Here is a 450,957-nt window from a genome sequence, read left to right on the forward strand (position 1 = left end):
CTACCTGACCCTCGGTTTCGGCCTCGATGCCCGCTTCGACGCCGACATGACCCTGAGCCTGGACTACCGCACGGGCCTGAGCACCAACGGCAATGGCCGCAACCACACTATCGGCATCCGCCTGAGCGGTGGGTTCTAAGGCGAGACGGCCCGAGGCGCGCTCAGCTCGGGCCGCTTGCTCAGCGGTGCCGCAAGTGCCCGTTTCCGGCGGTGGCGAGGATCGCCTGACCCTGGAAGTGCTGCTTGCCATCAATGTCCTGCTGCGTGAAACTTTCCCTGATAATGCGCTCGATGCCGAGACCGAGGCCCGCCTGCTGGAGGCGCTGAGCGGCGACGAGACCCGATCTGACCGCGTGCATCGCAATGATGTCGGCCAGCAGATCGAGGCGGAGTTTATTGCTGATTGGCTGCAGCAGCGGGGGTGGTAGCGGGCAGGGGACGGGCATGCCGAAACGCCGCCCCGCCTTGCGGCGTCGCGGTGACACGGTGACGGGCGGCCATCGGCCCAAAAAAAGGACGGTCGACAGAGCAGGGCCAATGGCCGTCCGTCACGACACTGGCTTTTCGCGGGGTCCGGTTCAGGCGCAACCAATCTTGCAGGCGCGGCTGCCGAATTTCCCCCGCTGAACAGGCGCCCCCGTTCCACCGGTCCTTCCGCCCGGCCCTGCGTGGGGGCCGCGTGACTGGCGGAGGTGGGGTCAGTATGGCCGGCCCGGGAGCAGGTGGGGATAAGTTTTTAGGGCCGCCCCGATCAGTCCTCGCCATCGAACCAGTCGTCGTCCTCGTCCGGGTCGGGATGGCGCTCCGCGAAGGTCTGCACCGCACCACTGAGGCGCCCGACCAGAATGGCGAAATCGGCATGGGAGATCGGGTGTCCCCGGTCGATCCCACGGAGCCGCGGCATGCCCGGCTCCCGCCGGAACACCCGGTTTGCCCGCGTCACGGTCTCCTTGAGCAGGTTCATCGAATAATCGCCGATGCTGGCGGCCGGCCGCCTGCTCTGCGGCGTGGCGCGCAAGGCGGCCACGTCCTGGCGGAGCCGTTCAAAGGCGTGGCGATGGCGGTGTCCCAGTGGGTGATAGGCTGACATGGCATTGCCTCCCTGAGCAAAAGGCCAGCATAGGGGGCGCGGGGCAGAGGGGGGATAAGTGGGTGGGGGGCTCAGCAGTCCTTGCGAACCACGAGCCAGGTTGAACCAGACATGGTCGAGCCTGCCGTTGAGGCGGCGTGACCGAGGGACTTAAGCCTGGTGGCGATGGCGGTGCCGACTTCATCGGTGCCGAAGACGGAGATGTTCAAAGGACGCCGTTCGCGGGAGTTGGGGAACCGTCGCGCGAGAGGGCGGGAGGCTTGACGGCCGTAGTCTGATTCAGGTGGCTACCCGATTTGGATTTCATGCCGGCGAAGGCCGGGATCAATCTGAATCTTCTCAATAGGACAGGCTCAGTCATGCAGGATGGATTCCGGGAGTCAGCCGATCCACTTCTTGACGGTTGACGCAAAGGTTTAGCTTGGAGCAGTAATAGTTGGTGCTGGACAGTCGGCCGCTTCGCTGTTCAATTTGGCGCCTAGCACGTTGTGGGGAAAAGCAATGGACGTTGTGACCAAAAATTTAGTGGCAACATTTAAAGTTGAAGAACTTTTGCCCGACGATATAGCCGAAGACGTCATCTTTGAGCATTTTGCCAATTACTGCGTAGTTTCCCAGAATTACGGTGAGGAATTTGATGTCGACGACATACATACCGGTGGCGGAAATGACCTCGGACTGGATGGAATCGCGATTCTTGTAAATGGAAACCTCGTTTCGGACGTAAGTGAGGTGGACGACTTAGCCAACCTAAACAAATTTCTCGATGTTGAATTCGTGTTCAATCAAGCAAAGTCCAGCGGAAATTTCGATGGTGCGTCAATATCTAGCCTGTTTTTTGGGCTTAAGGACCTATTTTCTGAGAAGCCAAAACTTCCTCGTAACGATAATTTGCAAGACGCCAATTCAACAATTGACAAAATTTATGCCAAGAGCGCCCTTTTCAAAAAAGGCAACCCAAAGGTAAAAATATATTATGTAACAACTGGCAAATGGGAAAACGACAGCAAACTAAACTCTCGGATCGATATTGAGGTAGAAGGTCTGATGGCCTTAAATATATTCGAGTCTGTTAATTTTTATCCAGTTGACGCGCGAACCATCCAAAATTTATACAAAAGGGCTAAGAACAAACTCTCGAAGTCGGTTCTTTTTAGCGAGAAACTGACGCTGCCTGCACTGGAAGGTATTGACGAATCGTACCTAGGTTATTTGTCGGCTGACGAGTATATCAAGCTTATTACCGACGATGCGGGAACGATAGTTAGAGGATTATTCTACGACAACGTCAGGGATTTTCAGGGCGAGAATCCGGTAAATCATGAGATTGATGAGACGCTTCAATCCGATGGCCGAAATCTCTTCGTCCTACTGAACAATGGCATAACTATCGTCGCAGACTCTCTGAAGAAGACAGGCGATACGTTTACGATTGAAGACTACCAAATCGTGAACGGATGCCAAACGAGCCATGTTCTATACAACAACAAGGATAAGCTTACGGCCGGCGTCAAGATTCCGGTAAAGTTGATTGTCTCTCAGAATAGCGAAGTTAAAAACAAGATAATTAAGGCGACTAACAGGCAAACTCCTGTAAAAACAGAAGAGCTAACCGCTCTCACGGATTTCCAGAAGACGTTAGAAGATTATTACGAGGCCATACAGGGGGACGAAAGGCTTTACTACGAACGACGGTCGCAGCAATTTCGCGCAACTGCGGGCATTGAGAAAATAAAGATCGTCAGCGTCTCAAACCAAATTCGGTCTTTCGCGTCGATGTTTTTAGGTCTCCCGCATCAGGCAAGTCGTTACTATGGGACGCTTCTGAAGGATATCGAGAAGAGCATCTTCGTGAATGGCCAGCCTCCAGCGGCATACTATGCGAGTGCCTTCGCACTGTACCGAATTGAAGCGCTAGTCCGTCGCAAACAGGTCGACCGAAAGTACCGGCCGTTCAGATACCACCTCATTGCGGCGTTTAGAATGATAGTCATGGGTACTAAGATGGACGCCATGAACTCGAATAAATTCGAGCGTGCCTGCAAGCCGCTCATCGACGCCATTTCGGACGACAAAAAGTCACTCGCCGTATTTGAGGATGCCATCGGCATACTCGACGGTCTGCTTGTGGGGGACTACTCAAGAGATAAAGCTAAGGACGCGAATTTGTACGCGAGTTTTGAAAAGCTTATTGCAGCCCGGTGATCGGGCTGCCTAGCCTTTGAAAGAGGCCCTGGATGCAGGCCGCTTACTTCTTTGTCCCATACGGACGTTGATTGGTGGGCTTTAGGGAGACCTTTGCGTCACTTGCCTTGGCTTGAATGGCGTCTTCGGTCCTACCCATCTTGAGGCCAATAATGCGCGTTGGCGTGTTGCCTTTAGCCAACTCCTTCAATTGCTTGACCTGGTCGCCAGTCCAAGGCTTGCCATGATTGGCAGGAGGTTTTGCCATGTTCGTCGCTCCAATGAGCGGTTCCGGGCGCCAAGCCCGGAACCTGCTTAACACGTCCAAAAGTTGACGGCGGCCGATTGAGCGGCTGCTGCCGCTCAATCATCAACCGACATTTTTGCTCAGCTACACCCCGTAGTCGTCCCGCACGTATCGCACTTCAAACACGTGCCGTTCCGCACCATCGTGAAGTTGTGGCACTCGGTGCACTGATCCCCGGTGTACCCCTTCATCTGGGCTTCGGCCCGCAGCAGGCCCGCGTCCTTTGAGGGCGGGGGGGCTGGGGATGGGGCTCAGTTCGGCGGCGGGGAAGGCGGCCGGGGCGAGTTGGGTGTCCTGCTTGAGGGCCGTGGCGGAGCGGAGGGCCGTCACGGTCGAGGTCTGCATGGCCTGGACCGGGTTGACCATCTGGGCATCGCCCGAGACGATCATCAGGTTCTTGTTGGCCACGCGGCCGCGGGTCATGCCGCGGGAGACAAAGCGCTCGGCGGGCACCGGGGCAGGGGCGGACGCCGAAGCGCGCGCACCCTTCTCCTCGGCAACGCCCTTGCCGAGCGAAGTCGGGCTGTCCGGATTGACATGGGCCAGGTCATCCCGGTCGAGATAGGAAACGGCCAGTTCGCGGAACACGTAATCGAGAATGGAGGTCGCATTCTTGATGCGGTCATTGCCCATGACCATGCCAGCCGGCTCGAAGCGGGTGAAGGTGAAGGCCTCCACATATTCGTCCAGCGGCACGCCATATTGCAGGCCGATCGAGATGGCGATGGCGAAATTGTTCATCATGGCCCGGAAGGCGGCGCCTTCCTTGTGCATGTCGATGAAGATCTCGCCCAGCCGTCCATCGGCATATTCGCCGGTATGGACATAGACCTTGTGGCCGCCCACGACTGCCTTCTGGGTATAACCCTTGCGGCGATCGGGCATCTTCTCGCGGGAGCGGATTTCCACTTCGCGCTCGATAATGCGCTCGACGATCTTTTCGGCGATCGCCGGCACGCGGGCATCGGCATTCATGGCGACGAGGCTTTCGACCGCGTCTTCGTCCTCATCCTCGTCGGCCGCGGCCAGGACGGAGGAATTGAGCGGCTGGCTGAGCTTGGAGCCGTCGCGATAGAGCGCATTGGCCTTGAGCGCCAGGCGCCAGGACAGCATATAGGCTTCCTTGGCTTCCTCGACGGTGGCGTCGTTGGGCATGTTGATGGTCTTGGAGATGGCGCCCGAAATGAAGGGCTGCGCCGCCGCCATCATCAGGATGTGGCTCTCGACCGACAGGTAACGCTTGCCGATCTTGCCGCAAGGGGTGGCGCAATCGAAGACGGGCAGGTGCTCTTCGCTGAGATGGGGCGCACCCTCCAGCGTCATGGCGCCCACGACATGCAGGTTGGCGGCCTCGATATCCTTCCTGGAAAAGCCGAGGAACGGCAGCAGCTCGAACGAGAAATCGTTCATCTGCTCGTCGGTGACGCCCAAAGACTTCAGGAAATCAACGCCCAACGTCCACTGGTTGAAGACGAACTTGATGTCGAAGGCCGATGCCATGCCCTTGTTGAGGGCTTCGATCTTGTCGTCGGTGAAGCCCTTGGTGCGCAGGGTCGCCGGATTGACGCCCGGTGCCTGGTTGAGATTGCCATGGCCGACCGCATAGGCCTCCATTTCGGCAATCTGGCTTTCCGAATAGCCCAGGGTACGCAAGGCCGGGGGCACGGCGCGGTTGATGATCTTGAAATAGCCGCCACCGGCGAGCTTCTTGAACTTCACCAGCGCGAAATCGGGCTCGATGCCGGTCGTGTCGCAATCCATCACCAAGCCGATCGTGCCGGTCGGGGCGATCACCGAGACCTGCGCATTGCGATAGCCATGCTGCTCGCCCAGGGCCAGGGCATTGTCCCAGGCGGCCTTGGCGCGTTCGCTGAGGTTGGTGTCGATCAGGTTGGCATGATCGAGCGGCACCGGGTTGATCGAGAGCGCTTCATAGCCCTCGGCATGGCCGTGGGCGGCGTTGCGGTGGTTGCGGATGACGCGCAGCATATGCTTGGCATTGCGCTTGTAATCCTTGAACGGGCCCAGCTCCTTGGCCATTTCGGCCGAGGTGGCATAGGAAACGCCGGTCAGGATGGCGGTGACGGCGCCGGCAATGGCGCGGCCTTCGGCCGAGTCATAGGGAATGCCCGAGGTCATCAGCAACCCGCCGATATTGGCGTAGCCGATGCCCAGCGTACGGTATTCGAACGAGCGCTCGGCAATGGCGCGCGAGGGGAACTGCGCCATCATGACCGAGATTTCGAGCACGATGGTCCAGAGGCGGACGGTGTGCTCATAGGCCGATGTGTTGAACGAGCCGTCGGCATTGCGATAGGGCAGCAGGTTCACCGAGGCCAGGTTGCAGGCCGTATCGTCGAGGAACATGTATTCCGAGCAGGGGTTCGACGCATTGATCGGACCGGCTTCGGGGCTGGTATGCCACTCGTTGATGGTGGTGTGATACTGGATGCCGGGATCGGCCGAGGCCCAGGCGGCATAGCCGACCTGTTCCCACAGATCGCGGGCTTTGAGCGTCTTGGTGACCTTGCCGGACTGGCGGGCTTTGAGCTCCCAGTCGCCATCGCCTTCGACGGCGCGCAGGAATTCGTCGCTCACGCGGACCGAATTGTTGGAATTCTGGCCGGAAACGGTCAGGTACGCCTCGCTGTCCCAATCGGTGTCGTAGACCGGGAATTCGATATCGGTATAGCCCTGCCTGGCGAACTGGATGACGCGGAAGATGTAGTTTTCCGGCACCAGGGCCTTCTTGGCGGCGCGCACTTCGCGCTTGAGGGCCGGGTTCTTGGCCACGTCGAAGCAATCGTCGCCCGAACCTTCGCAGTTCACGGCGGCCTTCATGATGGCCTTGAGATGCTTGGAAACGACCTTGGAACCGGTCACGAGCGCCGCGACCTTCTGCTCTTCCTTGACCTTCCAGTTGATATATTCCTCGATATCGGGGTGATCGATATCGAGCACCACCATCTTGGCGGCGCGGCGGGTCGTGCCGCCCGACTTGATGGCGCCGGCAGCCCGGTCGCCGATCTTGAGGAAGCTCATCAGGCCCGATGACTTGCCGCCGCCCGAGAGCTTTTCGCCCGAGCCGCGCAGGGCGGAAAAGTTGGTGCCGGTGCCCGAGCCATATTTGAACAGGCGCGCCTCGCGGACCCAGAGGTCCATGATGCCGTTTTCGTTCACCAGGTCGTCATTGACCGACTGGATGAAGCAGGCATGGGGCTGCGGGTGCTCATAGGAGCTCTTGGAGCTGACCAGCTTGTGGGTGAAGGGGTCGACATAGAAATGGCCCTGGCCGGGGCCATCGATGCCATAGGCCCAATGCAGGCCGGTATTGAACCACTGGGGAGAGTTCGGGGCAACGCGCTGGGTGGCGAGCATATAGGCGAGTTCGTCGAAGAAGGTGCGCGCATCTTCCTCGCTGTCGAAATAGCCGCCCTTCCAGCCCCAATAGGTCCAGGTGCCGGCGAGGCGGTCAAAGACCTGCCGGGAATCCATTTCCGAGCCGTAGCGCTCGGCCTCGGGGAGCTTGGCCAGCGCCTTTTCGTCGGGAACGGAGCGCCACAGCCAAGAGGGAACGGAGTTCTCCTCGACCTTCTTGAGCACCTTGGCGACGCCGGCCTTGCGGAAATATTTCTGCGCGATGATGTCGGCCGCCACCTGGCTCCAGGCGGCGGGGACGGCGATATCCTCAAGCTTGAAGACCACCGAACCATCGGGATTGCGAATCTCGCTCGTGGCCGAGCGGAATTCGATGGACGCGTAGCGGTCTTCGTTTGCTGTCGTGAACCGGCGTTCAATGCGCATAGTCGTCGTATTCCCCAATGTAACGAGCACACGAGTGCCCGCGAGCCGAAACCCGGCTTCTCACCCAAATCTTTGTTTGACGCTTCACCAACCGAGCCCGGGAGGCGGGCTCGAGAAATCTTGCCTGTCGCCCAGGTCTGGCGCCGGTCTTTTGCCAGCGCTCCTACCCAGGGCCTGCCCGCCACAACAACTGTACCGGACCGTCGAAAACATTCCTCCGATTCAAGGCGCGCGTCAACGCAACAAATCACAAGGTCTAGTGGTGCGGGTCCGGAACAAAACAACCACTAGTAGGGGTAATATGTGAATTGCGGGGACAAACTGCAAGGAAATCACCGGGTTTGGCGCAGCCATTTGAGGCTTTTTCGAAGCTCCTGTCACAGACGAATTTCAGGCCGAGGACTCTCCGCTAAAGCCACGGGATTCCTTGCTGATCGCGCCGCGCTCCTCGTTGTTTACCGGCGGTTTACCATGCCTGCGAAAGGCAGAATCGAGCGGCCGAAAAGCTGTCAAGCGCAGAAATTTTGACGAATTTGCGTCGGGGCCAAATGGACACCAGCGCTTGTGGGTCAGTCTAGCGCCCGCACACCAGAGCGTTGTGCCTGCCAGACCCAGGCAGCCACCGGCAGCATGAGCAGGCCGGCCCAGCCATAGGCGGGCAGAATGCCGACATATTCGGCCAAGAGGCCAAAGCCGAAGGTGATGAGAATGCCGGTGACATTCTGCGCCATGGCCAGAGCCGAGGTGGTGGTGGCCCGGCTGCGGCCCTCGATCAGCCGCTGGAAGCGCGCTTCGGAAAGCACCGTCGCCGGCACCACCAGCAGATAGGCCAGTTCCAGCACCAGAACATAGGCCGGATGCGTGCCGAAGGAGGCGGCGAGCAGCAACAGCCCGCCCGCCAGCGGCAGTGCCCAGGCAAGGGCAGGGTGGCGGGCGAGTCGGTGCGCCAATGTGCTGGCCAGGGCAACGGCGCCCAGGATAGCCGCGCCAACCACCCCGAACAGCCAGATCGGCAGGCCGACGGCCAGATAATAGAGCTGGTCGAATTCTTCGAGCACTTCGAACAGGATAAGGCCCACGGCGATATAGAGGGTCACGAAGCGCAGTTCGGGCAGGGTGCGGAACTCCCGGAACGCAATGCGGAAGTTTTCCATATAGCCCGGCCGCGCCTCTGCTTCCGCCTCGGGCGCCTGGCGTGAGTCGCGCAGGGTGAGCGCCAGCAGGGCGCAGAGCAGCAGTGGTGGAATGGAGAGCCAGACGGTCAGTTCCATGCCATTGGCCGCGGCAACGAAGCCGCCCAGCAGGGTGCCGGCGGCAATGCCCAGCGATTCGGCAGCCGTGGCGCGGCCATTGACCTTGTCATAATCGGCGGTCTGCCCCTCGGCTTCGAGCCGTTCATAGACCAGGGCTTCGCCAGTGCCGCTCATCAGTGCCTGGCCGACGCTCCAGCACAGGAAGCCCAGGCCATAGAGCCAGACATTGCCATCGGCCAGGCCCCAGCAGACGAAGGTGAAGAGCTTGGCGAGCGGCGCCGCGACCAGCAGCCAGCGGCGATCGAAGCGGTCGGACAGGGCGCCCGACGGCAATTCGAGCACGATGGCCGAGAGCGACCAGAAGGCGAGCAGGGCCCCGATCTGGGTGAAGCTCAGCCCCCGGAGCTCGAACAAGGCCGTATAGATAGCGTAGCAAAGGATGAAGTCGAACAGGAACAGATAGGCGTAGTAGCAGCCGAGGAAGCGGCGGAGATTCATGATGCCCCGTCAAGAGTTTGCGCCAGAAGGTTCGCGAGCCGCTCCCGCATGGCGGGGTCGGATGGCGCCTGGTTGCCGTTGAAGACCATGCCGTGCTCCGAGATGAAATCGAGCAGGAACGCCGCGACATAGAAGGCGAAGACGTCGTCGTCCAGCAGGCCCATGCGCTGCAGCCACGGCTGCACATAATCCAGCGGACCGGCGCCAAAGGTGAGCAGCGCCGCCCTGGTCAGCGCCGCGGCATAGCGCGGATCGCCGAAACACAGATCGTCCACATCCACGATGCCGGAAAAGTCGCCGGTCTCGGTGACAATCACATTCTTGGTGGTCGTATCATGCAGGAACGGCACCGGCAGCATGGCGTCGAGCGCAAGGCGATGCATCGCCAACCGCGCCAGCACGCCCTCGGCTATGGTGATCGGGAACAGCCCGTTATCGGCGATGCGGCGCAGCGAGCGCTCGATATGAGCCGCGACGACGTCGCCCCAATTCCGGTGTGGCGCAACTTCGGGGCGTGCGGCATAGCCGAAGCCTTTGCCCAACCCAAGCCGCGCCGTGGCCATCTGCGCGTCGGCGACGGCATGGGCGATCGCGGTGAGCCTGTTGGCCGGCAGACCCGCCATCACATGACCGAGATCGGTGCCATCCAGCCGGGTCATGATGACAAACGGCAGCTTCTCCGCGGTGCCATCGACCAGAATCCGGGGCAGGGGCACGCCAAGCGGCGCCAGCCGCCCCCAGAGCGCCAGGCTTTCGGCGAGGGCCGTGGCCTGGCTGGGGCGACCGATACGGACTACGACATTCTCCGCGCCCTGCCGCACATCATAGACGAAGAAGGCGATGCCGGTGGTAAAGCGCCGAATATCGGGCATAGGCCAGCCCAGCCGCTCGCGCACGATTTTCGCGGCAATATCAGCCGTGGGAATCGGCTCATCGACTGGGTTCTGGCCTGACATGGCGGCATCTGACCCCAGCAGCGCCGCGATGTCGAGCCAGGCCGCCAATTCGGCCTAGGCTCCGCCCGCCACCCATGTTACACCGCCTCAACTCGCATATCTCGACGGCGGAATCGACACGTGGCCCAATCCGGTATCAAGCAGTTCCTGACTGAAATCTTCTCCTGGTGGAGCGGCCAGACCTGGGGCACGCGACTGTGGATCTGGCGCTTCGGCGACTATGTCGGCAGCGACGAATTCGGCAACAAATACTACCAGGACCGCAAGGCCGACCGGCGCTACGTGACCTATGGCGGCGGCTATGCCGACGCATCGGCCATCCCGCCCGGCTGGCATGGCTGGATGCATCACCGCACCGATGTAGTGCCCACCGATGCAAAATACGCTGCCCGCGCCTGGGAAAAGCCGCATGAGCCCAACCTGACCGGCACGGCCGCTGCCTATCGCCCCGATGGGAGCCTGCTCAACAAGGGCGAGCGCCCGCGCGTCACCGGTGATTACAACGCCTGGTCGCCCGAATAAGGGCGCCGGCGCCTTGCGACCCGGCCGGCATATCCTGACCTTCGCCAAGGCGCTGGTTCCCCTGTTGGGGCTGGCGCTTGCTGCGCCTGCCGCGGCGCAGCCTATCGCCAATCCGGTGGCGACCTTCGCCGGCCTCGACAAGATCACCGGCCGCATCACCCGCTTCGATGTCTATATCGACGAAACCGTGCTGTTCGGCGCGCTCGAGATCACCCCGCGCGCCTGCTACAACCGCCCTTCGACCGAGACGCAGCGGGTCTCGGCCTTCCTCGAAGTCGACCAGCGCAGCCTGACCGGCGTATCCAAGCGCATCTTCACCGGCTGGATGTTTGCCGATAGCCCTGCGCTCAATGCCGTAGACCACGCCATCTATGATGTGTGGCTGATCGCGTGCAAAACCAGCACCGATGTGCCGCCGCCCGACGCACGATAAATTCTGCACCACCTTGTCGGCCTGTCGCCGTCCCGCCCGTCCTTGACCTCGGGATAATGCCGAGGAGGGGGACCCATGTTGCTCAAGGACAGGACCGCTGTGGTCTATGGCGGCAGCGGCGCTGTGGGTGGCGCCGTGGCCAAGGCCTTTGCCCGCGAAGGCGCCCGCGTCTTCCTCGCCGCGCGCGGCAGGGACGGACTGGAGGCCGTGGCCGACGCTATCCGCCGCGCCGGCGGACGAGCCGATGTCGCGCCGGTCGACGCGACCGACAAGGCGGTGGTGACAGAACATCTGGCGGCCATCGTCGCCGAGGCCGGACCGGTCAAGGTCATGTTCAACGGCGTGTCGTGGGACGATACCCAGGGGCAATTGCTGGCCGACATGGAGTTGGAGCGCATGCTGGCGCCGGTGCGCAGCGGGCTGACCACATGGTTTCATAGCGGCACGGCCCTCGCCCGGCATATGGGCGAAAATGGCGGCGGGGTGATCCTGGGCATCACCGCCAATGTGGCGCGCTGGCCGGAGCCCTATGTCGGCGGATTCGGCATCGCCTGCGCGGCCGTGGAAAATTATCTGCGCCAGCTGGGCATGGAGAACGAGCCGCAAGGGGTGCGCGTCTGCTGGGTGCGGTCGCCCGGCTCGCCTGATGCGCCGGGCGTGCGCGAAGCCTGGCAATTGCGCGCCAATGAATTGGGCGTCAGTTTCGACGAGATACACCGCGAATTTGCCAAGGACACCCCGCTGCGCCGGGTCACCGCTTTGGCCCAGGTGGCCGATGCGGCGGTGCTGCTGGCCAGCGACCTCGCCGCCGGCATGACGGCGACAATGGCCAATGCCACCGGCGGCGCCCAGGTCGATTAGTTCAAGAAGGAGACGATGATGCTGACTCTGCCGGAAAATATCGAGCGCCAGCCGCAGGCTTACGCCTATGTCAATTTCACCGTGCGGATGAACCAGATGCAGCAGCCCGCTCAGGAGGGGTTTCCGCTGCTGTTCGGCTATCTGGCCGAACAGGGCATCGAGCCGGTCGGCGCGGCTTTCTACAATTATCGCCGCATCGACATGGCCGATACGCTGGATGTCGAGGCGGGTATTGCGGTGAGCCGGGCAGGGCCGGACAGCGACCGCGTCAAGTTCGGCACGCTGCCGGGTGGCCGTTTCGTCACCCTGAAATGGCACGGCCACCCCGACAAGCTCAAACCAGTAACCGGTATGCTGATCGGCTGGCTAAGGCTGACCCAACAGCCGCTGGACATGGAAGAAAAGGCCAATGGCGATCATTTTGCCTGTCGCCTCGAAATCTACGAGACCGATCCGGCAGAGGAGCCCGATATGGACAAGTGGGTGACCGAACTGGCCTTCAAGCTCAAGGACTGAGCTGGTCCCAGGCAGACCAGTCGCCGCGCACCAGGAGCGCTTCGGCCAGGCGCTCCTCATAATGCTCGCGCGGGATTTCCACCCCGCCGAGCGAGGCCAGATGCGGCGTCACGAATTGCGTATCGAGCAAGACGAAGCCGCCGGCCTTGAGCCGCTCCACCAGATGCGCCATGGCCATCTTGCTGGCATTGGTCTTGCGGTGGAACATGGATTCCCCGAAAAACGCCCCGCCAATGGCCAGCCCATAGAGCCCGCCGACCAGCGCGTCGCCGTCCCAGACTTCCACCGTATGCACCACGCCGCGCCGGAACAGCTCGCCATAGACCGAGCGGATGGTGCGGTTGATCCAGGTGGATTCGCGGTCCGACCCGACCGTGGCACAGCCCTCGATGACCGCTTCGAAATCCGTATCGACCCGCACCGCAAAGCCCGACTTGCGGATCGCCTTGCGCAGGCTGGTGGAGAGATGAAAGCCATCGAGCGGAATGATGCCCCGCATTTCCGGGCTGACCCAGAACAGGTCCTCATCCCCGGCATCCTCGGCCATGGGGAAAATGCCGGCGCGATACGCCCGCATGATCAGTTCGGGCGTGATTTCGATGTCGAAGGGGTCCTGACGATGGGCCATCAGCAGACCTCATCCTGAGCGCGTCGAAGGACGAGGTGGTGGCACGATACCGCCACGCCCTCGTGGTTCGACAGGCTCACCATGAGGTCTACTGACACAGTCATGGTGAGCCCGATATTCACACCTTGTTCGCGGCCAGGTATTTTTCCAGCCAGTGGATGTCGTAATTGCCGGCCAGGATATCCGGCTCCTTGATCAGGCGCTGGAACAGCGGCAGCGTGGTCTTGATGCCGTCAACCACGAATTCGTCGATGGCGCGGCTGAGCCGCTTGAGGCATTCCTCGCGCGTGCGGCCATAGACGATCAGCTTGCCGATCAGCGAGTCGTAATAGGGCGGGATCTTGTAGCCCTGATAGACCGCCGAATCGACGCGCACGCCGACGCCGCCGGCCGGGTGATAGAAGGTGATCGTGCCGGGCGAGGGCGCGAAGCTCTGCGGGTCCTCGGCATTGATACGCACTTCGATGGCATGGCCATAGAACTGCACGTCCTTCTGCACCATGGACAGCTTTTCGCCCGAGGCGACGCGGATCTGCTCATAGACGATGTCGATGCCGGTAATGCGTTCGGTCACCGGATGCTCCACCTGCAGGCGGGTATTCATCTCGATGAAGTAGAATTCGCCATTCTCGTACAGGAACTCGATCGTGCCGGCGCCCGAATATTTGAGCTTGCGCATGGCGGCGGCGCAAATCTCGCCGATCTTGTCGCGTTCTTCGGGCAGGATGGTCGGCCCACCGGCCTCTTCCCACACCTTCTGGTGGCGGCGCTGCAAGGAACAGTCCCGCACGCCCAGATGGACGGCATTGCCCTTGCCGTCGCCCAGCACCTGCACCTCGATATGGCGCGGCTTGCCGAGGTATTTTTCCATGTAGACGGAGTCATTGCCGAAAGCAGCCTTGGCCTCGGACCGCGCCGTCGACCAGGCAACCAGCACGTCCGCCTCGGTCTGCGCCACCTTCATGCCGCGACCACCGCCACCGGCGGTTGCCTTGATCAGCACGGGATAGCCGATTTCCGCAGCGGTGTTCTTGGCGTCGGCCTCGGTTTCCACCGCGCCTGCAGAACCCGGTACGACGGGAATGCCCAGCTCGACGGCCGTCTTCTTGGCGGTGATCTTGTCGCCCATGATCTCGATATGGTGCGACGAGGGCCCGATAAAGGTCACCTTGTGCTCGGTCAGGATCTTGGCGAAGCGGGCATTCTCGGAGAGGAAGCCATAGCCCGGATGCACGGCATCGGCGCCGGTGATTTCGCAGGCGGCCATGATCGAGGGAATGTTGAGATAGCTGTCCTTGGCCGCGGGCGGGCCGATGCAGACGCTTTCGTCGGCCAGGCGCACATGCATGGCATTGGCGTCGGCGGTGGAATGCACCGCCACGGTCTGGATGCCGAGTTCCTTGCAGGCGCGCAGGATGCGCAGGGCAATTTCGCCTCTGTTGGCGATGAGGACCTTCTGGAACATGGGGTCCCCCTTACTCGATGACGACGAGCGGCTCGCCGTATTCCACCGGCTGGGCATCCTGGACGAGGATGCGCGTGACGGTGCCGGAGCGGTGCGCCGGGATCTGGTTCATCGTCTTCATCGCTTCGATGATGAGGAGCGTCTGCCCCTCGGTCACCTTGGCGCCGACTTCGACGAAGGAGGGCTTGCCCGGCTCGGGCGAGCGATAGGCGGTGCCGACCATGGGGGAGGTCAGGGTGCCGGGATTGGCAGCAAGGTCTTCGGCCGCAGCGGGAGCGGCAGCCGGCACGGAGCCGGCAGGCGCGAGCGGAGCGGGCGCTGCGGCCTGCGGCGCCAGATATTGCGGCGGCGCGGCATAGGTCACGCCTTCATTGGCGTAGGAGCGGGTGACGCGGACCCGGAAGTCCTCCTGCTCGATCTCGATTTCGGCGAGATTTTCCTTGTTGAGCAGCTCGGCAATAGCCCTGATCAGGTCCTGATCCACTTGCGATGACTTGGTCATTCTTGTCGGTCTCCCGCGCTGGGCGCGTTGATCGTTATTTGAGTTTCTCGGCGAGCGCTAGCAGCGCCAGTCTATACCCGGTGACGCCAAAGCCGCAAATGACGCCAAAGGCCACGGCTGACACGAAAGAGTGGTGCCGCACCGCTTCCCGCTGGTGGATATTGGAGATGTGAACCTCCGCAACCGGCAGCCCCACGCCCTTGAGCGCGTCATGGATGGCCAGCGACGTATGCGACAGCGCGCCCGGATTGATCAGGATGGCATCGGCAGTGCCGCGCGCCTCATGGATCCAGTCGATCAGCACGCCTTCATGATTGGACTGGCGGAAATCCACGCTGAGACCGACTGAATCGCCGGTTGTCGTGCAGAGGGTCTCGATATCCTGCAACGTCGCGGAGCCATAGATATCGGGCTCGCGGGTGCCGAGCAGATTGAGGTTCGGGCCGTTGAGGACGAGAACGCGTTTAGCCATGATTTTTGCCTTTTGCACCGGCCCCTCCGGCCCGCGCAAGCCCGGTTATACGAAATGCACCGAAAAGGCAAAGAAGCCTCTTCTCTTCCCTTCTCCCCTTGCGGGAGAAGGTGCCCGAAGGGCGGATGAGGGGTATCGATCTATCCATCAGCATTGAAGCATGGGCGAGCGCAGGACCCCTCACCCGGTTTTCCGCTGAACGCGGAAAACCATCCTCTCCCGCAAGGGGAGAGGGGAAGGCTCCGAACTCACCCCTCGCACTGCGTCTCGCCACAGGCGCGCATATTGGCGATACGGCTGCGCAACTCGTCCAGCCCGATGGCGCCGGGGATGATTTCGTTGCCGATGATATAGGTCGGCGTGCCCGTGATGTTGAGCGCCCGCGCGATCTCGTAGGAGGTCTGGATGGTCGTGGCCACGGCCTCGGTGCCCATATCGAGCTCCAACGCCACGGGCGACAGCCCCAGATCGGCTGCGGCGGCCAGCGCCACCTTTTTGTCCACCTGGCTGCGGCTGGTGAACAGGGGTTTCGTGGAAGGTCCAGTAATCGACATCGGCATTGCCGACGAGCACGGCCACGCGGGCTGCGTCGATCGACTCGTTGGACAGGATCGGGAATTCCTTGAGCACGATGCGCAGGTTGGGGTCTTCGGCCAGCAGCGCGGCCATGTCGGGCAGGGCGGCGCGGCAATAGCCGCAATTATAGTCGAAGAATTCGACCAGCGTGACGTCGCCCTCGGGATTGCCGACCACGACCTGCCCCGGATCGTTGAAAATGGCGTCTCGCATCGAGGCGATGGCCGTGGTGGCCTGCTCGCGTTCCTCGGCCTGCAATGTGGTATCGAGCGCCACCGACATGCGCTGCAGGATCTTGGGGTCGCCCATCAGGAAGGATTCGATCATCGGATTGAGGGTTTCCGGATCGATGCCGGCAACATCCTGCGGCGCCAGCGATGCCTCGGCGATGCGCTTGGCGTCATAGCTCGAAATCGCCTCATCGATCAGCGCCTGCACGACCATGGTATCGGTCTGTGGCGCCGGCCGGTTGACCACGGCATAGCCGAGGGCCCCGGCGAGAATGCCGACAAGGGCGACAAGGGCAAGAGTGACGCGCGACATTGGACTGGTGGCTCCCCGCTGAATGCTCGCCCGCCTTCTAGCAGACACGGCGCCACATTGGCACCCGGGAGTGAACACGTCCCTTCCGGCGGTATCAATTGTTGTTGAGGGACGCGGCGGAAGCGGCTAGGCGGGAAGCAGCAAGGAGTTCCCATGACCGACCAGCCCGCCGATGGCCTGATGCCATTCCATGCCATGGAAATCCTCAAGCGCGCCAAGGCCATCGAGGCTACCGGCCGGACGGTCTGCCACCTCGAGGTCGGCGAACCCGGTTCGCCCCCGGCGCCGCGGGTGATCGAGGCGGTGCGCCAGGCCCTGCCGCAGGCGCAGGGCTATACCAATGCCAAGGGCATGGCCGAGCTGCGTGACGGGCTCACCGCCTATTATGCCAGCCAGCACAATGTTGCCGTGGACCCCGATTCGATCCTCTGCACCATGGGCTCGTCGGCCGGCTTCATCATCGCCTTCCACACCGCCTTCCGGCCCGGCGCGAAAATCGCCATCACGCGGCCCGGCTACCCGGCCTATGTGAACACGCTGCTCGGACTGGGCTTCGGCATGGTGGAAATTCCGGTCGAGGCGGCCAATGGCTGGCATCTGACCGGCGCCGATATCGCCGCCGCCCATGCCGCCGAGCCCTTCGATGGCCTGCTCTTCGCCAGCCCCGCCAACCCGACCGGCGCCAGCGTGGATCGCGCCGGGCTGACCAATATTGTCGCCACCTGCCAACGCCTGGGCGTACGGCTGATCTCCGACGAAATCTATCACGGCCTCGACTATCGCGGCCCCTCGGTCAGCGCGCTGGAACTGACGCGTGACGCCATCGTCATCAACAGCTTCTCGAAATATTACTGCATGACCGGCTGGCGTATCGGCTGGATGGTGCTGCCCGACGATCTGGTGCGGCGCGCCGAAATCCTGCAGCAGAACCTTTTCATCTCCGCCCCGACCCTGAGCCAGGTCGCGGCGACGGTCGCTCTGGGCGAGCGCGACTATGCCGAGGAGCAGAAGGCCCTCTATGCCATCAATCGCGGCCTGCTCAATGATGGCCTGCGCGGGCTGGGCTTCGATATCGGCAATCCGTCCGATGGCGCCTTCTACGCCTATGCCGGCATTTCCCGCTTCTCTAACGATTCCATGCGCTTCTGCGAAACGCTTCTGGAAGAGGCCGGCGTCGCCGCCACGCCGGGCACCGATTTCGACCGCACCAATGGTGGCCTCTATGTGCGCTTCTCCTATGCCGGCCGGCGCGACACAATCGAACGGGCACTGGAGCGGATGGCCGGATTTCTCCGCTAAATCGGCCGGCCGGCGACAGGCATTCTTAACGCCGCGATGCTAGGTTGAGGTTTGAGCTGGTAGGATTGGGAGGTCCACGCCATGCCCGCACCCGACCCGAGTATCCTGGCCCACTGCGTCGCCATCGTCATGGCAAAGGACGAACGCGACGGCGTGGCGCTCATGCGCCTGGCCGAAAAGCTGCGTTTCGCGGCCATCGTCGCCGACTCCCCCGCACTGGGCCACGACCGGTTCGACCATCGGCTGGTCTTCTACCTCGTTCATTTCGACTTCGATCCGGAAGCCCGGGAGCAATTGCTCTATGAGCGGCGCCATGCCGGTTCGGTCAGCGTCAGCTTTGCGCCCGTCATCCTGTTCCTGCGCGACGCCACGCCCGAGGATATCCAGTTCAATATCGAGCTGGGTTTCGATGACGTCATCAGCGTGCCCGAGGATGGCCATGTCATTGCCACGCGGCTCGCCGCCCAGATCGGGCAGGAACATCTCTATATCGAGACCCGCAACTATCTGGGCCCGGATCGCTACCGCATGGACAAGCCCGGCCACCATCGCAAGCCGGTGGAGGAACATGCAGAATTGACGATCCTGCGGACACCCGAGGCCGGTGTGCATATCGTCCGCCGCCGGGTGGTCGCCAAGCGTCGCTGAAACGAAAAAGGCGGCCCATAGAGGCCGCCTTTCCCTTCAACTGTTCAGCATAGGCCTAACCAAGGCCGAGGCGGCGCTGCCACCAGCCGGCCTTCTTCTTGGGCTCGGCCGGCTCGCCTTCGGCTTCCGCCTTGGGCGCGCTTGAGGACACCACGATCCCTTCGGCGGGCAGTTCCTTCTTGGCGCGGCGCGGCTTGGGCGCTGCAGCCGGAGCTTCCGCCGCTGGTGCGGGCGCGGCGTCGGCGACTGGGACAGGGGCCGCTTCCGCAACCGATGCGGCAGGCGCTGCCTCGGCGGTTTCGGCCTTGGGCTTGCGCGGCGCGCGCGGCTTGCGCTTGGGTTTTTCTTCCGCCGCAGGCGCTTCGGCTGCTGCTTCCGCAACCGGCTCAGGCGTAGCCTCTACGGGGGCGGCATCGACCGGCGCAGATTCGGCGGTTTCTACGACCTTCTTGCGGCGCGTGCGCTTGGGCTTTTCGACCGGCGCGGGCTCGACGGCAGCCGGTTCGGCCGCCACGATCTCGTCCTGCACCAGCAGGCTCTCGGCTACCGCTTCGGTTTCCGCGACATTCAACCCATCGTCACCGGCAGGCGAGGGGGCCCGTTCGGCACCCTCTTCGCCATCGCGACGATTGCGACGGCCGCCCCGGCGACCGCGACGGCGACGCTTGCGGGTCTCGCCATCGGCCTGACCTTCACCGGACGGGCGGGCGGGATTTTCGTCCTCGTCGCCCTCGCCGTCCTCATCGCTGCCTTCGGCTTCGACGGCAGGTGCCTGCGCGGCGCGCTGCTGCTGTGGACGCTGGCCGTTGTCATCGCCACGATCGGCGCCGCCACGACGGCGGCGGCGGCGGCGGCGCCGGCCTTCGCCCTCGCCATTATCGGCGGCGGACGACCGCTCCTCGGCATCCTCGTCCTCGGTTTCCTCGACGACATCGTCTTCATCGGCATCTTCGATGATGGCGCTGTCGACGCGGACATGTTCGGTAGCGCGCTGCTCGGCATAGGCCATGACGCGGGCTTCGCCCTTTTCGATGGCGAACTGGTTGCCGGTCAGCTTGCCGTCGGCGGTGATGGTGATCGACAACTGGTTGCGGATTTCCAGCGCCGTCAGCGTCTCGCGCTTGAAGTTGAGGATGTAGAGCGCGACTTCCACCGGCACGCGCACATTGATCGACTGGCCCTGGCGGCGCAGCACGTGATCCTCGATATGGCGCATGATCATCAGCGCCAGCGATTCAGTGGAGCGCACCAGGCCCGTGCCGTCGCAGATCGGGCACTTGTGGGTCGAACTTTCCACCACGCCGAAGCGGATACGCTGGCGGCTCATTTCCATCAGGCCGAAATGGCTGATGCGGCCAACCTGGATGCGGGCGCGATCGTCCTTGAGGCAATCCTTGAGCTTGCGCTCGACGGCCCGATTGGAGCGGTTTTCCATCATGTCGATGAAGTCGATGACGATGAGGCCGGCCAGGTCGCGCAGGCGGAGCTGGCGGCTGACTTCCTCGGCGGCTTCCAGATTGGTCTGGAGCGCGGTGTCCTCGATATTGTGCTCCTTGGTGGAGCGACCCGAATTCACGTCGATGGAAACCAGCGCTTCGGTCGGGTTGATGACGATATAGCCGCCGGAGGGCAGGGTGACCGTCGGCGAGAACATCTGGTCGAGCTGGGACTCGATATTGTACTTGCTGAACAGCGGCTGGTCTTCGACGTAAGGCTTCACGTTCTTGGCGTGGGACGGCATGATCATCTTCATGAAGTCCTTGGCCTCGCGATAGGCGTTGTCGCCCGCCACGAAAACCTCGTCGATATCCTTGTTGTAGAGGTCGCGAATGGTCCGCTTGATCAGCGAGCCTTCCTCATAGACCAGGCACGGCGCCTGGCTCTTGAGGGTCAGCGAGCGCACACTCTCCCACAGGCGCATCAGATATTCGAAATCGCGCTTCACCTCGGCCTTGGTGCGCGAGGCGCCGGCCGTGCGCAGGATCACGCCCATGCCCTGCGGCACTTCGAGGTCCGACGTGATTTCCTTGAGCCGCTTGCGGTCGGCAGCATTGGTGATCTTGCGCGAAATGCCGCCGCCACGGGCGGTGTTCGGCATCAGCACGGAATAGCGGCCGGCCAGCGACAGATAGGTGGTGAGCGCCGCGCCCTTGTTGCCGCGCTCTTCCTTGACCACCTGCACCAGCATCACCTGGCGGCGCTTGATGACTTCCTGGATCTTGTAGTGACGGCGATTGTTGCTGGAACGGCGCGCGGGAACTTCCTCGAGCGCATCGGCGCCACCGATCGATTCCACCGGCTCGGAATTGGCCGGCGCCTGCTCGATATGGCTGGCGTCTTCGGTCTCCTGCGGATCGGCTTCGGCGTCGGGCTCGGTCACCCCCTCGGGCAGCGAGATGTTCTCGTCACCGTCGTCGTGATGATCTTCCTCGGCCTCTTCGTCGCGCAGCAGGGCTTCGCGGTCGGCAACCGGGATCTGGTAGTAATCGGGGTGGATTTCGCTGAAAGCGAGGAAGCCGTGGCGATTGCCGCCATATTCCACGAACGCGGCCTGCAGCGACGGCTCAACGCGCGTAACCTTGGCGAGGTAGATATTCCCCCGCAACTGGCGGCGGGACGCCGATTCGAAGTCGAATTCGTCGAGCCTGTTACCCGATGTGACGACAATCCGTGTTTCTTCCGGGTGGATGGCATCCACCAGCATTCTCTTGGTAGCCATAATGAACTCCGCGCGCTCGCGCGCCGACAAGAGGGCGCCGGATAGCCGGAATCCTTCTCGTGGCGCTGTGCGAGGCGAATGGTTTGGGGGGAGTGGCGCGCAGAAGCTCTGCCTTGAACGCGCCGATATGTGTGGTCATGGCCGGAAGATGCAGCGTAGCAAAACGGCAATCGGCAAATTCGATCGCGTCGCGTTTTGTCCGCCTGCGGGCCATCTGACCTCTTCCTATTGGGCCGCCTTGCATCCGGGGATGAATGGCAGCCGTCCGGTCCGGTGGGACCGAAATTCGTAGCGAAGCGCAGGATTTGCCGCTTCTGAACCGATCCGCGGGATTTCTCTTCGTTCCCTTGGTCCGGCCACTCCCTGGCACCACTGTCGTTGGCCCTATGGGCTACGCAAACTGGTTCTGCAGGAAGCATGCGCCTCGCGTCTAGCGTGTAGGGATGTTGCGAAGGAATGGCAACAGGAAAGTCGAAACCGGCTCTGGGCAAACCATTTTACGCGCCTTTCTTGGCCCACCCGGCAAATCATCGCATAAGGGCTGTTGCGCCGCAGAATCGCCCGATCCGGGTGACACAAGGCGCGTGCTGAATTTGGGGCCGGTCCGCGTGTGTTGAAATCCCTCCGTCTGCTTGTCCTGCCGCTGCTCGCGGCTCTGTTTGCCGCGCTCTGCCTGTCGGCCATGCCGCAGGCGCAGGATGCAGCGCCCGAAACCCCGCCTGCCGCCACCGCGCCGGTCGCTCTGCCCAATGTCATCGATGTCCGCGTCTCGGCCACGCCCGATCGGGCCCGACTGGTGGTCGATCTGGCCGACAAGACCGAATTTGCCCTCGTATCGCTGAGCGAGCCGGACCGGCTGGCCATCGACGTGCGCGCCGCGACGTTTTCCGTGCCCGAACCATCGGGCAAGCCGGCCGGCGAAGGCATGATTGCCGATTACCTGGTGGAACAGGTCGCGCCCGATCGCGTGCGGACCACACTGACCCTGTCCGGCCCCGCACAGGTGCAGCAAGCCTATATGCTCGACCCCTTCGAGGGGCAGCCAGCCCGGCTGGTCGTGGATGTCATTCCGGCCACGGCAGATGAATTTGCCGCCAATGTCGCCCGCGACCTCGCTGCCTCCACCGAACCGGTCGCCGTTGCCTCGACGCCGGCCGGCGGGTCCGAGCTGCCCATTGCCAGCCGGCCATTGGTGGTCATCGATCCCGGCCATGGCGGCATCGACAGCGGCGCCGAAACCGCCGACGGCATCAAGGAAAAGGACATTGTCCTCGCCTTCGCGCTGCGTTTGCAGGAATTGCTGGTCGAATCTGGCCGTTTCGACGTGGCGCTGACCCGCGAGGACGACACCTTCCTGCGCCTCGAGGAACGCGTGGCCCTGGCCCGCACCAACAAGGCCGATATCTTCATCTCCATCCATGCCGACAGCTTCCAGCAGCCCGAAATCCGCGGCGCCAGCGTCTATACCCGCGACGAAAAGGCCACCGACGTGCTCGACAAGGTGCTGGCCGACAATGAGAACAAGACCGACGTCATTGCCGGCTTCGCCATGCCGCAAATGGCGCCCGAAGTGGTGGATATCCTGCTCGACCTGATGCGGCGCGAAATGCGCCACCAGTCCTTCATGGCCGCACAGGCCATCGTCCACCAGCTCGAGCCCAGCGTCGAACTGCGCCGCTTCCCGGTGCGGCAGGCCGATTTCTTCGTGCTGCAGGCGCCCGACGTGCCCTCGGTTCTGGTGGAACTGGGCTTCCTCTCCAATGCCGACGACATGGCCAACCTGTTGCGCGGCGAATGGCAGGACCGCACGGCAGGGGCCTTGGCGCGGGGCATTTCCACCTATTTCGACAGCCTGACGACGGAAGACTAGGCCGCCTAAAACCCCGCAGGACAACAGCCGACCGCGTTACATTTCCGCCACGCCACAAGCAAACACCGCGCAGCCATAGCTGCGTTGTGATGCACTTTCGCCACCCCGTCTGCTATGATTCCGCAGGCAAATCACCGAACAGGGCCCGAGCGGCCGCGGAGAACACGACTATATGCTGCGCTTGCTCGGCTGGATTTTTGGCTTTGGGATGTTCGCGGCATTGGCGGCCATCGGCCTGGCCGCGGTATATCTCACCAGCGTCTCCGCAGGACTGCCCGACTATACCGTGCTCAAGGACTACCAGCCGCCGGTGACCACGCGCGTCCACGCCGCCGATGGTACGCTATTGGCCGAATTCGCCCGGGAACGCCGGCTGTTCCAGCCCATAGAGACCGTCCCGCCGCTGCTCGTGCACGCCTTCCTCTCCGCCGAGGACAAGGATTTCTACTCCCATGGCGGCATTGCCATCGATGGCGTGTTCCGCGCCTTGCGCGACAACCTGCTGGCGCGGATGGACGGCAACAATTCCATCCAGGGCGGCGGTTCCTCGATCACCCAGCAGGTCGCCAAGAACTTCCTGCTCACCTCCGAACAGACCTGGGATCGCAAGCTGCAGGAAGCCCTGCTGGCCATCCGCATCGAGTCGACCTTCTCCAAGGACCGCATTCTCGAGCTCTATCTCAACGAGATTTTCCTCGGCCTCAATTCCTATGGCGTGGCCGCTGCGGCGCTCAACTATTTCGACAAGGCGCTTTATGAGCTGACGCTGAGCGAAGCCGCCTATATCGCCGCGCTCCCCAAGGGGCCGAACAATTATCACCCCTTCCGCCGCCCGCAGGCCGCTATCGAGCGCCGCAACTGGGTCATCGACCGCATGGTCGAGAATGGCTACGCCACGCTGGAAGAAGCCTCCATCGCCAAGGACGAGCCGCTCAACGTCATCCCGCGCGCCGGCGGCAGCCAGCTCTATTCGGCCGAATATTTCACCGAGGAAGTGCGCCGCGAACTGGCTAAGCTTTATGGCGAGGACCAGCTTTATGGCGGCGGCTTGTCGGTGCGCACCACGCTCGAACCGCGGCTGCAGGAATATGCCCGCAAGGCGCTGATGGACGGGCTGATCGCCTATGATCATGGCAAGGGCTTCCGCACCCCGGTCGCCAGTATCGAGATCGGCGAGGACTGGGGGCTGGACGTCGCCAAGATCGCCCCGCTGAGCGACGTGCCGGAATGGCAGCTCGCCGTGGTGCTGGAAATGGGCAGCAACGAGGCCCGTATCGGCCTGCGTCCCGATGGCCTGGCCGGTGGCGCCGTGGCCGACGATCGTGTCATCGGCACCTTGTCCGGTCCTGAGATCAAATGGGTCTCCAAGCCCTTGCAGGACATTCTTAAAGTAGGAGATGTGGTCTATGTCTCCCCGGTTTCGGGCAAGACCGGCATCTATACGCTCGAACAGGTGCCCGAGATCGAGGGCGCCCTGGTCGCCATGGACCCCCGCACCGGGCGCGTCCTGGCCATGGTCGGCGGCTTCTCCTACGCCCTCAGCGAATTCAACCGCGCCACCCAGGCCCTGCGCCAGCCCGGCTCCTCCTTCAAGCCCATCGTCTATGCCGCCGCGCTCGACAATGGTTATACGCCCGCCTCGGTCGTGCTCGACGCCCCGGTGGAAATCCGCAATGCCGACGGCTCGATCTGGCGGCCGGAAAACTACGCCCAGGAATTCTACGGGCCCCAGACCCTGCGGCGCGGCATCGAACGCAGCCGTAACGTCATGACCGTGCGGCTGGCCCGCGATATCGGCATGCCGCTGGTCGCCGAATACGCCAAGATGTTCGGCGTCTACGATACGATGCAGCCCGTGCTGGCCATGGCGCTCGGCGCCGGCGAAACCACCGACATGCGCATGACAGCGGCCTATGCCACCATCGCCAATGGCGGCCGCAAGATCGTGCCGACCCTGATCGACCGCATCCAGGATCGCTATGGCGTCACCGTCTACAAGCACGACCAGCGCCTGTGTCAGGGCTGCGAGGCGACCGACTGGCACGGGCAGGGCGAACCCCTGATCGTCGATAACCGCGAACAGGTGCTCGACCCCATGACCGCCTACCAGATCACCTCGATGCTGGAAGGCGTGGTGCAGCGCGGCACCGGCACGGCGGCCCGCGTGCTCAACCGCCCGGTGGCCGGCAAGACCGGCACCACCAATGACTACAAGGACGCCTGGTTCGTCGGCTTCACGCCCGAACTCGCCGTCGGCGTCTATGTCGGCTACGACCAGCCGCGTTCCATGGGCTCTTCGGTCACCGGCGGCACCTTTGCCGTGCCGATCTTCACCGAATTCATGCAGAAGGCGCTCGAAGGCACGCCGCCAAGCCAGTTCAACGTGCCATCGGGCATGACCACGGCCTGGATCAACCCCAATTCGGGCGTGAAGGCCTTCGACGGCGAATCCGCCATCCAGGAAGCCTTCAAGCCCGGCACCGGGCCGAACCTGATGACCTCGGTCATCGGCGTCGATGTCAACGCCTTCGACGCCATCCAGCGCGAGCAGATGATGCAGCAGCAATATGGCTCCGGCTTCGTCACCCAGCCTGGCGCGCAGCCGTCGCAGGGCGGCAATGAACTCGTCTACGATCGCTCGACCGGCCAGTGGGTCTATCCCGGGCGCGGCGGCCTGTTTTAGCGTTGCCTGCCGTCAAGAGTTGATCCCCGTGCCCGCCTCCGCTAAACGGGGCGCCGCTATTGAAGGAATTGTCCAATGCGTACGGAAATCGAAAAGACCGTCGCCGAAATCGAGCAGGTTCTGACCCTGCTGAGGAGGCATCTTTGACTGGGATACTGCTGAGCTGCGCCTCGACGCGCTGACCGCCGAGACCGAATCCCCCGATTTCTGGAACGATCCGGAACAGGCCCGCGCCAAGATGCGCGAGCGCGACGAACTCGACGTGGCCGTCAAGGCCGTGCGCGAGCTCGAAACGGGCATCCGTGACAATGCCGAACTGATCGAGATGGGCGAAGCCGAAGGCGATGCCGACATCGTCAAGGACGCCGAAGACGCCCTGATCGAGCTCAAGCAATCCGCCCGCCGCCGCCAGATCGAAACGCTGCTGTCAGGCGAAGTCGACGCCAATGACTGCTATGTCGAAATCCACTCCGGCGCCGGCGGCACCGAAAGCCAGGACTGGGCCAACATGCTGCTGCGCATGTATACCCGCTGGGCCGAACGCCGGAAGATGAAGGTCGAAGTGCTCGAAATGCATGACGGCGAAGAGGCCGGCATCAAGTCGGCCACCATCCTGGTCAAGGGCCACAATGCCTATGGCTGGATGAAGACCGAGAGCGGTGTGCATCGTCTCGTGCGCATCAGCCCCTACGATTCGGCAGCGCGCCGCCATACGAGCTTTTCGAGCTGCTGGGTCTATCCCGTGGTCGACGACTCCATCGACATCGAAATCCGCGAGGCCGACCTCAAGGTCGATACCTATCGCGCCTCGGGCGCCGGTGGACAACACGTCAACACCACCGACTCGGCCATCCGCATCACCCATATCCCCTCGGGCATCATCGTCGCCTGCCAGCAGGAACGCAGCCAGCACAAGAACCGTGCGACCGCGATGGCCATGCTGAAATCGCGCCTCTACGAGGCGGAATTGCAGAAGCGCGAGGAAGCCGCCAACGCCCAGGCCGCCAGCAAGACCGAAATCGGCTGGGGCCACCAGATCCGCAGTTACGTGCTGCAGCCCTACCAGATGGTCAAGGACCTGCGCACCGGCGTCGAAAGCGGCCAGCCCTCCGTGGTGCTGGATGGCGACCTCGATGAGTTCATGGAAGCGGCACTGGCCCAGAGGGTGGGCGTGGCGACGGATGTTGCTGCGGAGGGGTAGGGGCTTGGCCTTGTTGGGGTACCCCCCCCCTAACCTCCCCCTGATAGGGGGAGGAACAGATCGCGTTTGAGGCACTATTTATGCCCCACCCGCCGAGCGGATTCCTCCCCCTATCAGGGGGAGGTTAGGTGGGGGTATCCGACCTGAAATCGTGAGCCGCCAGCGGCTCACTCAGCCCACCTCACCCCAACAGCGCCAACAGCCGCTTCCCGGCTTCAAGAAACGCCTTGGGATTGATCGCGCTATCGGCCTTGCGCACCTCGAAATGCAGATGCGGCCCGGTGGAACGGCCGGTGGACCCCACCTTGGCGATCGGCGTGCCGGTATTGACCGCGTGGCCAACCTCGCTGAGAAACCCGGACAGGTGGGCATAGCGGCTGACCAGCCCATTGGCATGGGTCACTTCCACCACATTGCCATAGCCCGATTTGGTGCCGACAAAGCTCACCACGCCCTTGCCGGCGCTGAACACCGTCGTGCCACTGGCGGCGGCGAAATCGAGCCCCGAATGAAAGGCGCGGCGCCCGCTAAACGGATCGGTGCGGTTGCCGAAGCCCGAACTCTGCCGGAAATTGCCTGTGATCGGCATATGGACCGGCGCGTCGTCTATGCTGTCGCGCGCGGCCTTGTAGCGGACCAAAGCCCCCATCACGGCATTGGCGTCATCGATCATGGCCGAGGCATCGTCCTCGTCCTGCGGCGGCAGCAACGGACCGCCCACGCCATCCAGCGTCGTCGGCAGAGCGACCGGAATGCCGAGACCCGTCAGTTCCGTGACGATGCTGTCGGCGCGCGCCGTTGCCGTTTCGGCGATAGAGGTCATGGCAAACTGGGTTTCCCCCATCATCTGCGCGACGGCAGCGGCCGTGGCGTCGATATCGGGATTGCCATCGGTGCGTGGCGCCAGCGCCTGATCGCCGACATCATGGACGGGCAGCGCCGCCGTCTCGATGCCCAACTCTCCGGCCTTGTCGACCAGCACGCGCACCAACTGATGCTGCTCGATCAGCACTTCCTGCTGCTGCGCCAGTTCCTGCAATTGCAGGTTGATGTCGCCGGCCTGCGCGTAGCTGCGCGAATGCAGGCGATCAACCTCGACGCGCAGTTGCGCGATGCGGTTTTCATAGGCCTCGATGACCTGTTCGTTCTTGCCGCTCAGCAGGCGGGCAATATCGGGTGACAGCAGGAAGGCAGTGACCAGCAGGGCATTGCCGGCGAGCAATACGGCAAACATGCCATAGAACAGGGCAGGGTGGACGCCGTGACGCGATCCCTTGTCGTTTCGCCCGAAACTGGCCTGGCTACGCACCCCACTAACCCCGCGACGCTCACAGATATGGTGAGCGAAGTATGGCGCAGCATGGTTAATAAAGGCTATTTGTGGGCAGTATCCGCCACATGCGCTTCAAGCGCTTCCAGCATTTTCTGCGCATGACCGAGAATGCGCGTGGCCCGGATGATGCGCGCCACCCGTCCTTCAGCATCGATGATGAACGAGGTGCGGATCAACCCCATGAATTCCCGTCCATAGAGCTTCTTGAGCTTCCACAGCCCAAAGGCTTCGATCGCCTGGTGCTCGGGGTCGGCCGCCAGCGGCAGCGCGAGCCCGTATTTCCTGCGAAATTTTATATGACTTTCGATCGTATCGGGCGAAATGCCGACCAGCTTGGCGCCCAGTTCGGCAAAGGCCGCCGCCCGCTCGGAGAATTCCTTGTTCTCGTCCACGCAACCACCCGAATCGTCTTCGGGATAGAAATACAGCACCACCGGCTTGCCGCGCTGCGCCGAAAGCTGGAATGTGCTGCCATCGTCGAGCGGCAGGGTGAAATCGGGAGCGCGGTCGCCTTCGGTCAAATCGGCCATGCAAACCTTCCATTCAGCACTTGCGGGTCACAATGTGGTGTCAGTGCCATAGTCCAGCCGGTATCATTGGGCAAGTGACCGCCTTCTGCGGTTGATTCTCGAGGTCTCGGCAGACCACGGCAAGCCTCTTTTCTGGAAGCAAGTGAGCGCGTCAACCTTACCCGCAGACACTTCGGTTACGCCGTCTGCGCAGCGCAAACGGCCTCCTGCCCGACACGCAGCGAAACTGGCCGTGTGGGTGCTCGGCATTCCCTGCGTTCTGGCCTTGCTGCTCTATCTCGTTCTGCTGATCACGCCGCTGCCGCTGCCCTTCGCCGGCCAGGCGGTCCGCTCGCTGGTCCAGTCAATGCTGCCGCCCACCTCCCAACTGGATATGGGCGAGATGAAACTGGCGCTGGAAAAGGGCGTCTGGCCGGTCATCCAGTTCACCCCCGTCACACTGACCGACAGCAAATCGGGTGCCCATATCGCCGTGGAGGCGCTGGAGGTCGGCTTTTCGCCGGCCCGCGCTCTGTTCGGCCAGCCCGGCGCCACCATCACCATCGTGCGGCCGCATATCCAGATGGTGCAGGATCTGTTCGGGCCCCGCATCACCAGTTTCGAATTGCTCGATGATCCCGCAGGCGGCCTCCCGACAGTGCGCGTGCAGGAGGGCGAGGATACGTTTCCCGCTGTCGGCATTTCCACCAGCGGCGTCGGCATGGCCGGCGGTGACCAGCCCATCGCCATGCGCTCGGACAACGAATGGTTGATCTACAATCTCGAGGCCAGCGAGCAGGGCATTGCCGATATTGTCGAGCAGGCCGCCCAGGGGCGCTTTTCCAAGCTCGTCATCCGCGACGGCGTCGTGGATATGAACGATTCCGTCTATGGCCTGTTCCGGCGCTTCGAGGCCATCAATCTCGAAATCGGCCCCTCGCGCGATCGCCGCAACACATCAGGTACCTTCTCCGCCACTTTGGGCGGCCGCACCATGACCGGCAGCCTCTCGCGTACGCTCGGCGACGACGGCAATTCCCGGCTCGAAGCCGATGTCACCAATATCGACTTCGCCGCCGTCCTGCCCTTCATCGATGACCCCACCAGCCTCGCCGCCATACGCGGGGCAGGGGCGCTGTCCATCGATGTCAATTTCGAGCCCGCTGCCGGCAAGCTGGTCGACGGCCGCTTCAAGATCGATCTGACCGGCCTCGACCTGCGCATATCAGACGCCTATTTCCCCATCGCCAGCTCGATCCTGGATATCGCCTGGGAACCGGAAACCGGGCAGTTCATCCTCAATGAGGCCGCCCTGCAGATCGGCCAGAGCAGCGCCTACGTCTCGGGCATCTTCGCCATGGGGCTGGACCAGGCCTTTGGCCCCACCGTCGGCATATCGCTCAAGGCGCGCAATGTGGTGATCCACCCCAATGACATGGCGGCGCCGGCCGAACCCTTCGACACGATGGAGTTTTCCGGCTGGTCGGCCCCGCTTTACGGCGCCCTCGGCATCGACCGCTTCCTGGCCCGCAAGGGTGACGCCACGGTGGAGACGACCGGCCGCATCGATATGCTGCAGGCCGGCCTCGGCCTGGACATGACGGTAGCCGGGCAGGGCGTCAGCGCCGACGACCTCAAGCGTCTCTGGCCCTATATCATGGGCGGCGACAGCCGCGACTGGTTCGTCGCCAATGTCACCGAAGGCACCGTGGCGCAGTCGCGCATGGACTTCCGCTTTCCCGTCGGCACGCTGGGACTTGAGGGCGAGGACAAGCCGCTGCCCGACAACAGCATGCAGATCGACATGATCGGCACCGGCGTCGCTATCAAGCCGACCGCCGAAATGGCCCCCATCGCCATCGACGGCGAAACGCGCCTGCAGGTCGATGACAGCAACGTCATCATCTCGGCTGCCGGCGGCAAGCTAGCCACCAGCGCCGGCGAAATCCGCGTCAGCAACCCCGCATTGGTCATGGACAATGCCGACCCGGCCGAACGCATCTTTGAAGTATCCGGCGATATCAACGCGCCGATCCCGGCACTGCTCGACCTGGCCAGCGCCCAGCAGCCCGACGCCCTGGCCAATGCGCAATTGCCGATCGATCTCGCATCCATCACCGGTACGGTGGATCTCGGCCTGGTCGCCACCATCACGCTCGCCGACGAGGCCAGCGGCCGGCCGATGGATGTCGATTATGTCGTCAACGGCACCGTGGCCGATTTTGCCAGCTCCAAGCCGATCCAGGATCGCCATATCGACAATGGCCAACTGGCCTTCAGCGCCTCCCAGGAAGGCTACCAGCTCGGCGGTACGGCCGATATCGACGGCATGGAAGCCGAAGTCGAAATATCGGGCACGCCCACCACCGACCCGACCTTCCGCCTGGCCTCGACCATAGACGTGGCCGACCTGGCCTCCATGGGGTTCGATGCGTCCGAATTCCTCTCCGGTCGCGTCCGCTTCGTCGCCCAGCCGCTCGCCGATGGCGCCCTGCAAATGGCCGTCGACCTCAAGGATGCCGCGCTCAATATCAAGGATATCGGCATCAGCAAGGCTGCCGGCACCTCCGGCACGCTCAGCGCCACCATCCGCCCGCAGGGCGAGGTGACCGTGCTCGAAAATATCGACCTGTCCTTCGGCACCGTCCGCGCCATAGGCGACATCACCTATCACGCCACCAAGGGCCTGCAATCGGCCAATTTCAGCCAGTTCGGCCTCAGCAATGGCGACCGCGCCCAACTGGCCATGACGCCGATCGATGGCGGCTATTCCGTGCGCATCAGCGGCAGCCAGCTCGACCTCAAGCCCATGCTGCGCCAGTTCTTCGGGCTGGGCGAGGGGGCCGGCGGTGTCCAGTCCACCCAGTTCGACCAGACCATCGCCCTCGACGTGAAGCTCGACCGGGCGCTCGGCTACTACGCCACGACCGCCTTCAACCTCGACCTGAACCTGCTGCTGCGCGGCAGCGACATGCGCCGCGCCAACCTGACGGCCCAGTTCAGCGACGGCAACGCGGTGTCGATCACCACCAATCCGGCGCCCAAGGGCCGCACGCTCTCGGTGGCCTTCAACGATGCCGGCACCATCCTGCGGCTGCTCGGCGTCTATTCCCAGCTGGCCGGCGGCTCCGGCAGCCTCGTCCTCACCACCGACCGCGATCTCGACGCCGAGGCGGGCCAGTTGCTGATGCGCGATTTCGCCATTGTCGACGAGGCCAATGTCGCCCAGGTCCTGGGCAATCACTCCGATTCCCGCGCCGCCATCGCCCGCCAGAACCGCCTCGATTTCGACGCAGCACAGGTCGATTTCCAGCGCCGCTCCGACCGGGTGGAGGTGACCGATGCCGTGCTGAGCGGCGACACGGTCGGCGGCACCATGCGCGGCTTCATCTATACCAACCAGCGCCAATATGACCTGGTCGGCACCTATGTCCCGCTGTTCGGCCTCAACAACGCCTTCCAGCAAATCCCCATCCTCGGCCCGCTGCTCGGCGGCCGCGAAGGCGAAGGCCTGGTCGGCGTAACCTTCGCCGTCCAGGGGCCACTGGACAACCCCCAGTTCCGCATCAACCCGCTCTCCATGCTGGTCCCGGGGGCGTTCCGCGAACTGTTCGAGTTCCGGGCAAAGGAGCAGCCGCCGGCGCAGTAGCACCGGGGGCAATGGTATAGTGGCGCCAATGTAGCCCACGGTGTCATCCCCGCGAAAGCGGGGACCTCCGTTCAGTGCCTTGGCAAACAGGGGTTCCCGCTTTCGCGGGAATGACCGCGTGGTCGGCGACTAAACCGGCTTGATCAGCGCATGCCGCTTCTTGCCGACCGAGAGCTTGATGACGCCTTCGCTCAACAGCGCATCCTTGCCCAGGTTGAGCTTATCATCCTCGATGACGGCGTCGTTGACGCGCACAGCACCTGATTGGATATGCCGGCGTGCTTCGCCATTGGAGCCGGCAAGCCCGGCTGTTACCAGCGCGGAAAGAATACCGATGCCCGAGGCCAATTCGGCATTCAAAACCGTCGCCGTCGGCAGCGACAGATCGATCCCGCCAGCCTCGAACGTATTGGCGGCCGTCACAGCAGCCTGTTCGGCCGCTTCCCGGCCATGCACAATGGCCGTCACTTCCGTCGCCAGCACCTTCTTGGCCTCGTTGATCTCGTTGCCGCCAAGGGCCGCGAGACGCGCGATTTCATCCAGTGGCAGGCGGGTGAAGATCTTGAGGAATTTTCCGACATCGGCGTCTTCCGTATTGCGGAAATACTGCCAGAAATCATAGGGGCTGAAGAGGTCGCCATTAAGCCACACGGCGCCGGACGCCGACTTGCCCATCTTCTCGCCCGAGGCCTTGGTCAGCAGCGGCGTGGTCAGCGCATAGAGCTGCTCGCCGCCCATGCGGTGGTTGAGGTCGACACCGTTGATGATGTTGCCCCACTGGTCCGACCCACCCATCTGCAACACGGTGCCATAGCGCCGGTTGAGCTCGGTAAAGTCGTAGCCCTGCATGATCATGTAGTTGAATTCGAGGAAGCTCAGCGATTGCTCGCGGTCGAGCCGCAGCTTCACCGAATCGAAGCTCAGCATGCGGTTGACCGAGAAGTGCCGGCCCACGTCACGCAGGAATTCGACATAGTTGAGCTTGAGCAGCCAGTCGGCATTGTTGACCATCATGGCCGGGTTCGACCCGCCATAGTCTAGGATATTGCCGTAGACCTTCTTGATGCTCTCGATATTGGTCTCGATCTGCTCGACCGTGAGGAGCTTGCGCTGGTCGTCGCGGAACGAGGGATCACCCACCATCGACGTGCCGCCGCCCATCAGGCTGATCGCCTTGTGGCCGGTTTCCTGCAGCCAGTAGAGCATGGTGACGGAAATCAGGTTCCCGATATGGATCGAGGTCGCCGTCGCGTCATAGCCGACATAGCCGGATATCTTGCCCTTGGCGGCCAGCGCATCGAGCCCTTCAGGGTCGGAAATCTGGTGAATGAAGCCGCGCTCGTCGAGCACACGCAGGAAATCGGATTTGAACTTGGTCATCTGACAATCATCGAGGTTAGTGAGACCTCATGGTGAGCTTGTCGAACCACGAGGTCGGTGCACGCGGGACCCCGTCCTTCGACAGGCTCAGGATGAGGTCCCTTCCAACAGATCGCAGCTATGCGCCCTGACTTAGCGCCCGCCGCCGTCGGCGATCTCCTGACGGCGACGGTCGAGATATTCGGCGCAGCTCGCGGTCAGCTCATCCACCTTGCCCTCGAAGAAGTGGTTGGCCCCCTCCACGATCTGCTGCTCGATGGTGATGCCCTTCTGCGTCTTGAGCTTGTCGACCAGCTTCTGCACCGACGAGGGCGGCGCCACGCGGTCCTTGTCGCCATGAATGATCAGGCCCGAAGACGGGCAGGGGGCCAGGAACGAGAAATCGTAGAGGTTTTCCGGCGGCGCCACCGAGATGAAGCCTTCCACCTCCGGCCGGCGCATCAGCAACTGCATGCCGATCCAGGCACCGAACGAGAAGCCGGCAATCCAGCAGCCGCGCGACTCGCGGTTGATGACCTGCAGCCAGTCGAGCGCCGCGGCGGCGTCGCTCAGCTCGCCAATGCCATGGTCGAACATGCCCTGGCTGCGACCGACGCCGCGCGAGTTGAACCGCAGCACGGCAAAGCCGCGTTCGGCGAACATGTAGAAGAGATTGTAGACGATCTGGTTGTTCATCGTCCCGCCGAATTGCGGGTGGGGATGCAGCACGATCGCTATGGGCGCGTTGGGCTCCTTGCCCGGCTGGTACCGGCCTTCGAGACGCCCTTCGGGCCCGTTGAAGATCACTTCTGGCATGGTCTTGTTTCTTCCGGCCGTTCGGCTCTGTTGGTGTGGTTTGCGTGGGTCCCTGTGGCGGCGTTGCGGCTTGACTAAGCCCGTTCCGCTCCCTAAAACATGGGTCGCAAAATCTAGTTTAGAATTATTCGAAACTCGGTTTTCAGCCGCTCTGCGGCCTGTAAGAGCGCCCCTTGTAATGAAGTTGGGCGGCAAATTTCAAGAAGTGTTTGAGCTAGCAGGCGCGTCAGCGCCTCGGCCCGGGCATGGAAGGCATGACCAGCGCGCATGCGCTACACGGGAAACCGATGACGAGACCGGCGATCTACCTTGATCATAATGCCGCGTCCCCGCTTCTGCCGGAGGCGCGGTCGGCGCTCATCGCTGCCCTCGATCTGGTGGGCAATGCCTCGTCGGTGCATGGCCACGGCCGTGCATTGCGCAACCTCATCGATACGGCCCGCGCCCAGGTGGCGGCCCTTGCGGGCGCCGAGCGCAAGCAGGTCGTCTTCACCGGTTCGGCCACCGAGGCCATCACCCAGGCTGTTATCGGCGGCGCCAAGGCCTTTGCGGCAGGCGCCGTGGCGATTAGCGCCGGGGAACATGCGGCGGTGTCCAAGGCTGCCGAAGCCACGGGCCTGCCGGTCATATCAATCGGGCTTCTACCCGACGGCCGCATTGATCTCGATCAACTGGCCGACGTGATCGCCACGACCGAAGGCAACCTGCTGGTTGCCCTCCATTGGGTGAACAACGAGACCGGCGTGGTGCAGGATATTGCCCGTATCAATGCCCTGGTTGGCCCCACCCGCCACACGCTGTTCATCGACGCCGTACAGGCTTTCGGCAAGCTGCCCCTCGATTTTGCCGCTTCGGCACCCGATATGATGGCGGTAAGCGGCCACAAGATCGGCGCTCCACAGGGCATTGGCGCGCTGCTGGTCAAGGCACATGCCGATACCGTCCGCCTGATTCCGGGCGGCGGGCAGGAGCAGGGCCGGCGCGGCGGCACCGAGGCGGCGGCCCTGATCGCGGCATTCGGGGCGGCGGCGGCAGCCATCGCAGACCGCTATGCTGCGGCCGATGTGCCGGCGCTGATCTCGCGGCTGGAAGCGGGCTTGCCTGCCGATGCCGTAGTGTTTGGCGCAAATCGGCTGGGCAATGTCGTCAATTTCGCCGTGCCCGGCGTCAAGAATGCCACGGCGATGATGGGGCTGGACCTGCTGGGCCTTTCCGTCTCGTCGGGTTCGGCCTGCTCGTCCGGCAAGGTCGGGCCGAGCCATGTGCTGGCTGCCATGGGCGTCGCGCCCGAACTGGCCGATTGCGCCCTGCGCGTCAGCCTGGGCTGGAATTCCACCGCTGACGACGTCGATGCGTTCGTCGCCGGTTACCGATCCGTCCTTGAGCGCCACCGGGCGCGGCAGGGGCAGGCGGCCTAACGGTCGCAAGAGTTTTAGACGGCTCGCAGCGACCTTGAATCGCCGCTGGGCAAATAGGAGAAGCCACTATGGCGGACTACGATATCCCGACGCTCAAGGAAGAGATCGATCGCGAAACCGTTGAATCGGTGCTGGCGCTCGACGTCGACAAGTACAAATACGGCTTCGAGACCGATATTGAATCCGACATGGCCCCCAAGGGCCTGAGCGAGGATACCGTCCGCTTCATCTCCGCCAAGAAGAACGAGCCCCAGTGGATGCTCGACTGGCGCCTGGAAGCCTATCGCCGCTTCCTCACCATGACCGAGCCGACCTGGGCCAAGGTGCATTATCCGGCCATCGACCTGCAGGACATGTACTACTACGCCGCGCCCAAGTCGTCGCCGGCCCCCAAGAGCCTCGACGAGGTCGATCCGGCGCTGATCGCCATGTACGACAAGCTCGGCGTGCCGCTCAAGGAGCGCGAAATCCTCGCTGGTGTCGAACGCCCCAAAGTGGCCGTCGATGCGGTGATGGACTCGGTCTCCGTGGTCACCACCTTCCGCGAGGAACTGGCCAAGGTCGGCATCATCTTCTGCTCGATCTCCGAAGCCATCCGCGAGCATTCCGAACTGGTGCAGAAATACCTGGCCTCGGTGGTCCCGGTTTCCGACAACTACTACGCCACGCTGAACTCGGCCGTCTTCACCGACGGATCCTTCGTCTACATTCCCAAGGGCGTCCGCTGCCCGATGGAATTGTCGACCTATTTCCGCATCAACGAGAAGAAGACCGGCCAGTTCGAGCGCACGCTGATCATCGCCGAAGCCGATAGCTATGTGAGCTACCTCGAAGGCTGCACCGCCCCGATGCGCGACGAAGCCCAGCTTCACGCCGCCGTGGTGGAACTGGTCGCGCTCGACAATGCCGAGATCAAGTATTCCACCGTCCAGAACTGGTATCCCGGCGACAAGGACGGCAAGGGCGGCATCTACAATTTCGTCACCAAGCGTGGCGATTGCCGTGGCGCCAATTCCAAGATTTCCTGGACCCAGGTGGAAACCGGCTCGGCCATCACCTGGAAATATCCGAGCTGCATCCTGCGTGGCGACGGTTCGCGCGGCGAATTCTATTCCATCGCCATCTCGAACGGTTACCAGCAGGTCGATAGCGGCACCAAGATGCTGCATCTGGGCAAGAACACGTCCAGCCGCATCATCGCCAAGGGCATTGCCGCCGGTTTCTCGGACAATACCTATCGCGGCCAGGTCTCGGCGCATGCCAAGGCCAAGAATGCCCGCAACTTCACCCAGTGCGACAGCCTGCTGATCGGCGACAAATGCGGCGCCCACACCGTGCCCTATATCGAAAGCCGCAACGGCACGGCCGTGTTCGAGCACGAAGCCACCACGTCCAAGATTTCCGACGACCAGATGTTCTATTGCCAGCAGCGCGGCCTCTCCGAAGAGGACGCTGTGGCGCTGATCGTCAACGGCTTCGTCCGCGATGTGCTGCAGCACCTGCCCATGGAATTCATGGTCGAAACCCAGAAGCTGATCGCCATCAGCCTCGAAGGCAGCGTGGGCTGATGGAAGCACCGCTCGACATCGCTGAAAAAATGGCTCAGCTCACCGAGCATTGGCGGCCCCGCGTGGCCGCCGAGTTCAGCGGGCAGGAGTTGCGCATCGTCAAGGCGGAAGGGACGTTCCCGTGGCACTTCCACGAGGACTATGACGAGGTCTTCATCGGCTGGAAGGGCGTCGTCAAGGTCGAGTTCCGCGATCGCATCGTCAGCGTCCATCCCGGCCAGGTTTTCGTTGTGCCGCGCGGCGTCGAGCACCGGACCGTGGCCGATACGGGCGAGGTGGAAGTCCTGTTCATCGCCGCCGCGGGCGCACGCAATACCGGCAATGTGGACGACCACGTCTATACAGCGCCGGTCGGAGTTCAGGCATGACGGCCGAAACGCGTAACCCCGTGGTTTCGCTTGCTTCCCTCGCGCTCGACGCCTGGGAGCAGGGCACGCTCTACAAGTCTGCCGATACCTCCTTCGGCAAGCTGCTGGGCCTGCGCGCGCTCGGCATCAGCTACAATGAAGTGCCCGCGGGCAAGTCGAGCTGCCCCTTCCACAGCCACCACGCCGAAGAAGAACTCTTCATCGTGCTGGAAGGCGAGGGGACCTATCGCTTCGGCAGCGAACGTTATTCGTTCAAGGCCGGCGACGTGCTCGGTGCGCCCAATGGCGGCCCGGAAACGGCACACCAGATCCTCAATACCGGGTCGGTGACGCTCAAATATCTGGGCATAGCCAACAATGCCGATACCGAAGTCTGCGAATACCCGGACTCCGGAAAATTCCAGGTGACGAGCCGCAGCTCTGCCGATCGTCGCTTGCGCCATTGCGGCCGCGAAGGCCAGAACCACCTTGATTACTGGGACGGCGAACCCGGCGCCTGAGGGCGACGCAGCCGTCTGAACCGAATGACTGGAGACCGAACGATGACCACCCCGATCCTTGAAATCCGCAACCTGCATGCGCGCATCGAAGAGCGCGAAATCCTCAAGGGGGTGAACCTCACCATCCCGGCCGGACAGGTCCATGCCGTCATGGGTCGCAACGGCTCGGGCAAGTCCACGCTGAGCTATGTGCTGGCCGGCAAGGAGGACTATGAGGTCACCGAAGGCGAAATCCTGCTCAATGGCGAGAATATCCTCGAGATGGAGCCCGCCGAGCGCGCGGTTGCGGGCATTTTCCTAGCCTTCCAGTACCCGATCGAAATCCCCGGCGTTGCCACCATGACCTTCCTCAAGGCCGCCATGAACGCCCAGCGCAAGGCGCGCGGCGAGGGTGAACTCTCGACGCCCGATTTCATGCGCGCCGTCAAGGAAGCCGGTGCCCAGCTCAATATCGACGCCGACATGCTGAAGCGCCCGCTGAATGTGGGCTTCTCGGGCGGCGAGAAGAAGCGGGCCGAAATCCTGCAGATGGCTTTGCTCAAGCCGACGCTCTGCGTGCTCGACGAGACCGATTCCGGCCTCGATATCGATGCGCTCCAGGTCGTGTCCAAGGGCGTCAACGCCCTGCGCGCCGATAACCGCTCCATGCTGGTCATCACCCACTATCAGCGCCTGCTCAACCACATCGTGCCCGACGTTGTGCATGTCTTCTCCGATGGGCGGATCGTCGAAAGCGGCGACAAGGACCTGGCGCTTCAACTCGAAGCCAAGGGCTATGCCGACTTCGACGGCGCGGCGGCCTGACCCATGCGCCAGACCATGCCCGTCCGGCTCGGAGCAGCCGAAGATACATTGATCGCCCAGCTCAAGAGCGTGGGGGCCGACGCGACCGCCGAACGGATCACCGTTGCCGGCCTGCCGACGCGCCGCGTCGAGAGCTATCACTATACCGACCTGAAAACCCTGCTGCGGTCCATCCCGCCGCTGGCCCAGGCTGCCAATGAAGCCAGCGCTCCGGCTTTGCGCGTTCCCGGCGCCTACCAGTTGATGATCGCCAATGGCGTCATCCAGTCCACCTCCACGGCCCCGGCCGGCGTCATCGTCGGCAAGGCCGCCGGCGGCGTCCTCACCACGCGGGATGACGTGCTGGTGCATCTCAATGGCGCCTTCGCCAGGGAAAGCCTGACGCTGACGCTCGAAAACAGCGTCGATCCGGTGATCCAGATCGACCGCCGCAGCGAGGGCGAAGCCGCCCATGTTGCCGACTCGCTCAAGGTCTTCGTGGCCGATGGCGCTTCGGCGGTCATCCTCGAAACCTTCTCGGGTTCCGATGCCGCCCATGTCGGCAATCACGCCACCTATATGGCACTCGGCAAGAATGCTGTGGTGACCCATATCACCGTGGACCTGTCACCCCGCGCAGCCAGCCATTTCGCCAGCAACGAATATCACGTCGGCGAGGGCGCCAAGCTGCGCACGCTGGTCATCCATGCCGGGGCAGGGCTGGCCCGCACCCAGCTCTTCCCGCGCTATGAAGGCGCGGGCGCCCATGGCGACATTACCGGCCTCAACCTGGTGGTCGATGGCCAGCATGCCGACATCACCATGGATGCCAGCCACGCCGTGCCGCATACCTCGTCCCAGCCCCTGTTCAAGTCCGTCGCCCGCGGCCGTGGCAAGTCCGTGGTGCAGGGCAAGCTCGTCGTCGCTCGCGACGCGCAGAAGACCGACGCCAAGTTCATGCATCAGGGCCTGATGCTCTCCGACGAAGCCGAAATCCTCTCCAAGCCGGAGCTGGAAATCTACGCCGACGACGTCGTCTGCGGCCACGGCTCCACCTGCGGCAAGCTGGATGAGGATTCCATGTTCTACCTCACCAGCCGCGGCATCCCGAAAGCCGAAGCCGAAACCATGCTGGTCCGCGGCTTCATCGAGGAACTCGTCGACCCGATCGAAGACGAAGCCCTAGCCGAAGCCCTGCACGGCATCGTGGATGGCTGGCTGCTGGGGAAGTAATCCGGTGGGTGGGGCCACCCCACCCTCACTCCCTCCCCACAAGGGGGAGGGATGCACAAGAGCCGACAATTCAGTGTGACGCGAAATGTGCCACACCGTCTCCCTCCCCCTTGTGGGGAGGGACCAAGGGTGGGGGTGTCCCGCCCACGGAACTTGCAATGACCTTCGACCTCGAAAAAGTCCGCGCCGATTTCCCGATCCTCTCCGAGCAGATCCACGGTAACAGGCTGGTCTATCTCGATAGCGGCGCCTCCGCGCAGAAGCCGGTGCAGGTGCTCGACCGCATGGACCACGCCTTCCGGCATGAATATGCCAATGTGCATCGCGGCCTGCACACGCTCGCCAATCGCGCCACCGAAGCCTATGAAGGCGGCCGCCACGCGGCACAGAAGTTCCTCAATGCGTCGCGTCCCGAAGAAATCGTCTTCACCAAGTCGGCCACCGAGGCGATCAACCTCGTCGCGTCCGCCTTCGTCGGCCCGCGCATCGGGGCAAGGGACGAGATTGTCACCACGATCATGGAGCATCATTCCAATATCGTACCGTGGCATTTCCACCGCGAGCGCCTGGGCGCCGTCATCAAATGGGTCGATGTCCGCGACGATGGCAGCTTCGACCTAGACGCCTTCGCCGCCGCCCTGACCGACCGGACGCGTATCGTCGCGGTTACCCATATGAGCAACGTGCTGGGCACCGTGACCCCGATCAAGCAGGTCATCGAGATCGCCCACGCGAAAGGTATTCCGGTGCTGATCGACGGCAGCCAGGGCGCCGTGCACGAGACCGTGGACGTCCAGGCCCTCGACGTCGATTTCTACGTCATGACCGGCCACAAGCTCTACGGCCCCACCGGCATCGGCGTGCTCTATGGCAAATACGATCTCCTCGCCGAGATGCAGCCCTATCAGGGCGGCGGCGAGATGATCGATGTCGTGACCATGGACAGCGTCACCTATAACGAGCCGCCGCATCGCTTCGAGGCCGGCACCCCGCCCATCGTCCAGGCCATCGGCCTCGGCGCCGCGCTCGGCTATATGGAAAGCCTCGGCCGCGACGCCATCGCCGCCCACGAGCACGACGTGGCCGAATATGCCCATGAGCGCCTCAGCCGCATCAATTCGCTGCGCCTGATCGGCACCGCGCCGGGCAAGGGCGGCATTTTCTCCTTCGAGATCGCGGGCGCCCACGCCCACGACGTGGCCACCATTCTCGATCGCTACGGCATTGCCGTCCGCGCCGGCACCCATTGCGCCATGCCGCTGCTCAAACGTTTCGGTGTCACCTCTACCTGCCGCGCCTCCCTCGCCCTATATAACGGCAAGGACGATGTGGACGCGCTGGTGGACGGCATCACCCGCGCCCAGAAATTTTTCGCGTAAGCGAGAGGCTACTATGTCTGACGAAACTGAAATCGCGCCCGCTCCGGCCATTCCCGAAAACCGGATCACCCCCAACGTTTCCGGCGCCTTGCCGGAAGCGGAGGTAGAGCGCATCACCTCCGACCTGATCGGCGCGCTCAAGACCGTCTATGACCCGGAAATCCCGGTCGACATCTATGAGCTGGGCCTCATCTACAAGGTCGATCTCGATGACGACCGCAAGCTGACCATCGACATGACGCTGACGGCGCCGGGCTGCCCGGTGGCCGGCGAAATGCCCGGCTGGGTGGAAAACGCCGCCCGTGCCGTCGAAGGCATCCAGGATGTCGAGGTCAATATGGTCTTCGATCCCCCCTGGGACGCCACGCGCATGAGCGAAGAGGCCCAGGTGGCCCTGAACTGGTGGTAATCCGGCGCGTTTCGCGCTATATATCGTGAAATGCCGATAGAAAGTTTGCCCATGGCCTTCAAGATCATGTCGTTGAGCGATGCCGCCGCCGAGCGCATCACCGAGATCATCGAAGATTCCGACCAGCCGGTGGTGGGCCTGCGCGTCGGCATCAAGAATGCCGGCTGCGCCGGTGTGTCCTACACCATGGACTACGTGACCGAACCGGTCGCTGGCGACGATCACGTCCAGGATCACGGCGTCAATGTCTGGGTCGATCCCAAGGCGACCATGTACCTGCTCGGCACGGTGATGGACTTCGAACAGTCCAAGATGGGCTCCAGCTTCTCCTTCAAGAACCCCAACCAGACCGGCGCCTGCGGCTGCGGCGAAAGCGTCACGCTCGCCCCCGCCGACCTGAAGGCGATTGCCGAGGCCAGGGCAGGGGCCTGATAGCTCCACAAACGCGATGTCACCCCGGCCTTGAGCCGGGGCCTATCTCGAGATCGCTCCACAGCCGCAAGGTAGTTCAGCTTAATTGCCAGCATCTCAGGATGGATCCCGGCTCAAGGCCGGGATGACATCGCGGTTGGGAATGAGCCAATGCTCTCCCTGCACTCGATCTGTTCCTCCCCCCAATCAGGGGGAGGCTAGGAGGGGGTATCCCATTCGCAACCAGTTGCATCCGGGACCACGCTAGGGCATCTATCCCGCCATGCTCAGCCCCCTTCCACCCGCCCTCACCATTGTCCCGCCCAACCGCCCGCTTGTCGGCCGCGTCTCCCCGCCGGGCAGCAAATCCATCACCAATCGCGCCTTGCTGCTCGCCGCGCTTGCCGACGGCACCAGCCGCCTCACCGGCGCGCTCAAGAGCAAGGACACGACCCTGATGGCCGCCGCTTTGCGGCAAATGGGCGTTACGGTGGATGAGCCTGACGCCACCAGCTTCACCGTCACCAGCATCGGCCGCCTGCAGCAGCCCTCCGGCCCGCTTTTCCTCGGCAATGCCGGCACCGCCACCCGCTTCCTTACCGCCGCCGTCGCCACCGTCGATGGCGCGGTCATCGTCGATGGCGACGAGGAAATGCGCCTGCGCCCGATCGGCCCGCTGGTCACAGCGCTCCGCTCGCTCGGCATCGACGCCATCTGCCCCACCGGTTGTCCGCCGGTGACCATTCACGGCAATGGCAGCTTCGGCTCGGGCCGCGTCGAGATCGATGCAGGCCTCTCCAGCCAATATGTCTCGGCCCTGCTGATGGCCGCGCCTTTGGGCCATGGCGCCATCACCGTGGCGCTGACGGGCAAGGATATCGGCGCCCGCGGCTATGTCGACCTGACGCTGGCCGCCATGCGGGCATTCGGCGCCGAGGTGGAACAGCTTGATGCCGGCACCTGGCTGGTCCAGCCCACCGGCTACTCTGCCACTGATTTCCGCATCGAGCCCGATGCTTCGGCCGCCACCTATCTCTGGGGAATCGAGGCGCTGACCGGCGGCAGGATCGACCTCGGCGTTGCCGCCGATGCCTTCACCCAGCCCGACGCCGCCGCCCAGGCCGTCATCGCCCAATTCCCCAACATGCCCGCCATCATCGACGGCAGCCAGATGCAGGACGCCGTGCCGACGCTGGCCGTGCTGGCGGCATCCAACAATCGTCCCGTCCGCTTCGTCGGCATCGCCAATCTGCGCGTCAAGGAAACCGACCGCATCCGCGCCGTCGCCAACGAACTCAACCGCATCCTGCCGGGCCTGGGCACGGAGGAGGGGGACGATCTGGTGGTTGCGGCGGATCCAAATCTGGCCGCGCGCAGCCGCCCGGCCCGCATCGAGACCTATCACGACCACCGCATCGCCATGAGCTTCGCTTTGGCGGGCCTGAAACTGTCCGGCATCACCATTCTCGACCCCGCCTGCACCGGCAAGACCTACCCCGAATATTGGGACATGCTGGCCGGGCTCGGCGTGGAATTGCAGCCGACGACCTAGGGTTCAGCGCATGTTGCCCACCCCACCCTCGATCCCTCCCCATCAAGGGGAGGGAGGCGCATGGGCGCGGTCAGTGGTCCAATGATGGTTTAGCCACAAAGCGGGCTTCCCTCCCCCTTGTGGGGAGGGAGTGAGGGTGGGGGTAGGCCACGCACACTAAAACGCGTCGATCGCCAACGCCTCGACAATCGCCCCGGCCTTCTGCCCCGGATCATGCTCGGGCTGCACAATCAGCATGTCGGCATGCGCCAGCGATGACGTATGCCCGCTATCCGTCTGGGCAATCGGCAGCAAAGCCGGGCCATTGGTCCCATGCACCAGCTGCGCCCGCATGAAATGCCGCCGCGCCGTATTGGGCGGCGTCGCCGCGGCCAGCGGCAGCCGCCAGGTGGTCGCCCCCGTATAGCCCAGCCAGGCCCGCAAGGCCGGCCGGATGAATACGAGCGCCGTGACCATCGCCGAAACCGGATTGCCCGGCAGCCCGAAGATCAGCGTTTTTCCACGCGTGCCAAACATCAGCGGCTTGCCCGGCCGCATATTGATGCGCCAGAAATCCAGCGTCACGCCCAGTTCGAGCAGAATGTCCTGCACGATGTCGTGGTCGCCCACGCTGGCCCCGCCGGTGGTGACCACCACATCCGGCGCCCCGGCAAACACCGCCTCCAGCTTGCCCCGCAACGCATCCCGGTCGTCCCGCGCAATCCCGTGGTCGATCACATCGGCAGCATAGGGCGCCAGCAATGGCCGCAACCCAAAACTGTTGGACGCCACGATCTGGTCCGGCCCCAGCTCCGCGCCGGGCAGCACCAGTTCATCCCCCGTCGCCAGCAGCGCAATGCGCGGTCGCCGCGCCACGGTCAGCGTTGCCGCATTGGCCGCCGCCGCCACGGCCAGTTGCATCGGCGCTATCAGCATGCCGGCCTCGACCAGGGTCTGCCCGCGCGCAAAGTCATTGCCCAACGGCCTGATGCTATGGCCCAGCCTGGGAGGGGCGGTGAAGGAGACGAAATCCCCGTCTACCACCGCCTCCTCCTGCATGATGACGGTATCGGCCCCATCGGGCACCGGCGCCCCGGTAAAGATGCGCACCGCCTCGTCAGCGCCCACCGCGCCGGCAAAGCCCGCACCCGCCTGCGAGATCCCGACAACCCTCAGCCGATGCCCCGCGGTCACGTCCACCGCCCGCATGGCATAGCCGTCCATGGCGCTGGCATTGAACGGCGGCTGGTCATGCCGCGCCACCAGTGGCGCCAGCAGCACGCGCCCCGCCGCCTCGGCCAGCGGCACAGTCTCCGCCACCGGCTCGGGCACGCGCCGCAGGATGGCGGCTATGGCATCATCCACGGGGAGGAGGTTCATGCGCGCAAGAAATCGCCGGATTTGCCGCCCGACTTCTCCACCAGCCGCACATCGGTAATGGTCATGCCCTTTTCCATGGCCTTGCCCATGTCATAGAGCGTCAGCGCCGCCACCGAAGCCGCCGTCAGCGCCTCCATTTCGACGCCGGTCTGGCCGACCGTCTCGGCCGTAGCGACGACATGCAGGCCCGAGACCCCGTTCATTGCCTCGATCTCCACCGTCACCCGCGTCAAGGCCAGCGGATGGCACAGCGGGATAAGCTCGGCGGTCTTCTTGGCCGCCATGATCCCGGCAATCCGCGCCGTGGCAATGGCATCGCCCTTCTTGCCGCTGCCCGACAGCAGAGCCTCCACCGTCGCCGGTTCCGCCAGAACAGACGCCTCGGCCACCGCCCGCCGACGCGTAACCGGTTTATCACCGATATCGACCATATGGGCTTCGCCGCGGTCGTTGAGGTGAGTCAGCCCCTGCGCCATCAGCGCACGGTTTCCGGTGCGCCCATCAGCAGGGCGCGGGTGGCTGCCGCCACATCCGCCTGCCGCATCAGGCTTTCCCCCACCAGGAACGTGCCGATGCCGGCCTCCTGGTTGAGCTTGCGCACATGCTCGTGGTTCACAATGCCGCTCTCGCTCACCAGCAACGTGCCCTTGGGCACGCCCCCGGCCAGGCTGATGGATGTATCCAGCGTCGTTTCGAACGTCCGCAGGTTGCGATTGTTGATGCCGATGAATTCGGCGCCCAGCCCCAGCGCCCGGTCCAGTTCGAGCTGGTCATGCACCTCCACCAGGGCATCCATCTTCCACTCTTCCGCCGCGTCGAGCAGATAGCGCGCCACGTCGTCGCCCACTGCGGCCAGGATGATGAGGATGCAGTCGGCGCCCCAGGCCCGCGCCTCGGCCACCTGATAGGTCTCGAACAGAAAGTCCTTGCGCAGAACCGGCAGGTTGGTCGCCGCCCGCGCCTCGATCAGATAGCTCGGCGAGCCCTGAAAGCTCGGCCGGTCAGTCAGCACCGAGAGGCAAGCCGCCCCCGCCATCTCGTAGGACCGCGCAATCTCGGCCGGATCGAAATCGGCGCGGATCAGCCCCTTGGACGGGCTGGCCTTCTTCACCTCGGCGATCAGCGCATACTGCCCCGCCGCCCGCTTGGCCTTGATGGCCCTGAGGAAACCACGAGGCGCCGGCTGGTCATGCGCCTGCGCCACCACTTCGGCCCAGGGCCGCATGCTCTTGGCGGCGGCGATTTCCTCGCGCTTATAGACCTCGATCTGCTGCAGAATATCGCTCATCAATCTCGTCCGTTCGAAACCGCCACGAGGCGGGCGAGTGTGTCCTTGGCCTTGCCAGTGTCGATCATTTCGGCGGCAATGCCGGCTCCTTCGCGCAGGTCCTGAGCGCGGTCGGCGACGATCAGCGCCGCGGCAGAATTCAGCAATACCGCATTGCGATAGGCGCCCGGCGCCCCATCCAGCACAGCCCGGATTGCAGCGGCGTTTTCTTCAGCATCGCCGCCCACCAGTTCACCGGGATCGGCCCGTGGCAGGCCGGCATCCTCGGGCGTCACCTCGAAGCTGCGCAAGTCGCCATTCGCGATCTGCGCGACGAAGCTAGGGCCGGAGATGGTCAGTTTGTCCAGCCCGTCGCTGCCGCACGCCACCCATGCCTTGACGACCCGATTGGCCTGCAAGGCGGCTGCAACCGGCTCCACCCATTCCCGCGCATAAACGCCCAGCAGATAGCGGCGCACGCCAGCGGGGTTGGATTGCGGGCCAAGCAGGTTGAACATCGTGCGCACACCCATTTCGGCGCGCGACGGCCCCACATGGCGCATCGTCGGATGGTGGCTTGGCGCGAACATGAAGCCGATGCCCGCCTGCTGCAAACAGCGCGAAATTTCCGCAGGACTGAGGTCGAGCTTTACGCCCAAGGCCTCGATGGTCTGCGACGATCCAGCCTTCGATGACAGCGCCCGATTGCCGTGCTTGGCCACCGGAACCCCTGCCGCTGCAACCACGAAGGCGCTCGGGGTGGAAATATTGGGCGCACCGGCCCCATCCCCGCCCGTACCGACAATGTCTATCGCATCGTCAGGCGCTTCGACCGGGATCATCTGCTCGCGCAGGATCGACACCGCGGCTGCGATTTCGCCCACCGTCTCGCCCTTGATGCGCATGCCCATGAGGAAGGCGCCGATCTGGCTCGGCGTGGCTTCGCCGGCCATGATGATGCGCATCACGCTGCGCATTTCCTCGCCGGTCAGGTCCTTGTTGTCGGCAATCTTGCCGAGGGCTGCCTTGATATCCATCATGCGGCTCGCTTCTGGTTGAAGTCACGGGCGAGGTTCAAGAAGTTCTGCAGCAGGGCATGGCCATTCTCGCTGGCAATGCTTTCCGGATGGAACTGCACGCCATGCACCGGCAGGCTTTTATGCTGCATCCCCATGATCAGCCCGTCATCGGTACTGGCCGTCACTTCCAGCACGTCGGGCAATGTGTCCTGCCTGACGATCAGGCTGTGATAGCGCGTCGCCTCGAAGTCGTTGTTGAGCCCACGGAACAGGCCCTTGCCGCCATGGTGGATCTTGCTGGTCTTTCCATGCACGAGATGGGGCGCGCGGACCACGTCGCCACCCATGGCCTGGCCGATCGCCTGATGCCCCAGGCACACGCCGAGCATGGGTATTTCGCCCTTGAAGCGGTCGATCAGCGCAAGGCATATCCCTGCCTCATTGGGCGTGCAGGGCCCGGGCGACAGCACGATGGCCTCCGGCGCCATGGCGGCGATGTCGTCCAGCGTGATCTTGTCGTTGCGATGCACCGTGATATCGGCGCCCAGTTCGCCCAGGAAATGGACGAGGTTGTAGGTAAAGCTGTCGTAATTATCGATGACGAGCGTGCGGGTCATTGGTTGGCTCCAGCGCGGCTGTTGGGAATTGGTTCAGTGTTCAGAACCAGTTCCGCCATCGATGTTGAAAGATCACCCGCGCCATTACGGCTTGCTCCTCACGGCTGCCTCGGTCACAAGGCCATCCTTGATCGAGAACTGAAGGCCCATCGCCATCACGTCCCATGAGTACGTTTGAAGGCCATGAGTTTCAAGGACTTCGAACGTCGGTGAGCCGCAGTAGTCCGCCGCAAACCCAGTCACTTCCGTTCCGACGAGCAAGTCCAGCGCGTCGCTGGGCGGGTACACACTAGCGCGACCGTCATCGGCAAAGTCCTGGCGAATATCCCTCTCGATGATGCGCAAGGCATCACAGAAAGCAGCTTCGGACGCTCCGGCACCTGACGCGGAACCTAGAGCCAACAAGGCGACCGCCACGCGCACGCTCATTGCCCGATCCTCGCCTCGCCGGCATAGCGTAGCGCTTCCTCGGCGGCGCTGAAAAGGGCGCGGGCCTTGTTTTCGCATTCGAGCTGTTCCAGCTCCGGCTTGCTGTCGGCCACGATCCCGGCGCCCGACTGCACATAGAGCTTGCCATCCTTGAGAATGGCCGTGCGCAGCACGATGCAGGTATCCATCGTGCCGTCAGCGCCGAAATAGCCCACGCAGCCGCCATAGATGCCGCGCCGCGACTTTTCCAGCTCGTCGATGATCTCCATCGCCCGCACTTTGGGCGCCCCGGAAACCGTGCCCGCAGGGAACCCGGCCGACAGCGCATCGACAAAGTCATATTTCGGATCGAGCACGCCCACCACATTGGAAACGATGTGCATGACATGCGAATAATATTCGAGGAAGAACTTGTCCGTAACCTTGACGGTACCGGTCTTGGCCACCCGTCCCACATCATTGCGGCCCAAGTCGAGCAGCATCAGGTGTTCGGCCAGTTCCTTGGGGTCGGCCAGCAGTTCGGCCGCCAGTTCCTGGTCCCGCGTCGGCGTCGCGCCGCGCTTGCGCGTCCCGGCGATCGGCCGGATGGTCACTTCCCCATCCTGCACCCGCACCAGGATTTCCGGGCTCGACCCGGCCACCGAAAAATCCCCGAAATCGAGGAAATACATATAGGGGCTGGGATTGGTCCGTCGCAGCGCCCGATAGAGCGCCGTCGGGGGCAGGGTGAAATCCGCCTCGAACCGCTGGCTCAGCACCACCTGGAAAATGTCCCCGGCCGTGATGTAGTCCTTCGCCTTGGCTACCATGTCGAAATACTCGGACTTCGACGTATTGCTGGTGACGGCGATGGATTCGAGGTCGGGCAAAGCCGGGGCTGCCGGCATGGCCTGCGTCAGCCGGGCAATGGCATCGTCGATCCGCGCTTCGGCCGCTTCATAGGCCTGCCTGGCCGACACACCTGATCGGACATACACCGGCGCGGTGAAATAGAGCTCGTCCTTGAGCGTATCGAAGATCGCCAGCAGCGACGGCCGCATCAGCATGGCTTCGGGGGTCTGCAAATGGTCCGGATTGCTGTCGGGCAACACTTCCATATAGCGGACCATTTCATAGCCCAGGAACCCGTAGATGCCCGCCGATTGCGGCGGCAGGCCTTCCGGCACCTCGATCTTGCTGTCCGCCACCAGGTTTCGCAGCGCGTCGAGCGGCAGGTCGGGCAGGGGCTCGAATGCCGTCTCGTCGATCTGCGCTTTCAGGTTGATTGATGCCGTGCCGGCCTCGACCTTCAGCATCACATCCGGCTGACTGCCGATGATGGAATAGCGGCCGCGCGTCGTCCCGTCCTGCACCGATTCGAGCAGGAACGTGTTCCTGCGCCCCTGCGCCAACTTCAGATAGGTCCCGATGGGCGTTTCGAGGTCCGCCACGATGCGACGCCAGACGATCTGCGATTTTCCAGCATCGTATTGCTCGGAGAAGCGCTGATAGAAGTCGTCGCCCATCGTTATCGTGTCCAGTCTGGGGTGAAGTCCGGCCTGCCGATTACAGGCCGGTATCGAGTTGCAGCACCTGTTGCAGGGCCTGCTGGTTGACGACCAGGCGGGCATCGTCGCGCACCGCGGTCACGAACTCGCCATAGATGCCGACGCGCGCCTCGTTTTCCAGGCTCGCATTGGCCGCCTCCTCCAGCGGGCCCTCGGCTGCGGTCAGGTCGGTCACCGCAAAGACGATGAATTCGCCCGCCTGGCTCACCGCCGAGCCATGATGGCTGGCGTCGCCGGCAAAGGCCGCCGTGGCCACGGCGCTGTCGATCGTCCCGTCTTCCGAGCCGAAGCGGGCAAACGGCGCGCTGAGCTGCGGGAAGAGGTTGTAGGACGCTGCCACGTCGGCAATCGCCTCGCCATTGTCCAGCCGGGTCACCGCATCCTGCTGGGCCGCCATGATGGCATTGTTGACCCGTTCGGCCATGACAGTCTCCGCCACCTTGTCGCGCACCTCGTCCAGCGTCTGGTCGCGCGCCGGCTCGATAGCGTTGAGGTCGAACCATAGATTGCCATTGCCCGCCAGCGGCAGGGCGGCGGTCAGCGCGCCTTCTTCGGCCTTGAAGATGGCCTGGGTCACGCGCGTGCGGTCCTCGGCGGCGAGATCGGGGATCACACTCAGCTCGGCCCCGCCCGACGTCACGTCGGCCTCATAGAGGTCGAGCCCGAAGCGCTGGGCGATTTCGGTCAGCGGGCGGAAGGCGGCGCGCAATTCCTCGATCTGGTCCTGAATATCGGCCAGTTCGTTCCGCGCCTCGCTCATGGCCAGCGAATTGGCGACCTGGTCGCGCACTTCGTCCAGCGTGGGAACGCCACCGGCCTCCACGGCCGAGACATGTACGGCCCGCTTGCCGGCCACGCCATCGATGACGGCAAAGCCACCATCGGCCAACCCGAAAGCAGCGCTGGCCAGGCTTGCATCATTGATATCGGCCTGTGCCAGCGTACCCAGGTCGGTGGGCGTAAGGCCGGCATCGCTCACCAGCGTCTCGAATGGCGTGCCCGCGGCCAGCCCCGCCTCGAAAGCGGCAACCTGGTCGGCATTCAGCACCACCTGCTGGATGGTCCGGCGCTCGGCCTTGCTCAGCGTGGTCTTGGTCCGCTCGTATTCGGCCGCAATGGCGTCCTCGGCAATGGTCTTGGTCGCGGCAAGGTCCGCCGTCGACAGGCGCAGCATTTGCACATTGCGTGTTTCGACAGTGCGGAACTCGGCCTGGTGCTCGCTCAGATAGGCGGCCAGTTCTCCTTCGGTCGGCTCGGCTACCGAGTCGATATTGGTCTCGTTCAGCGCGAAATATTCGATCGTGCGCTGATCGGCCACATACCGGTTGATCAGGTTCGAGGCCGTCGCCGGCAATTGCGTATCGCCGAACAGGCTCAGGATCAGTTGCTGGCGCCGCGCCTCGTCGCTCTTGTCCTCGAAATATTCCGCTTCGGTCAGCCCGCTCATCTGCAGCACCTGCGTGAAGCTGGCCGGGTTGAACGCGCCCAGCGCATTCTGGAACGAGGGATCCTCGCGCAGCATCTCGCTCAGCTTGCTCTGCGACACGCCAAGGCCGAAATCGCCGGCCATCTGGTCGAGCGCCGCGTCCTGCGCCAGGTTCTGCAGCACCATGGAAGGAATACCCAGGCTCATGGCATCCTGCGCCGTCGGCACCGAGCCGATCTGCTGGGCCACCTGGTTCAACTGGCTCTGATAGGCCCGCAGGAACTGGCGCGACGTAATGTCCTCGCCGCCCACCTTGGCCACCGTATTGCTGCCCAGGTCGGCAATGACATTGTTGATGCCGAAGCCCGCCAGCCCGACCAGAAGGAAGCCCCCCATGATCTTGCCGGGCCAGGATTTTGCAAAAACACGCAAACTATCGAGCATCTGAGACGTTCCAGTTGGGCAACACCAGGCTTTACCGCGTGGGCGGGAGGGCACTAGTAATCCATTTTGACAGCCGGGGTTAGGGCAAACCTTGCCCCGGTGCAAGAGGCAGCAGGAGCAAAGAGTGACAACGACAATAACGCCGCTGATCGCAGGGAACTGGAAAATGAACGGTCTGCGGGCCTCGCTGGACGAGCTGACCGCCCTCGCGGAGATGATGACGGCAGGCGAGGCACCCCGCGCCATCGTGGTCATCTGCCCGCCCGCCACCATCCTGGCGGCCGTGGCCCGCCAGGGCGCCACGTCAGGCATCCTGGCCGGCGGGCAGGATTGCCACCCCGCCGCCTCGGGCGCCCATACCGGCGATATCGCGGCCGGCATGCTGGCCGATGCCGGCGCCCAATATGTCATTGTGGGTCATTCCGAACGCCGCGCCGCCCATGGCGAAACCGATGATATCGTGCGTGCCAAGGCCGAAGCCGCCATCGGCGCCGGCCTCAAGCCCATCATCTGCGTCGGCGAGACCGAAGCCGAACGCGATGGCGGAAGCGCCGAATCTGTCGTTGTCAGCCAGCTCGCTGGCTCCATCCCCGACGCCGCCGGCCAGCACGATGTCATCGTCGCCTACGAGCCGGTCTGGGCCATCGGCACCGGCCGCACCCCCAGCAATGACGACATCGCCCAGATGCATGACGCCATCCGCCGCCAGTTGGTGACCCGCTTCGGCGACAAGGGGCAGGCGATCCACATTCTCTATGGCGGCTCGCTCAAGCCGCAGAATGCCCGCGAAATCCTGGCCATATCAAACGTCAATGGCGGCCTTGTCGGTGGCGCCAGCCTCTTGGCAAAGGACTTCGCTACCATTATCTCCGCCGTGTGATACGCGGGTGCCGTGGACAGGGCCGGAAAATGGCCCTGGCCTCTGGCATTTGCTGCGCGAGGCGTGTAAGACGCGCCATCCTTTGACTGACCTATAGACAAGAAGACACAATGGCGAACGTCCTGATTGTGGCCTATTTGCTGATCGTCCTGGCGCTGATTGCAGTGATCCTGCTGCAGCGCTCCGAGGGCGGGGCATTGGGCATTGGTGGTGGTGGCGGCGGCGGTTTCATGACCGCGCGCGGCTCGGCCAACCTGCTCACCCGCACCACGGCGATTCTGGCGGTCCTGTTCTTCGCCACGGCCATTGGCCTGACGGTTCTGTCCGAACTCGATCGCGGCACATCCGGCATTCTCGAAGGCGCCACTACCACCGAGGACGGCACCGCGCCGACCAACGTGCTCGACGCGCTCAATGCCCTGCAGCCCGAAACGTCCGACCTGCCGGTTCCCACCACGGAAACCGCGCCGGCCCCCGAGGCTCCCGCTGCCGATGCCGCGACCCCCGACGCGGCCAGCGACCTGCCGGTGCCCGACGCGCCGCAGGAAACGCCGACCAACGAACCGGCTGCGCCGGCGACCAACTGACCGCCGCAAGGCGAACCAAAAGAGGGGGATGGAAACATCCCCTTCTTCTTTGTGTAGAGCGGGTTGCGCGCTCTACGAATCGACGCTGATGTGATTAAGGTGAACGCCCATGGCTCGGTACGTATTCATCACCGGAGGCGTGGTCTCCTCATTGGGTAAAGGTCTTGCATCGGCGGCGCTCGGCGCAGTCCTGCAAGCGCGCGGCTACAAGGTCCGCCTGAGGAAGCTCGACCCCTATCTCAACATCGATCCGGGCACCATGTCGCCCACCCAGCACGGCGAAGTCTTCGTCACCGATGACGGTGCCGAGACCGACCTCGACCTGGGCCATTACGAGCGCTTCACCGGCCGCGCCGCCACCAAGCGCGACAACATCACCACCGGCCGCATCTATTCCGACATTCTCGCCAAGGAACGGCGCGGCGAATATCTCGGCGCCACCGTGCAGGTCATCCCGCACGTCACCGACGCGATCAAGAATTTCGTCATCGAAGGCAATGACGACTTCGATTTCGTGCTGGTCGAGATCGGCGGCACGGTGGGCGACATCGAAGGCCTGCCCTTCTTCGAGGCCATCCGCCAGCTCGGCAACGACCTGCCGCGCAACCACGCCTGCTACCTGCATCTCACCCTGATGCCCTACATTCCCAGCGCCGGCGAGCTCAAGACCAAGCCGACCCAGCATTCGGTCAAGGAGCTGCGCTCCATCGGCATCGCCCCCGACGTGCTGCTGGTCCGCTGCGACCGCCCCATTCCCGAGGGCGAAAAGAAGAAGCTCAGCCTGTTCTGCAACGTCCGCGAAAGTGCCGTCATCCAGGGCCTCGATGTCGGCTCGATCTACGACGTGCCGCTGGCCTATCACAAGGAAGGCCTGGACCGCGAAATCCTGGCCTCGTTCGGCATCACCGACGCGCCGGAGCCCGATCTCAGCGCGTGGGACGACGTGTCCCGCCGCCTGCACAATCCCGAGGGCGAGGTCAATATCGCCATTGTCGGCAAATATACCGGCCTCAAGGACGCCTATAAGTCGCTCTCCGAAGCCCTGACCCATGGCGGCATCGCCAACAAGGTCAAGGTCAACCTGCAATGGATCGATAGCGAAGTCTTCGAGCGCGACGACCCCGCGCCCTATCTCGAACATGTCCACGGCATCCTGGTGCCGGGCGGCTTCGGCGAACGCGGTTCGGCCGGCAAGATCGAGGCGGCCCGCTTCGCCCGCGTCAAGGACGTGCCCTATTTCGGCATCTGCTTCGGCATGCAGATGGCCTGCGTCGAGGCCGCCCGCAACACCGCCGGCATCAAGCAGGCCTCCTCCACCGAATTCGGCCCCACCAAGGAGCCGATCGTGGGCATGATGACCGAGTGGACCAAGGGCAACGAGAAGGAAAGCCGCTCGTCCGAGGGCGATCTCGGCGGCACCATGCGCCTCGGCGCCTATCCGGCCCAGCTCACCCGCGGCTCGCGCGTTGCCGACATCTACGGCTCCACCCGCATTTCCGAGCGCCATCGTCACCGCTACGAAGTGAACATGGATTACCGCAAGGTGCTGGAAAAGAATGGCCTGCTGTTCTCCGGCGTCTCGCCCGATGGCAAGCTGCCCGAAATCGTCGAGCGCACCGACCATCCCTGGTTCATCGGCGTGCAGTTCCACCCCGAGCTGAAATCCAAGCCCTTCGAACCCCACCCGCTCTTCGCCAGCTTCATCGCCGCCGCGATGGACCAGAGCCGCCTGGTCTGACGCGAGCGCCATGGCCGAGATCATCAATCTCCGCAACGCCCGCAAGCAGAAGGCCCGCGCCGGCAAGGAAGCGCAGGCCGAACAGAACCGCATCCTGTTCGGCCGCACCAAGACCGAAAAGCTGAAGCAGGCGGCCGAAAAGGCGCAAGCGGACAAGCATATCGACGGCCACAAGCGGGAAGAGTAGGGGGTATCGCTGCGGCCCCCACATCCACGGTGTCACCCCGGCCTTGAGCCGGGGCCCATCCCGAGATGTTGCGACACTTGGCGAACGCTCGGTACTGGCCCGTTTGCTGTCTCAGGGCTTGCGGCCCCACCCCACCCTCAATCCCTCCCCATCATGGGGAGGGAGGCGCATGGGCAACGTCGGTGGCCCAACCCACCGGACAGGCTTCCCTCCCCCTTGTGGGGAGGGAGTGAGGGTGGGGGTGAGCCACGATCACCGAACTCGGGAAAGCCGCCGCCTACCAGTTCACCTGGCAAACCCCGCCCTTCGGCGCAAACTGCATGCTGTCACCCGTATACTGGAAAATCTCCAGCTTCACGCCATTGGGGTCCTTGGTCCAGGCCTGCCACGTCCCGTCCGCGCCCAGCTTCTTGTCGGTGATGTCGACGCCCTGCGCCCGCACATGGGCGATCAGCCCGTCCAAATCCTCGGTCTCGAGGCAGATATGGTTGATCTGGTCGGTCTCGGCGAAGCGCGATTCCCCCCTTGCGGAACACCTCGATAAAGGTGCGCGCGCCCAGGTCCATATAGAACCCGATCCAGTCCTCACCGCGCTTGAAGTCAAACGCCTTCTCGATACCGAGCGCGTCACGATAGAAATTGGCCGTCTTTTCCAGGTCGTGCGCGAAGATGCAGGCATGGGCAACCTGCTTGATGAACTGCGTGGTCATGGTTCCTCCGGGAAGCATCCCGTATTAACGATAAACCACCCATGGATCAATCGCCCGACCGCCCCGGAAGCCGGCCAATCGGCATTTTTTTGTGCCGCCCTCTTTTACTTGTCACGCCCCGCGTCTAGGAGAAGGCCAACACACCGACAGAACCCAATCGGGAAGGGCGCACCATGTCTTCAATCATCCACGTCTCCGGCCGCCAGATCTATGACAGCCGCGGCAATCCCACGGTCGAAGTCGATGTGGTGCTGGACGACGGCAGTTTCGGCCGCGCCGCCGTGCCCTCGGGCGCCTCCACCGGCGCCCATGAAGCCGTCGAGCTGCGCGATGGCGGTCCGAAATACAATGGCAAGGGCGTCACCCAGGCCGTCGAAAACGTCAACACGGCCATCTCGGATGAAATCCAGGGCATGGACGCGCTCGACCAGCTCGCCGTCGACCAGGCCATGATCGATCTCGATGGCACGCCCAACAAGTCGCGCCTCGGCGCCAACGCCATTCTCGGCGTCTCGCTCGCCGTGGCCAAGGCCGCTGCCGAGTCCAGCGAATTGCCGTTCTACCGCTATATCGGCGGGCCGAACGCCCATGTCCTGCCCGTGCCGATGATGAACATCATCAATGGCGGCGAACATGCCGATAACCCCATCGACATGCAGGAATTCATGATCCTGCCGGCCGGCGCGGAAAACCTGGCCGATGCCGTCCGCATCGGCTCCGAGATTTTCCATACCCTCAAGAAGGGCCTCTCGGCCGAAGGCCACAATACCAATGTCGGCGACGAAGGCGGTTTCGCGCCGAACCTGGGCTCCGCCGAGGATGCGCTGGGCTTCATCATGCGCTCCATCGAAAAAGCCGGCTACAAGCCGGGCGAAGACGTGTTCCTTGGCCTCGATTGCGCCGCCACCGAATATTACAAGGGCGGCAAATACGAGATGAAGGGCGAGGGCAAGTCGCTCTCTTCCGAAGAAAACGTCCGCTTCCTCGAAGACCTGGCCAACCGCTATCCCATCATCACCATCGAAGACGGCATGGCCGAAGACGATTGGGATGGCTGGAAAGCCCTGACCGACGCCATCGGCAGCAAGGTGCAGCTCGTCGGCGACGATCTCTTCGTCACCAACACCAAGCGCCTCGTCTCGGGCATCAAGATGGGCGTCGCCAATTCCATCCTGGTCAAGGTCAACCAGATCGGCTCGCTCAGTGAAACCCTCAACGCCGTCGATACCGCCCACCGCGCCGCTTACACCTCGGTCATGTCCCACCGCTCGGGCGAAACCGAAGACTCCACCATTGCCGACCTCGCCGTCGCGCTGAACTGCGGCCAGATCAAAACCGGCTCGCTCTCCCGTTCCGACCGCCTGGCCAAGTACAACCAGCTGATCCGCATCGAAGAACAGCTCGGCACCTCGGCGAAATATGCCGGCTACTCGGTGGTCAAGGGCCGCTAGCACCGATGACCACCATGCGGGCCCTCGTCTATGACAGATATGGCCCGCCCGAACAGGTTTTGCGGCTGGAGCAGATGCCCCGGCCGCAACCCGGCCCTGGTGAAGTGCTGGTGCGCGTCCATGCCGCCTCGGTCAATTCGTGGGATTGGGATCGCCTCGTCGGTCGCCCGCTGGGGCGCATCGATGCGCCATTCCGCCCGCCCTTCCGCATTCTGGGCGCCGACATTGCGGGGATCGTCGAAGCCATCGGCCCTGACGTGACCACCCTCGCGATCGGCGACGCCGTCTTTGGCGATCTGACGGCCGGCAAATGGGGTGGCTTTGCCGACTATGTCTGCGCCCCTGCCAGAACACTGGCGCTCAAGCCCGAAACACTGAGTTTCCAACACGCCGCGGCGCTGCCGCAGGCCGGTCTTTTGGCGCACGAGGCGCTCAAGCTGCGGCCCGGCCTGGGCGCCGGGCAGCGTGTTTTGGTGGTTGGGGCTGGTGGTGGCGCCGGCCTGTTCGCCGTTCAAATGGCCAGGGCCACCGGTGCCGCAGTCACCGGCGTCGACCGCGGGCTGAAGGGCCCGGCCGTGCTGGCCCACGGCGCGGATCATTTCATCGACCACCAGCGAGACGATTTTTCCCGCAGCGGTGCCCGCTACGATTTTGTCATCGACATGGTCGGCAGCCAGACCGTGTTCGGCTATCGCCGCGCCCTGGCCGAGGGCGGCACACTGGCGCTGGTCGGCGGCAGTCTCGGCCGCATCCTGCAGGTCGTCGCCCTGGGCAACCTCGTCGGCCGCGCGCGGCAGCAGCGCATGGGCCTGGCAATCTACCAGCCCAAAACCGCCGACCTCGATCACCTCGCGGCCCTCGCCACGGCCGGCGTCATCACGCCGGTCATCGATAGTGTATTCCCGCTGGAGCAGGGGGCTGCCGCGCTCCGCCGCATCGGCGGAGGCGACCATGTCGGCAAGATCATTGTCGAGATGACAGCCTAGCCTACTGGAACGCCGTCTCGGCAAAGCTCCGCAGTTTGCGCGAATGCAGCCGTTCCGCAGGCTGGTCCCGCAAAATTTCCATCGCCCGCAGCCCGATCTGCAAATGCCGGTTCACCTGCGTGCGATAAAAATCCGAAGCCATGCCCGGCAGCTTCAATTCGCCATGCAGCGGCTTGTCCGACACGCAGAGCAAGGTCCCATACGGCACCCGGAACCGGAACCCGTTGGCCGCGATCGTCGCCGATTCCATGTCCAGCGCCACAGCGCGTGACTGGCTGAGCTGGCGCACGATCTCCACCTGGTCGCGCAATTCCCAGTTGCGATTGTCGAAGGTCGCCACCGTCCCGGTGCGCATGATCTTCTTGGTCTCGATGCCCTCGGTCTCGGTGATTTCATGCACCGCCTGTTCCAACGCCACCTGCACTTCGGCCAGTGCCGGCACCGGCACGGTCAGCGGCAGGTCGGCATCGAGCACATGGTCCTCGCGCACATAGGCATGGGCCAGCACGTAATCGCCCAGTTCCTGGCTGTTCCGCAGCCCCGCGCAATGCCCCAGCATGATCCAGGCATGCGGCCGCAGCACCGCGATATGGTCGGTAATCGTCTTGGCATTGCTTGGCCCCACGCCGATATTGACCATGGTTATGCCGCGCCCGCGATCGGCCGTCAGGTGATAGGCCGGCATCTGCGGCGCCCGCACCGGCGCCGTGCCCGCCACATTGCCCCCGCGCAGCGCATTGTCGGTCACCACATTGCCCGGCTCGATGAAGCTCTCATAATGGGCGTGCCCCGAGCGCATATACTCCTTCGCCACCCGGCAGAATTCGTCGATATAGAAGGCGTAATTGGTGAAGATCACAAAATTCTGGAAATGGCTGGCATCCGTGCCGGTATAATGGCTCAGCCGGAACAGCGAATAGTCCACCCGCGGCGCCGTAAACGCCGCCAGCGGATACGGCCCGCCGCGCGGCGGCACGAATGTGCCATTGGCGATTTCGTCATCCGTATTGCCCAGGTCCGGCGCGTCGAACACGTCGCGCAGCGGAATGTTGAGCGCATTCAGCGCCTCGCCATCGATCCGCTCATTGGCTTCCACGGCAAAATGCAGCGGGATCGGTGTATCGGATTCCCCGATATCGATCGTGCCGCCATGGTTCTTCAGGATGACGGTGAATTGCTCCTGGTAATAGGTGCGGAACAGGTCCGGCGCCGTCACCGTGGTGCGATACAGCCCCGGCGTATGCAGGAACCCATAGGGCAGGGTGCTTTCATGCCGCGAATAGCTGGTCGAGCGCACCTCCACCTGCGGATAGCACGCCCGCACGCGCCCCGGCGGCACCACGCCCTTGGTCAGCGCCTCCAGATGCCCGCGGATGAAGCCGGTATTGCGATGATAGAGCTCGGCCAGGTATTCCCACGCCTTCTCCGGATCGGTGAAGGACTGCTTGTCGAGGCGGGGCGGGCTGATCGTGGTCATCTTGCTCTTTCAAAATCGCCGTCTCCGGATTGAGCCGGCGTCGTCGTGGAATCGCGCTACTTATCGCGCAGCACCTAGCCATCTTGAATGACAGCTTCGCGGCACCGCTTCAACTGCGCGCCCCTTGCCGCGCGGGTTTCACATCGGTGTGATGGCGCTTTTCTTGCCGCAATTAGTTCCCATCTTCATACGCAGTTCACTGGCACGGCAAGCGACCCATGCAAACCGGTGAATGAGGAGTGTCGCGCTGGCCGCTTGTCCCCCAAGCCCTCAACAGTGCGGACGGCAGGCATTCCCAAGACCGCAATGACAGCAATGTCATTGCGGTCTTTCTATTTTGCCGGATAGGCCGCCCGCAGCGTCGCCACCGAGATTTCCGCCAGCTCCCGCAGCACATTCATGTCGATATCGTCGAGCCGCTTCACATAAAGGCACGCCTTGCCCATCCGGTGCTTGCCCAGCCTGGCCAGCAATCCATCGCGCCGGGCGATCTCCTCGGGCATATAAGTGCCCATCAGATAGATGCTGAACTCCGCCTTGCGCGGCGCGAAGCCGATGAGAAAGGCCTCGCCCTCATGCCCGCTGGCATAGCGGTAGTGATAGCGCCCGAAGCCGATCATCGTGCCCCACAGCACCGGGGGCTCGCCCGATACCACCGACATCATCTCGATCAGCCGATAGCTGTCCGCCCGTTTGGCCGGATCGTCCAGTTGCTCCAGGAATTCATCGACATCGCCGGTATCGGGCCGGGTCTTCTGCTCAGGCATACCATGCCTCCGACATTTCGCAGCAAGACCGTAGACGAACGCCGCCACGTTTTCTATTGCTGCCCGCAGAGCGGATTTGGAGGTTCTCATGACGGCAAAGATCATCGACGGCAAGAGCTTCGCCGAGGGCCTGCGCACCCGTATCGCCGGCCATGTGCAGCGCCTCAAATCCGAGCACGGCATCACCCCCGGCCTGGCCGTGGTCATTGTCGGCCACGATCCCGCCAGCGAGATCTATGTGAGCAGCAAGGCCAAGCAGACCGCCGAAGTCGGCATGGCCTCGTTCAAGCACGAACTGCCTGAGGATACGTCGGAGGCCGACCTTCTCGAACTCGTGCATCGCCTGAACAATGACGGTCAAGTCCATGGTATCCTTGTGCAAATGCCAGTGCCAAAACAGATCGATCCCATCAAGGTGATCGAGGCCATCGCCCCATCGAAGGACGTCGATTGCTTCACCCCGGCCAATGTCGGCAAGGTGCAGATCGGCCTGCCGGGCCCGGTTTCCTGCACGCCCCTCGGCTGCCTCATGCTGCTGCGCGACCAGCTCGGCTCGCTTTCCGGCCTCAACGCCGTCATCATCGGCCGCTCCAATCTCGTCGGCAAACCCATGATGCAGTTGTTGCTGCGCGAGAACTGCACCGTCACCGTCGCCCATTCCAAGACGAAGAACCTGGCTGACGTCGTCCGCGGCGCCGATATCGTCATAGCCGCCGTCGGCCGCCCGGAAATGATCCGCGGCGACTGGATCAAGCCCGGCGCTACCATCATCGATGTCGGCATCAACCGCATTCCCGCCCCCGAGCGCGGCGAGGGCAAGACGCGCCTGGTCGGCGACGTCGCCTATGCCGAGGCCGCTGCAGTCGCCGCCGCCATCACCCCGGTGCCCGGCGGCGTCGGCCCCATGACCATTGCCTGCCTGCTCGCCAACACCATCACCACCGCCTCGCTGATCAACGGCCTCGTGCCCCCCACCGACCTGACGGCATGAGCGTTCCCGCCCACGATCCCGGCGGCAAGGTCCGCCTGCGCCTGGCCGAAGGCGTGCATGGCGACGTGGTGATGAGCGCGGATACCCGCTATCGCCAGCGCATGCGCCGCTGGCTGGGCGACGCTTTCCCCGAGCACTATATCCTCTTCATCGGCATGAACCCCTCCACCGCCGACGCGACCGTGGACGACCCCACCTGCGCCCGCGAATGGACCTTCGCCCGCCGCGAGGGCTTTTCCGGCATGGTGAAATGCAATGTCGGCGACTACCGCGCCACCGACCCGAAAATGCTGGTCCAACCGGGCATTGTCGCCGTTTCCGACGCCAACCTGCCCATCATCCGCCAGGCTGCTGGCGGAGCAGGGCGCGTCGTCCTCTGCCACGGCAAGCTCAACAAGGCGCTGGCGCCGGCTGGTCACGAAATCGTCGAAGCCCTCAAGGCCGACGGCGTAGAATTATGGTGCTTCGGGACCAATGCCGACGGCTCGCCCAAGCATCCGCTCTATCTCAGGGCCGATACACCGCTGGTACGGTTTGCGGGTTAGAAAGTTCGATGCGTTTCTGGGCTTCGTTCGAGATCTACAAGCTAGCCTTCCCAGCGGCGAACATCTGCCGAAAGGCGATGGAACCGCTGCTCAATACATTGCTGGCAGAGTCTGGACTTGCCACTTTCGAATGCGAATTCCGCTATGTGCCGATCATTATGCCGCCGGAAATGGCCGTTCGATATCCCGCCCGATCACGGGTTAGGAGGCGGGAGCGCGTGTACGACTGCGCTCCCCAGTTGGCGTATGAAATCTTTGTGAGCGCCTCGTTCGAGGAGCAATTGGCGGAGTATGTGGCAGGAATACGAAGCGACGCACCCAACTTGGCTAAGCTCGGCGCCTCAAAGGATCAGATCGCGGAGTTCGAGCGGGTTCTTTCGCAGGCCGCACAATACATTCTAGCGAACCACCTCGACCAAACACGGCACTGAGCTGCGACTGCCTGACAGTTAGCTCAAGCCGCCCCGGCCAGGTAAAACAACCGTGCCACCGTATGGTCCCGCAGCGCCTGCGCCGGCAGCTTGCCCTGCAAAGCCGCGATCACCTGCGCCTTGTCCGGCACCGCGCTCGCATCCACCACGACCTTGCTGAAACCCGGCCGCAAGCCCTGCTTGGCGCCTTCCAGCAGGTCGAACAGCAGCGCCCGCACATCGGTCCGCATGGCACAGGCAATGCACTGCACGCCATCGGCATGCCCATGCCCGGAATTGGCCGGCAGCCGGAGCAGCGCGGTTTCGGCATCGAGCGGTATCAGATGCCCCGGCTCGGTGACGAGGGTCACGGGGATGGGTTCAACACGAGCCACGATGCGCGCCCCACCCACTGAGCGGCACCTCCCCCTCGACGGGGGAGGTTGGGAGGGGGTGGCGGGAGCCACAATGCATCTGGGCCAAACACCCCCCACCCTTGATCCCTCCCCGCAAGGGGGAGGGTGTCGACTGAAACATCGGGGAAAGAACCATCATCACTCCGCCGCCACGATCGCCGGCCCCGGAATATAGTTCAGGATCGGCCCCAGCCAGCGTTCCACTTCACTCACGGCCATGTTCTTGCGCCGCGCATAGTCGGCCACCTGGTCGCGCTCCACCTTGGCCACGCCGAAATAGTAGGATTCGGGATGGCTGAAATAGAACCCGGAAACCGATGAGCCCGGCCACATGGCATAGCTCTCGGTCAGAACAACGCCCACACTCTCCTCGGCGTCGAGCAGTCGGAACAAAGTGGTCTTTTCCGTATGGTCGGGCTGCGCCGGATAGCCGGGGGCAGGGCGGATGCCGCGATAGGTCTCGGCAATCAGCTCGTCGGGCGTAAAGCTTTCGTCGGCGCCATAGCCCCAGAAATCCTTGCGCACCCGCTCATGCAGCGCCTCGGCCAAGGCCTCGGCAAAGCGGTCGGCCAGCGCCTTGACCAGGATGGACGAATAATCGTCATTGGCCCGCTCGAACCGCTCGGCAATCGCCACTTCCTCGATGCCCGCCGTCACCACGAAGCCGCCGACATAGTCGGGCACGCCGTCAGGCGCCACGAAATCGGCCAGCGCCATATGGGGCTTGCCATCGCGCTTGCTGAGTTGCTGGCGCAGCGTGAACAACTTGCCCAACTCGTCCTTGCGGCCCTCGTCCTTGTAGAGCCGGATATCGTCGCCATCAGCATTGGCGGGCCAGAAGCCCACCACGGCACGGGGCTTGAACCACTTTTCGCCGATGATCTGCTTGAGCATCTGCTGCGCGTCGTCGAACAATTGCCGCGCCACCTCGCCCTGCCGCTCATCCTGCAAAATGCCCGGATAGCGGCCCTTGAGCTCCCAGGTCTGGAAGAAGGGCGTCCAGTCGATATATTTGGCCAGCGTTTCGAGGTCGAAATCCTCCAGCACCCGCGTGCCGAGGAAATTCGGCCTGGGCGGCACATAGCTGGTCCAGTCCGGCTTGAACGCATTGGCGCGCGCCGTTTCCAGCGGCACCCGCTTCTTCTCGTTTTCCGCCCGCTCATGCGCCGCCGCCGCCTTGGCATATTCGGCGCGGATATTCTCGATGAACGTGACCTTAGTGTCATCAGACAGCAGATTGCCCACCACGCCCACGGCGCGGCTGGCATCGTTCACATGCACGGCCTGGCCCAGATTGTAGCGCGGGTGGATCTTGACCGCCGTATGCACGCGGCTGGTCGTCGCCCCGCCGATCAGCAGCGGAATGTCGAACCCTTCGCGCTCCATTTCGGCCGCCACATGCACCATTTCGTCCAGCGACGGGGTGATCAGGCCCGAAAGCCCGATAATATCGACCTTCTCGTCCTTGGCCGTCTGCAGGATCTTGGCCACCGGCACCATCACGCCGAGATCGATGATCTCGTAATTGTTGCAGGCCAGCACGACGCCCACGATATTCTTGCCGATATCGTGCACGTCGCCCTTCACCGTCGCCATCAGCACCTTGCCGGCGCTCTGGCGTTCGTCCGCAGCCCCGCCATTGGCGAGCTTCTCGGCCTCCATATAGGGCAGCAGCAAAGCCACGGCCTGCTTCATCACCCGGGCCGATTTCACCACCTGCGGCAGGAACATCTTGCCCGAGCCGAACAGGTCTCCCACCACGCTCATGCCGGCCATCAGCGGGCCTTCGATCACATGCAGCGGCCGCGGCAGCTTCTGGCGGGCTTCCTCGGTATCGGCATCGATGAATTCGGTAATGCCGTTGACCAGCGCATAGGAAATGCGCTCCTCGACCGTGCCATCGCGCCAGCTCATGTCCTTGGCGGCAGCTTCCTTGCCCGCAGTGCCGCGATAGCGCTCCGCCAGTGCCAGCAGCCGGTCCGTCGCGTCCTCGCGCCGGTTGAGGATCACGTCCTCGCAGGCCTCGCGCAGTTCGGGGTCGATGCTCTCATACACCGCCAATTGCCCGGCATTGACGATGCCCATGTCCATGCCCTGCTGGATGGCATAGTACAGGAACACCGCATGCATGGCCTCGCGCACCGGCTCGTTGCCGCGGAACGAGAAGCTCAGATTCGAGATACCGCCCGAAATATGCACATGGGGCAGGGTATCGGTGATCTGCCTGGTGGCCTCGATAAAGGCCACACCATAGCCATTATGCTCCTCGATGCCCGTCGCCACCGCGAACACATTGGGGTCAAAGATGATGTCTTCCGGCGGGAACCCAACTTCCTCGGTAAGAAGCTTGTAGGCCCGCGTACAGATCGAAACCTTGCGCTCGATCGTGTCGGCCTGGCCCTGTTCGTCAAACGCCATCACCACAACGGCCGCGCCATAGGCCCGCACCAGCCGCGCATGATGCAGGAACTGCTCCTCGCCTTCCTTCATCGAGATGGAATTGACCAGCGCCTTGCCCTGCACGCATTTGAGCCCCGCCTCGATCACCTCCCATTTGGAGCTGTCGATCATCAGCGGCACCTTGGCGATATCGGGTTCGGCCGCCAGCAGGTTGAGGAAGTCGATCATCACCTGCTTGGAGTCGATCAGCCCCTCATCCATGTTGATGTCGATGATCTGGGCGCCATTGGCCACCTGGTCCCGCGCCACGTCCAGCGCCGCGGTATAGTCGCCCGCCGTGATCAGCTTGCGGAAGCGGGCCGAGCCGGTGACATTGGTCCGCTCGCCCACATTCACGAACGGAATTTCCGGCGTCAGCGTAAAGGGCTCCAGCCCCGACAGCCGCAGGAATTTCTCTGCGCTCGGCACCGCGCGCGGCTTGTGCTTGCCCACCGCCTCGGCAATCGCCTTGATATGCTCGGGCGTCGAGCCGCAGCAGCCGCCGACAATGTTCACATAGCCGGCCGCGGCAAAGCCCTCGATCTGCTCGGCCATGAATTCGGGCGTCTCGTCATACTGCCCGAACGCATTGGGCAGGCCCGCATTGGGATAGGCGCAGATGAATGTGTCGGCCACATCGGACAGCTCGCCCAGATGCGCCCGCATCGCATTGGCACCCAGCGCGCAGTTGAGCCCGATGGTGAACGGGTTGGCATGGCGCACCGAATACCAGAACGCCGTCGGCGTCTGCCCGCTGAGGGTGCGGCCGGAAAGGTCGGTAATCGTGCCCGAAATCATGATCGGCACATCGATGCCGCGCTCGTCGAACAGCTTTCGCGCCGCGAAGATGCCCGCCTTGGTGTTGAGCGTATCGGTAATGGTCTCGAACAGCAGCAGGTCTGCGCCCGCATCCACCAGCCCCCGGATGGCCTCGCCATAGGCCTCTACCAACTGGTCGAATGTGATCGAGCGGAAGCCCGGGCTGGTCACATCGGTCGACATGGACGAGGTCTTGTTGGTCGGCCCCAGCGCCCCGGCGACGAACCGGCGCCGGCCATCCGCCGCCTCGGCCCGCTGCGCCGCCCGCCGCGCCACCATCACACCCTGATAGTTGATGTCGTAGACCGCATCCTCACAGGCATAATCCGCCTGCGCCACCGAGGTCGCCGAAAACGTATTGGTCTCGGCGATATCGGCGCCGGCCATGAAGTAATCGAAATGGATATCCTCGATCACCTTGGGCTCGGTTATAACCAGCAGGTCATTGTTGCCCTGCAGCGGCAGCGTCCAGTCCTTGAAGCGGGTGCCGCGGAAATTCTCCTCGGTCAGCTTGAGCCGCTGGATCATGGTGCCCATGGCGCCGTCCAGAATCAGGATGCGCTCGCGCGCCGCCTTGGCCAGCGCGCGGCGGACCTCGTTCCAGTCAGGGATATGGGGCTCATCATGCAGGCTCATCGCCAAATACCTCGGCTAACGTCTATCCGGTGACATAAAGATATCTTTATATCTGCAATTGCGCAAGGTCGCCATGGGGTCGCTTTTATCCCCGAACGGTCACGCATTGGCATCAAATGCTACACGCGATGCTAACAGTCTGTTGCCTTTAACCTCACCGAAACCAGAAAACCGCTAACTGGCTGCGAGTGTTCCCGCATCGCGTTATGATCGGCGCTCGCAGTGTCAGTTTAGTGTAAGAGTTTGCGTACCGTGACGACGACCTCCTGGCGCCATGCCATCCGCTTTGTCGCCCTCGCGGCCCTGATCGCACCAATGATTGCTGCCTGCGGCGGCGGGCTCGGCGCCACCGTCAATCGCGCCGCCTTCAGCTCCTCCGAATATGGCGTCGGCGTTTCGCCCCGCGTCACCACCAATCCCAATCCGCCCAAGGGTGGCGGCCGCTACCAGGTCGGCAAGCCCTATACCGTGCGCGGCAAGGTCTATACGCCGGCCGAACAGCCGGACTATGTCGCCAGCGGCGACGCCTCGTGGTACGGCGCCGATTTCCATGGCCGCAGAACGGCTAACGGGGAAATCTTCTCAGCCAACGCGATCACCGGCGCGCATCCCACACTGCCGCTGCCGTCCTATGTCCGCGTCACCAACCAGGCCAATGGCCGCTCGGTCATCGTCCGCGTCAACGATCGCGGCCCCTACATGCGGGGCCGCATCATGGACCTGTCCTACCGGGCCGCGTCCATGCTGGGATATGTCAACAACGGCCACACCCAGATCAGGGCCGAATATGTCGGGCCGGCGCCACTCGAAGGCGACGACACCCGCATGCTCATGGCCTCCTATAACGGCCCGGCCGATTTCGGCGGCGGCAATACCCAGTTCGCCCAGGCCGACAACACCAACAGCCTCGCCGACATCGCCGGCAATTTCTTCGGCAACCTCTTCTCCTACGCCGACACCACGCCGCAGGAGCAGGATGCCGCCATCGGCACCGCCCACGCCGCCGTAACCGCCATGGCCACCCGCGCCGGCGCCCTTGACGAATGGGTGCAGTCCATCGATGCCGATGCCCGTAACATCAGGCTGGGCCTTGGTATTTTCGCCGATCAGGGCAATGCGATAGCCCTCTCCGAGCGCTTCGCCCTGCTGGGCGCCGTCGATGAGGAAGCCGTTACCGTCAACGGCCGCGCCGCCACCCGTTTGACCCTGACCCATCTCAAGCCGGGCGTATCACGCATCGATGTTCTCGATCTGGCTCGCGAACTCGGCCTCAATGATCTAAAGTTGGACTGATAGACGAACTGTCATTTGTCAGTCCGATCACTGTGTCATTCCCGCGAAGGCGGGAATCCATTCTGTCTAATGAAGAGTAGATTCCCGCCTTCGCGGGAATGACATCGGGATCAGGGCTCGCATTGAACCGGGAGGAGGGGGCAACGTGAAGAAAATCCTGCGAATTCTCGCCGCAACGCTGGCCTTGACCATGCCGGCCTTGGCGCAGGCCGATTTCGACACCAAAGCCAAATTCGCCATCCTGATGGACGAGGATTCCGGCACTGTCATCTTCCAGAAGGATGCCGACCTGCCGATGGAGCCGGCCAGCATGGCCAAGCTCATGACCATAGCCGTGGTCTTCAATGAAATCCGCAGCGGCCGGCTGAGCATGGCCGACATGTTCTTTGTCTCCGAACATGCCTGGCGCACCGGCGGCGCGGCTTCGGGCGGCTCGACCATGTTCGCCGAACTCAATTCCCAGATTTCGGTCGAAGACCTGATCCGCTCGGTCATCATCCAGTCCGGCAACGATGCAGCCATCATCCTGGCCGAAGGCATTGCCGGCTCGGAAACCAGCTTCGTCGCCATGATGAACGAACTGGGCGAGGATATCGGCCTCACCGATTCCCACTTCACCAATCCCACCGGCCTGCCGGACCCGGACATGTATGTCACGGCCCGCGACCTGGCCGACCTGGCGCGCTATCTGATCCAGCAATTCCCCGAATATTACCACTACTTCTCCGAACCCGAGATGGAGTGGAACGGCATCAAGCAGCCCAATCGCAACTCCCTGGTGGAACTGGGCATCGGCGTCGATGGCCTCAAGACCGGCCATACCGAGGCCGCCGGCTACGGTTCGGTCATCTCCACCGACGAAGGCGGCCGCCGGCTGGTCGCCGTGCTGCATGGCCTCACCTCCATGGCCCAGCGCACCGAGGAAGGCCGCAAGCTCATCACCTGGGGCGCCCGCGCCTTCGAACGCGTCGCGGCTTACCCAGAGGGTGCCGTCGTCGCCTATGCCAATGTCTATGGCGGCAGCAGCCCCAGCGTCGGCCTGGTCGGCAAAGGCGAAGTGGCGCTCTACCTGCCACGCGGCTCGCGCAAATGCCTCAACGCCCAGGTGAACTATACCGGCCCATTGTCACCCCCGGTCATGCAGGGCGACCAGATCGCCGAACTCCGCGTCTTCTGCGACGACCAGCTCGTCCAGACCGCCCCCCTCTACGCCGCCGAAACGGTGGGCGAGGGCGACCTCGTCCGCAAAGCCACCGACGCTCTGAAGCAACTGGCCCTGGGCTGGCTGTGAGTTTGTGGCGACACCACACCCACCGGGGCTCCCCAACCCCCACCCTCGTTCCCTCCCCACAAGGGGGAGGGAGGCGCATGGGTGATGTCAGTGGTCCAATATAGTCTCATCCACCGAGCAGGCTTCCCTCCCCTTGATGGGGAGGGATTGAGGGTGGGGTGGGGCCGCGCTCGTAAAATGCGTGGCAAGCCCACACGCACCAGCCTCACTTGACGAGCGCGCCCCAAGTGCATAGCCCTCGGGTCAGGCCCCGACCGAGACAATTGAAGCCGGAAGACATGTTGCAAGAGGCACCGACTTCCAAAGCCAGCCGCGCCCGTTTCATCACCTTCGAAGGTGGTGAAGGCGTCGGCAAATCCACCCAGGTCAAGCGCCTGCTGCAAAACCTGCAGCGGCATGACATCGAGGCCGTGCGCACCCGTGAACCCGGCGGCACGCCCAAGGCCGAGGCCATCCGCTCCTTCATCCTGCAGGGGCGCTCCGAAAGCTGGGGACCGGGCGCCGAGGCCGTCCTCTTCGCCGCGGCGCGGCTCGACCACGTCAACCAGCTCATCGCCCCCAATCTGCGCAACGGCACCTGGGTCCTGTCCGATCGCTTCCACGATTCCACCCGCGCCTATCAAGGCCTGACCGGTGGCGTCGACGACAAGCTCATTGCCGGCCTCGAATCCCTGGCGCTGGACGGCCATGCACCTGATCTCACCATCATCCTCGACATGGATCCCGAAGCCGCCTTCAAGCGCGTGGCCGAACGCGCCATCGAGGACGGGCTGGCGCTGACCGGCGATCGCTTCGAGAAGGAAGAACTCGAGTGGCACAAGAAGTTGCGCGACGGCTTCCTGTCCATCGCGCGCGACAATCCAGACCGCTGCGTCGTCATCTCGGCCGCCCAGTCCGAAGACACCTTGGAAGCCGCCATCTGGGAGGCCGTCACCCAGCGCTTTCCCGAACTGCTGCGCGGGTCCCAGGCGTGACCGATCCCGACGCACTCGAGGATATCGCGCTGCCCGAACGCCGCCAGCGCGCGCGCGGGCATGATGCGCAACGCGCCGCCATCCTCAACCAGCTTGCCGAACATCGCCTGCCGGGCGCCATCCTGCTGCATGGCCCGCAAGGCATCGGCAAGGCCACCTTCGCCTTCGAAATGGCCGCCGCCATCCTGTCAGCCACAGGCGATGAGGATGCCCACCGCGTCGAGGAACAGGTGGGAGCCATGTCCCATCCCAATCTTTTCCTGCTGCGCCGCCGTCCCAAGGACAGCAAGGGCTTCTATACCGTCATCCGCGTCGAGGATGTCAGGGACCTGCGCGACAGCCTGCACCATACCCGGGGCAGGGCGGGGCACCGCGTCGCCATCATCGACAGTATCGACGATTGCAATCCCTCGGCCGCCAATGCCCTGCTCAAGACGCTGGAAGAGCCGCCCGCCGACACCATCTTCCTGCTGGTCTCCCACCGCCCCGGCCAGTTGCTGCCCACCATCAAGTCGCGCTGCCATAACCTGGCTTTGCGTCCCGTCGCTGCCGGCGATGTCCGCGCCATATTGCAGGAACACGACGCCACGCTCGGCCAGACTGAACTCGACCGCGCCATAGGCCTTTCTGGTGGCAGGCCGCGCCGGGCCTTCGAGACCCTGGCGCTGGAGCCGGACTCCGCGCTTGGCGCCCTGCAAGCCTGGCTGGTCAACCCCGCCCAGCACCCCGCAGGGGTTGCGCTGCAACTCGCCGATGCCCTTGGTGCCGATACGCAAAGCCCCGAACTCAGCTTCGCCCGCGAAATGCTCGACGACTGGATGGCCGACGAAGCCCGCAATGCCGCCATGCAGCCGCCTTCCCGCATGCGCCTTGCCTCGGCCAACGAGCTATGGGACAAGGCACACGCCCTTTTCGCCGAGGCCGACAGCATCAATCTGGATATGAAGCAGACGCTTGTCGCCATTTTCGACGCGATCAGGAAGCATGTTTCGATGACCGCCTCCGTTTCCTCCGAGCCCCAATGACCGCCAAGCCCTTCTACGTCACGACCGCAATCTCCTATCCCAATGGCGCGCCCCATATCGGCCACGCCTATGAGATGATCGCGACCGACGCCATTGCCCGCTGGAAGCGCCTGGAAGGCCGCGAGGTCTATTTCCTCACCGGCACCGACGAGCATGGCATCAAGATGGTGCAGACCGCCGCCGCGCAGGGCCTGACCCCGCGCGAGCTGGCCGATCGCAACTCCGCCGAATTCCGCCGCCTCGCCGAGGTGCTGGAAATCTCCAACGACGATTTCATCCGCACCACCGAACAGCGCCATCACGAATCCAGTCAGGCGATCTGGAAGAAGATGGAAGCCAGCAACAATGGCGACATTTTCCAGTCCACCTACAAGGGCTGGTATTCGGTGCGCGACGAAGCCTATTTCGACGAAGACGAGCTGACCGAAAAGGACGGCAAGAAATTCGCGCCATCGGGCGCTGAGGTCACCTGGGTGGAAGAACCCACCTATTTCTTCCGCCTCTCGGCCTACCAGCAGAAGCTGCTCGACCTCTACGAATCCAATCCCGATTTCATCGCTCCCAAGGAGCGTCGCAACGAAATCATCTCCTTCGTGAAGAGCGGGCTGCAGGACCTCTCCATCTCGCGCACCACCTTCGATTGGGGCATTCCGGTGCCCGGCGCGCCCGGCCACGTCATGTATGTCTGGGTCGATGCCCTGACCAACTACATCACCGGCGTCGGCTTCCCCGATGAAGCCAGCGAGCTGTTCAAGAAATTCTGGCCGGCCGACCTGCACGTCATCGGCAAGGACATTATCCGCTTCCACACCGTCTACTGGCCCGCTTTCCTGATGAGTGCCGGCATCGAGGTGCAGCATCGCGTCTTCGCCCACGGCTTCCTGACCGTCGATGGCCAGAAGATGAGCAAGTCGCTCGGCAACGTCATCGACCCCTTCTATCTGGTCGATGAATTCGGCGCCGACGCCGTGCGCTACTTCTTCCTGCGCGAGGTCTCCTTCGGCAATGATGGCGACTACAGCAATGAAAAGCTGGTCAACCGCGTCAATGCCGACCTCGCCAACAATCTCGGCAACCTGGCGCAGCGCTCGCTGTCGATGATCAACAAGAACTGCGACGCCAAGGTGCCCCAGCCCGGTCCCCTGACCGAGGCTGACCAGGCGCTCATCGCCGAGGTGACCGACGCCCTCGACGCCGCCCAGAAGGCGATGGACGAACAGCTCGTGCACGAAGCCACCGGCGCCATCATCGCCGCGCTCAGCTCGGCCAACAATTACTTCGCGGGGCAGGAGCCCTGGGCGCTGAAAAAGACCGATCCAGAGCGTATGGCCACGGTCCTTTACGTCACGGCCGATACGGTCCGCCGGCTTGCCATTCCCATGCTGGCTTTCGTGCCGGCATCGGCATCGCGCCTGCTCGACCAATTGGCCGTTCCGGAGGACCAGCGTTCACTCGCTGCTGCGCTCAATGCTAACAGTCTGCTAACGAATACGCCCCTTCCGCTACCGCAGGGCGTCTTCGCCCGCCTCGAGCGCAAGGCCGAATAAAGATGTTGATCGACAGCCATTGCCACCTCGATTTCGAGGCCCTGGCCAGCGATATCGACGGCGTCATGGCCCGCGCCGCAGCCGCCGGCGTCACCGGCATGGTGACGATATCCACACATGTGGAGAAGTTTTCCACATACACCGCGCTAGCGGAACGTTTTGCGAACGTCTGGTGCTCGGTCGGCACCCATCCGCATCACGCCGATGAGGAATTGCATATACAAACAGATGATCTTGTTCGGCTAAGTGCCCATCCCCGTTGCGTTGCTATCGGTGAAGCCGGCCTCGACTACTTCTACGACAACGCTCCGCGCGAGGCCCAGGCCACCGGCCTGCGCAGGCACATCGCCGCTGCCCGGATCACCAGTCTTCCACTGGTTATCCACAGCCGCAAATGCGACGACGACATGGCCGCGATCCTCCGGGAAGAAGCCGGGCAGGGGGCCTTCCCCTTCTTGCTGCATTGCTTCACCGCCGGCCCGGATCTGGCTCGCACCGCGCTCGATCTGGGCGGGTATATCTCGTTCTCCGGCATCATCACTTTCAAGAATGCCGAGGAGATCCGTGAGGTCGCCAAATTCGTTCCGGCTGACCGCTATCTCGTTGAAACCGATGCACCTTATCTCGCCCCGATCCCGCATCGCGGCGAGTCCAACGAACCCAGTTTCGTCCGCCACACGGCCGAAAAAGTCGCCGAGGTCCGGGGGATAAGTCTCGAACAACTCGGCAGCGAGACCAGTGCCAATTTCGCCCGCCTGTTCTCGAAAACCGGGCTCTGACATGCCCGCTGCCCAGAGGATAACGGCCACCATCCTGGGCTGCGGATCGTCCGGCGGCGTACCGCGCATTGGCAATGTCTGGGGCGACTGCGACCCCAGTGAACCCCGTAACCGCCGCCTCAGATGTTCCCTTTTGCTGGAAGGGTTTAGCGAGGGCAGCGACACCCCGACCCGGGTGTTGATCGACACCGGCTGCGACCTGCGCGAACAGATGCTGGCCGCCAAGGTCGATCGCGTCGAAGCCGTGCTCTACACCCACGCCCATGCCGACCATACGCATGGCATCGACGACCTGCGTGTGCTGGCACTACACAATCGCCGCCGCGTCGATGTCTATTTCGACACCGAAACCGGCGCCCGCCTGCGCGAAGCCTTCGGCTATTGCTTCGTTTCCCCGCCGGGCAGCGATTATCCGCCCATTCTCAACGCGCATGAAATCGCCGCGGGAAACGTGCTTGAGATCGATGGGCCGGGCGGCACGATCACGGTCACGGTGTTCGAGCAGACCCACGGCAACATCACCTCGCTGGGCTTCCGCACCGCCAATTTCGCCTATTCCTGCGACCTGTCGGACTTCCCCGAGGCGTCGCTGCCGGCCATTTCCGGCCTCGACCTATGGGTGATCGATGCCCTGCGCCCCACGCCGCATCCCAGCCACCTGAGCCTGCCGGAAACGCTGGAATGGATCGCCCGGATAGCCCCGAAGCAGGCCGTGCTCACCAACATGCATATCGATCTCGACTATGCGCGCACGGAAGCGGAGACGCCTGATAATGTGACGCCAGCCTTCGACGGCATGCAGATCGACGTGCTGAGCGGGCGTATCCTCAACCGCTAGCGGAATGCCGGGATTACGTGCCGCCCATAGTTGGCGATGATCTCTTCCTCGTCGCCGCTGTCCAGGTAGATGTTGAACTGCGTCACGCCCGCATCCTCGAGGGCGTGCATCTTGGCGATGTGGTCTTCCGGCTCGCCCAGCACGCAGAAATTCTCCACCACGTCGGGCGTGATGAAATCGAGGAACGGATTGTCCGACTGGCCATGCTTTGAATAATCATAGCCCCGGCGCTTCTCGATATAGCTGGTGAGGCTCTTGGGGATCTGGTCGCTGTCGGCGCCGTATTTCTCGACGATATCGGCCACGTGGTTGCCCACCATGGCCGGGAACCACTTGGTGGCCTCGATGGCGCGGGCCTTGTCGCCGAAATAGGCCGGCGCTGCGGCCATGGAGCGGAACTTGCTCATGTCCTTGCCTGCAGCCTTGCCGGCGGTGATGCACTGGTCGGTAAACCACTTGCAGAGACCCGGATCGGCCAATTGCAGCACGACACCATCGGCATGCTCGCCCGCCGTCTTCAGCGCCAGCGGGCCATAGGCGGCGATCCAGCTCGGCATTTCATGGCCGACCGCCCAGGGGAATTTCACTGCCGCGGGAATTTCGCCATAGGAGACTTCTTCGCCCCGCACCATGGCCTGGGTCTTGGCGATGAATTCGGCCACCCGGGCCAGCGTTGCCGGCTTCTTGCCCATCACGCGCATCGAACTGTCGCCCCGGCCGACGGCCAGGTCGAAGCGGCCGCCGCTCTGCTTGGCGAGCGAGCCGAAGATCGAGGCAGCCACCGACCAGTCGCGCACATCCGGGTTGGTCACCAGCGGACCGAAGCGCATATCGGTGGTGTGTTCCATGCACATGGCAATGGCAGCGTAGCAATCGCGCCAGAGAATGTGGCTGTCATAGAACCAGCAATAGCTGAACCCGGCATATTCGGCGGCACGCACCAGATAGCGTGCCCGTTCGGGCTCGATAAAGCCTTTGAAGGTGATGCCGAATTCCATGCGCGCCTCCCATGCCGCAGGTCCGAATTTTGACCAGTCGATCAAATTTTTGAGTGGGCGGCGCGCGATTGTCAATCGCTATCGCGCAGTGACGAGGATTTAGCCGGGCAAGTCATAGGCGATCAGCGGGCGGCCATCGCCCGGATGGCGCAATATGGTGGCATCGACCCCATAGACCGTGCGCAGCAGGGCAGGGGTCAGCACCTCGCCGGGCGCTCCAGCCGCCGCCAGCCGCCCCCCTGCAGCACGACCAGCGAGTCGCAGAAGCCGGCAGCGAGGTTCAGATCGTGCAGCGCCACCAGCACGGCCGCGCCAGCGCGCGCGGCGGCGCAACAGGTCGAGCATGGCCAGTTGCGCATGCACATCGAGATGGCTCGTGGGTTCATCCAGCAGCAGCAGTCGGGGCTGTTGCGCCAGCGCGCGGGCAATCTGGACGCGCTGTTGCTCGCCACCCGACAGCGTCTGGTAAAGCCGGTCGGCAAAATCAGTCATCTCAACCGAGGCCAGCGCCGCATCGGCCTGCGCCATATCCTCGGGGGAGGGGGCTGCCTGCCAGATGGACTGGAAGGGAATGCGGCCCAGCAACACCACTTCACGCGCCGTCAGCCGCGCATCGGTGTCGCTGCTCTGCTCGACAAAGGCCGTGAATTGCGCCCGGATACGACGGGGCAGGGTGGTGAGGTCTGTTCCATCAAAGCTCACTGAGCCCATGGCCGGGAGAAGACCGAGAATAGCCCGCAGCAACGTGGATTTCCCAGCGCCATTGGGGCCGATCAGTCCGGTCACCTGACCCACGGGCGCGACCATGTCGACCCCGGCGACAATCGCCTGGCCGCCCAGTTCCACAGCGACGCCGCTGACCACCAGCCCCGCGCTCATGTGATCCGCCTGTAGCGCAGCAGCACGAGAAGGAAGATCGGCGCGCCCAGCAGGGCCGTGATGATGCCCACCGGCAGTTCGCGTGGTTCGAACAGGCTGCGCGCCGCCGTATCGGTCCAGACCATGAAGCTGGCGCCCAGCAGCATGGCCCCCGGCAGCAGCACGCGATGGCGCGAGCCGGTCACCAGCCGCGCCACATGCGGCACAATGAGCCCGACAAAACCGATCGCCCCGCCGATAGACACCAGCACGCCGGTCAACAGCGCCGTGCCCCCAAGCAGCCACCAGCGCAGCCTGTTAACATCGACACCCAGTGTCGCCGCGGCCGTGTCGCCAAAAGCAAAAGCATCGAGCGAGCGGCCGGACAGCAGCACCGGCAGTCCCGCCAGCACCAGGGCGGCGAGCACCAGCAGCGCCTCCGGCCAGATGACACCGCTCAGTGAGCCCATCAGCCAACTCAGGATTTCTCGGTAGGAATCGCCCGTCGCCGACCAGAAAATGAGGAATGAGGTTGCCGCCGCGGCGAGCGCCGATATGGAAATACCGGCCAGGATGGCCCGCGTCGGCGTGGCCCCGCCCAGCAATTGCGTGACCAGCAGTGTCAGCGCCATGGCGGCGCCGGCACCCAGAAAGGCGCCCAGCGGCATCAAGAGGCTTGCCCCTGTCAGCAGGAAGGCGACGGCGCCGAGGGATGCGCCAGAGGACAGGCCGAGCAGGTAAGGGTCGGCCAGCGGATTGCGGGTCAGCGCCTGCATCACCGCGCCGCATAGCGCCAGGCCCGCGCCGACGACCGCGGCGGCGAGCACGCGCGGCAGGCGCAATTCCCAGATGATGGCATCGCGCAACCGACCCACCGGGCTTTCCGGCAGCAGGCCGAAATGCCAGCCAATGGTCTGCCACACTTCTGATGGCGCGATATCGGCAGGCCCGAAGGTCACGGCCAGCACTAGGCTGGCCAGCAGCAGCGCCAGCAGGCTCAGGATCAGCGTGGCCAGCCCCGGTCGGTTCACGGGGTGAAACTGAGGGCGGCGAGCTGGGCCGCCATATCAGCCGTCGCGCCCACATTGCGCACCCCGGCTTCCGAAGCCGGGAAGGGCACCACGAGATAGCGCTGGTGGATCACCGCATCAAGCTGGCTGGTAATCGGGTTTTCGGCCAGCAGCTTTTTCTTCTGCTCGGCCGAATTCCAGGTCGCATCGACCAGCACGATGACATCGGGATTGGCATCCACCACCGCTTCCCAACTGGCCGAAACCCAGCCGTCATCCACATCGGCCATGATGTTTTCCAGCCCCAGCGCCTCCAGCATCATCTGCGGTACCCCGCTGCCAGCGCCGACATAGGGCGTCTTGGTGCCAGAAGAATACCACAGCGCGGTAAGCCCGCGTGTATCGGGCGTGATGGCCGCCAGCGCCGCCCTCTGCTCAGCAATCAGCGCATCCGCGGCCGACGTTGCATCGAAGATGGTGCCCATTTCAGCGATCTCGGCGAAGATCTCGTCGAAACTCAGCTTGGCCGGCTTGATCGAGCGGCACGCGGCCGGGGACACGTAACCGGCCACGCCCAGCGCCGCCAAAGTCGGCCGCTCGCCCGCACCATCGGCCGAAAAATTGCTCTCCCAGCCGCCATAGACCAGGTCGGGCTCGGCCTCGAGCACCACTTCCTGCGACGGCAGCTTGTCCGACAGCACCGGCAAAGCTGCCGCTTCCGCGGTCCACGGCTCCGGCGCCGGACCATCCTGGAAGCCGACGCCAACGATCCGCTCGCCCAGCCCCAGCGCCAGCAGCATTTCGGTGGCGGTCGACTTGATCGTCACCACGCGCTGCGGCGCGGCGGGCAGGGTGACGGCAAAGCCGCAATTGTCTGTTGCCAGCGGATAGCCCGTCTGGGCCAATGCAGGCCCCACGGACAGCGCAAGCACGGCTAGGGACAAGGGCAGGGGGCGCATGAAGGTCAATCCTGTTTGACGCGTTCGCTGGTCTGGTCATCCGTCCGGTCGCGCAATTCGGCCTGCGCAGCCTCGTAGCCCAGCCGATAGGCCTCGGCCGAGCCGAAACGGAACATGTCGTCGTCCACCCCACGCACCAGCGAGCGGGCGCCCGGCGCATCGAGCCCAGTCACCAGCCGGCCGAGCCCGCGCACTACGGCTACGGGAATGCCGCTGGCCTTGCCCTTGACGAGATCGGCCGCACCCGCCAGTTCGTCGGCCAGCACGGTGATGGTGACATTGAGCGGCCGCCCATTGGCATCGACGCCGCCGCGCAGGTCGTCGGTGACAACAATGCCAGCGGCACCGATCGCCACGTCGGTCTGGCCGACGCGCCAGGGCCGCCCCAGCGTATCGGTGATGATGACGCCCAGCGACACGCCGAACCGCTCGCGCAGGCCAGAACACAGTGCCAGCGCCGAGCGATCAGGGTCTTCCGGCAGCCGCAAAGCCAGCCCGTCCGGCACATTGGACGTGTCGATCCCCGCAGCCGCCATGATCAGCCCATGCCGCGTCTCGACGATCCGGGTGACCCCGCCGGGATGCACCCGTTCGGCCACGACGCGGACAGTATCCTGCGAAATGGCCTTTTCGCGCTCGCTGACCGGCACCTGCATGCCCTCGGCCTTGGACACGATCTTGCTGGTGACGACAAGGATATCACCATGCTGCAGGGCAGCTTCGGGGTCTTCTGCCAGCGATGCTTCGATCGCCGCCGCAATCAGCGCCACGAGATCGTCGCCCGGCCCGATTTCCGGCACCCCCGTAACACCCCAGACTGTGTAGCGTGGCATTAGCATGGGCGAGTACCTAGCTGGCCGCTGCAGGCGCAAGCGCCCGCAATCGCGGCAGGATTTCCTTGGCATAGAGGCTGATGAAGCGGCTCTGGTCTTCCCCCGGCGCGTGGAACACCAGGTGGTCGAAGCCATAATCCATATAGGTCTTGATGGCAGCCACATGCTCGTCGGGATCGCTGGAAACGATCCAGCGCTTCGCCACCCGCTCGATCGGCAGCGCATCGGCCAGCCGCTCCATTTCGGCCGGGTCCTGCACCGAATGCTTCTCCTCCGGCGTCAGCGACAAAGCTGCCCAGGCGCGCGTATTGTTCAGCGCCAGGTCCGGATCGGGATCGAACGACACTTTCACCTCGATCATCCGCTCGAAGGGCAGGGCACCCCGGTCGGATTCAGCCCGCCCAAGCGCCACATTGGGCAGCAGTTGATCGACGTAAAGCTCCGGTCCCTTGCCGGAAGTGCAGATGAAGCCGTCGCCCGCGCGGCCGGCATATTTGGCATTGAGCGGCCCACCCGCCGCCAGGTAGATCGGCACCATCTTGTCCGGCTTGTCATAAATGGTGGCATTCTGCGTCCGGTAATATTCGCCCTCGAAGGTGACCCGCTCCTCGCTCCATAGCTTGCGGATCAGCGTCACCGCCTCGCGCAGCCGGGCCGAGCGTTCCTTGAGCTCGGGCCAGACCATGCCTGTGGAGGGCACTTCGTTGAGGGATTCTCCGGTCCCGACGCCCAGGATGACGCGTTCGGGAAACATCGCGCCCAGCGTACCAAAAGCATGCGCCACCACCGACGGATGCAGCCGGAATGTCGGCGTCAGCACCGAAGTGCCGACAATAATCTTCTCGGTGCGCGCCAAGGCGGCCGCGATCCAGGATGGCGCAAAAGGCGCATGGCCATCGGTATGCTTCCACGGCTGGAAATGGTCGCTGATGAACACGGATTCAAAGCCGGCCTGTTCCGCCTCGATGGCGAAGCGCAGCAGCATATTGGGGGCGAACTGTTCCGCCGAAGCCTTGTAACCGAAGCGCATGCTGTCCTCCAATGCTCACCGGCAGCAATACTTTGACCAAATGGTCAAAATTGTCCATCGGATTCGTGCAACGGCCCGAATGCGGTTGAGCTGTTGGCCGGCAATGGCTATCTGGTGCCACGGCCCAGCCGGCTCCGCAAACCAACAAGGCATATATCGGCATGATTCCCCACTTTCTCGTCACCCATTCGGGTGGTTTTCATGCCGACGAATTGCTCTCGAGCGTTGTCCTGATAAGGCTTTTTCCGCAAGCCGAGATCAAGCGGAGCAGGGCGCCCGAATGGATCACGCCGGGCGCCGATCGCATCATCTATGACGTCGGCGGCGCCTATGATGCCGAAAAGCGGATTTTCGACCATCACCAGCGCGGCGCGCCTCTACGCGACGACGGCCAGCCCTACAGCTCGTTCGGCCTGATCTGGAAGCACTATGGCCGCGACTACCTGGCCGCCTCAAACGTGCCCGAAGCCCATATTGAGCCCATCCACGCCGCTTTCGACGCCAGTTTCGTACTGCCGGTCGACCTGGTGGACAATGGCGCGCTGAGCCCGTCCGGTCCGCTGGGCAACCTGACCCTGCCATCGCTGCTCGAAACGCTGAAGCCGGATTTCGACAACGCCGATCCAGATGCAGAAATCACGGCATTTCACGCCGCATTGGCCGTGGCCCGCACCTTTGTCGAGGGCGCCATTGCCCGCAGCGCGGCCAAATTGCGCGCCGAAGCCATGGTGCGCCAGGCCATCGAGAAAACCGGGCAGGGCCGTGTGCTGGAACTGCCCATGGGCATGCCGTTCCGCCCGGCCATCGTGAAATCAGGCGCCGACCATCTGCTCTTCGTGGTGCATCCGCGCGAAAAGGACTGGTGCCTGACCACTATCCGTCGCGGCGACGATGGCTTCGCGGTGCGCGCCGACCTGCCGGCGGCCTGGGCCGGCCTGACCGACGGCGCGCTGGAAGCTGCTTCGGGCGTTATCGGCGCCAGTTTCTGCCACAATGGCCGCTTCGTCGCCGCCGCCAAAACCCGCGAAGCGGCCCTGGCAATGGCCGAACTGGCCGTGGCCGAGGCGCTACCAGGCCTCGAGAATACGCTCGACCACGCCATCGACGCTCATCGCTGAACTATCCAGCCACAATCCTTCGCGCGGCGTTTCGGATCGCAGCGCATCGGCAAGCACATTGGGCGGGAAATGCTCGCCATAGCCCGTCTTATGCCGGTCGGCATCACGTTGGGCCAGCGTTTCGACGCTGGGATTGAGCACCACGATGCGCGGCGCGAGATCGGCAAGCGCCTTGGTGACGCGGACGAAATCCGCGCCGATCAGGATGTCCTGGTAGACGGTGGTAAATCCCGCAGCCACAAAGCGCCGCACCGCATCCATGGCGATATCCTGCCGCAGGTGAAGTTGCACGATGGCCTCGCTGTCGAGCACCGGGCCCATGACAGCGCCGCCCTTGGCAATCATGCGCAGGAAGGCGTCGCCGCCAACATGCGCTGACTTGTCAAAGCGCTGCACCAGCGCCTTGGCAATGGTGGACTTGCCGGCGGCCATGGCTCCCGTGATGATATAGAGCGGTGCAGTCATCTGGCACGTCCTCAAATCGATGCAATCATCGCTGATAGCGCAAAACTGCTGGAAAACACCAGGCAGGCCCGGCTTTTCGCATCAATTTTAGTTCCATAATATATATTATGCGAATAGCGTATGTGCGCAATTCAGGTGAGCGCGGCCCACCCGGCGATGACAATCAGCGCCATCGTGACCAGCGCCGACGAGACGTAGAGCACGGTTCTCAAGTGGCCCCCTTTTGCCGCCTCCCCGCCGCGCAGATAGACAATGAGATGGGCCAGTCGAATGGCCAGGTGAAGCCATACGAGCCCGGCAAGCAGCGCCGGCGTCACCTCGACCAGCATGGCGATCACCGCCGATACGGCGAATGGCGTCAGCGCCTCCACCGAGTTCATGTGGACCCGGTCGATGCGATAGAGCTTGTTGTCGTCACGCGCATCGAGCACCGGTCCGGACAAAGCCCCGACCGCGCCCTTGGAGCGCCCCGAATAGACCGCCAGAACCACCGACAGCAGGCAAAGCAACAGCACGCCCACAATGCTCATCGCGTATGGTGCCAGTTGCGCTCCCAAAATGACCTCCAGCCGATGTCCGAACTGCCGAGGCTCACCAGACCACGATTCTGGCCAGTTGGTAAGGAAAGCGTCCTCAGCCTCAGTTCGGCTGCTTGCGCCCGCGCGGCGACGAAACGCGCGTCGATATATGCACATCCCAGATTGCGGACCGCCCTTCCGGGTCATATTGCGCAAAGGCCCGCTCGATCTCGCCCGGCTGGGCGATAGTCGCGACATCCAGCCCGAAGCCCTTGCCAATGGCGGCAAAGTCCGGCCGGCCGAATGTGGCCATCTTTTCGTCCACCCCGAGCTTGCGCAGCTTGTGGATTTCGGCGCCGAAGCCCCCGTCATTGAGCGCACATATGATCAGCCTGATGCCTTGGCGCTGGATGGATTCGAGTTCCTGGATATGCATCATCAGACCGCCATCGCCATCGAGCAGCAGCACCTTGCCGTTATTGCGGGCTGCCGCCACCCCGATCGCCATCGCCAGGCTGCTGCCTATGGCGCCGAATTCACGCAGGACATGGAACTGCTCGGGCCGCCTGTTGCGAAGATGGGTGTAGAAATATGAGGAATGACCGGTGCCGCTGACAATGTCCCAATCCTTGGGTATGACACCGTCGATTTCCTTGACCACTTCGCGCGGATCCAGCAAGCCCGGCTCGACCTCGTAAGGCGTCGTGTCGGGCGGTGTTTCGGCGATGCGCCGGGCCAGTTCGTCGCTTCGGAAGCGCGCCGTCGTGCCTCCTTCCAGCTCCAGCATGAAGGCCTCGGCTGCCAGCGCGGCATCGCCTCGCACATAGATGTCGGCGGCCCGGCGACCATGGCGCATGCCGAGCGGGTTTTCATCGATCTGAGCTGTGAAGGCATTGGGGAAAAGCGCACCGCCATCGACTGTATAATGGGTCAGGCTGGCGCCGATCGCGACCACCATATCGGCCTCGGCGAAGCATTGGACGGCGAGCTGGCTGGCAAAGCCTCCCGCCACGCCGACCGAAAAAGGTGAGTGATCGAACAGTCCTCGCGCCGGCAGGCTCGTAGCCAGCAAGGCGCCGGCAGCATTGGCCAATGCCTCGATGGCAGGCCCTGCCCCGGACCGGACAGCCCCCCTGCCCGCAAGAAAAATCGGCCGCTGCGCTGTCCTCAGCCGCCCCGCCAGCCGCTCGATATCGGTGGGATTCGGCGGCATCGGGCCAACCTGCGGCAGGAGCGCAGTCGAGGGAATATAAGGCCTCTGCGTGGAAATACGGAGCTTGAGCAGATCATAGGGAATACTGAGCACGACCGGCCGCCGCTCGAAGCGCGCTGTATAGAAGGCTTCCTGCACGTGGTCGCGCATCAGCGCGGGGCTATGGGCGGCAATGAAATGAGAGCCGGTGGCCCTGGCCAGCGCTGCCTGATCGACAGACTGGTTATACCAGCGCTGGTTCAGCGGGCTGTCGGCCGCCAGAATTACCAGGGGGACCTGAGCCTGAGCCGCCGAGGTCAGCGCCGTCATCGTCTGGGTAAAGCCCGGGCCGCATGTAACGGAAGCGACGCCCACCTTACCGGTGGCAAAATGGTAGCCGATGGCTTCGGCCACGGCGCAGTGTTCGTGCCGGGCATCGATGCTTCGCATGCCCGGCAGCTTGTCCATGGCAATGGCCCACAGCATCTGACCGTGGCCCATCAGCAGGAAGTGATGATCGACGCCCTCCGCCGCGAAGGCATCCGCGAGGGCCTCGTAGATCAGCTGCTCCCCTGCCCCATCAGTCGTCTCCGCAATCACCTGCTGCACCCCGCCAGACATGGGCTCTCCTTGAGCTTGCCAAGCTGGCGGAAAGCGCAGCTCGCATTTGCAGTGGATGTGGCGACGGATGGCCGCCGCCACATCAGGGCTATCCCAGTGGATAAGGCAGATCGACCAGTTGCTGGAGCAGGCCCGGCGCAAACCTGGCATTGATCAGGTCGACCATCACGTAGAAGAACAGCCCCAGCAGCGCGGTATTGATGGCGCTGTAGAGGATGGACTTGCGCGCCACCAGCCACAGGAACACGAACAGATAGACCACCGAGCCCAGCCAGAAGCCCAGAAGCGCGATCGATAGAGGCAGGGCCGCCATCAGCGCCATAAAGGGCAACAAGGGCTTGGACCCATCCGTCTCGGGATCATCGCTCAGATCGGCGTCGAAGATCAGGCCAGGCGCCCTGCTTCGCCTGACCATGCCGATGCCGGCAATAGTCAGGAAGATCAGCGCTAGGCCGGCCACGCTGAGCGGGAAAACCTTGGCCAGGAACGTGTTGTCACTCACATCCAGCGCAATGGCGACCACAAATGCAATCAGCACCAGCAGGAAACCAAACTGCATATTGACCGTCGGCATGGAGAGCTCGGGCGATGCATCGCCTTCACTCGAGACGCGTGTCTTGGCCCGTATCGTCACGAACAGCATCAGCGCGGCAATCCCCAGGATGACCAGCGCCAGTGGCCGCAGGAAGAGCTCGAGCCCATAGACCTGTGCCGTACGATAAAGCGCGGCCTCGAGGTTGCGCGACATGACGAGGCCGATCAGCAGGCCCGCACGGGACCAGCCGAAGCGCTTCATGAACAGGCCAACCACCCCGACCACGAGCAGGGAAATGATGTCGCCCCAGTCCGATTTGGATTGATAGGCCGAGAAGAAGATGGCCACGAGAATGAACGGCGCCACCAGCACGAACGGGATCGCCGTCACCTTGGCGATGGGGCGCGCCAGCAGGATGCTGATTGCCGTACCCAGAATGTTGGCGATCGCGAGTGACCAGATGATCAGGTAGACGATATCCTGGTGCTGGGTCACCATGGCCCGTCCGGGCTGGAGACCAATCACCGTCAGGCCGACAAGGAACAGCGCCATGGTGCCGTTGCTCGGCACCCCCAGGAACAGGGTTGGGATGAGGTCGCCGCCATCCTTGGCATTGTTGGCGGATTCCGGCCCGATCACCCCCCGGACGTCCCCCTTGCCAAACTGGCTCTTGTCCTTGGCGGTCTGCACCGCATGGGCATAGGCCACCCATCCAACCACACCACCACCCATGCCGGGCAGCATGCCCATGACCGCCCCGACACCAGAACAGCGCAAGACAAGCCAGATGTTGTCGATGACGTCGCGGAAGCCCTGCAGCCAGCCATGTCCCAGTGGCGCATCGCCGGCAATGAACTGACGCTTGCGCAGCACATCCATGATTTCGGGCAGCGCAAACGCGCCCAGCGCCACGACAACCAGCGGGATACCATCCATCAGGTAGATTGTGCCGAAGGCGAACCGCTGCTCGCCGGTAGCCGTCGCGGCGCCGATCGTACCGATCAGCAGGCCGAGGCAGCACGAGGCCAGACCCTTGGCGAGATTGCGCCCGGTCAGCATGCCCACCAGCGTCAGCGCCAGAATGATGAGCATCAACTGCTCGGAAAAGCCGATCGCCATCAGGATGGGCGTGGCGACCACGAAGGCAAAGCTGAGGACGAACGCTCCGAACAGGCCGCCGATCAACGAGCTGAAAAAAGCCGCGGTCAGCGCGCGTGCAGCCTGCCCGCGCTTCGACATCGGAAAGCCGTCGATAACGGTTGCTGCCGATCCTGCGCCGCCGGGCACCCCGATCAGCACCGAGCTGAACGTGTCCGATGTGGCGGGGACGGCCGCCAGGCCGATCATCATCGCCAAAGCGGGTCCGGGATCCATGCCGAAGAGGAATGGCAGGACCAGGGCGATCCCGGCCAGCCCGCCGATGGCCGGCAACACGCCGAAGACCATGCCCAGAGCGACGCCGAAAATCAGGTAGAGCAGATGTGGCCCTGTCACCAGCGTCAACAGCGCCGGGAGAGCGTATTGCAGTGCCGAAAGATCCATTTCGCGGCCCAATGCTAACTTGGCGCAGCCCCACCGCCCGCCACCCCTGGGGGTGGTTGCCGGATCGGTTGGCGCGCTTCAAAAGGAAAGCTCAGGCGGGCCTCAGGCCCGCCTGAGCGAGTCGATCTTAGTCGATATTCCACACGTCCTTGAGCCAGCGGTCCAGTTCGGCCTTGGCCTCAGGGCTCATGACCGAAGCGGTGCGGTGACCATCGATCGCGACCTGGCCGGTACCCTGCGGATAGCCGCCGAGTTCGAGCTGGGCCGCCGGGGACTGCAGTTCGGGTCGGGCAACGACCCGTTCGATGGCCGCCTGGTAGGTCTGGACGATGTCATCCGGCGTACCGGCCGGCAGAACCAGCGTCTTGGCCGTCACCATGCGGATGGCGAACATGTTCTCGTAGACTTCCTTTTCCACGCCGGACATCGGCTCGCCATGCACGATCTCATAGAGCTCAGGGCATGTGGCGGTATCGGGCAGCACGGGATCGCGGACGACTTCGCCATTCTCGTTCTGGAAGCCCATCGTGAACAGCGTCACCATGGTTCCGTCATCGACCATCGGCTTCAGTTCGTTTTCCCACGAGGCCATGTTGTCGTAGTTGACCTGGGACTCGCCGCGCATGAAGGCCTGGCGGGACTCGCCGCGAGATACGCCGAAGACGCCGTTCAGCTTGATCCCGAGCAGATCGAAGCAATAGAGCACTGGCATATCGGCATCGGCCGGTCCGTCGCCGACATAGACCGCCTTGTTTTCCTGCAGATACTTCACGTCGTGCTCCGGATCGCCGGTGAGCCCGAAGCTGGTGAGGCCGTAGGAAACCACGCCATAGGGCGAGGTCAGGAACGGAATGAAATCGGCCAGCGGATACTGGACGGTCTCTTCGCCCAGGATGTAGCTGTAGTAGGTGCCCGTCGCCAGCGCGGCGATGGTCAGGCCATCCGGCTTGGCGCGCGCCGCAAACTCATTGATCCCGCGCACCGATCCACCACCCTCGATATTGCGGATGATGATGGTGGGATGGCCCGGCAGCTCTTCCTCCAGAAGCGGAGCCAACAGGCGGGCATGGACGCTCGAACCGCCGCCTTCCCCGTAGGGAACGATCAGTTCGATGGTCTTGCCCGAAAAGTCGACCTCCTGGGCATAGGCAACGGTGGACATAAGGGCAGCGATACCGACTGCTGCGGCAGTGATATAAGAGTGTTTCATTGGTCTCCTCCGTGAAACATCGTTGATGTTGCATTTGGGCCTTTTGCGGCCTCTTGGCTTATTGTCGTGCTGGAGTGTCGCGGCGGGCGGTCTATGCCGTCCGCTAGAACATCCTTTCCAGTAGAGTGAATATCTCGTCCGCATCGCGCGGCGGGCGTGGTGTCGGCGACAGGGTGCGGTCGCGCAGAGTCATTTCCGCCACTTTGGGCAGATCCTCGCGCTTCACGCCGACCTCGTGCAGCCGGGCGGGCAATCCAAGCGACGCGATCAGGCCACGAACGTGCTGCTCGGCCCAGATTGCGGCCGCCTCGTCGCTGGCAGCCGTATCCTCGAACCCCATGGCCATGGCGATCTGGCGCTGCTTTTCGAGCGTCGCCGGACGGTTGAACTCCATCATGAACGGCAGCACGATGCAGCCGCTGATCCCATGAGGAACGTCGCAGACCCCACCCAACTGATGACAGATGCCGTGCCCCAGACCGATGCCGCCCTTGCCGGCCCCGAACGCCGTCATCCAGTTCAGGAACTGCAGGCGCCCTCGCGCATCCAGGTCATTCGGGTTATCGACCGAGCGCTTGAGATAACGGAAGACATTGCGCGTCGCTTCGAGGCAAAGCCCCTGGATGAAGGGATTGGCATTGAGCGCGTAATAGCGTTCGACCGCATTGTGCAGCGCCTTGATGCCCGTGGACGACCACAGCCGAGCCGGGGTCGCAGTCGTCATCACCGGATCCAGGATCACCGCCCGCGGCACGACCTTGGGGTCGATGAAGATATCCTTGGCGCCCGTCGCATCATCGGTGATGCCCATGGCGGAGCTGAACTCGCCGGCCGACAGCGTGGTCGGGATGGCAATGACCGGGGGCTTGGCCTTGGTCAGCTTGGGCGCGGTGATCTTGCGGGTCTGGTAATCGTAATGTGCCCGCAGGGCATCGAGGTCCTCCCCCTCCCCCAGCACGAGCGCGACACCCTTGGTACCGATGATCGTGCTGCCGCCACCAATGCCTACCAGCAGGTCGGCGCCAGCGGAGCGGGCCTGCCGCGCAGCCTCGAGCACGGTCGAGCGTGGGGAATGTTCCCCCATTGCCGCAAAGTGGCCGCAGCAATTGGCGCCCAGGCCTTCCTTGAGCCGGGCGACCAGGTGGCTGGCCCCCATGCTTTTGCCCGTGATGATGAAAGCCCGGCTCGCACCGGCTGCGGCAAGCTCCTCGAGCACGCCGCTCAGCGCCTTGTCCGGTCCATATATGACGCGTGTCGCAGCCGGAATATCGGCTTCGCCGCTCAGGGCAATTTCAGCATTGTGGTTGAATTGCATGGTCATGACTCGGAGCGCCCCAGCGCGCGTTCGGGTTGGTCTATCAGGGCCTGGTCCTCGCCCAATTTGCGGCTCGGCCAGCGTATGTCCCGGGGTACGCCCTCAAACACCAGCGGACTGGTTGGTACAGTCATGGCGCCATAGATCGGGTGCTCGATCTCAACGAGCGCATTGCGGGCATGCAGGTGTTCGTCGCGCATGACCTCGCTCAGTTCGCGAACCGGCGAACACGGCACGCCTACGGCGATGAGGCCGGCGAAAAGCTGGTCCTTGGTCTGCTCGCGCGCCCAGCCGCCAACCAGTTCATCGACCTCTTCGATGCGCTTGACCCGCTCGTACATGCTCGCATAGCGCGAGTCGGTAATGGCCCATTCCTGGCCGAAATAGCGCGCCAGCGCATGCCACTGATGCTCGTTATTGGCCAGGATGGCGCAATGGCCGTCCTTGCACTCATAGACGTTATAGGGGCTGATCGAGAGGCCACCATGCCGGTTTCCCGTCCTGGGGGAGCGGTCCTTGTTGATGCCCCCCATCAGGCCCAGATTGGACGCCAGCGCCGGGTAGATCGCCTCGAACATGGCGACCTCCACGGCACGCACCGTACCCGTCCGCTCGCGGTCGAGCAGCGCCGTGGCAATGGCGCCATAAAGATGCACGCCGGCATTGAAGTCGGCGATGGCGGGGCCTGCCTTTACCGGGGGATTGTCCGGATAGCCGGTTACGCTGAGCACGCCGCTCATGGCCTGCACGGCAAGGTCCATGGCCGGATAGTCACGGTACGGACCGGTCGTTCCAAAGCCCGAACTGCTGGCATAAATGAGCCGCGGGTTGAGCTTCTTGACATGCTCCCGGGAAAAGCCGAGGCGGGCCATCACGCCGGGCCGGTAGTTTTCAACCAGCACGTCGCTCTGTTCGATGAGCCGCGTCAGCGCCGCCTTACCTTCTTCCTGCTTGAGGTCAAGCACCACGAAGTGCTTGCCCGAATTGAGCATGGCATGCGGGATATGCGCGCCGCCGCCATCGCGCTGCCTACGTCGGGTATGCTCCCCGCCGGGCGGCTCGATCTTGATGACTTCGGCTCCGGCCATCGCCATGAGAAACGTGGCGTATGGACCGTTGTATATCTGCGTAAGGTCGACGACCTTGATACCGGTAAGGGGTCCCTGCATCTCAGTGCCCCTCGAACCGCGGCGACCGGCGCTCGGCAAAGGCCTGCCGCCCCTCGGCAGCATCCTTGCTGGCCAGCAATATGCGCTGGGTCAGTTGCTCCATGCGCAGCCCTTCGGCGAGCGGAACGTCACGCGAGCGCAAGGCCAGCTCCTTGGTCGCCTGGATGGAGAGCGGCGCACTGGCGGCGATCGATGCCGCATAGCGCCGCGCGGTGGACATGACATCGCCTGCGTCGACCACATCGTTGACCAGGCCCCAGCGACCGGCCTCTTCGGCCGACATACGCTCGCCGGTCAACAGCAGTTTCATCGCCACGGCATGTGGCAACTGGTGCAAGGCGCGCTGGGTGCCGCCATTGGCGGGAATGATGCCGCGCTGCCCCTCCGGCAGCGAGAAAAAGGCGTTCCGCGCGGCGACCCGGATATCGGTGGCGAACAGCAGCGTCATGCCGCCCCCGATACAGGCGCCATTGATGGCGGCAATCACGGGCTTCCACACTTCAAGCCCGCGATTGAGCAACTGCCCGGCCTGCGTCGCCCACAGCTCGGCCAGCGATGGGTCACGCCCGATCCAGGTCTTGAGATCGGCACCGGCGCAGAATACATCGCCCGCCCCCGTGACGATGGCACAGCGGATCGCAGCCTCGTCACGCACGCGACAGAATGCCTGCCCGAGGTCATGATAGTGCTCGGCATCGAGCGCATTGCGGCGCTCGGGACGATTGATCGTGATCGTCGCTACGCCCGCGGCGTCGACGTCGACGTCAATTGGCATTGGCCGAGCCCTTCAGCTTAAGCAGATCGCGGGCAATGACCATGCGCTGCACTTCGGACGGGCCCTCGCCGACGCGCTTCACGCGCAATTCGCGGAACCAGCGTTCGATGGGCATTTCCTCGGCGACGCCGAGCGCGCCGAACATCTGCACGCACCGATCCACCACACGGTGGGCGGTTTCAGTGGCCGTCACCTTGGCCATGGACGAGAAGTAGCGGAGGTCGCCGCCCGTCTCATGCACCATGGCTGCCTTGTAGATAAGCATGCGCGCGGCCTGCAGCTCCATCTCGCTGTCGGCCACCATCCACTGGATAGCCTGCTTGTCGGCAAGCTTGGTCTTGAACGTCTCGCGCTGCTTGACCCATTCAATGGCCAGCTCCAGCGCTTCCTGCGCCACGCCGATCGTGCCAGCGGCATAGGGAATGCGGCCTTCGGTGGTCCATTTCGAGAAAATCTGGAAACCCTTGCCCTCTTCGCCAAGCAGGTTCTCCTCGGGGATTTCGCAATCCTCGAAGGTCAGCTCGAAAGGGGAATAGGCGCGGATCACGGGGATCTCACGGGTCGACAGGCCCTTGGTGCCCAGTTCCACGATGAAGGAGGAAATGCCGCCACGGTCGCCCTGCTCGCCGGTCCGGGCAAACACCATGCCCCAGCTTGCGTGCTGCACGCCGGAAATCCACATCTTGGTGCCGTTGAGAATGTAGCGGTCGCCCTTTTTGACCGCCCGAGTGCGAATGGCACGCGCCGGGTCCGAACCACCTGATGGCTCGGTGATGGCGGTGAACACTTTCTGGCCGGACTCGACGCCGGGAATGGCAAACCGCTTAATCTGGTCGGGCGTACCGTGGGAGAAAACGGTGTTCGGGGGATCAAAGCCGATGGCGCCGCAGGCCGGGATATAGGCGCCCATGCGGCAGCGTGCAGTTTCCTCGGCAACCACGGCCTGGCCCAGCAGGCTCAGCCCTGCCCCGCCATATTCGGCCGGCGAGCGGATGCACCAGATGCCCAGGTCCTTGGCCTTCTTCTGCAGCGGCTCCAGCAGATCGTGCGGCAGATGGATAGCGTCGTGTTCGACTGTGTCTTCGGCCGGCTTCACGTCGTTGCGCATAAAACGGCGCGCCGTGTCGCGGATCATCACCAGTTCGTCCGAAAGTGGCCAGTCGCTCATAACTACGTCTATCCTCCTGCTGGGCGGTCCGAACTATGGTGTACCAGACGACCGCCGTCTTGCTCATCTCTATCTTTTGAAGACGATAGTAGGAGGATTAAACACCGTCCAACACCGAAGTGCTATGGCGGTCATGCCGAATTGATATGAGGCAGAAGCCACTGGTATTCATGATTTTTTTGAAGATTCTTCGTTGAACTTGTCGATTCCAGCCTGCCAATCGCCGACAGCAAGGTTGTACTCGATCGCAGCCTGCTCAATTCGTATACCACTGTCCTGATCGGTGCGTCCGCCCAGGTCGATCGATTGCTTGGTCAGGCGGACAGCGAGCGCCGGCGCCTCGGCGATCTGACGGGCTGTCTGTTCACCGGCTTCCCTGAGCGCGGAGGGCTCAACAATTCGGGATACCAGGCCCAACAGGCGGGCTTCGTCCACCGGCATGGATCGACCCGTGAAAAGCAGTTCCTTGGCCGTACGCTTGCCGATCGCGCGCTGCAGGCGCTGGGTTGCGCCGACGGTTCCCCACTTGGTCTCGGGAAAAGTAAAGAACGCGTCCGAAGCGGCGATGATGAAATCGCATGCCATGGCAATCTCGCCGCCCGAGCCGATAATCCCATTGTGGACAAGGGCAATCACCGGCTTGGAGCAGCGCTCGATGGCGTCATAGGCGGCAAAGCTGGCGAGCCGCCGCTGCCGCACCCATTCGGCATCCTTGCCCTGGCGCTCTTTGAGGTCGGCGCCGGCGCAAAAGACCGGTCCAGCGCCTTCCACCAGAACAGCACGGGTATCCTCGTCGCCGTCCAGCTCCGTGAAGGCCGCGCGCAAGTCGAGGCAAAGCTGGAGATTGACTGCGTTGCGCTGCCGCGGCCGGTTAAGCCGTACCCAAGCAACAGGGCCTTGCCGCTCGACCACAAGCACAGCTTCGTCGGTCATTTTCCTGCTCCCGTCTGCTTGGGAAAGCCCCGCATCAGCGCATTGATATCGCGACCGGCGGCCATTCCCGCCTCGAAGGGCAGTTCGCCCACCCGGTGGAACAGCGTCTTGGCCGCAGCCATCGCCATGCGACCGGGCCGGGCGCAAGCCTCAGCCAGTTCCATCGCCATTTCGACAACGGTGTCAGGCGGGACCACGCGGTTCACAAGCCCCTCGCTCGACAATTCCTCCGCGCCGAGCAAGCGGCCGGTCGCCACCATCTCGAAGGCCAGCTTGAGCCCGATATGGCGCACCATATTGGTCATCACCAGGGCCGGCACGAGGTCGTGCTTGAGCTCCGGATAGCCGAACTTTATGTCTTCACCGGCAACCATCATGTCACAGCCGATCGCCAGACCAGCCCCGCCACCGACGGCGGCACCACGAACCGCCGAGACGATAGGCTTCGGCGTGGAGCGCAGCAGCGTATGGACGGCACAGGTCAGGTCGGCGCGCCTGTGAATGAGGTCCTGGTTTTCCGGCCGCAAATCCTTGAACTCGCCGGTATCGGCGCCGGCGCAGAAGGCGCGACCATTGCCGGTCAGCACCAGGGCCCTGACATCATCGTCATCACCCGCTGCCACCAGGGCGTCGCGAAGCGCGACCGTCAGCGCCGTATCCAGGGCGTTGAGCTTGTCCGGCCGGTTCATGCGCAAGATACGCACCGGACCATGATCCTCGATTATCAGCACATCGGTCGTCTGATCAGGCATGCATGCGCTCCCGCGTCTTGAGGCCGAACCCCGCTCGGGCGACCATGCTGTTGAGTTGCCGGCCCAGAATCTGCTCACAGAGCCGCGATGCAGCCTGCACTCCATTAAGATCGAGCCCGGTGGACACGCCCAGTTCCTCGAGGAGGTTGACCAGGTCTTCGGTGGCCACGTTGCCCGTATAGCCGCCGCCATATTCGATCTGCGCCGGATGCCCTCCAACGCCGCCAAAGGCGCTGTCGAAATGCGTGCAGCCCGCCTCCAGCGCGGCGACGCAGTTCGCCAGGCCCGTGCCGCGCGTATCGTGGAAATGGGCTACCGGGATAGTCTGCGGCACCTCGGCGAGCAATCGCTTGAACACCTGCCTGACGCTGGCCGGCGTTGCCGTGCCGATCGTATCGCCGATCGTCACCAGGTCGGCGCCGAGATCGGCAAAGCGCGCAACGTCCTCAACAACCCGACCGGGGTCAACATAGCCGTCGAACGGGCAGCCGAAGGCAACCGAGACGACACCCACAAGCCGCACGCGGTCGCGTGCCGCGGCAGCCATTTCCGAGACATTCCGCCATTGCGTTTCCCGATCGGTGCGCAGGTTGCGCTGCGTATGGCCTTCGGTGGCCGATACCAGCAGGCTCAGCTCATTGGCTCCCCTGCCCGCATCCAGATCGCCAAGCGCCCGGTGTACCGCCCGCAGATTGGGGCATGTGGCCTTGTAGTAGACACCCGCGCCATGGGTAATGCCGGCAAGAACATCGGAAGCATCGTGAAAGGCGGGGACTCGTTCAGGATGGCTGTAGCTGGTGGCTTCGATGCGCTTGAACCCGATCCCGGTAAAGGCATCGATCAACGCACTCTTGTCCGCTGTGGCGACGAATTCTGTCTCGTGCTGCAGCCCGTCCCGCGCGAAACATTCACACAGCACAACATCGGGTTCACTCATGCGACGGCACCCTCCTGAGCGGGCACGATGAGCTCAATGATTTCCCGAAGATCCGCGGCTCCGATCAGGCCTTCCAGCGCAGAGAGCAGACGCTCGGCACGATCGGTCCCGAGGACACTTTGGGTGCAGCCGAGAAACTTGTCGCGCCGGTCGCTCGCCGTCATCGGCGCCTCCGGCGAGCCGGGGGTGTGCTCGATGCGTGTAGAGAAGCGTCCGCCATGGGTGACGATTTCGACATCGGTATACCCCACCACGCCCGAAAAGGACCCCTGCCCCGGCATTGGTACGCGCCTAACCTTTTCCATCAGCGCACGCACCTGGGGGCGATGCACCGCCGCTTCAGCGAAGGAGTCCAGCGTCACTCGCCCGTCAATAACGGCAGCGGCGGCGCAATATTCGATGCTGAACTTGGCTTCCAACCCGGTTTGCGGATTCCGATGGATCAGCGCCTTGTCCGCGTCGGGCAGGAAGCCGACATTAATCTCGACAATGTCGGAAGCCTCGATGCCATGCTTCTGCACCAGTTCGAACACGCCGGCCAAGCCGCGATGATTGCCATAGCAGCAAGGCCAGCGCTTGACGTAGATGCCGGGCTCGAAGATTTCCCAGGGGTCCGCGAATGGCGGTACATTCAGCGTCGAGTGCTCATCCCCGTATGCCGCGATGAGCCCGCCAGGCCGATCGAGTATGTTATCGTCGCCGGTGAAGCCCTCGCGCGCCAGCCAGGACGCAATATAGCCGGATCGGGCCGCATGCCCCGCCTGGAAGGACTTGGCCATGGTACCGAAGTTCCGGACCAGGCCTGCGGTCTCTGCCGCCGCTATCCCCAGCGCATTGCGTAACTGCCCCTCGTCCAGCGACATCAGGCGGCCGGTCATGCAGGTGGCCGAAAACGTGCCAACCGTAGCGGTTATGTGCCAGCCGCGCATATAATGGCCATGGCCGAGCGCCCGGCCGAGCTTGCCCGCCACTTCGAGCCCCAACACGAAGGCCGAAAGAAACGCCCTGCCCGATAGGGCTTGCGGAGCGGCGGCGAGGCCGGCAGCGCAGAGGGGCACGCTGGGATGGCCGCGCAGGCTGGGCAAACTATCGTCGAAATCGAGAGCATGCCCGCTGATCGCATTGACGAATGCCGCCTCGGCGGGTGCCGTACGCAGGGCGCTTCCCCATACCACAGTGTTGGCGGCAGCCTTGATCGACTGAACGTAACGCCGGGCGATGAGCGCCGGCTGTTCGGCCGCGCCGGAAATCGCACAACCGATTGTGTCGATCACCGCATCACGGGCACGTTGCAACGCCTCCAGCGGAACGGCATCATCGGGTGTCTCGACCACGAACCTGGCTAAATCCACCGTCTGCATACCATCATCCCCTACCTCAATGTCAGATGCTATAAATGCAGCTACCTCGAAATGCAATGCATGGTATACTATTGCACTCTATCTGAGTGAAAGAGCTAATCCGGCGGCAAGACCGGATCAAAAATGTGTCGACGGCCGGCCCTTTCGACCGGCTCGCAGGAGGAGAATGTTTTGGAACTCAGGCAGCTTCGCTATTTCCTCACCGTGGCCCGTGAAGGCACCTATGGCCGTGCGGCAAATGTCCTGCATGTGGCCCAGCCGGCCCTGAGCCGCCAGATCAAGAAGCTGGAGGAAGAACTGGGTGTCGACCTGTTCGTGCGCCACGCGCATGGCGTGTCGCTGACCCCGGTAGCGTATACGCTGCAGGCAAAAGCCGAACATATCCTGGATGAGGTCATCGCGGTGACTCGCATGGCCACCGGCGGGCTTGAGCCGATGACCGGCAGCATGAAGATCGGCGTTTCGCCCGGAACCGCGGAAATCCTGGCCTATCCCCTGTCGCGCCTCGCGGCCCGTCGCTACCCCCAGTTGCGCTGCGAATTCGTGTCCATGCTGATGCCCGCCAGGGCTGATCTGTTGCGCGATGGCAAAATGGATGTGGCGGTGATGAACCTGCCTCGCTCGGTGCAGGGACTACGGATCCTGCCGCTGATGCGGGAGCCATTGTGCCTTATCCATCGATCCGATGACGAACGGTTCCAAGGTGTCGAGTCACTCCGGCTCGAGGATCTGCGCGGTGTGCCCCTGGTGGTCGGCGGGGCGCAATCCTCAGGCATTCGCTCCACGATCGAAGATTCCTTTGCCGCCGCTGGTATTCCATTGGTTGTCGCGGCAGAGGCCAATACGGCAGGCGCTTGCAAGGCGCTGGTAAAGGAAAATGTCGGCCCCACCGTGCATGTCGCCGCCATGGCGCGTTCCGAGCTCGAGCGCAAGGAACTGTCAGCGATTCCAATCCAGGGTCTGCATTCAACCCGCGTCATCGCCGTTTCCGCGGAACGGGAGATTGGTCAGGACCTGCGTCAGATGATGGACCTGATCCGCGAATGCTGCAGTGAACTGGTGGATAATCTGCAGTGGCTCGGCGGCAATATGGCGAGATAGACGCTAGCGCTCAGCCTCGCTCGTCGTCCAGGACTGGCGGCGAACCGGGCTCGGTTGGCTTGAATCGCCCTTCGAGCACGTCCTCGATTCCCCGGCGACGCAGGAAGACCAGCCCGGTCGCGACCAGGAGGATGACGCAACCGCCGATCAGGGGCCACCGCAATCCCACAAAGTCGCCCATATAGCCCATGATCAGTGCACCCACGGCAGGCCCACCACGCAGGATCATTGCGTAGACGCTGAGCACGCGGCCGCGCAGGCCATCCTCGACATTCACCTGTACCAGGGTCTGGGCGCAGATGGCCGATGCCACGAGGAAGAAGCCGGAAACTACCATTGTCGGAAGGGCGACCAGCGTATGGAACGACAGTGAGAAGGCCAGCAGAGACAGCGCCATACCCAGGCAGCAAAACAGATAGGCTCTGACCAAGCCGACAATGCTCGGCCTGCCAGCGAGCCATAGCCCGCCGAACACCGCGCCGATACCAACCGCCGAGGTGAGCGCCGCTAGGTCGCTGGCATTGCCCGAGAATATCTCGCCTGCCCAACCGGGAAGCAGTTCGACGACAGGGCGGCCCGCCAGGCATGTCACGCTGAGCAGGCCAAGCACGATACCGATACCCGGGGTCGACACGGCATGCCGAACCCCCTCGATGGCATCGGCGATGACCGATACCTTCTTGGTCGGCACGGTCCGCGCGACAGGCGCCAGGCGCACCATGAGCAATGCACCCAACAGCACCAGAAACGACAGGGCATTTGCCGCAAAGGCCCAACCGACGCCGACCGTGGCAATGACGATGCCGGCAATGGCCGGTCCAACGAACCGCGCCAGGTTGAACGTGATGGACTTGATGGCGACGGCGGTCGTCAGGTCCGACCTGGGCACCAGCGCCGACACAAAGGCCAGCCGGAAAGGCTGAACGAAGGCATCGACCGTGCCGAGCATCAGGGTCACGATCAGCAGCGTCCAGACTGTGACCTGGCCAGCAAAAAACAGCAATGCCAGCACACCGCCGATCAGAAAACCCAGTATCTGGGCCAGCTTCATCATCTTCAGGCGATCCCACCGGTCTGCCGCCACGCCGGCAAAGGGCGCAATGACGACGGCCGGAAAGAGATCCGCGAAGGCCACGAGCCCGAGCCAGGTAGCCGATTGCGTCAGTTCCCAGGTGAACCATCCTGCCGCGATGCGCTGCATCCAGGTGCCGATAAGCGAGCCGACATTGCCCGCCACATAGACCCCGAAATTGCGATGCGCCAGCGTTTGCAGGATTTTGCCGAACTGGAAACTGGCTGCCATTTTGGATTCGATTCTCTCACCGAACGCCGACCAGCCGGCGCATATGAATTCTATTGTATACCATGATACGAGTCGTACAAGCACCTGCCGACTAAGGGCGTATGCCCGGATGACGTTTAGGCGCTGTCATACAGAAATTCCCTAGTATACAATTTGCGGAAGATTCACTGATCGGAGCGAGAGATGACAATCCGCGGCGCGGCTTACATCGTCGGGGCCTTCGAGCACCCTACGCGTTTTGCTCCAGATAAATCCCACGCACAGCTCCATGCCGAGGTTGCCGCTGGTGCCATCGCCGATGCGGGGCTGAGCAAGGCCGATATCGACGGCTATTTCTGCTCCGGCGACGCGCCGGGCGGGCTGCAATCACTACTGAACTACCTCAACCTCGAGGTGCGCCATGTCGACTCGACCGATATCGGCGGGGTCTCCCCGATCGTGCAGGTCGCCCATGCGGCAGAGGCCATCGCGCTGGGCAAATGCAATGTCGCATTGATCACCCTTGCCGGCAGGCCCAAGGCCGACGATGTCCGCACCGGCACCACGCCCCGCATTCGTCACGCCGCCGCACCGGACGTGCAATGGGAATATCCCTATGCCATCCCGACAGCCGTGAGCTACGCGCTTGCCGCGCAGCGGCATATGTACGAGTTCGGCACGACCAGTGAGCAACTGGCCTGGATCAAGGTCGCGGCTTCCCATCACGCGCAACACAATCCCAATGCCGTCCTGCGCGACGTCGTTACCGTGGAGGATGTAGTCAATTCACCGATGGTGGCGGATCCGCTGCATCGCCTGGATTGCTGCGTCATCAGCGATGGTGGTGGCGCCGTCATCGTGGCGCGTCCCGAAATTGCACGAAAGCTCAATCGGCCGCTGGTTCGCGTGCTTGGCGCGGGCGAAACCACCAAGCATCAGGCCGGCGGGAAGATCGACCTCACCTATACCGGCGCAGCACGAACCGGACCGATCGCTTTCGCAGAGGCCGGCGTCGCTGTCTCCGACATCAAATATGTGTCGCTCTATGACAGCTTCACCATAACGGTGCTGCTGCAGTTGGAAGACCTCGGCTTCTGCGCCAAGGGCAAGGGCGGCGCATTCGTCGCCGATGGCAATCTCATATCCGGCGTGGGTCGCCTGCCGTTCAACACCGATGGCGGCGGATTATGCAACAACCACCCGGCGAACCGGGGCGGCATTACCAAAATCATCGAGGCCGTACGGCAACTGCGTGGCGAAGCCCATCCCGCCGTACAGGTCGCCAATTGCGATCTGGCTCTGGTGCATGGCACCGGCGGCCAGCTCGCCACGCGCCATGGTAGTGGAACCCTCATTCTGGAGCGGGAGTAATCGACATGCAGCCAACCGGACGAGCCGTTCCCGCGCCACACCCCGATGCGGAGTCGCAGCCCTTCTGGGATGCCGCCGCGCAAGGCCGCTTCCTCATCAAGCGCTGCACGTCCTGTGGCGAGGCGCACTGGTTTCCGCGCACGCTGTGCCCCTTCTGCTGGAGCGACAAAACCGAATGGATCGAGGGAAGTGGCACCGGCACGATCTATAGCTGGACCGTCATGCACCGCGCCAAGCCACCCTATGCGGTGGCCTATGTCGAACTCGCCGAAGGGCCGCGCATGCTGACCAATATCGTGGAATGCGATCTCGACCGGCTGCATATCGGCCAGCAGGTGGAACTGGTCTTCACCCCGACCAGCGGCGAGGATACGCCGCCGGTGCCGATGTTTCGTCCCATCGGGGGCTAGAGCTTGCTTTCAAGCTCGGGCAGGATTTCAAAGAGGTCGCCGACCAGTCCGTAGTCGGCGACCTGGAAGATCGGCGCATCGGCATCCTTGTTGATGGCGACGATGTAGCGGGAATCCTTCATGCCGGCCAGGTGCTGGATGGCCCCGGATATGCCGCAGGCGATATAGAGATCGGGAGCGACCACCTTGCCCGTCTGCCCAACCTGCAACTCGTTGCCGGCATAGCCGGAGTCCACGGCGGCGCGCGATGCGCCGATGGCGGCGCCGAGTTTAGCGGCGATGGGCTCGAGGAACCTGTCGAATGTCTCTTTCGAGCCGAATGCCCGCCCTCCTGAGATGACAATACGCGCCGACCCCAGGTCAGGGCGATCGGTCTGCGCCAGTTCCTGGCGTTCAAAGGCCGACAATGCCATGTCGTCCGGAACTGCCACCGCAGTGATCGGGGCGCTAGCATCGCCCTGCCCTGCCGGCTCGAAGGCGCTGGAGCGAACAGTGATGACCTTGATCGGGTCGCTCGACTGGATCGTCTCGATCGCATTGCCGGCATAGATCGGCCGGACAAACGTATCGGGCGACTCGATCCGGGTCACTTCCGAGACCTGCATCACATCCAGCAAGGCAGCCGCTCTCGGCAGAACGCTCTTGCCAGTAGAGCTAGCAACGGCAAGCACTGCCTGAAAATCCCGCGCCAGTTCGGCAATGAGTGCACCCATGGGCTCCGCGGCCTGCTGGGCCAGGTGCGGCGCGTCGGCGACCAGGACCTTTTCGACCCCATCGAGGCGGGCCGCCTGTTCTGCGACTGCCTTGCAATTCGAACCGGCGACCAGCAGCGTCACCGGCGCTTGCATGGCGCAGGCAGCCGTAAGTGCGCGGGCCGTGAGGTCGCTGAGATTGGTATTATCGTGTTCTGCGATCAGCAGCGTTGCCATTGTCTCTACTCCTGTCTGGCGTTCAGAGAACGCCGGCCTCGTTGCGCAGCCGGTCGAGCAGTTCATCGACCGACGCCACCAGGGTGCCCGCCTTGCGTGCCGGTGGCTCGGTCACCGACAACACAGTATGCCTTGGCGCAATATCCACGCCGAGGCTTTCGACCGTGCGGACGTCGACCGGCTTCTTCTTGGCCTTCATGATATTGGGCAGCGATGCATAGCGCGGCTCGTTGAGCCGCAGGTCGGTGGTGATCACGGCCGGCAACTTCAGCGATACGGTCTGCAGGCCACCATCCACTTCCCTTGTGACGGATACCCGCCCTTCCCCGAGTTCGACCCTTGATGCAAAAGTGCCTTGGGCCCAGCCCAGCAGCGCTGCCAGCATCTGACCGGTCTGGTTGGCATCGTCGTCGATGGCCTGCTTGCCGAGGAACATCAGGTCGGCCGCCTCTTCCATGGCGATTGCCTTGAGCAGCTTGGCAACGGCGAGTGGCTCGACACGCGCATCGGTCTGCACATGAATGCCCCTGTCGGCGCCCATGGCCAGGCCGTTGCGCAGGGTCTCATTGGCCTGCGCCGGACCGATGGAAACCAGCACCACCTCCTCGGCCTTGCCAGTCTCCTTGAGCCGCAGCGCCTCTTCGACGGCAATTTCGTCGAACGGATTCATGGCCATCTTGACGTTGGTGAGTTCGACCCCCTGCCCGTCCGGGCGCACGCGCACCCGCACATTCGGATCGACGACGCGTTTGACGGCAACAAGAATCTTCATTTGCAAACCTCGGATAAACAGGCCGGACCGCTACTTCGGCAGTCCGAGCACACGCTGTGCCAGCACGTTGCGCTGGATGTCGTTTGAGCCCGACGCGATCTGCGACGGGAACATTGCGTAGAACGGGGCAAGGACATCGATATCGGCGCTGCCGAAAGCTTGCCGGCCGACAATGCCCCCCCTCCTCACCGGCCGTTTCGATCAGCAGCTCTGACAACCGCTGAGCGCATTCGCCGGCCCATATCTTGAGTTGGGAGATTTCCGGCCCCGGCATGAGGCCGTTACCCACAATGTCCGAGAAGCGCGAATAGGCCGATTTGAGATCGGTTATATCCAGATAGATCGCGGTGTATTTTTCCCGATAGACCGGGTCCAGGGCCAGCGAACGGGCATCGGCGACCTGCTGCAGCAGCTTGAGCGGCCCCTGCACGCGCCGCGGGCTGCCATTGTTGAGGCGCTCGAAGCCGAGCAGCGATTTGGCGACCGACCAGCCCTTATCGAGTTCCCCAATAAGATTGTCGGCAGGCACCCGAACTTCGTCGAAGAAGACCTCGCAGAACTCTTCATGCCCCGCCAGGTTGCCGATGGGCCGGATGGTCACGCCTGATGTCTTGAGGTCGAGCACGAAAAAGCTGATGCCCTCCTGCTTCTTTACGGCCTTGTTGGTGCGCGCCAGCAGGAACATATGCGTCGCGTGATGCGCCATCGTGGTCCAGATCTTGGACCCGTTGATGACGAAGGCATCGCCATCTCGCACCGCCTCAGTGCGCAGGCTAGCCAGGTCGGATCCAGCATTGGGTTCCGGAATAACCCTGGCACCAGATATACTCATTGGTGACGATCTTGGGCAGGAAGCGCCGCTTCTGCTCGTCCGTGCCGTAGCGCATGAGCATGGGCCCGAACATCACCACGCCCTGGTCCGGATTCCGGGCGATACCCACACGCTCGCGCTCTTCGATGAAGATCACCTGCTTGGCCGGCGACAGGCCCATTCCGCCATGCTCGACCGGCCAGGCCGGGGCTATCCAGCCCTTGCGGACCATGCGGTCGAGCCAATCCGCCATTTCACCTGGCGTTCCGCGCCGGCCCAGCCCTCTGAGATGCTGCGGATAGTGCGCCTCAAGATAAGCGCGTATGCCGGCCCGGAAAGCATCGTTCGAAAAACTGTTCCAGTCCACGGCCAGCTTTTGCTCGGCCATGAACTCCGCAGGCACCGCCGCAGCCGTGACCTCCCGGCCCTCTTCCAGCCCACCCTGGCGGCGCTCCAATAATGCACCATAGCGGGCCTGATGCGCCGCTGCATTGCCATGAAGGGCCGCCAGCGACAGCAGGCGCTTGAGATAGAGGCCGACGTCATATTCGTCGGTTACGCCGATCGCGCCATGCAGCTTGATCGCTTCACGGCCGATCAGCATGCCCGCCGCGCTGCAGCGAGCCTTGGCCCGGGAAGCCTCCATCTCGATCAGCTCGAGATCATCGGAGCCATCGAGCGCGGCGATTGCTTCGGAGAGCACTGAACGGCTCAATTCCTTCTGGATATAGAGGTCCACAGCACGGTGCTGCAGGGCCTGGAAACTGCCGATGGGCCTGTCGAACTGCACCCGTGTTTTCATATAGTCCAGCGTGATGGACAGCGCCTCGTCCATGGCGCCGAAGAGCTCAGCCGCCGTCATCAGCACGGCCGCTGCCCGCCCCCGGATTAAGGCGGCCGAGGCTGCGGCGCCTTCAGCCAAGACGTTTTCGGCCGATACCCGCACCTCGGCGAAGGTAACGGTACCCGAAAAGGTGCCATCGGCGCGGCTTTCGGGCACGATCGATATGCCGGGCGCTGCGGCGTCGACGAAGACGATCAAGGTTTCGGCGCCATCGCGCGCAGCAACGACAAAGCCGTCAACTGCCAATGCTGGCAGGACATGCCGTGCAGTGCCGGTAAGGCGCCTAGCGCCATCATGCGTAACCGCAATATCGGCTTCCACGACTGCACAGAGCTTGTCGCCCGATGCGATCTGTACCAGCAGTTCGGGGCTGCGGTTATCCTGCCGGCATCCCAGCAGAACCGTTGCCGCATGAACGGCGCAACCGACGATTGGCTCCGGACTGAGGCCCCGCGCCAACTCCTCGACGATGACCTGCATTGCTGCAAAAGGCAGCCCGAGCCCGCCGGACGCTTCCGGAATAATGGTGCCCAGCCAGCCCTGCTGCGCCATTTCGCGCCACGCGTCGCGATCAAAACCAGGCTGGACTCCCCGCAGTTTGCGCACGCGCTTGAGACCGCCCTGCTCATTGAAACGCCGGACACTGTCCCGCAACATCTCGAGCGTCTCAGTATCGACTACCGCTTCGGCATGGACATTGGCGGTGGTCATGGCTGGCGACCTTCCCCAGCAACCAACCCCAGCGGCAGCCGCGAAACGTCCGAGCAGGTAGCAATACTTTCCAATGCGTCGGCCAATGCCTCCATCCGGGATGGCGGAAAGGCACGGGTGAGCGACAGGAAGCGCCGACGCAACTGTGCCGCATCGAGCGGGCTCTCCGGGCAACCAAGGAAGCCAGCCGGTTCACCCGCCAGCACGCGACCATCGGTGAGCGTCACCCGCATGCACGTCGACCATCCCTTGAGTGCCGGATCGGCGGTCATGCGAATGCGATCGGCCAGCGCATGCACCTTCGGCTCCCTTATCGCGCCATCGGTCAAGGTGCCGGGATCATCGAGGTCGTTATAGACCGAGAAGGCAAGCATGAACGGCACGCTGTACTGGGCCAGCGCCATATCGGCCGGATGTTGCTCGGCATGATGACTGGCAAGCTTGGGGGCGACATCGAGTTCAATTCCGGCGATATCGGCGGGGCCGAACATGGCGGCTGCCCGCCAATCCGACAACATCTGGATGGGCGCCTGGGCAGTGACATGGCAGGCATAGCGCTTGATGCACAGCGTCTCGATCTCGTAGCGGCGTCCCAAACCGGCATCGAGCAGTTCAGGACGCGATGTTTCGCAGAACGTCTCGAGCACGCCCCCCGGACCTTCGATCACGGCGCTCGGGCCCTCATAGCCAGCCGCAGCAAGCCGGGCGGCAATAACGCCGTTCTGCGCAGCCCGCCCCAGGTGGAGCCGCTTGATCATGCCCCCATCGCCCGAAGCGGCAAAGCGCAGCAGGCCGCCGCTCATCGAGGCGGCAATGCCGAGGCAGTGCGCCATCTGCCGGGGTGACAGCCCCATGAGGCGGCCGGCCGCCACGGCGGAGCCGAAGACGCCCGTAATACCCGGCGCGTGAAAGCCGCGCTTTTCGGCCGTGTGAAGCGTCGCGGCACCGATACGGAACATCACCTCTATCCCGGCAACGATGGCAGTCAGCAGCTCGCGCCCGCTGCTCCCAAGCGACTGGGCCACTGCCAGCGCCGGCAGCGCCACTGTCGCACCGGGGTGGACACCGGCGCCAGGCTTGCGCAGGGAATCAAGTTCGAAAGCATGCGCGAAGACACCCGAGAGCAGCGCCGCTGACGCCGCATCGGTTGTGATGTCCGTGCCAAGCACGGCCACCAACCCGACCGGCCGTTCGACCGCGCTCACCACGGCTTGCGACCAGGCAAACCTGCTGCCGAACCAGGCGCAGGCAACGGCATCGACAAGGCAATTGCTCGCAGCCGCGACAACATGCGGCGGCAGGTCATCGAACCGGAGATTGGCGCCATAGCCGGCCAGTGCCTCGGTATAGACAGGCAGGCGCGTTGCTTGCTGTGGTAAGGCCGTCACTCTGGTTCTCGTCCCGCTGGCATGGTCGATCCGATCAGGCCGCAGCCTTGGCCTGCTGGGCGAAGCGCGCCGCGCCCGCGCCGGCCAGGCGCCCAAAGGTAGCGCCCGACATCAGCCCGGTACCGCTTGCGTAGTTCTGGAAGAACAGCCCCCGACCATCTCGCCAGCGGCATAGAGCCCCTTCACCACACCGGAATAGCTGTCTTCCACCTCGGCCTCCGGCGTGACCTTGAGTCCGCCAAAGGTGAAGGTGACGCCCGTGGTTACGTGATAGGCATGGTATGGCGGCGTATCGAGCGCATTGGCCCAGTTGGTCTTGTCGATCTGCAGGCCGGACGTGGCGCGGCCATCAAGAATGTTGGGGTTGAACGGTACATCCGAGCGGCAAGCCTCGTTGAACGCCCGCACGGTCTCCAGGAATTGCCTGGAATTGACACCCTCCAACTGCTCGGCGAGCCCCTCCAGCGTATCGGATTCCGCCTTGGTCACGCGCCGGATACGGTACTCACTGCGCAACAGGTGTGAGACTTTGGAATCAAACACTTGCCAGGCGAACATGCCAGGCTGCTTGAGGATTTCGCCACCATATTTGGCATAGGTGTGGCTATGGAAATTGGCGCCCTCGTCCACATAGCGCTCCCCCCTTGGCGTTGACCATGATGCCGAAAGGATAGTTGTGCTTCTGGAACTGGTCGCCGACCGTCAGGTCGCCCGTTGCCGGCGCGTTGACGTCCCATGCCACCGAGTGGCAGCCCGACCAATTGCCATGGGGCTTGGCGCCGATGGCAAGAGCCATCTTGAGCCCCTGCCCCATATTGAACCGCGTGCCGCGAACCTTGGCCATGTCCCAGCCCTGGCCCAGGTAATTGGCGCGCATTTCGGGGTTGGATTCGAAACCACCGCAGGCCAGCACGACCGCGCCGGCGCGAATATCGACCGCCTCGCCGCGTAGCCGCGCCCCGACGCCGACAACGCGGCCACCCTCCTGGATCAGGCTCTGCGCCGGGCAATCGTAGATGATCTCGATGCCACGCTGCTCGGCATTCCTGTAGAGCGCCTCCATCATTGCCGGGCCGCCCCCGGAAATGTGCAAAGCGAGGCCGCCCCAGAATTTGAACTTTCCGTCGACCTTGAACGCCTGGCGCCCCAGGCCCGGCCGTAGCTCGACGCCCTGGCGCGCGAACCACTTGGCTGTTTCGAGGCTATTGCGCACCAGCACTTCGCATAGCTCGGGATCGGTGCGGTACTGGGTCAGCTCATACATGTCGTCGAAATACTGGTCGGTCGTATACGTGCCGAAGTCGATGTTCTCTAGGTTCTCCTCGTCCAGCGCCGCCGACACGCCGCGGAGATCGTCCACCCCGTCATAGGCGAAGCGGAAGGCACCACCGGTGAAGAAGGAGTTGCCGCCACGTTCCTCGAGCGGCGCTGCCTCGATGATCAGCACGTTGGCGCCCTGTTCATGGGCGGAAATTGCCGAGCACAAGGCCGCGTTGCCAGCTCCCACAACAAGCACATCCGGACGCTTCGACGACAATTCCTGAACGTTCATCCCTAAACCCTGGATTATGGTATACCATCGTACTCATGCACCAAAGCTGCAGGCATGGCAAGTTCGTTCGAGCGTTTTTCCGGGGAGTTATGTGGATGTGGCGCTATGGGCACATGGAATCACGTAACCGCAGAACTGCCGTGGTTCTCGGGTCGCTACCTCCGCCAGATAAATATGAAGACCTGGGTGCCGTTGATCAAAAAAGTATACCAATGTATTCTTTTGGCCGTGACGAACCGCGGACTCGCGCCAGACATGTATGAAAGGCCCCGATGCATTCCCATTCTCAGAGTCTGCAATTTCCGTTCGAAATTCCACCGGTCGGTGCCGCACCCGTCGAGGTAGCCGTCGGCCTGTTCTGGCTACGGCTGCCGCTTCCCGGGCGCCTGGATCACGTCAATGCCTGGCTATGCGACGGACCGGACGGCTGGACAGTCATTGATTGTGGCATGAACTCCGCCGAAACCCAGTCGGTATGGGACCGCACATTCGAGACCACGCTGGCCGCGCGACGCGTTAGCGACATCCTCGTCACCCATGGCCATGTGGATCATGTCGGTTATCTCGGAACGCTGGCCAAACGCACCGGGGCAGCGGTCTGGATGTCGCTCTCCGAACACCTCACCGCCGGCATGCGGATCACCGAGCCCGAGGAGCGCATCGCCGAACAGGCCGAAACCTGGCTGACCTGGTGCGGCTGCCCACCCGACGAAAGCGAGACCATCATCGCGAACCGCATCGGAATCCGCTCAAACTTCGTGCCCCTGCCCCTGCAATACCGCCGGCTGCAAACCGGCGATAGCTTTCCCGCCGGCGGAACAATATGGGAGGTCAGGGCTTTCGGCGGCCACGCGCCCGAGATGATCACCCTGTTCGATCCCGACCGGCACCTGCTGATCGCGGCCGACCAGATCCTGTCGCACATCACGCCGCCCATCACGGTGCATCCCGGCGAGCCTTACGGCGATCCCCTGCAGGAATTCTTCGCCTCCTTCGACACCCTGGCGCAATTACCCGCCGACACGCTCGTCTTGCCGTCGCATGGCGCGCCTTTCTACGGTCTGCATGAGAGGCTGGCACAGTTGCGATCGCACCATGAAGCGCGGCTGGAGCAGGTCGAGGCGACCCTCGACACGCCACAGACGCCCTATGCGGTGGCCCGCATGGTCTTCGCCCGCGCCATGGCAGGCAACCACGCGCGCCAGGCGCTCTCCGAAACCCTGGCGCACCTCAATTACCTGCAACGCCGCGGCCGCGTGGTCGCCGATTTGGACGACCACGGCGTAGCGCACTTTTCGCGCCAGGCGGATTGAGACCTGTCAGGCCCGAACGACCAGTTGGTCGGTCAGCATCCTGGCATCGTCGAGGTCTTCGAGGTTGAGCACCGCATCGACCAGGCGCTGTTGTTGATCCGAGGGCATGACGCTGTCGGCGAGCTTCCTGAACTTCTCGACAATGTCCTCGGCACTGGCAAAGCTTTTCTCGCTGCCGCGCGGCGCCTCGCGCTCCTCGTGGTGCACGCTGCCGTCCCTGAGATGAACCTCGACCTTGACCATGTGGCGGAAGGTCGAGCCCTTTGCGGTGATTTCCGGATCATGCACGACCTGTACCCGCTTGAGCAGGTCCATCCGCTGGCGGTCGGCCACCAGTTCATCGGAGAACTGGTTGACGAATACATCGCCTTCCAGCAGCAGTGTCGCCACGCAATATGGCAGGTTGAGCTGCGCCGAGGTTATGCCCTCCGGCCGATATTCCCAGCCCACGTGATCGACAGTAACCTGCGAGCCCCGGACCACGATTTTATCCAGCTCATCGACCGTAAACGGGCGGCGCTGCTGGATGGCGCGGATGGAATCCAGCGTGGTGTGGTTGCTGCCTACGCAGGAATAGAACTTGAGCGCAATGCGCATGGTCTCGAAGGTCTCGCCCAGACCGCTCGTCAGCGCATCCAGGTTGAATCGGTCGTCCGATCGCGAAAAAGTCGTGGCAAAACCACCATAAGGCGCCTCGAACACGTCGATAATGCCGGTAAAGCCGTTGGCTGCCAGAAGCGCGCCATAGAGCCCGCTCTGGGCCGAGCGACCCGCATGCATCCGCTTGACCATGGCGCCGAACTGCGCCGCCATCAGCCCGGCAGATTGCGTACCGGCGATACCCAGGGCATGGACGGTCCTATCGGCATCGAGACTCAATGCACGGGCTGCCGCAGCAGCCGAGGAAAACACGCCCAGCGTGGCGCCAGAATGCCAGCCTTGACCGATATGCTCCTGCCCCATGCAGATGCCGACGCGCGGGCCGACTTCGTAACCCGCCAGCGCCGCCGTGAGGAACTCGCGTCCGGAGAGGTTCCGATGCGCTTCCGCAATGCCGACCAGTCCGGGAAGCGTTACCGCCCCCACATGCATGACACCGACGCGATGCACGTCATCGAGTTCAAAACCCTGGACCTGCGTGCCGTTGATCAAAGCCGCATGCGGCGTCGAGATACGCCTGTTGGTCCCCCAGATGCCTGCCGAGCTGCTGGTATCGACGGCGCCCAGCGTCTCGTGGAGAATATGCGACCATTGCAGGTTGGCCCCATAAAGCGCACAGCCGAGCGAGTCGAGAATAAGCAGCTTGAGGCGTTCGCGAACCGCGTCGGGAATATCTTCGTAGCGAAGCCCGGAAACGAATTCGGCAACTGCGCGCGTATAGGGGTTGCCCGAGCCGATGTGACCCATGCCGATAGTCTCCTGATCTGTTATTCGAGAACGGTTTTGACGATCTTGGCGTCGAGCGCCTCGTAGTCGTAATAGCCGATGGTCTGGTAGAGCTCGGCCCGCGTCATCATCGTGTCGATGGACGCCCCGACTTCGCCGTCGCGCTTGATCGCCTCATAGACCGACTTGCTGGCGCGCCAGGCGGCACGAGCGGCCGAGACGGGATAGATAACGAGTTCATAGCCCAATTCGTTGAATGTCTGGAGCGAGGTCTGCGGCGTGCGCCCGAACTCGGTCATGTTGGCCAACAACGGCGCCGCTATTTCCGCGCGAGCCCGGCGCATGGCCTCGATCGAATGCAGCGCTTCGACGAAGATCACGTCTGCACCGGCCGCGACATAGCGGTTGGCACGCCGGATCGCATCGTCGAAATCCGCGGTGCCCGCATCGGTGCGCGCGCAGATCAGCAGTCCCGAGGAGGCCTGCCGCGCAGCAGCGATCTTGCGGCACATATCCTCGACCGGCACGACCGACTTGTCGTTGAGGTGCCCGCACTTCTTGGGAAATACCTGATCTTCGATCTGGATGCAGGCCGCTCCAGCCTCTTCCAGCTCGCGCACCGCGCGCATGATATTCAGCACCTCGCCGAAGCCGGTATCCGCATCGACGATCAGCGGGAGTCCGGATGCGCGAACCACCTCACGCGCCTTGCGCGTCACATCCTCGAGCGTCAGCATGCCCAGGTCAGGCAGGGCCATCGAGGCCGAGACGGCGGCGCCCGAGAGGTAGAGCGCCTCAAACCCGGCATCGCGCGCCAGTTGCGCACTCATGCCGTCGGCCGCTCCGGGCACAGCCACGCTCTGCTTGCGCGCAATCAGTTGGCGCAGGACGGCGGCACGATCGGCACGGCCCTGCGCCGCACCATCCAGCCAATCGGTGGACATACTATTCTCCGTCGGTCAGGCGCGAACCAGCGCCATGGTTTCGGCAAGGGCGCCCGGTTCGTCGAAACGGTAGAGCGTCGCGAGCAGCCTTTCGGCCTTTTCGGCGCCCAGCCGCGGCTCGACCAGTGACATGAACTTGGCGTGGACCTGCTCCGGGCTCATCGGATTCTGCGGATGCCCCAGAAAGAGCTTGGTCTCGGACTGCAGATGCGTGCCGTCTTCCAGCCAGACATCGAGATAGGCCTCGAATTGCGGCTGCTCGCGCTGCGGCAGCAGTTCCACATTGGGCAGGATGGCCTGCACGGCCGGATCGCGCAGCATGCGCTCGGTGAAATCGGTCCCGACCATGGAATAGCCCTCAAGCGCTGCCGCAATGCAGAAGGCAACCGAGAACTTGCATTCGAGCGGCGATTGCGGGTTGGTCTTGCCCGCGCTGAACGGCGCATTGTAGTGCACTTTCGAGGTAACGCGCTTGACCTTGCGGCCCTTGACCTGCGCCGTCAGCTTGTGCGCTGCGGCGATGGAGGCATGCGTCGCGCGGCAGCAGGCGAACGGCTTGTAGCCATTGTTCAGCAGCTCCCAGCCATCATCGAAGTCGATATTCGGAATCTCGGCGCGATTGTCCTGGATGAGCGCGGCCAGCATGCCCTTTTCGCGCTCGAACAGCCCCTTGGCCGCCGTGAAGCCATTGGCCGCCAGATCAGCCGCCAAGATACCGTTCCACGCTGCACGGCCGGCATGATAGGGCTTTGAATCACTGCCGAACGAGGCGACGAATCCTGACGCCGACGTGGCCGCGGCGCCGAGCGCATTGGCCGACTGCTCCTCATCCAGCCCCTGCATGGCTGCGCTGGCGGCGGCTGCGCCCACGACGCCATGAACACCCGTGGGATGAAACCCGCACTGCTGCAGGTTGCGCCCCACGCCCCTTATCCCGCCCGTCCCCAAATGCGCCATCACCTCGAAACCGGTGATGAAGCCGGAAAGCGCCGCCTTCTCGTCGAGCCCCCGCTCGCCGGCAACCCCCAGGGCCGCCGACCAGACCGGCGCCCCGATATGTCCCGAGCCGCCGATATGGGTGTCGTCATAATCCTGGCAATGCGCCATCGTGCCGTTGACCAGTGCCGCCATCGCCGCATTGGTGGTCCCGGCACCGAAGATCTGCGCCTTGCCCGGCACGCCCCAAGCCTCGGCAACCGCGCGTGTCGCCTTGGCCGCGGGCTCTTCGAACGAACCGATGGTAACGCCGACAAAATCGACCAGCGCGCCCTTGGCCGCGGCAATGATTTCGGGCGGATAGTCCCGGCCAGGAGCTGCAGCGACGAATTTCGCCAGCTTTTCGCCGCGGTGGCCTTCCCCGATCCCATCGAGCTGGGCCATTTCTACTGCCGCCATCGTTCTGCTCCTCGGTGTTCTGTTCCGCCGTCAGGCGAGTTCGGCATGCCCGAAATCGAGCACGACCTCATTGTCCCGGGCCGGCACCAGGCAGCGGAAATGCGCCGCATCCCCGCGCTGCCAAATCTGAATTTGAAGTGTGTCGCCGGGATAGACCGGCCTGGAAAAGCGCGCGCTCATCGCCACGAACCGCGCCGGCTCGTAGTCGCACAGGCTGCGTAGCAGCGCATGGCCGGCGATACCATAGGTGCAAAGGCCATGCAGGATAGGCCGCGGAAACCCGTTCGACCGCGCGTGCTCCGGATCGGCATGGAGCGGGTTATAGTCCCCGCTCAGCCGGTAGATCAGTCCCTGCTGCGGCAGGGTGGGCATGTCAACGACCATGTCGGGCGGAATGCTTGGCACCTCGTGAACAGGTACCGACGACGTCGAGGGACCGCCGAATCCGCCATCGCCCCGCTGCATGCTCGTCGACAGGATCTCGAAGATCAGCGCATCATCCTGCTGCGAGAAGACACGGCGCCGCGTCGTCACCAGCGCGGCCTTGCCCTCACCCTTGTCGACCACCTCGTCGACCGTATTTTCGCTCCGAAAGCTGCCTTCCACCGGGATGGGTCGATGCAGCCTGAAGCTGATGCCGGCATGTACGCTCTTGCCGCTGGAACCAACATTGGCCTTCCTGATCCAGGCATGGGGCGCTGCAATCAACGTCGCCATGGTCGGCACGGCCAGCAGGTTCTTCTCGTAGACAAAACGAAGCTGGCGCTCGTCGGTAGGATCGCCCCCCAACCCGACTCCCAGGGCATAGAGCATGGTATCGCGTCTGGTCAGTGCCATCTCGGTCTGCGGGATGCGGTAAGCCCTAAGGGCTTCGTAATCGAGCGGCACCGGCTACCCCCTACCCTTGAGCGCAATCAGCGCATCCGCGGCAAGAATGGTGCTGCCATTGACGAAGATGGGATTGATATCAATGCTCTCGATAGCGTCCCTATAGTCGCTCATGAGCCAGCCCAGCCGCACGGCGATATCGGCCAGTGCGTCGAGATCGGCCACCGCCTGCCCCCGATACCCCTGAAGCAACCTGGCGCCCTTGATCTCGGCAAGCATGTCTTGGGCCGACAGCCTGTCGAACGGCGCAAACCTGTAGACAACATCGGCCATGACCTCAGCGAAAATACCGCCCAGGCCGAACAGGACGATGGGGCCGAAACAGGCATCGTCGGCCGCGCCGAGCAGCAACTCGGTTCCCTTCGCCATTTCCTGCACCAGCACCCCGTCGACACGGGCGCCCGGATCATAATTTCGTGCCGCTGCGATCACCTCGCGCGCCGCCGACCGCACCCCTTCGGGGGTCGTGAGGTTGACGCGGATCGCCCCGGCCTCGCTCTTATGCGGAATGTCGGGTGAATTGACCTTCACCACGACCGGGAAAGTCAGGCTCTGCAAATTCAGCCTGTCCACGGCGTTAGCCGGAACGAACTCCTGGCGGACGAGAGGAATGCCATATTGGGCGAGCACATCGCGCGACGCGCGTTCGCTGAGGAATGTCTCTCCCGCAGGGAACGACAGCTCCGGGCGAGGAAATGCCCTCTGGATCGTCCGAGGGCGCACGGCCCATTTCTGTTGTCGCATCGAGAAATCGGCCAAGGCCCGCGCGGCAGTGGCAGCCCGGCCAACCGTCAGGAACCATGGCAGGCCTGCGGCATCGAACAGCGCCTTGGCCGGCAGGTGATCCTCGGCAACCGTCGCCACAAGCACCGGCTTGTCGGCCGCGCGGGCAATATCGATGATGGACTGCGCCGCCTCGACACTGCCGGTCGTCTGGCCGGAACGCACCATCACCATGTCGATATTTTCGTCGGCAAGCACCGCTTCGGCCGCAGCATTGGACAGGCTCTTGCCGTCCTTGGTGTTCTGGCCCGAAATGTCCACCGGGTTACCGGTTCCGGCGAGCGGCGGCAGCATGTCGCGCAATGCGGCCTTGGTCGTCGCGGAGAATTCGGGCAATTGCAGGCCGGCCTGCATGAAACGGTCCGAAGCGATGACCCCGGCCCCACCCGAGCCGGACACCAGCCCGACGCGGTCGCCGCGCGGCAGCGTTCCGGCGAGGAAAGCCTTCGCCAGGTCGACGAGATCTTCATAGTCATCGACCTCGACATAGCCGCCATGCCGAAATGCCGCCTGATAGAGCGCATAGCTGCTGGCGAGGCTCGCCGTATGCGATGCGGCCGCTTTCTGGCCCGCCGCGGTATTGCCGGCCTTCCAGACGAGAATGGGCTTGTTGCGCTCGAGGGCCTTGCGTCCAAGTTCGAGCAGCCGCCTGCCGTCCGAAACACCTTCGATGAAAGCGGTCACCACCTTCACGTCGTCGCAGTCGAGAAAGTAGTCGATGAAATCGAGAACATTGAGATCGACGCTGTTGCCGACCGAGGCGATATAGTTGAACCCCGTCCCGGCGCGGCTGGCATTGCGCACCAGCGTAAAGCCATAGCCGCCGCTCTGTGTGGCCATCGCCACCGGCCCGGTGGAATAGTCCTTTACCCCAAAGCCCTGCCCGAAGCCGTTATGGACCTTCTTGGGAATATTGAGCACGCCCATGCAATTGGGGCCGACGGCACGAATCCCGGTTTCCTTGATGGCTGTGATCAGTTCGGCTTCGATAGCCTTGCCCTCGTCACCCGCCTCGCGAAAACCCGAAGAGAGAATGACCGCGAAGGGAATGCCTTTGGCGCCTGCCTGGCGGATCACATCGGGCACAAGGCGTGCCGCGACAGCGATCAGCACGACATCGCAGCCGGAGGGAATATCCGCCAGTGACGGATAGCACTTGCGGCCGAGCACCGTCTCCCGGTTCGGATTGACCGGAAACACCTCGCCTGCGTAGCCATAGGTGGTGAGATAGTGCATCGGCTGGCCGCCGACGGCCCGGCTCGACTCCGTCGCGCCAACCACCGCGATGGCGCGCGGATCGAACAGCCGCGACAGATCGACGGCGCGCGCCTCGTTACCCCTAGTTTCCGCGGCAACCTGGTTCATGGCGCGACTCACGGCAGATACGACGTGAACACATCACGCGTGCGGTCGAGCGGCATGAAAGCCGGCTCGAAGACGGGCATGACGTGCTGGGCAATGGCCTGCGGGGTCCAGCCTTCGGCAGTATGCGCATGCCGGATCGGGCGCATCTGGTTGAACAGGAACAACTCGTTATCGCGCGTATAGAAAACCTGGCCCGTCACACGGCTGGCGGCGTCGCTGGCCAGGTAAACCACGATGGGAGCATTCTTTTCCGGCGCGATGGTCCGCCGGTTGGCGGCGCGCTGCTTCTGTTCCGCGGTTTCGGTCGGGATGGATTCGGTCATGCGGGTGAAGGCCGAGGGCGCCACCACATTGGAACGCACATTGAAGCGCTTCATGTCCAGCGCGATGGCCTTGGACAGCCCCTGGAGACCGATCTTGGCGGCGCCGTAATTGGCCTGGCCGACACCACCGATCAGCCCGGATGTGGAACTGATATGGACGAAAGCGCCCGATTCCTGCTTGCGGAAATGCGCGGCTGCTGCCCGGCTCACATAGAAGCTGCCAGTCAGGATGACGCCGATCGACAGGTCCCAGTCGGCCTTTTCCATCTTGTGAAAGATCGTGTCTCGCAGGATGGCTGCATTGTTGACCACGCAGTCGATGCGCCCGAAGGCGTCGATTGCAGTCTGCACCATGCGATGGGCGCCATCCCAGTCAGAGACGCTGTCGGCATTTGCGACGGCCTCGCCGCCCTCGGCGCGGATCTCGGCCGCGGCCTGCTCGGCAACGCTTTCATTCGCTCCGGTCCCGCCGACTTCGACGCCCAGATCGTTGAGCACGACCTTGGCACCCTGACGCGCCATCATGCGGGCAATTTCCTTGCCGATGCCCCGCCCGGCCCCCGTTACCAGGACAACCTTTCCTTCAACGATCCTGTCCGGAAGCTCCACTGATACCCCTCCCCGTCGGCGCAGCGCGAATCCATCGGCACGCCTATCGCTCTATCAATAGAATTCCGTTGTATACCATTTGAAAGCGACGTGACAAGCCCACACAGCCCCCCGCGCTTGTGGCGCGGGTGGCTGATCTGCAAGCAGCAATGAAATGGAGGAGGTCTTAGTCGGCTTCGGTCGCGCTCTGGCGAGCGGCGCTGACCCTGAGACGCGCGGCAAAAGCGGCCTTGATGTGATTGGCGGCGGCGCGACCTGCTGCAGCGCCATCGCGTTCGGCGATCGCCTTGGCCAGTTTCTGGTGTTCTTCGACCACGGCGACCTGACGATCCGGATCAATCAGCGAAGAGCCGCGCCGATCGGCCGCCACGACATCGTCGAGGCCCAGGCTGAACTTGGCCAGATAGCGATTATGCCCCGCGCGACGGATCAGTTCATGGAAGGCCCTGTTATGTTCGTACATCTTGTCGCGATCACCAACCAGGCCCGGTTCCAGCTCGCAATGCCGCATGATGGCGCTGAGTTCCGGGCCTGAACCGTTCTGCGCGGCCTGCTCGGCAAGGGCGCTTTCCAGCACCTGCCGGGCCAGGAACAGCTCCTTGAGCGCATCTTCGTCGATTGTCGCCACGACCAGTCCGCGGCGCGCCCGATAGGATAGCAGGCCTTCCGCCTCGAGACGCTGCAGGCCCTCGCGGGCCGGTGTGCGGCTGATCTTGAGCCAATCGGCAATGCGGTATTCCGACACGCGATCGCCGGGAGAAAGCTCGCCGCTTTCGATTGCCTGACGCACGGCATCGTAAGCGCGCTGCGCCAGCGGCATGCCGTCGGCCTGGCTACGTTTTATGACGGGTTGTCGCGCCATTGGAGGTCCCTCGAAACGGTGTCAACGGAAGCGGTCGAAGCCGCAATATCGGGCAAGCGGTAGCATGGACTGGGGCCGGTCGGAAGTGTTGTGACAGTTTCTGGTCACCCACTCCACGGCAAAAAATGCAGAAATCCGGCCCGCACGGTGGGTCACGGAGTGCCGTGGAACACTCGTTTTGCCTTTACCTTCTCTATTTGGTATACTACTGCATTCAATACGTGTTGGCAGGAGCTATTTGATGGCGGTGGACGGCGAGGGCATAGCGGACGATCGCGAGAGCATGGATTTCGACGTGGTCGTTGTCGGGGCCGGCCCTGCCGGACTGGCCGCGGCGATCCGGCTCAAGCAGCTTGCTCCCGATCTGTCCGTGGTCGTTCTCGAAAAGGGCGCTGCGGTGGGCGCCCATATCCTGTCCGGCGCCGTGATCGATCCTTCCAGCCTCGACGAACTTCTGCCCGGCTGGCGTGATGGAGACCTGCCCCTGATGACCGAGGTCACCAGCGACAGGTTTGACATCCTCACCCGTAATGGCCGCCTGCCCGTTCCCAACATTCTGATGCCGCCGCTGATGAGCAACCACGGCAACCTCATTGTCTCGCTGGGCGATCTCTGCCGCTGGCTGGGCGAGAAAGCCGAGGCGCTGGGCGTCGAAATCTATCCCGGCTTTGCCGCCACCGAAGTCGTCTATAACGAGAGCGGCGCGGTACGCGGCGTCGCCACCGGCGATATGGGGATTTCGCGCGACGGTACGCCCGGCCCCGGCTTCGCGCGCGGCATGAAGCTGCTGGGCAAATATGTGCTGATGGCCGAAGGTGTTCGCGGCTCACTCTCCGAACGCATCATCGAGCGGTTCGAGCTGCGAAAGGGGCGCGAACCGCCCAAGTATGGCCTGGGCATAAAGGAACTCTGGGAAGTCAGGCCTGAACAGCATAGGCAGGGTCAGGTCCACCATTCCTTCGGCTGGCCGCTTGGTGCCGGCACTGGCGGCGGATCGTTCCTCTATCACCTGCCCGACAATCTGGTCGCCGTCGGGCTGGTCGTGCACCTCAACTATTCCAATCCCTATCTGTCGCCATTTGAAGAGTTCCAACGCTTCAAGACACACAAGGCAATTGCCCCGATTTTTGCCGGAGGCAAACGGGTCGGCTACGGCGCCAGGGCGATCAGCGAAGGCGGCTGGCAGTCGGTGCCGCGCCTCAGCTTTCCGGGCGGCCTGCTGCTGGGCTGTGCGGCCGGGCTCGTCAACGTTCCACGCATCAAGGGTTTTCACAACGCATCCCGCTCCGGAATGCTGGCGGCCGAACATGTGGCAGCCGCCATTGCCGCCGGCCGCGCCGGTGACGAAATCAGCGCCTTCGAGGATTCCTGGCGCGACAGCACTATCGGGCAGGATCTCTGGCGGGTCCGCAACGTCAAGCCGCTCTGGTCGCGGTTCGGCACCTATCTCGGCATTGCACTGGGCGGGCTGGATATGTGGTGCAACACGCTGTTCAAATGGTCTCCCTTCGGCACCATCGGACACAGTGGACCGGACCATGCAGCGCTCGATCCGGCTGCCGAGCACCAGCCAATCCAATACGACAAGCCGGACGGTGTGCTGACCTTCGACCGGCTGTCCTCGGTCTTCCTGTCGAACACCAACCATGAGGAAGACCAGCCGGTCCACCTACATGTGTTGGATCCGGCATTGCAGCGGCAGAGCGAACTGGAGGTCTTTCAAGGCCCTTCGACCCGCTACTGCCCCGCGGCAGTCTACGAGTGGCAGACCGAAGCCGACGGCAGTCCGCGCTTCGTCATCAATGCGCAGAACTGCGTGCACTGCAAAACCTGCGACATCAAGGACCCCAACCAGAATATCCGCTGGGTGCCGCCACAGGGTGGCGAAGGCCCCGTCTATCCGCGCATGTAGCCGCCACGCACTGCCCGCGGCTAACCACAGGAGTTCCGCAATGCAGGGTCTGGCGGCTTTGGACGGCATCCGAGTTGTCTGCTTCGGCATGGGTGCGGCCGCGCCCTTCGCCACCGCGTCCCTCGCCGATTTCGGTGCCGAGGTCATCAAGGTCGAACCACCGGGTGGCGACTGGTCACGCACCACGCCCGGTCTCGGCACGCGCGAATTCAACCGCAACAAGCGCGGCATCGCCATTAACCTGAAATCGAGCGACGGTCTCGCGCTGGCGCTCAAGCTGATCGCCCGTGCCGATGTGGTGATGGAAAGCTTCCGGCCCGGCGTCATGGACCGGCTGGGGCTGGGATATGCGACGCTGCAGCAGGCCCATCCCCGACTGGTCTATTGCTCGGTCAGCGCCTATGGCCAGGATGGTCCGTGGAAGGACAGGCCGGGCGTCGATGGCATCATCCAGGCCGTATCCGGCATCATGAGCGTGCTCGGCAGCGAAGACGAGGATGCCGAGCCGATCAAGACGCCCTTCCCCATGGCCGATATGGCCGCCGGCTTTCTCGCGGCACAGGGCATCCTGCTGGCCTTGCTGGCGCGCGACAGGCACGGCATGGGCCAGCATGTTGATGTCAGCCTGCTCGAGGCGGCCCTCGTGATCCAGAAATCCTCGATGACCCGCTATCTCCAGTCCGGGGAACTGCCCCGTCGTACCGGCAGCCGCGCACCCTATGCCACGCCCAACGAGGCCTATCGCACCAGCGATGGTCACATCATGCTGGCCGCCTATAGCCCTGCCCGCTGGAGTGCCTTCTGCCGCAATGTCCTGGATATGCCCGAACTGGAAACCGACCCGCGCTTTGTCGACCGCAAGGTTCGCCAGGGTAACCAGAAAGCCTTGAAGCGCATCATCGAGGAGGTGTTCTCACACCGTACCAGCGCCGAATGGCTGGAACTGTGCGAGGCCAACGACCTGATCTGCGGTTCGATCAACACCTATGACCGGGTGATCGCCCACGAGCAGGTCAGCGCGCGCAATGCGATCGAGACGGTGTCGTTTCCCGATGGAGAAACAATGCGCACGCTTGCCGCAGCGCCAAAGCTCAGCGCTACGCCCGGCAAGGTGACATCGCCCTACCCCGCCAAGATCGGGCAACACACGCGTCAGGTGCTCACGGAACTCGGCCTTGCGCCCGCCGAAATCGACCGGTTGCGGGATGAGGGCATCATCGGCACGGCTTGATTTAAACTAGAATAGTATACTGTTGTATATTGCATGTTTTTCAATGTTTCAGGCGGATTCTTGATGGACATGGAAAGTCCTTCGAGTCACAGTGTACCTCGGTGTTCTTCATAGGAAGATGCCCGATTGCTTCTGGGAGGAAGAAATGTTCGGATCAAAACGCACACATGGCAGGCACTTTCCGGCGCGCTCCACGCTTTCGGCCTTGGCCGTTGCGGCAGGAGCGGCCCTCACCTTCATCGCAGCGTCGCCCGCTCTAGCGCAAGCCGACCTGGACTTTACCGGAGAAGAGATCGAGCTGACGGTCCCCTATGGGCCTGGCGGCGGCTCGAACACGCATAACCGCCTGTTTGTGCTGGGTTTGCAGCAGACGTTGCCCGGCCAGCCGACCATTGTGGTTCGCAACGTCGAGGGTGGCGGCTCCATCACCGGGACCAATGAATTCGCCGCACGCGCCGAACCTGATGGCCGCGCCTTCATCGGCGTCGGCTCGAGCACCATTCTCAACCAGATCCTGCGTGACCCATCGGTCCGCTACGACCTTGGCGAATTCATACCATTCCTCTCGTCCCCGGGCGGGTCCATCGTCTATGCGCGCAGCGACTACGCGGGCGGGCTGACCGACGACCCGATCGAGAACATCCGCAAGGTCATCGAGAATCCGCCCACCATTGCCAGCCAGACGATTACCTCCTCCGATATCGGCATGCTGCTCAGCTACGACCTGCTGGGGATCAAGCCCAAGGTGGTGTTCGGCATCGGCCTGGGAGAGTCGCGTGCCGGCCTGGAGCGCGGGGAATTCCAGATGCGGCACGATACCATGTTCTCCTATGGCGACGCCGTGGCACCGCTGGTGGAAGATGGCTCGGCCAAGCTGCTCTTCACCATGGGCTATGAAGAAGACGGTGAGATCGTGCGCGACCCCATGGTTCCCGACGTGCCGCATTTCCTAGAGGTCTACGAGGCAATCTACGGCAAGCCCCTCTCGGGGATCGAATATGACGTGTGGAAATCCCTCTTCAACGTCCGCGTCATGGCGGGCAAGGTGCTGATGCTCCCGGCCGGAACCGCGCCGGAAATCGTCGAGGCCTACGCGCAGGCAACACGCGACGCGCTCGAACTACCCGTGATGCAGGACGGCCCGGCCAAGCTCATCATCGGTGAATACCCGCAGGTCACCGGCGCCGAGGCGACAGGCCGGATCATGGAAGGCGCACTGAGCCTTACCCCTGAACATCTCGAATGGCTCAAGGCCTGGGCTGCCGAAACGCACGGCGCAACCTTCTAAGCACGTTGTTTGCTCCCCACCGCCTGGCCACGGCCGGGCGGTATTGCCATGCCCCGATCATTCGACGCGCCCGGAGAACTGACCCATGACCAACATGCCTATCTACGAGGCGCTCGCGCAGGCCTTTAGTGCGGAAGGCGTGGATACGCATTTCACGCTCATGGGCGATGGCAACATGCACTGGGCCACGGCCATGAAGAACATTTCGGGCATGACCACTGTCCACGCCCGCCACGAGCATTGCGCCTGCACTATGGCGATGGGCTATACCAGCGCCACCGGCAAAGTGGGCGTCGCTTCGGTTACCTGCGGCCCCGGCTTCACCCAGATCATGACGGCGCTGGCCTCAGCGTCGCGGGGCGGCGTGCCAATGGTGGTGTTTGCCGGCGAAACCCCGCTCAAGGCGAAATGGTATGGGCAGTTCATCGACCAGCAGCCGCTAGCGGCGGCCTGTGGCGCCCATTATATCACCGCTCATAGCCCCGATCGCATGTATCAATATGTCCGCGAGGCGTTCTACGTCGCGCGCCATGAGCGCAAGCCCGTCGTGATCGGTGTTCCCTATGACCTGCAGAAGCAGGCCATGCCCGATATCGGCGCCTACAAGCCATCATCCACGGTCCTGCCGCAGACCGCGCCCATGCCACCAAATCCGGAGCAGTTGGCCTATGTCGTCGATCGCCTGGCCCAGGCGAAGGCACCGATTATCCTGGCCGGACGCGGCGTCATATGGTCGGGCGCCCGGACCGAGGTGGAGGCTCTTGCCGAAGCCAGCGGTGCCCTCCTGTCCACCACGCTGCTGGGCCGCGGAATGTACGACCACAATCCCTTTTCCGTCGGCGTTTGCGGAGGCTTCGCCCGCGCCATCGCCCGAGAGGCTTTCGCCCAATCCGACCTGGTCCTGGCCATCGGGGCGAGCCTCACTTATCACACCATGGATGGCGGGCGCATCATTCCGGAAATCACCGAAGTCATCCAGATCGATCCACATCCGATCGGTCTGCGGGATGGCCTCGAAGCGGCCGACATCTACGTGAAAGCCGATGCCAAATTGACCGCGACGGCCCTGCTCACCGCACTCGAGAAACGAGGGCCCACAGCCGCCAGCATCCGCAGCGCGGAACTGGCCCGGCGTATCAGGGAAGAGCCGGCGGACAATGCCCGGTATGATATCGCGCCCGGGACCCTCGATCCCCGCGCCGTTTTCGCCGAGCTGGAAACTGTCATCCCCCGCGATTACGACATGGTGAGCGGCTCGGGGCACCAGTCTTATTTCCACACGGTGATGCGCGGCGGCGAACCCACGCGCTATCACGCGATGCGCGATTTCGGTGCCATCGGCAACGCCATTTCCTACGCCGTCGGCATCGCAGCCGTCCGCAAGACCGGCAAGGTCGTGCTGTTCGAGGGCGACGGCAGCCTGCTCATGCATGTCCAGGAGTTCGAAACCCTGAGGCGCCAAGGCATCAAGATGCTCATCGTCTGCAGCAATGACGGTGCCTATGGCGCCGAGATCCACAAGCTGCGGGAAGACGGCATCGACGATACAGGCGCCATTTTCGGCCGACCCGACTTCGCCGAAATCGCCCGCGGCTTCGGGCTGCGCGGCGAGAACGTCACGACGCTCGGCCGGTTTAGGGACCTGCTGGAGGAGTTCGAACGCGGCGATACCACCATGGTGTGGAACGTCCATATGTCGGACCTGGTGGTCAATCCGCGCATGCGCCAGAACGTGAAGGCCGGCCACGGCGCCCGCTAGTCGGGCACCTGCATGGATAAACGGCGCGCTGTAGCCGGTCCGCTGAGCTGCTAAGCTCATGGCAACACGATTCCAGCGACCGAGACACCCATGCAGCCATCCCGTGATATTGCCCGCCTGATCGAGATCATGGCCGCCCTGCGCAATCCGGTTGGCGGTTGTCCCTGGGACCTGGAGCAGGATTTCTCGACCATAAGACACTATACGATCGAGGAAGCCTATGAGGTCGCCGACGCCATCGAGCGGCAGGATTTTGCCGATCTGCGCGAGGAACTGGGCGATCTGCTGCTGCAGCCGATCTATCACGCGCAGATGGCCAGCGAGGCCGGCCATTTCGATATTGGCGACGTCATCTATGCCATCACCGACAAGCTGATCCGCCGCCATCCGCATGTCTTTGGCGATGTCGATGCCGGCAATTCGGCCGCCTCCGAGCAGCGCTGGGAGGCCATCAAGGCGCAGGAGCGGGCCGCAAAGGCCGCACGCAAGGGCGACGCGACGCCATCCATTCTCGATGACGTCCCCAATGTGCTCCCTGCCCTGGCCCGCGCCGAAAAGCTCACCAAGCGCGCCGCCAAGGTCGGTTTCGACTGGCCGGATTTCGCCTCGGTCAAGGCCAAGGTCGATGAGGAACTCGCGGAAGTCGCCGAGGCCCAGGCATCAGGCGACGCCGCGGCGGTGCAGGAGGAAATCGGCGACCTGCTCTTCGCCGTCGCCAACCTGGCCCGCCATGCCGGCGTCGATGCCGAAGCCGCCCTGCGCGACGCCAACTACAAGTTCACCCGCCGCTTCCACCATGTCGAAGCGCGCTGCCGAGAAGATGGCATCGATCCAAAACAAGCCGGCCTGGAGCGCCTTGACGGCTACTGGAATGAAATCCGAGCCGCAGACAAAGCCTAGAGAATCTAGGCGTCCGAACTCTCGATCCGGCCATTGAACCGCTCGAGAAACGCCGTCTTGTGCCGCGGCTCGACCCGCACGACAAAACCCGAACCCTGTTCGGTCGGCTCGTCGCGGGAGACGATTTCGGTATGCGAATGCAGCCAGCCGATATCGGATCCCGCCGCATGCGGCACATGGACGTGATAGGTCCGGCTTTTCTCGCCCAGCGCTTTCTCGATAGCCAGCTTGAGCGCATCGAGCCCCTGCCCGGTCAGCGCCGAAGCCGACACCGCGGCAGCCACCTTGCCCGCCGGCACGATACCGACCAGAGCATCTTCGCTGACCAGGTCGACCTTGTTCCAGACCTCAATGATCGGCGTCGTCTCGGGTGAAACACCAAGTTCCGCCAACACCTTGAGCACGTCATGCGCCTGACCCACATGGTCGGGATTGGCGATATCGCGCGCATGCAGGATCACATCGGCATCCAGCACTTCTTCCAGTGTGGCACGGAACGCCGCCACCAAATCCGTCGGCAGGTCGGCGACAAAGCCCACCGTGTCGCTCAGCATCACCTCGCGGCCATGCGGCAGTGCCAGCTTGCGCACCGTCGTATCGAGCGTGGCGAACAACAAATCCCTGGCAAACACCCCTGCCCCGGTCAAGGCATTGAACAGGCTGGATTTTCCGGCATTGGTATAGCCAACCAATGCCACGATCGGCGTGCCATCGCGCTGCTGGCGCTGCTGCGCACGGGTCTTCTTGACCTTTTCCAACCGGTCTTCCAGCAGCACGATGCGGTCGGTGATCTGCCGCCGGTCGCTTTCGATCTGCGTTTCGCCCGGGCCGCCCATGAAGCCGGTGCCGCCGCTGCCGCGCTGGCGCTCCAGGTGAGTCCAGGAGCGGACCAGCCGCCCCTTCTGGTAGTTGAGATGGGCCAGCTCGACCTGCAGCACGCCTTCGCGCGTCGCGGCGCGCTCGCCGAAGATTTCGAGGATCAGCGCGGTGCGGTCCAGCACCTTGGCGCCGGTTTCGGTTTCGAGATTGCGCTGCTGGATGGCGGTCAGCGCCGCATCGACCAGCAACAGGTCGATCTTCTCCGCCTTGACCCGCGTGGCCAGCGTCTCGGTATGGCCGCCACCGATAAAGGTCGCCGGCTTGATCTCGCGAACCCTCAAGACCTCGGAAAAGGCCACATCGAGGTGAATGGCCCCGGCCAGCCCTTCGAACTCGGCCTTGCGCGCCTCGATCGAATGCCGGGACGCCTGCCCGCGCACATCAGGCACGACGAGGCCCGCACGCGTCGGCTGCGCACGCTGGTCGATAAACGCCTGCGGGCCGCCCCGCTGGACGGCCTCGTCGTCGTCAAATCCGCTCATAAAAGCCTATCAGTCGCTGTCGTGGTTCTGCTCGGGATCGAACAGCTGGATCGGCGCACCCGGCATGATGGTCGAGATCGCGTGCTTGTAGACCAGCTGCGACTGCGCGTCGCGGCGCAGCAGCAGGCAGAAATTGTCGAACCAGGTGATCACGCCCTGCAGTTTCACCCCGTTCACGAGAAAGATCGTGACCGGTACTTTCTGCTTGCGAACGTGGTTGAGAAAGGAATCCTGCAGATTTTGTTGTTTTTCGTTCGCCATAGAGGCCTCTTTTCGCGGCATTGCTTGTCGCTGTTGTCGTTGCAACTACCTGCCAGTCCGGCTTTGGAACTGCCGCCCAGTTCCTGCCGTCATCAACTCATCACACATCAAACACTATGGCACAGATCATTTTTCATGCCTACCGCGCCCGTCGCATGGCGCGGTAGAATTTTCAAAGCATTTTCATAGCCCGAGCGATTTGATCTTCCGGTGCAGCGCGCTGCGCTCCATGCCGACGAACTCGGCGGTCTTGGAAATATTGCCACCAAAACGCTCGATCTGCGCCAGCAGATACTGGCGCTCGAACACCTCGCGGGCGTCGCGCAAGGGCAGGCTCATCAGATGCGCCGAGGCGTCCGTATCGCCCACCGTGGGCAGCACTTCGCCGATATCGGACGGCAGCATGGCCGCGGTGATCACGCCATCCTCGGGCTGCTGGTCCTTCATCAGGATCAGCAGGCGCTCGATGGAATTGCGCAACTGCCGCGCATTGCCCGGCCATTCCTGCGCCTGCAGCACGGCAATGGCGTCGTCGCCCACGGTCATGCGCTGCAGATTGTGCATGCGGCACACCTGCTCGATGAACACATTGACCAGTGGCGGCACGTCCTCGCGCCGTTCCTTGAGCGGCGTCAGCGGCAGCGGCACGATGGAAAGCCGGTGGAACAGGTCCGAACGGAATTCGCTGGCTTCGATCTGCGCCGCCACATTCTGCGAGCTGGACGAGATGATGCGCACGTCGATCGGCACCGCCTGCGTGCCGCCGACGCGGTTGAACCGGTTCTCCACCAGCGTCCGCAGCAAAGCCGCCTGCGTTGCTGCCGGCAGCGTCGTCACCTCGGAGAGGTAAAGCGTGCCGCCATGCGCCTTTTCCAGCGCCCCGACCTCGACCTTGAGAATGCCCGTCTTTTCTCGGGCTTCGCGGCCGAACAGCACCACCGGCACTTCCTCGGGCGCATAGAGCGAGGCGTTGATCTCGACGAACGGCGCCTCGGCGCGCGGGCTGCGCTGATGGATCAGCCGGGCCACCAGCCCCTTCCCCGCGCCCGACGGACCGGAAATGAAGATGCGCGAATTGGTCGGCGCCGATTTCTCGATAATGCCGCGCACCTGCTGCAGACCCGGCGAGGTGCCCACCATGTCGGCGCTCTTGGCGGCCGACCGCTCCTTGAGCTCGGCCACCTCGCTGCGCAGGCGCGTCGCTTCCATCGCCCGCTGGGTGATATGCAGCAGTCGGTCGATCTTGAACGGCTTCTCGATATAGTCATAGGCGCCGCGGCGAATAGCCGACACGGCCGTCTCCACATTGCCGTGGCCCGAGATCATCACGACAGGCATGTCAGGGTGCTGGCTCTGGAACACATCCAGCAATTGCAGCCCGTCGAGCCGCGATCCCTGCATCCAGATATCGAGGAAAACCAGGCTCGGCCGCCGCCGCGCGATCTCGTTCAGCCCGCTATCGGCGTCATGAGCCTGCCGCGTTTCGAAGCCCTCGTCCTCCAGGATACCGGCGATCAGGTCGCGGATGTCGTCTTCGTCGTCAATGATGAGAATATCGAGTGCCATTACTTGTGAACCACCGCTGAAATGAGCGGTTCCTCCTGTTGGGCAGATGCGGATTCCGAGTGCGAACCGTCCGCCGCTGAAGATTTGGTAGGTGACTGCAAGGGAAGCGTGAACGTCACGCAGGCGCCGACCCGGCCGATCGGATCAGGTTCGGCATCGATCAGCTCGACGATGCCGCCATGCTGCTCGATGATCTTGGCGACGATGGCGAGGCCCAGGCCCGTGCCCTTCTCGCGCGTCGTCATATAAGGCTCCAGCAGGCGCTGGCGATTGTCCTTCGGCCAGCCCTTGCCATTGTCGGAAACGGCGACGCGCGCATGGTTGCCCTCCACCTGCGCTTCCACCGTGATCGTTGGCTGCCAGTCGGCAGACATGTCAACGGTTTCAAATGCTTCCACCGCGTTCTTGATCAGGTTGGTGAGTGATTGCGCGATGAGGCGATTGTCGAACCAAGCATAGATGGCATCTTCCGGCAGGATGGTACGGATGGTGATTTCGGGCAGCCGCACGCTTTCCAGGAACACCGCCTGCCGCACGGTATCGCTGAGATCGGTGACCTCAGGCGCCGCCTCGGGCATGCGGGCAAAAGCCGAAAATTCATCGACCATGCGCCCGATATCGCCCACCTGCCGCACAATGGTGTTGATGCATTTGTCGAACACCTCGCGGTCATCCTCCAGCTTGCTGCCATAGCGGCGGCGCAGGCGCTCCGCGGACAGCTGGATGGGCGTCAGCGGGTTCTTGATCTCGTGGGCGATACGGCGCGCCACATCTGCCCAGGCGCTGGTGCGCTGCGCCGATTCGAGGTCGGTAATGTCGTCGAAGGTCAGCACATAGCCCTTGGATTCGGTGATCGAGCCCTCCCGCGTGAGCTGCACCTGATAGGTGCGCCGGTCGGTTTCATTGCCGAGTTGGATCTGGTCGCGCACCTGCCCGCGCCGCGCCGAGCGCGCCCGCTCCAGCGTCGGCGCCAGTTGCGGCATGACCTTCTCGATCGGCTCGCCCATCAGGTCGATTTCATCGCGGTCGAGCATTTCGCAGGCGCGGGCATTGACCAGCGTCACCGCCCCGAACGGATCGAGCCCGATAATGCCGGCCGACACGCCCTCCACCACCGCCTCGGTGAATTGCCGGCGCTTCTCGTTCATCTCGCTGGCCGTCAGCAGCGCCTCGCGCTGGCTCTTGAGCTGCTCGGTCATGCGGTTGAAACCGTTGCTGAGGTCGCGCAGGTCGCCCCTGCCCTCCTGCACCGGCACCTGCACGTCGAGTTCGCCCCGGCTGACGCGATTGGAGGCGATCATCAGGTTACGAATCGGGTCGACGAAGCGATTGGCCAGCGCAATGCCGATCCACAAAGCCGCCAGCAGCAGCACCACGGCAAGGCCGACATACATGATGGTGAAGGTGATCTGGAACACCAGCCGGTTGGACGCATATTCTCGGTATTCGGTGATGTTCTCATCGGTGAGCTGCATATATTCGAGCACCTCGGCCTCCACGGGCCGGGCGACGAACAGGTAGGTATCGTCGTAACCGCGCAGCTTTATGACAGAGCCGACAAGGTTGATCCGCCCTGGCGCAATCGCCGCCGGTATGCCTTCCACCAGCCCTTCGGTGATCCCCTCGGGCAATTGCGGATAGGCGCCCTGCACCGCGATCTGCGCCCGCATCAGCGTATCACCTCGTGCATTCACCAGCGACGTAAAGGGCAGCGACCGCGTCACGGCCAGGGCCGTCAGGATGCGCTGGAAGCGCTCCTGGTCCTCGTCAAAGGTTGCGTGCGCCTGTTCCAGTTCCTCGGCCACCCAGATCACGTCATCGCGCAGCACCTGCGCATGTTCGAGCATGTAGGACCGCGCCACCAGCCGGGAGCTCTCCACCATGGCTCTGGTACGCTCGGAGAACCACTGGTCCAACCCCTGATTGAGGGCAATGGTCGCCACCACAGCCACGATGAAGGCGGGAATGGCGGCAACCAGCGCAAACATGGTCACCATGCGGATTTGCATGCCGGCACCGGCCTGCCCCTGCATCCGCGCCTGGATCAGCAGCACCGCCTCGGTCACGACAAGCGCGATCACCAGCAGCACCAGGATGCCGGTGACGATCCAGATCACGGTCCAGACGGTCGTCGATGGCTCGATATTGGTCGTGCCCGACAGGATCAGGAACGACATCGACGACATCAGCACCGAGGCAAACACCACGATGAAGCCGAGAATGCGCAGTGATCGATTGTTGCGTGCGGACGCAAATGGCGACCTGGCCGGTTTGGCCATTTCGCTGACGACACCCTGCTGGGCCCCCTCGCTCGTCGTCGTCACATCACTCATAAATGCCCGAAAGCACTCCGTATCCGCCGCAAAGAGGCAGAGTCTGACCCAATTCGCCCGACCCTTCAAGACAATTGTTGCCAAAATGTGACACTAACGACCGGCGCGCCTAAAGGCGCGTCAAATCGCTCCAGTGGAGCGATTTGAGGTCGTCAGGCCCGGAGCGCTATGCGCGCAGGGCCCGGATGCCCCCAAACTCGGCTTCACATGCCCACTGGACAACCCTCATGCCGCCGGGCACACATCGCTCCCCAGCGCCCCCGCTCATTCCGAGTCTCCCGTTGTCCGCCCCCGCTCCAGTTCGTGTCGAAACCGCCAGTCTCACGGGCATGGCCCTGGGCGTTGCGGCCTATTCGCTGTTCGCCGCCCATGACGCGATGATCAAGGGCGTGATCACCGCCCTGCCCGCCCCACAAATCCTGTTCGTGCGCGGCGTGGTCGTCATCGCTCTCTGCCTGATCATCGGCCGCCATCGCGTGGTGATCGACCTCTGGCACTCGAAGAATCGCATGCTGATCCTCGGCCGCGGCCTGATGACCCTGGCCGCCTGGGTCATGTATTACAGCGCCGGGCGTGACCTGCAGTTGGCCGAGATGACCACGCTCTACTATGTCGCGCCGGTGCTGACGACGGTCCTGGCGGTGATCTTCCTCAAGGAGCAGCTGACACTGGCCCGCATCGGCGGCGCCTCGATTGGCTTTTTCGGTATAGTCGTGGCCGCCAATCCAAGCGGCTTCACCATTGGCTGGCCGGTGATCATGGTGCTGGGCGCCGCCCTGTTCTGGGCCTTCGCCATGATCCTGATGCGCACCATCTCCAGAAGCGACAGCACGCTGGTGCAGGTCTTCGCACAGAACCTTATCCATGTGCTTGTCATGGCCGTGGCCGCCCTGCCGTTCTGGCAAGGCATGGGCCTGCGCGAGATCGCTCTATGCGTCGCTGCCGGCCTTGTCGGTGGCCTGGCCCAGTTCATACTGGTGGAAGCCGCCCGATCGGTGCCGGCCAGCGTGCTCGGCACCGTCGAATATGGCGCGCTGATCTGGAGCTTTATCTTCGGCTACCTGTTCTGGGCCGAAATGCCGGTCACCACCGTCTATGTCGGCGCCTTCCTGGTCGTCGCCGCCGGCCTGACGCTCGCCCTGAGCGAGCATCGCAACCGCCGCGAGATCATCGACGCGCCTTAGCCGTTGCGCCGGCTGTGCTTGACGATCTCGATGCTATGCGTGCGGATCTTCTTGCGCAGCGTATTGCGGTTCAGCCCCAGCAGGTCCGCCGCCTTGATCTGGTTGCCGCCGCATGCATTGAGCGCCATGGCGATCAACGGCGCCTCCACCCGGTCGATGACCCGCTGGTAAAGACCCGCCGGCGGCAGGTTGGGCTCATATTCGCGCAGCAACTGCCCGACATGGGTCTCCACCGCCATCGAAACGTCCATCGGGCCGCCATTGCCCGCTACGCCGGGCCGCTCGGCGATATTGAGCTCGTTCTGCACGATCTCGGCCGAAATCGATTCGTCGGCATAAAGCGCCGACAACCGCCGCACCAGGTTTTCCAGCTCGCGCACATTGCCCGGCCAGGAATAGTTCTGCATCAGCTTGATGGCCTCGGGCGAGATCGACTTGGTCGGCTCGCCATCTCGCTGCGCCGCCTTGAGGAAATGCGCCGCCAGGTCGCCGACATCATCGACACGCTCCCGCAGCGGCGGCAGGCGGATCGGCACGACATTGAGCCGGTAGTAAAGATCCTCGCGGAACAGCCCCTGCCGGATCATCTGGCTGAGGTCGCGATGCGTGGCGGCGACGATACGCACATTGGTCTTGATCGAGGACCGCCCCCCGACCATCGTATATTCGCCCTCCTGCAGCACGCGCAGCAGGCGGGTCTGGGCGTCCATCGGCATGTCGCCGATTTCGTCGAGGAACAGCGTGCCGCCCTCGGCCTGTTCGAACCGGCCCGACGAGCGCGTATTGGCGCCGGTAAAGGCCCCCTTCTCGTGGCCGAACAGTTCCGCCTCGATCAGGTCGCGCGGAATGGCGGCCATGTTGATGGCCACGAACGGCCCGTTGCGACGCTTGCCGAAGTCATGCAGCGCCCGCGCCACCAGTTCCTTGCCGGTGCCGCTCTCGCCGGTAATCGTCACTGTAAGGTCGGTCTGCATCAGTCGCGCCAGCGCGCGATAGATGTCCTGCATGGCGGTCGAGCGCCCGACCAGCGGCATGGTCTCGCCGGGATCTTCGACCCTACGGTCCGTCGTGCTCGGCTTCTTGGCATCGGCCAGCGCCCGCGCCACCACCGACAGCACCTCGGTAATATCGAACGGCTTGGGCAGGTATTCATAAGCGCCCACTTCCGAAGCCCGGATGGCCGTCATGAACGTGTTCTGCGCGCTCATCACGATCATCGGCAGGTCGGGGCGCAGCTTCTTGATCTTGGGCATCACCTCGAAGGCATTGCCGTCGGGCATGGCTACGTCGGTGATCAGGATATCGCCCTCGCCACGGCTCACCCAGTTCCACATCGTGGAGATATTGCCAGTCGGACGAACCTCATAGCCGGCCCGGGTCAGCGCCTGGTTGAGCACCATGCGGATCGCGGCGTCGTCGTCGGCGAGCAGGACCACATGGCTCATCGTGCCGCTTCCTCTTCATTGATTAGCTGGAATGCCGCGCTCGCGACGGGAAGAAGCACCCTGAACCGGGTGCGGCCCGGCCGGCTCTCGCACTCGATGACCCCACCGTGATCGCTGACGATCTTCGCCACCAGTGCCAGCCCGAGGCCCGAGCCATTGGTCTTGGTAGTAACGAAGGGATCGAACAGAAAGGGTAGGATGTCGGGCGGCACGCCGGGACCATTATCCTCGATGACGATTTCCAGCGGCAACGAGATGCGTTCGGACACGCCGGCCACGCTGATCCGGATGCCCGGCCGGAAGGCGGTCGAGAATTTGATTTCAGGTTTCTGTGTTCGATCAAGAGCTTCCGCAGCATTCTTCACGAGATTGAGGAAGATTTGAATCAGTTGATCGCGATTGCCGAACACCGGCGGCAGCGATGGATCATACTCGTCCGAAAAGGCGATGCCCCGCGCCACGCCATTGCGCGCCAGCAGTTTCACCCGATCCAGCACGACGTGGATATTGATCGGCTCGCGCTCCATCGGCCGCTCGTCGCCGAACACTTCCACCCGATCGATCAACCCGACAATGCGATCGGTCTCTTCGCGGATCAGCCGTGCCAGCGGGATTTCGTCGCTGCTGACCGTCTGCTCCAGCAATTGCGCCGCGCCGCGAATGCCTGACAACGGATTCTTGATCTCATGCGCCAGCATCGAGGCTAGTCCCGTCACCGAGCGCGCCGCCCCGCGCGACACCATCTGCCGGTCGATCTTGTCGGCCATGGTGCGCTCCTGGATCAGCAGCGCCACCCTGCCGTCGCTGTCCGATAGCGGGCTGGCAAACACATCGGCAATCCGCTCATCGCCAAAGCGCGACGAGCCGATGCGCACCCGATATTCGGTCATCGGCGCCCGCCGCGCCGCCACCGTTTCCACCAGCCCTATAATCGGTGAGCCGAAGGCGATCAGGTCATCCAGCCGCTGCCGCGTCAGCACGCTCAGCGATGCGCCGAAAAATGCCTCGGCGGCATAGTTGACGAAGGTGATCTCGCGATCCTCGCCACAGACGATGATCGGCTGCGGCAGGGCCTGCAGCACTGATGTCGACGGAACGGGGCCGGCAGCAGGCGCCGGAGCCTCGATGGCGCTCATGCAGCAGCCCTTTGCTCGCTGGAAAAGATGGCAGCGATCTGCCGCAGCACATCGGCCGGCACATCATTGTTGAGAAAGGCGTTGCGGGCAGGCTTGTCGAGCACGATGCCCGCAGCCTCGGTGTACCAGTCGAGATGCTTGCGCGCCGCCCGCAGGCCGACCGCTGTGCCGTATTCGACCAGCATGTCCTCGTAATGCTCGGACACCAGCGCAACCAGTTCATCGCCCTCGGGCGCAGCCGGCCCCGACTGCCCCGACAGCCCTGCCCCGATCTGCGCCACGGCCCATGGCCGCCCCTGCGCGCCGCGACCAAGCATCACGGCCGCAGCCCCGGACTGTTCCAGCGCCTCGCGCGCCGACGCCAGGTCGACAATGTCGCCATTGACCACGACAGGCACGTCCACGGCCTCCACTACGGCCCGCACCAGCTCCCAGCGCGCAAAGCCCTTGTAGAACTGCTGCCGCGTCCGCCCATGCACGGTGATCATCTGCACGCCGGCATCCACAGCCCGCCGCGCCATGTCAGGCGCATTGAGGCTGTCGTCGTCCCAGCCCAGCCGCATCTTCACCGTCACCGGCAGCGGCGTCGCGCTCACCACGGCGTCGATCAGCGTCATGGCATGGTCCGGCACGCGCATCAGCGCCGAGCCGGCATAGCCATTGGTCACCCGCTTGGCGGGGCAACCGAAATTGATGTCGATAATGTCGGCGCCGGCCTCATGGGCGATTTTCGCCCCGCGCGTCATCCATTCGGCCTCGCAGCCGGCCAGTTGCACCATATGCGGCAGCGTGCCGGGCCTGCCGAGCTTGCGCGCCATGTCCTGGCTACCCACGGCCAGCGCATTGCTGGCAATCATCTCGGAGACCACCATGCCGGCGCCGAAATGCTCGGCGAGCTTGCGGAACGGCCGATCGGTAATTCCGGCCATGGGTGCCAGGAAAGCATTATTGCGAACCGCGTGGCTCCCGATGCTCAACTTGCAGGCAACCTCAGACACAAACTGCCCCAGAAATGGTCATTTTCAAATGAATGCCTGCACAATAGTCAAAACGGCTGGCAGCGCAATACCTTATATGGTGCCCGCCACGGTGCGGCAGCCCTGCACTTGCCGCATGCCATGCCGGGCGCTAGACCACGAGCACGTGACGGTTTCAAGTCCAGGTTGCCCGGTTTTCCATGCGTCAGAAGTCCATTTTCGTCATTGTCGTCGCCGCCGGGAAAGGCGAACGCGCCAGCGCCGATGGCTCTACCGACCCCAAGCAATATCGCTCGCTGGCCGGCATACCGGTATTGGCCCGCACCATCAGGGCCTTTCTCGACCTGCCCTATGTCACCAACGTCCTCACCGTGATCCACCCCGATCACGCCGACCGCTATGCTTCACTTGGCCTCGCCGATGATCGCCTGCTGCCCCCGGTTACCGGTGGCGCCTCGCGCCAGGCCTCGGTGTTGGAAGGGCTCAAGGCCCTGGCCCCGCTCCGCCCGGACCTGGTGCTAATCCAGGATGCCGCCCGCCCCTTCGCCACGCCCCAGGTGATCGGCGACGTCATTGCCGCCCTCGACCAGTATGACGGCGCCCTGCCCGCTTTGCCCGTCACCGACACCATCAAGCGCTCACTCGACGGCCGCCAGGTCGCCACCACCGAGGATCGCAGCCAGCTCGCCGCTGCGCAGACGCCACAAGGTTTCCGCTTCGGCCAGATTTTCTCCGCCCATATGCGTGCCGCAACGCTGCCCCGCCAGTTCACCGACGATGCCGAGATCGCCGAATGGGCCGGCCTGCGCGTCGCCATGGTCATGGGCGACCGCGACAACATCAAGATCACCCATCCGCAAGACTTCGCCCAGGCGGAGCGCATCCTCTCCGGAGACGCCATCATGGAAACCCGTATCGGCTCGGGCTTCGATTTTCACCAGTTCGAGCCGGGCGATGCTGTATGGCTGGGCGGCGTCCGCATCCCCCACCACGCCAAACTCAAAGGCCATTCCGACGCCGACGTGGCCCTGCATGCCCTCACCGATGCCATTCTCGGTGCCATCGGAGAAGGCGATATCGGCGTCCATTTCCCGCCCTCCGACATGCAGTGGCAAGGCGCGGCCTCCACCATCTTCCTCAAGCATGCCGGGGACCTCGTGGCCAAGGCCGGCGGCCGCATCGTCAATCTCGACGTGACAATCGTCTGTGAAGCGCCGAAGATCGCCAGTCATGTTCCGGCGATGCAACGGGTCATCGGCGAAACACTGGGCATCGCGCCGACACGGATCGCCGTCAAGGCGACGACAAGCGAGAAGCTCGGCTTCATCGGGCGGGAGGAGGGTATGGTGGCAATGGCCAGCGCGAGCGTAGAAATGCCGAGGGTCGATTGATGGCGAAAAAGACCGAGGCACCGACGCCCAATCCGGGCAAGCAGATCATCGATATCCTGGCCAGCAAGAACCAGACCATCGTCACCGCCGAAAGCTGCACCGGCGGCATGGTCGCCGCCGCACTGACCGACATTCCCGGCGCCTCAGCCGCGCTCTATGGCGGCTACGTCACCTACGCCAATACCGCCAAGTCCCGCATGATCCACGTCCAGGCAAGGCTGATCCGCGACTATGGCGCCGTCAGTAACCAGGTGGCCCGCGCCATGGCCGACGGCGCCCGCAACACCGCGCGCGCCGACTATGCCGTCTCGGTCACCGGCATTGCCGGCCCCGACGGCGGCAGCGAAAAAAGCCGGTCGGCCTCGTCTATGTCGCCGTATCTTCAGAACTCGCCACCGTTGTCATCGAAAATCGTTTCGGCGACCTCGGCCGCGACGAAATCCGCAAAGCCAGCGTCAACGCCGCGCTCGAACTGGTCCTGCACGTGCTGACCAGCGACAAGGGCTGAGCCACTTCTGACTGCCGTGGCTCCCGTCACCCCACCCTCAATCCCTCCCCATCGAGGGGAGGGAGGCGCATGACCACATTCCTGGATCGCTCGATGTTTCACCGTTTACCCGGCCAAGCTTCCCTCCCCCTTGTGGGGAGGGAATGAGTCACACGCACTAACGCCAGTGAAGCCCCTACTCCCCGTACCGCCGATCGGCCTCATCCGCAAAAGCCTGGATGATCTCATCCTGCTTGGCCGCAAAAGCCGGTTCGGCAACCGCCGCGATGAACGGGTTGGAAATCTTGAAGTCGATTTCGAACCGCACCCGCGTTCCCATGCCCTCGGGCTCGAAGCTCCACACGCTGTCGAGATAGGCGAACGGTCCATCCACCGCCTTGGCCGTGATAGTCAGCGCCTGATGGTCCAGTGTCACCCGGCTGGTATAGGCTTGGGTGATCGGCCCGAAATACAGCGTCATCTTGGCCAGACGCACATCCGCGCTGCCAGCTGCCGGGTCCTTGCGGACATCCATCGCCTTGCAGTTGGGAATAAAGCGCGGATAGTCCCCGAGATCGGCCACGATCTCGAACATGCGCTGGGGCAGGTGCGGCACATGCCGCTCGAAGAAACGCTTCATCAGTGCCCCAGCCTGGCCATCCGCGCCGCCTTGAGCCGTGCAAAATCCTCGCCGGCATGGTGCGACGACCGGGTCAGCGGGCTCGATGACACCAGCGCAAAGCCCTTCGCCGTCGCCACCGTGGCATAGGACTTGAACTCGTCCGGCGTCACGAACCGCTGCAACGGATAGTGCTTCTTGGTCGGCTGCAGATACTGCCCGATGGTCAGGAAATCCACCTCCGCCGAGCGCAGGTCATCCATGAGCTGCAGCACTTCGTTGCGCTCCTCGCCCAGCCCCACCATGAAGCCCGACTTGGTGAACATGGTCGGATCGAGTTCCTTGACCTTCTGCAACAGCCGGATCGAGTGGAAGTAGCGCGCACCTGGGCGCACCTTGAGATATTTGGACGGCACCGTTTCCAGATTGTGGTTGAACACGTCAGGCTTGGCCGCCACCACGATTTCGAGAGCCCCTTCCTTGCGCAGGAAGTCCGGCGTCAGGATTTCGATCGTGGTCTTTGGATTGCGCGCGCGGATCGCCAGGATCACATCGGCAAAATGCTGCGCCCCGCCATCGGCCAGGTCGTCGCGATCCACCGAGGTGATAACGACATGCTCCAGCCCGAGCTTTTCCACGGCCTTGGCCACATTTTCCGGCTCGTTGATATCGAGCGGCCCCGGCAGGCCCGTCCGCACATTGCAGAAGGCGCAGGCGCGGGTGCAAATCTCGCCCATGATCATCATGGTCGCGTGCTTCTTGGACCAGCATTCCCCGATATTGGGGCAGCCGGCCTCCTCGCACACCGTGACGAGATTGTTCTCCCGCACGATCTGCTGGGTTTCCTTGTAGACCGGGGAGCCCGGCGCCTTGACGCGGATCCAGTCCGGCTTGCGCAACACCACGCTGTCGGGCCGGTTGGCCTTTTCAGGGTGACGCGGCTTGGCCAGGGAATTGTCGATCAGAGTGACCACGGAAGTGGAGTCCTTATGCAATCAGCCGTGCGAGAATCACGACGATGATGGCGCCGACCGTCGAGGTCACGATCTGGCGGACCAGATCGTTGCGGATACCGAGATCGATCCGCAGCGCCGTGAACAGATACCCTCCCACGAACGAACCGATCACCCCGCTGATGAGGTAAGTGATCAGCCCGCCGCCTCCGACGATAAGGCTGGCGAGGAAACCAGCCACGATGCCGATTCCGAGAAACACCAGGATCGCGCGATTATTGTTGCCGCCCATGGTGAAGCCTCCACCCGTACTTTGCCGTTCCGGTAATGCCATTCTTTGTGCCCTCTCAAACTCTCGACGGGATATTGCGTCTCGCCGAGCGCCCTTCAAGCCCTATCGCGCAATCACGCGCGCTACGGCAATCACCACGATTGCCCCGATAGTGGCCGTGATGATCTGGCTCACCAGCGCGTTGCCGATGGGCAGCGAGATATTGGCCGCCGACAGCAGCCAGCCGCCTACAAAGGCGCCGATGACGCCGACAATCAGGTTGCGCAGCAACCCGCCACCGCCCAGTACCAGCCCAGCCAGCCATCCGGCCACCAGCCCGATGCCGAGAAAGATCAGCAGTTCAGTCGTTCCGACACTCATTGCAATACCTCCGCGATTTCGACCCATTCGCCATGGCGCGAGGCCGACAGAATCGTCGCCTGCACCAGCGCCAGGGAATGCAGGTTATCCTCACCCGAGCTGAAACGGGCAGGAATCGCACCGGTCTCGATCACCTTGGCGATAGACGCCAGCGTGCCGGTCCGGTCGGCGAATTCGATTGGCTCCAGCGGAAAGGCCACCGCCTCCCCGTCGCGCTCGCGCAGGCTGAGCCTGTCCGGCCCCGCCTTGCCCATGAAATGGTCGCGCGAACTCCAGATGATTTCGCCTTCCGAGCAATCCATCGTCCATTCGCCCGACCACGGCGTCACCGGGCCGGAACTCATCCAGCTGCCGCGATAGGACACGATGGTACCCTTCTCGAATTCCAGCGTCGCCACCCCGATCGGGTGATGCCCGAACGGGCTCGCCGCCGGATTCCAGGTGCGGCACGACACCCGCTTGGGATTGTCGTTCAGCACCATGCGCATCAGGTCGAAATGGTGGATCGACATATCGGCCAGCAGCGGATCGGGCATATCCCAATAGCGATACCCCTGGCTCGGCGCATGCCGGCGGAAGTCGATGGAGACCAGGTTCACCGGCCCGAATTTCTGCGCCCCGATCAGTTCGGCCGCGGCAATCGGCGCCGGCTGGAAGCGATAATTCTGGCTGACCATCAGCACCCGGCCATTGGCCTTGGCCAGCTCCACCAGTTCCCTGCCCTGCGCGATGGTCGAGGCGAAGGGCTTTTCCACGATCACGTTGAGGCCGAGTTCAAGGCAACGCTTCACCACCGGATAATGCGCCTCGGTACGGAGTGTGCAGATGGCGAGGTCCGCCTCGAGCCCCTGCGCCGCCTCATCGAGGCTCAGGAAGCACCGCTTCTCCTCGATGCCAAGCTCATCCTGCACCCGCTTGATGGCCTCGGGATTGGAATCCACATAGCCCACCATGTGAATGCTGGGAACTTTGGGGATAACTTCCTTGGTCCAGCTGAATCCCCAGTGTCCCAGGCCGACTTGGATCGCCTTGACCATGTGGATAACTCCTTGTTGCTCGGGCCCTGTCCCATCCACGATGTCATCCCGGCCTCGAGCCGGGATCCATCCTGAGATGTTGCCCGCTCATCAATCTCAGGATGGGCCCCGGCTCAAGGCCGGGGTGACACCGAGGATGTGGCGGCTTAGAGCCCATCTCAAATATTCAGCGCCCGCCCATAAGCATCCAGCACGCTTTCCTTCATCGTCTCGCTCAGCGTCGGATGCGGGAAGATGGTGTGGATCAGTTCTTCCTCGGTCGTTTCGAGGTTCATCGCAATCACGAAACCCTGGATCAGTTCGGTCACTTCGGCACCCACCATATGCGCGCCCAGCAATTCGCCGGTCTTGGCGTCAAAGATGGTCTTGACCAGCCCATCCGGCTCGCCCAGCGCGATCGCCTTGCCGTTGCCGACAAATGGGAACCGCCCGACCTTGATTTCGCGCCCAGCTTCCTTGGCCTTGGCCTCGGTCAGCCCCACGCTCGCCACCTGCGGCTCGCAATAGGTGCAGCCCGGCACCTTGGTCTTGTCCAGCCCATGCACCTTCATGCCGGCGATCTTCTCGACGGTGATGACAGCCTCATGCTCCGCCTTGTGCGCCAGCATCGGCGGCCCGGCCACGTCGCCAATGGCCCAGATGCCATCCACATTGGTCTTGCCATAGCCATCGATGACAATGGCCCCGCGTTCGGTCTTCACGCCGAGCGTTTCCAGCCCAAGATTTTCAATATTGCACTGCACGCCCACGGCCGAGATCAGCTTCTCGCCCGAGATTTGCTGCTTGCTGCCATCCTTGAGTTCGACATGCGCCGTCACGCCATCCTTGGTCTTCTCGACCTTGGCCACCTTGGCATCCGTCAGAATCTTGATGCCGCGCTTCTCCAGCCGCTTGCGCGCCAGCCCGGCAATCTCGGCATCTTCCACCGGCATGATCTGCGGCAGCAGCTCGATAATGGTCACTTCCGCGCCCATCGAACGATAGAAGGAGGCGAACTCGACGCCGATGGCACCCGACCCCATCACCACCAGGCTCTTGGGCATGGTGGTCGGCTTCATCGCCTCGAAATAGGTCCATATCTTGTCGCCATCGGGCTCGATGCCGGGCAGCACGCGCGGCCGCGCACCGGTGGCGATGATGATGTTCTTGGCCTTGTAGGTCCCCTCGCCCAGCGCATTCTTGGGCGGCGGCACCTGCGGCTGCTGGATGGCCTTCTTGGTCGGCGCGACCTTGACCTCGCCGGCCTTGGTGATGACAGCCTCGCCCCAGATGGTGTCGACCTTGTTCTTCTTCATGAGGAACTGGACGCCATTGTTCATCTGCGCCGCAATGGCGCGCGAGCGCTTCACCACGCCGTCGATATCCACGCCGAACTTCTCGGCCGTGAGGCCATAGTCCTTGGCATGGGTCATGTGGCCGTAAATTTCGGCCGAGCGCAGCAGCGCCTTGGTCGGAATGCAACCCCAGTTGGAGCAGATGCCCGCCATATGCTCGCGCTCGATAATGCCCACCTTCATGCCGAGCTGCGCGCCACGGATAGCGGCAACATAGCCGCCGGGGCCGGCGCCGATGACGAGAAGGTCGTATTGGTCAGCCATTTGGGCCTCCAGTAAGTCTGTTGTCCCGACCTAAAGGTCGAGCATGGATTTCACGACCGGCACGAGCCCCTCGCCGATCGCGCGTGTATTGGCCGCGTCGAGATGGATGCCGTCGCGCGGGTCGGGTTGCGCGACCGTCGAAGCATCGAAGAAGCCGGTATTCCATTCCTGCGCCCGGCGCGCATAGTGCAGCGCCAGTTCGCCCGCCTGCGTCAGCGCATGGTCGAGCCCGCCAAAATGCCCCATCATGTCGCCATTGTCAGTGGCGCAGACCAGCGGCGGCGCCACCAGCAGGATATCCGGCACCGGCTCGTCGAGCATGGCAAAATGCCCGCGCGTGATCTGCACCAGCCGGCGCATGCCATAGGATGCGGTCAGCGCATTGCCGTTGACGGCAGGCTTGAGGTCATTGGTGCCCAGCATGATGATGACCATGTCGAGCGGCGCATGGCTGGCCAGCAGCGTCGGCAGGATGCGCGCGCCGTTCCGGTCGGCATCAGCCGTCCAGTCGTCGAACGCCGTCGTCCGACCGCCCAGCCCTTCGGCAATCACCCGCGCCTTGCCGCCCAGCCCGCGCTCGAGCACACTCGGCCACCGGTCCTCATAGTCATGCCGCGGCCCGCCGGGCTGCGGATTGGACCCGAAGGTCAGGCTGTCGCCATAGGCCAGGATGGTTTTCATGGCGCGACGCTCCTAGGCCAGCATCATGACCGGGTTTTCGATCAGGCCCTTGAACACGCCGAGCACTTCCGCCCCCAGCGCGCCATCCACGGCGCGGTGGTCGCAGGAGAGCGTGCAGCTCATGAACTGGCCGATCTTGATCTCGCCCTTGTCGGCATAGACGCGTTCCTCGCCCACGCCCACCGCCAGGATCGTGCCATGCGGCGGGTTGATGACGGCGCCGAATTCCTTGATGCCGAACATGCCCAGATTGGATACCGACGAGGCCCCGCCCTGATATTCATGCGGCGCCAGCTTCTTGCCGCGCGCGCGGGTCGCCAGATCCTTCACCTCTTCGGAGATTTCCCGCAGCGTCTTGGTATCGCAGCTCTTGACCACCGGTGTGAACAACCCACCCGGCACGGCCACGGCAACCGCCACGTCCGAGCGCTTGTGGTAGAGGATCGAATCCACCGCCCAGGTGGCGTTGGCCAGCGGCACGCGCTGCAGGGCCACGGCCCAGGCCTTCATCACGAAGTCATTGACCGAGAGCTTGTATTCCGGCTTGCCGTCCTTGCTCTTGGGCGCAGCAGCATTGATCTGCTCGCGCGCCGCCATAAGCGCATCGATCTTGCAATCGATCGTCAGGTAGAAATGCGGCACCGTCTGCTTGCTCTCGGTCAGCCGCGCCGCGACAACCTTGCGCATGCCGTCATTCGGCACCAGCTCGTAGCTGCCTTCAGGGTAAAGCGCCAAGACCTGCGCCTTGGTCATGCCCCCGGCCATCGCCGCACCGCCGCTTGCCGAAGCAGGAGCCGACGCAGCCGCCTTGAGCGGCACCTTGCCCGATTTGGCCGCTTCCACATCCGACTTCACCACGCGCCCTTTGGGGCCGGAGCCTGATATAGCCGACACGTCAATCCCGGCTTCCTTGGCCAGCCGCCGCGCCAGCGGCGAGGCAAACACCTTGCCCTCGGATTTCGCCGGAGCCGGTGCCGCGGCAACGGGGGCAGTCGCCGCCGGCGCCGGTGCAGCAGCGGCCGGCTTTGGCTCCTCTGCCTTGGAAGCTTCGGCGGCCGGTTCAGCCTTCTTGGCCTCTGCCTTGGGCGCCGCAGCCACCGCATCGGCGCTTTCACCCTCCTGCAGCAGCACGGCGATCACGGCATTGACCTTCACGCCTTCGGTGCCTTCAGCGACCATGATCTTGCCGATCTTGCCCTCGTCCACAGCCTCGACTTCCATCGTGGCCTTGTCGGTCTCGATCTCGGCAATCACGTCGCCCGAGGAGACGCTGTCGCCTTCCTTGACGTGCCACTTGGCGAGCTTGCCCTCTTCCATCGTCGGAGAAAGCGCCGGCATGGTGATATCAATTGGCATCCCGGTTCTCCTTACGAGCGGTAGGTCACGGCATTCACCGCCGCGATCACTTCATCGACGTTCGGCAGCGCCAGTTTTTCGAGGTTGGCGGCATAGGGCATGGGCACGTCCTTGCCGGTGACGCGCATAACAGGGGCATCGAGATAGTCGAACGCCTGTTCCATCACCCGCGCCGACAGTTCCGAGCCGATACCGCCCTGCGGCCAGCCCTCTTCCACCGTCACCAGCCGCCCGGTCTTCTTGACCGATTCGATCACCGTGTCGCTGTCCAGCGGCCGCAAGGTGCGCAGGTCGATCAGTTCCACATCGACGCCGGCCGCCACCAGCTTCTCGGTCGCCTGCGTCGCATAGCGCATGCCCATCGAGAACGAGACGATCGTCACGTCAGCACCCTTGCGGGCAATGCGCGCCTTGCCGATCGGCAGCAGGAAGTCATCGACCTTGGGCACCAGGCCCGTCGAGCCATAGAGAATTTCGTTTTCGAGGAAGACCACCGGGTTCGGCGAACGGATCGCCGCTTTCAGCAGCCCCTTGGCGTCTGCCGCGCTATAGGGCGCGATGACAGTCAGCCCCGGCACATGGCTGTACCACGCCGAATAATCCTGGCTGTGCTGCGCACCCACGCGCGCGGCAGGGCCATTGGGCCCGCGAAACACCATCGGCGCCTTGACCTGCCCACCCGACATATAGAGCTGCTTGGCCGCCGAGTTGATGATCTGGTCGATCGCCTGCATGGCAAAGTTCCAGGTCATGAACTCCACGATCGGCTTGAGCCCCGCAAAGGCCGCACCCACTGCCAGCCCGGCAAAGCCGTGCTCGGTAATCGGCGTATCGATGATGCGCTCGGGCCCGAATTCCTGCAGCAGGTTCTGGGTGATCTTGTAGGCGCCCTGATATTCGGCCACCTCCTCGCCCATCACGAACACGTCCTTGTCGCGGCGCAGTTCCTCCGCCATGGCCTCGTTCAGCGCCTGGCGCACGGTCATCTCGACCATTTCCACGCCTTCCGGCAGGTCCGGGTCGCTTTGCGCCTCGAACTTCGGCGCTGCCGGCGCGGCGGCAGCCGATGGCGCGGCTTCCGCCGCTTTTTCGGCAACCGCGACCGGCGCTTCGGCCTCGACCATGGTGGACGCTGCTTCGGCAGCCGGCCCAGCGGCGGGCGCGGCACTCGCCGTCTCGCCCTCGGCCAGCACCAGCGCGATCGGCGTGTTGACCTTTACGCCCTCGGTGCCTTCTTCGACCAGCAATTCCTTGACCACGCCTTCATCGACCGACTCGACTTCCATCGTCGCCTTGTCGGTCTCGATTTCAGCCAGCACGTCGCCGGATTTGACCGTGTCGCCAACTTTCACCAGCCATTTGGACAGCTTGCCCTCTTCCATGGTGGGCGACAGCGCGGGCATCAGGATTTGGGGCATATCAGCTCTCCAGGATTTCTTGGGCGCCGGGCATGGTGGCCACGCGGCGAAGGTCTGTGTTGAAGGCGAATTGCGCGGGTATGACGCGCGGATCGTTGATCAGCCGCGGTTCGGCCGATGCGGTGGCCGCGGCCGGCGTCTGGTTGCTGACCCAGCCGCTCAGGATCAGGCCGAGCAGCAGGAAGACGATGAAAGCGATCACCGAGCGCTTGTAGATAATGAGCGACGGCGCCGCCGCAGCGCCCGCCTTGGCTTCGAGCTGGGAAAATTTCCACCAGCCCAGCGGCATGAACCCGGCCAGATCAGCGCCGGCAGGCGCCGCTCGCACGATGGCGACGGCCTGAATGACCGCCACGACCAGCGCGAGCACTGCGAAAAGCACGATGACGCCGAGCAGGACGCTCATGGCTCGCCTCAGGCGCTGACTGTGATGTCGGTCCAGAGTTCGGACGCATCCGGCTCGGGATCGTTGGTCGCAAAGTCAGCGGCTTCGGTGACGATGGCGCGAATGTCGTTCTCGATCTTCTTGAGCTCGTCCTCGGTCTGGAACCCGCCCTCGATCAGCCGCCCCTTGACCTGCTCGATCGGGTCGCGCTCCTGCCGGTACTTGGTCACTTCGTCCTTGGTGCGATACTTCGCCGGGTCGGACATGGAATGGCCCCGATAGCGATAGGTCAGCATTTCGAGGATGAATGGGCCCTTGCCCGAGCGGGCATGCTCGATAGCGCGGCGGGCCGCGTCATAGACCATGCGCACATCCATGCCGTCGACCTGCTCGCCCGGAATATCGAAGCTCAGGCCGCGCTGGGAGAAATCGGTGGTCGCCGCGGCCCGCTCGATCGAGGTGCCCATGGCGTATTTGTTGTTCTCGATGATGAAGACAACAGGCAGCTTCCACAGCTTGGCCATGTTGAAGCTCTCATAGACCTGGCCCTGGTTGGCCGCGCCATCGCCGAAATAGGCAATGCTCACCGAATTGTCGCCGCGATATTTGGCGGCAAAGGCCAGCCCTGCCCCCAGCGAGACCTGCGCGCCGACAATGCCGTTGCCACCGTAGAATTTGTGCTCGTTGCTGAACATGTGCATCGAGCCGCCCTTGCCCTTGGAAAGGCCGCCCTGGCGGCCGGTCAACTCGGCCATCACGCCCTTGGGGTCGAGCCCCATGACCAGCATGTGTCCGTGGTCACGATAGCCGGTAATCTGGGCATCCGAGCCCTTTTCCGATGCCATGGTGACGCCGGTCACCACCGCTTCCTGGCCGATATAGAGGTGGCAGAAACCGCCGATCAGGCCCATGCCATACATCTGGCCGGCCTTTTCCTCGAAACGCCGGATCAGCAGCATTTCGCGATAGGCTTCGAGGTCCTGTTCCTGGCTGAATTCTGGTACGTTGGATTGCGTCTTGGCCTTGCTGGCCACAGGCTTACGCGCCATGAGGGAACGCTCCGCATCGAAATGGATTTGCTGCCTGGCCCGATCTGGCCACACTTGCGCATCATAGTGCAAGCAATGCGCAGAAAGCAATGCTCGCCAATGGCGCCGGATTGCAGCTAAAGCGTTGAATCCGCTTCGATAAGTCGCATTAACTCATCTGTGGCTAATTCTTCGTATTTACCGGAAAGTGGTTCACCGGTAACCGGGTCGACCATCACCAGAATATCGTCCGCATTGGCCATGTTCAGCAGGGCGCGAGCCCGCTCGGTGATGATGTCGGGGTCCAGCCGCCGCGTATCCATCAGCGTGGCCCGGTGCCGATAGGCGTCGATCTCGGCCTGCAATGCCGCCGACTTGGCCTTGAACTGATCGATATCGAGCAGGATCTGCGCCCGGTTATCGATACCGAACTGCCCGCCAATGGCCGAGAAACCGAGATAACCCTGAAACCCGAGCAACGCCACGGTCAGTGCCAAGGGGCGCCAGAGTGCAGGACGTTTGAGACGGGTGGGCATGGGCTAACCGGAATTGAACCCAGTCATTATGCCTGACAAGGGTTTAACGGGGGGTTGCCATATCGGGGCACACATCCTCTCCACCATCACCAGCCGTCACCCTCGGGCCTGACCCGAGGGCTCTTCACTTAATGAATGCACCGCAAGTGCAATACCCTCGGGTCAGGCCCGAGGGCGACGATCCAGTTTGGGAGAGGCTGGCGGTGCCCCATCTCGCCGTTCAGGCCACGCCCTCACACCGGCACGTAATCGATCTCCAGGAACCGCCCCACCTCCGGCACCCAGCGGTCCCGTACGAAGGCCACATGATCGGGGTGGTCATTATACCCCGCATAGGCCGCCTGGTCGGTGAATTCCATCGAGAAGCCGAACGCATAGTCGTTCTTGGGACTGACCTGCCGCAACTGTTCGAATTTCTCGACACCCGGAATCGCGGCCAGCACGAGGGCATCGCGCAGGAACGCCCCCTCCTCCGCCGACCCCGCCTCATGCTTCAGCGAAAACACCACGGTATGACGGATCATCCCTCCGCTCCGATCGCTTCCGTCGCCGCAATGGCCGCCATATTGACGATGCCGCGGCTGGTGGTCGATGGCGCCAGGATATGCGCCGGCGATTTCGGCCCCATCAGGATCGGGCCAACCGACAGCGCATTGTTCATCTCCTTGAGCAGCGTCATGGACAGGTTCGCCGCATCGAGATTGGGGAAGATCAGCAAGTTGGCTTCACCGCCCAGCACGCTGTCGGGGATATAGCGCTCGCGCAGCCCCTGGTTCAGCGCCAGGTCGCCCTGCATTTCGCCTTCCACGATCAACTCGGGCGCCACCACCTTGAGCTTGTCATAGGCTTCCCGCATCTTGAATGCACTGTCGCCCTCGCGTGAGCCGAAATTGGAATAGCTCAGCAGCGCCACCCGGGCTTCGATATTGAAGCGCTTGAGGTGGTTGCGCGCCTGCAGAGCGATGCCGACGATCTCGTCGGCCGTCGGCTCCTGGTTCATATAGGTGTCGGCCAGGAAGAAGGCTCCCCGCGGCATGATCAGCATGGAAAGCGCCGAAACATTTGCCACGCCATCCTGCAGTCCGATGATTGAGCGGATGTCGCGCACATGCTTGATGAACCGCCCCTGCAACCCGCAGATCAGCGCATCGGCTTCCCCGCGCTTTACCGCCAGCGCGCCGATGACAGTCGTATTGGTGCGCACCACCTGCCGCGCTGTATCCGGCGTCACGCCGTCACGGCCGACCAGCGAATGGAACAGGCTCACATAGTCGCGGTACCGCGGATCGTCCTCGGGGTTGATGACCTCGAAATCCACGCCCGGCCGCAAATTGAGCCCGAACCGCTCGATACGCGATTCGATGACGGCCGGACGGCCAATCAGGATGGGCCGCGCCACGCGCTCTTCGAGCAGCACCTGCGTGGCCCGCAGCACCCGCTCGTCCTCGCCATCGGCAAAGGCGATACGTTTCTGCAGCCCCTGCGCCCGGTCGAAGATCGGCTTCATCACCAGCCCCGAGCGGAACACGAAGCGGTTGAGACTGTCCATATAGGCGTCCCAGTCGCTGATCGGATTCTTGGCGACGCCCGATTCCATGGCGGCCCGCGCCACGGCCGGCGCAATGCGCAGCATCAGCCGCTGGTCGAACGGATTGGGAATGATGTGGTCCGGCCCGAACACCGCCGGCGCGCCCGATGACGACACTTCCAGCGCCGGCTCATGCGCCAGCTTGGCAATGGCCCGCACCGCCGCCAGCTTCATTTCCTCGTTGATGACTGTGGCGCCGACATCGAGCGCCCCGCGGAAGATGAACGGGAAACACAGGACATTGTTGACCTGGTTGGGATAGTCCGAGCGCCCGGTGCAGACCATGGCGTCGGCCCGTGTCTCCTTGGCCAGTTCCGGGGTGATTTCCGGGTTGGGATTGGCCAGCGCCAGGATCAATGGCTTGGGCGCCATTTTCACCAGCATGTCCGGCCTCAGCGCACCCGCCGCCGATAGCCCGAGGAACACATCGGCCCCCTCGATCACCTCGGCAAGCGTCGTCGCGTCGCTGGTGCGGCGGAACTGCCCGCGCCACTTGTCATTGACATCATTACGCTTGTGGGTGACCAGGCCATCCTTGTCGGCGACCCAGATATTCTCGTATTTCGCCCCCAAAGCCACCAGCACATTGAGGCAGGCAATAGCCGCCGCCCCTGCCCCCGAAGCGCAGATCTTGACGTCCTCGATCTTCTTGCCCTTGAGCTCCAGCCCGTTGAGCACCGCCGCGCCGACGATGATGGCCGTGCCATGCTGGTCGTCGTGGAACACCGGGATCGGCATGCGCTCGCGCAAAGCCTCCTCGATCTCGAAACAGTCCGGCGCGCGGATATCTTCCAGGTTGATGCCACCAAAGGTCGGCCACAACGGCGCCACCGCATCGATGAACTTCTTCGGATCGAGTTCGTCGATCTCGAGATCGAACACATCGATCCCGGCGAATTTCTTGAACAGCACCGCCTTGCCTTCCATGACAGGCTTGCTGGCCAGCGCTCCGATATTGCCCAGGCCGAGCACGGCCGTGCCGTTGGAAATAACAGCGACCAGGTTCTGCCGCGACGTATATTTCGCCACCGTTTCGGGGTGTTCGGCAATTTCCTCGCACGGCGCCGCGACGCCGGGGGAATAGGCCAGCGCCAGATCGCGCTGGTTGCCCAGCGGCTTGGTCGGCTGGATTTCGAGTTTACCGGGCTTGGGGAATTCGTGGAAGTGGAGCGCGGCTTCGCGCAGGGCGGTCCGCTGTTCGTTGGGGTCGGTCGTCACGCGCAGTCCTCCTCACCCGCCTTGCGTGGTGGCGGGCATAGTATGGGACTGCTTGGTGCCACCAATCGCCGGCGATGAAAAGGGACTAAGTCCGCGCAGGGCTGTCGCTAAAGCCGAATTATGCGTCAGGCGGCGCTGGCAACGATACTCTCGATGCGGCTGCGCGGCGTCGCCGTCGCATGCAGGGCCGTAGCCAGCTCGCGGAAGGCCCCGATCTTGAGCGCCGGGGCAAAGATATAGCCCTGCGCCTGCACCACGCCCCGCGACCGCAGATAGAGCGCCTGCTCTTCCGTCTCGACCCCCTCGGCCACGATCTCGCAATCGAGATCCTTGGCCAGCGCGATCAGCCCATCGAGCACCGGAACCTGCGTCGTGCCCGGCTTGACCATGTCCACGAAGATGCGGTCGATCTTGATCACATCGACACCCAGCGTGCCGAGATAGGCCAGGTTGGAATGCCCCGTGCCGGCATCGTCCATCGCCAGCCGCGAGCCCAGCGCATGCAGGCCCGCAATGACGCTATTGGCCACCGCCGAATTGCCCAGCGGATGCCGCTCGGTGATTTCGAACACCAACTGCCGGAAGCCGATCGGCGAATTGCCGAAAATAGCCTGCACATCCTCGACAATGCTGTCGTCGCGGAAATGGCCCTCGAACAGGTTGATGGAGATTTTCAGCTCCGGCATCATCTGGCTCAGGTCACTAAGGTCGAACTTGACCTGCTGCATCAGCGACAGCGTCATCGGAATGGCCAGCCCCGTCACCTCGGCATAGTCGATGAAGGCGCCGGGCGGAATCACCTGCCCGTTCTTCTTCTCCCACCGGCACAGCACTTCGCAGCCCATCAGCTCGCCCGTGCGCAGGTTGATGACCGGCTGGTAATAAGGCTTGATCTCGCCCCGCGCGATCGCCCGCTCCAGATCGAACGCCGGCACGCGCGAGCGCCGAACATAGCCCAGCGACAGCAGCAGCACCACGGCGCTCATCCCGCAGGCAATCGCCGTGAACACCATGTCGAGATCGGCATAGCTCGCCCGCGCCATGACGAACGGCACGGCATATTCCACCTTGAGCGGCAATTCGCCGGCAAAACCCTGCGCATAGATGAATTCGGCGCTCGAAGAGCGGCGGTCGAAGGCGCTGGAATCGCCCACTGTCAGCACCGGCGTGCCATTGGTCAGCAACACCCGCATCATCGCGGCACTGGCCAGCCCCTGCGCCAACCCGTCCGAGGTCTGCCCCATCAGCGGCACGAAGGCCGACACAAGGCGCGTCTGGCCAAAGGTCTGGGTAATCTTGAGCGCCGGCATATCCAGCCCACCAAGCTGGACCAGGGTAATGGACTCCGTCCGCCCCGGCACCGGCAGGCTTTCCGACAGCGGTGAATAGACGACATTGCGCCCGAAGGCGTCGCAATACTGCACGCCATCCGAATTTTCGACCAGCACCTGCTTCAAATTGAGACTGGATTCGATTTCGCGCTGCACATTGGCCACGAAGGTCGGCGTACACAGCGACGGGCTCTCCGCCAGGACGCGCCGCAGCGAGGCAATGGCGTCATTCACACCAATTTCAATTTGTGAGGTAATGGCGCCAACATTCTGCTTCGTATCGGCTTTCTCTCTTACGCGGACATAGCCGTCCAGCAGATAATCCACCGCCACGATCGGAACAAACGCCAGCAGCGCTCCGATCAGCGTCAGGATATGAGAGTATTTGGATTTCAAGATTCGAATCCGAAAACACCAGTCGACTGCCAATCGGTACCAACCAGCATTTAACGGATCATTAACGCTGATTAACCGATCGCAAATCGCGGGAGCGCACTATGAACCAGGCCTGGCCGGCGACGCCCTTCGCCCATCTCGTGCCCGAGCGGAACTATGTGGTGATACGGGCCTTCCGCGACTACGATGGCGCCGACCATCCCATCGGCGAAAGCTGGACCTTCATCGGCTCCAGCTTCCTGCCTTATGATGACGGCCTGTCGCTCTTCGCCGTGATCCACGGCCAACGCCACCAGGTCCGCATGCAATGGCGCGACGAGGAACAGGGCCCGATCATCGACAATCTCAGCGCCTATCTGCAGCCAAAGAAATAGGCGGCCCCAACGGGACCGCCTACGGAATTTCCAGAGACCTCATGGTGAGCTTGTCGACCCACGAGGTCGAGGCGAGTAGAGGCCGCCCTCTACTGCACGTTCAGCCTGATGCTCAGCTCGCGCAACTGCTTGGCCGAAGCCTGGCTCGGTGCGCCCATCAGCAGGTCTTCGGCCTGCTGGTTCATCGGGAAGGCCGTGATTTCGCGCAGGTTCTGCACGCCGCACAGCAGCATCACGATGCGATCCACGCCGAAAGCCGCGCCGCCATGCGGCGGAGCGCCATACTGGAAGGCGCGATAAAGCCCGCCAAACTGCTCCTCAACCTCGTCGCGGCTCTTGCCGGTCAGTTCGAACGCCTTGACCATGGTCTCGGGCAACTGGTTACGGATCGACCCGGAGGCGATTTCGTAGCCATTGCACACGGCGTCATACTGATACGCCTTGATGGTCAGCGGATCCTGGCTGTTGAGCGCATCGATCCCGCCCTGCGGCATGGAGAAGGGATTATGCGCGAAGTCCACGCGCTTTTCCTCTTCGCTCCACTCGTAGAACGGGAAGTCGACGATCCAGCACAATGCGAACTGCTCGGTATCCACCACGCCCAGGTCCGTACCCGCCTTGGTGCGGGCATCGCCGGCAAACCGGTAGAACTTTTCCGGCCGCCCGCAGACGAAGAACACGGCATCACCGTCCTCAAGCCCGAGCTGCGCTTTGATGGCCGCCGTCCGTTCCTCGCCGATATTCTTGGCGATGGGGCCGGAGCCCTGCCCGTCCTTGAAGAAAATATAGCCCAGACCCGGCTGGCCCTCGCCCTGCGCCCAGGCATTCATGCGGTCACAGAATGCCCGGCCGATCGGCTCGGCACCCGCCTTGTTCTTGGCCGGAATGGCCCAGACTTCCACCTTGGGATCGACCTCGATCTGCCCGGCAAACACCTTGAATCCTGACCCGGCGAAATGCTCGGTCACCGCCTGCATTTCGATCGGGTTGCGCAGGTCCGGCTTGTCCGAACCATATTTGCGGATCGCCGTGTCATAGGGAATGCGCGGCCAGTCCTTGGTCACGCGCTTGCCCTCGGCAAACTGCTCGAAAATATCAGTGATGACAGGCGTCATCGTGTCCCACACATCTTCCTGGGTGACGAAGCTCATCTCCAGGTCGAGCTGGTAGAATTCGCCCGGCAGCCGGTCGGCGCGCGGATCCTCGTCGCGGAAGCATGGCGCAATCTGGAAATAGCGGTCAAAGCCCGCCACCATCAGCAACTGCTTATACTGCTGCGGCGCCTGCGGCAGCGCGAAGAACTTGCCGGGATGGATGCGTGACGGCACGAGGAAATCGCGCGCGCCTTCCGGCGAACTCGCCGTCAGGATCGGTGTCGAATATTCGGCAAAACCCTGCTCGGCCATGCCCGATCGCATTGCCGCGATCACCTTGGTGCGCTTGACCAGGTTGGCATGCAGCTTCTCGCGGCGCAGGTCGAGGAAGCGGTAGCGCAGACGGATGTCCTCGGGATATTCCGCATCGCCGAATACCGGCAGCGGCAATTCCTTGGCCGCCGACAGCACTTCGATCTCGCGGATGAATACTTCAATCGTGCCGGTGGGCAGGTTCGGGTTCACCGCCGCCGCATCACGCAGTTTCACTTCGCCATCAATGCGGATCACCCATTCCGAGCGCACCTTTTCGGCAGCGGCGAAAGCGGGAGAATCAGGGTCGATGACGGCCTGCGTCACCCCGTAATGGTCGCGCAGGTCGATAAACAGCAGGCCGCCATGGTCGCGGATGCGATGCACCCAGCCGCTCAGGCGCACGGTCTGGCCGGCTTCCTTGGCAGTGAGGGCCCCGCAGGTATGCGAGCGGTAGCGATGTGAGGTCATGTCGAAACTCTGGGAAAAGGCCTGAATCTTGGGCGGGAAAAGCGCATGGGAGCCCCCGCTTGTCAAGGCGGACGCGCCCCGAAGCATGCCGGCTCACCGCCCGCGCGCTAACCCTTCCGGAACACTCAACAAATCCTGTATGGAGTGGACCTGCTGCACCTGCTAGGAAGAATATTGACGAATTTGAGACGGACGCCGGTATGGACCTCATAGTTTCCACAGATGTGCTCGCCGCTTTCTGCGAGCGCGCTGCCAAGTTTGATTTTGTGACGGTTGATACCGAATTCCTGCGCGAAACCACTTACTGGCCGAAACTCTGCCTTATTCAGGCGGCGACCGATGACGAAGCGGTGTTGATCGACCCGCTGGCGCCCGACCTCGACCTGTCGAGCTTCTTCGAGCTTTTGGCCAATCCTGCTATCACCAAGGTCTTCCACGCCGCACGGCAGGATATCGAGATATTCGTCAAGCTGACCGGCAAGGTCCCGGTCAATCTCTTCGATACCCAGATCGCCGCCAGCGTCTGCGGCTTCGGCGACAGCGTGTCCTACGACAATCTGGTGCGCTCCATCACCAATGTCGAACTCGACAAATCCTCCCGCTTCACCGACTGGTCGGCTCGCCCCCTGAGTGAAAAGCAGCGCCTCTACGCCGTGGCCGACGTCACCCACCTGCGCGACATCTACCGCGAATTGCGCAAGCAGGTCGACGCCACCCGGCGTTGGGACTGGGTCGAGGACGAACTGGGCGTGCTGCGCAGCATCGACACCTATGTCGTCCAGCCCGAGCAGGCCTGGGAACGCCTCAAGATGAAGATCAATCGTCCGCGCGACCTGGCGGCTCTGAAAAAGCTCGCCGCCTGGCGCGAAAAGCGCGCCCAGGACAGCGACCAGCCGCGCAGCCGCGTCCTCAAGGACGATGTGCTGTTCGAACTGGCCATGCAGCGCCCGCTGACCGCAGATGCCTTCGAAAAGCTCCGCGCCGTTCCGCGCGGCTTCGGCCGTTCTTCGGCCGCTGCCGAAATCATGGCCCTGCTGAAAGATGTCGAGGCTCTGCCCAAATCCGACCTGCCCACCATGCCCGAGCGCTATCGCGGCCCCTCGCCCAAAGGCGCCGTCGGCGACCTCATCCGTGTGCTGCTGAAATCGGTCGCCGAACAACACGGCGTCGCCGCCCGCATCCTGGCCACCTCCGACGATATCGACGCCCTGGTGCTTGACGACGAAGCCGACGTCCCCGCCCTCAAGGGCTGGCGCCGCAAGCTCTTCGGCGACAAGGCCCTCGACATCAAGCACGGCCGCATCGGCCTCGTCGCCACCCGCAAGGGCGTCCTGGAATTCGCCGTCAAGGACGCAACGCCGGCTGAGTAGCCCAGGTTGGAGTCTGCACCGCGCGCTGCTATATTCTAGCCATGCGTAACCTGAGCCGTGAAAAACTCCTGGCCGAACTGCGCGCTCTCCGCCCCGAACTGGAGCGGGAGGGTGTGAGTCATCTCGGCCTTTTCGGCTCTCGTGCCCGTGGCGACAACCGCCAGGACAGCGACATTGATCTGCTCATGGACCTGAGCCCTGGCGAGAGTCTTTCCCTGCTGGACATCATTGGTATTGGACATCGGGTGGAGGATCGGGTCGGGCTTCCCACGCACATCGTGTTGCGCCGCAGTGCTCCAGAGCGCTTTCTGACCCGCACTGCACCCGACGAGGTTTCCGTCTTCTGATGTCAGTACGCGTCTATGACCGCCTGCTCCATATCGAGGAGAATATCCGGCTGGTGCGGCAGTTGCTTGCCGGTCGCACCCATCGCGGAAGTCGAGGTTGATCCAATCATTCGCGCGGCGCTCGAACGATATCTGGAGATCGTAAGCGAAGCCTCACGATACATTCCGCCCGAGATGCAGCAGACATATGGTTCGGATGTGCCGTGGCGAGCAGTGGCGGACTTGGGCAACATCCTCAGACATGCTTACCACATGACCGACCTGCCGGCACTGTGGCGCATCTACCAGCAGGACCTTGACCCGCTCGAAGCTGTCGTCAAGGCTATGCTGGCTGATTTGGACCCGGACGCCCCTACGCTACCCGCACCGCCGAAGTCTTGAACCCCGCCACGCCGGCAAACTGGTCCAGCCTTCCCTGCAGATGCTCGCCATCCAGAAAAGCCAGGTCGCGCGGCAGGATCAGGGACAGCTTGTTGCCATCCACCTCGAAGCGGATGCGCGGCAGGATGCCGGGCATGGCGGCCGTCATCGGATAGGCCACGCGGAACAGCGCCCCGATCAGCCGCGCCCGCGCAGTCAGCTCCGCCGAACCAAGCCCGACCAAGGGCGCGGCCGTCTTGCTCTTGAGCCCGTCATAGCGCACCGCCATGACCTGCGCGATAAACGAACGCCCCGGATGATCCACCCCGGTCAGCGAGCCATAGGCCACGGCATCGACGCTTTGCGGCCCGCGATAATCGGGATGCGCGCGCCAGCCGATATCGGCCAGCAGGCAGGCCACGATCCGCAGCCGCCGCAGGGCATCACTCTCCGCAACGCCGGAGGCCGCAAGGAATTGCCCGGTAAATTCCACCAGGTCGCTGGCATGGGCCGGCGAGCGCGAGCGCAGCACCGAAAGCTCCTCAGCCCCCTGGATCAACGGGTCGATCTCCTGCTCGCGGCCATCGAGCAGGCCATAGAGATAGCCCTCGCGCACACCCAGAGCCGAAAACACCACATTGGCGAACTGGCCGGCCTTGAGCACTTCGGCCATGACCGCCGCGCCGAATGGCACCAGCTCGCGCCGCGAGGAACTGACCTTCTCGGCGCCCGGATAGGATTTGAGCGAAGAACCGCCGGTAATCTCCTGGCAGAACGCGATCATGTCATCGACCGGCACGACATAGTTCTGCACCATATGCAGCGGATACCCCCGCACCATCTGGTGCAGCTTGGCCAGCGAGCGCCAGGTGCCGCCAATTGCCGCGAACGACCCGCCCGCCGCCGCGCCGGGCAGCGCCGATTGCTGCAACCGCTCCCGCACGATCTCGGCCGCCTGCAGCGCCGAGCCATTGCTGTCGTCCTGCAGCCGGATCACCCCGATCTCGAAGGATTCGCCATTGGTGTCCGTACCGCCATTGATATGGGACAGCTCGAGGCTCCCGCCCCCCAGGTCGCCGACAATGCCGGAAAAGCCGGGAATGCCCGCCACCGCGCCGAGCGCCGCAAAATGGGCCTCCTGCTCGCCGCTCAACACCTGCACCTTGCTCTCGATCAATGCCTCCACGGCATCGACGAATTCCTGCCGGTTGGCAGCGTCGCGCACCGCCGACGTGGCCAGCACATGCACCCGGCCAACCCGCATCATGCGCGCCACCAGGGCGAAGCGTTTGATGGCGTTGAGCGCCTGCGCCATATTGGCGTCGGCCAGCCGCCCGGTGCGGCCCACGCCGCGCCCCAGTGCACAGGCCGATTTTTCGTTGTAGAGCGGCGTCAGCGCCCGGGCATGGCGCTCATAGACCACCAGACGCACCGAGTTGGACCCGATATCGAGTACCGCCACGGGCTTGGCGCCCTTGATACGGCCTTGCGCTGTCGGGTCGGCATCGACGCCCCAGAATTGATTCAAGCCAGGCCCTCTTCGCCTTCGCCGCCGGCACTGCCGCGTCCCGACAGCGACGGATTGGTCATGAAGTAATCATGCGCGTTGAAGAGTTCTTCCCCTTCGGCCGGGCGCACGCGATGCGAACTGCCATCGGGCAGTACTTCCCAGCTCTGCTGATTATCGCGCAGATAGGCAACCAGAATCCGGTCCAGAATCTGTTTATGCACGGTGTTGTTGAGGATCGGCACCATCACTTCGACGCGGCCGTCCAGGTTCCGGCCCATCAGGTCGGCCGATGAAATATACACTTTGGCGCGTGGATTGGGCATCGCATCGCCATTGCCGAAACAGTAGATGCGGCTGTGTTCGAGGAACCGCCCGACCACCGATTTCACCCTGATATTGTCGGAAAATCCGGGAATGCCCGGCCGCAGGCAGCAAATACCGCGCACGATGAGATCGACCTTCACGCCGGCCTGGCTGGCGTCATAAAGCGCATCGATGATCTCAGGGTCGACCAGCGAGTTCATCTTGAGCAGCACGCTGGCCGGCTGGCCCTTGCCGGCCAGCTCGATTTCGCGCGCAATATCGTCCAGCAGGCGCTGCCGCAGGTTGACCGGCGAGACCGCGATCGTCTCGAGTTCGGTCGGCCGCGCATAGCCAGTGATGAAGTTGAACACCCGCGCCACATCCCGCGTGATGGCCGGGTCGATGGTGAAATAGCTGAGGTCGGTATAAATCTTGGCCGTAATCGGGTGGTAATTGCCGGTGCCGATATGGCAATAGCTCACCAGCTTGCCCTTTTCGCGCCGCACCACCTGGCTCAGCTTGGCATGGGTCTTCAGCTCGATGAAGCCGAACACCACCTGCGCCCCGGCCCGTTCCAGGTCGCGTGCCCAGCGGATATTGGCTTCCTCGTCAAACCGCGCCTTGAGCTCCACCAGGCACGTCACCGACTTGCCGGCTTCTGCCGCCAGCACCAGCGCCTTGATGATCGGGCTGTCGGCCGACGTGCGATAGAGCGTCTGCTTGATAGCCACCACGTCGGGGTCACGCGCCGCCTGCATCAGGAACTGCGCCACCACGTCGAAACTCTCGAACGGGTGATGCACCAGGATATCCTTGGCCCGGATCGCCGCAAAACTGTCCCCGCTATAGTCGCGGATGCGCTCGGGGAAGCGCGCATGATAGGGCGTGAACTTGAGGTCCGGCCGCTCCAGGTCGCAGACCTTGCGCGCATCGGCCAGGCCCAGAAAGCCCTGCACCTCGAACACTTCGCTTTCCGTGACTCCGAGCTGCTCGCTGATCTGCCGCTTGAGCGCGCGCGGCATCGAGCTCTCGATCTCGAACCGGATCACCTGCCCGCGCCGCCGCTGCCGCAACGCCGTCTCGAACTCCACCACCAGGTCCGCCGCCTCGTCGTCGATTTCGATTTCGCTGTCGCGAATGATGCGGAAGGCGCCGGAGCCGACCACTTCATGGCCGGGAAACATCTTGTGGAAGAACAGTTTGACCAGCGTGTCGATGGTCACCACTTCGCTGCGCCCTTCCGAAACCAGCCCGGTCGGCAGCGTGATGAAACGATCGAGATTGCCGGGAATGCGCACCAAAGCGGTCAGCGGCAGGTCATTGTCCGGCCGCTTCAGCTCGAACGCCAGCGCCAGCCCCAGATTGGGGATGAACGGGAAGGGATGCGCCGGGTCCACCGCAATCGGCGTCAGCACCGGGAAGATTTCCTCACGGAACAGCTTCTGCAGGTAGTTGACCTGGTCGGTGCTGAGATCATCCGCTTCGTGGATCACCACATTCTGCGCAAACAGTTCCTCGCGCAGGTTCTGCCAATGATCCTGCTGCTCCAGTTGCAGGTGCTGGGCCAGCGTGGCGATCTCTTCCATCTGCTCGGCCGGCGTCAGCCCGTCGGCGCTCTGCCGCGTCAGCCCTGCTCGCATCTGCCCTTTGAGCCCGGCGACGCGCACCATGTAGAATTCATCGAGATTGTTGGCCGAAATGGAGACGAAGCGCAGCCGCTCTAGCAGCGGATGGTTGAGGTTGCCCGCCTCTTCCAGCACGCGCATGTTGAATTGCAGCCAGCTCACCTCGCGATTGACGAAGCGCGCCGGGCTGCTGCGCAGCGCCTCGACATCGGGGACCGAGACTTCGGTATCGGCGAACTCGCTCATCTCATTCATCGTCTTCGGTATCCCAGTCCTGTTCCTGGCTCGCCCCGCCATGCACGATCCGGCGGCGGTCGAGCGCATCGGCGGCGATGCTGCGGGTAATGGCCGTCCCCTTGGCCAGCGCGAGGCGGTCCATGAGGTCGGCAAGGCTCACCACTTCCTCGGCGGAACGCTCCATGCGCGCCACCAGATAGGCGATAATCCTCGGATCGACCTTGATCTGCCGATCCCCGAACAATTTCACGAACATCTGTGACAATTGAATGTCGTCCGTCAGCTCCAGCGCATAGGCGGTCGCCCGCCGCGCCCGCGAGCGCACATCATCGGTCGCCAGCGGCCAATTCGCAATGTCTTCCCGCGCCGTCAGCAGGATCGGCCGCTGTTCGCGCATCGACTGGTTGAGCAGGTGGAACAGCCCCGCCTCGTCATAATCCAGCCGGTCCACATCCTCGACGATGACAGGCACCACGCCCCCTTCGGTCGCCAGCGCCTCGAGGTCGCCCGTGCCGGCATAGCGGGCGCCGCTGCGATCGGCGAAAATCCGTGCCAGATGCGACTTGCCCGATTTGGCCGGCCCCACCAGCAGCGTCACCGGGTCGGGCCAGTGCGGAAAGGCCATGATGCGGCCATGCGCGAGCGCGTTACCTTTCCCCACCAGGAAGTCGGCCGCGTCATGGGAAGGCGTATGCCCCAGCTCCAGCGTCAGCTGACCCTTGGGCCCGCCATTGTCAGGGTTTGCCGGCAGTGCCATCGGGCCCACCATTTCGGCCGAGATAAAGCGTGCTTTCCTTGTATTTGCGCACACCGTAACGCACCAGCACCGAGGCGATAGCCGCCATCGGCACCGCCAGCAGCAGGCCGACAAAGCCGAACAGCGCCCCCAGCCCGAGCAGCGCGAACATCATCCACACCGGATTGATGTTGATCGAGGACCCGACCAGCTTGGGATAAAGAATATTGCCCTCGATGAACTGCCAGAACAGGAAGATGCCGGCCACGGCCGCCACCATCCACACATCGCCCGAATACTGCACGATGGCGATACCGACCGACAGCCCGAACCCCAGCGCGAAGCCGACAAACGGGATGAAGCTCAGCAGCCCCCGATCAGCCCCACGGCCAGGCCGAAATTCAGCCCGAACAGGCTGAGCGCGGTCGCGTAGAAGGCCGCATCGAGCAGCAGCACGCCGCCCTGCCCCCGGATAACCCCGGCCATCGACTTGTCGATATCGCGCAGGATTGTCTGGATTTCGCCCTTGTGCTCCTGCGGCAGCAGGCTCTCGATGCCGCGCACCATGCCTTCCCAGTCCAGCAGCATGTAGAATGCCACCACCGGGGTCAGCACCGTAAAGCCGATCACCGCCGCACCGGTCAGGCCGATATTGACCAGTTCGCCCGGCAGCGTGGCAATGAAACCCAGCGCCTGCCGCGCCAGGTCGTTGATGCTGGTCTGCACCTGCGCCGCCCGCTCCGGCCCGAGCCATTCGTTGATTTCCGGCGACCAGCGCGCAAACAGCGCCTGCAGGTCCGCCACGAGCGCGGGGGCGCCCCGCAACAGTTCGATGATCTGCTGGCCGATCAGCGGCACGAACATCAGCAGCACGCTGACCACGATGGTGATGACGCTGAGCAGCACCACGGTCGTCGCCCAGCCGCGATTGAACCGCCACTTCTGTAACTGATTGACCAGCGGGTTCAGCAGATAGGCCAAAGCCGCGCCGACGATGAATGGCAGCAGGATGCCGCGGAACAGCCACAGCATCAGCACCAGCACGACGAGAAAGCCGACCCAGATCAGCACTTGATTTCGTAGTGTCATGATGCCGGGCGGCCCTTGCGTCGGTTGGGTTGAGAAGCTATCAGGCCCTCTAGCTTCCGGCTCCGGCGTTGGCAACCGCCTTGGTCTTCCGGTAACGGCTTTACGCACGCTTTCCCCACTACGGTCCGAGGCCAATGTCCGATCCGCAAAACCTGCCATCAAACGGTCTCTCATACAAGCAGGCGGGCGTCGATATCGATGCCGGCAATGCACTGGTGGAAGCCATCAAGCCCGCCATCCGCTCCACGCGCCGCCCCGGCGCCGATGGCGAAATCGGCGGCTTCGGCGGATTGTTCGATCTCAAGGCGGCCGGTTTCACCGATCCGGTCCTGGTCGCCGCCAATGACGGCGTCGGCACCAAGCTCAAGATCGCCATCGATACCGGCAATCACGGCACCATCGGGCAGGACCTGGTGGCCATGTGCGTCAACGACATCATCGTGCAGGGTGCCGAGCCGCTGTTCTTCCTCGACTACTTCGCCACCGGCAAGCTCGATGTGGAACAGGGCACTGCCATTGTGTCAGGCATTGCCGAAGGCTGCCGCATTGCCGGCTGCGCCCTGATCGGCGGCGAAACCGCCGAAATGCCCGGCATGTATCACGGCAACGATTATGACCTGGCCGGCTTCGCCGTCGGCGCCGCCGAGCGCGGCACCCTCCTGCCCCGCCCCGATATCGCCGAAGGCGACACCCTGGTCGCCATCGCCTCCTCCGGCGTGCATTCCAACGGCTATTCGCTGGTCCGCAAGATCGTCGAGCTCTCAGGCATCGACTGGTACATGGACGCGCCCTTCGCCCCCGGCCAGTCCCTGTCCGAAGCCCTGCTTACCCCCACCCGCATCTATGTGAAGCCCTTGCTGTCAGCCCTCAAGGCCGGCATTGGCATCAAGGCGCTGGCCCACATTACCGGCGGCGGCTTCATCGACAATATCCCCCGCGTCCTGCCCGATCACCTCGCCGCCCATGTCGATCTCGCCGCCATCACCGTGCCCAAGGTTTTCGGCTGGCTCAGCCATGTCGGCGGCATGAGCGAGCGCGAAATGCTGCGCACCTTCAATTGCGGCGTCGGCATGCTGGTCGCCGTCACCCCCGACGATGCGCAGAAGCTGGTCGACCACCTCACCGCCTCAGGCGAAACCGCCGCCGTAGTCGGCAGCCTCACCGCCCGTACCGGCGAGCCCGTCACCTTCGACGGCAAGCTGGCGCTGTGAGCCGCAAGCGCGTTGCCATCCTGATTTCGGGCCGCGGTTCCAACATGTCGGCGCTGATCGAGGCCGCAAGAGCCCCCGATTACCCCGCCGAAATTGTCGGCGTGCTCTCCAATCGCGCCGCCGCCCCCGGCCTCGCCATTGCCGCCGCCGACGGCATCGCCACGGCCTCCCTCGCCCAGAGCAAATTCCCCAGCCGGGACATGTTCGAAGACGTCATGACCCAGATCCTCGAAAGCTGGAATGTGGACATCGTCTGCCTCGCCGGCTTCATGCGCATCCTGGGCGACGACTTCGTCAATCGCTGGGCCGGCAGGATGATCAACATCCACCCCTCCCTGCTGCCCCTCTACAAGGGCCTCCACACCCACGAACGCGCGCTGGCCGACGGCGCAAAAGTCCACGGCTGCACCGTCCATTTCGTCACGCCCGGCCTCGACGAAGGCGCCCCCATCCTGCAAGCCGAAGTCCCGGTCCTGCCAGGCGACACCCCCGAAACCCTCGCCACCCGCATCCTGGTCGAGGAACACCGCATCTACCCCCAGGCCCTCCGCCTGCTGGCAAGCGGCGCGATTTAGCACGATAGCTCCCCAACCCCGGTGTCATCTCGGCCTTGAGCCGGGATCCATCCTGAGATGTCGCCGCCGACATGATCGGAGGATGGGCCCCGGCTCAAGGCCGGGGTGACATTGAGCAAGGGGCACAATCTCGCCAAACGCGATCTACCCTATCACCGATTTTGATCGCCCCCATCGTCAAAATCGGTTCGACCTTTGTTCTCCCCAGGCGTAGCGTCCGCTTCCGACAAGGGGAATCGCCATGGCTTCGCGCGACTGGTTCTGGATCATCCTGCTGGGCGCCATCTGGGGCTGCTCGTTCATTTTCAATGCCGTGCTGATCCGCGAGATCGGCCCGCTCTGGGTCACCAGCTTCCGCGTGGCCATTGGCGCGCTGGGCTGCTGGCTGGTCATGCTCGCTTTGCGCAAGCCGATCCCGCGCGATCCCGCTCTGTGGCTGCAGCTGGGCCTGCTCGGCGTCGTGGCCTATGCCATCCCCTTCGCGCTCTTCCCGCTGGCCCAGGCCCATTTGGCCAGCGGTATCGCCGCCATCATCAATGCCCTGACCCCGATGGTCACGGCGCTGATTTCCCATTTCTGGATCGGCGGCGAAAAGGCCACCCGCACCAAGTTCACCGGCGTCGCCATCGGCTTTCTCGGCGCGGCCCTGCTCGTGTCCCCCGCCCTGTCCTCGGGCGGCAGTTCCCATCTCTGGGCCGTCGCCGCCTGCCTGGGCGCCACCCTGTGCTACGCCCTCACCCTCAACATCACCCGCAGCTACAAGCATGTCGAGCCGACCGCCTTCGCCTCGATCGCTTTGACCGGCGCGGCTGTGATCGCCATACCCGTTGCCTTCTTCACCGAGGGCGTGCCCGTCATGACCCGGCCGGAAACCTGGGGTGCGGCGCTGGCCATTGGCCTACTGTCCACCGCCTTCACCTTCCAGATCATGTACCGCATCCTGCCGCGCGTCGGGGCGACCAATTTCGCCACCACCACCTTCATCGCGCCGATTTCGGCGCTGATCCTCGGCGTCACCCTGCTCGGCGAAACCATCCTGCCCATCCAGGTCGCCGGCATGCTGGTGATCTTCCTCGGCCTGCTGTTCATCGATGGCCGCATCGGCGCCATCTGGCGCCGCGCCGCCGCCTGACCGGAGACCATCCATGCCCCTGCGCTATTGGCTTCTCATCATCATGCTCGGCGCGGTCTGGGGCTGCTCCTTCCTGTTCAACGCCATCCTGATCCGCGAAATCAGCCCGCTCTGGGTCTCGGCGGGCCGCGTCACCATCGGCGCTGCAATCTGCTGGGTCTATTTCCTCGCCATGCGCAAGACTCTGCCCAATGACTGGCGCATCTATGCCCAGTTGCTGGTCCTCGGCATTCTCAACTATGCCATTCCCTTCGCGCTCTTCCCCTTTGCCGAGCAGACCGTAGCCAGCGGCATTGTCGGCGTCATCAATGGCCTCACCCCGATGAGCACCGTCATCGTCTCCCAGCTCTGGCCCGGTGGCGAAAAGGCCACCTGGAACAAGGTGGTCGGCGTCATCATCGGCTTTATCGGCGCCGTCATCCTGGCTTTCCCCTCGCTGGGCGCTGGCGCCTCGGCCCAGGTCATCGGCCTCCTCGCCGCCATGGGCGCCACCCTCTGCTACGCACTCACCCTCAACTATGCCCGCCGCTTCAGGGATATCGACTCCGCCGCCGTCGCCACCTGCTCGCTGACCGGGGCGGCCCTGCTGTCAGTTCCCGTGGCCCTGCTGTTCAGCGGCATGCCGGTCATCACCCGCCCCGAAACCTGGGGCGCGCTTTTTGGCATCGGCGCCTTTTCCACCAGCATCAGCTTCCTGCTGGTCTATTGGCTGCTGCCGCGCGTCGGCGCCACCAATCTGTCGCTCAACACCTTCATCACCCCCATCTCGGCCATCCTGCTCGGCGCGCTGGTGCTGCACGAACGCCTCGACCCGGCCCATATCGCGGGCATTGTGGTGATTTTCATCGGCCTGATCTTCATGGATGGCAGGCTGGTTCGTCGGCGCACCGCCGCGGCTTAGCGGGAACTGCCGCGCAAGCTGTCCGTTGCTCCCTCAGGAGCATGCCATGAACCAGCCCAGACCCGATATCGATCCGCGCCCGCAGCCGGAAATCATTCCGCAGCCCGAGCCCGCGCCGCCGCAGCCCGTCAATCCGGTGCCCCCGCATCCCCAGGAACTGCCGGATACCCCGCAGCCCGTCGAGGATCCGACGCCGGGCCAGCCGGCGCCCGAACCGGGTCCCGGCACGGATCAACCGCCGACACGGAGTTGATGATGGCAAAGGACCACAAACCCGACAAACCCAAGGCGCCACCGCCCGACCGGGTCCCCGCAATGCCCGTCGGCCTGCCGACCGGCGATGCCGAGCACCCGCATACATCGCCGCTGCGTCACGGCGAAAAGGAACCCATCGATCCCAATCTGCCGCCCGAGCCGGAGAATGATCCCAACCCCTAGGGAAATCCCCCAGTAGCCCTCATGGTGAGCCCGTCGAACCACGAGGCGTGGCACCAGGCCTCCACCAACCCGACCTCATGGTTCGACAAGCTCACCATGAGGTCTCCAGGGCCTTCGCTATTCGATGCCGAGCTTCTGCTTCATCAGATCGCTCAGCGCCTGCGGGTTGGCCTTGCCGCCCGAGGCCTTCATGGCCTGGCCGACGAACCAGCCGATCATGGTCGGCTTGGCCTTGACCTTCTCCACCTGGTCGGGATTGGCGGCGATGATCTCGTCGACGATCTTTTCGATCGCTCCCATATCGGTTACCTGCTTCATGCCGCGGCGCTCGACGATCTCTGATGGTTCGCCCTCGGGCTCCTCGGCAATGATCACCTGCAGCAGGTCCTTGGCGCCCTTGGACGAAATCGTTCCCGCCGCCACCAGGTCGACGATCCCGGCAATCTGGCTCGGCTTGAGATGGGTTTCCCACACCGCCAGCCCCTGGCTGTTGGCATAGGCCGCCACATCGGCATTGAGGATATTGGCCACGGCCTTGCCATCGCGCTTGCCGCCGCCAAAACCCACGCAGCTCTCGTAATAATCCGCCGTCTCGTGATCCAGCGTCAGCACCATGGCGTCATAGGCGGTCACGCCATACTCGCCCACGAAGCGCGCCTTCTTCTCATCCGGCAGTTCCGGCAGCTTCTCGGCCAGCATCGCAATGAACGCGTCATCGAATTCCAGCGGCAGCAGGTCCGGATCGGGGAAGTAGCGATAGTCATGCGCTTCTTCCTTGGAGCGCATCGAACGCGTCTCGCCCAGCTTGGGGTCGAACAGCCGCGTCTCCTGGTCGATACTGCCGCCATCTTCCAGAATGTCGATCTGCCGCCGTGCCTCATATTCGATAGCCTGGCCGGCAAACCGGATCGAGTTCACATTCTTGATTTCGCAACGCGTACCGAATTCGCCACCCGGCTTGCGCACCGACACGTTCACGTCGGCGCGCATGGAGCCCTGCTCCATATTGCCGTCGCAGGTACCCAGATACCGCAAAATGGTCCGCAGCTTGCCCAGATATTCCTTGGCTTCTTCAGACGAGCGCAGGTCCGGCTTGCTGACGATTTCCATCAGCGCCACGCCCGAGCGGTTGAGGTCGACAAAGCTCATATTCGGATGCTGGTCATGGATCGACTTGCCCGCATCCTGTTCCAGATGCAGCCGCTCGATGCCGATCTCGATCTGCCCGTCCGGCATGTCGAGCAACACCTTGCCCTCGCCCACGATGGGGTCCTTGAACTGGGATATCTGGTAGCCCTGCGGCAGGTCCGGATAGAAATAGTTCTTCCGGTCGAACACGCTGCGCTTGTTGATCGCCGCCTTCAGCCCCAGCCCGGTGCGCACGGCCTGCCGCACGCATTCCTCGTTGATAACAGGCAGCATGCCCGGCATGGCCGCATCCACGAACGACACGTTGGCATTGGGCGGATTGCCGAACTCAGTGGAAGACCCCGAGAACAGCTTGCTCTCCGACGTCACCTGGGCATGCACTTCCATGCCGATAATGACCTCCCAGTCACCGGTCGAGCCGGCAATGAAGCTCTTGGGATTGGGCGTGCGCGTGTCGATAAGGGTCAATTGAACGTCCTGAGGCGATGCAAGTTTTGCTTTCAAAACGCATAGTTGGAAGGTCGCCGCGATGCAACGCCTCTTCCCCTCTCCCCTTGAGGGAGAGGGACGATATTTCTGCGTTCAGCAGAAATATCAGGGTGAGGGGTGCTGCGCTCGCCCATGCTTCAATGTTGGCGGAAACAACCCCTCATCCGCCCGGAGCCTGTCTTCGGGCGCTACGCGACCCGGAGGGGCACCTTCTCCCTCAAGGGGAGAAGGAAAGAAAGGACTAGTCCTCGTCCTCGATCTCCCCCTCGAACGGGTTCAGCCTTTTCTCCAGATGCACGCTCATGAACGGCTCATGCGCCGCCCGTCCGTCCGGCCGCAGCGCCAATATCCGATAGCCCTGCTTCTCGTAAAACCGCACCGCCCGCACATTGTCGGCCGGCGTTTCCAGTTGCACCCGTTCGGCGCCTTCCAGCTCCAGCATGCTCTCCATGCGCCGCAGCAGCGTCGAGCCCAGCCCGTGCCCCTGCAATTCCGGCATCACGAAAAGATAGGGAATATAGGCCCGCCGCGCCGAGCGCGAACACCAGGCCACCACGATCCCGTCCACCTCGGCCACGATGATCCGGCTCAGCGTTTCGGCCACCGCCTGCGCCAGCCGGCGCTGCTCGGCCTGCTTCATGCCGGGCTGTTCGGTCAACAGCGGAAAAATTCCGCTCTCCCAGGCGCGATAGGCAATATCGGCCAGCCGGCGGGCATCGGACGTTTCAGCCTTGCGAATGGAAATGCCCGCCATGATGACCTCCTAGGACTGCTCGACAGTCAACTCAGGTCGAGCCGGGTGCCGATTGGTCCCTAGCGGCGCCGCGCCGCGATGATGCCCTTCTCGTAGTTGATGTTCCAGTCGATCAGGGTCCGCCACACAAGTTCGGCCTGATCCTCGTCGAGATCAAGGGCCAAACTGCGGTCGCGTACTTTGGCAATCACCGCCTCGATGCGGGCCGGGTCGCGCGCCTCATGCGGATCGGTCTTGATCTGCGCCATCCGCGTCACATAGCGGTGCCGCTCGGCAAACAGGTTCAGCAGCGCCTGGTCCACGCGGTCGATCTCGACGCGGACGTCATCCTTGGTTTCGCAGGCTTCGGGCGATTTTGGTGCGGTCACAGCAGGTTCCAGTCAGTTTCGTTGTTGCTGGTTTGCACCGCCCCGGCCGCGATTTCAACCGCCCGCCTTGCGCAATTGGTCTATCCGGCGCTATCAAACCCACATGTCTAGTCAGTCTGAAACCGCCTGAAGCCCCGTCCATCTGCGACGGGGCATGAATGAACCAGTCGCCCGCCGCGCGTGATGCCGTCGGGAGATCAAGTTTGTTCGCGGATCTCTGATCCGCCGCCAACAGGCAACTGACTTTCCATGGATATTTCACGAGACGAACAGCGGGTGCTCCACGCCCTCGCGCAGGGCGGCCGCATCGCGTTGCTCAAGGACGAAGCCGGCAAGGTGACAGGTCTTGAATTCTTCAACCGCGACGGCTGGCTGATGAGCGGCCTGACACTGCTGCTTTTCAAGAAGCTCAAGGCCAAAAAGGCCATCCGCTCGCAAGGCGGCCAAGCCTACCGCATCACAAGGCGCGGCCTGGAACTGGTACGGAGCGAATATGACAATCGCTAGTGCCACATCCCCAATCTGTTCCTCCCCCTATCAGGGGGAGGTTAGGAGGGGTATCCCACAAGACTCGGCGCAGCCGCCGCCTAGTGCTTGGTAACCTCGCTCAGCGCTGCGGCAATATGCTCCCACTCGCTGCCCACGCTGGCCGTGGCGCGGCGCTTGCCGGCGCGGCGATACCAATAATCGGCATTGCCCATATCGGCCTCGATCCAGTGCATCAGCGCATGCACCCAGTCGAAGGCCTGCACGCCCTCCATGGCCTGCACGATAGTATGTGCCTGCTCCCATTCGGGGCCAACGCGCAGCCCGCCCTTCTTGAGCCACCACAGCGCCTGCAAGGGCTTGCTCATGTCCTTGGGGGGCTCGGACCAGTCGAGCGAAGTGAAGATGTCAGCGGCCATCGGTGAAACCCTTGTCGGCCCGGACGCCGCGCGCGGCGACGTCACAACCAATTTCAATTTGTGCATCCGGGCCAAATAAGGCGGAACGGTGCGGGGATCAAGTGCCACGCCCTCGTGGTTCGAGGCGCTGAAGAAGCGCACCTCACCATGAGGGCTACTTTTAGCTCGGTGTGTAAGTAGCCCTCATGGTGAGGTGCGAGCTCTTTGCGAGCCTCGAACCACGAGGGCGTGGCAGGATATTACCACCACACCTTCGGCGCAAAGTCCCCGCCAGCAGCCTTCTCGATCACCCGCCCGGCCGCAAACAGCGTCTCCTCGTCGAACGGCTTGCCGATCAGCTGCAATCCCAGCGGCAGGCCCTTGGCGTCCTTGCCGGCTGGCACGGCAATGCCCGGCAATCCCGCCATGTTGACCGTCACCGTGAACACGTCCTGCATATACATGGCCACCGGATCGGCCGCCAAAGTCTCGTCGCCAATGCCGAAAGCCGCCGACGGCGTCGCCGGGGTCAGGATGGCATCCACGCCCGCATTGAACGCGTCCTCGAAATCCTTCTTGATCAGCGTCCGCACCTTCTGCGCCTTGACGTAATAGGCGTCGAAATAGCCCGCCGACAGCACATAGGTGCCGATCATGATGCGGCGCTTCACCTCGCGACCGAACCCGGCGGCGCGGGTCAGCTCATACATGTCGGTAATGTCCTTGCCCGAAACGCGCAGGCCGTATTTCACCCCGTCATAGCGCGCCAGGTTGGACGACGCCTCGGCCGGCGCCACGATGTAATAGGCCGGCAGGGCATATTTCGTATGCGGCAACGAGATATCCTTGACCACAGCGCCTTCGGCCTTAAGCCACTCCAGCCCCTGGCTCCACAGCTTCTCGATCTCACCGGGCATGCCGTCCATGCGATATTCGCGCGGCACGCCGATGGTCAGCCCCTTCACGCCGCGTTCCACCGCGGCGGCAAAGTCCGGCACCGCAATGTCGACGCTGGTCGAATCCTTGGGGTCGAACCCCGACATGGAGGTCATCAGCAAAGCGGCATCTTCTACCGTGCGGGCGATCGGCCCCGCCTGGTCCAGCGAGGACGCAAACGCCACCACGCCCCAGCGCGAGCAGCGGCCATAGGTCGGCTTCATGCCCACCGTGCCGGTCAGCGCCGCCGGCTGGCGAATCGAGCCGCCGGTATCGGTCGCCGTCGCCCCGGCGCACAGCCAGGCCGAAACCGCCGCCGCCGAACCGCCCGACGAACCGCCCGGCACCAGGTTGGCATTGCTGCCTTCGGCGCGGAACGGGCTCACTACCGGCCCGTAATAGCTGGTCTCGTTGGACGAGCCCATGGCGAATTCGTCCATGTTGAGCTTGCCCAGCATGACGGCGCCATCGCGCCACAGATTGCTGGTGACGGTCGATTCATATTCCGGCTTGAACCCATCAAGGATATGGCTGGCCGCCTGCGTATGCACGCCCTTGGTGCCGAACAGGTCCTTGATGCCCAGCGGAATCCCTTCCAGCGTCCCGCCCTGCCCGGCCGCCAGCTTCGCGTCGCTGGCCTTGGCCATGTCGAGCGCCTGTTCCGGCGTCACCGCCACATAGGCGTTGAGGCTGGGATTGGCCGCTTCGATCGCCTTGAGATAGGCGCCGGTCAGTTCGGTAGCGGTAAAGCTCTTGGCCTTGAGGCCCTTGCTTGCGTCGGCCAGGCTCAGTTTGGTCAGGTCAGTCAAAGGGAATCTCGCTCAGATTGTCGCAGCGGTGATAGATGGTCGTCCCCGCGGGATAAAAACCTTCCGGGTCGGGCTCGATCTGGCCCACCAGTCCCAGCGCCGTGTCGGCGCTGGAGACCAGCCGGATCGTGTCTTCCCCATCGGGGGCAATGGCCATGGTATCGGCATAGAGTTCGCCCGGCAGTTCGCAGACCGCGTCCACGAACAGCACCGGCGTATAGGGCCGGCTCTTGATGTCATAGAAATTGCAGTGGAATTCCATGCCCTGGATGCCGTCCTCGAAGGTCAGGCCCAGGAAATCCATGTCCATGAAGGCATCCACGCCCTGCTTTTCCACCGCCTCGCAGGCCGCCGGATCGGTCACATAGAGCTTGGTCTGGTCAATGACCAGATCCTCCTGCGCCAGAGCAGCACTGACCGTCAGCATCAGGCCCGTGGCAATCAGTATCGTCCTCATGCGCCGACCTCCACCTTGAGCGGCAGCTCGAAAAACGCCGACCATTCGCTGTCGGGGTAGTCGAGAAACGGCCCACGCGTAACGAAACCGCTCCTGACATAAAGCCGGTGCGCCTCGGCCATACCGGGCCCGGTGCCGGTTTCCAGCATCAGCGTAACCAACCCCTTGTCCCGCGCCAGCGCCACGATGGCCTCCAGCAGCGCCGAGCCGATGCGCTTGCCGCGCACTTCAGGGTCGGTGAACATACGCTTCACCTCGCCCAGCTCAGTGGAATGAACCTTGAGCGCGCCCATGCCCACGGCCCGCCCATCCTCGTCCCGCGCCACGAACAGCGTCGTTTCGGGGCCGGCCATCTGCTCCACCGTCATCTTGAACTGGAATTCCAGCGGCGACAGCGGCAGCAAATGGTCGTTGAGCCGGGCGACGAGGCCACGCACATCGTCCTGCAAAGGCGTTTCGATGGCGATGCTGACAGCCATCTATTCGATCACCTTGGGCACCATGAAGAAATTGTCTTCGGTCAGCGGCGCATTGCTGACGATCTTTTCCGGATAGCCGCCATCGCTGATCACGTCGTCACGACGGCGCAGGCTCATCGGCGTCACTGACGTCATCGGCTCGACGCCCGCGACATCGACTTCGGCCGAGCTGCTCGACAAAGCCCAGAATGGCGTTGAGCTCATTGCGGTAGGCTTCCACCTCGCCCTCTTCGATGCGGATGCGCGCCAGGCGCCCGATGCGCTTCACGGTTGCGGCGTCGACAGACATGGGAAACTCCAGAACAGAACGGCTCGATTTGGGCCGTTATTAGCAATGGCGCGCCCAAAAAGACAATGAAAATGGCTGATGCATCGGATCAGACTTCCAATGCCATCCCCGCTTCCAGCGCCACCAGCCCCGTTCCATCCAGCCGATCCCGCAAAGCCGGGATCGCCATATCGATCGCCGCCTCGTTCCCAGCCAGCGCCAGCAGCCGCGGCGGCGCCTCATCCAGCAGAGCCCCGCCACGCCGCACCAGTCCCGCACCGTCGCCGAACAACACCACCACCGCCCCATCCGCCCAACGCCCCAGCGCCGGCACCTCACCCGCCACCAGCAGCAAGGGCGCTTCGCCAATGGCCTCCACCAGCACCGCGCCGCGTCCCGCCGCCCAGGCCTCCACCACCGGCAGGCTCTCGCCCACATCCAGCAGCCGTGGCGATCTCCGCGGCTTCCACCGCGCCGCATCGACCTCAGCCAGTTCCGCCCCGAACCCGGCAATCACCACATCCGCCCCCGACACCAGCTCCGCCGCATCGATTCCGTCAGGCGCACCCTCGGCATCCACCACCAGAATCGCCCCGCCAATGTGAATACGAACAGTCGTCCCGCCGAACCAGGTGAGTTTCATCCGCCGCTTTCCTGTCGCCAAACCGGCCCGCACCCTATAGGACGAGCCCGAGCCACAGTAGCCCTCATGGTGAGCTTGTCGAACCACGGGGGCGTGGCACCAATGCGAGTTGGCCCGTGACCGAAGACATCCCCAATCCCCTCGCCGCCATCCCGGCTACCGGCCGCATCATGGCGCTCGATCTCGGCACCAAGACCATCGGTGTCGCCATCAGCGACGGCATGCGCTATTCGGCCACCCCGCTCGAAACCATAAAGCGCAGCAAATTCACCCAGGATGCCGAGCGCATCCTGCAGCTCGTCGCCGAAAACCAGATCGCCGCCATCATCCTCGGCCTGCCGCTCAACATGGATGGCTCCGAGGGTCCCCGCGTCCAGTCCACCCGCGCCTTCGCCCGCAATCTGGCGCAGAAGACTGCGCTCCCCATCGCCTTCTGGGACGAACGCCTCTCCACGTCAGCCGTCACCCGCATGATGATCGAGGCCGATCTTCGCCGCGACCGTCGCGCCGAAGTCGTCGACAAGCTCGCCGCCAGCTACATCCTGCAAGGGGCGCTGGACCGGCTACGCCATTAGCTTGCGCGCCGCGCCCGGCGGCACGCCGAAAAACTGCTTGAACGCCCGTCCGAACGCCGCCTCCGACTGATAGCCGGCCCGCCGCGCCACCGCGCCAACCGCCTCGCGCCCTTCCAGCAACTGTGCCCGCGCCAGATGCAGCCGCCATTGCGCCAGATATTGCGCGGCCGGCTGCCCCACCAGTTCGGTAAAGCGCGCCGAAAAGGCCGAGCGCGACATGCCCGCTTCCCCGGCAAGGTCCACGAGGCTCCAGTCCCGGTCCGGCTGTCGATGCATCAGGGCCAGCGTGCGGCCGATCTGGCGGTCGCGCAAAGCGGCCAGCCAACCCAGATTGGCCTCGGGCGCCCGCGCCAGCCAGGCGCGGATGGCCTGGATCACCAATATATCGGCCAGCCTTGTCATCACCGTCTCGCCGCCGGGCCGCATGGCGCTGGCCTCGCGCGCGATCAGTCCCAGCGTGCTCCGCAGCCAGTCGCCGTCATCGACATCCCAGGCATCGACGCGCAGCACCGGCGGCAACAGCGACACCAGCCTTTTGGCCGCCACGCTGTCGAACTGCACCACGCCTGATGTCGCCCGGGTCACGGCGCCGCCCCCGCCATGCCGCATGATCTCGTAGCGGTCGCCGATCTTCTCGACCGGAATGTCGAATAGCGGCTCGGGCACGGCATCCGGCGCGCTCAGCAGCTCGTAGCTTTTGCCATGCGGCAGCAGCACCATGCTGCCCTGCGCCAGCAGCGCCGGCTCCTCGCCCGCCATCTTCAGCCAGCTCTGCCCTGACGTCACGATGACGAACATCATCGAGTCGACCAGATCAGGCATGACGATCCCCCAGGGCGCCGTCATCTCGGCCCGGCAATACAGCGTGCCGGTCAGCCGCAGCATATGCAGCACTTCCCCCAGCGGGTCGGAGAGCGGCGATGGCTGGAAATGGATATCGGTCATGTCGGCTCGCTACCACGTCTATACCCTATCGTCCACCATTCTGGACGATCTGCATATTATAACGGCCGTAATGGAATTGATAGTCCAGCCAAGTCGCCGCACCTTCGTGTCATCGCAACCCGAAGGAACTTTTCCATGACCTCCACCACGCCCATCCTCGTCATCGGCGCTACCGGCAAGATCGGCAGCCGCGTCATCGCCCGCCTCGAACAGCAGAACATTCCAGCCCGCGGAGCCTCGCGCCGCAGCAACCCCGCCTTCGATTGGGAAAACCCGTCGACCTGGGCGCCCGCCTTGGCCGGCGCCGAAGTCGCCTTTGTCGCCTTCGTCCCCGATATCGCTGTCCCGGGCGCACCCGAGACCATCAGCGCCTTCGCCGCCGAGGCGCTTGCCGCCGGCGTCAAACGCGTCGTGATGCTGTCGGGCCGCGGCGAAGCCAATGCCCAGCGCAGCGAACAGATCATGGCCGGGTCCGGCCTGGGCACCACCATCGTGCGGGCCAGCTGGTTCAACCAGAATTTCAGCGAGGGCATCCTGCTTCCGGCAGTGCTGTCCGGCCTCGTCGCCCTGCCCGCCGGCCAGCACGGCGAACCCTTCGTCGATGCCGATGATATCGCCGATGTTGCCGTCGCCGCCCTGACCGATATCAGTCATGTCGGCGAAATCTATGAAGTCACCGGCCCGCGCCTGCTGACCTTTGCCGAAGCGGCCGCCGCCATATCCGCCGCCTCCGGCCACGAAGTCGCCTATGCCCCGATCAGCCTCGAGGAATTCCACGCCGCCCTGCTGCCCGATGTCGGCCCCGACATTGCCGAATTCCTCACCCGGCTCTGCGAGGAAGTGTTCGACGGCCGCAACGAGAAACTGGGCGACGGCGTGCAGCGTGCCCTTGGCCGCCAGCCCCGCGATTTCGCCCACTATTGCGCCGACACGGCCGCCACCGGCGCCTGGAGCCAGAAGGCATAGCGGCACTGATCCACAGATCAAGCATCCCGGCCCCGCCGGGGTGCACCCCCAATTCACATCTTCATGTGATTTCGATCACATAATTCACAACCAGCGCTTGCCCCCATCCCGCCCCTCCGCTAGACCGCAGCAAATATCAGGGATGGGAGCGCATGGCCCAAGCACGCGCCAGCAAGACCACGTCATCCGCCGCCTCGTCCGGCGATTTTCCCCCGTTCAGCCAGCGCCATTTGCTTTCGATAGCCGATCTCAAGCAGCACGAGATCGTCGATCTGCTCGATCGCGCCGAAGCCATGGTTCCGGTCTCCCGCCAGGAGCGCAAGAGCCACCCGACACTGTCGGGCAAGACGCAGATCAATCTCTTCTTCGAGCCCTCCACCCGCACCCAGGGTTCATTCGAGATCGCCGGCAAGCGCCTCGGCGCGCTGGTCATGAACATGTCGGTCAAGACCTCCTCGGTCTCCAAGGGCGAAACCCTCGTGGACACCGCCGCCACGCTCAACGCCATGCGCCCCGACGTCATCGTCGTTCGCCATTCTGCCGCCGGCGCGGTGGAACTGCTGAGCCAGAAGGTCGGCTGCGCCGTCATCAATGCCGGCGACGGCGCCCATGAGCACCCCACCCAGGCCCTGCTCGATGCCCTGACCATCCGCAACCACAAGGGCCGCATTTCCGGCCTCACCGTCGCCATCTGCGGCGATATCGCCAATTCCCGCGTCGTCCGCTCCAATCTGCTGCTGCTCGGTGCGCTCAATGTCCGCACCCGCGTCATCGCCCCGCGTAATCTGCTCCCCGCGGGCATCGAGCATCTTGCCACCGAGGTCTTCACCGACATGCGCGAGGGCCTCAGGGATGCCGACGTGGTCATGATGCTGCGCCTGCAGCACGAGCGCGCTAATGGCCGCATGATCCCTTCGGTGCGCGAATACTACCGCTTCTACGGCCTCGACGCCGAAAAGCTCAGCTTCGCCAAGCCCGACGCCATCGTCATGCATCCCGGCCCGATGAATCGCGGCGTCGAGATCGATCCCGCCATCGCCGATGGCCCTGCCTCCGTCATCACCGACCAGGTGGAAATGGGCGTCGCCGTCCGCATGGCCGTGCTCGATGCCCTCCTCCCCGCGAGGAACGAGATATGACCCGCCCCCTGCTCATCGAAAACGCCCGCATCATCGACCCCGCCTCCGGCACCGATGCCAAGGGCGCCGTCCTCGTCGAAAACGGCCTCATCAGCGATATCGCCCTCGGCGCCCCGGTTGGCGTCCCCGAAGATGCCGAAGTGGTCAACGCCAATGGCCTGATCCTCGCGCCTGGCCTCATCGACATGCGCGTCTTCACCGGCGAGCCCGGCAAGGAATACCGCGAAACCCTCGCTTCGGCGGGCGAAGCCGCGGCGGCCGGCGGGGTCACCAGCTTCGTCATGATGCCCGACACGTCCCCCGTCGTGGACGATGGCGCCCTGGTGGATTTCCTCATCCGCCGCGCCAAGGCCACCAGCAAGGTCAATGTCCTGCCATCGGGCGCCATCACCAAGGGCCTGGCCGGCCAGGAGATCACCGAATTCGGCCTGCTGCAGGAAGCCGGCGCCGTCTGCCTCACCGATGGCCGCCACTCCATCCAGTCCAGTGCCCTGCTCCGCACCGTCATGAGCTATGCCGCCAATTACGGCATGACCGTCATCCACCACGTTTCCGACCAGAGCCTCACCGGCGACGGCGTCATGAATGAAGGGCTCTTCGCCACCATTCTCGGCCTCAAGGGCATCCCCCGCGAAGCCGAAACCATCCCCCTCGCCCGCGACTTGCAGCTCGCCGCCCTGACCGGCGCCAAATACCACGCCGCCCAGATTTCCTGCGCCGCCTCCGTCGACCTGATGGCCGCAGCCAAGAAGCGTAACGCCTCGATTACCTCAGGCATCTCGATCAACAATCTCGCCCTCAACGAAAACGACATCGGCCGCTACCGCACCTTCTTCAAGCTGGGCACGCCCCTGCGCTCCGAGGACGATCGCCAGGCCGTCATCGAAGGCCTGCGTAGCGGCGCCATCGACACCATCCATTCCGACCACGATCCGCAGGATACCGAGGTCAAGCGCCAGCCCTTCGCCGAAGCCTCCGACGGCGCCATAGGCCTCGAAACCCTGCTGGCCGCCGCTCTGCGCCTGCATCATTCCGGCGATGTCGACCTCATGACCATCCTCCGCGCCATGACCAGCCGCCCCGCCGAAATCCTCGGCCTGTCCTCCGGCCGCATCGCCAAGGGCGCCCCCGCCGACTTGATCCTCTTCGATCTTGACTATCCCTGGCAGGTCAGCGAACGAGACCTCCGCTCCCGCTCCCGCAACACCAGCTTCGAAGGCGCCCGCCTCGCCGGCAAGGTCATGCGCACCATCGTCGGTGGCGAAACGGTGCATGTGCATATCGAGTAGCATGGTGCCACGCCCTCGCCCTTCGACAAGCTCAGGGTGAGGTCTGCTGAGATATCTCCGTAGCCCTCATGGTGAGCCTGTCGAACCAAGAGGGCGTGGCACCACGCTTCCCCACCCACGATGTCACCCCGGCCTTGAGCCGGGGCCCGTCCCGAGGTCGCGCCCCAGCCGCAAGGTGGTTCGTTTGAACCACCGGACTTGCCTCACCATCTCAAGATGGTTCCCGGCTCAAGGCCGGGATGACACCGAGTTTGGAAAGCCCCCTTGTGGGAACCACCGCGCTGGAGATACTTTTCTGCACAATTTGAGGGGAAACCAATGCCAACCGACCTGATGCCGCTGCTTTACGCAATCGTCCTCGGCTATCTCTGCGGCTCCGTCCCCTTCGGCCTGCTGCTCACCCGCGCCGCCGGGCTCGGCGACATTCGCGATATCGGCTCGGGCAATATCGGCGCCACCAATGTGCTGCGTACCGGCAATCGATGGGTCGCCGCCGCCACCCTCGTCCTCGACGCTGCCAAGGCGGCCCTGCCGATTCTCGTCGCCCGCTATTATTGGGGCGAAAACGCCGCCATGATCGCCGCCATCGGCGCCCTTCTCGGCCACTGCTTCCCTGTCTGGCTCAATTTCAAGGGCGGCAAGGGCGTGTCGGTCATGATCGGTTCGCTCCTGGCCCTGTCCTGGCCGGTCGGCCTCATCTTCTGCGCCGTCTGGCTGGTCATCGCCTTCGCCCAGAAAATGAGCTCGCTCGCCGCGCTCACCGCCGCCGCCACCGCGCCCATCTTCGCCTTCGTCGTGGTCAATGAATGGCTGGCCGGCGCCATCGCCATCATGGCCATCGTCCTGTTCTTCCAGCATCGCGAAAACATCGCCCGGCTGATGGCCGGCACCGAGCCCAGGATCGGCTCGGAGAAGAAGGCCTCCTAGGCTTGGCGCCGCGCCCGGTCGCCACGCTCACCGACGCGCAGCGTCTCGATTGGCTGCGCCTCCTGCGCACCGACAATGTCGGCCCCGCCACCTTCCGCCAGTTGCTCAACCGCTTCGGCGCTGCCGATGCCGCCCTCGAAGCCCTGCCAGGCCTGCTCAAGCGCACCGGCAAGCCCTTGCGCGTCCCCACCAGATCCGAAGCCGAAGACGAAATCGCCGGCCTGTCGCGCTACGGCGCCCGCCTCGTCGCCAGCGGCGAACCCGACTATCCGCCGCTCCTCGCCTATATTCCCGCCGCCCCGCCGCTCGTCACCATGGCCGGCGGCCAGAACCTCGACTGGCTCCGCACCGTCGCCATTGTCGGCGCCCGCAACGCCTCCGCCGCCGGCATCAAGATGACCCGCCTCCTGGCCGGCGACCTCGGCGAGCGCGGCTATACCGTGGTCTCCGGCCTCGCCCGTGGCATCGACACCGCCGCCCACCGCGCCACGCTGACCACAGGCACCATCGCCGTCCTCGCAGGCGGCTTCGACAAGATCTATCCCGACGAAAATATCCCCCTCGCCCACGACATTCTCGATAGCGGCGGGGCTCTCCTCACCGAAATGCCGCTCGGCTGGGAACCCCGCGCCCGCGACTTCCCCAGGCGTAACCGGCTGGTTTCCGGTCTCGCCCTTGGCGTCGTCGTGGTGGAAGCCGCCAAACGCAGCGGCTCGCTCATCACCGCCCGCCTGGCGCTGGAACAGAACCGCGACGTCTTCGCCGTCCCCGGCTTCCCGCTCGACCCACGCGCCGAAGGCGGCAATGCCCTTATCCAGCAGGGCGCCAAACTCATCACCGGCGCGGCAGACATCGTGGAAACCCTGGGCAGCGCCGACCCGTCCCGCAACGCCCTCTTCGACCGCGACTGGGAGCCGGACCTCCTGCCTGACACAGCGCCGCCCAGCGAAGACGACCGCTCCCGTCTGCTCTCATCCCTCAGCGCCACGCCCATCGACGTCGACGAACTAATCCGCCAGTCCGGCCTCCCGGCCTCCGCCATGCAGATGCTGCTGCTCGAACTCGACCTCGCCGGCCAGATCGAATGGTCCAGCGGTCAATTGGTGGCGCTGAAATACAGCTAGGCCCGGCACGACCTCGTCCTTCGACAAGCTCAGGATGAGGTCTACTTTGAAATCCCAGTAGCCCTCATGAAATCTCAGTAGACCTCATGGTGAGCCTGTCGAACCACGAGGTCGTGCACCTATTGCCCGCTAGCAGAACACCGGCTCCTCATGCAGTTGCACGCCAAACCGCTCCCGCACCGTCTGCTTCACATGCTCGGCTAGCGCCCGCACATCCCCGGCCACGGCCCCACCATAATTCACCAGCACCAGCGCATGCCGCTCCGACATGCCCACCGGCCCCAGCCGGAATCCCTTGAGCCCGCTTTTTTCGATCAGCCACCCGGCCGACAGCTTCAACCGCCCATCCGCCTGCGGAAAGGCAGGCGCCGCCGGAAACTCCGCCAGAACAGGCTCGGCTTCCGCCGCCGAAACGATCGGGTTCTGGAAAAACGAACCGGCATTGGGCGTCACCCGCCAGTCCGGCAGCTTGGAATTCCGCAGCGCCACCACCCGGTCCATCAACGCGTGCGGCGTCACATCTCCGGCAATATCTGCCAGACCCGCAAAATTCTGGTTGGGCACCCATGGCGTCGGCAGCAGCAGGCGCAGCGACAGGACCACGTAGCGATCGGGTTCGTGCTTGAACAGGCTGTCCCGATAGGCAAACGCACATTCCTCCCTGAGGAATGTTCGCGCCGCTCCGGTCACGCGGTCATAGGCGACCAGCGACTCGAGCACATCGGCCACTTCGACCCCATAGGCCCCGATATTCTGCACCGGCGCTGCGCCAACCGTGCCCGGGATGAGAGCGAGATTTTCGATCCCGCCCAGGCCCTGCCCGACGGTCCAGGCCACCAGGTCATGCCAGGTCTCGCCCGCCGCGGCTTCGACGAGCACCCCACGCGCATTGGTCTCCACGATGCGCCGGCCCCGGATCGCCATCACAGCAGTAATGCCGTCAAACTCCGGCGCCAGCACCACATTGCTGCCCCCACCCAATATGCGCAAAGCCAGCCCCTGCGCGGCAGAAGCCGCCAGCACATCGGCCACCATGCCGAGCTCGGTGATGGACACGCCCAGGCGCGAATACGCGCCCAGCGCCAGCGTATTATGCGCCGAAAGGTCGAAATCTGGAATCAAGGCAAGGCTCGAATGGGTCATTGCCGTGCCCTATCAGAATCGGCCGCAAAAATCCTCTCTCTAAGAGAGAGCGTATCGCCGCCTCGTTTGCCCGCATTGACACCGCATCGCGGCTTCACCATGTTGCGCCACTTCTTATAAAGCGTTGCGGAACGGGTAATCCATGAAGGTCGTCGTCGTTGAAAGTCCGGCTAAAGCCAAGACAATCAACAAATATCTCGGTTCAGGCTATGAAGTCCTGGCCTCCTTTGGCCATGTCCGCGACCTGCCGGCCAAGGATGGCTCGGTGCGTCCCGACGAAGACTTCGCCATGTCCTGGGAGGTCGATACCGCCTCGCGCAAGCGCCTTGCCGATATTGCCGGCGCGCTCAAGGGCGCCGATGGCCTGATCCTCGCCACCGACCCGGATCGCGAAGGCGAAGCCATTTCCTGGCATGTGCTCGACGTCCTCCGCCAGAAGAAGGCATTGAAGAAGGACACGCCGGTCCAGCGCGTCGTCTTCAATGCCATCACCAAGGATGCAGTGACGGCCGCCATGGCCAAGCCGCGCGAAATCGACATGCCGCTGGTCGATGCCTATCTGGCCCGCCGCGCCCTCGATTATCTCGTCGGCTTCACTCTATCGCCCATCCTCTGGCGCAAGCTGCCCGGGTCCCGCTCGGCCGGCCGCGTGCAGTCCGTCGCCCTGCGCCTCGTTTCCGACCGCGAAGCCGAGATCGAAAAGTTCAAGGCGGATGAATATTGGTCCGTCGAGGCCAAGTTAGCCCAATCGGGTAAGAGCTTCCTCGCCCGCCTCTTCTCGGTCGATGGCAAGAAGACCGACAAGCTCGACATCAAGACCGGCGAAAATGCCGCCGAGCTGAAAAAGCTCATCCTCTCCGGCCAGTTCAACGTCTCCAGCGTCGAAAAGAAGCCGACCAAGCGCAATCCCTACGCGCCCTTCACTACCTCTTCGCTGCAGCAGGACGCCTCCTCGCGCCTCGGCCTGTCCCCGTCGCGCACCATGCAGATCGCCCAGCGCCTCTACGAAGACGGCCTCATCACCTATATGCGTACCGACGCCGTGCAGATGGCGCCCGAAGGCATAGCCATGGCCCGTTCGGTCATCGGCAAATATTTCGGCGAGGAATATCTCCCCGAAAAGCCGCGCATCTACCAGACCAAGGCCAAGAACGCCCAGGAAGCGCACGAAGCCATCCGTCCGACGGATATGTTCAAGCGCCCGGAAAACCTCAATCTCGATGCCGACCAGGCCAAGCTCTATGGCCTGATCTGGCGCCGCACGCTCGCCAGTCAGATGAAATCCGCCGAGATCGACCGCACCACGGTCGACATCGCGGTCAACGTCCCCGGCCGCGCGGTCGAACTGCGCGCCGTCGGCTCCGTCGTCACCTTCCCTGGCTTCCTCAAGCTCTATGGCGTCGAGGTGAAGTCCGACGAAGAAACCGACGACGAGGATGACCGCGAACTGCCCCCGCTGTCCGTGGGCGACAAGCCGAGCCTGCAGCAGGTCGATATCGAGCAGCATTTCACCCAGCCGCCCAGCCGCTATACCGAAGCCAGCCTCATCAAGAAAATGGAGGAGCTGGGCATCGGCCGGCCGTCTACGTATGCCGCAACCCTCACCACCCTCAAGGACCGCGACTATGTCCGCCTTGAGGGCAAGGCGCTGCATCCCGAAGACCGCGGCCGCATCGTCACCGCCTTCCTCGAAAATTTCTTCACCCGCTATGTCGAATACGGCTTCACGGCGGGTCTGGAAGAGCAACTCGACGAAATCTCCGACGGCAAGCTCGACTACAAGCAGGTGCTGCGCGATTTCTGGAAGGATTTCACCGGCGCCACCGACGAGATCAAGGATCTGCGCGTTTCCGAGGTGCTCGACGCCCTCAACGAAGCGTTGGCCAGCCGCATCTTCCCGCCCAGGGAAGACGGTTCCGATCCCCGCCGCTGCCCCACCTGCGGCACCGGCCAGCTCTCGCTGAAACTCGGCAAGTTCGGCGCCTTCATCGGCTGCTCCAACTACCCTGAATGCAAGCACACAATGCAGCTTTCGGACGCGGCCTCCGGCCAGTCCAGTGAAGCCGCCGCCGGTGACGGCATTCTGGGGACCGATCCGGAATCGGGCGAACAGGTCTTCCTCAAATCCGGCCGCTTCGGTCCCTATGTCCAGCTCGGCGAAGGCCAGGAGCCCAAGCGCTCCTCGCTCCCCAAGGGCTGGGACTCCTCTGCCTTAACGCTGGAAGGCGCCCTCAAGCTCCTCTCTCTCCCGCGCGAAGTGGGCCTCCACCCGGAAACCGGCCTGCCCATCTCGGCCGGTCTCGGCCGCTACGGCCCCTTCGTCCTGCATGACGGCAAATATGCCAACCTGCCCGATGTCGAAGAAGTCTTCACCGTCGGCCTCAATCGCGCCGTCGATCTCATCGCGCAAAAGGCCGCCGGCGGCTTCAAGCGCGGCGGTGCTGCCGTCGCCGCCATCCAGACCTTCGAGCACGATGCCGGCCCCATCACCGTCCGCGCCGGCCGCTACGGCCCCTATGTCAACCAGGGCAAGATCAACGCCACCATCCCCAAGGACGTAAAGCCCGAGGATGTGACCCTCGATCAGGCCGTCCAATGGATCGCCGCCCGCGCCGAAGCTACCGGCAAGAAGGTGAAAAAGGCCCCAGCCAAGAAAGCGGCCGCCAAAAAGCCCGCCGCCAAAAAGGCCCCGGCCAAAAAAGCCGCCCCGAAAAAGACCGTCAAAGCCGAAGACGTACCCTTCTAACGCTCTGCAGCTCTATCGCCTTCTTTTGCGAGTCCTCGTCACCCCACCCTCAATCCCTCCCCATCAAGGGGAGGGAGGCGCTAGTTCCAGCGCCTGTGTTCATCGTCTCCCTCCCCCTTGTGGGGAGGGATCAAGGGTGGGGGTGAGCCACGCGCACAGGCCCAAGTCTGGAGTACCCCTCTAAGGCGCGGGGCGCATACATCCCCAGAAAAAAGCCCCGGCCAAGGGCCGGGGCAGTCGGGTCAGGAAAGGTGGGGCGAGCGCCTGGCTTTCAGCGCTCAAGCCCCGGCGGAGCCGTCGTTTCCGGCAGACCCCGCGATCGGCATCATGGCCATATCGCCCGACAAAGCGATGGGCCTTTGGTCGCACCCTCCGGGCGGCAGTCGTCCACCCGATTTCCATTCACCTTCAATGCTGGCGAACAGATGCTCGGGCGTGCGGCGCGGCGCGGTATAGCTTGCCATACACCATGGGCAACGAACGGCGGCGCGCGGCCGGGGTCCAGCACATGACAGACAGAGCCGAAGGGCGGGCATGATAACCTCCTGGCTTCGCACCCATGGGGCGGAAGCTGCATTTCGATGATGAACGGGACGAGCGCTTTTGCGCTCACCCTCAACATGGTCATTAATTTATATTTTTCAACGGCTTGTTTGTCGCAGCCAACGCGAAAGGCTAATCCCTTGGCCGGGCTTGACGCCAAACCGCGCCAAAAGGCCTAGCCGATCGTCCGCTCGATCATGCTCAGCCAGTTGCCCAGCGCGATCTTGCGCACCAGTTCCTCGCCATAGCCCTTGTCCAGCAGCGCCTGCAGCAGCTTGGGCACCCCCGTCACATCGCCAATGACAGCCGGCATCATCGCCCCGTCGAAGTCCGACCCCAGCGCCACCCCATCCTCGCCCAGCGCCTCCACCAGCGCGTCGACATGGCGCACCATCACGTCCAACCCGGTATCGGCCACGAACTTCCCATCCGGCCGCAAAAACCCCGTGGCGAAATTCAGCCCGACAATCCCCTTGCTCTCGGCAATCGCCGCCAGTTGCCAGTCGGTGAGGTTGCGCGCATGCGGGGAAATGGCATGCACATTGGAATGCGTCGCCACCAGCGGATGGCTGCTGATCGCGGCCACGTCACGGAATCCCGCGGCATTGAGATGGCTGAGGTCGATCATCACCCCCATGCCATTGCACACCCGCACCAGTTCCTTGCCGACATCGCTCAACCCCGGCCCGATATCGGGGTCCACATTGTGGCGGAACGGCACCCCGGTCCCAAAGGCATTGGCCCGGCTCCAGGTAATGCCGATCGACCGCAACCCGGCCGCATAAAGCAGCTCCAGCGACCGGAACTCGGTATCGATGGTCTCCGCCCCCTCGATATGGAAAATCGCCGCCAGCGTCTCCCGCGCCATCGCCGCGCGCAGTTCCCCGGCATTGCGGCACACCGCCAGCGCCCCCGCCCGCTCCAGCCTGAATAGCACCGACGCCATCCCGCTGGTCGACGCCATCGCATCGCTCCACGCCAGCTCCGGCGGCAGATCGGGGCTGAGCGCAGGCGAGCCCGCCGCCGCCTGCCCCGTCTTCAACGGCGGCGGAAACATGGCAAAAAACCCGCCCGCCATCCCGGCCGTCCTGGCCCGCTTCAGGTCGATATGCCCCGTTTTGCTCCCCTCGATAAAAGCCCGCTCCTTGTCCACCCCCTCAGCATCCAGCAGGCGCAGCAGCGTGTCATTATGGCCGTCGAAAAATGGAATGGTCATGAAAAACTGCCATACAGGATCATTGGTGGGCGCGACGAGTTTAGCTCACATGCCTTGTGTGGAAGCTATTGCGGACAGAAAGAATACGTTTGTTTGATACCTGCAGCGGCATAGCTATCGCAGATGCCTTTCGCGTCGAAAGCCTGCCCGCCCGGCCGAATTACAAAGTCGTCCATGTCATAGACAGGTGTTGTGAATCGGATGCCCGCGCGGGAACCCAATATTTCGATTGTGGTATTGCCGGAGCTGAGAGCGAAAGGAGGTGTACGCCGCGTGGAAAGGCCGAATGGATCGCCGTCCACCCATTGCCTCATAATGAAGTGGAGGTCCCGCTCCGGCACGCATTCTGATCTGCCGGCAGGAAGGCCAGTAACTGGATTGTAACGGTCGGCGCCAAACCGAAGGCAGATATGGCGTTCGACCATTCCGTAGTAGGCGCGCCCCTCCAGCACCTCAGGAAAAGCGCTATGCCAGAGATAGGCCGCGCCCGAGGGACTAATATACATGATCTGTGTGCCCTGAATTGGGTGATCCAGCAGCATTGTACGGGAAGGCGGGCGCGCAGGCGCGGCCACGACAGCGCCGGTCAGCAGAAGTATTCCGAAGATAGCCATGACAACTAGGCGCATTCAAACACTCCATTCATCCCTCGAAAGAGCATAGTCCGTCCGCCCTGACAATGGAGCGCGCCTCGCCAACCCGCGAATGATCCGCCCATTTGCCGAACCGCCCGCCATCCCCTACATATCGCCCAACATGAAAAGCCCAAAAACCACCAGCAAGCCCCGCAGCACCTCCGGCCCGCGCCGCGCAACCTCCCCGCGCGCGACCGAGCTGCCGACCCGCGAACAGCTCCTCGAAGCCCTCGCCCAGCAATCCGACATCAAGGGCAAGCGCGATCTCGCCAAGGTCTTCGGCATCCGCGGCGACATGCGCCGTCCCTTCAAGGCCATGCTGGCCGAACTGGAGGGCGAAGGCATCATCACGCGCACGCGAAAAGCCCTGCGCCGCACCGCCGCCCTGCCCCATGTCACCGTGCTCGACATCCCCGCCGATGCCGACCCCGACGATCTCCACGCCTTCCCGGCCCAGTGGAACGACGAGGAAGGCGAAAAACCCCGCGTGACCGTGCTCGGCGGCCGCGACGCCCGCGTCGTCCCCGCCCCCGGCGACCGCATCCTGGCCCGCATCGATGCCGGCGAGGGCGATGTCCCCGTCTACACCGCCAAGGCGATGAAAATCCTCGACAAGCCGCGTCGCGGCCAGATCGGCATTGTCCGCATGGACGATGATGGCGCTCGCCTCATCCCGGTCGATCGCAAGCAGAAGGAAATGCGCATCCCCCTCGGCGACCTGCTCGACGCCAAAGACGGCGATCTCGTCGAAGTGGAAGTGAAGCTCTCCGGCCGCCTGATGATCCCACGCGCCAAGGTCACCTCGGTCATCGGCAATCCCATGTCCGAAGGCGCCGTCAGCCTCATCGCCATCCACAATCTGGAAATCCCCTACCATTTCCCCGCCTCGGTCATCCGCGAGGCCGAGGAAGCCAAAGAGGCCACCCTCAAGGGCCGCGAAGACTGGCGCGACCTGCCCCTGGTCACCATCGACCCGCCCGACGCCAAGGACCATGACGACGCCGTCCACGCTGCACCCGATGCGGATCCGGCCAATCCCGGCGGCCACGTCGTCACCGTGGCCATTGCCGATGTCGCCGCCTATATCCGCCCCGGCACCGCGCTCGATCGCGAGGCCTATCTGCGCGGCAATTCGGTCTATTTCCCCGACCGCGTCGTGCCCATGTTGCCCGAGCGCATTTCCAACGAACTGTGCTCGCTCAAGCAGGGCGAGCCCCGCGCCGCCCTCGCCGTGCGCATGGTCATGGGCGCAGATGGCAAAAAGCGCAGCCACAGTTTCCATCGCATTCTCATGCGTTCGGCCGCCAAGCTCAGCTACCAGCAGGCCCAAGCCGCCATCGACGGCAATGCCGACGACCAGACCGGCCCCTTGCTGGACCCCATCCTGCGCCCCCTCTGGGCCGCCTATGACGCCATGGCCTCGGCGCGCGACAAGCGCGGCCCGCTCGATCTCGACCTGCCCGAGCGCAAGATCGTGCTCGACGACAAAGGGATGGTGAAAGACATTCGCATCCCCGAACGCCTCGACGCCCATCGCCTCATCGAGGAAATGATGATCGCGGCCAATGTCGCCGCCGCCGAAACGCTCGAGCAGAAAAAGTCCGCTCTGCTCTATCGCGTCCACGACGAGCCGAGCAGCGAAAAACTTCAGGCCCTGCGCGACTTCCTCGGTTCGCTCGACATCTCGGTCAAGAAATCCGACAGCGTCCGCGCCAGCGATTTCAACGGCATTCTCAGCCAGGCCCGCAAGGCCGGCAATGTCGAACAGGTCAGCGAAATGGTGCTGCGCAGCCAGGCGCAGGCCGAATATGCCGCCGAGAATTACGGCCATTTCGGCCTCAACCTCGACCGCTATGCCCACTTCACCTCGCCCATCCGCCGCTATGCCGATCTCATCGTCCATCGCGCGCTGATCGCGGCCCTCGGCCTGGGCGATGATGGTCTCAGCGAAAACGAAGCCCTGCGGCTATCAGGCATCGCCCAGCACATTTCGGCCACCGAGCGCCGCGCCATGCTGGCCGAGCGCGAAACCGCCGATCGCCTGCTGGCGCAATTCCTCGCCGCCCAGATCGGCGCCCGCTTCGAAGGCCGCATTTCCGGCGTCACCCGCTCCGGCCTTTTTGTCCGCCTCCTCGAAACCGGCGCCGATGGCTTCATCCCCGCCTCCACCCTGGGCGAGGACTACTATCGCTACACCGAAGACCAGCAGGCCATGGTCGGCGATCGCACCGGCGAGAAATTCGCTTTGGGCGACCGCGTCACCGTCCGCCTGCTCGAAGCCGCTCCCGTCGCCGGCGCCCTGCGCTTCGAACTGCTGTCCGAAGGCACGCGCGGCAATCCGTCATCTGGTCGGCGCGGCCAGAAGCGCCCATCTAGGTCTTACGGCCCCCGGGGCCGGAAAAAGAGGTAATGGGAATGGGTTCGAAGAGTCTGCCAGAGCGCAGTGTCGGTCAGGCCATGTGGCGGGGCACGCTGTGCAAATGTCCCCATTGCGGCAAGGGCCGTCTGTTCCGCGCCTATCTCAAGGTCGCCGACCAGTGCGAGGTCTGCGGCGAGCAGCTCAACCTGCACCGCGCCGATGACTTCCCGCCCTATATCGCCATCATGATCGTCGGCCACCTGCTGGTCGGCATCATGCTGCATATGGACATGGTCTATCACGTCAACCCGCTGACCTATCTCTACACCATGGTCCCCCTGGGCATCGTGCTGCCATTGCTTATCCTTCCCTCGGTCAAGGGGGCTATAGTGGGCCTGCAATGGGCCAACCACATGTACGGCTTCGGCACCGGCCAGATCGACTGAGGGGATCACCGGGGTTGCCCCACCCACAAAGCGGATTCCTCCCCCTATCAGGGGGAGGTTAGGAGGGGGTATCCCCGCAAAGACTCGCCTTCACCCCACACTCCGGCGCTTGACATTCGGACTGAAATCCGTAGTTTGCGCCCAAATTCAAAGCGCCGCCATTTCGCGGCGCCTTATTGTTTGTCGAGGACACCCCAATGGCCAAAGCCGCTTCCGTCAAGATCAAGCTCGTGTCGACGGCTGATACTGGCTACTACTACGTCACCAAGAAGAACGCTCGCACCCAGACCGAGAAGCTCTCGTACAACAAGTACGATCCGGTTGTGCGCAAGCATGTCGAATTCAAGGAAGCCAAGATCAAGTAATCTGGTCTCTGCTATCTGCTGAAAAGCGCGAAAGCCCCGCATTGAAAATGCGGGGCTTTTTGCTGTCCGTTTCACGCGGGCTCGATCTCGATGCTAACAGTACGTTAACGAATTCGCACCATGTGTGAATGGCGTCGGATCAGAAGTGCGATGCGGAAAGTAAGAGTGGCTGGTCCGGAGCGGCATGTCGAAGAGGCCACTCTGTCCGCATCCGGACCAACCGCCCTACGGGACTCAGGAGTTGCGGCGGACCTGAGAGAAGCCGTAGGGAACCCTCAGCGACTGTCCCAAAATGGGTCAATTCGCTGTGTTGAGGGCAACCTATCCATTGCCGGCCAAAACTCAAGAACTACTGGCCAAACCCGGCCGGTAAAACTCTGTTAATTATAACAGATAACCCTAACGCCCCAATTTGGGCCGATTGGATCAGTCAAGCAGCGTCGAATACCACTCGGTTTCGTCCCTCGCGCTTGGCACGATATAGCGCCACATCAGCCCGCTTGATCAGCGTTTCCGGCGTATCGGCATCACTCTCGTTGAGCGTCACCCCTGCCGACACGGTCACCGATAGCGGTCGCCCGGCATTGACCTCGAAGCTCCGCTCGGCAATCGACTGCCGCACCCGCTCGGCCACCAGTTCGGCCTGGCCATAGTCAGTGTCCGGCATCAGCACGACGAATTCCTCGCCGCCAAATCGGCAAGCAAGATCAACGCCTCTGATGTTCCGCTTCAACCGCGTCGCGAACTCCTTGAGCACCGCGTCGCCGATATCGTGGCCATAGGTGTCGTTGACCGCCTTGAAGTGGTCGATATCCAGGATCATCAGCGCCATGTCGCGATCCTGGCTTTGCGCCTTGCTCAACATCACGCCCAGATGCCGGTCGAAATAGCGCCGGTTATAGAGCCCGGTCATGTCGTCGGTCACCGCCAGCGCCATGGTATTATTGACGCTTTGCCGCAGCTCCAGCGCATAGCGATGGCGACGGATCTGCGTGCGTACCCGCGCCGCCAGTTCGTTGCGCTCCACCGGCCGCGAGATGAAGTCGTTGACCCCAAGATCCAGCGCCCGCACCACTTTCGGTTTATCGGCATCTTCCGACAGCAGGATGATCGGCAGGTTGCGCGTATGCTCCAGCGTACGGATCTGCGAACACACCCGCAGCGGGTCGAAATCATCAAGCGCCATCGCCACCAGCGCCAATTCATATTGTGCGCCAGTGACTTGGAACACCGCATCGGCCGGTTGATTCAAGATATCCACGTCATGCTCAAGCGTGAGATAACCTTGGATACGCTCAGCGTGTCGCTGGTCGGTGTCGATGATGAGAATGGAGCCGCCCGTCGTATTGATCTTATCCATCGCGCGCATCGCGTCTTCGATGGCGATCTGCTGCCCGGTCATGGCGCGGGCCCGCAATTCGTCGGTCAGCGACTTGAGCCGCACCAGGCTCTTGACACGCGCCATGAGCTGCATGTCGTCGACCGGCTTGGTCAGGAAGTCGTCGGCGCCCACTTCCAGCCCCTTGACCCGGTCGGAGGGCTGGTCGAGCGCCGTGATCATCAGAACGGGAATATGCTGGGTCTTCGGATTAGCCTTGAGCCGCTGGCAGACCTCGAAGCCGTCCATGTCGGGCATCATGACGTCGAGCAGGACGATGTCGACGTCAGAATTGTTAGCAATATCAATGGCTTGCGGGCCAGATGCAGCGCTGACGACCTCGTAATACTCGGCTGTCAGCCGTGCTTCGAGCAGGCGGACATTGGTGGGAATATCATCGACGATCAGAACGCGTGCAGTCACTGGTACAGCCCCAAAACCTGCGCCGGCCGCCAGGAATTCCCCGGCGGCATCGAGCGGGCCGATCAGGCAGGCAGAAAGGCTGGCTCTGCGTGATCAGGCCGGACCAATGTAGCGGGCAATAGTTTCCAGAAAGTGAGGCACCGAGATGGGTTTGCTAATGTAACCCTCGCACCCGCCTTGCAAAATCCGTTCCTCGTCGCCCTTCATGGCAAAGGCCGTGACGGCGATGACGGGGATATGGGCCAGGTCATCATCGTCCTTGAGCCACTTGGTCACCACCAGCCCGGAAACCTCGGGCAGCTGGATATCCATGAGGATCAGGTCGGGATGATGGGCGCGCGCGAGATCGAGCGCCTCCATCCCGTTACGGGTCTGGATGACGGCATAGCCGCGCGATTCCAGCAGATCGTTGAAGAGCTTCATGTTGAGCTCATTGTCCTCAACGATCATCACAGTCTTTGGCATCGGACCTTCCTCGCGCCGCTAAGGCGCTGGCGGCGCTTCGCTTTGCCGCCCTGTTGCGCTACCATGCAATCTCTTACAAAACACCAAATGAGGCCGGCAGTGCCGCGTTCCGAGACAGTCGAAACCTCCGTTGCCGCACTGGCCGATTCCTGTCTCGGCTACCTGGCGGAAAACCCCGAGGAACTGCTGGCTTTCATGCAGTTTGCCGGGTTCGATCCCGATGCGCTGCGCCGTTCCGTCGGCTCTTCCGCCCTTCAGCGCGGCCTCGTCGACTATTTTGCCTCAAACGAACCGATTCTGCTCGCCCTCTGCGCAAATTCCGGCATGTCGCCCGAACAGTTCATGCGGGTCTGGCATCGGCTCAACCCATCAGGGTGATGCGTGACCCTCGATTGGCTCTGCCGCGACTGCCTGGCCCATGGGTCCGGCGCCACCGTGCCCGCGCGCTGCCCGGGCTGCGGTTCGCCACGCCTGCGCAGCCATGAGGAACTGTTCAGCCTCTCCACCGCCCATGTCGATTGCGACGCCTTCTATGCCTCGGTCGAAAAGCGCGACGACCCCAGCCTGCGCGACAAGCCGCTGATCATCGGCGGCGGCACGCGCGGCGTGGTGTCCACCTGCTGCTACATCGCCCGCCAGTCCGGTGTCCGCTCGGCCATGCCCATGTTCCAAGCCAAAAAACTCTGCCCCGACGCAGTCATCATCAAGCCCAACATGGCCAAATATGTCGGCGTCAGCCGCCAGATTCGGCAGTATATGGACGCCCTGACCCCACTGGTCGAACCGCTTTCCATCGACGAGGCCTTCCTCGATCTCTCCGGCACCCAGGCCCTCCATAAGGCCGCGCCGGCCCTCGTCCTGGCCCGCTTCGCTCGCGCCATCGAGACCGATCTCGGCGTCACCATCTCGGTTGGCCTCAGCCACAACAAGTTCCTCGCCAAGGTCGCCTCCGACCTCGACAAGCCCCGCGGCTTCGCCGTCATCGGCAAGGCGGAAACCCTGTCTTTCCTGGCGCCCAGGCCGATCAGCCTCATCTACGGCGTCGGCAAGGTCTTCGCCGAAACCCTGCGCAAGGATGGTCTGGTCACCATCGGCCAGTTGCAGGACGAACCCCCGGAAAACCTGATGCGCCGCTATGGCGAAACCGGCGCTCGTCTTGCCCGCCTGTCCCGCGGCGAGGACAGCCGCCGCATTTCCTCGGACGGCGAGATGAAAACCATCTCGTCTGAGACAACATTCAACAGCGATATCAGTGATCTGGAAGCGCTTTCTACCGAATTGCTCAATGTCACAGAGCGCCTGTCCGAACGCCTCAAGGCCAAGGGCGTGGTCGGCGACACGGTGACGCTGAAACTCAAATCGGCAGGTTTCCGCTTGCGCACACGCGCCCGGCATTTGATGATCCCCACGCAATTGACCAATGTGATTTACGAAACCGGCCGATCCCTGCTGGAACGCGAGGTCGATGGCACCGCTTTCCGGCTGATTGGAATCGGCGTTTCGGGTATCGATACCGCCGACGGCAGCGATCCGGCCGATTTGCTGGAGCCGGCCATCGCCCGCAAGGCGGCTGCCGAACGGGCCATGGACCGCGTCCGCACCCGCTTCGGCCGCGATTCCGTGGTGCGCGGCAAGCTGTACCGACAAAAGCCGGCCCCTCTGCCGGCAGAACCAGACGACGACCAGAACGAAGGCAAGACACGATGACCAGTCCGATCGAAAAGCTCCGCGAATACGGCTACGAACTGCCCGCCCCCAAGGCCCCGGTCGCCAGCTACGTTCCGGTGACCCGGACCGGCAATATCCTCTATGTCTCGGGCCAGATTTCCTCCAACGACCAGGGCGTCGTCACCGGCCTGCTCGGCGACACAATGAATGTGGTGCAGGGCGGCAATGCCGCCGAACTGTCCGCCCTCAACGTGCTGTCGCAGATCGTCCATTCCGCCGGCATCCCGCTGGAAGACGTCAAGCGCATCCTCAAGATCACCGTCCTGGTTGCCTCGACCCCTGATTTCACCGAGCAGCATCTGGTGGCCAATGGCGCCTCCAACCTGCTGGTGGGCGTATTGGGCGACAAGGGCAAGCATGCCCGCGCGGCCTTCGGCGTCGCCGCCCTGCCCTTGGGCGCGGCGGTGGAAATCGAAGCCGTCGTCGAAGTCTGACCAATACACCAGCGTCACATTCCGGTGCCATTGAAGCACCACAACCCGTGAGGATGGCCGCATGACCGAACCTCTGTTTCCCAATCCCGTTGCCCATCGGGGCCTGCATGACCGCGCCAGCGGCGTCATCGAAAACAGCGCCAGCGCCTTCGAGGCCGCGATTCTCGCCGGCTTCGCCATCGAATGCGACGTGCAACTCACCAGCGACGGCGTGCCGGTCATCTTCCACGACGATGACATGAAGCGCCTGCTGGGCAAGGACGGCGCCGTGGCCGATTGCGCCGCCGCCGACATCACCAGCGCCAAGCTGCTCGACAGCGCCGCCGGCGATTGCCCGCAGAAATTCACCGATTTCCTGGCTCAGATTGCCGGCCGTGCCCTGCTGCAGATCGAGCTCAAGCACCAGCGCGACACCACCGGCACCCAATTGCTGGCCCGTGCCGTGGCCGAGGCACTCAAGGCCTATGAGGGCCCGGTGACCGTGGAATCCTTCGATCCGCACCTGCTGACGGCCATCCGCCAGTTCGGCTTTACCGGCCCGCGCGGCATCATCACCTATGACTACAAGCCCGACGGCTGGGACAGCCACCTGACCGAAGAGCAGCGCTATACGCTCCGCCACCTGCTGCATTGGCACGAAACCCAGTTCGACTTCATCTCCTGCTCCCAGGATGCGCTGCAATTGCCGGCCATCGTCTTCTGGCGCGCTCTGGGCAAGCCGGTAACGGCCTGGACCGTCCGGAGCCAGGTCGAGGCCGACGCTGCCCTGCCCGGCGCCGATCAGATCGTCTTCGAGGGCTTTGCACCCAAATCCGCGTGATCCGACGCGGCACCAAGCTTACAATGGCCGGCGAAAGGTCCTATCTTTAGCCGACCATTGACTCCCGCCGGGATTTCCCTTGGCAGACCAGCCCACACTCCGCGCCACTATCCATCCCAGCACGGCGAGCATTCCCGCCGCCGTGTGGAACAGCCTTGTGCCATCGACCGATGGGCGCAGCGATAACCCGTTCCTCGACCACGCCTTTTTCCTGGCGCTGGAAGAATCCGGCTGCGCCACGGGCCGCACTGGCTGGCAGCCTCAACATATCCTGCTGAGCGACGACAGCGACCGTCCGCTGGGCCTGATGCCGCTCTTCCTCAAGTCGCACTCCATGGGCGAATATGTCTTCGACCACGGCTGGGCCGATGCGCTGGAGCGCGCCGGCGGCCACTATTACCCCAAGCTGCAATGCTCGGTGCCCTTCACCCCAGCCACCGCACCCAAGCTGCTGGTGCCCTCTAGCGACCCGACGATCCGCGCCGCGCTGCTTTCGACGGCCCAGCAATTGGCTATCCAGCGCAACGCCTCGTCGGTCCACGCCACCTTTGTCCCGGAAGCCGAGGCCGAGGAAATCGAAGCCGATGGCTGGCTCAAGCGCGCCGACACGCAGTTCCACTGGCACAACCAGGGCTTTGCCAGCTTCGACGACTTCCTCGAAACGCTCTCCTCTCGCAAGCGCAAGACCATCCGTCGCGAGCGGCGCGATGCGCTGGCCGATGGCCTGACGATCAAATGGCTTTCCGGCAGCGACCTGCGCGAAGAGCACTGGGATGCGTTCTACGCCTTCTATGAGGATACCGGCGCCCGCAAATGGGGCCGGCCCTATCTCAACCGCGACTTCTTCTCACGGCTGAACGCAACGATGGCCGACCGCATCGTGCTAATGCTGGCCTATGACGGACCTGAAGCCATTGCCGGCGCCATCAACTTCGTCGGCAAGGACCGCATTTTCGGCCGCAACTGGGGCTGCACTCGCGAAGTGCCGTTTCTGCATTTCGAGCTCTGCTACTACCAGGCCATCGACTACGCCATCGCCCACAAGCTGGACGTGGTGGAAGCCGGTGCGCAGGGCGAACACAAGCTGGCGCGGGGCTATGCGCCGGCAACCACCTGGTCGACCCACTGGATCGCCCATCCCGGCCTGCGCGACGCCGTGGCTGACTACCTCGATCACGAGCGCGCCTTGGTCGAGCGAAACCAGGAACTGCTCGAGCAGTTCACCCCCTTCCGCAAGGGCGAACGAACAGATCACAAGGACTGATCGAACTTCAGTTCGGGGCTACTTCCCTACCGCGCCTATCCACTTTATGTAGGAAGTCATGATCTGGGACATTTTTGTATTCCTGCTGCAGGCCGCCCTTGTCTTTATCGTCTCGACGGCCCTGTTCGACGCGCTCCACTGGACGTTGCACAAGTGGGAAAGCTCGAAAATTCCGCTCTTGCGGACCTTTTCGTCCTGGCATTGGGTGCATCACAAGTTTCTCGGTCTCGATATGCAGATCAACCCGGCCTATGCCCGGGCCAATATCTGGTTCCATATCCTGCCCGAATATCTGACCTCACTGGCCGGAACCCTGCTTTTCCTTCTGGTCTTCCCCTGGCCGGTGATCGCCGCCGTAGCCGTCCTGCGCACGATCATGCTGGGCATGACGCTCCGCGAGGAAGGGCTGGACTATAACCACATGTCGATGGACCGCGTCGGCGGCCAGCAGGGCCTGCTCTGGGTGGATAACAACTACCACGCCATGCATCACGTCTATCCGCACAACTTCTTCTCGTCCTTCGCCAATGTGTTCGACCTGATCTTCGGCACCACCTGCCAGATCAAGGGCCGCCGCTTCCTCGTGACCGGCGCCGGCGGCGCGTTCGGCTCGGCCATGGTGGACAAGCTGACCCGGCTGGGTGGCATAGTCGAAACCGCCAAGTCCGGCGTGGATTTCACCCAAGGCAACTACACCGCCATGCGCGAAAAGCTGGAACGGGCCGACGTTCTCGTGCTCTCCCATGGCGCCAAGACCGACGATTGCTGGAACGCCAACAATGTCACCTTCCGCGAGCTTACAGAGCTGTTCACCGAGATTGGCAAGACCCGCCTGGCCCCGCCCGAAGTCTGGGCGCTGGGCTCAGAGGTCGAATTCCATGGCGACATGGGCATGGACGAACTCAAGGCCTATTCCGCCTCCAAGCGCGCCTATGCCCTGCGCGCCCGCGACTATTACCGTTCCGATGCCCTGATCTACCGGCATATCGTGCCGTCATCCTTCACCTCTGCCATGGGCAAGGGCGCTATGAGCGCGGCGACGGCGGTCAATATCGCGCTGTTCTTTATCCGCCGCGGCTTCCGCTACGTGCCGGTCACCCTGACCGGGCTGGCCGTGCTCAACTATTTCCGTTTCCGTTTCTTCCAGAAGGAGCAGCCGGACCTTTCCCAGCCGGCGGAGTGACCCATGAGCTACGATCCGTCCAATATCTTCGGCAAGATCCTGCGCGGCGAAATCCCGGCCCACCGGGTCTATGAAGACGAAACCGCGCTGGTGATGATGGATATTTTCCCCCAGTCGCGCGGCCACACACTGATCGTGCCCAAGGCCCCGTCACGCAATCTGCTCGACGCCGATCCGGCGGCCCTCGCGACGGTAATTCCGCTGGTGCAGAAAGTGGCCAATGCGGTCAAGCACGCCACCGGCGCCGATGGCATCCGCCTCGCCCAGTTCAATGAAGCACCGGCAGGCCAGACCGTGTTCCACCTGCATTTCCACGTCATTCCGGTCTATGAGGGCGTAGCCCTCGGCGCCCATGGCGGCGGCAAGGCTGACGACGCCGATCTTGCGGCCCTGGCCAGGGACATCGCCGCAGCGCTCTAGCGCTGGCTTTGGCGGTCCTTCAGGGTCAGCACAGCCACGATGGCCATGGTTCCGATGATCATCAGCAGGGTCATTGCAGTCCTCCTCGTAAGAGGAACACGCAATGCGCCCTGTAGGTTCGATCACAAAGTGTGATCGACCACCAAACCGCCCTTGAGCGTCACGATCCGATCCGCCCGCCGCGCCAGGTCGTGGTTGTGCGTGGCGATAAGCGCAGCGGCGCCTTCATTCTTGATCAGGTTGGCCAAAGCGGCGAACACCACGTCGCTGGTTTCCGGATCGAGATTGCCGGTCGGCTCGTCGGCCAGGATCACCTTGGGATGGTTGGCCGCGGCCCGGGCAATGGCGATGCGCTGCTGTTCGCCACCCGACAGTTCCGCCGGTCGGTGACTGGCGCGCGGCGCCACCCCCAGCAGGTCCAGCAGCTCCATCGAGCGCCGGTCGGCATCCCCCTGGGACTTGCCCGCGATAAGCTGCGGCATGGTGATATTTTCGAGCGCCGTGAACTCCGGCAGCAGGTGGTGGAACTGATAGACATAGCCCACCGTAGAGCGCCGCAATTGCGTACGGCCACGGTCCCCCAGCTTGCTGGTCGGAATGCCCATGATGGCGACTTCACCGGATTGCGGGCTTTCGAGCAGGCCTGACAGGTGCAGCAGTGTGGATTTTCCGGCGCCTGATGGCGCCACCAGCGCCACCAGCTCGCCGCTGTTGACGGTCAGGTTGGCCGCTTCCAGCACGTGGACGATGCTCTCGCCCTGTCCGTAATGCCGATGAACGTCGGTCAGAACCAGATGCGGCTTACTCATAACGCAGGGCCTCGACCGGGTCATACTGGGCTGCGCGCCAGGCCGGATAAAGCGTCGCGAGGAAACTTAGGCCCAGCGCCAGCAACACCACCACCGTCACTTCCACCGGATCGGTCTTGGATGGCAGCGAGGACAGGAAGAACACTTCGGGCGGGAAAATGGCCACACCCAGCGTGTTCGACACGAAGGCCCGCAACGGCTCGGCATTGGCCGCCACGATCAGCCCCAGCACCACGCCGCTCAGCGTACCGATAACGCCGATCGTCGTGCCGGTAATCGAGAATATCCGCATGATGGAGCCGCGCGTGGCGCCCATGGTGCGCAGCACGGCAATGTCCGAACTCTTGTCCTTCACCAGCATGATCAGGCTGGAAATGATGTTGAAGGCGGCCACCAGAATGATCATCGACAGGATGGTGAACATCACCACCCGCTCCACCTGCAGCGCCGAGAAGAAGGTTTCGTTGCGCTGCTGCCAGTCGGTGAGGATCAGCGGCCGCGCCGATGGATCGGCCTGCAGGCGCTGGCGCATCACCGCGATATTGTCAGGATCGTCGATGAAGATTTCCGCAGCCGTCGCCTGGCCAACTCTATCGTAATATTGCTCGAGCTGCTCATTGGTCAGCGGTGGATCAAGGGGGCCGGCCTGGGGCAGTTCCGCGCCCGGCTTCAACACCTCCTCGGTCAGCTTGAAATAATCCTGCGCCGGCTCGAGCGGCATATACATAAAGAAGCTGTCGAACTCGACCATGCCCAGGTCGAAGATGACATTGACCGGATAGGACTTGATCTGCGGCGTCGAGCCGAAGGGCGTCATCGCGCCATTGGGATTGATGATCTGCACCTGATCGCCCAGCGACACGCCGAGCGTCTGCGCCAGGCGATAGCCGATGGCCACGCCCTTGCTCTCGTCCCATGCGTCCCAACCGCCCTGTTCGGCGGCATTGTAGAGCAGCTTGAGCTTCTTGAGGTTTTCCTCGTCCATGCCGCGCACGGTGACGCCGGTGGAACTGCCCTGCCCCGAGGCCAGCACCTGGCCCTCGACGAAATAGACGGCAAAGCTCACGCCGTCGATCTGTTCGAGCGCCGCCACCGTTTCCTTGTAGTCGGTGAATTCGCGCTCGATGGGATAGGCGGTGAAATGGCCGTTGAGGCCCAGGATCTTGGTCAGCAGCTCCGCGCGGAACCCGTTCATGACCGACATGACGACAATCAGCGTCGCCACGCCGATGGCGACGCCGACCATGGTCAGGCTGGCGATCACCGAAATGAACGCCTCCTTGCGGCGCGCGCGCAGATAGCGCCCCGCGATCATCCACTCGAAGCGCGAAAAGGCGCGTGTGCCCTTGTTCAGCAGAGGCGGCGCCGTATCGGTCAAATGTCGGTCTTTCGCTGCGGTTCGATGAGGCCCTTGAGTCGCGCCACGGCATCGGCGATCGGCAGCGTCTCGCGCTCGCCGGTCTTGCGATGCTTGATCTCGGCTTCACCCGCGGCCAGGCCGCGCGGTCCCAGGATGATCTGATAGGGAATGCCGATCAGGTCCGCCGTGGTGAACTTGGCGCCGGCGCCCTGGTCGCGATCGTCATAGAGCATGTCGATACCGGCGGCGTTCAGTTCGTCATAGAGCCTGTTGCAAGCCGCGTCGCAGGCCGCATCGCCCGCCTTTAGATTGATCAGCACCGCCTCGAACGGCGCCACGCTGACCGGCCAGACAATGCCGGCATCGTCGTGGAACGCCTCGATCAGCGCCGGCACCAGGCGGGTCGGCCCGATACCATAAGACCCCATATGCACCGTGATTTCCTTGCCGTCGGGACCGGTCACGGTCGCCTTCATGGGTTCGGAATACTTGGTGCCGAAGTAGAAAATATGGCCGACTTCGATGCCGCGCGCCGAAACCCGGAATTCCTCAGGCACGGCCGCTTCATATTCGGCCATGTCGACCATTTCCTCGGTCGCCGCATAGAGCGACGTCCAATCCTGGAAGATCGGGTTGAGATCGCCGCGGAAATCGGTATCGGAACCCGGAATGGACTTGTCGAGCAGGCGCCGATCACAGAACACCGCGCTTTCGCCGGTATCGGCCAGCACGATCCATTCATGGCTGAGATCGCCACCGATGGGGCCAGTATCGGCGCGCATGGGGATGGCGGTCAGGCCCATACGGGCATAGGTGCGCAGATAGGCCACGAACATGCGCTCATAAGCCTCGACAGCCGCTTCCTTGGTCAGATCGAAGGAATAGGCATCCTTCATCAGGAATTCCCTGGACCGCATGGTGCCAAAGCGCGGCCGCACCTCATCACGGAACTTCCACTGGATGTGGTAGAGGTTCAGCGGCAGGTCCTTGTAGGACTTCACATAGGCCCGGAAGATGTCGGTTATCATCTCCTCATTGGTGGGGCCATAGAGGAATTCGCGCTCGTGCCGGTCCTCGATGCGCAGCATTTCCTTGCCATAGGCATCGTAGCGCCCGCTTTCGCGCCACAGGTCGGCCGACTGGATGGTGGGCATGAGAAGCTGGATCGCGCCGGAGCGGTTCTGCTCCTCCTCGATGATCTTCTGCACCTTCATCAGCACCTTGTAGCCAAGCGGCAGCCACGAATAGAGGCCGGAAGCTTGCTGGCGGATCATGCCGGCGCGCAGCATCAGCCGATGCGAAACGATCTCGGCTTCCTTGGGCACGTCGCGCAGCACGGGCAGAAAATAGCGGGACAGGCGCATGTAAACTCCGGGAAAACGTCAATCGACCTCGAGGCTTTTGTTGATGCCCACTCAAATCCTACTCGTCCATCCGATGCAAGCATGGAAGCCATGCAGAATCTACGTGACAGGGAGAATTCTTGTTGTTAGGGTCCCTCGCAATAAAACAAAGGCGGCCCAAACCGCCGGACGTCGACAACGTCAAGGGAGGAGCGTTGGCAGCCGCTTTCGTAGCGCGCCTAAGACCAGCGTATTGTCGAACAAACTCAATTCAGCGGGGCCTTGTGCCCCGCTTTTTTGTTTCGGGCGCCGAAGGTAAGTTCGACCGGGGGATTGCGGGAGGTTTTGATGGCCGATGGAGCCGATCTGAGACGCATGGCTTTGGCCCTGCCCGGAGCGAGCGAAGCCCCGCATTTTGACCGCGCGGCGTTCAGGGCGGATCGCATCTTCGTGACGCTCGATGCCGCCGGCCGGACCGCCAACTTCAAGTTCACCCCGGACGAGCAGGAATTCAAATGCCAGCTGGCGCCGGAGGTCTTTACACCAATCGACAACGGCTGGGGCCGCCAGGGCTGGACCATGGCTAAGCTGGCGGCAGCAAGCCTCGATGATCTGCAGGCGGCGCTGGAAATGGCCTACGCCCATGCCGTGGGCAAGCCGAAGCGCAAGCGCTGAAACTGCTCAGCGGTTCCAGTAGTGATGCAGGGTCTCGTTGGTGAGGCCCCACAACAGCAGCGCTGTCAACGCCATGGCAATGGCCGTGGCAATCAGCACCCGTCGCAGCAGATGCGGCGTAATGGGCGCAGCAGGCTCGGTGCCGGATGTCACCTTGCCAACCTCGATCTGGCTGCGATTGCCGATCGACACGACGGTGACGAAGGTCAACCACCACATGACGAAGAAGACGGCGATGATGGAGCCGATCTGCATGGCTTTTCCTTTCGCGGCGACATGTCCTCAATACGCCCGATGCCACCCCCGCGATAGCGGGGATGACCGTTTCCTATTGCCGCAGCCGTCGTGCACTCAGACCCGATGCACGAACACCGAAACGTTGGGCTTGCGTCCCCAATAGGCGTTGACCTCGTTGCGGATCGCCTTGAACAGGGCCGAGTTCAGCACTTCGGTATCGCTGCGGCGCTTGGGCGGCATGGATTTGAGCACGCCGGCAACAGTGTCCTCCACCAGTTCACCCAGCGACTCGTCCTCGGTCTCCGGCAGCCCCTCGATCACGAGATCGGGGCCCGACACGACCTGGCCGCCACCATTCACGCAGAGGCTGACCACGACATGCCCGCCAAAGGACAGCCGGCGGCGGCCTTTGACGCCGGATTCCTCGGGCGTGCACAGCACCAGGCCATCGAGATAGAGTTCGCCCGTGCGCACTTCCGACGGGAAAGCCATCGGCTCGGGGAACAGCCGCACCAGGTCGCCATTGCGCGCTTCGCAGACTGTGGGAATGCCGGAATCGCGACCCAGCTTGGCATGGGCTTCCAGATGCACGGCCTCGCCATGCACCGGCACCAGCACTTCCGGCTTCACCCAGGAATAGAGCTTACGCAGCTCGTCGCGACGCGGATGGCCGGTCACATGCACCAATCCGTCATTCTGGGTAATGACTTCCACGCCCTTGTCGATCAGCCGGTTCTGGATGTCGATGACTTCGCGTTCGTTGCCCGGAATGGCCCAGGACGAGAAAATCATGCGATCGCCGGCATTAAGGTCGATCACCGGATGGTCGCCGCGCGCGATACGGGCGATGGCGGCGCGCGCCTCGCCCTGACTGCCGGTGCAGATCAGCACGATCTTGTTACGCGCGATGGTCTTGTAGGCATCCTGGTCGAGCAACGGCGGCAGGCCTTCGAGCATGCCGAGTTCCTTGGCGATGCCCATGATCCGGTGCAGCGAGCGACCCGACATGACCACCTGCCTGCCCGCCTTTTCGGCGGCCCGGACAATGGAGACCACGCGGCCGACATTGGAGGCGAAAGTGGTGACGGCCACGCGATTGGGCGCCTCGGCGATCATGGCGGCCAGGTTGGCGGCGACATCGGCTTCGCTGGGGCTTTCGCCATCCTTGAGCGCATTTGTGGAGTCGCAGATCAGCGCCAGCGGGGTCGATGTGTCCTCGCCGATCTTCTGCAGCCGCGCCACGTCGGTCGGGGCATTGCTGACCGGCGTCGGATCCAGCTTCCAGTCGCCGGTATGCAATACCCGGCCGATCGGCGTCGTTATCAGCAGGGCATTGGATTCGGGGATCGAATGCGCGACATTGATCGCCTCGATGGTGAATGGGCCCACCGAAAACGGCTTGCCTGGGCGCATGATGGTGACATCGACATTCTCGACAATGCCGTCCCCTGCCCGCTTGGCCGCCAGCATTGCAGCCGTAAACGGCGTGCAGAAGACCGGCTTTTCAAAGCCCGGCCAGAGGTCGAGCACGGCGCCATAATGGTCTTCGTGGGAGTGGGTGAGGATCAGGCCGAGAATATCGTCCGCGCGTTCCTCGAGGAATTCGGGATTGGCCATGATCAGCTCGATGCCCGGGAGGTCCGGGCCACCGAAAGTCACGCCGCAGTCGACCACGATCCACTTGCGCGAGCGTTCCGGCCCGAAGCCGTAGGCGCCCATATTCATGCCGATCTCGCCGACGCCGCCAAGCGGCACGAAGACGAGTTCATCCCTTTGGTTTTTAGCCATGGGTCAGTTCAGTCCTTTCGAGCGCAACGCCGGATCGATCATTGGTCGCCGGTCGCGCGCGTTGTTGTGGTCAGCTTCGGGCGCTGGCCGTTGCCCCAAAATGCACGTCGCCCGCTGTGATCGCGATGCGGCGATTGTCTTCGGCGCGGACGATCAGTCGCCCCGCGTCGTCGATGGTTTCAAAAATTCCGCGCAGCACATCGCCGTTCTGGTTGACCGCGACCGGTGCGCCAATTCCGGCGGCCGAAGCGCGCCAATGTTTCAGGACGTCGCCAATGCCCCGGCCGTCATTCCACAGGCCAAAGGTTTCGACCCAGGCATCGCCCAATGCCTCGAATACATCCTCTGCGCTCAGGCTGACGCCGAGATCGGCGAGGCTCGTCGCGGGATAAGGCAGGCCCTCCGGTGCTGCGACGACGTTGACACCAAAGCCGATCGCTATGGCATGGCGGCCATCGGGCAGCTTGCTGGCTTCGAGCAATATGCCGGCCAGCTTGGCGCCATCGGCCAGAACGTCGTTGGGCCATTTGAGCGCGATGCGGGATTTGCCCTCCAGCGCATCGGCCCCATCGATGCCGATCTTGACCAGCCCACCGGGCAATATGGCCGACAAAGCGCGGTTCAAGGAGACGCCTGCCACAAAACCCAGCGTCGCCGCCAGAGTAGGATCGGCCTCGGGAACAATCAGCAGCGTCGCGGCAAGGTTGCCATGGGGACTTTCCCACTGCCGGCCGCGCCGGCCCCTGCCCGCTGTCTGCTGGCGCGCCGCAAACCAGATGCCGCCAAGATCGCCGGCAGTGGCGGCCTCGATGGCCTCGGAATTGGTCGAGCCTATACTGTCATAGCCCCGCAGCCGGTAGCCGGCTGCGCGCGCCATGGGCCCGAGGGCAAAATCCGTCACCTAGAACAGGCTTCCGGCAGCAGTATGGGCAAAACTGGCCAAGGGACTGCCGACGGTGAAATAATAGGTGACGAGCAGAAAACCGGCCACGCCCATGATGATATTGAGCTCGCCCGGCACGGCATCGAACCTGGCAACCGGCTCATCGAAATACATGATCTTGACGATACGCAGGTAGTAGAAGGCACTGACGGCCGAGGCCAGCACGCCAATGACCGCCAGCACATAAAGCTGCGCGTCGATAGCGGCGAGGAAAGCGTGCCACTTGGCAAAGAACCCGGCCAGCGGCGGCATGCCGATCAGCGAGAACATGACGATGGCCATGATCGCGGCAACGAACGGGCGAGCCTGCGCGGCCCCGGCCAGGTCGCTGATATTCTCGACATAGCCGGCCTCGGTGCGCAGCGACAGGATACAGGCGAACAGCCCCACCGTCATGGCGACATAGATGGCCATGTAGATGGCGACGCCTTCAACGCCCACCTGTGTACCCGACGACAGGCCGACCAGTGCAAAGCCCACATGGCCGATCGAGGAATAGGCGATCAGGCGCTTGATCGATTTCTGGCCGATAGCCGCAAAGGCCCCCAGCACCATTGAAGCGATGGACAGGAAGATGATGATCTGCTGCCAGTCATGCGCAATGCCCTGGAACGTATCCATCACCAAGCGCACCATCAGCGCCATGGCCGCCACCTTGGGGGCCGTGGCGAAGAAGGCGGTCACCGGGGTCGGTGCACCTTCGTAAACGTCGGGGGTCCACATATGGAACGGCACGGCCGAGATTTTGAAGGCGACGCCGGCAAGCAGGAACACCACGCCGAAGATCAGGCCGATCGAACGCCCCTCGCTGGCAATGGCCAGCACGATTTCCTGCAGGTTGGTATGACCGGTAAAGCCGTAGATCAGTGAGGCGCCATAGAGCAGGATGCCCGAGCTCAGCGCACCCAGCACAAAATATTTGAGGCCTGCTTCGGTCGCCTTGCCGTCATCGCGCTTGATGGCAGCGAGCACGTACAGCGCCAGCGATTGCAGTTCGAGCCCGACATAGAGGCTCATCAGGTCATTGGCCGACACCATGGCCAGCATGCCCAGCGTCGCCAGCACGACCAGGATCGCATATTCGTATTTGTGCGTGCCGTGTTCCTCGGCGCGCGGCAGGGCGAGCAGCAGCGAAAAAGCCGAGCCACCCAGCACCAGCACCTTCATGAAGCGCGCAAAGCTGTCGCCGATGAAGACGCCGTTGAACAGCACGCCCTCGGCCGGCGCGAACAGGATCAGCGCAGCCGTGACGAGCAGCAGCAGCACGGCGCCATAGGACACAAGGACCGAGCGCTCCTTGTTGATCACCACGCCAATGACCAGCAGAACGATGGCGCCCAGGGCCAGAAGCATTTCCGGATAGGCGGGAGCCAGGCTCGCGAAATCGATAACGTCTGAGTTCACGGGACTCTCCTAGTGGGCAGCAGGCTCGGCCGCGGCCGGCTCTGCGGCAGCAACCGGTTCAGCATGGACAAGCGGCGCCTGCGCATCGGCCAGCGACACGGCCGGATCGAGGCCAACGGCACTGGCATAATGCGACACCAGATTATCGACGGCCGCGGCCGTCGTATCGAGGATTGGCGCCGGATAGAAGCCGAACACAATGGTCAGCACGATCAGCGGGTAGAGCACGACCTTCTCGCGCAGGTCGAGATCGAGAATGCCCTTGAGGCTGTCCTTGGTCAGGGCGCCGAAAATGATCCGGCGATAGAGCCACAGCGCATAGCCGGCCGAAAGGATCACGCCAAAGGCCGCGCCGAAAGCAACCCAGGTATTGACCTGGAACACGCCGATCATGGTCAGGAATTCGCCGACAAAGCCCGACGTGCCGGGCAGGCCGACATTGGCCATGGTGAACACCATGAAGGCAAAGGCGTAGCGCGGCATGCGCTCGACCAGACCGCCATAGGCCGCGATATCGCGGGTATGCATACGGTCATAGATGACGCCGACGCAGAGGAAGAGCGCGCCCGACACGATACCGTGCGAAATCATCTGGAACAGCGCACCCTGGATGCCCAGCGCATTGCCGGCAAAGATACCCATGGTCACGAAACCCATATGGGCCACGGAGGAATAGGCGATCAGCTTCTTCATGTCGGTCTGCACCAGCGCGACCAGTGAGGTCACGATGATGGCGGCGACGGAAAGGAAGAAGATGATGTTGGCGAACTGCAGCGACGCATCCGGGAACATCGGCAGGCTGAAGCGCAGGAAGCCATAGCCGCCCAGCTTGAGCAGAATTGCCGCCAGGATCACCGAACCGGCCGTCGGCGCCTGTACGTGCGCTTCCGGCAGCCAGCGGTGGAACGGCCACATCGGCATCTTGACGGCCAGCGAGGCAAAGAAAGCCCACCACAGCCAGGGCTGCCAGGACTTGGGGAAGTCATGCGCCAGGAGCTTGACGATATCGGTCGTGCCGCCGCTCCAGAACATGGCCATGATGGCCAGCAGCATCAGCACCGAGCCGGTGAACGTATAGAAGAAGAACTTGTAGCTGGCCTGGATACGGGCGGAACCGCCCCAGATGCCGATGATGAGGAACATCGGCAGCAGCGTGCCTTCGAAGAAGACATAGAACATCGCCAGATCGAGCGTGGTGAACACGCCGATCATCAGTGTTTCCAGCACCAGGAATACGATCATGTATTCCTTGACGCGCTTGTCGACTTCCCAGCTCGCCAGGATGGTGAAGGGCATCAGCAGCGCCGTCAGCACCACAAACAGCACCGAAATGCCGTCAACGCCCACGCGGTAACCGATGCTGTCGCCGATCCAGGCGTAATTGACCACGAACTGGAAGCCCGGGTTGGACGGATCGAAGCTCTGCCACATGGCCAGCGACAGCACGAAGGTGATGACGGTGACGATGAGCGCTATCCAGCGGATGGCGTTGAGCGAAGCCTTGGGCGTGAACAGCAGCACCGCCGCGCCCAGGAGAGGCAACCAGGTGAGGACTGAAAGGATCGTATTGGAGAAGTTCATCAGATCAGTCCCCCGGCCGCAATGGCCCAGGTCAGCAGCGCCGCGACACCGATCAGCATCGCGAAGGCATAATGATAGACATAGCCCGACTGGAGCCTGGTGACCCAGGAGGTCACGTTCTGCACCCTGCGGCCGAGGCCCTCGGAAATCTTTTCATCAATCAGCCAGTCGTCGAAACCCTTCCAGAAGGCGCGTCCGATCCACAAAGCCGGCCTGACGAAAATGGCGTCATAGAGCTCGTCGAAGTACCACTTGTTCAGCAGGAACTGGTAGAGCCCCGGATTCTGCGCCGCCAGCTTGCCCGGAATATCCGGCCGGCGGATATACATGACATAGGCGGCGACGAAACCGATGATCATCGCAATCGTGGCGCTCCACTTGGCCCAGAGCGGGACGTGGTGGGCAGCTTCGATGAGTTCGTGATCCACCACGATGGCACCGGCGAAGAAGTGCTCGATATGCTCAACGTCGTGGAAGAACATGCCGTAGAACGCTGCGCCAGCCAGCACCGCACCGGCGGCCAGCACATAGAGCGGCACCAGCATCACATTGGGCGCTTCATGCGCATGGTCATAGGCCGAACCATGACCATGGCCATGATCGTCATGCGCCGCATGGTCGTCATGACCGCGTGCGGCGGGACGCGGCTCGCCATGGAAGGTCAGGTGGATCAGCCGCCACGAGTAGAAGCTCGTGAAGAGCGCGGCGATGACCAGCAGCCAGAAGGAGAAAGCACCGGCATTGCCGCCGACGGCATAGGCCGCCTCGATGATCGAGTCCTTGGAGAAGAAGCCGGCAAAGCCCAGGAATTCCGAGCCGGGAATACCGACACCGGTCAGCGCCAGCGTGCCGATGAGCATCATGGCATAGGTGATCGGGATCTTCTTGCGCAGGCCCCCCATGTTCCGCATGTCCTGCTCATGATGCATGGCGTGAATGACCGCGCCGGCGCCCAGGAACAGCAGTGCCTTGAAGAAGGCGTGCGTGAAGAGGTGGAAAATGCCCGCCGAATAGGCCCCTGCCCCCAGGGCCACGAACATGTAGCCGAGCTGCGAGCAGGTCGAATAGGCGATGACACGCTTGATGTCGTTCTGCACCAGGCCCACCGTCGCCGCAAAGAAGGCGGTGATCGCGCCGATGACCAGAACCACGGTCATGGCAAAAGGCGAGGTCTCGAACAGCGGCGACAGGCGCGCCACCATGAAGACGCCGGCAGTCACCATGGTCGCGGCATGGATCAGCGCCGACACCGGGGTCGGGCCTTCCATGGCGTCCGGCAGCCAGGTATGCAGCAGGAACTGCGCCGACTTGCCCATAGCACCCATGAACAGCAGCAGGCAGACCACGGTCATGGCATCGAACTGCCAGCCCAGGAACTGCATCACCGGCAGGCCCGTAGTCGCAAATTCACCCGCGGCGGCAAATGCACCATCGAACGTGATCTGGCCCAGCACCATGAAGGCGCCGAAAATGCCGAGCGCGAAGCCGAAGTCGCCGACACGATTGACGATGAAAGCCTTCATCGCCGCGGCATTGGCCGAAGGCTTGGTGTACCAGAAGCCGATCAGCAGATACGACGCCAGGCCCACGCCTTCCCAGCCGAAGAACATCTGCAGGAAGTTGTCGGCCGTCACCAGCATCAGCATGGCGAAGGTAAAGAGCGAGAGATAGGCGAAGAACCGGTTGCGATGCGGATCGTCGGCCATGTAGCCGATCGAATAGACGTGCACCAGGCTCGACACGGTGTTGACCACGACCAGCATGATGGCGGTCAGCGTATCGACACGCAGCACCCAGCGCAGATCCATGTCGCCGACCTGGATCCAGCGCATCACCTCGACCTTGAGAACCGCGGTATGGCCATCGACTTCGGCGCCCACCAGCCCGCCACCAAAGGCGACCGGCAGGAAGACGACCCAGCTCAGTACAGCCGAAATCAGCAGCAGCCCCGTGGTGATATACTCACTCGGACGGTGCCCGATGGTACGGCCCAGCAGCCCCGCAATCAGCGCGCCGATAAGGGGCAGGAAAACAATCGCTTGAATCATAGCGGTGGTTCTTAGCCCTTCATCATGTTGACGTCTTCAACCGCGATCGAGCCGCGGTTGCGGTAGAAGATTACGAGGATGGCGAGGCCGATGGCGGCCTCGGCAGCAGCCACGGTGAGGATCAGCAGCGCGAAGATTTGCCCCTGCAGGTCGCCGAGCTGCGCGCTGAACGCTACCATGTTGAGGTTCACGGCCAGCAGGATCAATTCCACCGACATCAGGATGACGATGACGTTCTTGCGGTTGATGAAGATGCCGAACACGCCGAGCGTGAACAGGATTGCTGCTACGGTCAGGTAGTGACCGAGCCCGATACCCAAGCCCATTTCTGCCTCCTACAACCCTTGACCGCTTTTGACTTTGACGACTTCCAGCGTTTCCGAAGGCCGGCGCGCGACCTGGTCGACCGGATTCTGACGCTTCACGTTGCTCTTGTGCCTCAGGGTCAGCACGATGGCGCCGATCATGGCGACCAGCAGCACCGCAGCTGCACCCTGGAACAGGAAGACGTAACGGGTATAGAGCACCTGCCCGATGGCCCGCATATTGTCGACCGTGCCATCGATCGGCAGTGCCGAACCGCCCGCCACTTCCGGCGAAATCACGAAGCTGCCGGCCAGCAGCAGCAGTTCGAGCAGCAGCACGATGCCGACAATGACGCCAACCGGCGCATATTGGAGGAACCCCTGCCGCATCGAGGCGAAGTCCACGTCGAGCATCATCACGACGAACAGGAACAGCACGGCGACGGCGCCAACATAGACCACGACCAGCAGCAGCGCCAGGAATTCGGCGCCGGCCAGCATGAACAGGCCCGAGGCATTGAAGAAGGCCAGGATCAGGAACAGCACGGCATGCACCGGATTGCGTGCCGAAATGACCATCACGGCCGAGACGATCGCAACCGCCGAGAACAGGTAGAAGAAGAATAGTGGAAGGGTCATGCTCTTCCCTCTCAGCGATACGGCGCGTCGGCGCTGAGGTTGGCCGCGATTTCGCGCTCCCAACGGTCGCCGTTGGCGAGGAGCTTCTCTTTCGAGAAGTACAGCTCTTCACGCGTTTCGGTTGCAAATTCGAAGTTCGGACCTTCGACGATGGCATCGACCGGGCAGGCTTCCTGGCAGAAGCCGCAATAGATGCACTTCACCATGTCGATGTCGTAGCGCACGGTGCGGCGGGTGCCGTCATTCTGGCGCGGGCCGGCTTCGATGGTAATGGCCTGGGCCGGGCAGATAGCTTCGCACAGCTTGCAGGCAATGCAGCGTTCTTCCCCATTGGGATAGCGGCGCAGCGCATGCTCGCCACGGAAACGAGGCGACACATGCCCCTTTTCAAAGGGGTAGTTGATGGTCGGCTTGGGCGAGAAGAAATAGCGCATGGTCAGGAAGAAGGCTTTCACCAGCTCCGTGAGCAGCAGCGTATTGACGAACTGGGCGGCGCGCATCAGGCCATCCCTCCATGCCAGCCCCAGCCGGTGAGCTGAAGCACGAAAGCGACAATGATGACCATAGCCAGCGACAGCGGCAGGAACAGCTTCCAGCCGATGCGCATCAGCTGGTCATAGCGATAGCGCGGCACGATGGCCTTCGCCATGGCGATCATGAAGAACACCATGCTCACCTTGATGAAGAACCAGACCAGACCCGGAATCCAGGTGAAGGGCGGCAGGTCGATCGGCGAGGCCCAGCCACCGAGGAACAGCACGGTGGTCATGGCGCACATCAGCAGGATCGAGATGTATTCGCCGAGCATGAACAGCAGGTAGGGCGTGGCCGAATATTCGGTCATGAAGCCGGCAACCAGCTCGGATTCGCCTTCCACCAGGTCGAAAGGCGGCCGGTTCGTCTCGGCCAGAGCCGAGATGTAGAACACGATGAACATCGGGAACAGCGGCAGCCAGAACCAATTGAGGAAGCTCAGCCACGGCACGCCCAGCATATGGGCCAGGCCCATTTCCTGCTGCGCCACCACGATATCGGAAAGGTTCAGCGAGCCCACGCAGAGCAGCACGGTGATGATGACGAGGCCGATGGAGACTTCGTAGGACACCATCTGCGCCGCCGAGCGGAGCGAGCCGAGGAAGGGATATTTCGAGTTCGACGCCCAGCCACCGATGATCACGCCATAGACGCCGAGCGACGAGATGGCGAGCAGGTAGAGGATGCCGAGATTGACATTGGCAATGGCCAGCCCCGCATCGACCGGGATCACGGCCCAGCCGGCCAGCGCCAGCGTCGCGGTGATCAACGGCGCCAGCAGGAACAGCACCTTGTCGGCGCCGCCGGGAATGACGGCTTCCTTGAGCGCGAATTTCAGCAGGTCGGCAAAGCTCTGCAACAGGCCGAACGGACCAACCACGTTGGGGCCACGGCGAATCTGCACGGCCGCCCAGATCTTGCGGTCAGCCAAGAGGATGAAGGCGGTGAAGATCAAAAGGCCCACCAGTAATAGCAGAGCCTTGTAGATCAGCCCAACCTGCACACCCCAGCCAAGGACCGGAATGCCGAGCAGGTAGTCGAGTGCGGAGAGAATAAAGTCCATTGGTCTCCCCTACTCCGCTGCCTGCCGCAGGCCGGCTGCCATGGCGGCACATTCGCCCATGACGGCGGACGCGCGGGCAATCGGATTGCTGAGATAGAAATCTGTCACGGCCGAGCCGAACGGCGCCGACTTGGTCTTGATGGCGGCCTTGCCCAGCTTGGCCACATCACCGACCGAACCGGTTGCGATCTGGTCGATTCGCGCCAGATGCGGGAATTCGGCATAGATCGCCGCACGCAGCTGCGTCAGCGAATTGAACGGCAGCGGCTTGCCAATGGCGCCGCTGAGAGCCCGGACGATCGCCCAGTCTTCCTTGGCCTCGCCTGGCGGGAACACGGCGCGGCTGGTCACCTGGACGCGGCCCTCGGTATTGACGTAAGTGCCGGATTTCTCGGTATAGGTCGCACCCGGCAGTATGACGTCGGCGCGGTGTGCGCCGGCATCGCCATGGCTGCCGATATAGACGACGAACGCCTTGCCCATGGCCGACATGTCGTATTCGTCGGCGCCGAGCAGGAACAGCACATCCAGCTCGCCCTTGCCGGCCAGACCGATCTGGTCGGCCGAGCAGACACCGCCATCATGCGGCACGAAGCCGATGTCGATGCCACCCACGCGGCTGGCCGCATTATGCAGCAGCGCAAAGCCGTTCCAGCCTTCGGCAACATTGGCGCCGCTGGCCAGCTTGGAGGCCAGCGCGATCGTGTCGCGGCCCACCTGCTTGCCGAGCTTCGCATGGGAGACCGCGGCCTCGCCAACGATGATCAGCGGGTTCTTGGCATTGGCGAGAATCTGGGCGAAGTCGCCCTTGCCCGCGGCCAGTTCGGCCAGGGTCTCAAAGCCTTCGCCGAGATAGGCATAATCGTAGGTCAGGTCCGCACGCTCGCCGACCACGGCAATGGGCAGGCCCTTGGCGCGCCAGGTCTTGCGGATGCGCGCATTGACCAGCGACGCTTCCTTGCGCGGATTGGCGCCGATGATGAGGATGGCGTCGGCCTGCTCGATCCCAGCAATCGTTGGATTGAAGATATAGGCCGAGCGCGGCATGGACGGGTCAATTCCCGACATGGCCGGACGCACATCGGTCATGCCCGAGCCGACAGAGGCCAGCAGGGCCTTGAGCGCATACATTTCCTCGACGGCGGCCAGGTCACCGGCAATGGCGCCGACCTTGTTGCCGGCCTTCTTGACACGGGCGGCGACAGCGGACAGGGCTTCTTCCCAGCTTGCGGGCTGCAGCTTGCCAGACTTGCGCACGTAAGGCCGGTCGAGCCGCTGGCTCTTAAGTCCGTCCCAGATGAAGCGCGTCTTGTCGGAAATCCACTCTTCGTTGATGGCCTCGTTGATGCGCGGCAGGATGCGCATCACTTCACGGCCGCGGCTATCGACGCGGATGGCAGAGCCGACGGCGTCCATCACATCGACGCTCTCGGTCTTCACCAGCTCCCACGGGCGGGCATTGAAGGCGTAGGGCTTGGAGGTCAGCGCGCCAACCGGGCAAAGATCGATCACATTGCCCTGCAGCTCGCTGGTCAGCGCCTGCTCGAGATAGGTGGTGATCTCGGCATCCTCGCCGCGACCCAGCAGGCCCATCTCGGCGATGCCGGCAACTTCGGTGGTGAAACGGACGCAGCGCGTGCAGTGGATGCAGCGGTTCATCGAGGTCTTGACCAGTGGGCCAATATACTTGTCCTCGACGGCGCGCTTGTTCTCGGCAAAGCGGTTCTTGTCCACGCCATAGGCCATGGCCTGGTCCTGCAGGTCGCATTCCCCGCCCTGATCGCAGATCGGGCAATCGAGCGGGTGGTTGATCAGCAGGAATTCCATCACGCCTTCGCGGGCCTTCTTGACCATCGGCGTGTTGGTGAACATTTCGGGCGGCTCGCCATTGGGGCCGGGACGCAGGTCCTTGACCGACATGGCGCAGCTCGCCTGCGGCTTGGGCGGACCGCCCTTCACTTCGACCAGGCACATGCGGCAATTGCCGGCCACCGACAGGCGCTCGTGATAGCAGAAGCGCGGAATTTCCGCGCCGGCGGCCTCGGCTGCCTGCATCAGCGTGTAGTAATCAGGAACTTCGACGAGCTGGCCGTCGACCTTGATGGAAGCCATGGCCCTACTCCGCAGCGATCGACGGCACGGCGCCGTCGCTGGTGGACGAATACGTATACTGGTCAATCCGCTCTTCGATGACGTGGCGGAAATTGCGGATCAGGCCCTGGATCGGCCAGGCCGCGGCATCACCGAGCGCACAGATGGTGTGGCCTTCGATCTGCTTGGTCACTTCGAACAGCATGTCGATTTCGCGCTTCTGGGCGCGGCCTTCGACCATGCGTTCCATGACGCGCATCATCCAGCCGGTGCCTTCGCGGCACGGCGTGCACTGGCCGCAGCTCTCATGCTTGTAGAAAGCCGACAGGCGCCAGATGGCTTTGATGATGTCGGTCTGCTTGTCCATGACGATCACGGCAGCCGTACCGAGGGACGAGCCCACTTCGCGCAGCCCATCAAAATCCATCACGGCATTGCGCATCTTCTCGCCCGGCACACAGGGTACCGAGGCGCCGCCGGGGATCACGGCGAGCAGGTTGTCCCAGCCGCCGCGGATGCCGCCGCAATGCTTCTCGATGATCTCTTCGAAAGTGACGCCCATGGCTTCTTCGAAGGTCGCCGGCTTGTTCACATGGCCGGAAACGCACATCAGCTTGGTGCCGGTATTGTTGGCGCGGCCGATCGAGGCGAACCAGGCGCCCGAACGGCGCAGGATTTCCGGCACGACGGCGATGGATTCGACGTTATTGACCGTGGTCGGGTTGCCATAGACACCCATGCCAGCCGGGAATGGCGGCTTCAGGCGCGGCTGGCCCTTCTTGCCTTCCAGCGACTCCATCAGTGCGGTTTCCTCGCCGCAGATATAGGCGCCGGCGCCGTGGTGGACGATGATATCCAGGTCCCAGCCGTGGATATTGTCCTTGCCGATCAGCTTGGCCTCATAGGCCTGCTCGACCGCAGCCTCGAGGCGCTGGCGCTCGCGGATGAACTCGCCGCGCACATAAATGAAGGCGAGATGCGCATCCATGGCGCGGGCGGCAAGCAGGCAGCCCTCCACGAGATGATGCGGATCATGCCGCAGGATATCTCGGTCTTTGCACGTGCCTGGCTCGCTCTCATCCGCGTTGACCAGCAGATAATGCGGGCGGCCGTCATTGACCTTGGGCATGAAGGTCCACTTGAGCGCGGTCGGGAAACCGGCGCCGCCGCGGCCACGCAGGCCCGAGGCCTTCACCTCATTGGTGATCCAGTCACGACCGGCATCGATGAATTCCTTGGTCCCTACCCAGGCGCCGCGCGCACGCGCACCTTCGAGCGTCCAGTCGCCCTGGCCATAGAGATTGGTGAAAATGCGGTCCTTGTCAGCGAGCACTCTTCATACTCCTAACGCGGCTTCTTGCCGAAGACGCGGATATATTCGGCCTCGCCACCCTTGGCGAGCGCGGCGGCCTGGGCCAGCCAGTTGTCACGAGCCACGCGGCCCTTGAAACTCAGCGAGTCCTCGACCTTGGCAATGTCGCCGGCGGTGAACTTGGCCACCTGGCTCCATTTGGTGATACCCAGGGCGTTGAGACGCGCTTCGAGCACCGGGCCAACACCCGAGATTAGCTTGAGATCATCAGGCGTCCCCTTGGGCGCCTTGAACAGCGGCGCGGAGCCGCCCTTTTCAGCAACCGGATTCACTTCGGCGGGAGCGGCCTTGGCCGGCTTTGCAGCCTTGCCCTTGGCGGCGCTGGTGGTCATTGCGCCTACAGCAGGAGCAGCCTTGGTGGCCTTGCCCGGTGCCTTGCCGCCATCGATCTTGGCGGCCTTGGATTCGGCACCGGTCGCATCTTCGCGCATCGCCTTGTTAGGCTTGCCATTGGCCTTGGCCGAAGCATTGGCGGCCTTGCGCTCGCCTTCGGCCTTGGCCTGGGAAACCTTGGCACCTTTCGGCGTGCCCTTGAGGGCCGGTGCAGCTTCCTCGCTCACATCCTTCGGCTTGGACGCCGTGGTCGGGGCGGGTGCGGCGGCCACAGGCGCCGCGGCATCGGCCGGCGGCGGGGGCGGCACGAATTTGGTACGCTTGGCGCTCGGCTTTTCGAGCAGCGTGGTGCGGCCACCTTCGGCCGCGGAAGTTAGTCGGTCGATCTGCGGACCCGGCTTGATCGTATCGCCCTTGCCGGCGGCGAAAGCATCGACGATCTCTTCGAAACGCTCGGCCGTCAGGTCTTCATAGGTGTCGTGATAGATCGTCACCATCGGCGCGTTGACGCAGGCGCCGGCGCATTCCACCTCTTCCCAGCTCATCGTGCCATCGGCGTTGAGGTGATGCGAATCGGGATGGATCTTGGACTTGCAGATGTCGATCAGATCGCCCGCCCCACGCAGCATGCAGGGCGTGGTGCCGCAAACCTGGATATGGGCGCGGCTGCCCACCGGCTGCAGCTGGAACTGGGTGTAGAACGTCGCCACTTCCAGCACGCGGATATAGGCCATGCTGAGCATGTCGGCGATCGTCTCGATCGTCGCGCGGCTGACCCAGCCATCCTGGTCCTGCGCCCGCATGAGCAGCGGAATGACGGCAGATTGCTGACGGCCGGTCGGGTAAAGCCCGATCTTCCACTCCGCCCATTTGGCGTTTTCAGCAGTAAAGGCGAACGCGGCCGGTTGAACCGACTCGTCCGCAAGGCGACGCGCAACCATTAGCGATCAACCTCTCCGAACACGATATCGAGCGAGCCAAGGATAGCCGAGACGTCAGCCAGCATGTGGCCGCGGCACAGGAAATCCATGGCCGACAAATGCGCAAACCCCGGCGCGCGGATCTTGCAGCGATAGGGCTTGTTGGTGCCGTCGCTGACCAGATAGACGCCGAATTCGCCCTTGGGCGCTTCCACGGCGGCATAGACCTCGCCGGCCGGCACCTTGTAGCCCTCGGTGTAAAGCTTGAAGTGATGGATCAGCGCTTCCATCGACCGCTTCATCTCGCCACGGCTGGGCGGGACGACCTTGCCGTCGAGCGAGGAGACCGGGCCCTTGCCATCGGCGGCATTCAGCTTGGCGATGCACTGCTGCATGATGCGGGTCGACTGGCGCATCTCTTCCATGCGGATGAGATAGCGGTCGTAGCAGTCGCCATTCTTGCCGATCGGAATGTCGAAATCCATCTCGGCATAGCATTCATAGGGCTGGCTCTTGCGCAGGTCCCAGGCAGCGCCCGAGCCACGCACCATCACACCGGAAAAGCCCATATTCCAGGCGTCTTCGAGGTCTACCACACCGATATCGACATTGCGCTGCTTGAAGATGCGGTTCTCGGTCAGCAGCTTGTCGATATCGTCCAGCGCCTTGGGGAAGGTCGTGCAGAAAGTCTCGATATCGTCGATCAGCGCCTGTGGCAGGTCCTGGTGGACGCCACCGGGGCGGAAATAAGCAGCGTGCATGCGCGCGCCCGAAGCGCGCTCATAGAACACCATCAGCTTTTCGCGCTGCTCGAAGCCCCAGAGCGGCGGCGTCAGCGCACCCACATCCATGGCCTGCGTGGTCACGTTCATCAGGTGGGCCAAGAGGCGCCCGATTTCCGAATAGAGCACGCGGATGAGCTGGCCGCGGCGCGGTACTTCGAGGCCCAGCAGCTTCTCGACGGCCAGGGCAAAGGCATGCTCCTGGTTCATCGGCGCCACATAGTCGAGCCGGTCGAAATAAGGCACGGCCTGCAGATAGGTCTTGGATTCGATCAGCTTCTCGGTGCCGCGATGCAGCAGGCCGATATGCGGGTCGACACGCTCGACGATTTCGCCGTCCAGCTCCAGAATCAGGCGCAGCACGCCGTGGGCCGACGGATGGACCGGCCCGAAATTGATGGTGAAGTTTCTGACTTCGGCTTCAACAGTCATTGCTTGGCCTTCTCGTCACCGGGCAGCACGTAATCCGTACCCTCCCAAGGCGACAGATAGTCGAACGAACGATATTCCTGCATCAGCTTGACCGGCTCGTAGACGACGCGCTTACGCTCCTCGTCATAACGCACCTCGACAAAGCCGGTGGTCGGGAAGTCCTTGCGCAACGGATGCCCGTCAAAACCATAATCGGTCAGGATGCGGCGCAGATCGCCATGGCCCGAGAACAGCACGCCGTAGAGGTCGTACGCCTCGCGCTCGAACCATTCGGCACCGCGGAAAACCCCCGTAATGCTCGGAACCGGCGTCACGTCATCGGCCGAAACCTTGATGCGGATGCGCTGGTTCAGATGCGGGCTCATGAAGTGATAGACGACATCGAATCGCTCGTCGCGCGCGGGATAGTCGGCACCGCACACATCGACGAAGCTGATGAACCGGCAGCGCGGGTCGTCGCGCAGGAAAGTGGCCACGGCCACAATCGCGTCTCTTTCGGCCGTCAGGGTGAGTTCGCCAAAGGCAACTTCCTGCGACAGGATCGCCGGGCCAAGCGCGCGCGCAATGTGCTCGCCAAGGTCCACAAGCGGATCGACCTGGATTACTTCATCCATTCTGGGTGATCCTAGCGTTCGATTGTGCCGGTGCGGCGGATTTTCTTTTGCAGCAACAGAATGCCGTAAAGAAGCGCTTCGGCCGTGGGCGGGCAGCCCGGGACGTAAACGTCCACCGGCAAAACGCGATCGCAACCCCGCACGACCGAATAGGAATAGTGATAGTAGCCGCCACCATTGGCGCAGCTACCCATGGAGATGACGTAGCGCGGCTCGGGCATCTGGTCATAGACCTTGCGCAGAGCCGGAGCCATCTTGTTGGTCAGCGTGCCGGCCACGATCAGCACGTCGGACTGGCGCGGCGAGGCGCGCGGCGCTGTGCCGAAACGCTCGATATCGTAGCGCGGCATCGACATCTGCATCATCTCGACGGCGCAGCAGGCCAGGCCCGTCTGCATCCACATCAACGAGCCGGTACGGGCCCAATTGACCAGTTGCGAAACGGTCGAAACCAGGAAGCCCTTGTCGGCCAGTTCGTCCGTAACATCGGTGAAAAACGGATCGGCGGCGCCGGCCGTCTTGCCGGTGCGCGGATCGACGAGGCCTGTGGGGCGCGGCGCGACCAGCGTACCGTTCTGTTCGCTCAATCCCATTCCAAGGCCCCTTTCCGCCATTCATAGATAAAGCCGACGGTCAGCACGCCGAGGAAGATCATCATCGACCAGAAACCGAACCAGCCAACCTCACGGAAGGCAACGGCCCAGGGGAACAGGAACGCCACTTCAAGGTCGAAGATGATGAAGAGAATACAGACGAGGTAGAATCGCACGTCGAACTTCATGCGCGCATCGTCAAAGGCGTCAAAGCCAGCCTCGAATGCCGAAACCTTCTCGGGATCGGGATTTTTGACCGCAACAATGAAGGGGGCAATCAGCAGGGCCAGACCAATAAGGCCGGCCAGGCCAAGGAATATGACAATCGGCAGATAGTCGCTGAGCAGGTCAGTCATGCGGCAGCCTGTTTCTAGTCCGGCCGGGCGACCGGGGCGAGGATTACGCAAGCAATTGGGGCGAGCGAACCAACGCAAACATTGATGGCTTGGGCTTAGACCTTTGGCTACTCGGTTTCAAGGGAAAGAAAATATGAGGGGAACAATCATGTATGTCCCGAACAAAACCCGCAATATCGATCATGTCGACATCACCCGGCCGGCAACGGCATGCTCGGATTCAAGGGCATTTTGAAACGGCCCGAAAGCAGCCGGTCCGAAGCGAACCTGAAAACACAAAACGGCGAACCGGATTAGCGGTTCGCCGAATTGGGTTTGCAAGACGCTAGGTCGGGAGGGCGGCAAGCCGCCCTGCCCGATTGCAAAACTTAGAAGTGGTAGAACACACCAACGGTGGCCTTGGCGCCTTCGAAGAAAGCGTCGTTGGCACCGTCGAAGTCGCCCTGGCCAACCAGTTCACCGCGAACGGTGACCGAGTCGGTCACGGCCAGTTCAACACCGCCGCCGAGCTGGTAGACGCCCTGGTTGAAGCCGGTACGGTTGTTGGTACCGATACCGCCGATGGCGTACACGAGGACCGAGTCGGTCACGACAGCACCAGCACGCAGGTTGGCGAAGAATTCGCCGGTGCTGAAGGCGTTGTTCCAGATGTAGTCGCCGGTGACTTCAGCGCCGATCAGGAAGGGATCGACGGGGATGAAGTTCACGCCGACGGCAGCGCCGAGAACGCCCGAAGTCGTGCTGACCGGATAGCCGGCGTAGAGGCTGGCGTCGGTACCGGTGAACTGGCCACCAGCGCGAACACCAACATAGAGACCTTCCCAATCGAAACCGGCAGCTTCATAGATCGGCTGCGGGGTGGTCGGGATGATGAGATCGGCGGCCTGAGCACCACCAGCGAGCAGCGCGGCAGCAGCCACACCGAGAGAAAGCGAACGTACAAACATATCTTGCACTCCCATAGAGTTAACCGTAGTCGACCGACTAGATGCCTGAGCATAACGCGCGTGACAAGCCTCTGGTCGCTCAAATTCGGCAATGCGGATAACGCTAGATGACCATTTGAGGGCAGGTGTTGCGCCAATGCCGCGCAATTGGCCCAATTTGAGACAAATTTGATCTAACGAGCGGCCCAATATGGCGACGGGATGCCGCATCTGGGCATGACTGAGTCGTTCCGTCAAGCAGCCCTGAGCCGCAAACAGAAACGGCCCCGCCGAAGCGAGGCCGTTTCCAGGATAGTGATTCTGACGGCGTTAGAAGTGGAAGTTGGCGCCGACCGTGAACTGGTTCTTGCTATTGGTCCCGTCATTGAGCGGGAAGCCGTGCAGGTACTGGGCCTCGACGGTGATGCTGTCGGTAACCGCCAGCTCCACGCCGCCGCCGAGCAGCAGGTCCTGCTCATCGGGCGGGCCAAGATCGATGCCGTAACCGCCGGCGGCATAGACCAGCACGTCATCGCTGACCACGAGACCAGCGCGGCCGAGAATCTGGCCATAAGTGGTTTCGCCCACGGCATCGCCGCCGGTCAGGCCATGAACGGCCACTTCCGCACCCAGAAGATAGAAGTCGAACTGGGCGTTCACACCCGCCTGGACGCCCAGGCCATATTGCGTACCGCTGTCGGACCCGTTCTGGGCACCGCCATAGACGCCGGCATAAAAGCCGCTCCAGTCAAAACCGGGTTCCTCGTAGATCGGCATCTCGACCGGGGTGCTGGTGGGGACCGTGATCAGGTCCGCCGCGAAAGCAGTGCCCATCGGGATGGTCGTGGCGAGCGCCGCAAGCGCCATTTTGTTGAACAAGCTCATCGCTGTTCTCCTTGCTACTGGACCGTTCGACTTGATGAACGCGGCGCTATCGTGCCGGTTCCGCCTTGGGTCATGGGGGCTTTTCCCGGAATGCGACCCGATAATTCCGGGTTTCGGGAACAGCCAACAGCAGCGGTTTTGCTCGGGTTTGCCGGCGAAAACCCGCCCCTCAGACGGCCAAAATAGGGCAGCGCCGTCGCGTTGCCGATCGGTCACAGTTTGCCGGACAAGCCGCCTAGAGCGTGCCGACAAGCACCGGTTCATCCCGATACTGCTCAGGAAACAGCGCCTTGAGCGCAGCGATCTTGGGCAGGTCGTTGAACACGATATAGGGCCAGGTCGGATTCAGCGTCAGGAAATCCTGATGGTACTGCTCGGCCGGGTAGAAGGCCTGGAACGGCTCGATCGTGGTGACGATGGGTCCTTCGAACAGGCCGGTTTCGTCGAGCTGGGCGATATAGGCGCGGGCGATTTCGGCCTGTTCGTCGCTCATCGGGAAGATGGTCGAGCGATATTGCGTGCCGTGGTCGGGTCCCTGGTAGTTGAGCTGGGTCGGGTTATGGGCGACCGAGAAATAGACCTGTAGCAGCTCGCCAAAGCTGACCACGGCCGGATCGTAAGTGATTTCAACGGTTTCGGCGTGGCCGGTCGTGCCGCTGCCGGTTTGTTCGTAAGTGGCCGTCTCGGCAGCACCGCCGGAATAGCCCGAGACTGCGCGGGTGACGCCCTGCAGATGCTGGAACACGCCCTGCACGCCCCAGAAGCAGCCGCCGGCGAAAACGGCCGTGGCCGATGGGCCGGTATCCGTGAGGTCTTTGGCCGGCGGCGGAATTTCAACCGGCGCTTCTTCGGCGGTAACCGACTGATTCCATTGCATGAATGACAGGGCGGGTAGAACGAGCAGTGCGGCCAGGACGGCGCGGCGGGAACTGGGCATTTTGCAAAACCTCGGTTGGGGCAAGTTGCTCGTCAGTTCGTTCTATATGCGCCTGCGGTTACGGCAGATCAGCCGCTTCACGACGAAATGAAGCAGCGACAGCATAGGCGCCGCAAATAGTTCAGCAATTTCAGGGCGTTGATCTTAAAGGCCACTTTCGAGGAAAGGTGAAGAACACAACGAGTTCAAAAAGTTGAAACTCGGGCACTCAAAAGTTGAAACTGTTTTTAGAGAGAAGGCGCAAACCCTAGGAAAGGGTGGCGCGAGAGACGGGGCTCGAACCCGCGACCTCCGGCGTGACAGGCCGGCGCTCTAACCAACTGAGCTACTCCCGCAGCGCGGGCGAACTGGTCGTTCGCGCAACGTGGCGTCCGTTTACCCAGCACCTTGCCCCAAGTCAAGCGAGCAAGTTGGGATCGAAGCGACATTTTCATGAATGTCGAAGTCGGATGTGGAAAAGCGCCTGTGTGACAGGCGCTAGCGGCCGTTATCTGATGCGGAAGGTGAGATTCACGCAATGGCCGCTCGTGTTAGCGTACTGTTAGCATTGACGCGAGGGAATGGTGGGCGATGACGGGCTCGAACCGCCGACATCTTCGGTGTAAACGAAGCGCTCTACCAACTGAGCTAATCGCCCGCAGGACCATGGGTCCGCTGCAAGGTGGCCTTGTTATTGCCCCTGCCCGCCAGCGTCAACCGGCAAATGAAAGGCCCCGGCGCAAAGCGCTCGGGGCCGATCAGCATAACGGTTTCGGGGTCGGGCCTGCCGATCCCCCAAACAGTCTTAGTTGATCGCATCCTTCAGGCCCTTGCCGGGCTTGAACTTGGCCTGGTTCGAGGCCGGGATCTTGATCTCAGCGCCGGTGGCCGGGTTGCGGCCGGTCGAAGCCTTGCGCTGCGACACGGCGAAGGTGCCGAAACCAACGAGACGGACTTCTTCACCAGACTTCAGCGAGCCGGTGATTGCCTCGAACACTGCGTCCACCGCTTCAGCGGCCTGTGCCTTGGTGATCGTCGCTTTGTCGGCGACGACGCCAACCAGATCGTTCTTGTTCATAGCGTTTCCTCACAGTGAATTGCCCGCCCTCGTTGGCGAACCTTAAAACGCGGCAACCCTTGGTCGATTCTGCGTGAAAGGCAAGGATTTCCGGGGTTTTGACGAGGCCGGACGGTGCAAAGCTGTTAATGGACCGGAAACTGCGCCCCCGCAAGTCCTCGATTGTGGATATACGCCGGTTTTCCGGGCTTTCCTGCTCGTTCCGAGCCTATTCACCCACCGCGGGAATGGGGGGGGCGCGCCGCCTGATTCCCAACATAAGTGGCAGTGCCAACAGGTAAATTCCCGCCCCGACGATCCAGACCAGGCCCGGCCAGGTGCCGCGAATGGCAAAATAGGTGAAACTGAAGAAAAGCGGGCCGAACACGGCCGCCAGACTGACCAGACTCGCCAGAACGCCCTGCAATTGCCCCTGCTTATCGGGCCCCACCTGAGTCGTGGTGAGCGACTGCAGGGCCGGCATGCCGATGCCGCCAAGGGCAAAGAGCGGCGCCAGCGCGAACAGAATCCAGCCCTGCGTAGCCAGCCCCAGAATCACCAAAGCGGTGAGTTCGCAGGCCATGCCGACCACCAAAGCCCAGCGTTCACCGAGCCGGGCAACGGCCGGCCCGGTGAGGAAGGCCTGGGCGCCGGCATGGAAAACGCCGAAGGCACCCAGCGACAGGCCGATCATCATGCCGTTCCACTGGAAGCTGTCCTCGCTGAACAGCGCCCAGATCGTGCCATACATGGTGCCGACGAAATTCATGATGACGAAGATAGCCATCAGCGGAATCAACGCCGAGAAGGTGAGTGCCCATTTGAGGGGCTTGAAGGGATTGAGCGTGTCCCAGGTGAACTGGGCGCCGGGCTGGCCCTTGCGTGATTCCGGCAGCACGAACAGCGCCAGCGCGAAATTGACGCCATTGAGCAGCGCCGCCGCGATGAAGGGCGCGCGCACCCAGAAATCGCCCAGGATGCCGCCCAGGACTGGCCCGATGATGAAGCCGATGCCGAACATGGCATGGAACAGGCCGAAGCGCTTGGCCCGCTCCTCCTCATTGGAGATGTCGGTGATATAGGCCGTGGCCACCGCCATATTGGCGCTGGTTATGCCGGAAATGGCGCGCCCCAGCACCAGCAGCCAGAGTTGGGGCGCGAAGGCCATGATGAGATAGTCGATGGCAGCGCCAGCCAGCGAAACCAGCAATACCGGCCGCCGCCCGAAACGATCGCTCAACACGCCGAGAATGGGCGAGAACAGGAACTGGCAGGCCGAATAGAGCGCCAGCATAATGCCGAGCAGCGTCGCGACTTCGGACATGTGGCCGACATCGCGCAACAAAGCCGGCAGGATGGGGAAGATCAGGCCGATGCCGACGGCATCGAGGGTGACAGCGCCGAGAATGACGATAAGGGCCTTGTTCAAGGGATGCTCCTATGGCGCCGTCAGCCGGCAAATGGAGGTAGGGCGTTCACGGGCGCGTTACAAGCCCGCTGTCCTTATGACGATTGGTGCTGACAGAATTCGACAGGAGCATTTGGCGTGCGGCGAACTGCGGCGAACGTGATAGGCCAAGCCAGCAGAACCCAGAGGAACCCATGGTGGTCGCCTATATCGTGCAGGGCTTTCAATTGAGGGGCCGCAAGCTGACGCCCGACCAGCCCAGAACGGCCAAGACAGCAGAGGATGCGGTGATCCTGGCGGAACGCATGGCGACGACACGCGCCGGCGTGTTTGCGTTTTCGCAGGCGGTGGATATCGAGACCGATACCTATGACGAGCCGAAGGTGCTGGCGCGGCTGGGGGACTTGCCGCCTGGACTGCCAGAGTAGGAGGGAATGTCCCTCTTACTCGATTAGGGAATGTCCCTCTTACTCGATTTGTGTGTGCACGAGGGCATGTCAGGCCGGGACGGGCTTTACGGTCCTCACCGTGGCAAACAGCGGCGTGGCGAGCAGGTAGAGCCCTGCCCCCACGATCCAGATTGTGCCGATCCACAGGTCCTTGGTCGAGAAGAACACGATCGTGGTCAGCACCGGGCCGACAATACCGGCCAGGCTCATCAGGCTGGCCATGACGCCTTGCAGCTGGCCCTGCTGCTCGTCGCTGACGCGGCTGGTCAGCAGCGATTGCAGCGCCGGCATGGCGACACCGCCCAGCGCGAAGAGCGGGGCGACGGCATAGCCCATCCAGCTCTGATTGGCGAAAGCCATCAGGATATAGGCCAGGGTATCGAAGGCGACCCCGACCATCAGCGTCCCAAGGTCGCCGAAGCGGCGCGACAGCGGACCGACGAGAAATGCCTGGGCGAGCGTGCCGCAGATGCCGAAGACAGCGAAGGACAGGCCCATATGGACCGAATCCCAACCGAATCGTGCAGCGCCATACAGCACCCAGATGGTGCCGGGCACCGCGGCCACGAGGCCGAAGACGACCGACACGATGACCATGGGCAGCAAGGGCTTGAAATTCCACAGCCAGAGCAGCGGGCGTAGCGGGTTGATCTCTTTCAGATCGAATTTGCCCGCTGCGGCCTTGCGGCTTTCGGGGAGCACGAAAAGCGCCACCAGCAGGTTGAGACCGTTGAACAGGGCGGCGGCCAGGAAGGGCGAGCGCAGCCACCAGGCACCCATGACGCCGCCGATAACAGGGCCGATGATGAAGCCGGTGCTCATGACCGCGCCCACCAGGCCAAACCGCTGCGCCCGCTGGTCGGCCGGGGTGATGTCGGTGATATAGGCGCTGGCCACCGCCATGTTGGCACTGGTGATGCCGGCCATGGCCCGGCCCACGACCAGCACCCAGCCGAGTGGCGACAGGGCCATGACCAGATAGTCCAGCAGCGTGCCGGCCAGCGACAGCAGCAGGACGGGACGGCGGCCGAAGCGGTCACTGAGGGCGCCCAGGACGGGCGAGAAGATGAATTGCATCGCCGCATAGACGACCAGCATCAGGCCGTAAAGCAGGCCGATATCGCCGCCGCCGGTGACCTCGACCAGCAGGTCGGGCAGGATGGGGAAAATCAGGCCGGCCCCGATGGCATCGAGGGCGACGGTGGATAGAATGACGATCAGGGCCTTGTTCATCCTGGCCTCCAGACTTCATTATCGTTGATAAGGTAATTTATCGGCGATAAGCTCCTTTATCATCGATAAGTCAAGAGGGTCATCTGTCATGGCGATTGATCGCAGCCGTATCGTCGACGAGGCCATGGCCTTGCTCAACGAGGTTGGCATCGACAAGCTGACCACACGGAAACTGGCCGAGCGCCTGGGCGTGCAGCAACCGGCGCTCTACTGGCATTTCAGGAACAAGTCGGCTTTGCTCGACGCGGTGAACAGCGAGATGCTGGCGCGCTACCACACCCATCGCCTGCCCTCGCCCGGACAGGATTGGGTGGACTTCACCTTCGCCAATGCCCGCAGCATCAGGACGACACTGCTGTCGGTGCGGGACGGTGCGCGCCTCACGGCCGGCACACGGCCATCGGAGAGCGAGTTCGCCGACACCGAACAGGTGTTGCAACTCTATGTCGATGCGGGCTTTTCACCGGCCGAGGCCTTCGGCATCGCCATCTCGGTGACCCGCTATGTGGTGGGCTATGTGCTGGAGGAACAGGGCGAGCGCGAACGCACCGACGAGGAAGATGATGCCGGCATCAACCCGATGGCGGAGGTGGCAGCATTCCCCCTGTTGTCGGAAGCGCTGGTGCCGTTGTTCAAGACGGGAACCATCAATACCGAAGCGGTGTTCGAGGGCGGGCTGAGCTATATGGTGGAGGGGATGAAGCTGAGTTTGGTGGCGAAGGGATAGCGCAGCGACCCCGTGCCCCCTTCTCCCCTTGTGGGAGAAGGTGCCCGAAGGGCGGATGAGGGGGCGCGGAGCCAGCCACCAGCATTGAAGCATGGGAGGACGCAGCCCCCTCACCCGCAATTTCTTCTGGACGAAGAAATTGCCCCCTCTCCCACAAGGGGCGAGGGGGCTCCACTCCGGGGCGATATTGCGTCAAACGCGGACCAAAACAAAACGGCGGCCCTTGCGGGCCGCCGTTTGCATTCAATCCAGGCCCGCTTAGTGCGGCAGGCCGGCTGTGGCGTCTTCGCCGGTGTCGACTGTGGTCGAGACCGCAGGCGTGGTGTCCTCGAAGTTCCATTCGATGGGCTCGGGCTTGCGGACAAGCGCGCGCTCGATGACCTGGTCCATGCGGGAGACCGGGACGATTTCCATGCCTTCCTTGACGATGTCAGGGATCTCGGCGAGGTCGCGGACATTCTCTTCCGGGATCAGCACGGTTTTGATGCCGCCACGCAGGGCCGCAAGGAGCTTTTCCTTGAGGCCGCCGATGGGCAGCACCCTGCCCCGCAGCGTGATCTCGCCGGTCATGGCGACATCGTTGCGGACGGCAATGCCGGTCATCACCGAGACGATGGCAGTGGCCAAGCCGATACCGGCCGAGGGACCATCCTTGGGGGTGGCGCCTTCGGGCAGGTGGACGTGGATATCGCGCGTGTCGAACATCGGCGGCTTGATGCCGAAATCGATGGAGCGGGAGCGAACATAGGCCGTTGCCGCGGTCAGCGATTCCTTCATCACTTCCTTGATGTTGCCGGTCACGGTCATACGACCCTTGCCCGGCGTCATCACGCCTTCGATGGTCAGCAACTCGCCGCCAACCGAGGTCCAGGCCAGGCCCGTCACCAGGCCAACCTGCGCTTCGGCTTCGATCTCGCCATGCTTGTAGATATCGGCGCCGAGATACTTGGTGAGCTTGTCCTCGTCGATGACGATGGTCTTGACCTTGGTCTTGACGATCTCGGTCACGGCCTTGCGCATCAGCTTGCCGATTTCGCGCTTGAGGTTACGCACGCCCGCTTCGCGGGTATAGCGCTGGATCAGAGCGGTCAGCATCTCGTCGGAAAGCTCGAACTCGCCATGGGCCAGGCCGTTTTCCTTGAGCGTCTCGGGGATCAGGTGCTGCTTGGCGATCGCGTGCTTCTCCTGCTCGGTGTAACCCGAGAGGCGAATGATCTCCATGCGGTCCATCAGCGGGCCGGGAATGTTGAGCGTGTTCGAGGTGGTGACGAACATCACGTCGCTCAGGTCATAATCGACCTCGAGATAGTGATCGGCAAAGGTGTGGTTCTGCTCGGGATCGAGCACTTCGAGCAATGCCGAGCTGGGATCGCCACGGAAATCCTGGCCCATCTTGTCGATCTCGTCGAGCAGGAAGAGCGGGTTGGATTTGCCGACCTTCTTGAGCGACTGGATGACCTTGCCGGGCATGGAGCCGATATAGGTGCGGCGGTGGCCGCGGATTTCGGCTTCGTCCCGTACGCCGCCCAGCGCCATGCGCACGAATTCGCGGCCCGTCGCCTTGGCGATGGACTTGCCCAAAGAGGTCTTACCGACGCCCGGAGGGCCGACGAGGCAGAGAATCGGGCCCTTGAGCGAGCCGGTGCGGCTCTGCACGGCCAGATATTCCAGGATCCGTTCCTTGACCTTTTCGAGGCCATAGTGATCCTCGTCCAGCACCTTTTCGGCCAGGACCAGGTCACGCTTGACCTTGCTCTTCTTGCCCCAGGGCAGGCCGAGCAGCGTATCGAGATAGTTGCGGACCACAGTGGCTTCGGCCGACATCGGGCTCATCGACTTGAGCTTCTTCAGCTCAGCCTCGGCCTTGGTGCGGGCTTCCTTGCTGAGGCGGGTCTTGGCGATGCGCTCCTCGATCTCCTGGATCTCGTTGGAGCCTTCCTCGCCGTCGCCCAGTTCCTTCTGGATCGCCTTCATCTGCTCGTTGAGGTAATATTCGCGCTGCGTCTTCTCCATCTGCCGCTTGACGCGGGAGCGGATGCGCTTTTCCACCTGCAACACGCCGATCTCGCCTTCCATGAGGCCCAAAATCTTCTGGAAGCGCTCGGCGACCGAAACGGTCGAGAGCAGGTCTTCCTTCTCGTTGATCTTGATGACGAGGTGGCTGGCAATGGTATCGGCGAGCTTGGAGTGGTTCTCGATCTGCCCGACGGCAGCGACGACCTCGGCCGAAATCTTCTTGTTGAGCTTCACATAGCTCTCGAATTCGGTGGTGGCCGAACGCGACAAAGCCTCGATCTCGGTGGCGTCTTCCTCCGGCTCGGGCAGGATGGAGGCTTCGGCCTCGAAATATTCGTCGGTCTGCAGGTAGCGGTCGATGGTGGCGCGATGCAGGCCTTCGACCAACACCTTGACCGTGCCGTCGGGGAGCTTGAGCAGCTGCAGCACGGTGGCAATGGTGCCCGTGGCGTAAATCTGGTCCGGGGCCGGATCGTCATCCTGCGCGTTCTTCTGGGTCACGACGAGAATGTGCTTGTCGTCGCGCATGACCTCTTCAAGCGCCTTGACCGATTTCTCGCGGCCGACGAACAGCGGCACGATCATGCCGGGGAAAACGACGATATCACGCAGGGGAAGAACTGGGTAAACCCGGTCCCGGCTGAAATCGCCAGTGGCGGGGGTGACGTCCGTCATCTCGTATCCTTTCCGGGGCGCGCGGGAGGAAGGAGAAGGATGCGCGCCCGTTATAGACAGCTCCAGCACGAAGGCTGGGCTGATTCCGGTTAATAAATAGGTTCGCCTATGGAGCCCGCAAGTCAACCTTCGCGCTTTTGTGACGGTTAAGACGTGAACGCACAGGAGATATGTGCGCGAGGGCGGAAACAGGCGTGTGCCTTGGCTGCGAGGTGGATGTAGGTCCCTACCCTACGCTTCGCCGCGCCTTGAGCAGAATGCTTGTATCGGTCGAGGCGATTCCGTCGATTTGGCGGATCTGGCGCAGCAGGTCGTCAAAGGCCTCCACGTCAGGCGCTTCGAGCTCGGCCACCATGTCCCAGCGGCCATTGGTGTTGTGGAGCTGGCGCACCTCGGGCATGCCGAGCAGGCGCTTCATGACCGCGGCTTCGTGCTTGCCATCGACCTCGACCATGGTGATGGCGCGGATGCCCTGGCTCGGCGCGGCCGACATGACCACGGTGAAGCCGGCAATGGCGCCGCTTTCCATCAGCCGGTCGATGCGCGCCTTGGCGGTGGCGCGGGACACCTTAAGGTCGAGCGCCAGCTTGTTGGTCGGCGTACGGGCATTGGTACGTAGCAGGGCGATGAGGCGGTAGTCGAGATCATCGAGGATCATTTTGCGCGGCCTGGCTTAGCAGAATGAGCAATTGCCTGTGCAGATATAGCATAATTCCGGCTTTTCGTACACACGAGCCCGCCGCATCCTGCTGGCTTGAGACGAGGAGACGTTCAATGAACCAGCCTGACGCCCAAGCCATCGACCTGTTCGGCATTCCCAGCGATGCCGGCGCCTCCTGCCGCGGCAGCGGCATGGGGCCGGAGGCGCTGCGGGTGGCCGGGCTGGTCGAAACGCTGGCGACGCTGGGCCATGTGGTGACCGATCGCGGCGACATCACCGGGAGTGACCGGGCGAGGACGCCGTGGCGGCTGTCGGATGAGCGCAACGCCGAAGTGCTGGATATCGCGCGGCAGAGCAGCGCAGAGGCGCTGGCGAGCCTGGACGCGGGGCGGCTGCCGGCCTTTGTCGGCGGCGATCATTCGCTTTCCATGGGCACGATTTCGGGCGTGGCGCGGCATTGCGCTTCTGTGGGCAAGCCGCTCTTCGTGCTGTGGGTGGATGCCCATGGCGATTTCAACACGCCCGCCACGTCAGAGACCGGCAATATTCACGGCATGCCGCTGGCTCTGCTGTGCGGCGAACCGGATTTCGGGCCGGACTATGAGGGCGAATGGCGCGGGCTGGTCGATCCGCGCCATGTGACGATTTTCGGGGCAAGGTCCATCGACCGGCCGGAGCGGCAATTGCTGGAGCGGCGCGGGGTCGACGTGATCGACATGCGCCGCATCGACGAAATGGGCGTGGTAGCGCTGATGCGCGAGGTGCTGGCGCGGGTGGAAGCCGTGGGCGGACACCTGCATGTGAGCCTCGATGTCGATGCCATCGACCCGGCCATTGCGCCGGGTGCGGGCACGCCAGTGGCGGGCGGGCTGACCTTCCGCGAGGCGCATCTGGTGATGGAAATGATCCATGACAGCGGCGCCATGGGTTCGCTCGATGTGGTGGAGCTCAACCCCTATCTCGACCATGCCGGCATGAGCGCGCGGCTCCTGGTCGACCTCACGGCGAGCCTGTTCGGCCGCCAGATCATGCCGCGCCAGGTGGTGCGGATCAGCGAGACTGCAACCAGCATAAAGGGAGGCTGAATTGACGCAATTCATCGGGGTCGAAGACATGAGGAGGCTAGTCCGGTCCACCGGCACAAAGGCCTTTCTCACCCAACTGGCCGACTATGTCAGGCACGACTTTTCGCGCTGGACGGAATTCGAGAAATCCGCCCGCGTGGCCAGCCATTCACGCGAGGGCGTGATCGAGCTGATGCCCACATCCGACGGGCAGCTCTACAGCTTCAAATATGTCAACGGACACCCCAACAATCCCAAAACCGGTAAGCTGACCGTTACCGCTTTCGGTGTGCTGGCCGATGTGGCCAGCGGCTATCCGCTGGTTATCAGCGAGATGACGCTGCTGACGGCTTTGCGGACCGCCGCGACCTCGGCTTTTGCGGCCGGCCTGTTGGCGCGCAAGGACAGCCGGGTGATGGCGCTGGTGGGCGCGGGAGCGCAGTCCGAATTCCAGGCGCTGGCTTTCCAGGCATTGCTCGGCATCGAGGAGATCCGGGTCCATGACCCCGATGTTCTGGCGGTCGACAAGTTCATGGCCAATGCGGCTGGATTCGGTATGACACTGGTGCGTTGCACCGATGTGGCGGAGGCGGTTGCTGGCGCCGATATCGTTACGGTCTGCACGGCGGTCAAAGGGCGGCAGGCGGTGATTGAGGCGGGCATGCTGCGGCCCGGCACGCATATCAACGCGATTGGCGGGGATTGCCCGGGCAAGACGGAGCTGCATCGGGACATTCTCGATTTGGGCAAGTATTTCACCGAATTCACGCCGCAGACGCGGGTGGAAGGGGAAATCCAGCAGGCGGCGGCGGACTATCCGGTGGCCGAATTGTGGGAAGTACTGGCCGGGGTGAAAGACGGCCGGACCGGTGATGCGGACGTTACGGTTTTCGACTCGGTGGGCTTTGCCATTGAGGATTTTTCGGCGCTGCGGCTGGTCTATGACCTGACGGCGGGCAAAAGGCGGATGGTCGATCTGGTGCCGGAGCTGGATGACCCGAAGAACCTTTATGGGGAGCTGGTGGGTGCGGCTCACCCGAAGCTTGTCGAACCCGCCTAAGCCAATTCAACCTCGATCGTCACCCTCGGGCTTGACCCGAGGGCGTTTCACTGCTGAGCGTTCGGTAAGTGCAGAGCCCTCGGGTCAAGCCCGAGGGTGACGGCTGGTGGGTTGGGAAGGCCCTGCCCCCACGTAGCGCGCTCTAGGCCGGATCAGCTCGCCGCTGTCGATCTGCTCGATCATGTGGGCCAGCCAGCCCACGCAGCGACCTAGGGTGAAGACGGTCAGCGCGGCATCGTCGGGGAGATCGAACCTTGCGACAAGCGCCGCCAGGGCAAAATCGACATTGGGCTGTTCGCCGGTGAAATCCGTGGCCGCATGGCGGAAGGCCACATAGTCCGGCGGCGGATCGAAGGCGGAGAGCAAGGCGGCGCAGCGCGGGTCGCCATGGCGATAGAGCGGATGGCCCATGCCGGGCACGGCGCGGCCCTCGCCCAGCCAGTCGCGCAGCGCCTCGGGATCGCCGCCCACATCCTCGACCAGCGCGGCAACCAGGCGTGACGCCCGGCCGTGGCTGGGGCCGGTCAAGGCGGAGAGCGCCGCCAGCGTGCCGGCCCAGAGCGAGGCGCCGGTGGATACCGCGACGCGGGCGGCAAAGGTCGAGGCGTTGAGTTCGTGATCGGCCAGCAGCACCAGTGCGCGCCGGATAGTGTCGGCTGCGTCGGGCCGGTTCCAGATCAGAGCGAGCCGGCGGTGCAGGGGTTCGGCGGCGTTGTCGCTGCCGGTCAGAGCCTCGGCCAGCGTGCCGAGTACCTGCCCGGCTTCCATGGCCAGCATGGCGGGGGCCTGCATGGTTGCTGTGGGCAACCAGGCTTGTTCGGCCAGAGCCCCAAAGGCGGCGGGCAGACCAGGCGCCCTGCCCGTTCCGCCCCGAACACCGAGGCGCAACGGTGCCTGCCAGAGCAGGACCGCCACATCTTCCAGCGTCGCAGTTTCGGCCAGCAGGCGTGCGTCGTGGCCGCGATAGAGCAGACGGCCGTCCGCGATCGAGGAAATGGCGGTGCTCAACACCGGATCGCCCCAATGCATGGCCTGCGCGGCCACCGCTTCCTGCTTGCGCCGACCCTTGGCCCGTTGCGCCAGGCGGCGCACATCATCGCCACGATAGAGGCTGCGGCGGCTGTCAGATGGATCGGGCCGCGCCTTGATGCGGCCGCGGCTGACATTGGCATAGAGCGTCTGGGGCTGGGTACCCAGCAGGGTCAGCGCTTCGCTCGCCGTGAGCCAGTCCATGACATTGATCCAATTGGTCAAGATTGACGTCAATATCAGCATGCCCGACCCTGGCGGCAACAAGCAAGGAGATAACCTATGAAATCTGGTCTCGAGGATGTCGTCGCGGCTGAGACGGTGCTGTCGGACGTGGACGGCAAGAATGGGCGGCTGATCGTGCGCGGGGTGTCGTTGGACGACCTGGTGCTGACCAGCCGCTTCGAGGATGTGGTGGCATTGCTGTTCGACGGCTTCCTGCCCAGCCCGCCCGATTTGCGGGCAGCCTTGGGCGCAGCGCGTGTGGCGGTGTTCGGGCATCTGGCCGAGGCCGGGACAGTGGTTGACCTGCCGCCGGTGGAGGGCGTGCGGGCGCTGCTGGCGCGGCTTCCCGATGGTGACGATTTGTCGACGGCACTGGAACTGGTGGCGGCCCCGGCCGTGTTCACTGCGGGCCTGCTGCGACTCAAGGCCGGGCTGGCGCCAATCGCGCCTGATCCGGAACTGTCGCAGGCGGCCGATGCGCTGCGCATGCTGCGCGGGTCGATGCCCAGTGCAGAGCAGGTTTCGGCGCTCGATCGCTATATGGTGACGGTGGCCGATCACGGGCTCAATGCCTCGACCTTTGCGGCGCGGGTGGTGGCATCGACGCAGGCGGGGCTGACCTCGTCGGTGCTGGCGGCGCTGAGCGCTCTCAAGGGGCCGCTGCATGGCGGTGCGCCGGGGCCGGTGCTCGACATGCTGGATGGCGTTGGAACGCCCGGCAATGCCGAGGCGTGGATCGGCGCGGCGCTGGGGGATGGCGAGCGGTTGATGGGGTTCGGGCACCGGGTCTATCGCGTGCGCGACCCGCGGGCCGATGCGCTGAAGGCCGCGGTGCGGATGCTGGCGGCATCGGGGGCGATTGATGCGAACCGGCTGGCGCTGGCCGAGGCGGTGGAGGAAGCGGCGCTGCAGCAGTTGCGGCTGCGCAAGCCGGATCGAGCGCTCGATACCAATGTGGAATTCTATACGGCGCTGCTGCTGGAAGCGCTGGGGTTTCCGCGGGAGGCGTTTACCTGCGTGTTCGCCATGGGGCGCGTGGCGGGATGGGTGGCGCATGCGCGGGAGCAGGCGGAAACCGGACGATTGATCAGGCCGATGTCGGTTTATGTGGGGCCGGTGCCGAGGGTGGCGGCGTAAGAGTCTTAGTGGATACCCCCTCCTAGCCTCCCCCTGATAGGGGGAGGAATCCGGCCGGTGATAGGGGCGCGGTGTTGCCAAAGCCCCGATGCGGCTCCTCCCCCTATCAGGGGGAGGTTGGGAGGGGGTATCCGCTAAAAAAAAACGCCGGGCTCATGGCCCGGCGTTTTCAATTTATCCCAGACGCATCACGCCGTAGCGGGGGCGTCTTCCTGTTTGCGTTCGGAATAGATGTAGAGCGGACGGACGTCCTTGCCCTTCACCACGTCCTCGCTGATCACCACTTCTTCCACGCCTTCGAGCGAGGGCAGGTCGTACATAGTGTCGAGCAGAATGGCTTCCATGATCGAGCGGAGGCCGCGGGCGCCGGTCTTGCGCTCGATGGCCTTTTCGGCGATCGCCTTGAGGGCGTCCTCGTGGAAGGTCAGTTCGACTTCTTCCATCTGGAACAGGCGCTGGTACTGGCGCACCAGGGCGTTCTTCGGGGCGGTCAGGATTTCGATCAGGGCGGCAATGTCGAGGTCTTCAAGGGTCGCCAGCACCGGCAGGCGGCCGATGAATTCCGGGATCAGGCCGAAACGCACCAGGTCTTCCGGGGCCACATCGGCCAGGATCTGGCCGACGCGACGGTCGTTGGGATCCTTGACCACGGCCGAGAAGCCGATGCCCGAGCCTTCGCCACGGGCCGAAATGATCTTTTCGAGACCGGCAAAGGCGCCGCCGCAGATGAACAGGATGTTGGTCGTGTCCACCTGCAGGAATTCCTGCTGCGGATGCTTGCGGCCGCCCTGGGGCGGCACCGAAGCCACGGTGCCTTCCATGATCTTGAGCAAAGCCTGCTGCACGCCTTCGCCCGATACATCGCGGGTTATCGACGGGTTGTCGGACTTGCGGCTGATCTTGTCGACTTCGTCGATATAGACGATGCCGCGCTGGGCCTTTTCGACATTGTAGTCGGCAGACTGCAACAGCTTGAGGATGATATTTTCCACATCCTCGCCGACATAGCCGGCTTCGGTCAGCGTGGTGGCATCGGCCATGGTGAAGGGCACGTCGAGAATGCGGGCCAGCGTCTGGGCCAGCAGGGTCTTGCCCGAACCGGTGGGACCGATCAGCAGGATGTTGGACTTGGAGAGTTCAACGTCCTGGTTCTTGGTGGCGTGGTGCAGGCGCTTGTAGTGGTTGTGGACGGCCACGGACAGCACGCGCTTGGCGCGGAACTGGCCGATGACGTAGTCGTCGAGCACCTTGCAGATTTCTGCAGGAGTCGGCACGCCATCGGAGGACTTGACCATGGAGGTCTTGTTCTCTTCGCGGATGATGTCCATGCACAGCTCGACGCATTCATCGCAGATGAACACGGTCGGACCGGCGATCAGCTTGCGAACCTCATGCTGGGATTTCCCGCAGAACGAGCAGTAAAGCGTGTTCTTCGAGGTTTCGCCGTTCGTTGTCTCTTTGGACATCCTGTCACTCCCGGGAGCAGCGTGCTCCCAAAACTCAGCGGTATCGGAAAAGGTAACGCTGAAGGCATAAACAAAGTCTAAGCCGAAACGATCCTAAAGACCGTTCCGGCTTGGTGCAATTGCGCATGGATCACAGTCCACGGCGCATCGGCAATGTGCTTAACGCAGGCCAATCAGCTCGCGGCGTCCGGCACGACGCGCTTTTCCATGACGCTGTCGATGATGCCGAAGGTCTTGGCTTCCTCGGGGGAGAGGAAATTGTCGCGCTCGAGCGCGCGCTCGATTTCCTCGTAGGTGCGGCCGGTGTGCTTCTCATAGATCTGATTAAGACGCCGCTTCAAACCCTCGACTTCCTTGGCATGAATCAGAATGTCGGTGACCTGACCCTGATAGCCGCCAGACGGCTGGTGGACCATGATGCGCGAGTTCGGGAGCGAGCTGCGCATGCCCGCTTCGCCGGCAGCGAGCAGGAGCGAGCCCATCGAGGCCGCCTGCCCCATGACCATGGTGGCCACGGACGGACGGATGAACTGCATCGTGTCGTAGATGGAAAGGCCAGCCGTCACCACGCCACCGGGCGAGTTAATGTACATGGCGATTTCCTTTTTCGGATTTTCCGATTCGAGGAACAGCAGCTGTGCCACGATGAGCGAGGCCATGTTGTCCTCGACCACGCCGGTCACGAAAATGATGCGTTCGCGCAGCAGGCGCGAATAGATGTCGAAGGCGCGCTCGCCGCGGTTCGACTGCTCGACCACCATGGGAACGAGCGTGTTCATGTAGATATCGTGCGGATCCCGCATGTGATGCCCCTTTTGCCGTGCCGGGTCGCGGACCGGGCTGGCAGATTAGTAGTTGGAACACGATCCCTTCCCGAACGCGGACATCGGGGGTCCGGGGATCATGCTGGAAAATCGAATCGGCGCGACGGCCGATTGCAGACTATGCCGCCTTAAGAGCGGGTAAAGGCACAGATAGGCGGCAATGGGGCGCGCTTCAATAGGCGTCGGCGGGAAGGGTGAACACGCCCCTGCCCGATCAGGCCGAGAAGCCTACCGCCACGCCCTTCTTGCGGAAATAGGCCTGCATCAGCTTGCGGCCCTGGCGGTTGGACTGGGCCAGCTTTGCCGGCTCGAACACGGCTTCCTTGGCGCCTTCGCGGGCCATGGCGGCCTTGAGGGCGGCGATATGGGTATCGAGGTCCTCGTTATCGGCCTTGATCGAGGCATAGATATTGTCGATGGCCTGGGCCAGGGTCAGCTCGCTCACTTTATGCAATCCTCAGTCGCTGCTTGTGCCTTCAAGACATCATCGGGACGGGCTTGCCAAGTCTTTTCGGCATGATTTTGTCCGGGCGGAGCGTCGCGCCCCGCCCGGGAATGCTGCGGCCGAGCTAGGACAGGCGGAGTTCGGGGCGGGCCTGGCCGGTTTCGCTGTGGCGATGATCCTCGACCAGCGGCCGGATTTCGAGGCGGCAATGGGCGGCGATGGGATCGTCGTCGAACAGGGCCACGGCCTCTTCCATGTCCCGCGCCTCGAGCAGCAGGAAGCCGCCCACGACCTCCTTGGTCTCGGCATAGGGGCCATCGATGAGCGACATCTTCAACCGGCGCCGGTCGATCCCGACGCCCGTCTCAACATCTTCAAGGGGCGAGGCGATGAGCAGGTGGCCGGACTGGCGCAGCTTGTGATCATGCTCGATGGTGGCATCGCCCACCGCACGCATCTGGTCGGGGGTGAGCCCGGCAAAAGCGCCGGGGCCGAAATAGACAAGACAGAGGAATTTCATCGTCACTCTCCATGGTTGAACACCACCTCGACGAGTGGCCATTCACCGGCTCGACTATTTTTTTCACACGGATCGACGGATTTACAAGCTCGCCAAGACGCCCGGCACCAGCAGGGGCAAATCCTCGCTGATCAGGCCGGGGCCGCCGAAGCGATTGGCGGCTTCGGCATGGAGCCAGACCGCGGCGCAGGCGGCTTCCCAGCCCGACATGCCCTGCCCCATCAATCCGGCGATCATGCCGGCCAGCACGTCGCCGGAACCGGCCGTGCCGAGCCAGGCGGGGGCATTGGCATTGATGGCGACGCGACCATCGGGGCTGGCGATGACGGTGTCGCTGCCCTTGAGAACGATAATGGCGCCGGAATGCTCGGCGGCGGCACGGGCCTTTTCCAGCTTGCCGCCAGGCACGTCGCCGAACAGGCGCTGGAATTCGCCTTCATGCGGGGTCAGGACCACGGGACGGGCATTGGCCTTGATGGCGGTGGCGAGCGCATCGGCATGGCCGGCAAAGCTGGTGAGGGCATCGGCATCGAGGACGGCGGCGGCACCGGATGCGAGCACAGCGAGGACGCTGTTGCGGGTCGTTTCGCCGATGCCGGCGGCCGGGCCGATGACGACGGCATTGATGCGCTTGTCGGCCAGTAGTTCGGCCAGTGCGGCACTATCTGCGGCGGGCTTGAGCATGATGGCAGTGACATGGGCGGCATGAATCGCGAGGGCGTCTTCCGCGCCGGCCAGCGAGACCACCCCTGCCCCGACGCGGAACGCCGCCATGGCTGCGAGGCGCGCCGCGCCGGTCTGCAGCGGACCGCCCGAGACAGCCACGACATGGCCGCGATCGAACTTGTTGCCCTCATTGCCGGCAACGGGAATGGACCAGAGATTGGGCGTATTCTGCCAGGCAGAGGCGGCAATGGAATCGAGGACGGTTTCGGGAATGCCGATCTCGGCCAGCACCACTTCGCCACAGCAGTCGCGGCCGGGCAGCAGCAGGTGGCCGGGCTTGAGGCGGAAGAAGCTGACGGTCATGTCGGCAATGACGGCCGTACCACGCACCGCGCCGGTAGCGCCATGGATGCCGCTGGGCATGTCGATGCTGACCACGGGCCGGCTGTTGGCATTGACCGCTTCGATGATGGCGGCGAAATCGCCTTCGACATCGCGGTCGAGCCCGGCACCGAGCAGCGCATCGACGATGAGATCGGCATCGTCAATATCCTTGCCGGTGGGGGCCTCGATCCGGCCGGACCACTGTCCGGCCATGGCAGCGGCATCGCCCCTGAGGGCGTCGCGGGCGCCGATGAGGCGGAGCTGGACGGGCCAGCCCTTCTGCTTGAGCAGGCGGGCCACCACGAAGCCGTCGCCGCCATTATTGCCGGGACCACACAGGACCAGCACGGAACGCTGGTAGTAGCGCTCAATGATGGCTTCGGCCACGGCCTTGCCGGCAGCCTCCATGAGCTTGAGCGACTTGACGCCGGCTTGCATGGCAAGCTGGTCGGCTTCAGCCATCTGGTGCGGGGTCAGCAGGATATCGGCGGGGGCGATAGTCATGGGACGTCCGATGATGTGTTGGTTTCGACCCTACCACACTCTCGATGTCATCCCGGCCTTGAGCCGGGATTCATCCTGAGATTTTGTGGTTCATTCCACCACCTTGCGGCCGTGGCGATCGCTCAGGATGGGCCCCGGCTCAAGGCCGGGGTGACACCGTGGGTGGGATGGACGGTGCCACAGGATCAAAACAAAAAGCCGCCCATTTCTGGGCGGCTTTGAATTTGATGCGTCAGAGCACCTTAGTGGTGGTGCTCTTCGGGAACCTCGTCCTCGTCGGCCTGGATCAGCTTGGCCAGTTCGGCGCGGGTCATCTTCTTGTCGGTGATGTCGCCCTTTTCGGAGACGAAATCGACGACCTTGTTCTCGAAGACCGGAGCACGGAGGCCGGCAAGGGCCTGCGGGTTCTTGCGGTAGTAGTCGTAGACCTGCTGTTCCTGGCCGGGGAAGCGGCGCACTTCGGCGATGAGCGCCTGCTGGTGCTCTTCCTCGGTGACCTCGACTTCGTTCTGGTTGCCGATTTCGGCAACCACGAGGCCCAGGCGCACGCGGCGCTCGGCAATCGTGCGATACTGCTCGCGTGCGGCTTCCTCGGTCGTACCCTCATCCTCGAAGCTCCGGCCGTGGCTCTGTACTTCGTGCTCGACGCGCTGCCAGATCGTGTTGAATTCGGCATCGACCAGCTGGGCCGGAACGTCGAACTTGTGGCCATCATCGAGCGCATCGAGAATCTGGCGCTTCATGTGCTGGCGGCTCATCGAGGCGAGAGCGGCTTCCATCTGCGTCTTGACGGCGGCGCGCATGGCTTCGACGTTCTCGACGCCGAGGCGCTGGGCGAATTCGTCGTCCAGTTCGCCCTGGTTCGGGCCATCGACATGCAGGATGGTGACTTCGAACTGGGCCTTCTTACCGGCCAGCTCGTCGCTCTGGTAATCCTTGGGGAAGGTCACGTCGATCTCGCGGGTCTCGCCCTTCTTCATGCCGACAAGCTGCTCTTCGAAGCCCGGGATGAATTCGCCGGCGCCGACGGTGAGGTGGGCGTGATCGGAGGTGCCGCCATCGAAGGGCTTGCCCTTGATCTTGCCGACGAAGCTGAGGCCGAGACGGTCGCCGGTCTCGACGACGCCCTCATCACCCTTGTCGGTATAGCCGCGGTTCTGCGCGAAGACGCGGTTCACTTCGGCGGTGACTTCCTCGTCGGTGATGTCGATGACGGGGCGGTCGAGCTTGATGCCGTCGAGCTTCATCAGCGTAACGGGCGGCAGGACTTCATATTCGACGTCAAAAGCCAGGTCGGCCTTGCCGTCGAGCACGTCATTGATGACGGCCTGATCCTCGGGCAGATCGACCTTGGGCTGGGCCGCAGCGCGTTCCTTGCGCTCGTCTAGCGTGTCCGAAACGGTGGAATTGATGGCGTCGGTCATGACTTCGGACATGGCCGAACGACCGAACATCTTCTTGATATGGGCCAGCGGCACCTTGCCGGGACGGAAGCCCTTGATGTTGGCCTGGCCCTTGAGCTCTTCGAGCTTGGCGCCAAGGCGCTCATTGAGGGCGGCGGCCGGAATAGTGACGCTCAGCTTGCGCTTCAGGCCTTCATTGAGGGTTTCGGTAACCTGCATTCGGTTTTGTCCCGTATTCATTGATCGCGTGAGGGCCAGATCCCCAGGGTGGTGCGGGTGAGAGGACTCGAACCTCCACGCCTTGCGGCGCTGGAACCTAAATCCAGTGCGTCTACCAGTTCCGCCACACCCGCAAAAGGACCCGTTGGCCGGGTTGGCGTTGCATCTATATGAAGATGGAAAGCCCGTCAAAGCCTAGAGTGGGGATTTGCCGGGAATGGCGAAAACCACAGGACGTGCGGCACTTGCGCGGATTATGGGCGCCCGCTGCCTCCGGCGCGTGCGAGTGACGACATAAGCACCACTTCGCCCATCGCCCTATCGCCTTGGCTGGACGATTGCACAAAACTTGTGCATCCTGCCGACGTTTTGGACACTACCTGTCTATCCGGCGCAGTCCAGCACATCAGGCTATTGCTGTAAGTCTTTCGTCATACAGGCATTTTTGTCTTGCTGGCAGGCTGGCACAGGCCGTGCATACGGGCTTGCGGTACTCGCATACGACACTTGGAGGCACACATGAAAAAGATCGAGGCTATCGTAAAGCCGTTCAAGCTGGACGAAGTCAAAGAGGCACTTCAGGAGGTCGGGCTGCAAGGCATCACGGTGACCGAGGCCAAGGGCTTCGGACGCCAGAAGGGCCATACCGAACTCTATCGCGGCGCTGAATATGTCGTGGACTTCCTGCCCAAGGTGAAGGTCGAGGTCGTGTGCCCCGACGAACTGGCAGACAAGGCCATCGAGGCCATTCGCAACGCTGCGCAAACCGGCCGCATCGGCGACGGCAAGATTTTCGTCTATCCGATCGAGCAGGCCATCCGTATCCGTACAGGAGAATTCGGCGACGACGCGCTCTAGGGGCATCCCGCTCCGGGCATGGCTCGCTGTGACTACAACCCAAAACATTCCGTTTAGACAGGGGAATACCTAATGACCACCGGAGCTGACCTCCTCAAGCGCATCAAGGACGAGAACATCAAGTATCTCGACCTGCGCTTCACCGACCCGCGCGGCAAGCTGCAGCATGTCACCCTCGACGTTTCCATCGTCGACGAAGACCTGTTCGAAGAAGGCACCATGTTCGACGGCTCCTCGATCGGTGGCTGGAAGGCCATCAACGAAAGCGACATGGTGCTGATGCCCGATCCGGCATCGGCCTATATGGACCCCTTCTTCGGCGCTTCGACGCTGGTGGTGAACTGCGACATTCTCGAGCCGCTAACCTACCAGCCCTATAGCCGCGACCCGCGCACCACGGCCAAGAAGGCCGAGGCCTACCTCAAGTCGACGGGCATCGGCGACACGGTCGTGTTCGGCGCCGAGCCCGAATTCTTCATGTTCGACGACGTGAAGTATTCCAACACTCCATTCAAGGTGGGCTTCGAGGTCGACCATCCCGAGCTGCCGTCCAACAACGACACCGCTTATGAGGCCGGCAATAACGGCCACCATATCGGTCTCAAGAAGGGCTATTTCCCGGTGCCGCCGCTGGATAGCGCGCAGGATATCCGCGGCGAAATGCTGGCGGCCATGGCCGATATGGGCGTGGTCGTGGAAAAGCACCACCACGAAGTGGCTTCGGCCCAGCATGAACTCGGCATCAAGTTCGCGCCGATGATCAAGGCCGCCGACGACGTGCAGATCTACAAGTATGTCATCCACCAGGTCGCCAATGCCTATGGCAAGACGGTGACCTTCATGCCCAAGCCGATCTTCGGCGATAACGGCTCGGGCATGCATTGCCACCAGTCGATCTGGAAGGACGGCAAGCCGCTGTTCGCCGGCGACCAGTATGCCGGCCTGAGCATGGATGCGCTCTACTATATCGGCGGCATCATCAAGCACGCCAAAGCCATCAACGCCTTCTCCAACCCCACCACCAACAGCTATAAGCGTCTGGTGCCGGGCTTCGAAGCCCCCGTGCTGCTGGCCTATTCGGCCCGCAACCGCTCGGCCTCGTGCCGCATTCCCTTCGGCCAGTCGCCGAAGTCCAAGCGCATCGAAATCCGCTTCCCCGATCCGCTGGCCAACCCCTACCTGGCCTTCTCGGCCATGCTGATGGCCGGTCTCGACGGCATCAAGAACAAGATCCACCCCGGCGACCCGATGGACAAGGATCTGTACGAGCTGCCGCGCCAGGAACTGATGCAGATCCCCCATGTCTGCGGCTCGCTGCGCGAGGCCCTGGCGGCCCTCGAAGCCGACCACGATTTCCTGCTGGCCGGCGGCGTATTCGACAAGGACCAGATCGACAGCTACATCGAGCTGAAGATGACTGAGGTCATCAAGTTCGAACAGACCCCGCATCCGGTCGAATACGAAATGTACTATTCGGCCTGAGGCTGACGGTATGAATGGGAAAGGGCCCCGAGAGGGGCCCTTTTGTTTTGGGTTACGGCTTATTCGACCGGCGGCGCCATCAGCATTTCGAGCTGGTCGAAGGCCTGCAGGGCGATGAATTGCAGGGCGAAGCCGACATCGAGATAGCGCACGACGCGGCCGACGAGCTTGCCGACGGCCATGGGGGTGCCGAGGCCTGGCCAGATATCGGCGGAAACGGCCACGCCGGATTGCGAGATATTGATGACGAAGCACGGAATCTGGCTGCCGTCGCCGAGCGTGAGCAGCGTGCGCGGGTCGCGCGGCAGGATGCGCTTGTGCTCCCGCTTGTCCGGAACCTGCTCATGCACACGCTTCTTCTGCCAGATGATCTTGCCGCCCAGCTTGTTGCGCTCGACATCGTTGAGCTGCAGATCCATGACGAAGCCCGATGGCAGCTTGCGGCTGATCCTGCCACGCAGGATGCCGAATTCATCGAAATGGGCGGTCACCGAATCGCCCTCGCGGCCGGTCACCGGACCGACCACCACCGCCAGCCGCGTCGATATCGAGCAGAGCCGGCAGGCATAGACGGACACTTTGCCATCGTCGCCGACACGGCGATCCGACAGCGCATAGCGTCCCGCCACGGCGCCGATAAACCGGACATCGTGCCAATCGAAATGTGACCGTGACGGCGCATTATCGCCGTCGACGCCTTGAAACATGGGGCCCTCGTCCCATTCGTTCCTAATCGGAAGAAAACGATAGGGGCGAGTCCTTAAGGACTTCTCCAAATTTACCTGTGAGTTTGATCGCTTGCCGCGAGCGGCTTCGATCAACTCATCGCATGGTTAGCGGGACCCTACGCAGCCGGGATTTCAGAGGGCGGCGCGGACAGGCGCTCCTCAAGCTGGTCCTGCGGGTAGATTTCCGTGAACGCCACGGCAAACCCGATATCGAGGCGCCGCACGACCCGGCCGATCATGCTGCCCACCGCCAGGGGCGTGCCGCATCCGGGCAGGACCGAAGCGGAAATGGCCGCCCCCGACCGGGAAATGTCGATGACGAAACACGGCAGGTGCTTGCCATCGGCCAGGGTCAATACGCTCCGCGGCAGCCGCGGCAAGATGCGGGGATATTCGCGCTTGTCCGGCGCATGGCTTGTGGCGTTCTGCTTCCGCCAGCGAATTTTCGCCGCCAACTTGTCCCGTCCCTCGTCATCGAGGTCGATATCCAGGGCGAAACCGGTTGTCATTTCGCGGGCAACCCGCGTGCGCAACAGCCCGAAATCCTTGAAATGGGCCGCCACGGCCTCGCCCACCCTGCCGATGACAGGCGCCACCAGTACGGCCTGGTGCGGTGAAATCGAGCAGAGCCGGCAAGCATAGACCGGCGCCACTCCATCTGTGTCGCGTCTTTCCGATAGTGTGTAGCAGCCGTTGAGCGCGCCGATATACCTGACGTCGTCGTGCCGCCCCGGCCTAGCCGAAACTACTGCCTCTTGCACTTTTCGTTCTCCAGCACAGGCAAGCAATCATAGTAGAAATATCTAAACAATTTACGTACGTGCTGGTATTCGGAATATTCACCCGGTTTTACTTGTGATGTTTTGTTTCGATCGCGCACGTATTGCCTGAACGCATCATCCGCGTTCGGCCGCCATGTCGGCAAAATGGGCTTCAGGACTGTCTACTTCGCGCAGGCGCCTGTTTTCGATCACGAGGAACCGGCTGCCCAGCCCGCGCACGAAACTGCGGTCATGCGACACCAATATGCAGGTGGCGCCATGGGTGAGGATTTCATCCTCCAGCCGCTCCTGCCCCGGAATGTCCACATGGTTGGTCGGCTCGTCGAGCAGGTAGAAATTGGGCTCGAGCAGGCGAATGGCGAGCAGGCCCAGCCGGGCGCGTTGGCCGAAGGACAATTCGGCGATCGGCCGATCCTGCTTCTCGACGGCAAAGCCGGCGGCGGCCAGCAGGCTCTTGCTGCGCTGGTCGCCCTGGTCGAAGCGGCCGGTAATGTAGCCCAGCGGGGATTCTTTCGCCGGCAGGAAGCTCATGGCCTGATCGACATAGCCGGGCACGACCTGCGGGCTGACACGGATGCCCGGCGTCTCCGCACCCGCCATGGCGCGATGGACGAGGCCGATGAACTGGGACTTGCCGGTGCCGTTGCGGCCCAGGATGACCAGCCGGTCGCCCTGGAAGATATGCAGCTTGTCGATGCGGAACAGCTTGTCGCCGACGGGAGTGGTGACATCGACATTCTCGATGGCCAGCATGACCTTGGCCTGCGCGCCGCTATTGCCCAGCCTTATGTCGCCGCTGCGCTCCTTATGGAGGGAGAGCACGGCGCTTTCGATCTTCTCGGCGCGCTCGCGCAGGTATTTCGACTTCACGGTCAGCAGGTCGCTGCCTGAATTGATGCCGATATTGGTGAGCTTGGCCGCCTGCTTGCGGAGGCGACTGACCTCCTTGAGGTCCTTTTCGCGCTTCGCCTCGGCAGCCTCGTCGGCTTCGGCCAGCGCGAGCCGGGCCTTGCTGTAGGGCAGAGCGAAATAGTGACTGGCATCGGGCCGCAGGAACAGGGTGCGATTGGTGGTGGCGTCGAGGAATTGCCGGTCGTGGCTGGCGATGACGACAGGAATGTTGCGGGCTGCCTGGTTGATCCAGTTTTCAAGCTGGAACAGCTTGCCGAGATCGAGATGGTTGGTGGGCTCGTCCAGCAGCAGAGCATCGGGCTGCAGCACCCAGCAGCGGGCGATAAGGGCGATACGCTGCCAGCCGCCACTGAGTTCGGTCAGCTTGCGGTTGCGCATGGCATCGGGCGTTTCGAACTCGTCGAGCACTACGTCGACGCGCCAACTGTCGGTGTCGCGATCAACAGGCGGCAGGGCCTCGAGCACGGCGTCGTAAAGGGTGAGGCCCATGCTGGCGGCAGGCATGTCCTGCTCGACATAGCCAACGGTGAGGCCGCGCGAGCGCACGATATCGCCTGTGGTCAGTTCCCCCTGCCCGGCCATGGCACGCAGCAGCGTGGTCTTGCCGCGGCCATTGCCGGCAACGAGGCCGACCCGGTCGCCATCGCCGATGACGAAATTGAGGTTGGAAAAGAGGGTTTCAGAGGCCACGAGGCCGGCATTGCGGAGGCTGATGGAGCCCATTGTCTTGTCTCACTGGTGCGGCGCGAGGAAGCGCCAAAATCCTGTCAGGCGGTCAAGAACCGCCACGAAGGGCAAACCAGAATGGAAAGACAGAGGGGAACGTCCGTACCAGTACCGGTCAGCCCTGTAGCTGGTGCCACAGGGCGTGGACAGGGCCACGGGAGCGGTGCTCGAACTGCAAAGTCATGGCGCCCTCCCTCGGTTGGCGTGGTGATGGCGAATGAATAGCTGCGCGGATGACGGAAATCAACTCGGGGCAAACACACCGCTTGCCCGACCTCGTGGTTCGACAAGCTCACCATAAGGTCTCAACGGCGTTCGATCAAAGCAGGTAGAACATGGCCGCGACCAGCGCGAGAACCCCGGAACGCGGGGCGGTGAGCTTGGCCAGCCGGTACGCAATACCTGAAAACCCGGCTTGCGGCCAAACACCTGAGGCAACCGAACCAGCAGAGACCTGGTACGCAGAACGAGGATCCCGGTCGGTTCGCATACGGCAACTCCAGACAAAAACCGTATGGGATGGTTCTAGCAGCGCGCCTTTAAGAAAGTGCTTTCAAGAAGCAAACGGAACGTAAATCCGGCGCCCGATCTTGGGACGGGTTTGTATGGATCTGGGGCAAGGCCCTACCCGAGGCCTCACCCTGAGCGTGTCGATGGGCGAGGTCGGGCGAGTGGAGGCCCATGTGCCACGACCTCGTGGTTCGACGGGCTCACCATGAGGTCTACTGGCCTACCCCGCCGGGCGTAGCTGGGTGCGGTCTTCGATGCGGCCGGTGCAATAGTTGAAGTCGAGCAGATAGACCCAGTCGCCGCGCGTGGCCCGCACTTCGACATGTTTGTCTGTCATGACATTGAGATAGACGTTGGTATAGCCGCGATCGGCGACGGCCCGGCGGACCTCATAGCCGCTCATGCAGGTAATGCGCTCGGGGAAGAAGTCGGATTCCTCGTCGCCGAAGAAGATGCCGAAGCCGGCGGACTGGGCCTGGACAGGCAAGGTGACGCTGGTGCCGAGCAGCAGCGCCGCCAGGGCGATGGCGATGGACTTGGTCATGACGGCCTCCGTGTCATTGATGCAATCTGCCAGCGTGCCGGACCGGGCTTGAACCCAGCCGGAACCGGCCGTTCATCTGGCGTTCAGCTTTGTGGACAAAGCCCATGGCGGCAAGTGGTTCCGGCATGGCGCGGCACGCGGCTGGGATATGCTAAAAGGCGGAATTGCCTGATTCGGGCACGAATATGGAATGTGCATGTCGCAAGCAGAAGACCTTTTCGGCGGCGGGGACGAACCCGATCGCCGCAATATCCAGCCTGAACCGGCCAAGCCGGCAGCCAAGGCCGGCGCCGCTGCGCCGGGCTCGTATTCGGCTGCCGATATCGAGGTGCTGGAAGGGCTGGAGCCGGTGCGCCGCCGCCCCGGCATGTATATCGGCGGCACCGACGCCAATGCGCTGCACCACCTGTTTGCCGAAGTCATCGACAATTCCATGGACGAGGCCATTGCCGGCCACGCCACCCGCATCGAAGTGCATCTGGGCGAGGACGGGTTCATCACCGTTTCCGACAATGGGCGCGGCATCCCGGTCGAGAACCACCCGAAATATCCCGGTCGCTCGACGCTGGAAATCGTCCATACCGTGCTCCATGCCGGCGGCAAGTTCGACTCCAAGGCCTATGAGACCTCCGGTGGCCTGCATGGCGTCGGCGTCTCGGTGGTCAATGCGCTCTCGGACAGCCTCGTGGTCGAAGTGGCGCGCGAGCAGCAATTGTACCGGCTGGCCTTTTCGCGCGGCAAGCCGCTGGGCGAGATCGAAACCCTGGGCCGGGTGCAGAACCGGCGCGGCGTGACCACCCGCTTCCATCCCGATCCGCAGATCTTCGGCGACCACGCGCACTTTTCTGCCGCCCGCCTGTTCCGCATGACGCGGGCCAAGGCGTATCTTTTCGCGGGCGTCGAGCTGCGCTGGAGCTGCGACGAGTCCCTGGTGACCGAGGACGCGCCGGCCAAGGCGGTGTTCCACTATCCCAATGGTCTCAAGGACTTCATGACGGCGCGTATCGAGGGCGAGACGCGCATTGTCGACGAGCTGTTCGCCGGTGTTCACGGCAAGGCGGGCAGCCACGGAGCGGTGGAATGGGCCGTCGCCTGGACGCTCGGCGATGGTGGCGTGCAATCCTATTGCAACACCGTGCCGACACCCGATGGCGGCACGCATGAAGCGGGCCTGCGCACCGCCCTGCTCCGCGGCCTCAAGAATTATGCCGAGCTGACCAAGAACAAGGGCGCAGCCATCCTCACCGCCGATGATGTCTTCGCCCATTGCAGCGCCATGCTCTCCGTCTTCGTGCGCGAGCCCGAATTCGTCGGCCAGACCAAGGACAAGCTGGCCTCGGGTGAAGCCACGCGCATTGTCGATACCGCCCTGCGCGATGCGTTCGACCACTGGCTGGCTGCCTCGCCCAACCAGGCCGGCAAACTGCTGGACTGGGCCATCGAGCGCGCCGAGGAACGGCTGCGCCGCCGCAAGGAAAAGGAAATCGACCGCGCCAGCGCCACGCGCAAGCTGCGTCTGCCCGGCAAGCTGGCCGACTGCACGCAGACAGCGGCGCAAGGCGCGGAGCTGTTCATCGTGGAAGGCGACTCGGCCGGTGGCTCGGCCAAGCAGGCGCGCAACCGCGCCAACCAGGCGGTGCTGCCGCTGCGCGGCAAGATCCTCAACGTCGCCGGGGCTAGCCGGGAGAAGATGCATGCCAGCCAGCTCATCTCCGACCTCATCCAGGCTTTGGGCTGCGGCACGCGGGACCGCTATCGCGAAGAAGACCTGCGTTACGACAAGATCATCGTGATGACCGATGCCGATGTCGACGGCGCCCATATCGCTTCGCTGCTGATCACCTTCTTCTTCCAGGAAATGCCCAAGCTGATCGATGCGGGGCACCTTTATCTGGCCCTGCCACCGCTCTATCGCATCAGCCAGGGCGGCAAGACGCTCTATGCCCGCGACGACGCCCACAAGAATGAATTGATGGAAACCGAATTCACCGGCAAGGGCAAGGTGGACATGACCCGCTTCAAGGGCCTGGGCGAAATGCCCTTCGCGCATCTGCGCGAAACCACCATGTCGCCCAAATCACGGACCCTGCTTCAGGTGAAGGTGCGGGACGATCTGGACGCGACGCGGATCAGCGTCGACCGGCTGATGGGGACGAAACCCGAGGCGCGGTTCGACTTCATCCAGGAGAATGCCGCGTTTGTGACGGATCTGGATGTTTAGCCACAGCATCCGTGCCTTTGGGTGAACCCGCTCGGACAGGTCGGAATACATTCGCAGATCGTCACCCTCGGGCTTGACCCGAGGGCTCTATACTTACGGACGTTCAGCAAGTGCAACACCGTCGGGTCAAGCCCGAGGGTGACGATCGCGTTTTGCGCGTCACGAACAAGAGGCCACTCCTCCCCTGAGAGTGAAGTGGCCCCAATTAAGACTAACGCCCGCAAAACCGTTGACAGGCAAGGCCTTTGCGCTATGGTCCGCGCCGCTGGAGCATTTCCGGCTGGACGGTTTGTCATCACGGCATCACCCGCCTCTGCCAAAAAACTGCCTCAGGGCCACTCCGTATCTGCACTTGCTGCAATCCCGTTCGGTGGCCATCCAGTCGTGAACGCGTCGCATAATTTTCCAGTTCACGGCTGAAGACCCCGGCGCACCGTTCGAATGTCTCGGACTGGACCTGGCCCCGGGCCACATATCTGAGTGGAATTACCTGATTGACTGATGATTTTTCCGGGCTGGGCCTGTCCACCAAAGTAACCGACGCGGTCACTGCTGCCGGCTACACCAAGCCGACCGAAATCCAGGCGCAGGCCATCCCCCATGTCCTGCAGAAAAAGGACGTCATCGGCATCGCCCAGACGGGCACCGGCAAGACGGCATCCTTCGTGCTGCCCATGCTGCACCTGCTGGAAAATGGCCGCGCCCGCGCCCGCATGCCCCGCACGCTCATTCTCGAACCGACGCGCGAGCTCGCGGCGCAGGTTTCCGAGAATTTCGAGAAATATGGCAAGAACCATCGCGTTTCGATGGCGCTGATCATCGGCGGCGTGAGCTTTGAGGACCAGAACAAGAAGCTCGATCGCGGCGTCGATGTGCTGATCGCCACGCCCGGTCGCTTGCTCGACCAGTTCGATCGCGGCAAGATCCTGCTGACCGGCGTTGAAATCCTCGTCATCGACGAAGCCGACCGCATGCTCGACATGGGCTTCATCGACGATATCGAAAAGATTGTGTCGCGCCTGCCGCCGCGCCGGCAGACCATGCTGTTTTCGGCGACGATGGACAGCCAGATCGAGAAGCTGACCAAGAAATTCCTCAAGGACCCCGTGCATGTGCAGGTGTCCCGCGCCGCTTCCACGGCCGACACGATCGACCAGAAGCTGGTCAAGGTCGGCTCCAAGCCCGAGGAAAAGCGGGCCGCTCTGCGCGATCGTATCCGCGCGGCCGAGGGCCTGACCAACGCCATCATCTTCTGCAATCGCAAGCGCGACGTAGCGACCCTCGCCCGTTCGCTGGAGCGCCACGGCTTTTCGGCCGGCGCGCTGCATGGCGACATGGACCAGAAGAGCCGCATGGAAACGCTCGATGCGTTCAAGAACAACCGGTTGACGCTGCTGGTCGCCAGCGACGTGGCGGCACGCGGGCTCGATATTCCCGCGGTGAGCCACGTGTTCAACTTCGACGTGCCCGTGCATGCCGAAGACTATGTGCACCGCATCGGCCGCACCGGCCGGGCCGGTCGTTCGGGCGTCGCCTATACGCTGGTGGCGCCGGCCGATGGCAAGCATCTCGACGCCATCCTCAAGCTGATCCAGAAGCCGATCGACTATCTCGAAACCGGTGGCAAGACGGCGCAAGCCGCCGCTCCGGCCGAAGATGGTGCAGAGCGCCCTGCCCGGCCGGCCCGTTCGCGCCGCGGCGGCCCGCGCACCCGCGCCGAAGCCGAGGCCACTGCCGAAACGGCAGCACCCGCGCCCCGGACCCGCCCCGCCGCCAAGGCTGCGCCGGTCGAGACGGAAGAGACCACGCCCGAACCGGCGGCAAAGCCGGAACGCAACGCCCAGCGCCCCGCGCGTGGTCGCGGCCGGCAGCGCCCGGAAGCCGAACAGCCCGATTCGGATACGGGCGCCGGCAACTCGCCCTTTGGCAATGACGGTCCGATTCCGGCATTTTTGCTGCGACCAACCCGCGCCGCCAGCTAATTTGATCTTATTTCATTGTGCAAGCAGCCGTTTTATTGCGGCGGCATAGTTGTCTTCATTAATACTGGCGCGATATTCATTATTGATGACTCGGCCGCAGGGGATTCAGGACGCGGCCAGGTCCGGCGCAACCATGCGCGAGGGAAGCTGTGTCGGAACAGGAATTCAAACGCGCGCTCGGTTACGCGAACTCGGCATTTGACCTGCTCAAGCGCAGCAGCATACCGCCCTATCCGCAATTTTATGAGCTGCTCTATACTTACGCGACGGGCGTCAACCCGACGCTGAACAACCGGATCAACGCCATTTTCCGCAATGGCGATTCCCCGTCGGCCAATCTTGCCGAAGCGCTCTACAACGAATTCCTCAAATCCGACGTCAATGACCGCATGTCCAACGTCTCGGAGCGCATGCATGCGCGCATCGAGGCGGTTCATGAGGCCATCGACACTGCCATGACCACGGCGAACGCCTATTCCGGCTCGCTGCAATCGGCCAGCGGGGATCTGGAACGCGATATTTCGCCCGAGGCGATGAAGACGCTGGCCGAGCGGCTGCTGTCCGAAACGCGGCGCATGCAGGACACCAACCGCGCCCTCGAGCAGAAGCTGGAAGCCTCGCGCGACGACATCGCCTCGCTGCAGCGCGACCTCGACGACGTCAGGCGCGAATCCCTGCTTGATCCGCTGACCAAGATCGCCAATCGCAAGAGCTTCGACGAAGGCATGGAAGCGGCCATCGCCGAGGCAAGGGAAAACGGCACGCCGCTCTGCTTGATGATCGTCGATATCGATCATTTCAAGAATTTCAATGATACCTATGGCCACCAGACCGGCGACCAGGTGTTGCGGCTGGTGGCGATGACGCTCAAGTCCAACATCAAGGGCAAGGACCTGGCAGCCCGCTATGGCGGGGAGGAATTCGTCGCCATCCTGCCCTCGACCGATATCGAGGGCGCAGTGATCGTAGCGGAGAATATTCGCCGCGCCATCCAGGCCAAGGAACTGCTGAAGCGCTCGACCAATGAAAAGCTAGGCCGCATCACCGCCTCCTTCGGCGTGGCCGCCTATCAGCCCGGCGATACGGTCAGCATGCTTATCGAGCGCGCCGACCGGTGCCTCTATGCGGCCAAGCATGCCGGCCGCAATCGCGTGGTCAGCGAAAGCGAACTGGAAGCCCTGCAGGTACAATTGCCGCAAATCCAGGGCATATCGGCGGCCTGATCTGCACTATTGCAGCGAGTATTGCAGAACATAACTGGAACACGTATAGTCGTTCTGCCTATGTTCCGATTCTCTCCCCGAGGGGCCCCATGCTGACGCGCAAACAACACGAGCTGCTGATGTTCATCCACGAACGGATGAAGGAAAGCGGCATTCCGCCTTCGTTCGATGAGATGAAGGATGCGCTCGACCTGGCATCCAAATCGGGCATTCATCGCCTGATCACGGCGCTCGAGGAACGCGGCTTCATCCGCCGCCTGCCCAATCGGGCGCGCGCGCTGGAAGTGGTCAAGCTCCCGGATTCGATGAACCCCTCCCTTGGCGGCCGCAAGGTGCGCTTCGAGCCTTCGGTCATCGAGGGCAATCTGGGCAAGGTGGCCTCGCCCCCGTCGCGCATTTCGGCGACCGAGGATTATGTGCGGCCGATCTCCATCCCGGTCATGGGCCGCATCGCGGCGGGTACGCCGATCGAGGCGATCCAGACCCATTCCCACACCATCATGGTGCCGCCCGAAATGCTGGGCGCGGGCGAGCATTTTGCGCTCGAAGTGCGTGGTGACTCGATGATCGATGCCGGTATTTTCGATGGCGACACCGTGCTCATCAAGAAGCAGGACGCCGCCAGCACCGGCGAGATTATCGTTGCTCTCGTGGATGATGAGGAAGCTACCCTCAAGCGCTTGCGCCGCAAGGGAAATACGGTGGCGCTGGAAGCCGCCAACCCGGCCTATGAAACCCGCATCTTTCCCCCTGACCGCGTCAAGGTCCAGGGGCGTCTCGTCGGTCTGCTGCGCAAATACTGATTGCAGGGGAGAAGCCGGTCGGCGGGCGCACCGCCCACTGGCGGCGGGGCCTGAAACGGCCGGATCGCCTGGCGTTTTGCCGGCAAGTATTCGGTGGGCCGCAATGGGGTCAGGACGGGCAAAGCGCAGTGTTCGCAAACTCTTAGTAGCGAACATCTTGCGGAATGGCCGTTTCCGTGCCACATAGGGGTATACGTTTTCAGCCTAAGTCGGCTGCCTGACGCCGGCCTGTCCGGTCCGTGGCTTCCTTCTCTACCATGCGAACGTTATGTCCCCTTGGCATGTTGCCATCGGATAACCGCTCGTTAAGAGCAAAAGGAAACTATCATGGCCCTCATCACTGGCACCGTGAAATTCTTCAACACCACCAAGGGCTTCGGCTTCATTTCGCCTGAAAATGGCGGCAAGGATGCCTTCGTCCACATCTCCGCCGTTCAGCGTTCGGGCCTGCAGGGCCTGTATGAGAACGACAAGGTGACCTACGAGCTCGAGACCGGCCGCGACGGCAAGGAATCGGCGACCAACCTGACCCTGCTCTAGGCTTCAGGCACAGATGACGAGCGCGCTTCGGCGCCGCTCGCACAAGGACCACCGCGATTTTCGCGGTGGTTTTTTTTGCTCGGGATTTGGCCGGAGTTTGCCGGCACCGTAAGGAACCGGTGATCATGCGGTTCGGGCCGCTCGGAGAAAACAGGGGTTCCCGCTTTCGCGGGAATGACCCGACTGGAGCGGGGCGCTGATTGGTCCCGTGCCGAGTACCGACCGGCCCTAGGGCGTGGTGCGAAGCGCCGTGTCGAGTGCGCGCAGCAACTGGCCGACACGACCACCGCCCGGCGGTGCCGGAGGAAACCGGCGAAGCACGCTCAGGACATCAGGGGGCATTTGTTGCGTGGCGCGCTGGATATGGGCGTCGCCGACAGCAGGGTCATCGCCGGCCCCAAGCTCGACGGCTCTTGCTGCATGGGCCGTTGCGCCAAGAATGTGTTTGACCTGGGTGGCATTGGGTAACGGATGCAGATAGGCCGCCGCGGAAGCCGCCATAGCGGCCCGTGCCGCCTGGCTTGCCGCAGCATTTTCCGTCTCCTGCGCCGCCTTGAGCGCAGCCCAGGAGGCATCGCGCAGGGCTTTCACCCGCTTGCCACCGCGCGCAAAGCGCAGCGCCGCATCCACTGCGTCGCGCGGGCGGATATCCGACGGTGCGGCCTGCTCGAAAATGGCGAGCACGGCGCCGGCGTTTTCGGCCGCATAGGCGGCCACCGCACGAAGCGCGTCCATCTCCAGAATGATCTCACCCTCCGGGAACGTCATCAGCAGTCGAACACAAACCAGCAGGCGTGATTGCGCAGCCGCTGGTCGTCCAGCACCAGATCGCGGATTTCGTCCGGCAACTGTTCGCGCTGCCATCGACATTCCCGGCGGCCGGCTACTTCGCGCCCGGTCTCGCTGGTCGCCGCCTGCACTGCCCTTATCGCATAGGCTGCCGCACCCAGCTCATGGGCCGGCACATGGGCGACAGCCACGGCCTGGGCGGTGGCATAAGCGGCAAATTTCGCCGCGCCGGAGACATCGCGGGCCGCAGAGCGGGCGGCGGCGGCCTTGAGGGCCTGGCGCATGGTAATCTCGCCGCGCGTCCAGGCATGATTTTGGGCAATGGCGTGTTTCAGGCGATCATCGCCCCGCAAGGCCGCCTCGAAGATTGGGAAGACATGCTCGGCGCAGGTGGCGGCCCATACGGCAAGTAGCCGGTGGTCGCGGTCGCTCAGCGTGCCGCCGCGACGAACAGTGATCAATCTGGGATCGCGGGGCTCGGTGAAAATCATGCGCCTGAGTGCTTCTAATCCAGATACTTGCCCGAACCGGCACCATCCTTGTGCCGCAAACGGGCCGCGGAAACCACGGCTTCGGGCAGCAGGCGCGCATTGATGCCGCGCGTGGTGCGGCTAGCGGAACGCGGCGCCCAATGGGTAACGCAGCCGCAATTGCTGCAGCGGTGAAAATCCACATGCTTGCCATTCCAGGCATAGCGGTCGGTGACGCCGGGCTCGGGCAGGCTGCTGAGTTCGGCCGCATCATAATAGACCCAGAGCACACCATAGCGGCGACACAGGCTGCAATTGCATTCGACCACCACACTGGGCGCATGCGGCAGGACGATGTTCACCGCACCGCAATGGCAGCTTGCAATGGGGCCGGTTTGCGCGTCGTGCGTTGGCTCTGTCATGGCGTGGTCCCCGAATATCTGCTGTGTCTATAGCATAGAGGCCGATCCGGTTACGGCGGCCCAAAGCAAAGGGCCCGCACCAATGGTACGGGCCCTTCTCGATTATTGGCGATCAGTGATTGTCGCGCGGAATGCCGTTGGTCTGGGCAATGCGCTGGTATTTTTCGGCCGGCTCGAGAATGGCGCCGTCGCCCAACTGGCCGACAATGCCGCGCTGGATTTCCTGCCAGGGCGTCTGGTGCCGGGGGAATTTGTAGCCCCCCGCCGCTTCGAGCGCGGCACGGCGCGTGGCGATTTCCTCGTCGGAGATGAGGATATTGGCCTGGCCCTTGTTGAGGTCGATGCGCACGCGATCGCCGGTCTTGAGGATAGCGAGATTGCCACCGGCAGCGGCTTCGGGCGAGGCATTGAGGATGGAGGGTGAGCCCGATGTGCCGGACTGGCGGCCATCGCCGATACAGGCCAGCGAATGGATGCCCTTCTTGATGAGATAGGCCGGCGGCCGCATGTTGACCACTTCGGCCGCGCCCGGATAGCCGATGGGGCCGGCGCCACGCATGAACAGCAAGGTGTTCTCGTCAATCTCCAGCGAGGGATCGTCGATGCGGTGGTGGTAGTCCTCGGGGCCGTCGAACACCACCGCCTTGCCCTCGAACATGCCGGGATGGGCCGGATCGGCAAGGTAGCGGTCGCGGAACTCGGACGAGATCACTGATGTCTTCATGATGGCATTGTCGAAGAGGTTGCCGCGCAGCACGAGGAATCCGGCTTCCGCCTTGAGCGGATTGTCGAAATGGCGGATGACCTTGTCGTCCTGGATGGTGGTGGCGCGGCAATTCTCACCGATGGGCTTGCCGTTGACGGTAGGCGCACCCTCGCGGATCAGCCCCTGCCCCATCAGTTCATTGACCACCGCCGGCACGCCGCCGGCATGATAGAAGTCCTCGCCCAGATATTCGCCGGCCGGCTGCAGGTTCACCAGCAGCGGCACCTTGTGACCATGCTTCTGCCAGTCGTCGATATTGAGCTCGACGCCGATATGGCGGGCAATGGCATTGATGTGGATCGGCGCATTGGTCGAGCCCCCAATGGCCGAATTGACCACGATGGCGTTGAGGAAATTGTCCTTGGTCATGATGTCGGAGGGCTTGAGGTCCTCATGCACCATGTCGACGATGCGCTTGCCGGTGCGATAGGCCATTTCCTGGCGATCGCGGTAGGGCGCGGGAATGGCGGCCGAGCCGGGCAATTGCATGCCCAAGGCCTCGGCCAACGAATTCATCGTCGACGCCGTGCCCATCGTGTTGCAGAAGCCGGTCGAGGGGGCCGAGGAGGCCACCAGCTCGATGAACTGGGCATAGTCGATCTCGCCGGCCGCCATCATCTGGCGCGCCTTCCACACGATGGTGCCCGAGCCGGTGCGCTCGCCCTTGTGCCAGCCATTGAGCATGGGGCCGACCGAAAGGGCGATGGCGGGGATATTGACGGTCGCCGCGCCCATCAGCATGGCCGGCGTGGTCTTGTCGCAGCCGATGGTGAGCACGACGCCATCGAGCGGGTATCCGTAGAGCACTTCGACCAGGCCGAGATAGGCCAGGTTACGGTCGAGGCCGGCAGTGGGGCGCTTGCCGGTTTCCTGGATCGGATGGACCGGAAATTCGATAGCGATACCGCCTGCCTCGCGGATGCCTTCGCGCACGCGCTCGGCCAGCACGATATGGTGGCGGTTGCAGGGGGAAAGGTCCGACCCGGTCTGGGCGATGCCGATGATCGGCTTGCCCGACTGCAGCTCTTCGCGCGACACGCCGAAATTCATGTAGCGCTCGAGATAGAGCGCGGTCATATCAGGGTTGTCGGGATTGTCGAACCAGGCGCGCGAACGCAACTTTTTGGGCGCCTCGCCGGAGCCATTGCCTGCAGTCATTTCATCTTTCCTCTCGGGTCCGCGGTGCGCGACACTGCCCGCCGTTTGGAGCCGTTCTAACATGGCTTACGCCAGAGTGAAGGCGATTCCGAGTAAAAAATCATACAAATGGCCGGCACACCGCCCGATATTCCCCAACGCCCTGAAAATCTTACCAAACGAGGGGACCGGAGCTGATAATCCGGGCTGTTCTGCAGCGCAGAATCGGGCTGGCTGAAACGGCCGCCAGCCTTTAGGGTCGCGCCGCGTCGAGCCTGCCGCGATGAGGGAAATACGTGAGTGAGATCGTAGACTGGGTGGCCGTGGACTGGGGCACCTCCAACCTGCGCGCCTGGGGCATCGGCCCCAATGGCGCGGTGACGTTCAAGAAAACCTCGCCCAAGGGCATGGGAAAGCTGGCGCGGGAGGAATTTCCCGCCGCTCTGGACGAACTGCTGGATAATGTGGCCCCTGCCCGCAGCGGGCCGCTCGACGTGCTGATCTGCGGCATGGCCGGCGCACGCCAGGGGTGGCTCGAAGCCCCCTATCTCGAAGCGCCGACCGATTTGCGCGGCCTGCTGGATGGCGCCGTGCGCCCGACCATGCCCGATCCGCGCATCGCCCCCGCCATCCTGCCCGGCGTGTGCCAGAAGGCAGGCGCCGACAATGTGATGCGCGGCGAGGAAACCCAGTTGCTGGGCCTGGCAGCGCTGACGCCGGGCTTTTCCGGCGTGGTCTGCATGCCCGGCACGCATTCGAAATGGGCGCAATTGTCGGGCACCCGCATCGAGCAGTTCTCGACGGCGATGACCGGGGAAATGTTCGAAGTGCTGCGCACCCATTCGGTGCTGCGCCACTCGCTGACCGGCGATCTCGATGGGCCGGGCCGGGCCGAAGGTTTTGCGGCCGGCGCGGCGGCCGGGCTGGATCACCCCGAGCAATTGCTGGGCACGCTGTTCCAGGTGAGGGCCGGTTCGCTCCTGTCAGGCCGCCAGCCGGACTGGTGCGCGGGCTATCTCTCCGGATTGCTTGTCGGCACCGAAATCGGCAGCAACCGTCATTTGATCGGCGACCAGCCTGTGCCATTGATCGGCTCGCCGGCGCTGAGCGCGCTTTATGCGCAAGTGCTGGCCATGGCCGGCGCCCGGGGCGAGCCCATGGACGCCACCGCAATCGTGCTGGCCGGCCTCAAGGCCGCGCGCAGCTTCGCCGCCTAGGAGTGACTAGTATGGACCACCGCCACATCATCGCCATCCTGCGGGGCATCACGCCGAACGAAACGCTGGATGTCTGCAAGGCGCTTATCGCCGCCGGCATCACCATGATCGAAGTGCCGCTCAATTCGCCCGACGCGCTGACCAGCATTGCGCTGGCCTCCAATACGCTGGGCGACGAAGCCGCCATCGGGGCGGGAACCGTGCTCAGCAAGAAGCATGTCTGGGCCGTTTCGGATGCCGGGGGCACCTTCGTGGTTTCGCCCGACACCAACAAGCAGGTGATCGAGGAAACCGTGCGGCTGCAGATGCTGTCCTATCCCGGTGTATTCACCCCGACCGACGCCTTCCGCGCCATCAAGGCCGGGGCGACCGGGCTCAAATTCTTCCCCGCCGAAGTGCTCGGCCCCAAGGGCATCAAGGCGATGAAGGCAGTGCTGCCGCCCGAACTGCCGGTCTATGCCGTGGGCGGCGCCAATCCGGACAATTTCGGCGAATATTTCGCCGCCGGTTGCACTGGCTTCGGGCTGGGCACCTATATCTACAAGCCCGGCATGGACGCCGCCCAGGTGGCCGAGCGCGCCGCTGCCGCCGTTGCCGCCTATGATGCGGGGAAGGCTGCATGAGCGCTACAGCAAGCCTGCTGTTCGACAGCCAGTGCCAACTGGGCGAAGGTCCGATCTGGCATCAGGGCCGCCAGCAACTGTTCTTCTTCGACATCAACGAGCAGACGCTGTTTGCCGTGACCGCCGACGGCGAGGTGGCCGATAGCTGGCTGTTCAACGAGACCGTGGCCGCCGCCGCCGTGCTGGACGACCATATGCTGGTGCTGGCGACCGAGACCGGGCTCAAGGAATTCGACCTGGCCAGCGGCGGCATGAACCGCATCAACGAGATCGAGGCCGACAACCCTATCACTCGCACCAATGACAGCCGGGTACACCCCTCGGGCGCCTTCTGGATCGGCACGATGGGCAAGGTCGACGAGGAAGCCCCTGTCGGTTCGGTCTATCACTACCGCGCCGGAACGCTGACCACGCTCAAGTCGGGCATAAGGATACCCAACGCCACCTGTTTTTCGCCGGATGGGCGCATCGCTTACTGGACCGATACGCCGACCCGCAAGATCCTCCAATGCGCCACCGACCCGGAAACCGGGCTGCCGGTGGGCGAGTGGACGCTGTTTGCCGATATCGAGGGGCATCGCGGCTGGCCCGATGGCGCCGTGGTGGATAGCGAAGGCTACCTGTGGAACGCCCGCTGGGGCGGCTCCTGCGTGGTGCGCCATGCGCCTGACGGTTCGGTGGACCGCGTGGTGGAAGTGCCGGTCAGCCAGGTCACCTGCCCGGCTTTCGGCGGGGCGGACCTCAAGACGCTGTTCATCACCACGGCCGCCAAGAATCTGAGCGCCGAACAGCTCGCCGCCGAAAAACATGCCGGAAGCCTGTTCGCCATCACGGTGGATGTCGCCGGCCAGCCTGAAACGCCCATCGCTCTCTGAGACCTCTGTCATGACCACCCCCGCACTCGGCGTCTGCTATTATCCCGAACATTGGCCGGAAGATGTGTGGGAGCGCGACGCGGCGCGCATGGCCGAGGTGGGCATCAAGTGGGTACGCATCGGGGAATTCGCCTGGTCGAAGCTGGAGCCGACGCCCGGCAAGCTGACCTTCGACTGGATCATCCGGGCCATGGACGTGCTGGGGCGGCATGGGCTCAAAGTGGTGTTCGGCACGCCGACGGCCACGCCGCCGCGCTGGATGGTCGACAAGCACCCCGCCATGCTTGCAGTGGATGCGCAGGGGCGCCGCCGCGGCTTCGGCTCGCGCCGGCACTATGATTTCAGCCATCTCGGCTATCGCGAAGAGGCCGGGCGCATCACGCGCCTGCTGGCCGATGCCGTGGGCGACCACCCTGCCCTCGGCGCCTGGCAGACCGACAATGAATATGGCTGCCACGGCACGACCTATTCCTATTCGCCTTCCGCCGAGGCCGGCTTCCGGCAATGGCTGGCGGAGAAATATGGCAATGTGGATGCGCTGAACCAGGCTTGGGGCGCGGTGTTCTGGTCGATGGATTACAACAGTTTCGAGCAGGTGGGCCTGCCGAACCTGCTGGTCTGCGAGGCGGCGCCGGCGCATGACCTCGATTTCCGCCGCTATGCCTCGGACCAGGTGGCGGCCTTCAATAAGGTGCAGTTCGATATCCTGAAGGCACGGCGGCCGGACCTGCCGGTCATTCACAATTTCATGTCGCGCTATACCGAATTCGACCATTACGACGTGGCCGAAACGCTCGATATCGCCAGTTGGGACAGCTACCCGATCGGGCATCTGGCGGTCAGCGACGAGCCGGACGAGATCAAGCGGCTCTATATGCGCCAGGGCGATCCTGACAATGCCGCCTTCCACCACGATCTCTATCGCGCTGTGGGCCATGGCCGCTGGTGGATCATGGAACAGCAGCCCGGCCCGGTGAACTGGGCGCAGTTCAACCCCGATCCCCTGCCCGGCATGGCGCGGCTCTGGGCCTGGGAGGGTTTTGCCCATGGCGCCGAAGTGGTGACCTATTTCCGCTGGCGGCAGGCGCCCTTTGCGCAGGAGCAGATGCATGCCGGCCTGCTGCGGCCCGACAGCGAGCCGGCGCCGGCCTATCATGAAGCGATGCAGGTGGCGGAGGAACTGAAAAGCGTTGCGCTGGACGGTCTGGCCAACAAGGGCCGCGTCGCGCTGGTCTTCGACTATCAGAGCGAGTGGGCCTGGGAAATCCAGCCCCAGGCCAAGGGCTTTTCCCATGGCGCCCATGTCCGGGCGCTTTATGCCGCCTTCCGCAAGCACGGCATCGATATCGACATCCTGCCGCCGAGCACGAAGAGCTTTGCCGGCTATGACATCGTCGCTATTCCGGCGCTGTTCGCCTGGAATGACGCCCTGCGGGAGGCCATCACCGAATTCGACGGACACCTGCTGATCGGGCCGCGTTCGGGCTCCAAGACCGAGAATTTTGCCATTCCGGCCAATCTGGCGCCGGACCTGCCGAGCAACCTGCTCGATGTGAAGGTGGCGCGGATCGACAGTCTCGACCCGGCGCTCGATATCGAGGTGCGGGGCAGCGGGGCCATCCACCACTGGCGCGAGCGCATCGAGACCAGGGCCAATGTGGTGATCGAGGATGTGGATGGTTGGCCGGTGCTGGTCAACCAGGGCAAGCTCTATTACCTCGGCGCCAGCGGCAACCGGGCGCTGGTGCAGCGCGTGGTGGACTACCTGCTCGCCGAAACCGATACGCCGACGCTCAACCTGCCGGCGGGTGTGCGTTGCCGGACGCGCGACGGGTTCCGTATCTATGTAAATTACGGTGCCGGGCCGGCGGCGCTGAATGCCGCAACCGACGAAGCGGGTTATGTGCTGGGCACGGCCGAAATGCCCGCCGCCGGCGTCACCGTGGCACGACTCGCCAGGGCCGGGTGAGATTGGGAATGGCGGGGCGGATATCGAACCGCCCTGCCCCCGCATTCCAGCGCAGCCAGTGCACGCCGCCGGCCGCCAGCGCATCGGCGTCGATCACCTGACTGCCGGCGCAGGTCACCGGCGCACGGATGCGGGCGATGACGAGGTCGTTGCGACCGCAATCCTCGGCAAAGGCGGCGCCATTGCGGATCACCGCGACCGAGAAGCGGTCGGTAGTGGCGATGCAGCCCAGGCTGTCGCACAATGTGCCATCGGCCTTTGCGGCGATCGGCTCCTGATAATGCTCGCTCCAGACCTCGGTGGCGAAGCTGCCGGTGCGGCCGGTGATGAGGCCCATGCCGGCTTCAGTGCGCAGCGCCACGGCCTGTGTGCTGTCGGCGATGAGGATATCGGGGCGTTGATCGAGCCCCACCAGCAGGATCAGCGGGATCGCCAGAGCGGGGCCGAGCAGCCGCCACCAGGAGTTGAGGAAGGCGAACCAGGCCAGGGCCACGAGGCCGATGACCAGCGCCAGACCGGTCAGCAAAGGGTTACCGGTCAGCCCCTCGCTCCACCCGGCAACCAGCTCGGCGCCATCGACCATGCGGTCTATGCCCCAGCCCATGACGGCCACGAAAGGCGCTTCGATGCCGAAGGGCATGGCGAGAACCGACAGCACGGCGAAGGGCATGATGACGAGGCTGACCACCGGCAGGACCAGCACATTGCCCAAGACGCCGAGCGGCGCGGTCTGCTGGAAGTGATAGGCCGAGAACAGCAGCGTGGCGGTGCCGGCGATGAAGCTGGTCAGTGCCGTGGCCCAGATGGTGGCCCATAGCCGCCTGCCCCAGTTGCGGTCCGCAGCCGGCGGCGGGCGCGGCATTTCGTAGATGCCGATCAGCGCCACCACGGCCGCGAAGGAGAGCTGGAAGCTGGCGCGGAATATGCTGGCCGGATCGATGACTGTTATCGCCAAAGCCGCGATGGCCACATTGCGCATGGTCAGCGCCCGCCGGCCAGCCAGCACGGCACCGAAGATCAGCGCCAGCATGATGGTGGAGCGGAGCGCCGGCACATTGGCGAGGCCGCCGGCCAGCAGCAGATAGCCGGCCGCAGCGACGAGTCCGGCGACGGCAGCGATCTTCTTGACCGGCCAGCGCGTGGCCGTGGCGGCAATGGACGCCAATAGCAGGCGCAGCAGGAAGAAGGTACCGCCGGCAACGATGGATAGATGGAGGCCCGAAATCGAATAGATATGGGCCAGGCCGGACGCCGCCATGACGTCGCGGGTGGCGTCGTCGATGCCGCTCTGGTCGCCCACCACCATGGCTCGGCCGATGGCGGCGGAGGGCCCGTCGAGCACCGCATCGATGCGGGCGCCGATGGCCATGCGCAGGCCTTCGATGGCACGGGTGGCGTCAAAACTATCGCCGTGGCGCACCAGTTCGAAACCGCTGGTGACATTGCCATAGGCGCCGATGCCGGCGAAATAGGCGTGGAACTGCCCGTCAAAGGCGCCGGGCAGGATCGGCCCGGGGACCGGGGCCAGCCGCAGCTTGGCGCGGATGATATCGCCCGGCGCCAGCGGCGGCTCGGGCGGCACGACCAGCCGGGCACGAACTATGGGAAGCGGCCGATCATCGGCCAGCGGGGTAAGGCTCGAGACAACGACACGGCGGGTTTCCGGTGTGGCCGAAACGATCTCGTCCACCCGCGCCTCGTAAAGCCCATAGGCGGGCCGCGTCAGCATGGTGGTGCCGAACCACAGCCCATGCAGCGGCAACAGGCAGAACCCGACCCATGCCGCGACGAGCAGGCCGGCCAGCGGCAGGGTGATCGAGCGCCTGAGCAGCACGGTGAGCAGGGCCAAGGCAAGGCCGATGGCCAGCAGCGCCTGTGGTTCCGGCTCGCCCGGCAGCACGGCATAGGCGATGAGGCCGGCAATCATGGCGAAGGGCAGCAGCACGAAAAGTCGGCGGGTAACAGCGGCGTCGGCGAGACCGGTAGCGGTAGCCGGTCGCGACCAGAGCGCCGGCAGGCGCTGGCCTGATGGCGTCCCCACCGCCACAGGCGCAATGCCGGTGTCGCGCTCGCGTGTTTCCGCCTCCAGCACCCGCTTTGCCCCCGCCCTTGCGCTCGTGCCGCGCTATGCTACACACGGCCCACAAATCCTCCAAACTTTCCGGTCTCATGTCCCAGGTCGTTACCCGTTTCGCCCCTTCGCCCACCGGCTACCTGCATATCGGTGGCGCCCGCACGGCCCTGTTCAGTTGGGCCTATGCCCAGAACAAGGGCGGCAAGATGCTGCTGCGCATCGAGGACACCGACCGCGAACGCTCGACCGAAGCCGCCGTGACCGCGCTGGTCGACGGGCTCAAATGGCTCGGCCTGACCTGGGATGGCGAGCCGATCAGCCAGTTCGGCCGCGCTGCGCGCCATGCCGAAGTGGCCCATGAACTGGTGAAGATGGGCCACGCCTATTACTGCTACTGCTCGCCGGCCGAACTGGACCAGATGCGCGAGGAGGCCCGCGCCGCCGGCAAGCCGCCGCGCTATAACGGCTATTGGCGCGACCGCGACCAGAGCGAGGCGCCGGATGGCGTGGCGCCGGTGATCCGCATCAAGGCGCCACTGTCAGGCGATATCGTGGTGGACGACCATGTGCAGGGCAAGGTCGTGTTCAAGGCCGAGAACCTGGACGATTTCATCATCCTGCGCTCGGACGGCACGCCGACCTATATGCATGCCGTGGTGGTCGATGACCACGACATGGGCGTAACGCATATCATCCGCGGCGACGACCACCTGACCAATGCCGCCCGCCAGATCGTCATCTACAATGCCATGGGCTGGACCGTGCCCGAGATGGCGCATATCCCGCTGATCCACGGCCCTGATGGCGCCAAGCTCTCCAAGCGCCACGGCGCGCTGGGCGTGGAAGCCTATCGGCAGATGGGCTATCTACCCGAAGCCCTGCGCAACTACCTCGCCCGCCTGGGCTGGAGCCATGGCGACGATGAAATTTTCTCGACCGAGCAGATGGTCGAGTGGTTCAGCCTGGAAGGCCTCAACAAGGGCGCGGCGCGCTTCGATTTCGTCAAGCTCGAGAATATCAACGGCCACTATATCCGCGAGGCGGCCCCGGCCTATCTCTATGACGTGATGCTGGCGACATCAGCCGAAGTGGGTCGGCAGGCCGATGTCGACGGGCTTTCGGCCAACAAGGAGACGGTTCTTACGGCCCTGCCCGAATTGCAGCCGCGCGCCAAGACGGTGCTGGAGCTGATCGACCTGGCCCAGTTCATCTATGCGTCACGCCCGCTTGCTATCGATGCCGCGGCGGCAGCCTTGCTGACGCCGGAGACACGGGCCGTGCTCAGGGACATGGCCGAGGTGCTGCGTGGCCTCAACGAATGGTCGGTGCCGGCGATCGATGCGGCCATGCGGGCCCTGGCCGAGGCCAAGGGACTCAAGCTGGGCAAGCTGGCCCAGCCGCTTCGCGCGGCGCTCACCGGACGCACCGTGTCGCCGGGGATTTTCGAGGTTATGGTGCTCATCGGACGGGACGAAAGTATGGCTCGTCTTGAGGATCAAACGAGCGCTGTCTAGTGCTAATCGGAGGGTAAGCCTTGCTTACCCATTGGTTGCGTCGGAAGGGTAAAAACTGATACCCCTGCGCAGCAGCTATATCTGCCCAGTTTACGGCTTCGAGCGACCGGAATCATTGCGGACGCGGAGGCCTTCGAGGAGAGCTCAATGACCGAAAAAGTCGCCAAACTCGTCATCGGGGACCAGACCCACGAATTCCCGGTACTGTCCGGCACGGTAGGCCCTGACGTGATCGACATCCGATCGCTCTACGCCAAGACCGGCATGTTCACCTACGACCCGGGTTTCACCTCGACGGCGGCATGCGACAGCGCCATCACCTATATCGACGGCGACCAGGGCCAGCTCCTCTATCGCGGCTACCCGATCGAACAGCTCTCCGACAAGAGCAACTATCTCGAAGTCTGTTACCTGCTGCTCTATGGCGAGCTGCCCACCAAGGCCCAGATGGCCGAATTCGAGCAGCTGGTGACCCGCCACACCATGGTGCATGAGCAGATGCACTATTTCTTCCGCGGCTTCCGTCGCGATGCCCACCCCATGGCAGTGATGACCGGCGTGGTCGGCGCCATGGCGGCCTTCTACCACGACTCCACCGACATCAACGACCCGCAGCAGCGCGAGATCGCCTCGATCCGCATGATCGCCAAGATGCCGACCATTGCGGCCATGGCGTACAAATATTCGGTGGGCCAGCCCTTCGTCTATCCGCGCAACGACCTCGATTACGCGTCCAATTTCCTGCATATGTGCTTCTCGGTGCCGGCAGAGGAATACAAGGTGAACCCGACCATCGCCAAGGCGATGGACCTGATCTTCACCCTGCATGCCGATCACGAGCAGAATGCCTCGACCTCGACGGTGCGCCTGGCCGGCTCGTCCGATGCCAATCCCTTCGCTTGCATCGCGGCCGGCGTGGCCTGCCTGTGGGGCCCGGCCCATGGTGGCGCCAACGAGGCGGCGCTCAACATGCTCAAGGAAATTGGCACGGTTGACCGCATTCCCGAATTCATCGCCCGCGCCAAGGACAAGTCCGACAATTTCAAGCTGATGGGCTTCGGCCACCGGGTCTACAAGAACTTCGACCCGCGCGCGACCGTGATGCAGAAGACCGCCAAGGAAGTGCTGGACCTGCTGGGCGTTCACAACAATCCGACGCTGCAGGTGGCCCAGGAGCTCGAGAAGATCGCGCTCGAGGACCCCTACTTCATCGAGCGCAAGCTCTATCCCAATGTCGATTTCTATTCGGGCATCATCCTGGAAGCCATCGGCTTCCCGACCTCGATGTTCACCGTGCTGTTCTCGGTCGCCCGCACCGTTGGCTGGATCAGCCAGTGGAAGGAAATGATCGCCGATCCGCAGAAGAAGATCGGCCGCCCGCGCCAGCTCTATGATGGCTCGCCGGCCCGCGACTACGAGGCGCTCAGCGCCCGCTGATGCCAATGGGCCAGGACCCGGTCTGCCGGGTCCTGCCGCGGGAAATCGGCTTCGCCGCTTTCCATGAGATCTGAAAGCTCGCCAAAGGCCGCAATCTGGTCCTGGCGGGCTTTTTTATTGTCGAGCATGGTCTGGACCGCGGCCAGCATGGCGTCGGCATCGGGCACGTTCTGCACCAGTTCGGGCACGGCGATACGGCCCAGGATGAGATTGGGCAGCGAGACCGGCGGGCGACCATGCGCGTCATAGATGCGGGCCTGGTGCGGATCGAGCACATAGGTCACGACCATGGGCACCTGCGCCAAAGCCAGCTCCAGCGTCACCGTGCCGGAGACAGCCAGTGCCAGCGCGGCCTGCCGATAGATATCGGCCCGCGCCGCACGGTCGGAGACAATGCGCACCGGAACCGGCCAATCCGCGACCTCGCGCTCCAGCCGTTCATGCAGCCCCGGCAATGTCGGGATGACAATATCGTCGATGACGGGATGAGAGCCGATCTGGCCGACCACCTGCCGGAACACCGGCAGATGACGGCGCAATTCGCCGTCGCGACTGCCGGGCAGCAGCACCAGCGGGCCACTTTCCACGGCGTCCCGCGCCAATCGCTCCGCCAGGGCCGGATGGCCGACATAGCAGGTGGGCGGCCCATCGAGGCGCTGCATCACAGCAGGTTCGAACGGCAGCACGGCCAGCACTTCCTCGAAGAGCGGCTTGAGCTTGGCGGCGCGCTGCGGCGCCCGCGCCCAGACAGACGGCGCGACGTAGAGGATGAGTTTCCCCTTGTAGCCGAGGCGCTTCAGCCGCTTGGCCAGCAGGCGCGAAAAATCCTGGGAATCGACGAGCACGACGATGTCGGGCCTGGCAGCCTTGATGGCGCGCGCCGTCTGCTCGAGGCGCCAGAGCAGCAGCGGCAGGCGCAGCAGCACATCGGTGACGCCCATGACAGCCAGGTCACGCATGGGAAACAGCGAGCGCAGGCCCAAGGCCTCGAGCTCATGGCCACCGACGCCAATGAAAGCCAGCGGCACGCGTTGCTGCAGGCGCGCGACAAGATCGGCCGCTATGCGATCACCGGAGGGCTCGCCGGCGAGAATGAAGAGCTTGAGATGCTCGTCCCCCGGTTGACCAGCGCCTGCCGGAGCACTCATCTAGTCGACATCGTGGCCGTTGCGCGGCAGCAGGATCGGCCGATCCGACGCCGCGGCGATGAAGGCGACCACGTCCTGGACCAGCGGGTCGTTCTTGAACAGCTCGGCGGCATCCTCGACGCGCTCGCGCAGGGTGCCCTCGCTGGCAAAGATCAGCCGGTAAGCGGCGCGCAGGTGGTGAATCGCCTCGCGATCGAACTTGCGGCGTTTGAGGCCGATCAGGTTCAGCCCGGTCAGCGAGGCGCGATTGCCGACCGCCATGCCATAGGGGATGATATCGCCATCCACCATCGACGCGGCGCCGACAAAGGCATGCGCCCCGACGCGCGTAAACTGGTGCACGACACACATGCCGCCGAAGGTGACATTGTCGCCGATCTGGCAATGGCCGGCGATGCCGACATAATTGGCCATGATGACATTGTTGCCCAGGATGGCATCATGCGCCACATGGGCGCCGGCCATGATCAGGCAATCATTGCCGATCCTGGTCACCATGCCGCCGCCTTCGGTGCCCGGATTGATCGTCGCCGACTCACGGATGACGCAGCGCTCGCCGATTTCCACCCGCGACGCTTCGCCATGATATTTGCGATCCTGCGGCTCATGGCCGATCGAGGCGAAGGGGAATACCTTGCTGTCCGCGCCAAGCACGGTATGGCCATCGATCGACACATGCGAGAGCAGTTCGACATTGTCGCGCAGCACGACATTGTCGCCGACAATGCAATAGGGACCGATCTTCACCCCCTGGCCGAGCTGTGCGCCCGAGCCGACGATGGCCGTCGGGTGAACGACCGGAGAGCTCACGAAGCCGCCTCGATGATCATCGCCGTGATTTCGGCTTCGGCGATGATCACCCCGTCAACCATGGCCTTGGCCTCGTAGCGGCCGACATTGCGGCGGCGCTGTATCTTGGCGATATGGAACTCGATCGTGTCCCCCGGCCCGGCCGGCTTGCGGAACTTGGCCTTGTCGACGCCCAGCATCAGCACGATGTTTTTCTTGCCTGTGCCGGAATCATGCTTGATGACGATGGCGCCAGCCGTCTGGGCCATGCCCTCGATGATCAGCACGCCCGGAAATACCGGATTCTCGGGAAAATGCCCCTGGAAGATGGGCTCGTTGAACGTCACGTTCTTTATGCCCACGGCGGTCTCGTCGCGGTCGATCTTGACGATCCGGTCGATCATCAGAAACGGATAGCGATGCGGCAGGCTCTGCAGGATCTCGGCAATACTCATTGCCCCGAGTTCAGTGCTGGCTGGTGCGCTGTCGGTCATCCCCGCTTGTCCCCCTTGGAAAGTTTCCGCATCGTGGCGATTTCACGCCAGAAATCTCTTATATCCTGCGCCGGCGCACCGGCAAGCTTGCTGCCTGGCGGCCAGTTCTTGGTCACCGCGGCGCGGCCATGCACCACCGAGCCGGCGCCGATGGTCAGGTGACCCGACGTACCCACGCCGCCGCCCATCAGCACGCCATCCTCGACAATGGTCGACCCCGACAACCCGCTCATCGCGGCGATGAGGCAGGCGCGGCCGATCTTGCAGTTGTGGCCGATCTGCACGAGGTTATCGATCTTGGTGCCTTCCCCGATCATCGTGTCGCCCAGGGCGCCGCGGTCGATGGTGGAATTGGCGCCGATCTCGACCCGGTCCTGGATGAGCACCCGGCCCAGTTGCGGCACCTTGCGGTTGGACTGCCCGAAATCGAGCCAGCCGAAACCCTCGGTGCCGATGCGCACGCCAGAATGGATCACCACCTCATTGCCGATATGGGCGCAGTCGATAGTGGCATTGGCCGCGATAATGCAGTTGCGACCGATAGTGACACCGGCACCGATGACCGTATTGGCCCCGATGACGGTGCCACGGCCGATCTCGACGCCTGGCCCGACCACCACATTGGAGCCGATCGATACGTCGCGCTCGAAGACCGGCGCGCCCAGGTCGTCCCGGCCGGAAGCAATGATGGAGCGGGTATTGGCCGGATAGAGGTGATCGAGGATATCGGCGAAGAGCTGGTGCGGCTTGTCGACGGCGATGGCGAGGCTGTGGGCCGGCACCATCTCGCGCAAAGCCGGCAGCACCAGAACCGCGCCGGCCGATGTGGCGCGCAGTTCCTCGACATAATCGGTATGCGCCGCGAGGGCCAGATCGCCGCTACTCGCCAGATCGAGCTCGGTCACGCCCTCGATCGACAGATCGGCATTGGCGAGGCCGGCCAACAGATCCTTGCGATCCAGAGCCGTCAGAATGGCACCGATTGTGGACGGGCCGGCAAAACGATGAAAACGGGTGTCGACCATCAGTGTCACTTAAAAAGAATTGAGCCGCGGTGCATGCCGCCCGCGGCTCAATGAACTGTCTCATGCCACGACGGCTAGAACAAGGTGGACATGGTCAGCTGGAAGACCTGAGTCCGGTCCGAAGTCGACTTGTTCAGCACGTGGGCGAAGTCGCCACGCAGCGGGCCGAACGGGCTGTCCCAGATCAGCGAGGCGCCGATCGAGGTCCGCCACGGCACGTCGACACTACCCGGGTCGATCGCATTGCCATCAAGGCGCGGCGTATTCACGCCATCAACCCAGGCCGCATCCGCCCAGACCGCACCGCTGAGGCCGTAGCTCTCGGGAATGCCCGGCAGCGGGAACTGCACCTCGGCCGACACGCCGGCATAGGCCACCGCACCGAGGAACTCGCCATTGGCGCCATTCACGATACGCGGGCCAAGGCCACGACCTTCGAAGCCACGAATGAGCTGGGAACCGGGGCTGAAGGCTTCCACAGAGTGGACACCATTGCCGCTCAGATCGTTGATGATACCGGCCTGACCACGAACACTGGCGACGATACCGCTATCCTCGATGAGAGGCATGAAGTAGCGCGCCCGCGCCTCGGATTTGATCAGGCTGTGATCCCAGCCGATATACTGCTGCGTAAAGGTGGCCAGCAGACCCTCGGTCGGCGACTTGTTGTCGTCGAGGCTGTTCCAGGTCAGCGTGTAGCCGATGAAGCCCTTGTAGAACTCATGGCCATTGACCACGAGCAGCGAGTTATCGGGATCCTTGTCGACAATGACCTTGCGCTCCATGCCGGCAAACACGGTGCCGGACAGATCGGCCGTCAGCGGAATGCCAAGGCGGAACTGGCCACCGGTCGCTTGCGAACCATAGAAGCCGGTCGAGGTTTCTTCGGTGATGCGATGATAGACATCGACGCCAGCCGAAACCTTGAGGCCCATGAAGCGGGGTTCGGTGAACGAGAAGTCGAAGGTACGGCCGGCCTGCGAAGCGCCGATGGCGGCACGCAGATACTGGCCACGACCCAGGAAGTTACGCTCGGTCAGCGAGACTTCGCCCAGCACACCGTCGGTGGTGGAGTAACCGGCCGTCGCGCCATATTCACCGGTCGAGGTTTCCGTCACGGCGATATTGACCACCACCTTGTCGGGCGCAGAGCCCGGACCCGTGGTGACATCGACAGCCGAGAAGAAGCCGAGATCGTTGATATGCTCGCGGCCACGCACCACCAGGGCACGGTTGAAGGGGTCGCCTTCGGCGAACTCCAGCTCACGACGGATGACGAAGTCACGCGTCTTGGTATTGCCGGTGATGTTGATGCGCTCGACATAGAGCCGCGCACCCTCATCCACGAGATAGGTCACGTTGAACGTGCCATTCGTCACGTCGCGATCGAGCCGGGCCCGAACGTCGACGAAGGAATAGCCCTGGACGGTGGCTTCGTAGGCCATGTCCTCGATCGAGGCCTGCAGGTCGCTGGCGGAATAGGCACTGCCCTTCCCCGTCTGCACCACACCCGTGAGGGCATCGGTGTTGAGGCCTGCAATGCTGGTCTCGATGCCGACATTGGAGAATGCGTACTTCTGGCCTTCATTGATGGTGAAGTTGATGAAGTAGGCGTTCTTGCTGGCATCATATTCGCCAACCGACGTCACCTGGACGTCGGGATAGCCGCGATTGGCGTAATAGAGGCGGATGCGCTCGCGATCGACCGCAAGCTTGCGCTCGTCATAGCCGTCATCCTTGAACAACCAGCTCAGAATGCCGGTTTCCTTGGTGAGCATGGTGCTCTTGAGGCTATTGGCGCCAAAGGCGTTGTTGCCGGTGAAGTTGATCGCCGCGATGCCCGCGCGATTGCCTTCATTGACGGTGAAGATGACACGAACGCGACCATCGCTGGTCGCTTCGGTCCGCGCCGTCACGGAAACGGAAAGGAACCCGTCGCGATCATAGGCCTGGCGGATACTCTCGATATCCGCAGCCACACGCTGCTGGGTGAAAATGCCGGAGGCCGACACGTCGACCATGGCCAGAAGCTGGTTATCGGAGAAACGCCGGTTGCCCTCGAAGAGCACCGCACCGACCAGTTGTTCCTGAGCCTGAGCAGTCACAGCGCCAAGAAGCGGAATGCTGGGGCCAGCAAGTGGCGCTGCACCCAGAATCGCAAGCGCCAGAAAAGCGCCGCGCATCAGCTTGGTGGGATGGATCATATTATTATTGCCTCTGCGACCGGGCCTGAGGAATCGCCATGCACAGCGCTCCCCCAAGCTAACTCCATTGCACCGTTTTACCGTCTTTTTAACCAAGGACAAGGCGGAAGCCTCGACGCGGTTAGCAAATGATTGGTGCTCTTGTATTCCTGCAACACCTCACAAACCTAGGTTAACCGGGTGTTAACGCAGGATTCCGAAGTAGGCGAACAGTGTGTCGTTGAACAACGTGAACACCATGAGCGCAAGCACCAGGGCAAAGCCGAAGCGGAACCCCATTTCCTGCACCCGCATGCTCAGCGGACGCCCTCTGACAGCTTCAACCAGATAGTACAGAAGGTGTCCGCCGTCGAGCATGGGAACCGGCAAAAGGTTGAAAATACCGATATTTAACGAAAGCAGTGCGGTGAGATTTATGAGTGCGACAATGCCGAGAGTCGCCACCTCCCCCGAAACCTTGGCCACCTTGACCGGCCCGCCCAACTGCTCGACATCGCCGCGCCCGACGAAAAAATCGCCCAGGAAGGCGGCTGTGCGCTGGATGATGAAGCGAATCTCCTCGACGGTCATGCCGACAGCCTCGACCGGGCCGGGGCGGTAAAGCGTCACATCGGTTTCGGCGACATCGCGGCTCACCCCGACTCGGCCGATCCGCTGGATGTTGCCGAAGCGATCTTCCACCTCGACCGCCTCGGGTGTGAGAACGATGGTTTCAGCGGCGCTGCCGCGCTCGAGATCAATGGTCACGGGCCGTTCCGGGCTGGTGGCCACCAGGCGCTGGAAATCTTCGAAACCATGCACGGCATAGCCATCGACGGCGATGATGACGTCGCCGGCCTCGAGGCCGGCCGTCTCGGCCACCGAGCCGGCAATGACTTCGCCGACCACCGGGGGGAATGGTGTAGCGCCCATAGCCCAGCAGCAGCGCGTAGAGAATGAGGAAGGTCAGGATGACATTGGCCAGCGGACCGGCCGCGACAACGGCAATCCGCTGCCACACATTCTTGTTGGCGAAGAGGTGCGGCGCCAGTGCCGGGTCCACCTTGGCCAGGGCATCCGGGTCAGGAACGCTGGCGGCGTTCATGTCGCCGGCAAAGCGTACATAGCCGCCCAGCGGAATGGCCGAAATCTTCCAGCGCGTGCCATGCCGGTCGTTCCAGCCGATCAGTTCGCGCCCGAAGCCGATGGAGAAGGCCTCGATCGCCACGCCATTCCAGCGGGCCACCAGGTAATGCCCCATTTCGTGCACGAACACGATGACGGTGAGCACCGCCAGGAACGGCACGACATAGGACAGAAGCCAGTAGAGAAAATCGAACATGGGCATCCTTGCGTCAGCGAATGCGGCGCCTATGCACCATTCGCTACCAGTAGAGCAGGCCTTCGGCCACCGAGCCGTAGCCCGCATGCAGCGCCCCGACCAGCAGCACCAGCAAGACGCCGAATGTGAGGCTGTCCAGCCGGTCCATCAACCCGCCATGGCCAGGAATGATGTCGCCGCTATCCTTGATCCGGAAATGCCGCTTGATGGCACTTTCGCTGAGATCGCCCAGTTGGCCAAGCACGCTGATCGTCGCAGACAGGACCAGGCCGATCCACCAGGGGGGAGTCGGTGACCAAGGTCCAGACCAGGAGCCCTGCCCCGGTGCCGAGCGCCAGCCCGCCCAGCGCCCCCGACCAGGTCTTGGACGGCGAGATATCGGGCGCCAGCTTTTCCCCGCCGATCTGCCTTCCGGTAAAGAAGGCCGCCGAATCGGTCATCCACACCACCGTGCCGAGATAGACCCCGGACCAGACGCCGGCCAGCGTGTCGCCCCGCATGGCCAACGCCGCCACGATGATGGCGCCAAAGGTCACCAGCCCCAGGATGCGCCACAGCACGCCCTCCCCGCGCATGCCCACGGCGACAGCACAGGCCAGGGCAACGACGGAAATGGTGCCCACCGGCCCGAACAGCGGATAGATCACCCCGGAAACCGCCAACAGGCCCACCAGCACCATGCCTGATGGCGTCAGCGGGGCGCGAGAAACCATGGTTTCCCATTCGCGATAGGCGCCGGCAAACACCGCGCCCACCACGGCGGCAAACACATAGCTGCCGATGTAAAGGGCGGTCGCCGTCAGCGCGATAAGGACCAGGGCAGAGACGAGACGAGGCCCCAGATCGGACCAGCTACGGCGGCGACTGACGACAGGATCTGACGCTGGATCGCCTGGATTACTCACGATCGCTCCGCCTCGATGCCACCAAAACGCCGGTCGCGCCGCGAAAATGTCTCCAGCACCCTGATAAAGCTGGCTTCGCCGAAATCGGGCCAGTTTTCATCGACGAAGACGAATTCGGCATAGGCCGCCTGCCACAGCAGGAAATTGGAAATGCGCTGCTCGCCGCTGGTGCGGATGATGAGATCGGGATCGGGCAGGCCGGCCGTATAGAGCGCTGCGGCGATCGTATCCTCGGTAATGGCCTCTGGCGCCAGCCGCCCGGCTGCGACCTCACCGGCAATCCGGCGCGTCGCCTCGGCGATTTCGGCCTTGCCGCCATAGTTGAAGGCAACGATCAGCACCAGGCCGGTATTGGCCTCCGTCTTGGCCTCGACATCATCGATCAGGCGCACCAGGCTGGGCTCCAGCCCGGCGCGGCTGCCGATGATGCGGACCCGCACATTATTGCGAATCAGGCTTTGAAGGTCGGATACAACGAACCGCCGCAGCAGGTTGAAGATAAACGATATCTCGTCCTTCGGCCGCGTCCAGTTCTCGGACGAGAAACTGAAGACGGTGAGGTGCGGCACCCCGTAATTGATGCACAATTCGACCAGGTTGCGGAGCGCCTTGACGCCCTCGATATGACCTTCGGTGCGGCGCTTGCCGCGCGCTGCGGCCCAACGGCCATTGCCATCCATGATCACGCCAAGATGCATCGGAATGCGCAGGCGCGGGCGCGGCGCAATATCGGCTTCTATGGCTGGATCGATGGACATCTACGCCCTCCCGGCGCAGTTCAGTCGGCTTAGACCTGCATGATTTCTGCTTCTTTGGCCGCAACGACCTGGTCGATCTCGGCCACGGCAGCGTCGGTGGCCTTCTGCACCAGGTCGGACTGCACGCGGGAATCGTCCTGGCTCAGATCGCCATCCTTCTCGGCCTTCTTGAGCGCGTCCATGCCGTCGCGCCTGATGTGGCGCACAGCCACACGGGCCGCTTCGGCATAGTTATGGGCCACCTTGGCCAATTCCTTGCGGCGCTGCTCGTTGAGCTCGGGCAGCGGCACGCGGATGATCTGCCCCTCGCCCATCGGATTGAGGCCCAACCCGCTGTCGCGAATGGCCTTTTCGACGGCATTGGCCATCTGGCGATCCCAGACCTGCACGCTCAGCATGCGCGGCTCCGGCACGGTCACGGTGGCAACCTGGTTCAGCGGCATGCGCGAGCCATAGGCCTCCACGGTCACCGGCTCCAGCAGGCTGGCGCTGGCGCGGCCGGTCCTGAGGCCCGTCAGTTCATCGCGCAGCGAAGCGATGGACTTCTGCATGCGGTTTTTCAGGTCGGGGAGGTCATAGGCCATATCAGTCTTCCTTCCAGGCTAGAGCGGCTTGCCGACACGGGTCGAACGGGTGGTCCCCGCCAGCACGCCCGCCAGGCCTGCCGCGTCGTCGAGAGCATATACGATTATCGGCATGGCGTTGTCGCGGGCAAGGGCAAAGGCCGCAGTATCCATGACGCGCAGGTTCTTGCCGATGACTTCGTCATAACTGACGGTGTCGTAGCGCGTGGCATTCGGATTCTTCACCGGATCCTCGGAATAGACACCGTCGACCTTGGTGCCCTTGAGCACGACATCGCAGTCCAGCTCGATGGCGCGCAAGGTGGCAGCCGTATCCGTGGTGAAGAATGGATTGCCGGTGCCCCCCGCCCAGCACCACGACATAGCCCTCTTCCAGCGCCAGCTTGGCGTCACGTGCGGTGAAGGTGTCGGCCACCGACGGCATGGAAACGGCGCTGTAGGGCTTGGCCTTGGCGCCCTGCCGGGAAATGGCATTGCTGAGGGCCAGGGCATTGATCATGGTGCCCAGCATGCCCATAAGGTCGGCGGTCACCCGGTCTGTGCCATCGGCTGCCCCGGCCATGCCGCGAAAAATATTGCCGCCGCCGACCACGATGGCGATCTCGACGCCGCTATTGGCAACATCGGCGATCTGCTTGGCCACGGCCTGCAGGAAAGGCGGCTCGATGCCGAAGGAATTGTCCCCTGCCAGCGCCTCGCCCGAAACCTTGAGGAGAATGCGTTTGTAGGCAGGCGCCATCGGCAAACCCCTTTGACAAGAACATGGATGGGGCACCGAATCCGGCGGCACCCGGCAGACCCTATGGCAAAATCGCCTTCAACAGAAGGCGTGGCACCATCGGAACGTGAATAACGGCTGGGTTTTTGCGCTCGATCCCGCCCAAATCATGGCCGCCGGGAGAGCAACGGGCAGGCCCGTGGGCCTGCCCGCAGAATAGTTGGGTATTACTTGACGCCGGCCGTGGCGGCCACTTCGGCAGCGAAGTCCGTCTCGGCCTTCTCGATGCCCTCGCCCAGCGCATAGCGCACGAACTTGGTCAGCGTGATCGGAGCCCCGACATCCTTCTCGGCATTCTTGATCGCATCGCGGACCTTGGTCTCGCCATCGATCACGAAAGTCTGCGCCAGGAGCGTGACTTCCTCGAAATACTTGCGCATGCGGCCATCGACCATCTTTTCGGCGATCTCGGCCGACTTGCCCGATTCCTTGACCTGCTCGAGGATGATGGCGCGCTCGCGAGCGACAACGTCCTGATCCAGTTCCTCAGGCGAAATCGCCTGCGGCTGGGCGGCGGCGATATGCATCGCGAGCTGCTTGCCAAGGGTGCTGAGCGCAGCCTTGTCGCCGGTTGATTCGAGCGCCACCAGAATGCCGATACGGCCGAGCCCGCCCTTGACGGCATTATGGATATAGCTCTCGACCACACCGTCGCTGACCGAGACGATCTCGGTGCGGCGCAGGTTCATGTTCTCGCCGATCTTGGCGATAGCCTCGGTCAGTTCGGCCGAAACCGAATGGCCCGAACCGGGGAACGGCATCTCGCCGAGCTTGACCACATCGCCATCGGCATCGAGTGCCAGCTTGGCAACGCTGCCGACAATGTCCTGGAACTGCTCGTTGCGGGCAACGAAGTCGGTTTCCGAGTTCACTTCGACGACGGCAGCCTTGGTGCCGGCAGTGGCAACGCCAACCAGGCCTTCGGCGGCCACGCGATCGGCCTTCTTGGCGGCCTTGGCCAGGCCACGGGTGCGCAGCCAGTCGACCGCGGCTTCCATGTCGCCATTGGTTTCGGCCAGGGCCTTCTTGCAGTCCATCATCCCGACGCCGGTCGAGTCGCGGAGCTGCTTGACCATTCCTGCAGTGATTTCCATGGGTTCACCTCTTGGCGACCCCGTTGCAGGGGTCGCATTGGTTCAAATCAGTACGAAAGACGCGAAACGCGCTTAGTTGGCGGCAGCAGCCGGGGCTTCGGCGGCCGGGGCTTCGTCGCTCGGCAGCTCTTCGGCCGGAGCTTCCGACGCGGCGCCGAGATCGGAGCCGAGGCCCGAAGCCGAACGGGCGATGCCGTCGATGGCGGCGCGGGACACTAGCGAGACATAAAGCTCGAGAGCGCGCGAGGCGTCGTCATTGCCGGGAATGGCATAGTCGACGGTATCGGGATCGCAATTGGTGTCGACGATGGCCACGACCGGAATACCCAGGCGACGGGCTTCCTTGATCGCGTTGGCTTCCTTGTTGGTGTCGATGACGAACAGGAGCGAGGGCAGATTGCCCATGTCCTTGATGCCGCCCAGGTCACGCTCAAGGCGTTCCTGCTCGCGGCTCATCATCAGGCGCTCCTTCTTGGTGCGCAGGGCCAGTTGGTCTTCGCTCATCGATTCGAGTTCACGCAGGCGCGAGATCGAGTTCGAGATCGTCTGCCAGTTGGTCAGCGTGCCGCCGAGCCAGCGGGAATTCACATAGTACTGGGCCGACTGCTTGGCGGCATCAGCCACCAGCGGAGCGGCCTGGCGCTTGGTGCCGACGAACAGCACGCGACCGCCATCGGCCACGGTGTCGGACACAAGCTGCAGCGCGCGGCTCAGGGCCGGCACGGTCTGGCTCAGGTCGAGAATGTGGATGTCGTTGCGAACGCCAAAGATGTAGCGCTCCATCTTGGGGTTCCAGCGGTGCTTCTGGTGACCGAAGTGGACGCCTGCTTCGAGCAGTTGACGCATAGAAAAATCGGGCAGTGCCATGATGGCTGCTCCTTGTTTACCGGTTGATGCCTCCACGAAGCCTTGCGACGGTCTCCCGCCACCGGATGGCTTTCCGATTGCTCGAAACGCCTGCCTCGTGTGTGAAATCGCGCTGACACGCAGTCAAACGCAGGGGCGATATAGGGGAAGCGCGTGAAAAGCGCAAGGGCGTGCGGGCGGCGGCTTGTTGTCGGCTTTCAGAGCCAGAGCAGCAGGATGGGCGCGACGATCGCCAGGATGCCGGCAACGATCCACCGAGCACGCCCATCCATGGCCTGCACGTCACTCACCAGCCAGCGCTTCACGGCGAAATAGCCGGCGACGACAAGCAGGCTGTAGATGACGGCCCACATCAGCACATACCAATTGCTGCCGAAGATGCCGATGGCCAGGCCAAAGCCCGTCAGCGCCCCGAGCACGCCATAGCCGATGTCGAACAGCAACGCCGTGGCAATCGACAGCACGCCCCACAGCCTGGGCGCGACGATGGCCAGCGCCGCGGTGAACAGCCAAATGGCCATGATGGCCTGCAGCGTAGAGGAACTGCTGAGCGAGGTGATGATCGCCGTCAGCCGTTCCTGGCTCGACAGCCCCACGACCGAGGCCAGATAGTTCAGGACGGCCGCCAGCACGAAGAGAAAGAAGGCACAGGCCGCCATGACGGCAAAGCTACCGGCAATGCGTTTCCACTGAATCTGCTGCTCGGGCATTTGGCCCTCCCCGTTCTACGGAACCAGCCTCAGTGTAACCGCACATCCGTCACGCCATCCAGCGCCTTGATGCCGCCGGCGACTTCGGCGGTGAGGCGATAGGCGCCCGGCAGCTCGATCTCGTATTCGCGCGCGCCGCCGTCGCGGATGACGACGAAGTTGACCTTGCCCTCCCCGCCCCGCTTGAGCTGGGCGTTGATGGAGCCGAGTGCCTTGGCGTCGGCGGCAAAGACCGTGAGGCGGCGCTCGATCGTGTCTTCGATGCCGTCAATGGCCTGAGCCGAAAGCAGGCGCAGGCTGATGCCTTCGGCGCGCTCGTCGGCACCCACTTGCAGGATGACCGACTTGCCCGGCTGCAGCAGCGCGCCAAATTCGGTGATCTGCTCGGAAAAGGCGATGACTTCGAAACTGCCGGTCTGGTCGCTGAGGGTCAGGATCATCATCGGCGTGCCCTTGCGGGTGCGCCGGTCCTGCCGCCCGCTGATCGTGCCGGCCAGCCGTCCGGCCGAGGCGCCATCCTTGACTGCGCGCTCGAAATCGCCCCAGCGCTGCACGCGCAGCTTCTCGAAGAGGTCCGAATAAGCGTCGAGCGGATGGGCCGAGAGGTGAAAGCCGATAGCCGCGAGTTCCCGGTCGGCCCGCTCGGTGGTGGACCAGGCCGGCACGCCCGCCGGCAGGCGGATGGGCTCGGGCTCGCCCATGTCGAACATGTTCCACTGGCCCTCATTGCGCTCGGTGGTGAGCGAATGGGCCATGGCCATGACCGCCTCGATAGCGGCAAAGGCAACTTCACGGCTCGACACGATAGCGTCGAAGGCGCCGGCATTGGCCAGCGTTTCCAGCGTGCGCTTGGAGAGAACGCGCGGATCGACCCTCCGGGCGAAATCGCCGAGGTCTTTGAACGGGGTATCGCCACGCACCTCGACAATATGCTCGGCCACCTGCCGGCCCACACCTTTGACGGCGCAAAGGCCATAGAGAATGCGTTTGTCCTTGACCGAGAACACCACCTGGGACGTGTTCACGCAGGGCGCGACCAGCTCGATATCGTGGCGCTTGGCCTCGCTGCGGAACTCGGCCAGCTTGTCGGTATTGCCCATGTCGAGCGTCATCGAAGCGGCGAGGAATTCGTGCGGGTGATGCGCCTTGAGCCAGGCGGTCTGGTAGCTCACCAGCGCATAGGTCGCCGCATGGCTCTTGTTGAAGCCGTAATTGGCAAACTTGGCCAGGAGGTCGAAAATCGTGTCGGCCAGGCTTTGCTTGAGCCCGTATTTGACGGCGCCCTCGCGGAAGCGCTCGCGCTGCGCATCCATCTCGGCCTTGATCTTCTTGCCCATGGCGCGGCGCAGCATGTCGGCTTCGCCGAGCGAATAGCCTGACAGAAGCTGAGCGATCTGCATCACCTGCTCCTGGTAGACGATGACGCCATAGGTCTCGTCCAGCACCTGCGAGAGATCGGGATGGGGATATTCCACCTCTTCGCGGCCGTGCTTGCGGTCGTTGAACAGGGGAATATTGTCCATCGGACCGGGGCGATAGAGCGCCACGATGGCGATGATGTCCTCGAAGCGGTCGGGCTTCATGTCGACCAGCGCGCGCCGCATGCCGGCGCCTTCCACCTGGAACACGCCGAACGTATCGCCCTTGGCATAGAGATCGTAGGTCGGCTTGTCGTCGATGGGGATATCTTCGATGCGCAGATCGCCGCCATCGAGATTGACCATCTCCACGGCATATTCCACCGTGGTCAGCGTCTTGAGGCCGAGGAAGTCGAACTTGACCAGCCCCGCCGCCTCGCTCCACTTCATGTTGTACTGGCAGACCGGCATGTCCGAGCGCGGGTCGCGATAGAGCGGCGCCAGGTCCTGCAGCGGCCGGTCGCCGATGATGATGCCGGCAGCATGGGTCGAGGCGTGGCGGAACAGGCCTTCGAGATTGCGGGCGATGGCGATCAGGTCCGCCACGGTCTCGTCTTCGTCGGCCATGGCCTTGAAGGCGGGAACGTCGTTCAGCGTCCGCTCGATGGACCATGGATCGGCCGGATTGGCCGGCACCAGCTTGCAGAGGCGATCCACCTGCCCATAGGGCATCTGCAGCACGCGGCCCACGTCGCGCAAAACGGCGCGCGCCTGCAGCGTTCCGAAGGTGATGATCTGCGCCACCTGCTCGACGCCGTATTTCTGCTGGACGTAATGGATCACCTCTTCGCGGCGATCCTGGCAGAAGTCGATATCAAAGTCAGGCATCGACACGCGTTCCGGATTGAGGAAGCGTTCGAACAGCAGGTTATAGGCCAGCGGATCGAGATCGGTAATGGTGGTGGCATAGGCCACCAGCGAGCCGGCGCCCGAGCCACGGCCCGGTCCCACCGGAATACCCTGCGACTTGGACCAGCGGATAAAGTCAGCCACGATAAGGAAGTAGCCGGGGAACTTCATCGACTGGATGATGCCAAGCTCGAATTCCAGCCGCTGCCAATACTCTTCCGCGGTCTTGCCCGGCGCTGGGCCGGGACTGGCGAGGCGGGCCCGCAGCCCCTCCTCCGCCATGGCGCGCAAGGCGGCCGCTTCGGCGGCCACGGCATCGGCATCGCTGAGATCGGGCGCGGCGGCGAATTTGGGCAGGATGGGGCTGCGCGTGCGCGGCCGGTAGGACACGCGGCGGGCGATTTCCACCGTGGAGTCCAGCGCCTCGGGAATGTCCGAGAACAGCTCTGCCATCTCGGCACGGGTCTTGAAATAATACTGATCGTTGAGCTTGCGCCGCTCGGTCTGGGCCAGCACGGTGCCGCCGGCAATGGCCAACAGCGCATCATGCGCCTCGAACTCCTTGGCGGACTTGAAGAACGGCTCGTTGGTGGCGACCAGCGGCACGCCCTTGCGATAGGCATAGTCGATCAGGCGCGGCTCGACGGCGGCTTCCTGCACCCGGCCGTGGCGCTGCAATTCGATATAGAAGCGGTCGCCAAACAGCTCGGCCAGCCGGTCGAGCCGGCGGATGGCGTTGGCGTCCTGCCCATGGGCGAAGGGCATGTCGATGGCGCCTTCGGGCCCGCCGCTGAGGCAGATGAGGCCTTCTAGGCTATCAGGGGTCAGCCAGTCGAGCCTGGCCCGCGCCGTGCCGGAGCCGTCGCCCTGCAGATAGGATTGCGACACCAGGCGCGAGAGATTGGCAAAGCCCGCCTCGGTCTGCGCCAGCAGGACGACGCTGGACTTGCCGGCCCAGGCGACATGGCCGCGCTCGCTGATGCGCTCCTCGGCGGCAGCGAAATCGATGGCCAGTTCCACCCCGGCCAGCGGCTGGATGCCCTTCTTGCTGGCCTTCTCGGAAAATTCCAGCGCCCCGAACAGGTTGCCGGTATCGGCTATGCCCAGAGCGGGCTGGCTGTCCTCGGTCGCGAGCCTGAGAATCGTCTCGAGCTGAAGGGCACCCTCCAGCAGGGAATAGGCCGAATGGACGTGAAGGTGAATGAAGCCGGGACCGCGCATGATTGCCCTTTATGACCGGCCCGGCGCGGCTTCGATACCGCCGCCAGACCGCAATCCACAGGAAGGGTCACACGAGTCGGGTCAGCACATCCATCCAGGTCAGCGAGCCGACCGTGAAGGCACCCAGCGTGACGAACGCGGCGAAGTCCTTGATGAAGATGAGCATCTGCATGTCTCCGTGTTGCTATAATGTTCTTATAAGTTCATCTTTTGTTCCTGTCTATCTGTGATCTCCGGGAACAGCGGGGATTGGCCGGAACTGGTTAGCAAAGCGTTAGGAAACGTTCACGGACTGTTAGCATTGACGGGCCGCATGCGTGAATCGGCGGCCCGCCAAAAGGGGTCAGTGACCGAGCACGATATCGGCATCGGCTTTCTGGTGGACGCCGAGATTGTCGACGATGGTGGCGCTGGCCTTGTTGAGCCCGCTCAGCGAGACGTCGACGCCCAGCTTGCGGAATTTCAGCACCGCCTTGTCGATGCTGGCAACGCTCGAAATGTCCCAGATATGCGCATGGGTCAGGTCGATCACCACGCGCTCGACTTTCTCCGAGAAATCGAACGCCGCCATGAACTGGTCGGCCGAGGCGAAGAACAGCTGGCCGGTGACGTGATAGATGCGCACCTTGCCGTCTTCGCTCAGCTCCGGCCGCACGGAAAAGATCTGCGCGATCTTCCAGGCGAAGAACACGCCAGACAGCAGCACGCCCACCAGCACCCCGATGGCCAGGTTATGCGTGCCGACCACGAAGGCCACGGTGGCCAGCATGACGAAGGAGGACGAGCGCGGGTGATCGCGCAGGTTGAGGATGGAGCGCCAGTCGAAGGTGCCGATCGACACCATGATCATGATGGCGACCAAAGCCGCCATGGGAATGATGCGCAACAGGTCGCCCAGCACCACCATGAGGACGAGCAGATAGGCGCCGGCCAGGAAGGTCGACAGCCGCCCTCGCCCGCCCGAGCGCACATTGATGCCCGACTGGCCGATCATGGCGCAGCCGGCCATGCCGCCGAAAAAGGCCGAGGCGATATTGGCGATGCCCTGGCCGAAACTCTCCTGGCGCTTGTCGCTGAATGTATCGGTCGCCTCATCGACGATCTGCGCCGTCATCAGCGATTCCAGGAGGCCCACCGCGGCAACGCCGACGGCATAGGGCAGGATTATGATAAGTGTATCGAGGTTTAGCGGCACTTGCGGAATCAACAGATGCGGCAGGGCCCGCGGCAGGTCGCCCATATCGCCGACCGTGTGCAGGTCCATGCCGGACAGCCAGGCGAGCAAAGTCAGCACGATGATGCAGACCAGCGGCGACGGTACTGATGTGGTGAGGCGCGGGAAAAGATAGATGATGCCCAGGCCCAGCGCGAGCATGGGATAGGTCAGCCAGGGCACATGGATCAGTTCAGGCAGTTGCGCCATGAAGATCAGGATGGCCAGCGCATTGACGAAGCCGGTCATGACCGACTTGGACACGAAGCGCATGACCTGCTGCAGGTTGAGCCAGCCGGCGAGCACTTGCAGCAGGCCGGCCAGGATGGTGGCAGCCAGCAGATATTGCAGGCCATGGTCGCGCACCAGCGAGCCCATGAGCACGGCGGTGGCGGCCGTGGCAGCCGAAATCATGGCCGGGCGGCCGCCAACAAAGGCAATGGTGATGGCGATGACAACCGAGGCATAGAGCCCAACGCGCGGGTCTACCCCGGCAATAATGGAAAAGGCGATGGCCTCGGGCACGAGGGCCAGGGCCACGACGAGCCCGGACAGCGCATCGCCGCGCAGATTGCCGAACCACTCGCGGCGGTATTGGTCGAGATTGAACATGAGGTGAAAATCCAACACGCGTCCCGCGCTGCAGCGCATGGCAACGGGAGCGATACGTTGGTGACCGGGGGATAGGCGCCCGGAGAAGCCACCCGGAGCAAGGCCCCGAGTCCGACGAAGGCTCTCCTGATGCCGGAAAAAACCGAAAATCGCAACCGGCCAGCCGTGTGGGCTATGACGGCAGCACGATCACCTTGGTATCGACCGGGGTCTTTTCGTAGAGATCGACCATGTCCTGGGTGAGCAGGCCGACGCAGCCGCTGGAAACGCCTTTGCCGATCGTTTCGGGCATGATGGTGCTGTAGATCGTGTAGAGCGTGTATTTGCCGTTCTGGTAGAGATAGAGCGTGCGCGCACCGAGCGGATTGTCGAGGCCGGGCGCCATGCCATTGGCATAGGGGGCGGCCTCCGGCTGGCGCAGGATCATCTCCCGGGGCGGCGTCCAGACCGGCCATTCGGCCTTGCGCCCGATATAGGCGTCACCGCTCCACAGGAACCCGGCGCGGCCGACATTGGCGCCATAGCGCGTGGCAAGCCCGTCTCCCTCGATGCGGTAGACGTAGTAATGGCGGGGATCGACAATGATCGTGCCGACCGCTTCGGTGGAGGCGTAGCGCACGGTCCGGCGCAGATATTTCGGATCGACCTTGTTGAGATTGACGGCGGGGACCGCGAACCGCTCGTCGGGCAGCGGGCCATAGACCCTCTCGGCTTCCGCGCGGCTCATGCCCTCCAGACTCGTGCAGCCGGCAAGCCCGACCGCGCCGACTACAGCGGCAGAGGCGACCAGGAAGGACCGCCGGTTCATCAGCTCTGTCGCCTTGGCGCCATCGTCCATGATCATGATTGAGACTCCCCGCAGACCGGAATGGCCAAAGCCTTCGGCGATGAAATTGGTCCGAGCGAGCGCAATTGGCAAGGTCGATGTTGCGGCTGGGGATCGCGCCCCCTTGCATCCGCCTGCCCCGCTTGCAAATCTCCGCCGAACCCCCTGCGGAATCAGCCATGACTCCTACGCCCCAGCTCAGCCTCGGCCTGTTGCTCACCGCCGCGGCCGGCTTTGCCGATGTGATCGGCTTCATCGAACTGGGCGGGCACTTCACCTCGTTCATGAGCGGCAACACCACCCAGCTCGGCGATGCGCTGGCGGGCGGCATCTGGCCGGTGGCAACGCTGACCGCGTCGCTGGTCGGCCTGTTCTTCCTCGGCAGCGTCGCCGCTTCCCTGCTGGCCTTGCTGGCCGGACCACGCTGGGGCTCGAGCGCCGTGACCGGCCTGGTGCTGGTCAGCTTCGCCGCAACGCTGGGCCTGGCCTATGCCGGCGTCCCGCCGAACCAGTTCATGCTGATCCTGGCCGCCGGAGCCGGCGCGCAGAACGCCATCCTGCCCTCGACCGGCTCGGTGCGGCTGGGCACCACCTTCGTCACCGGCACATTGTTCATGGCCGGACAGGATCTGGCCCGCGCATTGCGCGGCGTGGCGCCACCCTGGCGCTGGCTGCAGCACATGCTGGTCTGGGCCTCACTGCTGCTGGGCGGCCTGCTGGGCGCCTGGGGCTACGGACTGGCCGGCGTGAACGCACTGCTGGTAGCGGCGGCAGTGTATCTGGGGTTTCTGGTGGCATTTCTCGTACGCCGCCCGGCCAAGGTGGTTTCGTAGACGATGCAGGGCGGGCGCCGGTGGCTTCAACCAAAGGCGCGGAGCCACCCGGCTGGTAACCGTCCCGAAATCTACCCAGTTTCCGAGTTGAGTAGATATTGGTACGCTTCTGTGAGCGCACAATAAAATGCGTGCGCTTATCGGGGGCGCATGCGGGACATCAAAGAAGGGCAACTGCTGCCCATCCATTTCGACTTACCGCGGCATGTCATTCCGCTCCGCACGTAGAGACAGCGGAGAGTGCAGGCCGGATCGCCGATGTGATCAACCAGGAACTCTTCGGCGGCACGTTCACGCTCGAAGTCGTCATCATCCCCCCGGAGGAAGGCACCTTCCTCGCCAAGCTTGGCATTGTCGTGACAGTTGTCGGAATTTGGGTCGCCCAGCAGATAGTAGCCGGCCCGCTGAGTGATTTCGGATCTGGGGTGTTTGCGGAAATCGTCTCGAAGGACGCTTCGGACGTCGGACGGGAGATGGTGCAAGGTGTCCGCGCCGCGTTCGACGAACTCATGTCTCCTTCGGAAAACCAGGAGGCGAAGTGCGAGGCTGCTTCGGTCGTGACTGTGGCGGCGGTGAAATGGATACTACAGGAGGACAACGAGGACATCGAGGAGCTGCCCGTCGCTCCTGTGCTGCGCGAGGCCTTGGTCGCCAAGCGACGCTTCTATGAAGCCTGCAAGGCGGTCCAGGACCTGAAGGGCGTCGGTTTCAGCCGGCAGCCGACTTTTCCTATCAAACGTAGTGACTTCCAGCGCCTCAGCCAGATACCCGAGGGCTCGGATGACGACGAGTGGCGTGTCGCCATCGAGAACATCACCGGCACATCTCCCAACTGGAACCGCAATGACACGGCCCGCAACTGGAAGGGCGCGGACCAGGACGGCCATGCCCGTTACTTCGTGATACGTGACGAGCGCTTCTGGGAGATGGTGTTCCGTGGCCAGTTAAGTCCGCGGATCGCCGACAGCATGCGCGTGCAGTGGGCCTATAAACAGGGTCCCAAGCGCCGCAAGAACCACATCGTCCTGCGCGTCCTGCAGTTCAATGGCGTTAAGGTTTCCGATGAGATGACGGATCGCGAGCTGCGACCGTTTCTCGACAGCTTCCAGCGCGTGCAGCACGACGAGCCGTCCTTCTTCGATGACCCGAGATAGCCCACCACTACCGCAGCGCAGGTCCGCGTTCTTTGGTATCTAAAGCCGAAGATACCCGACTTGACGTGCCGTTGAATTGGATCGTCGCCCGTTTGCCTGTGGCGTCCTTAGGATCGATTGACCGAGGCCGCCCGCTTGACACCGAAGATCGCACGGTTCTGGCTGTCGTGGCCGGAAGCAGCTTGTCTGCACCCCCCTTCTCCGCCGGTACTGACGGTGGACCTCATTTCGCTAGACGAAATGCTCCACCTCGGTGCATGCGCCGCTTCACCTGAACTGCCATGGTTGCTATGTGCTCTTGGCACTGGGAGGAAAACAATGCTCGGGAATAAATTCGGAGCCACCGCCGCTGCAACGCTGGCAGCCACACTGACCCTGGCGAGCAGCGTGGCGGTGCAGGCGCAAGGGGCTTATCCGGTCGATACGGTGACCATGGTCGTGCCCTATGCGGCCGGCGGCGCGGGCGACATTGTGGGCCGGCTGGTGGCCGACGAACTCAGCCGGCGGCTGGGCGTCAATTTCGTGGTGGAGAATGTCGGCGGCGCCAGTGGCGCTATCGGGGCGGAACAGGTGTCGCGCGCGCCGGCCGATGGCAGCACCCTGCTGCTGGCGGGCAATGCCATCTTCACCACCGCACCGCATCTGGCCGATGTCGGCTTCGAACCGTTCGAGGACTTCACCGCCATCGCCAATGTGAGCGAGGCCGTGCGCATGCTGGTGTCGTCCAAGTCGCTTGACGTATCGAATCTCGAAGAGTTCGTTGCCTATGGCAAGGACCATCCTGGTGAGCTGAACTACGGCTCGGTCGGCGTGGGCTCCACCGGCCATGTGGCCACCGTGGACATGCTGCAGACAATGGGGATCGAGGCGACGCATATTCCCTATAAGGGTGCGGCAGAAGTGGTGCAGGCCGTGTTGTCGGGCGACGTGCAGTTCATGATGGATGCCGCCGCCGTGGCCCAGGCGCGCCAGGACACTGTGACGGCGCTCGCCGTTCCCGGCAATGAGCATCTGGCCGAATTCCCCGACGTGCCGTCGCTGGCTGCGCTGGGCTATGACAGCATCAGTGGCACCGGCTGGCAGATGGTCATGGGACCGGCCGGCATGCCGGACGACGCCGTCGGCATGATCGAGACGGCCCTCGAAGAGGCCAGCGCCGACCCCGCCTTCATCGACAAGCTGACCAAGGCCGGCGTTTCGCCGCGCTTCATGGGCGGCGAAGAGCTCGAGACGGCTTTGCGCTCCGACTATGATCGCTTCGACGAACTTCTGACCGGCCTGGGCCTGGCCCAGTAACACGCCACGCCGTTTCACCTGACAAGCCATCACATCAGGCGCCGCAACCCGGCGCCTGAGCAACACGGCACATTTGCACCTCGGGGGAGGAACAATGATCAAGCAACTGGCGGCCGCTGGCGCCGCAATCCTGGCAGCACTGATTTCGGCCGGCGCCTCGTCGGCCCAGGAGAGCTATCCGGTCAATACGGTGACCATGGTCGTGCCCTATGCGGCCGGCGGGGCGGGCGACATTGTCGGCCGGCTGGTGGCCGACGAACTCGGCCGGCGGCTGGGCGTCAACTTCGTCGTCGAGAATGTGCCCGGCGGCGGTGGCCTGATCGGCGCCGAACGCGTATCGCGTGCGCCGGCGGACGGATCGACGCTGCTGCTGGCCGGCAATGCCATCATCACCACCGCGCCCCACGTCTCCCCGGCCGGGTTCGATCCGATTGCGGACCTCGAGGCGATCGCCAATGTCAGCGAGGCGGTGCGCATGATGGTGGCGTCCAAGACCTTGCCGGTCAGCAATTTCGAAGAATTCCTCGCCTATGCCAAGGCGCATCCGGGCGAGTTGAACTATGGCACGGCCGGCGTCGGTTCGACCGGCCACATCACCACGCTGGGCATTGTCGACGCCATCGGCATCGAGGCGATGCATATTCCCTATGGCGGCTCGGCCCAGGCAATCCAGGCGGTCCTGTCTGGCGACGTGCAGTTCATCATCGACGCCACGGCCATCCCGCAGGTCCGCCAGGATGCGGTCACCCCGCTGGCCATCCCGGCCGATGCGCGGCTGGCGGAATTTCCCGATGTCCCGGCGCTGGGCGAGTTGGGCTTCACCGGCATACGCGGCGCCGGGCTGCAGATGGTCATGGGGCCATCAGGCATGTCGGCAGAGGTGGTGGCCAGCATCGAAACGGCCCTGCGGGAGGCCAGCCAATCCAGCGAGTTCCAGGATATACTGACCCGCGCCGGCGTCGCCCCGCGTTTCATGAGCGGCGCCGAGCTTACGGCTCACCTGGCCGACGAAAACGAATATGTCGGCCGAGCTGGTCGAAACCCTGGGCCTGGCGCAGTAGGCTCCCTGCCAATCGATGTCGGCGGCCCCGGCCGCCGACTTTTTCCTGCGCGGCCGTCGCGCCATTTCCCAAGGGTCCAGATGCCGTATCTGAGTTCGCAACTTGCCGACTGGGCCACCGGCCTGTCACTGGCCGACGCACCGGCCGCCGTGCTGCACAAGACCAAGCTGAACATTCTCGACCAGATCGGCGTGATGCTGGCCTCAGGCGGACTGCGCAGCGTCGAGGCGGCGCGGCGTGCGCAGCAGGATGTCGACGGCGGCAGCGGCGCGCACAGCCTGTGGGATTGTCGGGAGACATCCATTGCCGGCGCCGCCTTCCTCAATGGTGTCGCCTCCTCGGTGCTCGAATTCGACGACACCCATATCGCGACCAATATCCATATTACCGGCGTGGTTCTCGCCGCAGCTTTGGCCGAGGCCCAGCGCGCGCCGACCAGCGGCAAACAGTTCCTCGAAGCCGTGCTGATCGGCTCGGAAATATTCTGCCGTCTCGGCCAGGTCTCGCCCGTGCGGATGCATGAGCTGGGCTTTCACCCGACCAGCGTCTATGGCGTATTCGCCTCCGCCTATACCGCAGCGCGGCTGCGCGGGCTTTCCGCCGAGACCATGGCCCACGCGGTGGGTACCGCCGCCAGCCTGTCTGCCGGGTCCATCAGCGCTTTCCAGGATGGGGCGGACAGCAAGACATTGCATGTCGGCTTCGCCGCGGCGGCCGGCATTCGCGCCGTAGCGCTGGTCAACCAGGGCCTGTCGGGACCCGGCGCGGTCTTCGAAGGAAAATTCGGCTGGTACCGGAGCTATATCCAGTCGGATGTCGACTTCCAGTTCGAGGCGCTGCTGCACGAACTGGGTTCGCGCTGGGAAGTGCTCAACGTCGCGCCCAAGCTCTATCCCTGCGCCTATACGCTCATGCCGTTCATCCATGCGGCTTTGCACCTGCGGGCCAACAATACGTTCAGGCTCGATGAGATTGCCGAGATCCGCTGCGAGATCATGCAGCGGTCCTTCCGCACGGTGTGCGAACCCGTGGAGGAGAAGCGCCGGCTGCGGAGCTCCTGGCATGGCCGCATCAGCCTGCAGCATACGGTTGCCGAGGCGCTGGCGCTTGGCCGGTTCGACAAGTCGGCCTATGCCGAAACCAGCCTGCGGGACCCTGTCATCAACGCGCTGGCGGACAAGGTGGTGCATGTGGCCGACCCGATCGCCGATGCCGATACCAGCCGCTCGCGCGGCGTGGTGTCGATCCGCATGACCGATGGCGGGGAGGTCAGCCACACAGTGACGGACATGCTGGGCACCAGCCGCAACCCCGCTGGTGATGCGGTCTATATCGACAAGTTCCGCGCCAATGTCAGCGGCGTCATCCCCGATGATGCGGTGGATGGGCTGATCGACCGCCTGCTCGGCATGGAAGAGCTTGCCGATATCGAGGCGCTACTGGCGCCGTTGCGCCGCTAACCGAGCGCGCCGCATATACAAAAAGCCCGCCGGATAGACGTCCGGCGGGCTTTGTTTTGTTCGTTGCGAGGGGTCAGTCCGTCGCTTCCGCCCTGCCCCGGCGAACGAAGGAGGTCGTCGTGGCCAGCAGCACGGCAATACCGATCAACACCAGGGTGAGGCTGATCGGACGCTCAAGGAAGACCATCGGATCACCACGCGAAAGCGTCATGGCGCGGCGGAAATTCTCCTCGAACATCGGCCCCAGGATGAAGCCGAGAATGAACAGCGCCGGATTGCATCCCGCCGCCTTGAGCAGGTAGCCGAACAGGCCGAAGAACACGAGCGAGTAGATGTCGAAATGCGACGAACTCAGCGTGAAGACCCCGACGCAGGCGAAAGCCAGCACGAAAACATAAAGCCAGTGATAGGGCACGCGGAGCAGCCGGACCCAAAGCCCGATCAGCGGCAGGTTCAGCACGACCAGCAGCAGGTTGCCGACCCACATCGAGACGACGAGCCCCCAGAAAAGCTGGGGATGATCGCCCATCATGCGGGGGCCCGGCTGAACGCCGTGGATCATGAACGCACCCAGCATCAGGGCCATGGTGGGGCTGCCTGGAACGCCCAGCAGCAGGGTCGGGATGAAGGCGGTCTGCGAGGCGGCATTGTTGGCCGATTCCGGCGCAGCCACGCCCTCGACGGCGCCCAGGCCGAAGCGCTCGGGTTCCCTGGAGGCGCTTTTCTCGACCATGTAGGCGCTGAATGAACTCATGGCGAGCCCCGCGCCGGGCAACACCCCCAGCAGGGCGCCGAGGCCGGTGCCGCGCAACACGGCGGGCCAGGCGCGACGGAAGTCATCGCGGGTCGGCCAGAGGCGGCCGATATTGCGGGAGGACACGGCCTCGCCCTGCGGTTCGCCGATATTGCCGATGATTTCCGCCACGGCGAACAGGCCAACGGCCAGCACGGCGAATTCAACGCCATCACGCAGCTCGGGAATGCCGAAGGTGAAGCGGAAAAGGCCGGTCGACACATCGGAGCCGACGGTGCCGAACGCCATGCCCAGCAGCGCCACGCCCACGCCCTTGACCACGCCACCGCGGGTCATCGCGGCCGTGCTGAGCAGCGCCACAAAGACCAGCGCGGCATATTCGGCCGCGCCGAAGCGCATGGCGATGGCGGCAAGCGGCGGGCCTGCAAGCGCGATGATCAGCGTGCCGACAGTGCCAGCGAAGAAGGAGCCCAGCGCGGCGACGGCCAGGGCGGCGCCAGCGCGTCCCTGGCGCGCCATCTGGTGGCCATCGATGCAGGTCACCGCCGATGAGGCCTCGCCGGGCAGGTTGACCAGGATGGACGTGGTCGAGCCGCCATAGGCCGCGCCATAGAAGATGCCGGCCAGCATGATGATCGAGGCTTCCGGGGTCAGCCCAAAGGTGAGCGGCAGCAGCAGCGAAATGGTGATGATGGGCCCGACACCGGGCAGCACGCCGATAGCCGTGCCCAACGTCACGCCCATCAGGCAGTACAGCAGGTTGACCGGCGTTACCGCGACCTGCAGGCCCATGACCAGTGAGGATACGAGATCCATGCTCAGAACCTCCAGGTCACGAGGCGGAACGGAATGCCCAGCCCGAATTGGAAGATGGCGACGATAAGCGCGACGACACAGACCAGCACGGCCAGCATTTCGCGTTTGCGCCCGCCCGTGTCGGCGAACCAGCTGATGCCGACCAGCGCGGCCAGAGCCGGCAGCAGGCCAAGGCGGTCGATCAGCAGGCCAAAGGCAAGAAGGGCAACCAGGATCAGCAGCAGCGGCCGCAGCTCGCGCGTGGGAAACGCCGAGACGAATTGCTGCCCCGTCCGCCGCGCCGCAGCGGTCTGCAGCAATTGGGCGACGCCGGTGATGCAAAGCCCTGCCCCGACCAGCATGGGCATGGCGCCGGAACCCAGTGCCCCCAGGGAGCCAAAACCGTAGCCATAGCCTATGGTGATGGCTACGACGCCGAAGGCAAGAAAGATCAACGCTGCAAGCAGGTCCGAATGAATAGTCAAGGCTCGGCACTCCGGGGTTCTTGGCGACGACATCGTGTTTTGACGAATTATCGGCGTCGAGTCGACGCTGGACCCTCGCGGTCATGGGTGGCGGAGACAATGCTGCATGCCGCCCATTCCACCTGCCGAAACGATCGGTTCTGCCACCCTACTTGACGTAGGGGCATCCATGTCGCTGTTGTCCAGCTGGCGGGTCTCTGGCAGCGGAGAGCATGATGGACTTCCTCAAGCTTCTGAAATCGATCGAGGAACTGCTCTACGAGCTCGTGACCTGGATCGTGTTCTATCCGCTCACGGTCGTGAAGGTGCTGGTCCGCCCGGTGCCCATGATGGCCTATGCCGAGGCCGAATTGCGCGATGATGTCGATGAGCAATATGCCGATACGGTGAGCCCGCCCATCGCCCTGCTCATCACGCTGTTCCTGGTGCACACATTGGAAGCCATCGTGCCGCGCACGGGCGCCGCGGCAATTCCGGGGCTGCTTGCGGACGACAACAACCTGATTGCCTTCCGAGCGGTCGCCTTCAGCATCTTCCCGCTGTTGCTGGCCATCGTTTACCTGCGCCAGCGCGGCACCAAGCTCACCCGCTCGTCGCTCAGGCCGGGATTCTACGCGCAATGCTATGTCGCGCTTCCATTCGTCATAGCCTTCACGATTGGCGGGATGATCGCGACACGCGGCCAGCCTGTCATCGGTTTGCTGCTCATGGGCGCCGGCTATGTCTGGTACGTGGCCGTACAGACAATCTGGCAGAGCCGTGACGGCAAGGTCGGGCCCGTCATGGCCTGCCTCGCCGCGATCGGCGCGACGCTGGCGGCGACGGCGGGGCTGGTGGCCGTGACCGCCATCACCGGATTTGCCATCGGCATGGTGAAAGTGCCGTGATTTCTAGAGCTTGCCGTCAAGTTCCTCGGGCGCGGCAATGGTTCGCATCCATTTGAGCGACTGGACTTCCCAGGCAGGGTCAGCGGCCTGCAGGTCTGCCAGCAGTCCTGGAAAGTGACCGGCGCCATAGGTGATGTAGATCAGCTCGTGGCTATCCTTGCCGATGCGCTCGGCCAGGGCCCGGTTGCGAAAATCGAGGATTACCTTGTCCATCTGGTCCGGAACCGCATCGGCATTGAGCGTCGCGGTCATGAAGCCTCGGCAGACAGTACCGGCGATACTGCGCAGCTCGGGGGATCCATTCTGCAGCCAGCCGATGATGCCGGTTAGCCCGGCACCTGACTCCGGCGCCTCGGTGGCTGTCTCGGCCGTTGTAGACGCGGGCTGCTCGGCGGCCGCAAAGGCCGGATCGGACTGCATCAGCCGATCATATTCGTGCATCATGTCAGCCGTCGTCACATCGGCATTAATATGCCGGTCGGGGCGCGCCGCCATGTCGGACGCGAGCAGGCCGAAATAATCCAGCTGGAACTTGAGGCCGCAGAGGCTGCTGATCATCTGGTAGCTGGTATTGAGATCACCCCCGCCAGCCAATGTCCGCGAAAACCAGGCATCGCCTTCGGGCGAACCTATGACCCCTTCGTAATAGAGCACGTAGCCATCTACCAGGGCCTGCTCTAGGTCGTAGACCACGCTCTTGTAAAAAAGCTCCGAGCCGACATGGGACATGCCCTGGAAGACAACAGTCTTATCACCGTTGGACAGCGTCACCTGCGGCACGGTCAACGGATTGAGGGCGGTTTGCAAGCCGTAGTAGAAAACCGGCGCAGCCGCGGCGATGCCAAGGAAGAACAGCAGCGCCAGGAATGCCTTGGCAAGGCTGGCCAACCAGGATTGCAGCCGCTGACCGCGAAACACGGCGCGGACGATCCAGGCGCCTGGGACAGCAAGAACAATTGCGATAACAGCAACAGCGAGCAGGACCAGCCACGATACGTCGATCAGCACCGGCAGGCTCAACAGAAACCCCACCGCCAACACGAACCAGACAATGGCGGAGACTCGCAGCTTGAACCGTTGGCCACTGCCGATATTGGCAGGGTGGACTTGCGCACCTTCAGTCAATGATGCCCCCATGTGAAAGGGCCAAGCCACACATTGCGACGGCCCCGCAGGATCAATCTAGGCCACGAAAACAAAGCCCCGTCGAGCCCATCGATACGCCCCTCCCAAACAATAAAAAGGCCCGGATCGCTCCGGGCCCTTTTGCGTCAGTTCTTGTCGGCGGTTGCCTTGGGCTTTTTCGGCTTGGGCAGAGCCTTGGGCTTGGCGGGGCGTGGGGGCACGGCCACCAGTTCCAGCTTGGCTTCGGCGCCTTCGCCAACCACGGCTACGGTGACCGTGCCGCCATTGATCAGTTCGCCGAACAGCACCTGGTCGGCCAGGGGCTTCTTGATGTGCTCCTGGATCACGCGGCCAAGGGGACGCGCGCCCATGCGCTCGTCATAGCCGCGCTCGGCCAGCCAGTCGGCGGCTTCGGGCAGCAGGTTGATCGTGACGCCGCGCTCGGCCAGCTGGCCTTCGAGCTGCAGCACGAACTTTTCGACGACGCGACGCACGACCTCGCGCGGCAGCGGCGCGAAGGAGATGATCGCGTCGAGCCGGTTGCGGAATTCCGGCGTGAACAGGCGGTTGATCGCCTCTTCATCGTCGCCTTGCTCGCGCTTGCGCCCGAAGCCGATCGGGCTCTTGGCCAGTTCCATGGCGCCCACATTGGACGTCATGATCAGGATGACATTGCGGAAATCCACCGACTTGCCGTTGTGATCGGTCAGCTTGCCGTGGTCCATGACCTGCAACAGGATGTTGTAGAGGTCCGGATGGGCCTTCTCGATTTCGTCGAGCAGCACGACGCAATGCGGATGCTGGTCGACGCCATCGGTGAGCAGGCCCCCCTGGTCGAAGCCGACATAGCCCGGCGGGGCGCCGATCAGGCGGCTCACCGTGTGGCGCTCCATATATTCGGACATGTCGAAGCGCAGCAGTTCGACGCCGAGCGTATCGGCGAGCTGCTTGGCCACTTCGGTCTTGCCGACGCCAGTCGGGCCGGTGAACAGGTAAGAGCCGATCGGCTTTTCCGGTTCACGCAGGCCGGCACGGGCCAGCTTGATGGCCGACGACAAAGCCGTGATCGCCGCATCCTGGCCGAAGACCACGGTCTTGAGGCTCTGTTCGAGGCTCGACAGCAGTTCGGCATCGGACTTGGAGACCGATTTGGGCGGGATGCGCGCAATGGTGGCGATGGTCGCCTCGATGTCCTCGACGTCGATGACCTTTTTGCGCTTGTCCTCGGTGACCAGCATCTGGCTGGCGCCGGTTTCGTCGAGCACGTCGATCGCCTTGTCGGGCAGCTTGCGGTCGCTGATATAGCGGGCACTCAGTTCCACGGCGGCCTTGAGGGCATCGTCGGTGAACTTGATCTTGTGGAACTCTTCGTAATAGGGGCGCAGGCCCTTGATGATCTCGATGGCATCGGGGATCGAGGGCTCGTTGACGTCGATCTTCTGGAAGCGACGCACCAGGGCCCGGTCCTTCTCGAAGAACTGGCGGTATTCCTTGTAGGTGGTCGAGCCGATGCAGCGGATCGCGCCCGAGGCGAGAGCCGGCTTGAGCAGGTTGGACGCATCGAGCGCACCGCCCGACGTGGCGCCCGCGCCGATCATGGTGTGGATCTCGTCGATGAACAGCACCGAGTTCGGCAGCTTTTCAAGCTCCTTCATCACGGCCTTGAGACGTTCCTCGAAGTCGCCGCGATAGCGGGTGCCGGCCAACAGCGAACCCATATCGAGCGCGTAGATCACCGCTTCCTTGAGCACTTCGGGGACATCGCCCTCGACGATCTTGCGGGCCAGGCCTTCGGCAATCGCCGTCTTGCCCACGCCGGCATCGCCGACATAGATCGGGTTGTTCTTGGACCGGCGGCACAGCACCTGGATGGTGCGGCGCAGCTCGGCGTCACGGCCGATCAGCGGATCGATCTTGCCGGCGCGAGCCTTGTCATTGAGGTTGACGCAGAAATCGGCCAGGGCCGAGCTCTTCTTGGTCTCGCCGCCACCTTCGCCATGGTTCTCGCCATCCTCGGCACCGCGCACCTTGCGCTCCTCGCTGGGACCGGACTTGGTGATCCCGTGGCTGATGAAATTGACCGCGTCGAGCCGGCTCATATCCTGCTGTTCGAGGAAATAGGCGGCATGGCTTTCGCGCTCGGCAAAGATGGCGACGAGCACATTGGCACCCGTAACCTCTTCCCGGCCCGATGACTGGACATGGATCACCGCGCGCTGGATCACGCGCTGGAAGGCGGCGGTGGGCCGCGCATCCTGGCCGGAAGCCACGATCAGGCTGTCCAGCTCTTCATTGATGAAATCTTCGAGGTCGCTCCTGAGCGCGTCGATATCGACATCGCAGCCGGTGAGCACGGCGATCGTCTCGCGGTCGTCGGTCAAAGCCAGCAGCAGGTGCTCGAGCGTAGCGAACTCATGGTTGCGCTCGCGCGCCAGGTTCATCGCCTGATGCAGAGCCTTTTCAAGTCCGCGGGAAAATGAGGGCATATGATGTTCCTATTGCTTTTCCATCACGCATTGCAGCGGATGCTGGTTCTTGCGTGCCGTATCCATGACCCGTGTGACCTTGGTCTCGGCCACTTCGTATGGATATACGCCGCACTCACCCACCCCCTTTTGGTGAACGTGCAGCATGATCTGCATGGCCTCTTCACGCGATTTGTTGAAGACGTCCTGCAGGACCAGAACGACGAATTCCATCGGCGTGTAATCGTCGTTGAGCAGAAGCACCCGATAAAGGTTCGGGCGCTTGGTTTTGGGACGGGTCTTGGTGATCGTCCCGGTTTCGGTGCTGCCTTTGCCCGGCTTGTCGGAATCGTCGTCCTCCGGCCCCCCATGGGCAGGCATGGCCGCCAGACGCAACGCGGCTGGGGCCTCTTCGGTCAGGGCGAGGAGGTCAATCAATGTCATGGCAGGGCATCTGTCGCAGAGAAAACGAAGCAGCATGGTGAGGACCATTATGTAGGCAAAAGATCGCCGGTGTTAAGGGGCATGATGTCTCGATTTTGTGACCGACGAAAATAGTGCCACGCCCTCGTGGTTCGAGGGTCGCTTCGCTCTCGCCTCACCATGAGGGCTACTGATGTACCGCGCTCAAAGTAGCCCTCATGGTGAGGTGCGCGTTCTTCACGCGCCTCGAACCACGAGGGCGTGGCACCTTCTTGCCCCCTCACCCATCCGTGACCACTCTTCCACACCCACGCCAAATTCGTTCGCATTTTACGGAATGGTAACGGCAGGTGGCTATCTTCCTCCAATAATGGACTTTTCGGGAGCGTGGGGCTCACCCGGGATCATCCAGCCAGTTGTGTTGCGTACGGACGCAGAAGCGTCCGAGAGTAAAGTTGGAGTAACGGGTGGCTTCCCAGGCGAAAACCCCATGGCGCGTCGTGTTCGTTCGCGCCTTTGCCGCAGTTCTTGTCGCCCTCGCGGTCAGCGCCCATACGGTTGCGCCCGCCCAGGCCATCGAAAACCTGCGCAAATATGCCGGCATCGTGGTCGACGCCAAGTCGGGCCAGGTGATGTATGAGGAAGCCGCGGACAGCAAGCGCTATCCGGCCTCCGTCGCCAAGGTCATGACGCTCTACATCCTGTTCCAGGAGCTGAGCGCGGGCAATATCAAGCTCTCCACCAAGATGAGCGTCTCGGCCCATGCCGCGGCCGCCGTGCCCACCAAGCTGGGCCTGCGCGCCGGCGCCACCATCACGGTGGAAGACGCCATCAAGTCGCTGGTGACGCTGTCGGCCAATGACATGGCCCGCGTGATCGCCGAACATATTTCGGGCACCGAATCCAAATTCGCCGAGCGCATGACGGCCACCGCCCGGGCGCTAGGCATGCGCAACACCACCTATCGCAACGCTTCGGGCCTGCCCGATGGCGGCCAGCTCACCACGGTGCGCGACCAGGCCATACTGGGTATCGCCATCTACCAGCACTTCCCCAGCTATTACGAATTCTTCCAGACCAAGAGCTTCAGCTACGGCAAGTCCACCTATGGCAACCATAACCGCGTGCTCGGCTATATGGGCGCCGTGGACGGCATCAAGACCGGCTATATCAATGCGGCCGGTTCCAACCTGCTGACCGCCGCCCGCAAGGATGGCCGCCATATCGTCGTCGTCGCCTTCGGCTTCAACACCGCCGGCGCCCGCGACCAGAAGGTGCGCGATCTCGTGGCCACCTACCTGCCCAAGGGTCGCCGCGGCGACTATCTGCAGACCGCCATGATCCCGGTGCCGGGCCGCCAGGGCAATGTGCTGGTGGCCGTGGCCCAGCCCAGCCAACCGGTCTTCGTCATGCCCATGCCCCTGCCCGGCTTCCGCCTGGCGCAGCTCGTGGCCGCCAATGGCGCCCAGCCGCAGGCGCCGGCCGTCCAGCCCATGCCCGACGTGGTCGTGGCCAGCACCGCGCCGGTGCCCGCCCCCATGCCGGCCGACCTGGGCCTGCAGCCGGCCGTGCAGGCCGCCAATATTCTCGCCGCGCCCAGCCAGGCGCCGCAGCCCGCCTATCCCAGCCAGGACATTATCGGTGCCTGGCTCAGCGAAAGCTACAATCTCGGCGCGCCGCCGGCTGCCCTCGGCCAGACCGTGCCGTCGGCCCCGCTCGGCTTCCAGCCGCCGCCGGCCGATGTCGGCACGCAGCAGCAGGGTGGCCAGCCGGTTGACCTGCTGACCTCGGGCGCCGTGGACACTGCCGATGCCGGCGTGACGCCGGGCGGCTGGGTGGTGCAGATCGGCGCCGGCCCGTCGGAAGACGGCGCTCGCGCCATGCTGGCCGATGCCGCCGGCAAGGTCGGTACGCTGGGCGATTTCCGCTCCTATGTGGAGCGCTTCGAAAAGAACGGCCAGATCTTCTTCCGCGCCCGCTTTGTCGGCTTTGGCGGACGCGACGATGCCACGGCCATGTGCAACCAGCTCAAGCAGCAGAATCTGAGCTGCCTGGCGATGCAGAGCTGACGATAAGAACGAGCCGGCGCCACGGAGTGCCGGCCACGGGGAAGCAAATTGGTGCCTGTGTTGGAGTAGCCCAATGAGCGAAAATACTGCCCTTACCGAGCTGGCCAATTTCGTCGGCCGCTCCAGTCTCGCTTCGCCGGACATGGCCGTGCGCAACCGCGCCTTGGCCGGCATGACCCAGCGCATGCTGCCCCGCAAGCGCGGTGTCGGCGACCTGCTGGGCGTGGTGCTGGCCTTGTCATCCCGCACGCGGCGCATGGTGCAGGAGCCGGTGCGCATCGATCTCGACGTCTTCGCCCCCGGCGGCAAGCGCGCCGTGGATCTGATTTTCGGGGATCGCTAGGCCGCTTCCGCCGTAGCCCTCATGGTGAGCCTGTTCAGGTGCGCAAGTGCGCACCGGGAACCACGAGGGCGTGGCACGAACCTCCACTCGCCCAACCTCGTGGTTCGACAAGCTCCCTTTGGGGCTGGCGCTTCCCTTCTCCCCTCGTGGGAGAAGGTGCCCGAAGGGCGGATGAGGGGGCTTCGGAGTTTTCCGCTCGCTTTGAAGCATGGGATGACGCAGCCCCCTCACCCGGAAATCCGCTGGACGCGGATTTCCACCCTCTCCCACAAGGGGAGAGGGGAAGCCGGGGACTAGCTCACCGCCTATCCAGCAAACCCACCGACCTCAGGGATCGGTCTGCATCATGTGGATGAAGCGGCGGACGGCGTCGTCGTCGGGTGCTTCGCGCGCCTGGCGGGCGGCGATGATCTCGTTGGTGGGCAGATGCAGGGCCGCTACCAGATTGCGATATTCCTGCCGCGCGCTCATATGCGACATGGATGGCAGCCCGCCCAGCAGGTCATCATCCAAGGGATCGAACACCGTCATGCCTGATGGAAACAGCGAGCGGAAGATCACGCGCTCGGCAATGCCGTCGGCCACCCGGCAGCCCAGCCGCAGGGCGATGCGCTCCAGCATGGTCTGCACCTGCCGCATATTGCGCGATGACAGCATGGAAATGCGGTTCCGCACCAATATCCAGTCAATGGTCCTGCCGTCGATGGACAGGCGCTCGGAGCGGGCGCGCTGCACGAGGCGCGCATAATGGCTCATCTCGCGCGGCTCGCCGGTCACGGCGTCGAACTGCGCCATGACATTGAGGTCGATCAGGCTGTCATTGACCGGGGTCACCAGCGTATCGGCCAAGGAATGGGCCAGGCGGGTGAGATTGGTATCGAAGCCGGGCGTGTCGATGACAATGAAATCGGCATCATGCTCCACCTCGGCCACCGCCTGCCGGAACAGGTCGAACTCGGCGCGGTGGTTCTCCTTGACGGAGTCGCCGCGCGATAGTGGCAGGTGGAAATGGGTGGTGTGGGGAATGCGCAAGCCGCGATTGCGCGCCCAGTCGCGCCGGTTGCGCACATACCAGGTCAGCGTCTGCTGGCGGCTGTCCACATCGATGGACGCCACCTTGAAGCCCTCGTAGAGCAGGTAGATGGCCAGATGAAAGGCCGTGGTCGACTTGCCCGACCCGCCCTTCTCATTGCCCACCACAATGACATGCACGCCCTGCCGAGCCATCGCCCCACCCGTTTACGCCTGCGCGGGATTCTCGGGGCTCGGACGGGCACTGGCAAGGGTGCTTATGGTGAATAATTGTTAAAGGCTTAACGCGGGAATCCGGCTTTCACCATTGCCACACTGGGTCGAAATTAATATGAGAATCTGACTCATATATTCTTGAGTTACGCTCCGCAAGACACTGTTGCGCGATAAATCATGATAATCAGACTCAACTTTTGTGCCCCGGGGGTTCATGGGTCGGAGGTCAACTCCTTCCTATCTTGGGGCAATAATAATGCGACTACCGATCATCCTGATGGCAACGACGGCGCTTGCGCTGCCGGCTGCCGGCGCAGACCTGGGCGTGCTGAGCGCACTCGACGTCTGTGACGAACTGGGGCTCAGCGGCCTGACCATTTCCTCGGACACCAACTGCCTGCAGGTTTCCGCCGAGCTCTATTACGAGTTCCATTTCGGCGACTACAAGGGCGACCTGCCGGTGCTTGGCTCGGGCTATAGCGGCACGATCGACTGGACCGACGACGATGGCGGCGCCACCGACTGGGACAGCTGGGTCGACGCCTATCTGATCATGGTGGGCACCGCACCCAGCGATTTCGGCCCGGCCAAGGTCGCCATGGAACTCTATGGCTATGACTATGCCGAGGCGCAGAACGGCGTCGGCGTGCCGGAGCGGAGCCTGGGCTTCGATCATGCCTATATCTCCATTGGGGACAGCACCGTGCTGACGGCGGGCCTGGTGGAAGATTCCATCTTCAACGAGGATGACGACGAGGCCTTTGGCTGGCTCGAAAGCTTCATCTCGGACGAGACCGACGGCGTGGCCTTCGATGGCGGCGCCGGCAGCTATGGCACGGGCGACCACGCCATCCAACTGGTCCGCAATTTCGGCAACGGCCTGTCGGCCGGCATCGCGCTGGAAAGCCTCGATGACCAGGGTTCGCTGGTCGGCGTGGTCAATTATGGCAGCGAGCAACTGACGGCGCATGTCTCCGTGCTGGCCGGCGGCATTCTCGATGGCAGCTTCAATGACATCGCCTTGCATAGCGGGGTGACCGCGACATTCGACATCTTCAAGCTGCGTGGCGCCTTTGCCGCCAACAATAGCGGCTGGTGGAATGCGCTGGCCAGCGCCGAAGCCACGCTGGACATGTTCACCCTGGCCGGCACGATCGACGGCACGTCGGAGCGCGAACTGGGCCTGACGGGTGCGGCAACGGCCAAGCTCAATGACAGCTTCACCGTCAAGCTCGCGGCGCGCTATCTCGATGCCGACGTCAACCTGGCCAATGACGAGGGCACGGAACTGCGCGGCAGGGTGGAATATGCCGCCAGCGAAACCCTGACGCTGGCCGCCGAGGGTGGCTATCTGTGGACCGGGGCGGCAGCGCCCAGCGGGACGCAGACAATTGCCGATGGTCTGCTGGAACTGATCTGGACCCCAGGGGCCAATTTCGGATCGAGCATTGCCGTCGCCGGCAATTCGATCGGCGCCTACAAGGTGTCGTTCCTCGCCTCCCGCACCTACGACTAGGCGCTATGGGAGGGTGCCGCAGGCGGCGCCCTCCTGCCCCGGCTCAGGCCGAAAGGCGCTCCTGGTCGGCGCTGCGCAGCGGCAGGTTCAGGGCCGCAACGAGATTGCGGTATTCCTGCCGGGCGCTGACATGGGACACCGAGGCGGCCTCGCCCTCTTCGTCCAGCGGATCGAACACGGTGGTTCCCGAGGGAAACAGCGAGCGGAAGATGACGCGCTCGGCAATGCCATCGGCAATGCGGCAACCGAAACGGGTGGCGATGCCTTCGAGCGTGGTGTGAACCTGCCGCGCATTGCGCGAGGCCAGCATGGATATGCGGTTGCGCACCAGCACCCAGTCAATGGTTTCACCATCCACGCCCATGCGCTCGGAACGGGCGCGCTGCACGAGGCGGGCATAGTGGCTGGTTTCGACCGGCAGACCGGTTTGGGGATCGGTGCGCGCCAGCACGTTGATATCGATCAGGCTGTCATTGACCGGAGTCACCAGCGTATCGGCCAGCGAATGGGCCAGCCGGGTCAGGTTGGTGTCGAAACCGGGCGTATCGATGACCAGGAAATCGACGCTGTTCTCGACCTCGCCCACGGCGCGGCGGAAGACTTCGAATTCGGCCTTCTGGTTTTCCTTGACCGAGTCGCCCCAGGCCGACGGTAGGTGGAAATGCAGCGGATTGGGCAGGCTGCGCCCGGTTTCCTTGCAATGGGCGCGCCGGTTGCGGACGTAATGGGTCAGCGTCTGCTGGCGGCTGTCCACGTCGATGGTCGCGACGCGATGGCCGGCATAGAGCAGGTAGACGGCCAGGTGGAAGGCGGTGGTCGACTTGCCCGACCCGCCCTTCTCATTGCCCACTACAATGACATGCGCACCATCACGCGCCATCGCTGCCCCCAAATCAGTGCTTGCACCCTCTGGGGTGCTAGAGAGGGCCGCCATGGTTAACAGGTCATTAACAACACCATGCCAGCCAGGCACGATCGGTCAGAACCCGACCTTGATCCCCGCGGCGAGGCCATGGCTGGCTTCGCTGCCCGAAAAGGCGCCGTTATAGCTCAGGCTGGCCGTGATGGCGTCACTGGGGGCATAGTCGAGGCCGAGGCCGACAAGTAGCCGGTCGCGGTCACCTGCCGGGCCCAGGACCGTCGAGGCCGTGGGTGAACCGGCAAGCGTCAGGGTTTGCACCGGGGTGGTGTCGCCGAAGCGATGCTGCCAGAGCGCCCTGCCCTTGAGCGTCAGGCTCCCGCCATCGGCAAGCTGGCTGGTATGGGCAAGCTCCAGGCCCAGTCCGGTATCGAGCAGCCATGCGCCTGATGGATCGATGGTGGCATTGAGGGCGCCGGCGCCGGTCTCGGCCGCGCCGCCATGGCCGGACCAGCCGGTGGCCAGCGTGCCGATCGGGCTGACGGTCAGCGTCTCGCCCAGCGCAAAGCCGTAGCCGGCTTCGAGGTCGATACCGATGCTGTGGCTCCAATAGCCCGCAGTGGCCGTGTCGGTGATGGCGCCGACAACAATGTCGCGGCTGGTCGCCACATGGGTTGCGCCATAGGCAAGGCTGCCCGAGAGGGCGAGCGCGCCATTGGTCCAGCTGCCATAGGCGCCGAGATAGCCGCCATTGCCGCTCATGGTCGAGGCGCGAGCCGCGACCGTGCCGGCCGAATTGAGATAACCGGCGCCAATTCCGAACCCGGCATCGCCACCGGCCAGTTGCGCTTCGCCCTCATAGCCGGCGGCAAGGCCGGCGGCAGACCAGTCGAGTGCCGCCGCGTTGCCGTCGGCGGCAACATTGCCCCGGCCGGCGAGCGGCTTGAGCCACATCCAGTGCCGAGCGGGCGAATGCTCCAGATCGTGGATGGCGCCGAGGCCGGCATTGGTGGCCGGCTGGGCGGCATAGGCCAGCGGGATGAACTGGCCGCCATTGCCAGCGGGAGCATTGCCGCCGAGGCCGGACTGGAAGAGCGCGAAGGTCGCGTCGATCACATGCTGGCCGGACGCGTGGATTTCGCCCGAGGCGCTGTCATAGGCCGTGCGGGCGTCGGCAGCGGACAGGCCCAGTATCTGCCGATAGATCGGGCTCGATAGACCAAAGTCATCGAGGGCACTGGCAGCGCTCGTCTGATTCTGCGTGGCCGCCACATCGACGAGCTGGACGCCGTTGCGCAGCATGGTCAGCTCGATATCGTTGCCGGTGCCCCCGGCATGATCGAGACTGGCATCGAAGAAAGCGAGCGTGTTGTCGAGCGTGAACAGGCCCGTGACCGCATCGACACCGTCATTGTCGATGATGCGATAGGTTTCGATATTCTGCCAGTTGCCAGCACCGGGCAGCGCCATAACGCGCAAGGTTGCGCCGGTGATATCGACCGGGCCATTGACCAGCACCTGGTCGGAAACTCCGTTCTCGGCGATCTCCATCTCCAGCACACCATGGTTGGCATAGGGGCCATTGACGACCTGCGTGCCGATCGAATTGCCGGGCGTATGGATGCCGCCGCTGGCGACAGTCAGGCCACCAAACGTTCCGGTGCCGGCCAGTGTGCCAGCATTGACTGTGAAGGCCTCGGTGGTGGCGCCGGAGAAATTCCATGTTCCGCTATCGACGGCAAAGGTCTGGAAACTGCGGAACTGTGTCCGGGCCGGGCCGAGGCTCCCGATGCGGTCGAGATCGAAGTCCTCCATGCCCGCCCCGCCAAAGGCCAGCGTGTTACCGCTGCCGGTGCCACCAATTACATCACCTAGGATCACGTAACCGGGCTGTAGCTCAACCCGGTTACCGCTGTCCTCCAGCACGATCGCCTGTGCGCCGGCCGTTGAAACCTCGCCCGCGATATTGACCGTGTTTTGTCCGTTCAACAAAACGATGCCAGCGCGCGATCCGCTCGTCACGATGGAACCCGAGACAGCGACGGAATTGTTTCCACCTACCATGTAGATGCCCAAACCAAGGTCCGTTTCGATCGAGCCGGAAAGCGTCACTGTGTTATTGGTGCCAAGTGTGTAGACGGCGATAGAGTCTTCACCCAGGGTTTCGATCAGGCCGGAAAGCGTTGCGGTATTGTTTCCGCCTCCCAGGAATATGCCATAGACGCTCTGTCCGGAAGTCATGATCGAGCCGGATAGTGCTATAATATTGTTTCCGCCGGAGACAACAATACTACTTTCAGCGACCGCACCCCCGATAAGGCTCAAGAAACCGTCCACATTTACTGTATTCCCGCTTCCAAAGATTTCTATATTCCGCTTGTTCATGCTTGCGAGCGTTACCGCGCTGCCCACGGTGAACGTGCTGCCGCTGCTTGAAAGCAAGAACATCACGGACAGCGGGAGGGAACCGAGTACGGTAAAGGGATCGTCCCCACCGATCGTAAGTGATCGGGTGAGAATCATCGCTGAATCGATGCCGACAGTGGTGCCGGGCGGCAGAACGATGCCGGAAGAAACCGTGCCACCGTCTCCGGCGTCAATCACGCATTGCCGGAGGCTGCCCGCGCCGGAATTATTGGTGTTGATGAAGCTGCAATCCTGCGCAAGCGCCGCGGATAGGGGCAGCGTGGCAAAACCGGCCAGCGCCAGCGGCACCAGGGCCGTGACGGCAAGCAGGGTTCGCGTGCAGGCCGCGATGGCAGCGGATCCATGGCCCGATCTTCCAGACGCGTCGCTTCTGCCAATACCCATGTCGCTCCCCCAGACTCTTTCGGCCCCCCCTCTACCAAAACAATGTTGCGTCACTGTTCGGTCGGGCGAAAAGCCGGGCAAAGGCAGCTATTTACGGGTGTTTGAGCAACAGATCGCGGGCGGCGTTGATCTTGGAGGCGAGGTAGCTCGAGCCGCCGTGATCGGGGTGGACGCCCTTCATCAGCTCGCGATGCGCGGCGCGGATATCGTCGTCACTGGCACCGGGCTTGAGCCCGAGCACGGCATAGGCCTCGGCCACGGGATCGCCGGCCGGCTCGTTTCGCGGGGTTTCGCCGCTATCCTGAGCGGCAAAGTATTCGCGCCAGCCGGCGCGGTTGGCATCGAGCCAGCTTTCGAGCAGGCTCATGCTGTCGGCATCGCCCTCGACTTCGGCCAGCAGTAGGCGCGTTTCGATCTCGCCGAGATCCATGAGATCGGCCCCGGCATATTGGCCGGCCACGACATTGCCGGTGACCTGCCCGGTATCGTGATCGAGCTCCATGGAGAAATAATAGCTGCGCACGGACGAGACATTGCCCTTGTCCACCGAGGCCGCATCGAAGGAGAACGGCCCCAACCGCCCCATGCGCAGCACCTGCACGGCGCCGGCCCCGACAAAGAGGGCAATGTCGAAGCGCCGCACCAGCAGCAGGAGCGCCGCAATCAACGCCAGCAGGCCACCCACGCCCCAGCGCAAGCCCTTCATCAGAAGGCGGCGATCCATCTTGCGGAGATATTGATAGAGCGCGGCAAGGGCGAGCAGGACGGCACCGCCGAGGAAGAACCAGCTCATCTCGGCAATTGCGCCAGCAGCGCCTGCGCCGGGCCGCTGCCCTGCAGCTTGAGCAGGGCCCTGCCCCCGCTGGCATAGGCCGCCACCGCCTTGAGCAGGGCCGCCAGCTCCTGCGGGGCGGAAGCGTCGAACCTTGCATAGGCGCCCTTGGTGAGGCGCGCGAATTCGCGGAAGGCGGCCTCGACGCTGGAGTCGCGGCCCTCCTGGAACACGAAGATCGGGCAATTCAACAGGCCGAGCTGGCCGGCTTTCTCGGAAAGATCGTCCACATTTTCCTCGATGGCATCGCCGACATAGACCACCGCATTGATGCGACGCTTGGCGTGTTCGGCGCGGGCATGGGCGAAAACCTTGCCGATCTGGGTATTGCCACCCCGGCAATCGATGCCGGTCATCAGCCGGGCCAGGGCCGTGGCATCCACCACCCATTTGGAGGCCCGGCATTCGCCGAAGCCGCGGAAATACAGCAATTGCACCTGGAGGGCGCTGTCTTTCGGGATCGCCTTGAACATTTCGGCCTGCAGCGAACAGGCCAGGTCCCAGGTGGGTTGGCGGCTCATCGTGGCATCGAGCGCGAAAAGCAGCCGGCCATCCTGCGCCGCATTGGGCCGCGCCATGGTGCCGACCTTCTGGACGAAGGCGGCAATATCGCTGCTGACCTTGCCCTGTTGGGGCAGGCCGCCGGTTTTTCGGGCAATCGGGTCTTTGTCCGCCATGAGTGCAATATGTGGGCCGGCGGGCGGTTGGGCAAGGGTGGTGAAGGTCGCATGCCAACGTTCGGCGCGTGGGCCCACCCCCACCCTCATTCCCTCCCCACAAGGGGGAGGGAAGCTCGGCCGGTGGCTAGGGATGTATCGGACGAAACCCGGAATGCGGTCATGCGCCTCCCTCCCCCTTGTGGGGAGGGATCAAGGGTGGGGGTTGGGCGCCCCGATGCCTCAGATCAACCCCAGCTTGGCCAGGTCGGCCGCGAGCGCCAGCGATTCCGCATTTTCGTTGGCGCCGACATCGGGTGGCGCATCTTCGGGGCGCAGGTAGCGCCAGCCCTGGAAGGGGCGCTTGGGATAGGGCAAGGTGCGGACCATGTCGGGCGCCATGATGATATCGCAATAGTCGATACCCTCGGCATTGGTGTAGCGGGCCAGCCGCAGGATGGGCTGCCGGCACACCACCTGCCCCGCGATGACCCAATAGATGGAAGCCTTGCCCTCCATTTCGGCGGCGCGCTTGGGCATCATGCGGGTGCGGTGGACATGCACGTCCTCGCCGTAATCGGCATCCCACCAATGGGCGCGTTCGTCGCGGTAGGATTCGAGTTCGGCGAGGCTGGACACGCCCACGCACAGCTTGATCATGTGAATCATGCCAGTGTCCCCGGCTTGACGCGGCCTTGGATGACGTCGATTTCGTCCTCATCCACGATCCAGGGCTCGTGCAGGGCCATGCCCAGCCAGTCCTGGAAGGCCGGAAGCGCGTAGATGGCTTCGACATAGCCTGCCGCCATATCGGAAACCGGCAGGTCATAGGTGCGCAGGCGGGTCGCCACGGGTGCAAACATGGCGTCGGCAGCGGTGAAGGCGCCGAACAGGAACGGGCCGCCCGAACGGGCCAGCAGGCTACCCCACAGGGTTTCGAGACGATGCAGGTCTTTGGCCACCGCGTCCACGCTGACCTTGCCGGGATGGGAAGCGCGCAGGTTCATCGGCGCATGGCTGCGCAGGGCGGTGAAGGCGGAGTGCATTTCGGCCGCGGCGGCACGGGCCAGCGCGCGCTCGCCGATATTGGCGGGCCAGATGGCTTTGTCGGGAAAGCGGTCGGCCAGGTATTCGATGATGGCAATGGTCTCGACCACGGTCAGCTCGCCATCCTGCAGGACCGGCACCTTGCCGGTGGGCGAGCGCCGAGCCAGCACATCGCGAAAACCCTCGCCCTGCAATTGCAGCACTTCATCCTCGAATGGGATGTCGAAATGCCTGAGCACCAGCCAGGGCCGCAGCGACCAGGTGGAATAGTTGCGATTGCCGATCAAGAGCTTCAAAAGCCGCCTCCTGCACAGAAAGAAGGGCGCCCCAGTGGCCCGGGCGCCCTTCCGAATTGCCGTTAGTGAAGAACTCTAGCGTTTCAAACTAAACGCCAGCAACGACGGAGAAAACCAGTCCCATTGAGAGCAGGCAGACCAGGGTCCAGGTCGCTGCTCGCCACAGTGTGGCGGTGGTCTTCGGTTGACTTCGCATGATCGCTCCTTGTCAGCCGTTCACTCCGGATGTCGGTGGTGTGGTCCACCTGCCGCAGCCGGTAGCAAATCGTTAACCCCGTCATAAATGCTTTGCAAGCGGCGAAGTTGCCACACTCCACAGGCTCGCGGGGTGGTTGGTTAAGGGGCGGAAAGCGGGATTGGGGGCATTTTAGGCATGGTGCCACGCCCCCGTGGTTCGAGGGTCGCTACGCTCCCGCCTCACCATGAGGGCTACTGGCAGCGCTGAGTTCAAAGTAGCCCTCATGGTGAGGTGCGCTTCTTCAGCGCCTCGAACCACGAGGGCGTGGCGCCGAGCCTCAAAATAACCCGAACCACAGGCCCGCAATGCCCAGGAAGGCGAAAAAGCCGACCATGTCGGTGATCGTGGTGACGAACACCGCCGAGGCGATGGCCGGGTCGGCCTTGAACCTGTCGAGCAGGATGGGGATCAGGATGCCCGCCGTGCCGGCCACGACCAGGTTGATGACCATGGCCAGCGCGATGACGACGCCCAGTTGCGGATCGTTGAAGCGCAGCCAGGTGACCAGCCCGATCAATATGGCGAAGATGACACCATTGGCGCAGCCAACCACCATTTCACGGGTGATGAGCCGGCGCAGGCGCGGCCCGTCCAGTTCGCGCATGGCCAGCGCCCGCACGGTCACCGTCATGGTCTGTGTGCCGGCATTGCCACCCATGGAAGCAACGATGGGCATCAGCACCGCCAAGGCCACCATCTGGTCGATCGTGGCGCCGAACAGGCCGATCACGAAGGACACCGCCACCGCGGTGACCAGATTGACGGCCAGCCAGGGCGCGCGGCTGCGCACCGTATCGACTGTGGCATCGGAAATATCCTCGTCGCCCACGCCGGCCAGCAGCTTGATATCCTCGTCGGCCTCCTCGTGGATCACGTCCACGATGTCGTCGATGGTCAGCACGCCGACCAGTCTTTTGCTTTCATCGATGACGCCGACTTCGACAAGGTCGTAGCGCTCGAAATCGCGGGCCGCCTCTTCCTGGTCCTCATTGGCATCGACCAGCACCAGATTGGTGTTCATAAGCGCTTCGATGGAGGTGGCGCGGCGGGCGCGCAGGAACTTGTCGAGCGGCAGCGTGCCGAGCACTTGGTAGGAGGCGTCGACCACATAGATCTGGTAGAATTCGTCCGGCAGGTCGGGCTCGCTGCGCAGATAGTCGATGGTCTGGCCCACCGTCCAGAAGGGCGGAATGGCGATGAAATCGGTCTGCATCCGCCGACCGGCGGAATCCTCGGGGAAATCAAGGCTGCGCTTGAGGCTGAGCCGCTCGAAGGTGGGGAGCTTGGCGAGGACCTCATCGCGGTCCTCTTGCTCCATGTCCTCGAGGATGGCCACGGCGTCGTCATTGTCGAGACCGCTGACGCCGCGGGCGATTTCCGCATTGGGCAATTCGTCCATTAGCTCGACGCGGACGCTCTCGTCCACCTCGGTCAGCGCCGAATAGTCGAAGCGGTCGCCCAGCAGCCGCACCAGATGCAGGCGCTCGTCGGCATCGAGGGATTCCAGCACGTCGCCGACATCGGAGGTGTGCAAAGGTTCCATCACCGTGGCGACATCGTCATCCCGCGCCGCAGCCAAATAGGCGCGCAGGCGTTCAAGCCACAGCGGACTGATGTGGTCATCGGCGTCGCGCAGCACATTGTAGTCGATCCCGGCCTCGGGGCCGGGCATGGTCTCGGGATCTGTGCTCATTGGAGGCCCTTTGTGTGTCCGGGGTTTCGGGGGCACCCGAAGCTGTAGCCAATCGAGCCGGCATGCGCCAGACTTTAGAAGAGGGATTTGAGATGGTTACGCACAAAATGACCGACGATCTCGATCAGATTTTCGCGCGCATCGAACAACTGGCCCAGACGCGCGCCCTGCCCGGCGTGGCGCGGGCCACCAGCTATGGCACGCCGGCGCTGAAAGTGCGCAACAAGAGCTTCGTGCGACTCAAGGATGCCGGCACTCTGGTCCTGCTTTGCCCCGCCGAGCAGAAGACGTTGCTGATGGAAATCTCGCCGGAAATCTATTTCGAGACCGACCATTATGTCGGCTATCCCGCCGTGCTGATCCGGCTGGCGGCCATTTCCGACGAGGAACTGTCATTGCGGCTGGAAGACGCCTGGCGCTTCAAGGCGCCGAAGAAACTGGCGGCCGAACGGCCGACAAAACCACCTGCCACAGACTAGCCCCGCCACAGCCGCAACTTTGCCAAGAAGCGCCCGTTAGCTCACAGCTGTGTGAAGACCAAGATCAATCAATGGCTCGATCCAAAGGAGATCCCATGTCCCGAAAACTGCTCGCACCGCTGGCTGTCATGCTGGCGCTCGCCCTGGCCGCCTGCGATTCCCCACCCGCGGACGGCACGGCACCCCCGGCCGATGCGGCGCCCACCGAGGCTCCCGTCGATCCGGCGGCACCACCTCCGGCATAAGACAAAAGGCCGTCCCGAGGGACGGCCTTTTTCTGTCTCATCCAGAAAGATGACTTCATCCCCGGGGGATGAATGGTGCGGTCGAGAAGAAACGCCGAGAAGAGCGCTTGACCGTTGAAATTACAGGGCTTTTAGCCGCCGCGTTGAAGCCGTTTGTAGCGGCGTTTGTAGCGATGGTCAAGGTCAGTGTGCCACCTTTTGCGATGTCCCCGAGCTGCCGCTATTGTAAGCGCATGGACAAGACCATCTCTCCTATAGCTCAAGCCGCCATCTGGGATTTCTACAAGCCTCGTCATACCCACACTTGGAACATGCTGGTCTTGTCGTGGCGGGCCATGGACGGTTTGCAAGCTCACACCGATCACGGCTTTGAGGTCGAGTATCTGTGGGAGAACTTCATCTTCCGCCTCTGGCTATACCGAACCGCCGTGAAGACCCTAACAAGGCTGGGACCGGTGGAAGCGCAGGCGCAGGAGGTTCTGGATACATTCGACAAAACGTTCGAGGTCAACGGTCGAAACGGCCTCAAGGCTCTCCGGGATATGTTGGAACATTTTGATGACTACGCATCCGGTAAGGGCCGTGGACCTGCTACAAGAGCGGACGACCTTGACCCATGGCGGACCGTTTCCATCGAGCGATATGAGAGGGGCCAATTCACCATAGACAGGCGCAAATCCTACGATGCAGCGATGATGATGAGATCAGGCGCGCATGACGTGGAAGAGGCATTCCTTCGGTGGTATCGCGCACAGGAGACGGGTTAGGTCGCTATTCTAAGACAGTGCCACCGCCGCGTTCCCACAGCATGGCCCAGAACTGCTGGTGCCAATCGGTCTGATGCCCATCTAGGTATCGAGACCGCCCAAGCGCAGCCCCAAGCTGGTTGATCTCTTCCCTCATCGCGACATCCTGCTCCCCGTAGCGGGTAGCCCATATCCTGGCCAATACGTATGTCAGGAGGCCGTGGAAGAGGGTTATGCGGGTCGCCTTCTGAGCATCATAGGCGCGGGGAGCCATCTCTATGATCGCCTTTATGTCGTCCTCTGGATTTGAACCGTAGTCCAGGCGATGCAGTCTGAGCTGCCATTGAGCGAGGCCACGACCGTAATGCGCGTAGGGCTGTATGGCCTGGGAGAACTGGCTCATAAAGTCAGACCATGGTTCATCCCACAGGCCGGTACCGCTATTGGGCCAGACGTTAGCATCAAGCCACGCCCTCAGCTTCCCAGGAGTGAGCCTATCGTCATCCCACCTCAACAGGACGCTCTCCGCTTCGGGGTGCCCGCATACTCCGAGTTCGATGACGCCTATAGCCTCATAGCATTGCCGGGTGAGTGCCAGCGCGTTGGCGTGCATGCCCTCCCTGTTCGCCCGATTGGCGAGCGAAAGCCCATCCAAAAGGAACCAAAAGGCCAGCATGGGGGCGGACCTCACCTGGGGCTGCATATTCAGATCAGCCACCGCCTCCGCGATCTTCGACATGATACGAGGCGTCAAGCCGTCTGACAGGCGAAACCAGTCAGGGACTGCTCGGTCCGAACCCTCCCTATCGCCCATCACTCCCCCATCCTTTTGGGCGGCTGCATCATCGCCATCTCGCTACTTTGACCGCTCATGCACTAAGAACTTGGGGCGCTCTCTGGACGCCTGCTCGCGTGCCAGCTGGGTCAGGTGGTCAGGGAACACCACCAGTTGCCTACCATCCAGCTCCACATTTAGCAGGGAGGTAGCGGCGGCGATCACCTCAATGTGGAACCCACTCAGCAACTCGCGCCCGTCCGGCTCCACATCTAGGTAAAAAGGCCCAGGCGGGTCACGTCGAAGGTTCTCGATGGGGCCACCGAAGGTCATGTACTCCGATGCCCGTTGCATCATGAGCTGACGCTCGTTCCTGCTGGTGTCGTGGTGTACGCCTCCCAGCTTGTTGGCGGTAAACGCGACAATCTCCCGGCAGGTGAAGAACTCCCCCTTCGAAGTATACCCGGTGCTGCTCCATGAACCCCTTAGTCGTCACCGTGAGGTGGGACGGGGTGGGCTGGGCAAACTGCGAGGGGCGATCTGTCGGCTCACCGACGAAGTCATTGAAGAACATGACCGGAGCCCCCTGAAGCCGAACCCCCGCCGTCAGCAGGTACCTGACGGTAGGGTGTGCAGCCGCTGCTGCCATAGCGCTCCCGTTGTTCAGGACAGGGAACGTGGGAGTGAAGCCCTTCTCGTTGCAGAGCCTGCCAAGCAGCCCCTCAATCATCCACCTCCTCAAGATGGCGGATGCGGCGCGTATGCCGCCCTCTGAGACAGGTACACCGAAGGTGTTCACCAGCCCGTATAGCGTGGCGAGATCAGCCTCCAACAGCGCCTGGAGGTCGGTTAGGGGCTCTCGGCTAGTCACGTCACGCGCCACCGACGATGCTGCTCACGAATGACCAGGGCCCGGCGGACGCTGAGTGCGAGCTTCACCTCATCAAGGGGACCGTGCTTCGCTACTGACCATGCTGCCCGGAAGGCCCGCTCGTAATCCTCAAAGTCAACTCCATCCTTGCTCTCAGCAAGATGAGGGAAACTCGAATACGAGGGGCCGATACCGTAATCATCCTCATCTGCCAATTGGCTCAACGGGATGTCGCAATCCGCCTCATCATCAATCCGCCTGATTGCATGATTGGTGACTTCCCACTGCGAACCGCGATAGCCCATCACATGCCCTCCTGCACGACGAACGTGCCATGCCGTGGTACCAAAAAACAATAGACGCCCCACCAGAGAGAGAGAGAGACGCTGGCCGGGCGCTATTGGGCTACCCGCTCAAGAACCCGAGACACCTGCGTGGGCGTCCATGAGCCGCCCCTGGAGGTGGGAATGCCGGTCTCGTTCAGGGTCGATGCAATGCTCGCCAACGTAGCTCCGGCCTGCCGCAACGGACCAATGACCTTCATCACCTTCTCTGCTTCCGCATGTGCCTTGGCTTGGATGGCCTCGTTCCGTTTCATGGTCTTGTCCCGCAGCCCGCCAAGTCGCTTGCCATTGGCCTTCGCTGCCTTGAGGGCGGCCTTGGTACGCTCGCTGATGAAGGTCCGCTCCTGCTCCGCCAAGGCAGCGTAGATGTGGAGCTGGAATTTGTCCGCGAAGGGCATAGAGGCCACCCGTAGCTTGACCGCCTTGTCATCCATCAGAGTGGCTATGAAGGACACCTTGCGGCTGAGCCTGTCCAGCTTGGAAACCAGAAGCTCCGCTCCCGTTGACCGCACCCTCTTGAGGGCCTTGGCGAGCTGTGGCCGATCATCCGTCCCACCTGAAAGGACATCCTGGAAGCGCTCCAGCACCTCGAAGGGCTCCTCAGAAAAGCTGGTCAGGAACACGTCTATGTCCCTTTCCTGGGCCTCCAGACCAAGACCGCTTTTGCCCTGCTCCTCAGTGCTGACGCGGGTGTAGACAACATACTGCTTCATGGCGAACTCCTGAACCGAGCAGCAGCCTAATCCGCAATTATCAAATGTCAACGGTGGTTGTGCATGTGAATCAACACTGGGGCTTCGGGTCGAACGCCTCACGAATGGCATTCCTCCAGACTTCATTCTGTTTAAGCCGCACTAGCCCTTGGTCGGTGATCTGGTGTTTGCCTCTTCCCTTTCTGGCCACGCAGCCACCAGCATATAGCCCCCGTTCGTCCGTCAAGACGTTATTGACGGAACTGTGCCACTTCGGCTCGTCCTCGCGTGAACCAGACCTCGCCAAGTCTGTTGCTGTCCAGCCAGTCCACTTCTGGAGCTTGGCCTTGATTTGTTGGTTTGTTCTGACCCTGCCATCCGCCAAAGCCTCCAACACCAGCAGCTCGACGACGCTTTCCTCGGTGCGATCTAACGCCACCACATTGCCCCCCTCCTCAACACAGGTGGCAACACTGCTCAGCATCGCGCGAGCCGTCAACAGCGAGAGCGAGGCATTCGTCTTGGCTGTGCCAGGTTGGTCAGACATGGCATCGATCCGGGTGAGGATGTGATCGAAGAAAAAGTAGTCCGGCCACTGGCCCAGCGAAAGCCGAGGGGGCCACGGGGGACGCGCTGTCGTCTTTCTCGATCTTGCCATCTCAGATTTTTTCGGCAAAACAAGGCGGGTCTTGGAGGACCGAATGAGAAAACTACTAGCAGCCCCTAATGCGGCTCTAGCATTGGCCTGGGCGGTCAACCTCTACTACCAGTGGGGCAGCCCGTACGCGCCCTGGTGGGCCAACTGGATGGGGCTGGCAATAGAGGCGCTCTTCATCGCCAACGTCTGGTTCCTCTGGACCGCTGCTAGTGGCCCCTCGAAGTCCCGCATAGGTCGCCTGATGGGGTACTGGATGGACGCCAAGGAGGCAGAACTAAAAGCTAGGGCCGATAGCGGGGGAGCTGGGGGCAGATGATGGTGGATGTCACCACCCCATGGCCACTCTAGCGTCCCCTTCACGGATAACTTTAAGGCCTCTGTTGAGAGGATGGAGCTGGTGGCGATCAACGTCACGAAACTTCAAAGCTAAACCTATATCAACCCCGGAACCTCTTACTGTGGGGGGGTAATCGACCCACTATATATGGTGTGATCCGGTCGGCGCTCGACACATCATGTTGGTGCATCGAGAACGCCTGCGCAACGCCTCCGGCACCGGCATGGCCTGACGGTCATCCGCCTTCGCCGTGTCCCGCGCTTCCTCATTCAGCAGGTAGCCGCCCGTCTTGCGGATGCTCGGCAGCACCTCGCGGGTGACCCAGTCCTGGAACTTGCGGGCCTCGGGGCTTATCCGAGTGCATGATGAGCTTGTAGAGGCCGCTCTCCGGTAGGAGGTTCATCGACTGCGCCTTACTGCCCTTCGGAAATAGGACGGGCTCAGTCTCGCGGGTCACCCGCAGAATTTCTGAGGGTGAAAGACCACGCAGCCAGCGGGAGGTGCCCGCCTTCAAGTCCATGCCGAGGGACTGGCAAACGTCCGAGGCCACGAACCACGGCTCGGCCATGTGCATGATTACGCGCAGCTCAAGGCCAGAGAAGTCGAAGGTGCGAAGGGTGTTTTCGGTGGTGGTCATGGGGTTCCTTTCGGGCTCGATCAGCGAGCCGCGTTCAGTTGAGGGCACCCCGCCACCCCTCCCATTGCGAGGGAGGCACAGCCTGCCTAGTGACCACCCGGTAGCCCTTCCTGGCCCGTGTGACTGCAACCTTGCCGGTCGTCCTTTCCGCGCCCTGGTGCGCCTTTACCAGCCGTTCTGCCAACACCCTGCCTGCCCGGCTCAGGTGCAGCGCATGGCGGCGGGGATTGTCCACAGCGTACTGTTTGACCACCAGACCCAATCCACCCTCCACCGGGTCAGTGCTGACCAGCGTCTTGAGGTGCCGGGAGGTCGTGGCCTGCGTCATGCCGGAGAGCGGGGAGACATCTCGCGGCAAGAGGCCTGGATGTTGCGCGATGGTGAGGAACAGCTGGGCCGTCTGAATACTCATCTCGGTCTGGTGTTCGCGTAAGATGCCGAGGACATGGATGAGACAAGAGAGGGAGGAGCGACGGTCGATTGGGGCACTGTTTGAAGTCGAGTTCATGGATATTTCCTAGAATGAAAGAGGCCACCCCACCGCGAGAGGCGGAAGAGTGGCCCAGGGATGCCAGCACCTGTGTGTTGGCCTATTCCGGCAGTGCGCCTGCCATTGCGTTGAACAACTGGGTCACGCCCATGGCGTTCTGGAAGACCAGCATCGTCTTGAGCTTCCGAAGATCGGACTGGTCGAAGTCACCCGTAGCGATCCTGGCTGGTGAAGGCATCCACATCTCGAAGCCCTCCCATGACAGCCTTGTGGACACCGTCGAGGGCGACCTCCTTGCAGCCATGAGCCACCTGCGCAGGCGGGCAGGGGGTGATTTCCGCCCAGATCAACACCGTGATCGGTTCCCGCAAGCCGCGCCCATCGTGCCTCCGAACGTCAAGCTGACGGGGTGGAACTCGTGGCAGGCATTCGAGGCCTGGGTGAAGGAACGGAAGCCAGCCGTGTCCACCGTGAACAGGTGGCGCGTGGTCTTTCTGGACCTCAACGACTTTCTGGAAAAGCGCGACATTGCGCTCATGACCGAAGATGACGCCGTGGCCTGGAAGGACAAGCTCACCGGGACAGGGCGGGTGGCCGCACCATCAACGAGATTTGGCTGACAGGTGCCCGCACGGTTTTCAACTGGGTCAAGAAGCAGAAGAAGCTGGCAGCAAACCCGCTAGATGGCGTGAAGGTCGCCGTGGCTCGCTCGGGTCCGACTAGGGGAAAGTTCCAAGAGGAAGATGCCCAAGCCATCCTCAAGGCCACCACGCTTCCCCTCGGTCCACGCGCCTCCATCCATTTCCGGCTGGTGGTGCGGTGGGTGCCGTGGCTGTGTGCCTATACCGGCGCGCGTTCGGGCGAGATAACGCAGCTCCGCAAACAGGACATCGAGCAGCATAAGGACGGCTTTTGGATTCTGCATATCACGCCCGAAGCCGGGACCGTGAAGGGCTCCATGCCGCGCACGGTGGTGCTGCATGACCATCTGATAGAACAGGGTTTCCTGGACTTCGTGAGGAAAGCGAAGCGATAAGCCGGTTGACCCGCTCAACCCGCCCCGTCCGCCTTACGTCCTCATGCGGCAGAAGCTAGCCGACTGGGTGCGCAAGATTGGTGTCACCGACCCCGGCGTTGGGCCGAACCATGGGTGGCGACACACCTTCAGACGGCGGGCAGCACGAGCCAAGATAGAAGAGCGCATCCGTGATGCTTTCTGCGGCCACACCGACCCAAAGGTTGGTCGCCGCTTTGAGCTGCCAGACATTGAAGAGATAGCCGAAGCCATCAAGGACTTCCCGCGCTACCCCGTCGAAACCCGCTAGGAGCCCGTTGGCGGGCACATAGGGCGTCTTCTGACTTGGCTGGCGGGCTCTCTCGCCTCTCCACGCCCCTGTGTCTCCTCCTGGAGGCTCTTCTCCATGCCTGCCCGATGACGGGCGGCACCACCGTGAAACAACGGGGCAATCCATGCGCGGCATTTTCAATTACGTTCGAGGCTTCATCAACGAGGCCCATGAGTTCGGCTTCGCGGCAGCGGTGAACGAGCATCGGCAGGAGCTGGCTCGGACCATCGGGCATCACTTCGGCAACCACCTTGGCGGCTCCCAGGCTATGTGGGGGCCGAACACCGGCAAGGACAGCATCAACCCGCTCTTTGCTTCGGCTATCCAGAATGGCTGGAACGGGGTGTGGGCAAGTGACCCACTTCCGTCTGGCCCCCAGGTGGCGCAGGTGGGCGAGCGCATGGACCCCACGGCCACTCCCATGAACCCCTCGGGGGCGAAGTTCAGCTTCGCTAACGTGGTCAATGCGGGTGCGGGCTACACCACCATCACCGGCTCGGACGGTCTCAACTACACCCTGGAGGGACCGCGGAATTGGCGCAACAACAACCCCGGCAACATGGAGTATGGCGACTTCGCTAAGTCCCATGGGGCAATCGGCACGGATGGCCGGTTCGCTATCTTCCCGACCTATCAGGCGGGACGTGAGGCGAAGCGCTCGCTGCTGTTCGAGGGCCAAAACTACAAGGGTCTCAGCCTGACCCAGGCCATCACCCGGTACTCGCCCCCGAGCGACAACAACCCGACCGATCGCTACATTGCCACCGTAGCGGGGGCGCTAGGTATCTCGCCAACGACCCCTATGGGCCACCTCACGGCTGACCAGCAGAACCAGCTCCTGGACGCGATGGAGAGCTTCGAAGGGTACAAGGCTGGTCGCATCATGCGGAACGGTCAGCTCGTGGAAATGGATCTGAAATCCGACTTCAATCCACGCAACGGGGCCGTGAACATGCCCTTCGCGGGGGACAGCCAGTTCTCCATGGCAGCTGGCGACCACTCGGTGGACATCAGCCAGACGAACCCCTCGCAGCCCTGGACGAACCAGGAGCTGACCCAGCAGGCCGCTGAGGACGCTGCCAAGGCGGAAGCCAATAAGGCAAGCCTCCTCGATCTAGCGGGCACTGCGGTTCGGGAGGAGACGGTCCTCGGGTGGGCTCTTCGGGGCAACGAGAAGTTCATGCCCGACGACAGCTATGTGTTCGACGCCAAGACGGCCACCGAGGGCATCCCTGACATCTACTGGGACCGCTTCGAGCGAACCACCTCACAGGCTGAGACGGACTTCATCCGCCAGAACATCCTCGACACGATGACCGCTGACCAGAAGCTGGCTGACGCCGGTTGGCTGGGGGTGGCTCTCCGCATTGGTGCTGGCGCTACTGACCCGGTTGCCTGGGCGGCTGGTGCTGGCATCACCGCGATCTCCGGTGGTTCGGGTTTGGCCCCGTTCCTGGCCGCTAAGTTTGGCCGGGCAGGGAGCATCATGAATGGTGCCCTCACAGGTGCCGCAGCGACTGCCATCCCGGAGGCCTATATCGCCACCCAGAAGCCAACCTATCAGGTCAGCGAACTGGCCATGGCGGTGGGCACTGGGCTGTTCCTCGGGGGTGCCTTCGGGACGTTCTCGAAGAACGCCGCAGAGGCCCGCAACATCGAGCAGCTGGGCAAGTCCTTGATGCGCGGTGAGGGTGACCTTGTGGCCGCTCGACGGTCCAGGTTGGCTTCGCCCAGGTGGCTGAGCTGGGCAACGTCATGTGGCAGGCCGGTCTTCGGGCCACCTTCACCAACATGCCGTCCTGGCGCTCGATGTGGCGCAACATGAGGAACGGTAAGCTGGACGATACCCTGGCCCAGGAATGGGAGGACATCACCGGCATCGGCGCTGACTGGCTCCGGCACTCCGATCTTCGCCGCATGGATGAGTTCGAGAACCCCCTCGGGGCATCAAGAACAACCCGCTGCTCGACCGGGCTGACCGGCTCCAGCAGAAGGGCGTTCGGGCGGTGACCGCGATCTCGGGCATGGCCCCTATCAATACGGCACTCCAGCGGCTGACGGGCAGGGCGATCTTCAACAAGTTCGCGCTGCTGGCTCGCAAGGGTGACGTGACGGCCGATAAGCGCATGCTCGGCCTGGGCCTGTCCACGGACATGCTGAACCGCATCACGAAGGAGATCAGGACATCGGCGTCGTTCAACGGCTCCCGGCTCAAGGCGATGAACTTCGCCCAGTGGGGAGATCAGGAAGCCCTCGCGGCTTTCGAGAACGCCGTGTTCCGTATGGGCCGCACCGTCATCCAGGAGAACGATCTGGGCAACATGGCGATGTGGATGTCACACCCCTTAGCGAAGACCCTCTTCCAGTTCAGGACGTTCATGCTCGCGAGCTGGTCCAAACAGTTCCTCAACGGGCTGAACATGCGGGACTTCACCACGTTCGCCAGCTTCTCCACCACGGCCTTCCTGGGCACCATGTCCTTCGCCACGAGGGAATACCTCAACGCGCAGGGTCGGTCGGATAGGGAGAAGTATCTGGCGGAACGGCTCAGTCCCCAGAAGCTCGCCGCTGCGGGGCTACAGAACAGTTCCTGGTTCGGTATCTTCGCGCCGATCATCGACACGACCATCACCCCGGCTCTTGGGATGAACGCCATCTTCGACGCCCGCAACACTCAGCAGGCATCGGACGCCGTGTTCGGTAACCCCACGGTGGGCCTGCTCGACGCCCTCAAGGCGGCGACTACGGTCCCCGCAGAGATCGTGCCCAACCGAGATAGCTCCACCACTGTCGCACGGATGTAAGCGGCTTCGGCGGTCCCCCTGGGGACATCTTCCACGATCTCGTCAGGGCTACCCAAACGATTCTCGAACCGGGCAAGAGCCTCCTGGTATCGGTCGTGGAGGCTGTCCCAAACCTCAGCCGGAGTGTCGTCACCAGCATGCTGGAGGACGAACCAGTCGTACCACCGGCCTGCCAGCTCGTGCAGTTGCCGATGAGACAGCTCTAGTGTCGTTCCGGTGGCTGCTGACCGTAATGCAGCGATTCTGTTCTCAATATCGGCCACCCACTCTGCAAACGCGCCCTTGGCCTCGCCTGCTGATTTGTCGGTGGTGAGCCGAAAGCGCTCTTCCTGGCGAACACCGTAGGCACGCTGGTAGGCGTCCCGTACATCAGCCGGGATTACCTTGCGGGCGAACCAATCGCCATTTTTAGCTCGGGAAAGTGCTGGCATGAGGATGGCCACTTGTAGCGCCCTTTGTAGTGGGTGGGCAGCTACAAGTGCCTGTAATCCTTCAACTCTTTGGTCCCATTAGAAGAATGGGAGAGTTTGGTGCGGTCGAGAAGACTCGAACTTCCACGTCTTGCGACACAGCGACCTCAACGCTGCGCGTCTACCAATTCCGCCACGACCGCACACTTTGGTAGAGCAACGCCCCAGGGGGCGAAGCGAGTGGGGATGTAGCAAAGGTCTCTGCCAACCTCAAGCGGTTAAATCGAGATTTGCATGCAGGCTGTGGAGAGGGGTGGGCATGACAAGACCACCAGCGGCACCACAGCCCTGATCGTCACCCTCGGGCTCGACCCGAGGGCGTTTCACTTAACCAGCGCTCCGCAAGTGTAGAGCCCTCGGGTCGAGCCCGAGGGTGACGGCCGGTGGTTGGGGGTGATGCCAGCGGATGAACGGCCTAGCCGCGGCGGAAAATCTTCTCGGAGATCAGCACGCGCAGGTGCCCGTCCTCGACGCTGACTTCGCCATGGGCGATCAGCGTGCTGTTGGCATAGATGTTGAGCGGATCGTTTTCGGTGGCGTCGAGTTCGATCACCGCGCCGCGGCCCATGCGCAGCAAATGGTGGACCGGCATCGTGGTTGCGCCAAGCTCGACCGTGATGTCCACTTCAATATTGTCTAATGTGCTCATAGATAGATAGCGAACCCCGACCCGGCCGACAGCATGCGGCCGCTGAATCTCATACAGGTAACTCTCTGGCAAGCATGGTTATGGAAGCGTTAACGGCACCGGCGGAAGCGTGCGAAATCGGGAATAAACTGGTTCGCGCCGACGGCCGGCCGGTGCAGTGGATCATTTCGCCCGATCCGGTGCCCTACCCCGTGGCGCTGGAGGCCATGCGTGCCCGCGCCGCCGCCATCGCGGCCGGCGAGGCCGAGGAAGCCATCTGGCTGCTGGAGCATCCGCCGCTTTATACGGCCGGCACGTCGGCCGTGCCCGAGGACCTGCTGAGCGATCGTTTTCCGGTCTATGAGGCCGGGCGCGGCGGGCAATATACCTATCACGGCCCCGGCCAGCGCGTGGCCTATGTCATGCTCGACCTGACCCAGCGCGGCCGCGACATCCGCTGCCTGGTGAAAGGGCTGGAAAGCTGGGTGATCGATACGCTGGCCGCCCACAATATATCAGGCGAGCGCCGCGAGGGGCGGATCGGGGTCTGGGTGCAGCGGCCGGACAAGGGCGCGCTCAAGGAGGACAAGATCGCCGCCATCGGCGTGCGGGTCTCCAAATGGGTGACCTTTCACGGCATTTCGCTCAATGTCATGCCCGACCTCCGCCATTATGACGGCATCGTGCCCTGCGGGATTTCGGACCAGGGCGTCACCAGTTTCGAGGATCTGGGGCAGCTCGTTTCCATGCCGGAAGTCGATTCCGTGCTGCGCGCCGCCTTCGAGAAACAGTTCGGGCCGACCAGCGCCGCAACGGAGGAAAGCCTTGTAGCGCGGGCTTCAATGGCCTAGTTGCGTATCAATCCAATCGCGCCCTGGAGGACGAGATGACGCTGGACGATCTGAAACGCCTGTTCACCCGCCAGACCCTGTTCCGGCTCGACGCGATCCTGTCGCCCAAGCTGGTGCCCATCCTCTATGCGCTCGGCCTTGCCGGCATTCTGCTCTGGGCCGTCGGCCATCTGTTCTGGACCTTCGGTTTCGGCTTCGGCAACGGGTTGTGGGGTCTGCTGGAAATTGCGGTTTTCGGCTTGTTGCTGCTGGTGGGCCTGCGCATTGCCTGCGAGGCGCTGCTGGTGTGGTTCAAGGCACATGAGCAAAGCGGGGAGACGGTGAACCGCTCGCGCTATTCGGCCAGCCTGCTCGATGAAGTGCGCGACGCCATCCGCGACCTGGCGGAAGAAGGCGAGGATGGCGACTACGCCGAGGCCGACGAATATATCACCCCGGCCACCGAGCCTGCGCCCTATGTGCCGCCGGTGCCACCTGTTCCACCAGTTCCACCGGCCACGCCGCGCAGCCCGGCAACCACCTCCGGCGAGACGCACAAGACGCCCCGCCGCACAGCCAAGCGCACGCCGCCGAAGAATGTGAGCTGACATACGTGCCACGCCCTCGTGGTTCGAGGCGCTGAAGAAGCGCACCTCACCATGAGGGCTACTGGAACGCCGGGTTATTAGTAGCCCTCATGGTGAGGTGCGAGCTCTTCGCGAGCCTCGAACCACGAGGGCGTGGCAATGAAGCCTACTGCTTGTTGAAGCTCCAGGCGCCCGGCCCTGCAAAGACCAGGTAGCCGAAGATGAAGCAGTAGAGGATGGCGCCGCCGCCCATATTGATGGTCGGGAAGAAACCGCCTGTCGAGACGTGGCCCATGAAGTAGGCCACGGCCATGAAACCGCAGAGCAAGAAGGCGACCGGGCGGGTGAAGAAGCCCACCAGGATCAGCAGGCCCCCGACGAATTCAAGAATACCGGCGACCAGCAAGATCCCCTCGACCGGAAACGGAAACGGCGTGGGGAAGCCGAACAGCTTCATCGAGCCGCTTTCGATGAACAGCAGGGCAGTGACGATGCGCAACACGGCAAGGGCCTGCGGCGCGTAGGCGGAAAGACGGTCGAACATGACGAGACTCCTGTAGCGATGTCTGGCCAGCCGCGCTGACCCATATCAGCTAGACGGCCAACATGCCCGATTCCCGACACATCTCTGGCTTCTCCAGGCACAAAAAACCCGCGGATCGCTCCGCGGGTTCTGCAGATGGCGCTACCGAAGCCGCTCTATTGCTTGTTGATGCTCCAGGCGCCGGGGCCGGAGAACACCAGGTAGAGGAAGACGAAGCAGAACAGGATTGCCGCGTCGCCACCATTCATGGCGGGGAACAGGTTGGCCGGGGCATGCGCCATCCAATAGGCGACAGCCATTTCGCCGGCGGCAATGAAGGCGGCCGGGCGGGTGAAGAAGCCCACCAGCACCAGGATGCCAGCGACGATTTCGATTATGCCGGCCAGGCCGAACAGGCTGAACAGCGGCGGCGTCATATCGGAAGCCGGGAAGCCGATGATTTTCTGCGTGCCATGGAGAATGAACAGCAGGGCGGTGACGATGCGCAGCACGGCGAGGCCTGCGGCGCATAGGCGGAGAGACGGTCGAACATGTTGTGGCTCCTTTGAGCATCGGGATGTTGCGCCCGCCCCGTCAGGCGCATCTGACAAAAGCCCAGTTAGAGCAATCAGTTGCAACGCAAAACCGGCCCGATGGCAGACGCACTGTTCGCAAAAAGCAGGTGCTCACCGCCATGTGCCCGCCAGAATCGGAAGCCCTGCCCCGCGTGGCGCGGGAGGCAGTCACATTGCGTAACCGCCCAAGTTTCTGTATGACGCGCCCAATCATTCCCACATCGGAACTTCCGCTCACATGAGCCAAGCGCCAAAAATTGGCCTCGTCAGCCTCGGCTGCCCCAAGGCCCTCGTCGATAGCGAACGCATCATGTCGACGCTTCGCTCGCAGGGTTATTCGTTCAGCCGCGACTATGCCGGGGCCGATATCGTCCTCGTCAACACTTGCGGCTTCCTCGATTCCGCCAAGCAGGAATCGCTCGAAGCCATCGGCGAAGCCCTCAACGAAAACGGCCGCGTCATCGTCACGGGGTGCCTCGGCGTCGAGGAAGAGCTGATCCGCCAGACCCATCCGTCAGTGTTGGCCATTTCCGGCCCGCATCAATACGAGAATGTCGTCTCGGCCGTGCATGAGCACCTGCCGCCGGTGCCCAACAAATTCGTCGACCTGGTGCCGGAAACCGGGCTGAAGCTCACCCCGCGCCACTACGCGTATCTCAAGATTTCCGAAGGCTGCAACAACCGCTGCTCCTTCTGCATCATCCCGCAGATTCGCGGCGACCTGGCCTCGCGCCCGGCCGCGGGCATTCTGGGCGAGGCCGAGGGGCTGATCCGCTCGGGCGTCAAGGAACTGCTCGTCATCAGCCAGGATACCAGTGCCTATGGTGTCGATATCAAATATGCCGAGAGCAATTATCGCGGCCGGCCGGTCAAGGCGAAGTTCTATGACCTCGCCAAGGAACTGGGCCAGCTCGGTGCCTGGGTGCGCCTGCACTATGTCTACCCCTACCCCCATGTCGATGCGGTCATGGAGCTGATGGCCGAAGGCCTGGTGCTGCCCTATCTCGACATTCCCTTCCAGCACGCTTCGCCCAAAGTGCTGAAAGCCATGCGCCGCCCAGCGCATCAGGAAAAGACGCTGAATCGGATTCTCGACTGGAAGCGCCAGGTCCCTGACCTGACTGTACGATCCAACTTCATCGTCGGCTTCCCCGGCGAGACCGAAGACGATTTCGAGATGATGCTCGACTTCATCGAGGAAGCCGAAATCGACCGCGCCGGCTGCTTCAAATACGAGCCGGTAACCGGCGCCCCGGCCAATGAACTGGACGGCATCGTGCCCGACGAGGTCGCGCAGGACCGCTTCGAGCGGCTGATGGAAGTGGCGCAGAATGTCTCGACCGGGCAACTGGCCAAGAAGGTCGGCCGCACTATCCAGGTGCTGGTGGACGATGTGCAGCCCGAGGCAAACCAGGCCATTGCCCGCTCCAAATGGGACGCGCCCGACATCGACGGCCAGGTGATCATCGCCAAGGCTACCGGCATCAAGCCGGGCGACATGCTCGACGTGGTGGTGACCGACAGCGACGAATATGACCTGTTCGCCGAGCCGGTGGCGGCGCTGAACTAAGCGCTTTCAAGCACTTACCGGTAAAATCGGACTTATTTTGCCAAGGCGCCGTTCGCGGCGCCTTTTGCATGCGCAGCACAGCATTTTGCAATCTCACGGACCTGTGACAGGCTCGTCATGTAGCGAGTCCCTATTGAGGAGAATGGGAATGGCTTTTGACGGCGTAGGTTGGCTGGCAGCCATCATCATCGGCGGCTTAGCCGGGTGGTTGGCCAGCATGTTCATGAATGCCGGCGGCGGCGTGCTCAAGAATGTTATCCTGGGCATTGTCGGCGCCATTCTGGCGAGTCTGGTCTTCGGTCTGCTGGGCATTTCGTTCGGCGGCTGGATCGGCTACCTGATCGCCGGATTTATCGGCGCCTGCATCATCATTTTGATCGGACGCTCCGTAGCACGCTGAATTGTCGGGCGGCTGCCACTGGGGTGGCCGCCCGCCTCCTAGAAACGAAATCGCGCCGTCGGGTCAGTTTCGGCAATGCCATTGCGGTCACCCTGCCTGATCGTAAATTACTCATCCGAAACAGTGCTTTACCGCTGGACGCCCGACAGGTGCCATTGCATCTGACCACCAACGACTTCTCTCAATCGTTGGAAACCAGCGCCAGATGAACAAACTTCTCGCCACCGCCGTCGCCGCCATCGCTCTCGGCAGCGCCCCGGCTTTCGCCCAGCCGACCGATATTCTCAACGCATCCTATGACATCGGCCGCGAGCTGTTCGAGGCCGAGAATGCGGCCTTTGCCACTTCGGGCGCGACCGTGACGGTCAACCAGTCCCATGCCGGTTCCTCGACCCAGGCCCGCGCCATTCTCGAAGGCCTGCCGGCCGACGTCGTGACCTTCAACCAGGTGACCGACGTGCAGAAGCTGGTCGAAGGCGGCTTCGTCGCGGCAGACTGGGCCACGCAATTCCCCAGCAATGCCTCGCCCTTCTATTCCTTCCCGTCTTTCCTGGTGCGCGCGGGCAATCCCAAGGACATCAATGACTGGGGTGACCTGGCCAGGGACGGCGTACAGGTGATCTTCCCCAATCCCAAGACCTCGGGCAATGGCCGCTATACCTATCTGGCCGCCCGCGCCTGGGCCGTCGAGGAATATGCCGGCGATGAAGCGCAGATCGAGGAATTCCTCACCAAGCTCTTCAACAACGTGCCGGTCTTCGAGACCGGTGGCCGCGCCGCCACCACCGCCTTCACCGAACGCCAGCTCGGCGACGTGCTGATCACCTTCGAGGCCGAAACCCTGGCCGTGGCCAACCAGCTCGGCACCGACAAATACCTGCCGGTTACCCCCTCGGTGAGCTTCCTGTCCGAATTCCCGGTCGCCATCGTCGACAAGGTCGTCGATAACAGGGGCAGCCGCGACCTGGCCAAGGCCTATCTCGATTTCCTGTTCACCCCGGCAGGCCAGGAAGTGGCGGCCGCCAATTTCCACCGCCCCAATGACGAGACGGTTGCTGCCGCCCATGCCGATACTTTTCCGGAAATCCGGCTGGTGACGGCCGTGGAAGCCTTTGGCGGCTGGGACGCGATTTCTGCTGAGCACTTCGCCGATGGCGGCCTGCTCGACAACGTGTTCCTCAATCAGTGATCGATCCGCAAACTCGATGTCACCCCGGCCTTGAGCCGGGATGACACCGTGGTTTTGGATAGATCTGAACCAGACATCGGCGGGCAGCGATGTCCGCCCATTCCCGTGAGATAATATGGCGCAGAAACGCAGCAAGCATCTATTGCCCGGCTTCGGGCTGACGCTTGGCGTCTCCATGCTCTACCTGACCATCATTATCGTGCTGCCGCTGCTGGCCATGCTGCTCAAGCTGGGCGGCATGGGCTGGGAGGATTTCTGGCGCATCGTCGCCTCCAACCGTTCGCTGGCCGCCTATCGCATCACCTTCACCTCGGCACTGGTCGCCACCGTGTTCAACGGCGCCTTCGGCCTGCTGCTCGCCTGGGTGCTGACGCGCTACAGCTTTCCCGGCAAGCGCATGCTCGACGCGCTGGTCGACCTGCCTTTCGCACTGCCCACCGCCGTGGCGGGCCTGGTACTGGTGACGCTGTTCGCCAATACCGGCTGGTATGGCCAGTTTCTTGAGCCCAACGGGTTCAAGGTCAATTACACGCAGGCCGGCATCATCGTGGCCATGACCTTCACCTCCATCCCCTTCGTGGTGCGCACCGTGCAGCCGGTGCTGGAGGAATTGCAGACCGATCTCGAAGAGGTGGCGCGCACGCTGGGGGCCACGCGCTGGCAAATCTTCGCCCGCGTGATCTGGCCCACCATCCTGCCCGCCTTCATGGCCGGATGCGTGCTGTCCTTCGCCCGCTCGCTGGGCGAATTTGGCGCCGTGGTGTTCATTGCCGGCAACCTGCCCGGCCTCACCGAAATCGTCTCGCTGCTGATCTTCATCCGGCTCGACGAATATAACTATGAAGGCGCGGCCGCTCTGGCCTTCGTGCTGCTGCTCGCCGCCTTCCTGACGCTGTTACTGACCAATGCGCTGCAGGCCTGGCAAGTGCGCTATGCGGAGCGGAGCCGATGATGGTGTGGTTCGTTGAAGTACCCCCACCCTCATTCCCTCCCCACAAGGGGGAGGGAGGCGATGGGGCATATATCCGTGGCACAGTGCAGCCGCCAATACCGGCCAGGCTTCCCTCCCCCTTGTGGGGAGGAAATGAGGGTGGGGGTATGTCGGCATGACCACAAAAGCAGCCCAACGCTCCACCGGCGAAATCGCGTTGATCGCCCTCGCCTTCGTGTTTTCGGCCCTGCTCCTGCTGGTGCCGCTGGCGCTGATCTTCAGCTTCGCGCTGCGTGAGGGGCTGGGCGTCTATCTGGCCAATATCGCCGAGCCGACGACGCTGCATTCGATCGGGCTGACGGTGCTGACCGCCGTCGTGGTGGTGCCGATCAATATCGTCATCGGTGTCTGTGTCGCCTGGCTGGTCGGCCGGTTCAACTTCCGCGGCCGGCAATTGCTGATCACCGTGATCGAGCTGCCCGCTGCCGTCAGCCCCATCGTGGCGGGCACGGTGTATCTGTTCCTCTATGGCGGCCAGGGACTGCTCGGGCCGGTGCTGCAGGGCGCCGGCATCCAGTTGATGTTCACGGTCACCGCCATCATCCTGGTGAGCCTTTTCGTCACGGCGCCCTTTGTAGCCCGCGAACTGATCCCGCTGATGCAGCAACAGGGTTCCGAGGACGAGGAAGCGGCGCTCTCGCTCGGCGCCAGTGGCTGGCAGATGTTCTGGTTCGTCACCCTGCCCAATATTCGCTGGGCCATTCTCTATGGCGCCATCCTGACCAATGCCCGCGTCATGGGCGAATTTGGGGCGGTTTCGGTGGTGTCCGGCTCCATTCGCGGCCAGACCAATACCCTGCCCTTGCAGATCAGCCAGTTGTTCAACGACTTCAACGTCACCGGCGCCTTTGCGGCGTCTTCGACACTGGCGCTGATGGCCGTGCTGACGCTGGTGCTCAAATCCATGCTCGAGGCCAAGGGCGGCTGGCGCTGACCGCAATGCTTGCGGCACGGCAAGGCGCTTGTGATCGCCAAGCGACGATTTTGCCTCTTGTCTGGCGGGACGGCATGGGTTGAGTTAGGGCGAACGCAGGCGACGATGGAGCTGCAATGACCCTTCCGCAAGCGCTTGCCTTCCTCATCATCGCCGGCATGGTCGTCGCCTTCGTCTGGGGACGCTGGCGCTACGATGTGGTGGCGGTTGGTGCCCTGCTCATTGCCATGGCGCTGGGGGTCGTCTCGCCCGCCGCGGCCTTCGAGGGCTTTTCCGACGATATCGTCATCATCGTGGGCAGCGCGCTGGTGGTGAGTGCTGCGGTATCCCGCTCCGGCATCATGGAAATCGTGGTGCGGCGCTTCGCCCCCAATATCAGCACGCCACGGGCGCAACTGATCCTGCTGGTGGCGGTCGTGACCTTGCTCAGCGCCTTCGTCAAGAATATCGGCGCGCTGGCGATCATGATGCCCATCGCCTTCCAGATGGCGCGGCGGTCCGGCGTGTCGCCCTCGATGTTCCTCATGCCGATGTCATTTGGCGCCCTGCTGGGCGGCCTGATGACCCAGATCGGCACCTCGCCCAACATCATCGTCTCCCGCGTCCGCCAGGACATGACGGGCGTGGCCTTCAACATGTTCGACTATACCCCGGTCGGGCTGGCCTTGGCCGTTGTCGGCATCCTCTACCTGGCCGTCTGCTATCGGCTGCTGCCCGAGCGCAAGCGCGAAACCGGTGGGCTCGACAGCGCCATCGACATCAAGAACTACACGACGGAAGCCCGCGCCACCGACGATTCCCCCGCTATCGGCAACACCGTTTCCGAAGTGCAGGCTCTGGCCGACGGGCGCGCGATGATCACGCGGATCCTGGGCGCCAACGGGCATTCGCGCACGCCCCTGCCCGACGCCAAGCTGCGGGCGGGCGACATCCTGATGATCTCGGGCGAACCCGAAGCGCTCGACCGCATGGTGTCGCAGGCCGGACTGGTCTTTTCCGAGCGCCGCGGCGCCGCGACGCGGGACGCCGCCGATTTCGGCATCATCGAAGCCGTGATCGGGGAAGCCTCGGGCCTGATCGGCGCCACCGCGCAGGAGCTGACCCTGTTCGACCGCACCGGGCTCAACCTGCTGGCCATCAGCCGCCGCGAACAACGCTTCACCGAGCGGCTGGGGCAAATTCGCTTCCAGAATGGTGACGTGATCCTGCTGCAGGGCCATATCAAGCGCCTGCCCGAACTGCTGCGCGAATGGGACTGCCTGCCGCTGGTCGAGCGCGGACTGCGCCTGGGCAGCGTGCGCAATTCCATCCTGCCGCTCATCATCTTGCTGATCGCCATGGCGGCCACGGCCATCGGCCTGGTCCCGGTGGCGCCGGCTTTCTTCGCGGCGGCCGTCGCCATGGTGCTGACCCGCAGCCTGCCGATCCGCGACGTCTATGGGCATCTCGACGCGCCCATCCTGGTAATGCTCGCCTGCCTGATCCCGGTATCGGACTCACTACGAACCACTGGCGGCACCGACCTCATCGCCAATTTCCTCTCCATGACCGCGGCGACGCTGCCCGGCTGGGGCGCGCTGGCGCTGATCATGGTCGCGGCCATGGCGGTGACGCCGTTCCTCAACAATGCCGCCACCGTGCTGGTCATGGCGCCCATCGCCGCTACTTTCGCCACCGATCTGGGCTATGCGCCCGAAGCCTTCCTCCTGGCCGTGGCCATCGGGGCGGGCTGCGATTTCCTCACGCCCATCGGGCATCAATGCAATACGCTGGTCATGGGACCGGGCGGCTACAAGTTTGGCGACTATTGGCGATTGGGGGCACCGCTTTCGATCCTGGTCGTCCTCGTCGCCGTCCCCATGCTCATGCTGGTCTGGCCGTTCTAGCAATGCACACAGTTCATTCCATTCCCCTGCCCGGCCGCGCGCCGCTGCTGCTCGGCGCAAAGCCCGTCATCATGGGCATTCTCAATGTCACGCCGGACAGCTTTTCCGATGGCGGCCAGCATGACCGGCTGGCCAGCGCTGTCGCCCATGCGCGGCAAATGCTGGCCGAAGGCGCCGATATCATCGATATCGGCGGGGAAAGCACCCGGCCCGGCGCCGCGCCGGTCGGCGTGCAGGAGGAGCTGGACCGCGTCATGCCCGTCATCGACGCGCTGGTGGCCGAGGGCATCACCGCGCCGATTTCCATCGACACCTACAAGCCGCTGGTCGCCGACCAGGCCATCCAGGCAGGTGCCAGCATCATCAACGATGTGCATGGCCTGCAGGGCGCGCCCGAAATGGCCGAGGTGGCGGCCTTGCACGACGTGCCTGTGATCGTCATGCATTGGGACAAGGCCCGCGACCCCGGCGCCCCGCTTCCGGGCGCGGTCGCGAACTATCTGGCACGCAGTATAGCGATTGCCGAACAGGCGGGGATAGGCCGCGACCGCATCATCCTCGATCCGGGCTTCGGCTTCGCCAAGTCCTTGGCCGACAATTACGAACTGCTCGACAAGCTGGGCGAGTTGGGAGCACTCGGCCTGCCGCTGCTGGTCGGGACCTCGCGTAAATCCATGATCGGCAAGCTGCTGGGCAACCAGCCCGAGGAGCGGCTGGCCGGCACTATCGCCACCAATGTGCTGGGCTATCGCAATGGCGGCCATATTTTCCGCGTGCACGATGTCCGCGCTGCCAGCGACGCCCTTCGCGTGGCGCAGGCAGTGCTATATGGTCCGCCCGCGGGCCTATAGGCTCCGCCCGAAACCTTGGGGTAGCAAATGGCTGACAGCTTCACGGGCGACCGCATCATCCTGAAAGACCTGGGCTTTTACGGCTATCACGGCGTCTTCGCCGAGGAAGAACGGCTCGGCCAGCGATTCTTCATCGACCTCGAAATCGGCCTCGACCTGTCCATGCCGGCTAGAACCGACCGGCTCAGCACCGGCACGTCCTATGGCGATGTCTATGATGTGGTGAAGCAGACATTCGAGGGCGAGCGCACCAAGCTGCTGGAAGCCCTCGGGCAGAACATTGTCGATGCGCTGTTCATGGCCTTCCCGACCGTCGACTGGGTGATCATCCGCATTCGCAAGCCGGAAGCGCCGATTGCCATGGTGCGCGGCGAAGCGGCCGTGGAGCTGCATCGGCAGCGGAACAGCCCATGACCTCAAAGGCCTGGCTGAGCCTCGGGGCCAATCTGGGTGACCCGCCGGCCCAGCTTGCCGAGGCGATCCGGCGCATCCACGCGCATCCGGCCATCAGCGTCATCAGACAATCGTCAGTGCTGGCCACCAAGCCCTGGGGCAAGACCGACCAGCCCGACTTCGCCAATCAGGCGGTGGAGCTGGAGACCAGCCTGGATCCCATGGAATTGCTGGATGTCATTCTCGGCATCGAGCTGGATATGGGGCGGGTGCGCGAGGAAATCTGGGGCCCACGGGTGATCGATATCGACATCATCGCCTATGAACGGCTGGTGATGCAGACACCGCGCCTGACCCTGCCGCATCCTTACGCGCATGAGCGCGATTTCGTGCTCGATCCGCTGCGGGAGATCGATCCGGATGTGGTGGAGTGGCTGCTGGAGCGCGCCAAGGCCAAATAGCCCAGTAGCCCTCACGGTGAGCTTGTCGAACCACGAGGTCGGGAGAGTGGAGTTATCGTGCCACGCCCTCGTGGTTCGACAGGCTCACCATGAGGGCTACTGCCGAAACGCGTCCAGTACGGCCACCGCCGTATCGAATTCCACCCGGCGTCTTGCCCGCCGGTCGACGGCTTCCTCGTCCTGGCCCCATTGGGAAATCTGGTAATCCTCGTCGACATGGGCGGCCTTCCACACCTGATCGGGTGAAAAGAGCTTGTTCCACAGGCCGATGGCCAGAAGTCCTGAACCGGTCAGTCCGGTGATGGACACCAGCGCCGTCATGGTCAGCAGGTTTTCGTTGGTCAGCGATTCCGCCAGCCGGTCGAGCGTCGCCTTGGGCTGGGACTGGTGGATGATGCCCATTGTGGGCTGGAAGCTGACGCCGAAATGCCGGGCCAGCGCCGTCAGCGCATTGTCCCAGGCCAGCTCCTGCTCGGATATCAGTTCCTGCGGGCTTTCGGCGCGATAGAGCAGCAGGTCGCCACCGGCGAACTTGATGACTTCCTCGCGGAAAGCCGGGATCATCTCCTCACCGCTTTCCACCGCCGAATTGACCAGGCGCACCATGGGCATGGTGGCCGGATCGATGAACTCGCCCTGCCCGGCCCATTCCTCGGCCATGGCCGTGGCAATGGCGGCGGCGGGCACGATGACCGGCAGCTTCTTGCCCGGTGTGCGCGCCGGGCGGCCATCGAGGGTAACGACGAAGCCGCCATCGACCGGGCCGGCAGCCACATCCCTGTAGAAGCGCTTGGGCAGCTCGACCTTGTCGAGCTGCTGGGCGCGGCCATAGCCGTCGTTCAGGTGCTTCTGGATGTCGTCGAGCTGGTCGCGCATGGTTTTTAGTCCAGGAGTTGGGCGACCGCGCCGGCAAGCTGGTCGTAGCGGTCGATCATGGTGGAGGCGCCGGCAGCGATGAGCTCGCGCGGCTCGTGATAGCCCCAGGTGACGCCGATGGTCTTGCAGCCCGCCGCCACGCCCATTTCGATATCGAATGTGGTGTCGCCGATCATCACCGTTTCATCAGGGGCGGCGCCGGTCTCGCGCATGGCGGTTTCCAGCATGCCGGGATGCGGCTTGCTGGGATTGTGATCAGGGGTCTGCAGGGTGACGAAATGATCGGTCAGCGCGTGCAGCGCCAGGATGCGGTGCACGCCGGCCAGGCCCTTGCCGGTGGCAATGCCGAGCAGCGTATCGGGCCGGGCACGCAAGGCATTGAGGGCCTCGAGCGCGCCGGGAAACAGGCCCTCGCGATTGGCCTCTGTCACCAGCGAGGCGCGGTAATGCGCGCGGTAATCCTCGACCAGTTGGCCGATCAGCACCTCATCGTCGCTATGGGCCAGCCGGGCCATGGCCTGGGGCAGCGACAGGCCGATGACGCGGCGCGACTGGGCCGGGCTGGGCGCATCGAGCCCGCGACCGGCAAAGGTGGCGGCCATATGCTCCGAGATCAGCGCCTGCGTGTCTATCAGCGTGCCATCCATGTCGAAGACGACGAGTTTCATGCGCCATCCTCCGGATCGCCGCTGACATCGTAGCGATCGGGGTCGAAGCCAAGGGTCTCGAAGCTGGCGCGCATATGCGGCGGCAGCGGCGCCGAAATATCGAGGCGCTTGCCGTTGCGCAGTGGGATGGCAATGCGACGGGCATGCAGGTGCAGCCCTTCGGCCAGACCCGGCGCGCCCTGCCAGTTCTCGATGTTGAAATAACGCGGATCGCCGATGATGGGCGTGCCGAGCTGGGCCATGTGGACGCGAAGCTGGTGCGTGCGGCCGGTGACCGGCTTGAGCGTAACCCAGGCAAAGCGCCGGCTGGCCGTGTCGGTGGTCGAATAATAGCTCATCGAGTGCTGCGAGCCGGGCGTGCCGTTCTTGACCACGACCATCTGCTCGCCATCTTCAGTGCTCTGGCGGGCGAGGAAGCAGGAAATCTCGCCCTGCTGCGGATGCGGATTGCCGGCCACCACCGCCCAATAGATCTTGCGGGCCGAGCGCGAGCGGAACACCGTGCCGAAATGGCTGGCGGCCGCCTTGGTTTTGGCGACGACGAGGCAGCCGGAGGTGTCGCGGTCGAGCCGGTGGACCAGGCGCGGCGCTTCGCCCTTCTTGTTGGGCAGGTTCTTGAGCAGCCCGTCCATATGGCGCTTGGTGCCGCTGCCGCCCTGCACCGCCAGGCCATGCGGCTTGTTGAAGACATAGATATCGTCGTCCTCATAGAGGATCAGGTCGCGCAGGAACTGTGCATCGGCCTCGTTGAGCTTGACGGGCCTGACCACATCGGGATCGTCGATGGGCGGAATACGCACGGTCTGGCCGGCGGAAATGCGGGTGCTGGTGGTCACCTTGGCCTTGTCGACCTTGACCTCGCCATTGCGGATCAGCTTCTGCAGCCGGCCGAAACCGAGCTGGGGGAAGTGATGGGCAAACCAGCGATCGAGACGCATCCCGTCTTCATCGCCATCCACCTGCCGCTGTTGAACGCCACTCATGCCACGCCTCGGGTCACCAAAAGGCCGAGATAAAGCCCAATGAGGCAGAGCACAACCGACAACAGCACATAGGAGATAGCCTGCACCATCTCGCCGCGCTCGATCAGCACGATGGCATCGAGCGAGAAGGAGGAGAAGGTGGTGAAACCGCCGAGAATGCCGACGGCAACGAACAGGTGCGCCTCGTTCTGCCAGGTGGGCAGCAGGCGGGCCATAAGGCCGACGAAGAGCCCCATGGCAAGGGAGCCGATGATGTTGATCAGCAACGTGGCCAGCGGGAACGACATGGGCCAGAGCCGGCCGATGAGCACGGAAATGCCGTAGCGGGACATGGCGCCCAGCGCGCCACCGGCGCCGACGAGGAGGAAGGGGTACATAGAGCTGCTTTACCTCATCTGGTCAGGGTTGACGATCTGGCACCGAGTTCCTTCTCCCCTTGTGGGAGAAGGTGCCCGAAGGGCGGATGAGGGGGCACAGTACTATCCGCCATCATTGAAGCATGAGTGAGTGCAGAACCCCTCGCCCGATTTTTCCGGCTGAACGCCGCAAAAATCACCCTCTCCCACAAGGGGCGAGGGGTAGCGCCACTCTTGTGGCCGGATCGTGCATCATTCCTCCCCCCGCTTGGCTGCTCGCAGGCGTTCGAAATAGTCGATGCGCTTTTTCAAATCCCGCTCGAAGCCCCGCTCCACCGGTTCGTAGAATTTCTGGCGGCCGATCTTTTCGGGGAAATATTCCTGGCCGGAAAAGGCTTCTGGCGTGTCGTGGTCGTAGATATAGCCCTCGCCATAGCCCGAGCCCTTCATCAGCTTGGTGGGAGCATTGAGGATGACCATGGGCGGCATGGGCGAGCCGGTGGATTTGGCGACGCTCACGGCGCCCTTATAGGCGGTGTAGACGGCGTTGGATTTGGGCGCCAGCGCCAGATAGACCACGACCTGCGCCAGCGACAGTTCGCCCTCGGGTGAGCCGAGCATCTGGTAGGCGTCGCGCGCCGCCACAGCCATTTGCAGGGCCTGCGGATCGGCCAGGCCAATATCTTCGGAGGCCATGCGGATGAGGCGCCGGGCGAGGAACAGCGGGTCCTCGCCGGCATCGAGCATGCGGGCGAAATAATAGAGCGCGGCATCGGGATCGGAACCGCGGATGGTCTTGTGCAGGGCCGAGATGAGATTGTAGTGGCCGTCCTGCGCCTTGTCGTAGATCGGGGCGCGGCGCTGGATGACGGTGAGCATGGTCGCCGCATCAAGCACCTCCCCCTCCTTGGCGGAGGCCAGCACCTCCTCCACGAGGCCCAGCAAGGCGCGGCCATCGCCATCGGCGAGGGTGAGCAGGGTCTGGCGGGCTTCGGCATCGAGCGGCAGGGCCGCACCGGTCAGTTCCTCGGCGCGCCGCACCAGCTTTTCGAGATCGTCGAGGCCGAGCGATTCAAAGCGCAGCACCTGGCTGCGCGACAGCAAAGCCGCATTGAGCTCGAAGGACGGGTTTTCGGTGGTGGCGCCGACCAGCACCACCGTGCCGTCCTCCATGACCGGCAGGAAGCCATCCTGCTGGGCGCGGTTGAAGCGGTGGATTTCATCGACGAAAAGCAGGGTCTTGTGACCGCTGAGGCGTTCGAAGCGGGCCTTCTCGAACACCTTTTTGAGATCGGCCACACCGGAAAAGACCGCAGAAATCTGCTCGAACGTATAGCCGATCTGGTCAGCCAAAAGCCGCGCCACCGTGGTCTTGCCGGTGCCGGGCGGGCCCCACAGGATCAGCGAGCCGAGCCGGCCGCTGGCGATCATGCGGCGCAAGGTGCCCTCGGGGCCGAGCAGGTGCGTCTGGCCGATGACCTCGTCAAGCGAGCGCGGACGCAACTGGTCGGCCAGCGGGCGGGCGCGGTCGGTTTCGGACGAGTCGGCGGCGAAGAGATCGGACATGCTTGGGTTTTAGCTGATTGGTCGCGACCGTGCCACGCCCTCGTGGTTCGAGGCGCTGAAGAAGCGCACCTCACCATGAGGGCTACTTCCGGCTCGGTGTTCCAGTAGCCCTCATGGTGAGGCGGGAGCGCAGCGACCCTCGAACCACGAGGGCGTGGCACTTATCCCTACCCGCTCACGATGCTTCGCGTCACCCTGCCGTCGCGCTGCAAGATGATTTGCCAGGTGCGGACGCGCTGGTTGGCGGTCTGGCTGAAGGCGCCAGCCGTGTCCATGGGGATGTCGTTGAGCGCCAGGATGACATCATCGACGCGCAGGCCCATGCGGTCGGCGGGCGAGCCGGGTTCGATGGCGGTGATGATGACGCCGCTGGCGTCGTAAGGCAGGCCCTTGGCCTCAGCCAGGGCCGCATCGAGCTGGCGAACGCTGGTGCCGGCGAAGCGGGAATTGCCGGTGATCGTGGCCAGCATGTCGTCGGCAACGGAAGGCGCGGGCTCTACGGTGAAGGCAATGGTCTCGCTGGCCCCGCCGCGCAGGCGTTCCAACTGGGTGGCTTGGCCGATCGGCTTGGTGGCGAGGCGGAAATTGAAGGCGCTGGGATCGTCCACCGCCACGCCATCGACGCTGAGGATCACATCGCCGGCCACGAAGCCGGCGCGGGCCGCCGGACCGTCGGGCGCCACTTCGGCGATCAGCGCACCATGTGGCGCGGTCATGCCCAGGCTCGAGGCGATATCCGACGTCACCGCCTGCATCTTGGCGCCGAACCAGGGCCGCACGATCTCGCCGCCGGTCACGCCGGCATCGGCCACCAGGCGCGCCATATTGGCCGGAATGGCGAAGCCGATGCCGACAGAGCCGCCGCTTTGCGAATAGATGGCGGTATTGATGCCCACCAGATGCCCGTCGAGATCGACCAGGGCGCCGCCGGAATTGCCGGGATTGATGGCCGCATCGGTCTGGATGAAGAATTCGTAGTCCGAGCTTTCGACCCCGGTACGGGCCAGAGCCGAGACGATGCCCGACGTGACGGTCTGGCCGACGCCAAAGGGATTGCCGATGGCCAGCACCAGGTCACCCACCAGCAGGGCATCGGAATCGGCGAAGGTGATGGCGGGAAACGTGGCGTCGCCCGGCTCGCGGATGCGCAGCACGGCAAGGTCGGTCTGGGCATCCTCGATGACCACATCGACGGCGAATTCCCGCCCGTCGGCCAGAGCGATGCGCACATCGGTGGCCCCTTCGATGACATGCCTGTTGGTGAGGATCACCCCGCTCGCATCGACGATGACGCCGGAGCCGAGCGCGCGGGATTCCCGCGGGCGACTCTGGAACTGGCCTTCGCCAAAAAAGCGGGAGAAGAACGGATCGCTGGCAAAAGGCGACACGGCCTGCTGCTCGACGCGCGTCGCATAGACATTGACCACCGAAGGTGCCACCTCGCGCACGACAGGGGCGAAGCTGAGCTTGATCTGGGTATCGCTTTGCGGGACCTGGCTCGGTGCCGGCGCCGGGGCGGCGAGTTCTGCCTGGGCCACGCTGGGCGCATTCCAGGGGGAGAAGGCCAGGGTGCCGCCAATGGCCAGAACCATCACCGTGCCGGCCGCCAGCCATAGTGTGCGCATGTTCATCGAACCAACCTCGCCCCAGCTTCGTTGAGGTCAGGCAAACGCCCGGAATCTGTCATGAAAATGGCATTGTCTGCGGGCGACAAATTACGACCAAATAATCGTTTGCGCCCAAGGGTGCATGGTCCTATATGCAGCGCTCACTTTGGCGTTCCCCTAGCCCCGAAAGGCCAGTCGTCCATGACCACCGAGCCGAAACACGTTTACCCGAACACCTCCGCGCTGATCGCCGCGGAAGCGCCGGACTTTCCGGCTTTCCTGTTCTCCGAACGTGAGTTCCACAGGGCCATCAAGGTGTTCAAGAAGGGGTTCGACGGCCTGCTGACCTATGCGGTCAAGTGCAACCCCTCGCCGCACATCATCGCGCAACTGCATCAGGAAGGCCTCAAGGCCTTCGACGTGGCCTCCAATACGGAAATGGAGCTGGTGCGCGACCATGCGCCCGGCGCGGTGATGCATTACAACAACCCGATCAAGAACAAGCGCGAGATCGAACGCGCTTATGAAGAATTCGGCGTTCGCAGCTTCACCATCGACCACCCCCAGCAGCTCGACCAGCTCGCCGCCGTGGTGTCGCCGTCGCGCGATGTGGAAGTGACCACCCGCTTCAAGGCCGGCAAGGCGCTCAAATCCTATGACTTCGGCATCAAGTTCGGCGTGATGGAACAGGGTGCGGCCGAAATCGTCACCGCGGTCGAGAAGATGGGCTATACGCCCAGCCTGTGCTTCCATGTCGGCAGCCAGTGCGAAGACGCCTATGCCTATGAGCGCCATATCGCAGCGGCAGCGCGCATCGTGGAAGAGAGCGGCATCGAGCTCAAGCGCCTCAATATCGGTGGCGGCTATCCGGCCCCCTACCCGACCAGCGAAGCCCCGCCGATGGACTATTATTTCGAAACCATCGCCACGGCCGTGAACGATCACTTCGGCGAGAAGAACAAGCCCGAGCTGATCATCGAGCCGGGCCGCGCGCTTGTCACGTCCTCGACGTCTCTGCTGCTGCGCGTAAAACATCAGCGCGGCGGCCAGTCGGTCTATGTCAATGACGGCGCCTATGGCAGCCTGATGGAAGTCAAGTTCATGCATTTCACGCCGCCGGTGCGCGTCTGGCGCGGCCCGCGCGTGCATGACAATGATGCCCAGTTCTCCGAATTCACCATCTGGGGGCCCACCTGCGACAGCTATGACGTGCTGCCCCAGGTCTTCACCCTGCCCTCCGATATCGATGAGGACGACTGGATCGAGTTCGGCCTGATGGGCGCCTATACCCAGGCATCGCTGACCCCGTTCAACGGCTTCGACCGCCGCGACCAGTTCTGGGTCGAGGACGTCTATACCGGCAAGGACCAGCAGCCGGAATAAGCCGCATGCCGGACGACATGAGGCCACCTGCTCCGGCGGGTGGCCTCTGCTTTCCGGTTACATGCATGTGCCGTCTTGTGTGGCCCGCAGGCTCGCCTAAGTGCTAGGTTACGAAATGTAACCATTGAGGCATGCGATGACTGATTATGGCCATGAGCTGAAATTCGGCAGCTTCATCACGCCGGTGGCGCAGCAGGCCGATGCCGTGGTCGCGCTGGCGCAGATCAGCGAAGCGGCCGAGCTCGACCTGGTGACCTTCCAGGACCATCCCTATCAGGCCGACTTTCTCGATACCTGGACCCTGCTGTCCTTCGTGGCGGCCAGGACCAGCAGGATTGCCCTGGCCGGCAATGTGCTGAACCTGCCGCTGCGGCCGCCGGCCGTGCTGGCGCGGGCCGTGGCGAGCCTCGACCTGCTGTCGCATGGCCGCGCCGAACTAGGCCTGGGCGCCGGCGCCTTCTGGGACGGCGTCGAGGCGATGGGCGGCGACAAGCTATCGCCCGGCGAGGCCGTGACGGCGCTGGAAGAGGGCATGGACATCATCCGGGGCATCTGGGATGCCGGTGAGCCCGGCGGCGTGCGTTTCGAGGGCAAGCATTACCATGCCCGTGGCGCGCGGCGCGGTCCCCTGCCCGAGCACCGCATCAATATCTGGCTGGGCGCGCTCAAGCCGCGCATGCTGTCGCTGGTCGGTCGCAAGGCCGATGGCTGGCTGCCGTCGCTGAGCTATATCAAGTCGCCGACGATTGCCGAATCCAACGCCATCATCGACGGCGCGGCGACCGAGGCCGGGCGCGACCCGCGCGAAATCCGCCGCATGATCAACCTGCTGGGATCGCGGCTGGGTCCCGACGACAAGGCCGCGATGATCGACCAGATCACCGAGCTGGCGCTGGAGCATGGCTTTTCGACCTTCATTCTGCCCGGTGACTCGCCAAACGGTATCAATATCTTCGGCAAGGAGGTTGCGCCTGCGGTTCGCGAAGCGGTGGCCAAGGCGCGCAAGGCGTCCGGCACGCCTGCGGGCGACGTGCGCAGCGCCGCGGCCTTGGCCCTGCGCAGTCCCGGTATCGATTATGAGAGCGTGCCCGAGGGACTTGCCGCAGTCGAGCCGGGCGACCATGGCTATTCCAAAGTTCGCTCGACCTATATCTATCGCGGCGCGCCGGGGCTGGTGATCAATGCCAAATCCGTCGATGACGTCACCTCGGCTATCGCCTACGCCCGCAAGCAGGACGTGCCGCTGGCCGTGCGCAGCGGCGGCCATGGCATATCCGGACGCTCGACCAATGATGGCGGCATCGTGCTCGATGTCTCGGCGCTGAACGAGATCAGACTGCTCGATCCCGCCAGCAAGCGCGTGCGCCTCGGCCCCGGGGCGCGCTGGGGCGACGTGGCCGAACAACTGGCGCCGCATGGGCTGGGCATGAGTTCGGGCGATTACGGCAATGTCGGCGTGGGTGGCCTCGCCACCGCGGGCGGTATCGGCTGGCTGTCGCGCAAGCATGGGCTGACCATCGACCATGTCGTGGCGGCCGAGATCGCGCTGGCCGACGGCCGGCATTTGCGGACCGACAAGGACAATCATGCCGACCTGTTCTGGGCTATCCGGGGCGCCGGCGGCAATTTCGGCGTCGTCACGGCGCTGGAGCTGGAAGCCTATGACGTGGGCGACGTGGTCTTCGCACAGATCACCTATGACCTGACCGATGCCGAGGCGGTGATCCCGCGCTGGGCCGATGCGGTCATCAATGCGCCGCGCGATCTCACCAGCTTCATGAGCATGGTGCCGGCGCGCAGCGGCAATCCGGCCATCGGCCAGGCGAGCATCGTGATCGCCAATCCCGATCCGACGGTGGCGCAGCCCATGCTGCAGCCGTTTCTCGAAGTCGGGCCGATCCTGGGCAGCCAGGCCTTCATCATACCCTATCCCGCTCTGGTGGATTCCCAATATTCGGGGCATGACGGCCAAGGTGGCTATACCTCCCATAGCGGGCTGCTGACCACAGTGACGCCGGCCATTGCCCGCGGCATGGGCGACGCCCTGCGCAACCGCGCCACCAACTTCATGCAGTTGCGCGCCGTTGGCGGGGCCGTCAACGACGTGGCGCCCGATGCCATGGCCTATGCCCATCGGCACCAGAACTTCGCCCTGAGCATCGGCGCCCATGGATCGGCGACCGAGCGGCTGGAGAGCCTGTGGCCGACCTTGCAGAACGAGCTGGATGGCCTTTATATCAGCTTCGAAACCGCCACTGGGCGTGACCACCTCGAACGCGCCTTCCCCGGCCAGACGCTGCAGCGTCTGCGGCGGCTGAAGGCAGAATACGATCCGACCGAGTTGTTCAACGCCAACTTCAACATCCCGCCGCAGGAGCGTGCTCTGGCGGCCGAATAGCCGGAGACCGCCCGTGTCCGACATTCCGCCGCTGGCCAGGCTGGGCCGCCGCATCATGGTCCTCGGCCTGACCAATTCCGGCAAGTCGACGCTGACGGTGGCCCTGTCCGACAGACTGGGCATTCCGGCGGTTCACCTCGACCAGTTCCAGCATCGGCCCAACACCAATTGGGAGCCGCGCCCGGAGGCCGAGTTTGCCGCCTTGCATGACGCCGCCATAGTCGAGCCGGGCTGGATCATCGACGGCTCCTATTCCCGGGTCATGCCACAGCGCCTCGCGCGGGCCACCGGTATCATCGTGGTTACCGATAGCCTCGCCACGCGCTATCGGCGCTATTTTGCCAGGACCCTGTTCCAGAAGGAGCGGGCCGGAGCCCTCGAGGGCGGACAGGATAGCCTCAACTGGAAGATGCTACATTGGCTCTGGAAGACGCGCGACTCGATCGGCAAATACCAGCAGCTCGCGCGCGAATCCGGGCTGCCGCATGTCTTTGCCAGCAACAAGCGGGAGCTCGACGCGCTCTACGCCGAATGGGGCCTCACGCGCCCCTGGGTTTCAACAGGCCAAGCCGGATAAGGCTTTCGGCGGCGCTCAGCACCGCGTCTTCGGCGGAAATATAGGGTCGCCCCAGCAGCAGCGCGCCCTTGCTGCCGTCGAAATGCTTCTCATTGCCGATATCGTTGATGATCTGGCGCGCCGGCCCGCCGAAACGGGCGAGCAGCTTGATGATCCAGTCGGGCACATGCTTGCTGGTGATCGTCCAGTCGGGATAGGCCCGGCGCAGGATGTCAGCGACCTCGGGAAATGGCAGGTAGCTGGCGGTGGCCAGATAGCGCTGGCCGGCGGTTTCCGGCTGCTGCAGGGCCGCGACATGCATAGCGGCGACATCGCGCACATCGACCACCGAAAAACCGTTCGAGGGCATGGCGGGGGTGGAGCCTTCCAAGAGGCCCGAAACCATCTGCAGCGAAATGCTGGCATCGGCATCGAGCGCCGGGCCGAGGATGGCGCCGGGATGGATGGTGGTGAGCAGCAGGCCTTCGGAACGCGCATAGGCCCAGGCCGCCTGCTCGGCGCGGGTCTTGCCGACGCAATAGGCCCAGGTGAATTTCATGGCGTCGAGATCGGTGAAGTCGGCCTCGCTATAGCCGCGCTTGCCACTGGTATGGCCGTGGCCATAGCCCACCGTAGCAATGGACGAGGTCATCACCACGCGCCTGATATCGGCCGCCACGGCGAAGCGCAGCACGCGCTCGGTGCCTTCGAGCGCCGGGCCGATGACCACCTGCATATCCCGGGGCTCTTCGGCGAGGATTTGCGCAGCGACATGGGCCACGGCGTCGATCCCCTCCATGGCCTCCGCCCAGCCCTTGTCCTGCATCAGGTCGAGCCGGACGAAATCGAGGCGGGAGAGTGCCGCTTCGCCAAGCTGGCCAGCGACGGCCTGCCGCACCGCCTCCGCCCTGCCCTCGGAGCGCACCGTGCCACGCACGCTGAAGCCGGCGCGCAACAGTTCGAGCACGGTCCATTTGCCGACAAACCCATTGGCACCGGTAACCAGAACCTGACCCGTCTGCATCGCGATCCCCCAAAGCAAAAGCGGCCACGGAATGAACCGCAGCCGCCTTCAAAAGTCTATGGAGTCGTGACGCTTACGCGGCTTCGAACTCTTCGTCGTCGCGCGCCTGTACCGGGCCGCTGTCGAGGCCCTTGGCATTGACGTCGCGATCGACGAATTCGATCACGGCCATCGGGGCATTGTCGCCATAGCGGAAGCCAGCCTTGAGGATGCGGATATAGCCGCCCTGGCGTTCCTTGTAGCGCGGGCCAAGCACGGCGAAGAGCTTGGCAACCTGGCCCTCGTCGCGGATCTGGGCGATCGCCTGGCGGCGGGCATGCAGGTCGCCGCGCTTGCCGAGCGTGATCAGCTTCTCGACGATCGGACGCAGGTCCTTCGCCTTGGGCAGGGTGGTGACGATCTGCTCGTGCTTGATCAGCGCGGCGGACATATTGGCGAACATAGCCTTGCGGTGGCTGGCGGTTCGGCTGAGCTTGCGGCCGGAATTACCGTGGCGCATGGGAGTCTCCTAAAGTGCTTGGCAGCGCGCGATCAATAGTGATCTTCGTAGCGCTTGGCGAGGTCATCGATATTCTCGGGCGGCCAGTTGGCCACGTCCATCCCGAGGTGAAGCCCCATCTGTGCCAGGACTTCCTTGATTTCGTTGAGCGACTTGCGGCCGAAATTCGGCGTCCGCAGCATCTCGGCTTCCGTCTTCTGGATGAGGTCGCCGATATAGACGATGTTGTCGTTCTTGAGGCAGTTGGCCGAGCGAACCGACAGTTCGAGCTCGTCGACCTTCTTGAGCAGGGCCGGGTTGAAGGCCAGTTCGGGAACCGAATCCTGGGCCTTTTCCTTGCTGGGCTCTTCGAAGTTCACGAAGACCGACAACTGGTCCTGGAGAATGCGCGCGGCGAACGCCACGGCATCTTCCGGCGACACGGCACCATTGGTCTCGACCTGCAGGGTCAGCTTGTCCTTGTCGAGGCTCTCACCGGCGCGGGTGGCATCGACCTTGTAGCTGACGCGACGGACCGGGGAAAACAGAGAGTCGACCGGGATATAGCCGATCGGCGCGTCTTCGGGACGGTTCTTGTCAGCCGCGACATAGCCCTTGCCGGTGTCGACGGTGAACTCGATATTGATCTCGGCGCCGTCGTCGAGGTGGCAGATGACCAGCTCGGGATTCAGCACTTCGATATCGCCGGTGACCTTGATGTCGCCGGCGGTGACAGCGCCCGGGCCCTGACGGGAGAGAGCGAGGCGCTTGGGGCCTTCGCCACCCATCTTCAACGCGATTTCCTTCACGTTGAGGACCAGGTCGGTAATGTCTTCCCGCACGCCCGGAAGCGAGGAGAATTCATGCAGGATGCCGTCAATCTGGATTGCGGTAACTGCCGCGCCCTGGAGCGACGACAGCAGCACGCGACGCAGGGCATTCCCGAGGGTAAGCCCGTAACCGCGCTCAAGCGGCTCGGCAACTACCGAGGCCACGCGCGCGTTGTCGCTGCCCGAAACAATCTCCAGCTTGGTCGGCTTGATCAGTTCTTGCCAGTTCCTCTGGATCGTCACGGTTATGTCCTTTCAAAATCGCGGCCCCAGCCCCGGAGCCGCACCGCCGCAAACGCAATAAGACTCCCGGCCCATTCAATCGGCCGGGAGCTCTTCAATCGGTCTATTTAGACGCGGCGCCGCTTGCGCGGGCGGCAGCCATTGTGCGGGATCGAGGTCACGTCACGGATCGAGGTGACGTTGAAACCAGCGGCCTGCAGCGCACGAAGTGCCGATTCACGACCCGAGCCGGGCCCGCGAACCTCGACTTCGAGGGTCTTCATGCCGTGTTCCTGCGCCTTCTTGGCAGCATCTTCAGCGGCAACCTGGGCAGCATAGGGGGTCGACTTGCGCGAGCCCTTGAAGCCCATCACGCCCGACGAGGACCACGAAATCGTGTTGCCCTGCATGTCGGCGATGGTGATCATGGTGTTGTTGAACGAGGCATTCACGTGGGCAACACCCGACGTGATATTCTTGCGCTCCTTGCGACGGACGCGCGCGACTTCAGCTTTAGCCATTTAATTCCTCTAGACGATATCAGCGCTGCCGTTAGCGAATTGCCCCGGCAGCTACATCGAAGAACCCGGTATGGGTTCTTACTTCTTCTTGCCGGCGATCGGCTTGGCCGGACCCTTGCGGGTACGAGCATTGGTGTGGGTGCGCTGGCCGCGCACCGGCAGGCCACGACGATGACGCAGGCCACGATAGTTGCCCAGGTCCATCAGACGCTTGATGTTCATCGCCACATTGCGGCGCAGATCACCTTCCACGACATAGTCGCGGTCGATGGCCTCACGGATCTGGATGACTTCGGCGTCAGTGAGCTCGTTCACACGGCGCTCTGCCGGAATGCCAACCTTGGTGCAGATATCCTCGGCGAACTTGTCGCCGATCCCGTGGATATACTGCAGCGCAATGACAACGCGCTTATTCGTCGGGATATTGACGCCAGCAATACGAGCCACGTCTGCTCTCCTTCATTCAGCGCGAACCATCACGGCTGGCGCCCTTATAACAACAAGGGACCGGACTTCGACCCCCAACCATGTGGAGAACCGAATCCAGCCCAATAATCCATGAGACTGACGCGGTTCTTTAAGGGCTCGATTCCGCAGAGTCAACTGCCAAACCCAGCCCTGTAACTCAGTGGGCGATCGCCGCCCTTATGGCAGCAGTCACCTGCTCGACCGGCGCCATGCCGTCGACGGTCTTCAGCAGACCTTCCTCGGCATAATAGGCAACCAGCGGAGCGGTCTGCTCCTGGTAGACGCCGAGGCGCTTGCGCAGCACTTCCTCATTGTCGTCGGCACGGGCCCCGCCCGATTCCTTGGCGCGCTGGATCACCCGGCGCACCAGTTCATCGGCATCGGCCTTGATTTCGATGACCGCATCGAGCTTGACGCCCTTGTCGATCAACATCTGGTCGAGCGCTTCGGCCTGCGCAATGGTGCGCGGGAAGCCATCGAGGATGAAACCCGGTCTGCAGTCCTCGGCATCGAGACGCTCGGAGACGATGCCGTTGACGATGGCGTCGGAAACGAGGTCACCGCGATCCACGATGGCCTTGGCTTCCAGACCCAGCGGGGTCTTGGCGGCTATGGCCGAGCGGAGGATGTCGCCGGTCGAGAGCTGGGGGATGCCGTAGGTATCGACCAGAATCTTGGCCTGGGTCCCCTTCCCCGCTCCCGGCGGTCCGAGCAGTATCAACCTCATCGACGCTTGCCTCCTCCAAGACGGGACTTCTTGACCAGCCCCTCATACTGCTGGGCGATCAGATGGCTCTGCACCTGGCTGATCGTATCCAGGGTCACCGTCACCATGATCAGCAGCGAGGTGCCGCCGATGAACTGGCTGATGGCCAGCTGGCTGAACAGCACTTCCGGTATCAGCGCCACGACCGTCAGATAGATCGCCCCGATGACCGTGATGCGCGTCAGCACATAGTCGATATGAGCAGCGGTGCGCTCACCCGGGCGGATGCCCGGAATGAAGCCGCCGGAGCGCTTGAGGTTATCGGCCGTCTCGGTCGGGTTGAACACGATGGCGGTGTAGAAGAAGGTGAAGAAGATGATGAAGAAAGCAAACAGCGCCAGATAAAGCGGCTGCCCGCGACCCAGCATCGCCGTCACCACCTGCAGCCATTGCGGGGCGTTACCCTGCGCCGCGAAGGACGCAATGGTGGCCGGCAGCAGCAGCAGCGAGGAACCGAAAATCACCGGGATAACGCCCGACGTGTTCAGCTTGAGCGGCAGATGCGAGCTGTCGCCCTGGAACATCTTGTTGCCGACCTGGCGCTTTGGATACTGGATCAGCAGCCGGCGCTGGGCGCGTTCGAAGAACACGATGACGCCGATAACCACAAGGGCCAGCACCAGCATGCCGGCCGCGGCCAGGCCCGGAATGGCGCCGGTGCGGCTCAGTTCCAGGGTCTGCGCGATGGTCGTTGGCAGGTTGGCCACGATGCCGGCGAAGATGATCAGCGAAATGCCGTTGCCGACGCCGCGTGCGGTGATCTGCTCACCGACCCACATCAGGAACATGGTGCCGCCGACCAGCGTGATGACGGTCGAAATACGGAAGAACCAGCCCGGATTGAGCACGACGCCCTGGCTCGCTTCGAGGCCAACGGCAATGCCATAGGCCTGCACGGCGCAGAACACCACGGTCAGGTAGCGCGTATACTGGTTCATCTTGCGACGGCCAGCCTCGCCACCCTCTTTCTTCATGGCCTCCATCCGCGGCGAGGCGGTGGAGATCACCTGAATCACGATCGAGGCAGTGATGTAGGGAATAAGGTTGAGGGCAAAGATCGCCATGCGTTCGACGGCGCCGCCGGCGAACATGTTGAACATGCCGATAATGCCCTGCTGCGACTGCTCGAACGTCGCGCGGAAGGCATCGGGGTCGATGCCCGGCACCGGAATGAACGTACCCAGACGATAGACGAGCAGCGCGCCCAGTGTGAACCAGATGCGCTGCTGCAGAGCCTTCGCCTTGGAAAAGGTCGAAAAATTGAGATTACGTGCCAGCTGTTCGGCTGCGGACGCCATATATCGCTCCTATGGCTTCAAGGCCAGGTGCGCTCGGAGCGCTTCGGGAGCATATGGATCTACGTCCCTAACGCAACAAACCAAAAGAGCGCACCCGAACCATGTCGGGTGCGCCAAGCCGGGGATCAACCGGCGTATGGGGTCTTTTTCCACGGCGCCTTGGCCGGGATCACCTCGACCTTGCCACCAGCAGCCTCGATGGCAGCGGTCGCACCGGCGGTCGCATAGTTGACCTTGAAGGTGGCCTTCTTGGCGGTGAAGCCGGCCGAGCCGATCAGACGGACACCGTCCTTGGCGCGGCGGATCACGCGGGCGGCGATCAGCGCTTCAGCGTCGATCACACCCTTGGCGTCGAGCTTGCCGGAGTCGATATAGGCCTGGATGCGGTCGATGCGGACTTCGTTCCAATCCTTGGGATTCAGCGGATTGAAGCCGCGCTTCGGCATACGCATGTGAAGGGGCATCTGGCCGCCTTCGAAGCCGTTGATCGCAACGCCCGAGCGTGCGGTCTGGCCCTTGCCGCCGCGACCACCGGTCTTGCCCTTGCCGGAGCCGATACCACGGCCGACGCGGACGCGGAGCTTGTTGGCGCCGGGATTGTCGCGAAGTTCGTTCAAACGGGTCATTTGTCGGACCTTCTCTCTTACTCGCCGACGACGCGGACGAGGTGCGGGACCTTGTTGATCATGCCGCGAACTTCGGGCGTATCAACCAGCTCGCGCTGCTTGTTCATCTTGTTCAGGCCCAGACCGATCAGGGTCGCGCGCTGAGACTTGTCGCGGCGGATCGGTGAACCGATCTGCTGCACGGTAATGGTGGTGTTCTTGGCCATGGTGTCTCTCCAGACTTAGGCTTCGACGGCAGTTTCGCCGCGGCGAGCCTGCAGTTCGGAAACCTTGAGGCCGCGACGGGCTGCAACCGAGCGAGGGCTGTCGACGCGCTTCAGCGCATCGAAGGTGGCCCGCACCATGTTGTAGGGGTTCGCGGTGCCCTGCGACTTGGCGACGATGTCGTTGATACCAAGGGTCTCGAACACGGCGCGCATCGGACCACCAGCAATGATGCCGGTACCCGGAACGGCGGCGCGCAGGATCACCTTGCCGGCGCCGTGGCGGCCGGCAACGTCATGGTGAAGCGTACGGGCATCGCGCAGCGGCACCCGGATCATCTGGCGCTTGGCCTGTTCGGTGGCCTTGCGGATCGCCTCGGGAACTTCACGGGCCTTGCCGTGACCGAACCCAACGCGGCCCTTCTGGTCGCCGACGACAACCAGAGCGGCGAAGCCGAAGCGACGGCCACCCTTGACCACCTTGGCCACGCGGTTGATGTGGACCAGGCGATCGACGAATTCGCTTTCGCGCTCTTGAACGTCTCTGCTCATAATTCTCTTTCCTCGCCGTGTTCTAGAACTGCAGGCCGCCCTCACGGGCAGCGTCTGCAAGGGCCTTGACACGGCCGTGATAGATATAAGCCCCGCGATCGAAGATCACGTCAGCAACACCGGCCTTGGTGCCGCGCTCCGCGATCAGCTTGCCGATCGTGGCAGCGGCCTCGGCGGTAGCGCCGTTCTTGACCTTGGCCTTGACGTCCTTGTCGAGCGTCGAAGCGGCAGCCAGCGTACGGCCGGTCGCGTCGTCGATGATCTGGGCGTAGATATTCTTGTCCGAGCGGAAAACGCTGAGACGGGGACGACCGAAGGCACGAGCCTTGAGCGCCTTGCGGACACGAGCCTTGCGGCGCTCCGCACCCTTTGCACTGATAGCCATTGCAGGCGCTCCTTACTTCTTCTTGCCTTCTTTGCGGAACACGAACTCGTTCGCATACCGCACGCCCTTGCCCTTGTAAGGCTCCGGCTTGCGCCAGGCGCGAATATTCGCTGCAACCTGGCCGACCTGCTGCTTGTCGATACCGGTGACGACGATTTCCGTCGGCGTCGGGATAGCCAGCGTAATACCCTTGGGGGCTTCGTAGATCACTTCGTGACTGAAACCAAGCGACAGCTTGATATCCTTGCCCTGCATGGCAGCGCGATAGCCAACGCCCTGGATCGCCAGCTTCCTCTCGAAGCCGGCCGAAACGCCGGTGACGATGTTCTGCAGCAGCGCACGGGTGGTGCCCCAGGCAGCGCGCGCAAACCGGGAATCGCTGGTGGGCGAAACCACCAGACCCTCGGCAGTCTGCTCGACATTGACGGCATCCATCAGGTCGATGCTCAGTTCGCCCTTCGGGCCCTTGGCGGAGACGGTACGACCATTGATCGTGACCGTAACCCCGCTTACCGGTGCGACCGGTTGCTTGCCAGTACGTGACATTCTAGTTCAATCCTTGAGTAATCGTCTTACCCCGGATCCCAAGGCCATCAGGCCTTAGAATACGCGGCAGAGTACCTCGCCACCAACATTGGCAGCCTTGGCTTCGTGGTCGGCCATCACACCCTTGGGGGTGGAAAGGATCGACACGCCGAGACCGTTGGCCACCTGCGGAATATTCTTCACCGAGGCGTAGACGCGACGGCCGGGACGCGAAACGCGCTCGATCGTGCGGATGACGCCTTCATTGTCCGAGTACTTGAGTTCGATTTCGTACTCGGCGGCACCGTTCTCGAACTTGGTCTCCGAATAGCCGCGGATGAAACCCTCGGACTGGAGCACATCCAGCACGCGGCCACGCAGGGTCGATGCCGGAGTCGAAACGGAATTCTTGCGACGCTGCTGGGCGTTGCGGATGCGGGTCAGCATGTCGCCGATGGGATCGGAAAAGCTCATCTGATGGTTCTCCTTACCAGCTCGACTTCACGAGACCCGGGATCTGGCCCAGGTTGCCCAGCTGACGCAGAGCGATACGGCTCATCTTCAGCTTGCGGTAGAAGCCACGGGGACGACCCGAGACTTCGCAGCGGTTGCGGACGCGGACCTTGGCCGAATTGCGCGGCAGCTCGGCCAGCTTGAGCTGGGCTGCGAAACGCTCGTCCATCGGGATGGACGCGTCCTTGGTCTTTGCCTTGAGAGCGGCACGCTTGGCAGCAAACTGCTTGGCGAGCGCAGCGCGCTTGTTGTTCTTAATGATGGAGCTGGTCTTTGCCATATCCTGATCCTTTTTCCCTTCCCTGTCCGCTTACTGGCGGAAGGGGAAGTTGAACGCCTTCAGCAGCGCGCGAGCTTCGTCATCGGACTTCGCGGTCGTGGCGATCACGATGTCCATGCCCCAGACCTGATCAACCTGGTCATAGTTGATTTCCGGGAAAATGATGTGTTCCTTGATGCCCATGGCATAGTTGCCACGGCCGTCGAAGGAGTTCGGGTTCAGCCCGCGGAAGTCACGAACGCGCGGCAGCGCGATGTTCACCAGGCGGTCGAGAAACTCGTACATGCGGGTCTTGCGCAGCGTCACCTTCACGCCGAGCGGCATGTCTTCGCGGACCTTGAAGCCGGCGATGGACTTGCGCGCATGGGTAATGACCGGCTTCTGGCCGGCGATCTTTTCGAGATCGGCCGCAGCGGTCTTGACCTTCTTGGTGTCGTTGACGGCTTCGCCAACGCCCATATTCAGCACGATCTTGTCGAGCTTGGGCAATTCCATGACGTTCTTGTAGGAGAACTGCTCCTGCAGAACCTTGCGGATGTTCTCTTCGTACTCGGTACGAAGACGCGGAACGTAAGCTGTCTCAGCCATCGATCGAATCTCCGGTCGACTTGGCGACGCGCGTCTTCACGCCGTCCTTGATCTGGAAACCGACGCGGCTGGGCTTGCCATCCTTGTCGGCGATCGCGAGGTTCGACAGGTGAATCGGCGCTTCCTTGGTGAAGATGCCGGCATCGGTCGACGCGGTCTGCTTGGTGTGGCGGCGGACCAGGTTGATGCCCTGGACGGTCGCGCGGGTCTCGGTCGGGAAAACCTGGAGGACCTGGCCAGTCTTGCCCTTGTCCTTGCCAGCCAGGACGACGACCTTATCGCCCTTCTTGATCTTGGCAGCCATTACAGCACCTCGGGTGCGAGCGAAATGATCTTCATGTGGTTCTTGGCGCGGAGCTCGCGCGGAACCGGCCCGAAGATACGAGTGCCGATCGGCTCTTTCTGATTGTTGATCAGAACCGCGGCGTTCTTGTCGAAACGGATGACGGTGCCATCGGGGCGGCGAATGTCGTAGGCGGTGCGAACCACCACGGCCTTCATTACCTGGCCCTTCTTAACGCGGCCACGCGGAATAGCGTCCTTGACCGAAACGACGATGATGTCGCCGATCGAGGCGTATTTACGATGCGAACCGCCCAGCACCTTGATGCACATGACGCGACGCGCGCCGGAATTATCCGCGACGTCGAGATTGGACTGCATCTGGATCATGACTGGATGCCTTCTTGTTGAACCGGCTTGACCGTCATCCGGTTCGCCGACCTAAAACTAAATTCTCTTACGCGGACGGAGCCGAAGCATCCTGAACGAGCGTCCAGCGCTTGTTCTTGGAAATCGGCGCACACTCTTCGATCCAGACCACCTGGCCCACCTTGGCCACATTGGCCTCGTCGTGAGCATGGTACTTCTTGGACCGGCGCACGGTCTTCTTCATCACCGGATGCGTGAAGCGGCGCTCGACGCGCACCACGACCGTCTTATCATTGGCGTCGGAGACAACAGTCCCCTGCAAAACGCGCTTTGGCATGGTCGCGGCTCCTTACTTCGCTGCGTTCTTTTCGCCGAGGATCGTCTTGATCCGCGCGATGTCGCGGCGGACCTTCTTGACCTGGGCGGGCTTTTCCAGCTGCTGGGTAGCGCGCTGGAAACGCAGGTTGAACTGTTCTTTCTTGAGGTCGACGAGCTGATCCTTCAGTTCGTCTGCGGTCTTGGCCCGCACATCACTGGCTTTCATGCTCGTTGTCCTTAGTCGGCAATGCGGGTGACAACCCGCGTCATGATCGGAAGCTTCATGGCGCCGAGGCGCAGGGCTTCCTTGGCAACGTCCTCGGGGACGCCGTCGATTTCGAATACGATACGACCGGGCTTCACGCGGGCCGCCCAGTATTCCACCGAGCCCTTGCCCTTACCCATACGCACTTCGGTCGGCTTCTTGGAAACCGGCACGTCCGGGAAAATGCGGATCCACACACGGCCCTGACGCTTCATCTCGCGGGTGATCGCGCGGCGGGCCGCTTCGATCTGGCGAGCGGTGACGCGCTCGGGTTCGGTCGCCTTGAGGGCATACTGGCCGAAAGCCAGCTCGGTACCGCCCTTGGCAACGCCATGGATACGGCCCTTGTGAGCCTTGCGGAACTTGGTCTTCTTAGGTTGCAGCATAATGAACTAACCTTCTTATGCGCGTTCGCGGTCACGGTCGCCGCGCTCACGGCGCGGTTCGCGTTCAGCGCGCTGGCCGCCCTGGTCGGCGCCTTCGGTGGCGCGACGCTCATGGGCAGTGGGATCGTGCTCGAGGACTTCGCCCTTGAAGACCCAGACCTTGATACCGATGATGCCATAGGTGGTCTTGGCTTCGGCCGTGCCGTAGTCGATATCAGCGCGCAGCGTGTGCAGCGGAACGCGGCCTTCGCGGTACCATTCGGTACGAGCGATATCGGCACCGCCGAGGCGGCCGCCAACGTTGACGCGGATGCCGCCGGCGCCCATGCGGATCGCCGTCTGCACGGCGCGCTTCATGGCACGGCGGAAAGCCACGCGGCGTTCCAGCTGCTGGGCAATGCCCTGGGCAACCAGCGTCGCATCGGTTTCCGGCTTGCGCACTTCAACGATGTTGATGTGCACTTCGCTGTCGGTGAACTTCTTCACCTTGGCGCGGATCTTGTCGATGTCGGCGCCCTTCTTGCCGATCACGATGCCCGGGCGAGCAGTATGGATCGACACGCGGCACTTGCGGTGCGGACGCTCGATGACGATCTTGGAGACCGCGGCGGCCTTGAGGTCCTCGAGAAGGGTCTCGCGGATCTTCAGGTCTTCCTGCAGCAGCGTTCCGTATTCGCCCTTGTTGGCGAACCAGCGGCTGTCCCAGGTGCGGTTGATGCCGAGGCGGAAGCCGATTGGATTGATCTTCTGGCCCATTATGCGGCCTCCTCAACTTGCCGGACGATGATCGTCAGATGCGCAAACGGCTTTTCGATGCGCGACGACCGGCCACGGCCACGAGCGGTGAAACGCTTCATGACGAGCGAATTACCAACAAAGGCTTCCGCAACGACGAGAGCGTCGGTGTCGAGGCCATGGTTGTTCTCGGCATTGGCAATGGCGCTCTCGAGCACCTTCTTGACCTGGCCGGAAATGCGCTTGTGGCTGAATTCGAGTTCGGCCAGAGCCTTCTCGACCTTCTTGCCGCGGATCAGCTGGGCCAGAAGGTTGAGCTTCTGCGGGCTGATGCGCAGCATGCGCAGCACAGCCTTGGCCTCGTTGTCCTTGAGCGCGCGCTGGGTTTTTGGCTTGCCCATCTTACTTCCTCTTGGCCTTCTTGTCGGCCGCGTGACCGTAATAGGTACGGGTCGGGGCGAACTCGCCGAACTTGTGGCCGATCATGTCTTCGGTCACGAGAACCGGGACGTGCTTCTGGCCGTTATGGACACCGAAGGTCACACCGACGAACTGCGGCAGGATCGTCGAGCGGCGGCTCCAGATCTTGACCACTTCGCTGCGGCCGGACGCGAGGGCCTTCTCGGCCTTCTTGAGCATGTAGCCGTCGACAAACGGCCCCTTCCAGATTGAACGGGTCATGGCTTACCTGCCCTTCTTCACGTGACGGCTGCGAACGATGAACTTGTCCGTTGCCTTGTTGCTGCGGGTCTTCTTGCCCTTGGTCGGCTTGCCCCACGGGGTCACCGGGTGACGGCCACCAGAGGTACGGCCTTCACCACCACCATGCGGGTGGTCGATCGGGTTCATGGTCACGCCGCGGTTGACGGGCTTGCGACCCAGCCAACGGCTACGACCGGCCTTGCCGAGCGAGGTGTTGGAGTGATCCTGGTTCGACACGGCACCGACGGTGGCCAGGCACGTGCCATGGACACGGCGCTGCTCGCCCGAATTGAGGCGCAGGATCGCCCAGCCCTGGTCGCGACCGACATACTGGGCATAAGCACCAGCCGAACGGGCAACCTGGCCGCCCTTGCGGGGCTTCAGCTCGATATTGTGCACGATCGTACCGACCGGCATGCGCTCCAGCGGCATGGCATTGCCCGGCTTCACGTCGACAGTGTTCATCGACGAGATGACCTTGTCGCCGGCGCTGAGGCGCTGGGGAGCCACGATATAGGCGAGTTCGCCGTCTTCGTACTTCACCAGAGCGATCCAGGCCGTGCGGTTCGGATCATATTCCAGGCGCTCGACCGTGCCGACGACGTCGAACTTGACGCGCTTGAAGTCGATCAGGCGATAGGTGCGCTTGTGACCGCCACCACGATGGAACGTGGTGATGCGACCGCGATTGTTGCGACCACCGGACTTGCTGAGGCCTTCGGTCAAGGTCTTGACCGGCTTGCCCTTCCACAGTTCCGAACGGTCGGTCGTCACGAGCTGACGGCGGCCTTCGGAGGTGGGATTGTAATATTTGAGAGCCATTTTGTTCTGTCTCTTCCCTTAGAGGCCGGTCGAAATATCGATCGACTGGCCGTCGACGAGGGTCACGACCGCCTTCTTGACGTCGTTGCGCGTACCGATCTGGCCACGGAAGCGCTTCACCTTGCCCTTGCGGACCAGGGTGTTCACAGCCTTGACCTTGACCGAGAAGAGCTGCTCGACGGCGGCCTTGATCTCGGTCTTGTTGGCATCGATCGCCACGTCGAAAACGACCTGGTTAGCTTCCGAAGCCATCGTCGACTTTTCAGTCACGACGGGGTTACGGATCACGTCGTAAGCGCTGAGCTTGTTCATGCGAACCTCGCTTCCAGCGCTTCGAGCGCTGCCTTGGTCAGGACGAGCTTGTCGCGCTTGAGGATCGACACAACGTTGATCCCCTGCACCGGCAGCACGTCGATATGCGGAATGTTGCGCGCGGACAGAGCGAAGTTCTGGTCCACGGCCGCACCATCGATGATCAGCGCGTTGGTCCAGGCCAGCTTGCCGAAGGTGGCCAGCAGACCCGCGGTCTTGGCTTCCTTCTGCGACACGCTGTCGACAACGATCAGCGAGCCGGACTTGGCCTTGGACGACAGAGCATGCTTCAGCGCCAGGGCGCGGACCTTCTTGGGAAGGTCGATGGCATGGCTGCGCGGGGTCGGGCCGAATGCACGACCACCACCACGGAACTGCGGAGCCTTACGATCGCCATGGCGAGCGCCGCCCGAGCCCTTCTGCTTCACGAACTTCTTGCCCGTGCGCGAGCCTTCCGAACGATGCTTGACATCGTGCGTGCCGGCCATGGCCTTGAGCTGCTGGTAGCGAACCATGCGGTGCAGGATGTCCTGGCGGACTTCCAGACCGAAGACGTCGTCAGCAAGCTGGATGCTGCCAGCGGCCTTGCCGTCGAGGGTTGTGACCTTGAGTTCCATTTAGTTACCTTCCCCCGCAACGTCGGCGGCGGCCTTGAACGAGCCCGGGAAAGCAGCGCCCTTGGGGGCCGGCTTCTTCACCGCGTCCTTGATCATGATCCAGGCGCCCTTGGCGCCGGGAACCGAACCCTGGATCATGATCAGGCCACGCTCCACGTCGGTCTTGACGACCTTGACGTTCTGCGTGGTGATGCGACGATCGCCCATATGGCCCGGCATCTTCTTGTTCTTGAAGGTCTTGCCGGGGTCCTGACGACCACCGGTAGAACCGATCGAGCGGTGCGAAACCGACACGCCGTGCGTTGCACGCAGGCCGCCGAAGTTCCAGCGCTTCATACCGCCGGCAAAGCCCTTGCCGATCGAAGTGCCGGTGACGTCCACCAGCTCGGCCTTCGATGAAATGGTCTGCCTGAAGCTGCGCGCCGACCTCGATGAGGTTGGCTTCATCGACGCGGAATTCCGCGACGTGGCGCTTCGGCTCGACCTTGGCCACGGCGAACTGGCCGCGCTCGGCCTTCGTCGTGTTCTTGGCCTTGGCCTGGCCAGCGCCAAGCTGCAGCGCGACATAGCCGTCCTTGTCAGCGGTCCGCTGGCCCACCACCTGGCAGTTCTGCAGGCCCAGCACGGTCACCGGGACGTGCGAGCCGTCCTCAGCGAAAATGCGGGTCATGCCCAGCTTCTGTGCGATCAATCCAGAACGCATCGGTTGTTACCTTCTCTCTTGGCGCTGTACCGGGTCATGGTTTCAGAGGACCCTTTATCTGATACGCGCGGAAAACTTCTTGCTTAGAGCTTGATTTCGACGTCGACGCCGGCGGCGAGATCGAGCTTCATCAGTGCATCGACCGTCTGGGGAGTCGGGTCCACAATGTCCAGGAGACGCTTGTGGGTCCGGATCTCGAACTGCTCACGCGCCTTCTTGTCGATGTGGGGCGAGCGGTTGACGGTAAACTTGTCGATTCGCGTCGGCAGCGGGATGGGCCCACGAACCTGCGCGCCCGTACGCTTGGCCGTCGACACGATCTCGCGCGTCGAGGCGTCGAGAACGCGATGGTCAAACGCCTTGAGGCGGATGCGAATATTCTGACCGTTCATCTTTGTAAATCCTGGCGAAAATGGATCGCGGCGCGCTCAATCGCGCGCCGCGAATGTCTCAGTGAGGCTTACTTCAGGATCGTGGCGACGACGCCCGAACCAACGGTACGGCCACCTTCGCGGATAGCGAAGCGGAGCTTTTCTTCCATGGCGATCGGCACGATCAGCTGAACGTTGATGTTCAGGTTGTCGCCCGGCATCACCATTTCGGTGCCTTCCGGCAGCGTCACGATGCCCGTCACGTCCGTGGTACGGAAGTAGAACTGGGGACGATAGTTGCCGAAGAACGGAGTGTGGCGGCCGCCTTCTTCCTTGGTCAGGATATAGACTTCAGCGGTGAAGTCGGTGTGCGGGGTCACGGAACCGGGCTTGCAGAGAACCTGGCCGCGCTCAACCTGAGTGCGGTCGATACCACGGATCAGCGCGCCGATATTGTCGCCGGCCTGGCCCGAGTCGAGCAGCTTGCGGAACATTTCGACACCGGTAACGGTGGTCTTCTGGGTCGCCTTGATGCCGACGATTTCGACTTCTTCGCCAACCTTGACGATACCGCGTTCGACACGGCCGGTGACCACGGTGCCGCGGCCCGAGATCGAGAACACGTCTTCGATCGGGAGCAGGAACGGCTGGTCAACCGGACGCTCCGGCTGCGGAATGTAGGCGTCGACAGCAGCCATCAGCTCGAGAACGGCGTCATGGCCGAGCTTCTTGTCGCTGTCTTCGAGGGCGGCCAGAGCCGAGCCCTTGATGATCGGAACGTCGTCGCCCGGGAATTCGTAGGAGCTCAGCAGCTCGCGGACTTCGAGCTCGACGAGTTCGAGCAGCTCCGGATCGTCGACCATGTCGCACTTGTTCAGGAACACGACCAGGGCCGGCACGCCAACCTGACGGGCGAGCAGGATGTGCTCACGGGTCTGGGGCATCGGGCCGTCGGCAGCCGACACGACCAGGATCGCGCCGTCCATCTGGGCAGCGCCGGTGATCATGTTCTTCACATAGTCAGCGTGGCCGGGGCAGTCGACGTGAGCGTAGTGACGGTTGGCCGTCTCGTACTCGACATGCGAGGTGTTGATGGTGATGCCGCGCGCCTTTTCTTCGGGCGCGTTGTCGATCTGCGAGTAATCCTTGAACGCTGCGCCACCGGTTTCGGCCAGGACCTTGGTAATAGCCGCGGTCAGCGAGGTCTTGCCATGGTCAACGTGACCGATGGTGCCGATGTTGCAGTGAGGCTTAGAGCGGGAAAACTTTTCCTTAGCCATCGCTTTTCTCCGTATTCGTTAGCCCGAAGGCCAACCTTGCGTTGCAGTTTCTTGTTTAGGCGTACTTGGCCTGGACTTCGTCGGCGACGGCCTGCGGGACCTGCTCGTAGTGATCGAACGTCATCGTATACTGTGCACGACCCTGGCTCATCGAGCGCAGGGAGTTCACGTAGCCGAACATGTTCGCGAGCGGCACATAGGCATTCACGACCTGGAGGACACCACGACTTTCGGTGCCGTGGATCTGACCACGACGGGAGTTCAAGTCGCCGATGACGTCGCCCATGTAATCTTCGGGCGTGACAACTTCAACCTTCATGATCGGTTCGAGGATCTTCGGAGCCGCCTTGCGCAGGGCTTCATTGAAGCCCGCACGGCCGGCGATTTCGAAGGCCAGAACCGAGGAGTCCACATCATGGTAGGCGCCTTCGGTCAGCGTCACCTTGACGTCCACGATCGGGAACCCGATCAGCGGACCGGCCGACATGACCGACTTCACGCCCTTTTCGACGCCGGGGATGTATTCCTTCGGCACCGAGCCGCCAACGACGGCATTCACGAATTCGAGGCCCTTGCCGACTTCGCCGGGCTCGACGGTCAGCTTGACGCGAGCGAACTGGCCCGAACCGCCCGACTGCTTCTTGTGGGTATAATCCACATCGGCCTTGCGGGTGATGGTTTCACGGTAAGCCACCTGCGGCTGACCGATATTGGCCTCGACCTTGAACTCGCGACGCATGCGGTCGACGAGAATGTCGAGATGAAGTTCGCCCATGCCCGAAATGATGGTCTGGCCGGATTCTTCGTCGGTCTTGACGCGGAAGGACGGGTCTTCGGCAGCGAGGCGATTGAGCGCGAGGCCCATCTTTTCCTGGTCGGCCTTGGACTTGGGCTCCACCGAGATGTCGATAACCGGCTCGGGGAAGATCATCCGTTCCAGGATAACCTGCGAGTTCTGCGGGCAAAGGGTATCACCAGTGGTGGTGTCCTTCAGGCCCACGATGGCCACGATGTCGCCGGCATAGGCTTCCGTGATCTGTTCGCGGCTATTGGCATGCATCTGGAACATGCGGCCAACGCGCTCGCGCTTGCCCTTCACGGTGTTTTCCAACTGAACGCCAGCTTCGAGGTGACCCGAATAGATGCGGCAGAAGGTCAGCGAACCCATATGCGGGTCGTTGGCAATCTTGAAAGCCAGCATCGAGAGCGGCTCATTGTCGTCGGCATGACGCTCGATCGGCTCTTCGGTACGGGCGTCGATGCCGTTGATGGCCGGAATGTCGACCGGCGACGGCAGGAAATCGATCACGCCGTCCAGCAGGGGCTGCACGCCCTTGTTCTTGAAGGCCGAACCGGCATAGACGAGGAAGAAGTTGGTGTCGATGACGCCCTTGCGGAGCAGACGACGGATGGTGTCGTTGTTCGGCTGTTCGCCATTGAGATAGGCTTCCATCGCAGCGTCGTCCATTTCGACGGCGGCTTCGATCATGGCCTCGCGGTACTTCTCGGCCTTTTCCTTGAGGTCGGCCGGAATCTCGGTGACGTCCCACTGGGCGCCGAGCTCTTCATTGCGCCAGACCAGGGCGTTCATCTCGATCAGATCGACGACGCCCTTGAACTCGGTCTCGGCACCGATCGGCAACTGCACGGCAACGCCCTTGGCGCCCAGACGCGAACCGATCATTTCGAGGCAGCGATAGAAATCGGCCCCGACCTTGTCCATCTTGTTGACGAAGATCAGACGCGGCACGTGGTACTTGTCGGCCTGGCGCCAGACGGTTTCCGTCTGCGGCTCAACGCCGGCATTGGCGTCGAGCAGGGCGACGGCACCGTCGAGCACGCGCAGCGAACGCTCGACTTCGATGGTGAAGTCCACGTGTCCGGGGGTGTCGATGATGTTGAAGCGGTGCTGCACGCCATCGCGCGACTTCCACGACGTGGTGGTCGCGGCCGAAGTAATGGTGATGCCGCGTTCCTGCTCCTGCTCCATCCAGTCCATGGTCGAAGCACCATCATGGGTCTCGCCCATCTTATGGTTCTTGCCGGTATAGTACAGGATGCGCTCGGTCGTGGTCGTCTTGCCAGCATCGATGTGAGCCATGATGCCGAAGTTACGATAGAGATTGATAGCGGTTTCGCGTGCCATGGGGAGCTCCTACTACCAGCGGTAGTGCGAGAAAGCACGGTTGGCATCAGCCATACGGTGCGTGTCTTCGCGTTTCTTGACGGCCTGGCCGCGGCCATTGAGGGCATCCATGAGCTCGCCGGAGAGGCGCTCGCGCATGGTGTTCTCGCCGCGCTTGCGGGCGGATTCGATCAGCCAGCGAATGGCCAGGGCCTGCTGACGATCGGCACGGACTTCGACCGGAACCTGGTACGTGGCACCGCCAACGCGGCGCGAACGCACTTCAACCGACGGACGGATGTTTTCGAGCGCGGTGTGGAACACCTCGATCGGATCCTGCTTGACCTTGGCCTCGACGATGTCGAAGGCACCGTAAACGATGCTTTCGGCGGCCGACTTCTTGCCGTCCTTCATCAGGGAGTTCATGAACTTGGTAAGGACGAGATCGCCGAACTTTGCGTCCGGGATAACGTCACGCTTTTCTGCGCGGTGGCGACGGGACATGACTCTATCTCCTTACTTCGGACGCTTCGCGCCGTACTTCGAGCGACGCTGCTTGCGGTCCTTGACGCTCTGCGTGTCGAGAACGCCGCGGAGCACGTGGTAGCGAACGCCCGGAAGGTCGCGAACGCGGCCGCCACGGATCAGGACCACGGAGTGCTCCTGCAGGTTGTGGCCTTCACCCGGAATATACGAAATGACTTCGCGCTGATTGGTCAGGCGAACCTTGGCAACCTTGCGCAGCGCCGAGTTCGGCTTCTTCGGAGTGGTCGTATAAACACGTGAGCAAACGCCGCGCTTCTGCGGATTTGCTTCCATTGCCGGAACCTTGTTCCGCTTTGGCTTGCTGGCGCGTGGTTTGCGGATCAGCTGATTAATGGTGGGCATTGCGCTCTTTCCATCGTCCAAAAGTTCGTTGCGGTCTAGCCAAGCAAACCAAAACGGCGCTCATCCGACCCGACTAGCGGGAACGGCGGCGCCTTAATTGCAGCGGACCACCCACGAAATGGGCAGTCATGCGCACAAGGATTTGCTTCGTCTAGTTACCCGACAGTGTGTTTGAGTGTCCTGGATGCCCGCACAAGATGGCAGGAACCCGGTGTGACATTCACGACCGACCGCTTAGGTAGGCGCTGTTTAGAGCCGACTCTCCCTCCCGTCAAGGATTCTTTCGTGAAAAAACCGCGCGGGAGCCATGCATGGACTTGCAATGCTTTTGCAGTGGTGCATGGGAAATTGGCAAGCCATCCCCTGCCCTGAAACCGGCGCGCGACCAACTGGCCGCTTCTCCCCGACGACGAATTGTGTAGGATCGGCCCCAGCGACCCCTGCCGGACGACAAATGGCGGCGGCGCTTCGGACCACTTAGGAGAATGCGAATGAAGCTCAGTTCCATGATTGCCGGCACCGCGCTCGCGCTGACCCTGACCGCTTCCGCCTCGGCCCAGACATTGCTGACCGGCGCCGATACCAACGAAATTCTCAATGCAGCCCGCGGCTATGGCGCCGCCACGCTGACGACGCAGAGCAACGGCGATCCCCAGATCACCGGCAAGATCGAGGGCATCACCTACCAGGTGTATTTCCGCAACTGCACCAACAATGAGGACTGCGAGGACCTCAACTTCTACCTCGGCTTCCTCGACATCAAGCCGACGCTCGAAGAGATCAACGACTGGAACTACAACAAGCGCTTCAGCCGCGCCTATATCGACCAGGATGACGATGCCTGCGTCGAGATGGACCTGGACATGGTGGAAGGCGTCACCGCCGAATACCTGGATTCCCAGTTCAGCCTCTGGGCCATGGTGCTCAAACAGTTCGCCGAGCATGTGGGCTATAACTGAGGGTTTAGCGGACTGACCAGCAGCCCTCATGGTGAGCCGAACCATGGGGGCGTGGCACACCGGCCTCCACTCGTTCAACCTCGGGGTTCGACTAGCTCACCATGAGGTTTCCGGAGCCCCCGGCCCATCACTTCTTCCCGGCCCGCATCGTTTCCACGACCTTGTCGATGCGACGTTGCCGGGTTTCCGGCGTCTTGGCATCCGTGATCGACAGGACATGCCGCAGCTTGTTGCTGTAGGACAGCGTTTCGAAAAAGGCCCTGGCCGCGGCATCGCCGGCGAGGGCCGCGCCCAGATCCTCGGGCACCGTGACCTCGCGCGGCTTGTCATCCAGCGCCAGCTCTACCTCGACCGCATCGCCGCCCTTGATGCCGGATTCGGCACGGCGGTCGGCGCTGAGCGGAATGAGAAACTTGCCGCCCATCACCGCGATCGATGACCGGTAGCCATAGCTGCCGATGGTCACCGTCACGGCCGGCTTCTTGCCGCCGCCCAGGCCCTCGACCACGTCGGGCGGCACCTCGATGCCGGTATTGTTGCCCGTCTGCAGGATCGTTGTCTTGAATTTCATGGCGCATGCTCCTCGTGCTCATTCGTAAGAGACGACGAGCGAGCCTGCAAGAAAACGACAGGCATGCCGCCAGCCAACAGCAAGCAAGCCGCCAGCCAAAAGGCGGCATGCCCGCAAAGAAAAGGGGCCCGAAGGCCCCTTCCCCATTCATGTGTCTGGCTGATCCTACTCGGCGGCGGGTGCCGGGATCTGCACGGTCGACGCCTGGCGGCGGCGTTCGTCCAGGATCAGGTCGTCGCGCTTGGACGCGATCAGCTTGGCCGAGGAAATACCAGCACCGGTACCGGCCGGGATGAGGCGGCCAACGATGACGTTTTCCTTGAGGCCTTCGAGCAGGTCGGCCTTGCCGGACACCGCCGCTTCCGTGAGGACGCGGGTGGTTTCCTGGAACGAGGCAGCCGAGATGAACGAACGGGTCTGCAGCGACGCCTTGGTGATGCCGAGCAGCACCGGATTGGCGGTCGCCGGCTTCTTGCCCTCGGCCACCAGGCTGTCGTTGAGTTCGTCGAAGTCCAGCTTGTCGAGCTGCTCGTCCTTGAGCAGGCCGGTATCACCTGGATCCACGATCTCGACCTTCTGCAGCATCTGGCGAACGATCACCTCGATGTGCTTGTCGTTGATCAGCACGCCCTGCAGGCGATAGACCTCCTGGATTTCATTGACGAGGTAGCGAGCAAGCTCCTCCACGCCCTTGATTGCCAGGATGTCATGCGGCGCCGGGTTGCCGTCGAGGATGTATTCACCCTTCTCGATGGCGTCACCTTCCTGCAGGTGGAACGGCTTGCCCTTCGGGATCAAGTACTCGACCGGATCGCCACCTTCCTCGGTCGGCTCGATGATGACGCGACGCTTGTTCTTGTAGTCGCGGCCGAAGCGGATGGTGCCATCGATCTCGGCGATGATGGCGTGATCCTTCGGACGACGGGCTTCGAACAGCTCGGCCACACGCGGCAGACCGCCGGTGATGTCCTTGGTCTTGGCGCTTTCCAGCGGAATACGAGCCAGCACGTCGCCCGGCGATACCTTCTCGCCCGGCTCGACCGCGATAACCGCGTCAACCGAAAGCAGGTACCGGGCTTCGCCGCCACGATCCACCTTCTGCACGACGCCGCCACGAGCGATGGCAAGTGCGGGCTTGAGGCCCTCGCCACGCTGGTTGCCGCGCCAGTCGATGACCACGCGCTTGGTGAAGCCGGTCGCCTCGTCGGTGTTTTCCGCAACGGAAGCACCATCGACCAGGTCCTCGAACACGACCTCGCCTTCGACTTCGGCGAGAACCGGACGGGTGTAGGGGTCCCATTCAGCCAGACGCTGGCCACGACGAACCGTGTCGCCCTCGTTGACGAGCAGCTTGGAGCCATAGGTCACCTTGTGGGTGGCGCGTTCCTTGCCGTCGGCATCGAGAATGGCGAGCGAGACGTTACGGGCCATGACGACCAGCTTGCCGCCCTCGACCTTGGCGAGGTTCGGATTGCGGATGGCGATCTTGCCTTCCGCACCGGCCTCGAGGAACGAGCTATCGACCACCTGTGCCGTGCCACCGATGTGGAACGTACGCATGGTGAGCTGGGTACCGGGTTCACCGATCGACTGTGCGGCGATGACGCCGACAGCTTCACCCATGTTCACGGGGGTACCGCGAGCAAGGTCACGGCCATAGCAGGCCGCGCAGGTGCCCTGGCGCATGTCGCAGGTCAGCGGGGAACGGATGCGGATCGACTGGATCCGGGCTTCCTCGATGATGTCGACATGCTTTTCTTCCAGCAACGTCCCCTTGGCGGCGATTAGATCGCCGGTCAGCGGATGGTTGATGTCGTCGGCAGCCGTACGGCCCAGCACGCGCTGGCCGATGGAAGCCACGATCTGGCCTGCATCGACGATCGGCTCCATGGTCAGGCCACGATCGGTGCCGCAATCGGTCGACACGATGATCGCGTCCTGCGCCACGTCGACGAGACGACGCGTCAGGTAACCCGAGTTCGCGGTCTTCAGCGCCGTATCCGCGAGACCCTTGCGGGCGCCGTGGGTGGAGTTGAAGTATTCGAGAACGTTGAGGCCTTCCTTGAAGTTGGCCGTGATCGGGGTCTCGATGATCGAACCGTCCGGACGGGCCATCAGGCCGCGCATGCCGGCAAGCTGCTTCATCTGGGCCGGCGAACCGCGGGCACCCGAGTGGCTCATCATGTAGACGGAGTTGATCGGCAACTGACGGCCGGTCTCCTTGTCGATCTGCACCTTGCGGATCGCGTCCATCATCTCTTCGGCGACCTTGTCACCGCACTTGGCCCAGGCGTCGACCACCTTGTTGTACTTTTCGCCCTGAGTGATCAGGCCGTCATTGTACTGCTGCTCGAACTCTTCGACCTGCTTACGGGCGGCTTCCACGATCGTGTACTTGGAGGCCGGGATAACCATGTCGTCCTTGCCGAACGAGATGCCGGCATCGCACGCATTCTTGAAACCAAGCTGCATGACGCGGTCGCAGAAGATCACGGTCTCCTTCTGACCGCAGCCACGGTAAACCGTGTCGATCATCTTGGAGATCATCTTCTTGGTCATCAGCTGGTTCGCAGTGGCGAACGGCACGGCCGGGTTCTTGGGCAGAATCTGGCCGATCAGCATACGGCCGGGAGTCGTTTCCACGATCTCGGTCGTCTCGTTGCCGTCAGCATCCCAGGCCGGCACGCGGCCTTTGATCTTGGTGTGGAGCGTGACGACCTTGTTGTCGAGCGCGTGTTCGAGCTCGGCATAGGACGAGAACGCCATGCCCTGCCCCGGCTCACCCTCGTTCATGAGCGAGAGGTAGTAGAGGCCCAGCACGATGTCCTGGCTCGGCACGATGATCGGCTGGCCGTTGGCAGGATGCAGGATGTTGTTGGTCGACATCATCAGCACGCGTGCTTCCAGCTGCGCTTCGAGCGACAGCGGAACGTGCACGGCCATCTGGTCGCCGTCGAAGTCGGCGTTGAAGGCCGAGCAGACGAGCGGGTGCAGACGGATGGCCTTGCCTTCGATCAGCATGGGCTCGAAGGCCTGGATGCCCAGACGGTGAAGGGTCGGCGCGCGGTTCAGCAGAACCGGGTGCTCGCGGATCACCTCATCCAGGATATCCCAGACCTCGGGCTTTTCCTTCTCGACCAGCTTCTTGGCCTGCTTCACCGTCGAGCTGAAGCCCTTCGCTTCAAGACGGCTGTAGATGAAGGGCTTGAACAGCTCGAGCGCCATCTTTTTGGGCAGGCCGCACTGGTGCAGCTTGAGGTTCGGACCCACGGTGATGACCGAACGGCCCGAATAGTCGACGCGCTTGCCGAGCAGGTTCTGGCGGAAGCGGCCCTGCTTGCCCTTGAGCATGTCGCTGAGCGACTTCAGCGGACGCTTGTTGGCACCGGTAATGGTGCGTCCACGGCGGCCGTTGTCGAACAGCGCGTCCACGGCTTCCTGCAGCATGCGCTTTTCGTTGCGGATGATGATGTCAGGCGCACGCAGCTCGATCAGGCGCTTCAACCGGTTGTTGCGGTTGATCACGCGACGATAGAGGTCGTTCAGGTCGGACGTAGCAAAGCGGCCGCCATCCAGCGGCACCAGCGGGCGCAGCTCGGGCGGAATGACCGGAATGACGGTCATGATCATCCATTCGGGCTTGTTGCCCGAAACGATGAACTGCTCGACGATCTTCAAGCGCTTGGCGAGCTTCTTGGGCTTAAGTTCCGTGGTGGACTCAGCAATTTCCACGCGCAGGTCGGCCGCGATCTTCTCGAGATCGAGGGCGAGCAGGATGTCGCGGATAGCTTCGGCGCCGATCTTGGCGGTGAAGCTGTCGGCACCGTACTCGTCCTGGGCATCGAGATACTGCTCTTCGGTCAGCAGCTCATGCGTGGTGAACGGGGTCAGGCCCGCATCGAGCACGACGTAGTTCTCGAAATACAGGATACGCTCGATGTCCTTGAGCGTCATATCGAGCAGCAGCGCGATACGGGACGGCAGGGACTTGAGGAACCAGATGTGCGCGACCGGAGCGGCCAGTTCGATATGGCCCATGCGCTCGCGGCGAACGCGGCTCAGGGTGACTTCCACACCGCACTTTTCGCAGATGACGCCCTTGAACTTCATGCGCTTGTACTTGCCGCACAGGCACTCATAGTCCTTCACGGGGCCAAAGATGCGCGCGCAGAACAGGCCGTCACGCTCGGGCTTGAACGTACGGTAGTTGATGGTCTCGGGCTTCTTGATCTCGCCGTACGACCAGCTCAGGATCTTCTCCGGGCTCGCAATGGAGATCTTCATCTGATCGAAGGTCTGCACCGGAACGGCCGGGTTGAACGGGTCCATGACGTGGGAATGATGATTCATCAATTCTCTCCTCTTTCCGTCGGGAGGGGCAGCAAGCCCGCTCCCTCAGGAAGTGAATGGGGGTAGGATGCGCCGGATTATTCCGCCGCTTCCTGAGGAGGTGCGAGCTCCGCTTCGGCCTTTTCGGAACCGTCCTCAAGCTCGCGCATGTCGAGTTCGACATTGAGACCGAGCGAACGGATTTCCTTGACCAGAACGTTGAAGCTCTCGGGAATGCCCGCTTCGAACGTGTCGTCGCCGCGCACGATGGCTTCGTAGACCTTGGTACGGCCAGCCACGTCGTCCGACTTGATGGTGAGCATTTCCTGGAGCGTATAAGCCGCGCCATAGGCTTCGAGAGCCCACACTTCCATCTCGCCGAAGCGCTGACCGCCGAACTGGGCCTTGCCGCCGAGCGGCTGCTGGGTGACCAGCGAGTAAGGACCGATCGAACGGGCGTGGATCTTGTTGTCCACAAGGTGATCGAGCTTGAGCATATAGATATAGCCCACGGTCACCTGGCGATCGAACTGCTCACCCGAACGGCCGTCATAGACGGTCGACTGGCCCGAACCCTTGAGGCCCGCACGTTCCAGCATCTCGACGATATCGGCTTCCTTGGCACCGTCGAACACCGGGGTCGCGATCGACACGCCCTTGCTGAGGTGTTCGCCGAGACGGATCAGGCCATCGTCATCCAGATCGCTGACGGTCTCGTCACCCTCGAAGAGCTCGCCGATCTCCTTGCGGAGCGGCTTCAGATCGCCCTTGGCCTGGTAGATGCGGACCATCTCGTCGATCTTCTTGCCCATGCCGGCGCAAGCCCAGCCCAGGTGCGTCTCGAGGATCTGGCCCACATTCATGCGCGACGGCACGCCCAGCGGGTTCAGCACGATATCGACCGACGTACCGTCTTCCAGATACGGCATGTCTTCGACGGGCACGATGCGCGACACCACGCCCTTGTTGCCGTGACGGCCGGCCATCTTGTCGCCCGGCTGGATCTTGCGCTTGGTGGCGATGAAGACCTTGACCATCTTCATCACGCCCGGCGGAAGTTCGTCACCACGCTGCAGCTTGTCGACCTTGTCGATGAAGCGCTGTTCGAGCAAACGGCGGCTCTCTTCATACTGGGCATGAAGCGCTTCCATCTCGGTCATGACCTTGTCGTCATCGACCGCAAACTGCCACCACTTCGAACGCGGCTGCGCCTCGAACATCTGGTCGTTGAGCTTGGTGCCCACGACATAGCCCTTCGGGCCAGCCGTAGCCGCCTTGCCGAACAGCATTTCCTTGAGACGCGCATAGACGTTGCGGTCCAGGATCGACTGTTCGTCGTCACGGTCCTTGGCGAGACGCTCGATTTCCTCGCGCTCGATGGCCATTGCGCGCTCGTCCTTGTCGATGCCGTGGCGGTTGAACACGCGCACTTCAACGACAGTACCGGCATCGCCCGGCGGCACGCGCAGGGAGGTGTCACGAACGTCGGAAGCCTTTTCGCCGAAGATGGCGCGGAGGAGCTTTTCTTCCGGCGTCATCGGCGATTCACCCTTGGGGGTGATCTTGCCGACAAGGATATCGCCCGGCATCACTTCGGCGCCGATGTGAACGATACCGGCTTCGTCGAGGTTCTTCAGCGCTTCTTCCGACACGTTCGGAATGTCGCGGGTGATTTCCTCGGGGCCGAGCTTGGTATCGCGGGCCATCACTTCATATTCCTCGATATGGATCGAGGTGAAGACGTCCTGCATGGCGATCTTCTCGCTGAGCAGGATGGAGTCTTCGAAGTTGTAGCCATTCCACGGCATGAAGGCGACGAGCACGTTGCGGCCCAGAGCCAGATCGCCCAGTTCGGTCGACGGACCGTCGGCGATGATGTCGCCCTGGTTGACATGGTCACCGACAACGACCAGCGGACGCTGGTTGATGCAGGTCGACTGGTTCGAACGCTGGAACTTCATCAGGTTGTAGATGTCCACGCCCGACTTCGACGCATCGGTTTCTTCCGTTGCGCGAATGACGATACGGGTGGCGTCCACCTGGTCCACGATGCCCTTGCGCTTGGCCACGATGGCGGCGCCGGAGTCACGGGCCACCACGGCTTCCATGCCCGTGCCCACGAAGGGCGCATGGGCGCGCAGCAGCGGCACAGCCTGACGCTGCATGTTCGAGCCCATCAGGGCGCGGTTGGCGTCGTCGTTTTCGAGGAACGGGATCAGCGAGGCGGCAACCGACACCATCTGCTTGGGGGAAACGTCCATCAAGTCGACGTTTTCCTTGGGCGTCAGGCCGTTGTCGCCGGCATGGCGGGCAACCACCAGGTCGTCCTGCAGCGTGCCGTCCTTGTTGAACTGCACGTTGGCCTGGGCGACGTAGTGCTTGGCCTCTTCCATGGCGGAGAGATAGACCACTTCGCTGGTGAGCTTGCCGTCCACGATCTTGCGGTACGGGGTCTCGATGAAACCATACTTGTTGACGCGGGCAAAGGTCGAGAGCGAGTTGATCAGGCCGATATTCGGGCCTTCTGGCGTCTCGATCGGGCAGATGCGGCCATAGTGGGTCGGATGCACGTCGCGGACTTCAAAGCCGGCGCGTTCACGGGTGAGACCACCCGGCCCAAGCGCCGACAGGCGACGCTTGTGGGTGATTTCGGACAGCGGATTGGTCTGGTCCATGAACTGCGACAGCTGGCTGGACCCGAAGAATTCACGCACAGCGGCAGCAGCCGGCTTGGCGTTGATCAGGTCCTGCGGCATCACGGTGTCGATTTCGACCGAGCTCATGCGCTCCTTGATGGCGCGCTCCATGCGGAGCAGGCCAAGACGATAGGAGTTTTCCATGAGTTCGCCGACCGAACGCACGCGGCGGTTGCCGAGATTGTCGATGTCGTCGATTTCGCCACGGCCATCGCGCAGGTCGACCAGGGTACGGACAACTTCGACAATGTCTTCCTTGCGCAGTGTGCGCATGGTGTCGGGCGCATCGAGCTCAAGACGCATGTTCATCTTGACGCGACCGACCGCGGACAGGTCATAGCGCTCACTGTCGAAGAACAGCGACTGGAACATGGCTTCGGCGGTATCGACGGTCGGCGGCTCGCCGGGGCGCATGACGCGGTAGATGTCGAACAGCGCGTCTTCACGCGTCTCGTTCTTGTCCACGGCCAGCGTGTTGCGCAGGTAGGCGCCGATGGTGACATGGTCGATATCGAGGATCGGCAGCGCGTCGAAGCCCAGATCGAGCATCTTGGTCAGCGTCTTCTCGTCGAGTTCGTCACCTGCCTCCATGTAGACCTCGCCGGTCTGCATGTTGATCAGGTCCTCGGCGACATACATGCCATAGAGGTCTTCGTTGACCGCCAGCAGGTGCGTCAGGCCGTTCTCGGCCAGGTTCTTGGCCTGGCGAGCCGAGAGCTTCTTGCCGCCCTCATGCACGACATCGCCGGTCTTGGCATCGATCAGGTCGTGGGTCGGCTTGGCGCCCTTCCACTTCTCGGCGTCGTAGGGAACGCGCCAGCCCTTGGCAGTCTTTTCGTACTGCAGGGTGTTGTAGTAAGTGCGCAGGATTTCTTCGGTATCCATGCCGAGCGCCTTGAGCAGGCTCGTCACCGGAATCTTGCGGCGGCGGTCGATACGCGCAAACACCACGTCCTTGGCGTCGAACTCGATATCGAGCCACGAGCCACGGTACGGAATGATGCGGCCGGCAAACAGCAGCTTGCCCGACGAATGGGTCTTGCCCTTGTCGTGATCGAAGAACACGCCCGGCGAACGGTGCATCTGCGAAACGATGACGCGCTCGGTGCCGTTGACGATGAAGGTGCCGTTCGACGTCATGAAGGGCATGTCGCCCATGTAGACGTCCTGCTCCTTGATGTCCTTGACCGAGCGGGCGCCGGTTTCCTCATCCACTTCAAACACGATCAGGCGCAACGTCACCTTGAGCGGGGCAGCGAACGTGATGTCGCGCGCACGGCACTCGTCGATGTCGTATTTCGGCTGCTCGAACTCGTACTTCACGAATTCGAGAGAAGCGGTGTTGGAGAAGTCGGTGATCGGGAAGACCGAACGGAAGACGGACTGAAGCCCTTCATCGGGACGGCCACCCTTGGGCTCGTCGACGAGGAGGAACTGATCATAGGAGGCCTTCTGGACCTCGATCAGGTTGGGCATCTCCGTGACTTCGCGAATGGAACCGAAAGACTTGCGAACCTTGCGGCGGCCGTTGAACGTGGTAGCCATGAAAGCTCCTGTTTGTGCGCTTTTGGTGGTCGCGCTTTCGAACCGAAAAAGTGACGAACACTGTTTCTGAAAGCGCTCCGGTGCGATTTGTCTCGGAGGCAGATATCCAAAAATCCGACTATCAGCCGTCGGGTCTCGGGATATGTGCCCTTACTCAGGCAGTTAGTGGGCTCAGCGACGCCTGAAACCTTCCCGAGCCAAGGGAAGAAGGGCATAAAAACGCCAAACACCCCATGGTCGAAAAACCATAGGGCAACGGACGTCAGCGTGCCTCAGACATCGAAATCGTCATATATTCCGCAAATTGGCGCCAAGGACCCATCCAATCGGTCCGGCGAATCATCCCGTGAAAACGAGAATGCGAAATGGCACATAGAGCGCCATTTCGCAGATTTCAAGGCAAAAGTCGAAATTACTTGAGTTCGACCTTGGCGCCGGCGTCTTCCAGCTTCTTCTTGATGTCTTCGGCTTCAGCCTTCGAAGCGCCTTCCTTGACGGCCTTCGGAGCAGCTTCAACCAGAGCCTTGGCTTCGCCGAGACCCAGGCCAGTGATGGCACGGACTTCCTTGATGACGTTGATCTTGTTGTCGCCGAACGAGGCGAGGATCACGTCGAATTCCGTCTTTTCTTCAGCGGCAGCAGCCGGGGCGCCAGCGCCGCCAGCGGCAGCAACGGCAACCGGAGCGGCGGCGGAAACGCCCCACTTTTCTTCGAGGAGCTTCGACAGTTCGGAAGCTTCCAGAACGGTCAGGGCAGACAGGTCGTCAACGAGTTTGGCGAGATCGGCCATTTGATAAATCTCTCTTTTTGTAGGTGTTCAGTTCAAACCGGCCCGAAATTCCAGAAAGAATCGGGGCCATGGGGTTACGCTGCTTTGTTGCTCTGTTCCGCATGAGCGGCCAACACGCGCGCGATACCACCAGCCGGTGCGACAACGACCGACGCGATACGCGTGGCGGGCTGCTTGAGCATCCCGGCGAGCGTGGCGCGCAGTTCGTTGAGCGACGGCATGGTCGCCAGCGCCTTGACGTTATTGGCGTCAAGCGCGGTCTTGCCCATCACGCCACCAAGAACGACGTATTTCGCGTTCTTGTCAGCAAACTTCGCCGCAATCTTCGGCGCAGTCATGGGGTCTTCCGCATAGGCGATGACGATCGGACCGATAAACAGGTCCGAAATGTCGGCGTGGTCGGTGTCTTTCAGAGCAAGCTTGGCAAGACGGTTTTTCGCGATCTTCACATAGCCACCGGCACCCTTCACCTCACGGCGAAGCGATTCCAGATTGGCCACGGTCAGACCGGTGTTCTGCGCGAGAACGATCGACCCAGCGCCCGAGAGGGCTGACTGAAGCGATGCGACAAGCTCACGCTTTTCCGCTCTTTCCACTGCTAGTCTCCACATTGAGCCCGGCGAAAGTCAGCCGGGCCATTGCCAATTGCTGCCCTCCGATCTCCCGTGGGAGGAGAGGAGCAACGGTTACATGCCTGTCAACCGTGCTGCCCGGCAGGGCAACTGGCCTGGTTCGAACCGCGATCACCCTGCCCTTTCGGGCCGGAAAATTTCGGTCTTCACCCCATCTATGCTGGCGTCATCAGACATTAAGCTGATCCAGATCGATCAGCACCGGCAGTCTCGGACAGGACTTATGCCTTCCCGAAGAAAGGCAAAACCGGGCGACCAAGGCCGCCCGGAATTTCTTTACAGAGCCGAAGCCGGCTCCACATGCACGCCCGGGCCCATGGTCGAGCTCACGGCAACCTTCTTGACGTAGGTGCCCTTGGCGCCCGCGGGCTTGGACTTCTGCACGGCGTCGGTGAACGCCTTGATGTTCTGCAGCAAGGCTTCTTCCGAGAAGGAAATCTTGCCAACGCCGGCATGCAGGATACCCGCCTTTTCGACGCGGTATTCCACGGCGCCGCCCTTGGCAGCCTTGACGGCACCGGCGACATCGGGGGTAACCGTGCCAACCTTGGGGTTCGGCATCAGGTTGCGGGGCCCGAGGATCTTACCCAGGCGACCGACCAGCGGCATCATGTCCGGGGTGGCGATGCAGCGATCGAAATCGATCTTGCCGCCCTGGATGGCTTCCATCAGGTCTTCCGCACCAACGATATCGGCACCGGCAGCCTTGGCTTCATCGGCCTTGGCATCCTTGGCGAACACGGCCACGCGCACGGTCTTGCCCGTGCCGTTCGGCAGGTTCACGACGCCACGGACCATCTGGTCGGCGTGGCGCGGATCGACGCCCAGGTTGATGGCGATTTCGACGGTTTCGTCGAACTTGGCGGAGGCGCGCGACTTCACCATCTTGATGGCTTCGTCGAGCTTGTAGAGCTTGTTGCGATCGATGCCCTCGCGGGCCTTGGTGATCTTCTTACCGACATGTGCCATCTGATCAGCCCTCGACCTGAATGCCCATGGAACGGGCAGAGCCGGCGATCATCGACACGGCAGCGTCGATATTGTCGGCATTGAGATCCTTCATCTTCTTTTCGGCGATATCACGCAGCTGAGCCACGGTGATGGTACCGGCCGATTCCTTGCCCGGCAGCTTGCTGCCCGACTTGAGGTTGACGGCCTTCTTGATGAAGTAGGTGACCGGCGGCTGCTTCATCTCGAAAGTGAAGCTCTTGTCGGCATAGGCGGTGATCACGACCGGAATGGGCGAGTTCTTTTCCATCTCCTGCGTGGCGGCATTGAACGCCTTGCAGAATTCCATGATGTTCAGACCGCGCTGACCGAGAGCCGGCCCGATCGGCGGGGACGGCGTCGCAGCGCCAGCCGGCACCTGCAGCTTTACGTAGCCAACGATTTTCTTTGCCAATTTCGTCTCCTAGACAGTGGCACAATTGCCGTTCAGGGAACCGTGGTGCGGAGTGCGTAGGCGGCTTGGCAACCGCCATCTCCTTCCACGGGTTTCATCCAGTTGCCTGGATAGATGGTCAGACCTTCTCGACCTGACCGTATTCGAGCTCCACCGGAGTGGGACGCCCGAAAATCGAAACTTCCACCTTGAGGCGGGCGCGCTCCTCGTCGACCTCTTCCACCACGCCGTTGAAGCTGGCGAAGGGACCATCGGAAACACGCACATTCTCGCCCACTTCGAACGAGACGGAAGGCTTGGGATGCTCCACGCCTTCCTGCACCTGCTGCAGGATGGCTTGGGCTTCCTTTTCGGAGATCGGCATCGGCTTGTTGTCCGAACCGAGGAAACCGGTGACCTTGGGCGTGTTCTTGATCAGATGGAACGCCTCGTCGGTCATGTCCATCTTCACCAGCACATAGCCCGGGAAGAACTTGCGTTCGGCATCGACCTTGCGCCCGCGCCGGACCTCGACGACCTTCTCGGTCGGCACGATCACGTCTTCAAACAGGTGCTCGAGCTTTTTCTGCGCAACCTTCTGGCGGATGTCTTCCGCCACCTTGCGCTCGAAATTGCTGTAAGCCTGAACGATGTACCAGCGCTTGGCCATAAAGCGTCGCCGCTCCTAGTGAATAGTGTCGTTACCCGCTCAGCGGATCGAAAGCATCAGCCCGACCGCCCAGGAAATAAGCTGGTCGGCCAGAAGGAAGAACAGGCTCGCCAGAATAACCAGCACGAGGACCATGACCGTCGAGATCAGGACTTCGTTGCGACCCGGCCAGGTGACCTTGGACGTTTCCTGCCGGACTTGCTGCAGGAACTGGATCGGGTTCGGGCGGGCCATATGCGAATCTACTCTTTGGGTTTTTGGTGCAAAACCAAAGGCCGCGCAGGAGTCCCGCACGGCTGGAATGTGGCTATCTAGAGAAACTTGGCTCCAAATGCAACAGGCCGCGCCAACAATGATCGCGGCCCTGCCGACTCAGCCAGCGATCACATTATTAACGATTTGTGAAGAAGCGCCAGAATCCGGCTTGCGCGCCTGCCCGCAATGGCATTTGATCCAATCGTGACGAAAAAACGGCGGGAGGCTGTGGCATGTCTTCTGATGGTACAAGTTTCGCGGTCAAGGGCTGTGAGGTCCGCTATTACGGGCCGCACCAGACCATTTCCGGCCGCATCACCGGCGTCGTTCGCGTCCAGATCGAAGAACATTTCATGGGCAATGCCAGCCGCTATCACCTCGATCTCAAGGTGAAAGCCGATGTCGGCGCGGTCGACACGCCCACAGTGCGCACCGCCCTGCTCGCCCACGCCGCCCACCAGCTCAACCGCCTCAAGGCCCGCCACAGCGACAGCCTGCCCATCGCGGCGGAATAGGTGACCGCACTGCCCAAAGGGTCTTGCGAAACGCGCCCATTGCCATTAGACACACCCTCGCCTGAAGGGGTTTAGCTCAGTTGGTAGAGCATCGGTCTCCAAAACCGAGGGTCGTGGGTTCGAGTCCCCCAGCCCCTGCCAGGCGATTTCCATGATTGCTGGAATTTTATCGACCCGCCGCTTTATCGCGCCTGCAGGGCGATATTGGGATGTTCGGCGATGATTTGCAGGACGATCTCGAAATAGGTCGGCCCCGTTCCGGCCTCCAGCGCCGCCAGGTCGGACTTGATCCGCTCGACATTGTAGCGGGACGGTTCCGCGAGCTTCTTGAGATAGTAGGCGCGGGTCGTGCCACGTCCGAGCGCCTCGCGGCAGGTCTCGAAAGCGTTCCAAACCAGCGTAATGGTGGGTTCGCCATGCAAGACGCCAAACCCACCATACAGCAGGTCGTCCAGCGCATCGAGGCTTGGTCCGAGCTTCCAGTCTGCATCGGCCATGAAGACGCGATTGATCTCGTCATAAAAAGACGGGATGTCGTGAACTCGGCTCCCTTCGATGACGAGCGTTTTGGGCATCATGCGCCTTCCATATGGTTGGGGGGACTACGCGCTAGCTCCAGATATGGGGCAGTAGCGGGACGGCGAGCAGCACATTGCCCAGCAGGCTCGCGAGAAAGCTCAGCGAGCGCCACGGCACCAGCCCTTTCATGTAGCAATAGGCATGCGCCACCCGCGCCACGAAGTAGAGAGCGGCGCCGGCAAGCGAGAGCCAGCCCTGCTCGCCGAGGACGATGGACAGCACCGCCAGCACCAAGAAGATCGGCAGTGTCTCCTGCAGGTTGCCCAGGGCCCGGCGGGAGCGGGCGAGTTCGCGGCTGGGTTCCGGCAGGTCGTCGCGCGGCCCCATCTGGGCTTCGTTGCCAACCTGTGCGGTGAGATAGCGGCCCGGCAGCGCGACCTGCGCCAGCAGCAGCAGGAGGACGAGAAAAATGATCAACAGCACGATAAAAATTCCTTTGTCCGTAACGGACACAATGATCCTGCCATCCTAACGCGCGGCGGCGGCAAGAGGATCACCATTTACAACAGCCGGCGGCGCAGCCAATAAATACCTTGCGAGTTCACGGAAGTTTGGCGGGCGCCACGATCACTCAGGGGCGATGCGCCCTAGAAGGATGACGATGCGACTCTTGCTGGCTTTGGCCATCCTGGCCCTTTCCCCCACCATCGCCTTTGCCCATACCGGCGTTGGCGATACCGCGGGCTTCCTGCACGGCTTTGAACACCCCATCGGCGGCAGTGACCATGTACTGGCCATGGTGGCCGTGGGCGTCTTCGCCTTCATACTCGGTGGGCGGGCACTCTGGCTGGTGCCGCTGAGCTTCGTCGGCATGATGGTTGTGGGCTTCGCCCTCGGCATTGCCCAGGTCGGGGTCCCCTTCGTCGAGCTGGGAATTGCCCTCTCCAGCGTGGTCATCGGCGCCGCCGCGGCTTGGGGCCGGCCAATGCCGGTGGCGCTCGCCATGGGCCTGGTGGGCGTATTCGCCATTTTCCACGGCCATGCCCATGGCGCGGAAATGCCGGACACCGCCGGCGGACTGACCTATGCGCTCGGCTTTGTTGTCGCCACGGCGCTGCTGCATGCTGCGGGCATCGTCGCCGCGCTCGGCGCCGCCAGGATCGTCGGGCGCTACGGCAAGGTGGCCGCACAGGTCGCCGGTGGCGTGTTCGCCCTCGCTGGCGTGGGCATATTGGCCGGCTGGCTGTAGACCACCGGTCGGGAAGGCCTTGCTGCCTATTCCGTGAACCAGTCCGAATGGGCGGCCGCCACCTTGGGCAGCGAGGTCAGGATTTCGCTCAGATGTTCGCGAATGCCCGCCTCGGCGGCATCTGCATCATGCCGACGAATGCCGTCGGCAATCGCCGCATGCTGGCCGATCAGGGTTTCGAGCGGCGTGGCATCGGCCAGCGACAGGTAACGCACCCGGTCCATCTGCGCCTTGAGGTTTTCCAGTAGCCGCCAGGCGCGCTCGCAATCGGCCGCCTGGGCAATCGCCTGATGAAAGGCCTCGTCGAGCCGCAAGAATTCGGCGAGGTCCCCTGCCCGGTTCGCCATGCGCTGGCGCTCGATCACCGCGTCAAGCTGGTCGTGCTGACGCGATTCGGCCTCGGCCGCCGCCTTCCTGGCCACGGCCACTTCCAGCGCCTCACGAATGAAGCGGGCATTCTCCACCTCGCGCCGCGAGATCATCACCACCGATGTGCCACGCTGTGGCCGGATTTCGACCAGCCCCACTTCGGCAAGCTTGATGAAGGCCTCGCGCACCGGCTGCCGCGACACGCCGAACTGGCGCGCCATCTCGGCTTCCGACAGCGGATCGCCGGGCCGCAACTGTAGCTGGATGATGGCCTGGCGCATGGCCTCGAACACCTTGTTGCCCACGGTAGCGGGCCGCGAAAGCGGACTGATGCTGTCAGACAGTGGCGAAATCATCGTCTTTCTTGACTCCCGTATACTACCATACTACCATTTCTTCATAGCCGCTGCATAGATGCCGGCTCGTCGCGGCCCCGGCCGCAAGGGAGGAACCACATGAAATTCATACCGCTCGCAGCGGCTTTTGCTGCTGGCCTGATCGTCTCGTCTTCGATTCCGGCTCTGTCGGCCGACTATACCCTCAGCGTCAATACTGCGCTCGCCACCTCGGACCCGCTCTACAAGGGCCTCGAGGCGTTCCGTGACAATGTCGCCACGGCTTCCAACGGCGCCATCGAAGTCAAGCTGTTCCCCAATTCCCAGCTCGGCCCCGATGAGGACGTGCTGGAACAGGCCCGCGCCGGCGCACCGGTCGCGGTGGTGGTCGATGGCGGACGCCTGGCCGCTTTCGTCAACGAATTCGGCGTGCTTGGCGCTCCTTACCTGGCTTCGGGCTATGACGGCATCCGGAAGGTTGTCGTATCCGACAAGTTCGAGGAATGGGTGAAGAAGCTGCACGATACGTCGGGCCACCAGGTCCTGTCGTTCAACTGGTGGCAGGGTGAGCGTCACCTCTGGACCAAGATGCCGGTCAATACCCCGGCCGATCTGACCGGCAACCGCATGCGCACGCCGGGCGCGCCGGTCTGGGTGGAAACGGTGACGGCCATGGGCGCCGTGCCGACCCCAATGCCCTTTGCTGAGGTCTACTCGGCCCTGGAGCAGAACGTCATCGACTCGGTGGAAGCCCAGCTTCCCGCCGGTCTCGGCGCCAACCTGCAGGAAGTGACCTCGGTCCTTACCAAGACCGGCCATATTAACCTGATCACCGGTCTCGTCACCTCCGGCCCCTGGTTCGACAGCCTGCCGGCCGAATTGCAGACCGTGCTGCGCGACGAAGCGCTCAAGGCCGGCGATATCGCCTCCTACGGCACCCAGGACGCCCTGGCCCAGATCGAAGCTGACCTGGTTGCCGCAGGCATGACCGTCAACGAAATCGACGTCACGCCCTTCAAGGATGCCACGGCGGGCGTCTACGAGAAGCTCGGCTACGGCGCGCTGCGCGATGAGCTGCAGGCTATCGCCAACGCCCCGTAGTGCATCGAAAGCGGGCTCCCACGGGGGCCCGCAACCCTCTTACCCATCGGAACGCATCATGCTCAAGCGCTTGGCTCAACTCGAGCTGGCGATCTGTTTCGCCCTGCTCGCCGGCATTACCGGCCTGGTTTTCACCGCCGCCATTATGCGGTTTTTCGGTCACCCGCTGATCTGGTCGGTGGACATGGCGCAACTGCTCTTCATCTGGTTGTGCTTCTTCGGGTCCAACAAGGCCATGCGCGAAAAATCGCATCTGGGCATGGAAGTGCTGGTGTCGCGCCTCGGCTACCAGCGTCGTTTCTGGCTCGAATTTGCCTGCTCGCTGGTCATCCTGGCTTTTCTCGCCGTCCTGGCCGTCGAAGGCTGGAAGCTGACCATGCTCAACAGCGAGCGAACCTTTGGGGACAGCACCCTCTCCTACTCCTGGGTCACGGTGGCCGTGCCGGTCGGCTGCGTGCTGCTCGGCGCCACGCTGATCTACAACATGGTCCGCGCCTTCCAGGGCCGCCAGCAGGAATTGCTCATCTATAACCGCACGCAGGCCGAGATCGACGCCAGCGCACCCACGCTGGAGCTCTAGCAATGGCCCTGATCGGTATCGCCTTTGTCATTCTCATGGTCATCGGCATGCCCGTCGCCTTCGCGACCGGCATTTCGGGTTTCATCTTCTTCTTCACCACCCAGGGCATGCCCATGTCCATCGGCGTGCAGAAGATCGCCTCGATGAGCCAGAGCTTTCCGCTGCTCGCCGTGCCCTTCTTCGTGCTGGCCGGCCACCTGATGAATGAAAGCGGCATCACTGCCCGCCTGCTCAAGGTGGCACTGATTTCCGTGGGCTGGATGTCGGGCGGGCTGGCGCAGGTCGCCATCGTGCTCTCCACGCTCATGGGCGGCGTGTCGGGCTCCGCCGTAGCCGATGCCGCCATGGAAGCCCGTATCCTGGGGCCGACCATGGTGGCCAAGGGCTATGGCAAGGGCTTCTCGGCCGCCGCCATCGCGGTCGGCTCGCTCATCACCGCGACCATTCCGCCCTCCATCGGGCTCATCCTCTATGGCTTTGTCGGCAATGTCTCGATCGGCCGCCTGTTCCTGGCCGGCATTATCCCCGGCGTGCTGATGATGATCGTGTTGATGGCAACCACCTACATCATCGCCAAGCGCCGCAAATACGTCGTCGCCGACAGCGAGCGCCCCACCTTCAAGGCCTTCGCCATCGCCTGCTGGGATGCCAAATGGGCCCTGCTCTTCCCGGTGGCGCTGGTGCTGGCCATTCGCGGTGGTCTGTTCACCCCGTCCGAAGTCGGCTCGGCCGCCGTGGTCTATGCCCTGGTCATCGGCTTTTTCGCTCACCGCGAACTGACCCTGGAAAAGGTCTGGCGCTGCTTCGGCCAGGCGACATCGGATGTCGGTCTCATCATGCTCATCATCCTGATGAGCGGCATGGTGGGCTATGCAACCATCTATATGCAGGTTCCGCAGGAACTGGCCGGCTGGATGCTGGCCGGCATCACCGACCCCAACATGATCGTGCTGGTCATCCTGCTCTTCCTGCTGCTGGCGGGCCTGGCGCTCGACAGCACCGTCATGGTGCTGCTGCTGACGCCCATCTTCGTGCCGATCATCACGCAGGTGGGCATGGACCCGGTGCATTTCGGCATATTGATGATGTCGATCGTCACCCTGGGCGGCATGACCTGGCCCAGCGGCTCGGCCATGTTCGCGGTCTGCTCGCTGATGAATGTGTCGATCGAGGAATATTCCATCGAATCGATCCCCTTCATCAGCGCCGTGGTCGCCCTGATCGCCGTGCTGCTGTTCATGCCCGACCTGGTGCTATGGCTGCCGCGCCTCGCTTTCGGCAACTGATCTCCCCCACTATGGGCCGCGCCCTTCCCGGTGCGGCCCGTTTTTTCCCTTTCGGAGCTCACCATGAGACAGACCTGGCGCTGGTTCGGCCCGCAGGATCTCACCAGTATTGACGATATCATCCAGAGCGGCGCCGAAGGCGTGGTTTCGGCACTGCATCACGTGCCCAATGGCGTGGTCTGGAGCCCGGAGGAAATCGCCCGCCGCCAGCGCGAAATTTCTACCCGCAAGGACGGCTCCCCCCTCGGGCCTCGGCTGGGACGTGGTCGAAAGCCTGCCCATTTCGGAAGATATCAAGAAGCAGACCGGCGACTGGCGCAGCCATATCGCCAATTACCGCACCAGCATGGAGCATATCGCCGCCGCGGGCATCGAGGTGATCTGCTACAATTTCATGCCAGTGCTGGACTGGACCCGTACGGCCCTGCGCTGGCGCCTGCCGCATGGCGGCACTTGCATGCGCTTCGATATCAACGATTTCGCCGCCTTCGACATCCATATTCTGGCCCGATCAGGCGCCAGCGCCGACTATACACCCGATATCGTCGAAGAAGCCGCCATGCGCTTTGCCCTGCTCGACGAACCCGGCAAGACCGCCCTCGCCCGCAGCGTCACCATGGGCCTGCCCGGCTCCACCGATTCCATGTCGCTGGACGATATGCGGGCCCATCTCGATCAATATGGCGCCATTTCCGCCGAACAGTTGCGCCGCCATTTCGTCGATTTTCTCGAACAGGTCGTGCCGCTGGCCGAAGACCTCGGCCTGCGCCTCTGCTGCCACCCCGATGATCCGCCATTCCCCCTGCTGGGCCTGCCGCGCATCATGTCGTCAGCGGCAGATTTCCGGGCGATCCTCGACGCCGTCGACAGCCCGGCCAATGGCATGACCCTGTGCTCCGGCTCGCTCGGCGCCCGTCCCGACAATGACCTGCCCGCCATCATGGCCGAACTGGGCCACCGCGTGCATTTCCTGCACCTGCGCAACGTCAAGCGCGAGAGCCCCGCGATCAAGGGCTCGTTCCACGAAGCCGAACATCTGGAAGGCGATACCGACATGGTGGCGTTGATCGGGACCATCCTGGCCGAAGAGCGCCGCCGCAAGGCCGCGGGCCGCGCCGATTGGCAGATTCCCATGCGACCCGACCACGGCCAGGACATCCTTGACGACCTCGGCCGCATCGCCCAACCCGGCTACCCGACCATCGGCCGCATGAAGGGCCTGGCGGAGCTCCGCGGCATCACGCGGGCACTGGACCACGCCAATGTGCGCTACGGCACCTAGCCGCATCGCATTTTCCATGCCCACAAGCACTTGTCAGGCCCGGCCATGCCGGGCTATTGGCTAGCGGGTCGGTCATCGACCGGGCGGGTATAGCTCAGTGGTAGAGCAGCAGCCTTCCAAGCTGAATATGCGGGTTCGATTCCCGCTACCCGCTCCAAAAACTCCCTTGGAATTGCTTTATCTTTCGGACGAACCCAGCGGGCCGTTTCATTGCTGTTTCATGCCGCACGGACGCCGATACGTCGCATCCGTTCACCACAACCGCACCAGCTCCCCGGTTTTTTGCCGGGCTTTGCCAAAGGGGTGTTGACACGCTGTCATGAGACCACCATAAACCGCCCGGACGACGCGCCCCGGCGCTTCGTTTCCTGCCCAAGGCGACGTTCCGTGGAGGGGTGGGAGAGTGGTTAAATCCATCAGACTGTAAATCTGACCGCTTAGCGTACACTGGTTCGAATCCAGTCCCCTCCACCAACGCCCTTCCCTCGGCATTGTTTTTACTCACATTTTCGACCCTGATTGGCTAACTCATTTCCGAGTTAGCCATTTTTGTGTTCGCGCTTCGATCTTGGCGCTACGATGAGGCATGAACACACGCCCCTCCCGCGTCCCAAATCATCCTCCACTGCTCTACAGGGTCGCCCAGGATGTCGGCGGCAATACTGCCTCTTTTCGTTTCGCTGGCACGCGCGAGGAAGCCCAATCCGTCATCGATGAACTCAACCGCAAAGTGGCGGAGCTTGACGCGAAGTCCGCCGCGGCGAGATCGACCGGAGGCGACAACGATGTGTAACCTCTATTCCATGACCACCACGACGGAGGCGATTCAGCGCCTCGTTGCCGAGTGGGAAGACGCGATGCGCAATATCCCGGTGCTGCACGCGATCTACCCCGACTACACGTCGCCGCTGATCAAGCAGAGGGACGGCAAGCGGGTGCTAGGATTCGGCCGCTGGGGGCTGCCATCACTGAAAGACCCGGTGACCGAAAAGCCCAATCGAGGCAACACGAATATCCGACATCCATGGTTCGATGACTGGAAGGGCTATTTGGGCGTGGAGCACCGCTGCCTGGTGCCGCTGACCCGATTTGCCGAACCCACGAAGCTCGATGATGGCACCAGCGGCAACGCATGGTTTGCCATGGACGAGTCCGAGCCTCTGACGTTCTTCGCCGGCCTGTGGACCGACTGGCACGGCACGCGCCGGAAGGACGAAGGACCGATGGATCACAAGCTCTTCGCCTTCTTCACCACCAAGCCCAACGATGTGGTCGGCGCCGTCCATGAAAAGGCCATGCCGGTTATTCTCACGACCGACGAAGAGCGCGATGTATGGCTGCGGACGCCATGGAGCGAGGCCAAGGCGCTTCAGCGCCCCCTGCCCGATGGGATGCTGCAGGTCATTGCGCGGTTGCCGCTCAAGTATGTGCCGGGACTGGCTGACATCCCCGAGCCGGGCGATCCGCTTCGGATTAGCGCGCAGGCCCCGTTCAGTGGCGAGAAGGGGTGGATAGCCGACCTTCAGGTTTTTCCCAGAAAACAAGTGAGCGGACGAGCCTGTCGACGTTATTCCAGCTTGGGGTAACGGACGCGGCGTCGGCGGGCGGCCTCCAATCCGCCTGCAGCGTCAAGCAAGCAGGCAAGCGCCCGTCGCGCGCTGGCCATCGTATGGCTGTCAAGGCTGGAGAGCAGCCTTCCCTCAAGTTCGGTGCGAGCCGACCTTGCAGTCTCCACGGCTTCGTTGCCAAGTTTGGAGAGGCCAACTTGGCGAAGGCGTCGATCATCTTCGCAGATTACCGAGGTAAGATAGCCATACCGGGTGAGTTCACCCACAACTTTAGAAGCGGCCTGCTGCGTCACCCCAAGTTGCTCTGCCAGCGTGCCGATAGTTTTAGGTCCGCTGATGAGCATTTGGAAGACATACCCGTGGCTAATGCGTAGGCGAGGATGCCCCCCCTTCTGAATCGTGCTCAGCAGGAGTTCATTGGCTGCGCTGCCAGCAAGCCAACTCAGGGTAGCCAAATCGAGGCTCAGAGGATCAACGTCACTCATCGGCGTACATTGACAACTTATGGTGTACAACTATGGTTGTGTAATCCGCATCAAAGGTAAATTGCAATGCCCTCAACTCCCATTGCGACTGCACGCCGCCTTCATTCAATGCTAGAAGCAGGTTCGAGCGGTGAGGCGCTTCGAACGCTATTCACCCCCAACGCTATAACCATAGAGCATCCTAACGCCATAAGACCGCACGGCGCTACGGCCACGCTGGACCAGATGCTAACTGCGTCGGCCGCAGGCGCCAGACTGCTTAGAATGCAGCGTTACGAGCTGGTCGACGCTGTCGAACTCGGTGACCTCGCCATTCTACGCGTTCTCTGGGCCGCAGAGATCGCCGCAGATGCGGGTCCATTTCGTGCCGGTCAGGAACTACGTGCCCACATCGCCCAGTTCATTACGACTGAAGGCGAACTCATCTCCCGGATCGAGACCTTTGACTGCTATGAACCATTCCAAGCACGCAAGCCGATGAGCTGATGATCGCTTGCGCAGCCTTGAACTCACCATGGATGCCGTAACTTAAGGCCTGCCGGCGGAATCATGGGTTTCTGCTGACCGGCAAGATGAGCATAAGCTCAATTCGGTCTTTAGGTCAGGAAGAGCTGCTTCTGGGATTGTAGAGTGTGACTTCGAACGACCAAGATGGGGTCGGAATCGGTCACCGGCCGAATTTCCTGCCGCCCTTCCTGATCCCCACCCACGGCAACTCTCCCGCCATGGCCGCGGCGCGCTGTTCCTGCAACTGGCGAAGCGTATCGGCCGGCAACGGATCGAAGCCAGCACTATGCGTGCCGGCGAAGCCCGTGGCCTTGTTCGCGTGTCCCAATGCAAATGTGGGGTGGTACCAGCCGCAGACGGAGCACCGGAGCCGAGCGGCGAGGCTGTCCCGCCCGTTGTAGAAATCGAAGCTCCATCCCAGGTGGAAGGCCAGCAGCTCAAGGCGAAGCTGCGCATCATGGGAGCAGACGAAGTAATGGCTGCAGAAGGCCCGGATACTTCGGCCGGTCGTGCGGAAGTCATCGAGCGTCCTGACCTCGCGCCGGATCGACATCAGTGGAAGTTCCGGCCCGAGGGTAGCGCTGCCGCGACAGCCTCGCCCATGCCGCCCGAGATGGCTCTCATCTGTGGCGTTAGGTCGATGAATTCCTTGGCGATAACATGAGTCACAATGCCTTCGCGCTGCAGCTGGCCGCGCACGCCCAGGACACGGGCACCCAGAACAACCCGCCGATTGGCCTCGAACGTCTTGGGCCAGACGATAACATTGGCAACGCTGGTCTCATCTTCGAGGGTAGCGAATATCACCCCGCTCGCCGTACCCGGCCGCTGCCGAACCAGCACCAATCCCGCCACGGTCACGGTTCTGCCCGGCTGCATTGTCCGCAGAGCATCGGCCGGCACGATTCCACGTCGGATCATTTCCTCGCGGAGAAAGCTCATCGGATGGGCCTTCAGGGATATCGAGAGGGTCCGATAGTCATGAATGACCTCCTCGCCCGGCGGCATGGCCGGCAAGCCGCTCTCCTCCTCGATGTCGGACGTCGGCCCGCCACCGGCCTTGAACAGCGGCAGCACATCGGCCCCATACGTACCGATCAGCCCCTTCACCGCCCAGAGGGCATCACGGCGGCTCAGGCCGAGGGATTGGAACGCATCTGCATCGGCCAGGGCCTCAAGGATCAAGGGTGACAATCCGGTGCGCAGCCATAGATCCCGCACGCTGTCGTAGCCGCCACGACGGCGGGCGATGATGAGATTGGCATGCTCCGTCCGCAAACCCTTGACCATGTTGAGGCCCAGCCGGATGCCCATATTGCCCCAGATATCGTCCTTCATCTCGGCATGGCGCGGGGCCAGGTAGGCGCCGGTTACGTTGCTGTGTTCCATGACGTTTTCGAGGTCGGAGAGATTGATATCGACCGGACGCACATCGACGCCATGTTCTTGGGCATCGCGGATGATCTGGGCAGGGGCATAGAAGCCCATGGGCTGGCTATTGAGCAGCGCCGCGGCGAACACGTCTGGATAGTGGCATTTGATCCAGCAGGAAACATAGACCAGCAGTGCGAAGGACGCGGCATGGCTTTCGGGAAAGCCGTAGGAGCCGAAGCCCTCGATCTGCTGAAAGCACCGCTCGGCGAATTCCCGCTCATAGCCGCGCTCCAGCATGCCGGTGATGAACTTGTCCCGGAACACGCCGACGCCACCGGTTCGCTTGAAGGTCGCCATGGCACGGCGCAGGCGGTCTGCCTCGCCTGGCGTGAAGCCGCCGGCGACGATGGCGATCTTCATCGCCTGCTCCTGGAAGAGCGGTACACCATAGGTTTTCTTGAGGACGTGCTCAAGCTCGGGCGACGGGAAGGTCGTCGGCTCCAGGCCCTGCCGGCGCTTGAGGTAGGGATGCACCATATCGCCCTGGATCGGGCCGGGCCGAACAATGGCGACCTCGATCACCAGATCATAGAACTCGCTCGGCTTGAGCCGTGGCAGCATCGACATCTGCGCCCGGCTCTCGATCTGGAAGACGCCGATCGTGTCGGCGCGATGCGTCATCTTGTAGGTCCGCTCATCCTCTTGCGGGACGGTGGCCAGCGTCAGGTCTAGGCCATAGTGCTGGCGCAGCAGATTGAAACTGCGGCGGATGCAGCTCAGCATGCCCAAGGCGAGGACATCGACCTTGAGGATGCCGAGTTCGTCCAGATCATCCTTATTCCACTCGATGACGGTGCGGTCCTCCATCGCGGCGTTCGATATGGGCAACAGATGATCGAGCCGGTCGCGGGTGATGACGAAGCCGCCGACATGCTGCCCGAGGTGGCGCGGAAAACCGTAGAGGGCTTTGGCGACCTCAAGCACCATGGCCATGAGCGGGTCTTCCGGATCGATGCCGGCGGCTCTGACGCGATCGGGCGTCACATCGCTCGCGCCCCAGCCCCAATTGAGGCCGCTCAGGATCCTGATGGTGTCCTCGCTCAGGCCGAATGCCTTGCCCGCATCCCGGACGGCGCCCTTGGCGCGATAAGTGATGACATTGGCTGTGAGCCCAGCCCGGTGCCGTCCGTATTTCTGGTAGATGTATTGCATCACCTCTTCGCGGCGTTCGTGCTCGAAGTCGACATCGATATCGGGCGGCTCGTCCCGCTCGGTCGAGACAAACCGCTCGAAGAGCAGATCGACCAGCATAGGGTCGACTTCGGTAATACCCAGGCAGAAGCACACCGCGGAGTTTGCCGCCGATCCCCTGCCCTGGCAGAGAATGCCGCGCTCCTGCCGGGCGAAGCGGACGATGTCCTGCACGGTCAGGAAGTAGGCGGCGTATTTCATCTCGGCGATCAGGGCCAGCTCGTGCGCCAGGCCCTTCATGACCTTATCGGGGACGCCATTCGGGTAGCGCCAGCCCGCGCCTTCATAGGCCAGCCGCTCAAGCGTCTGTTGCGCGGTTTCCCCGTTCCCGACCGTCTCCTCGGGGTAGATGTAGCGCAACTGGTCGAGCGAGAAGCCGATCTGATCGAGGATCACCTGCGATTGCGCCATGGCATCGGGATAATCCCTGAACAGGCGCGCCATGTCCCGCGGTGCGTGGATATGACGCTCGCCGTTCGCGGCCAGCGCGAAGCCGGCAGTCGCAACGGTGATGCCCTCTCGAATGCAGGTGACGACATCCTGCAGGATATGCCGGCCACGCTCATGATAGAGGGCATCCATGGTGGCCAGCATGGGGGTGCCTATAGCCGAGCAAGCGTCGGCCAGCTTCGCCAGCCGGGCCCGGTCACTGCCGTCGTACCGATAGGTGGCGCCAACCCACACCCTATCGGGAGCAACGGCTTTCACCGCCTGCGCCGCCATCATTCCGGCCTCGAACGCGGCATGGTCCGGCATGACGATCAGCAGGAGGCCTTCTGTCGTGGCCAAGAGGTCGGATAATTGGAGGTGGCATTCACCCTTGGGCGCGCGACGATTGCCCAGCGTGAGCAGCGCGCAGAGCCGGCCATAGGCCTCTCGATCAGCAGGGTAAGCGACGATGTCCGGGTTGCCGTCTGAGAACACCAGCCGGGTTCCCACGACCATGCGGAAATCAGGGAAGTCAGCCTTCAGGTCACGCGCGGCGGCAAAGGCACGAACCACGCCCGACATGGAGTTCCGGTCGCAGATACCAATGCCGGAAAGGCCCAGCGACGCGGCCTGCCCCACCATCTCATAGGGATGCGAAGCGCCTCGCAGAAAGGAGAAATTGGTGGCGGCGACAAGCTCCGCGAATGCGGCCATGGTTGACTCTTATCCGTTTTGTTCTCATTCTGTTCTCATGCTGAGTGACAGGAAGAGTCAAGACGGAGGTCGATCAAATGAATGGTCAGTGGACGGAATTGCCATCTGAGTTTCGGTCGATGGTGGAGGATATCCCGACCTGCCGCGCATATGGCGGGCTGCAACTTTGCGCGGTGCAAGACCTATTCACCGGAGAGCCTGCGCCCGACTATTGGGTCGTGGCCCTGGCCAATAGCGGGGAAACGCTGCTGGTGTTGCTGTGCGGGGAAGCGCGGGCAATCGAGATCGCCACCCACTTCGCCGCACTGAAGGACTGGATGCGCGTTGCAGACTGGGATGGCCGAGACCTGATGCCGGAACAGATTGAAATGGTCGCCCGCTATCCGGGCGAAGTTACGCCGCCGCTGACGGGAGGCTATGACGACTACGAGGAATGGGAGAGCGATATCCCTTATGGGCCGAACTAGGGAATGCGCAGCCAGTGCCGGATGGCGCTCACTACTCCTTCTCCTGCCCATGCCAGCGCCGCGCCCAGAGACACCCCGCCAATGGCCAGGAGGCCAACAATCCCGAGCCCGATGGCTCGGATGCGGCGCCACTCGTCCACCGTGGGCTGAACGCTCTTTTGGTTAGCCTCGACAGTATCGCGGAGCGCCTGGACCTCGCCCCTGATCTGGCCATCAACCTCCCCGAGGATTTGGATGTCGCCACGGATCGCCCCGACATCATCAGCCATGCCATCGACCCGCTCATGGAGCTTGGATCGGCTCTGTCGGGACGCCTCCCGCTCGTCCCGAAAATCGTCGCGCAATTGCTCGAGCATCTTGAGCAGCATGTCGTTGCTTGTGGCCACCGTGCCTCTCCGTCGATTCAGGACTTCCAGCCGCAAGCGCGACTGCCATAGTCGTTGTGAGCAACAATCTGGCGCTTGGTGCCATCGGTCACCTGATCCTGGACGGATGGCCGGATCGGGCTGGCTACGTCGCAGAAATCACCGCTCGTCGTCGCGCATCCAGCGAGCAAAACGCTCATCAACATCATTGCTGCCAAGCTGATCGACTTCATCATCGACCTCCTTTCGATCTTTCATGGACTGAATACGGCGGGCGGATTGCTCGGCCTCGATATGGTCGATCCCGGCCCGGCGCCCCTTCAGGAACGCAATGCCGATGGCGACGATGATGGCCCCGGCGATGGCCAGCGCGGCCTGAATTTTGGCCCATGGCCCGGCGAACCACCTAAGCATCGCTGGCCTCCGGAAAGGGCGGCAGCGGTATCGTCTGCCCGGCAAGTGCGTGGGAGCAATCGCCAAGGAACTGGATACGGCCGTCGGTTACGAATGAATGACAGGTCCATGCAATGCGCTTGTCCGCAAGCATCCGCTCGCGCTCTTCCGGGAACTTGTAGGTGTCGAGAATGCGGTCGAATTCCTCGTCGCCACCTTTAAAACGAACGCTCCGAAAGAGCACTGAGGGCGTGAATGTCGGCGCGTCGGGAACACCGTTGTAACCCCAGCCAGGGCCTGAACCGCCCCTCACCCGGATGACGTGTTCCTCGTCACAGCCGGGGCACCAGAACATGACACGTCCGGCCTCATCGGTGCGAAGAAGGGGTGACAGGGCGATCATCGGGTCGCCTTCCGGATCACGAGGAAGGCAATGGTGATGGCCGCAATGACCATCAGGGCGGCAATGGCGTACTGGACCGGGCCATTGCCCGATGCGACAGCCGCGGCGCCGCCAAGAAGTCCGCCCGCCGCACCGATATTCTCCGGGGTCGTCATTTCCTTGATCGGGTTGCCGGGCTTTGCTTCAACCGTGCTGGTCGAGACGAATGCGCCCTTAGCCCACAGGCCGGCCTCAGCTGCGCGGCGGTTGACTAGGCCCTGCATGACCTTGCCGTCGTTATATTTCCATTTCGCCAGCTCGCCGGGCACGGCATCATAATTGCCGGCATTGAGTTTCTTGAGCAGGGTGGAGTTGGAGAAGCCGACCTTCTTGCTGCCGCCCATGCCGATGTTGTCGGCAAAGGCCACCAGCGCGCCGAACTGATTGTCGCTCAGGTCCACCTTGACCAAGCGTTCCACCTGCGCCGCCGTCTCGGCCAGGCGCGTCACCAGCAGGCTAGCGGCTTCCGCCTCCGCGATCGTGTCGCCCTTTCGCACGGCTCGCCCTTTGATGCGGGTCTGACCATAGCCGATGGTCCAGGGCGTGCCGTCGCGGGAACCGGGATCAGGGTAGGCATTGGGTCTAAACCCCTCCCACTGTTTGACGAGCGAAAGAGTCTCCGCGTTTACGGCGCGAGCCATGGTGGTCTCCTATCGATGTTGAAGATTGCGTGCGCCGTCCCGCCGTGTCTTCAATGGCTCGACGCGGAGGCTTCAGATGCAGGTGAACGTGTTCATCTCGGAAGTGGACGGGGCAATGGGCGGGACGCCCAGGCTGCTTATTCTGCCGGCCGGCCCGAACGCCACGATTCCAGAGAACCTGCGGTCATACGAGTGGACCTATTTCGCCACCACGACGACGGATGACAAACTGATCGGCGCTGCGACCGAGATCGTGGAGGCCGGGATCGCACGACATGGCTATGCGTTGGTGTCCCCGACCGGGTGATGGCGACCGAAATTGCGGCGACCTAACCCCTTGAATTACTTTAAATCCGCACCATATATATTTCACGGGTCAATCCGCACCTCTACATTTTCAAATATTTTGGAGCGTCTGATGGGAATAAAACCATTCATGCGACCTATTTTTCTTCGCATGGACGCAAGTCCATCGGGGAAATACGAGGTGCGCAACGTCGCCGAAGCAATACAGTATCTGGAATATTTCTGGTCCGCCCCGCGAACAGTCGATTATAGGCGAGCCAAAGCCATTTGCCGAAGCGCGCTGGACAACCTCGTGTCGGCCGAATCCGCGCGTCACTATCTGATTGCAGCAGCGGAGCGCGCCGGCATTCTCGATCGCTCTGCCAACCTAGCCGTCGCGCTGTCCGTGCCTACGCCCGCTTGGCGGCACGCGCCTCACCATGCGGCGACACACGATCCCTCCTCACAAAGGATATGAACATGATCATCAACTATTCCGCTCCCGCCGAACTCTTCCCCGGCAAGAACACCAAAGGTTCCAGCCAGATCGGGTACAGGCGCTTCGGCTCAGTGGCAGACGCTGTTCGCTTCGCTGTCGAAGACATGCCCGCGATCTTTCTGCGTGGCGCAGTGATGCAGGTGGACGAGACGCGCTTCGATGCCTCCCAAATTCGAAGCCTCTACGATGCCGATGGCTTTCCGCTTGACCGCGCTGCCTAAGCAGGGCCAAGCACTCCCTCCGATCTAGCAATTGCGTTACGTTCGCCGGAGGGGGTGCTGGCGAGGTGCTGAAGTGACGAAACTGCTATTGCTGAATGACGATGAAGCCCGGTTTCTCGAACAGGCTATCGAGGCCTGGTCGACCGTCTATAAGGGCGACACCGATTTCGAGGAGCGCCGCAGTGACCGATGGAACGTCATTCGGAAGCTGGACGGCAAATATACCGATGCGGAGCGCCACGAGATCGGGACGGTCGCGCTCGGGATGATGATGTGAGTTTGCAGAGCCAAGAGTAGAACTCTGCTTGGTCACTATAAAATGTGATGCTAATGACGGGCACATGAAGATCAGCGTCGTTAAAGTCGTCGGGCTGTCGGTCCTTGTTGTACTCAGCGCATTTCTCGGTGCCTTGGGATATCGAGCATGGCGTCCACATCAACAGGTAGTTGCTGCCCCTGTGCCTGCGCCGGTCGTCGCCCCACCGGACGACGCGACAATTTCCATCCAAAGGGAGCGCGACTGGTATCGCTACTTCTATAGTTATTACGGTTCCATGGAGAGGTATCGCCAGACCGGTCACGTTGACCAGCGCAGCCGCGTGTATGCCGATGCAATTGGTGAGTTCTATGAGATCGACGACGTCTCTGAATTGGCCCTTTGTCCAGCCCCATCAGACAGTTTGGTGACTAGTCAGGCCATCTATTTTGGTGCCCGCGTTGCGTTCTTGAGCCAACGCTCTGGCGGCCCAATAATGTACTCGATGTCCTACCTTGGCTCTGCCGATTGGATTCACGGCGAAGAACCATTTGATGCATTCTGGCCGGTGACATCCGGATCGCAGGAGCTTAGCGCAGCGGACAATGCCGGCCTTGCGGCCACAGTGCTGAGCGCCCACGGCAGCAGCGCTTTCAATCGCGGCGACCTCCAATATTTCGCACCCATTTCCTTCAATGTTGCCGACGCCAATGGGGACGGGGATGATGATTTCTGGCTTGGCGGGCGCTTGGTCCTGTCGGGACCAGATGGCTATGCCCTCGACGAAAACGAGGACCTGGCAAGCAAAGAAGTGTCGTTTCTCGACCAGGGTTCCGCAACATGGGCTCTTGTGGCGAACCGCGATAACATTGATGTCTTTGATCCAGGAAGCATCGGCAGCGGTCCCGTCGCGTCGATACCGCTAGAAGCCCCCCTTTCTACCACTCGCAGCTTTACCGTTATGCCAGTTCAAGGCGGGACAATGTTCCTGGCGGTCACTGATGGGTCTGTCGATGTGTATAACCTCTCGACCGGATGGGCAGCGGATCGAGTTGCGTCCTTGACGGGATTTCAGACAGGCGAGTTGTTCGCAGGGGCGTTTGGTGACTTCACCGGCGACGATGTAATCGACTTCTGGCTATCGGAGTCGCGATGGAAAAACGACGAGGGTGAGATTGTTGGGCGCCTGATGTTGATAGATGGTGCCGCGATTGCAAGCGCGGGCAAAGTTGACGTTCAGGACTTAGCCCGAACAACGCTGTTGGGATCTACACGTTACTCAGACTACGACGGGATTAGCGCAACCCTCTCGCCCAAGGCGGGCGATCTCGATGGGGACGGCACCCTCGACCTTTCGTTTACCGGGCATCGACATATGAGCGAAGCCGGGGCCCTTTTCGTTCTGCCAGGCACTGCCCTCAAGGCGGGCGCCATGTCTGTGACCGACCCATCCATCATCAAGATTGTGGGCCAGCCTGTTAGCCAGTTGGCCCCATATTACAACCACATGGATCTCGGCGGGCACATCATCGTCGCAGCCGACAATGACCTGTGTTCGGGGTTAAACGCCGGGGCAATCTATGACGTGACGATCCCCGAAAGCCCTCGCATGGCCGACCGATAATATGCGGCCGAACACATAAACTGCCGCGACCCCGAGGGGGATAGGGACCTCCATGCTGTTCAACTCTTACGAATTCGTCTTCCTTTTTCTGCCGGTCACTCTGGCGGCGTTTCTGATAAGCAACGCAGTTCGCCCCTCCGTCAACGGGTGGGTTCTTCTGCTCGCGTCACTGGTTTTCTACGCTTACTGGGATTTGCCGTTCGTCTTGCTGCTGGTTGCCAGCCTGGTCGTCAATTATGCAGTCGGCTGGCGCGTAAGAGAGTCCCGCACGGTATTTTGGCTGGGCATCGCGCTCAATCTAGCCCTACTGTTCTGGTTCAAATATGCCCTGTTCACCGCTGGCATCTTCGTCGGCAAAGAGGGTGCCCGTACTATCCTGGGCGATATCATACTCCCCCTCGGCATCTCATTCTGGACCTTCCATCAGATCAGTTACTTGGTGGACATTCGCAGAGGTTCAGCACCCCGCCCCAGTCTGCCGACATACGCCACCTATGTTCTGCTGTTTCCGCAGCTCATCGCTGGACCGATCGTCCGCTACAAGCACATCTCATGGAAGCTGCAGCGCCTGTTCATGGGGCTTCCTCTCCGACGACTGGTCATCCTGATGTCGTCGGGCCTGGCGCTTTTTGCCCTTGGCCTGTTCAAGAAGGCGGCGATAGCTGATCCATTGTCCTTTTGGGCCGACCCGGTCTTTGCTGCGGCCAGCGCCGGCACACGACCGCTTTCCACACTGGACGCCTGGATCGGCGCTTTCGCCTATTCCTTTCAGCTCTACTTCGACTTCAGCGCCTATTCCGACATGGCGCTGGGGCTGGCCCGGATGGTCGGCATCATCTTCCCGATGAACTTCTTCTCGCCCTACAAATCGAGGTCGATCGATGAGTTTTGGCGCCGCTGGCACATGTCGCTATCCTATTTCGTGCGCGACTATATCTACATTCCCCTCGGCGGCAGCAGGTCCGGACCCTCGCGCCAGATGCTCAACCTGTTCATTGCCTTCGTGCTGATCGGCATTTGGCACGGCGCCGGCTTCGCATTCTTGCTGTGGGGCGCATATCACGGCGCTCTGGTCGGCCTGTCCCACATTGTCCGACGCATCGGTGTGCCACGAATGCCTGCGGTCGTCGGTGTCGCGGTGACCTTCCTGCTTGTAGTCTTCGGCTGGGTGCTCTTTCGCGCCGAGGACATGACAACGGCACTAAATGTCTATGGCCCTATGTTCACCTATTCGGATCGAATTTCGATCTTCAATGAGTTTGCGCAGTTGCAGGTAGGCATTCTTCTCATTGCCCTGGCTGCTGGGATCGCGTTTTTCGCACCCAATACCTCAGAGCTCCTGGCGTCCCGGTCTCACGGTCTGATCTACGGGCTTCGCTGGCCAGCAAGTCGGCGCTTCGCAGCGCCATGGTTCCGCCGCTACGCGCTCCCTGCCCTGGTGGGTGTCGCCCTCTATTTTGGGCTGACTTCCATGGGCGGCCTAGGCGCCAGCTTCCTCTACTTCAACTTCTGAGGCGGCGATGTTCAGCACCTCACGCCTGCTAGCCGCCCTCGCCGTCACCCTTGCGACCGCGCTCGCAACCCACACCGCCTACTCGTGGGGACTGGCAAAGTACGCCAGTCAAGCATTCACGATCCGCGGGCCGAACCTTCGCCTGCTGCCTACCCAGGATATGGACCTTGCGGCCGCATACCTCAACGAGCGGTTTGGCGGCGATGACGATCTGGATGTGCTCTTTTCGGGCAGTTCGGTCACCGCCGGATATCCATTCTCCGCTGACACCGCCATGCCCGCTCGTTTTGCCAAGCTTGCCGATGAGGATGGGGTTGTCGTCGCCAATGGCGCCACCATCGGTCATGACCTTGCTCTGATGACTGAGTATTTGTGCGCGATGTCTGCACGTGACTTTTCGGCGGATGTCCTCTTTATCGAAATACCCACGGTCAACGAACTAAGCGTTGTCATGGCTGGGGAACAACCAAGGCCATGCGCGACAGGGCCTATCGAGTCCGGTGGATATCTCCCGTTCTTCCTAACCCATCCTTGGGGCGCCGCTGCCATACCGCGCCTGCGCGACCAGTATGCCGACCGGCACGGAGAAGGCGCGATGGAGAAGTGGGTGTTCCCTCCATCCTATGTGTTTACGGATGCCGATCTTGAGGCGAACGTGGCACTGGCGGCGCTCAGGATCGATGCCGCCCTCGATGCCGCCGACCGCATCGCTCCTCGAAAAGTGCTCTTTTTCTCCCCAGTCTATCGGAGGGCATTCGATGAGCAGGACATGGGCGGCGTGCTGGCTCGGTACGAAGCACTGGTCCTTGATGCGTGTCGCCAGCGGGACGACTTTGTATGCCTTCTGCCCGACTTCGGCATGGAGCTGGACATCAACAACTTTTTCAACATCACCCACGTCAATCGAGCGGGTGGTGATGCCCTGGCGGCATATCTCTCGGCAGGGGTCAAACGACACTAGGCGTCCCGATGATTGTGCCGTTCGTCGCAGTCGTAGACGGCGTGGTATTGGTATCCAAGATCGTGTTCGCGTCGACAAAAATCTGGCCTTCACTGGCAACCAGGCCGGTGACGCATTCGGAGACGCGGGTCGACTGGATGTTGGCGTAGCCCATGCCAGTCACCCGCACGCCCATATCGCAGGACGCGATGTGGTTTTGATTGAAGTAGGTCCGGCATCCCGGCCCCAGGATCAGCCCAATGCCGGCAGCATGGCCCAATGACGTGCGAGAGCCCGTAAACTCGGCAAGGCCTTCTACCGAGACCAGCCGATCAGCATACTGACCGCCGCCGACGATGGAGCCATCGAGGCGGGCGCCAGCGCCTTCACCGAAGAGGCGTAGAACCTTACCGCTCGACGGGTCAGCCCCGATGAGCAAAGTCTGGTTTGTATAGAGGTGAGCTCCATAGCGGACCATGATCAGTTCTTTGTCGGTCGTGGCCCCGCCATTGTAGGACAATCCGATCTGGTCGCAGTGCATTCTGGCGCCCCACCACAGGTCAAAAAAGCCCTCCTGGCTTGATCCGTTCCACCCGCCGGTCATGACCAGACCACCATTCGGAATGAGCAGTTCGCTGGAAATGCCGGCGCTATAGGTTGTGGTAGTCGAAACAGTCGGGCTCGTCGTGCGCGGGATGCGGATCATCGCTCGCAGCGCGGTCCTCGCGCCGGCATCGCCGGTAATGATCGAGGTAATAAAACCGCCGCCGGTCAACGCCTCCGCATCACCATTGCCGATGACGTTTCGGAAGCCAACGGGATCGCCGCCAAGAATGCCGGCCGGCAGCGGCGTATCGAGTTGCACGACGGGGTTGAAGACATTGCTACCCTGATGCGCCCAGCTCGACACCCCGTTGATCTTCGCGGTGAAGGTGCCGGACGATCGCAAATATAGGGTGTGCCCGCCGCGCAGGACGAACCCTGCGCCCTCGATATAGTGGTAGCCGTCAGCGATCTCGATCCAGATTTTGCTATCGTCCCCCGGCATGCAGGAACGCTGCCAGTCGATGGCAAGCTTGAGTGCGTCATATCGAGCGGTATCGGTGTTTGCGGCGGCCTCGGTCGTGGGATTGAAGAATAGCTTGGCCTCTTCCTGCACGCCGGTGCGCAGCGGCAGGCCGGCACGGAAGGCGATCTCAGCCGCATCATTGGCATTGCCGCCCACCATCGCTGGTGTCATCGGATTTGAAGCGATCTCGTACCAGACGACAGTGACCCCATCGTCCAGTGTGACCGAGAACTTGCCTGCGTGCGCCGGCTCGGTATCCACCTTCTTGTAAAGGGCGCCCCCGCCATCACCGGCCTCAGCATACCCCTCGGTCCGAACGAACTCGGGAGCCACAGATGGGGTCAACGCGGCAGCCTCAACAAGCGTCGCTGACGCACCTCCTCCCACGACCGTCACCGAGATGATCGGGGCCGTTGGATCTGTATTGTCCACCGCGATGCCATCGCCAGCTACGATGCTAGTCACAGTGCCGGCGCCGTCAGTCCCGGCCCTTGCTACCAACAGCCAGTAGGTATTGCTGGTAGTTGGCAGTGTCGGTGGCGCGTTGCCTGTGGTGGCCTGAAGGGCGCGCCAAGACGACCCATTGTAAAGCACACCATCGTCTTCGACATAGTCCGTCATGGCGCTATAGTCGCCCTGCCAGTTGATACCCTTGGGGCCAGTGGGGCCAGGAACCGTGCTGGCGTTGCCCTGATCGCCCTTCTCAACCGCCAGGTCCCATTTGTCGGCGGCCAGGTCGGTCGAGAACGCGTCCGATGTGTGCGCCTCAAGGCAGATATACGTGCTGCCATCCTGCTCAACGAGATCATCGACATCATATGCCGTGGCGGTGACCCACGCACCCTGCCAGACGCCAAGAATGGCATTGGTGCCATCGGCGCCCTGCGGACTGAACATCACCATCATTGCTTCATCGGCCGCGAAGCTGCCGCTGCCGCCGACATAGTCCCATGTCAGCTTGCGGTATCCGGTGCCGTCAACGACCGTGTCGGTGATCTTAAGTGCATGGAATGCAGCAGGGTCAGCAACCGAGCGAAGCCACACCTGCCCGCGCGCGGCAGCCGTGCCTTCATCATCCCAGCTATCAAGGATAGCGGCGACGGTCGCACCATTGGCGTCGAGATTGTCGAAATAGCCACCGGTGGAGCTGGCAATGTCGATATGGTTTGTCCGCAGATAGCCCGCGCCAGGATCGGCATCGGCGGTCTGGTCGCTGAAGCGGAAAAACAGGCCTCGACCATTGGCCTCAACCACGCTCATTTGCGCCAGCAGCTCTCGAACTCGCTGCGCGTTGCCCACCTCATCCGGCATGACCAGGATTTCATAGGCGCCATCCGTCACCTCCGTGCCCGGCCAGGCATTGATGCTGAGCGAGGTGTTGCTCATTGCATCGGCCGTGATCCGGGCAAAAACGCCCTGGGCCGGCACTGTGAACAGATCGCCCTTCCTCACCTTTCCCACCCAGAAGGTGTCAGTTCCGGTCACGGTTGTGCCGCCATTGGCCACCGTGACGGTGCCAGCGGAAACGGGTTCGGTCATAAAATGCCTCTGGATTAACTGCGCCGGCCGAAGCGGCCTTTGACGGTAAGGGCGTAAGTCACGCCATAGTCGGTCGGGTCGGAATACGGGGCCTCATTCACCCCGCCGTTCTGGTACTGCGCGGCAATGGTGACCAGCGTCGGGACCGGGAAGGTGTTGCTGTAGTCGTCCACGGTCCCGCTGCCGGTAAATCCATTATGGGCGGTATGAACGTACTTCCCTGCCCCCGAAGGCGCCGAGACATTGCCGCCGCGCCGATCTGCCTCCGGCGCCATTGTCTGGCCCCAGTTCCCGAAGTTCCCAGCCGCCGGTCCGCAGGATTGCTGCAGATCGACGATGAGATTGTCACCGGAGATGAAAACCGAAAGCGCACGCGAAAGGCCGCGAACCTGCTCGAGTAGGAAGCTACCGGTGATCTGGATGTAGTCGTTCATCCGGATGCGGGGTGTCAGGCTTTCAACGCCCCAAGAATGAGAGGGGCCAACCGTCCGATTGAGCAGCGCCTTCCCCCAGAAGATGTCTGCACCGTCAGGGATGGCGCCGAGCGTGATCTGGTTTTCCCACTCCTGCGGTTTGGCCAGAACGCAGGATGCATTGTTGAAGACGTAGCCGTAGCTTTCGGCCAGGGCGCTATAATCCACGTCGAAATTGTAGACATAGCCTTCGCCCTTCGGCACATCAGGGAAGACGCAATTTCGGCTGAACGTCTGCTCGCTGGTTAAGAACTGGACGAGGGTGTCCCCGGTAGAGAGGACGAGCCGATCATCCTTCTCGATGACCAGTTGGCCACCGACATAGCCGACAAACCCGCTCACGGCGCCCGCACCTGAATCGCGGGGCCGCCGGTGAAGGTGCCGTTGTAGGCCGCCGAGGGGCCGAAGGTCCAACCGCTGGTCTGCCAGGATGACGCGAAAGCCCACCTGGCCGCAGCCGGCACCGGGTCGGTGATGGTGCCGTCAGCGTCTACGAACCGAGGAGCCCCATTCTTGAGGTGGATCGTGCGGCCCAGGGCGAAGCCGAATGGATCGCCATTGGAGCCCACCTGCAGATAGCGACGATCCGACCGGAACTTGTCGCGACCAAGGTGCAGCACGGCGTCGTCGGGGTCCCAACGGGCCAGAATATCGCCACTTGGTGCCGGTGGCTGCTTGAAGATCAGCACCGTGTAATTCTTCGATATCGCCGGGATGGCGTTGGCGGTGCGGCTTGCCCGGACCTCGAGGCAGAGATGCGTTGTGGTGGCATAGGCGCAAAGATAGCGAGCCCTGCCATCGCCATAGAACTGGGCGATGTAGCCGGGATAGAGCGCGTCGCCATCCACCACCACCATGAAGTCAGGCACGTAGCCCAGGTTGTGAACCGCCAGCGTGTGCGTGGTCACGGTCGTGTCAAATACGACCTGCCCGGACTCGACCGAAAAACCACCTGATGGCGTGGCCGCTGCGATCGCTGCATGATTGACGGCCACCACGTCGGGCCCGAATGCCACCTCGCAATAATCGAATTCCGAGTGGAAGCTAATGTTCGCCAGCCAGTTCTCTGGATCGACCAATGGCCGATGCATCGGGTCAAAAGGGTCTTCCGGGTCGATCGCGCCAGGCGCAGGCTCATAGATGGCCGCCGCGTCAACCACGCGGCTGGCTCGAATGATGGGTGCCATTATGAACTCGAAATCTGGAATTCGCCTGTGGTCAGGTTCCAGAAGGACTGACCGTCTGCGCTCTTGATGGTGCCAACCGTCATGTCGCGGATCACGGCGCCTTCGGAGTTGAAGAGGGCGACGACATTGGTCCCGCCATCGGTGCTGATGACCGTACGATCAGCATCGAGCACGAGCTGGCTCTCGCCGTCAGTATTGATCTGCGCCAAGAACGCCGCGCTGCCGAACGTCTCGCCATCGGTCGATAGCTGCATCCCCCATCGCGCCTCGACACCGACCGGCGTGGCCTCGGCACCCATACGCACCATGACTTGTGCGGAGTTCCCACCCATGGCGGCGTAGAGGGAGGACAGAGCGTTAGCAATCGCTCCGTTCGGCCCAAGCGCCACCTCGATGATCTCGACAAAGCTGGCTTCGAGATCGCCGACTTTCTTGCGCAACTCCCGCTTGAGGACTTCTCGATCATTGAAATTGGCCAGGTCTTGCTCGGAGAGGAGCGAGCCGAACCGCTCGAAATTATCGAGAGATGACCGGACGCCCTCGCTGATCCATTTCAGGTCTTCCACGATCTCGGCAGCAATATCGGCAAAGGTGATGTCGATATCGTCAGGGCCGAGCTTGACGTTCGGTGTGGTGACCGGGATCCATGAGCTCTCCACCGTCACACGACCAGAAAATGGCACGTACTGGATCTGGACCTCATAGTCCTCATTGGGCAGCAGCGCCTGGATGATGCGGGCCTCACCTAGTTCCGGCCGGGGCGCCTCGCCCTCCCAGACAATGATTTCGTCGGCAGCGAGACGGATGGTGATCCGCACCGCCCGCACGTCGACGGTGACAGAAGCCGAGGACCAGAACACATCAATCGCCGGACGTCGGCTTACCCCGTCGCTGTCCACGGCAATGCCGGGCGCAACTGAGAAACCGCTCACCTCCTGCGGCGCCGGCCGATTGGTCACCACCGGCGCAAAGCTCAGCGGCTGTTCGTCGGTCTCTGGATTCCAGTCGTGGTCGGCAGCGTCGATCTCCTGCAAGCCAAACACCACCCAGCCCCATATCGGTCGCGTCCGTACCGTGATGAGGAACTTCTTGCCCGAATATCCGAAGCGATCCGAGGTCCACGCCCCCACCTGCAAGGGTCGGAATTGCGCGTATGCGGCAGGCAGCGCGACGACGTGGCGGCCGAACCGCCTGCCCTCTTCCACAACCGCCTTGAGGATGCGCTGCGCCTGTGTGCCGGAGAACGTCGTTTCAAGCGACAGCCCCTCTACCTGGCGACGCCCGTCATCCTCTTCCTCAAGGTCGCTGCGATAATAGGGAGCGGTTTCCTTGTCTTCCCAGGCCTGGCTCGGTTCCCGATAGGTGGCCGTCGCACCATTGATGATTTCGTCGAGGTTCGGAAACGGGATCGAGCCCAGTTCCTCGGTCGCCAGCACATCAGCATCGGTGAAGGAGAAATCCGCCTCATCTGGCACGCCAACCAGCGGCCATACCGTGCCGTCGCTGCCATGGCAGATACGGGCATTGGCGCCGATCAGGAAATCCTTGATGACATCGGCCGGCCGCTCGTTGAGGCTGATCTTGCGGCCGCCGCGGAACTGTTTTTCCGTGCCACCGCCCTTGAGGTTGATCGCCAGGTCACAGGCGTCCATCGCCGCCGCCCAAGCGTCATATGGCAACTGCGCCGCTGTTTTGCGGCCGCCCCAGATATGCGCGCCGAGGGTCGTGGCGCCGGCTGGGCTGTAGTGAATGCCTCGCTCGATGTTGTAGACGATGACAAGGTTGTTGTCCGAGAACGCCCAGGTGCTCGGATCGTCCCAGCGCTGAGAGCCAGAGCCGCCCGCAGTGCTGTCCTGCCGGGGGTCATAGAGCTTGATACCCTGGAACTCGCCCACAAAGCTCGGAAAGCCGGTCCATGTCGTTTCCGACCACAAGGCCGTCGTGATCAGCACCGGCACGCCGCGGCCAATCATGTCGCTGGTCCAAGCGCGGTCGGCATCGCTGCCGAACTTGCTGACCAAATAGCTATCGGCCGTCGTCTGTGCGCCGTCGAAGAACTTCCGCCACAGCCGACGCGTCCCGCCATCTTCCGCAAGAACGACTGGATTGCCCTGTGCCACGACGCCTGTGCCAGACACGGTGCGCCGGATGCCATTGACGAAAATGCCTGCCATACCGGTGACTGGCAGATCGCCAAACGAGTAAACGTCGGTCAGGTAGGCATTCGGCACTTCGCCGTCATTGCCCCACGCATTGCGGTATTCCAGCTTGCCAGCGTCCGCCACGGTGCCGATGAGGAATGACTGCGGAACCCTGCCTCCAATCGAGACAGTGCCGCGCGTGCCGGTAGCAGTCTTCTGGTCCTGTGGCCTGCTGAACGCCTGCTTGAGCAGGGTCGAGGCAAGGGAAAGCACCAGCCCGACGACGAGCTGGATGACAAGGCTGAACGGGTCCATGCGCTGCTATCCCTTCGCCTGGCCCCAAGCCGTCTGAATTTGCCCGGCGGTATCGCCGTATCGACGGAAGCGGTCGCCGCTGCGCAGGCGCTGCTGCTCATCGGATTCCATGGCGGGATTGGTCTTGGTGAGATCGATGGAGTCGTTGACGGCCGTAATGGACAACCCACCCTCGCCGCCGGCTGGTGCGTCCTGCACCTCGGCACCATCGATCCGGCCCGAGAAAAGCAGGTGCGGCGCGGCCACCAGGTTCCACGTCGCTGGATCGAAAACTCCGCGGTGAAACTCGACACGGGCCACTCTGACATTGTGTCCGAACACCATATCCATCGGGCCATCAGCGGCCTTGCTGATATGGTCGAAGCCGTAGCTCACCGACCGGGCTTCCAGCCCGATGGCATCGACAATCTCAGGAACGGCCAGCAGCGTGCCGCCGCCGCGATAGTCACGGCTGACTGGCGTTTCTGCACCGGGCGGAACCACGTTGACCGACACATTGTCTTCGCCGGTCCAGTAGTTGAACGTCTCCGCAGCACCGCCCAGCGTCTTGCCGTGGCAGGTCCAGAAATCGCGCAGCACCAAGGCTCCGCTTTCGAGGGCGGTTATGGTTTCAACATCATAGGGCATGGGCTACCGGCTATAGGTTTGCTCGGCCGAGAACTGGATTTCGCTATGCAGCCCGCCCTGCTTGGTCGGGAATGCACTGCCAGGCTCGATGCGGAATTTGGCGCAGGGCTTCTTGATGATCACGTCCGGCGTGCCAGCGATCGAGGCCGGCAGCGGCGGCCAGATTTCTGCCGATGCAACCGCCCCGGTGATGGGGTTGGCCGTTCTCGCCTCGGCGAACTGGCCGAGGTAATAGCGGGACGTGTCGAATACGATGCCGAAATAGGTGCCAAGCGGGATTTCATACCCAGCCGGAAAGCCCGAAAACGACACATGCAGCCGGTCGGTGATGACGTTGATGGCGGGCACGGTCGAGCCGATGACTGAACCGTCCGGGTCGCTTGCAGGGTATGGCAGTCGCTTATTGTAGAGCAGGACGGTTTTCAGTCCCCCTGCCCGACTGTTGATCAGCGCCATGACGCCCTCCGCCTCGGCGTTGAGCATAGGGACCGTAGTTGTCTCTGCACGCCATAGCGAAGGCGCCCGGTCGGCATAATGGGTCTCCCCGCCGCCCGTGGCCGAGCGCTGCTGTTGGAATCCCTGGACGAACTGCCAGTCCTGCACCTTGAATAGCTCAGCGAAGTCCGCTGCGGCGAACGGGTCAGCAAGCGCCATTTTAGCTGGCCCTCCGAAGCGGGTTCGCGTTGAACTTCGTGATGGCGTCGGGAAGCTGACGCTTGACCTCCTTGGTGATCTCGCGGGCCAGTGCCGGAGCGGTTTCCGGCGATGTGCCGGCAGGGACGTTGATCACGTTGTTGATGACCAGGTCGCCGGAGCGGCCATTGTCGTTGCTCTGGTTCTGATTTGCCGGTCGCGGCCGGGTGTGGTCGATGACCGTCTCACGAGGGTGAAGCATCGCGAGGAAGCCGCCCTGCCCATCCAGCCCGCCAGTGCGGGGGCCATAACCCGTGTCTCCACCGCCAGCAAAGCCGGGGAAGAACCCTCCGCTGCTGCCGGTGATCGAGCTGGTGCCGAACAGGCCGCTACCCATTCCACCGCCAAAACCTCCGGTGAACCCACCCATCACAGCGCCAAAGATCATGTCGAAGATGCCATTAGCGGCCATGGTGAGAGCGCGATCAGCGATCTTGTCGAGAGCATTCGCCCCGGCATTGCCAAGCGCTTCCCAGAAGGACTGCCCCTCACGAAGGCCCGACTTCATGTCGGCAAAGAAGCCGGAGAACACCTCTTTGCCGAGATCGTAGATTTCGGTCAGACGCCGGGTCGATTCCTCTGCCGCTACCATCTCGGCCGCCAGCCCGGAGATTTCTGCCCGCTGTTCGCTCGACAGCTTGATGTTGTCGTTCGCCGCCTTGTTGAGCATGTCCTGCTCGTAGCGGAGCCGGTTGGCAGCCTCCTCGGTCATACCGAGCGCCTGGGCCTCAAGATGCTGCTCGGCGATGAACTGGCGGGCATCACGGGTCAGATCACGATAGGCTTCGGCCTGCCGCTCGGCCTCTTTTGCAGCCGCCTTGGATGCCTTTTCATCGACACCCATGCTGTCAGCAAGGCCGCGCAAAGCATCAGCCGCGCCAGACGCGGCACCCTGAACAAACGTGACGGCCTCGCCCAGATAGTCGGTCGCCATGGCATCGCTCATGGCCTGTTCGGAATAACTGGCAACGGCAGCCGCAGCTCCAGCGTTGCGGTTGGGAATTTGTGGCGCGGTCAATTCGCCAGCGCCTGCCAGGGCACCGACGCCGGCGGCGGCCAGATGATTGACGCCTGGCAATGGCAGCGTGGAGACCCACGACAGGAAGCCCAGAACCTGCGTCCGGCTTTCATTCAGCATGGTCGTGATGCCATCGAGAACCGATTGCGCGGCCTGGATGGTGATGTCGCCCAACACCGCTGGAAGCGTGGCCCACAGCACCTGGATGCCCTTAAACCCACCGACGAAGGCACCGATGATGAAGTTGATACCATCCTGCGCCGCCCCGACGATATCGACGCCCAGCATCTTGGTCAGTTCGTCCCGCCAGATGACCGCACCAGCGACGATGGCAACGAAGCCAGCAATGAGCAGCGCGGGCAGACCAACGGTGGCATAAATGGCCGTGGCAACGCCCCAGACGGCCTTGGCGACCGTGCCGAGCGAACCGACCACCGTAACCAACCCGGAAATGATCGCCGGGGAATACAGCAGCGCCAGACCGACAGCCGCTGCCGCAGCATAGGGTGCGATGACTTCCAGCCCATCGGCGAGGAAATTCAGCGTCATCTCGGCCGCAGCACCCCAGTCCACGAACTGAAGGCCTGCAGCGACCAGCGCGATGATCCCGATAGTCATCAGCGACAATGGGCTGATGATTGCCCGAAGGCCCGTCACGATGCCCTCCAACGGCTTTTCCATCGTCGCAAAGACCGCGGAAAGCTGCGTGCCCTGCTGCAGGGCGATCTGGAGCGGATTCATGCCCATGGCCGCCGTCACACCGATATCCTGGAACTGAGCTGCAATGTTCGCCGTGTTGAACGATCCACCCACGCCCACCATGCCCCTGCCGGGCTGCTGGCTCAGTTGGGCGGCGTGCTGCCGCTCCTGCTGCATCAACAGTTCCAGGGCCTGTTCTTCACGCAAATAGCCTGCGGCCACAGCGTTGGACATGGCTACCGCTGACTTTTCCGCCTGCTGCTGCAGTCGGATTCGCAGGGCAAACTGCCTGTCGATGGAACTGGCGGCCTGCTCGAAAACCCGCTGCTCCTTCGTGCGGCGGGCCACGCTTTCAGTCGTGACCGCCAGGCCACGCTGCTGGGCGTCCTGCATCCGTTTCTGGGCGGCCTCGAAACGGGCAACGCCACCGGTGGCCATATCGGCAGCCTGACCGGCGTCCGACATCTTCTTGCCGAACTGGTCGAGGGTCGCCAGCGATCCATCTGCACGGACGATCAGCCGGGTCACAACATCGGTCATTGCGGATCGTCCTCTTGGTTGTGGCGGGCGGCGAAATAGGCGTCATCGAGCACTTCGATGATCTCGATCTCCCATGGAAGCAGGCGAAGTCCGGAGAGCCGGTCGAAGGCGTCCAGATCAGCCCAGGAGATCGGTGTGGGGCCATATCCATTGCCGCCATTGCGGCTCCGGATGCGGCGAAACGCCGTCCACAAGTAGCGCAGCGCTTCGGGGAATGGCGGCAAGGCCAATTCGGCCTCAAGCTCGGCTTTCCGTTCCGGCGTCCGCGACCGGCTCAACTGCCCCTGCAGGTGTTCCCGGTAGGAATGGCCATCTTTATCGACAGCCGACAGCGCGAATTCGCGCTCCGCATAGTCCAGCAGGTCTATTCGGAGCGCGGCGAAAAAGATTTCTCGGCCGCCAGGAACTCCATAGCCTGGGTCAGCACGCCAACCCGCTTGGGATGGGAGAGGAATTCAATGGCGTTCTCAGGCGAGAACGGGAAGGGCTTGTCGCCGATGATCACTTCGGACCAGCCGACGATGCGCGCGACCAGATCGGCAATGTTCTTGGCCCGAACCGCGTCGGGGATTTCCTCTTCCGCCTTCCACTTCCGGCCGTTGACCTGGCTCTGCTCGATCTGAGCGGACTTGTGCAGCCGTTCGCGGGCGAGGCGGTTATTCAGCGCTTCGGTCTTGGGATGGCCGGGGCCGGCGAATTCCCAGAACCAGCCGGTCGGATTGCCGGCGGCATCGAGCACCTGCATTTTGCCAGTATCGGAAGCCTCGAATGCGTCGAGACTGAAGGAAGGCACGGCCTTTTTGGCAGTGTCGGTCATATCGTATTTCCTTTGTCGGAAGGGGCGAGGAGCGGCGCCGACACGCCACTCCTCTGGTCGCCGGAGCGACGTTGGTTCGGCTGTCGGGCCGATGGGATTAAGCGGCGCTCGTCTGGAAGCCGATCATCGTGTTCGGATAGGCCCCGCCCCGCTCATCGACACCCACAAGGCAGGTGAAGGTGACGGTGCGGCCATTGTCCTGACCAAGCTCGCTCTTGGTGGCGCTCGCCAGGGTGATGTTTGGCAGGTAGAAGGCGCAGAAGTCGGCGGCGCCACTTTCGTTTTCCTCGAACACCAGATGCAGGCTCAGTTCGTCCTCATCGAGGTACTGCTGCACCCGGGCGATATCCTTCTTCAGCGCCGTCACAGACAGGGTGATCTGGGCCGAATTGGTGAACACTTCCGGCGTCAGCACCGAGCCGACGACAGGCGTTCCCGAGGCATTGAGCTGCAACGTCAGATCGATGCTGGACACGTCGAGAACATCGACGCCACCCAGCATGATCTTAGCCTCCACCGCCGTCAGGCCGATGCTTGTGGTCTTGGTTGGGTCGGTGAAATACGGCGCCTCAGCACCCTCCAGAGCGTCCATGTCCTGGCCGACAATGCCGAAGGTCAGCATTGTCATGCCGTTGGGCTGAAGCTGAAGCTGCATCGAGCCGATACGGCAGCCGGTGAAGATCTCGGTGCCGTCGATATCGGCCTCGTATTCTTCGAAGGTGTAGCTGTAGGGGGTAACACCCTGGACCAGTGATTTCGGCCGGGAAATGGACGCTGCAGTATCGGCCACGGCATCCGCGATCAGAGTCTCCGCGACCGTGATCGTGGTGGCATCAAGGTCCGTGATGCGCAGGTTGCGCGAGTTGTTGGCCGCCGTCGCGTGCCCCGTCAGGCGAATGATATCCCCGATGCGCAGGCCGAGGGCAATCGGGGAGCCCGAAGCCAGGACGATGGTGTTCGCGGTCGTGGTGATCGAGGTGAAGTCGGTCTCGTCAAGCTCAAGCGCAGCGCTGAACGTGCTGCGGAACACGGCCTCAATCATGTCGTCAAACGTTCCGACCGAAAGATCGACAGGGTAGCTGCCTGTTACCGACCGGGAGCCGTGGCGCCCGCGCGTCGACATACCATCCGAACGCAGTTCGTTGCTGTTGATCGGTTCCTTGGCGAGGTTGAGACCGCCCGAGTTGATGCGGCAGACCTTGGCGTCGGTCGCGCCAGGCAGCACGCCAAACGAGACTTCGCGCTTGCGGGAGACAAGCACATTCCGGCCTGACTGATACATAGGAGTAGGCTCCATCAGAAAAGCCCCTGCGGCAGTGCCGAGGGGCTGTTACGGGGATTGCCCACGTCATCGCGACGTTGGCGGTTCGCCTTGCCTAAGGGCGTGTGAGGCTACCGGCTCGCGCCGGAATTCAGTGTTCGGTCTGCCGAACGGGGACGCGGTAAACTTCGCCGCTCATGGTGCGCAGGGTTTCGTATTCCCAGCCCGGCACATCCTGGCCATCGTCGGACGGCCATCGACTTTCGATCTCGCGCCCGTCGTCGGTGGGAATCCGATCAACTGTGACTTCGGTCGCGTTCTGCATCGTGATTTGGCGGGTCTTGGGTATGTTCATTTGCATCACCCCTGGTGGAAATACTGGAAGGGCACCGACATGGTGACCCGGAACCAATTGCCGGCATTGACGCCTGCAATCTCGCTTTGCGCCGCTGCATCGCCACCCTCATCAACGCGAGGAACCCAGGTGCGCAGGTAGCAGCCATCTGCCTCGTAGAGTTTTTTGCTGCGGAACAGTTCGCCGATGGTCTCGGCATATTGGGTGGCAAGATCCTCGCCCGTGCCATCCTCCACGAAGACGTGGACGTAGATCATGCCATTGGTCTGGCTCAGATGATCGCCCGGTACGCCGACGCCGCGGATCGTCTGGCCTGGCATGGTCGCCATTTCCAGATAGACCCAAGGCTGGAAGGCCGGGAAACTAGACCCCGGCACAACCTCCTTGGGCGGCCATGGGTCGTCAGGAACCTCGTTCTGATAGGCAATGCGTGTCGTCGTCCAGCCAGCCTCAAGAGCGGCCCGAACTGCAGCCTTTGCGGCGCCATAGCTGCCCATACTCAGCGCTCCCTGATTTCGAGGGCCGGATAGCGATATTCGCTCTTGTTCCCCCCCTGCTTGCTGGTGAGAACCGATCCGCCCATCAGCCCGCGATAGGTGAAGAAGATGCGCGCCTGATTGCCGAACCGCTGCTGCAAGGTGAATTCCGCCTGCTCATAGACATGCTCACTGCCGGGCACGCGCATGGTCATCTTGCCCAGCTCAATCTTCCGCGAATACGGCATCGAATTGGAGATGATGATGTCGCCCTGCCCGTCCCAGCCAGCCAGATTGCGGGCCTCGACGCCGTCGACAAACAGCCGATGGTTCATGCGATAGGCACCGGAGAGAACCGGCGACAGGTCGAACAGCGTATCGAGCGCGACCTGCACCACTTCATCGAGGCGGGGATAGACATAGATGATCGTCCCATCGGCCCGAACCTGCTCTTCCCGCGCGCCACGCACGCCGTCGACAGTCCGAATGAACCGGCTCGGCCGTGGATCGTCCTGCATAACCTTGGCGTGCTCGCGCTTTGCCAGCGCCGCCAGTGCCTGCTGTGTTTCCTCCCGGGTCGCCTGCGCAGCCAGGGGCGAACAGCCGCTGATTGGCCCCAGCCATCAGGGAGCGCCTTGTGCCGTAGACGCACCGTAGATCGTGTCAGTGACGCGTTCATCGCGCCAAAAGGTATATCCACCATCCTCCCAAACATCCCTGCGGGGACGCGGTGCGGCTGGATAACGTGGCCAAGGGCTCTTAATCTCAATTTGCCGGACCCTGCGACCGAACCACCCCTTCCGAAACCGAAAGCGGCCGGTCGGGTGTTGCGCAGCGATCTCGCCATATGTGTGGATCATGGTCATGTCAGCCTCACGCGCAGATTCCACCGAACCGGCGTCGTGCCAATATGGATGGGTTCGGCCGTCATGACCTTGCCGAGCTTGGCGCCGGCCGTGATGATAAAATCGTCGTTTTCCTTCGGCTGAAACGTGGCCAGCGACGATGGCGAGACAACCACTTCCCGGTCCTGCTGAGTGATCAGCCCGACCAGTTGTTCGGCCTTGTAGCCACGGACGAAGCCGACTGCCGCTTGCTCAGTCGCACCGCGCTTGAACGCAATAGCCTGGCCATGGCGGGACAGTTGCCGATCAAGTTTTGCAATCGCCCGTTCTGGCGTCATGGAGTGATCACCTTTAGGCCAGACAGTAGGCGCGACATGACAAGATCGACCGCCGCTTCAGTTGCATCGGGCGCCGCGTATGCGTCGGTTCCGATCCCTTCCACACTTTCCGACCGCAGCCCAACGCTTTGCGGGTCAAAGGCGAGAATACGACCAGCACCAACAATGACAGCCTGCTTGACCTGCGCCGGCACAACGCCAGTGCCCTCATCGGTTTCTTCGTCCAATTCATACCCGGCGCGATACCGAACACGCACTTGGCCACTCGGCCCGCTGATCTTGATCCGGTCGAGCTCAACTGGGTCGGCCTCGAAGGAGACTTCAGCTCCATCCGCTCCCGTCACCGATACAATTTCGATGACCGGCGGATAAGGCAGGCGATACCAGCGGCCAGGCTGGAGCGTAACAAGGGTGTCCAGCACCTGAACACCAAAGGACCGCCCGACCCATCCTGTCGGGCCGTCAATACGCCCCTGCGCAGCAGCGATCGCGGCGAGCGCCGCGACATCGTCGTCGGGATAGGTGCCGGAAAGTTCGCTCGGCAGAACAATGGGGCTTGGGCCGGAGATTCTAATGGTCGACATGCCGGCCTACTTTCCCGCGTCCCGGCCGTTCTGGCCCTTCTTTACAGCCAAGCGCCAACCGCTGTCAGGCGTATCTGGCTTGAACGGACCATCCTTCTGCGCAATCCAGTAGGAACCGCCCCAGGTGACGCCATTGCCCTTCCGATAGCCGACGCCCTCGCGGTAAACGCCGCGGTCAAAGACAACCGGGAGGGCGAATTCCTTGACGCCATCGCCCCGGGCGAAGCGCAGCGATACGCCTTCATCGCTTTCGACAAGATCAAGCTCATCGAAGCCAAAACCGTCACGACCAGCGGCGCCGTCAGCGCCCTTCGCGCCGTCGCTGCCATCACGTCCATCACGGCCGGCAATCAGGCCTACATCAACCGTGGCGCCGCTAGTCAGGGTCAACACCAGGTGCCCATCCTTGCTCTGGACGGCACCGGCCAACCCCACACCATCCTTGCCATCGGCACCATCCATGCCGGGGCTGCCATTCGCACCGTCCTTGCCGGGCAGTCCGTCCTTACCGTCAATACCGGGGGCGCCATCTTTCCCGTCGATACCGTTCGGGCCAGGTGCGCCGTCCTTGCCATCCACGCCGTCGCGGCCCGGCTCACCATCCTTGCCATCCATGCCGGCGGCGCCGTCTTGCCCATCGATACCGTCACGTCCATCTTTGCCGGCCACGGGAGGATTGGCCGCCAGGTACCGCGCCACTGCGTCGGCGATCTGCTCAGCAGTCACCGGCTCAGCGTCTTTCCCGTCCTGGCCAGGGGCACCGTCGGCGCCATCTCGACCGTCGGTTCCGTCCTTGCCATTCAGCCCATCGCGGCCGTCCTGGGGCTTCGGCATGTCGGCAATCACCTGCTCAAGCTCGGCAACGCGGGTAACCAGCGGCTCGACCATCTGGCCGATCAACTTGCCGATAACTGGCGCCATGCCCTTCATCAGAAGGGCGATTTCCGTTTCCTTCATCAGGCGGCCCTTTTCGGCTTCGGCAGAGCGAGCAGTGGGGAGATTTCCTTGAACTCGGCTTCAAGGATGGATTTGGCAGCCTGGGACAGCGCATCGCCCGACACCTCGGACTCCAGCTCTGGCTCGGGCGCCGGCGGGACAGGCGCTTCAATGGGTTGAGCATCGCGCCGGGCCAGCCATTCGAGGCTGTGATCCTGCTCCTGCATATAGACGGTATTTCCGCCCTCAACCGGAGCCAGGTTGAGCCGCTTCCGCTGCTCATTGGGCGTCATCTTGCCCTTGGATTTTTCCAGCACATCCATTTGTGTGCCGCTGTCCATGCGCAGGAGATTGTCGAGGTCGAATTCGGTGCCCAGCGTTTCGCCAGTCCCAAGCCCTTCGTCGAGACAAAGCTCGATGCTCTCGATGTGCACCTGCAGGCACTGCGAATAATACTCGGTGTTGAGCGCCTGGACGTTGTTATACGTCGGCTGCGCCCCGATCCCGATCTTGTAGGGCGGCACATGGTAGGTGGAGCAAACCACCTCGGCAGACCACTTCAGCTGCTCGACCAACTGGGAATCGGTGGCCTTCGAGGTCATCACTTCGTACTTGAGCCCATCGCCCAGTACCGCGATCTTTCCGCGGTTCTTCCCGGTGAAGTTGGTTTCCCAATGTTCCTTTAGGCGCGCCGCGGTCTCCGGCTCTACCCGGCCAGGCGCTAGCAGCACGCCGCCAGGCATCGAGCCGTTCTGGAAGAACAGCGCCGAGTTGTTCTGGATGTTCAGCCCCTGCGTGGCCGCCAGGCCATTCGCGAAGATCGGCGACAGGCCCACGAGCGGGTGAAACATGCAGTTGAACCGGTCGTGGATGATCTCGCGCGCGGGCACCACGACGCGCTCAGGAAGGCCCGCCAAAGCGTCGGTGTTCAGTTCGTAGAACACATCACCATTATCGGCGATCAGCGGCTTGACGCGCTGCGGATCGAGAATGTGCATCGCCACCACGACGCCACGACCGTCGCGCTGCTTCAACGCATAGGTGTTGCCTTGCTGGAGCTTTGACAGCACCCAGCTTTCGTAGAACTGGATGCGGTTCTGGTAGATGTTCGGCTTCCGCAAAACGGGCGAATAGGCAGAGCGTTTGACCTCCGTCCAGATGCCGTCGCGGCCTTGCTCCACCAGCATGATCCGAAGCTTGGCGATATCAGAGGCAATCAGCGTCTGACAGGCGAAGACCGCATGGAAAGACAGGACACTTTCCATTTTGACTTCGACGTTACGCTGGAATGCCCCAGCGAAGCTCTCCCGGATAATCGGCCACCAGCCCCGGTTCTCGTCTGGCTGAGACATGGCCTTTTCGGCACGTTTCCACGAGATCGACATGCCGAAAATCTTCATGCCGCCTCCTTTGTGCGTCCGCACCAGGTTGTGTCTTCAAAGCCGCAGGATCGGGCGATCCGGTCGGCGTGGTCATCATCGTAGGCAATGGCCAGAACCTCGCCCGGCCAATGCTCAGCCGCCTCTGGGGAGGCGATGACCGCAGCAAAGTCGCCACCATCAAGCGCGCGCTCGACATCATCCCAGAGGCTCGGCCCATAACCGAGAATGAGGCAACGACCATCAGTGCCAATCTCGTACCGGCATTTGTCGGGGAACTGCGCCGTTGCCCATGCGCGGAAGCCAGCGGTGCGGGCGCAATCATCGGACACCGAAAGCACGTCGGCGCCGGCCGGCGGCGCGCGCCACACTCTGGTCTTTACATCTCGACGGCGCTCGCTCGGAGCCGGGAACAGATTATAATAGAGCGTCCGCAGCAGGTAGCGGTGACCAGCGAAGCCATCCACGAGGTCTGCGAGGCGCAGGGCATCATAGACCGTGGGCGTGTGCAACCCGAACCACAGCGGCTCCGCGATGCCCTTGCTGCGCAGTATATCTTGTGTGCTTTCGACATATGCCCTGTACCGGCCCGTCGCCTGCCCGCCCTTCAAATATTCATCGATCGTGCAGAGATGCTCGTGGCGGAAAGACCACGGTCGCAGCACGAAAATATCGTCGTGCATGACGATGAATTCGCCCTGGACCCCTGCTCCATGGATCGCGGCAACGATATTCGCCGTCGAAGACTGATATCGATCTTCGACCCGGCCAACCGGCACATGCTGCACGGCCTTGCTGATGATGACCGGCTTATCGCCAGCGACAATCACCCGGTCGTGCGGAACATTGGGCAGAGACCGCAAGGCATAGCGCAATTCGAAGTCTTCAGGCGTGCTCCGGTATGGAATAACCACATCCATCACGCTGTACTCACTCGGCGCCAGCCATTTGTGATGCGGGCCTCGATCTGTTTCAGCGACTGCTGAAACGTCGAGGAAACGCCCAGCGCATCGTCAATGTGGGCAATGCCCTCAGCCACGCTCGCGACCCCGGTCATCACATTGGCATTGAAATTTGCGCCAAGCTGGCGCTCGAAATCCGCACTGGACAGGATCAAGCCGCCGAAATCCTTGCCGAAAATCATAACCTTCAGGCCGATTTCCATCATCTCGAGCGCGCACCTGCCGACGCCGATGCCATAGCGGTAGTGCGCGACCCGTTCGAGCGCTTCCCGCTGGTCTTTCACCCCGGCAACCGTGTCGAAGTTCAGACCCGCCAGCCGATCGAAGGACTTGCGCTTATCGCCGATGATATTTCCGTAGTAGACCCACCCCCTAGCAGGCCGGTGCGCAGGAAGTGCCGAAGCGTCAACGGCGTTCGGTATCCACAACCCACGCGAGCCAAGGGTCTCGGCCAAATCCTTATAGGTGGTGACGAACAGCTTCGTTTTGCTGCTCAAGTCTGCATGTGTGCGCTCGTGCAGATACTGCACGGTCGCGTCAGGAACTTTGCCGCAGGTGGCAATCGAATCCGCCGGCCCAAGCAGCCCCCGCCAGATTGGCAAGTGCCATTTGCATATGTCCTGGGAGTATGTGAACGCGCCATTGGTCCGGTGGAGCCGGTCATAGCGGGCCCGCCAAACAGGATGGCCATGGTCATAGACAATCACCGGTGAGCGCTACGACGCGAGCGCCAGATCAATGCGACGCTGCAACTCGACAGCATCCCACCCCGCGAAGGCCCTCTTGCCGACGAGGGTCTGATAGTCGGCGCGCAGCTTGTTTAGCGCGTCCTTGTCACCGTCAGGGATTTTCGAGCCGCCCTTTTTACCATTGGCATCATGGGGCTGCTTCGCCCTCTGGATGATTTGCGCTGGCGGAGCGTCGATCTTGCCAGGGGTTCTGGTCGCCTTGGCTTTGCCGATCGCGACGAGGATTTGCGCATCTCGATGGGTGCGCGTGGTGAAATAATCACCCGCTTGCAGGCGCCGGGTGGCATAGACCAGTGATTTAGTGGCTACAAGATCACGCATTTGCGCCTCCATTGGAGATCAGTGGGCAGCAGCGCCGCCCACTGGATTGACTAAAGCGGAGCCTTACGAGGCCGGGATGGCGCCGTAATCAGCATCGCCGATGAAGGCGACAGCCGACGCGCGGCGCTTGGCGAAGTTCAGCGGACGCACGACCTTGATGGCCACCGAATCCGTCTGGAACATCGACACGACGCTGGTATTGGCCACCGGCGTATCGGACGCGCCGTCGGGTGCATTGTCCATCTGGATCGCCGCCTCGGTGGAGAGCGAAACTTCCACGCCCCGATCCCCGATCTTGTAGATATCGGAGGGCTTCAGGAGGATCAGATCCCCGGCACCGACATTGCCGCCGGCCACGAGCGGGTCACCGAGCAGAGCGCCACCGTTGGCGGACAGGCCAGGGAAAGCCCAGTTGCCGAGCGCATTCTGCATCAGGCCGAGGGCCTTCGACAGGGACTGCGTGCTGACGAACTGCAGACCATCGGCGTTATTTGCGGCGATGAAGGCAGCGTAGAGCGCCTTCACGTCAGCAATAACGCCGTCGATGTCACTGCCGGCACTGGTGCCAGCCGAAACGCCGTTGAGAATGCCCGCCGGCGAGACACCAGACACAGCAGCGCCGGTACCAAGGAAGGTCTGATCGACGCGCTGAGCGGAGGCTTCGACCAGAGCATCGCGCACCAGGCGTTCAGCAGAGGGCGAGGAATCGCGCAGCAGTTCCTTGGACACCACGGCCAGAGCCGCGACCTTCAGGGGCGTGAGGTTCACATCCATGAAGTCAGCCTTGCTGAGCGGGATGGACTTCGACTGGCCAACCCAGTAGCCGGTCGCCGCGCCATCCTGGCCGGCGATGTTGACGTTGGCAGGGACTTCCCGCAGAGGCAGCTTGTCGAAAACGGTACGGCTGTACAGATATTCGATGAAGTCGCCTGTGTAGCGGTCGATATGGACCAGTTCGGCGCCCCATTCACCGGACTCGGTGCCGCCACCGGCCACCGCGGCCTTGATGGATTCCACCAGCTGCGGATTTTGCTGCCCCCAGCGCTTGTGGGCAACGCCAACGGCCGAGACATCATCGATGCGGGCCAGGGTCTTGGCGATCACCATGCGGGTGTAGTTCTGGCCCTCGAAGGCCTCGTCCTTGTCGCCCCGCTTCAGGACGATGGGATTCGCCAGGTCGCGGGATTCGTTTCCGGACTTCAAGGTCGTGCCGTCAACCGGCTTAGCCGTGGAAGCATTGGCCTTTTCCATGGCGCGAAGGCGCTTGAGGTGATCGTCGATCTCGACGATGTCGGCCTCGTTGCCGTCGAAGGTCTCCTTCTGCTCCTTGTCGAGCGTGGAGCCATCTTCGGCCGCCTTGTTCATGATGGTCTCGTTGGCGGCGACGAGCGAAGCACGCTTCTGCTCGAAAGCCGTAATCTGTTCAGAAATCTTGCTCATTGGTTTGTCCTCACAATCGAGCGAATAACGAAGGGTTTCGCCCGGTCGCGGGCAGGTTCATCCAGCTTGACCACACGGCCCGTTTTGCCGGTCGCGGCAGGGTCGGTGTCATCGGGATTGGCTTCGGCGTCGGTCGCCGCCTTCAGCGCCGCGGCGTCGTATTGCTTGATGGACTGGATCGAGGCATCGGCATTGGCCGGAATGGTGACGGCCGAAAGCTCCAGCCACTCCCACTTCTCGAAAATCATGCCCCAAGAGTTCGGGATCTGCTCGGTGTCGATGCCGCGGAAGCCGATGGAGAGGCCTCGCACCAGGCCGGCCTTGATATATTTCCAGGCACGCTCGACATCGTCGTGCACACCCTTGGCGATCTCGGCGGTGATCTCGATGCCCTTCTTCGAAACCTTCGCCTCTATGACATGGCCAATCGGCTGCCGGCTGTCGTGCTGGTAGAGGAATGGGATGGGCAGGGTGAAGACGGCACCCTCAGGCATCACGATATCGCCTGCCCGGTCGGTCTTGGGCGTCGAGGCAATGCCAGTGATGCGGCGAGATTCTTCATCCAGATCCTTGATCTCAAGGACGCTGTAGGCTCGGGTCATGGTCATGGAGGTGTCCCTTCCGGGTTACACGATGATGAGTTGGTATTCAGCGACGGGCGGCTCGCCCAATTCATTGTCGGCGGCGCCGGCCGCCATCGCCGAAGTCACCAGCCCGTCGATGCGACCGCGACTGCGGTCCTTATCGAAAGCCCGGTTTTCCTGCCCATCGCTCACGACATGAGCGTTGGCAGCGCACGACGTGGTGACCGGAGAATCCTCGATGGTGATGGTCTTGGCCAAAATGCGGTCTTCGAACCTCTCGATGCTCCTGGGCATCGTCAGTTGCTTTTCCTCGAACCTAACCATCTTGCCTTGGGCGTGGCTGACCAGTTTCAGCCCCTGCCCTGCAGGCTTGTCCGGCCCCTCGAATTTCCAGACCGGCAGGCCGATTTGCTCACATGCCGCGATGAAGTCGGCGATGCCGGCCGGATCAAATGCCAGAAACTCAACATCATGCTCGGCGCATATCTCCGCGACCTGCTGCGCGATGAAAGACTTGTCGATCACAGCACCATCCACGGCGGTGATCAGCTTCGCTTCAACCCACTCGACGTAGGGCGCCTGATCGGCAATGGAGCGCTCCTTGAGCCGATCCCGCACCGTCCAGTACCAAGTCTTTTCCCAAAGATGCCCCTTGGCATCGAGCCAGGCCGCAGTGAGCGCGGTCAGGTCATTCTTCTTTGACAAATCCAGTGACAGCCAGCACTTGCAGTCCTTGAGCTTCGCAGGATCAACCTTGCCAAGGACCGCCATCCAGGCGTCCTCGGCAATCCAGAACTCGCTGGCGCCGACCGGGATGCCGAAATACAGCCGCTTGGTCGATAGCGCTGTCGAGAGCATCTGCTTGGCCGTGTTGACCATGCCGTCGATGTTCTCGCGTGGGAACGTGATGCCCAGCGCCGGCAGCGATTTCGTCCAAACCTCAGGGTTCTCGAAGACCGTCTCGTGGTCCCTGGCATCGACCCTCGCGATGAATGCGAACGCCTCATCATCGAAGAATTTGCCCGTGGCGACCTTCTGATAGAACGCCGAATAGTTCGAGCCGACGATCTGATCAACCGCCGGGGTATTGGTCCCCAGCAGCATCAGAGCATCGCCCGGCATCTTGCCGATAGCGGCTTTCCACACCTCGATCGACGTGTTCGACTTGAATTCGTGGATCTCGTCGGCTGCGACCAAAATCGGCTTCGGTCCCGAGACCGCTTCGCCGTTGGCCAGGGCTTGGAATAGCGAACCTGACTCCGGGAACTCGACCTTCCATGCATTGTCACCTTCACCACGGATCAGTGCGATACCGCGCTCGACCAGCGTGTCGGCTTCGTCAACCTCTTCCCCTGGTGCCGGAGGGATAGGCCCGCGACACATGGCAACCGCGTCCTTGAACAGGACGTTCGCCGTGTTCCGGTCCTGGCCGATGGCAAATGCCTTGGCGCGAGGAATTCCATAAAAGCCCGTCATGTAGAGGCCAGTCGCGGCCATGAACGGCGACTTGGCCTGGCCTTTCCCAGTCTCAAGCCATGCAGAGCGAAAACGCATGCGGCCTGACGTTTTCCGCCAGCCGAACAGCGAACCAGCGACAAAGACATGCCAGGGCAAAAGCTCGAATGGCTTTCCGACCTTCGCCCCTTCGCTGATGGTCAGCATCGCCGGGTAGAACCCGATAGCATGAGCCGCTCGGTCAGGCTCCCAACGGAGCCCGCGATCCGGGCCATGCTTCAGGTCATTCAGATGACGCTGGCATGCAGCAATCTCAAACTCGCCAGGCAAGCTGCCATCTGGCCGGCGGCCTTTGACGACAGCCTTGGCGTAGTCAGTGGTTGGATCAGCCTTTCTTTGCGAGGTAGCTGTCGGCTGCCCTTGGCGCTTTCTTACCATTTGGCACCTTCGTCGCAGCAGCACGCCGACGTGGCGAAAGCCCGAACTCCTGCTCGAGCACCGCGGCATCGGATGCCGCGTCGCGCATTACGGTGAAGTGCGGCGATGTTCTGGCAATCGCCCGGCTGTTCCCCCGCTTCGGTTTGGACACCGCGCCATGCTCTGCGACCTCGCGCAACGCCCGGTCGTAAATCACATAGGCGACGATGAGGCGCTGAAGGGCATGCCCGTTGCCGGGAGCCATCAACTGGCGTTCGCGCAGCTCAGTGGTGATGACCCGCCAATGCTCTCGCGCCGCGGCGATCTCCAGCACATCCGAGAACAGCGATTCCCAGTCTGGCTCCGGGACGATCTCACCGGTGCCATCGATGCTGATTACGCTCATGACACATCACCCCCTTCGGGGGTGGCCCCAACTTTTACTTCTGAAACTGCTCTCGGTGCGAACGCTTGGACCCAGCCGGTGGAGGCCCTAGGCCGCCTGAACTTTCAGCATACCCCCCCTAGATGGCCTATTGCCGCCTGTTCCATGGGTGGTCGGCGTCCATTGGCCTGCCTTGGGCATCACTGCCCTTGACGAAGCCATGAAGCTCCTCGGACTGCTTGATGCTGGAGTGGCACCGATATCGAGGATCGTCGCATAGGCTCTGGAATGGACCAGCGAAGAACGTCAGCGGATCGAGCTTGGTCTTCGGGTCGACGTGGTCGCACACAGTCGCCGGGGTATAGCGCCCATGCTTGAGGCAGTTCTCGCATAGAGGCTGTTTGTCGAGCTGTGCCTTGCGTGTCCGCTTCCACTTGGCCAGGCCATAGAGGCGGCGATAGGCTTGGGCCTCTGGGCTGCGCCTGTCCTCGAACCCTGCCATCAGTCGGCAGTGAGCTTGGCCGCATCAACGATAGCCTCGGCCTCTGCCTTCATGTCGATAGCGAAGCCGGCCTTGGCCAGTGCTGCCAGGGTGAGGATGCGGGCGCCGTACCACCATGGGAGCTTGACCGAAAAGGTCATCGAGACGCGTGCCACATGCTTTTCTCATGAAAAAGCCCGCCTCGGAATGCCGGGCGGGCGTTTGTTTGCTATGCGGTGGTGTTCAGCCCCCGCGAACCAGAGATGGGGCCCTAGCGCGCTCAGGCCCCTTCCTCTTCGGACCTTCGATCAGGCCTTCTCGAATTGCTTTCTTTCGAGCCTCCTTGCGTACACGGCCTACGGCCTGAGCGGCCTCTCGCTTACGCTTTTCAGAGGGCTTTTCGAAATATGCACGGCGCTTCATTTCGCGGAAGACACCCTCGCGCTGGAGCTTTTTCTTGAGCACCTTAAGTGCCTGATCGACATTGTTGTCGCGGACTTGAACCTGCAAATACTTTCCTAGCTTTGGTGACCGTTTCACCCGGTGGGCAAGCGGAGGAAGCACCTTGGAGTGCTCCTATGGCCCGCCCTATCACTTTAAGCTCGGGAATGCACCCGCCGGCCCACCACTCACCCAATCGGCGATCATGGCGCAGGCGTGTCATGGGTAGCCCCATGAAATGCAAAAGGCCCGCCGAAGCGAGCCTTGATCTGACGCGTTAAAACGCCGGTGATTTGGCTTGCCTTTGCAAGCAGGTCAAATCACCGAAATTTACTAGAGCAGCGTGAGGTTGACCGCGGACTCTTTGCCGTCGCGGCCGCTCTCGATGTCGTAGGTAACCTTGTCGTTTTCATACAGCCCCTGCAGACCCGACTGCTGAACAGCCGAGATATGCACGAAAGCGTCCTTACCGCCGCCCTCAGGCGATATAAAGCCAAAGCCCTTGGTGGTGTTGAAGAATTTGACGGTGCCGGTGATGCTACCCATAGAAACAGTCCTTTTGAAGCTCGGTGCCTTGGCGCGAGCGCTTGCCCGACAGCGACATGCTGCACTGGGCCTAGAAAACGTTCACATTCAAGCAGTGAGCCGAGGACCGGAGATGACCGGCAAAGGCAGCCGTCATAGGCTGCAAACGTATGACGGCCATTAATCGGAGCAATGCCGCGCAAAAGCAAGGCCAAAGCGAAGTCAGGTGGCCAAACTGAATGCAACAGGCCGAGCACCGCAGCACCCGACAGAAACAAAATGTTTCCTACGGCTGCCTCAGGCGTTGTCTCTGATCGGGGCCATGTCGCCCCACCAGGAGACGACCATGACTACTCAAGATCAAGCGTTCTACAGCAGTGAAAACGGCGACCAATGGCTATTGGTCGGAAGGGGCACCGAACACGCCAAGGTGAGGCACCAGCCAAATGCGTCGTCTGGCGGGCAAGTCCGCGACGTCGCCCTGAAGGACTTCCTGTCCCGTGAGCAAAATACGCCGCAAGGCGTTGCGCTACGCCACCTCATGGATGACGAGGCCGAAGAACCTCGATCGGGACGCCCATAAGCCTAACCAGTCGCTGGAGTGCCCTAACGAAAGGGGCGACCTGCGCGCCGTAGCGACCCGACATCCGCTGTTTATCACGCTTATGCGTACGGTCCCAACACCTCAACCAGGCACCTTCCGCCCCTTACCGACACACATCGGCTGGCCATCTCGATAGCCGCAATACGACAACACTCGATCACCCTGATGGATGCCGAATGGCGCACCTTCGAAACCGCATCCCTCGCAGAAATAGATTGGCGCCATCGGTTCGATGGGTCGGTTGTCGCGGATCAGTGGTGGGCCTGAGACTCGGTATTCAGTGGGCATGGTTCGCTGATAGCACGAGCCGCCTGTTTGTCGAGGGCGTGAGATCTATGCACACCCTTGAGAAACAGGCCGAGCGCCTGAGCGCCCGACCGAGACCTTCTAAATGGCTAGATCACGCAGCGGCCAGGGTCTTCGTGCTGGCGGTGGCCGGCAAAGTCGAGGACGGCGGCATGGGACTTGGTCATACAGGTGCCAGCGGCTTCGTCCTCGTCGCCAAGCATGAGGGGCACGGCAGCGACATCGACGGCCAGGACAGCACAGGTGGCATCGGAAGTACCGATGGCATGATCGACGGTGACAGTCTGCGACAGGTCGAGGGCACAGATGTTGGGCGCCGGATCGGCCATGGCTACCGGCGTGAACGCCAGCATACACAGACCGAGGACAGCAGCCCCAATGAACGCAGTGATGCGCATGGGCAGTCCTTTCGATGTTGGGGGGGGCAGACAAGAAAAAACCCGCCGGAGGTCATCGGGCGGGTCGCTTCAGACGATAGTCTGAAAATCGCATTACGTGCATTTAGGGTGATTTGCGAATCGCCGTCAAGAGGGAACACTGCCCCCTAAACTTAGGGGCCGAAACATGCGCGCATTGACGAGACGTTTTGCTGTGAAGCTTGCCATGCGCAAGCCATCCCCTGAAAGGATCCCTCTCGCAGGCGATGCAGTCTATGCGCGCAACTACTTTACAACCCAGCTCGGCACTTCAAAAACCAGTCGGGAGTATGTGGTTCTTTCCATCAATCAGCGCGGCTATGACTGCTACTATTTCGACCCAGAAACACGCGCCAGAACTGAAGAAATCGTACCCTTCGAAAGGCTTTCGCGTCTCCATGTTCGGGTGCGTCAATACTACCGTGAAATACAAATCGACTATCAGTCAGCATCTGAATTCCTAACGTATCAGGCGCTAGGCCTGCCGTGGATTTTTTGGTTACGGGAGCGCATCGCTCAGGCAGCCTTCAATCGCCAAAAGCTAGTGCGAGCGGAGCGGAACCGAATGGTTCGCCTGTTTCTAGAAAAATCTCTAGAAACACCGGGGTACAGCGCCACAGCCATTAGTGTCTTAAGTGAGCTGCACGGAGATCGCTGGGTCCTGCACCCAGATAATGCCCCAGTCATGGCCTATTATGACTTGTTGCTGGACTCCCTGGTATCATCTGGGCACCTGTCAAACCACCAAGGCCAGTATGTACTGGAGCCCGCAGCGCTCGCACTTCTAGACGCCTTTGAGCAGGATGAGAGGCACCATAATGACATGGTCAGACAGCAGAGATTACTTGCGGGGCTTACTGGTGCCCTCGTCCTCATTGGCGCACTGCAAGCTGGGGCTGCCATTTTATCAGCCTGGAAGAACGCAGCCCCGCTAATATAAGCTCACGCGGCGACGTCTGATCTCGATAAATGCTTTCGTGGCATCGGGATTATACCCAAAAAATGACCGATCGCATTGAGCGCTAGGCGCAGGTCTCCTATCATATGCGGTAACTGCTGGTCGCGCCCGACGACATAGTCCAGCGCCGCCCACATATTGGCGTGGCTATGAATTTCCTGCTCGGCATAGACAGCCTTCTGGATGCCTTCCCACTTCGACACGGCACGCCGGCACCACTGCTCATAGCCAGGGCCTTCCGCGCCGCCAGCCCCGCCGCTGCCTGTGGCCAGGGCGTCAGGCGACTTCACTGCCCGCTTGAAATTGGCATAGGCCTCCAGATAGGCCGTAGCGGCGTCATATTGAGCCTCACTGACGCCGTCAGTCGAGTTTCGCAGCCCGGCCAGGCACAGCCGCCCAACATAGGTGCTCGCCTTCTGATCTCGGGCTTCCTTCTCGGTGAGGCCGAAGACCCGCATGCGCAGCTCGATGGCGTCCGCATTCTCGTTGTAAGCGCCAGCCGCGCGGCTGATCGCCCCCGACTTCGTCCGCTTCACGCCAATCTTACGTGGTCTGCCCTTAGCCATTCTATGCCTCTTGGTGGTTGGTGGATTGGTGTCCGGGCACGGTCGCCCTCGCCTGTTCAATTTCCTCGATGCGGAAGCCGCGCTTGCCGCTGGCGCTGACGATGGGCAGCTTCTTGCCCAGCATCTTCTCGACAGCCCGGAAGTCGGGGTGATCGGGGGGGCAGGTAGACCCATCCCTCGACGCTCGCCGGCGCCGGGTCGGATTTCAGCGGCACGGTCAGTGCGTCAATCCAGGCGCCTGACCTGATCCATTTACCGAGCCCCATGCGGAATTCGACCTGGCTTTCCGGGGTGGCGTTGCGGATATCGCTGTCCTCGATGTGCCATTGGGCAAACCGTTTGGCGGCGATGAGCAGGCGAACCCGCTCGGCAATGCTCAGTTCATCGAACGCCTTCCTGGCATCCCGGCGGTTGGTGAGCCGGCGCCGAGGATAAACTTCCCAAACTTCATCGAAATCCACGCGCTCGCTATCCGAGCGAAGCGAAGGATGGTCGTTGGAAGAAAGGTCGTTATGTTGTGACGTAGCTACGTCACAGGGGCTGTGATCTTCAGGCGTCACAACCCCCTGTGAGATTTGCGTCACAGGGGGGTCTACATCTGGTGCCGGGTCGGGGCGATCCATCAAGACACGGTACTGGCTGATGGTCCGGCCGTTGGCCTTCGTGGTCTGGTCCCGCTTCATCAGATAACCCATTTCGCAGAGGTCACGGATGGCCCGATTGACCGTCTCACGGGACTTGCCGCAGGCCTCTCCGAGCTTCTTCTGGTTGACCTCGCACCAGCCGCGATTGTCCGTATGACTGCCCAGCTTCACCAGGACGCGCAGATGCACGTCCTTGAAGCGAGGATCGTCCAGGCAATCGGCCGGCAGGATGCTGTAGCGGGGTCTACTCATGCGCCGGCATCGCTGGGTTCCGCCCCATAGAACGGCTTCGACGGGTGGCGCAGATGATGACGGAGGGCGATCTGTTTCACAGTTGATCTGGACATGCCGATCTGCTCGGCTATCACCGCGGTCGCTAGACCGGCGGCATAGCCCTCGCGGACAACATTCAGGCGGTTTTCGGCCTCGGTCGCCAAGGGCTTCGGAATGGCGGGCGCAACGGCATAGGGCGATCCCCGCTCCCGAATGATGGGCGGGAACTTCTTCAGGCTGTGCAGGACGGTCGTGTGATGCCGCCCGAACATGAGGCCGATTCTGGCAATGCTGAAGGGCGTGTGGGCCACAACAAGGTAAAGAGCCTCGTGCCGGGCCGCCGCGAAAGCCCCGGACCTGCTCCTACCCATGATTTCCTCGATCGGGACGCCATGGCGGAGCGCGGTCACCGCCACCAGGAAACGCCAGTGGCAGGTGGTGAGCATATTCAGCGGCGCGCCGGACGGGATGTCCTCCTGCTGCTGCGGCTCTGGCATCGGAACCGGCGCGGCCTTTACGGATGACATACGCAACGGTAACGGCTTTGGGTGCAGTCGAGACCTTGCTGCTGCACTGGCCTCTTCCACCTCCGCCGAGCAGGAATACTCGCGGGCCGGCATCCGGTAGATGATGCTGTGCGGTCTACTCTGAATGGCCAACAAGGGTATGTAACTGTTCATGCTGCCCTCCGGTCTTGTTCTTCTGCCCAGACAACAAGGTCATCTGCGGTCTTTTTCGAATAGCCGCGAGCCTGCCAGCGCTTCCGCCGCGCGACATGCATGTCAGCAGTATCTGGGCCAGCTTCTTCCTCGCGGCGGATATCTAGTTCGGTGAAGGCCCATTCGTTGGCGGACATCATGCCGAACCTCCGAACAGTTCAGACTGCCGGGCATCCTTGCGGTCGAGCATGCGCAGGACGGTTTCGCCCTGATGTTGCTTGTCCCAGACGAACCAGGCGTTGAGCATTGGCGGGGCGCCCTGCCCTGTGAAATCGATCTTCCAGCGCATGAGATAGACGCGGGCCGGCGGATGGGCGGCATAGAAAGGCGCGAGGCCGCCGGCACCCGGCCAGCCCCAGTTCATCAGCAGCGCCATGTATTCCATGTCGAGGGTGTCGAGCGCGTGCTTGAGCCAGCGGGCTTTGCCGTTGCCCCAGCCGCATTCGCCGAATGGCGGGTTCTGGACGGTCGCCTTAGAGGGCGCTGCGTCGAAATCGTAGAAGTCCTTGATTTCGGCACCGCAGCCGCGGTCGATCAGATCCGACGCGATGACTTTGAGACCAACGGCTTCCATCTCGCGGACCAGCGCGCCGTCGCCGGCACTGGCATCCCAGACGGAATCGAAGTCGCGCAGCCGATCAATCTCAGCGTGAAGCAACGCGCGGATCGGCTCCGGCGGCGTCGGGTAGAAGTCGTCGGCCTCGCGCTCCAGTCCATTATCGGACTTGGCGAAAGTGCCATCCAGCATCTGGATGACGACGGGCTTCGGCTTGTTACCGGTGGCGCGGAATAGGCCGCGTGCAGAAGCTGCAGTCATAGGCCGAGCACTCCCCGTAGAAAGCCGCGCAGGAAATCGACCGTGATGTTGAAGGCAGCAAGCCATCCCAGTAGCGCAAAGAACATCGTCGTGCTGTCAGCCCTCATACCGAACGCCCCGCGATCATATCGAGCGATGCCTGGACCTGGCTTGCTGCTCGGCGTTTTGAGAGTGATTGGATGGCCTGTTCGCGGAGGTTGGCGGGCCGGCCAGACTTGGCAGCTTCGATCAGCCGCTCACGCTTGGTCTTGCGGCGCGCGATGACCATGCCGGCGGCCTTGAGCTCTTTCCGAAGGCGGTCGGCTACCTCATCCTGTTTGCGGATGACCTTGCGGGAATGGGGCATGGAGAGCATGGCTAGGCCCTCATCGGACGCAACCAAGGATGGGATAGGTGTTGCGCTTCTCGACCACGAACAGGATCGGCGCCAGGGCCGCCTTGAGCGCGCGGCCCTCAATGGTGACGAAGGTCTTGGTCGGCGGAACATGCTGGTTCATCGTCAAAACTCCAGTTCGATCGCCGGCGGAGGAGGCTTAGGACGCCCCTGCCCTTTCGGCTTGTTTCCGAGGTGGAACTGTCCGCAGTGCGGGCAGCGGTAGATTTCGAGGTTGTGCATCCGCAGCCGGCCGGACCTGGCTTCTCTCCATGACCCGTAGGCAACCTTGCCTTCGCATTGGGTCAGGGGATTGCGGTTGGCGAAGCCCTTCATGGCTATGCTGCCTCCTCAATTGCGGGGTCTGCTTCGGTGCAGATTCGGCGACGGAGGGCGGTGCAGATGCCCTTGGTGATCTCGCGGCCGGTGCAATTCCATCGCAGCGCCGAGACCATTTCGCCCATGTTGGTGCGGCGGCTGGCGGCAACTCCAAGCGAGCCACAGAGCCATGCCAGTTCATCGCGCCAGAGCAAATCGATCGCTCCGGCTGGCAGCGGTGCGTCAAATTTGGCCGTGGCCAATTGCCATGGTGCCAAGTGGCACCAGCCATCCTCGTGCATGTTCCGCTTGATCTCCGGGAAGACCCAGACCGAGTCCGGGCGACAGTCGAGATCGGGGGTGCTGCGGAGATAGAACAGACCGTCGCGCTTATAGTGAGCGGCGCCGCGGTTAGTCGGCTTCTCCACCAAGAACTTCTCGTGCAGAGCCGCGATGACCTGGTGCGCGCAGCCGCGCATGGCGCCGACCTGTGCCGGGAGCCGGTCCAGCTTGTCCTTCGATGACTTCACCTCAACTGCGATAATCTCGGTCGGGCTGACGGCAAGGACATCAATACGGTTTGGCCCATAGGTGCTGACATTAATTTCGTGGATAATCCGGGCATCGGGACGGCGTTCGCGCAGACGCGCCACCACCGCCTCCCTGATCTCGCCTTCGGCGCTGCTGCGATAAGCAGGCATTACAAATCGTTCCTGAAATAGACGCAGGCCGCCGTGTAGAGGACCAGCAGGGCCAGCAGGATTGAGATGATGAGGGGGATATTCCCGGCGAACGGCATGGCTATTCGGCCGCCATGGCGACTATGTTGGAGGTCTTGCGAGCCTCGGTCAGGGCCATCAGCGCCGCATCGGCCGCGGTGATGATGTTGACCTGGCGATTAAGCTGGTCATCAAGCGAGGCGATGCTGACATCGAAACCCGCATGAAGCCGAGCGAGGTCGCGTTCAAACTGGCCGACTAGGGCGGCCTTGCGTGAGGCAAGCACCTGCTCCTCGACGATCGCGGCATCCCTCTGGGCATTGATGGCGTTACCGAAGGATTCGTCAGCGGGAATGGCCGGGGCGGCAACTTCGACGGGTTGAGCAGACTTACGACTGGTCATGGTCTTCTCCCTTGGTTTGGTTAGATGCCCCAGCCATGGGACTGGTCGGCGCTGTCGTCGGCATCGGTGAAGCCAGTTCCGGACATACCCAGTCCGCGAATGCGTTCGCTCGCCTCAAACTGGACGTCGCCAGCTTCGCTCGCCTCGGCAAAGGCAATAATCGCAGCAAGGCGCTCCTGACGAGCTTCGAGATATTGCCTTTCACGGCGGGCCTCCTCGACAGCCACTGCCGTCAGGTCTTGGATTTCGTAGTGGTCGACGCGGCGGGCTTCCTTGAACCAGAGGGCGCGCACACGCCGCTCCGTCCATTGGCGGGGCCGGTCACGACGGACATGGGCGGGCAACGACCGCTCCCGGCGCTTGAGCGCTTCGAAAGCGTCACCGATTGCGCCAGCAACCCTTCGAGTGGCGCTGACCGGATAGGCTTCCTGGATGAATTCAGAGGCAAACTGGACGTCAGTCATGGCGCCCCGATCCTTGGATGAAAATTCCACGACGCTGGAGTGAGTTTCCAAGTCCTTGGCCTCGCTTGCTGGCATTTGTTGAACCAGCACGTGAACAGCGTTTGGAAAGGCGATGATGATGAAGCGCAGCGGCACACGCATGTACGAGCGGCTGATGCGCCAGGCGATTGCGAACGGCAGGGCGGGAACCCGAGCCGGACGCGGAAAGACGAACGCGAGCAGCCCTAAGGCGCTCAGCGTGATGGAATGGGCGAATGCCCTGATCGACCGGGAGGAGGAGATCGAAGCAGGTCACTCGCCCGCCGGCGGGGAGGAGGAGCGCCGGATGAGAATTCCTGTAGCCGGAGGCACAAAGCCCCCGGCCGTTGGTGGGAGCGTCAACACCCACGAACCCAGCCCGGCACATGGCCGGCCAGTCCTGCGGCTTGTCAGCAGCAGGCAGCGAGGCGCGCAACACGGAACCAGCACGCCTCCGTGTCTGGTGCTGATCGTGGGCGGGAAGGCTTAGGGTCATCACAGCGGCCCCGTAGATAGCCAGGCAGTGGCAACGGCCACGGCGGCGAGGAGCAGGATGAAATCGGAAGGGCGCAGGGTAATCATGCCGACCACCCGAATACGAACCGGCCAACCAGCAGCACGGGCGCCCATGCCGCTAGTGCAGCCGCAAGGATCATCGTGCCCCGACCGACCTGGTCGGGTGTCAGGCCAGCATGACTGCGGACGGAGCGGTTCATGCCACCAACTCCATTCCGAGTTCGAAGGCGGCGTAGATTTCGGATTTACGCTTGGGCTGGAGCTTGGCGAGACGCTGGGCAACGAGACGGCGCTGCGCATCGTTCATGATGCGGCCGGCGAGATTCCAGCGGATGCAATCCATCAGCGGATCGGCTCCGTCATACTGGACGACGGGATATTCGATCCCCTGCCCGTCAATGCCGACCATGCTGCGGGCCTTGGTATAGCGAGCCCAGCCGTCGAGGATTTCACAGCCGATCTTGACGATGGGTTCCGCCGCAGCATTCGCCAGGTCATCCTCGATGACCGCGATATCCTGGCCGAGGTCGCCGAAGGCATAGCTGTAGTCGTGACGTTTCACGCCTTCGGGTGGGCAGTTCTCCCAGGTGACGACGCCGGGCTCGGCGTAGAGCGCAGCCGGCGCGGCAGAGCCCGAAGGCTCCACCGGCTTATCCGTCTCTTCTTTAGGGGCATCGCTCGAACGATCGTCGGTCGAATTGGTTGCCGTCTCTCCGGCTGTCTCGTCCATATCCTCAGACGTTGCAGCTGGTGCCCGGTCGCCAGCAACCCTACTCGCCACTTCGGCTTGCTCTGGTGCATCGGCCGCCGCCGATACCTCGGACATCGCAGACCCAGAGTTCGCGTCATCAGCAGCTTTCGCCACGGGATTAATTGCGACCTGACCGGCAGGGGCTGGGTCAGCCAGGTCGCTGCCAGCCGGTTGAGGCGGCGGGGGTATGGATTTCTTGAGGTTGGCCGGTTCGACAATGGCCATGGCCGGATCGGCGCGGAGGGCGGCAACGCGGTCGCCGGCCTTTACCTGCTCGATGGCGCCCATAATGATCTTGCGACCAGCTTCGGTCTTGCTGCCTTCGATGATGGTCAGAAGCAACGCTGGGTCGATATGGTCAGCGACCTTTTCGGCCCAGGCGTCGAGGGCCGGTTCGCTGTCGGTGGAAGCATCCTCACGCGTATGCGCCTGCGCGGGCTCACGCGTATGCGTACGCGAGGGTCGAGCAGCAGCGCCGAGATAGGCATCGAGGTAGAGGTCGAAAATCGCCTCGCCCTCGGACATTTTGTCGGCGTCCTTGTCCCTCTTGCGGAGGTAGGTGACGACGTTGCCGAGCTGGGTCTTGTCGAAACCATTTGCCTTGGCTTCCGCATAGATTTCACGGATGTCAGCGGCAACGGCATCAGCCTCGTCCTTCATGCGAAGGATGCGATCGACGTAGGCCTTGATCTGGTCTTGAGCGACGTTGCTCTCGGACATGGGTCAGGCCCTCCCAACAATGGTGATGGAGCGAGCACGACCCGGCAGGCGGCGGACGAACCCGCGTTCCTGCAACTGGTCCACAATGGCGCATACCCGGCTCTTGGCGCTCAGGCCTACGCCCTCAGCGATCTCGTCATAGGTGGGAGAGAAGCCGCTATCGGCGATGAAGGACCGAGTGAAGGTCAGCACAACAGCCTGCTGTTTGGTCAGGCCGGCGACATCCTCACCCTGTCCCAAGGCCATCAGGATGCGAGCAACGAATTCGCAGTCATCCTCGATGTGGCGGAACTGGTCCACGAGGATTTCCGCGCGTTCGGCGATCTCTGCGGGGATGGGCGAGGCGTTCATGCCACCTGCTCCACTTTCGGGGAGTAGAACCAGCCGATGTCCACCACGCCGCCAGAGGCTTTGATGATGCGATCCATGACCGCCTTGCTCGGCACCCTGTCCTTGGACAGATACCGATACAGGCTGGCCACCTCGATCTTCAGCGCAGCCGCAACCGTCGGCTTGCCGCGCCCGGCTTGCTCTTCGCGCTCAACCCATTCGGGGAATGAAATCTGCTGGTTCATGGCCATGCACCATATCACCACATTGGTGATTGGCAAGCAGAATAATCACCAATCTGGTCAAAGACGCCATTTTGGTGAAATGCGATAACTCGGCATGGCCAAGTTTCCGAACCATCTCCGCGACTTCCGCATCGCTGCCGGGCTCAGCCAGCCTGAATTGGCAAAGGCCGCTGATACGAACGTCCAGAACGTTTCACGCATCGAGCTTGGCGAGCGGAAGCTTACCCAGGAATGGGCCGCCATGTTCGCGCGGCACCTGGGCACCACTGCACAGCAGATGATGTTCCCAGATCCTGAAGTGCTAGCCCGCGTTCGATCGAAGAAGCCGGTTCGCCGCGAGTTGGACCGCGTTCCTCTCGACGAAGCATGGACGCCGACATCAGAAGCGGATGGCGAGGGCTACGACCGGGACAGCTACGAGCCCAAGATCGAGGGCGCTATCCCGGAGCTAGACGCTCGCGCCGGCGGCGGCGAGGGCGCGGTCGGCGAGGTGATGGTCCTGCCGGTGGGCAATGGCACCATCTCTGCACACAAGATCCTGGACGAGTGGCGCATCCCGCCGTCCTACCTGCGCGAGGCGGTTGCCAACCCTGATCGGGCGATCGTTCTTGGCATCCAAGGTGACAGCATGATGCCGAACTACGCGCCAGGCGATCGAGTGATCATCGACCTGACCGAGCACGAGCTGCGCGCCGATGGCGTCTACCTCATCAGCGACGGATTCAGCGAGCCACAGATAAAGCGGCTGCAGCGCGTGCTGTTCGCGGTGCCGCCGAAGTGCCGGATCATCAGCGACAACCCGAGCTATGAGGCTCAAGAGGTTGATGTTGATGGAGTGAAGATACTTGGGAAAGTAGCCGCTTACGTCGGCCGCCGATGACCATACCACAATTCACCGTGGACGGCATTCTGCCACCTTACATTGGCGACAATGCCGGCGGACCCCAAGAGGGAATGAGTCCCTATCTGGCGGAGCCACTCGACGTCGTTGACCAATTTGGCACCAGCGTACGCCGCTGCGTGATTTTGCGAGACTGGCTACAGCATCGGGCAGAGCTTCGGGATATAGGAATTTTGTCCGGGTTTCAGTGGCTCGATGGAAGCTTCGTTGAAGACAAGGAGCCTAACGACCTAGACCTGGTGACTTTCCTTTTTCGGCCCGAGGGCTGCCAAGACGCCGAGCCTTGGAACCGCTGGGTTGGCGAGAACATTTCTCTGCTTCTCAGGGAGCCGGTTCGAGCGCGATACAAGCTGGACTTTTTCGTGGTGGATATGAACGGCCATCCTGAGACAATCGTAGACGCGGCCCGCTATTGGCTAGGATTGTTTTCTCACAAACGGAGTACTAACCAATGGAAGGGCATGCTAAAGATAAGGTTGGATGCGGATGACGTGCCCGCTTCCGAGCTAGTTGCCGCGCGATTAGCAGCATATGAGGCGAGTCAATGAGCGCCCTGTCCAAATTAGCCAAAGACGAGATGAAGGCAGAGATCAGCTCGCTGTCTAGACTTATCGAGTCCCTTCGGCCAAGCGATCTTTTGACCCGACTGAGCCTGGAGGCCAAGCAGCAACATTTAAGCAAATCTCTAGCGGACCTCGGCGAAGCCATGGAGTCTGCGACCGCCTCTGTGGCCCTATTCTTTGGCGGCCGGCCCGTGATCGGGAGCAAGGCCATCGACAGCCGTTTCGGCACTGCAGCGGTCAACGCATTCCAGGACCTGGTGGCAAAAATTCAAACGCAGGACAATGGAGGGCTCGGCCGTCGGGGACCCGTCGCGAACTTGGCGGCGAGCTCACTTCATATCACCGATGTTGCGAGGGGATCCTTCGGCTTCATTTTGGAAGAGATGGTGGACCAGACGACAATTATCGAAAGCCCGCTCAAAGGAGCAGTCGACGCGGCTGGCGATCTTTTGCAATCGTTCGCTCAGGACAGCGATGAGAAGTTTGAGGAAGATGTTTCGGCCTTCGATGAACGAGTTCTCATGGCCGCAGGCAACTTCCTTGGCACCCTAAAGAGCTTCGGGGCCACAGCTCGCGTCGTCGCCAACGACGCTGAGTTCCGACTAACCGGGGAAGCCGTCGAACGGGCGGCCGCGAGGGCACGTACAACGAAAATACTCGAGGACGAGATTTCGATGAAAGGCGCCCTGACCGGAACACTACCCGAATCCCACATGTTCGAGTTTCGGGCGGACGACGAGAACCTACGCACCTTTCGGGGCAAAGTTGATAAAGCAATCGACGCCGAGACCTTAGCTCGCCTAAACAGGGAACTCAGCGGCTTGCCAGCAATCGGCCACTTTCTCCGGAAACGGGTTCTGAAGGAGGGCGAATTGGTTCGAACGGCTCATGTCCTGCTGAAGGTCGAACCAATTTACCCTGCGCAATTTTAGTTCACGCTAGCACCGAGCGCCTCATAGGTTTGCAGCGTCCTCACCAGGTCGGGGATGACGCTCGGGTCGAGCGGCTTGCACATATAGACCTCGTCTGCGTCTTGCCACCCTTCCCCTACCGTGCCCACTACCGGGATCACCTTGAAGTCCTCGTCCAGGTTGTGGCCGCGCCCCGCCTCAAACGAGTAGTGCGGGTATTCGGCATGCATTGCGCGAAGCAATAACTTCCATTCATCCCTGCCCGTGCCGATGAAGCGGCCGGGGAAAATGACGACAAACTGCGTTACCTCGCGCATCCATACTGTTCCCTGTCTGTTCTCATTCCGCATTAACGACTCAGAACCCGGCAGGAGTCGAGTCGGTTTTCTGCCGTTGCGCGCATAATCACCACTTTGGTCATTTCATCACTTTACATTCACCAGATTGGTGATATCGTCTGCCCATCAGATCAGCGAGGCGATTGCCTCTATGGAGATGGAAAATGGCGAAGCGGTACGAAGTTTACGAGAGCCTGAAGAACGCCGGCAAGTTCAACGTCTTTGACGTTTCCAAAGGGCGGTTCGTTCGCCGTGGCCTGCCGAAGGACTCCGCCGAAGTGCAGGCGGACAAGCTCAACGCCCTGTTCCCGCTGGCCGCCTAACCCCTCCCCTCCCTGGGCGGCGGGTCAGGCCAATAACCGGCCCGCCGATTTCTTCCATGATCGACCATTACGAACAGGGCGCCCAGCAGCAGCTCATAGACGAGCTTGAGGCGGTATCGCCCAGCCTGGCGACATGGGCGTTTGCTGAATTCGATGCCGGAGCAACTGCGCGGTCTATCCGCAGCATCATCTTCGCCGCCGATATGGGCGGGGTCGGTCAGGTGGTCAGTCAGGCTGGTGATCTGGTTCAGGCCGTCACCTTCGATGACTCCGGCAACATGGGCAAGGGCGGCAATGGCGGCCTTCTTTCCCGTGAAACCATCCGCAAGGCGGACACCCTTCGCCTCACCCTCAACGATATCAACAAATTGCTGCCGGCTGGCAGCAGGAAAGGCTGATCATGGCCCGCACCGTAAAGGGATGGAGACAGCAATATATTTGGGACCGCCCGCGGATCAAACGATCTGCCCCGGCGCCGCTCACCGCTGAACAGGTGGAAGAAAACGGCCGCAAGTCCGACGAACTGATCGCGCGCTTCTTTGAGACCCACGGCGTGAATACCGGCCTCGAAAAGATCAAGGACCGTGAAGCCCGTACCGCCGTCGAAGGCGATACCGATCTGAACCACGATAATGTGGAGGCGGCAGAATGAGCCGGCGGGACAATGGCGGCCACGCTTTCCCGCCGGCGCTTGTGAAGCATCCCCACAGCGGAACAATCACCGGCGCCAGCGGCATGACGCGCCGCGAGTGGCTGGCCGGGCTGGCCATGCAAGCCATGCTGACCGGCGCCTTCAGCAAGAATAACCCGCTTGAGGCCGCTGATCTAACGTCGATCTGCGCCGGCGCTTACCGCTTTGCCGACGCCATGATCGCGGAGGGCAGCAAATGACCCTCACCCTCAACACCACCCTCGTCCTCACCTGGTCGGCGCTGATGATAGCTGCTGCTTACTGGATGAGGTTTGATGCTCCGATCTGGGGAGGCTTCTGATGGGCCTCACCGAGAACGAACGGAAGGCGCTGTTGGCCTGGCAGGGCTCCTGCGAAGAGAACAATGTCCTGCCCTTCGCGACCGTCGCATTGCGCGCCGAGATGCCGAAGGGAAGCGTGCGCAGGTTTGTCCGCGCCCTGGCTCGTAAGGGCATGCTGCAGTTCTGCCGGATGAGCTGGGATGAGGAGGGCCCGCGAGGCGCCGGATACATGCCCACAAAGGCTGGCTATGCCGCCCTGTCGTCCATTGAGGTATCAGCATGACCGGCACCTCTGTCCTCACCACCAAATACACCTGTGACAAGAACGGAAACTGGATCGAGATTCCTATCATCCTCACTCGGTCTGGAAATGGATGGATTGAACGGGAGCCTCCTAAGGCTTTGCCGAGGAAGGTGGCAGCATGAACGCTCACCTCCCGCCCGATTTCTGGATGCTCGACCAGGGCACACCGGACGCTGATGAATTGATCGTCGACAGCTTCGCCGGCGGCGGCGGGGCATCGACCGGAATCGAGATGGCCCTCGGCCGTTCGCCCGACTATGCCATCAATCACGACGCCGAGGCCCTGGCACTTCACGCCGCGAACCATCCCGAGACGGTCCACCTGTCGAAGAACATCTACAAGGTCGATCCCATGGACGTGGTCGGTCGGCGCAAGGTCGGCCTGCTCTGGGCATCGCCAGACTGCAAGCATTTCAGCAAGGCCAAGGGCGGCGCACCGGTCAAGCGCGAGATACGCGATCTTGCTTGGACGGTGGTGCTGTGGGCAGAGCGGGTGCGCCCGCGTGTGATCATCCTTGAGAACGTCGAGGAGTTCCAGACCTGGGGTCCGCTGGTCGATACGCCGAAAGGCATCTTTCCATGCCCAGACCGCAAGGGAGAAACCTTCAATGAGTGGATCGCCGCTCTCAAGAAGCACGGCTACAAGGTCGAGTGGAAGGAATTGCGCGCCTGCGACTATGGCGCGCCGACCACGCGCAAGCGCCTGTTCCTGATTGCTCGCTGCGACGGCAAGCCCATCGTCTGGCCAGCGCCGACGCACGGCCCCGGCCGACTGCCGTACCACACCGCCGCGAGTCATGTGATCGACTGGTCGATTCCGTGCCCGTCGATCTTCGATACCAGCGAAGAGATCATGGCCAAGTTCGGCGTGCGGGCCATCCGCCCGTTGGCCGAAAACACGATGGCCCGCATCGCCAAGGGCGTGAAGCGGTACGTGCTTGACGCGGCCAAGCCGTTCATCATCAAGTTCCAGACCGGCGCAGTCGGCTCCGACATCGACGCGCCGCTGCCGACCGTCACGGCCAACAGCTTCATAAAGCGCCCTGGCGGCGCTGCGCCGCCTGGCGTGGTCATGCCGCACCTGATGACCATGCGGAACGCGGGCAAGCCGTACAACGAGGCCGACAAGCCCACCCATACCGTCACGGCAGGCGGCGCCGGGCTGTCCCTGGTCGCGCCAGTGCTGGCCGGCGTCGGCGGCCGGGCCGGGCAGAGCCGCCCGCGCTCGGCCGATGAACCGTGCGCGACCGGCACGACCAAGGCTGACACTGTTCTGGTTGCGCCGATCCTATCGTCCGCGCAGCACGGCGGGTCGCACCGGGCAGCCGATGAGCCGCACCGCACGATCGCAGCGAGCGACAAAGACCAGAACCAGATCATCGCCGCCACGATGGTGCAGACCGGATATGGCGAACGGCCCGGCCAGGAGCCCCGTGCACTGGATATCGGCAAGCCGCTGGGCACGGTTGTTGCCGGCGGCGCGAAGCACGCCATGGTCGCCGCATTCCTCGCGCAGCACAACACGATGCCCGCCGGCGGCGTTCATGCCGGCCACCATGCCGAGGATCCCATCTCGTCCGTCACCGCCACGGGAAGCCAGCAGGCGGTCGTCTCGGCCGGCCTGATGAACATGAAGGGCAGCGACCGGCGCATGTCCGATGTTGAGCAGCCCGCACCGACGGTGACGGCTGACGGCACGCACCAGGCCGAGGTTCGTGCCTTCCTTCTCAAATATTACGGCATCGGCCCCGATGGGCATGACGCCGATGCGCCGATGGGCGCGGTCACCACCAAGGATCGGTTCGGCCTGGTGATGGTCGAGGGCGAGCCCTACGAGATCGTGGACATCGGCATGCGGATGCTCACCCCGCGCGAACTGTTCAAGGCGCAGGGATTCCCGGCTGGCTACGAGATCGAAACAGGCGTGTTCGCCGACGGCAGCCGGCGCGCGCTCACCAAGACCGCTCAGGTGCGCATGTGCGGCAATAGCGTCTGCCCGCCGATTGCTGCCGCGCTGGTGTCCGCCAACTGTGCCGACATGGCGCGCAGTGAGAAGGTGGCAGCCGAATGACGTTACGGAAAATGCTTGGCGACGTAGTGCGGATTTTCTCCCGCGCTGAGAGTTCCAGCCTCTGCGCGAACGTGCGTCAGCCCTGTGTCTTGTCCGGTTGCCATCAGCCAGACCTCGTCATCTGTCAGATGGGTGCAGGCCAGTTTCGTCAACAGGTCTTGGACTTTGTTGCGAGTGTATTCACCGGCCTTCACCTCGCGCTCCCAAACTTTGCTGGTGCCGTCATATTTGGTCACCAGCCACACCCCACTTCTCGTACTCATCGGCGAGTCCTCCATCGGCAAAAGGATGGATGGTGCGAGCCTCATCGGCAAGGGGCATCAGCGTGAGAAAGCTCACCGACCAAGAGCGCCAGCTCCTCCGTTTGATCGCAGATGCCGGCGGCAGCATATGCCCTGGCGTCGACACCAATATTCCGAAGGAAGGCCACAAGTCACTTCGCCGGATGGAACGGGCCGGTCTGCTGACAGTCGAGGATACCGACGACGGGCCAAGGTTCAAGCTGACCATCCTCGCGCTGCCGGAGGTGGATCATGGCTAGATCCCGCCGCTACGAGTTCAGTAAAGCCACCATGAGGCAGGCCAACGAACGCTCAGGCGGGCGCTGTGAGGCCGAGGGCGAGGTCTACGGCCTAGACGCAGGCCAGCGATGCAATGTGCCGTTCAAGGGCGGCGCCAAGGAATTCGATCACTATCCCATGCCTGCTACCGAGGAAGGCAGCGACACGCTGGATAACTGCGTCACCTGCTGCCCGGACTGCCACGGCTACAAAACCCGCACCTTCGATATTCCCGCTCAGGCCAAGGTCAAGCGGGTTTCCGACAAGGACCAGGGCATTGCCCTCCCCAAAGTCTCCATGCCGTCCCAGCGCCTCGGCAAGGGCAACAATCAGCACAGTGCCACCCGCCGCCTCACCAAAGGTGTGGGCTTGGCCTATTTCGAGGATTCCACCCCATGAGCAAGGCGTCAGTGCCTTACGCCAGCGCGACCAGCGGCGTTGCTGCCCGCACCGAGATCACCAATATCCTGCGCCGTTTCGGCTGCAGCAATGTCGGCTTCATGGATGACTATCAGAACCATGAGGTGCTGTTGGCCTTCGAACATCGCGGCAACCGCGTCCAACTGCGGGCATCGGCGAAGGGCTGGGCTGCGATGTTCCTCAAAGCCGAACCGTGGACACCACAGCGCCGCTCCACCCGTCAGCAGTACGAGCAGGCCGCGCTCGACAAGGGCCTGATCGCTGTCAACTCCGTCCTGCGGGATTGGGTCAAAGGCCAGATCACTGCCGTTGAGACAGGCGTCCTGTCGTTTGCCGGCGTGTTCCTCCCCTACATGATCGCGGCAGATGGCCGGCCGGTCCTTGAACACATCCAAGCTGCCAAGCTTCTGGCGGCGCCGACCGAGGAAACCCCATGACAGTAGATGCAAACAGGGTGAGCCTGCTGCCGTGCCCGTTTTGTGGCGACCAAGCTTTTGCCGGCACAACACTCGATAACAGCCACTATGTGATGTGCCGAGCGGAGAACTGCTGGGCAATGACCGGCTACTTGCCGACCCAATCCGAAGCCATCGCCGCATGGAACTGCCGCTCCCCTTCTCTATCAGGTGGGGAGGCCGGCAAGTGGGTTCAGCAACTCGCGGCAAGGATCACGGTGGATGTATGCGAGATCGAGCGCAACAGCCCGGAAGATGATCCGATGGCCTGCATCGTCTATGCGCCCGAGTTAACCGACATTATTGAGCGCCGCGCCACCGAAGCTCTTGCCGCGGTCCCTGTCGCCTCCCCCGCACCCGATATCATCGCCGCCAAGGATGCGGAGATAGATGACCTGCGTGAGATAGCCGCGAAGTATCAGGTGGTCAGCGATGACAGGGATAAGTGGCGAGCCCGCGCCAATGCGGCGGTAGAGGTGCTGCGAGAGATAGCCAACACAGAAGCGCCGGACGGAACATGCTACGCCGGGGCTCTTTATCGCTCCATCGCAGATACCTTCCTCTCCCCCCCCTCAATGGAGCAAAGCCATGACCATTGACCAGAAGGCTTTGACCCGACCCATCATCGGCATCGAGAACCGCACCGCGCAGGAAGTGTTCGACATTATGTGCGACCGCTTCCTTCTCGCCGCCCACCCTGCCCCTGACCATGCAGGGCTGGTGGAGAGGTTGAGGACTGCATACGCGAAGGTCGCAGAGTGGCCAGAAAACCGGATAAAGCCCGGCGCAGTCGAAGAACTCGGTCCCGGCTTCGATGACCTATTGGAATTGCGCAACCTCGTTCCCGAAGCCGCCACGGCTCTTTCTGCACAAGCCTCCCCAGCATCACTAGAAGGGGTGACGGATGAACAGGTGCTGGCTTCCGAAATCCTAGCTGAACTGACCAGAGCGCGGACCAAATTTCCCGGCAAGAATGTCACCTTCGCGGCCCTGGTCGAGGAAGTGGGCGAGCTTGCCACGGCCACGTTTGAGGAAAGTAGCGACCGGGTGCGCAAGGAAGCCGTGCAGGTCGCCGTCATGGCAATGCGCATGGTGCTCGACGGCGATCATACCTTTGACGACTGGCGGGCCGAAAAGGGCCTCGACCCTCTCTCCGCTATCGTCGGGAGCGCCAAATGACCGAGATCACCGAAGAGATGGTGGAGACAGTCGCGCGTGCCTTGTGCCGAAACAAGTATCTGGCCGGCCATGCCGCCGACGCTGTGGAATGGTTAGTGGATCGAGACTGGCGCGGATACGCATCAGATGCCCGCGCCGCCCTCACCGCTGCATTCGCTTCCCGGCCCTCTCAGGGTGGGGAATGGGTGATGGCCGAAGCGATCATCGATCACTACTACGACATGCTGCCGGGCGATGTTGCAATGCCGGCCCGGTGTGAGCCGGAGCCAGGCACCACCGCGGCTCATATCAAGTGGATGCTTAACCAGATAGGCACGATGCGCGACCAGTCGAAGGCAATGCGCTGGCTGGGCTTCATTCAAGGCATCTTGATCGAGCGCGGTTACACCACCGTCACCCGTGAGCGCGAATTCACACGTCCGTATTTCTCCGCCTCTCCATCACCTTATGGGGTGGAAGCTCGCCCGACAGGTCATTTCTGCATCGTCCATGATGGCTTTGCCGGCGACGTGATCGGCCACTACACCACTCGCGAGGGCAAGCCCGGCGTTGTCCTGCAGCAGGACGGCACCCGCGTCGTGCATGTCTACGGCGAGAAGTGGCTCACCAAGGATCAGAGCAATGGCTGACCCCGTGGAGGTGATGGCAAGGGCCGTGAGCAAGTCGATCTACGGTGGCGAGGTGACATGGCGGCAAAGCGTCCCTGCAGCAGAAGCCGCCCTCTCCGCTCTCGATGCTGCCGGCTTTGCGGTAGTGCCGAAAGAGCCAACGCAAGAAATGTGGGCAGCGTCAGGCGATGCTATTGTGAAGCTCGGCCACGTGCATCACGACGCCATATCCGAAGCCTGTTACCGTTCCATGCTCTCAGCAGCACAGGTGAAGCCATGAGCCCCATGCATCCCCGCTACTGGCGGAACATGGCCGTACTCGGCTCTATCATCCTTGTTGGGTGGGGCTTTGTTGAAGCCGGTAAGTGGCTGGGGTGGTGGGGATGACGAAACCTGCCGTTTTCACCCAAGGCGACATCTCGAAGCTGCTCAAAGGCGCCAAATCGGCCGGAGTGGACGTGCGTCGCGTGATTATAGATCGCTCGGGCAGGATAGTTGCGGATTTCGGCAAGCCGGTCGATGATACCTCGGAACCGAACGAGTGGGACGTGGTTTTCGATGCCCAAGAAAAGCGGACTGCCAAAGGGCGTCACTGAGTTCAAGGACCGCCATGAGAAATGGCATCTCCGCTATCGGGCTAAGGGCCAGCCCACGGTCTATCTCAAGACCCGGCCCGGCCAGGATGGCTGGCATGAGGAATACGAGGCCGCACGAGCCGGCGAGCCCGAGAAGCGTGTCCGCACCAGCGCCAGAACGAAGCCGGGCACGATATCGGCCCTGATCGCAGTCTATTATGGCACTCCGGAATTCACCGGCCTGGCCGAAAGCTCGCGCAAGACCTATCGCAACATGCTGGAGCGCTTCCGCGAGGCCCACGGTGACAAGCAGGTCGCCACCCTGACCCGAGCCCACATCAAAGCCATCATCGGCGCCATGTCGGCAACGCCAGCCGCGGCGAACAATTTGCTCGACCGTCTACGGATCCTCATGAAGCTGGCCATGGACGACGAGTGGCGAGCCGATGACCCAACCTATCGCGTCAAGGGCTTCAAGCTCTCCGGCGACGGCTTCCACACTTGGTCCGAGGACGACATCGAGAAGTTCTGCGACCACTACCCGATAGGCACGAGCGCCCGGCTCGCCATGGGTCTGATGCTCTATACTGGCCAACGACGATCCGACATGGTGAGGATGGGGTGGCAGCACATCTCGGGTGACCGAATGCGTGTGCGCCAGCTCAAAACCGACGCGATGCTATCGATCCCCATCCATTCGGACCTTGCCGAAATTCTGGCGAGCGCCGAACGGACTGACTTGCCGATCCTGCTCACGCAATTCGGTAAGCCCTTTACGGCCAACGGATTCGGCAACCGGATGAGGAAATGGTGCAACGCGGCCGAACTACCCGAATGCACGTCGCATGGGCTTCGGAAGGCGGCAGCCAGGCGCATGGCGGAGGCCGGCTGTAGCAACAAGGAGATCATGGCAATTACCGGTCACCAGACCGATAAGGAGGTCACGCGCTACACGAAGGCAGCGGACCAGATAAAGCTCGCGGATCGGGCCATGAAGGCGATCGGCGGCAGTTAGCCAAGGCTGGCAAAAAGGCGTTTTGCATCAATGCGGGCTTTTGAGGGGGTTAGCCACGCCAAGGCATTGGCCGATATAATACGGTGCAGTCCAGTCCCCTCCACCAACGCCCTTCCCGCACCAGACATGCTTGCTGGCCCGCCGCAAAGGCGCTAGGGCATTGCCATGAGCCGCAACAAGTTTCCCCCCAAGCCGAAATACGATCCCGATACCGGGCCGGTCTATCTCTATGGCCTGCACACGGTGCGCGCCGCGCTGGACAACAGCAACCGCATCAAGAAGGTGCTGCTGGCCACGCCCAACGCCCTCAACCGGCTCAGGGAGACCGGAGAGCTCGGCAAGGTGGCGGTCAAGGAAACCACGCCCAAGGAGCTTGATCGGCTGCTGGGCGATGATGCCGTGCATCAGGGCGCAGCGCTGGAGGTCGATCCGGTGAGCCGCTTCGGGCTCGATGACATCAAGCCGCTCAGGCTCGTCGTCGTACTCGACCAGATCACAGATCCGCATAATGTCGGCGCCATCCTGCGCACCGCCTGCGCCTTTGGCGCTGATGCGGTCATCACCACCGCCCGCCACTCCCCGCGCGAAACCGGTGTCATGGCCAAATCGGCCTCCGGCGCGCTCGATCTGGTGCCGATGATCGAGGTGCGCAACCTGGGTGACGCGCTGGAAAAACTCAAAGGGCGCGGCATGTTGGTGCTGGGCTTTGATTCTGAATCGGAACATCAGCTCAAGCCGCGCACCGGCGATCAGCTGCTGGCCATCGTCATGGGCGCCGAGGGCAAGGGCCTGCGCCAGCGCACCCGCGAACTCTGCGATGAAATGGTCAAACTCGACATGCCTGGCCCGATCAAGTCGCTCAACGTGTCCAACGCCGCTGCCATCGCGCTGTTCGCCGCCACCGCTGGACGGTCCTGATGAGCCAGTTTGCCCCCTTTGCCATGGCCCTGCGCCTCTCGGGCGTGACGCTGGACCAATACGCCCTCGATGCCGCGCTGAAACAGCTCGCCAGCCGCTATGAGCCGGAAGACGCCGAAGGCAGCTTCTATGCCCAGGTGGATGTGCCGGTGAACAATCCGGTGCGGGCCTTGCTGGAACTGGCCGAGCGCTCCGGCCCCGCCATTGCGGCCATGCTGGAAGACCGCCGCATCGGCAAGGCCGTGCTCGACATCGCCTTTGACTATCCCGAGCATGGCGAGGCCATGTCCACCCGCCTGCCCGCCCACGTGGCCGCCGCCATTGCCGGCCACGGCATCGATATCGAAATCTCGGTCTACCTGACCGATGTCGAAGAAGACGACGAGGACTGAGGCCGGGAGCCTGCCGACGTCATTTGCGGGCGGCGGTACTGTTGCGGATCACCAGATGGGTCTTCAGCACGTGCCGGACATCGACGGCAGGCGAGCCGCCGAAATTGTCGACAAGCAGGGAAATCGCCACTTCGCCGGCCGCCACGCAATGGTTGGAGATCGTGGTCAGCGCCGGGCTGGTCGTCGATCCCAAGACATCGTCGCAGCCGACCACGCTGATCTGCTCGGGCACGGCGACGGAAAGGTCGGCCAGGCCGGCCAATATGCCTTGCGCCAGCAAGTCGTCGAAAGCCACGCAGGCCGTTGCCCCCGAGGCGACCACTCGCTCCGCCGATTTCCGCCCGCTTTCATAGGTCGACCGGTTCGCCGAGATCGAAGACACTTCGAGCCCCTGCCGCCTTGCGGCATTGCGAAACGCGGTGCGACGCTGCGCATTCGACCACGAGGTCGCCGGGCCGCTGACATAGGCCAGGTGCCGGTGGCCGAGCTCGGCCAGATGGGTCACCGCATCCTCCATGCCCGGCGCGCTGTCGATCAGCACGCGCAGCATATTGTCGATATCGCGATTGATCAGCACCAGCGGCATGCGTTGGGCATAGGCCCATATCTGCGTATCCGAGAGCCGGGACGAGACAAGGACAACGCCATCCACCTGGCTGGCAAAGCGCTCGAGCAGTTGATCCTCGCGCTCAGGCTTTTCATCGGAATCACCGAGGAAGACGCAGAGGTCATACTCCTCGGCCTTGCGCTGCGCGGCGCGGATCAAGGGCGGGAAAAACGGATTGGCCACGTCGGGCACGACAAGGGCGATATTGCGCGAACGGCCCGTGCTGAGCGCCTGCGCCACCGGGTTGGGCGTATAGCCCAGCTGCTTGGCCACTTCGAGCACGCGGGCAACCGTTTCGCGCGTCAGCCTTTCAGGCTGCGAGAAGGCCCGCGAGACCGTGGAACGCGCCACGCCAGCCTGCGCCGCCACCTGGCTGATCGTGGGCCGCTTGCCGCCTGTCCAGTTCATGCTTTGCCTCGCCAAACGCTGCGTTGGTTACTGTTTGCCACATTTGTCGAGATTTCGCTACATTGACTTGGCAACCGGTTGCATGATAGTGCGCATGACAATGTGAGGACGACCGGACGCACCTCTCCGCCCGGCCAGCGGCTTCAGTTCGGCACCATTAGGGAGGCAAAGAGAATATGTCGCAAAAGTCGGGTTTCACGGTCAACCACGTCCCGGATCGCGCTGCGCTCGAGCAGCAATCGGCGCTGGCTATCGCGGATTCCCTTCGGTCCCTCCTGGCCCGGCAGGACAGGGTCCGCGCCGTGTTCGCGGCAGCGGCCAGCCAGTTGGGCACCCTGACCCTGCTGCGTCAGCAGGACGGCATAGACTGGCATCGCATGGAAGCCTTCCACATGGATGAATATGTCGGGCTGCCGGCCGAACACCCTGCCCGTTTCGGCAACTGGCTGAAGCGCAATGTCTTCGATCACCTGCCCTTGGCCGCCGTGCACCTCATCGAACCCGACGGCGATGCGCAAGCGGCCGCACAGGATTATGCCGCAAAACTGGCCGCCGCGCCCATCGACCTCGTCTGCCTCGGGATCGGCGTCAACGGCCACATCGCCTTCAACGACCCCCGGTCGCGGACTTCAACGACCCACTGACCGTCAAGGTGGTCGAACTGGACCTGATCTGCCGCCAGCAGCAGGTCGACGATGGCGAATTCGCCACCGTGGCCGATGTACCCCAGCACGCGATCACGCTCACGATACCGCAGCTAATGGCCGGCAATCGGCTGATCTGCATCGTGCCGGGCGCCAGCAAGGCCGAAGCCGTGCGCAGCACTATTCGCGGGCCGATTGACACCGCCTGCCCGGCGAGCATCCTGCGCCGACACAACGACTGCACCCTCTATGTCGATCAGGAATCCTATCCCCAATGAGCGGCAGCGGCGAGATTTCCGGCATTGACCCGACAACAGGGCAGCCGCAACGCATTCATTTCGAAAACGGGCTGATCACCCGCATCGAGCCGGCCACTGATGCGAAACACTACCTGGCCGCCGGACTGATCGACCTGCAGGTCAATGGCTATGCCGGCCATGATCTCAATTCCGGCGCGCTGGACGCGGCCACCGTTCGCGCCTTGGGCCAGGTCCTGCTGCAAACCGGGGTCACCAGCTTTGCGCCCACACTGATCACCGCGAGCGAAGCCGGCCTGCTGCACGGGCTGCGCACCATCGCGCTGGCGCGCGCCGGCGACCCCGTATTGGCGCAGATGATCGGCCATATTCACGTGGAAGGCCCCTGGATTTCAGCCGAGGATGGCGCC

The 450,957-nt window shown here is 62.9% G+C and carries 452 protein-coding genes, 7 tRNA genes, 10 pseudogenes and 1 other annotated feature (2 of these 470 running past the window's edge); of the genes and pseudogenes, 173 read left to right on the plus strand and 296 right to left on the minus strand.

The features are described from left to right. Together FPZ08_RS04980 and FPZ08_RS04985 are read left to right on the plus strand one after the other, a co-directional pair. On the plus strand, positions 1-139 hold the end of the coding sequence (locus FPZ08_RS04980; RefSeq protein WP_146288958.1) for an autotransporter domain-containing protein. 1,994 nt of this gene lie to the left of the window's left edge; the window shows 139 of its 2,133 coding nt (coding positions 1,995-2,133); its start codon lies off the left edge, out of view; the stop codon is at positions 137-139. A 55-nt stretch (positions 140-194) separates the two neighbouring features. Further along, on the plus strand, positions 195-428 hold the full coding sequence (locus FPZ08_RS04985) for a hypothetical protein (RefSeq protein WP_146288959.1): 234 nt from the start codon (positions 195-197) through the stop codon (positions 426-428). 323 nt (positions 429-751) lie between these two features. Here FPZ08_RS04985 and FPZ08_RS04990 read toward each other — a convergent pair whose 3' ends face one another. Beyond that, positions 752-1,090: a hypothetical protein gene (locus FPZ08_RS04990; protein ID WP_146288960.1), complete on the minus strand. Its 339-nt coding sequence runs from the start codon at positions 1,088-1,090 to the stop codon at positions 752-754. 501 nt (positions 1,091-1,591) lie between these two features. On the opposite strand from FPZ08_RS04990, the gene FPZ08_RS04995 reads away from it, so the two are divergent. Further along, positions 1,592-3,295 (plus strand): AIPR family protein, encoded by a 1,704-nt coding sequence (locus FPZ08_RS04995; RefSeq protein ID WP_146288961.1) that lies wholly within the window; start codon positions 1,592-1,594, stop codon positions 3,293-3,295. Between the two features lie 43 nt (positions 3,296-3,338). On the opposite strand, the gene FPZ08_RS05000 is transcribed toward FPZ08_RS04995, so the two are convergent. The 4 genes and pseudogenes from FPZ08_RS05000 to FPZ08_RS05015 form a co-directional block, all read right to left on the minus strand. Continuing rightward, the gene (locus tag FPZ08_RS05000; protein ID WP_146288962.1) at positions 3,339-3,542 is read right to left on the minus strand and encodes a hypothetical protein; all 204 of its coding nucleotides are present in this window, start codon (positions 3,540-3,542) and stop codon (positions 3,339-3,341) included. Positions 3,543-3,661: 119 nt separating this feature from the next. Then, a pseudogene (locus tag FPZ08_RS05005) lies at positions 3,662-7,385 on the minus strand (vitamin B12-dependent ribonucleotide reductase). A 569-nt stretch (positions 7,386-7,954) separates the two neighbouring features. Beyond that, on the minus strand, positions 7,955-9,136 hold the full coding sequence (locus FPZ08_RS05010) for an MFS transporter (protein WP_146288963.1): 1,182 nt from the start codon (positions 9,134-9,136) through the stop codon (positions 7,955-7,957). Then, the gene (locus tag FPZ08_RS05015; protein WP_146288964.1) at positions 9,133-10,140 is read right to left on the minus strand and encodes a phosphotransferase family protein; all 1,008 of its coding nucleotides are present in this window, start codon (positions 10,138-10,140) and stop codon (positions 9,133-9,135) included. Before FPZ08_RS05015 ends, FPZ08_RS05010 begins: the two co-directional genes overlap by 4 nt. A gap of 87 nt (positions 10,141-10,227) precedes the next feature. Here FPZ08_RS05015 and FPZ08_RS05020 point away from each other — a divergent pair, with 87 nt between their 5' ends. The 4 genes from FPZ08_RS05020 to FPZ08_RS05035 all read left to right on the plus strand — a co-directional run bounded on the left by FPZ08_RS05020 (position 10,228) and on the right by FPZ08_RS05035 (position 12,424). Beyond that, positions 10,228-10,614: an NADH:ubiquinone oxidoreductase subunit NDUFA12 gene (locus FPZ08_RS05020; RefSeq protein ID WP_146292947.1), complete on the plus strand. Its 387-nt coding sequence runs from the start codon at positions 10,228-10,230 to the stop codon at positions 10,612-10,614. A gap of 34 nt (positions 10,615-10,648) precedes the next feature. Beyond that, a complete protein-coding gene (locus FPZ08_RS05025; RefSeq protein WP_425457593.1) occupies positions 10,649-11,047 on the plus strand; it encodes a DUF2155 domain-containing protein in 399 nt (132 codons plus the stop codon). Positions 11,048-11,122: 75 nt separating this feature from the next. Then, positions 11,123-11,908 carry an SDR family NAD(P)-dependent oxidoreductase gene (locus FPZ08_RS05030; protein ID WP_146288966.1) on the plus strand — a complete coding sequence of 262 codons (786 nt, stop codon included), beginning with the start codon at positions 11,123-11,125 and terminating at the stop codon, positions 11,906-11,908. A gap of 18 nt (positions 11,909-11,926) precedes the next feature. Next, on the plus strand, positions 11,927-12,424 hold the full coding sequence (locus FPZ08_RS05035; RefSeq protein WP_186767212.1) for a GyrI-like domain-containing protein: 498 nt from the start codon (positions 11,927-11,929) through the stop codon (positions 12,422-12,424). Here the strand turns inward: FPZ08_RS05035 and aat are convergent. The 6 genes and pseudogenes from aat to FPZ08_RS22980 form a co-directional block, all read right to left on the minus strand. Continuing rightward, positions 12,414-13,052 carry a leucyl/phenylalanyl-tRNA--protein transferase gene (aat, locus tag FPZ08_RS05040; protein WP_146288968.1) on the minus strand — a complete coding sequence of 213 codons (639 nt, stop codon included), beginning with the start codon at positions 13,050-13,052 and terminating at the stop codon, positions 12,414-12,416. The genes FPZ08_RS05035 and aat overlap by 11 nt on opposite strands. A gap of 118 nt (positions 13,053-13,170) precedes the next feature. Further along, positions 13,171-14,517, minus strand: coding sequence for an acetyl-CoA carboxylase biotin carboxylase subunit (gene accC, locus FPZ08_RS05045; RefSeq protein WP_146288969.1), 1,347 nt, complete (start codon positions 14,515-14,517; stop codon positions 13,171-13,173). Between the two features lie 10 nt (positions 14,518-14,527). Then, positions 14,528-15,019, minus strand: coding sequence for an acetyl-CoA carboxylase biotin carboxyl carrier protein (gene accB, locus FPZ08_RS05050; protein ID WP_146288970.1), 492 nt, complete (start codon positions 15,017-15,019; stop codon positions 14,528-14,530). A gap of 34 nt (positions 15,020-15,053) precedes the next feature. Further along, positions 15,054-15,491: a type II 3-dehydroquinate dehydratase gene (gene aroQ, locus FPZ08_RS05055; RefSeq protein ID WP_146288971.1), complete on the minus strand. Its 438-nt coding sequence runs from the start codon at positions 15,489-15,491 to the stop codon at positions 15,054-15,056. Between the two features lie 248 nt (positions 15,492-15,739). Continuing rightward, on the minus strand, positions 15,740-16,051 hold the full coding sequence (locus FPZ08_RS22975; protein WP_425457594.1) for a DsbA family protein: 312 nt from the start codon (positions 16,049-16,051) through the stop codon (positions 15,740-15,742). 22 nt (positions 16,052-16,073) lie between these two features. Then, positions 16,074-16,610: pseudogene (locus FPZ08_RS22980) on the minus strand (DsbA family protein); the annotation flags it as partial. Between the two features lie 153 nt (positions 16,611-16,763). On the opposite strand from FPZ08_RS22980, the gene FPZ08_RS05065 reads away from it, so the two are divergent. Together FPZ08_RS05065 and FPZ08_RS05070 are read left to right on the plus strand one after the other, a co-directional pair. After that, positions 16,764-17,909 carry a pyridoxal phosphate-dependent aminotransferase gene (locus FPZ08_RS05065; protein WP_146288973.1) on the plus strand — a complete coding sequence of 382 codons (1,146 nt, stop codon included), beginning with the start codon at positions 16,764-16,766 and terminating at the stop codon, positions 17,907-17,909. An 81-nt stretch (positions 17,910-17,990) separates the two neighbouring features. Continuing rightward, positions 17,991-18,557, plus strand: coding sequence for a hypothetical protein (locus FPZ08_RS05070; protein WP_146288974.1), 567 nt, complete (start codon positions 17,991-17,993; stop codon positions 18,555-18,557). Between the two features lie 55 nt (positions 18,558-18,612). Here FPZ08_RS05070 and FPZ08_RS05075 read toward each other — a convergent pair whose 3' ends face one another. Next, positions 18,613-21,276: an Rne/Rng family ribonuclease gene (locus FPZ08_RS05075; protein WP_146288975.1), complete on the minus strand. Its 2,664-nt coding sequence runs from the start codon at positions 21,274-21,276 to the stop codon at positions 18,613-18,615. 613 nt (positions 21,277-21,889) lie between these two features. Between FPZ08_RS05075 and FPZ08_RS05080 the strand changes: the two genes are divergently transcribed. The 3 genes from FPZ08_RS05080 to prfB all read left to right on the plus strand — a co-directional run bounded on the left by FPZ08_RS05080 (position 21,890) and on the right by prfB (position 27,030). After that, entirely contained in the window at positions 21,890-23,146 is a 1,257-nt protein-coding gene (locus FPZ08_RS05080) for an N-acetylmuramoyl-L-alanine amidase (RefSeq protein WP_146288976.1), read from the plus strand. Between the two features lie 172 nt (positions 23,147-23,318). Then, the gene (locus FPZ08_RS05085; RefSeq protein ID WP_146288977.1) at positions 23,319-25,829 is read left to right on the plus strand and encodes a penicillin-binding protein 1A; all 2,511 of its coding nucleotides are present in this window, start codon (positions 23,319-23,321) and stop codon (positions 25,827-25,829) included. 75 nt (positions 25,830-25,904) lie between these two features. Continuing rightward, positions 25,905-27,030, plus strand: a protein-coding gene (prfB, locus tag FPZ08_RS05090) for a peptide chain release factor 2 (protein WP_146288978.1) whose coding sequence is annotated in 2 segments (ribosomal slippage) — positions 25,905-25,973 and positions 25,975-27,030 — 1,125 coding nt in all. Because the reading frame shifts where the segments join, the coding sequence is not laid out codon by codon here. Between the two features lie 181 nt (positions 27,031-27,211). Here the strand turns inward: prfB and FPZ08_RS05095 are convergent. Together FPZ08_RS05095 and FPZ08_RS05100 are read right to left on the minus strand one after the other, a co-directional pair. Further along, positions 27,212-28,339, minus strand: a complete 1,128-nt coding sequence (locus tag FPZ08_RS05095) for a M23 family metallopeptidase (RefSeq protein WP_146288979.1) — start codon at positions 28,337-28,339, stop codon at positions 27,212-27,214. A 65-nt stretch (positions 28,340-28,404) separates the two neighbouring features. After that, positions 28,405-28,893: a peroxiredoxin gene (locus FPZ08_RS05100; protein WP_146288980.1), complete on the minus strand. Its 489-nt coding sequence runs from the start codon at positions 28,891-28,893 to the stop codon at positions 28,405-28,407. A 232-nt stretch (positions 28,894-29,125) separates the two neighbouring features. On the opposite strand from FPZ08_RS05100, the gene FPZ08_RS05105 reads away from it, so the two are divergent. After that, positions 29,126-32,521 carry an AsmA-like C-terminal domain-containing protein gene (locus FPZ08_RS05105; RefSeq protein ID WP_146288981.1) on the plus strand — a complete coding sequence of 1,132 codons (3,396 nt, stop codon included), beginning with the start codon at positions 29,126-29,128 and terminating at the stop codon, positions 32,519-32,521. Positions 32,522-32,650: 129 nt separating this feature from the next. On the opposite strand, the gene tyrS is transcribed toward FPZ08_RS05105, so the two are convergent. After that, positions 32,651-33,901 (minus strand): tyrosine--tRNA ligase, encoded by a 1,251-nt coding sequence (tyrS, locus tag FPZ08_RS05110; protein ID WP_146288982.1) that lies wholly within the window; start codon positions 33,899-33,901, stop codon positions 32,651-32,653. Between the two features lie 132 nt (positions 33,902-34,033). After that, entirely contained in the window at positions 34,034-34,696 is a 663-nt protein-coding gene (locus FPZ08_RS05115; RefSeq protein WP_146288983.1) for an alpha/beta hydrolase, read from the minus strand. Between the two features lie 287 nt (positions 34,697-34,983). On the opposite strand from FPZ08_RS05115, the gene FPZ08_RS05120 reads away from it, so the two are divergent. The 10 genes from FPZ08_RS05120 to FPZ08_RS05165 all read left to right on the plus strand — a co-directional run bounded on the left by FPZ08_RS05120 (position 34,984) and on the right by FPZ08_RS05165 (position 44,317). Continuing rightward, positions 34,984-36,114 (plus strand): cysteine desulfurase family protein, encoded by a 1,131-nt coding sequence (locus FPZ08_RS05120; protein ID WP_186767213.1) that lies wholly within the window; start codon positions 34,984-34,986, stop codon positions 36,112-36,114. A gap of 68 nt (positions 36,115-36,182) precedes the next feature. Beyond that, complete coding sequence (sufB, locus tag FPZ08_RS05125; protein WP_146288985.1) at positions 36,183-37,682, plus strand: Fe-S cluster assembly protein SufB; 1,500 nt, start codon at positions 36,183-36,185, stop codon at positions 37,680-37,682. After that, positions 37,682-38,050, plus strand: coding sequence for a cupin domain-containing protein (locus FPZ08_RS05130; protein WP_146288986.1), 369 nt, complete (start codon positions 37,682-37,684; stop codon positions 38,048-38,050). Before sufB ends, FPZ08_RS05130 begins: the two co-directional genes overlap by 1 nt. Further along, entirely contained in the window at positions 38,047-38,550 is a 504-nt protein-coding gene (locus FPZ08_RS05135; RefSeq protein ID WP_146288987.1) for a cupin domain-containing protein, read from the plus strand. Before FPZ08_RS05130 ends, FPZ08_RS05135 begins: the two co-directional genes overlap by 4 nt. A 54-nt stretch (positions 38,551-38,604) precedes the next feature. Further along, positions 38,605-39,354, plus strand: coding sequence for a Fe-S cluster assembly ATPase SufC (gene sufC, locus FPZ08_RS05140; protein WP_146292949.1), 750 nt, complete (start codon positions 38,605-38,607; stop codon positions 39,352-39,354). Positions 39,355-39,357: 3 nt separating this feature from the next. Then, positions 39,358-40,566: a Fe-S cluster assembly protein SufD gene (gene sufD, locus FPZ08_RS05145; protein ID WP_146288988.1), complete on the plus strand. Its 1,209-nt coding sequence runs from the start codon at positions 39,358-39,360 to the stop codon at positions 40,564-40,566. Between the two features lie 158 nt (positions 40,567-40,724). Beyond that, a complete protein-coding gene (locus tag FPZ08_RS05150) occupies positions 40,725-41,945 on the plus strand; it encodes a cysteine desulfurase (RefSeq protein WP_146288989.1) in 1,221 nt (406 codons plus the stop codon). Between the two features lie 13 nt (positions 41,946-41,958). Beyond that, the gene (locus FPZ08_RS05155; protein WP_146288990.1) at positions 41,959-42,354 is read left to right on the plus strand and encodes an SUF system Fe-S cluster assembly protein; all 396 of its coding nucleotides are present in this window, start codon (positions 41,959-41,961) and stop codon (positions 42,352-42,354) included. A gap of 51 nt (positions 42,355-42,405) precedes the next feature. Further along, positions 42,406-42,786 carry a HesB/IscA family protein gene (locus tag FPZ08_RS05160; RefSeq protein WP_056234145.1) on the plus strand — a complete coding sequence of 127 codons (381 nt, stop codon included), beginning with the start codon at positions 42,406-42,408 and terminating at the stop codon, positions 42,784-42,786. Between the two features lie 262 nt (positions 42,787-43,048). Further along, entirely contained in the window at positions 43,049-44,317 is a 1,269-nt protein-coding gene (locus FPZ08_RS05165) for a 3-phosphoshikimate 1-carboxyvinyltransferase (RefSeq protein ID WP_146288992.1), read from the plus strand. 156 nt (positions 44,318-44,473) lie between these two features. Here FPZ08_RS05165 and FPZ08_RS05170 read toward each other — a convergent pair whose 3' ends face one another. From FPZ08_RS05170 to FPZ08_RS05205, 8 genes are all read right to left on the minus strand, one after another. Then, positions 44,474-45,676, minus strand: coding sequence for a molybdopterin molybdotransferase MoeA (locus FPZ08_RS05170; RefSeq protein ID WP_146288993.1), 1,203 nt, complete (start codon positions 45,674-45,676; stop codon positions 44,474-44,476). Further along, on the minus strand, positions 45,673-46,152 hold the full coding sequence (gene moaC / locus FPZ08_RS05175) for a cyclic pyranopterin monophosphate synthase MoaC (RefSeq protein ID WP_146288994.1): 480 nt from the start codon (positions 46,150-46,152) through the stop codon (positions 45,673-45,675). The genes FPZ08_RS05170 and moaC overlap by 4 nt, the downstream gene beginning before the upstream one ends. Beyond that, on the minus strand, positions 46,152-46,964 hold the full coding sequence (trpC, locus tag FPZ08_RS05180; protein WP_146288995.1) for an indole-3-glycerol phosphate synthase TrpC: 813 nt from the start codon (positions 46,962-46,964) through the stop codon (positions 46,152-46,154). Before trpC ends, moaC begins: the two co-directional genes overlap by 1 nt. After that, entirely contained in the window at positions 46,964-47,983 is a 1,020-nt protein-coding gene (gene trpD / locus FPZ08_RS05185; protein ID WP_146288996.1) for an anthranilate phosphoribosyltransferase, read from the minus strand. The genes trpC and trpD overlap by 1 nt, the downstream gene beginning before the upstream one ends. Continuing rightward, the gene (locus FPZ08_RS05190) at positions 47,980-48,579 is read right to left on the minus strand and encodes an anthranilate synthase component II (protein ID WP_146288997.1); all 600 of its coding nucleotides are present in this window, start codon (positions 48,577-48,579) and stop codon (positions 47,980-47,982) included. The genes trpD and FPZ08_RS05190 overlap by 4 nt, the downstream gene beginning before the upstream one ends. An 84-nt stretch (positions 48,580-48,663) precedes the next feature. Beyond that, positions 48,664-49,008 carry a hypothetical protein gene (locus FPZ08_RS05195; RefSeq protein ID WP_146288998.1) on the minus strand — a complete coding sequence of 115 codons (345 nt, stop codon included), beginning with the start codon at positions 49,006-49,008 and terminating at the stop codon, positions 48,664-48,666. Then, positions 49,005-50,513, minus strand: coding sequence for an anthranilate synthase component I (gene trpE / locus FPZ08_RS05200; protein WP_146288999.1), 1,509 nt, complete (start codon positions 50,511-50,513; stop codon positions 49,005-49,007). Before trpE ends, FPZ08_RS05195 begins: the two co-directional genes overlap by 4 nt. Positions 50,514-50,553: 40 nt before the next feature. Then, the gene (locus FPZ08_RS05205; RefSeq protein ID WP_146289000.1) at positions 50,554-52,425 is read right to left on the minus strand and encodes a peptidylprolyl isomerase; all 1,872 of its coding nucleotides are present in this window, start codon (positions 52,423-52,425) and stop codon (positions 50,554-50,556) included. Between the two features lie 124 nt (positions 52,426-52,549). Here FPZ08_RS05205 and tpiA point away from each other — a divergent pair, with 124 nt between their 5' ends. The 4 genes from tpiA (at position 52,550) to FPZ08_RS05225 (ending at position 55,817) form a co-directional block, all read left to right on the plus strand. Next, the gene (tpiA, locus tag FPZ08_RS05210) at positions 52,550-53,305 is read left to right on the plus strand and encodes a triose-phosphate isomerase (protein WP_146289001.1); all 756 of its coding nucleotides are present in this window, start codon (positions 52,550-52,552) and stop codon (positions 53,303-53,305) included. Positions 53,306-53,415: 110 nt separating this feature from the next. Then, the gene (gene secG / locus FPZ08_RS05215) at positions 53,416-53,892 is read left to right on the plus strand and encodes a preprotein translocase subunit SecG (protein WP_146289002.1); all 477 of its coding nucleotides are present in this window, start codon (positions 53,416-53,418) and stop codon (positions 53,890-53,892) included. A gap of 109 nt (positions 53,893-54,001) precedes the next feature. Next, positions 54,002-55,630 (plus strand): CTP synthase, encoded by a 1,629-nt coding sequence (locus FPZ08_RS05220; protein ID WP_146289003.1) that lies wholly within the window; start codon positions 54,002-54,004, stop codon positions 55,628-55,630. Positions 55,631-55,640: 10 nt separating this feature from the next. Further along, entirely contained in the window at positions 55,641-55,817 is a 177-nt protein-coding gene (locus FPZ08_RS05225; protein ID WP_146289004.1) for a DUF4169 family protein, read from the plus strand. Positions 55,818-56,094: 277 nt separating this feature from the next. Here the strand turns inward: FPZ08_RS05225 and FPZ08_RS22270 are convergent, their stop codons facing one another. Both FPZ08_RS22270 and FPZ08_RS22760 read right to left on the minus strand, forming a co-directional pair. Next, positions 56,095-56,280: a VOC family protein gene (locus tag FPZ08_RS22270; RefSeq protein WP_246132809.1), complete on the minus strand. Its 186-nt coding sequence runs from the start codon at positions 56,278-56,280 to the stop codon at positions 56,095-56,097. Between the two features lie 163 nt (positions 56,281-56,443). Continuing rightward, positions 56,444-56,545, minus strand: a pseudogene (locus tag FPZ08_RS22760) (hypothetical protein); the annotation flags it as partial. A 155-nt stretch (positions 56,546-56,700) separates the two neighbouring features. On the opposite strand from FPZ08_RS22760, the gene eno reads away from it, so the two are divergent. Both eno and FPZ08_RS05240 read left to right on the plus strand, forming a co-directional pair. Next, positions 56,701-57,978, plus strand: coding sequence for a phosphopyruvate hydratase (gene eno / locus FPZ08_RS05235; RefSeq protein WP_146289005.1), 1,278 nt, complete (start codon positions 56,701-56,703; stop codon positions 57,976-57,978). 5 nt (positions 57,979-57,983) lie between these two features. Then, on the plus strand, positions 57,984-58,964 hold the full coding sequence (locus FPZ08_RS05240; RefSeq protein ID WP_146289006.1) for an NAD(P)-dependent alcohol dehydrogenase: 981 nt from the start codon (positions 57,984-57,986) through the stop codon (positions 58,962-58,964). Position 58,965: 1 nt separating this feature from the next. On the opposite strand, the gene FPZ08_RS05245 is transcribed toward FPZ08_RS05240, so the two are convergent. Together FPZ08_RS05245 and FPZ08_RS05250 are read right to left on the minus strand one after the other, a co-directional pair. Beyond that, positions 58,966-60,441, minus strand: a complete 1,476-nt coding sequence (locus tag FPZ08_RS05245) for an AMP nucleosidase (RefSeq protein WP_146289007.1) — start codon at positions 60,439-60,441, stop codon at positions 58,966-58,968. Positions 60,442-60,773: 332 nt separating this feature from the next. Continuing rightward, positions 60,774-61,208 carry a DUF1801 domain-containing protein gene (locus FPZ08_RS05250; RefSeq protein WP_146289008.1) on the minus strand — a complete coding sequence of 145 codons (435 nt, stop codon included), beginning with the start codon at positions 61,206-61,208 and terminating at the stop codon, positions 60,774-60,776. A gap of 88 nt (positions 61,209-61,296) precedes the next feature. Between FPZ08_RS05250 and folD the strand changes: the two genes are divergently transcribed. The 3 genes from folD to FPZ08_RS05265 are packed head-to-tail and all read left to right on the plus strand — an operon-like array spanning position 61,297 to position 63,175. Further along, entirely contained in the window at positions 61,297-62,199 is a 903-nt protein-coding gene (gene folD / locus FPZ08_RS05255; RefSeq protein ID WP_146289009.1) for a bifunctional methylenetetrahydrofolate dehydrogenase/methenyltetrahydrofolate cyclohydrolase FolD, read from the plus strand. Beyond that, positions 62,196-62,744 carry a DUF1643 domain-containing protein gene (locus tag FPZ08_RS05260; protein ID WP_146289010.1) on the plus strand — a complete coding sequence of 183 codons (549 nt, stop codon included), beginning with the start codon at positions 62,196-62,198 and terminating at the stop codon, positions 62,742-62,744. The genes folD and FPZ08_RS05260 overlap by 4 nt, the downstream gene beginning before the upstream one ends. A gap of 8 nt (positions 62,745-62,752) precedes the next feature. After that, positions 62,753-63,175, plus strand: a complete 423-nt coding sequence (locus FPZ08_RS05265; RefSeq protein WP_146289011.1) for a hypothetical protein — start codon at positions 62,753-62,755, stop codon at positions 63,173-63,175. Between the two features lie 23 nt (positions 63,176-63,198). Here the strand turns inward: FPZ08_RS05265 and FPZ08_RS05270 are convergent, their stop codons facing one another. Together FPZ08_RS05270 and metH are read right to left on the minus strand one after the other, a co-directional pair. Further along, on the minus strand, positions 63,199-63,549 hold the full coding sequence (locus FPZ08_RS05270; RefSeq protein ID WP_146289012.1) for a hypothetical protein: 351 nt from the start codon (positions 63,547-63,549) through the stop codon (positions 63,199-63,201). 159 nt (positions 63,550-63,708) lie between these two features. Continuing rightward, the gene (metH, locus tag FPZ08_RS05275) at positions 63,709-67,464 is read right to left on the minus strand and encodes a methionine synthase (RefSeq protein WP_146289013.1); all 3,756 of its coding nucleotides are present in this window, start codon (positions 67,462-67,464) and stop codon (positions 63,709-63,711) included. 252 nt (positions 67,465-67,716) lie between these two features. Here metH and FPZ08_RS22570 point away from each other — a divergent pair, with 252 nt between their 5' ends. From FPZ08_RS22570 to FPZ08_RS05310, 7 genes are all read left to right on the plus strand, one after another. After that, positions 67,717-68,757 (plus strand): septal ring lytic transglycosylase RlpA family protein, encoded by a 1,041-nt coding sequence (locus tag FPZ08_RS22570; RefSeq protein ID WP_281285666.1) that lies wholly within the window; start codon positions 67,717-67,719, stop codon positions 68,755-68,757. A 145-nt stretch (positions 68,758-68,902) separates the two neighbouring features. Next, positions 68,903-70,048 (plus strand): D-alanyl-D-alanine carboxypeptidase family protein, encoded by a 1,146-nt coding sequence (locus tag FPZ08_RS05285; RefSeq protein WP_246132810.1) that lies wholly within the window; start codon positions 68,903-68,905, stop codon positions 70,046-70,048. Between the two features lie 278 nt (positions 70,049-70,326). Further along, the gene (gene tmk, locus FPZ08_RS05290; RefSeq protein WP_146289014.1) at positions 70,327-71,022 is read left to right on the plus strand and encodes a dTMP kinase; all 696 of its coding nucleotides are present in this window, start codon (positions 70,327-70,329) and stop codon (positions 71,020-71,022) included. Next, on the plus strand, positions 71,019-72,047 hold the full coding sequence (locus tag FPZ08_RS05295; RefSeq protein ID WP_186767214.1) for an AAA family ATPase: 1,029 nt from the start codon (positions 71,019-71,021) through the stop codon (positions 72,045-72,047). Before tmk ends, FPZ08_RS05295 begins: the two co-directional genes overlap by 4 nt. Beyond that, positions 72,044-73,594: a methionine--tRNA ligase gene (metG, locus tag FPZ08_RS05300; protein WP_146289016.1), complete on the plus strand. Its 1,551-nt coding sequence runs from the start codon at positions 72,044-72,046 to the stop codon at positions 73,592-73,594. The genes FPZ08_RS05295 and metG overlap by 4 nt, the downstream gene beginning before the upstream one ends. 2 nt (positions 73,595-73,596) lie before the next feature. After that, positions 73,597-74,373 carry a TatD family hydrolase gene (locus FPZ08_RS05305; protein ID WP_146289017.1) on the plus strand — a complete coding sequence of 259 codons (777 nt, stop codon included), beginning with the start codon at positions 73,597-73,599 and terminating at the stop codon, positions 74,371-74,373. Position 74,374: 1 nt separating this feature from the next. Continuing rightward, positions 74,375-75,211 carry an MBL fold metallo-hydrolase gene (locus tag FPZ08_RS05310; protein ID WP_146289018.1) on the plus strand — a complete coding sequence of 279 codons (837 nt, stop codon included), beginning with the start codon at positions 74,375-74,377 and terminating at the stop codon, positions 75,209-75,211. Here FPZ08_RS05310 and FPZ08_RS05315 read toward each other — a convergent pair. The 6 genes from FPZ08_RS05315 to fgd form a co-directional block, all read right to left on the minus strand. Beyond that, positions 75,208-76,209, minus strand: coding sequence for a TIGR03842 family LLM class F420-dependent oxidoreductase (locus FPZ08_RS05315; protein ID WP_146289019.1), 1,002 nt, complete (start codon positions 76,207-76,209; stop codon positions 75,208-75,210). The genes FPZ08_RS05310 and FPZ08_RS05315 overlap by 4 nt on opposite strands. Positions 76,210-76,308: 99 nt before the next feature. After that, entirely contained in the window at positions 76,309-77,088 is a 780-nt protein-coding gene (locus FPZ08_RS05320; protein ID WP_210246859.1) for an ABC transporter ATP-binding protein, read from the minus strand. After that, the gene (locus FPZ08_RS05325) at positions 77,085-78,098 is read right to left on the minus strand and encodes a putative F420-0 ABC transporter permease subunit (RefSeq protein WP_146289020.1); all 1,014 of its coding nucleotides are present in this window, start codon (positions 78,096-78,098) and stop codon (positions 77,085-77,087) included. Before FPZ08_RS05325 ends, FPZ08_RS05320 begins: the two co-directional genes overlap by 4 nt. Continuing rightward, positions 78,095-79,036: a putative F420-0 ABC transporter substrate-binding protein gene (locus tag FPZ08_RS05330; RefSeq protein WP_146289021.1), complete on the minus strand. Its 942-nt coding sequence runs from the start codon at positions 79,034-79,036 to the stop codon at positions 78,095-78,097. Before FPZ08_RS05330 ends, FPZ08_RS05325 begins: the two co-directional genes overlap by 4 nt. 5 nt (positions 79,037-79,041) lie before the next feature. Then, the gene (gene cofE, locus FPZ08_RS05335) at positions 79,042-79,875 is read right to left on the minus strand and encodes a coenzyme F420-0:L-glutamate ligase (protein WP_246132811.1); all 834 of its coding nucleotides are present in this window, start codon (positions 79,873-79,875) and stop codon (positions 79,042-79,044) included. Positions 79,876-79,885: 10 nt separating this feature from the next. Then, positions 79,886-80,899, minus strand: a complete 1,014-nt coding sequence (gene fgd / locus FPZ08_RS05340) for a glucose-6-phosphate dehydrogenase (coenzyme-F420) (protein WP_146289022.1) — start codon at positions 80,897-80,899, stop codon at positions 79,886-79,888. Between the two features lie 161 nt (positions 80,900-81,060). Here fgd and FPZ08_RS05345 point away from each other — a divergent pair, with 161 nt between their 5' ends. Continuing rightward, positions 81,061-82,017 carry an MYG1 family protein gene (locus tag FPZ08_RS05345; RefSeq protein ID WP_146289023.1) on the plus strand — a complete coding sequence of 319 codons (957 nt, stop codon included), beginning with the start codon at positions 81,061-81,063 and terminating at the stop codon, positions 82,015-82,017. On the opposite strand, the gene FPZ08_RS05350 is transcribed toward FPZ08_RS05345, so the two are convergent. The 13 genes from FPZ08_RS05350 to FPZ08_RS05410 form a co-directional block, all read right to left on the minus strand. Beyond that, positions 81,967-82,482, minus strand: a complete 516-nt coding sequence (locus FPZ08_RS05350; protein ID WP_146289024.1) for an AAA family ATPase — start codon at positions 82,480-82,482, stop codon at positions 81,967-81,969. The genes FPZ08_RS05345 and FPZ08_RS05350 overlap by 51 nt on opposite strands. A 131-nt stretch (positions 82,483-82,613) precedes the next feature. Next, positions 82,614-82,997, minus strand: a complete 384-nt coding sequence (locus FPZ08_RS05355) for an MAPEG family protein (protein WP_246132812.1) — start codon at positions 82,995-82,997, stop codon at positions 82,614-82,616. A 124-nt stretch (positions 82,998-83,121) separates the two neighbouring features. Beyond that, positions 83,122-84,813 carry a thiamine pyrophosphate-binding protein gene (locus FPZ08_RS05360; RefSeq protein WP_186767215.1) on the minus strand — a complete coding sequence of 564 codons (1,692 nt, stop codon included), beginning with the start codon at positions 84,811-84,813 and terminating at the stop codon, positions 83,122-83,124. 88 nt (positions 84,814-84,901) lie between these two features. Then, positions 84,902-86,890 (minus strand): tripartite tricarboxylate transporter permease, encoded by a 1,989-nt coding sequence (locus FPZ08_RS05365; RefSeq protein WP_146289026.1) that lies wholly within the window; start codon positions 86,888-86,890, stop codon positions 84,902-84,904. Positions 86,891-87,017: 127 nt separating this feature from the next. Next, the gene (locus FPZ08_RS05370; protein ID WP_146289027.1) at positions 87,018-88,100 is read right to left on the minus strand and encodes a Bug family tripartite tricarboxylate transporter substrate binding protein; all 1,083 of its coding nucleotides are present in this window, start codon (positions 88,098-88,100) and stop codon (positions 87,018-87,020) included. Between the two features lie 103 nt (positions 88,101-88,203). Further along, on the minus strand, positions 88,204-89,421 hold the full coding sequence (locus FPZ08_RS05375) for an iron-containing alcohol dehydrogenase (protein ID WP_146289028.1): 1,218 nt from the start codon (positions 89,419-89,421) through the stop codon (positions 88,204-88,206). Next, the gene (locus FPZ08_RS05380; RefSeq protein WP_146289029.1) at positions 89,418-90,584 is read right to left on the minus strand and encodes a CaiB/BaiF CoA transferase family protein; all 1,167 of its coding nucleotides are present in this window, start codon (positions 90,582-90,584) and stop codon (positions 89,418-89,420) included. Before FPZ08_RS05380 ends, FPZ08_RS05375 begins: the two co-directional genes overlap by 4 nt. Position 90,585: 1 nt before the next feature. After that, on the minus strand, positions 90,586-91,359 hold the full coding sequence (locus FPZ08_RS05385) for an enoyl-CoA hydratase/isomerase family protein (RefSeq protein ID WP_146289030.1): 774 nt from the start codon (positions 91,357-91,359) through the stop codon (positions 90,586-90,588). After that, positions 91,349-92,527 carry an acyl-CoA dehydrogenase family protein gene (locus FPZ08_RS05390; protein ID WP_146289031.1) on the minus strand — a complete coding sequence of 393 codons (1,179 nt, stop codon included), beginning with the start codon at positions 92,525-92,527 and terminating at the stop codon, positions 91,349-91,351. The genes FPZ08_RS05385 and FPZ08_RS05390 overlap by 11 nt, the downstream gene beginning before the upstream one ends. A gap of 168 nt (positions 92,528-92,695) precedes the next feature. Then, positions 92,696-93,460: an enoyl-CoA hydratase/isomerase family protein gene (locus FPZ08_RS05395; RefSeq protein ID WP_146289032.1), complete on the minus strand. Its 765-nt coding sequence runs from the start codon at positions 93,458-93,460 to the stop codon at positions 92,696-92,698. Then, positions 93,457-94,212, minus strand: a complete 756-nt coding sequence (locus FPZ08_RS05400; RefSeq protein ID WP_146289033.1) for an enoyl-CoA hydratase/isomerase family protein — start codon at positions 94,210-94,212, stop codon at positions 93,457-93,459. The genes FPZ08_RS05395 and FPZ08_RS05400 overlap by 4 nt, the downstream gene beginning before the upstream one ends. Continuing rightward, positions 94,205-95,149, minus strand: a complete 945-nt coding sequence (locus FPZ08_RS05405; protein ID WP_146289034.1) for a hydroxymethylglutaryl-CoA lyase — start codon at positions 95,147-95,149, stop codon at positions 94,205-94,207. The genes FPZ08_RS05400 and FPZ08_RS05405 overlap by 8 nt, the downstream gene beginning before the upstream one ends. Continuing rightward, a complete protein-coding gene (locus FPZ08_RS05410; protein WP_146289035.1) occupies positions 95,146-96,510 on the minus strand; it encodes an MmgE/PrpD family protein in 1,365 nt (454 codons plus the stop codon). The genes FPZ08_RS05405 and FPZ08_RS05410 overlap by 4 nt, the downstream gene beginning before the upstream one ends. Positions 96,511-96,681: 171 nt before the next feature. Between FPZ08_RS05410 and FPZ08_RS05415 the strand changes: the two genes are divergently transcribed. After that, entirely contained in the window at positions 96,682-97,611 is a 930-nt protein-coding gene (locus tag FPZ08_RS05415; RefSeq protein WP_186767216.1) for a LysR family transcriptional regulator, read from the plus strand. 10 nt (positions 97,612-97,621) lie between these two features. Here FPZ08_RS05415 and FPZ08_RS05420 read toward each other — a convergent pair whose 3' ends face one another. After that, positions 97,622-98,914, minus strand: coding sequence for an MFS transporter (locus FPZ08_RS05420; RefSeq protein ID WP_146289037.1), 1,293 nt, complete (start codon positions 98,912-98,914; stop codon positions 97,622-97,624). Between the two features lie 183 nt (positions 98,915-99,097). Here FPZ08_RS05420 and FPZ08_RS05425 point away from each other — a divergent pair, with 183 nt between their 5' ends. Continuing rightward, complete coding sequence (locus FPZ08_RS05425) at positions 99,098-100,264, plus strand: thiolase domain-containing protein (protein WP_146289038.1); 1,167 nt, start codon at positions 99,098-99,100, stop codon at positions 100,262-100,264. Between the two features lie 5 nt (positions 100,265-100,269). Next, positions 100,270-100,674: a Zn-ribbon domain-containing OB-fold protein gene (locus tag FPZ08_RS05430; protein WP_146289039.1), complete on the plus strand. Its 405-nt coding sequence runs from the start codon at positions 100,270-100,272 to the stop codon at positions 100,672-100,674. On the opposite strand, the gene FPZ08_RS05435 is transcribed toward FPZ08_RS05430, so the two are convergent. The 7 genes from FPZ08_RS05435 to FPZ08_RS22580 form a co-directional block, all read right to left on the minus strand. After that, positions 100,671-101,603: an electron transfer flavoprotein subunit alpha/FixB family protein gene (locus tag FPZ08_RS05435; RefSeq protein ID WP_146289040.1), complete on the minus strand. Its 933-nt coding sequence runs from the start codon at positions 101,601-101,603 to the stop codon at positions 100,671-100,673. The genes FPZ08_RS05430 and FPZ08_RS05435 overlap by 4 nt on opposite strands. A 22-nt stretch (positions 101,604-101,625) precedes the next feature. Next, positions 101,626-102,273 carry an electron transfer flavoprotein subunit beta/FixA family protein gene (locus FPZ08_RS05440; protein ID WP_210246906.1) on the minus strand — a complete coding sequence of 216 codons (648 nt, stop codon included), beginning with the start codon at positions 102,271-102,273 and terminating at the stop codon, positions 101,626-101,628. Then, the gene (locus FPZ08_RS05445; RefSeq protein WP_210246860.1) at positions 102,167-103,207 is read right to left on the minus strand and encodes an acyl-CoA dehydrogenase family protein; all 1,041 of its coding nucleotides are present in this window, start codon (positions 103,205-103,207) and stop codon (positions 102,167-102,169) included. Before FPZ08_RS05445 ends, FPZ08_RS05440 begins: the two co-directional genes overlap by 107 nt. Further along, the gene (locus FPZ08_RS22145) at positions 103,149-104,741 is read right to left on the minus strand and encodes an acyl-CoA dehydrogenase family protein (protein ID WP_210246861.1); all 1,593 of its coding nucleotides are present in this window, start codon (positions 104,739-104,741) and stop codon (positions 103,149-103,151) included. The genes FPZ08_RS05445 and FPZ08_RS22145 overlap by 59 nt, the downstream gene beginning before the upstream one ends. After that, complete coding sequence (locus tag FPZ08_RS05455; protein WP_186767217.1) at positions 104,738-106,129, minus strand: MmgE/PrpD family protein; 1,392 nt, start codon at positions 106,127-106,129, stop codon at positions 104,738-104,740. Before FPZ08_RS05455 ends, FPZ08_RS22145 begins: the two co-directional genes overlap by 4 nt. Positions 106,130-106,240: 111 nt before the next feature. After that, complete coding sequence (locus FPZ08_RS22575) at positions 106,241-106,759, minus strand: FAD-binding protein (RefSeq protein ID WP_281285668.1); 519 nt, start codon at positions 106,757-106,759, stop codon at positions 106,241-106,243. Next, positions 106,734-107,636, minus strand: coding sequence for an FAD-dependent oxidoreductase (locus FPZ08_RS22580; RefSeq protein WP_281285669.1), 903 nt, complete (start codon positions 107,634-107,636; stop codon positions 106,734-106,736). The genes FPZ08_RS22575 and FPZ08_RS22580 overlap by 26 nt, the downstream gene beginning before the upstream one ends. A 317-nt stretch (positions 107,637-107,953) precedes the next feature. Between FPZ08_RS22580 and FPZ08_RS05465 the strand changes: the two genes are divergently transcribed. Further along, the gene (locus FPZ08_RS05465) at positions 107,954-108,994 is read left to right on the plus strand and encodes an MBL fold metallo-hydrolase (protein ID WP_146289043.1); all 1,041 of its coding nucleotides are present in this window, start codon (positions 107,954-107,956) and stop codon (positions 108,992-108,994) included. A 6-nt stretch (positions 108,995-109,000) separates the two neighbouring features. Here the strand turns inward: FPZ08_RS05465 and FPZ08_RS05470 are convergent, their stop codons facing one another. The 7 genes from FPZ08_RS05470 to FPZ08_RS05500 form a co-directional block, all read right to left on the minus strand. Further along, positions 109,001-110,401, minus strand: coding sequence for an MmgE/PrpD family protein (locus FPZ08_RS05470; RefSeq protein WP_146289044.1), 1,401 nt, complete (start codon positions 110,399-110,401; stop codon positions 109,001-109,003). Positions 110,402-110,421: 20 nt separating this feature from the next. Beyond that, positions 110,422-111,324 (minus strand): methylisocitrate lyase, encoded by a 903-nt coding sequence (prpB, locus tag FPZ08_RS05475; protein ID WP_146289045.1) that lies wholly within the window; start codon positions 111,322-111,324, stop codon positions 110,422-110,424. 15 nt (positions 111,325-111,339) lie between these two features. Then, positions 111,340-112,719 (minus strand): MmgE/PrpD family protein, encoded by a 1,380-nt coding sequence (locus tag FPZ08_RS05480; protein WP_146289046.1) that lies wholly within the window; start codon positions 112,717-112,719, stop codon positions 111,340-111,342. A 30-nt stretch (positions 112,720-112,749) separates the two neighbouring features. Further along, positions 112,750-113,607 carry a MaoC/PaaZ C-terminal domain-containing protein gene (locus FPZ08_RS05485; RefSeq protein WP_146289047.1) on the minus strand — a complete coding sequence of 286 codons (858 nt, stop codon included), beginning with the start codon at positions 113,605-113,607 and terminating at the stop codon, positions 112,750-112,752. Between the two features lie 3 nt (positions 113,608-113,610). Further along, a complete protein-coding gene (locus tag FPZ08_RS05490) occupies positions 113,611-115,755 on the minus strand; it encodes an acetate--CoA ligase family protein (RefSeq protein ID WP_146289048.1) in 2,145 nt (714 codons plus the stop codon). Positions 115,756-115,763: 8 nt separating this feature from the next. Continuing rightward, positions 115,764-116,603 (minus strand): SDR family oxidoreductase, encoded by an 840-nt coding sequence (locus FPZ08_RS05495; RefSeq protein ID WP_246132813.1) that lies wholly within the window; start codon positions 116,601-116,603, stop codon positions 115,764-115,766. Between the two features lie 250 nt (positions 116,604-116,853). Further along, complete coding sequence (locus FPZ08_RS05500) at positions 116,854-117,549, minus strand: GntR family transcriptional regulator (protein ID WP_146289050.1); 696 nt, start codon at positions 117,547-117,549, stop codon at positions 116,854-116,856. 241 nt (positions 117,550-117,790) lie between these two features. On the opposite strand from FPZ08_RS05500, the gene FPZ08_RS05505 reads away from it, so the two are divergent. From FPZ08_RS05505 to mazG, 5 genes are all read left to right on the plus strand, one after another. Then, positions 117,791-119,461: an electron transfer flavoprotein-ubiquinone oxidoreductase gene (locus FPZ08_RS05505; protein WP_146289051.1), complete on the plus strand. Its 1,671-nt coding sequence runs from the start codon at positions 117,791-117,793 to the stop codon at positions 119,459-119,461. Positions 119,462-119,501: 40 nt separating this feature from the next. Further along, complete coding sequence (locus FPZ08_RS05510) at positions 119,502-120,692, plus strand: CaiB/BaiF CoA transferase family protein (RefSeq protein ID WP_186767218.1); 1,191 nt, start codon at positions 119,502-119,504, stop codon at positions 120,690-120,692. Between the two features lie 145 nt (positions 120,693-120,837). Then, a complete protein-coding gene (locus tag FPZ08_RS05515; RefSeq protein WP_146289053.1) occupies positions 120,838-121,980 on the plus strand; it encodes a type 2 periplasmic-binding domain-containing protein in 1,143 nt (380 codons plus the stop codon). Positions 121,981-122,065: 85 nt separating this feature from the next. Then, entirely contained in the window at positions 122,066-123,739 is a 1,674-nt protein-coding gene (locus tag FPZ08_RS05520) for a thiamine pyrophosphate-binding protein (RefSeq protein ID WP_146289054.1), read from the plus strand. A 90-nt stretch (positions 123,740-123,829) separates the two neighbouring features. After that, positions 123,830-124,639 carry a nucleoside triphosphate pyrophosphohydrolase gene (gene mazG / locus FPZ08_RS05525; protein WP_146289055.1) on the plus strand — a complete coding sequence of 270 codons (810 nt, stop codon included), beginning with the start codon at positions 123,830-123,832 and terminating at the stop codon, positions 124,637-124,639. Between the two features lie 5 nt (positions 124,640-124,644). Here the strand turns inward: mazG and hflX are convergent, their stop codons facing one another. From hflX to FPZ08_RS05545, 4 genes are all read right to left on the minus strand, one after another. Beyond that, positions 124,645-126,000, minus strand: coding sequence for a GTPase HflX (gene hflX, locus FPZ08_RS05530; protein ID WP_146289056.1), 1,356 nt, complete (start codon positions 125,998-126,000; stop codon positions 124,645-124,647). Between the two features lie 9 nt (positions 126,001-126,009). Continuing rightward, positions 126,010-126,261 (minus strand): RNA chaperone Hfq, encoded by a 252-nt coding sequence (gene hfq, locus FPZ08_RS05535; RefSeq protein WP_056230518.1) that lies wholly within the window; start codon positions 126,259-126,261, stop codon positions 126,010-126,012. A gap of 183 nt (positions 126,262-126,444) precedes the next feature. Beyond that, positions 126,445-127,827, minus strand: coding sequence for a nitrogen assimilation response regulator NtrX (gene ntrX / locus FPZ08_RS05540; RefSeq protein WP_146289057.1), 1,383 nt, complete (start codon positions 127,825-127,827; stop codon positions 126,445-126,447). Further along, positions 127,827-130,160 carry a sensor histidine kinase NtrY-like gene (locus FPZ08_RS05545; protein ID WP_146289058.1) on the minus strand — a complete coding sequence of 778 codons (2,334 nt, stop codon included), beginning with the start codon at positions 130,158-130,160 and terminating at the stop codon, positions 127,827-127,829. The genes ntrX and FPZ08_RS05545 overlap by 1 nt, the downstream gene beginning before the upstream one ends. A gap of 281 nt (positions 130,161-130,441) precedes the next feature. On the opposite strand from FPZ08_RS05545, the gene FPZ08_RS05550 reads away from it, so the two are divergent. Next, positions 130,442-131,344 carry a DMT family transporter gene (locus FPZ08_RS05550; protein WP_186767219.1) on the plus strand — a complete coding sequence of 301 codons (903 nt, stop codon included), beginning with the start codon at positions 130,442-130,444 and terminating at the stop codon, positions 131,342-131,344. Here the strand turns inward: FPZ08_RS05550 and ntrC are convergent. From ntrC to dusB, 3 genes are read right to left on the minus strand one after another with little or no spacing between them, the layout of a single operon-like run. After that, entirely contained in the window at positions 131,341-132,789 is a 1,449-nt protein-coding gene (gene ntrC, locus FPZ08_RS05555) for a nitrogen regulation protein NR(I) (protein ID WP_146289060.1), read from the minus strand. The genes FPZ08_RS05550 and ntrC overlap by 4 nt on opposite strands. Next, positions 132,786-133,925, minus strand: a complete 1,140-nt coding sequence (locus FPZ08_RS05560; protein ID WP_146289061.1) for a two-component system sensor histidine kinase NtrB — start codon at positions 133,923-133,925, stop codon at positions 132,786-132,788. Before FPZ08_RS05560 ends, ntrC begins: the two co-directional genes overlap by 4 nt. Next, entirely contained in the window at positions 133,922-134,854 is a 933-nt protein-coding gene (gene dusB / locus FPZ08_RS05565; RefSeq protein WP_186767220.1) for a tRNA dihydrouridine synthase DusB, read from the minus strand. The genes FPZ08_RS05560 and dusB overlap by 4 nt, the downstream gene beginning before the upstream one ends. Positions 134,855-135,102: 248 nt before the next feature. On the opposite strand from dusB, the gene FPZ08_RS05570 reads away from it, so the two are divergent. Both FPZ08_RS05570 and FPZ08_RS05575 read left to right on the plus strand, forming a co-directional pair. Next, positions 135,103-136,293 carry a bifunctional 2-C-methyl-D-erythritol 4-phosphate cytidylyltransferase/2-C-methyl-D-erythritol 2,4-cyclodiphosphate synthase gene (locus FPZ08_RS05570; protein WP_146289063.1) on the plus strand — a complete coding sequence of 397 codons (1,191 nt, stop codon included), beginning with the start codon at positions 135,103-135,105 and terminating at the stop codon, positions 136,291-136,293. Then, a pseudogene (locus FPZ08_RS05575) lies at positions 136,293-136,801 on the plus strand (CinA family protein). The gene FPZ08_RS05570 and the pseudogene FPZ08_RS05575 overlap by 1 nt, the downstream one beginning before the upstream one ends. Before the next feature lie 175 nt (positions 136,802-136,976). Here the strand turns inward: FPZ08_RS05575 and FPZ08_RS05580 are convergent. The 15 genes from FPZ08_RS05580 to FPZ08_RS05650 form a co-directional block, all read right to left on the minus strand. Then, positions 136,977-137,420, minus strand: coding sequence for a type II toxin-antitoxin system RatA family toxin (locus tag FPZ08_RS05580; protein WP_146289064.1), 444 nt, complete (start codon positions 137,418-137,420; stop codon positions 136,977-136,979). Next, positions 137,420-138,373 carry a lipoyl synthase gene (gene lipA / locus FPZ08_RS05585; RefSeq protein WP_146289065.1) on the minus strand — a complete coding sequence of 318 codons (954 nt, stop codon included), beginning with the start codon at positions 138,371-138,373 and terminating at the stop codon, positions 137,420-137,422. Before lipA ends, FPZ08_RS05580 begins: the two co-directional genes overlap by 1 nt. Positions 138,374-138,386: 13 nt before the next feature. Next, positions 138,387-138,644, minus strand: coding sequence for a GlsB/YeaQ/YmgE family stress response membrane protein (locus tag FPZ08_RS05590; RefSeq protein ID WP_146289066.1), 258 nt, complete (start codon positions 138,642-138,644; stop codon positions 138,387-138,389). Positions 138,645-138,746: 102 nt separating this feature from the next. Further along, on the minus strand, positions 138,747-139,004 hold the full coding sequence (locus tag FPZ08_RS05595) for a GlsB/YeaQ/YmgE family stress response membrane protein (protein WP_056251535.1): 258 nt from the start codon (positions 139,002-139,004) through the stop codon (positions 138,747-138,749). Beyond that, the gene (locus FPZ08_RS05600) at positions 139,001-140,041 is read right to left on the minus strand and encodes a Gfo/Idh/MocA family protein (RefSeq protein ID WP_146289067.1); all 1,041 of its coding nucleotides are present in this window, start codon (positions 140,039-140,041) and stop codon (positions 139,001-139,003) included. Before FPZ08_RS05600 ends, FPZ08_RS05595 begins: the two co-directional genes overlap by 4 nt. A gap of 158 nt (positions 140,042-140,199) precedes the next feature. Then, positions 140,200-141,639, minus strand: a complete 1,440-nt coding sequence (lpdA, locus tag FPZ08_RS05605; protein WP_146289068.1) for a dihydrolipoyl dehydrogenase — start codon at positions 141,637-141,639, stop codon at positions 140,200-140,202. Between the two features lie 30 nt (positions 141,640-141,669). After that, complete coding sequence (locus FPZ08_RS05610; RefSeq protein WP_146289069.1) at positions 141,670-142,320, minus strand: SGNH/GDSL hydrolase family protein; 651 nt, start codon at positions 142,318-142,320, stop codon at positions 141,670-141,672. A gap of 12 nt (positions 142,321-142,332) precedes the next feature. Next, positions 142,333-143,676: a pyruvate dehydrogenase complex dihydrolipoamide acetyltransferase gene (locus tag FPZ08_RS05615; RefSeq protein ID WP_146289070.1), complete on the minus strand. Its 1,344-nt coding sequence runs from the start codon at positions 143,674-143,676 to the stop codon at positions 142,333-142,335. An 11-nt stretch (positions 143,677-143,687) separates the two neighbouring features. Then, complete coding sequence (locus FPZ08_RS05620; protein WP_146289071.1) at positions 143,688-145,094, minus strand: pyruvate dehydrogenase complex E1 component subunit beta; 1,407 nt, start codon at positions 145,092-145,094, stop codon at positions 143,688-143,690. Between the two features lies 1 nt (position 145,095). Further along, on the minus strand, positions 145,096-145,500 hold the full coding sequence (locus FPZ08_RS05625; protein ID WP_146289072.1) for a hypothetical protein: 405 nt from the start codon (positions 145,498-145,500) through the stop codon (positions 145,096-145,098). An 8-nt stretch (positions 145,501-145,508) separates the two neighbouring features. Then, the gene (gene pdhA, locus FPZ08_RS05630; RefSeq protein WP_146289073.1) at positions 145,509-146,528 is read right to left on the minus strand and encodes a pyruvate dehydrogenase (acetyl-transferring) E1 component subunit alpha; all 1,020 of its coding nucleotides are present in this window, start codon (positions 146,526-146,528) and stop codon (positions 145,509-145,511) included. A gap of 116 nt (positions 146,529-146,644) precedes the next feature. After that, a complete protein-coding gene (locus FPZ08_RS05635; RefSeq protein ID WP_146289074.1) occupies positions 146,645-147,043 on the minus strand; it encodes an FtsB family cell division protein in 399 nt (132 codons plus the stop codon). A 233-nt stretch (positions 147,044-147,276) separates the two neighbouring features. Then, positions 147,277-147,567 (minus strand): Dabb family protein, encoded by a 291-nt coding sequence (locus FPZ08_RS05640; RefSeq protein WP_146289075.1) that lies wholly within the window; start codon positions 147,565-147,567, stop codon positions 147,277-147,279. Further along, positions 147,564-149,849 carry an NADP-dependent malic enzyme gene (locus FPZ08_RS05645; protein WP_146289076.1) on the minus strand — a complete coding sequence of 762 codons (2,286 nt, stop codon included), beginning with the start codon at positions 149,847-149,849 and terminating at the stop codon, positions 147,564-147,566. The genes FPZ08_RS05640 and FPZ08_RS05645 overlap by 4 nt, the downstream gene beginning before the upstream one ends. 125 nt (positions 149,850-149,974) lie before the next feature. Beyond that, entirely contained in the window at positions 149,975-151,576 is a 1,602-nt protein-coding gene (locus tag FPZ08_RS05650) for an EAL domain-containing protein (RefSeq protein ID WP_146289077.1), read from the minus strand. Positions 151,577-151,677: 101 nt separating this feature from the next. On the opposite strand from FPZ08_RS05650, the gene FPZ08_RS05655 reads away from it, so the two are divergent. Further along, positions 151,678-151,950, plus strand: a complete 273-nt coding sequence (locus FPZ08_RS05655; protein ID WP_146289078.1) for a DUF3601 domain-containing protein — start codon at positions 151,678-151,680, stop codon at positions 151,948-151,950. An 89-nt stretch (positions 151,951-152,039) separates the two neighbouring features. Here FPZ08_RS05655 and aspS read toward each other — a convergent pair whose 3' ends face one another. After that, positions 152,040-153,827: an aspartate--tRNA ligase gene (aspS, locus tag FPZ08_RS05660; RefSeq protein WP_146289079.1), complete on the minus strand. Its 1,788-nt coding sequence runs from the start codon at positions 153,825-153,827 to the stop codon at positions 152,040-152,042. A gap of 200 nt (positions 153,828-154,027) precedes the next feature. On the opposite strand from aspS, the gene rnd reads away from it, so the two are divergent. The 3 genes from rnd to FPZ08_RS05675 all read left to right on the plus strand — a co-directional run bounded on the left by rnd (position 154,028) and on the right by FPZ08_RS05675 (position 155,925). Further along, complete coding sequence (gene rnd / locus FPZ08_RS05665) at positions 154,028-155,197, plus strand: ribonuclease D (RefSeq protein ID WP_146289080.1); 1,170 nt, start codon at positions 154,028-154,030, stop codon at positions 155,195-155,197. 41 nt (positions 155,198-155,238) lie between these two features. Then, entirely contained in the window at positions 155,239-155,544 is a 306-nt protein-coding gene (locus FPZ08_RS05670; protein WP_146289081.1) for a nucleotidyltransferase family protein, read from the plus strand. Between the two features lie 66 nt (positions 155,545-155,610). After that, positions 155,611-155,925, plus strand: a complete 315-nt coding sequence (locus tag FPZ08_RS05675; RefSeq protein ID WP_186767221.1) for a HepT-like ribonuclease domain-containing protein — start codon at positions 155,611-155,613, stop codon at positions 155,923-155,925. Here FPZ08_RS05675 and FPZ08_RS05680 read toward each other — a convergent pair. The 4 genes and pseudogenes from FPZ08_RS05680 to FPZ08_RS22985 form a co-directional block, all read right to left on the minus strand. Continuing rightward, positions 155,897-157,432: a Ppx/GppA phosphatase family protein gene (locus tag FPZ08_RS05680; protein ID WP_146289083.1), complete on the minus strand. Its 1,536-nt coding sequence runs from the start codon at positions 157,430-157,432 to the stop codon at positions 155,897-155,899. The genes FPZ08_RS05675 and FPZ08_RS05680 overlap by 29 nt on opposite strands. Beyond that, positions 157,429-159,597, minus strand: a complete 2,169-nt coding sequence (locus tag FPZ08_RS05685; RefSeq protein ID WP_146289084.1) for an RNA degradosome polyphosphate kinase — start codon at positions 159,595-159,597, stop codon at positions 157,429-157,431. Before FPZ08_RS05685 ends, FPZ08_RS05680 begins: the two co-directional genes overlap by 4 nt. Next, complete coding sequence (locus FPZ08_RS05690; RefSeq protein ID WP_146289085.1) at positions 159,590-160,336, minus strand: P-loop NTPase family protein; 747 nt, start codon at positions 160,334-160,336, stop codon at positions 159,590-159,592. The genes FPZ08_RS05685 and FPZ08_RS05690 overlap by 8 nt, the downstream gene beginning before the upstream one ends. Then, a pseudogene (locus FPZ08_RS22985) lies at positions 160,314-161,578 on the minus strand (AI-2E family transporter). Before FPZ08_RS22985 ends, FPZ08_RS05690 begins: the two are co-directional and overlap by 23 nt. Between FPZ08_RS22985 and purM the strand changes: the two are divergent. The 6 genes from purM to FPZ08_RS05725 all read left to right on the plus strand — a co-directional run bounded on the left by purM (position 161,539) and on the right by FPZ08_RS05725 (position 165,661). Continuing rightward, positions 161,539-162,615, plus strand: a complete 1,077-nt coding sequence (purM, locus tag FPZ08_RS05700) for a phosphoribosylformylglycinamidine cyclo-ligase (RefSeq protein ID WP_146289087.1) — start codon at positions 161,539-161,541, stop codon at positions 162,613-162,615. The pseudogene FPZ08_RS22985 and the gene purM sit on opposite strands and share 40 nt — an antisense overlap. A gap of 44 nt (positions 162,616-162,659) precedes the next feature. Beyond that, complete coding sequence (purN, locus tag FPZ08_RS05705) at positions 162,660-163,190, plus strand: phosphoribosylglycinamide formyltransferase (protein ID WP_246132877.1); 531 nt, start codon at positions 162,660-162,662, stop codon at positions 163,188-163,190. A gap of 241 nt (positions 163,191-163,431) precedes the next feature. Then, the gene (locus FPZ08_RS05710) at positions 163,432-164,322 is read left to right on the plus strand and encodes a DMT family transporter (protein WP_146289089.1); all 891 of its coding nucleotides are present in this window, start codon (positions 163,432-163,434) and stop codon (positions 164,320-164,322) included. Positions 164,323-164,335: 13 nt separating this feature from the next. Continuing rightward, positions 164,336-165,223, plus strand: coding sequence for a DMT family transporter (locus FPZ08_RS05715; protein ID WP_186767222.1), 888 nt, complete (start codon positions 164,336-164,338; stop codon positions 165,221-165,223). A 46-nt stretch (positions 165,224-165,269) separates the two neighbouring features. Then, on the plus strand, positions 165,270-165,476 hold the full coding sequence (locus FPZ08_RS05720) for a hypothetical protein (protein ID WP_146289091.1): 207 nt from the start codon (positions 165,270-165,272) through the stop codon (positions 165,474-165,476). Positions 165,477-165,478: 2 nt separating this feature from the next. Next, positions 165,479-165,661 carry a hypothetical protein gene (locus FPZ08_RS05725; protein WP_146289092.1) on the plus strand — a complete coding sequence of 61 codons (183 nt, stop codon included), beginning with the start codon at positions 165,479-165,481 and terminating at the stop codon, positions 165,659-165,661. Between the two features lie 117 nt (positions 165,662-165,778). Here the strand turns inward: FPZ08_RS05725 and gatB are convergent, their stop codons facing one another. The 3 genes from gatB to FPZ08_RS05740 form a co-directional block, all read right to left on the minus strand. Continuing rightward, positions 165,779-167,278, minus strand: a complete 1,500-nt coding sequence (gene gatB / locus FPZ08_RS05730) for an Asp-tRNA(Asn)/Glu-tRNA(Gln) amidotransferase subunit GatB (protein ID WP_146289093.1) — start codon at positions 167,276-167,278, stop codon at positions 165,779-165,781. Between the two features lie 262 nt (positions 167,279-167,540). Next, positions 167,541-168,053 (minus strand): GNAT family N-acetyltransferase, encoded by a 513-nt coding sequence (locus tag FPZ08_RS05735; protein ID WP_146289094.1) that lies wholly within the window; start codon positions 168,051-168,053, stop codon positions 167,541-167,543. Between the two features lie 59 nt (positions 168,054-168,112). Continuing rightward, complete coding sequence (locus FPZ08_RS05740) at positions 168,113-168,421, minus strand: chorismate mutase (RefSeq protein ID WP_146289095.1); 309 nt, start codon at positions 168,419-168,421, stop codon at positions 168,113-168,115. Positions 168,422-168,670: 249 nt separating this feature from the next. On the opposite strand from FPZ08_RS05740, the gene FPZ08_RS05745 reads away from it, so the two are divergent. Beyond that, positions 168,671-168,928, plus strand: a complete 258-nt coding sequence (locus tag FPZ08_RS05745; protein ID WP_146289096.1) for a YjhX family toxin — start codon at positions 168,671-168,673, stop codon at positions 168,926-168,928. Between the two features lie 80 nt (positions 168,929-169,008). Here the strand turns inward: FPZ08_RS05745 and FPZ08_RS05750 are convergent, their stop codons facing one another. The 6 genes and pseudogenes from FPZ08_RS05750 to FPZ08_RS05775 form a co-directional block, all read right to left on the minus strand. Then, positions 169,009-169,326 carry a hypothetical protein gene (locus FPZ08_RS05750; protein WP_146289097.1) on the minus strand — a complete coding sequence of 106 codons (318 nt, stop codon included), beginning with the start codon at positions 169,324-169,326 and terminating at the stop codon, positions 169,009-169,011. A gap of 239 nt (positions 169,327-169,565) precedes the next feature. Beyond that, entirely contained in the window at positions 169,566-171,050 is a 1,485-nt protein-coding gene (gene gatA, locus FPZ08_RS05755) for an Asp-tRNA(Asn)/Glu-tRNA(Gln) amidotransferase subunit GatA (RefSeq protein ID WP_146289098.1), read from the minus strand. Beyond that, positions 171,043-171,507: a hypothetical protein gene (locus FPZ08_RS05760; protein ID WP_146289099.1), complete on the minus strand. Its 465-nt coding sequence runs from the start codon at positions 171,505-171,507 to the stop codon at positions 171,043-171,045. Before FPZ08_RS05760 ends, gatA begins: the two co-directional genes overlap by 8 nt. Beyond that, the gene (locus FPZ08_RS05765) at positions 171,504-171,986 is read right to left on the minus strand and encodes a GNAT family N-acetyltransferase (protein WP_146289100.1); all 483 of its coding nucleotides are present in this window, start codon (positions 171,984-171,986) and stop codon (positions 171,504-171,506) included. The genes FPZ08_RS05760 and FPZ08_RS05765 overlap by 4 nt, the downstream gene beginning before the upstream one ends. Next, positions 171,987-172,275: pseudogene (gene gatC / locus FPZ08_RS05770) on the minus strand (Asp-tRNA(Asn)/Glu-tRNA(Gln) amidotransferase subunit GatC). It lies immediately after the preceding gene. Positions 172,276-172,363: 88 nt separating this feature from the next. Beyond that, positions 172,364-172,897 carry a hypothetical protein gene (locus FPZ08_RS05775; RefSeq protein ID WP_146289101.1) on the minus strand — a complete coding sequence of 178 codons (534 nt, stop codon included), beginning with the start codon at positions 172,895-172,897 and terminating at the stop codon, positions 172,364-172,366. A 170-nt stretch (positions 172,898-173,067) separates the two neighbouring features. On the opposite strand from FPZ08_RS05775, the gene ruvX reads away from it, so the two are divergent. Then, positions 173,068-173,472 (plus strand): Holliday junction resolvase RuvX, encoded by a 405-nt coding sequence (gene ruvX, locus FPZ08_RS05780; RefSeq protein WP_146292959.1) that lies wholly within the window; start codon positions 173,068-173,070, stop codon positions 173,470-173,472. Here the strand turns inward: ruvX and FPZ08_RS05785 are convergent. Continuing rightward, positions 173,461-174,417: an AraC family transcriptional regulator gene (locus tag FPZ08_RS05785; protein ID WP_146289102.1), complete on the minus strand. Its 957-nt coding sequence runs from the start codon at positions 174,415-174,417 to the stop codon at positions 173,461-173,463. The two genes, ruvX and FPZ08_RS05785, sit on opposite strands and share 12 nt — an antisense overlap. 135 nt (positions 174,418-174,552) lie before the next feature. Here FPZ08_RS05785 and FPZ08_RS05790 point away from each other — a divergent pair, with 135 nt between their 5' ends. From FPZ08_RS05790 to dprA, 5 genes are all read left to right on the plus strand, one after another. Next, positions 174,553-175,383: an NAD(P)H-binding protein gene (locus FPZ08_RS05790; RefSeq protein ID WP_146289103.1), complete on the plus strand. Its 831-nt coding sequence runs from the start codon at positions 174,553-174,555 to the stop codon at positions 175,381-175,383. A 152-nt stretch (positions 175,384-175,535) separates the two neighbouring features. Then, complete coding sequence (locus FPZ08_RS05795; protein ID WP_146289104.1) at positions 175,536-176,522, plus strand: aspartate carbamoyltransferase catalytic subunit; 987 nt, start codon at positions 175,536-175,538, stop codon at positions 176,520-176,522. Continuing rightward, entirely contained in the window at positions 176,519-177,811 is a 1,293-nt protein-coding gene (gene pyrC / locus FPZ08_RS05800) for a dihydroorotase (protein WP_146289105.1), read from the plus strand. Before FPZ08_RS05795 ends, pyrC begins: the two co-directional genes overlap by 4 nt. 318 nt (positions 177,812-178,129) lie before the next feature. Beyond that, entirely contained in the window at positions 178,130-178,738 is a 609-nt protein-coding gene (gene plsY / locus FPZ08_RS05805) for a glycerol-3-phosphate 1-O-acyltransferase PlsY (RefSeq protein WP_146289106.1), read from the plus strand. Between the two features lie 2 nt (positions 178,739-178,740). Next, positions 178,741-179,862, plus strand: coding sequence for a DNA-processing protein DprA (dprA, locus tag FPZ08_RS05810; RefSeq protein ID WP_186767339.1), 1,122 nt, complete (start codon positions 178,741-178,743; stop codon positions 179,860-179,862). A 129-nt stretch (positions 179,863-179,991) separates the two neighbouring features. Here the strand turns inward: dprA and murB are convergent, their stop codons facing one another. Continuing rightward, a complete protein-coding gene (murB, locus tag FPZ08_RS05815; protein ID WP_210246862.1) occupies positions 179,992-180,984 on the minus strand; it encodes a UDP-N-acetylmuramate dehydrogenase in 993 nt (330 codons plus the stop codon). A 163-nt stretch (positions 180,985-181,147) separates the two neighbouring features. On the opposite strand from murB, the gene topA reads away from it, so the two are divergent. Then, positions 181,148-183,751, plus strand: a complete 2,604-nt coding sequence (gene topA / locus FPZ08_RS05820; RefSeq protein WP_146289109.1) for a type I DNA topoisomerase — start codon at positions 181,148-181,150, stop codon at positions 183,749-183,751. A gap of 718 nt (positions 183,752-184,469) precedes the next feature. Here the strand turns inward: topA and FPZ08_RS05825 are convergent. Beyond that, entirely contained in the window at positions 184,470-185,510 is a 1,041-nt protein-coding gene (locus FPZ08_RS05825) for a dipeptidase (RefSeq protein ID WP_146289110.1), read from the minus strand. Between the two features lie 65 nt (positions 185,511-185,575). Beyond that, on the minus strand, positions 185,576-186,139 hold the full coding sequence (locus FPZ08_RS05830) for a hypothetical protein (RefSeq protein WP_146289111.1): 564 nt from the start codon (positions 186,137-186,139) through the stop codon (positions 185,576-185,578). A 127-nt stretch (positions 186,140-186,266) separates the two neighbouring features. Between FPZ08_RS05830 and rnr the strand changes: the two genes are divergently transcribed. The 3 genes from rnr (at position 186,267) to rpmG (ending at position 189,315) form a co-directional block, all read left to right on the plus strand. Continuing rightward, positions 186,267-188,555 (plus strand): ribonuclease R, encoded by a 2,289-nt coding sequence (gene rnr, locus FPZ08_RS05835; protein ID WP_146289112.1) that lies wholly within the window; start codon positions 186,267-186,269, stop codon positions 188,553-188,555. 5 nt (positions 188,556-188,560) lie between these two features. Continuing rightward, complete coding sequence (locus tag FPZ08_RS05840; protein WP_246132815.1) at positions 188,561-188,950, plus strand: DUF983 domain-containing protein; 390 nt, start codon at positions 188,561-188,563, stop codon at positions 188,948-188,950. Positions 188,951-189,147: 197 nt separating this feature from the next. Then, positions 189,148-189,315 carry a 50S ribosomal protein L33 gene (rpmG, locus tag FPZ08_RS05845; protein ID WP_056233989.1) on the plus strand — a complete coding sequence of 56 codons (168 nt, stop codon included), beginning with the start codon at positions 189,148-189,150 and terminating at the stop codon, positions 189,313-189,315. 430 nt (positions 189,316-189,745) lie between these two features. Here rpmG and FPZ08_RS05850 read toward each other — a convergent pair whose 3' ends face one another. Next, a complete protein-coding gene (locus FPZ08_RS05850; RefSeq protein WP_146289114.1) occupies positions 189,746-191,116 on the minus strand; it encodes a PleD family two-component system response regulator in 1,371 nt (456 codons plus the stop codon). Between the two features lie 93 nt (positions 191,117-191,209). Further along, on the minus strand, positions 191,210-191,581 hold the full coding sequence (locus FPZ08_RS05855; protein WP_056233995.1) for a response regulator: 372 nt from the start codon (positions 191,579-191,581) through the stop codon (positions 191,210-191,212). Between the two features lie 99 nt (positions 191,582-191,680). Here FPZ08_RS05855 and FPZ08_RS05860 point away from each other — a divergent pair, with 99 nt between their 5' ends. The 7 genes from FPZ08_RS05860 (at position 191,681) to FPZ08_RS05890 (ending at position 197,430) form a co-directional block, all read left to right on the plus strand. Then, positions 191,681-191,959 carry a DUF3572 family protein gene (locus FPZ08_RS05860; RefSeq protein WP_186767223.1) on the plus strand — a complete coding sequence of 93 codons (279 nt, stop codon included), beginning with the start codon at positions 191,681-191,683 and terminating at the stop codon, positions 191,957-191,959. 3 nt (positions 191,960-191,962) lie between these two features. Beyond that, complete coding sequence (locus FPZ08_RS05865) at positions 191,963-193,288, plus strand: DNA polymerase IV (protein WP_146289116.1); 1,326 nt, start codon at positions 191,963-191,965, stop codon at positions 193,286-193,288. After that, positions 193,285-193,743 (plus strand): RidA family protein, encoded by a 459-nt coding sequence (locus tag FPZ08_RS05870; protein WP_146289117.1) that lies wholly within the window; start codon positions 193,285-193,287, stop codon positions 193,741-193,743. The genes FPZ08_RS05865 and FPZ08_RS05870 overlap by 4 nt, the downstream gene beginning before the upstream one ends. A 61-nt stretch (positions 193,744-193,804) precedes the next feature. After that, on the plus strand, positions 193,805-194,563 hold the full coding sequence (locus FPZ08_RS05875; RefSeq protein ID WP_146289118.1) for a glycerophosphodiester phosphodiesterase family protein: 759 nt from the start codon (positions 193,805-193,807) through the stop codon (positions 194,561-194,563). 79 nt (positions 194,564-194,642) lie between these two features. After that, positions 194,643-195,827: a GNAT family N-acetyltransferase gene (locus FPZ08_RS05880; protein WP_146289119.1), complete on the plus strand. Its 1,185-nt coding sequence runs from the start codon at positions 194,643-194,645 to the stop codon at positions 195,825-195,827. A gap of 58 nt (positions 195,828-195,885) precedes the next feature. Further along, the gene (locus tag FPZ08_RS05885) at positions 195,886-197,010 is read left to right on the plus strand and encodes a hypothetical protein (protein ID WP_146289120.1); all 1,125 of its coding nucleotides are present in this window, start codon (positions 195,886-195,888) and stop codon (positions 197,008-197,010) included. A 3-nt stretch (positions 197,011-197,013) separates the two neighbouring features. Then, positions 197,014-197,430 (plus strand): HIT family protein, encoded by a 417-nt coding sequence (locus FPZ08_RS05890; protein ID WP_146289121.1) that lies wholly within the window; start codon positions 197,014-197,016, stop codon positions 197,428-197,430. Between the two features lie 122 nt (positions 197,431-197,552). Here FPZ08_RS05890 and FPZ08_RS05895 read toward each other — a convergent pair whose 3' ends face one another. Genes FPZ08_RS05895 through proS form a run of 3 tightly spaced genes read right to left on the minus strand, consistent with a single transcriptional unit; the run spans position 197,553 to position 200,963 of the window. Beyond that, entirely contained in the window at positions 197,553-198,239 is a 687-nt protein-coding gene (locus FPZ08_RS05895) for an ABC transporter ATP-binding protein (RefSeq protein ID WP_146289122.1), read from the minus strand. Then, positions 198,232-199,617 carry an ABC transporter permease gene (locus FPZ08_RS05900; RefSeq protein WP_425457571.1) on the minus strand — a complete coding sequence of 462 codons (1,386 nt, stop codon included), beginning with the start codon at positions 199,615-199,617 and terminating at the stop codon, positions 198,232-198,234. The genes FPZ08_RS05895 and FPZ08_RS05900 overlap by 8 nt, the downstream gene beginning before the upstream one ends. After that, positions 199,614-200,963 (minus strand): proline--tRNA ligase, encoded by a 1,350-nt coding sequence (gene proS, locus FPZ08_RS05905; protein WP_146289123.1) that lies wholly within the window; start codon positions 200,961-200,963, stop codon positions 199,614-199,616. Before proS ends, FPZ08_RS05900 begins: the two co-directional genes overlap by 4 nt. 327 nt (positions 200,964-201,290) lie before the next feature. Here proS and FPZ08_RS05910 point away from each other — a divergent pair, with 327 nt between their 5' ends. Beyond that, positions 201,291-201,617, plus strand: a complete 327-nt coding sequence (locus FPZ08_RS05910) for an MmcQ/YjbR family DNA-binding protein (protein WP_146289124.1) — start codon at positions 201,291-201,293, stop codon at positions 201,615-201,617. A 6-nt stretch (positions 201,618-201,623) separates the two neighbouring features. On the opposite strand, the gene FPZ08_RS05915 is transcribed toward FPZ08_RS05910, so the two are convergent. The 24 genes from FPZ08_RS05915 to tet form a co-directional block, all read right to left on the minus strand. Then, on the minus strand, positions 201,624-201,872 hold the full coding sequence (locus FPZ08_RS05915) for a DUF1467 family protein (protein WP_146289125.1): 249 nt from the start codon (positions 201,870-201,872) through the stop codon (positions 201,624-201,626). A gap of 96 nt (positions 201,873-201,968) precedes the next feature. Then, positions 201,969-203,642: a ribonuclease J gene (locus tag FPZ08_RS05920; RefSeq protein WP_146289126.1), complete on the minus strand. Its 1,674-nt coding sequence runs from the start codon at positions 203,640-203,642 to the stop codon at positions 201,969-201,971. A gap of 70 nt (positions 203,643-203,712) precedes the next feature. Continuing rightward, the gene (locus FPZ08_RS05925; RefSeq protein ID WP_425457572.1) at positions 203,713-204,543 is read right to left on the minus strand and encodes a biotin--[acetyl-CoA-carboxylase] ligase; all 831 of its coding nucleotides are present in this window, start codon (positions 204,541-204,543) and stop codon (positions 203,713-203,715) included. Then, positions 204,544-205,989, minus strand: a complete 1,446-nt coding sequence (gene nuoN, locus FPZ08_RS05930; protein ID WP_146289127.1) for an NADH-quinone oxidoreductase subunit NuoN — start codon at positions 205,987-205,989, stop codon at positions 204,544-204,546. Positions 205,990-205,998: 9 nt separating this feature from the next. After that, on the minus strand, positions 205,999-207,570 hold the full coding sequence (locus tag FPZ08_RS05935) for an NADH-quinone oxidoreductase subunit M (RefSeq protein WP_146289128.1): 1,572 nt from the start codon (positions 207,568-207,570) through the stop codon (positions 205,999-206,001). Beyond that, positions 207,570-209,618 carry an NADH-quinone oxidoreductase subunit L gene (gene nuoL, locus FPZ08_RS05940; protein WP_146289129.1) on the minus strand — a complete coding sequence of 683 codons (2,049 nt, stop codon included), beginning with the start codon at positions 209,616-209,618 and terminating at the stop codon, positions 207,570-207,572. Before nuoL ends, FPZ08_RS05935 begins: the two co-directional genes overlap by 1 nt. An 11-nt stretch (positions 209,619-209,629) precedes the next feature. Further along, entirely contained in the window at positions 209,630-209,938 is a 309-nt protein-coding gene (gene nuoK / locus FPZ08_RS05945; RefSeq protein WP_146292965.1) for an NADH-quinone oxidoreductase subunit NuoK, read from the minus strand. 15 nt (positions 209,939-209,953) lie between these two features. Next, a complete protein-coding gene (locus FPZ08_RS05950; RefSeq protein WP_146289130.1) occupies positions 209,954-210,562 on the minus strand; it encodes an NADH-quinone oxidoreductase subunit J in 609 nt (202 codons plus the stop codon). An 11-nt stretch (positions 210,563-210,573) separates the two neighbouring features. After that, entirely contained in the window at positions 210,574-211,062 is a 489-nt protein-coding gene (gene nuoI / locus FPZ08_RS05955) for an NADH-quinone oxidoreductase subunit NuoI (RefSeq protein ID WP_046170135.1), read from the minus strand. Further along, positions 211,062-212,159, minus strand: coding sequence for an NADH-quinone oxidoreductase subunit NuoH (nuoH, locus tag FPZ08_RS05960; RefSeq protein ID WP_146289131.1), 1,098 nt, complete (start codon positions 212,157-212,159; stop codon positions 211,062-211,064). Before nuoH ends, nuoI begins: the two co-directional genes overlap by 1 nt. Positions 212,160-212,168: 9 nt before the next feature. Then, complete coding sequence (nuoG, locus tag FPZ08_RS05965; RefSeq protein WP_146289132.1) at positions 212,169-214,271, minus strand: NADH-quinone oxidoreductase subunit NuoG; 2,103 nt, start codon at positions 214,269-214,271, stop codon at positions 212,169-212,171. A 4-nt stretch (positions 214,272-214,275) separates the two neighbouring features. Next, positions 214,276-215,583: an NADH-quinone oxidoreductase subunit NuoF gene (nuoF, locus tag FPZ08_RS05970; RefSeq protein ID WP_056234053.1), complete on the minus strand. Its 1,308-nt coding sequence runs from the start codon at positions 215,581-215,583 to the stop codon at positions 214,276-214,278. 11 nt (positions 215,584-215,594) lie between these two features. After that, on the minus strand, positions 215,595-216,896 hold the full coding sequence (nuoE, locus tag FPZ08_RS05975; RefSeq protein ID WP_146289133.1) for an NADH-quinone oxidoreductase subunit NuoE: 1,302 nt from the start codon (positions 216,894-216,896) through the stop codon (positions 215,595-215,597). Further along, positions 216,896-218,089, minus strand: a complete 1,194-nt coding sequence (locus FPZ08_RS05980; RefSeq protein ID WP_146289134.1) for an NADH-quinone oxidoreductase subunit D — start codon at positions 218,087-218,089, stop codon at positions 216,896-216,898. The genes nuoE and FPZ08_RS05980 overlap by 1 nt, the downstream gene beginning before the upstream one ends. Beyond that, positions 218,086-218,703 (minus strand): NADH-quinone oxidoreductase subunit C, encoded by a 618-nt coding sequence (locus FPZ08_RS05985; RefSeq protein ID WP_146289135.1) that lies wholly within the window; start codon positions 218,701-218,703, stop codon positions 218,086-218,088. The genes FPZ08_RS05980 and FPZ08_RS05985 overlap by 4 nt, the downstream gene beginning before the upstream one ends. 11 nt (positions 218,704-218,714) lie before the next feature. Further along, positions 218,715-219,296 carry a NuoB/complex I 20 kDa subunit family protein gene (locus tag FPZ08_RS05990; protein WP_146289136.1) on the minus strand — a complete coding sequence of 194 codons (582 nt, stop codon included), beginning with the start codon at positions 219,294-219,296 and terminating at the stop codon, positions 218,715-218,717. Continuing rightward, positions 219,287-219,652, minus strand: a complete 366-nt coding sequence (locus FPZ08_RS05995; protein ID WP_146289137.1) for an NADH-quinone oxidoreductase subunit A — start codon at positions 219,650-219,652, stop codon at positions 219,287-219,289. The genes FPZ08_RS05990 and FPZ08_RS05995 overlap by 10 nt, the downstream gene beginning before the upstream one ends. Positions 219,653-220,020: 368 nt before the next feature. Continuing rightward, entirely contained in the window at positions 220,021-220,599 is a 579-nt protein-coding gene (locus FPZ08_RS06000; RefSeq protein ID WP_146289138.1) for an outer membrane protein, read from the minus strand. A 309-nt stretch (positions 220,600-220,908) separates the two neighbouring features. After that, positions 220,909-221,463 (minus strand): outer membrane protein, encoded by a 555-nt coding sequence (locus tag FPZ08_RS06005; RefSeq protein WP_186767224.1) that lies wholly within the window; start codon positions 221,461-221,463, stop codon positions 220,909-220,911. Positions 221,464-221,698: 235 nt separating this feature from the next. Further along, entirely contained in the window at positions 221,699-222,400 is a 702-nt protein-coding gene (msrA, locus tag FPZ08_RS06010; protein WP_146289140.1) for a peptide-methionine (S)-S-oxide reductase MsrA, read from the minus strand. 258 nt (positions 222,401-222,658) lie between these two features. Continuing rightward, positions 222,659-222,735: transfer RNA gene (locus FPZ08_RS06015), tRNA-Asp, on the minus strand. A 226-nt stretch (positions 222,736-222,961) separates the two neighbouring features. Further along, a tRNA-Val gene (locus FPZ08_RS06020) sits at positions 222,962-223,037 on the minus strand. Between the two features lie 147 nt (positions 223,038-223,184). After that, the gene (locus FPZ08_RS06025; protein WP_056234092.1) at positions 223,185-223,457 is read right to left on the minus strand and encodes an HU family DNA-binding protein; all 273 of its coding nucleotides are present in this window, start codon (positions 223,455-223,457) and stop codon (positions 223,185-223,187) included. A gap of 208 nt (positions 223,458-223,665) precedes the next feature. Then, complete coding sequence (gene tet / locus FPZ08_RS06030; protein ID WP_146289141.1) at positions 223,666-224,865, minus strand: Tet(A)/Tet(B)/Tet(C) family tetracycline efflux MFS transporter; 1,200 nt, start codon at positions 224,863-224,865, stop codon at positions 223,666-223,668. 173 nt (positions 224,866-225,038) lie between these two features. Between tet and FPZ08_RS06035 the strand changes: the two genes are divergently transcribed. After that, positions 225,039-225,272 carry a hypothetical protein gene (locus FPZ08_RS06035; protein WP_146289142.1) on the plus strand — a complete coding sequence of 78 codons (234 nt, stop codon included), beginning with the start codon at positions 225,039-225,041 and terminating at the stop codon, positions 225,270-225,272. Between the two features lie 69 nt (positions 225,273-225,341). On the opposite strand, the gene tet(30) is transcribed toward FPZ08_RS06035, so the two are convergent. After that, on the minus strand, positions 225,342-226,526 hold the full coding sequence (tet(30), locus tag FPZ08_RS06040; protein ID WP_146289143.1) for a tetracycline efflux MFS transporter Tet(30): 1,185 nt from the start codon (positions 226,524-226,526) through the stop codon (positions 225,342-225,344). A gap of 88 nt (positions 226,527-226,614) precedes the next feature. Here tet(30) and FPZ08_RS06045 point away from each other — a divergent pair, with 88 nt between their 5' ends. After that, positions 226,615-227,253, plus strand: a complete 639-nt coding sequence (locus tag FPZ08_RS06045) for a TetR/AcrR family transcriptional regulator C-terminal domain-containing protein (protein ID WP_146289144.1) — start codon at positions 226,615-226,617, stop codon at positions 227,251-227,253. A gap of 258 nt (positions 227,254-227,511) precedes the next feature. On the opposite strand, the gene lon is transcribed toward FPZ08_RS06045, so the two are convergent. Both lon and FPZ08_RS06055 read right to left on the minus strand, forming a co-directional pair. Beyond that, positions 227,512-229,944, minus strand: a complete 2,433-nt coding sequence (lon, locus tag FPZ08_RS06050) for an endopeptidase La (protein ID WP_146289145.1) — start codon at positions 229,942-229,944, stop codon at positions 227,512-227,514. 226 nt (positions 229,945-230,170) lie between these two features. After that, on the minus strand, positions 230,171-230,602 hold the full coding sequence (locus tag FPZ08_RS06055) for an Lrp/AsnC family transcriptional regulator (RefSeq protein ID WP_146289146.1): 432 nt from the start codon (positions 230,600-230,602) through the stop codon (positions 230,171-230,173). 116 nt (positions 230,603-230,718) lie between these two features. On the opposite strand from FPZ08_RS06055, the gene rocF reads away from it, so the two are divergent. After that, positions 230,719-231,690, plus strand: a complete 972-nt coding sequence (gene rocF / locus FPZ08_RS06060; RefSeq protein WP_146289147.1) for an arginase — start codon at positions 230,719-230,721, stop codon at positions 231,688-231,690. A gap of 1 nt (position 231,691) precedes the next feature. Beyond that, positions 231,692-232,729 carry an ornithine cyclodeaminase gene (locus FPZ08_RS06065; protein ID WP_146289148.1) on the plus strand — a complete coding sequence of 346 codons (1,038 nt, stop codon included), beginning with the start codon at positions 231,692-231,694 and terminating at the stop codon, positions 232,727-232,729. Positions 232,730-232,813: 84 nt separating this feature from the next. Here FPZ08_RS06065 and FPZ08_RS06070 read toward each other — a convergent pair whose 3' ends face one another. Further along, a complete protein-coding gene (locus FPZ08_RS06070; RefSeq protein WP_146292967.1) occupies positions 232,814-233,962 on the minus strand; it encodes a citrate/2-methylcitrate synthase in 1,149 nt (382 codons plus the stop codon). A 78-nt stretch (positions 233,963-234,040) separates the two neighbouring features. On the opposite strand from FPZ08_RS06070, the gene FPZ08_RS06075 reads away from it, so the two are divergent. Next, positions 234,041-235,120 (plus strand): citrate synthase/methylcitrate synthase, encoded by a 1,080-nt coding sequence (locus FPZ08_RS06075; protein ID WP_146289149.1) that lies wholly within the window; start codon positions 234,041-234,043, stop codon positions 235,118-235,120. 188 nt (positions 235,121-235,308) lie between these two features. On the opposite strand, the gene clpX is transcribed toward FPZ08_RS06075, so the two are convergent. The 7 genes from clpX to FPZ08_RS06110 all read right to left on the minus strand — a co-directional run bounded on the left by clpX (position 235,309) and on the right by FPZ08_RS06110 (position 241,685). Next, positions 235,309-236,586 carry an ATP-dependent Clp protease ATP-binding subunit ClpX gene (gene clpX, locus FPZ08_RS06080; protein WP_146289150.1) on the minus strand — a complete coding sequence of 426 codons (1,278 nt, stop codon included), beginning with the start codon at positions 236,584-236,586 and terminating at the stop codon, positions 235,309-235,311. Between the two features lie 173 nt (positions 236,587-236,759). After that, a complete protein-coding gene (locus FPZ08_RS06085; protein ID WP_146289151.1) occupies positions 236,760-237,389 on the minus strand; it encodes an ATP-dependent Clp protease proteolytic subunit in 630 nt (209 codons plus the stop codon). 235 nt (positions 237,390-237,624) lie between these two features. Further along, positions 237,625-237,855 (minus strand): hypothetical protein, encoded by a 231-nt coding sequence (locus FPZ08_RS06090; RefSeq protein ID WP_146289152.1) that lies wholly within the window; start codon positions 237,853-237,855, stop codon positions 237,625-237,627. Positions 237,856-237,979: 124 nt separating this feature from the next. After that, a complete protein-coding gene (locus tag FPZ08_RS06095; RefSeq protein WP_186767225.1) occupies positions 237,980-238,375 on the minus strand; it encodes a YciI family protein in 396 nt (131 codons plus the stop codon). Positions 238,376-238,456: 81 nt separating this feature from the next. Continuing rightward, the gene (locus tag FPZ08_RS06100; RefSeq protein WP_146289154.1) at positions 238,457-239,929 is read right to left on the minus strand and encodes an NAD(P)H-hydrate epimerase; all 1,473 of its coding nucleotides are present in this window, start codon (positions 239,927-239,929) and stop codon (positions 238,457-238,459) included. 242 nt (positions 239,930-240,171) lie between these two features. After that, positions 240,172-241,551 carry a trigger factor gene (gene tig / locus FPZ08_RS06105; protein ID WP_146289155.1) on the minus strand — a complete coding sequence of 460 codons (1,380 nt, stop codon included), beginning with the start codon at positions 241,549-241,551 and terminating at the stop codon, positions 240,172-240,174. A 49-nt stretch (positions 241,552-241,600) separates the two neighbouring features. Then, positions 241,601-241,685 (minus strand) — tRNA-Leu (locus tag FPZ08_RS06110). 385 nt (positions 241,686-242,070) lie between these two features. On the opposite strand from FPZ08_RS06110, the gene FPZ08_RS06115 reads away from it, so the two are divergent. Together FPZ08_RS06115 and glnA are read left to right on the plus strand one after the other, a co-directional pair. Continuing rightward, a complete protein-coding gene (locus FPZ08_RS06115) occupies positions 242,071-242,409 on the plus strand; it encodes a P-II family nitrogen regulator (RefSeq protein ID WP_146289156.1) in 339 nt (112 codons plus the stop codon). Positions 242,410-242,481: 72 nt separating this feature from the next. Next, a complete protein-coding gene (glnA, locus tag FPZ08_RS06120) occupies positions 242,482-243,891 on the plus strand; it encodes a type I glutamate--ammonia ligase (RefSeq protein WP_146289157.1) in 1,410 nt (469 codons plus the stop codon). Between the two features lie 59 nt (positions 243,892-243,950). Here the strand turns inward: glnA and FPZ08_RS06125 are convergent, their stop codons facing one another. The 4 genes from FPZ08_RS06125 to FPZ08_RS06140 all read right to left on the minus strand — a co-directional run bounded on the left by FPZ08_RS06125 (position 243,951) and on the right by FPZ08_RS06140 (position 248,093). Beyond that, a complete protein-coding gene (locus FPZ08_RS06125) occupies positions 243,951-244,598 on the minus strand; it encodes a PilZ domain-containing protein (RefSeq protein ID WP_146289158.1) in 648 nt (215 codons plus the stop codon). A gap of 137 nt (positions 244,599-244,735) precedes the next feature. Next, on the minus strand, positions 244,736-245,380 hold the full coding sequence (locus FPZ08_RS06130; RefSeq protein ID WP_146289159.1) for a PilZ domain-containing protein: 645 nt from the start codon (positions 245,378-245,380) through the stop codon (positions 244,736-244,738). Positions 245,381-245,515: 135 nt separating this feature from the next. Next, on the minus strand, positions 245,516-247,036 hold the full coding sequence (locus FPZ08_RS06135; protein WP_146289160.1) for an ABC-F family ATP-binding cassette domain-containing protein: 1,521 nt from the start codon (positions 247,034-247,036) through the stop codon (positions 245,516-245,518). A gap of 733 nt (positions 247,037-247,769) precedes the next feature. Continuing rightward, on the minus strand, positions 247,770-248,093 hold the full coding sequence (locus tag FPZ08_RS06140; RefSeq protein ID WP_146289161.1) for a hypothetical protein: 324 nt from the start codon (positions 248,091-248,093) through the stop codon (positions 247,770-247,772). Between the two features lie 196 nt (positions 248,094-248,289). Between FPZ08_RS06140 and parE the strand changes: the two genes are divergently transcribed. The 5 genes from parE (at position 248,290) to FPZ08_RS06165 (ending at position 254,862) form a co-directional block, all read left to right on the plus strand. Further along, positions 248,290-250,314, plus strand: coding sequence for a DNA topoisomerase IV subunit B (gene parE, locus FPZ08_RS06145; protein WP_146289162.1), 2,025 nt, complete (start codon positions 248,290-248,292; stop codon positions 250,312-250,314). 494 nt (positions 250,315-250,808) lie between these two features. Then, entirely contained in the window at positions 250,809-252,296 is a 1,488-nt protein-coding gene (locus FPZ08_RS06150) for a DEAD/DEAH box helicase (RefSeq protein ID WP_146289163.1), read from the plus strand. Positions 252,297-252,445: 149 nt separating this feature from the next. Further along, positions 252,446-253,519 (plus strand): GGDEF domain-containing protein, encoded by a 1,074-nt coding sequence (locus FPZ08_RS06155; RefSeq protein ID WP_146289164.1) that lies wholly within the window; start codon positions 252,446-252,448, stop codon positions 253,517-253,519. A gap of 89 nt (positions 253,520-253,608) precedes the next feature. Next, the gene (gene lexA, locus FPZ08_RS06160; protein ID WP_146289165.1) at positions 253,609-254,322 is read left to right on the plus strand and encodes a transcriptional repressor LexA; all 714 of its coding nucleotides are present in this window, start codon (positions 253,609-253,611) and stop codon (positions 254,320-254,322) included. Between the two features lie 327 nt (positions 254,323-254,649). Continuing rightward, the gene (locus FPZ08_RS06165) at positions 254,650-254,862 is read left to right on the plus strand and encodes a cold-shock protein (RefSeq protein WP_056230464.1); all 213 of its coding nucleotides are present in this window, start codon (positions 254,650-254,652) and stop codon (positions 254,860-254,862) included. 228 nt (positions 254,863-255,090) lie between these two features. Here FPZ08_RS06165 and FPZ08_RS06170 read toward each other — a convergent pair whose 3' ends face one another. From FPZ08_RS06170 to FPZ08_RS06185, 4 genes are all read right to left on the minus strand, one after another. Beyond that, complete coding sequence (locus FPZ08_RS06170; RefSeq protein ID WP_146289166.1) at positions 255,091-255,630, minus strand: putative immunity protein; 540 nt, start codon at positions 255,628-255,630, stop codon at positions 255,091-255,093. Next, a complete protein-coding gene (locus tag FPZ08_RS06175; RefSeq protein ID WP_210246863.1) occupies positions 255,630-256,112 on the minus strand; it encodes a putative immunity protein in 483 nt (160 codons plus the stop codon). Before FPZ08_RS06175 ends, FPZ08_RS06170 begins: the two co-directional genes overlap by 1 nt. Before the next feature lie 44 nt (positions 256,113-256,156). Further along, positions 256,157-256,543 carry a GFA family protein gene (locus FPZ08_RS06180; RefSeq protein ID WP_146289168.1) on the minus strand — a complete coding sequence of 129 codons (387 nt, stop codon included), beginning with the start codon at positions 256,541-256,543 and terminating at the stop codon, positions 256,157-256,159. A 112-nt stretch (positions 256,544-256,655) separates the two neighbouring features. Further along, positions 256,656-258,467 (minus strand): IlvD/Edd family dehydratase, encoded by a 1,812-nt coding sequence (locus tag FPZ08_RS06185; RefSeq protein WP_146289169.1) that lies wholly within the window; start codon positions 258,465-258,467, stop codon positions 256,656-256,658. A 275-nt stretch (positions 258,468-258,742) separates the two neighbouring features. On the opposite strand from FPZ08_RS06185, the gene FPZ08_RS06190 reads away from it, so the two are divergent. The 4 genes from FPZ08_RS06190 to FPZ08_RS06205 are packed head-to-tail and all read left to right on the plus strand — an operon-like array spanning position 258,743 to position 263,130. Next, a complete protein-coding gene (locus FPZ08_RS06190; protein WP_146289170.1) occupies positions 258,743-259,663 on the plus strand; it encodes a 2-dehydro-3-deoxygalactonokinase in 921 nt (306 codons plus the stop codon). Positions 259,664-259,674: 11 nt separating this feature from the next. After that, positions 259,675-260,286, plus strand: coding sequence for a 2-dehydro-3-deoxy-6-phosphogalactonate aldolase (locus FPZ08_RS06195; RefSeq protein WP_146289171.1), 612 nt, complete (start codon positions 259,675-259,677; stop codon positions 260,284-260,286). After that, a complete protein-coding gene (locus FPZ08_RS06200) occupies positions 260,283-261,161 on the plus strand; it encodes an SMP-30/gluconolactonase/LRE family protein (protein ID WP_146289172.1) in 879 nt (292 codons plus the stop codon). Before FPZ08_RS06195 ends, FPZ08_RS06200 begins: the two co-directional genes overlap by 4 nt. Positions 261,162-261,171: 10 nt before the next feature. After that, positions 261,172-263,130, plus strand: a complete 1,959-nt coding sequence (locus FPZ08_RS06205; RefSeq protein WP_146289173.1) for a beta-galactosidase — start codon at positions 261,172-261,174, stop codon at positions 263,128-263,130. Here FPZ08_RS06205 and FPZ08_RS06210 read toward each other — a convergent pair. Continuing rightward, positions 263,099-265,222 (minus strand): ComEC/Rec2 family competence protein, encoded by a 2,124-nt coding sequence (locus FPZ08_RS06210; RefSeq protein ID WP_146289174.1) that lies wholly within the window; start codon positions 265,220-265,222, stop codon positions 263,099-263,101. The genes FPZ08_RS06205 and FPZ08_RS06210 overlap by 32 nt on opposite strands. 77 nt (positions 265,223-265,299) lie before the next feature. On the opposite strand from FPZ08_RS06210, the gene gltX reads away from it, so the two are divergent. Next, entirely contained in the window at positions 265,300-266,718 is a 1,419-nt protein-coding gene (gene gltX, locus FPZ08_RS06215) for a glutamate--tRNA ligase (protein ID WP_425457573.1), read from the plus strand. Positions 266,719-266,865: 147 nt separating this feature from the next. Next, positions 266,866-268,155 carry a citrate synthase gene (gene gltA / locus FPZ08_RS06220; protein WP_146289176.1) on the plus strand — a complete coding sequence of 430 codons (1,290 nt, stop codon included), beginning with the start codon at positions 266,866-266,868 and terminating at the stop codon, positions 268,153-268,155. On the opposite strand, the gene FPZ08_RS06225 is transcribed toward gltA, so the two are convergent. From FPZ08_RS06225 to FPZ08_RS06305, 18 genes and pseudogenes are all read right to left on the minus strand, one after another. Next, positions 268,131-269,303 carry a lipid-A-disaccharide synthase gene (locus FPZ08_RS06225; protein WP_146289177.1) on the minus strand — a complete coding sequence of 391 codons (1,173 nt, stop codon included), beginning with the start codon at positions 269,301-269,303 and terminating at the stop codon, positions 268,131-268,133. The two genes, gltA and FPZ08_RS06225, sit on opposite strands and share 25 nt — an antisense overlap. After that, positions 269,304-270,113, minus strand: coding sequence for an acyl-ACP--UDP-N-acetylglucosamine O-acyltransferase (lpxA, locus tag FPZ08_RS06230; RefSeq protein ID WP_146289178.1), 810 nt, complete (start codon positions 270,111-270,113; stop codon positions 269,304-269,306). After that, on the minus strand, positions 270,110-270,586 hold the full coding sequence (gene fabZ / locus FPZ08_RS06235; protein ID WP_146289179.1) for a 3-hydroxyacyl-ACP dehydratase FabZ: 477 nt from the start codon (positions 270,584-270,586) through the stop codon (positions 270,110-270,112). The genes lpxA and fabZ overlap by 4 nt, the downstream gene beginning before the upstream one ends. After that, the gene (gene lpxD, locus FPZ08_RS06240; protein ID WP_146289180.1) at positions 270,583-271,611 is read right to left on the minus strand and encodes a UDP-3-O-(3-hydroxymyristoyl)glucosamine N-acyltransferase; all 1,029 of its coding nucleotides are present in this window, start codon (positions 271,609-271,611) and stop codon (positions 270,583-270,585) included. The genes fabZ and lpxD overlap by 4 nt, the downstream gene beginning before the upstream one ends. A 74-nt stretch (positions 271,612-271,685) precedes the next feature. Then, positions 271,686-273,815 (minus strand): outer membrane protein assembly factor BamA, encoded by a 2,130-nt coding sequence (gene bamA / locus FPZ08_RS06245; RefSeq protein ID WP_146289181.1) that lies wholly within the window; start codon positions 273,813-273,815, stop codon positions 271,686-271,688. Between the two features lie 183 nt (positions 273,816-273,998). Next, positions 273,999-274,676, minus strand: a complete 678-nt coding sequence (rseP, locus tag FPZ08_RS22765) for an RIP metalloprotease RseP (RefSeq protein WP_342780168.1) — start codon at positions 274,674-274,676, stop codon at positions 273,999-274,001. 112 nt (positions 274,677-274,788) lie between these two features. Further along, positions 274,789-275,223, minus strand: a pseudogene (locus FPZ08_RS22770) (site-2 protease family protein); the annotation flags it as partial. Beyond that, positions 275,180-275,380, minus strand: coding sequence for a phosphatidate cytidylyltransferase (locus tag FPZ08_RS21850; protein ID WP_186767226.1), 201 nt, complete (start codon positions 275,378-275,380; stop codon positions 275,180-275,182). The gene FPZ08_RS21850 and the pseudogene FPZ08_RS22770, both read right to left, overlap by 44 nt. Next, the gene (locus FPZ08_RS06260; RefSeq protein WP_146289183.1) at positions 275,316-276,041 is read right to left on the minus strand and encodes a phosphatidate cytidylyltransferase; all 726 of its coding nucleotides are present in this window, start codon (positions 276,039-276,041) and stop codon (positions 275,316-275,318) included. The genes FPZ08_RS21850 and FPZ08_RS06260 overlap by 65 nt, the downstream gene beginning before the upstream one ends. Further along, positions 276,038-276,799 carry an undecaprenyl pyrophosphate synthase gene (locus FPZ08_RS06265; RefSeq protein ID WP_146289184.1) on the minus strand — a complete coding sequence of 254 codons (762 nt, stop codon included), beginning with the start codon at positions 276,797-276,799 and terminating at the stop codon, positions 276,038-276,040. Before FPZ08_RS06265 ends, FPZ08_RS06260 begins: the two co-directional genes overlap by 4 nt. 29 nt (positions 276,800-276,828) lie before the next feature. Next, positions 276,829-277,383, minus strand: a complete 555-nt coding sequence (gene frr / locus FPZ08_RS06270) for a ribosome recycling factor (protein WP_146289185.1) — start codon at positions 277,381-277,383, stop codon at positions 276,829-276,831. An 18-nt stretch (positions 277,384-277,401) separates the two neighbouring features. Next, positions 277,402-278,128: pseudogene (pyrH, locus tag FPZ08_RS06275) on the minus strand (UMP kinase). Between the two features lie 200 nt (positions 278,129-278,328). Further along, the gene (gene tsf, locus FPZ08_RS06280) at positions 278,329-279,255 is read right to left on the minus strand and encodes a translation elongation factor Ts (RefSeq protein WP_146289186.1); all 927 of its coding nucleotides are present in this window, start codon (positions 279,253-279,255) and stop codon (positions 278,329-278,331) included. A 72-nt stretch (positions 279,256-279,327) separates the two neighbouring features. Further along, positions 279,328-280,122 carry a 30S ribosomal protein S2 gene (gene rpsB, locus FPZ08_RS06285; RefSeq protein WP_146289187.1) on the minus strand — a complete coding sequence of 265 codons (795 nt, stop codon included), beginning with the start codon at positions 280,120-280,122 and terminating at the stop codon, positions 279,328-279,330. 197 nt (positions 280,123-280,319) lie between these two features. Further along, positions 280,320-280,832 (minus strand): hypothetical protein, encoded by a 513-nt coding sequence (locus tag FPZ08_RS06290; RefSeq protein WP_146289188.1) that lies wholly within the window; start codon positions 280,830-280,832, stop codon positions 280,320-280,322. A gap of 29 nt (positions 280,833-280,861) precedes the next feature. Further along, a complete protein-coding gene (dnaE, locus tag FPZ08_RS06295) occupies positions 280,862-284,320 on the minus strand; it encodes a DNA polymerase III subunit alpha (protein WP_146289189.1) in 3,459 nt (1,152 codons plus the stop codon). A gap of 343 nt (positions 284,321-284,663) precedes the next feature. Then, positions 284,664-286,145 (minus strand): SulP family inorganic anion transporter, encoded by a 1,482-nt coding sequence (locus FPZ08_RS06300; RefSeq protein WP_146289190.1) that lies wholly within the window; start codon positions 286,143-286,145, stop codon positions 284,664-284,666. A 58-nt stretch (positions 286,146-286,203) separates the two neighbouring features. After that, positions 286,204-286,261 (minus strand) — a sequence feature (sul1 is cis-regulatory element that is thought to sense ions involved in sulfur or methionine metabolism; They are found in Alphaproteobacteria). 56 nt (positions 286,262-286,317) lie between these two features. Next, positions 286,318-286,989: a L,D-transpeptidase gene (locus FPZ08_RS06305; protein WP_146289191.1), complete on the minus strand. Its 672-nt coding sequence runs from the start codon at positions 286,987-286,989 to the stop codon at positions 286,318-286,320. Between the two features lie 161 nt (positions 286,990-287,150). On the opposite strand from FPZ08_RS06305, the gene FPZ08_RS06310 reads away from it, so the two are divergent. The 4 genes from FPZ08_RS06310 to FPZ08_RS06325 all read left to right on the plus strand — a co-directional run bounded on the left by FPZ08_RS06310 (position 287,151) and on the right by FPZ08_RS06325 (position 292,775). Next, complete coding sequence (locus tag FPZ08_RS06310) at positions 287,151-287,804, plus strand: YoaK family protein (protein WP_146289192.1); 654 nt, start codon at positions 287,151-287,153, stop codon at positions 287,802-287,804. Positions 287,805-288,064: 260 nt separating this feature from the next. Further along, a complete protein-coding gene (locus FPZ08_RS06315; RefSeq protein WP_146289193.1) occupies positions 288,065-288,958 on the plus strand; it encodes a hypothetical protein in 894 nt (297 codons plus the stop codon). 318 nt (positions 288,959-289,276) lie between these two features. Continuing rightward, positions 289,277-290,254 (plus strand): Bug family tripartite tricarboxylate transporter substrate binding protein, encoded by a 978-nt coding sequence (locus tag FPZ08_RS06320; RefSeq protein ID WP_186767227.1) that lies wholly within the window; start codon positions 289,277-289,279, stop codon positions 290,252-290,254. A 94-nt stretch (positions 290,255-290,348) separates the two neighbouring features. Continuing rightward, positions 290,349-292,775, plus strand: a complete 2,427-nt coding sequence (locus FPZ08_RS06325; RefSeq protein ID WP_146289195.1) for a tripartite tricarboxylate transporter substrate-binding protein — start codon at positions 290,349-290,351, stop codon at positions 292,773-292,775. A gap of 73 nt (positions 292,776-292,848) precedes the next feature. Here the strand turns inward: FPZ08_RS06325 and FPZ08_RS06330 are convergent, their stop codons facing one another. Then, the gene (locus FPZ08_RS06330; RefSeq protein WP_146289196.1) at positions 292,849-294,345 is read right to left on the minus strand and encodes a tripartite tricarboxylate transporter permease; all 1,497 of its coding nucleotides are present in this window, start codon (positions 294,343-294,345) and stop codon (positions 292,849-292,851) included. A gap of 2 nt (positions 294,346-294,347) precedes the next feature. Beyond that, positions 294,348-294,809: a tripartite tricarboxylate transporter TctB family protein gene (locus FPZ08_RS06335; protein ID WP_186767228.1), complete on the minus strand. Its 462-nt coding sequence runs from the start codon at positions 294,807-294,809 to the stop codon at positions 294,348-294,350. A gap of 215 nt (positions 294,810-295,024) precedes the next feature. Between FPZ08_RS06335 and FPZ08_RS06340 the strand changes: the two genes are divergently transcribed. After that, a complete protein-coding gene (locus tag FPZ08_RS06340) occupies positions 295,025-295,696 on the plus strand; it encodes a hypothetical protein (protein WP_146289198.1) in 672 nt (223 codons plus the stop codon). A gap of 3 nt (positions 295,697-295,699) precedes the next feature. Here FPZ08_RS06340 and FPZ08_RS06345 read toward each other — a convergent pair whose 3' ends face one another. The 3 genes from FPZ08_RS06345 to clpS form a co-directional block, all read right to left on the minus strand. Next, entirely contained in the window at positions 295,700-296,821 is a 1,122-nt protein-coding gene (locus FPZ08_RS06345; RefSeq protein WP_210246864.1) for a hypothetical protein, read from the minus strand. Between the two features lie 146 nt (positions 296,822-296,967). Next, entirely contained in the window at positions 296,968-299,307 is a 2,340-nt protein-coding gene (gene clpA / locus FPZ08_RS06350) for an ATP-dependent Clp protease ATP-binding subunit ClpA (protein ID WP_146289199.1), read from the minus strand. Between the two features lie 9 nt (positions 299,308-299,316). Continuing rightward, a complete protein-coding gene (gene clpS, locus FPZ08_RS06355; RefSeq protein ID WP_186767229.1) occupies positions 299,317-299,730 on the minus strand; it encodes an ATP-dependent Clp protease adapter ClpS in 414 nt (137 codons plus the stop codon). A 446-nt stretch (positions 299,731-300,176) separates the two neighbouring features. On the opposite strand from clpS, the gene FPZ08_RS06360 reads away from it, so the two are divergent. Next, positions 300,177-301,778, plus strand: coding sequence for a serine hydrolase (locus tag FPZ08_RS06360; protein ID WP_146289200.1), 1,602 nt, complete (start codon positions 300,177-300,179; stop codon positions 301,776-301,778). A 73-nt stretch (positions 301,779-301,851) separates the two neighbouring features. Beyond that, the gene (locus FPZ08_RS06365; RefSeq protein ID WP_146289201.1) at positions 301,852-302,121 is read left to right on the plus strand and encodes a hypothetical protein; all 270 of its coding nucleotides are present in this window, start codon (positions 301,852-301,854) and stop codon (positions 302,119-302,121) included. 327 nt (positions 302,122-302,448) lie between these two features. Here the strand turns inward: FPZ08_RS06365 and FPZ08_RS06370 are convergent, their stop codons facing one another. After that, positions 302,449-303,348: a division plane positioning ATPase MipZ gene (locus FPZ08_RS06370; RefSeq protein ID WP_146289202.1), complete on the minus strand. Its 900-nt coding sequence runs from the start codon at positions 303,346-303,348 to the stop codon at positions 302,449-302,451. A gap of 277 nt (positions 303,349-303,625) precedes the next feature. Here FPZ08_RS06370 and FPZ08_RS06375 point away from each other — a divergent pair, with 277 nt between their 5' ends. Next, a complete protein-coding gene (locus tag FPZ08_RS06375; RefSeq protein ID WP_146289203.1) occupies positions 303,626-304,885 on the plus strand; it encodes a porin family protein in 1,260 nt (419 codons plus the stop codon). A 43-nt stretch (positions 304,886-304,928) separates the two neighbouring features. Here the strand turns inward: FPZ08_RS06375 and FPZ08_RS06380 are convergent, their stop codons facing one another. The 7 genes from FPZ08_RS06380 to mgtE all read right to left on the minus strand — a co-directional run bounded on the left by FPZ08_RS06380 (position 304,929) and on the right by mgtE (position 313,317). After that, positions 304,929-305,765, minus strand: coding sequence for a division plane positioning ATPase MipZ (locus FPZ08_RS06380; protein WP_146289204.1), 837 nt, complete (start codon positions 305,763-305,765; stop codon positions 304,929-304,931). 99 nt (positions 305,766-305,864) lie between these two features. Next, entirely contained in the window at positions 305,865-307,985 is a 2,121-nt protein-coding gene (locus FPZ08_RS06385) for an autotransporter family protein (RefSeq protein WP_186767230.1), read from the minus strand. 661 nt (positions 307,986-308,646) lie between these two features. Further along, complete coding sequence (locus tag FPZ08_RS06390) at positions 308,647-309,348, minus strand: DnaJ domain-containing protein (RefSeq protein ID WP_146289206.1); 702 nt, start codon at positions 309,346-309,348, stop codon at positions 308,647-308,649. After that, positions 309,345-310,064 carry a VWA domain-containing protein gene (locus tag FPZ08_RS06395; RefSeq protein WP_146289207.1) on the minus strand — a complete coding sequence of 240 codons (720 nt, stop codon included), beginning with the start codon at positions 310,062-310,064 and terminating at the stop codon, positions 309,345-309,347. Before FPZ08_RS06395 ends, FPZ08_RS06390 begins: the two co-directional genes overlap by 4 nt. Positions 310,065-310,286: 222 nt before the next feature. Then, positions 310,287-310,712 (minus strand): DUF1489 family protein, encoded by a 426-nt coding sequence (locus FPZ08_RS06400; RefSeq protein WP_246132816.1) that lies wholly within the window; start codon positions 310,710-310,712, stop codon positions 310,287-310,289. Further along, positions 310,709-311,386 (minus strand): glutathione S-transferase family protein, encoded by a 678-nt coding sequence (locus FPZ08_RS06405; RefSeq protein ID WP_146289208.1) that lies wholly within the window; start codon positions 311,384-311,386, stop codon positions 310,709-310,711. The genes FPZ08_RS06400 and FPZ08_RS06405 overlap by 4 nt, the downstream gene beginning before the upstream one ends. 515 nt (positions 311,387-311,901) lie before the next feature. Next, entirely contained in the window at positions 311,902-313,317 is a 1,416-nt protein-coding gene (gene mgtE, locus FPZ08_RS06410; RefSeq protein ID WP_146289209.1) for a magnesium transporter, read from the minus strand. A 92-nt stretch (positions 313,318-313,409) separates the two neighbouring features. Between mgtE and FPZ08_RS06415 the strand changes: the two genes are divergently transcribed. The 3 genes from FPZ08_RS06415 to FPZ08_RS06425 all read left to right on the plus strand — a co-directional run bounded on the left by FPZ08_RS06415 (position 313,410) and on the right by FPZ08_RS06425 (position 314,808). Then, a complete protein-coding gene (locus FPZ08_RS06415; RefSeq protein ID WP_425457574.1) occupies positions 313,410-313,796 on the plus strand; it encodes an MmcQ/YjbR family DNA-binding protein in 387 nt (128 codons plus the stop codon). A gap of 95 nt (positions 313,797-313,891) precedes the next feature. Next, entirely contained in the window at positions 313,892-314,041 is a 150-nt protein-coding gene (locus FPZ08_RS06420) for a hypothetical protein (protein ID WP_186767231.1), read from the plus strand. Positions 314,042-314,148: 107 nt separating this feature from the next. Beyond that, the gene (locus tag FPZ08_RS06425) at positions 314,149-314,808 is read left to right on the plus strand and encodes a hypothetical protein (RefSeq protein ID WP_210246865.1); all 660 of its coding nucleotides are present in this window, start codon (positions 314,149-314,151) and stop codon (positions 314,806-314,808) included. A gap of 4 nt (positions 314,809-314,812) precedes the next feature. Here the strand turns inward: FPZ08_RS06425 and FPZ08_RS06430 are convergent, their stop codons facing one another. The 6 genes from FPZ08_RS06430 to FPZ08_RS06455 all read right to left on the minus strand — a co-directional run bounded on the left by FPZ08_RS06430 (position 314,813) and on the right by FPZ08_RS06455 (position 319,609). Beyond that, the gene (locus FPZ08_RS06430; RefSeq protein WP_146289210.1) at positions 314,813-315,526 is read right to left on the minus strand and encodes a hypothetical protein; all 714 of its coding nucleotides are present in this window, start codon (positions 315,524-315,526) and stop codon (positions 314,813-314,815) included. Between the two features lie 903 nt (positions 315,527-316,429). Beyond that, positions 316,430-316,738, minus strand: coding sequence for a hypothetical protein (locus FPZ08_RS06435; protein ID WP_146289211.1), 309 nt, complete (start codon positions 316,736-316,738; stop codon positions 316,430-316,432). A 92-nt stretch (positions 316,739-316,830) separates the two neighbouring features. Continuing rightward, positions 316,831-317,490 (minus strand): recombinase family protein, encoded by a 660-nt coding sequence (locus FPZ08_RS06440; protein WP_146289212.1) that lies wholly within the window; start codon positions 317,488-317,490, stop codon positions 316,831-316,833. A 70-nt stretch (positions 317,491-317,560) separates the two neighbouring features. Further along, positions 317,561-318,016, minus strand: a complete 456-nt coding sequence (locus FPZ08_RS06445) for a winged helix-turn-helix domain-containing protein (RefSeq protein WP_186767232.1) — start codon at positions 318,014-318,016, stop codon at positions 317,561-317,563. 713 nt (positions 318,017-318,729) lie between these two features. Beyond that, complete coding sequence (locus FPZ08_RS06450; protein WP_186767233.1) at positions 318,730-319,101, minus strand: BRO-N domain-containing protein; 372 nt, start codon at positions 319,099-319,101, stop codon at positions 318,730-318,732. Positions 319,102-319,135: 34 nt separating this feature from the next. Beyond that, on the minus strand, positions 319,136-319,609 hold the full coding sequence (locus tag FPZ08_RS06455; protein WP_146289214.1) for a MarR family winged helix-turn-helix transcriptional regulator: 474 nt from the start codon (positions 319,607-319,609) through the stop codon (positions 319,136-319,138). Positions 319,610-319,623: 14 nt separating this feature from the next. Between FPZ08_RS06455 and FPZ08_RS06460 the strand changes: the two genes are divergently transcribed. The 4 genes from FPZ08_RS06460 (at position 319,624) to FPZ08_RS06475 (ending at position 323,741) form a co-directional block, all read left to right on the plus strand. Then, a complete protein-coding gene (locus tag FPZ08_RS06460; protein ID WP_146289215.1) occupies positions 319,624-320,211 on the plus strand; it encodes a hypothetical protein in 588 nt (195 codons plus the stop codon). A 68-nt stretch (positions 320,212-320,279) separates the two neighbouring features. Then, positions 320,280-320,627: a site-specific integrase gene (locus FPZ08_RS06465; protein WP_146289216.1), complete on the plus strand. Its 348-nt coding sequence runs from the start codon at positions 320,280-320,282 to the stop codon at positions 320,625-320,627. Positions 320,628-321,061: 434 nt separating this feature from the next. Further along, a complete protein-coding gene (locus tag FPZ08_RS06470; RefSeq protein WP_146289217.1) occupies positions 321,062-322,762 on the plus strand; it encodes a hypothetical protein in 1,701 nt (566 codons plus the stop codon). A gap of 181 nt (positions 322,763-322,943) precedes the next feature. Next, positions 322,944-323,741, plus strand: coding sequence for a hypothetical protein (locus FPZ08_RS06475; RefSeq protein WP_146289218.1), 798 nt, complete (start codon positions 322,944-322,946; stop codon positions 323,739-323,741). A gap of 528 nt (positions 323,742-324,269) precedes the next feature. On the opposite strand, the gene FPZ08_RS06480 is transcribed toward FPZ08_RS06475, so the two are convergent. Both FPZ08_RS06480 and FPZ08_RS06485 read right to left on the minus strand, forming a co-directional pair. Continuing rightward, positions 324,270-324,354 (minus strand) — tRNA-Leu (locus FPZ08_RS06480). A 272-nt stretch (positions 324,355-324,626) separates the two neighbouring features. Further along, entirely contained in the window at positions 324,627-324,860 is a 234-nt protein-coding gene (locus tag FPZ08_RS06485; protein WP_146289219.1) for a FliM/FliN family flagellar motor switch protein, read from the minus strand. Positions 324,861-324,940: 80 nt separating this feature from the next. Here FPZ08_RS06485 and lipB point away from each other — a divergent pair, with 80 nt between their 5' ends. Further along, positions 324,941-325,690, plus strand: coding sequence for a lipoyl(octanoyl) transferase LipB (lipB, locus tag FPZ08_RS06490; RefSeq protein ID WP_246132817.1), 750 nt, complete (start codon positions 324,941-324,943; stop codon positions 325,688-325,690). 35 nt (positions 325,691-325,725) lie between these two features. Further along, entirely contained in the window at positions 325,726-326,277 is a 552-nt protein-coding gene (locus FPZ08_RS06495; protein WP_146289221.1) for a DUF4282 domain-containing protein, read from the plus strand. A 145-nt stretch (positions 326,278-326,422) separates the two neighbouring features. Here FPZ08_RS06495 and FPZ08_RS06500 read toward each other — a convergent pair whose 3' ends face one another. Then, a complete protein-coding gene (locus tag FPZ08_RS06500; RefSeq protein ID WP_146289222.1) occupies positions 326,423-326,800 on the minus strand; it encodes a DoxX family protein in 378 nt (125 codons plus the stop codon). A 155-nt stretch (positions 326,801-326,955) separates the two neighbouring features. Then, positions 326,956-327,291 carry a DoxX family protein gene (locus FPZ08_RS06505; protein ID WP_246132818.1) on the minus strand — a complete coding sequence of 112 codons (336 nt, stop codon included), beginning with the start codon at positions 327,289-327,291 and terminating at the stop codon, positions 326,956-326,958. A gap of 301 nt (positions 327,292-327,592) precedes the next feature. On the opposite strand from FPZ08_RS06505, the gene rimO reads away from it, so the two are divergent. From rimO to folK, 9 genes are all read left to right on the plus strand, one after another. Beyond that, positions 327,593-328,924 carry a 30S ribosomal protein S12 methylthiotransferase RimO gene (rimO, locus tag FPZ08_RS06510; RefSeq protein WP_146289224.1) on the plus strand — a complete coding sequence of 444 codons (1,332 nt, stop codon included), beginning with the start codon at positions 327,593-327,595 and terminating at the stop codon, positions 328,922-328,924. A 148-nt stretch (positions 328,925-329,072) separates the two neighbouring features. Then, entirely contained in the window at positions 329,073-329,324 is a 252-nt protein-coding gene (locus tag FPZ08_RS06515; protein ID WP_425457575.1) for a GlsB/YeaQ/YmgE family stress response membrane protein, read from the plus strand. A gap of 205 nt (positions 329,325-329,529) precedes the next feature. Further along, complete coding sequence (locus FPZ08_RS06520; protein WP_146289226.1) at positions 329,530-330,513, plus strand: sulfate ABC transporter substrate-binding protein; 984 nt, start codon at positions 329,530-329,532, stop codon at positions 330,511-330,513. A gap of 115 nt (positions 330,514-330,628) precedes the next feature. Next, a complete protein-coding gene (gene cysT / locus FPZ08_RS06525) occupies positions 330,629-331,465 on the plus strand; it encodes a sulfate ABC transporter permease subunit CysT (RefSeq protein WP_146289227.1) in 837 nt (278 codons plus the stop codon). Positions 331,466-331,619: 154 nt separating this feature from the next. Then, the gene (gene cysW, locus FPZ08_RS06530) at positions 331,620-332,438 is read left to right on the plus strand and encodes a sulfate ABC transporter permease subunit CysW (RefSeq protein ID WP_146289228.1); all 819 of its coding nucleotides are present in this window, start codon (positions 331,620-331,622) and stop codon (positions 332,436-332,438) included. 116 nt (positions 332,439-332,554) lie between these two features. Next, a complete protein-coding gene (locus FPZ08_RS06535; RefSeq protein WP_146289229.1) occupies positions 332,555-334,324 on the plus strand; it encodes an SLC13 family permease in 1,770 nt (589 codons plus the stop codon). Positions 334,325-334,326: 2 nt separating this feature from the next. Continuing rightward, positions 334,327-335,175 carry a dihydropteroate synthase gene (gene folP, locus FPZ08_RS06540; RefSeq protein WP_146289230.1) on the plus strand — a complete coding sequence of 283 codons (849 nt, stop codon included), beginning with the start codon at positions 334,327-334,329 and terminating at the stop codon, positions 335,173-335,175. Positions 335,176-335,202: 27 nt separating this feature from the next. After that, positions 335,203-335,589, plus strand: coding sequence for a dihydroneopterin aldolase (gene folB / locus FPZ08_RS06545; protein ID WP_146289231.1), 387 nt, complete (start codon positions 335,203-335,205; stop codon positions 335,587-335,589). Then, the gene (gene folK / locus FPZ08_RS06550) at positions 335,586-336,029 is read left to right on the plus strand and encodes a 2-amino-4-hydroxy-6-hydroxymethyldihydropteridine diphosphokinase (RefSeq protein ID WP_146289232.1); all 444 of its coding nucleotides are present in this window, start codon (positions 335,586-335,588) and stop codon (positions 336,027-336,029) included. The genes folB and folK overlap by 4 nt, the downstream gene beginning before the upstream one ends. Positions 336,030-336,125: 96 nt before the next feature. Here the strand turns inward: folK and FPZ08_RS06555 are convergent, their stop codons facing one another. The 6 genes from FPZ08_RS06555 to FPZ08_RS06580 all read right to left on the minus strand — a co-directional run bounded on the left by FPZ08_RS06555 (position 336,126) and on the right by FPZ08_RS06580 (position 342,109). After that, the gene (locus FPZ08_RS06555; RefSeq protein ID WP_146289233.1) at positions 336,126-336,905 is read right to left on the minus strand and encodes an ATP12 family chaperone protein; all 780 of its coding nucleotides are present in this window, start codon (positions 336,903-336,905) and stop codon (positions 336,126-336,128) included. A 5-nt stretch (positions 336,906-336,910) separates the two neighbouring features. After that, complete coding sequence (locus FPZ08_RS06560) at positions 336,911-337,573, minus strand: HAD-IA family hydrolase (RefSeq protein ID WP_146289234.1); 663 nt, start codon at positions 337,571-337,573, stop codon at positions 336,911-336,913. Further along, positions 337,570-338,556 (minus strand): RluA family pseudouridine synthase, encoded by a 987-nt coding sequence (locus tag FPZ08_RS06565; protein ID WP_146289235.1) that lies wholly within the window; start codon positions 338,554-338,556, stop codon positions 337,570-337,572. Before FPZ08_RS06565 ends, FPZ08_RS06560 begins: the two co-directional genes overlap by 4 nt. Beyond that, positions 338,553-338,933 carry a fluoride efflux transporter CrcB gene (gene crcB, locus FPZ08_RS06570; RefSeq protein WP_146289236.1) on the minus strand — a complete coding sequence of 127 codons (381 nt, stop codon included), beginning with the start codon at positions 338,931-338,933 and terminating at the stop codon, positions 338,553-338,555. Before crcB ends, FPZ08_RS06565 begins: the two co-directional genes overlap by 4 nt. A gap of 231 nt (positions 338,934-339,164) precedes the next feature. Further along, positions 339,165-340,478, minus strand: a complete 1,314-nt coding sequence (locus FPZ08_RS06575; protein ID WP_146289237.1) for a replication-associated recombination protein A — start codon at positions 340,476-340,478, stop codon at positions 339,165-339,167. Positions 340,479-340,645: 167 nt separating this feature from the next. Continuing rightward, on the minus strand, positions 340,646-342,109 hold the full coding sequence (locus FPZ08_RS06580) for a Do family serine endopeptidase (RefSeq protein ID WP_246132819.1): 1,464 nt from the start codon (positions 342,107-342,109) through the stop codon (positions 340,646-340,648). 177 nt (positions 342,110-342,286) lie between these two features. Between FPZ08_RS06580 and FPZ08_RS06585 the strand changes: the two genes are divergently transcribed. The 3 genes from FPZ08_RS06585 (at position 342,287) to FPZ08_RS06595 (ending at position 346,443) form a co-directional block, all read left to right on the plus strand. Continuing rightward, entirely contained in the window at positions 342,287-343,468 is a 1,182-nt protein-coding gene (locus tag FPZ08_RS06585; RefSeq protein WP_186767234.1) for a type III PLP-dependent enzyme domain-containing protein, read from the plus strand. 136 nt (positions 343,469-343,604) lie between these two features. Further along, positions 343,605-345,866, plus strand: a complete 2,262-nt coding sequence (locus tag FPZ08_RS06590) for an LLM class flavin-dependent oxidoreductase (RefSeq protein ID WP_146289239.1) — start codon at positions 343,605-343,607, stop codon at positions 345,864-345,866. A 13-nt stretch (positions 345,867-345,879) separates the two neighbouring features. Continuing rightward, positions 345,880-346,443 carry a P-loop NTPase family protein gene (locus FPZ08_RS06595; RefSeq protein ID WP_246132820.1) on the plus strand — a complete coding sequence of 188 codons (564 nt, stop codon included), beginning with the start codon at positions 345,880-345,882 and terminating at the stop codon, positions 346,441-346,443. Here the strand turns inward: FPZ08_RS06595 and FPZ08_RS06600 are convergent. The 32 genes and pseudogenes from FPZ08_RS06600 to rpsL all read right to left on the minus strand — a co-directional run bounded on the left by FPZ08_RS06600 (position 346,406) and on the right by rpsL (position 365,876). Further along, positions 346,406-347,446, minus strand: coding sequence for an NAD-dependent epimerase/dehydratase family protein (locus FPZ08_RS06600; protein ID WP_146289240.1), 1,041 nt, complete (start codon positions 347,444-347,446; stop codon positions 346,406-346,408). The two genes, FPZ08_RS06595 and FPZ08_RS06600, sit on opposite strands and share 38 nt — an antisense overlap. A 73-nt stretch (positions 347,447-347,519) precedes the next feature. After that, positions 347,520-347,945: a 50S ribosomal protein L17 gene (gene rplQ / locus FPZ08_RS06605; protein WP_146289241.1), complete on the minus strand. Its 426-nt coding sequence runs from the start codon at positions 347,943-347,945 to the stop codon at positions 347,520-347,522. Between the two features lie 32 nt (positions 347,946-347,977). After that, on the minus strand, positions 347,978-349,003 hold the full coding sequence (locus FPZ08_RS06610) for a DNA-directed RNA polymerase subunit alpha (protein ID WP_246132880.1): 1,026 nt from the start codon (positions 349,001-349,003) through the stop codon (positions 347,978-347,980). A 101-nt stretch (positions 349,004-349,104) separates the two neighbouring features. Then, complete coding sequence (gene rpsK, locus FPZ08_RS06615; RefSeq protein ID WP_086469598.1) at positions 349,105-349,497, minus strand: 30S ribosomal protein S11; 393 nt, start codon at positions 349,495-349,497, stop codon at positions 349,105-349,107. Positions 349,498-349,575: 78 nt separating this feature from the next. Further along, entirely contained in the window at positions 349,576-349,944 is a 369-nt protein-coding gene (gene rpsM, locus FPZ08_RS06620) for a 30S ribosomal protein S13 (RefSeq protein WP_056232669.1), read from the minus strand. Positions 349,945-350,122: 178 nt separating this feature from the next. Continuing rightward, the gene (locus tag FPZ08_RS06625) at positions 350,123-350,692 is read right to left on the minus strand and encodes an adenylate kinase (protein WP_146289243.1); all 570 of its coding nucleotides are present in this window, start codon (positions 350,690-350,692) and stop codon (positions 350,123-350,125) included. Further along, positions 350,689-352,029, minus strand: a complete 1,341-nt coding sequence (secY, locus tag FPZ08_RS06630) for a preprotein translocase subunit SecY (RefSeq protein WP_146289244.1) — start codon at positions 352,027-352,029, stop codon at positions 350,689-350,691. The genes FPZ08_RS06625 and secY overlap by 4 nt, the downstream gene beginning before the upstream one ends. Before the next feature lie 125 nt (positions 352,030-352,154). After that, on the minus strand, positions 352,155-352,655 hold the full coding sequence (gene rplO, locus FPZ08_RS06635; protein ID WP_146289245.1) for a 50S ribosomal protein L15: 501 nt from the start codon (positions 352,653-352,655) through the stop codon (positions 352,155-352,157). Positions 352,656-352,672: 17 nt separating this feature from the next. Continuing rightward, complete coding sequence (gene rpmD / locus FPZ08_RS06640) at positions 352,673-352,861, minus strand: 50S ribosomal protein L30 (protein ID WP_146289246.1); 189 nt, start codon at positions 352,859-352,861, stop codon at positions 352,673-352,675. A gap of 15 nt (positions 352,862-352,876) precedes the next feature. After that, entirely contained in the window at positions 352,877-353,410 is a 534-nt protein-coding gene (rpsE, locus tag FPZ08_RS06645; protein ID WP_146289247.1) for a 30S ribosomal protein S5, read from the minus strand. A gap of 22 nt (positions 353,411-353,432) precedes the next feature. Further along, complete coding sequence (rplR, locus tag FPZ08_RS06650) at positions 353,433-353,795, minus strand: 50S ribosomal protein L18 (protein ID WP_146289248.1); 363 nt, start codon at positions 353,793-353,795, stop codon at positions 353,433-353,435. Between the two features lie 12 nt (positions 353,796-353,807). Next, a complete protein-coding gene (rplF, locus tag FPZ08_RS06655) occupies positions 353,808-354,341 on the minus strand; it encodes a 50S ribosomal protein L6 (protein ID WP_146289249.1) in 534 nt (177 codons plus the stop codon). A gap of 54 nt (positions 354,342-354,395) precedes the next feature. Then, complete coding sequence (gene rpsH, locus FPZ08_RS06660; RefSeq protein ID WP_146289250.1) at positions 354,396-354,794, minus strand: 30S ribosomal protein S8; 399 nt, start codon at positions 354,792-354,794, stop codon at positions 354,396-354,398. A gap of 13 nt (positions 354,795-354,807) precedes the next feature. Beyond that, positions 354,808-355,113, minus strand: coding sequence for a 30S ribosomal protein S14 (gene rpsN, locus FPZ08_RS06665; protein WP_146289251.1), 306 nt, complete (start codon positions 355,111-355,113; stop codon positions 354,808-354,810). Between the two features lie 30 nt (positions 355,114-355,143). After that, positions 355,144-355,701, minus strand: a complete 558-nt coding sequence (gene rplE, locus FPZ08_RS06670) for a 50S ribosomal protein L5 (protein WP_146289252.1) — start codon at positions 355,699-355,701, stop codon at positions 355,144-355,146. Further along, positions 355,694-356,005: a 50S ribosomal protein L24 gene (gene rplX / locus FPZ08_RS06675; protein WP_146289253.1), complete on the minus strand. Its 312-nt coding sequence runs from the start codon at positions 356,003-356,005 to the stop codon at positions 355,694-355,696. The genes rplE and rplX overlap by 8 nt, the downstream gene beginning before the upstream one ends. Further along, on the minus strand, positions 356,005-356,373 hold the full coding sequence (gene rplN, locus FPZ08_RS06680) for a 50S ribosomal protein L14 (protein ID WP_056251235.1): 369 nt from the start codon (positions 356,371-356,373) through the stop codon (positions 356,005-356,007). The genes rplX and rplN overlap by 1 nt, the downstream gene beginning before the upstream one ends. Positions 356,374-356,440: 67 nt before the next feature. Continuing rightward, positions 356,441-356,689, minus strand: coding sequence for a 30S ribosomal protein S17 (rpsQ, locus tag FPZ08_RS06685; protein WP_056251234.1), 249 nt, complete (start codon positions 356,687-356,689; stop codon positions 356,441-356,443). Between the two features lie 12 nt (positions 356,690-356,701). Further along, on the minus strand, positions 356,702-356,896 hold the full coding sequence (rpmC, locus tag FPZ08_RS06690) for a 50S ribosomal protein L29 (RefSeq protein ID WP_056232645.1): 195 nt from the start codon (positions 356,894-356,896) through the stop codon (positions 356,702-356,704). Between the two features lie 11 nt (positions 356,897-356,907). Continuing rightward, positions 356,908-357,321, minus strand: coding sequence for a 50S ribosomal protein L16 (rplP, locus tag FPZ08_RS06695; protein WP_146289254.1), 414 nt, complete (start codon positions 357,319-357,321; stop codon positions 356,908-356,910). A 15-nt stretch (positions 357,322-357,336) separates the two neighbouring features. Then, positions 357,337-358,077, minus strand: coding sequence for a 30S ribosomal protein S3 (rpsC, locus tag FPZ08_RS06700; protein ID WP_146289255.1), 741 nt, complete (start codon positions 358,075-358,077; stop codon positions 357,337-357,339). Continuing rightward, the gene (rplV, locus tag FPZ08_RS06705; RefSeq protein ID WP_056232639.1) at positions 358,077-358,457 is read right to left on the minus strand and encodes a 50S ribosomal protein L22; all 381 of its coding nucleotides are present in this window, start codon (positions 358,455-358,457) and stop codon (positions 358,077-358,079) included. Before rplV ends, rpsC begins: the two co-directional genes overlap by 1 nt. 1 nt (position 358,458) lies before the next feature. Then, positions 358,459-358,737, minus strand: a complete 279-nt coding sequence (rpsS, locus tag FPZ08_RS06710) for a 30S ribosomal protein S19 (protein ID WP_146289256.1) — start codon at positions 358,735-358,737, stop codon at positions 358,459-358,461. 3 nt (positions 358,738-358,740) lie between these two features. Next, positions 358,741-359,580 carry a 50S ribosomal protein L2 gene (rplB, locus tag FPZ08_RS06715; RefSeq protein WP_146289257.1) on the minus strand — a complete coding sequence of 280 codons (840 nt, stop codon included), beginning with the start codon at positions 359,578-359,580 and terminating at the stop codon, positions 358,741-358,743. Between the two features lie 18 nt (positions 359,581-359,598). Continuing rightward, positions 359,599-359,892 (minus strand): 50S ribosomal protein L23, encoded by a 294-nt coding sequence (locus FPZ08_RS06720; RefSeq protein WP_146289258.1) that lies wholly within the window; start codon positions 359,890-359,892, stop codon positions 359,599-359,601. After that, positions 359,889-360,509 (minus strand): 50S ribosomal protein L4, encoded by a 621-nt coding sequence (rplD, locus tag FPZ08_RS06725; protein ID WP_146289259.1) that lies wholly within the window; start codon positions 360,507-360,509, stop codon positions 359,889-359,891. The genes FPZ08_RS06720 and rplD overlap by 4 nt, the downstream gene beginning before the upstream one ends. Next, positions 360,510-361,212: pseudogene (gene rplC / locus FPZ08_RS06730) on the minus strand (50S ribosomal protein L3). A gap of 83 nt (positions 361,213-361,295) precedes the next feature. After that, a complete protein-coding gene (gene rpsJ / locus FPZ08_RS06735) occupies positions 361,296-361,604 on the minus strand; it encodes a 30S ribosomal protein S10 (RefSeq protein ID WP_035102617.1) in 309 nt (102 codons plus the stop codon). 68 nt (positions 361,605-361,672) lie between these two features. Continuing rightward, positions 361,673-362,863 carry an elongation factor Tu gene (gene tuf / locus FPZ08_RS06740; protein ID WP_146289260.1) on the minus strand — a complete coding sequence of 397 codons (1,191 nt, stop codon included), beginning with the start codon at positions 362,861-362,863 and terminating at the stop codon, positions 361,673-361,675. Between the two features lie 55 nt (positions 362,864-362,918). Further along, positions 362,919-365,009, minus strand: coding sequence for an elongation factor G (fusA, locus tag FPZ08_RS06745; protein ID WP_146289261.1), 2,091 nt, complete (start codon positions 365,007-365,009; stop codon positions 362,919-362,921). Between the two features lie 12 nt (positions 365,010-365,021). Continuing rightward, positions 365,022-365,492 carry a 30S ribosomal protein S7 gene (rpsG, locus tag FPZ08_RS06750; RefSeq protein ID WP_146289262.1) on the minus strand — a complete coding sequence of 157 codons (471 nt, stop codon included), beginning with the start codon at positions 365,490-365,492 and terminating at the stop codon, positions 365,022-365,024. 12 nt (positions 365,493-365,504) lie between these two features. Beyond that, entirely contained in the window at positions 365,505-365,876 is a 372-nt protein-coding gene (rpsL, locus tag FPZ08_RS06755; protein ID WP_035080811.1) for a 30S ribosomal protein S12, read from the minus strand. A gap of 491 nt (positions 365,877-366,367) precedes the next feature. Between rpsL and FPZ08_RS06760 the strand changes: the two genes are divergently transcribed. After that, positions 366,368-366,835, plus strand: coding sequence for a YbjN domain-containing protein (locus tag FPZ08_RS06760; protein WP_186767235.1), 468 nt, complete (start codon positions 366,368-366,370; stop codon positions 366,833-366,835). Positions 366,836-366,962: 127 nt separating this feature from the next. Here FPZ08_RS06760 and FPZ08_RS06765 read toward each other — a convergent pair whose 3' ends face one another. The 9 genes from FPZ08_RS06765 to secE form a co-directional block, all read right to left on the minus strand. Next, positions 366,963-367,406 (minus strand): YdeI/OmpD-associated family protein, encoded by a 444-nt coding sequence (locus FPZ08_RS06765; RefSeq protein ID WP_146289264.1) that lies wholly within the window; start codon positions 367,404-367,406, stop codon positions 366,963-366,965. A gap of 165 nt (positions 367,407-367,571) precedes the next feature. Beyond that, positions 367,572-371,756, minus strand: a complete 4,185-nt coding sequence (gene rpoC, locus FPZ08_RS06770) for a DNA-directed RNA polymerase subunit beta' (RefSeq protein ID WP_146289265.1) — start codon at positions 371,754-371,756, stop codon at positions 367,572-367,574. A 77-nt stretch (positions 371,757-371,833) separates the two neighbouring features. Then, on the minus strand, positions 371,834-375,976 hold the full coding sequence (gene rpoB, locus FPZ08_RS06775) for a DNA-directed RNA polymerase subunit beta (RefSeq protein WP_146289266.1): 4,143 nt from the start codon (positions 375,974-375,976) through the stop codon (positions 371,834-371,836). 412 nt (positions 375,977-376,388) lie between these two features. After that, on the minus strand, positions 376,389-376,766 hold the full coding sequence (gene rplL, locus FPZ08_RS06780) for a 50S ribosomal protein L7/L12 (protein ID WP_146289267.1): 378 nt from the start codon (positions 376,764-376,766) through the stop codon (positions 376,389-376,391). 74 nt (positions 376,767-376,840) lie between these two features. Next, complete coding sequence (gene rplJ, locus FPZ08_RS06785) at positions 376,841-377,362, minus strand: 50S ribosomal protein L10 (protein WP_146289268.1); 522 nt, start codon at positions 377,360-377,362, stop codon at positions 376,841-376,843. A gap of 312 nt (positions 377,363-377,674) precedes the next feature. Then, positions 377,675-378,367, minus strand: coding sequence for a 50S ribosomal protein L1 (gene rplA / locus FPZ08_RS06790; protein ID WP_146289269.1), 693 nt, complete (start codon positions 378,365-378,367; stop codon positions 377,675-377,677). Positions 378,368-378,371: 4 nt separating this feature from the next. Next, positions 378,372-378,800 (minus strand): 50S ribosomal protein L11, encoded by a 429-nt coding sequence (gene rplK, locus FPZ08_RS06795; protein WP_146289270.1) that lies wholly within the window; start codon positions 378,798-378,800, stop codon positions 378,372-378,374. Positions 378,801-378,918: 118 nt separating this feature from the next. Next, complete coding sequence (nusG, locus tag FPZ08_RS06800; protein ID WP_056251191.1) at positions 378,919-379,449, minus strand: transcription termination/antitermination protein NusG; 531 nt, start codon at positions 379,447-379,449, stop codon at positions 378,919-378,921. A 39-nt stretch (positions 379,450-379,488) separates the two neighbouring features. After that, positions 379,489-379,683: a preprotein translocase subunit SecE gene (secE, locus tag FPZ08_RS06805; RefSeq protein ID WP_146289271.1), complete on the minus strand. Its 195-nt coding sequence runs from the start codon at positions 379,681-379,683 to the stop codon at positions 379,489-379,491. A gap of 254 nt (positions 379,684-379,937) precedes the next feature. On the opposite strand from secE, the gene FPZ08_RS06810 reads away from it, so the two are divergent. Then, positions 379,938-380,219 (plus strand): hypothetical protein, encoded by a 282-nt coding sequence (locus FPZ08_RS06810; RefSeq protein ID WP_146289272.1) that lies wholly within the window; start codon positions 379,938-379,940, stop codon positions 380,217-380,219. Between the two features lie 65 nt (positions 380,220-380,284). Then, a tRNA-Trp gene (locus FPZ08_RS06815) sits at positions 380,285-380,360 on the plus strand. A 41-nt stretch (positions 380,361-380,401) separates the two neighbouring features. Here the strand turns inward: FPZ08_RS06815 and FPZ08_RS06820 are convergent. Both FPZ08_RS06820 and FPZ08_RS06825 read right to left on the minus strand, forming a co-directional pair. After that, positions 380,402-380,794, minus strand: a complete 393-nt coding sequence (locus FPZ08_RS06820) for a barstar family protein (RefSeq protein WP_146289273.1) — start codon at positions 380,792-380,794, stop codon at positions 380,402-380,404. Positions 380,795-380,828: 34 nt separating this feature from the next. Continuing rightward, on the minus strand, positions 380,829-381,221 hold the full coding sequence (locus FPZ08_RS06825) for an MAPEG family protein (RefSeq protein ID WP_186767236.1): 393 nt from the start codon (positions 381,219-381,221) through the stop codon (positions 380,829-380,831). Between the two features lie 178 nt (positions 381,222-381,399). Here FPZ08_RS06825 and FPZ08_RS06830 point away from each other — a divergent pair, with 178 nt between their 5' ends. Continuing rightward, positions 381,400-381,987 (plus strand): HupE/UreJ family protein, encoded by a 588-nt coding sequence (locus FPZ08_RS06830; RefSeq protein WP_146289275.1) that lies wholly within the window; start codon positions 381,400-381,402, stop codon positions 381,985-381,987. A gap of 26 nt (positions 381,988-382,013) precedes the next feature. Here FPZ08_RS06830 and FPZ08_RS06835 read toward each other — a convergent pair whose 3' ends face one another. Beyond that, positions 382,014-382,712: a GntR family transcriptional regulator gene (locus FPZ08_RS06835; protein ID WP_146289276.1), complete on the minus strand. Its 699-nt coding sequence runs from the start codon at positions 382,710-382,712 to the stop codon at positions 382,014-382,016. Positions 382,713-382,811: 99 nt separating this feature from the next. Between FPZ08_RS06835 and FPZ08_RS06840 the strand changes: the two genes are divergently transcribed. The 7 genes and pseudogenes from FPZ08_RS06840 to FPZ08_RS06870 all read left to right on the plus strand — a co-directional run bounded on the left by FPZ08_RS06840 (position 382,812) and on the right by FPZ08_RS06870 (position 388,526). Then, on the plus strand, positions 382,812-383,792 hold the full coding sequence (locus FPZ08_RS06840; RefSeq protein WP_146289277.1) for a C4-dicarboxylate TRAP transporter substrate-binding protein: 981 nt from the start codon (positions 382,812-382,814) through the stop codon (positions 383,790-383,792). A gap of 58 nt (positions 383,793-383,850) precedes the next feature. After that, positions 383,851-384,372, plus strand: coding sequence for a TRAP transporter small permease (locus FPZ08_RS06845; protein ID WP_146289278.1), 522 nt, complete (start codon positions 383,851-383,853; stop codon positions 384,370-384,372). Between the two features lie 2 nt (positions 384,373-384,374). Then, complete coding sequence (locus FPZ08_RS06850; protein WP_146289279.1) at positions 384,375-385,658, plus strand: TRAP transporter large permease; 1,284 nt, start codon at positions 384,375-384,377, stop codon at positions 385,656-385,658. A 63-nt stretch (positions 385,659-385,721) separates the two neighbouring features. Beyond that, a pseudogene (gene uxuA, locus FPZ08_RS06855) lies at positions 385,722-386,940 on the plus strand (mannonate dehydratase). 83 nt (positions 386,941-387,023) lie between these two features. Beyond that, positions 387,024-387,097 (plus strand) — tRNA-Gly (locus FPZ08_RS06860). A 232-nt stretch (positions 387,098-387,329) separates the two neighbouring features. Further along, a tRNA-Tyr gene (locus FPZ08_RS06865) sits at positions 387,330-387,414 on the plus strand. Between the two features lie 311 nt (positions 387,415-387,725). Continuing rightward, positions 387,726-388,526, plus strand: a complete 801-nt coding sequence (locus tag FPZ08_RS06870; RefSeq protein WP_146289280.1) for an SOS response-associated peptidase family protein — start codon at positions 387,726-387,728, stop codon at positions 388,524-388,526. Here FPZ08_RS06870 and FPZ08_RS06875 read toward each other — a convergent pair. Beyond that, positions 388,508-388,993 (minus strand): MarR family winged helix-turn-helix transcriptional regulator, encoded by a 486-nt coding sequence (locus FPZ08_RS06875; RefSeq protein WP_146289281.1) that lies wholly within the window; start codon positions 388,991-388,993, stop codon positions 388,508-388,510. The genes FPZ08_RS06870 and FPZ08_RS06875 overlap by 19 nt on opposite strands. 264 nt (positions 388,994-389,257) lie before the next feature. On the opposite strand from FPZ08_RS06875, the gene FPZ08_RS06880 reads away from it, so the two are divergent. Then, a complete protein-coding gene (locus FPZ08_RS06880) occupies positions 389,258-389,479 on the plus strand; it encodes a nucleoside triphosphate pyrophosphohydrolase family protein (RefSeq protein WP_146289282.1) in 222 nt (73 codons plus the stop codon). 181 nt (positions 389,480-389,660) lie between these two features. Here the strand turns inward: FPZ08_RS06880 and FPZ08_RS06885 are convergent, their stop codons facing one another. Together FPZ08_RS06885 and FPZ08_RS06890 are read right to left on the minus strand one after the other, a co-directional pair. Further along, positions 389,661-390,053 carry a hypothetical protein gene (locus FPZ08_RS06885; protein ID WP_146289283.1) on the minus strand — a complete coding sequence of 131 codons (393 nt, stop codon included), beginning with the start codon at positions 390,051-390,053 and terminating at the stop codon, positions 389,661-389,663. Beyond that, on the minus strand, positions 390,053-393,268 hold the full coding sequence (locus FPZ08_RS06890) for an error-prone DNA polymerase (protein ID WP_146289284.1): 3,216 nt from the start codon (positions 393,266-393,268) through the stop codon (positions 390,053-390,055). Before FPZ08_RS06890 ends, FPZ08_RS06885 begins: the two co-directional genes overlap by 1 nt. 77 nt (positions 393,269-393,345) lie before the next feature. Here FPZ08_RS06890 and FPZ08_RS06895 point away from each other — a divergent pair, with 77 nt between their 5' ends. Further along, positions 393,346-393,735 carry a hypothetical protein gene (locus FPZ08_RS06895; protein ID WP_146289285.1) on the plus strand — a complete coding sequence of 130 codons (390 nt, stop codon included), beginning with the start codon at positions 393,346-393,348 and terminating at the stop codon, positions 393,733-393,735. Here the strand turns inward: FPZ08_RS06895 and FPZ08_RS06900 are convergent. The 4 genes from FPZ08_RS06900 to FPZ08_RS06920 form a co-directional block, all read right to left on the minus strand. Continuing rightward, positions 393,732-394,121: a DUF1515 domain-containing protein gene (locus FPZ08_RS06900; RefSeq protein WP_146289286.1), complete on the minus strand. Its 390-nt coding sequence runs from the start codon at positions 394,119-394,121 to the stop codon at positions 393,732-393,734. The genes FPZ08_RS06895 and FPZ08_RS06900 overlap by 4 nt on opposite strands. A gap of 138 nt (positions 394,122-394,259) precedes the next feature. After that, positions 394,260-394,514, minus strand: a complete 255-nt coding sequence (locus FPZ08_RS06910) for a hypothetical protein (protein ID WP_146289288.1) — start codon at positions 394,512-394,514, stop codon at positions 394,260-394,262. Beyond that, positions 394,507-394,896, minus strand: a complete 390-nt coding sequence (locus tag FPZ08_RS06915; protein WP_146289289.1) for a ubiquitination-like system serine protease family protein — start codon at positions 394,894-394,896, stop codon at positions 394,507-394,509. The genes FPZ08_RS06910 and FPZ08_RS06915 overlap by 8 nt, the downstream gene beginning before the upstream one ends. Beyond that, on the minus strand, positions 394,893-395,576 hold the full coding sequence (locus FPZ08_RS06920) for a lysozyme (RefSeq protein ID WP_146289290.1): 684 nt from the start codon (positions 395,574-395,576) through the stop codon (positions 394,893-394,895). The genes FPZ08_RS06915 and FPZ08_RS06920 overlap by 4 nt, the downstream gene beginning before the upstream one ends. Positions 395,577-395,652: 76 nt before the next feature. Here FPZ08_RS06920 and FPZ08_RS06925 point away from each other — a divergent pair, with 76 nt between their 5' ends. The 7 genes from FPZ08_RS06925 to FPZ08_RS06955 all read left to right on the plus strand — a co-directional run bounded on the left by FPZ08_RS06925 (position 395,653) and on the right by FPZ08_RS06955 (position 400,935). Beyond that, a complete protein-coding gene (locus tag FPZ08_RS06925; RefSeq protein ID WP_146289291.1) occupies positions 395,653-395,883 on the plus strand; it encodes a hypothetical protein in 231 nt (76 codons plus the stop codon). A gap of 150 nt (positions 395,884-396,033) precedes the next feature. After that, the gene (locus tag FPZ08_RS22990) at positions 396,034-396,339 is read left to right on the plus strand and encodes a DUF982 domain-containing protein (protein WP_425457597.1); all 306 of its coding nucleotides are present in this window, start codon (positions 396,034-396,036) and stop codon (positions 396,337-396,339) included. A gap of 2 nt (positions 396,340-396,341) precedes the next feature. Continuing rightward, positions 396,342-396,581, plus strand: coding sequence for a hypothetical protein (locus FPZ08_RS06935; protein ID WP_146289293.1), 240 nt, complete (start codon positions 396,342-396,344; stop codon positions 396,579-396,581). Between the two features lie 73 nt (positions 396,582-396,654). Continuing rightward, positions 396,655-396,858, plus strand: a complete 204-nt coding sequence (locus tag FPZ08_RS06940) for a hypothetical protein (protein WP_146289294.1) — start codon at positions 396,655-396,657, stop codon at positions 396,856-396,858. 64 nt (positions 396,859-396,922) lie between these two features. Continuing rightward, positions 396,923-398,461, plus strand: coding sequence for a hypothetical protein (locus FPZ08_RS06945; protein WP_146289295.1), 1,539 nt, complete (start codon positions 396,923-396,925; stop codon positions 398,459-398,461). 52 nt (positions 398,462-398,513) lie between these two features. After that, positions 398,514-399,974 carry an MBOAT family O-acyltransferase gene (locus FPZ08_RS06950; protein WP_146289296.1) on the plus strand — a complete coding sequence of 487 codons (1,461 nt, stop codon included), beginning with the start codon at positions 398,514-398,516 and terminating at the stop codon, positions 399,972-399,974. 7 nt (positions 399,975-399,981) lie between these two features. Further along, positions 399,982-400,935, plus strand: coding sequence for an SGNH/GDSL hydrolase family protein (locus FPZ08_RS06955; protein ID WP_146289297.1), 954 nt, complete (start codon positions 399,982-399,984; stop codon positions 400,933-400,935). Here the strand turns inward: FPZ08_RS06955 and FPZ08_RS06960 are convergent. The 27 genes from FPZ08_RS06960 to FPZ08_RS07085 all read right to left on the minus strand — a co-directional run bounded on the left by FPZ08_RS06960 (position 400,922) and on the right by FPZ08_RS07085 (position 425,987). After that, positions 400,922-403,522 carry a hypothetical protein gene (locus tag FPZ08_RS06960; RefSeq protein ID WP_146289298.1) on the minus strand — a complete coding sequence of 867 codons (2,601 nt, stop codon included), beginning with the start codon at positions 403,520-403,522 and terminating at the stop codon, positions 400,922-400,924. The two genes, FPZ08_RS06955 and FPZ08_RS06960, sit on opposite strands and share 14 nt — an antisense overlap. Before the next feature lie 14 nt (positions 403,523-403,536). Further along, the gene (locus FPZ08_RS06965; RefSeq protein ID WP_146289299.1) at positions 403,537-404,337 is read right to left on the minus strand and encodes a hypothetical protein; all 801 of its coding nucleotides are present in this window, start codon (positions 404,335-404,337) and stop codon (positions 403,537-403,539) included. After that, positions 404,334-405,182, minus strand: coding sequence for a hypothetical protein (locus FPZ08_RS06970; RefSeq protein ID WP_146289300.1), 849 nt, complete (start codon positions 405,180-405,182; stop codon positions 404,334-404,336). Before FPZ08_RS06970 ends, FPZ08_RS06965 begins: the two co-directional genes overlap by 4 nt. Then, positions 405,182-407,638: a phage tail protein gene (locus FPZ08_RS06975; RefSeq protein WP_146289301.1), complete on the minus strand. Its 2,457-nt coding sequence runs from the start codon at positions 407,636-407,638 to the stop codon at positions 405,182-405,184. Before FPZ08_RS06975 ends, FPZ08_RS06970 begins: the two co-directional genes overlap by 1 nt. 6 nt (positions 407,639-407,644) lie before the next feature. Then, the gene (locus tag FPZ08_RS06980) at positions 407,645-408,265 is read right to left on the minus strand and encodes a hypothetical protein (RefSeq protein ID WP_146289302.1); all 621 of its coding nucleotides are present in this window, start codon (positions 408,263-408,265) and stop codon (positions 407,645-407,647) included. 3 nt (positions 408,266-408,268) lie between these two features. Beyond that, complete coding sequence (locus FPZ08_RS06985; protein WP_146289303.1) at positions 408,269-408,919, minus strand: hypothetical protein; 651 nt, start codon at positions 408,917-408,919, stop codon at positions 408,269-408,271. Position 408,920: 1 nt separating this feature from the next. After that, a complete protein-coding gene (locus FPZ08_RS22150; RefSeq protein WP_210246866.1) occupies positions 408,921-411,215 on the minus strand; it encodes a phage tail length tape measure family protein in 2,295 nt (764 codons plus the stop codon). After that, positions 411,212-411,493 (minus strand): phage tail assembly chaperone, encoded by a 282-nt coding sequence (locus FPZ08_RS06995; protein ID WP_246132821.1) that lies wholly within the window; start codon positions 411,491-411,493, stop codon positions 411,212-411,214. Before FPZ08_RS06995 ends, FPZ08_RS22150 begins: the two co-directional genes overlap by 4 nt. 86 nt (positions 411,494-411,579) lie before the next feature. Then, on the minus strand, positions 411,580-412,032 hold the full coding sequence (locus FPZ08_RS07000) for a hypothetical protein (RefSeq protein WP_146289305.1): 453 nt from the start codon (positions 412,030-412,032) through the stop codon (positions 411,580-411,582). Positions 412,033-412,129: 97 nt separating this feature from the next. After that, positions 412,130-413,314, minus strand: a complete 1,185-nt coding sequence (locus FPZ08_RS07005) for a phage tail tube protein (protein ID WP_146289306.1) — start codon at positions 413,312-413,314, stop codon at positions 412,130-412,132. Between the two features lie 130 nt (positions 413,315-413,444). Continuing rightward, positions 413,445-413,648, minus strand: coding sequence for a hypothetical protein (locus tag FPZ08_RS07010; RefSeq protein ID WP_146289307.1), 204 nt, complete (start codon positions 413,646-413,648; stop codon positions 413,445-413,447). 5 nt (positions 413,649-413,653) lie between these two features. Continuing rightward, positions 413,654-414,145: a phage tail terminator-like protein gene (locus FPZ08_RS07015; RefSeq protein WP_146289308.1), complete on the minus strand. Its 492-nt coding sequence runs from the start codon at positions 414,143-414,145 to the stop codon at positions 413,654-413,656. A gap of 2 nt (positions 414,146-414,147) precedes the next feature. Then, positions 414,148-414,642, minus strand: a complete 495-nt coding sequence (locus FPZ08_RS07020; protein ID WP_146289309.1) for a hypothetical protein — start codon at positions 414,640-414,642, stop codon at positions 414,148-414,150. A 344-nt stretch (positions 414,643-414,986) separates the two neighbouring features. Continuing rightward, the gene (locus tag FPZ08_RS07025; protein ID WP_146289310.1) at positions 414,987-415,307 is read right to left on the minus strand and encodes a hypothetical protein; all 321 of its coding nucleotides are present in this window, start codon (positions 415,305-415,307) and stop codon (positions 414,987-414,989) included. Continuing rightward, a complete protein-coding gene (locus FPZ08_RS07030; RefSeq protein WP_146289311.1) occupies positions 415,304-415,891 on the minus strand; it encodes a hypothetical protein in 588 nt (195 codons plus the stop codon). The genes FPZ08_RS07025 and FPZ08_RS07030 overlap by 4 nt, the downstream gene beginning before the upstream one ends. Before the next feature lie 6 nt (positions 415,892-415,897). Next, on the minus strand, positions 415,898-416,848 hold the full coding sequence (locus FPZ08_RS07035; protein WP_146289312.1) for a collagen-like domain-containing protein: 951 nt from the start codon (positions 416,846-416,848) through the stop codon (positions 415,898-415,900). Then, the gene (locus FPZ08_RS07040; protein WP_146289313.1) at positions 416,848-418,227 is read right to left on the minus strand and encodes a phage portal protein; all 1,380 of its coding nucleotides are present in this window, start codon (positions 418,225-418,227) and stop codon (positions 416,848-416,850) included. The genes FPZ08_RS07035 and FPZ08_RS07040 overlap by 1 nt, the downstream gene beginning before the upstream one ends. Further along, a complete protein-coding gene (locus FPZ08_RS07045; RefSeq protein WP_146289314.1) occupies positions 418,224-419,126 on the minus strand; it encodes a hypothetical protein in 903 nt (300 codons plus the stop codon). Before FPZ08_RS07045 ends, FPZ08_RS07040 begins: the two co-directional genes overlap by 4 nt. Next, the gene (locus tag FPZ08_RS07050) at positions 419,126-419,875 is read right to left on the minus strand and encodes a hypothetical protein (protein ID WP_146289315.1); all 750 of its coding nucleotides are present in this window, start codon (positions 419,873-419,875) and stop codon (positions 419,126-419,128) included. The genes FPZ08_RS07045 and FPZ08_RS07050 overlap by 1 nt, the downstream gene beginning before the upstream one ends. A gap of 9 nt (positions 419,876-419,884) precedes the next feature. Next, complete coding sequence (locus FPZ08_RS07055; protein WP_146289316.1) at positions 419,885-420,238, minus strand: hypothetical protein; 354 nt, start codon at positions 420,236-420,238, stop codon at positions 419,885-419,887. 63 nt (positions 420,239-420,301) lie between these two features. Next, complete coding sequence (locus tag FPZ08_RS07060; RefSeq protein ID WP_146289317.1) at positions 420,302-421,678, minus strand: phage major capsid protein; 1,377 nt, start codon at positions 421,676-421,678, stop codon at positions 420,302-420,304. Further along, positions 421,675-422,286, minus strand: a complete 612-nt coding sequence (locus FPZ08_RS07065) for an HK97 family phage prohead protease (RefSeq protein ID WP_210246867.1) — start codon at positions 422,284-422,286, stop codon at positions 421,675-421,677. Before FPZ08_RS07065 ends, FPZ08_RS07060 begins: the two co-directional genes overlap by 4 nt. Before the next feature lie 18 nt (positions 422,287-422,304). Beyond that, on the minus strand, positions 422,305-424,155 hold the full coding sequence (locus FPZ08_RS07070; protein WP_146289318.1) for a terminase large subunit: 1,851 nt from the start codon (positions 424,153-424,155) through the stop codon (positions 422,305-422,307). Next, positions 424,103-424,540 carry a P27 family phage terminase small subunit gene (locus FPZ08_RS07075; RefSeq protein WP_146289319.1) on the minus strand — a complete coding sequence of 146 codons (438 nt, stop codon included), beginning with the start codon at positions 424,538-424,540 and terminating at the stop codon, positions 424,103-424,105. Before FPZ08_RS07075 ends, FPZ08_RS07070 begins: the two co-directional genes overlap by 53 nt. 480 nt (positions 424,541-425,020) lie before the next feature. After that, the gene (locus FPZ08_RS21855) at positions 425,021-425,176 is read right to left on the minus strand and encodes a hypothetical protein (protein WP_186767237.1); all 156 of its coding nucleotides are present in this window, start codon (positions 425,174-425,176) and stop codon (positions 425,021-425,023) included. A gap of 67 nt (positions 425,177-425,243) precedes the next feature. After that, positions 425,244-425,564 (minus strand): 30S ribosomal protein S21, encoded by a 321-nt coding sequence (rpsU, locus tag FPZ08_RS07080; protein WP_425457576.1) that lies wholly within the window; start codon positions 425,562-425,564, stop codon positions 425,244-425,246. Positions 425,565-425,774: 210 nt separating this feature from the next. Continuing rightward, a complete protein-coding gene (locus FPZ08_RS07085) occupies positions 425,775-425,987 on the minus strand; it encodes a cold-shock protein (protein WP_146289321.1) in 213 nt (70 codons plus the stop codon). Positions 425,988-426,312: 325 nt separating this feature from the next. Between FPZ08_RS07085 and FPZ08_RS07090 the strand changes: the two genes are divergently transcribed. Continuing rightward, positions 426,313-426,549 (plus strand): hypothetical protein, encoded by a 237-nt coding sequence (locus tag FPZ08_RS07090; RefSeq protein ID WP_146289322.1) that lies wholly within the window; start codon positions 426,313-426,315, stop codon positions 426,547-426,549. Positions 426,550-426,965: 416 nt separating this feature from the next. On the opposite strand, the gene FPZ08_RS07095 is transcribed toward FPZ08_RS07090, so the two are convergent. Next, positions 426,966-427,274: a hypothetical protein gene (locus tag FPZ08_RS07095; RefSeq protein WP_146289323.1), complete on the minus strand. Its 309-nt coding sequence runs from the start codon at positions 427,272-427,274 to the stop codon at positions 426,966-426,968. Positions 427,275-427,440: 166 nt separating this feature from the next. Between FPZ08_RS07095 and FPZ08_RS22290 the strand changes: the two genes are divergently transcribed. After that, entirely contained in the window at positions 427,441-428,232 is a 792-nt protein-coding gene (locus tag FPZ08_RS22290) for a hypothetical protein (RefSeq protein ID WP_246132822.1), read from the plus strand. A 2-nt stretch (positions 428,233-428,234) separates the two neighbouring features. On the opposite strand, the gene FPZ08_RS07105 is transcribed toward FPZ08_RS22290, so the two are convergent. The 14 genes from FPZ08_RS07105 to FPZ08_RS07165 form a co-directional block, all read right to left on the minus strand. After that, positions 428,235-428,816 carry a hypothetical protein gene (locus FPZ08_RS07105; protein ID WP_146289324.1) on the minus strand — a complete coding sequence of 194 codons (582 nt, stop codon included), beginning with the start codon at positions 428,814-428,816 and terminating at the stop codon, positions 428,235-428,237. 56 nt (positions 428,817-428,872) lie between these two features. Further along, positions 428,873-429,712, minus strand: coding sequence for a helix-turn-helix domain-containing protein (locus FPZ08_RS07110; RefSeq protein ID WP_146289325.1), 840 nt, complete (start codon positions 429,710-429,712; stop codon positions 428,873-428,875). Next, positions 429,709-430,413 (minus strand): helix-turn-helix domain-containing protein, encoded by a 705-nt coding sequence (locus tag FPZ08_RS07115; protein WP_146289326.1) that lies wholly within the window; start codon positions 430,411-430,413, stop codon positions 429,709-429,711. The genes FPZ08_RS07110 and FPZ08_RS07115 overlap by 4 nt, the downstream gene beginning before the upstream one ends. Beyond that, a complete protein-coding gene (locus FPZ08_RS07120) occupies positions 430,410-430,592 on the minus strand; it encodes a hypothetical protein (protein ID WP_146289327.1) in 183 nt (60 codons plus the stop codon). The genes FPZ08_RS07115 and FPZ08_RS07120 overlap by 4 nt, the downstream gene beginning before the upstream one ends. Then, positions 430,589-431,269, minus strand: coding sequence for a hypothetical protein (locus FPZ08_RS07125; RefSeq protein ID WP_146289328.1), 681 nt, complete (start codon positions 431,267-431,269; stop codon positions 430,589-430,591). Before FPZ08_RS07125 ends, FPZ08_RS07120 begins: the two co-directional genes overlap by 4 nt. Before the next feature lie 103 nt (positions 431,270-431,372). After that, positions 431,373-431,624 carry a hypothetical protein gene (locus FPZ08_RS07130; protein ID WP_146289329.1) on the minus strand — a complete coding sequence of 84 codons (252 nt, stop codon included), beginning with the start codon at positions 431,622-431,624 and terminating at the stop codon, positions 431,373-431,375. Between the two features lie 10 nt (positions 431,625-431,634). Then, positions 431,635-431,766, minus strand: coding sequence for a hypothetical protein (locus tag FPZ08_RS22585; protein ID WP_281285672.1), 132 nt, complete (start codon positions 431,764-431,766; stop codon positions 431,635-431,637). 2 nt (positions 431,767-431,768) lie between these two features. Then, a complete protein-coding gene (locus tag FPZ08_RS07135; protein WP_146289330.1) occupies positions 431,769-431,978 on the minus strand; it encodes a hypothetical protein in 210 nt (69 codons plus the stop codon). 2 nt (positions 431,979-431,980) lie between these two features. Then, entirely contained in the window at positions 431,981-432,661 is a 681-nt protein-coding gene (locus FPZ08_RS07140) for an NERD domain-containing protein (RefSeq protein WP_146289331.1), read from the minus strand. A 100-nt stretch (positions 432,662-432,761) separates the two neighbouring features. Then, positions 432,762-433,082 carry a hypothetical protein gene (locus FPZ08_RS07145; protein ID WP_146289332.1) on the minus strand — a complete coding sequence of 107 codons (321 nt, stop codon included), beginning with the start codon at positions 433,080-433,082 and terminating at the stop codon, positions 432,762-432,764. A gap of 20 nt (positions 433,083-433,102) precedes the next feature. Further along, positions 433,103-433,687, minus strand: a complete 585-nt coding sequence (locus FPZ08_RS07150) for a hypothetical protein (RefSeq protein ID WP_146289333.1) — start codon at positions 433,685-433,687, stop codon at positions 433,103-433,105. A 589-nt stretch (positions 433,688-434,276) separates the two neighbouring features. After that, positions 434,277-435,551 carry a DUF2312 domain-containing protein gene (locus tag FPZ08_RS07155; RefSeq protein ID WP_146289334.1) on the minus strand — a complete coding sequence of 425 codons (1,275 nt, stop codon included), beginning with the start codon at positions 435,549-435,551 and terminating at the stop codon, positions 434,277-434,279. 3 nt (positions 435,552-435,554) lie between these two features. Beyond that, a complete protein-coding gene (locus FPZ08_RS07160; protein ID WP_146289335.1) occupies positions 435,555-435,902 on the minus strand; it encodes a LexA family protein in 348 nt (115 codons plus the stop codon). Continuing rightward, positions 435,899-436,126 (minus strand): hypothetical protein, encoded by a 228-nt coding sequence (locus tag FPZ08_RS07165; RefSeq protein WP_146289336.1) that lies wholly within the window; start codon positions 436,124-436,126, stop codon positions 435,899-435,901. The genes FPZ08_RS07160 and FPZ08_RS07165 overlap by 4 nt, the downstream gene beginning before the upstream one ends. Before the next feature lie 94 nt (positions 436,127-436,220). Here FPZ08_RS07165 and FPZ08_RS07170 point away from each other — a divergent pair, with 94 nt between their 5' ends. Genes FPZ08_RS07170 through FPZ08_RS07180 form a run of 3 tightly spaced genes read left to right on the plus strand, consistent with a single transcriptional unit; the run spans position 436,221 to position 438,522 of the window. After that, complete coding sequence (locus tag FPZ08_RS07170; RefSeq protein ID WP_146289337.1) at positions 436,221-437,006, plus strand: LexA family transcriptional regulator; 786 nt, start codon at positions 436,221-436,223, stop codon at positions 437,004-437,006. Beyond that, positions 437,003-437,575, plus strand: a complete 573-nt coding sequence (locus tag FPZ08_RS07175; protein WP_146289338.1) for a DUF6932 family protein — start codon at positions 437,003-437,005, stop codon at positions 437,573-437,575. The genes FPZ08_RS07170 and FPZ08_RS07175 overlap by 4 nt, the downstream gene beginning before the upstream one ends. Further along, positions 437,572-438,522, plus strand: coding sequence for a hypothetical protein (locus FPZ08_RS07180; protein ID WP_146289339.1), 951 nt, complete (start codon positions 437,572-437,574; stop codon positions 438,520-438,522). Before FPZ08_RS07175 ends, FPZ08_RS07180 begins: the two co-directional genes overlap by 4 nt. Here FPZ08_RS07180 and FPZ08_RS07185 read toward each other — a convergent pair. Continuing rightward, positions 438,519-438,818 carry a hypothetical protein gene (locus FPZ08_RS07185; protein ID WP_146289340.1) on the minus strand — a complete coding sequence of 100 codons (300 nt, stop codon included), beginning with the start codon at positions 438,816-438,818 and terminating at the stop codon, positions 438,519-438,521. The genes FPZ08_RS07180 and FPZ08_RS07185 overlap by 4 nt on opposite strands. Positions 438,819-439,003: 185 nt before the next feature. Between FPZ08_RS07185 and FPZ08_RS21860 the strand changes: the two genes are divergently transcribed. From FPZ08_RS21860 to FPZ08_RS07210, 6 genes are all read left to right on the plus strand, one after another. Next, positions 439,004-439,162 carry a hypothetical protein gene (locus FPZ08_RS21860; protein ID WP_186767238.1) on the plus strand — a complete coding sequence of 53 codons (159 nt, stop codon included), beginning with the start codon at positions 439,004-439,006 and terminating at the stop codon, positions 439,160-439,162. Between the two features lie 56 nt (positions 439,163-439,218). Next, positions 439,219-439,560, plus strand: coding sequence for a hypothetical protein (locus FPZ08_RS07190; RefSeq protein WP_146289341.1), 342 nt, complete (start codon positions 439,219-439,221; stop codon positions 439,558-439,560). A 2-nt stretch (positions 439,561-439,562) separates the two neighbouring features. Continuing rightward, complete coding sequence (locus FPZ08_RS07195) at positions 439,563-439,814, plus strand: hypothetical protein (RefSeq protein ID WP_146289342.1); 252 nt, start codon at positions 439,563-439,565, stop codon at positions 439,812-439,814. Further along, positions 439,811-440,053, plus strand: a complete 243-nt coding sequence (locus FPZ08_RS07200; RefSeq protein ID WP_146289343.1) for a hypothetical protein — start codon at positions 439,811-439,813, stop codon at positions 440,051-440,053. Before FPZ08_RS07195 ends, FPZ08_RS07200 begins: the two co-directional genes overlap by 4 nt. 100 nt (positions 440,054-440,153) lie before the next feature. Then, positions 440,154-440,417, plus strand: coding sequence for a helix-turn-helix domain-containing protein (locus tag FPZ08_RS07205; RefSeq protein WP_146289344.1), 264 nt, complete (start codon positions 440,154-440,156; stop codon positions 440,415-440,417). A 139-nt stretch (positions 440,418-440,556) separates the two neighbouring features. Beyond that, positions 440,557-442,509 carry a DNA cytosine methyltransferase gene (locus FPZ08_RS07210; RefSeq protein ID WP_246132823.1) on the plus strand — a complete coding sequence of 651 codons (1,953 nt, stop codon included), beginning with the start codon at positions 440,557-440,559 and terminating at the stop codon, positions 442,507-442,509. A 2-nt stretch (positions 442,510-442,511) separates the two neighbouring features. On the opposite strand, the gene FPZ08_RS07215 is transcribed toward FPZ08_RS07210, so the two are convergent. Further along, positions 442,512-442,745 carry a hypothetical protein gene (locus FPZ08_RS07215; RefSeq protein ID WP_146289345.1) on the minus strand — a complete coding sequence of 78 codons (234 nt, stop codon included), beginning with the start codon at positions 442,743-442,745 and terminating at the stop codon, positions 442,512-442,514. Positions 442,746-442,834: 89 nt separating this feature from the next. Between FPZ08_RS07215 and FPZ08_RS07220 the strand changes: the two genes are divergently transcribed. The 11 genes from FPZ08_RS07220 (at position 442,835) to FPZ08_RS07265 (ending at position 448,631) form a co-directional block, all read left to right on the plus strand. Then, a complete protein-coding gene (locus FPZ08_RS07220; RefSeq protein ID WP_146289346.1) occupies positions 442,835-443,050 on the plus strand; it encodes a hypothetical protein in 216 nt (71 codons plus the stop codon). Further along, positions 443,043-443,468, plus strand: coding sequence for an HNH endonuclease (locus FPZ08_RS07225; protein WP_146289347.1), 426 nt, complete (start codon positions 443,043-443,045; stop codon positions 443,466-443,468). Before FPZ08_RS07220 ends, FPZ08_RS07225 begins: the two co-directional genes overlap by 8 nt. Continuing rightward, the gene (locus tag FPZ08_RS07230; protein ID WP_146289348.1) at positions 443,465-443,926 is read left to right on the plus strand and encodes a hypothetical protein; all 462 of its coding nucleotides are present in this window, start codon (positions 443,465-443,467) and stop codon (positions 443,924-443,926) included. The genes FPZ08_RS07225 and FPZ08_RS07230 overlap by 4 nt, the downstream gene beginning before the upstream one ends. After that, positions 443,923-444,543, plus strand: coding sequence for a Lar family restriction alleviation protein (locus FPZ08_RS07235; protein WP_146289349.1), 621 nt, complete (start codon positions 443,923-443,925; stop codon positions 444,541-444,543). Before FPZ08_RS07230 ends, FPZ08_RS07235 begins: the two co-directional genes overlap by 4 nt. After that, positions 444,533-445,123, plus strand: a complete 591-nt coding sequence (locus FPZ08_RS07240) for a hypothetical protein (RefSeq protein WP_146289350.1) — start codon at positions 444,533-444,535, stop codon at positions 445,121-445,123. The genes FPZ08_RS07235 and FPZ08_RS07240 overlap by 11 nt, the downstream gene beginning before the upstream one ends. Then, entirely contained in the window at positions 445,120-445,752 is a 633-nt protein-coding gene (locus tag FPZ08_RS07245; RefSeq protein ID WP_146289351.1) for a hypothetical protein, read from the plus strand. Before FPZ08_RS07240 ends, FPZ08_RS07245 begins: the two co-directional genes overlap by 4 nt. Beyond that, positions 445,745-446,011 (plus strand): hypothetical protein, encoded by a 267-nt coding sequence (locus FPZ08_RS07250; RefSeq protein ID WP_146289352.1) that lies wholly within the window; start codon positions 445,745-445,747, stop codon positions 446,009-446,011. The genes FPZ08_RS07245 and FPZ08_RS07250 overlap by 8 nt, the downstream gene beginning before the upstream one ends. Before the next feature lie 103 nt (positions 446,012-446,114). After that, a complete protein-coding gene (locus FPZ08_RS21865; RefSeq protein ID WP_186767239.1) occupies positions 446,115-446,327 on the plus strand; it encodes a hypothetical protein in 213 nt (70 codons plus the stop codon). Beyond that, complete coding sequence (locus tag FPZ08_RS07255) at positions 446,290-447,321, plus strand: tyrosine-type recombinase/integrase (protein ID WP_186767240.1); 1,032 nt, start codon at positions 446,290-446,292, stop codon at positions 447,319-447,321. Before FPZ08_RS21865 ends, FPZ08_RS07255 begins: the two co-directional genes overlap by 38 nt. A gap of 165 nt (positions 447,322-447,486) precedes the next feature. Beyond that, a complete protein-coding gene (gene rlmB, locus FPZ08_RS07260) occupies positions 447,487-448,239 on the plus strand; it encodes a 23S rRNA (guanosine(2251)-2'-O)-methyltransferase RlmB (protein WP_146289354.1) in 753 nt (250 codons plus the stop codon). After that, entirely contained in the window at positions 448,239-448,631 is a 393-nt protein-coding gene (locus FPZ08_RS07265) for a hypothetical protein (RefSeq protein WP_146289355.1), read from the plus strand. The genes rlmB and FPZ08_RS07265 overlap by 1 nt, the downstream gene beginning before the upstream one ends. 19 nt (positions 448,632-448,650) lie before the next feature. Here the strand turns inward: FPZ08_RS07265 and FPZ08_RS07270 are convergent, their stop codons facing one another. After that, complete coding sequence (locus FPZ08_RS07270; RefSeq protein ID WP_146289356.1) at positions 448,651-449,646, minus strand: LacI family DNA-binding transcriptional regulator; 996 nt, start codon at positions 449,644-449,646, stop codon at positions 448,651-448,653. Positions 449,647-449,822: 176 nt separating this feature from the next. Between FPZ08_RS07270 and FPZ08_RS22590 the strand changes: the two genes are divergently transcribed. The 3 genes in view from FPZ08_RS22590 to FPZ08_RS07280 are tightly spaced (at most 8 nt apart) and all read left to right on the plus strand, a layout consistent with a single transcriptional unit that may run on beyond the window. After that, the gene (locus tag FPZ08_RS22590) at positions 449,823-450,290 is read left to right on the plus strand and encodes a 6-phosphogluconolactonase (RefSeq protein WP_281285674.1); all 468 of its coding nucleotides are present in this window, start codon (positions 449,823-449,825) and stop codon (positions 450,288-450,290) included. A gap of 8 nt (positions 450,291-450,298) precedes the next feature. Further along, a complete protein-coding gene (locus FPZ08_RS22595) occupies positions 450,299-450,568 on the plus strand; it encodes a 6-phosphogluconolactonase (RefSeq protein WP_281285675.1) in 270 nt (89 codons plus the stop codon). Then, positions 450,565-450,957: the beginning of an N-acetylglucosamine-6-phosphate deacetylase gene (locus FPZ08_RS07280; protein ID WP_146289357.1), read on the plus strand. The gene runs 753 nt beyond the window's last position; only the first 393 of its 1,146 coding nucleotides appear in the window; the start codon lies at positions 450,565-450,567; the stop codon falls past the right edge of the window. Before FPZ08_RS22595 ends, FPZ08_RS07280 begins: the two co-directional genes overlap by 4 nt.

The organism is Devosia ginsengisoli (genome assembly GCF_007859655.1).
Lineage (GTDB): Bacteria > Pseudomonadota > Alphaproteobacteria > Rhizobiales > Devosiaceae > Devosia > Devosia ginsengisoli.

What these genes read in the sequence shown, in the direction of transcription:
- FPZ08_RS04990 (WP_146288960.1), bottom strand. Translation starts at nt 1,090, where the DNA reads ATGTCAGCCTATCACCCACTGGGACACCGCCATCGCCACGCCTTTGAA.
- FPZ08_RS04995 (WP_146288961.1), top strand. Translation starts at nt 1,592, where the DNA reads ATGGACGTTGTGACCAAAAATTTAGTGGCAACATTTAAAGTTGAAGAA.
- FPZ08_RS05000 (WP_146288962.1), bottom strand. Translation starts at nt 3,542, where the DNA reads ATGGCAAAACCTCCTGCCAATCATGGCAAGCCTTGGACTGGCGACCAG.
- FPZ08_RS05010 (WP_146288963.1), bottom strand. Translation starts at nt 9,136, where the DNA reads ATGAATCTCCGCCGCTTCCTCGGCTGCTACTACGCCTATCTGTTCCTG.
- FPZ08_RS05030 (WP_146288966.1), top strand. Translation starts at nt 11,123, where the DNA reads ATGTTGCTCAAGGACAGGACCGCTGTGGTCTATGGCGGCAGCGGCGCT.
- FPZ08_RS05035 (WP_186767212.1), top strand. Translation starts at nt 11,927, where the DNA reads ATGCTGACTCTGCCGGAAAATATCGAGCGCCAGCCGCAGGCTTACGCC.
- aat (WP_146288968.1), bottom strand. Translation starts at nt 13,052, where the DNA reads ATGGCCCATCGTCAGGACCCCTTCGACATCGAAATCACGCCCGAACTG.
- accC (WP_146288969.1), bottom strand. Translation starts at nt 14,517, where the DNA reads ATGTTCCAGAAGGTCCTCATCGCCAACAGAGGCGAAATTGCCCTGCGC.
- accB (WP_146288970.1), bottom strand. Translation starts at nt 15,019, where the DNA reads ATGACCAAGTCATCGCAAGTGGATCAGGACCTGATCAGGGCTATTGCC.
- aroQ (WP_146288971.1), bottom strand. Translation starts at nt 15,491, where the DNA reads ATGGCTAAACGCGTTCTCGTCCTCAACGGCCCGAACCTCAATCTGCTC.
- FPZ08_RS22975 (WP_425457594.1), bottom strand. Translation starts at nt 16,051, where the DNA reads ATGCCGATGTCGATTACTGGACCTTCCACGAAACCCCTGTTCACCAGC.
- FPZ08_RS05065 (WP_146288973.1), top strand. Translation starts at nt 16,764, where the DNA reads ATGACCGACCAGCCCGCCGATGGCCTGATGCCATTCCATGCCATGGAA.
- FPZ08_RS05070 (WP_146288974.1), top strand. Translation starts at nt 17,991, where the DNA reads ATGCCCGCACCCGACCCGAGTATCCTGGCCCACTGCGTCGCCATCGTC.
- FPZ08_RS05075 (WP_146288975.1), bottom strand. Translation starts at nt 21,276, where the DNA reads ATGGCTACCAAGAGAATGCTGGTGGATGCCATCCACCCGGAAGAAACA.
- FPZ08_RS05085 (WP_146288977.1), top strand. Translation starts at nt 23,319, where the DNA reads ATGCTGCGCTTGCTCGGCTGGATTTTTGGCTTTGGGATGTTCGCGGCA.
- FPZ08_RS05100 (WP_146288980.1), bottom strand. Translation starts at nt 28,893, where the DNA reads ATGGCCGATTTGACCGAAGGCGACCGCGCTCCCGATTTCACCCTGCCG.
- tyrS (WP_146288982.1), bottom strand. Translation starts at nt 33,901, where the DNA reads ATGACCAAGTTCAAATCCGATTTCCTGCGTGTGCTCGACGAGCGCGGC.
- FPZ08_RS05115 (WP_146288983.1), bottom strand. Translation starts at nt 34,696, where the DNA reads ATGCCAGAAGTGATCTTCAACGGGCCCGAAGGGCGTCTCGAAGGCCGG.
- FPZ08_RS05120 (WP_186767213.1), top strand. Translation starts at nt 34,984, where the DNA reads ATGACGAGACCGGCGATCTACCTTGATCATAATGCCGCGTCCCCGCTT.
- sufB (WP_146288985.1), top strand. Translation starts at nt 36,183, where the DNA reads ATGGCGGACTACGATATCCCGACGCTCAAGGAAGAGATCGATCGCGAA.
- FPZ08_RS05130 (WP_146288986.1), top strand. Translation starts at nt 37,682, where the DNA reads ATGGAAGCACCGCTCGACATCGCTGAAAAAATGGCTCAGCTCACCGAG.
- FPZ08_RS05135 (WP_146288987.1), top strand. Translation starts at nt 38,047, where the DNA reads ATGACGGCCGAAACGCGTAACCCCGTGGTTTCGCTTGCTTCCCTCGCG.
- sufD (WP_146288988.1), top strand. Translation starts at nt 39,358, where the DNA reads ATGCGCCAGACCATGCCCGTCCGGCTCGGAGCAGCCGAAGATACATTG.
- FPZ08_RS05150 (WP_146288989.1), top strand. Translation starts at nt 40,725, where the DNA reads ATGACCTTCGACCTCGAAAAAGTCCGCGCCGATTTCCCGATCCTCTCC.
- FPZ08_RS05155 (WP_146288990.1), top strand. Translation starts at nt 41,959, where the DNA reads ATGTCTGACGAAACTGAAATCGCGCCCGCTCCGGCCATTCCCGAAAAC.
- FPZ08_RS05160 (WP_056234145.1), top strand. Translation starts at nt 42,406, where the DNA reads ATGGCCTTCAAGATCATGTCGTTGAGCGATGCCGCCGCCGAGCGCATC.
- FPZ08_RS05165 (WP_146288992.1), top strand. Translation starts at nt 43,049, where the DNA reads ATGCTCAGCCCCCTTCCACCCGCCCTCACCATTGTCCCGCCCAACCGC.
- FPZ08_RS05170 (WP_146288993.1), bottom strand. Translation starts at nt 45,676, where the DNA reads ATGAACCTCCTCCCCGTGGATGATGCCATAGCCGCCATCCTGCGGCGC.
- moaC (WP_146288994.1), bottom strand. Translation starts at nt 46,152, where the DNA reads ATGGCGCAGGGGCTGACTCACCTCAACGACCGCGGCGAAGCCCATATG.
- trpC (WP_146288995.1), bottom strand. Translation starts at nt 46,964, where the DNA reads ATGAGCGATATTCTGCAGCAGATCGAGGTCTATAAGCGCGAGGAAATC.
- trpD (WP_146288996.1), bottom strand. Translation starts at nt 47,983, where the DNA reads ATGATGGATATCAAGGCAGCCCTCGGCAAGATTGCCGACAACAAGGAC.
- FPZ08_RS05190 (WP_146288997.1), bottom strand. Translation starts at nt 48,579, where the DNA reads ATGACCCGCACGCTCGTCATCGATAATTACGACAGCTTTACCTACAAC.
- FPZ08_RS05195 (WP_146288998.1), bottom strand. Translation starts at nt 49,008, where the DNA reads ATGAGCGTGCGCGTGGCGGTCGCCTTGTTGGCTCTAGGTTCCGCGTCA.
- trpE (WP_146288999.1), bottom strand. Translation starts at nt 50,513, where the DNA reads ATGGGCGACGACTTCTATCAGCGCTTCTCCGAGCAATACGATGCTGGA.
- FPZ08_RS05205 (WP_146289000.1), bottom strand. Translation starts at nt 52,425, where the DNA reads ATGCTCGATAGTTTGCGTGTTTTTGCAAAATCCTGGCCCGGCAAGATC.
- secG (WP_146289002.1), top strand. Translation starts at nt 53,416, where the DNA reads ATGGCGAACGTCCTGATTGTGGCCTATTTGCTGATCGTCCTGGCGCTG.
- FPZ08_RS05220 (WP_146289003.1), top strand. Translation starts at nt 54,002, where the DNA reads ATGGCTCGGTACGTATTCATCACCGGAGGCGTGGTCTCCTCATTGGGT.
- FPZ08_RS05225 (WP_146289004.1), top strand. Translation starts at nt 55,641, where the DNA reads ATGGCCGAGATCATCAATCTCCGCAACGCCCGCAAGCAGAAGGCCCGC.
- eno (WP_146289005.1), top strand. Translation starts at nt 56,701, where the DNA reads ATGTCTTCAATCATCCACGTCTCCGGCCGCCAGATCTATGACAGCCGC.
- FPZ08_RS05240 (WP_146289006.1), top strand. Translation starts at nt 57,984, where the DNA reads ATGACCACCATGCGGGCCCTCGTCTATGACAGATATGGCCCGCCCGAA.
- FPZ08_RS05245 (WP_146289007.1), bottom strand. Translation starts at nt 60,441, where the DNA reads ATGACCACGATCAGCCCGCCCCGCCTCGACAAGCAGTCCTTCACCGAT.
- FPZ08_RS05250 (WP_146289008.1), bottom strand. Translation starts at nt 61,208, where the DNA reads ATGCCTGAGCAGAAGACCCGGCCCGATACCGGCGATGTCGATGAATTC.
- folD (WP_146289009.1), top strand. Translation starts at nt 61,297, where the DNA reads ATGACGGCAAAGATCATCGACGGCAAGAGCTTCGCCGAGGGCCTGCGC.
- FPZ08_RS05260 (WP_146289010.1), top strand. Translation starts at nt 62,196, where the DNA reads ATGAGCGTTCCCGCCCACGATCCCGGCGGCAAGGTCCGCCTGCGCCTG.
- FPZ08_RS05265 (WP_146289011.1), top strand. Translation starts at nt 62,753, where the DNA reads ATGCGTTTCTGGGCTTCGTTCGAGATCTACAAGCTAGCCTTCCCAGCG.
- metH (WP_146289013.1), bottom strand. Translation starts at nt 67,464, where the DNA reads ATGAGCCTGCATGATGAGCCCCATATCCCTGACTGGAACGAGGTCCGC.
- tmk (WP_146289014.1), top strand. Translation starts at nt 70,327, where the DNA reads ATGTTGCAAGAGGCACCGACTTCCAAAGCCAGCCGCGCCCGTTTCATC.
- metG (WP_146289016.1), top strand. Translation starts at nt 72,044, where the DNA reads ATGACCGCCAAGCCCTTCTACGTCACGACCGCAATCTCCTATCCCAAT.
- FPZ08_RS05305 (WP_146289017.1), top strand. Translation starts at nt 73,597, where the DNA reads ATGTTGATCGACAGCCATTGCCACCTCGATTTCGAGGCCCTGGCCAGC.
- FPZ08_RS05310 (WP_146289018.1), top strand. Translation starts at nt 74,375, where the DNA reads ATGCCCGCTGCCCAGAGGATAACGGCCACCATCCTGGGCTGCGGATCG.
- FPZ08_RS05315 (WP_146289019.1), bottom strand. Translation starts at nt 76,209, where the DNA reads ATGGAATTCGGCATCACCTTCAAAGGCTTTATCGAGCCCGAACGGGCA.
- FPZ08_RS05320 (WP_210246859.1), bottom strand. Translation starts at nt 77,088, where the DNA reads ATGAGCGCGGGGCTGGTGGTCAGCGGCGTCGCTGTGGAACTGGGCGGC.
- FPZ08_RS05330 (WP_146289021.1), bottom strand. Translation starts at nt 79,036, where the DNA reads ATGCGCCCCCTGCCCTTGTCCCTAGCCGTGCTTGCGCTGTCCGTGGGG.
- cofE (WP_246132811.1), bottom strand. Translation starts at nt 79,875, where the DNA reads ATGCTAATGCCACGCTACACAGTCTGGGGTGTTACGGGGGTGCCGGAA.
- fgd (WP_146289022.1), bottom strand. Translation starts at nt 80,899, where the DNA reads ATGCGCTTCGGTTACAAGGCTTCGGCGGAACAGTTCGCCCCCAATATG.
- FPZ08_RS05345 (WP_146289023.1), top strand. Translation starts at nt 81,061, where the DNA reads ATGATTCCCCACTTTCTCGTCACCCATTCGGGTGGTTTTCATGCCGAC.
- FPZ08_RS05350 (WP_146289024.1), bottom strand. Translation starts at nt 82,482, where the DNA reads ATGACTGCACCGCTCTATATCATCACGGGAGCCATGGCCGCCGGCAAG.
- FPZ08_RS05360 (WP_186767215.1), bottom strand. Translation starts at nt 84,813, where the DNA reads ATGTCTGGCGGGGTGCAGCAGGTGATTGCGGAGACGACTGATGGGGCA.
- FPZ08_RS05365 (WP_146289026.1), bottom strand. Translation starts at nt 86,890, where the DNA reads ATGGATCTTTCGGCACTGCAATACGCTCTCCCGGCGCTGTTGACGCTG.
- FPZ08_RS05370 (WP_146289027.1), bottom strand. Translation starts at nt 88,100, where the DNA reads ATGAAACACTCTTATATCACTGCCGCAGCAGTCGGTATCGCTGCCCTT.
- FPZ08_RS05375 (WP_146289028.1), bottom strand. Translation starts at nt 89,421, where the DNA reads ATGACCATGCAATTCAACCACAATGCTGAAATTGCCCTGAGCGGCGAA.
- FPZ08_RS05380 (WP_146289029.1), bottom strand. Translation starts at nt 90,584, where the DNA reads ATGCAGGGACCCCTTACCGGTATCAAGGTCGTCGACCTTACGCAGATA.
- FPZ08_RS05385 (WP_146289030.1), bottom strand. Translation starts at nt 91,359, where the DNA reads ATGCCAATTGACGTCGACGTCGACGCCGCGGGCGTAGCGACGATCACG.
- FPZ08_RS05390 (WP_146289031.1), bottom strand. Translation starts at nt 92,527, where the DNA reads ATGAGCGACTGGCCACTTTCGGACGAACTGGTGATGATCCGCGACACG.
- FPZ08_RS05395 (WP_146289032.1), bottom strand. Translation starts at nt 93,460, where the DNA reads ATGACCGACGAAGCTGTGCTTGTGGTCGAGCGGCAAGGCCCTGTTGCT.
- FPZ08_RS05400 (WP_146289033.1), bottom strand. Translation starts at nt 94,212, where the DNA reads ATGCCTGATCAGACGACCGATGTGCTGATAATCGAGGATCATGGTCCG.
- FPZ08_RS05405 (WP_146289034.1), bottom strand. Translation starts at nt 95,149, where the DNA reads ATGAGTGAACCCGATGTTGTGCTGTGTGAATGTTTCGCGCGGGACGGG.
- FPZ08_RS05410 (WP_146289035.1), bottom strand. Translation starts at nt 96,510, where the DNA reads ATGCAGACGGTGGATTTAGCCAGGTTCGTGGTCGAGACACCCGATGAT.
- FPZ08_RS05420 (WP_146289037.1), bottom strand. Translation starts at nt 98,914, where the DNA reads ATGGCAGCCAGTTTCCAGTTCGGCAAAATCCTGCAAACGCTGGCGCAT.
- FPZ08_RS05425 (WP_146289038.1), top strand. Translation starts at nt 99,098, where the DNA reads ATGACAATCCGCGGCGCGGCTTACATCGTCGGGGCCTTCGAGCACCCT.
- FPZ08_RS05430 (WP_146289039.1), top strand. Translation starts at nt 100,270, where the DNA reads ATGCAGCCAACCGGACGAGCCGTTCCCGCGCCACACCCCGATGCGGAG.
- FPZ08_RS05435 (WP_146289040.1), bottom strand. Translation starts at nt 101,603, where the DNA reads ATGGCAACGCTGCTGATCGCAGAACACGATAATACCAATCTCAGCGAC.
- FPZ08_RS05440 (WP_210246906.1), bottom strand. Translation starts at nt 102,273, where the DNA reads ATGAATCCGTTCGACGAAATTGCCGTCGAAGAGGCGCTGCGGCTCAAG.
- FPZ08_RS05445 (WP_210246860.1), bottom strand. Translation starts at nt 103,207, where the DNA reads ATGAGTATATCTGGTGCCAGGGTTATTCCGGAACCCAATGCTGGATCC.
- FPZ08_RS22145 (WP_210246861.1), bottom strand. Translation starts at nt 104,741, where the DNA reads ATGACCACCGCCAATGTCCATGCCGAAGCGGTAGTCGATACTGAGACG.
- FPZ08_RS05465 (WP_146289043.1), top strand. Translation starts at nt 107,954, where the DNA reads ATGCATTCCCATTCTCAGAGTCTGCAATTTCCGTTCGAAATTCCACCG.
- FPZ08_RS05470 (WP_146289044.1), bottom strand. Translation starts at nt 110,401, where the DNA reads ATGGGTCACATCGGCTCGGGCAACCCCTATACGCGCGCAGTTGCCGAA.
- prpB (WP_146289045.1), bottom strand. Translation starts at nt 111,324, where the DNA reads ATGTCCACCGATTGGCTGGATGGTGCGGCGCAGGGCCGTGCCGATCGT.
- FPZ08_RS05480 (WP_146289046.1), bottom strand. Translation starts at nt 112,719, where the DNA reads ATGGCGGCAGTAGAAATGGCCCAGCTCGATGGGATCGGGGAAGGCCAC.
- FPZ08_RS05490 (WP_146289048.1), bottom strand. Translation starts at nt 115,755, where the DNA reads ATGAACCAGGTTGCCGCGGAAACTAGGGGTAACGAGGCGCGCGCCGTC.
- FPZ08_RS05495 (WP_246132813.1), bottom strand. Translation starts at nt 116,603, where the DNA reads ATGATGGCGCGTCAGGGTGCCAAGGTCGTGCTCAACGATCTGGGCGTC.
- FPZ08_RS05500 (WP_146289050.1), bottom strand. Translation starts at nt 117,549, where the DNA reads ATGGCGCGACAACCCGTCATAAAACGTAGCCAGGCCGACGGCATGCCG.
- FPZ08_RS05505 (WP_146289051.1), top strand. Translation starts at nt 117,791, where the DNA reads ATGGCGGTGGACGGCGAGGGCATAGCGGACGATCGCGAGAGCATGGAT.
- FPZ08_RS05510 (WP_186767218.1), top strand. Translation starts at nt 119,502, where the DNA reads ATGCAGGGTCTGGCGGCTTTGGACGGCATCCGAGTTGTCTGCTTCGGC.
- FPZ08_RS05515 (WP_146289053.1), top strand. Translation starts at nt 120,838, where the DNA reads ATGTTCGGATCAAAACGCACACATGGCAGGCACTTTCCGGCGCGCTCC.
- FPZ08_RS05520 (WP_146289054.1), top strand. Translation starts at nt 122,066, where the DNA reads ATGACCAACATGCCTATCTACGAGGCGCTCGCGCAGGCCTTTAGTGCG.
- mazG (WP_146289055.1), top strand. Translation starts at nt 123,830, where the DNA reads ATGCAGCCATCCCGTGATATTGCCCGCCTGATCGAGATCATGGCCGCC.
- hflX (WP_146289056.1), bottom strand. Translation starts at nt 126,000, where the DNA reads ATGAGCGGATTTGACGACGACGAGGCCGTCCAGCGGGGCGGCCCGCAG.
- hfq (WP_056230518.1), bottom strand. Translation starts at nt 126,261, where the DNA reads ATGGCGAACGAAAAACAACAAAATCTGCAGGATTCCTTTCTCAACCAC.
- ntrX (WP_146289057.1), bottom strand. Translation starts at nt 127,827, where the DNA reads ATGGCACTCGATATTCTCATCATTGACGACGAAGACGACATCCGCGAC.
- FPZ08_RS05545 (WP_146289058.1), bottom strand. Translation starts at nt 130,160, where the DNA reads ATGAGTGATGTGACGACGACGAGCGAGGGGGCCCAGCAGGGTGTCGTC.
- ntrC (WP_146289060.1), bottom strand. Translation starts at nt 132,789, where the DNA reads ATGAGCCATGTGGTCCTGCTCGCCGACGACGACGCCGCGATCCGCATG.
- FPZ08_RS05560 (WP_146289061.1), bottom strand. Translation starts at nt 133,925, where the DNA reads ATGAGCGCCATCGAGGCTCCGGCGCCTGCTGCCGGCCCCGTTCCGTCG.
- dusB (WP_186767220.1), bottom strand. Translation starts at nt 134,854, where the DNA reads ATGGCCGGAATTACCGATCGGCCGTTCCGCAAGCTCGCCGAGCATTTC.
- FPZ08_RS05570 (WP_146289063.1), top strand. Translation starts at nt 135,103, where the DNA reads ATGCGTCAGAAGTCCATTTTCGTCATTGTCGTCGCCGCCGGGAAAGGC.
- FPZ08_RS05580 (WP_146289064.1), bottom strand. Translation starts at nt 137,420, where the DNA reads ATGAAGCGTTTCTTCGAGCGGCATGTGCCGCACCTGCCCCAGCGCATG.
- FPZ08_RS05590 (WP_146289066.1), bottom strand. Translation starts at nt 138,644, where the DNA reads ATGGGCGGCAACAATAATCGCGCGATCCTGGTGTTTCTCGGAATCGGC.
- FPZ08_RS05595 (WP_056251535.1), bottom strand. Translation starts at nt 139,004, where the DNA reads ATGAGTGTCGGAACGACTGAACTGCTGATCTTTCTCGGCATCGGGCTG.
- FPZ08_RS05600 (WP_146289067.1), bottom strand. Translation starts at nt 140,041, where the DNA reads ATGGTCAAGGCGATCCAAGTCGGCCTGGGACACTGGGGATTCAGCTGG.
- lpdA (WP_146289068.1), bottom strand. Translation starts at nt 141,639, where the DNA reads ATGGCTGACCAATACGACCTTCTCGTCATCGGCGCCGGCCCCGGCGGC.
- FPZ08_RS05610 (WP_146289069.1), bottom strand. Translation starts at nt 142,320, where the DNA reads ATGAAAACCATCCTGGCCTATGGCGACAGCCTGACCTTCGGGTCCAAT.
- FPZ08_RS05615 (WP_146289070.1), bottom strand. Translation starts at nt 143,676, where the DNA reads ATGCCAATTGATATCACCATGCCGGCGCTTTCTCCGACGATGGAAGAG.
- FPZ08_RS05620 (WP_146289071.1), bottom strand. Translation starts at nt 145,094, where the DNA reads ATGCCCCAAATCCTGATGCCCGCGCTGTCGCCCACCATGGAAGAGGGC.
- FPZ08_RS05625 (WP_146289072.1), bottom strand. Translation starts at nt 145,500, where the DNA reads ATGAGCGTCCTGCTCGGCGTCATCGTGCTTTTCGCAGTGCTCGCGCTG.
- pdhA (WP_146289073.1), bottom strand. Translation starts at nt 146,528, where the DNA reads ATGGCGCGTAAGCCTGTGGCCAGCAAGGCCAAGACGCAATCCAACGTA.
- FPZ08_RS05635 (WP_146289074.1), bottom strand. Translation starts at nt 147,043, where the DNA reads ATGCCCACCCGTCTCAAACGTCCTGCACTCTGGCGCCCCTTGGCACTG.
- FPZ08_RS05640 (WP_146289075.1), bottom strand. Translation starts at nt 147,567, where the DNA reads ATGATCCGTCATACCGTGGTGTTTTCGCTGAAGCATGAGGCGGGGTCG.
- FPZ08_RS05655 (WP_146289078.1), top strand. Translation starts at nt 151,678, where the DNA reads ATGAACCAGGCCTGGCCGGCGACGCCCTTCGCCCATCTCGTGCCCGAG.
- aspS (WP_146289079.1), bottom strand. Translation starts at nt 153,827, where the DNA reads ATGACCTCACATCGCTACCGCTCGCATACCTGCGGGGCCCTCACTGCC.
- rnd (WP_146289080.1), top strand. Translation starts at nt 154,028, where the DNA reads ATGGACCTCATAGTTTCCACAGATGTGCTCGCCGCTTTCTGCGAGCGC.
- FPZ08_RS05670 (WP_146289081.1), top strand. Translation starts at nt 155,239, where the DNA reads ATGCGTAACCTGAGCCGTGAAAAACTCCTGGCCGAACTGCGCGCTCTC.
- FPZ08_RS05685 (WP_146289084.1), bottom strand. Translation starts at nt 159,597, where the DNA reads ATGAATGAGATGAGCGAGTTCGCCGATACCGAAGTCTCGGTCCCCGAT.
- FPZ08_RS05690 (WP_146289085.1), bottom strand. Translation starts at nt 160,336, where the DNA reads ATGGCACTGCCGGCAAACCCTGACAATGGCGGGCCCAAGGGTCAGCTG.
- purM (WP_146289087.1), top strand. Translation starts at nt 161,539, where the DNA reads ATGTCCGATCCGCAAAACCTGCCATCAAACGGTCTCTCATACAAGCAG.
- purN (WP_246132877.1), top strand. Translation starts at nt 162,660, where the DNA reads ATGTCGGCGCTGATCGAGGCCGCAAGAGCCCCCGATTACCCCGCCGAA.
- FPZ08_RS05710 (WP_146289089.1), top strand. Translation starts at nt 163,432, where the DNA reads ATGGCTTCGCGCGACTGGTTCTGGATCATCCTGCTGGGCGCCATCTGG.
- FPZ08_RS05715 (WP_186767222.1), top strand. Translation starts at nt 164,336, where the DNA reads ATGCCCCTGCGCTATTGGCTTCTCATCATCATGCTCGGCGCGGTCTGG.
- FPZ08_RS05720 (WP_146289091.1), top strand. Translation starts at nt 165,270, where the DNA reads ATGAACCAGCCCAGACCCGATATCGATCCGCGCCCGCAGCCGGAAATC.
- FPZ08_RS05725 (WP_146289092.1), top strand. Translation starts at nt 165,479, where the DNA reads ATGGCAAAGGACCACAAACCCGACAAACCCAAGGCGCCACCGCCCGAC.
- FPZ08_RS05735 (WP_146289094.1), bottom strand. Translation starts at nt 168,053, where the DNA reads ATGGCGGGCATTTCCATTCGCAAGGCTGAAACGTCCGATGCCCGCCGG.
- FPZ08_RS05745 (WP_146289096.1), top strand. Translation starts at nt 168,671, where the DNA reads ATGGATATTTCACGAGACGAACAGCGGGTGCTCCACGCCCTCGCGCAG.
- FPZ08_RS05750 (WP_146289097.1), bottom strand. Translation starts at nt 169,326, where the DNA reads ATGGCCGCTGACATCTTCACTTCGCTCGACTGGTCCGAGCCCCCCAAG.
- FPZ08_RS05760 (WP_146289099.1), bottom strand. Translation starts at nt 171,507, where the DNA reads ATGAGGACGATACTGATTGCCACGGGCCTGATGCTGACGGTCAGTGCT.
- FPZ08_RS05765 (WP_146289100.1), bottom strand. Translation starts at nt 171,986, where the DNA reads ATGGCTGTCAGCATCGCCATCGAAACGCCTTTGCAGGACGATGTGCGT.
- FPZ08_RS05775 (WP_146289101.1), bottom strand. Translation starts at nt 172,897, where the DNA reads ATGAAACTCACCTGGTTCGGCGGGACGACTGTTCGTATTCACATTGGC.
- ruvX (WP_146292959.1), top strand. Translation starts at nt 173,068, where the DNA reads ATGGCGCTCGATCTCGGCACCAAGACCATCGGTGTCGCCATCAGCGAC.
- FPZ08_RS05785 (WP_146289102.1), bottom strand. Translation starts at nt 174,417, where the DNA reads ATGACCGATATCCATTTCCAGCCATCGCCGCTCTCCGACCCGCTGGGG.
- FPZ08_RS05790 (WP_146289103.1), top strand. Translation starts at nt 174,553, where the DNA reads ATGACCTCCACCACGCCCATCCTCGTCATCGGCGCTACCGGCAAGATC.
- FPZ08_RS05795 (WP_146289104.1), top strand. Translation starts at nt 175,536, where the DNA reads ATGGCCCAAGCACGCGCCAGCAAGACCACGTCATCCGCCGCCTCGTCC.
- pyrC (WP_146289105.1), top strand. Translation starts at nt 176,519, where the DNA reads ATGACCCGCCCCCTGCTCATCGAAAACGCCCGCATCATCGACCCCGCC.
- plsY (WP_146289106.1), top strand. Translation starts at nt 178,130, where the DNA reads ATGCCAACCGACCTGATGCCGCTGCTTTACGCAATCGTCCTCGGCTAT.
- topA (WP_146289109.1), top strand. Translation starts at nt 181,148, where the DNA reads ATGAAGGTCGTCGTCGTTGAAAGTCCGGCTAAAGCCAAGACAATCAAC.
- FPZ08_RS05825 (WP_146289110.1), bottom strand. Translation starts at nt 185,510, where the DNA reads ATGACCATTCCATTTTTCGACGGCCATAATGACACGCTGCTGCGCCTG.
- FPZ08_RS05830 (WP_146289111.1), bottom strand. Translation starts at nt 186,139, where the DNA reads ATGCGCCTAGTTGTCATGGCTATCTTCGGAATACTTCTGCTGACCGGC.
- rnr (WP_146289112.1), top strand. Translation starts at nt 186,267, where the DNA reads ATGAAAAGCCCAAAAACCACCAGCAAGCCCCGCAGCACCTCCGGCCCG.
- FPZ08_RS05840 (WP_246132815.1), top strand. Translation starts at nt 188,561, where the DNA reads ATGGGTTCGAAGAGTCTGCCAGAGCGCAGTGTCGGTCAGGCCATGTGG.
- rpmG (WP_056233989.1), top strand. Translation starts at nt 189,148, where the DNA reads ATGGCCAAAGCCGCTTCCGTCAAGATCAAGCTCGTGTCGACGGCTGAT.
- FPZ08_RS05855 (WP_056233995.1), bottom strand. Translation starts at nt 191,581, where the DNA reads ATGCCAAAGACTGTGATGATCGTTGAGGACAATGAGCTCAACATGAAG.
- FPZ08_RS05870 (WP_146289117.1), top strand. Translation starts at nt 193,285, where the DNA reads ATGACCAGTCCGATCGAAAAGCTCCGCGAATACGGCTACGAACTGCCC.
- FPZ08_RS05875 (WP_146289118.1), top strand. Translation starts at nt 193,805, where the DNA reads ATGACCGAACCTCTGTTTCCCAATCCCGTTGCCCATCGGGGCCTGCAT.
- FPZ08_RS05885 (WP_146289120.1), top strand. Translation starts at nt 195,886, where the DNA reads ATGATCTGGGACATTTTTGTATTCCTGCTGCAGGCCGCCCTTGTCTTT.
- FPZ08_RS05890 (WP_146289121.1), top strand. Translation starts at nt 197,014, where the DNA reads ATGAGCTACGATCCGTCCAATATCTTCGGCAAGATCCTGCGCGGCGAA.
- FPZ08_RS05895 (WP_146289122.1), bottom strand. Translation starts at nt 198,239, where the DNA reads ATGAGTAAGCCGCATCTGGTTCTGACCGACGTTCATCGGCATTACGGA.
- proS (WP_146289123.1), bottom strand. Translation starts at nt 200,963, where the DNA reads ATGCGCCTGTCCCGCTATTTTCTGCCCGTGCTGCGCGACGTGCCCAAG.
- FPZ08_RS05910 (WP_146289124.1), top strand. Translation starts at nt 201,291, where the DNA reads ATGGCCGATGGAGCCGATCTGAGACGCATGGCTTTGGCCCTGCCCGGA.
- FPZ08_RS05915 (WP_146289125.1), bottom strand. Translation starts at nt 201,872, where the DNA reads ATGCAGATCGGCTCCATCATCGCCGTCTTCTTCGTCATGTGGTGGTTG.
- FPZ08_RS05920 (WP_146289126.1), bottom strand. Translation starts at nt 203,642, where the DNA reads ATGGCTAAAAACCAAAGGGATGAACTCGTCTTCGTGCCGCTTGGCGGC.
- FPZ08_RS05935 (WP_146289128.1), bottom strand. Translation starts at nt 207,570, where the DNA reads ATGAACTTCTCCAATACGATCCTTTCAGTCCTCACCTGGTTGCCTCTC.
- nuoL (WP_146289129.1), bottom strand. Translation starts at nt 209,618, where the DNA reads ATGATTCAAGCGATTGTTTTCCTGCCCCTTATCGGCGCGCTGATTGCG.
- FPZ08_RS05950 (WP_146289130.1), bottom strand. Translation starts at nt 210,562, where the DNA reads ATGACCCTTCCACTATTCTTCTTCTACCTGTTCTCGGCGGTTGCGATC.
- nuoI (WP_046170135.1), bottom strand. Translation starts at nt 211,062, where the DNA reads ATGCGCGCCGCCCAGTTCGTCAATACGCTGCTGCTCACGGAGCTGGTG.
- nuoH (WP_146289131.1), bottom strand. Translation starts at nt 212,159, where the DNA reads ATGGACTTTATTCTCTCCGCACTCGACTACCTGCTCGGCATTCCGGTC.
- nuoG (WP_146289132.1), bottom strand. Translation starts at nt 214,271, where the DNA reads ATGGCTTCCATCAAGGTCGACGGCCAGCTCGTCGAAGTTCCTGATTAC.
- nuoE (WP_146289133.1), bottom strand. Translation starts at nt 216,896, where the DNA reads ATGGTTGCGCGTCGCCTTGCGGACGAGTCGGTTCAACCGGCCGCGTTC.
- FPZ08_RS05980 (WP_146289134.1), bottom strand. Translation starts at nt 218,089, where the DNA reads ATGACTGTTGAAGCCGAAGTCAGAAACTTCACCATCAATTTCGGGCCG.
- FPZ08_RS05985 (WP_146289135.1), bottom strand. Translation starts at nt 218,703, where the DNA reads ATGGATGAAGTAATCCAGGTCGATCCGCTTGTGGACCTTGGCGAGCAC.
- FPZ08_RS05990 (WP_146289136.1), bottom strand. Translation starts at nt 219,296, where the DNA reads ATGGGATTGAGCGAACAGAACGGTACGCTGGTCGCGCCGCGCCCCACA.
- FPZ08_RS05995 (WP_146289137.1), bottom strand. Translation starts at nt 219,652, where the DNA reads ATGACTGACCTGCTCAGCGACTATCTGCCGATTGTCATATTCCTTGGC.
- FPZ08_RS06000 (WP_146289138.1), bottom strand. Translation starts at nt 220,599, where the DNA reads ATGTTTGTACGTTCGCTTTCTCTCGGTGTGGCTGCTGCCGCGCTGCTC.
- FPZ08_RS06005 (WP_186767224.1), bottom strand. Translation starts at nt 221,463, where the DNA reads ATGAGCTTGTTCAACAAAATGGCGCTTGCGGCGCTCGCCACGACCATC.
- msrA (WP_146289140.1), bottom strand. Translation starts at nt 222,400, where the DNA reads ATGCCCAGTTCCCGCCGCGCCGTCCTGGCCGCACTGCTCGTTCTACCC.
- FPZ08_RS06025 (WP_056234092.1), bottom strand. Translation starts at nt 223,457, where the DNA reads ATGAACAAGAACGATCTGGTTGGCGTCGTCGCCGACAAAGCGACGATC.
- FPZ08_RS06035 (WP_146289142.1), top strand. Translation starts at nt 225,039, where the DNA reads ATGGTGGTCGCCTATATCGTGCAGGGCTTTCAATTGAGGGGCCGCAAG.
- FPZ08_RS06045 (WP_146289144.1), top strand. Translation starts at nt 226,615, where the DNA reads ATGGCGATTGATCGCAGCCGTATCGTCGACGAGGCCATGGCCTTGCTC.
- lon (WP_146289145.1), bottom strand. Translation starts at nt 229,944, where the DNA reads ATGACGGACGTCACCCCCGCCACTGGCGATTTCAGCCGGGACCGGGTT.
- FPZ08_RS06055 (WP_146289146.1), bottom strand. Translation starts at nt 230,602, where the DNA reads ATGATCCTCGATGATCTCGACTACCGCCTCATCGCCCTGCTACGTACC.
- rocF (WP_146289147.1), top strand. Translation starts at nt 230,719, where the DNA reads ATGAACCAGCCTGACGCCCAAGCCATCGACCTGTTCGGCATTCCCAGC.
- FPZ08_RS06070 (WP_146292967.1), bottom strand. Translation starts at nt 233,962, where the DNA reads ATGGACTGGCTCACGGCGAGCGAAGCGCTGACCCTGCTGGGTACCCAG.
- FPZ08_RS06075 (WP_146289149.1), top strand. Translation starts at nt 234,041, where the DNA reads ATGAAATCTGGTCTCGAGGATGTCGTCGCGGCTGAGACGGTGCTGTCG.
- clpX (WP_146289150.1), bottom strand. Translation starts at nt 236,586, where the DNA reads ATGTCCAAAGAGACAACGAACGGCGAAACCTCGAAGAACACGCTTTAC.
- FPZ08_RS06085 (WP_146289151.1), bottom strand. Translation starts at nt 237,389, where the DNA reads ATGCGGGATCCGCACGATATCTACATGAACACGCTCGTTCCCATGGTG.
- FPZ08_RS06095 (WP_186767225.1), bottom strand. Translation starts at nt 238,375, where the DNA reads ATGAAATTCCTCTGTCTTGTCTATTTCGGCCCCGGCGCTTTTGCCGGG.
- FPZ08_RS06100 (WP_146289154.1), bottom strand. Translation starts at nt 239,929, where the DNA reads ATGACTATCGCCCCCGCCGATATCCTGCTGACCCCGCACCAGATGGCT.
- tig (WP_146289155.1), bottom strand. Translation starts at nt 241,551, where the DNA reads ATGCAGGTTACCGAAACCCTCAATGAAGGCCTGAAGCGCAAGCTGAGC.
- FPZ08_RS06115 (WP_146289156.1), top strand. Translation starts at nt 242,071, where the DNA reads ATGAAAAAGATCGAGGCTATCGTAAAGCCGTTCAAGCTGGACGAAGTC.
- glnA (WP_146289157.1), top strand. Translation starts at nt 242,482, where the DNA reads ATGACCACCGGAGCTGACCTCCTCAAGCGCATCAAGGACGAGAACATC.
- FPZ08_RS06125 (WP_146289158.1), bottom strand. Translation starts at nt 244,598, where the DNA reads ATGTTTCAAGGCGTCGACGGCGATAATGCGCCGTCACGGTCACATTTC.
- FPZ08_RS06135 (WP_146289160.1), bottom strand. Translation starts at nt 247,036, where the DNA reads ATGGGCTCCATCAGCCTCCGCAATGCCGGCCTCGTGGCCTCTGAAACC.
- FPZ08_RS06140 (WP_146289161.1), bottom strand. Translation starts at nt 248,093, where the DNA reads ATGACCAAGTCCATCGCCATCGCCCTGGCGGCGCTGCTGCTCGGCACC.
- parE (WP_146289162.1), top strand. Translation starts at nt 248,290, where the DNA reads ATGTCGCAAGCAGAAGACCTTTTCGGCGGCGGGGACGAACCCGATCGC.
- lexA (WP_146289165.1), top strand. Translation starts at nt 253,609, where the DNA reads ATGCTGACGCGCAAACAACACGAGCTGCTGATGTTCATCCACGAACGG.
- FPZ08_RS06165 (WP_056230464.1), top strand. Translation starts at nt 254,650, where the DNA reads ATGGCCCTCATCACTGGCACCGTGAAATTCTTCAACACCACCAAGGGC.
- FPZ08_RS06170 (WP_146289166.1), bottom strand. Translation starts at nt 255,630, where the DNA reads ATGACGTTCCCGGAGGGTGAGATCATTCTGGAGATGGACGCGCTTCGT.
- FPZ08_RS06180 (WP_146289168.1), bottom strand. Translation starts at nt 256,543, where the DNA reads ATGACAGAGCCAACGCACGACGCGCAAACCGGCCCCATTGCAAGCTGC.
- FPZ08_RS06185 (WP_146289169.1), bottom strand. Translation starts at nt 258,467, where the DNA reads ATGACTGCAGGCAATGGCTCCGGCGAGGCGCCCAAAAAGTTGCGTTCG.
- FPZ08_RS06195 (WP_146289171.1), top strand. Translation starts at nt 259,675, where the DNA reads ATGGACCACCGCCACATCATCGCCATCCTGCGGGGCATCACGCCGAAC.
- FPZ08_RS06200 (WP_146289172.1), top strand. Translation starts at nt 260,283, where the DNA reads ATGAGCGCTACAGCAAGCCTGCTGTTCGACAGCCAGTGCCAACTGGGC.
- FPZ08_RS06205 (WP_146289173.1), top strand. Translation starts at nt 261,172, where the DNA reads ATGACCACCCCCGCACTCGGCGTCTGCTATTATCCCGAACATTGGCCG.
- gltX (WP_425457573.1), top strand. Translation starts at nt 265,300, where the DNA reads ATGTCCCAGGTCGTTACCCGTTTCGCCCCTTCGCCCACCGGCTACCTG.
- gltA (WP_146289176.1), top strand. Translation starts at nt 266,866, where the DNA reads ATGACCGAAAAAGTCGCCAAACTCGTCATCGGGGACCAGACCCACGAA.
- FPZ08_RS06225 (WP_146289177.1), bottom strand. Translation starts at nt 269,303, where the DNA reads ATGAGTGCTCCGGCAGGCGCTGGTCAACCGGGGGACGAGCATCTCAAG.
- fabZ (WP_146289179.1), bottom strand. Translation starts at nt 270,586, where the DNA reads ATGACCGACAGCGCACCAGCCAGCACTGAACTCGGGGCAATGAGTATT.
- lpxD (WP_146289180.1), bottom strand. Translation starts at nt 271,611, where the DNA reads ATGGTCGACACCCGTTTTCATCGTTTTGCCGGCCCGTCCACAATCGGT.
- bamA (WP_146289181.1), bottom strand. Translation starts at nt 273,815, where the DNA reads ATGATCCATCCCACCAAGCTGATGCGCGGCGCTTTTCTGGCGCTTGCG.
- FPZ08_RS06265 (WP_146289184.1), bottom strand. Translation starts at nt 276,799, where the DNA reads ATGTCCATCGATCCAGCCATAGAAGCCGATATTGCGCCGCGCCCGCGC.
- frr (WP_146289185.1), bottom strand. Translation starts at nt 277,383, where the DNA reads ATGGCCTATGACCTCCCCGACCTGAAAAACCGCATGCAGAAGTCCATC.
- tsf (WP_146289186.1), bottom strand. Translation starts at nt 279,255, where the DNA reads ATGGAAATCACTGCAGGAATGGTCAAGCAGCTCCGCGACTCGACCGGC.
- rpsB (WP_146289187.1), bottom strand. Translation starts at nt 280,122, where the DNA reads ATGGCACTGCCCGATTTTTCTATGCGTCAACTGCTCGAAGCAGGCGTC.
- FPZ08_RS06290 (WP_146289188.1), bottom strand. Translation starts at nt 280,832, where the DNA reads ATGCCCGAGCAGCAGATTCAGTGGAAACGCATTGCCGGTAGCTTTGCC.
- dnaE (WP_146289189.1), bottom strand. Translation starts at nt 284,320, where the DNA reads ATGCGCGGTCCCGGCTTCATTCACCTTCACGTCCATTCGGCCTATTCC.
- FPZ08_RS06300 (WP_146289190.1), bottom strand. Translation starts at nt 286,145, where the DNA reads ATGTTCAATCTCGACCAATACCGCCGCGAGTGGTTCGGCAATCTGCGC.
- FPZ08_RS06305 (WP_146289191.1), bottom strand. Translation starts at nt 286,989, where the DNA reads ATGATCATGGACGATGGCGCCAAGGCGACAGAGCTGATGAACCGGCGG.
- FPZ08_RS06310 (WP_146289192.1), top strand. Translation starts at nt 287,151, where the DNA reads ATGACTCCTACGCCCCAGCTCAGCCTCGGCCTGTTGCTCACCGCCGCG.
- FPZ08_RS06320 (WP_186767227.1), top strand. Translation starts at nt 289,277, where the DNA reads ATGCTCGGGAATAAATTCGGAGCCACCGCCGCTGCAACGCTGGCAGCC.
- FPZ08_RS06325 (WP_146289195.1), top strand. Translation starts at nt 290,349, where the DNA reads ATGATCAAGCAACTGGCGGCCGCTGGCGCCGCAATCCTGGCAGCACTG.
- FPZ08_RS06330 (WP_146289196.1), bottom strand. Translation starts at nt 294,345, where the DNA reads ATGGATCTCGTATCCTCACTGGTCATGGGCCTGCAGGTCGCGGTAACG.
- FPZ08_RS06340 (WP_146289198.1), top strand. Translation starts at nt 295,025, where the DNA reads ATGGACTTCCTCAAGCTTCTGAAATCGATCGAGGAACTGCTCTACGAG.
- clpA (WP_146289199.1), bottom strand. Translation starts at nt 299,307, where the DNA reads ATGCCCTCATTTTCCCGCGGACTTGAAAAGGCTCTGCATCAGGCGATG.
- clpS (WP_186767229.1), bottom strand. Translation starts at nt 299,730, where the DNA reads ATGACATTGATTGACCTCCTCGCCCTGACCGAAGAGGCCCCAGCCGCG.
- FPZ08_RS06365 (WP_146289201.1), top strand. Translation starts at nt 301,852, where the DNA reads ATGAGCGAAAATACTGCCCTTACCGAGCTGGCCAATTTCGTCGGCCGC.
- FPZ08_RS06370 (WP_146289202.1), bottom strand. Translation starts at nt 303,348, where the DNA reads ATGGCTCGGCAGGGCGTGCATGTCATTGTGGTGGGCAATGAGAAGGGC.
- FPZ08_RS06375 (WP_146289203.1), top strand. Translation starts at nt 303,626, where the DNA reads ATGCGACTACCGATCATCCTGATGGCAACGACGGCGCTTGCGCTGCCG.
- FPZ08_RS06380 (WP_146289204.1), bottom strand. Translation starts at nt 305,765, where the DNA reads ATGGCGCGTGATGGTGCGCATGTCATTGTAGTGGGCAATGAGAAGGGC.
- FPZ08_RS06385 (WP_186767230.1), bottom strand. Translation starts at nt 307,985, where the DNA reads ATGACTTCCGGACAGAGCGTCTATGGCATATTCCTGGGAGGCGGAAAC.
- FPZ08_RS06390 (WP_146289206.1), bottom strand. Translation starts at nt 309,348, where the DNA reads ATGAGCTGGTTCTTCCTCGGCGGTGCCGTCCTGCTCGCCCTTGCCGCG.
- FPZ08_RS06395 (WP_146289207.1), bottom strand. Translation starts at nt 310,064, where the DNA reads ATGGCGGACAAAGACCCGATTGCCCGAAAAACCGGCGGCCTGCCCCAA.
- FPZ08_RS06400 (WP_246132816.1), bottom strand. Translation starts at nt 310,712, where the DNA reads ATGATTCACATGATCAAGCTGTGCGTGGGCGTGTCCAGCCTCGCCGAA.
- mgtE (WP_146289209.1), bottom strand. Translation starts at nt 313,317, where the DNA reads ATGAGCACAGATCCCGAGACCATGCCCGGCCCCGAGGCCGGGATCGAC.
- FPZ08_RS06415 (WP_425457574.1), top strand. Translation starts at nt 313,410, where the DNA reads ATGGTTACGCACAAAATGACCGACGATCTCGATCAGATTTTCGCGCGC.
- FPZ08_RS06420 (WP_186767231.1), top strand. Translation starts at nt 313,892, where the DNA reads ATGTCCCGAAAACTGCTCGCACCGCTGGCTGTCATGCTGGCGCTCGCC.
- FPZ08_RS06430 (WP_146289210.1), bottom strand. Translation starts at nt 315,526, where the DNA reads ATGTCGAAGATCGCGGAGGCGGTGGCTGATCTGAATATGCAGCCCCAG.
- FPZ08_RS06435 (WP_146289211.1), bottom strand. Translation starts at nt 316,738, where the DNA reads ATGGGCTATCGCGGTTCGCAGTGGGAAGTCACCAATCATGCAATCAGG.
- FPZ08_RS06440 (WP_146289212.1), bottom strand. Translation starts at nt 317,490, where the DNA reads ATGAAGCAGTATGTTGTCTACACCCGCGTCAGCACTGAGGAGCAGGGC.
- FPZ08_RS06445 (WP_186767232.1), bottom strand. Translation starts at nt 318,016, where the DNA reads ATGTCTGACCAACCTGGCACAGCCAAGACGAATGCCTCGCTCTCGCTG.
- FPZ08_RS06450 (WP_186767233.1), bottom strand. Translation starts at nt 319,101, where the DNA reads ATGACCACCACCGAAAACACCCTTCGCACCTTCGACTTCTCTGGCCTT.
- FPZ08_RS06455 (WP_146289214.1), bottom strand. Translation starts at nt 319,609, where the DNA reads ATGAACTCGACTTCAAACAGTGCCCCAATCGACCGTCGCTCCTCCCTC.
- FPZ08_RS06460 (WP_146289215.1), top strand. Translation starts at nt 319,624, where the DNA reads ATGAAAGAGGCCACCCCACCGCGAGAGGCGGAAGAGTGGCCCAGGGAT.
- FPZ08_RS06470 (WP_146289217.1), top strand. Translation starts at nt 321,062, where the DNA reads ATGCGCGGCATTTTCAATTACGTTCGAGGCTTCATCAACGAGGCCCAT.
- FPZ08_RS06485 (WP_146289219.1), bottom strand. Translation starts at nt 324,860, where the DNA reads ATGAGCACATTAGACAATATTGAAGTGGACATCACGGTCGAGCTTGGC.
- lipB (WP_246132817.1), top strand. Translation starts at nt 324,941, where the DNA reads ATGGAAGCGTTAACGGCACCGGCGGAAGCGTGCGAAATCGGGAATAAA.
- FPZ08_RS06495 (WP_146289221.1), top strand. Translation starts at nt 325,726, where the DNA reads ATGACGCTGGACGATCTGAAACGCCTGTTCACCCGCCAGACCCTGTTC.
- FPZ08_RS06500 (WP_146289222.1), bottom strand. Translation starts at nt 326,800, where the DNA reads ATGTTCGACCGTCTTTCCGCCTACGCGCCGCAGGCCCTTGCCGTGTTG.
- rimO (WP_146289224.1), top strand. Translation starts at nt 327,593, where the DNA reads ATGAGCCAAGCGCCAAAAATTGGCCTCGTCAGCCTCGGCTGCCCCAAG.
- FPZ08_RS06515 (WP_425457575.1), top strand. Translation starts at nt 329,073, where the DNA reads ATGGCTTTTGACGGCGTAGGTTGGCTGGCAGCCATCATCATCGGCGGC.
- FPZ08_RS06520 (WP_146289226.1), top strand. Translation starts at nt 329,530, where the DNA reads ATGAACAAACTTCTCGCCACCGCCGTCGCCGCCATCGCTCTCGGCAGC.
- cysT (WP_146289227.1), top strand. Translation starts at nt 330,629, where the DNA reads ATGGCGCAGAAACGCAGCAAGCATCTATTGCCCGGCTTCGGGCTGACG.
- cysW (WP_146289228.1), top strand. Translation starts at nt 331,620, where the DNA reads ATGACCACAAAAGCAGCCCAACGCTCCACCGGCGAAATCGCGTTGATC.
- FPZ08_RS06535 (WP_146289229.1), top strand. Translation starts at nt 332,555, where the DNA reads ATGACCCTTCCGCAAGCGCTTGCCTTCCTCATCATCGCCGGCATGGTC.
- folP (WP_146289230.1), top strand. Translation starts at nt 334,327, where the DNA reads ATGCACACAGTTCATTCCATTCCCCTGCCCGGCCGCGCGCCGCTGCTG.
- folB (WP_146289231.1), top strand. Translation starts at nt 335,203, where the DNA reads ATGGCTGACAGCTTCACGGGCGACCGCATCATCCTGAAAGACCTGGGC.
- folK (WP_146289232.1), top strand. Translation starts at nt 335,586, where the DNA reads ATGACCTCAAAGGCCTGGCTGAGCCTCGGGGCCAATCTGGGTGACCCG.
- FPZ08_RS06555 (WP_146289233.1), bottom strand. Translation starts at nt 336,905, where the DNA reads ATGCGCGACCAGCTCGACGACATCCAGAAGCACCTGAACGACGGCTAT.
- FPZ08_RS06560 (WP_146289234.1), bottom strand. Translation starts at nt 337,573, where the DNA reads ATGAAACTCGTCGTCTTCGACATGGATGGCACGCTGATAGACACGCAG.
- FPZ08_RS06565 (WP_146289235.1), bottom strand. Translation starts at nt 338,556, where the DNA reads ATGAGTGGCGTTCAACAGCGGCAGGTGGATGGCGATGAAGACGGGATG.
- crcB (WP_146289236.1), bottom strand. Translation starts at nt 338,933, where the DNA reads ATGTACCCCTTCCTCCTCGTCGGCGCCGGTGGCGCGCTGGGCGCCATG.
- FPZ08_RS06575 (WP_146289237.1), bottom strand. Translation starts at nt 340,478, where the DNA reads ATGTCCGATCTCTTCGCCGCCGACTCGTCCGAAACCGACCGCGCCCGC.
- FPZ08_RS06580 (WP_246132819.1), bottom strand. Translation starts at nt 342,109, where the DNA reads ATGAACATGCGCACACTATGGCTGGCGGCCGGCACGGTGATGGTTCTG.
- FPZ08_RS06585 (WP_186767234.1), top strand. Translation starts at nt 342,287, where the DNA reads ATGACCACCGAGCCGAAACACGTTTACCCGAACACCTCCGCGCTGATC.
- FPZ08_RS06590 (WP_146289239.1), top strand. Translation starts at nt 343,605, where the DNA reads ATGACTGATTATGGCCATGAGCTGAAATTCGGCAGCTTCATCACGCCG.
- FPZ08_RS06600 (WP_146289240.1), bottom strand. Translation starts at nt 347,446, where the DNA reads ATGCAGACGGGTCAGGTTCTGGTTACCGGTGCCAATGGGTTTGTCGGC.
- rplQ (WP_146289241.1), bottom strand. Translation starts at nt 347,945, where the DNA reads ATGCGCCACGGTAATTCCGGCCGCAAGCTCAGCCGAACCGCCAGCCAC.
- rpsK (WP_086469598.1), bottom strand. Translation starts at nt 349,497, where the DNA reads ATGGCTAAAGCTGAAGTCGCGCGCGTCCGTCGCAAGGAGCGCAAGAAT.
- FPZ08_RS06625 (WP_146289243.1), bottom strand. Translation starts at nt 350,692, where the DNA reads ATGAGGTTGATACTGCTCGGACCGCCGGGAGCGGGGAAGGGGACCCAG.
- secY (WP_146289244.1), bottom strand. Translation starts at nt 352,029, where the DNA reads ATGGCGTCCGCAGCCGAACAGCTGGCACGTAATCTCAATTTTTCGACC.
- rplO (WP_146289245.1), bottom strand. Translation starts at nt 352,655, where the DNA reads ATGACCCGTTTGAACGAACTTCGCGACAATCCCGGCGCCAACAAGCTC.
- rpmD (WP_146289246.1), bottom strand. Translation starts at nt 352,861, where the DNA reads ATGGCCAAGAACACCACCATTACCGTGCAGCAGATCGGTTCACCGATC.
- rpsE (WP_146289247.1), bottom strand. Translation starts at nt 353,410, where the DNA reads ATGAGCAGAGACGTTCAAGAGCGCGAAAGCGAATTCGTCGATCGCCTG.
- rplR (WP_146289248.1), bottom strand. Translation starts at nt 353,795, where the DNA reads ATGGCTATCAGTGCAAAGGGTGCGGAGCGCCGCAAGGCTCGTGTCCGC.
- rplF (WP_146289249.1), bottom strand. Translation starts at nt 354,341, where the DNA reads ATGTCACGTACTGGCAAGCAACCGGTCGCACCGGTAAGCGGGGTTACG.
- rpsH (WP_146289250.1), bottom strand. Translation starts at nt 354,794, where the DNA reads ATGAGCTTTTCCGATCCCATCGGCGACATGCTGACCCGCATCCGCAAC.
- rpsN (WP_146289251.1), bottom strand. Translation starts at nt 355,113, where the DNA reads ATGGCAAAGACCAGCTCCATCATTAAGAACAACAAGCGCGCTGCGCTC.
- rplE (WP_146289252.1), bottom strand. Translation starts at nt 355,701, where the DNA reads ATGGCTGAGACAGCTTACGTTCCGCGTCTTCGTACCGAGTACGAAGAG.
- rplX (WP_146289253.1), bottom strand. Translation starts at nt 356,005, where the DNA reads ATGGCTGCCAAGATCAAGAAGGGCGATAAGGTCGTCGTCCTGGCTGGC.
- rplN (WP_056251235.1), bottom strand. Translation starts at nt 356,373, where the DNA reads ATGATCCAGATGCAGTCCAATCTCGACGTCGCGGATAATTCCGGCGCG.
- rpsQ (WP_056251234.1), bottom strand. Translation starts at nt 356,689, where the DNA reads ATGCCAAAGCGCGTTTTGCAGGGGACTGTTGTCTCCGACGCCAATGAT.
- rpmC (WP_056232645.1), bottom strand. Translation starts at nt 356,896, where the DNA reads ATGAAAGCCAGTGATGTGCGGGCCAAGACCGCAGACGAACTGAAGGAT.
- rplP (WP_146289254.1), bottom strand. Translation starts at nt 357,321, where the DNA reads ATGCTGCAACCTAAGAAGACCAAGTTCCGCAAGGCTCACAAGGGCCGT.
- rpsC (WP_146289255.1), bottom strand. Translation starts at nt 358,077, where the DNA reads ATGGGCCAGAAGATCAATCCAATCGGCTTCCGCCTCGGCATCAACCGC.
- rplV (WP_056232639.1), bottom strand. Translation starts at nt 358,457, where the DNA reads ATGGGCAAGCCAAAAACCCAGCGCGCGCTCAAGGACAACGAGGCCAAG.
- rpsS (WP_146289256.1), bottom strand. Translation starts at nt 358,737, where the DNA reads ATGACCCGTTCAATCTGGAAGGGGCCGTTTGTCGACGGCTACATGCTC.
- rplB (WP_146289257.1), bottom strand. Translation starts at nt 359,580, where the DNA reads ATGGCTCTCAAATATTACAATCCCACCTCCGAAGGCCGCCGTCAGCTC.
- FPZ08_RS06720 (WP_146289258.1), bottom strand. Translation starts at nt 359,892, where the DNA reads ATGAACAAGCTCAGCGCTTACGACGTGATCCGTAACCCCGTCGTGACT.
- rplD (WP_146289259.1), bottom strand. Translation starts at nt 360,509, where the DNA reads ATGGAACTCAAGGTCACAACCCTCGACGGCAAGGCCGCTGGCAGCATC.
- rpsJ (WP_035102617.1), bottom strand. Translation starts at nt 361,604, where the DNA reads ATGAACGGTCAGAATATTCGCATCCGCCTCAAGGCGTTTGACCATCGC.
- tuf (WP_146289260.1), bottom strand. Translation starts at nt 362,863, where the DNA reads ATGGCTAAGGAAAAGTTTTCCCGCTCTAAGCCTCACTGCAACATCGGC.
- fusA (WP_146289261.1), bottom strand. Translation starts at nt 365,009, where the DNA reads ATGGCACGCGAAACCGCTATCAATCTCTATCGTAACTTCGGCATCATG.
- rpsG (WP_146289262.1), bottom strand. Translation starts at nt 365,492, where the DNA reads ATGTCCCGTCGCCACCGCGCAGAAAAGCGTGACGTTATCCCGGACGCA.
- rpsL (WP_035080811.1), bottom strand. Translation starts at nt 365,876, where the DNA reads ATGCCCACCATTAATCAGCTGATCCGCAAACCACGCGCCAGCAAGCCA.
- FPZ08_RS06760 (WP_186767235.1), top strand. Translation starts at nt 366,368, where the DNA reads ATGAAGCTCAGTTCCATGATTGCCGGCACCGCGCTCGCGCTGACCCTG.
- FPZ08_RS06765 (WP_146289264.1), bottom strand. Translation starts at nt 367,406, where the DNA reads ATGAAATTCAAGACAACGATCCTGCAGACGGGCAACAATACCGGCATC.
- rpoC (WP_146289265.1), bottom strand. Translation starts at nt 371,756, where the DNA reads ATGAATCATCATTCCCACGTCATGGACCCGTTCAACCCGGCCGTTCCG.
- rpoB (WP_146289266.1), bottom strand. Translation starts at nt 375,976, where the DNA reads ATGGCTACCACGTTCAACGGCCGCCGCAAGGTTCGCAAGTCTTTCGGT.
- rplL (WP_146289267.1), bottom strand. Translation starts at nt 376,766, where the DNA reads ATGGCCGATCTCGCCAAACTCGTTGACGACCTGTCTGCCCTGACCGTT.
- rplA (WP_146289269.1), bottom strand. Translation starts at nt 378,367, where the DNA reads ATGGCACATGTCGGTAAGAAGATCACCAAGGCCCGCGAGGGCATCGAT.
- nusG (WP_056251191.1), bottom strand. Translation starts at nt 379,449, where the DNA reads ATGGCCAAGCGCTGGTACATCGTTCAGGCTTACAGCAATTTCGAGCGC.
- secE (WP_146289271.1), bottom strand. Translation starts at nt 379,683, where the DNA reads ATGGCCCGCCCGAACCCGATCCAGTTCCTGCAGCAAGTCCGGCAGGAA.
- FPZ08_RS06810 (WP_146289272.1), top strand. Translation starts at nt 379,938, where the DNA reads ATGTCTTCTGATGGTACAAGTTTCGCGGTCAAGGGCTGTGAGGTCCGC.
- FPZ08_RS06820 (WP_146289273.1), bottom strand. Translation starts at nt 380,794, where the DNA reads ATGCCCAAAACGCTCGTCATCGAAGGGAGCCGAGTTCACGACATCCCG.
- FPZ08_RS06830 (WP_146289275.1), top strand. Translation starts at nt 381,400, where the DNA reads ATGCGACTCTTGCTGGCTTTGGCCATCCTGGCCCTTTCCCCCACCATC.
- FPZ08_RS06835 (WP_146289276.1), bottom strand. Translation starts at nt 382,712, where the DNA reads ATGATTTCGCCACTGTCTGACAGCATCAGTCCGCTTTCGCGGCCCGCT.
- FPZ08_RS06840 (WP_146289277.1), top strand. Translation starts at nt 382,812, where the DNA reads ATGAAATTCATACCGCTCGCAGCGGCTTTTGCTGCTGGCCTGATCGTC.
- FPZ08_RS06845 (WP_146289278.1), top strand. Translation starts at nt 383,851, where the DNA reads ATGCTCAAGCGCTTGGCTCAACTCGAGCTGGCGATCTGTTTCGCCCTG.
- FPZ08_RS06850 (WP_146289279.1), top strand. Translation starts at nt 384,375, where the DNA reads ATGGCCCTGATCGGTATCGCCTTTGTCATTCTCATGGTCATCGGCATG.
- FPZ08_RS06870 (WP_146289280.1), top strand. Translation starts at nt 387,726, where the DNA reads ATGTGTAACCTCTATTCCATGACCACCACGACGGAGGCGATTCAGCGC.
- FPZ08_RS06875 (WP_146289281.1), bottom strand. Translation starts at nt 388,993, where the DNA reads ATGAGTGACGTTGATCCTCTGAGCCTCGATTTGGCTACCCTGAGTTGG.
- FPZ08_RS06880 (WP_146289282.1), top strand. Translation starts at nt 389,258, where the DNA reads ATGCAGCGTTACGAGCTGGTCGACGCTGTCGAACTCGGTGACCTCGCC.
- FPZ08_RS06885 (WP_146289283.1), bottom strand. Translation starts at nt 390,053, where the DNA reads ATGTCGATCCGGCGCGAGGTCAGGACGCTCGATGACTTCCGCACGACC.
- FPZ08_RS06890 (WP_146289284.1), bottom strand. Translation starts at nt 393,268, where the DNA reads ATGGCCGCATTCGCGGAGCTTGTCGCCGCCACCAATTTCTCCTTTCTG.
- FPZ08_RS06895 (WP_146289285.1), top strand. Translation starts at nt 393,346, where the DNA reads ATGAATGGTCAGTGGACGGAATTGCCATCTGAGTTTCGGTCGATGGTG.
- FPZ08_RS06910 (WP_146289288.1), bottom strand. Translation starts at nt 394,514, where the DNA reads ATGCTTAGGTGGTTCGCCGGGCCATGGGCCAAAATTCAGGCCGCGCTG.
- FPZ08_RS06915 (WP_146289289.1), bottom strand. Translation starts at nt 394,896, where the DNA reads ATGATCGCCCTGTCACCCCTTCTTCGCACCGATGAGGCCGGACGTGTC.
- FPZ08_RS06920 (WP_146289290.1), bottom strand. Translation starts at nt 395,576, where the DNA reads ATGGCTCGCGCCGTAAACGCGGAGACTCTTTCGCTCGTCAAACAGTGG.
- FPZ08_RS06925 (WP_146289291.1), top strand. Translation starts at nt 395,653, where the DNA reads ATGCAGGTGAACGTGTTCATCTCGGAAGTGGACGGGGCAATGGGCGGG.
- FPZ08_RS22990 (WP_425457597.1), top strand. Translation starts at nt 396,034, where the DNA reads ATGGACGCAAGTCCATCGGGGAAATACGAGGTGCGCAACGTCGCCGAA.
- FPZ08_RS06935 (WP_146289293.1), top strand. Translation starts at nt 396,342, where the DNA reads ATGATCATCAACTATTCCGCTCCCGCCGAACTCTTCCCCGGCAAGAAC.
- FPZ08_RS06945 (WP_146289295.1), top strand. Translation starts at nt 396,923, where the DNA reads ATGAAGATCAGCGTCGTTAAAGTCGTCGGGCTGTCGGTCCTTGTTGTA.
- FPZ08_RS06950 (WP_146289296.1), top strand. Translation starts at nt 398,514, where the DNA reads ATGCTGTTCAACTCTTACGAATTCGTCTTCCTTTTTCTGCCGGTCACT.
- FPZ08_RS06955 (WP_146289297.1), top strand. Translation starts at nt 399,982, where the DNA reads ATGTTCAGCACCTCACGCCTGCTAGCCGCCCTCGCCGTCACCCTTGCG.
- FPZ08_RS06960 (WP_146289298.1), bottom strand. Translation starts at nt 403,522, where the DNA reads ATGACCGAACCCGTTTCCGCTGGCACCGTCACGGTGGCCAATGGCGGC.
- FPZ08_RS06970 (WP_146289300.1), bottom strand. Translation starts at nt 405,182, where the DNA reads ATGGCACCCATCATTCGAGCCAGCCGCGTGGTTGACGCGGCGGCCATC.
- FPZ08_RS06975 (WP_146289301.1), bottom strand. Translation starts at nt 407,638, where the DNA reads ATGGACCCGTTCAGCCTTGTCATCCAGCTCGTCGTCGGGCTGGTGCTT.
- FPZ08_RS06980 (WP_146289302.1), bottom strand. Translation starts at nt 408,265, where the DNA reads ATGCCCTATGATGTTGAAACCATAACCGCCCTCGAAAGCGGAGCCTTG.
- FPZ08_RS06985 (WP_146289303.1), bottom strand. Translation starts at nt 408,919, where the DNA reads ATGGCGCTTGCTGACCCGTTCGCCGCAGCGGACTTCGCTGAGCTATTC.
- FPZ08_RS22150 (WP_210246866.1), bottom strand. Translation starts at nt 411,215, where the DNA reads ATGACCGATGTTGTGACCCGGCTGATCGTCCGTGCAGATGGATCGCTG.
- FPZ08_RS07000 (WP_146289305.1), bottom strand. Translation starts at nt 412,032, where the DNA reads ATGACCGACACTGCCAAAAAGGCCGTGCCTTCCTTCAGTCTCGACGCA.
- FPZ08_RS07005 (WP_146289306.1), bottom strand. Translation starts at nt 413,314, where the DNA reads ATGTATCAGTCAGGCCGGAATGTGCTTGTCTCCCGCAAGCGCGAAGTC.
- FPZ08_RS07010 (WP_146289307.1), bottom strand. Translation starts at nt 413,648, where the DNA reads ATGAACATACCCAAGACCCGCCAAATCACGATGCAGAACGCGACCGAA.
- FPZ08_RS07015 (WP_146289308.1), bottom strand. Translation starts at nt 414,145, where the DNA reads ATGGGCAGCTATGGCGCCGCAAAGGCTGCAGTTCGGGCCGCTCTTGAG.
- FPZ08_RS07020 (WP_146289309.1), bottom strand. Translation starts at nt 414,642, where the DNA reads ATGCAGGACGATCCACGGCCGAGCCGGTTCATTCGGACTGTCGACGGC.
- FPZ08_RS07025 (WP_146289310.1), bottom strand. Translation starts at nt 415,307, where the DNA reads ATGACGCCAGAACGGGCGATTGCAAAACTTGATCGGCAACTGTCCCGC.
- FPZ08_RS07030 (WP_146289311.1), bottom strand. Translation starts at nt 415,891, where the DNA reads ATGTCGACCATTAGAATCTCCGGCCCAAGCCCCATTGTTCTGCCGAGC.
- FPZ08_RS07035 (WP_146289312.1), bottom strand. Translation starts at nt 416,848, where the DNA reads ATGAAGGAAACGGAAATCGCCCTTCTGATGAAGGGCATGGCGCCAGTT.
- FPZ08_RS07040 (WP_146289313.1), bottom strand. Translation starts at nt 418,227, where the DNA reads ATGAAGATTTTCGGCATGTCGATCTCGTGGAAACGTGCCGAAAAGGCC.
- FPZ08_RS07045 (WP_146289314.1), bottom strand. Translation starts at nt 419,126, where the DNA reads ATGGATGTGGTTATTCCATACCGGAGCACGCCTGAAGACTTCGAATTG.
- FPZ08_RS07055 (WP_146289316.1), bottom strand. Translation starts at nt 420,238, where the DNA reads ATGCGTGATCTTGTAGCCACTAAATCACTGGTCTATGCCACCCGGCGC.
- FPZ08_RS07060 (WP_146289317.1), bottom strand. Translation starts at nt 421,678, where the DNA reads ATGAGCAAGATTTCTGAACAGATTACGGCTTTCGAGCAGAAGCGTGCT.
- FPZ08_RS07065 (WP_210246867.1), bottom strand. Translation starts at nt 422,286, where the DNA reads ATGACCATGACCCGAGCCTACAGCGTCCTTGAGATCAAGGATCTGGAT.
- FPZ08_RS07070 (WP_146289318.1), bottom strand. Translation starts at nt 424,155, where the DNA reads ATGGTAAGAAAGCGCCAAGGGCAGCCGACAGCTACCTCGCAAAGAAAG.
- FPZ08_RS07075 (WP_146289319.1), bottom strand. Translation starts at nt 424,540, where the DNA reads ATGAGCGTAATCAGCATCGATGGCACCGGTGAGATCGTCCCGGAGCCA.
- FPZ08_RS07085 (WP_146289321.1), bottom strand. Translation starts at nt 425,987, where the DNA reads ATGGGTAGCATCACCGGCACCGTCAAATTCTTCAACACCACCAAGGGC.
- FPZ08_RS07090 (WP_146289322.1), top strand. Translation starts at nt 426,313, where the DNA reads ATGACTACTCAAGATCAAGCGTTCTACAGCAGTGAAAACGGCGACCAA.
- FPZ08_RS07095 (WP_146289323.1), bottom strand. Translation starts at nt 427,274, where the DNA reads ATGCGCATCACTGCGTTCATTGGGGCTGCTGTCCTCGGTCTGTGTATG.
- FPZ08_RS22290 (WP_246132822.1), top strand. Translation starts at nt 427,441, where the DNA reads ATGCGCGCATTGACGAGACGTTTTGCTGTGAAGCTTGCCATGCGCAAG.
- FPZ08_RS07105 (WP_146289324.1), bottom strand. Translation starts at nt 428,816, where the DNA reads ATGGCTAAGGGCAGACCACGTAAGATTGGCGTGAAGCGGACGAAGTCG.
- FPZ08_RS07110 (WP_146289325.1), bottom strand. Translation starts at nt 429,712, where the DNA reads ATGAGTAGACCCCGCTACAGCATCCTGCCGGCCGATTGCCTGGACGAT.
- FPZ08_RS07115 (WP_146289326.1), bottom strand. Translation starts at nt 430,413, where the DNA reads ATGAACAGTTACATACCCTTGTTGGCCATTCAGAGTAGACCGCACAGC.
- FPZ08_RS07120 (WP_146289327.1), bottom strand. Translation starts at nt 430,592, where the DNA reads ATGATGTCCGCCAACGAATGGGCCTTCACCGAACTAGATATCCGCCGC.
- FPZ08_RS07125 (WP_146289328.1), bottom strand. Translation starts at nt 431,269, where the DNA reads ATGACTGCAGCTTCTGCACGCGGCCTATTCCGCGCCACCGGTAACAAG.
- FPZ08_RS07130 (WP_146289329.1), bottom strand. Translation starts at nt 431,624, where the DNA reads ATGCTCTCCATGCCCCATTCCCGCAAGGTCATCCGCAAACAGGATGAG.
- FPZ08_RS22585 (WP_281285672.1), bottom strand. Translation starts at nt 431,766, where the DNA reads ATGAACCAGCATGTTCCGCCGACCAAGACCTTCGTCACCATTGAGGGC.
- FPZ08_RS07135 (WP_146289330.1), bottom strand. Translation starts at nt 431,978, where the DNA reads ATGAAGGGCTTCGCCAACCGCAATCCCCTGACCCAATGCGAAGGCAAG.
- FPZ08_RS07140 (WP_146289331.1), bottom strand. Translation starts at nt 432,661, where the DNA reads ATGCCTGCTTATCGCAGCAGCGCCGAAGGCGAGATCAGGGAGGCGGTG.
- FPZ08_RS07145 (WP_146289332.1), bottom strand. Translation starts at nt 433,082, where the DNA reads ATGACCAGTCGTAAGTCTGCTCAACCCGTCGAAGTTGCCGCCCCGGCC.
- FPZ08_RS07150 (WP_146289333.1), bottom strand. Translation starts at nt 433,687, where the DNA reads ATGCGTGTGCCGCTGCGCTTCATCATCATCGCCTTTCCAAACGCTGTT.
- FPZ08_RS07155 (WP_146289334.1), bottom strand. Translation starts at nt 435,551, where the DNA reads ATGTCCGAGAGCAACGTCGCTCAAGACCAGATCAAGGCCTACGTCGAT.
- FPZ08_RS07160 (WP_146289335.1), bottom strand. Translation starts at nt 435,902, where the DNA reads ATGAACGCCTCGCCCATCCCCGCAGAGATCGCCGAACGCGCGGAAATC.
- FPZ08_RS07165 (WP_146289336.1), bottom strand. Translation starts at nt 436,126, where the DNA reads ATGAACCAGCAGATTTCATTCCCCGAATGGGTTGAGCGCGAAGAGCAA.
- FPZ08_RS07170 (WP_146289337.1), top strand. Translation starts at nt 436,221, where the DNA reads ATGGCCAAGTTTCCGAACCATCTCCGCGACTTCCGCATCGCTGCCGGG.
- FPZ08_RS07175 (WP_146289338.1), top strand. Translation starts at nt 437,003, where the DNA reads ATGACCATACCACAATTCACCGTGGACGGCATTCTGCCACCTTACATT.
- FPZ08_RS07180 (WP_146289339.1), top strand. Translation starts at nt 437,572, where the DNA reads ATGAGCGCCCTGTCCAAATTAGCCAAAGACGAGATGAAGGCAGAGATC.
- FPZ08_RS07185 (WP_146289340.1), bottom strand. Translation starts at nt 438,818, where the DNA reads ATGCGCGAGGTAACGCAGTTTGTCGTCATTTTCCCCGGCCGCTTCATC.
- FPZ08_RS21860 (WP_186767238.1), top strand. Translation starts at nt 439,004, where the DNA reads ATGGCGAAGCGGTACGAAGTTTACGAGAGCCTGAAGAACGCCGGCAAG.
- FPZ08_RS07190 (WP_146289341.1), top strand. Translation starts at nt 439,219, where the DNA reads ATGATCGACCATTACGAACAGGGCGCCCAGCAGCAGCTCATAGACGAG.
- FPZ08_RS07195 (WP_146289342.1), top strand. Translation starts at nt 439,563, where the DNA reads ATGGCCCGCACCGTAAAGGGATGGAGACAGCAATATATTTGGGACCGC.
- FPZ08_RS07200 (WP_146289343.1), top strand. Translation starts at nt 439,811, where the DNA reads ATGAGCCGGCGGGACAATGGCGGCCACGCTTTCCCGCCGGCGCTTGTG.
- FPZ08_RS07205 (WP_146289344.1), top strand. Translation starts at nt 440,154, where the DNA reads ATGGGCCTCACCGAGAACGAACGGAAGGCGCTGTTGGCCTGGCAGGGC.
- FPZ08_RS07210 (WP_246132823.1), top strand. Translation starts at nt 440,557, where the DNA reads ATGAACGCTCACCTCCCGCCCGATTTCTGGATGCTCGACCAGGGCACA.
- FPZ08_RS07225 (WP_146289347.1), top strand. Translation starts at nt 443,043, where the DNA reads ATGGCTAGATCCCGCCGCTACGAGTTCAGTAAAGCCACCATGAGGCAG.
- FPZ08_RS07230 (WP_146289348.1), top strand. Translation starts at nt 443,465, where the DNA reads ATGAGCAAGGCGTCAGTGCCTTACGCCAGCGCGACCAGCGGCGTTGCT.
- FPZ08_RS07235 (WP_146289349.1), top strand. Translation starts at nt 443,923, where the DNA reads ATGACAGTAGATGCAAACAGGGTGAGCCTGCTGCCGTGCCCGTTTTGT.
- FPZ08_RS07240 (WP_146289350.1), top strand. Translation starts at nt 444,533, where the DNA reads ATGACCATTGACCAGAAGGCTTTGACCCGACCCATCATCGGCATCGAG.
- FPZ08_RS07245 (WP_146289351.1), top strand. Translation starts at nt 445,120, where the DNA reads ATGACCGAGATCACCGAAGAGATGGTGGAGACAGTCGCGCGTGCCTTG.
- FPZ08_RS07250 (WP_146289352.1), top strand. Translation starts at nt 445,745, where the DNA reads ATGGCTGACCCCGTGGAGGTGATGGCAAGGGCCGTGAGCAAGTCGATC.
- FPZ08_RS21865 (WP_186767239.1), top strand. Translation starts at nt 446,115, where the DNA reads ATGACGAAACCTGCCGTTTTCACCCAAGGCGACATCTCGAAGCTGCTC.
- FPZ08_RS07255 (WP_186767240.1), top strand. Translation starts at nt 446,290, where the DNA reads ATGCCCAAGAAAAGCGGACTGCCAAAGGGCGTCACTGAGTTCAAGGAC.
- rlmB (WP_146289354.1), top strand. Translation starts at nt 447,487, where the DNA reads ATGAGCCGCAACAAGTTTCCCCCCAAGCCGAAATACGATCCCGATACC.
- FPZ08_RS07265 (WP_146289355.1), top strand. Translation starts at nt 448,239, where the DNA reads ATGAGCCAGTTTGCCCCCTTTGCCATGGCCCTGCGCCTCTCGGGCGTG.
- FPZ08_RS07270 (WP_146289356.1), bottom strand. Translation starts at nt 449,646, where the DNA reads ATGAACTGGACAGGCGGCAAGCGGCCCACGATCAGCCAGGTGGCGGCG.
- FPZ08_RS22590 (WP_281285674.1), top strand. Translation starts at nt 449,823, where the DNA reads ATGTCGCAAAAGTCGGGTTTCACGGTCAACCACGTCCCGGATCGCGCT.